The following is a 461,373-nucleotide window of genomic DNA, read 5'->3' on the forward strand; positions in this document are numbered from 1 at the left end:
CACCAGGGTCGCGGTGCCGCGCGCATCGATTGCGTCACTCAGTTGCTTGGCCACATTCAGCGCCAGGCCTTCGGCCAGCAACACCGGGCTTTTGAACTTATGGGCGCTGACGCCCTGAGGCAGTTTCAATTCAGATATCGCCATACCACGACCTCCCATCCCGCGTGATCAGAGCAATGGAGCTCATCGGTCCCCAGGACCCGGCCGCGTACGGCTTGGGCGCATCACCGGATTTTTTCCACCCGGCGATCAACTGGTCACACCACTTCCACGCGGCTTCGATTTCATCTTTACGGACAAACAGGTTCTGATTGCCGCGCATCACTTCCAGCAACAACCGCTCGTAGGCATCGGGAATCCGTGCGCTACGCCAGGTGTCGGAAAAATTCAGCTGCAACGGACCGCTGCGCAGCTGCATGCCCTTGTCCAGGCCTTGTTCTTTGGTCATCACGCGCAAGGAAATGCCTTCGTCCGGTTGCAGGCGGATAATCAGCTTGTTGCTGATTTGCAGACGCTGCTCGGGGGCAAAAATGTAGTGCGACGGTTCCTTGAAGTGGATGACGATCTGCGACAGCTTCTGCGGCATGCGCTTGCCGGTACGCAGGTAAAACGGCACACCGGCCCAACGCCAGTTACGGATATCGGCACGCAACGCAACGAAAGTCTCGGTGTCGCTCTGGGTGTTGGAGTTCGGCTCTTCCAGGTAACCGGGAACCGATTTGCCTTCGCTGTGACCGGCGATGTACTGACCGCGCACGACCTGAGTGGTCAGGCCTTCCGGGCTGATCGGCGCCAGCGCCTTGAGCACTTTGACTTTCTCGTCGCGGATGCTGTCGGCGGACAGGTCGGCCGGCGGGTCCATGGCGATCAGGCAGAGCAGTTGCAGCAGGTGATTCTGGATCATGTCCCGCAGCTGGCCGGCCTTGTCGAAGTAACCCCAGCGACCTTCGATCCCGACCTTCTCCGCCACGGTGATTTCCACGTGGGAGATGTAATTTTGGTTCCACTGGGTTTCGAACAGGCTGTTGGCGAAACGCAGGGCGATCAGGTTCTGGACGGTTTCTTTGCCCAGGTAGTGGTCGATGCGGTAGGTGCGGTTCTCCGGGAAGAACTGTGCCACGGCGTCGTTGACCTTGCGCGAGGATTCCAGGTCCGAACCGATGGGTTTTTCCAGCACCACGCGGGTGTTTTCGGTCAGGCCGACCTTCGACAGGTTCTCGCAGATCGCGCCATAAACGGCGGCCGGTGTCGCGAAGTAGGCAATCACCCGTTGGGCGCTGCCAGCCATCTCGGCTAGGGCGACGTAATCGTCAGCCTTGAGGAAGTCGACGTGCAGGTAACTCAGGCGGGCCAGGAAGCGTTCGACCACGGCCTCGTCCAGCTCTTTGGCGCTGACGTAGCGGCGCAGCTCGGAGGCGATGAACGCCAAATGCTGCTGCTCGCTGCCCGGCTCACGGGCCAGCGCGATAATTCGCGTGTCCTCATGCAAGAGGCCTGCGCCATCGAGCTGATAAAGGGCAGGAAACAGCTTGCGCAGGGCTAGATCGCCGAGAGCGCCAAACAAGGCAAAGGTGCACGGTTCAACCGTAATCGAAGGCATGATGTTTGTTCTTTTATCAAGTTAAGCTACAAATACCTTTTTTCAAGGCATCACTCAAGGGAAAATGTAGTAATAACCACAACATTTTCGCAAAATACAGATTCCGAGTGGTGGACGGTCGGAGCCATCAGTAGGATAGGCCACCGTTACGGGCCCGATCAAAGTCCCAATTTGCATAGCCGGGGCCCTTATTTGCATTGCTCTCATGTTTGCGGAGCTAAGGAACATATATGGACCGCGTGCGAAATTTACTGGAACAGATCCAGAATCGCCTTGAAGACCTGAACAAGGCAGAACGCAAAGTCGCCGAAGTCATCCTGCTCAACCCAGAGCAGGCCACCCGGTTCAGCATCGCCGCCCTCGCCCAGGCCTCAAAGGTCAGCGAGCCGACGGTCAACCGTTTCTGCCGTTCGTTTGGCGTCAGCGGCTACCCGGAACTCAAGCTGCAATTGGCCCAGAGCCTGGCCAGTGGCGCGGCGTATGTCAGCCGTGCGGTGGAGGCCGACGACAATCCCGAGGCGTACACCAAAAAGATTTTCGGCAGCGCCATCGCCTCGCTGGACAGTGCGTTGCAGGCGCTTGACCCGAACCTGATCAGCCGCGCCGTCGACCTGTTGATCCAGGCCCGGCAGATCCACTTCTTCGGCCTCGGTGCCTCGGCCCCGGTGGCGCTGGATGCGCAGCACAAGTTCTTCCGCTTCAACCTGGCGGTTACCGCCCACGCAGACGTGCTGATGCAGCGCATGATTGCGTCGGTGGCGCACACCGGCGAGTTGTTCGTGATCATTTCCTACACCGGCCGCACCCGTGAACTGGTGGAAGTGGCGCGAATTGCCCGGGAAAACGGTGCTTCGGTATTGGGCCTGACGGCCGAGGGTTCGCCACTGGCCAAGGCCAGCACGCTGAGCCTGAATATTCCGCTGCCGGAAGACACCGACATCTATATGCCGATGACGTCGCGGATCATTCAGCTGACCGTGCTGGACGTGCTCGCCACCGGCATGACCTTGCGCCGAGGCGTGGATTTCCAGCCGCATTTGCGCAAGATCAAGGAAAGCCTGAATGCGAGTCGGTATCCGATTGGGGATGAATTCAACTAGCTCACTGATCGTTCCCACGCTCTGCGTGGGAATGCCTCTAGGGACGCTCCGCGTCCAGTGACGCGGAGCGTCACGGGATGCATTCCCACGCAGAGCGTGGGAACGATCATCACGCCCCAACCCGCGCCTGCAAACTCAAATGCGCCCTCTCCCCCGGCGCCAGGCTCAGGCTATCGGTCCCGCCACTCGCCGCTTCAACGCACACAAACTCGGAAATCTCATTCCAGCTCACGCCCAGCAACGGTCGCGAGCCCGGATGCCAAACCACCGTGTCCGCACTGTTGCCGGTATCGATGCACAACTCGCGCTGCCAGGCGTGGTCCTTGAGCTGTAATTCGCCGTCATGCTGGAACACACGCTGACAGCCACCCTCTACCCGCAATTCGCCTTCCTGATGACAAATCTGCCGATTCAACTGGTCGTAACCCTGGGCCCCGTCGAGGCCAGACAGCGCTACCTCACCGACGTCGCCAATACGCCAATACGCATGCAACGCCTGACTCAATTGGCACGGCAGGCTGTCCTGATGCTCGGTGCTCAGGCGCAAATCCATGCGTTCGCCCAAATGCGCGTGCAGGTCCACTTGCCAGTCGCACAACTGAAGTTGCCAGTGCAAGCGCACGCCGTCGTCATCGGTGCTGCTGTCCAGCAGCTTCCAGTCGATCAACCGTGCCCAGCCATGGGAAGGCCAGGCGTTTTCGCTCGGATGACGGCCATACCACGGCCAGCACACCGGAACGCCACCACGAATCGCACCCACCTGCGGCCACTTCGCCGCGCACCAGAGCCAGGGTTTCTGGCCCTTTGGCTGGAAGTGCAGCAACTGCGCACCCTGGCGACTGAACACCGCCTGACACAGCGAATGGTCGATCACCAGCACGTCGCGCTTCTGATAGCGCTCCCACGCAAACACCGGACGTTCGCGCAAGGATTTGAAGAAGCGTTGTAGCGGATGCTCATGCATGTGCCACGGTCCTGAAAATCATGGGTGTACTCACCATCTCTGAAAACAACAGCGCTTTTGTAGCCAGTGAATGTCTCTGTGGCGAGGGAGCTTGCTCCCGCTGGGCTGCGAAGCTGCCCTAAAACCATTCACTGCGGTGCTTCAGGCAAACCGCATTCGCCGCGTTTACGACTGCTTCGCAGCCGAGCGGGAGCAAGCTCCCTCGCCACGATGCTTTCGTCAGCCGCCTGGCGGATCAGCAAAAAAAAAAAACGGACAGCCATGGCTGTCCGCAAAAATGCGCACATAGAGAGGAGCTTATCGCAACAGCGTTAGAACACCGACTGAATTTTCAGGCCGGCGACCAGCGCGTTGTCGACTTCATCAACACCACCCGGGTGAGTGATGTATTGCAGGTTAGGACGCACGGTAAGCCAGTTGGTAACGTGGAAGCCGTAGTTGATCTCGTAGTTGTACTCGGTGCTACGCAGCGGCGAGAACAGCGGATCCTCGTAGTTGGTGACTCCATTGGCGGCGTTGACCAGTTCGGCGTTTTTCTTCACGTCATCGTTGACATGGATACGGGCGAAACCGATACCCATGTCATCTTTCGGACGTGCATCGAACGGGCCTTTGTACACAAACATCAGCGACTGATAGTTGTCGACGAAGTTGGTGTCCTTGTCGTGGAAAGTGGCGTTGGCTGCGATGTTCAGACCGCGGGACGCGTCACCGTTGTGGCTGGTGAGTTGTTGCTGCGCCACGAACCAGTAGCCGTGTTTGCTATCGTGGCTGCGATAGGCATTACCGCTGGTGGCTGCGTCATTGCCGTCGGCATCCTTGCGGACGTCATCGGCGTTGGCCGTGCTTTTGTAGTAACCGACACGGTATTCGCCCGGCAGGTTGCCAGGGTTCGGCAACCAGACCAGTTCGACCGGCAAGACGGTGCCCTCGGTACCACTGCCGCTCAGCTTGAAGCCGTTACCATGCTCCAGTTGCGACGGGTTCTGGTTGTACGCGCCGATCTGCGCATAGAACTCAGGCGAGATGTTGTACTTCACGCGGACCGCAGCCTGCATGACCGGCCAGTTGTACCAGATGTTGGTTGCCCAGTTACCCGCCTGGGAACCGCAGAACGCCAGGTTCTGGAATTCGCACGGGAAGGTGTTGAAGTCTTCGCCTTCGCCGAAGTAACCGGCCTTGACGTCCAGTTTGCCGTCGAGGAACTGGTGTTTGATCCACAGTTGGGTCAGGCGGACCATATGGCCGCGGCCGTAGACTTCCTGGGACGAACTCAAGGTGCCGGCACGCGGGTCGCCGACGCGGTCATTGGAAATGTTCTCACCGTTACGGTTGGTGAGCTGGATCTTGGCCTGGGTGTTATCCCAGCCCCACAGTTTTTGCAGGTCCAGCGCCACGCCCAGACCAAACTGGTCGGCGTAACGCGCCGTCTTGTCGTCGTTGTAGCCGCCGTGGAGGTTGGCGCCCACTTCACCGACGTAGTCCATCTTGATGTCGATACCCTGCTCGATCAGCCTGGTCCGCTCGCCACCCCAATCACCGGTCATCCATTCGGAATCGGCGCTGAACGCGTCAGCCGCATGTACGCTGCCGGCCAACATCATTGCCGCAACGGCTGACAACTGGCAGATAAGCTGAGCGTTGTTGTTCTTCTTCATCCCTACATCCTCGTTTTATTGTTATTAACTGTTTTTATCTAACGCGGTGACATCGGTTGCGAAGAGCGACAGGCCGCCCACCGCATATCCCCCTGTGGGAGCGGGCTTGCTCGCGAATGCGGTCTGACATTCAACAGGAATGTCGACTGATACACCGCCTTCGCGAGCAAGCCCGCTCCCACATTTTTTGATCTTTATCTGCCTTTGAACTGGGCTACGTTGGCGCTGTGAGCTTCGGTTTTTGGCAGGCCGGCCACCCCCAGGCGTTCACCGGTCTTGGCATCGAACAACAGCACTTTCGATGGATCGAATTGCAGGGTCAGGGTCTCGCCCACGGCCGGAGCAACGTCCGGCGCCAGACGGCAGCAGACTTTGGTGTCGTTAAGATTGACGAACACCAGGGTGTCGGGACCGGTTGGCTCGGTGACCTGGACTTCGGCACGAATGGTCGGCAAACCATTGGGCTCGCTGCCGGCCAAAACGATCTGCTCCGGGCGCATGCCGAGGATCACTTCACGGTCTTCGAGCCCGGCGTCCTGCATGCCCAGCGGCAATTCGCAGCGCGCCTGACCGCTGTCGAGCAGCGCCACCAGACGACCTTCCTTGCGCTGCAAGCGCAGGGGGATGAAGTTCATCGGCGGCGAACCGATGAAGCTCGCCACGAACAGGTTGGCCGGGTTGTTGTAGATGTCTTTGGGCGTGCCGAACTGCTGGATGATCCCGTCCTTCATCACCGCCACTTTGTCGCCCAGGGTCATGGCTTCGATCTGGTCGTGGGTCACGTAGACCGTGGTGGTTTTCAGGCGCTGGTGCATCAGTTTCATTTCGGTGCGCATCTCGACGCGCAGCTTGGCGTCGAGGTTGGACAGCGGTTCGTCGAACAGGTAAATCTTCGGCCGCCGCGCCAGCGCCCGGCCCATTGCCACGCGCTGTTGCTGACCACCGGAGAGCTGGCCGGGTTTGCGGGCGAGCAAATGTTCGATCTGCAACAGCTTGGCCACACGAGCGACTTCTTCGTCGATTTCGGCGGCGGGCATTTTGCGAATCTTCAAGCCGAACGCGATGTTGTCGCGCACGCTCATCGTCGGGTACAGCGCGTAGGACTGGAACACCATGGCGATGTCGCGATCTTTGGGGCTCATGCCGCTGATGTCGGCGTCGTCCACCAGGATCGCGCCGCCGCTGATGTTTTCCAGACCGGCGATGCAGTTCATCAGCGTGGACTTACCACAGCCCGATGGACCGACCAGGATCAGGAACTCACCGTCATTGATCTTCAGTTCGATATTTTTCAGGGTGTCCGGCAAACCGGCACCGTAGGTCTTGTTGACGTTGCGTAATTCGAGAGTTGCCATGTTCTACCCCTTGACCGCGCCGGACGTCAGCCCACGCAGGAAATACTTGCCAGCGAATATGTAGACCAGCAGTGTCGGCAGCCCGGCGATCATCGCGGCGGCCATATCAACGTTGTATTCCTTGGCCCCGGTGCTGGTGTTGACCAGGTTGTTCAGGGCCACGGTAATCGGCTGTGCATCGCCACTGGCGAAGACCACGCCAAACAGGAAGTCATTCCAGATCTGGGTGAACTGCCAGATCAGGCAGACCATCACGATCGGGATCGACATCGGCAGCAGGATCTTCCAGAAAATCGTGAAGAAGCCCGCGCCATCCAGCCGCGCCGCCTTGACCAGCGCATCCGGAATGCTCACGTAGTAGTTGCGGAAGAACAGCGTGGTGAACGCCAGGCCGTAAACCACATGCACCAGCACCAGGCCGGTGGTGGTGTTGGCCAGGCCGATCTTGCCGAGGGTGAACGAGGCTGGCAGGAGCACGGTCTGGAACGGCAGGAAGCAGCCGAACAACAACAGGCCGAAGAACAGTTGCGAACCGCGGAAACGCCACATCGACAGCACATAACCGTTCATGGCACCGATGAACGTGGAGATCAGAACCGCCGGCACGGTGATTTTCACCGAGTTCCAGAAGTAGCTGCCGACACTGTCCCAGGCCTTGATCCAGCCGATGCCGTCAATCACTTGCGGCCAGCTCAGCAGGTTGCCGGTGCGGATGTCTTCCGGGGATTTGAAACTGGTCAGCAGCATCACCACCAGCGGGATCAGGTAGATCGCCGCGGCCAGCAACAGCGTGGCGTAGATTGCGATGCGGCTGAAGCTGATCGCCGGTTTTCCGAGTTGATTACTCATGGCGTTTGCCTCGCAATTCGGAGTACAGGTACGGCACCAGAATCGCCAGGATCGCGCCGAGCATCATCATGGCGCTCGCCGAACCAATGCCCATCTGGCCACGGCTGAAGGTGAAGGAATACATGAACATCGCGGGCAGGTCGGACGAGTAGCCCGGGCCGCCAGCGGTCATGGCCGCCACCAGGTCGAAGCTCTTGATCGCGATGTGCGCGAGGATCATGAAGGCGCTGAAGAACACCGGGCGCAGGCTCGGCAATACGATCTTCAGGTAGATGGTCGGCAGGCTCGCTCCGTCGACTTGCGCGGCACGGATGATCGATTGATCGACACCCCGCAGGCCGGCCAGGAACATCGCCATCACAAACCCGGAGGCTTGCCATACGGCGGCGATCACCAGGCAATACACCACGCGATCCTGATCCACCAGCCAGTCGAGACGAAAGCCTTCCCAGCCCCAGTCACGCAGCATCTTGTCCAGGCCCAGGCCTGGGTTGAGCAGCCATTTCCACGCGGTACCGGTGACGATCATCGAGAGCGCCATCGGGTACAGGTAAACGGTGCGGATGAAGCCTTCCTTGCGAATGCGCTGATCCAGCAGCACCGCGAGGAACACGCCGAGCACCAGACTGATGCCGATGAACATGCCGCCGAACACCGCGAGGTTTTTGCTCGCGACCCACCAGCGATCGTTGTCCATCAGGCGGATGTATTGCTGCAGGCCGACCCATTTGTAGCTCGGCATGAAGCTCGAATTGGTGAAGGACAGAACGAATGTCCAGATGATGTAACCGTAAAAACCAACCAGGACGATCAGCATGCTTGGCGCCAAAACCAGCTTGGGAAGCCAGCGCTGCAATGCGTCGAACGGTGAGGCTTTGCTGAAAACCGCCACAGAGCTCATCGGGATAATCCAGGTGAAGAGGAATGAAATCGGCACGGCGATCCCTTGTGGGAGCGGGCTTGCTCGCGAAGGCGGTGTATCAGTCGACATTCGTGTTGAATGTCAGACCGCATTCGCGAGCAAGCCCGCTCCCACACAGGGGTCACGCGGCGTCAGGGATTACTGGGCAGCTTTGACAGCCGATGCCAGTTGCGCGCTGGCCTTGGCCGGGTCAGCGTTCTTGTCGTTCATGAAGTTGGTGACCACATCGAAGATCGCGCCCTGCACAGCCAGGGACGTGGCCATGTTGTGCGCCATGCTCGGTTGCAGGCCGCCCGTCTTCTCGTCAGCCAGGAAATCCTTGGCGGACGCTTGAGCGCAAGAATCGAAGCCCAGCGCGCTCATGTCGTTAAGCATGTCGGTGCGCACCGGGATCGAGCCTTTGTTGATGCTGAAGACTTTCTGGAAGTCTTTACCCAGCGCGACCTTGGCCAGGTCTTGTTGAGCGGCGATGTCGCCTTTGCGATCGGCCTTGAGCTTGAACACAGCCATCGAGTCGATGTTGTAGGTGAAGGCTTTTTCGGTGCCCGGGAATGGCACGCACTGATAGTCCTTGCCGGCTACTTTATTGGCAGCGGTCCATTCGCTCTTCGCCCAGTCGCCCATCATCTGCATGCCGGCCTTGCCGTTGATGACGTCGGCAGCAGCGATGTTCCAGTCACGACCGGCGCGGTTCGGGTCCATGTAGCCGGTGAGTTTTTTCAGCTCGGTGAACGACTTGGTCATCTCGGCGCCCGAGAGGGTTTTCTGATCCAGGTCTACCAGGGCTTTCTTGTAACCGTCGGCGCCCATGACCGAGAGCACCACGTCTTCAAACACGGTGCTGTCCTGCCAAGGCTGGCCACCGTGGGCAAGCGCGATGAAGCCGGCGGCTTTGAGCTTGTCGCCAGCGGCATAGAATTCTTCGAGGGTGGTCGGGGCTTTTTCGATCCCGGCTTTCTTGAAGACTTCCGGGTTGATCCACAGCCAGTTGACGCGGTGAATGTTCACCGGCACGGCGACGTAGTCACCTTCGTACTTGACGGTGTCGGAGACTTTCTTCGACAGCAGGCCATCCCAGCCTTCGGACTTGGCAACGTCTTTGAGGGTGTCGGTGCTGAGCAGGCCAGTGCTGCCCCACTCCTGGATGTCCGGACCTTTGATCTGGGCAACGCCCGGCGGATTACCGGCGACGGCGCGGCTTTTGAGTACGGTCATGGCAGTGGAACCGCCGCCACCGGCGACTGCGCCGTCCTTCCAGGTAAAGCCGTCTTTTTCGACTTGGGCCTTCAGGACATCGACCGCGGCTTTTTCGCCACCAGAGGTCCACCAGTGAACGACTTCCACCGAACCTTTGGAATCGGCGGCAAGCGCACTCAGCGGGAATGCAGACAGGGGAAGCAGTGACGCGAGAGAAATGACAGTAGCGAGGCGAGAAATCGCATTCATCTAGTAGTACCTTTCTTGTTGTTATGCATGCAAGTCTGGTGCTTGCGCTGCATAGGATTCTAAACAGGGGATGCCCCTTCGCAGGTAACGAAGGGACGTTCGAATGTCACCACATGGTTACACAGGAGCGCTCTGGGATAACTGTGCCAGGGCAGTCGCCATGCTTGGCGCCAGAGGCAATCGCGGGATCAACACGGCTTGCCAGGCGTGATAAAGATCAGGTTTACCGGCCCAGATATCGGCGCTCGGGCGGTTCTGCGGATCGAGTTCGTGGTACCAGCTGCCGCTTTCGCGGTCGATGAAATGGCTGTCGCAGAATTCCCAGAAAAGTCGGTACCAGCGCTCGTATTGCGTATCGCCTGTGCGTTTTAGCAACGCGCTGGCGGCGGCGCTGGCTTCGCAATGGGTCCAGTGCAGGCGATGGCGAACCACGGCGCGATTGTCCCAGTCGAGGGTGTAGACAATCCCCGGCGCCCCGTCGACATCCCAGCCGTGACGGCAGTTATGGTCGAAGAGTTTTTGCGCGTCGGTGGAGAGCCAACCCGGCGTGAGCATCCCGGCCTTAACCCGCGCCGCTTCGAGATGCAGCATCAGCCGGGCCCATTCGAAACCGTGACCCGGCGTGGTGCCGTAGGGGCGAAAACCATCGGCCGGGTTGTCGTGGTTGTATTCGCGCAAGGGTTGCCAGTCGCGGTCGAAATGCTCGACCACCAGGTAATCGTTGGCGGCGGCGTGACCGTGGATCACCCGCTCGACGATGCGCTGGGCGCGGACCAGCCAACGGTTGTCGTCGGTGACATCGGCCAGCGCGAGAAAGGCTTCGGTGGCGTGCATGTTGCTGTTGGCGCCGCGATAGGCTTCCTCGACGCTCCAGTCGCGGTTGAAGGATTCGCGCATCGCGCCCTCCTCCTCACTCCAGAAATGCGTGTCGATGATGTCGATCGCATCGTCGAGCAAAGCCTGCGCGCCGGGACGCTGAGCGACCACCGCAGAACTGGCGGCCAGCGCGACGAAGGCGTGCAGGTAAGCGGCTTTATCGGTGTTGCCGTCGCGATGCTCGGGAGCAGCGAACCAGCCGCCGTGTTCGGCGTCACGCAATGGGCCGCTGAGGGCGTTGACGCCGTGATCCACCAGCTCGGCGAAACCCGGCAAGCCCTGGATGTGGGCCATGGCGAAGCTGTGGGTCATGCGCGCGGTGTTCATGGTTTCGGCGTGGGCGTTGGCCGCAAGGCAGCCCTTTTCATCAAGATTGCCGAAACCTTCGGAAAGCTTCGAAGCCTTGGCAAACGCCAGCAGCCGCAGGCCTTCGGCGGCGAGCCATTGCTGATGCGCGGGGGCGTTCAGCCAACTGCTGAAAGCGGGTTGGAAGATGTCCATGGGGTGCCTTTTTTGTTGTTATGACTGGGGGCAGTCTAAACAACGGGCGGTAGCGGGCTTGTAACGAAGGGGGCGAGTTATGTCACCGGGTTGTGACATTGACCGAGATATTGGGGTGAGCGATTACTTGTGGCGAGGGGGCTTGCCCCCGTTCGGCTGCGAAGCAGTCGCAAATCTGCCAATACATTTCTTCCAGGTAAACCGTGGTGACTGTTTGGGACCGCTTCGCGGTCCAACGGGGGCAAGCCCCTCGCCACAGGCTAATCAACACTACGCGGTAACTGCAACGTCACCCTCAACCCGCCCTCACGCAAATTCTGCAGGCTGACCTCACCGCCATGGCTATGCGCAATATTTCGCGCAATTCCCAACCCCAACCCATAACCCTGCTGCTGTCCGGCCAGGCGGAAGTGCGGCTCGAACACCTGCTCCATGCGCTGTTCCGGCACGCCCGGCCCTTCATCGTCCACATGGAGGATGAACGCACTCTGGTCGTCATCAATGTGCAAATGCGCTTTCTGCCCGTACTTCAAGGCGTTGTCGATCAGGTTGCCGATGCAACGCTTGAGCGCCAACGGCTTCCCTGGATACGCCGCCAGCGCACGCCCTTGCTGAGTGACGCGACCATTGCCGTTGGGCGCCAGATACGGCTCCACCAGACAATCAAGGACATGGTTGAGGTCCACCGGCTCGATGTTTTCGTGGATGTCGGTGTCTTTCACGCATTGCAGCGCGCCCTTGACCAGCAGCTCCAGCTCATCCAGATCACGGCCGAACTTGGCTTGCAGCGTTTCGTCTTCGAGCAGTTCAACGCGTAACCGCAAGCGGGTAATCGGCGTGCGCAAGTCATGGGAAATCGCGCTGAACAACTGGCTGCGCTCGGTCAGGTAACGGCTGATGCGTTCGCGCATCGCATTGAAGGCGCGGCCGACTTCGACCACTTCACTGCCGCCACCCTCCGCCACTGGCTCGACTTCGGCGCCGAGGGACATGTCCCGTGCTGCCCGCGCCAAACGCTTGAGCGGCCGGCTCTGCCAGTGCACCAGCAGGCCGATGAACAATAGCAAGAAGCCGCTGGTGAGCACGATGAACCAGACTTGCTGCGCTGGCAGGCCTTGTTCTTCAAGACTGGTGTAGGGCTCGGGCAACAGTGAGGCGATGTACAGCCACTCGCCCGGCGCCATCTGGATTTGCGTGACCAATACTGGCGGATTCACCGGTTCCAGGGTCAGCGCGTAGTGCGCCCAGGAGCGCGGCAATTCATCGAGTTTCAGGCCGCCGTTGAAGATCCGCAGGTCTTCAGGACTGACGAACGTCACCGAGATATCCGTGTCCTGGCCCAGGGACTGGCGCAGCACTTCATCCACCGCTTTGAGCACAGCTTCCTTGCGCGGGGTGATCGGCAACACTTCCATGCCCAAGGGTTTGTCGTTGAGCGTCACCACAAAACGGGTGCCGCCCATGCTGCGCAACTGGTCGAGTACCAATGGCCGAAACGCTACCGGCAGCGAGCGAAAATAACTGACGCTGGCGGTCATCGAATGAGCGAGGCTTCGGGCGCTGGTGACCAGGCCTTCAAGCTGGGTGGCACGCAATTGCGAGACCCAGATCACGCTCGACAACGTCTGGGCAAACAATACCGCCAACAGCGTCAGCAGCAACATCCGCCCGAGCAACGAACGCGGCACGGGAATCCGCGCGGCGACTTTGCGAAAAAACTCAGTGGCCATTGCTGGCAACCACATTGGCGGCCAGTTGGTAGCCGCTGCCGCGTACGGTACGGATCAGCCGCGGCGGTTTTTCGGTGTCGCGCAGACGCTGGCGCAAACGGCTGACGGCCATATCGACGATGCGGTCGAGCGGCATCAAGTCACGACCACGGGTGGCGTTGCCGATGGTGTCGCGGTCGAGGATTTCCTGAGGGTGATCGAGGAACAGTTTCAGCAGCGCGAAATCGGCACCGGAAAGAATCACTTCCTCGCCGTCGATGTGGAACAGCCGATGGCTGACCATGTCCAGCCGCCAGTCATCGAAGGCCAGCACTTCACCACCGGAACGCTCCTGCCCGAACTGCGCGCGGCGCAACAGGGCTTTGATGCGCGCCTGCAATTCACGCGGGCTGAAGGGTTTGCCGAGGTAATCGTCGGCGCCCAGTTCCAGACCGATGACGCGGTCGGCTTCGTCGGAGCTGGCGGTAAGCATGATGATCGGCACCTGCGCCTGACGCGGGTGCTGGCGGATCCAGCGGCAGAGGCTGAAGCCGTCTTCGTCCGGCAGCATCACATCGAGGATCACCAGATCGCTCGGCGCCTCGTTCATCGCCTGACGAAAGCCTGCACCGTCGGGCGTGGTACGAACCTGGAAACCGGCGCGGGTCAGGTAGGTGTCCAGCAACTCGCGTATCTCTTGATCGTCATCGACCAACAAAATCGACTTGTTGACTGAGCTCACGGGGCGGCGTCCTTGTTGTTTGAATTGGGCGGATTATGCCTTAAGCAAAGAATCTACAAACACCACAAAACCCATTGTGGGAGCGGGCTTGCTCGCGAAGGGGCCATCACATCCAACATCATCGTTGACTGACACACCGCTTTCGCGAGCAAGCCCGCTCCCACATTTGATCGCATTTCAAGCCTGATCGAGCGCAACGCCCGCGCCCATCAACCCAGAATACGGCGCCGTCACCAGCCACACCGGGATGCCCTTGAAGTAATCGCTCATGCAGCCCTTGTCGGCAAAGCATCGCGCGAAACCGCTTTCGACAAAGAAATCGGCGAACCGCGGAATCACTCCACCGACGATGTACACACCGCCGCGCGCACCGGTGGTCAGCACGTTGTTGCCGGCCACACGACCCAGCCAGCAGCAGAACTGCTCAAGCACTTCCAGGGCAATCGGGTCACCGGCCAGGCCGGCCGCCGTGATCGACTCCGGGGTATCGAGCACCGGTTCATGCCCGTCCACCGCACAAATCGCCCGATAGACCCGCGGCAAACCACTGCCGCTCAAGGCCGTTTCAGCACTGACATGGCCGATCTCATTGAAGATGTGCTGCCACAACTGAGTTTCCCGCGGACTGCTCAGCGGCAAATCGACGTGACCGCCCTCCCCCGGCAATGCGGCAAACCGCCCTTCGCCCAGATCCAGCAACGTGCCAACACCGAGGCCAGTTCCCGGACCGATCACCACCGCCGGCCGCAATGGTTCCGGCGTGCCTTCGCAGACCACGCGAAATTCGCCGGGCTGCAAACGGGTCATGCCCAGCGCCATGGCCGAGAAGTCGTTGACCAGCAACAGTTGATCCACCTGCAAGGCCTTGCAAAACCCCTTGCGGCTAAGTCGCCAGTGATTGTTGGTGAACTTGAATTCATCGCCGCTCACCGGGCCGGCGACCGACAGGCACACTGAACCGATCGAACCGGACGCCAGGCCAAGCCCGCTCAGGTAGAGGGCAATCGCCTCTTCCGGGCTGGCGTGGTCGGCCGTTGCCAGCACCTGGACCGATTCCAGCTGCTGGTTTTTCCACAACGCAAAACGTGCGTTGGTGCCTCCGATGTCACCGACCAAAGCCAGTTTCAATTAAGCGTCTCCAGGGCAGAAGTAAAGGCGCTGGCGCCCTGCTCTGCGGAGCTGAAGGCCATGCGCATGAAACCAAACAGTTCGCGACCGCTGCCGATGTTATTGCCCAACAGGCCCTTGGCAGGTTCGCGCGCTGCGAATTCTTCGGCGTCCACCTTAAGCTCCAGAGTGCCTTTGACGCCATCGACGCGAATGATATCGCCCTCTTGCACCCGCGCCAAAGCGCCGCCCACATATGCTTCGGGGCTGACGTGGATCGCCGCCGGGATTTTCCCCGACGCACCGGACATGCGTCCGTCGGTGACCAGCGCCACTTTGAAGCCGCGATCCTGCAGCACGCCGAGGAACGGCGTCATCTTGTGCAGCTCCGGCATGCCGTTGGAGCGCGGGCCCTGGAAGCGCATTACCGCGACGAAATCCTTCTCCAGCAAACCAGCCTTGAACGCATCGGCCAGATCCTGCTGATCCTGGAACACCATCGCCGGTGCTTCGACGACCTGGTTTTCCAACGCGACGGCGGACACTTTCATGACACCGCGGCCGAGGTTGCCTTCCATCACCCGCAAGCCGCCCTCTGGCGAGAACGCGCGAGCGACCGGACGCAGGATGGTTTCGTCGAGGCTTTCGATCGGGCCTTCGCGCCAGACCAGTTCGCCGTTATCGAGGAACGGTTCCACGGTGTAGCGGCTCAGGCCGTGACCGAGCACGGTGTTGACGTTTTCGTGGAGCAGGCCGGCTTCCAGCAGTTCGCGGATCAGGAACGACATGCCGCCCGCCGCCTGGAAGTGGTTGATGTCGGCTTTGCCGTTCGGGTAGACGTGGCTCAGGGTCGGCACCACCTCGGAGAGGTCGGCCATGTCCTGCCAGGTCAGTTGAATGCCCGCCGCCATGGCGATCGCCGGCATGTGCAAGGTGTGGTTGGTCGAGCCGCCGGTGGCGTGCAGGGCCACGATGGAGTTGACCAGCGAACGCTCGTCGACGATTTCGCCGATCGGCATGAAGTCGCCGTTCTGCTTGGTCAGACGCGTGACTTGATGCGCCGCTTCACGGGTCAGGGCATCGCGCAACGGGGTGTTCGGGTTGACGAAAGAGGCGCCGGGCAAGTGCAGGCCCATGACTTCCATCAGCAACTGGTTGGTGTTGGCGGTGCCGTAAAAGGTGCAGGTACCGGGGCTGTGGTAGGACTTCATCTCCGATTCCAGCAGCTCCTCGCGGCTGGCCTTGCCTTCGGCATAACGCTGGCGCACATCGGCTTTCTGCTTGTTGGAAATGCCCGAGACCATCGGCCCGCCCGGCACGAAAATCGTCGGCAGATGACCGAAACGCAGCGCGCCCATCATCAAGCCCGGGACGATCTTGTCGCAGATGCCGAGCATCAGCGCGCCGTCGAACATGTTGTGGGACAGCGCCACGGCGGTGGACAGCGCAATCACTTCACGGCTCGGCAGGCTCAGCTCCATGCCCGGCTCGCCTTGGGTCACGCCATCACACATCGCAGGGGTGCCGCCGGCGAACTGGCCGACGGAGCCGATTTCGCGCAGGGCCTTTTTGATCTGTTCAGGAAAGACTTCGTACGGCTGGTGCGCCGAGAGCATGTCGTTATAGGACGAAACAATCGCAATGTTCGCGGAGTTCATCATCCGCAGACTGTTCTTGTCGTCGGTGCCGCAACCGGCCACGCCATGGGCGAAGTTGGCGCATTGCAGCTTGCCGCGCATGGGACCGTCGCTGGCAGCACCACGAATCAGTGCAAGGTAAGCCTCACGCGTGGCGCGGCTACGGGCGATAAGCCGTTCGGTGACCTCAAGGACGCGGGGATGCATGTTTAGAACTCCAGGCTAACGGATGTGGCGACCTGATTGTCTATGCTGAGCAAGAGCCGTTGTCGATGGGATGACAGACGGTTTTCTTGATCGGTCGGACCAGTTGATTCAGGTCACTCGTTGTAGATTGAACAAAATATTGCCATTAAAAAGGCTTGTTTTCTATTTTTATGCGAATAATCTTGTAATTCCAACAACAAAACGACGGCGGCCCTGTTAAATGACTCTTCGAATCGCAATCAATGGTTTTGGCCGAATTGGCCGTAACGTCCTGCGCGCACTGTATACCCAAGGGTATCGCCAGGATCTGCAGATTGTTGCCATCAATGACCTGGGCGACAGCGAGATGAACGCTCATCTGCTCAAGTACGACACTGTTCACGGCACGTTCGATGCCGATGTCCAGCATGATCGGGAAAGCCTGACCGTCAACGGTGACCGTATTTCTGTCAGCGCCATTCGCAACCCGGCCGAGCTGCCGTGGGCTGCCGAGCAGATCGACGTTGTATTCGAATGCACCGGTTTGTTCACCGATCGCGCCAAAGCCGCGGCGCATATTACGGCCGGTGCACGCAAAGTGATCATCTCGGCCCCGGCCAAAGGTGCCGACGCCACGGTGGTGTATGGCGTTAACCACGACATTCTGCGCCAATCGCACCAGATCATTTCCAATGCTTCGTGCACCACCAACTGCCTGGCCCCGGTGGCCCAGGTGTTGCACCGCGAGCTGGGTATCGAAAGCGGCCTGATGACCACAATTCACGCCTACACCAACGATCAGCACCTGACCGACGTCTATCATGTCGACCCGTATCGTGCGCGCTCGGCCACCCAGAACATGATCCCGAGCAAAACCGGCGCGGCTGAAGCCGTCGGTCTGGTGCTGCCGGAACTGGCGGGCAAACTGACCGGCATGTCGGTACGTGTGCCGGTAATCAACGTGTCGCTGGTGGACCTGACCGTGCAACTCAAGCGCGAAGCGTCGGCCGATGAAGTGAACGCACTGCTGAAAGAAGCCAGCCAGCACTCGAAGATTCTCGGTTACAACACCCTGCCGCTGGTCTCCAGCGACTTCAACCACAACCCGCTGTCGTCGATCTTTGACGCCAACCACACCAAGTCCAGCGGCAAGCTGCTCAAGGTGCTGGCCTGGTACGACAACGAATGGGGCTTCTCCAACCGCATGCTCGATAACTGCCTGGCGCTGTGCAACGCCGAGTAAGCGAAGCTACGAGCAGGAGCAGCACCGATGATCGGTATCAGCTTTACGCAAAAGACCATGGCAGCGCGCAAGCGTATTGCCTTGGTCGCCCATGACCACTGCAAGGTGTTTTTGCTGGACTGGGCCGAGCGACAGAAAGACCGGCTCGCACAGCATGAACTGGTCGCCACCGGCACCACCGGGTTGTTGTTGCAACAACGCCTGGATTTGCCTGTGGAGAGCATGATCAGCGGCCCATTGGGCGGCGACCAGCAACTCGGTGCGCGAATCGCTGAGCAGCGGGTCGACATGCTGGTGTTCTTCTGGGACCCGTTCGAACCACAACCGCACGATCCGGATATCAAGGCATTGCTGCGAGTCGCGGCAGTATGGAACATTCCGGTGGCGTGTAATGAATGCAGCGCCGACTACCTGCTCAGCAGTCCGATGATGGAACAGGCGCACGACCATCGGATCCCCGATTACGCGACCTATCTGTTGGGCCGCGCCTAGCCCTTCGGAAATCAGCTTCACAAATCAATACTTGACCACTCGAGCGGATGATAAGCATTATCATTCGCTCGAAATGGATCAGGTCCTCCCGTGAGTCAATCTCGCTTCAATCACGTCTTCATCGCTCAGCGAGTCTCTCTGCTGCGCACATTGGAGCGGATGGTCAACAATCACAGCACCGCCGAAGACCTCCTGCAGGAGACCTACCTGCGAGTGACCCGGGCGCTCAGCGAGCGGGCCATCGATCACCTTGAACCCTTCGTTTTCCAGACCGCCCGCAACCTGGCGCTGGACCATTTGCGTGCGCGGCGTATTCAGTCCCGCACGATGCTCGACGACGTGCCGCTGGACGTGGTGGAAAGCGTCGCCGCCCCCGCCAGCAGTGCCGAGGACGCCGCCCATGCCGAACAATTGCTTGAGCGCTTGAACGTGAGCCTCAATGAACTCAGCGCCCGTCAGCAGCAGATTTTCATCCTCAGCCGTCTGCACGGGCACAGCTATCTGGAGATCGCCGAGAAGCTCGGCGTGTCGTTGAGCACGGTGCAAAAGGAGCTGAAATTGATTATGGCGATCTGCATCGGCGTGGCCGAGCGGTTAAACGGCGACTGAATCTGTAGGTTAATTCTCTATGTGTGAGGATGACCTGCACTGGCTATCGGGCTTTGCTACCCTTGCCCCACTTTCGAGCTTCACTAAAAAAACAGCGGTGCCAAGACACTGCCGAGGAAACACCGTGACGGACACGCTCCCAGTGCCTCCCCCGCCCCTCCGGCGCGGGACCCCGCAAGCGCGATGGATCAGGCCCTGGACTGGCTGATCGTGCTGGACAGTCCGAGCGAGGAACAAACCCGACAGTTTCACGACTGGCTGGCCGCCGATCCGTTGAATGCCGAGGCGTTCGCCAAGGCTCAGGCGATCTGGGAAGGCCCGCAGGTCGGGCAATGCGCGCAAAGCCTGGCTGCCCGGCCGCCGAAAGTGACCGCCCTGTCGCGCCTGCGCCCCCACTGGAAACCCTTGGCCACCGCTGCCGTGCTGATCCTCGGTTTGTTCAGCTTCAGCAATCTGCCGATTCGCCTGCAGGCCGATCACCTGACCGTGGTCGGTGAACGCCAGCGGCTGCAACTGGAGGATGGCTCGAAGGTCCTGCTCAATACCAATTCGGCCTTCTCCAGCACCATCAACGATCAACAGCGCGTTGCCCGTTTGTATCAGGGCGAGGCGTTTTTCGAGGTCGCGGCCGACCGCGGCCAGCCGCTGGAAATCGACGCCGGGCCGGTCAAGGCCAGCGTGCGGGACACCGCGTTTGCGGTGCGCTATCTGGACGGCGTGGCACAGGTTCGGGTGCAGCGTGGGGATGTCGACTTGCGAGCGACCCGCGACGACGCGCGAATTCGATTGTCCGCCGGAGAAAGCATCCGCATCGGCCCCAACGGCTTTGATCGCCCCGCCAGACTCGACGCCGCGACCGACCTGGCGTGGGTCCAGGGCCGACTGGTGTTCGAAAACTGCCCGCTGAGCCAGGTGCTGGCGGAGCTGCGACGTTACTATCCCGGCTGGATCATCAACAACAACGAGCAGTTGGCCGACATCGCCGTCACCGGTAATTACCGCCTCGACCAGCCGTTGGACGTGGTCCGCTCGCTGGCCCAGATCACCTCGGCACGGCTCCAGGAATTTCCGGCGCTAGTGATCTTGAACTAAATGAGAATTATTTTTACTCGATAGCCAACTCCCGTACGTCTCGTTATAGCCAATGCAATTGATTCGCACCTTCAGATGCCGATCAGCACCTATAAAGATTCGTGCGACACGGAGCGCTATCGATGTCCTCTCGCCTCACCCGCCAACCTTCTTCACCTTCTCGCGTGCTGTCGCTGCTGGCCGCCGCCATCCTGATGGCCGGCAGCGCGCAGCTCTACGCCGCCACCGCGGCAGAGCAAACGACCCGCAACATGGGCGATTACGCGTTCGCCATCCCTCAGCAGTCGCTGGTCTCGGCACTCAATGCTTTTACCGCCGTGACCGGTTGGCAGGTCGGCTTGCCAGCAGAACTGGCTGAAGGCGTGGCCTCGCCGGGCGTGCGGGGTTCGCTGCCGCCAGAGAAAGCCCTTGATCGCCTGTTGGTGGGAACCAACCTGAGCTATCGCAAACTGGGCTCCAATAACATCGTGCTGGAGAAGCGCAGCAACGGCAGCGCGCTCAACCTGGACCAGGTGACCATCAGCGCCACTCGCCAGGAACAAAGCATCGCCAGCGTGCCGAGCACCGTCACCGTTCACACCCGTGAAGAGCTGGACCGCAACAACGTCAATACCATCAAGGATCTGGTGCGCTACGAACCGGGCGTCTCGGTGGGCGGTGCCGGGACCCGCGGCGGAATCAGCGGCTACAACATTCGCGGCATCGACGGCGACCGGATCCTGACCCAAATCGACGGAGTCGAGATTCCGAACGGTTTCTTCAACGGCCCGTATGCCAAAACCCAGCGTAACTACGTCGACCCGGAAATCATCAAGCGCGTCGAGATTCTGCGCGGCCCGGCCTCGGTGCTTTACGGCAGCAACGCCATCGGCGGCGCGGTCAGCTATTTCACCCTCGACGCGGACGACATCATCAAGCCCGGCCAGGACGTCGGTGCTCGCCTGAAAACCGGGTACAGCTCCGCTGACGAGAGCTGGCTGAAGTCCGCCACCGTCGCCGGCCGCGCCGATCAGTTCGATGGCTTGCTGCACTACAGCCAGCGCGACGGTCACGAAACCGATTCCTTTGGCAGCAACAACGGCACCGGTCTGGACCGTACCGCGGCCAACCCGGAAGACGTACGAGCCACCAACGTATTGGCCAAGATCGGCTTGAACTACAACGAAGATTCACGCCTTGGACTGACCTACGAGAAGTACAAGGACGATCGCGACTCCGATCAGAAAAGCGCTTATGGCGGCCCGTACTTCAACGGCCAGCCGACGATCCCGAACAGCATGCTGCCCGGCGGCATGTACCAGTGGCGCACCGGCAACGACACCATTACCCGTGAGCGCTTCGGCCTGGAACACAGCTTCGCACTCGACAGCCTGCTGGCAGACAACGTCAAGTGGAGCCTGAACCACCAGATCGCCAAAACCGATCAAAGCACCGAAGAATTCTATTACCCGATGACCCGTAGAGTGCTGCGCACCCGCGATACGCTTTACGAAGAGAAACAGTGGGTCTTCGATGCCCAACTGGATAAAGCCTTCAACATCGCTGACACCGGGCACTTGCTGACTTACGGCACCACCCTCAAACAACAGAAAGTCACCGGCTCGCGCAGCGGCGACGGCAAGTGCCTGGCGGTCGGTCGCGGCTGTACGGCCGTCGGCGCGACCAGCGCGGCCGATGTGCTGAAGAAATCCAGCGATTTCCCCGACCCGACCATCAATACTTACAGCCTGTTCGCCCAGGACGAGATCAGCTGGAACAAGTGGACCTTCCTGCCGGGCCTGCGCTACGACTACACCCAGCTCAAGCCGCACATCACCCAGGAGTTCCTCAATACCGTGGCCGCCGACGGTCGCGGTACCGTCAGCGATGAGAACAAAACCTGGAACAAGGTTTCACCCAAGTTCGGCCTGACTTACGCCCTGACCGATCAGTACACCTGGTATGGCCAGTACGCTGAAGGTTTCCGCACGCCAACCGCCAAGGCGCTGTACGGGCGCTTCGAGAACACCACCACCGGCTATAGCGTGGCGCCGAACCCGGATCTGGAACCGGAAAAAAGCAAAAGCTACGAAACCGGCCTGCGCGGCAACTTCGAGTCCGGCTCGTTCGATGTCGCGGTGTTCTACAACAAATACCGCGACTTCATTAACGAAGACGCTGTCACCCCCGGTTACAGCGAGTTGACCTTCCAGAGCAACAACATCAAACACGCAACCATCAAGGGCGCAGAGATCAAGGGCCGCCTGAACCTCGACGCGCTCGGCGCACCGCAAGGTCTCTACACCCAGGGCTCGGTGGCCTACGCCTACGGCCGCAACAACGACACCGGCGAGCCGATCAACAGCGTCAACCCGCTGACCGGTGTGTTCGGTCTAGGTTACGACCAGGACAACTATGGCGGTTTGCTCAGCTGGACACTGGTGAAGAAGAAGGATCGCGTCGATGACAGCAACTTCAAGTCGCCGGACGGTGTGAGCAGCCAGTTCAAGTCGCCGGGTTTCGGCGTGCTCGATCTGACCGGTTTCTACAAAGTCACCGACGATGTCACCGTCAGCGCTGGCGTCTACAACCTGACCGACAAAAAGTACTGGCTGTGGGATGACGTGCGCGGTTACGACAGCGTCGGCGAAGCGGCAGTGCTGAGCCCGGCCAACCTGGATCGCCTGACCCAACCGGGTCGCAACTTCGCGGTCAATCTGGTCTGGGATATCTGACCCTGCCCCCTCACTTCGCCGCTTTCACAGAAGTGGCGCAGTGAGGTTTTTTTACTGTCACGCACCTTGTTGTTCGTCTCGTTACCAAGCGCCTCTTTTCTCAAGGACTTCTCATGACCACTCAGGACACTGCTCAACGCCCTGCTCTGCGTTCGCAACGTTTGAACCAGATCACAAACAAACCTCATACCAAGCTTGATGCCTTGGTCAAAGCCCACGCACCGTTCGAAACCCAGGCCAACTTCGCCCGTTTCGTGGTGGCTCAGTATTTGTTTCAGTCGGAACTGGTGTCGCTGTACAACGATGCCGAATTGACCGCCATCGTCCCGGACCTGCCTGCCCGCTGCCGTGCTGACGCGGCCAAGGCTGACCTGGCCGATCTGGAAACCGAAGTGCCGGCCCCCGTCGCCGGGGCGGTGAAGAATCCAGCCAAAGCCGAGGCGCTGGGTTGGCTGTTCGTGTCGGAAGGTTCGAAACTTGGCGCGGCGTTCCTGATCAAGCGTGCGGTGGGTCTCGGCTTGAGCGAAACCTTTGGCGCTCGCCATCTCGGTGAACCGGCCGGTGGTCGTGCTGAAGGCTGGAAGAGCTTCGTCAAAACCCTCGACGGGCTGGAACTCAGCGCACAAGAGGAAGCCGAGCTGGATAAAGGCGCAATCGACGCGTTCAACCGCTTCACGGTGTTGCTCGAGCAGGCCTACACCCCAGAACTCGCCTGAAGAAACACATCCCCTCTGTAGGAGTGAGCCTGCTCGCGATGACGGAGTGTCAGTCGACATCATTGCCGCCTAACCCACCGCTATCGCGAGCACACTCACTCCTACAAGGGACCGAGTGTGCCTGCACGATCCCGATCAAGCTTTAGTCGCGCAACTTGAGTCCAATGCCTCACCTTTCCTCCTCAAAACTCGCCCGAATCCTCTTTGGCCTGCTCGCCTACATCAGCCTGGCCATCGGCCTGATCGCCATCGTCGTACCCGGCCTGCCGACCACCGAGTTCATCCTGCTGGCCGCCTGGGCCGCGACCAAAAGTTCGCCGCGCCTGAGTGCCTGGCTGGAAAACCATCGGCTGTTCGGTTCCATCCTGCGCAACTGGCGCAACGGCAAAATCATCGCCCGCCGCGCCAAGGTCAGTGCCACCGTGAGCATGCTGCTGTGCGCCGGGTTGATGCTGGTGATGCTCGAACCTGGCTGGCCGATCTTTCTGGCGATTGCCGGCATGAGCCTGGGCAATCTGTGGATCTGGTCGCGGCCGGAATCATTGCCGACAATTTCCTGAATTCCTGCGCTTTTCAGGGCTTTTTCCTGCGCAAACGTTCACCTGCTACCGTTCGTCGGCTTAGCGTTCATGCAACCTCTGCCCACGCCGATGAGCATTAAATGGCGCTGAATGGACTTGGCGAATTGGGTCGACCCCGACTCACAGCCAACACCTCATCCATTCGCGAGCTCGTCCTATGTTCGACTCTCTGTCCATCCGCCTGAAAATCGTCCTGCTGTCCGGTCTGTGCCTGCTGGGCGTGGTCGTCCTGATCGTCGGCATGAACATCTACCAGACCGATCAGAACGATGAACTGGTCAGCGCCTCCAGCAGCAAGATGCTCACCGCCAGCGTGCAGAACCTGCTCCAGGCCAAGGCCGCCGAGCAAGCGGTGCGGGTGCAGAAGACCTTCGGTGAAAGCCTGCTGGTGGTGACCGCCCTGGCCGATCAGATCAAGGACCTGCGCAACATGGCGAGCACGCGCTCCCTTGACGCCGGTGCCCTGCGTGAAGAGTTGAATCAGAGCCTGAAAACCGCCTTCGAACGCAACAGCAAAGTGCTCGGCATCTGGCTGGCATTCGAACCCAATGGCCTCGACGGCAAGGACAGCGAATTCGCCAACGATGCCGCTCGCCAATCCAACGAAGCCGGTCGTTTTGCCAGCTACTGGAGCCGTGCCGGCGGTGTCGGGATCAACACGATCATGGTCGAAGACGACATGACCAAAACCACCTTGAGCCTCAGCGGCACGCCCTACAACAGCTGGTACACCTGCCCTCGCGACAGCAAACGCACCTGCCTGCTCGACCCGTATGCTGATACCGTCGCCGGCAAGGAAATGCTGATGACCACCATTTCCGTACCGCTGCTGGTGGAGGGCAAGTCCATCGGCGTGGTTGGTGTGGACATCGCCCTCGACGCGCTGCAAGCGGCGGCTGTCGATTCCCAACGCGATCTGTTCAACAGCGCCGGGCACATGCTGATCGTCTCCGGCAGCGGCGTACTCGCCGGTTACAGCGTGGACGCCAGCAAGGTCGGCAAAAGCATCGGCGACACCCTGGGCGCAGACGGCAAGGACGTCCTGCAATTGCTCAGCGCCGGCACACCGAAGATTCTCGAACAGGGCGACCTGATCCGCGCGGTGTACCCGGTCAGTCCGATTGCCGATTCCAAAGCCTGGGGCGTGGTGATCGACCTGCCAAAACAAGTGCTGCTGGCCGACTCGGTCAAGTTGCAAACCGTACTCGATGACGCCCAGCAAAGCGGCACGATCAAAGCCGTTTTGGTGGCAGTGATTGCCGGCCTGGTCGGGTTGTTGCTGATCTGGCTCACGGCGTCCGGCGTGACCCGGCCGATCAACAGCGTGGCCGAGATGCTCAAGGCGATTGCCAGCGGCGACGGCGACCTGACGCAGCGTCTGCACTACAGCAAGAAAGACGAACTCGGCGAACTGGTGAGCTGGTTCAACCGCTTCCTCGACAAGCTGCAACCGACCATCGCGCAGATCAAACAAAGCATCACCGATGCGCGTGGCACCGCCGACCAGTCTTCGGAAATCGCCCGTCAGACCAGCGAAGGCATGCAAGTGCAGTTCCGCGAAATCGACCAGGTCGCCACCGCGTCCAACGAAATGAGTGCCACCGCCCACGATGTCGCCAACAGTGCCTCGAACGCGGCTAACGCGGCCAAGGGTGCCGACCAGTCGGCCCGCGACGGCATGCAGATCATCGAACGCAGCACCCGCGACATCAATCAACTGGCCGACGAAGTCAGCAAGGCCGTGACCGAAGTCGAAGCGTTGGCGGTCAACAGCGAGCAGATCGGCTCGGTGCTGGAGGTGATCCGCAGCATCGCCGAGCAAACCAACCTGCTCGCACTCAACGCGGCGATTGAAGCGGCGCGTGCCGGCGAAAGCGGTCGCGGGTTTGCGGTGGTCGCCGATGAAGTGCGCAACCTGGCCAAACGCACCCAGGATTCGGTGGAAGAAATCCGCATCGTGATCGAGCGCATCCAGACCGGCACTCGCGGCGTGGTGGCCACGATGCATTCGAGCCAGACCCAGGCTCACAGCAACGCCGGGCAGATCCAGCAAGCGGTGCAGGCCTTGAGCAAAATCAGCGACGCAGTGACGGTCATCAGCGACATGAACCTGCAAATCGCCAGCGCCGCCGAACAACAAAGCGCGGTGGCCGAAGAGGTCAACCGCAACGTCTCGGCAATCCGCACCGTCACCGAAACCCTGACCAGTCAGGCCACCGAATCGGCGCAGATCAGTAGCCACCTCAACTCGCTGACCTCGCACCAGATGAAATTGATGGATCAGTTTCGGGTGTAACCCAACTTCCATGACCGCAGAAAATCCCCTGTGGGAGCGGGCTTGCTCGCGAAAGCGTAGTGTCAGTCAATATCAATGTTGCTGACCCACCGCCTTCGCGAGCAAGCCCGCTCCCACAAGGGGATTTCATCCGGTCTGGCAATTTTTTGATCTATGATCAGGCCCTCTCCCGGAGGGCCTTCGATGACTGGTTTACTCACGTCCATTCAAGCCGCACTCGGCTTGCCTCACACCCAGGTCAAGTTCACCTCGAGCGGCGCCCTGCCCTCGGCGTTTGCCGTCACCGACCTGGCGAGCGCCAGCATTGCCGCTGCCGGTCAGGCTGTCAGCGAATGGCTGCAGCAACAAACCGGTCGCCTACCCTCCCTTGAGGTCGACCGCCGCCTCGCCTCTTTCTGGTTCGCCACCTCGATCCGCCCGATAGGCTGGAGCGTCCCGCCACTCTGGGACCCCGTCGCCGGTGACTACGCAGCCAAAGACGGCTGGATCCGCCTGCACACCAACGCGCCTCATCACCGCGCCGCAGCCGAAAAAGTGCTCGGTGCCTGTGCCGACCGTGCAGCGATGGCGAGCAAGGTTGCTCAATGGGCCAAAAGCGATCTGGAGCAGGCCGTAGTCGATGCCGGTGGCTGCGCCGCCGAGATGCGTAGCTGGGCGCAATGGCAAGCGCATCCCCAAGGTCAGGCGGTGAACGCCGAGCCGCTGATTCAGTTGGCTGACAAAAGCCGCCAGAACGCGAAACCGTGGCAAGGTTCGGTGGCGCAACCGCTTGCCGGGATCAAGGTGCTGGATTTGACTCGAGTGCTTGCCGGCCCGATCGCCAGCCGTTTCCTGGCCGGCCTCGGCGCCGACGTTTTGCGCATCGACCCACCGAACTGGAACGAACCGGGCGTGGTGCCGGAAGTCACCATGGGCAAACGCTGTGCGCGCCTGGACCTGCACGACAAGGCTGATCGCGCGGTGTTCGAAAGCCTGCTCAAGGACGCCGACATTCTGCTCCACGGCTACCGCGCCGACGCACTGGAACGCCTGGGTTACGGCGCCGCCGAACGCCAGAAACTGGCGCCCGGACTGATCGACGTCAGCCTCAATGCCTACGGCTGGAGCGGCCCGTGGCAGAACCGCCGTGGCTTCGACAGCCTGGTACAAATGAGCAGCGGAATTGCCGACGCCGGCATGCAGTGGAAACGCGCGGACAAACCGACGCCATTGCCCTTGCAAGCGCTCGATCACGCCACCGGCTATTTGATGGCGGCCGCTGCGATTCGATTATTGGGGCGCAGTGGCTCGGCGCGCTTATCGTTGGCGCGTACCGCGAAGTTGCTGATTGAAAACGGCGCGGGAACAGATGAGCCGTTGCGGGCGGAGGATGACAACGATCAAGGGCTGGTGATTGAGCAGACGCCTTGGGGCCCGGCGCATCGACTTCATGTACCGCTGAAGATTACGGGGACGCCGTTGCAGTGGACACTGGCGGCTTCGGAGTTGGGCTCCCATCGCGCGCAGTGGTGGTGACTGCCGGACTGATCGTTCCCACGCTCCTGCATGGTAATGCCGCCATGGACGCTCCGCGTCCACACTGACGCGAAGCGTCAGGGGATGCATTCCCGCGCAGGAGCGTGGTAACGATCAATTAGAACTCCCGCGCAGGATTTCACCATTGGCCCGCCCCAAGGCATACTTGCCACCCTCCGCACTCCAGAACCCAAAAACGCCCCATGCGTATCCACGTCAGCTTCATCGACCGCGTCGGCATTACCCAGGAAGTCCTGGCCCTGCTGGGTGGGCGCAATCTCAATCTGGATGCGGTGGAAATGGTCCCGCCCAACGTCTACATCGACGCCCCGACCCTGAGCCCGGAAGTTCTCGAAGAACTGCGCGATGCGTTGTTCAGCGTGCGCGGCGTGCAAGCGGTGACGGTGGTTGACATTCTTCCCGGTCAGCGTCGGCACCTGCAGCTTGATGCGCTGCTCGCGGCCATGACCGACCCGGTCCTGGCGCTGGACAGTGCCGGCAAGGTGCTGCTGGCCAACCCGGCACTGATTGCGTTGTACGGTCGCGAGCCTGACGGCGAAAGCATCGCCGACCTGTTCGCCGACCCGGCACTGCTCGAAGCCCTGCTGGAAAACGGTTTCCGCCTGCCGCTGCGGGAAGTCACCGTCAACGGCCAGACGTTACTGCTGGACGCCACACCGATTACCGACGCCGGCGCCCTGCTGACCTTGTATCAACCCAACCGTATCGGCGAACGCCTGTCGGCGTTGCATCACGACCACGCCGAAGGGTTCGATGCACTGCTCGGAGAATCTCCGGCGATTCGCACCCTCAAGGCCCGCGCCCAGCGCGTTGCGGCGCTCGATGCGCCGTTGCTGATCCAGGGCGAAACCGGCACCGGCAAAGAACTGGTGGCGCGTGCCTGCCACGCCATCAGTGCTCGGTACGGTTCACCATTTTTGGCGCTGAACTGCGCGGCTTTGCCGGAGAACCTCGCCGAAAGCGAACTGTTCGGCTACGCCCCCGGCGCCTTCACGGGCGCACAAAGGGGCGGCAAACCGGGGCTGATGGAACTGGCCAACCAGGGCACGGTGTTTCTCGATGAGATCGGCGAGATGTCGCCGTACTTGCAGGCCAAGTTGCTGCGCTTCTTGAACGACGGCAGCTTCCGCCGGGTGGGCGGGGATCGTGAGGTCAAGGTCAATGTGCGGATCCTCAGCGCCACGCACCGCAACCTGGAAAAAATGGTCAGTGAAGGTTCGTTCCGTGAAGACCTGTTCTATCGCCTCAATGTCCTGAACGTCGAAGTCCCGCCCCTGCGCGAACGCGGTCAGGACATCCTGCTGCTGGCCCGCTACTTCATGCAGCAGGCCTGCGCGCAGATCCAGCGCCCGGTCTGTCGCCTGGCGCCCGGCACCTATCCGGCACTGCTGGGCAATCGCTGGCCGGGCAACGTGCGGCAATTGCAGAACGTGATCTTCCGCGCTGCTGCGATTTGCGAAAGCAGCCTGGTCGACATTGGCGACCTCGATATCGCCGGCACCTCCGTGGCGCGTCAGAGCGACAGCGACGTCGACAGCCTCGAACAGGCGATGGAAGAGTTCGAGAAGACCCTGCTGGAAAAACTCTACGTCAGCTACCCCTCGACCCGCCAACTGGCCAGTCGCTTGCAAACCTCCCACACCGCCATCGCCCATCGATTGCGCAAGTACGGCATTCCCAATAAGCCATAGGTTCTACTCGGTTGATCGTTCCCACGCTCCGCGTGGGAATGCCTCTAGGGACGCTCCGCGTCCAGTGACGCGGAGCGTCACGGGCTGCATTCCCACGCGGAGCGTGGGAACGATCATTTACTCAACCCAAAAGCGACCTATATCTGTACTGAAAGCGCTACAGCGGAACGATATCGCTACACCCTCTCCCAATCACCGCTGTGCAAGGCTTTGATCCACTTAAGCTTTTTTCTTTGCTACTGGCTGTAGCGAATTCGCTACAGTCAATAATTCCCTGCGCCCCATTACAACATCTAAGCTATTGATTTATAACAATAAAAAAACATTGGCCGCGTTTTTGCTTAGTAACCATCCATAAAGTACGGCATTGCCGAGTATTCAATCGCGTCCACCAGACGAGTCTGGCCCCCTTAGGAGTTTCCATGAGCGAGTTCCGTTTTACTGAAGATCACGAATGGCTGCGTACCGAAGCTGACGGCACCGTCACAGTCGGCATCACCGCTTTCGCACAGAACGCCTTGGGCGACGTGGTTTTCGTACAACTGCCTGAGCTGCAGTCCTACGACAAAGGCGCTGAAGCCGCCACCGTGGAATCGGTAAAAGCTGCCAGCGGCGTGTACATGCCACTGGACGGTGAAGTGCTGGAAGTGAACCCGGCGCTGGACAGCAGCCCTGAACTGGTCAACGAAGATCCGCTGGGCGAAGGCTGGTTCTTCCGCTTCCAGCCTACCGATGCATCGGCTGTCGCCAAACTGCTGGATCAAGACGCTTACGACCGTCTGATCAAAGCCAACGCCGAAGCCTGAGGAGCGCTGACATGACTCAAGTAAGCCTGACCACCGCCAACGAATTCATTGCCCGCCACATCGGTCCGCGCGCCGGTGACGAGCAAGCCATGCTCAACAGCCTCGGCTTCGACTCCCTGGAAGCCCTGAGCGCCAGCGTCATCCCCGACAGCATCAAGGGCACCAGCGTCCTCGGCCTCGAAGACGGCCTGAGCGAAGCTGATGCCCTGGCCTTGATCAAGTCCATCGCCGGCAAAAACCAGCTGTTCAAGACCTTTATCGGCCAGGGCTACTACGGCACTCACACACCGTCGCCGATCCTGCGCAACCTGCTGGAAAACCCGGCCTGGTACACCGCCTACACCCCGTACCAGCCGGAAATTTCCCAGGGCCGTCTCGAAGCGCTGCTGAACTTCCAGACCCTGATCAGCGACCTCACCGGCCTGCCGATCGCCAACGCCTCGCTGCTGGATGAAGCCACCGCCGCCGCCGAAGCGATGACCTTCTGCAAACGCCTGAGCAAGAACAAGGGCAGCCACGCCTTCTTCGCCTCCGTGCATTGCCACCCGCAAACCCTTGACGTGCTGCGCACCCGCGCCGAGCCGTTGGGCATCGACGTGGTGGTCGGCGATGAACTTGAACTGACAGACGTGACGCCATTCTTCGGCGCCCTGCTGCAATACCCGGCGAGCAACGGCGATGTCTTCGATTACCGCGAACTGACCGAGCGCTTCCACGCCGCCAACGCCTTGGTGGCGGTCGCCGCCGACCTGCTGGCCCTGACCGTGCTGACCCCACCGGGTGAATTCAGTGCCGACGTGGCCATCGGCAGCGCGCAACGCTTCGGCGTGCCGCTGGGCTTCGGTGGCCCGCACGCGGCGTACTTCTCCACCAAGGATGCGTTCAAGCGCGACATGCCGGGTCGTCTGGTCGGTGTGTCCGTGGACCGTTTCGGCAAGCCGGCCCTGCGCCTGGCGATGCAGACTCGCGAGCAACACATCCGCCGCGAGAAGGCCACCAGCAACATCTGCACCGCGCAAGTCTTGCTGGCCAACATCGCCAGCATGTACGCCGTGTACCACGGCCCGAAAGGCCTGACCCAGATTGCCAACCGCGTACATCACCTGACCGCGATTCTGGCTAAAGGCTTGAGCGCATTGGGTCTGAACGTCGAGCAAACCAGCTTCTTCGACACCCTGACGATTAAAACCGGCGCCAACACCGCCGCGTTGCACGAAAAGGCGCGTGCCCAGCAGATCAACCTGCGCGTGGTCGATGCCGAGCGTCTGGGCCTGTCCCTCGACGAAACCACGTCGCAAGCCGATGTGGAAACGCTGTGGGCCCTGCTGGCTGACGGCCAAACCCTGCCGGACTTCGCCGCCCTCGCCGCTTCCGTACAAAGCACAATCCCGGCCGCGCTCCTGCGCCAGTCGCCAATCCTCAGCCACCCGGTATTCAACCGCTACCACTCGGAAACCGAGCTGATGCGCTACCTGCGCAAGCTCGCCGACAAGGACCTGGCACTGGATCGCACCATGATCCCGCTGGGTTCTTGCACCATGAAACTCAACGCCGCCAGCGAAATGATCCCGGTGACCTGGGCCGAATTCGGCGCCCTGCACCCGTTCGCCCCGGCCGCGCAAAGCGCCGGCTACCAGCAACTGACCGACGAACTGGAAGCGATGCTTTGCGCCGCCACCGGTTACGACGCGATCTCGCTGCAACCGAACGCCGGTTCCCAGGGTGAATACGCCGGCCTCTTGGCGATCCGCGCCTATCACCAGAGCCGTGGCGAAGACCGCCGCGACATCTGCCTGATCCCGTCCTCGGCCCACGGCACCAACCCGGCCACCGCCAACATGGCCGGCATGCGCGTGGTCGTCACCGCCTGCGATGCCCGCGGCAACGTCGACATCGAAGACCTGCGCGCCAAGGCCATCGAGCACCGCGAACACCTCGCCGCGCTGATGATCACCTACCCGTCGACCCACGGCGTGTTCGAAGAAGGCATCCGCGAAATCTGCGGCATCATTCACGACCACGGCGGCCAGGTGTACATCGACGGCGCCAACATGAACGCGATGGTCGGCCTCTGCGCGCCGGGCAAGTTCGGCGGCGACGTGTCGCACCTGAACCTGCACAAAACCTTCTGCATTCCGCACGGCGGTGGCGGCCCGGGCGTTGGTCCGATTGGCGTCAAGTCGCACCTGACGCCGTTCCTGCCGGGTCACGGCACTATGGAACGCAAGGAAGGCGCGGTCTGCGCCGCACCGTTCGGCAGCGCGAGCATTTTGCCGATCACCTGGATGTACATTCGGATGATGGGCGGTGCCGGGCTCAAGCGTGCGTCGCAATTGGCGATCCTCAATGCCAACTACATTTCCCGTCGCCTCGAAGAGCATTACCCGGTGCTGTACACCGGCAGCAACGGCCTGGTGGCCCACGAGTGCATCCTCGACCTGCGTCCGCTGAAAGACAGCAGCGGCATCAGCGTCGATGACGTCGCCAAGCGCCTGATCGACTTCGGTTTCCACGCCCCGACCATGTCGTTCCCGGTCGCCGGCACGCTGATGATCGAGCCGACCGAAAGCGAATCCAAGGAAGAACTGGACCGCTTCTGCGACGCCATGATCCGCATCCGCGAAGAAATTCGCGCGGTGGAAAACGGCACCCTGGACAAGGACGACAACCCACTGAAAAACGCCCCGCACACCGCCGCGGAAATCGTTGGTGACTGGACGCATCCGTACAGCCGCGAGCAAGCGGTGTACCCGGTTGCGTCGCTGATCGAAGGCAAGTACTGGCCACCGGTCGGTCGCGTCGACAACGTGTTCGGCGACCGCAACCTGATCTGCGCCTGCCCGTCGATCGAAAGCTACGCTTAAAACAGTGTGGGGCGGGTTCGCCTGCCCTCACTTTCAAGAACACCGCATCCCCCCTGTGGGAGCGGGCTTGCTCGCGAAAGCGGTGGATCAGTCACTCAACATTGCCTGACCCACCGCTTTCGCGAGCAAGCCCGCTCCCACAGGGGATTTGTACCAGGCCTCAAGCCCGCCATTCCTATAACAAGAAACCGGAGAACAACTCATGTCTTTAAGCGTGTTCGACCTGTTCAAGATTGGCATCGGCCCCTCCAGCTCCCACACCGTCGGCCCGATGCGTGCTGCTGCGCGCTTCGCCGAAGGTTTGCGCCGTGAAGGGCTGCTGGCCGCGACCACCTGCGTCAAAGTCGAGCTCTACGGATCACTCGGCGCCACCGGCAAAGGCCACGGCAGCGACAAGGCTGTGTTGCTGGGCCTGGAAGGCGAACACCCGGACACCGTGAACACCGAAACCGTCGCCGCCCGTCTGCAAGAGATTCGCGGCAATGGTCGCTTGAACCTCCTCGGCGAACACAGCATTGCGTTCAATGAGAAAGAACACCTGGCGATGATCCGCAAACCGTTGGCCTATCACCCCAACGGCATGATTTTTCGCGCTTTCGATGCCGCGGGGATACAAATCCGTAGCCGCGAGTACTACTCGGTCGGCGGCGGTTTTGTCGTCGATGAAGACGCTGCTGGTGCCGACCGTATCGTCGAAGACGCCACGCCACTGACCTTCCCGTTTAAAAGCGCCAAGGACCTGCTCGGTCACTGCACCACCTATGGTCTGTCGATCAGCCAGGTGATGCTGACCAACGAAAGCGCCTGGCGCCCGGAAGCGGAAACCCGCGCCGGCCTGCTGAAAATCTGGCAAGTGATGCAGGACTGCGTCGACGCCGGTTGTCGTAACGAGGGCATCCTGCCGGGTGGCTTGAAGGTCAAACGTCGAGCGGCAGCCCTGCATCGGCAACTGTGCAAGAACCCGGAATCGTCCCTGCGCGATCCGCTGTCGGTGCTGGACTGGGTCAACCTCTACGCACTGGCGGTCAACGAAGAAAACGCCAACGGCGGACGCGTGGTGACGGCGCCGACTAACGGCGCGGCTGGGATCGTCCCGGCTGTTTTGCACTACTACATGCGCTTCATCCCCGGCGCCAACGAAGACGGCGTCGTGCGTTTTCTGCTGACCGCGGCCGCGATTGGCATTCTCTATAAAGAAAACGCCTCGATCTCCGGCGCCGAAGTCGGCTGCCAGGGCGAAGTCGGCGTGGCCTGTTCCATGGCCGCTGGCGCCCTGTGTGAAGTCCTCGGCGGCACCGTGCAACAAGTGGAAAACGCCGCCGAAATCGGCATGGAACACAACCTCGGCCTGACCTGCGACCCGATTGGCGGGCTGGTGCAAGTGCCTTGCATCGAGCGCAACGCCATGGGCTCGGTCAAAGCCATCAATGCGGTGCGCATGGCCCTGCGCGGCGACGGTCAGCACTTCGTCTCCCTCGACAAGGTCATCCGCACCATGCGCCAGACCGGCGCCGACATGAAAAGCAAATACAAGGAAACCGCCCGTGGCGGTTTGGCGGTCAACATTATCGAGTGCTGATGCTCAGGCGCATCTGCACACTTTTTCAGGAGCTGGATATGTCCACCGAACAACTGTCGAAAACCCCGCTGCACGCACTGCACATCGAACTCGGCGCCCGCATGGTGCCGTTTGCCGGCTACGACATGCCGGTGCAATACCCGCTCGGCGTGATGAAAGAACACCAGCACACCCGTGATCAGGCCGGGCTGTTCGATGTCTCGCACATGGGCCAGATCCGCCTGACCGGCGCGAATGCCGCCAAGGCGCTGGAAAGCCTGGTGCCGGTGGACATCATCGACCTGCCGGTGGGCATGCAGCGTTACGCGATGTTCACCAACGCGACCGGCGGCATCCTCGACGACCTGATGGTCGCCAACCTGGGTAACGACGAGCTGTTCCTGGTGGTCAACGCCGCCTGCAAGGATCAAGACCTGGCGCACCTGCGCAAGCACATCGGCGACCAGTGCACCATCGAGCCGCTGTTCGAAGAACGCGCCCTGCTGGCGCTGCAAGGTCCGGCCGCCGTCACCGTGCTCGCACGCCTGGCGCCTGAAGTGGCAAAGATGACCTTCATGCAGTTCACCCGCGTGAAACTGCTGGGCGTGGACTGCTTTGTCAGCCGTTCGGGCTACACCGGTGAAGACGGTTACGAAATCTCCGTGCCGGCTGCCAACGCCGAAGCCCTGGCTCGCGCCCTGCTGGCTGAACCTGAAGTGGCGGCCATCGGCCTTGGCGCTCGCGACTCCCTGCGCCTGGAAGCCGGCCTGTGCCTCTACGGCCACGACATGAACACCGAGACCACCCCGATCGAAGCAAGCCTGCTGTGGGCGATCTCCAAGCCTCGTCGCGCTGATGGCGCACGTGCCGGCGGCTTCCCTGGCGCAGAAACCGTGTTTGGACAACAACAAGCCGGTGTCAGCCGCAAACGCGTTGGCCTGTTGCCCCAGGAACGCACGCCGGTGCGCGAAGGAGCGGAGATCGTCAATGAAGCAGGCGACATCATTGGCGCGGTTTGCAGTGGCGGCTTCGGTCCGACCTTGGGCGGCCCTTTGGCGATGGGTTACGTCGACAGTGCTTACACTGCTCTCGATACGCCGGTATGGGCGATTGTTCGTGGGAAAAAGGTGCCTTTGCTTGTAAGCAAAATGCCATTTGTTCCACAACGCTACTACCGCGGCTGATTGACTGTTTCTATAAGTAACGCGGTTGCGTTAACAGCGCACTAATGTGTAACGCAACCGCCATAAAACAGTGCACACCTTCGATTACGAACTTGGCTTATAACGATCGAAAACAATTGAACACCTCTATCACATAAGCTAACGCTAGTTGCCGCTGAACGGCATCAACGCGAGCAAAACCGGGCCTTTCACAGGGCTTGTTTTTTCTCCCATAGTTGGCGTAGAGTTTGTTCACTGTGTTTGCATGGGTCGCTTGGAATCGTGACCTGGGCAGTAGCCTACAAGTTAGCTACATCCCGTTCGACGTCTTCTTACTCTCCTGCAACCAGCCCCAGTACTCTTTCACAAGAAAGAGGCTGTCATTAATTTTTGCGTCAAAGGAAATAAGAAATGTCCCAACGTCAGAGCGGTACCGTCAAGTGGTTTAACGACGAGAAAGGTTTTGGTTTTATCACTCCAGAAAGCGGTCCGGATCTGTTCGTGCATTTCCGCGCTATTCAGGGCAACGGCTTCAAGAGCCTGAAAGAAGGCCAGAAAGTGACTTTCGTTGCTGTGCAAGGCCAAAAAGGCATGCAGGCTGACGAAGTACAAGCAGAAGCCTGATCTTCTGTAACGAAAAAGCCCCTGATGCTGACATCAGGGGCTTTTTTGTGCGCGTAAATACGTAAAATGGCTTCTTTTTTCCGTCCAGAGGCTGCCATGTCGAAACATCTTCTCAAACCCCAGGGCGACTTTCCTGCCGCCCCCTTGGGTCGTCGCCTGGCAGCGATGTTCTATGACTTCTTGTTGTGTACCGCCCTGCTGATCGTCACCAGCGGCATTTACAAGATGATTCAGATGGCGATCATCGGCGAAGACAAAATGCGCACCTTGACCGAAGCCGGCGCGCTGGACGGTGATCCATTGCTGTCAACGGTGCTGCTGTTTGTGTTGTTCGGTTTCTTCGCCAAGTTCTGGACCTGGTCCGGTCAGACCCTGGGCATGCAGGTCTGGTGCATCCGCGTACAAAACGCCGACGGCTCATCCATCAGCCTGTGGCAGGCATTGCTGCGCTTTGTGGTGTCGATCGCGTCTTTGCTGTGCGTCGGGCTGGGCTTCTTCTGGTCGCTGTTCGACAAACAGAAACGCAGCTGGCATGACATCTACTCCAACACCCAGCTCGTGCGGATTCCAAAGAAGACCAAGTAATCCAGCCATACACAAACCAATGTGGGAGCGAGCCTGCTCGCGATAGAGGCGTATCAGTCAACATGGATGTGACGACAGAACGCTATCGCGAGCAGGCTCGCTCCCACAGTTTTTGCGGCTTAACTGACAGATCTCAGGCGTTGCCGGCCAGTTTCATCCGCGCGGCCTGTGTAAAGTCGAGCATCCGCTTCAACGGACGAATCGCTTGTGGAATCAGCGCCGGATCGACAAAGATCTCATTCGTCCCTTCCTTCAAGCTCTTGAGCGTTCGCTCAAGGGTATTCATCGCCATCCACGGGCAATGTGCGCAACTACGGCACGCTGCGCCGTTACCGGCCGTTGGCGCTTCAATGAAGACCTTGTCCGGGCACAGCTGCTGCATCTTGTAGAAGATGCCGCGATCAGTGGCGACGATAAAGGTCTTGTTTGGCAGGCTCTGCGCCGCAGCAATCAATTGACTGGTAGAGCCGACGGCATCCGCCAGCTCGATCACCGACGTCGGCGACTCCGGGTGCACCAGAATCGCTGCGTCCGGGTACAGCGCCTTCATGTCTTCGAGCTGCTTGGACTTGAACTCTTCGTGAACGATGCAGGCACCGTCCCATAGCAGCATGTCCGCGCCGGTCTGGCGCTGGATGTAGGTGCCCAAATGCTTGTCCGGGCCCCAGATGATGGTTTCGCCGTTATCCATCAGGCTTTCGACGATCTCCAGCGCGCAGCTTGAAGTCACCACCCAATCCGCCCGGGCTTTGACCGCCGCCGACGTGTTGGCATACACCACCACCGTACGTTCCGGGTGCTGATCGCAGAACGCCGAGAACTCGTCCACCGGGCAACCCAGGTCCAGCGAGCAGGTCGCTTCCAGGGTTGGCATCAGGATGCGCTTTTCCGGGTTGAGGATTTTGGCGGTCTCGCCCATGAATTTCACACCGGCGACCACCACGGTCTTGGCCGGGTGAGCGTTGCCGAAGCGGGCCATCTCCAGTGAGTCGGAGACACAGCCGCCGGTTTCTTCGGCCAGGGCCTGAATGACCGGATCGCAATAGAAGTGAGCAACCAGCACCGCATCCTGAGCCTTGAGCTCGGCAGCGATGGCAGCACGGTAATAGGCCTCCTCCTCGGCAGTCAGCGGCTTGGGCTGCTTGGCGTCGAGGTGGGCTTGAACCAGAAGGCGTTCGGAAATCTGCGTCATGTTCGCAAGACCTGCAGGCGCTTTCGCGCGAAAGTCGAGTATACACCCGGCTCCGGACCCTTCAGGGTACCGCCGGGAAAGTGAGTATCATCAGGCACGGACAACGTTGAAGCTGCGCAAGGCTACAGAATATCCCGAGGATGCAAAAGATGATTCTGACCTGCGTCACGCGGTGCAACCCAGAACCTGGGCGATCTTAAATCGCAGGCAAAAAAAAATCCGGAAATCCTCACTTGCGTGGGCCTTCCAGACTTTTAAAACTGCTACAAAAATGGTGGGTCGTGTGGGATTCGAACCTACGACCAATTGGTTAAAAGCCAACTGCTCTACCAACTGAGCTAACGACCCGCTGTGTGGTGGCGCGTATAATACTGATTTTTAAGGACTATTCAACACCTAATTTGAAATAAATCAAAAATAAGGTGTTGGGTCACTGATTCCGGCTGCCGCGAAGCCTTCCGCACGCAGGCGGCAGCTGTCGCATTTGCCGCACGCACGGCCGTTATCGTCGGCCTGATAGCAGGAAACGGTCAGGCCGTAATCAACACCGAGCTTCACGCCCGCCTGGACGATCTGCGCCTTGCTAAGGTTCTGCAATGGCGCCTGGATACGGAAGCCATTCCCCTCGACGCCGGCCTTGGTCGCCAGATTGGCCATGCGCTCGAAAGATTCAATGAACTCAGGACGGCAATCCGGGTAACCGGAGTAATCCACAGCGTTCACACCGATAAAGATGTCGCGGGCCCCGAGCACTTCAGCCCAGCCCAACGCCAGGGACAAGAAAACGGTGTTGCGCGCCGGCACGTAAGTCACCGGAATACCTTCGCCCGCTTCTTCCGGCACATCGATACTGGTGTCGGTCAATGCCGAACCGCCAATACCGTTCAGGTTCAGACCGATCACCTTGTGTTCAATCACACCCAGGTCGCGAGCGACACGTTCGGCGGCGTGCAATTCTGCGTGAGAGCGCTGACCGTAGTCGAAGCTCATGGTGTAGCAGCTGTAGCCTTCAGCGCGAGCCATGGCCACCACGGTCGCGGAGTCGAGGCCGCCGGACAGCAGGATGACCGCACGTTTTTCAGCAGTGTTCAGTTGTTCAGTCATTTCAGCGCCCCGGCTCGTCATTCCAAAGATATTTATGCAACTGCAATTGCAGACGCACAGGCAGGTTGTCCGCCACCACCCAGTCAGCCAGGTCCCGAGCATTGAGGTCATGGTGGCTTGGCGAGAACAGGACTTCGCCGGCACGCTGATCCAGACCGTACTGGATCAGCTTGGACACGGCCCAGTCATAGTCTTCCCGCGAGCAGATGACAAACTTCACCTGATCGTTGGGCGTGAGCAGTTCGATGTTCTCGTAGCGGTTGCGGTGGGCTTCTTTCGAACCCGGGGTTTTCAGGTCGACGACGCGACTGACCCGTGGATCGACCGCCGAGATATCCAGGGCACCGCTGGTTTCCAGCGAGACCTCGTAACCGGCGTCACACAACTGCTTGAGCAATGGGATGGCATTGGGTTGTGCCAGCGGCTCGCCGCCGGTGACACAGACGTAACGCGGACGAAAACCGGCCACTTGCTCGAGGATGTCGTCGAGCGTGCGAATGGTGCCGCCAGTGAACGCATAAGCGCTGTCGCAGTATTGACAACGCAATGGGCAACCGGTCAGGCGCACAAAAACAGTGGGCAGCCCGGCAGTCCGCGTTTCACCCTGCAACGAGTAGAAAACTTCGGTGATTCTCAATGTGTCTTGCATAGTCGCCACGGGCATGACAGCTAAACAGGCTGTCCGCCTCCGTCAGGCACTTCAAGGAACCCCGCCATCGCGCAGATCCCAAAAAGCGTGTTTCATAAAAAGGGCGTGAATTCTAACGAAAAAACCCGCGACAAGCGCGGGTTTCTTCAAGACGGGTCAAGCCGCCCTTACATTTTTTGCAGATCACGCTGGGCCAGCTGAGCGGCGGAAGTGCCCGGATATTGGGACACAACCTGTTGCAGAATGCCTTTGACCTTGTCGGGATGACCAAGGCGGCGCTCTACATCAGCCAGCTTGTACAGCGAATCAGGCACTTTTGGATGCTTGGGGTACAGCTGTGAAACCTTGGCAAAAGCCTGACCTGCACCTTGCAGATCGCCTTTGGCCAGATTCACTTCACCCAACCAGTACTGGGCATTGCCTGCGTACTGACTGTTCGGGTACTTGCGCAGGAATGCGGCAAAAGCCTGGCTGGCCTTGTCGAAGTCCTTGGCTTTGATCAGGTCGAAGGCTGCATCGTAATACAGTTTTTCCTTCGCCGGATCAGCCGGTTCGCCACCCGCGGCAGGCGCTTGTGTGGAAGTGGCAGCGGCTGCCGCTCCTGCGGCTGCGCCCGCTGCTGCACCGGGGGCATTCAAACTGCCACCGGTGGAAGAATTATCAGGAGTCGCGGCTGGTGCAACGCCGGTTCCTATGCGCCGATCAAGATCCTGATATCGCTCCAGGCTCTCTTGCTTCATGCGCGCTACATCATTTTGCAGAACTTCGATGATGCCTTGTTGGCGCGAGATCTGCTCCTGCATCGATTGCAGTTGGTTGAACAGCTCGCCCTGTGCCGAGACAGGGGCCGAAACCCCTCCCCCGGCATAGGCGCCGTTCGTACCGTAACCTGCAGGCGGATTATTAGTCCCGCTATTGGTATAGCCGGAGTCATTATCGACCACAGGAACCGCAGCCCACACCGCAAGCGGTGCGAGGCTGAGAGCCAGAACAGTTACAGCACGACGGCACGTTCGCATGACGAATTACTTACGCAGTTCGACGCGACGGTTTTGAGCCCAGGACTGCTCGTCGTTGCCGGTAGCAACTGGACGCTCTTCGCCGTAGGAAACCAGTTCCAGCTGAGCTGGGGAAACACCTTGCAGTACCAGGTAACGCTGAACGGCTTTCGCACGACGCTCGCCCAGTGCCATGTTGTACTCACGAGTACCACGTTCGTCGGTGTTGCCTTCCAGAACAACGCGAGCGCCGTTTGCTTTCAGGTCCTTGGCGTGAACGTCCAGAGCGCGCATGGCTTCTGGCTTCAGGTCCGAACTGTCGTATTCGAAGTAGAAAGTGGTGATTGCGCGCAGAGCAGCTTCTTCGCTCAGGGAGCCGTCAACTGCACCAGTGTTTGCGCCGTAACCAGCGTTTGGATCTACAGCGCCTTCACCGGCATTGTCGCCGCCTTTGGACGAGCAACCTACAGCTACAGCCATGGCCAGAGCCAGCGCAGCAAATTTACCAAACTTCAGCATTTCCATCGTGAAACTCCTAATGAACCCCAATGTGTTAAGTACAACGTGTAGCGCCGCGTCAGTTCAGGTAAGGGGACCAGGAAGGTTCTCTGACTTCGCCTTGTGCGGTAGGAAGCGGGAGCCTTACGCGTCCATTAATGGACACGAGCATCAAGACTCCCCGGCCCTGCTGGCGGGTGGCGTAGATTACCATGGTGCCGTTGGGCGCAACAGTAGGCGACTCGTCCAGAGTGCTATCAGTAAGGATTTTTACGCTTCCGCGCTGCAAATCCTGGGCCGCCACCTTGAAATTAGTGAAACCTTCCTGACGATGGATCATCACCAGGGTCTTTTCGTCAGCCGAAAGCTTAGGGTTGGCGTTGTAGTTACCGATAAAGGTCACACGTTCCGCACCGCCGCCACCTGCACTGGTTTTATAGATCTGCGGCTTGCCGCCACGGTCCGAGGTGAAGTAGATGGTCGAACCATCCTTGCCCCAGAACGGTTCGGTGTTGATGCCAGGACCGTTGGTGACACGGGTGATCTGACGCGAACCCAGGTTCATCACATAGATGTCCGGGTTGCCATCTTTCGACAAGACGAATGCCAGGCGATTGCCATCCGGCGACCATGCTGGCGCGCCATTCAGGCCTTCGAAGTTGGTGATCTGCTCACGGCGACCGGTGTCGATGTTCTGCATGAAGATACGCGGACGCTTTTGCTCGAACGACACATAAGCGATGCGCTTGCCGTCCGGTGCGAAACGCGGCGACAGGATCGGCTCGCGCGATTGCAGCAGGGTCACGGCGCGCGCACCGTCATAGTCCGAACGTTGCAGCGTGTAGCGAGTGTTCTTTTCGGAGAAACGCTCAGCCGTCACGTACAGCAGACGAGTCGAGAACGCACCTTTGATACCGGTGAGTTTTTCGAACGACTGGTCCGCGATGTAGTGCGACATGTCGCGCAGTTGATCGACGCTGCCCGACACGCTGCCGGTCAGCACTTGCTGCTCGGTGGCGACGTTGAACAGTGCGTATTGGACCTGCAGGCGACCGCCCGCTGGAGCAATGCTGCCGACCATGACGTACTGGGCGCCCAGCGCCTTGAAGTCACGGAAGATGATTTCGCTGGCCTGGCTTGGCTGGCTGATCATGTTCTGCTTGGGAATCGGCGAGTAGTAACCCGAGTTGCGCAGGTCGTTACCGATGATTTCGGCCATGTCGTCCGGCAGAACACTGCCGCCCTGGTTGCCAAACGGAACGACTGCGATCGGGGTGGCCCGATCACTGCCGCTGGTGACCAGAATGTTTTTCTCATCAGCTGTCGCTATCCCTGCCAGGCAGCAGATAACGACAAGCATTCCTCGAAGAAGGTTTCTCACAAGGCTAGATCCTCAGGTGTGAATGTCATCTTGAATGAACGATACGGAGCGAAATCGCTCGGCTTCATTCCCTGCATTTCTGTCAAACGTCCAATGTTCTTGACCGCCGCTACAGCGGAAGCGTCAAACGGACCATCGCCACTGGACTTGGCCACGCTCACCGAAGTCAACGTACCGTCCGGCAACATGCCGATTTGCAACACGACCGTCATGCCTTTGCGGGCCGAAGGTGGACGAGCCCAGCCTTCCGCTGCACGAGCACGGATCAGATCATCGAAACTACCGGCGACTTCGTCACCCTGCTCATCCGCCAAGGCCTGCTGACGCTGCGGCGTGTCAGAAAGCAGATCTGCCAAGGCCTGAGCCTTTTTGTCTTCGGCTGATTTGCGTGCCGCTTCCTGCGATTTTTTCTTCGCAGCATCGGCAGCAGCTTTCTTCTTCGCGTCTTCGGCGACTTTCTTCTTCGCCTCTTCAGCTTCAGATTTCTTCTTGGCGTCTTCGGCGGCTTTCTTCTTCGCGTCTTCGACGATCTTTTTCTTCGCTTCTTCAGCGGCCGCTTTCTTGGCCTCTTCTTCAGCTGCTTTCTTGGCTTCTTCTTCAGACTTCTTCTTGGCTATATCAGCCAATTGTTTCTCTTCGGCCTTTTTAGCTTCGGCGGTCTTCTTGGCTTCATCGGCTTTCTTGGCTTCATCAGCCTTTTTTGCCTCTTCCGCTTTCTTCGTCTCGTCGGCCTTTTTGGATTCTTCGGCTTTTTGAGCCGCGTCTTCCTTCTTTTGTTCCGCGGCCTTGATCGCTTCCTGCTCGATCTTTTTCTGTTCCATCTGTTCGACTTCGGTCTGGCGCGCGGCGGATTTCTTCGCCTCACCCGCAATCTTCTGATTGGTCTGGGTGGTCGCCTGACTTTTCGATTTCAGTTGATACAGGGTCGCCTGGACAATCGGCTTGGCCGGCGGCAGTTCGGGCGTGAAGGCGAAACTGACGAACAGCATGCCAAAAACCAGCACGTGCAAGACAAGCGCCCAGACGCTAGGCCAGAAGTAGCTTTCCGAGGCGGACGGCTCTCGCATTTGCTGCATCAGGGTGCCTCGGTAATCAAGCCAACATTACCGACCCCGGCTTTCTGCAATCCGCCCATGGCGCCCATGACAGAACCGTAGTCGACGGTCTTGTCGCCGCGGATGAACACCTGGGTACGCTTGCCACCTTCAGTGCCGGCGCGAATGATTTTGGTCACGGCGTCAGTCATCTGCGGCAAGGTCATGGCCTTGTCCTGTTGCTTTTCAGTGTCGACTTCGCTGCCAAGGTTCCAGTAGTAGGTCTTGTCAGCCTTGATCGAAATGGTCAGGACCTGGGTGTTGTTGTCCTGCGGCAAGGCTTCGCTGGAAACCTTGGGCAGATCAACTTTCACGCCCTGATTGAGCATCGGCGCGGTCACCATGAAGATGACCAGCAGCACCAACATCACGTCGATGTAAGGCACCACGTTCATCTCGGCAACCGGCTTGCGCTTTTTGCGAGCTCGAGCGATTAAAGCCATTGGAAATTACCTGCTTATTCTTCGCTGGTGTGCACTTTGCGGTGCAGGATCGCCTGGAATTCATCGGCGAAGGTGTAGTAACGGCCCAGCAGGGTTTCACTGCGCGCAGCAAAACGGTTGTAAGCGATAACGGCCGGGATGGCGGCGAACAAGCCAATCGCGGTAGCAATCAATGCTTCGGCAATACCCGGGGCCACAGTGGCCAGGGTCGCTTGCTGGGCAGTGGCCAGGCCACGGAAGGAGTTCATGATCCCCCAGACGGTACCGAACAGACCGATGTACGGGCTGACGGAACCGACGGTCGCGAGGAACGGCAGGCTCTGCTCGAGCTTTTCTTCTTCGCGGGAAATGGCGACGCGCATGGCACGGGCCACGCCTTCCATGACCGCTTCCGGGTCAACGCCTGGCTGCTGGCGCAGACGGGAGAACTCCTTGAAACCGGCACGGAAGATCTGCTCTACGCCCGAATCCGGATCAGGGTTGCTGCCAGCCTGACGGTAGAGTTTGGACAGGTCGATACCGGACCAGAAGCGCTCTTCAAAGCTCTCCAGGGCACGTCGACCGGCGCGCAGCAGATTGCTGCGCTGAAAGATCATGATCCATGAGGTCACCGATGCGGCTACCAGGATCAGCATTACCAGTTGCACCACGATACTGGCATTGCTGACCAGGCTCCACATGGAGGAATGGTCGACGACGTTAGCTTCCACGCTTTATCTCCTGCTTTGAGTGTGTACCCGCGCCGCTCACGTCGGCAAAGGCCGCACGTAGAGCTTCGGGAATGGCCCGGGGTTTTAAACTGTTAGTGCGCACACAGGCCACCAGAAACTGCCCTTCGCAGAGCAGCGCATTATCCGTAGCCCGCCTGACCTGCTGTTTGAAGCGCAGGCTGACACGGTTCAATTCGATTACTTCAGCGCTTACCAGCAACTCGTCGTCCAGTCGCGCCGGCGCGTGGTAACGCGCTTCGCTGGAATGCACGACGAACAACAGGTCCTCACCTGCAAGCTGGGATTGGGCAAAGCCCAGCTCCCGGAGCCGCTCGGTTCGAGCCCGTTCCATAAACTTGAGGTAATTGACGTAATACACGATGCCGCCCGCATCGGTGTCCTCGTAATAAACGCGACAACGAAGTGCGAAAGGCTCAAGCCCGTTTTGCGCGCGCATACTCTAGTGCTTACTCCTCAGGTTGCCAATCCGGCCAGGCAACTGTTTTTCATTGATTCACGGCTTTCTGGCGAAAGTACGGTCCTGGGACCACACAAACCCCGAATATATCAGCGCGCAAAGGTTATTAATCGTCCACGGCATCGAGGAACTCGTCTACCACGGGCATCTCGCCCAATCGTGACGGGATGTTTAAACCGAAGTGCAGATACGCATGCCGGGTCACCACCCGCCCCCGTGGCGTACGCATGATGTAGCCCTGCTGGATCAGGTACGGCTCCAGCACGTCTTCAATAGTGTGGCGCTCTTCACTGATGGCGGCGGCAAGGCTATCGACCCCCACCGGCCCACCGTCGAACTTCTCGATCATGGTCAACAACAGACGTCGATCCTGGTGATCGAAGCCTCGCTCGTCGACATCCAGCAGGTTCAAGGCCAGGTCGGCGATCGGCTTGGTGATGTGGCCCTTGGCGCGAACTTCGGCGAAATCGCGAACCCGGCGCAGTAAGCGGTTGGCGATCCGTGGCGTACCACGGGCACGACGGGCGATTTCGAAGGCGCCTTCCGGGTCCAGTGGCAAGCCGAGGATATTCGCCGAACGACTTACAATCGTTGCCAGGTCGGCGGTGTTGTAGAACTCCAGGCGCTGGACGATACCGAAACGGTCGCGCAGCGGATTGGTCAGCATCCCCGCCCGCGTCGTCGCACCGACCAGGGTGAACGGCGGAAGATCAAGTTTGATCGAACGCGCGGCCGGCCCTTCGCCGATCATGATGTCGAGCTGGAAATCTTCCATCGCCGGGTACAGCACTTCTTCGACGATCGGTGAAAGCCGATGGATTTCGTCGATGAACAGTACGTCGTGTGGCTCGAGATTGGTCAACAGCGCCGCCAGATCACCCGGACGTTCAAGCACCGGGCCCGAAGTGCTCTTGATCGACACGCCCATTTCCTGGGCGATGATGTTGGCCAGGGTCGTCTTACCCAGGCCCGGCGGGCCGAAAATCAGCGTGTGGTCCAGGGATTCATTGCGCCCACGGGCGGCCTGGATGAACAACTCCATTTGCTCGCGAACGGTCGGCTGGCCAATGTATTCGGCCAGGCTGACAGGACGAATCGCCCGGTCCTGGACTTCCTCGCGATCACGAGGGCCCGGTGTGGCGGCAATCAGACGATCAGCTTCAATCACTTAGATCATTCCCTTCAGGGCACGACGAATCATGTCTTCACTGCTCAAACCTTTCTCCTTGATCGCAGAAATCGCCTTGCTGGCTTCCTGCGGCTTGTAGCCCAGGGAGATCAGCGCGCTGACCGCGTCATTTTCGGCGGTGGCGACCGGCGTCGTATCAGGCCCACCCGGCTGGTTTGGCACCAGGGCAAACATGGCCGGCACGGTTTCCCAGGCCTTGAAGCGATCCTTGAGTTCCACCAGCAAACGCTCTGCAGTCTTCTTGCCCACGCCCGGCACCTTGGTCAGCGCCGAGGTGTCCTGGGATTGTACACAGCGGACCAGCTCATCAACTTCCAGGCTCGACATCAGGGCCAGGGCCAATTTCGGCCCCACACCATTGAGACGGATCAACTCACGAAAAAAGTCTCGCTCACGCTTGCCGAAGAAGCCATAGAGTAATTGCGCGTCTTCGCGTACGACCAAATGGGTGTGCAAGGTCAGCGGTTCACCGACCGACGGCAAGCGATAAAGCGTGGTCATGGGCACTTCCAGCTCATACCCCAGACCGTTTACATCCAGAATCAGGTGCGGCGGCTGTTTCTCAGCCAGTGTGCCGCGCAAGCGTCCAATCACGTTTCAGATCCTTGAGCGTTGGCCAGATCAGTGCTGGCGACTGACAGAACAAGGGTTTTGCGCCGACAACACAGGCGCAAAACCCTCGCTCCATAAAAAATGATTGCTGATGCTATCAGAGACGCAGGCGTCCGCCACGACTGCGTGCCGTACCCAGGCCATGGGGCAACAGGCTGGAACGGGTGTGAGCATGGCAAATGGCAATGGCCAGGGCGTCCGAGGCATCGATTTGCGGCTTGCTGGTCAGTTTCAGCATATGCATGACCATCATTTGCACCTGCTCTTTATTCGCCGCGCCGGTCCCGGTCACCGCCTGTTTGACTTGGGTCGCCGTGTACTCAGCGATTTCCAGGCTTTCTTCCGCCCCGGCAACAATGGCCGCGCCGCGAGCCTGGCCAAGTTTCAGCGCAGAGTCGGCATTGCGCGCCATGAAGACCTTTTCGATGCCCATGGTCACCGGCCCGTAGGTCTGGATGATTTCGCGCACGCCACGATAGACGATTTGCAGGCGTTCATGCAGCTCGCCGGACCCTGTGCGAATGCAGCCCGACGCCACGTACACGCAACCGCGCCCGGTATCGCGTACCACGCCATAACCGGTGATGCGCGAACCCGGGTCGATACCAAGAATTAAAGTCATAACGCCTGCGGGTTAGGTAAGAGCACGATATTCAATACAGCGAATAACAATGTGGGAGCGAACCACAGTTCGCTTCCACATTCGATCTTAGTCGCCCTTAACCCAGCTGAGCGGCCACCGATTCAGGGATGTCCGCGTTGGAGTAGACGTTCTGCACGTCATCCAGGTCTTCAAGCATGTCGATCAGCTTGAGAACCTTCTCGGCGCCTTCCAGGTCGAGTTCGGCACTGGTGGTCGGCAGCATCACGATTTCCGCATCATCACCCTTGAAGCCTGCGGCCTCCAAAGCGTTGCGCACTGAATAGAAACCGGCGAACGAGGTGAACACGTCGATGGAGCCGTCTTCGTGGGTCACCACGTCATCGGCATCGGCTTCCATCGCCGCTTCCATCAGCGCATCTTCATCAACGCCAGGAGCGAAGGAAATCTGCCCCTTGCGCTCGAACAGATAGGCCACCGAACCGTCCGTACCGAGGTTGCCGCCGCATTTGCTGAACGCATGACGAACAGCGGCGGCGGTGCGGTTGCGGTTGTCGGTCATGCACTCGACCATCACCGCCACGCCACCCGGGCCGTAGCCTTCGTAGGTCAGCTCGACCATGTCGTCGGTGTCGGCAGCACCGGCACCGCGGGCGACCGCACGGTCGATGATGTCCCGGCTCATGTTCGCGCCGAGGGCCTTGTCCAGCGCCAGACGCAAACGCGGGTTGGAACCCGGATCGCCACCGCCCTGACGGGCCGCAACGGTCAGTTCACGAATCCACTTGGTGAAAATCTTGCCCTTCTTGGCATCCTGACGTTCTTTGCGGTGCTTGATGTTCGCCCACTTGGAATGACCCGCCATATCTCGCTCCGAATTCTCTTTGAAACATTGCCCGCCGCGCCATGATGCGCCAGCCAGCAAATAAAAATCTCGACCATTCTATAAAGAAAGGGCGCATCCGTAGATGCGCCCTTCTGGTCAGCCTTACTCAGCCTTAGGCGTTTCGCGCAGACGAATGTGCAGTTCGCGCAATGCCTTGGCATCTACCACACCCGGAGCCTGAGTCATGACGCAAGCAGCGCTCTGGGTTTTCGGGAAGGCGATCACTTCACGGATCGACTGGGCGCCGGTCATCAGCATCACCAGACGGTCCAGACCGAAGGCCAGGCCACCGTGCGGCGGTGCGCCGTATTTCAGGGCGTCGAGCAGGAAGCCGAATTTTTCTTCCTGTTCCGCTTCACTGATACCCAGCAGGCGGAACACCGACTGTTGCATTTCCTTGCGGTGGATACGGATCGAACCGCCACCCAGCTCGGTGCCGTTCAGGACCATGTCGTAGGCACGGGACAGAGCGGTCGCCGGGTTGGCTTCCAGTTCTTCCGGGGTGCACTTCGGCGCGGTGAACGGGTGGTGCAAGGCCGCGAAGCTGCCGTCGTCGTTCTCTTCGAACATCGGGAAGTCGACTACCCACATTGGCGCCCACTGACAAGTCAGCAGGTTCAGGTCGTTACCGACCTTGATCCGCAGCGCGCCCAGGGCTTCGCTGACGATCTTGGCCTTGTCGGCGCCAAAGAACACGATGTCGCCGTCAACCGCGCCAACGCGATCGAGGATCACATTGAGGTTGGCTTCAGGGATGTTCTTGACGATCGGCGATTGCAGGCCTTCAACGCCTTTGGCGCGCTCGTTGACCTTGATGTACGCCAGGCCCTTGGCACCGTAGATGCCGACGAACTTGGTGTAGTCGTCGATCTGCTTGCGCGGCATGCTCGCTGCGCCAGGAACGCGCAAGGCGGCAACGCGGCATTTCGGGTCGTTGGCCGGGCCGCTGAAGACTTTGAAGTCGACTTCTTTCAGCTGATCGGCAACGTCAACCAGTTCCAGCGGGTTACGCAGGTCCGGCTTGTCGGAGCCGTAACGACGCATGGCCTCTTCCCAGGTCATGTGCGGGAAGTCGCCGAATTCCACATCCAGCACTTCCTTGAACAGGTTGCGGATCATGCCTTCGGTAATGCCGATGATGTCTTTTTCATCGAGGAAGCTGGTTTCGATGTCGATCTGAGTGAACTCAGGCTGACGGTCGGCACGCAGGTCTTCGTCGCGGAAGCATTTGGCGATCTGGTAGTAGCGATCGAAGCCAGCCACCATCAGCAGTTGCTTGAACAGCTGCGGCGATTGCGGCAAGGCGAAGAAGGAACCGGCGTGAGTACGGCTCGGCACCAGGTAATCGCGAGCACCTTCCGGGGTAGCGCGGGTCAGGATCGGCGTCTCGACATCGAGGAAGCCGTTCTCGTCCAGGTAACGACGGATGCTGGTGGTCATGCGCGAACGCAGGCGCAGCTTCTCGAGCATTTCCGGACGACGCAGGTCGATGAAGCGATAACGCAGACGGGTTTCTTCGCCGACGTCGGAGAACTCGTTGAGCGGGAACGGCGGGGTTTCCGCTTCGTTCAATACTTCCAGCTCGTAGCCCAGCACTTCGATCATGCCCGACGCCATGTTGGCGTTGCCGGCACCGGCCGGACGCAGGCGTACCTTGCCGGTGACCTTGACCACGTATTCGCTGCGTACACGATCGGCGGCGGCGAAAGTTTCAGCGCGGTCCGGGTCGAACACCACCTGGGCCAGACCGTCACGATCACGGATATCGAGGAAAATCACCCCACCGTGGTCACGGCGACGGTGAACCCATCCGCAAAGGGTAATTTCCTGGCCTTCCAGGCTTTCGTTCAGTTGGCCGCAATAATGGCTGCGCATCATGGTAGTGGTTTCGCTTCTCGTAATTCGAAATTCGGTTGGAGGCCTTGCTCATATCCGGCCCTGGTGAAAGGCGCCAGATGATGCAAGAGCTCGCTCGTGTCGTTCAACCCAGGCTCAAGACCCTAGTCAGCTTTGTCGCCGCCGGCCAGATTCTTCTTGGAACCGGTCTTGAAATCGGTTTCGTACCAGCCGGTGCCGCTAAGGCGGAAGCCCGGCATGGACAGCATCTTCTTAAGCTCTGGCGCCTGGCAGGCAGGGCAGTCGACCAGCGGTGCTGCGCTGATCTTTTGAATGGCTTCCAACTGATGACCACAGGAAGCACATTGATAGTCGTACATCGGCATGGGGGTTGTCTCGGCGATCAGATTGCTACCGCACACGCTGGGTTTTGCGGCAAAGAGCGGGATTATATCCATTAAATGCAGCCTGTGCAGCCGTAAGACTGCACAGACCGACACTCTATTCATTCACCCCTGTGGTCAAGGCACGGTGACGCAGCCGCCTTCCTTCAGGCTGTGCACGACACACACCACCCGCACCAGCCCGGTGAAATTCTTGACCCCGCCGTGACGCAAGTGCACCTCGCGGTCCACATGGGACAACAGCGCACTGACGGAACAGCAGTTGACCTTGGCCATATCATTCAAAATATCCCAGTACACCTGTTCAAGTCGCAAACAGGTGGCGAAACCATTCAACCGCACTGATCGGGAAAAAGGCTGGGCCAGGCCCATATCAAATTCGCTGACAAATGGATCGATCCTTATCTCGTTGACCGGACCGAACCGCCCCTCGCATCTCCTGTCTTCGTCATCCATTTCGTTGGTACTCCTTAGCCATCCTTGCCTTCTTTAAGAGCAATATCTGTTGCCCTATAGAAGCGCAGGCGCATAGGTATATCCAGATGACTTTATGACCATCAACGTAGGAGAAGCCAACAATTGAAGGGCGATCATGGAGACCGTCCTAGGCCGGACGTTTTCCTACATAGTCAGACGCCATTTGACTAGCGCGAAAGGCGTTTAAAGAGACAAAAGGTCAAACGCGAATGACGCAAACGAACGTTATCTGCGACAAATCGACTCTCAGAGCACCGCTGGACTGCCTGATTTGAGTAGCCGCAGGCTTTGCTGTTAAATAGGCAGTGTGTCGCTACCGCCTATTTTCCGGGGGCTGCGCATAGGCTGATACCGGGTACGTGTCCAACGCCTCCTATTGTTCTGAAGCGAACCGTGCTCAATCAGCTCTTCCTTGTGATCCGTCTTAACGTGAGTTACTCAAAATGTTGAAAATTGTCCACCTGCTAATGGGCGCAGCAGCCTTGCTGCTGTCCTTCATCCCTAGCCTGCGATCCGAAGCCGTACCTTACCTGCAACAACCTGATGCGCTGTACCTGGCCTTTTTCGGCCTGCTCAACCTCACCCTCGCTCCTGTTATCCCTTACTGGAACAAAGGCCCGCGTCATCAATTGCAAAACCTGGTCAGCGCCCTGCTGGTTCTGGCCGTCGTCCTGCAAACCCTGACGCTGCTCGCGCCAATGCCTGTCATTGCCGGTCAACCTGCCGTTCTGTTCAGCCTGGTCGCTGCCCTGATTGCGATTCTTCTGCACCTGGCCATCAGCTTCTACAAATCTTCACCGGCCGCCGCCTCGCCAAGCTATGACATGAGCAACCGCGATACCGGTACCGTAAAGTGGTTCAACACATCCAAAGGCTTCGGCTTTATATCCCGTGATTCCGGCGATGATATTTTCGTGCATTTCCGGGCCATTCGTGGCGAGGGTCACCGTGTCCTGGTCGAAGGCCAGCGCGTGGAGTTCTCTGTCATGAATCGTGACAAAGGCCTGCAAGCCGAAGATGTGATCGCCGCACTGCCGCGCCGCTGATCCGAGGCAATAAAAAACCGCGAACAGCCAGGCTGTTCGCGGTTTTTTATTGCCTGCCGTCTAGTAATGCGGTGGTGGCGCTTCTTCTTCAAACGTCTCGAACTGACCGGCCATTTCTTCTTGCCGCTTGAGCAATGCGGCCATTTGCAGCTGCAAGCGCTCCACTGCACGCTGCTGCGTCGCCAGCACATCGCTCAGTGCCTGGATGGTGTCATCCTGAAACGCCAGTTGGCTCTCCAGATCGGTAACGCGTTCTTCCAGGCTCATGATTCAACCCTCCAGAAACGTAAAATCATCGGTCAAAACCAGGCGCAACCGTTCGCGTACCAACGCGATCTGCTCCGAACCATAAGGTTTGGCCGGGTGTTTACCCCAGACCGGTGCCGGCCAGGCGGCGTCTTCACGCTTGCGCACTATCACATGCATGTGCAACTGACTGACGACGTTACCCAGGGCCGCGACATTCAATTTGTCCGCGTCGAACGAGTCCTTGAGCATTTCCGCCAGCGCGGTCGTTTCCTGCCACAGCTGCTGTTGATCTGCGACATCCAACTGAAATATCTCACTGATATCCTCGCGTCGCGGCACCAGAATGAACCAGGGGTAGTTCGAATCATTGGACAGCAGCAACCGGCAGAGTGGGAAATCCCCGATCGGTAACGTGTCTTGTTGAAGCCGTGGATCTAGAACGAACACTGCGCGCACTCCCGCCTGGTCATCAATTTCAGCTTAGCGTCCATTCCGAGAGACGGCGCACCAAGCGACAGGACGGCAGCATACCTGCGAACGCCGCCGGCTTCACGACGAACCATGGCCGAAGCCAACCCGAGAAAGCACAAACGACCAGCCACGCGCCCCGACATGAACCGTTTTCGATCAGGACGCACCATTACAGAACCAGCAACCACACAAAAAACGCCGAACTGACTGATAAACAACGACCCGTTCAATGTTGCCAAACGACCGCACTGTATGAATTCGGTACAGTGATTAAAATTTTTTGCACCAAAACCGCACAGCGCGTCTACGCTGAGTCGGTCAGGCATCCGCCATTTACTCACTGGTGGGGTGAACCGGTAACGTTTTGGGTTGTCATGCAGTCGGCCACAAGGGTGCAACACGACGCAAACCATGGCGTCAAGCCCAAACAAAATATGGATGAACACCCCGGTTTTATGAGGTTTTTACAGCGACAGGCAGGCTTTCAGAAAAAAAACCGGCAGGATTCTGATTTGTGCACGTTTGTTGCATTCACACCCACATCGCCTTTAAAGCGTCCGCTGGAAGTGGAAGCCTTAAGGCAAATAAAAACAGCGGCAGGGTTGCCCGATGGAGATTCAAGCGTTTCACCCAGGGACTCTTTTTACCGATGCTCAGGTCCTGGAAAACAACGCTAAAAGTTGTCAGTCCGCTTGCGTCGGGGCTGTAAATTTGCGACATCTACCAAGCTGTTTGCGACAGGGTCGTAAAGAAGCTGAAAGGTTAGATGCGCAAGTATCGCCAACATGGTCGGCGTGATATAAGTTTGCGCCGACACAAAAAGAAAGAGCCGCCCAGATAATAAATCAGGTGGGACGGCAGTACTCTTCTAAAACCAAAGGAGCAAATCACGATGCGCGTGATGAAGTGGAGCATGATCGCACTGGCAGTTGCAGCAGCAGCCAGTACTCAATTGGCTACGGCCGCACCTTTTGTAAGTGACCAGTCTGAAGCCAAAGGCTTTGTTGAAGACGCGAAATTCGACTTGCTGCTACGCAACTATTACTTCAACCGTGACAACAAAGATGGCAGCAGAGACCAGAAAGACTGGACTCAGGGCATCTGGGGCAACCTCAGTTCCGGTTACACTCAAGGTACCGTAGGCGTCGGCGTTGATGCATTCGGTTACCTGGCCGTCAAACTGGACGGTGGCGACGGCACAAGCGGCTCGGGCAACATGTCCCGCGGCGCCGCCGATCCAAACGATCCACGGCGTATTCGCCACGCCAACGACAGCCAAGGAAAGGCAGGCGCAGCCATTAAGGCCCGCATCTCCAAAACCGAGTTGAAATTCGGCGAAATGCAGCCAAGCACCTCACCAGTGTTCGCTGTTGGCGGCTCCCGGATTCTTCCTCAAACGGCCACTGGCTTCCAGCTGCAGAGCAGCGAAGTCAAAGATCTTGACCTGGAAGCCGGTCACTTCTATTCGGCGAGCAGCCAGGATAACAACTCCAGCGATGGCGGCCTGTACGCAAACTACGCTGGCGTAGAAGCCAATAAAATCGACTACTTCGGTGGCAAGTACGGCATCACAGACAACTTGAGCGCATCGCTGTACGGCGCCAAGCTGGAAGACATCTGGAACCAGTACTACGCCAACCTGAACTACACCATCCCGATGGGTAGCGATCAGTCGATTAACCTGGACGGTAACATCTACCGCACTACCGATACCGGTGATGCGAAGGTAGGCGATATCAGCAACACCACGTTCTCCCTGGCAGCCGCTTACTCGTTCCTGAAAGCACACACCATTACCCTCGGCTTCCAGAAGGTCAACGGCGACACTCCGTTCGACTACATCGGTGTAGGCAAGAACAACCGCGGCGGCGACTCGATCTTCCTCGCCAACTCCATCCAGTACTCTGACTTCAACGGTCCGAACGAAAAGTCTGCTCAAATTCGTTATGACCTGAAAATGGCCGAGTACGGCGTTCCTGGTCTGAGCTTCATGACCCGTTACGTAAAAGGCTGGGATATCGATGGCACCGGTCTGGCTGCTAACAGCCAGTACCGCAATTCCGAAGGTGACCCGCTGTACGGTGCAGACGGCAAACACAACGAAACCAACTTCGAAGCCAAGTACGTTGTTCAGACTGGCCCTGCGAAAGACCTCTCCTTCCGCATTCGTCAAGCATGGCACTTCGCTAATGCCGACCAAGGTGAAGGCGATATCAAAGAGTTCCGTCTGATCGTTGACTACCCGCTGTCGATCTTGTAATCGCAAGCAGTTAATTTGCGGTAACAAACAAAAGGCCCATCTTCGGATGGGCCTTTTTTATTGGCTACAACTCAGTATTTAAATGATCGACTTTTTCCAGAACATGCCTGACCCAACAGTCAGACATTGTTCGAAAGACCAATCATTGCACCGCCGATTCCTGAACCACTCGAATCACCCGCTGTGGAAACGGGATATCGATACCAGCTGCTTTCAAACGATCACGGGAGTGTTCGTTGAACATGAACAGCACATCCCAATAATCCGCAGTCTTCACCCACACTCGCAGGGAAACAGTAATCGAACTGTCGCCCAGGGTAGAAATCACTGCCTGAGGTTCCGGGTCAGCCAAAACACGCTCATCGTTGGCCAGGTCCAGCAAGACCTGACGGGCTTGCTGCAAGTCCGCTTGGTAATCAACGCCCACATCAAACACAATTTTACGGGTCGGTTGACGGTTGGTATTGGTGATGATGCCGTTCGACAGGTTGCCGTTCGGCATGATGATGGTTTTGTTATCGCCAGTACGCAGCACGGTGTGGAAGATCTGGATGCTGTCGACAGTGCCAGCAACACCTTGGGCTTCGATCCAGTCACCAATGCGGAACGGGCGGAACAACAGAATCAGCACACCACCGGCGAAGTTCGCCAGGCTGCCCTGCAAGGCCAGACCGATGGCCAGACCGGCCGCACCGATGGCGGCGACGAACGAAGTGGTTTCCACGCCGATCATCGAGGCGACGCTGACGATCAGCAGAACCTTGAGAATAATGTTCGCCAGGCTGCTGATGAAGCCTTGCAGGGCGAGGTCGGCGTTACGCAGCGCCAACAGGCCACCGAGCTTTTGCGTGACCTTGTTGATCAGCCACCAACCGATGGCCAAGGTAAGCACCGCCAGCAGCACGCGGCTGCCGTATTCCATGATCATTGGAATCCAGGCTTGAGACGCCTTGACCAGGTTGTCCACTTCAGTATTCAAATCCATCTACATTCTCCTGATTCCCGGCCATCCGGCACGCGAAAAATAGGCGGCAGTAAAGACCCGCCGGGGTAAGCACCGCCGCTCCCACAAGGTTCCCGCCTGAAAGGTCAGTCGCGGAAGTTGTTGAACTGCAGCGGCATATCGAACGTCTTGGCGCGCAGGGCCGCGATGGCTTCCTGCAAATCGTCACGCTTCTTGCCGGTAATGCGCACTTGCTCGCCTTGAATGGCAGCCTGAACCTTGAGTTTGGCGTCTTTGACATGAGCGACGATTTTCTTCGCCAGCTCTTTGTCGATGCCTTCCTTGAGGACTGCTTCCTGCTTCATCAGCTTGCCCGACGCATAGGCATCCTTGACTTCAAGGCACTGCACGTCGATTTTGCGCTTGACCAGGGCCAGCTTGAGGATCTCAATCATCGCTTCGAGCTGGAAATCGGCTTCAGCGGTCAGGTTGACGGTCAGGTCCTTTTCCTTGAACTCGAAGGTGCCTTTGCCTTTCAGGTCATAACGACGATCGAGTTCCTTGACGGCGTTCTCGACCGCGTTGGTGACTTCGTGTTTGTCCAGTTCGGATACCACGTCGAACGACGGCATGTAATCTCTCCAATAAAAGGGCATGCTCGATCACGATGGAGCACGCCTGGCTTGCGGTTAAAATCCGCGCTGATTATAACGGGTCTTTCCCATCATTCACTGCGAGCCACCCATGCGCGCGATAAACAGAGCAAAAAGCTGATGTCCACCACCTGGCATGTTCTTGGCGCCGGCAGCCTTGGCACCTTATGGGCGACTCGACTGGCGCGGGCCGACGTGCCGGTCAAGCTGATCCTGCGGGACGCTGCCCGCTTAGCGGCGTATCAGGCGGCGGGTGGGCTGACGCTGGTCGAGCATGGTGAAGCGAAGTGCTATCCGGTGCCCGCCGAGACACCCGACCACCCTGAACCGATCCACCGCTTGCTGGTGGCCTGTAAAGCCTACGATGCCGAGGCAGCCGTGGCCCAACTGGCACCCCGCCTGGCCCCCGACGCCGAGCTGATCCTGTTGCAGAATGGTCTTGGCAGCCAGGACGCTGTCGCCACGCAGGTACCGCAAGCCCGCTGCATTTACGCGTCGAGCACCGAGGGTGCCTTTCGCGATGGCGACTGGCGCGTGGTCTTCGCCGGCCACGGTTACACCTGGCTGGGGGATGCAGGGCATCCCGTGGCGCCGATCTGGCTGGATGACCTGAGCATCGCCGGCATTCCCCACGAATGGAGCACCGATATTCTGACCCGGCTGTGGCGAAAACTGGCGCTCAACTGTGCGATCAATCCGCTGACCGTGCTGCACGATTGCCGTAATGGCGGTTTGCAGGAACACCACTGCGAAGTCGCCACCCTTTGCGGCGAATTGACCGAGTTGCTTGAGCGGTGCGGCCAGCCAGCCGCCGCCGAGGACCTTCAACAGGAAGTCGAGCGGGTGATTCAAGCGACCGCCGCGAATTACTCTTCGATGTACCAGGACGTCGCGAACCAGCGCCGCACCGAGATCAGCTATCTATTGGGTCATGCCTGCAAAGTCGCCGCGAGGCATCAGTTGAACCTGCCGCACCTCAATCAACTTGAACAAAGATTGATCACCCATCTGCACAGCCTTGGATTGCCCAGCGACTGAGCAGCGGCTACGCTGGCCACTTGTTCCTTTTCAGCGATGAACCAGATGCCATTGCGCCAGCGCCTTGAAAACCTTCCGGTCGGCCAGAAATTGCTGGCCGCCCTGCTGGTGCTGTTGACCACCGTCCTGCTGGTCGCCAACCTGACCTTTATCAGCGCCGCGTACTACATCTCCCAGGAAAGCATGGCACCTCAGGCCTTGCAGACCATCGGCCGCCTGGTGTCCAACCCCAGCCTGGTGTCCGAAGCCTTGCAGTCACCGCAAAGCGCCGAACGCCTGCTCAATGAGCTCAACAGCTATTCGCCGCTGCGCGCGGCGGCCCTTTATGACGGCAAGGGCGAGCGTCTGGCGCAGTTGCAGCATGGTGAGAACCTGAGCCTGCCAACGCGTTACCGGCACATTGAAGCCTGGCAAGCCACGGAGTTTCGCAGCAATCAAATCATCACCCTGCCCCGCCCTGGCACCGCGCCTGGCCACCTGTTACTGGTCGCCAGCAGCGAACTGCCGATGGCGTTCTACACCGGGACCCTGACCGCGAGTCTCGGGATTCTGATCTTCAGTGTGCTGTTGTGGCTGGTGATTGCCCGACAAATCAAGCGCCTGATCACCCAGCCGATTCACCAACTCGAAGAGTTGTCCCGGCAAGTGACCCGGGAAGAGAACTACGCCCTGCGGGCCTCCCGCGGCAACCATGATGAAATCGGCAGCCTCGCCGAAGCGTTCAACACCATGCTCTCGCGGATCGAAGCCCGGGAGCAGCAACTCAAGCGCGCCCGGGACGATTCCCAGGCGGCCTATGATCAGGCTCAGGGCCTGGCCGAAGAAACCCGTCATACCAATCGCAAGCTGGAACTCGAAGTTCAGGTGCGCAGCAAGATCGAGAAGAAGCTCACCGGTTTCCAGAACTACCTCAACAGCATCATCGACTCCATGCCCTCGGCGCTGATCGCCCTTGATGAACAGCTCTATGTGACGCAGTGGAATCAGGAGGCCAGCGCCCTCTCCGGTACGCGCCTCGACGAGGCCTTGAACCAGCCGATCTTCCTGGCCTTCGAACCACTCAAGCCGTTTCTGCCGCAACTCAAGCAAACCGTCGAGCAGCATACGGTGGCCAAGATCGAACGTGTCACCTGGTTCAAGGACGAAGAACCCAGGCATTACGCCCTGACGTTCTACCCGCTGATGGGTGGCGCCGGGCGCGGTGTGGTGATCCGGATCGACGACATCACTCAGCGCCTGTCGCTGGAAGAAATGATGGTGCAGTCGGAAAAAATGCTCTCGGTCGGCGGCCTCGCTGCGGGCATGGCTCATGAGATCAACAACCCGTTAGGCGCGATCCTGCACAACGTGCAGAACATTCGCCGACGCCTTTCGCCTGAGCTGCCGAAGAATCTCGAGCAAGCCGAGCAAATCGGGGTCACGCTGGAAACGGTCAACAAATACCTGCAAGCGCGGGAAGTGCCGCAGTTGCTCGACGGCATTCAACAGGCGGGCGCCCGGGCGGCAAAGATTGTCACGCACATGCTCAGTTTCAGCCGTCGCAGTACCCGGCAAATGGCCCCCTGCGACCTGCCGGCGTTGATCGATCAGGCAGTGGAAATCGCCAGCAACGACTTCGACCTGGCGATCGGTTTCGACTTCAAGGGCCAGGCGATCATTCGTCAGTTCGATCCAGCGTTGGGCCCGGTACCCGGGACCGCGAACGAACTGGAGCAAGTGCTGCTCAATCTGTTGAAAAACGCCGCTCAGGCGATTCACCAACGTGAAGACGACCGCGAGCCGGGACGGATCATTTTGCGCACCAAGCTGAACCCGCCGTGGGCGGAAATCCAGGTGGAGGACAACGGCATCGGCATGAGCGAGAGCGTGCGCAAACGCACTTTCGAACCGTTCTTCACCACCAAGGAAATCGGTCAGGGCACAGGCCTTGGCCTGTCGGTCTCGTATTTCATCATCACCAACAATCACAAAGGCCAGATGGAAGTGCAATCGACGCCGGGCCAGGGCACCTGTTTCACCTTGCGCCTGCCGTTGTCGGGCACGCCGGTGGTCTCTCAAGAACTCAATCAGCTGTCGAGGTAACCATGGGTTTTCGTTTGTCGAAGATTTACACCCGCACTGGCGACAAAGGCGAAACCGGGCTCGGCGATGGCCGCCGGGTGCCCAAGGACCATCCGCGGATCGAAGCCATTGGCGAGGTCGATACGCTGAACAGTCAGGTGGGGGTGCTATTGGCCGGGTTGGCGGCGGAAAGTGGCGAGTATCCGGGGTTGAGCGAAGTGATCGAAGTTTTGGCGCCTTGCCAGCATCGGTTGTTCGACTTGGGCGGCGAGTTGGCAATGCCGGTGTATCAGGCACTGAACACGGCAGAAGTCGAACGGCTGGAAGCCGCGATCGATGTGTGGAATGAAGAACTGGGGCCGCTGGAGAATTTCATTTTGCCGGGTGGCTCGGCGCTGATTGCCCAGGCTCATGTGTGCAGATGCCTGGCGCGCAGTGCCGAGCGGCGGTGTCAGCATTTGAATGCAGTCGAACCGTTGGCCGGGGTTGGGTTGGCGTATATCAATCGGTTGTCGGACTTGTTGTTTGTGGTGGCACGGTTGATTGCCAAGCGGCAGGGGATTGCCGAGATTTTGTGGCAGCCTGCGGCGAAACCCTCTAACTGATCGTTCCCACGCTCTGCGTGGGAATGCAGCAAGGGACGCTCCGCGTCCCAAGAGCGGACGCAGAGCGTCCGGGGATGCATTCCCACGCAGAGCGTGGGAACGATCGGGTGCTACGCCTCAGGCCAAAACGCCCGGATCCCCGCCGCACCTTGTGCGCCCGCGTCCCAGGCTTTCTGAAGATCCGCCGGGCCAACACCACCGAGCAAGAACACCGGTTTGCTGAAACCTTCGATCAACGCGCAAGCCTGTTCCCAACCCAGCGGCTGAGCTCCCGGATGAGTCAGGGTCGGTTGCACCGGTGACAGGGTCACGAAATCTACCCCCATCTCCTCGGCCAACGCCAGTTCTTCAGCGTTATGGCAAGACGCTGCCAACCAGCGCGACGCCGGTAACGGGCGGCCAGCCGCCGCATATTTGCGCAGCTGCGCGGAGGTGATGTGCCAACCGGCGGACGGGAAATCTCCCAGCCACTCGAACGGCCCCTTGATCATCAACTGCGCCTTGCCGGCACACAGCCCCGCCGCGTCCACCGCCAGATCACGGTACTTCGGATCATAGCCATTGGGTGCCCGCAACTGGATCAGCTTGATGCCGCCGGCAATGGCTTTTTGAATTCCGCGCAGCAAGGCCGGGGTTTCCAGGTCGTCCGGGGTAATCAAATACTGCGCGGGTAACCGTGCAGCCGCGACAATCGGCTGGTTGGCGGCCGGGAACTCGAAGCTCAGCAGATCCCGAGGCGCGACCCATTCCAACGGCTGGCCTTCGGCGCCGTGCGGTTCGCCGGTAAAGGCCGACACTTCCCAAACGTCCAGTAACACTTGCTTGTCCGGGTAATCGTGCCGGACCTTGATCAGCGGGCGAGCCACGTTGACCACAATGCCCAACTCTTCGTGCAGCTCGCGAGCCAGGGCGGTTTCAACGGATTCGTCGGCCTCGACCTTGCCACCGGGAAATTCCCACAAACCACCCTGATGCTGGGTGTCGGCACGGCGGGCAATGAGGATCTTGCCACTGCCATCGCGAATGACAGCGGCGGCTACGTGTACTCGCTTCACTGCCCGACCTCCTCCAGACCTGCCTTCTGCCAAGCCTTGAAGGCTGGCCATTGGTAGATGGTTTCGACATAAGCCGCGTCCGCTGCGGGCAGCCTCACCTGATAGGTGCGCAGGCGCACGGCGATCGGTGCGAAGAAGGCATCCGCCAGGGTCGCGCCGCCAAACAGGAACGGACCGGTTTCGGTGGCGGCGGCCCGGCATTCGGCCCACAACGCCAACATACGCTCGATGTCGGCCTGAACGTCAGCCGGTACCGGCGACAGCGCAGCGTCGTGACTCAAGTCGAATGGCATGTTGCCGCGCATGGCGAAGAAACCGCTGTGCATCTGCGCGCACGCCGAACGCGCCTGGGCGCGGGCGGCGGTGTCTTTGGGCCAGAGGCCGGCGTCGGGGAACTGCTCTGCCAGATACTCGGCAATCGCCAGGGAGTCGGCGATGGTGCCGTGTTCGGTTTTCAGCAATGGGACTTTTCCAGTCGGCGAGTGCTTGAGCAGGCGCTCACGCGTATCCGGCTGGTTCAGCTTGATCAGTTCTTCGGTGTAAGGGGCGCCGGCCAGGTCGAGGGCCAATGCGCCGCGCAGGGACCAGGAGGAAATCAGTTTGTCGCCGATGATCAGGTGCAAGCTCATGTTCGGGACCTTTTGATAGGGGGACAGGCCAGAATCTTTAGTGTCTGGTCGACCGCCTTCGCGAGCAAGCCCGCTCCCACATTTGACCGGATTTCTCCAGAAGGAACGCGATCGAATGTGGGAGCGGGCTTGCTCGCGAAGGCAGCGACTCGGTCTACCGGTTGGTTACGTGCGGTATTCGGCGTTGATTTTCACGTATTCGTGGGACAGGTCGGTGGTCCAGATGGTTTCGCTGCAATCACCGCGACCCAGCTCGATACGGATGGTGATTTCTTCCTGCTGCATCACGGCCGCGCCCTGGGCTTCGGTGTAGGTCGATGCACGAGCGCCACGGCTGGCGATACACACTTCACCGAGGAACACGTCGATCTTGCTCACATCCAGGTTCGGTACGCCGGCACGACCCACGGCGGCCAGAATGCGGCCCCAGTTCGGATCGGAGGCGAACAGTGCGGTCTTGATCAGCGGCGAGTGAGCCACGGTGTAACCGACGTCCAGGCATTCCTGATGATTGCCGCCTCCGTTGACTTCAACGGTGACAAACTTGGTCGCGCCTTCGCCATCACGAACGATGGCCTGGGCCACGTCCATGCACACTTCAAACACGGCCTGTTTCAGCTTGGCGAACAGGTCACCGCTGGCCTCAGTGATTTCCGGCAGTGCTGCCTGACCGGTGGCGATCAGCATGCAGCAGTCGTTGGTTGACGTGTCACCGTCGATGGTGATGCGGTTGAACGACTTGTTGGCACCGTCCAGCAGCAGGTTTTGCAGCACGTCGCGGGAGACTTTGGCGTCGGTGGCGATGTAGCCGAGCATGGTCGCCATGTTCGGGCGAATCATGCCCGCGCCTTTACTGATGCCGGTAACGGTGATGGTCACGCCGTCATGCTGGAACTGGCGGCTCGCACCTTTTGGCAAGGTGTCGGTGGTCATGATGCCGGTGGCGGCAGCTTCCCAGTTATTGACCGACAGGTCGTCGAGGGCGGCTTGCAGGGCCCCTTCGATTTTCTCGACCGGCAACGGCTCGCCGATCACACCGGTGGAGTACGGCAGCACCAGGCTGGCGTCGACGCCGGTCAGCTCAGCCAGTTTGGCGCAGGTGCGCTCGGCGGCGGCAAGGCCAGGCTCGCCAGTGCCGGCGTTGGCGTTGCCGGTATTGGTCAACAGGTAACGCACCGGACCTTGCACACGCTGCTTGGCCAGGATCACGGGAGCGGCGCAAAAGGCGTTCAGGGTGAACACGCCAGCGACCGTGGAGCCTTCGGCACAGCGCATCACCACAACATCCTTGCGCCCCGGGCGCTTGATGCCAGCCGAGGCGATACCGAGTTCAAAACCGGCAACCGGGTGCAACGTTGGCAACGGACCAAGACCAACAGCCATGAATGCGCTCCTTAATAAATGATGTCAGCACCGCTTTCAGGAAGAACGGTGGTTTAAATGGCAAAACGCCGCGACGGCATAAGCCGGTCGCGGCGCGGGTATTTCAGCGTATGAAACGGGTTTTACTGGATCTGCCCGTGGCAATGCTTGAACTTCTTGCCCGAACCGCAGTAGCAAAGTTCGTTACGGCCCAGCTTCTGTTCATTGCGTACCGGCGCGGTGGCAAGGGCGACATCGACCTCTTCGCCCAGCAGTTCCGGTTGCTCAAGGCCCGGTGCTTCGTCGTGCTGGAACTGCATGCGCGCAGCCAGCGCTTCGGCTTCCTGGCGCAGGCGTTGCTCTTCTTCGATCGGATCTTCGCGGCGAACCTGAACGTGGGACAGCACACGGATCGAGTCGCGCTTGATCGAATCCAGCAGCTCGGAGAACAGCGTGAAGGACTCGCGCTTGTACTCTTGCTTCGGGTTTTTCTGTGCATAACCACGCAAGTGGATGCCGTGACGCAGGTGATCCATGGTCGACAGGTGGTCTTTCCACAGGTCGTCCAGTACGCGCAGAACGATTTGCTTCTCGAAGGTGCGCAGTGCCTCGGCACCGGCCTGGTCTTCTTTCTCGTTGTACGCGGCGATCAGCTCGGTCATGAGCTTCTCGCGCAGGGTTTCTTCGTACAGGTGATCGTCTTCGTCGAGCCATGTCTGGATCGGCAGCGCCACGCCGAAGTCGCTCTGCAACGCCGCTTCCAGACCAGCCACGTCCCACTGTTCTGGCAGCGATTGCGGTGGAATGTGTGCGCTGATGGTGGCGTTGAGCACGTCCTGACGGAAGTCGGCGATGGTTTCACCGATGTTGTCGGCGGCCAACAAACTGTTACGCATGTGATAGATCACTTTACGTTGTTCGTTGTTGACGTCGTCGAACTCGAGCAGTTGCTTGCGAATGTCGAAGTTGCGGCCTTCAACCTTGCGCTGAGCCTTCTCGATGGCGTTGGTCACCATGCGGTGCTCGATCGCCTCGCCAGGCTGCATGCCCAGGGCCTTCATGAAGTTCTTCACCCGATCGGAGGCGAAGATGCGCATCAGGCTGTCTTCCAGCGACAGGTAGAAACGGCTGGAACCGGCGTCACCCTGACGACCGGCACGACCACGCAGCTGGTTGTCGATACGGCGCGATTCGTGACGCTCGGAAGCAATCACCTGCAAACCGCCCGACTCGAGCACTTGCTGGTGACGTTTCTGCCAGTCGGCCTTGATCTGGGCAATCTGCTCAGGGGTCGGGTTTTCCAGGCTTGCCACTTCCACTTCCCAGTTACCGCCCAACAGGATGTCGGTACCACGACCGGCCATGTTGGTGGCGATGGTCAGTGCGCCTGGGCGACCTGCCTGGGCAATGATCTCGGCTTCTTTTTCGTGGAACTTGGCGTTCAGAACCTTGTGTTCGATGCCTTCTTTCACGAGCAGGCTGGACATGTGTTCCGACGTTTCAATGGTTGCAGTACCCACCAGCACCGGACGGCCCTGGGTCATGCATTCCTTGATGTCGTTGATGATCGCCGCGTATTTCTCTTCGGCGGTCAGGAACACCAGGTCGTTGTAGTCTTTACGCGCCAGCGGTTTGTTCGGCGGGATAACCATCACCGACAGACCGTAGATCTGGTGGAATTCGAACGCTTCGGTGTCAGCGGTACCGGTCATGCCGGACAGCTTGTTGTACAGACGGAAGTAGTTCTGGAACGTGGTCGAGGCCAGGGTCTGGCTTTCGGCCTGAATGTTCAGTCCTTCCTTCGCTTCGATGGCCTGGTGCAGGCCTTCGGACAGACGGCGACCCGGCATGGTACGACCGGTGTGTTCGTCGACGAGTACGACCTGACCGTCCTGCACGATGTATTCGACGTTGCGATTGAACAGTTTGTGCGCACGCAGACCGGCATAGACGTGAGTCAGCAGACCGAGGTTGTGCGCCGAGTACAGGCTCTCGCCTTCAGCCAGCAAGCCAACGCGGGTCAGCATGTCTTCGATGAACTGGTGACCGGCTTCGTTGAGCTCGACCTGACGGGTCTTCTCGTCGACGGTGTAGTGGCCGGCCTTGGTGACTTCGCCTTCAACTTCTTCGACGTGCAACTCAAGCTGCGGGATCAGTTTGTTGATCTCGATGTACAGCTTGGAGCTGTCCTCGGCCTGACCGGAAATGATCAGCGGAGTACGGGCTTCGTCGATGAGGATGGAGTCGACTTCGTCGATCACGGCAAAATTGAGTTCGCGCTGGAATTTTTCTTCCATGCTGAATGCCATGTTGTCGCGCAGGTAGTCGAAACCGAATTCGTTGTTGGTGCCGTAGGTAATGTCGGCGGCGTAAGCCGCACGCTTCTCTTCCGGCGGCTGGAATGGGGTGACCACGCCGACCGTCATGCCAAGGAATTCGTAGAGCGGACGCATCCAGTTGGCGTCACGACGGGCCAGGTAGTCGTTCACCGTCACAACGTGCACGCCCTTGCCGGACAGCGCGTTGAGGTAAACGCCCAGTGTTGCCACCAGGGTCTTGCCTTCACCGGTACGCATTTCCGCGATCTGGCCTTCATGCAAGGTCATGCCGCCGATCAGCTGGACATCGAAGTGACGCATACCCATGACGCGCTTACCGGCTTCGCGGGCGACCGCAAAGGCTTCTGGCAGCAGCTTGTCGAGGGTTTCCCCTTTGGCGATGCGGGCCTTGAACTCATCTGTCTTGGCACGCAATTGATCGTCCGAAAGGGCCACCATTTGCTCTTCGAAGGCATTGACGAGTTGCACCGTCTTGAGCATGCGTTTGACTTCACGCTCGTTCTTGCTTCCAAAAAGTTTCTTTAACAAAGGCGCAAACATATCGGCAGGATCTTCCACACTAAAGGGATGGAGGGCGGCCCCGTGAGTCGCCCGAGCAGCCCTCATGGCCGCATGCGAACGAGCATTCTACCCGGAAACGGTGGTGAGGAAAGTGGCGTTGTTCCACGATGCCGGCACAGCGTTGTGACGGGGCTCACTTAAAATAAGGGCTTTTTGCTCAACTTCAAGCCATTCACGACAGAAGTTACTTGTTGATTTAATGGGTAAAGCGCTCGCAAAGCAATGGCTCGGGTGCATCCGATGCTTTCTGCTACCATGGCGGCTCTGTTACTTCAGGTGTCTGATCATGGCATTTCGCCCTCTTACGGCCAGAGCACCCGCCGTCCTGCTTCGCGAAGCCAAACCGCTGAAAGCCATTTTCGGCCACGCTCAACGCCTGGGTCATTTACAACGTCTGCTGGAAAGCCAATTGCAGCCCGCCGCCCGCGAGCATTGCCATGTGGCGTCGTGGCGCGAAGGCAGTTTGCTGCTGATCGTGACCGACGGGCATTGGGCGACTCGCCTGCGTTATCAGCAAAAGCGTCTGCAACGGCAATTACAGATGTTCGACGAATTCGCCAGTTTGACGCGGATTCTGTTCAAGGTTCAGCCGCCGACCGTTCAGCAAGGGGCGGCTGGCCATACCATCAGTTTGTCGACCGATGCAGGCGCGACCATTCAGGCCACGGCCGACGGGATCAGCGATCCGAATCTGCGGGCGGCGCTGGAACGGCTGGCGGCGCACGCCAAACCCAAGACCTGACGCAAATCTAATGTGGGAGCGGGCTTGCTCGCGAATGCGGTGTGTCAGGCAACATACATGTCGACTGACACTCCCTCTTCGCGAGCAAGCCCGCTCCCACATTGACTTTGCCCGCTTAAGGTTTATTCAGCGGCGTTTGCTGCCGCCGAGCAACGAGCCCATCAGACCGCGCACCAACTGTCGGCCCAATTGATTGGCCGCCTGGCGCATCGCTGATTTCAGTGCCTGCCCCGCCGCGGTGCCGAGGAATTCCCCGGCCCTGTCGGTGAAGCTTGGTTCTTCGGCTGCCGGTTTGTCCGGAACAGCGTCAGGCTCTGGCGCCAACCCTTTGCGCCCCATCAACACTTCATAAGCCGACTCACGATCAACGGGTTTGTCATACCGCCCCTTGAATGGCGACCCCGAGATCAGCGCTGTGCGTTCAGCCTCGCTCAGTGGCCCGATCCGCGATTGCGGAGGTGCCACCAACACCCGCTGGACCCTCTCCGGCGTGCCCTTGTCCTGCAACGTGCCGACTAGCGCCTCGCCAATCCCAAGCTCGGTCAGCACCGACAAGGCATCGAACGCCGGGTTCGGCCGGAAGCCTTCGGCCACCGCGCGCAAGGATTTCTGTTCCTTGGCGGTGAACGCGCGCAGGCCATGCTGAACGCGCAAACCGAGCTGAGCCAGCACGTCATCCGGCAAGTCGCCCGGCGATTGCGTGACGAAATACACGCCCACGCCTTTCGAGCGTATCAGCCGCACCACCTGCTCAAGACGATCCTGCAAAGCCTTTGGCGTACCGGCGAACAACAAATGCGCCTCGTCGAAAAACAGTGCCAGCAGCGGTTTGTCCGAATCGCCGCGTTCTGGCAATTGCTCGAACAGTTCGGCCAGCAGCCACAGCAGGAATGTCGCGTAGACCTTCGGCGCTTCATGCACCAGACGGCTGGCATCGAGCAGGTGAATGCGCCCGCGCCCCTCGGCGGTCGGCTGCAGGATGTCTTCGAGTTGCAGCCCTGGCTCACCGAACAGCGCTTCGGCGCCCTGCTGTTCCAGGGTCGCCAGGCGCCGCAACAGCGCCTGGCTGGAACCGGTGGTCATCAGCGCGGCGTCGTCACCCAGTAATTCCGGGTTGTCACGCAGGTGATTGAGCAGCGCTTTCAGGTCCTTGAGGTCCAGCAACAACAGCCCTTCACGGTCCGCCACCTTGAACGCGGCGTACAGCGCCGACTGTTGACTGTCGGTCAGCTCCAGCAGGCTGCCAATCAATAACGGTCCCATTTCGCTCAAGGTTGTGCGCAACGGATGACCGGACTGACCGTGAATGTCCCACAGGGTCACCGGATACGCTTGTGGCGTGTGGTTCAGCCAGGGCATCCCGGCGATCCGCTCGGCGATTTTGCCTTGAGGGTTGCCGGCGGCACCCAGGCCGCACAGGTCGCCCTTGATATCGGCGGCGAACACCGCCACGCCGGCATCGCTGAATGCTTCGGCCATCCGTTGCAAGGTGACCGTTTTGCCCGTCCCGGTAGCGCCTGCAATCAAACCATGACGGTTCGCCAGACGCATGGCCTGGGCAATCGGCTCCCCGGCGAGGTCAGCACCGATAACGAGTTGTAATGAGTCAGGCATTTTGTCACCCATGGTTAATCTTTGATCCTTCGCGGCCGATAGAAATAAGCGAGAGACCCAATTGAAAGCAAGGTCCGACATTCCCCTATGGAGAGCAGGAATTACCGACTCGCTCCATTGCGCACTCATTTTGCGCGCATTAGCAGCAACGCGCCCCGAACAATAAGACCTTAGCGGACACCCCGAGCCATGAACAAAAATCTGCGCTTCAGCCATAAAATCCTGCTGGCCGCCGCCCTCATCGTCATTGCCGCCTTCGCCTCGTTCACGCTGTACAACGACTATTTGCAGCGCAATGCGATACGCCGCGATCTGGACAACTACTTGCAGGAAATGGGCAGCGTCACTGCAAAAAACATTCAAACCTGGCTGGCCGGTCGCAGCCTGCTGATCGAAAACCTGTCGCAAACCGTTGCCTTGAACGCAGATACAGCCAATGTCTCCAACCTGCTGGAACAGAAGGCCGTGTCGTCGACCTTTATGGGCGCCTACCTGGGTAACAAAGATGGCACCTTCATCATCCGCCCGGACAGCAAGATGCCCGACGGTTATGACCCTCGTGCTCGCCCTTGGTACAAGAGCGCGCAAAGCACCAGCGGTTCTGCCCTGACCGAGCCCTACATCGACCTCGCCTCTGGCCAGTTGGTGATCTCCATCGTTGACAGCGTACTCAAGGACGGTCAAAACATCGGCGTGGTGGGGGGTGACTTGAGCTTGCAGGTGATCACCGACAGCCTCAACGCACTGGACTTCGACGGCATGGGCTATGCCTTTCTGGTCAGCGCCGACGGAAAAATCCTGGTCCACCCGGACAAAACGCTGGTGATGAAGTCCCTGAGCGAGGCGTACCCGAAGAACACCCCGCGCATCAGCAGCGACTTCAGTGAAGTAGATGTCGACGGCAAGACTCGGATCGTGACCTTTACACCGATCAAAGGGCTGTCCTCAGTCAACTGGTACATCGGTCTGTCGGTGGACAAGGACAAAGCCTTCTCGATGCTCAGCGAGTTTCGCGCCTCGGCGGTCGTTGCGACGGTCATTGCCGTGGCCATCATCATCGCTCTGCTGAGCATGCTGATCCGCATCCTGATTCAGCCGCTGCACGTGATGACCCGCGCCATGGCGGACATTGCCGACGGCGAAGGCGACCTGACCAAACGCCTGACCATCGTGAACAACGACGAATTCGGTGTCCTCGGCACCGCGTTCAACCGCTTCGTGGAACGCATTCACGGTTCGATCCGCGAAGTGTCGTCGGCCACCGGGCAAGTCAACGAAGTGGCGCTGCGTGTAGTGGCCGCCTCGAACTCCTCGATGTTCAACTCCGATCAACAGGCTTCGCGCACCAGCAGCGTGGCCGCGGCGATCAACCAGCTCGGTGCCGCCGCTCAGGAAATCGCCCGCAACGCAGCACAAGCATCGAGTCAGGCCAGCGATGCCCGCAGCCTGGCTGAAGATGGCCAGCAAGTGGTGGATCGCAGCATTGTCGCGATGAATCAGCTGTCCAGCATGCTCAGCGCCTCGAGCACCAACATCGAATCGCTGAACAGCAAAACCGTGAACATCGGGCAGATTCTCGAAGTAATCACCAGCATCTCCCAGCAAACCAACCTGCTGGCGCTGAACGCGGCCATCGAAGCGGCGCGCGCCGGTGAAGCCGGACGGGGTTTTGCCGTGGTGGCCGATGAAGTGCGCAACCTGGCGCACCGCACCCAGGAATCGGCGCAACAGGTGCAGACCATGATCGAGGAGCTGCAAGTCGGCGCTCGCGAATCCGTCAGCACCATGAGCGACAGCCAGCGCCACAGCCAGGACAGCGTCGAAATCGCCAACCTGGCCGGCGAGCGGTTGAACAGCGTGACCTTGCGTATCGGCGAAATTGACGGGATGAACCAGTCGGTGGCGACGGCGACCGAAGAGCAGACTGCCGTGGTGGAGTCGATCAATGTGGACATTACCGAGATCAACACACTGAATCAGGAAGGGGTGGAAAACCTGCAGTCGACGTTGCGGGCGTGCTCGGATCTTGAGCAGCAGGCGGCGCGGCTTAAACAATTGGTAGGCAGTTTCCGTATTTAGTGTCTGATTAGGGCCCCCTCGCGAGCAGGCTCGCTTGTATGGTAGGACTTGAAGGGAGGAGGAGGGACAAGGCTCGATTCTGACTGTTGACGCAGTACAGACCGTGGGAGATTTCGCCCCTCCTCCTTTCACCCAAGCGCCGATAAAGAATGCATCTGGCTAGACCGACGATAGGAACAAGCCTGCGCCTCTGGGTGAGCCCTTCAAGTGCTTAAAACCATATCCCGGAGGAAATCCAATGGCAATGCCGGTTTCTGTCACAAAGCCGATCGTAGGTGTGGATGTCGCCAAGAATGAACTGGTGATTTATCAGTCTGATGGGGATTTGCTTGAAGAGATTCCCAACACCAAAACATCCATCAAGCAGTGGCTGAAGGCGTTGTCGGGGACGGTGGCTATTGCCATTGAGGCGACCAACATTTACCACCTGGACTTCGCTGATCTGGCCTATGAGGCCGGTTGCACGATTTACATGGTGGGAGGCTATGAACTCAAACATTATCGCGAAGGCGTGAAGATCCGCGCCAAAACCGACGCACTGGATGCCAAGCTGCTGGCTCGTTACTTGAAGAACGAAGCCGAGGAGTTGCGTCCTTGGACCCCGCCCTCACCGCTGTACCGCCAGCTCCTGAGCCTTTTCCGCCGTCGCGCAGCCTTGGTCCAGGCCAGGGTCGGCCTGGTGCAGAGCTGGTCGAATGAGCCGCTGCTCAAGGCGGCTTTTGCCGAGCAAGTGAAGTCCATGCAGCAGCTTGAGACGCTGATCGAAAAGACGATCAACGATCAGCTCAAAGAAGCCGGTTTGCTCGGTCAATTGAAGCGCTGCCTGAAAGTTGAGGGTATTGGATTTTTGACTGGGGCCCGCTTGATAACTGCATTTCAGCGAGGAGATTTTAGAAACGCGGATGCATTTATCGCCTTCCTGGGCATGGATTTACGGGTGGCGAAATCAGGACAGAAGGACGCTCGCCGCAGTTTGACCAAGCGCGGCGACCCCGAGGCCCGCCGACTTCTGCACAATGCAGCGATGTCGGCTAGCCGTACGAAAGCCTGGAAAGGGTATTACGAAGAACAAAGAACGCGGGGTTTCAGCACCACTCAGGCGCTGGTGATGCTGGCTCGCAAGCTTGCTCGGGTGGTATTCGCCTTGCTGAAAGGGCAAAGCGAATATCAGCCAAAAGCCAGTTGAGGGCTTTCCCTCAACCATAGAATCTCCCACAGGTACAGCGCCAGACCCTGTGGGAGTGAGCCTGCTCGCGATAGCGGTCTGTAACACACCGCAAAACCCTCACTGACGCCCCGCCACAAAACCCCAACCGAACATCTATCCTTCATAAAGGTCAACCAAGGGAGAACAACGGACCGGAGGGATGTTCATCGTGCATATCGCTGACATAACCATGTTCTACGCCCCTGCCAGCGGTGGCGTGCGCACTTATCTGGATGCAAAACACCGTCGCCTGAGCATCAAGCCAGGCATTCGCCACAGTCTGTTGATTCCTGGGGCTCACTTGAGCGAACAGGATGGCATTTATACGGTTCCGGCCCCTGCACTGCCCTTCGGCAAAGGTTATCGTTTCCCCCTCCGTCTCGCGCCATGGCGCAATGTTCTGCAGGATTTACAGCCCGACCTGATCGAGGTCGGCGATCCCTACCTCACCGCCTGGGCGGCCCTTGACGCCCGGCGGCAACTGGATGTCCCGGTGATCGGCTTTTACCATTCGGACCTGCCGATGCTGGTCAGCAATCGCATGGGCAATTGGGTCACCACCAACGTTGAAGCCTATGTCAGCAAGCTCTATGGCAATTTCGATCGGGTTCTGGCACCCAGTCAGGTCATGGCCGACAAACTGGTCGGGCTAGGGGTGAAGAACGTTTTCGTGCAACCGTTGGGCGTCGACCTGCAAACCTTCAATCCCGCTGCACGAGACCCGGGTCTGCGGGCCAAACTGGGCATTGATGAGAACACTCATTTACTGATTTTCGCCGGGCGCGGCTCCAAGGAAAAAAACCTGCCGGTGCTGCTCGACTGCATGAAACGCCTGGGCCGACGCTATCACCTGCTGTTGGTGGGTTCGTCGATGCCGGCCGCAGTGCCCGACAACGTCACTGTGGTCGACAAGTTCTGCCCAGCCGCACAAGTGGCGCGGTTGATGGCCAGTGCCGATGCGCTGCTGCATGCCGGCGATCAGGAAACATTCGGCCTGGTGGTTCTTGAAGCCATGGCCAGTGGCATTCCGGTGGTGGCCGTGGCGGCCGGGGCCTTTCAGGAAATCATCACCGATCAATGCGGCCTGCTCTGCCCGCCGAACAATCCATTGGCGATGGCCAACACGGTCCGCGAGCTGTTCAGTTCGGGCAGCGTGGTTTTGGGCAAACAGGCCCGCAGCCATGTCGAACGGCATTACTCTTGGGACACGGTGGTTACCAGCTTGCTCGGCCACTATCACGCTGTGCTCGGTAGCCACTGGCCGCTGACGGCCAATGGTTGATCCCATGAACCCGCCCAGCCTGTTACTCGTCCTGCACGACGTCGCACCGCAAACCTGGGGCGACTATCAACCCTTTGTCGAGGCCGTCGACGCCTTGGGCGAAGTGCCGATGACCTGGCTGGTGGTGCCCAATTTCCACAAGCACAACGATCTGCAGGAGCACCCGGGATTTCGACGTGTGCTCACCCGCCGTCTCGCCCGAGGTGACGAACTGGCCTTGCACGGTTACTTTCATTGCGATGAAGCGCCCACTCCCATTACGCCAAGAGACTGGTTCATGCGCCGGATCTACACCCACGAAGGCGAGTTTTACAGCCTGTCTCAAGAAACCGCCCTCGCCCGCCTGCACGCTGGTATCGAAGTGTTCCACCGTTATCACTGGCCGCTGGAAGGCTTCGTCGCCCCGGCCTGGTTGATGAGCGAAGGGACGCGCCAGGCTTTGCGCCAGTTACCCCTGAGTTACACCAGCGACTCGCAGCATCTCTATCGCCTGCCGGATTTCACCGCGTTCGACGCGCCGGGGCTGGTCTGGAGCGCCCGCAGCGCCTGGCGCCGAGGGCTGTCGAAGTTCGTCAGCGATCAACGCGAACAACGCTGGCAGCATGCACCGGTGATTCGTCTTGGCCTGCACCCGGTGGATATGCGTCATGAGTTCTCGCGCACGTACTGGCTGCAAACCCTCAAGCGCTTGCTCGACGAGGGGCGTGTGCCGTTGACCAAGTCACGCTGGCTGACGCGGCAAAGCGAGCATATGGGGCGCGCCGCATGAGTCGCGGGATTCTGCTGCTCGTCGCACTGCTCGCTGCGGTGCTGATTCCATCGCTGCTGGGCGGTAATGAAACCTGGTATCGGCTGCGAAGCTTTCCGCTGACCTGGTTACTGATCATGTTCGGCATGATCCTGCTGTGCTGGGTGCTGAACACGATGCGCTTGCGCCTGTTGCTAGGCGATCAGCGCGACAAGGTGAGCCCGCTGAAAAGCCTCGGAGTGGTGATGGCCGCCGAGTTCGCTTACTGCGCCACACCGGGCGGCAGCGGCGGGCCGCTGACCATCATGGCGCTGCTCGCGCGCAATGGCGTGCGTCCGGCCAGGGGCAGCGCCGTGTTTGCCATGGATCAACTGAGCGATTTGCTGTTTTTTCTCTGCGCGCTGAGCGGGATCCTGATTTACGCGTTGTTCCAGCACCTCAGCCAACGCATGGAATGGCTGCTGACCGTCAGCGCCATTTCGATGTTCGGCGGGTTGTTCAGTTGCGTGGTAGTCGCCCGCTACCATCGCGTGCTGATTCGCTTGAGTGGTCGATTGCTCGCTCGCCTGAATGTCAAAACCACCACCCGTGTGCGCTGGGCGCGAAAACTCCTGCATTTCCTCGCGGCGTTCACGGACACCTTGAAGCTGCCTTTTCAGACATTAATCACGGTGTTTGCCCTGACATGCCTGCATTGGGGCTTGCGCTATAGCGTGCTGTATCTGGCGTTGCGTGGGCTTGGGGCGGATTTGCAGTGGGCCTGGAGCTTTCTGATCCAGATGCTTTCGCTGAGCGCGGGGCAGTTCAGCCTGTTGCCGGGCGGTGCCGGAGCGGCGGAACTGACGTCGGCGGCGCTGCTGGCGCCAATGGTGGGAAAATCCACCGCGGCGGCGGCGATCCTGATCTGGCGGGCGGTGACTTATTACTTCTATTTGCTGGTGGGCGGGCCGGTATTTTTACTGATGCTTGGGCGGCCGTTGCTGAAGAAGTTGATGAAGTTCAAGCAGGCTTAGTGTTGTCGTCGGGGTCGTTCTGCAACTGTTCCCACAACTCGGCGGCACCGGGAAACTCCGTGCCGTCTTCGGCGTTCATGTCATCCGGGTCGTAACGGCTCAGACACCCCTCGCCCAACGTGGCGGGAGCCTTGGATGTGGCTTTGTCCAGTGGATCGGCCATGGTCATGCCCTCGTTCTGTAGATCGTTCCCATGCTCTGCGTGGGAATGCCTCTAGGGACGCTCCGCGTCCAATGACAAGGAGCGTCACGGGCTGCATTCCCACGCGGAGCGTGGGAACGATCAGCAGCAAGCTGTCAGAACACTACGGTTTTGTTGCCGTGCACCAGCACCCGGTCTTCCAGGTGATAGCGCAGACCACGGGCCAGCACCATCTTTTCGACGTCCCGACCGAAACGCACCATATCGTCGATGCTGTCACTGTGGCTGACGCGAACGACGTCCTGTTCGATGATCGGACCGGCATCCAGCTCTTCGGTCACGTAGTGGCAAGTAGCGCCAATCAACTTCACGCCACGCATCGATGCCTGGTGATACGGCTTGGCACCGACGAACGACGGCAGGAAGCTGTGGTGAATGTTGATGACCTTGTGCGCATATTCGCTGCACAACTCGGGCGGCAGGATTTGCATGTAGCGGGCAAGTACAACCACTTCGGCATCGTGCTGTTTGACCAGGCGCGAGACTTCGGCGAAGGCCGGCTCTTTATCCTGCGGATTGACCGGTACGTGGTAATACGGAATCCCGTGCCACTCGACCATGCTGCGCAAGTCGTCATGGTTGGAAATCACGCAGGAAATTTCGCAATCCAGTTCATCGCTGTGCCAGCGGTGCAACAAGTCGGCGAGGCAGTGAGACTCGCGACTGGCCATCAGTACCACGCGCTTTTTCTGCTCGGTATCGGTGATGCGCCAGTTCATCGAGAACTCTTCGGCAATTGGTGCAAACGCTTCGCGAAAGGCATCGATACCGAAGGGCAGCGAATCGGCACGAATTTCGTGACGCATGAAGAACCAGCCACTGAGATTGTCCGAGTGATGGCTCGCTTCAGTGATCCAGCCGTTATGTGACGCCAGAAAGTTACTGACTTTAGCAACGATACCGACGCGGTCCGGGCAAGCAATCACCAGCCGAAAAGTGCGCATGAGGGTCAAACTCCAGAACTTCGCAAAGGCGGCCATTCTAGCGATTGCGCAACAAAACTGCAGTATTGATGACGCGTGGCCCGACACAAAGGCAAGCGGCAGAGGTCCTGGCAGCACCTGCAACCCGCGCGATGGTGTTCCTGTTGCCAATCTTCAAGTGCACAATTGTGAATATTCGTGATGACTGCATCACACTTTTAACTACACCGGCAATTTATGCCTATTCACCGTAACTAATTTAAATAAAACCCCGGTTAAATGTTTACTTGGTGAAACACCCTGACTATTATTGCCGCACTGTCACCTGCCATCCAGCGCCCTACATAAGGTAGTCCTCATGTCCTTGATCAACGAATATCGCGCCACCGAAGAAGCTATCAAAGAGCTGCAAGCCCGTTTGAAGAACCTGTCCCAAGACGACAAACTGCAAACCGAGCTGGAATTCGAAGGCAAACTGCGCACCCTGATGGGCGAATACTCCAAGTCTCTGCGTGACATCATTGCCCTGTTGGATCCTGAGTCCAAAACCAAAGCACCACGTGGCGGCGCAGTAAAAACTACTGGCACCAAGCGTGCTCGCAAAGTTAAACAATACAAAAACCCGCACAATGGCGAAGTCATCGAAACCAAAGGTGGCAACCACAAGACTCTGAAAGAGTGGAAAGCCAAGTGGGGCGGCGACGTGGTTGAAGGCTGGGCTACCCTGCTGGGCTAAGCCGTAGCGCGTGTCGCGGACTTACCCGCGACAAAAAAGAACGCCAGCATCTGCTGGCGTTTTTTTATGCCCGGTATTCAGCTCCGAACATTTTCGATTTCAAAGATTCAAACGTTTGCGTAATCCTTCGACATAATTCTGCCATTCATTCAGCACCTCTCGCTGAAACGATGTAGCCGTAATACTCCATTGAGCTGCGGCCTCTGCAAAAGTTTCCAGCGTATTTGGCGCCCCCCACTCGGGTGCTGACAAACGTTGCTGACAGAATAGTCTCCAGCGTTCTTGCTCTTCGAAATTCAACGTATCGGGGAAGTTGCGTGCGCGATATCGAAACAATAATTCGGGCAATCGCTCATCATCGAAGGGCCATTGTTGTTGCGCTAATTGAGCCGGGTCGGCAGACCTGACTTGCTCACAAAGACGCCGATCCCGATCACCGATAAAACCATCGTACAACTGTTGCTCCGGGTCTTGGCTCGGGGTGAACGCCTCGCTGGCATAAATCGCCTGCACTTTATCTCGCCAAATTGTTTGTGCGTCACTTAGCCGCAGCGCGCGCTCTTGGTAGAGCGACATATCCAGCCCCAAACGTTGCTGATCTTCAGAGCGAAGTACCGCCAACGGCGCCACCACCGGACATTTATTGATGTGGATAAGTTTGAGCGGCACCGGCAACTCGCCCTCGGCCAAGTCATCGCGGCGGGTATACAGCCGTTGACGCAAGGTGTCGGCATCAAGATCGAGCAAGCCCTGAGGATCCAGGTGCAGATCACAGACGATCAAGGCGTTCTTGTTGCGCGGGTGCCAGGCCAAAGGCAACACCACACCGACATAATTGCGCGCCGCCGAAAAGCGTCCGGAGATGTGCACCATCGGCTGCAACAGACGGATCTGATCCATCACCCTCTGTTTACCGCGCAACTGAAATAACCAGTCATACAACTTCGGCTGCTTTTCCCGGATCAGACGCGCCAGGGCGATAGTGGCGCGAACGTCCGACAGCGCTTCGTGAGCATTTCCGTGATCAATGCCATTGGCGGCAGTCAGGCGTTCGAGCTTGAGCGTTATCCGCCCCTCGTCGTCCGTCGGCCAAACGATGCCGTCAGGACGCAAGGCATAGGCTGCACGCACCACATCGATCAGGTCCCAGCGACTATTACCGCCCTGCCATTCGCGCGCGTAAGGGTCGAAAAAGTTTCGGTAAAGACTGTAACGGGTCATCTCGTCATCGAAACGCAACGTGTTGTACCCCGCCCCGCACGTGCCGGGCGCCGCGAGTTGGGCATGCACCCGGGTCATGAAATCGGCTTCGCTCAAGCCTTGCTCGGCCAGTCGGCCGGGGGTGATACCGGTGATCGCACAGGCCGCCGGATGGGGCAGGATGTCTTCACTGGGCTGGCAGTAAAGGTTGACTGGCTCGTCTATTTCATTGAGATCGAAGTCAGTGCGAATCCCCGCCATCTGGAGCGGGCGGTCGCAACGGGGGTTGATGCCAGTGGTTTCATAGTCGTACCAGAAGATAGAGGTCACGGGCTATTCCTGAACTGAAGATCGGCGAAGTCTAGGCGTTCACATCCCGCCCCGGCCAGTAATCTTGTCATTCAATCACCTCTGGCCACGTGCCGTGCAATACATAGTTATGTCGTTTTCCCTCGAGAGGCTGCTAGCATCGGACGGACATCGAATCCCGAACAGGCCACATCAAGGTTGCCCATGCTCGAGACTACAGCACTGCCAAGGAACGCGACGCTGTCCCTGCCATTGGATACGCGGTATCAAGTCGAAACGCCGGAAGGCATCGACTTGCCACTGCGCCCGGCCGGGTTGATGGTTCGTGCGCTGGCGTTCGCCATCGATCTTGGTCTGCGCGGGTTGATCGTCGGCCTGCTGTTTATTGTCCTGGCGTTCCTCGGGAAACTTGGTGCAGGGCTCGGCTCGATTCTGTTGTTCGTGGTGAGCTGGTGGTACATGGTGCTGTTCGAAGTGCTCAACCAGGGTCGTTCGCCAGGCAAGCAATGGATGGGCCTGCGGGTGGTGCAGGACGATGGCACGCCGATTGGCTGGTCTGCTTCGCTGCTGCGCAACCTGCTGCGATTTGTCGACATGCTGCCGTTCGGCTATTTCCTCGGGGCCGTCAGTTGCCTGCAACATCCCACTTTCAAGCGCCTCGGCGATCTGGCCGCCGGCACGCTGGTGATCTACCGCGAACAACCGCTCGCCCGACCACAACTGCCCGCCGTCCGGCCCCGGCGCCCGACCTTTGCGCTGACGCTGACCGAACAGCGCGCCATCCTCGGTTTTGCCGAGCGCCAGGGTGAACTCTCTGAAGCACGGGTCAAAGAGCTGGCGGCGATACTCGCGCAACCGTTGCAGGTATCGGCCCCAGGGGCCGTGGATGAACTCAATGGCATCGCCCGCGGCTTGTTGGGCCCCACATGAAGCAAAGCCTTTTCGAAAGTCGTCACAAGGCCGAATGGGAGCAATTTACCCTCGTGCTTGAACAGCTGGAGCAAGGCAAGGAAGCACAGCGAGTCGGCGGTTTCCCCAGCGATTATCGTCGTCTCTGCCAGCATCTGGCGCTGGCCCAGGAACGAGGTTACAGCAGCTTCCTGATCGATTCATTACAGCAACAGGTCTTGCGCGGGCATCAACAGCTTTATCGCCACCGCAGTCGACTGGGTGCCAACGTGCTGGGCTTCATCCTGGCCGACTTCCCGCGACTGGTGCGCGAACAGTGGCGTTTCGTGCTCGCCGCCAGCCTGATGTTTTTTGGCAGCCTGATTGGCTTCGCGTTGCTGGTGTATCTGTTCCCCGACCTGGTCTACAACCTGATCCCGGCCGAGCAGGTCAGCGAGATGCAAGGCATGTACGACCCCGAGGCCGGTCACCTGGGGCGTTCGGCAGAGCGGGCGGCCAGTGAAGACTGGGTAATGTTCGGTTACTACATCATGCACAACATCGGCATCGCCTTTCAGACCTTCGCCAGCGGTTTGCTGTTTGGCTTGGGCAGCGCGTTTTTCCTGTTCTTCAACGGTTTGATGATTGGTGCGGTGGCCGGGCACCTGACGTACATCGGCTACGGGCAAACCTTCTGGCCATTCGTGGTTGGCCACGGCGCCTTCGAACTGAGTGCCATCGCCCTGGCCGGTGCCGCCGGCCTGCAACTGGGTTGGGCATTGATCGCGCCGGGGCGCTTGCCTCGTTCCGAAGCCCTGCGATTGGCGGCCCGCAAAAGCGTGCTGCTGATTTGCGGGGTCATGCTGTTTCTGCTGATTGCGGCGTTTATCGAGGCTTACTGGTCGTCCACGATCGGGGTCGCGCCCATAACCAAATACCTGGTCGGTGCAGCGCTCTGGTTGTTGGTGGCGACTTACTTGCTGTTTGCCGGACGGACCCGCCATGCGCCTGAGTGACGCCACGGCTGTCATCCGCCCGCGCACCACCTGGGAAGCCATGGACCTGGGTGTCCTGCTGAGCCAACGACACCGGCGTCTGCTAATGACCAGTTGGGCCATCGTGACCTTGCCGGTTTTCGTCCTGCTCAGTTGGGTGCTATGGGATTCGCCCTCCCTCGCCGTGTTTATTTTCTGGTGGCTGAAACCGGCGTTCGACCGCCTGCCGCTGTACATCCTGTCCAAAGCGATGTTTGGCGAAACCCCCACGCTGAAGCAGGCGTTGCGCCAATTTCCGCGGCTTCTGCAACCACAACTGCTGGTGAGCCTGACCTGGCGGCGCCTGAGCCTGAGTCGCAGTTTCCTGATGCCGGTGGTGCAACTTGAAGGGCTCAGTGGTGAGCCACGCCAACAACGTTTGCAGGTGCTGTTGCAGCGCAACGCCGGTGCCGCGCGTTGGCTGACGATCATCGGCGTACATCTGGAAACCGTGCTTTGGATCGGCCTGATGGTGCTGTTCTACATGTTCTTGCCGCAACAGGTCGAACTCGACTGGAGCTGGCAGACCTTGATCACAGCCGCCACACAGGACTGGCGATGGCTGGAACACCTGACCAACGCCCTTTACGCACTGGTGCTGATTGTCTGGGAACCGGTTTATGTCACCTGCGGCTTCAGCCTTTATCTGAACCGGCGCACCGTGCTGGAGGCCTGGGATATCGAGCTGGTGTTCCGCCGCATGCGCCAACGCTTGAGCAGCGCCGCCGTCCCCGTGCTGCTGGCAGCATTCCTGTTGCTGCCGACAGCACAAACCGTATGGGCCGCCGAGCCAGTCATTTCACCGGACAGCCCACGCCTGCTGGACCAACCACTGACCAGTCAGGCATCCCGGGACAGCATCAAGGCGATCCTCGATCAGCCTCCGTTCAAGAACAAGGAATCAGTCACGCGCTATCGGTTTGGCGAGGACCAACCCGCCGCCGACACGGCGGACGATGACCCAACAAGCGAATGGCTGGAGGCGCTGCTCAAGCTTCTGGACAACCAACGCTTCGGCGCAGCAGCCACGCTGATCGAAGTGGTGTTGTGGGCGGTCGTGATCGGTGCCATCGGTTTATTGATCTGGCATTACCGTGACTGGATGCAAGCTTTCGTCAGGCGTCGACCGGCCTTGAACAGCAAGGTCACGCGGCCGTTACCGCAACAGGCTTTCGGCCTGGACCTCAACCGCGAAACCCTGCCCGTCGACATCGCCGCCAGCGCCGAACGCCTCTGGCAAACCCACCCTCGCGAGGCCCTCGGCTTGCTCTATCGCGGTCTGCTCAGCCATTTGCTGCACGACTTTAACCTGTTGCTCAAACCCGCCGACACCGAAGGCGAAGTTCTTCAGCGCATCGAACACCTGCACCAACCTGCCTTGCTGGCCTTCAGTAAAAGCCTGACCGGACACTGGCAGAACATGGCCTACGGGCATCGCCTGCCTCCCGCACATTTGCAACAGGAACTCTGTGACGGCTGGCGGGCGTTGTTCGGCCCGGGAGCGTTGCATTGAACCGGCGACACTGGCTGGCGGTCGGCGTGTTCATCGCCGTGCTATTGGGCGCGCTGAGTGTTTATCTGTACGTCAAGGCGACGCCCTATCAGGCAGACATCGATCACGGCCCCTCGCCCGAAGCCCAGGCCAATCCCTATCTCGCTGCCGAATATTTCCTGCGCAAACAGGGCCTGGCGGTGAACCACGCCAACAGCCTCGACATCCTGCCCACCCTGGAGCCGCATCAGCACAGCCTGTTATTGCTCGGGGAGCGCGACAACATGACACCGCGCCAGGTCGATCAGCTGTTGAACTGGACCCGGGCCGGCGGGCGACTTTTGTTTGTTGCCCAGTCGTTGTGGGATGAAAAAACCGGCCAAAGCAACGACCTGTTGCTCGACCGGGTGCAACTGCACCAGTCGCTGAGCAAAGACCTCAAGGACCCGCCGCACACTATCGATGACGATCCTTATCCCAAGCTGACCAAGTTGTATCTGGAAGACGAAAACGCGCCGGCCTACGCCGGTTTCGATACCGCATTCCATCTCGAAGACCCGAAAAACCTCGCGCAAGCCTGGGCCAACAGCGGCAAGGCCACGCACATGATGCAGCTCAATCACGGGCTCGGTTCGATCATCGTGGTCACCGACGCCGACCTGTGGAAAACCCCGGCCATTGACCAGTACGACAACGCCTGGTTGCTCTGGTACCTGACCGCGGACACGAACGTGACCCTGCTGTTCAACACCGATCACGACAGTCTGCCGACCTTGCTCCTGCGCTATTTCCCCCAGGCACTGGTCGCCCTTTTTGCCCTGATCGGCCTTGCCTTCTGGCACGTCGGCGTGCGCCAGGGGCCGCTGCTGGAACCGGCCCCCAGGGCCCGCCGTCAACTTCAGGAACACCTGCGCGCCAGCGCCGATTTCATGTTGCGCCGCAACGGTCAGCAACACCTGCTGCAAGCCTTGCAGCACGACATCTTGCGTCGTGTGCGGCGCCGTCATCCCGGTTTCGAACAACTCGGCGTTGCCGAACAATGGCTGGTGCTCGCACGCCTGACTGGCCAACCCACACGCGCGATCAGCCAGGCCATGAGCCCGCGACCGAAACAGCGGCTGTCCAGCGCTGAATTCAGCCGTCAGGTCGCCCACCTGCAAACCTTGAGGAATGCCTTATGAGTGAGATCGAGCCCGGCACACTGAACCACGCTGCGCAGCAACGCCAGCGTGCTAGCCAGTTGGCCCAGGCGGTAAGAACTGAATTGCAAAAAGCCGTGATCGGCCAGAACAGCGTGATCGACGATGTGCTCACCGCCCTGATCGCTGGCGGCCATGTACTGCTCGAAGGCGTGCCGGGGTTGGGCAAGACGTTGCTGGTACGCGCCCTCGCCCGCTGCTTTGGCGGCGAGTTCGCACGTATCCAGTTCACCCCGGACCTGATGCCCAGCGATGTCACCGGGCATGCGGTGTACGACATGCAAACCGAGCAATTCAAACTGCGCAAAGGGCCGTTGTTCACCAACCTTTTGCTGGCCGACGAGATCAATCGCGCCCCGGCGAAAACCCAGGCCGCACTGCTCGAAGCCATGCAGGAACGCCAAGTCACCCTCGAAGGCCGCGCCCTGCCGATCGCGCAACCGTTCATGGTGCTCGCCACACAAAACCCCATCGAACAGGAAGGCACTTACCCGCTGCCGGAAGCCGAGCTTGATCGCTTCATGCTCAAGGTGCGCATGGACTACCCCGACGCCGATCAGGAGCTGAACATGGTGCGCCAGGTCAGCCGCTCGACCCGTGCCGACATGCTCGATGTGCAGCCGTTGCGCACGGTGTTGCAAGCCAAGGATGTGCTGGCTTTGCAGCGCATCGCCAGCGACTTGCCGCTGGACGATCAGGTGCTCGATTACGCCGTGCGCCTGGCCCGCTCCACCCGCACGTGGCCGGGGTTGACCCTCGGCGCCGGGCCTCGGGCGTCCATCGCGCTGGTACGTTGCGCCCGCGCCCGCGCCTTGTTGCGTGGCGGTGAATTCGTGATTCCCGATGACATCAAGGGCTGCGCGCTGTCGGTACTGCGCCACCGTGTGCGCATTGCCCCGGAGCTGGACATCGAAGGTCTGGAGGTCGATCAAGTGCTCAAGCAATTGCTCGATCAAGTGCCGGCGCCGCGCCTGTGACCGGCACTCCCGTGGTGAGGGGGCTTGCCCCCGTTGGGTTGCGAAGCAGCCCCAAAAACCATCGACGCGTAATGTCAGATAAAACGCGTCTACTTTTTTTACGACTGCTTCGCAGCCGAACGCGGGCAAGCCCGCTCGCCACAGAGGTACTGTTCCAGACTTTTGAATGCAATCCTTGCCAGAGAACCGCAACACGATGAAACCCACGCGCCTGTTGTTGATCTGGCTCGCGATCCTGCTGGCCATCGGCATCGTGCTGGGCGCGTTGCGGGCATTGGGCATCGAGGTTCCAACAAGCCTGTTGTCGATCCACTGGGGATTGTTGTTGGCGCTGCTGGCCCTGGCGATACTCGACGCCGTCCGTCTCAAACGACTGCCCTCGCCCCGACTCCACCGACAAATGCCCGGCAGCCTTGCACTCGGCCGTTGGGGTGAAGTGCGACTGGAGGTCGAGCATAACTTTGCCCAACCACTGAACATACAGATTTTCGACCATGTGCCGCACGGCCTTAGCTTCGAAAACCTGCCCCTGTCGGTCGAACTGCAACCCGGCCAGCACAGCCAGATCGGCTATCGACTACGCCCGCTAAAACGCGGTCATTTCACCTTCGAACACTGCGAAATCAACCTGCCGAGCCCACTGGGCCTGTGGTCTGACAAACGCCTGCTCAACGTGACCGATAACGCCTGTGTCTACCCCGACTTCGCCCGTCTCTACGGCGGCCAACTGCTGGCGGTGGACAACTGGCTCAGCCAACTCGGCGTACGCCAACGCCAGCGTCGCGGTCTGGGCCTGGAATTTCATCAACTGCGTGAATTTCGCGAAGGCGACAGCCTGCGCCAGATCGACTGGAAAGCCACCGCCCGCCAGCGCACTCCCATTGCCCGGGAGTATCAGGACGAGCGCGACCAGCAGATCATCTTCATGCTCGATTGCGGCCGCCGGATGCGCAGCCAGGACGGCGAACTCGCGCATTTCGATCACGCACTTAATGCCTGCCTGTTGCTCAGCTACGTCGCCCTGCGCCAAGGCGATGCGGTAGGCCTGAGCACCTTCGCCAGTGACCGACCGCATTACCTTGCGCCGGTCAAAGGCACCGAGCAACTCAAGGTCTTGCTCAACAGCGTCTACGACCTCAACAGCACCCAGCGCCCAGCCGATTATCAAGCCGCCGCCAACCAGCTGCTGGCCCGACAAAAACGTCGGGCGCTGGTGGTGCTGGTGACTAACTTGCGGGATGAAGATGATGAAGAACTGCTCACCACGGTAAAGCGCCTGAGCAAGCAGCATCGGGTGCTGGTCGCCAGTTTGCGCGAAGAGGTGCTAGGCACCGTGCGCCAAACGCCGGTGCACACCCTGGACGAAGCCCTTGTCTATTGCGGCACGGTGGACTACTTGAACGCCAGAGCCGAACTCCATGAGCGGTTAAGTGCTCATGGAGTGCCGGTGCTGGATGTACGGCCCTCAGAGTTGGGGAGCGAACTGGTCACACAGTACCTGAGCGAGAAAAGAGCCGGGGTGTTTTAACGCCTGCGTTTAATCAGCTGAAATCACGTCTTATGTCTGACCTCTACAACAACAATGGCATGTTCCGACGTTCCTCCCGGGTTTTTAAGCTCAACCCCCAAAAAGAAATCCCCCACCCTCAGTGGGGTCCAATTTACTATGGCCTCTCCGTGAATATTCGTTATATATCGGACAGGCGCTTTTTCACCCACCGACACGAACACCTCCCTGCCCTGGATCGGCAGCTGGGATACGGTGGAGACCAGGTACACCATTAAGACAGTAGTGAATCCAACATAAGCAGGATTTTGCGCCACGAGACGATTGATCGTAGCGTGATCAGGTGACTCAAGCGGGTCGCGAACCCTCACCGCCAAAGTTACAGCGCTCCCGCTGGAAACAGTTGCCTTCAGCCTGAGCTCGCCAATAGCAACAGGTGTAAACGAGACCGTGGCCAGCCCCTGCTCATCCGTTTCCGATGACGATAGCTCGACAGAAGGATACTCCCAGGACACAGCCACGCCTTCCATAGGTATCCCGCCTTCGCTGCTGACCACCTTCGCCGTTGCACTCAACACCTCTCCCAGGTAGATCTCGGGTCTGTCACTGACGAGTGATTCAACGACAGGCGTTGCATCCACCGGGAACGCCAGAGAAGCCATATCCCATCCAGCCCTGCCGCCCCTAACCGTAGCAAAGAGCGTCCCCTGTGCGATGGCTGAGAGCCTGAACACCACCGATGACTTGCCATTCGCCGTGGTCTTCGTTGGTGGAAGCGTTTTGTTTGCGTACTCCCACATGACCTCCACGTCCGCTAACGCTTCACCGGTGATGGCCGAAACCACCGTCGCGGTCGCCGACACCTCCTGCCCCGGAACACCGCTCGAATCGTAACTGGTCAGCGCTTCAATTTCGCGCGGCTCATTCAAGGTGACTGGCAACTTGACCGATTCCGAGAACAGCGCATCCCCCGCCGTCGCTGTCAGTTGTACGGCCCCCGGGATCCTCGGTTTGAAACGCACCCTTGCGACACCATAGAAGTCCGTCTGCGTGACCCTCTCGCCGAGTTCCGGGCTACGCCAGATCACCTGAATGCCAACCATTGGCCTGCCGCTGATAGACGAGACCACTGTGACCTGTTCCTCCAGCGTCTGTCCCCAGTCCAGCCATTTATCAGCACGGTTGTTGACGAGGAAGCTCACCACCTGTGAGCCGGGTCCCTGGGACATGGCATTGGCCGGTGAAAGCCTGGCCAACTTCTGCGCCGCCAAGCGCAACGAAAAACTGCCATCGCTCCGGTCGCCAACATCAAAGCGGTACTCAAGTCCCTGATCGGAAAAATACCGTGACTCTCCGGGATGCCCCATGGAAAACCTCATGTCCAGCTCATCAGGCCCGGCGCCCGTCATGCCCAGCGTCAACTGCCTTTCGAAAAGCAGGCTCCCCTTCGGCGCCCGCAAATTGAACGTATGTTTGCCGTTGCGACGCGGGAAGTAGGTTCTCTCCCCCCAGGCCTGGTAGTCCTGGCCATCGAACGCAATCTCCAGTCCCTCCCAGGGGTTGCTGGCCAGTGCTGTCACCTCCATGGTCTGCCGACTCACCTTTGCGTCGTAACGACTGAGTACCTGAGCCTCGATCTCATACTTTTGATCTTTTTCAGGGACAAACTCAAAACCGGACCAGCCGTCAGTATCGGTCAGCACCGTATGCCGCTGCTCTTGCGCTGTCCAGGTCACGGGCACCTGGGCCACAGGCTCAGGCCTGAAGGCGGAAAACACCCGCACCCACATCCAGGCGCCGTCCTCGCCAACAACCGGGTCGACGAGCGGCGCATTCAAGGTCTCGATCCGCAGCTTGTTATGGCCCAGCACCAAGTCATTGACCGGGGTCTGCTGAGCGAGTTGCGGCAATTGCAGCCCCAACGCGAACTCGCCGTCTTGATCACTTCCGGTGAAATCCAGCCACCAAATGGCCCCACCATCACTGAGCCTCTGTGTCTCGTCCAACGCCGGATAGACCGTTGCACCCAGATCTTCCGCCGAGGCTCCAGACCATTCAAGCCGTGCTTGCAGCCCCACCAACGGGCTCAGCTCATGGGGCAAGAAGCTGAAGCGATGGCACCCACCCAGGCAGGGATACAGTGCGTCCCTGCCAATGGGGGCCTGTTGTTGATCCAGTGCAATGCTCACTTCATCGGCGAGGTTGGCTGAAAGCAAGCGCCCGAACAGTGCACGGGGTTGCCCCAAGGCTTCACTGGTGAGGCGCCACTCGAACAAGCCACTGCGACTACCGCCTGCATTGGAACTGATCGACCATTCCCTGCCACCCTCCGGCGTGGCAACGGGCGTGCCAATCTGCAGTCCCAAATCAGCGCCAAGGCCATTGAAAGCCAAGGTCATGGATTTACCCGTCACTGGGCTACCGGCCTTCGGCGTCACTTTGAACTTATGCGTCCCGCCACGTTGGCAAATCACCCCCAGCACGGCCAGATCGATCGGGACGTCATCCAGATAAAAGGTGGCGGCCTCCTTCCAGTCGCTGCTGGCCTGCGGCATCACGCTGAACTCCCGAGTAATCGGCGTCATCTGCTCGTGAGCCCTGACCTTGGCGGTGATGGTGTAATGCTCGGGGCTGGTCGGAGTGTCCAGAAAACTGGCCCAACCTCCTGCGCCCGTGACGGTGTGGACCGGCCCGTTGGCCCCCCCCTCCCAGTCCACCAGTGCGTTGATCACCGGATTATCCGGGGTACTGGCGCTTTGATGCAGCACCTGTATCCGCAACAACACCGACTCTTGCTCATCGACCACCGGTGATGTGTTGACTTCGTACAACTCACCGATTTTGACCAGGTTGCGCGCCAGGGACATGCCTTTCTTGGGCGAGCGCTTCAACAAATTCGAACAGACCAATGACAGATCGAACCGCCCGTCGACGACATCTTCGCAGGCCAGGCTCCACTCGAATTCCGGATCAGTCACCTTCACCGATTCTCCAAGTGCTGGCGTCACCGCCACACCCAGCTCCTCGGCAGTCGCCACACCGTCCCATCGTAGCGAGAAGTCGCTGCCCAACAACGGGCTGCTCTCGGGCAGCTTCAACTTGAGACTGTAGGTTGACCCGCGGTTGGGGTAACCGACCTTTTCTGCCCAAGGCTCTTCACTCCCTTCGACCAGCTCCTGCAGGTCTCGCCAAGGGTCCGTCTTCAGCACAGTTACGATCAGTTCTTTAGTAAATACGCCATCGGGGTAATACAGACTCGCCACCGATGCCTTAAGAACATGCTCTCCGTCTTCATCCCTCGGCTGATAGGTCAGGAACGCCCAGCCGTCTTCATCGGTGAGCACTGGATCATCCACTGTTATTCCGTTGCGGGTCCAGGTGACCTCCTGATCGCGTATCGGCAAACCGGTGTAAAACGAAATGATCTGGACGCCCAGGCGAACGCTTTCCTGATACTCCAGGACCGGGTAATGGGCAGGCTCCAGAACCTCACGAACATCCAGCCGGTGATGCCCCAGAAATACTTCAATCCGATAGGCCTCGGCGGTGTATTGGTTACGCAGTATCAACGACAAAGGCAGCGATTCCTGCCCCTCGATCAATGGGCAGTCCAGCTTCCAGTCCTCGTCCAGCGGCTGATTCGTGCCCCATTCAGGTGTAGGAGCAATCGCCCCTTGTGGATTGTTTTCGAGGGTCCAGGAAGCGTCAGTACCCGCCCAAGGGTTACCCGGCACAGGCGAGAACGCCAGGCTGTGCTGCTGACTTCCGGACGCGCCATAACACAGATACAACGGACGATCCGCTAGACGCGGTTCGCCGTCGAGCATGATCTCCTGCAACTGCAATGGCGGCAGATGCACCCGCAGTCGGAGTCGAGCGACGTGTATTCTCGAGTTTGGGAAGTCGTCAACCGGTTTCTTGGGGCTGAATATGCTGACACGAACGAGGTCGTTTTCTTCTATCGTCAATGCCAGGTCAACATTGGTCTTGATCGGCTGGAACTCTAGCAACCCGCCACCTTGCCGGGCCTTATCCTCATCGGCCACTTGTGGGTGGGTAGGGTTCAGCGGCAGTTCGAGGGTTTCAACTTCCTGACGCCGCACTTCGATCACCAACCTGCCCGGTACGGTGTTATAGGTCTCGTGAAGAAAACTAAGGACATAGCGCACATCAGGGCTCAGTGTCTTCGGCACCCTGAACTCCTGACTGACCGAAGCTTCATCACTGGCAATCAGATAGCTGATTTCGAACGAATCCTCCTCAGGATACTCGGAACTGCCGGTATCGAGGTTCCTCGGATTGATCGGCCCGCTAGTCCAGTGATCAAGCGCCTGGCTGAATTCACCATTTATTATCAAACTCTGATCAGCCTTGATGACCGGTTCATTCATGATTGCCTGCTCCTTTTGCGATCCGCTGATCAACCAGGTTCTGGACTTTAAGGGTGAAAGCCGGGTCACCCGGCAGCGCCGTGTATCGCACACGCACAATGATGTCGGTCAACGACTTCAGCATCGACTGTTGGGGTTCCTTGTCGTGCCAAGGAAATCTCAACACCCAGTTCGAGACCGCCCCCGTGCATTCGAAAGGATTGAGCAAGCCTTCGTCGGGCTTCATGGCGTTCATGCCGGAATCAGCGATACCCACCGACAAGGCGATTTGCTGACCGCTGCGCAGGTCGATCTGGATGTCCTCTGGCGCTACCCCCGCTGTCGGCTCATACAGATACTCCACCGAACGCCCCGACGCTTTGGTCGCCGTCATGCTGCTGATCTGCACCAAGGTGGCCCGGACATTTTCATAGGGCCCGGTCAGCACCGGCATGTCGACTTCGAGCGAGCTGATCTGGCGGCAGTAATGACCCGGATGATCACGATCGAACAGCAACTGCGTCAGCTTGAATTCCAGGGCGCCTGTTGTCGGCAGCTCCTTGATTGCCTCTTTCCAACTTTGATAAATGGCTTGCGGTTCCAGGGAATCGTCGAACAGTTGCCGCAGCGAAACCGTCTTGATCACCTCCAGGCGCCGCTCATGACGTTGCAGGTATTCACGCTCCATGCGCAGTAAATAGCCGCGCAGGTGCTCGCCAGCGGTCAGGCCATGGCGGTTATCCAGCCAGACCTGCGGCAATGGAATCAGCGAGTCATAGTTGCCGGTTTCAGCACTGAGCGAGGCTTGGGCATTGAGGCACAAACTGACGACCGCATCGTACGCCTGATAGTGCAACGCCTTGAATTGCCCCACCAGCCAGCCGAACAACTCGGCGTTGGTGGCCCGCTTCTTGATGAAGGTGTACAGCGCCTGCGCGTGGCTGTTGGACCTCAAGGTTTGCGCCAGGCTAGCCTTGGCCGCTTCCACGGCATGGGTCTGCGCAGTAATTTGCTCACTTAGGGCTCGCATTTCTCCCCGCGCCTGATCGCGTTGCAGTTCCCAGTCAGCACGGCGGCGGCGGTAGGCTTCGGTGGTCGCGCTTTTTTCCGCATCCATTTGCAAAACTCCGGACGCGATTCCCAGGCCATAGACCACGGCATCCGCCAGTTTTTCGAGCCGAGCCCCACCACTGGCCACACCGAAAATGTTCGGTATCACGGCAGTCCCCGCACCAAATCCCTTGATGGCCGTTGTACTCAGGTCCATTTTTTTGGCCAGGTGCAGGTTGTTCATCACGCTGTATTCCACTTCCGTGATGTTTTCTTCAAAGAGGGCGCTGTAGTGATTGGCGCGTTCTTCAGCCATCGTCAGGCTCTGCCCCAACCCGGTCACACTCGCCTCCAACTGAGCGATCGTCTGTTCCTGCACGCTCTGCGCATAGGCACCCAGCTCCACCAATTGGCCGTGTTGCAGCTCCTCCATCTCGGCCCGGTCCCTTTGCTCGATCAGGCGCAGCAACTGGCTGCCATAGTCTTGAAGGGTTTGCACCGCTCGCAATGCGGCCTCGAACATGATCCGCCAACGAAACGCCACGATCACCAGGCGCCCACCCATCGGCCGCGGTGCACCCACACCACCAGCGGCCAGATCGCGCAGCAGCTGATTCGGATCGGTCACCGGATTGAACAGCAGAATCTGCATCGGTTTGCCATCGATGGTCAGGTTATTGCGCAAGGTGTGCAGGCGCCGAGTGGGCTGCTCGAACAAATCCTGCAACTGCGGATTGATGGGCAGTTTGAACGCGTCGGTCCCCAGCTGGCCGAGCAACGGCGCGGTCCTGGCCCTCGCCGCCACATCGCCCAAATTGAAGGCCAGCGTTTGCACGAACGCCTCCAGGGCCGGCCGCGTCCCGGCATTGTCCATCAGGTTCCCCACCTTCTCTGGCTTCCAGCGGTTGACGGTTCTCTGGGTGGGAGGCTTGCCCATCAGGAATTCGGCTTGCACGTAACACAACTTGGCCGCCACCAGGCTGTCACGGGAGAGTTGACGGTAATACCAATCGCCCCAGGCCATCAGGTTGTTCACGTACTCGGTGAACGCCACGATCTGGAAGTGCCGGGGGTTGGAGTAACCGATGGCATCCGGGTCGGTGGGGTCGTCAGCTTCACAGCCGGGGTTAGGCGCGGCATTAGTGGAAAGATTCAACGGCCGGCAACGCCAGTAACGCGGTTTTTTTTCGGTATCGGGAGGCGTTACCACCTCGACGGCCGGAGCCTGTGGATCAAACAGGTAATGCAGCCAGTCTTGCGCCTCGGCGTAACGGTCTTCGGCCCTCAGGCGCGCGCTTATCAGTAACGGCAAATGGCAATGCAGCTCCCAGAAGAACAAGCCGTTGGCCCCGTCGAAAGCGCCGTTGGGCTCGCTGATCGAACCGCCGGTCGGTGCCGGCTCCTTGCGATGTTGCATCTCCCAGCTAAGTACGGCTTCGACCGAAAAACTCGCGGCCTGCACCAGTTCGGGCCCGTGCAATGAATTCAGGCGCACATACTTGAGCCACTCTCTCGGCTGACGAAAGTCCAGAAATTGCGCCCCCGAAGGGTGGCTTCTGTCCAGGGTGGGGGTGACAAACAACCCGGTGCTAGTAAAGGACAGTGTGTACCTTTTGCGTCCCAGCCCGTCGGTCTCAGTCAAGCCGCCAAATTCAAAGGTCGCGGATTCGAATGGAGTCGCCCGGGACACGGCCATCCCCGGAGTGTGCCACCCCCCTCTCCCGGAGAATGCCCTTTTGTAAGGTGCAGGGTCACCTATGTGCCCACTCGTATTTTTCAACTCGAACGTCTTGATCTCATTCGGGCCGTCCGTATTGGCCGCACACACCCCACACACCGCCAACACATACTCCGGGCTGTTGTCAGGTTTCCGATTCTGGAACACCACGGCTCGCAACCCGTAGTGAGGGCTCAATTTACCGGAGGGAGCATCAGTGTCGGCGATCGTCGGCTGGTTCAGCGCCAGGATCGAATGCTGCACCGTGTCGCGATTGACGAATCGGTGGGCGGCCAACAGATCCATGAGCGGCTCATCGCTGTCGATCTTGCGAAACAGCACATCCCTGGCCTGGTACACATGCACTTCGTCTTTACTGGACTGGATAAACATCACACACAACTTGCCCTTTGGGTGCTGCTCATCGACCACCACAGTGGCGATCAGCCGTGCATCGGTGGGCGTGGCGTCGTCGCCCTCGGCAACGTGCAAGGACTGCGCCCCCGACCACTGTCCGTTCTGGGTCATGAACGCCATGTTGATGTCCAGTCTGTGCTGTACGTAATTGCCGCCAGCCTCTTTCGTAACGCGCCTGTCGCGCCACTGCGCCCAGACCACGCATAAACGGCCACTCCACTGCACGAGTCGGATGTCCAGCACGTTCTCCAAGGTGGGAATGTCGATCGGCTGCCACTCGCTCCACGCCGCCGGGTTGACGGTTGTCGAGCTTTGGGTGAGTACGATTTCGGCTTTGCGCCAAAAATACTGGAAAGGCTGCTCCCGCTGGCGCCCGATAAAGTAATAGTCAGCATCAGTGGCCGACGCGCCATCGATATAGCCGCTGATCACGTCCAGGTTGCAGATCTTCCCGAACGCTTCCAGGTAATCCTGCAAGGCCATTTGTACCGAATCAGTGGTCAGGCGTGCCTGGTTCAGGTTGGTTTCCAGCGCTTTGAACAGCCCGGTCTTGCGCTGGCGCACGAAGGGGTTGATGTAGTTTTCCGGGTAGCAGGCAATCATCTGCAACGCCGCCCAGTCCGGGTAATTGCCGTAGAGCTGCCAAAGCGCCAGATCATCCGGGTCGAACGCGTGGTTCTCGAAACCCGGTTCCAGCTTGCGGTACACCGCATGGATGTATTGCTGGGCACAACTGATGGCTTCGGCCGCCCAGGAACTCTCCACCGCGTAACTGTCCAGTGGGTCGAGACGCAGGAGTTCGAACAGATCCCCCGGGGTTCTCAGGAAATTGTAATTGCCGGCTTCTGAGGATTTATTGACTTGTCCGATGCAATACTCGACCAGGGCTGAACGACGTTGTTCAAGCAGTCCGGCGATGTTGGTGCGCTCCATGATGGTTCTCCTGAGACGTGACCCGGTGGTGTTCGACTGTGCAGCAGGCTGCTTCACGAGCAATCGTGTCAGTCACGAGGCTGGGGGGGGCGAGAAGGTGATGTAACCAAAGTCCTTGCTATTGCTGCTGCTGGTGCTGAGGACCCTGAACATGAATCTCCCGCCCGTAGGGCTGGAAACAAAGGCCCGGGTAAGCCCCTCACTGTTGGTGAGGCTGCCAAAGCGGATCACCACACTGTCAGAGTCAGTCGCCGCGCTGTCAGCCTCCTTCATTGTTTTGAGGTTCCAGCTCACAGGGGCGTTGATCCCCCGATTGGAGTAGTTATCTTGCATAACTGCGTAGAGTTCGACTTCAGCACCGGCCGGAACCTCACCGGTCGGCAAGCCAGAGGCCAGCTCTGGCGGGAAACGGTACGAGTTGCTGTCGGCAACGACCTCCACGGGTGGGGCCGCCTGTTTTTCGCCCATGTCCAACCAGAAGAGCGGGGTGTCGGCGCCCAGGACACGGCCCGGGATGAAATCCACCAGCACGTCTCCTGTCTCGGTGGTCACCTTTTCGACAATCGTGCCCAGGCTGGTTTGCCAGTGAACGTAGACTCCGCTCATCGCCCTGCCTTGCATGTCGCGGACAGTCAACTTGTAGGTGGCTTTTTGGTCGGGTTTACCGGCAATCACCGTGTTGTCACCCACCAAGTCGCAGGTGACCTTCGCCGTCTGGTTCTGCTCCTCGCTGGCCGTGGCGAGGACCGGTTCGGTGGTCTCGGCAAGGCTCGACAAGGCTTGCTCGGCGGCCCTCCAATAGGCTGCTCGTTCGGATGTTGTAGTGACTTTATCCGGCAGTTTGCCCATCAGAAAAACCGTCCGCGCGTCCATGCCGCTGCGAGTCGACATTTTGCGCACACGCATCAACACATCCAGATGTTGCAGGTTTCTCACCAGGGGTTGGCCGATTGATTCGGCACATTCCAGCACCTCCTGGGCGCTCCAGGCGAAATACACCGCCAGCCTGGCCGCCGCTGTTTGCTTGACCAGGTACAAGGCATCCAGCGACAGCCCCTCAGGCGGAATTGCTGTCGGATCGGCAGGCAGGGCCGCGACGTCGCGCAGATAATCCAGCAGTCGGGCCTGCGGCTGTTTGCTCATCTTGAAGGCGCGGGCCAGCACCGTCAGGTAGTAAAAGGTACTGAGCGAGACGGCCAGTGGGTCCGCCTGCGTTATCCACTTGCGATTGCCGTAGTCGAGGTAGTCCTGCAGCACTTCGACACTCAGTTCCAGTTTCAGGACGATCTCACTGCGCCGACGTATTTCGGCCAACAGCAGCAAAAAGGGATCGCCCTCCAGGCTGCGCCCACCCCGTTCTGTGGCTGTCGCGGGATCTGACACGGGACGCGTCAGCACCTCACGCAGAAAGGTATCCACACGTCCTTGCGCCCACGTCAGAACCGGTATCACCTGTTCCGAGGCCAGCCTGGTGTAAACCGTCAGGCATTGCTTGATCACCGACAACTGGGCTGCCTTCGCCTGCAGCAATACGTCAAGCATGTTCTCGACGATGGCCTCGTACAGTGGGCGATAGCTTTCACCCAGGCCCTCACGGACGGCTATGAGAAGTTTTTTGCGAGCGATGCTCGCGTAATCGGTGTCGCCGTCGTCGGAGTCCGGTTGGGTATTCACCAACCCGTGGCTGTCGGCCAGTTTACTCAGCAAGTCCAGCCAATCCGCGCCGCCCCCCAAAGGAGGCACGCCTGCCATCAGTAACTCGGCGTTGGTAAACAGCGTGCCGGCGAGCAAGTTGCGCACCTGCCCGAATAGACTCAATTCAGCTTCGGTTTCTTTCTGTGACGTGGCCGGGGCAGTCACCTGCTGCAACATCCAGGGCACCTCAAGTTCGTGCTCGCGGCACCAGTCGACGCAGGTGTGCAGGGCCTGGATGATCACCAGTACGTTGGGTGTGTCTTTGGTATGCGCCTGGATCCTTGGCACACCGGCCATGGCCTTAAGCCAGGTCTGGCCTCCAAGCATCGTCAACAGCGACACCCCATCGGTCGGATCGATGCCCAACAGACTCGACAGCTTCACCAGGCGATAGAAGCTCGAAACGACGGCCGGGGATCGGATCAGCTTGCCGTCCGTGCTGCCGTGGCCCAAGGCAACCGCTTGCGCCAGAACACTGTATGGCAGCAGCTCAATACCCAGGCCTTTGTGCAGTCGGTTGATCGTCGTATCGGGGTTGCCGATGCCGACCGTCGGCAGCAAGTCAAACGGTTCGTAATCCAGTTTCAACGCGTCCTGATAATTGCCTTTTGGATTGAACACCCGATCAAACAGCGAGGGTGTCTTGTCCCGACCATAAAACGACACCTCATGAACAAGCGCCGCAAAATCCTCTGCCTTGCAGCCGTAGCGTTCACGCAATGTTTGAAACAGACCGAGGGCCTGCACGCTGTTTTGCGTGATCAGGTACGTGGTTGAGGCGGGTGTCTCGGCCTTGATCACCGCCGCGAGCAACGCATCGACCTGCTCGGGCGGCAGCCCCAGCCATTGATCAAGGCGCAACTTGCGGTTCATGCGGTCGATTTGGGTGTGGGTGACATTCTTCAGGCGGTGCAAGTTCGGGGTCACCGTAGTGTCGAACTCAAGACCTATGGAAGTGGCCGCACCGGCGTTGATATAGACCGAACCCGACTGGGTGCCGCTGACGAGGGGCATGGTCGATGGATCGCTGGGTGCATTGACGGAACGCACGGGGGCAAAGCTGCCCACCGACAGCAACGCTTCCAGTTGCAGGGAATCAAGCTTGGTTCGCTCGCAGAAGAATGGTACCTCACTGTACTTTTTCCACTCATCCGCCTGCGTACCGAAGTGACGCAGATAGAATTCTGGAGCTTCCCCGTCATCGTCCGTACCGGTGAAATGCGCAGCCTCCGTCAACATCTCCCGCTGATACGGCCCCAGCCGCGAGGCGTGGAGCAGTGCTCTCGCCGCATCGGGGTCCGGGGCATGTGGCTGCAAAAAGTATGGCGAGGCCAGATCGACCAACTGCACCACGTCGCCGACCGACATGCCGTTGTGCCGGGCGACATAATCCAGGCTCACCCAATGCTGGTAGTACGGCAAGCCGTTCGGGTACCGCGTAACGAGCAGCGCATCCTCCAGAGTAGGCGTAGCCGCTCCGTGACTGTCGATAAAGGTTTCCAGCACCCGGACGATGATGTCCACCGCCGATACCGGTTGATACACCGCATTGAAATCGATGAGCAGCTGTTTGAGATCTTTGCGCCGATCGTGCAGCAGCAGTTTGCTAATCCCGGCGACCGCCTCGATTTTATTTTTGATCCACACCAACAGCTCAATCAGATAAGCCACGGGGGAGTAGAAAGACTCCAATGCTTGGGGCGGGCACAACGCGTCGAAATTCACGTTGAACAATTTCTGGAAACTCGGCCCTTCCATCAACGACAACAGCCCGCTCTGCGGCCCCACCGCCTGTCCAGGTTCGCCAAACAAGGTGTGTTCGATAAACTGCCGCCGCAGGTAGATCGCCAGGGCATTGGCCGGCTTGAGGAAGGCTTTCGCGTCACGCTCGGTCAGCCCGTACGTACGCATCAGCCCGCCCACACCTTGTTCTACTAACGGGAAAATTGAGCCACCGCTTTCCAGGTAGGTCGCCAGACTGGCATACCCCTCATGCTGCACTTGCTGGCTGAACGTCTGTTCAAACAGTTGCAGGGCGGGACGATTAGGGGAATTAGCCATGTTCAAGCTCCTTGCATCGGCAACCGAGGTGTCGAACAAGCCGGTGGCGGATTGTTCTGTGTATTCGATAGAGTGATTGGGCGTGATGACGGGGGTTGGCGTCTACTGTCATAAATGACAGTAGATGACACCGTTCGTCGGCTTTTTTGATCTACAGCATCGACTCGGACTGCGATGAAACCACCTCGAAGCGAGCACTTTCGGCCCAGTCCGATTCGGTCCAGGACACATCCCGGCGGATGACCTGTTTGAACCTCACCCAGTGGCCGCCCGGCGGTAAACGCAGACGCGCCTGGCTTTGCCAGCCCTGATCGGTGACGACGATATTCCTGGCCAGCACCCGCTCGGGGTTGTACCAACTCACCAGCACCCCTTCGCCGGTTTGTCCCTGGCCGGCAAACCCCACCGGGTCGCTGACCCATCGCCCCGGTGCAGGCACATCGACACTCGGCACGTACGTGCCCAGCACCACGGGCCGCTCCTCTGACGGGCTTGAGTGGAATTCACCGCGCGACTGCACAGCGATCAACGAATAGTTGCCACCGGGCCGATCCAGTTCGACCGCCACCGACCAGGTGCGATCGGGGCGCACCTGCACACACCCCAGCACGGTTTGCGGCTCATCGCTGAACGCCACCGCGACCTCATCGTCCGCATAGCCGAAACCTGACACCACCGCCTGCCGACCGACCTGCCCGACCGCGACCGGGGTTTCGATACTCGGCGCCGCAGGCACCACGCGAAATGCCTGATGCGCACTGTCCTTCGACAACCGCCCTTCAAAGGTTTGGCGGGCCCAGAGGGTTTTATGCCCGATCTCCAGCGTCACCGGCTCGCTGCGCCAGTGACCTTCGGAATTGACCAACAAATCACGCAATAAAGGCTCAGCAGAACCTTGCAGAAAGACGTCGACCCGAGCGAATGGCATGCCGGCACCGGAAATGATCGCCGTACGCGCAATCGCCCCCGCCAGGGCAGGCACCTCAATCACCGGCGGCAGCACCACTACCTCGAATACATGCACGCCACTGGGTAAGGACTCACGCGAGCCCATGATCTGCACGGCTTTAATCCGGTACTCGCGAAATGCCAACCCTTCGAGCACCACAGACCAGTAGCCGTCCATCGTCAGGAAATCGCTGCTCCCAAGATCCCCACCGAACTGAGCATCCCGCAACTGCACCCGCCCACCGGGCACACCGTCTGTGCCCTCGACCAGCAGATCACGCCCCACCTCCTCGTTGACCTCCGGTGCGGTGAACACCGGGATGGGGAGGAAGCGGTTAACCGAGAAGGGCAGGATGGTCGACGGCGAATCCTGACCGGCCGCATGCTGTGTGACCGTGAGCGTGTGGGTGATGTCGATCTCGAACGGCTCGGGACGCGTATACGTCCAGGTGTCACCTTGCACCACGGCGGGATAGACCTTTGGATCGTCGCTGAATGTCAGATTGACCAGCGCCCCGGCCCAGCAGGTGCCCTTGAAGATGGGCGTGTATTCGTTGTCGATCATCTCTGTGATGACCGGCGGGAGCAGAACAATATTCACCTCAAGGAAAAACCAATCGGAGACGACCTGGTCCAACCGCTGGCGCAGCTTAACCTCACGTTTCAATGTCGGCCCCCAGACCTCAGACGCGCGGCTTGACCAGTGTCCACCAACCACTTCGACATCCGGTGCAGCCGTGCCGCCGTTGGGGTGATTGTACAATTCGACCGTGGCCCCGTTGTAGCCACGGCCGGAGAACGTCGGCGTGTAATTCGCCACTGTATAAGTGACCTCGGTGGGGGCCGGTACCTTCCACTCGTAGGTGAACGGGAAAGCCGTCGAAACGATCCAGCCACCGTCGCCATCAGACACTTTTTGTGTGGCCGAAAAGCTGTACAGGCCAGGCGGCCAATTCGTGGCATCCACCTGCCAGGCTTTGTTGACAACCGTCACCGGGCCCAATGAGTGCCCACCTGGCCCGCTGAGTTTGGTGATTTCAACAAGGAAAACTTTGCCATCCGCGCTGTAGCCAGAGCCCGAGAACCTCACGGTGTTGTCGGGCAATGCGGTGATGGTGACAGCCGTCAGTAGGGGTGGTCGGATTTTGAAGGCGCGATCCAGACTGCGCCCGGAAACCATGCCTCCCCGACTTTGCTCCGCCACCAGGGAGACAGCGCCGGGCTCAAGGGTCACTCTCGCGGACCAGGTTTTGCCACTCTGAGTTACAGCACTCGAACCCACTGGTTTAGCATTTGATTGATCGACATAGATATTGACAGTGGAACCCGGTAAGTAATTGTTACCGGTCACGGTAAAGGACATATCTTGCTCGATAGCGGGGCCGGTGATGGCCGGAACACCTAACACTTTAAAAGTCAGTAAGTCCGAACGACCCATGCCGGCCGGTCCATTCCATTGAGCTCTTACACTCAACTCACCACTTTCCAGTATTCTAACCAAATCCTCTTTTAGTCGCAGGCCCCACTGCTGGCTGGGCGGAACTTGAACTAAACTGGTAAGCATCTGCGGAGTACCGTCCGCTCTAATCACATGAACCATCACATCCCGATTGCTCTCACCCCTAAAAACAATGTCCTTGGCGGGCACGATCTGAACAGGTTGGGGTGAAGAAATATCTATACCTCTGATTTTAAAAGGCCGGTTTAGACTATGACGCGAGGTATAACCTGACTTCGATTGCTCAACGGCAATTGAATAATCACCATAAGGCAAGCGCTGATTGAGATCGATAGCCCATTGATTTGAATTGGCCGTGAACGTTGCACTCAGCTGATCTGTCGAGTGACTTTTCATCACCCTCAGGGTACAACCTTCACCGCCGACCCCGGTAATCCTTGGCTTGCGATCTGCTATGACTTGATTTTGAGCCGGATAGGTAATAATAGGTTGATCACTCACGTATACGTAAACATGAGTATTTATGGAGAACGTCTCTTCATGTCGCCATTTCGCTTGATAGTGCCCATACCCTGAAGTAGCACTATAAACAGCATGGTGATTCCATTGTTGCCCCCTATACCACTCCTCTGCAAAAGTACTCATCACAACGTTGTTCACCATGTATTTCATCCAAACCTGGTGATTTTCCGCTTGCGGAATCTTAAAAACAAAGACATTCAAGCGATCGACAATCTCATTCCTACGGGGCCTATCGATTTGTAGTGGAGCAACAAGAACTGATCCCGCGTCGTCAGTTGTCAGGTTGTTGGCGCCGGCTTGCGGTGCACCTTCAGTTTCAGGCTCTACAGAGTTGTCCGATTTTTCATCGGCAAAATCTTTCTCATGAGCAGCATCTGTGAAATCAACACTCTTATCTGACATGATCCAACTCCTGTATTTGGACGAAAATTCGGTTTGTCGCAACTTGACCTGCTGCTTTCTTTTACATCGATCGGCGGGCGAGCGACTACCTGTCATATCTGACAGTTCCGACGAGCGGCCACCCTCTACCCCGTCACTTTTCCTAATGTTTTCAATCCTTCAGTCCCCGGCTACAGCGTCTTGCGCATTTGCCTACAGATCCGCCAGAATCCGCCGGCTTGTGCGCCTTGGTATTGCCCCGTAACTTGACCCGCGTCGCTGCCAATCAGCGATCGGGTTTAGTCGCCCGGCGGTTCGATACGATGTGCATAAGCGTCATCCAGTCGGGTATTCCCTATCCCCGCACTTGATGGTGGCTGTACGCAGGGCGCCTTCGGGCGCGCCGGATTTCGTATCTCCGCCGGTCGACTAACCTGCGTCCAGCCGCCACCCTAATTCGTTTAGTCGCGAGACGGTGGTGGCTCCATTACGGAGATCGACTATGTTCAAGGCAACACCCAATCCCCCCGAAACCGACCCGGTTTCCCCCTATTCCACCCTCGATTCAAAAAAGCTCAACGCCGCCGCCAACAAGGCGCTGGACCATTACCTCAAACCCCACATCAACCGCCTCCGTTCATCCCAGGACCGTGCCATGGAAATGTTCACCGTCGTCCCCGATGCAAACCCCGAAGCCCTGACCATCCAGACCTACGAGACCTTTTCCTCGGTCAGCATTCTGCTGCTCGACCTGGCCGAAAGCCTGGAGGACAAGCCGCGACATCTGGCGATGGCGATTTATCAGTTGAGTGAGTTGGGGTTGATGCTGGTGGAGCGGTCGCTGGCGAACGAGGCGGCGATCAAGGTGACCTGAGCTTAAATATCAGGCGCCTGCGCTAACGCCTTCGCGGGCAAGCCCGCTCCCACAGGTTCGGTGGTGTACGCCAATATTTTGTTCGACGCGATCACTGTGGGAGCGGGCTTGCCCGCGAAGGCGCCAGTACAGGCACCGCAGGGCATCACGCAGAAGCAGGCAGCGGCTGAAAACTGAAATATTGCTTCAAGGCGCTGACCAGTTGCCCATACTCCGGCGGTGCCCGTTGCAGGCTGAACCCGGCGTCGTAATGGTGAGGGGTCGTGTCTTCATGGCACCACAAACAACACCCCTGAAGATCGATGACCTGCATGCAGCCATCGCTGTCGGGGATTTTCAGGCGCAAATCGAAATCGGCGCCGATCATCATCGGCAGTTGGCTGATCAGCATCAGCCCGTCTTCGGACACGTTGCCCAGAAAGCCGATGGGTTTGTCGGTGACGCTGTTGAACACTCTTAGAAAATACGGCAGTTGATGCCGCTCGATCCGGCGGTCAGTAAACATGCGCAAATGGCCCAGCAAGGCTCTTAAGCAGAGCCGCACTAATGCTTCGGAACGGGCCTGCTTCTCTTATATAGAAGCATGGGCGCGCTCTCCCCGATCCCGGTGCGACAGTCAATAACGCCGCTGCCGCTTACGCCTGCCGATCACAGGTGTTGCGTCGATCAGAGGCAAGGCTCTAAACCGATCTATTCGACTATAGCTCACCACCGCCGGTGAGCCAGCCTTTGAACGATCAGGACCATCAGAACCGCGTCGGGCGCACGACCGCAGTCGCGCTGCGCAGCGGATAGTGGCCCAGCGACTGCAAGGTTTCCAGGCGTGCGCGGGCACGGTAGGCGTACTCACTTTGCGGGTACGCGGCGATGATGAACTGGTAGGTTTGCGCCGCATCGACAAAAAGTTTCTGCCGTTCCAGGCACAAGCCGCGCATCATCGATGCTTCCGGCCACACGTAAGGCCGCGCTCGGCTGGCGCGTTCGACTTTGGACAGTTCGAGCATTACCTGCTCGCAATTGCCGCGGTCGTAGGCGCTGTAAGCGTTATTCAAATGATGGTTCATCGACCAACGGGTGCAGCCCGTGACGCTGAGGGCACTGATGGCAAGGGCGGCAATGAGCACGAATCGCATGGGGGTTCTCCTGTCTTGAGCTCTGTATCGACCCGTTGGCGAAAATCTTCAATGATCGGGTGCTGGCAGCATAAGACAGGGAGTAACGAATCACCCGCTTCGGAGTATTGGAAAAACCAACTGAGCCGCCAAGGCTCAGTGGGCTTGCAAATGAACGAAGACGTTCCGGTCATTTGACCGTGAATTTTCGATGTGGCGACGCAGGCGAAGTATTTTGGTTAAGGGTCTGGAATGCCGAAACCGTAATCAACCCCTCCAGGTTTTCATTAGCAGTACCTGCCCAGGTACCGTCCGCCAATACGAGGGTTGTCAATACCAAATGCTGGTCTTCTACCTTTGTAATCTGAACGGTGGCACCTGGAACGCCGGCCCCCTTGAATCTGACTTGGTTTTCTACTCTAGCGCCCTCACTCGGTTCATCAATTTTCGGCGCCTTCAGTTCCTGAGTACTTGTAGCCATGTTGTCATCTCCTTGACTCGTCACCATTTGACGAGGCTCCAGCGCATTCAACCCCGCGCTCAAGCGCCCGCCTACCTGTTAGAACTAACAGTGCCGACAAACGGTAGGTCTATTGAATCGGTGCGGCTGAAAACTTTCGGGATTGTTCGTTTCAAGAAACAAACGAATAAGTAGTGCAAACGAACAATGACTACAACCAGAGACCATAGTAGCCTCACCCAGCGCTTGAACTCAGGAGTCTATGCATGTCCGTCCGTCGCACCAAAATCGTCGCTACCCTTGGCCCGGCCAGTAACTCGCCGGAAGTTCTCGAACAGCTGATTCTGGCTGGCCTGGACGTCGCCCGCCTGAACTTCTCCCACGGCACCCCCGACGAGCACAAGGCTCGCGCGAAGCTGGTGCGAGACCTCGCTGCCAAGCACGGCCGCTTCGTCGCCCTGCTGGGTGACCTGCAAGGCCCGAAAATCCGTATCGCCAAATTCGCCAACAAGAAGATCGAGCTGAAGATCGGTGATCAATTCACCTTCTCCACCAGCCATCCTCTGACCGAAGGCACCCAGACCGTCGTCGGCATCGACTACCCGGACCTGGTTAAAGACTGCGGTGTGGGCGACGAGCTGCTGCTCGACGACGGCCGTGTGGTGATGCGCGTTGATACCGCCAATGCCACCGAACTGAATTGCACCGTACTGATCGGCGGCCCGCTGTCCGACCATAAAGGCATCAACCGTCGCGGTGGCGGCCTGACCGCTCCGGCCCTGACTGAAAAAGACAAGGCCGATATCAAGCTCGCTGCCGAGATGCAGGTCGACTACCTCGCCGTGTCCTTCCCGCGTGACGCCGCCGACATGGAATACGCCCGTCAACTGCGCGACGAAGCCGGCGGTACCGCCTGGCTGGTGGCGAAGATCGAACGCGCCGAAGCCGTGGCCGACGACGAAACCCTCGACGCCCTGATCAAAGCCTCCGACGCCGTCATGGTGGCCCGTGGTGACCTGGGCGTGGAAATCGGCGACGCCGAGCTGGTGGGCATTCAGAAGAAAATCATTCTGCACGCACGCCGCCACAACAAGGCTGTGATCGTGGCGACCCAGATGATGGAGTCGATGATCCAGAACCCGATGCCGACCCGCGCCGAAGTGTCCGACGTAGCCAACGCCGTGCTGGACTACACCGACGCCGTGATGCTCTCGGCTGAAAGTGCTGCCGGCCTGTACCCGCTGGAAGCGGTGCAAGCCATGGCGCGCATCTGCATCGGCGCTGAAAAGCACCCGACCAGCAAGACCTCCAGCCACCGCATCGGCAAGGTCTTCGAAAGCTGCGACCAGAGCATCGCCTTGGCGGCCATGTACACCGCCAACCACTTCCCGGGCGTTAAAGCGATCATCGCCCTGACCGAAAGTGGCTACACGCCGTTGATCATGTCGCGCATCCGTTCCTCGATCCCGATCTACGCGTTCTCCCCGCACCGCGAAACCCAGGCTCGGGCTGCCATGTTCCGTGGCGTCTACACCGTGCCGTTCGACCCGGCATCGCTGCCGCCTGAGCAAGTCAGCCAGGCCGCGATCGACGAGTTGCTCAAGTTGGGTGTGGTCGAGAAAGGCGACTGGGTCATCCTGACCAAGGGCGACAGCTACCACACCATCGGCGGCACCAACGGGATGAAAATCCTGCACGTTGGCGACAAGATGGTCTGAGTGACCGGTTGCTGAAAAACAAAAGCCCTGCCATGTGAATGGCGGGGCTTTTTGGTTTCCCTATGATCGTTCCCACGCTCCGCGTGGGAATGCAGCCCGGGACGCTCTGCGTCCCAAAGCCGAACGCGGAGCGTCCGTTGAGGCATTCCCACGCGGAGCGTGGGAACGATCGGCTAGTGTTTACTGATGAACGCTGACAACGCCGCAATCGCTTCCGCCGAGCGCAGCCGTTGAGTGAACTGTGCGCTCTCTTCTTCTATAGCCTTGCGCAGTTGTTCGCGGTCCGCGGCGTTCATCAATTGCTTGCTGATGCGCACCGCTTCCGGCGGCAGCGTCTCGAAACGCAACGCCATCTCCCGTGCCTTGGTCAACGCCGCTTCGCCACTGTCCAAGGCTTCGGTCGCTATCCCCCACTGCGCGGCCTGCTCACCACTGAAGCCTTCGCCCAACAGTAACAACTGCGCCGCTTTGGCCTGCCCGAGCAACCGCGGCAGGATCAGGCTGGAACCAAACTCCGGACATAACCCGAGATTCACGAACGGCATGCGCAGGCGCGCATCGCGGCTGACATACACCAGATCGCAATGCAGTAACATCGTCGTGCCAATGCCCACGGCTGCACCGGCCACGGCGGCAATCACCGGTTTGCGGCATTCGAGCAGGTTGAGCATGAATTGAAACACCGGGCTGTCGAGGTTGCCCGGCGGTTGCTGGATGAAGTCGGCGATGTCGTTGCCGGCGGTGAAGCACTCGGCAGTCCCGGTGATCAGCACGGCATTGATTTCAGGGTCGGTGTCCGCCAGTTTCAGCGCTTCGGCCAAGTGGCTGTACATGGCGCGGGTCAGGGCGTTTTTCTTGTCTGGGCGGTTGAAGCGCAGGGTCAGCAGGCCGCGCTCGCGTTCAAACTGGATGGCATCGCTCATGGTCGGTCTCGCGTCTGAAAAATCAGCGCTCAACCGCGCAGAACAAAAACGTCCGCCAGCAGTTGATTACGCGGCAATCCTGCCAGGTACAAGCGCCGAGCAAAGGCGTCGACGCTGTCAGGGGCCCCGCAGAGTAAGGCCAGGGTTTGCCGTGAAACAAGCCGCAGTTGCGCCAAAGCCTCTGGCAACTCGGCCGCTGTCCACAGCTCAACGCTCAGGTTCGCGCGGCTGGCGGCCATGGCTTGCAGGGGTTTGGCCAGGTAATGCGCCTCGGCATCATGGGCCAGGTGAATGACGCGAATGGCACCTTGGTGATCTTGCCGTAGCGCTTCACGCAAGATGCCGAACAACGGCCCCAAACCGGTGCCGGCGGCCATCAGCCAAAGCGGTCGGGTGTTCCAGTCCGGGTCGTAATGCAAGGCCCCGCCGCGCAGTTCGCCGAGGCGGAGCGCATCGCCGATTTTCAGTTGACGGGCCGCATCGCTGAATTCCCCCGGCTGGCGACAATCGAGGTGGAACTCCAGGAAACGGTCTTCTTCCGGCAGACTGGCCAACGAATACGGGCGCGCCACGTTGCCCGCCCATAACACCAGATGCTGCCCGGCGCTGTAGCGCAACGGACGCTCGGGGATCAGGCGCAAACGCAACACGCTGGCGCTTAGCCAATCGACCGCCGCCACCTCGGCCGGGCGGCCGTCCTGTAGCGGATCGAACGTGTGGACTTGCAAGTCCTCGACCACCTGGCACTGACACGCCAGGCGCCAGCCTTGCTGTCGTTGGTCTGCGCTCAGGGCGTCGGGGCGGCTGTCACTCGGCAGACCTTGGACACATTGCACCAGACACGCATGGCAACTGCCGGCACGACAGCTGTAAGGCACCGACACGCCGTTCTGATTCAACGCATCGAGCAGGTTGCTGCCCGCCGACACCGACCATTGGCGTTCGCCAACCCGTAACTCAGGCATCGACGTTCTCCCACGCGGCCGCGCACCGATTGCGGCCGTCACGCTTGGCGCGATAAAGCGCCTGATCGGCACGCTGCAAGGCTTCATCGAGATCGTCGCCCAACTCGAGCAACGTCATGCCCGCCGACAAGCTGAGATGAGCGACGTTGAGTCCGATCAATTGCACATCGGTGAACGCGATGCGCAGGCGCTCGCAACAGGAGGTCAACCGCTCGGCGTTGCAATCGGGCAACAGCACGACGAATTCTTCGCCACCGTAACGGGCCAGGACATCGCCATCGCGCAAGCAGGCGGTGGCCACGGCGGCAAAGGCTTGCAGCACCTGATCACCGGCGGCATGGCCGTGCACATCGTTGATCCGCTTGAAATGGTCGAGGTCGATCAGCGCCAGGCCATGCATGACATTGGCGTCCATGGCCTTCAGCTCACGGGAGGCCAGGCGCAGGAAATGCCGGCGATTGAACAGCCCCGTCAGCTCGTCGGTGGCCACCAGGTCTTCGAGCTGGCGCATCATCCCGCGCAGGGTGTCCTGATGCGCCTGCAAGGCAAATCGGCGCTGACGCATGCGTTGACGGGAAGCCTGGACGTGACGGGCATACAGTTCCAGCCAGACCAGCACGATGAGCAGCACGCACACCTGCAACGCGGCCAGTGCCGGGTCGGGCAACTGGAAGTGGTAACCCTCCCACAGCGTGATCGCGCTGAAACTGACGAACACCAACAGCGCGCACCGCAAGAAGGCAAAGCGCGAAAGATGGAACAAGCCGAACAACAGAATCAGCACGTAGAACACCAGGAACGCGCCGCGAGCCTCGTCCAGGTGGGCGATCAGCCAGGTTTGCCAACCCAGCCCCAGCAACACTTGCGCTTCGGTCAGGCTGGGGTCGGAAAAACGCAGGTTGCAGCCGCTGTAAAACACCACGAACAACGCGGCCTGGCTGATGACGACCAGCGCACTGCCGATGGCCACGTTGGCCAGGGATTGCTCGTAATGGCCGGTGAAAAACGCCAGCCACAACAGCATCAAAGCCAGGGCGTAAGTGCCGGCTGCGAGGGCGAAGCGTTTGAGCAACAAGCGCTGGATGGCGTTATGGGTCAATCGTTGACTCACCGTGCGAAGGGAGGCTGCTTGAGTGTCCTACTCTACAGACCGAATGCCACTTTAGTTGCGCGCCTGATAAATGACCATTCAATTTTCAGGGCGAAAAACTGGCGTCAAAGGCATGACCCAAAGAAGTGATAATCCTGTGGCGAGGGATCTTGCTCCCGCTGGGCTGCGAAGCGGCCCTCTGCATTCTTTCAGTGATAACTTGCTTGCAGGTTTTACGACTGCTTCGCAGCCGAGCGGGAGCAAGCTCCCTCGCCACAAAAGCAAAAAAACCGCACCTGCCTTTATGCGACCAACGATTGACTGTCGGCGGGTGTGCCCGGAACCGAGGCGCGTTATACTGCCGCGCCTTTTTAGCGTCGCGCCAGCAGCCCCGGCGTGCCTTGAAAGGTGCTTGCAACCGACCGATACACCCAAGCTGCAAGCACCTTATTGAATGTTCCCGTCTTTTAGAGGAGCGCGACTCATGACCGTGATCAAGCAAGACGACCTGATTCAGAGCGTTGCCGACGCCCTGCAATTCATTTCCTACTACCACCCCGTTGACTTCATCCAGGCGATGCACGAAGCCTACCTGCGCGAAGAATCGCCAGCGGCCCGTGACTCCATGGCGCAAATCCTGATCAACTCGCGGATGTGCGCCACCGGCCACCGCCCGATCTGCCAGGACACCGGCATCGTTACCGTCTTCGTTCGCGTGGGCATGGACGTACGCTGGGATGGCGCCACCATGGGCCTGGACGACATGATCAACGAAGGCGTGCGCCGGGCTTACAACCTGCCGGAAAACGTCTTGCGTGCCTCGATCCTCGCCGACCCGGCGGGCGCTCGTAAAAACACCAAGGACAACACCCCCGCCGTTATCCACTACTCCATCGTTCCGGGTAACACCGTGGAAGTGGACGTGGCGGCCAAGGGCGGCGGTTCCGAGAACAAGTCGAAAATGGCCATGCTTAACCCGTCCGACTCGATCGTTGACTGGGTGCTGAAAACCGTTCCGGAAATGGGCGCCGGCTGGTGCCCACCGGGCATGCTCGGCATTGGCATCGGCGGCACCGCCGAGAAAGCCGCCGTGATGGCCAAGGAAGTGTTGATGGAATCCATCGACATTCACGAGCTGAAAAAGCGCGGCCCGTCCAACCGTATCGAAGAGATGCGCCTGGAGCTGTTCGAGAAGGTCAACCAACTGGGCATCGGCGCCCAGGGCCTGGGTGGCCTGACCACCGTGCTCGACGTGAAGATCATGGATTACCCGACCCACGCCGCTTCGTTGCCGGTGTGCATGATCCCGAACTGCGCCGCCACCCGTCACGCGCACTTCGTGCTCGACGGTTCCGGCCCGGCCTCCCTGGAAGCGCCACCGCTGGACGCCTACCCGGAAATCGTCTGGGAAGCCGGCCCATCGGCCCGTCGTGTCAACCTCGACACCCTGACCCCGGAAGACGTGCAGAGCTGGAAGCCGGGCGAAACCGTCCTGCTCAACGGCAAGATGCTCACCGGTCGCGACGCGGCGCACAAGCGCATGGTCGAGATGCTGAACAAGGGTGAAACCCTGCCGGTGGACCTCAAGGGTCGCTTCATCTACTACGTCGGCCCGGTCGATCCGGTGCGCGAAGAAGTGGTTGGCCCTGCCGGCCCGACCACTGCGACGCGGATGGACAAGTTCACCCGTCAGATCCTCGAACAAACCGGCCTGTTGGGCATGATCGGCAAATCCGAGCGCGGCCCGACCGCGATCGAAGCGATCAAGGACCACAAAGCCGTTTACCTGATGGCAGTCGGCGGCGCGGCTTATCTGGTGGCACAAGCCATCAAGAAATCCCGCGTGGTGGCTTTCGCCGAACTGGGCATGGAAGCGATCTACGAGTTCGACGTCAAGGACATGCCGGTGACGGTTGCCGTAGACAGCAAGGGTGAGTCGGTACACATCACCGGTCCGGCCATCTGGCAGAAAAAGATCAGTGAAAGCCTGGCGGTAGAAGTGCAGTAAGCGCTTGAGCTTGCCGATACGGCCGGGTCGTCTTTCAGATGACCCGGCCGTTTTTTTTGCGTGCCACTTTTACTATTCGCTATAACGCACAGCGTTTTTCAACATATTCGATCTAGAAAACCCCGCCCCACCTGTCAGATGTGACAGGTCACACCTTCCCCTGATTTTGTTAGCGTCGCTCTATCACGCGACTCCGTTGCTATGGGAGAGCGCAAAGCCGATACAGGATCAGCCCCATGGAAGAGCAAGCGTCCCTGAGCATCACTGAACCCTCGATCGCCAAGAGCGCTTCCATTGCCACGATCGGCAAAAGCTGGGGATCGGTCGGCGTAACGGGCAGTGCGTCATTCGAATTGCCGCTGCCCCTTTCAGCAGGGCGCGGTTTCGACCCCGCCATGACGCTGGGTTATGACAGCCAGGGTGGTAACGGCCCGTTCGGCATTGGCTGGCGTTTGGGGACCAGTGCCATCACTCGCCAGACCAGCAAGGGTGTGCCCGAGTACCTCGCCACCGACATCATGGTGGGGCCAGGTGGCGAGGAGTTGATGCCCGAGCTGGATGAAGAGGGCAAGCCAAAGACCAGGATCGAAACCCAATACCGCGGGCTTCCCATAGGCGAGCACAGCGTGGTGCGCTACTGGCCGCGGGTCGAGAGTTCGTTCGATCTGATCGAGCTGTGGCGTTCTGACGTCACCCCTCAAGGATTCTGGCTAGTACATGGCGCAGACGGAAGCCTTCATCTTTATGGCAAAACTGCGGTATCCCGTCGGGCAGACCCTCAGGCCGAAGACCGGGTAGGCGTTTGGCTTCTGCAGGAAAGCATGAATGCTCATGGCGAGCACATTTGCTTCGAGTACAAGCCAGAAGAACCTCATGATCCAGACAATGCACATGACTACAGCGCTCAGCGTTACTTGCATCGCGTGCTGTATGGCAATTTCGAGGCAAGCAGCCACTTGTATGGCTGGAACGTACTGAAGCTGGCGCCCCCTTCGTGGCATTTCCACCTGCTGTTCGACTACGGCGAACGCACCCTCGACCGGGAAGAGAAGCCGATCTACGGCCCGCCGTTCGATGCTCCCGGCAATGGTCATGGTGAGTGGCAATTGCGCAGCGATCCCTTCCATAGCTACACCTATGGTTTCGAACTGGGCACCCGACGCCTGTGCCATCAAGTGCTGATGTTTCATCACTTTCCAGAGCTGGGCGCAAAACCGGCGCTGGTTCGGCGATTGCTGCTGCAATACCGGTCGACGCCCCAGAAGTACACTCAACTGGCCAAAGCGCACTATCAGGCGTACGACGCCAGCGGCGCCGTGGAAAACATGCCGCCGGTGGTTTTCGACTATTCAGAGTTCGAACTCAACAAGCAGTCGAGTCCGTTTTTCCCGTTCGAAAACATGCCCGGCATCGAGGACGGTGCGCTCCACCAATGCGTTGATCTGTTCGGTGAAGGTGTGCCGGGGTTTCTCTGCCGTTACGACCAGAGCTGGTATTACCGCGAACCCTTGCGCGCGCTGACAAGTGCCGATGACATCCACTACGGTCCCTGGACAGAACTGTCGCGAATTCCCGTAGCCGATCGCAACCAACCAACCTATCAGGCATTGACCGACATGACCGGCGACGGCCGGCTGGACTGGATCCTCGCGTCCCCCGGCATGAGCGGTTTCCACACCCTTAACCCCGATCGCAGCTGGTCAGGGTTCATTCCCTTTACAGCATTCCCGGTAGAGTTTTTCCAAACGCTTACACAGTCTGGCGACTTGATGGGCGACGGGCTCAGCTCGATGGCACTGATCGGCCCGCGCAGCGTGCGCCTGTACGCCAATCGGCGTGAGGAAGGTTTCGCGCCGGGCCAGGACGTCGAGCACACACCGGACACCGACCGCCTGCCGCTGTTCAGCAACGCTCGCAGCGAACTGGTGTTGCTCGGCAATTTACTGGGCAGCGACATGACCGAGCTGTGCCGCATCCGGCACGACGAAATCAAATGCTGGCCGAACCTCGGGCACGGTCGGTTCGGCAAGGGTTTTGTCATGAGTGCCCTGCCCTTCGACTACGCGACATTCGACGCGGCGCGGGTGCGGATTGCCGACCTGGACGGCTCCGGTGCACCGGCACTGATTTATCTGAAGTCCGATTGTTTCGAGATCTATTTCAATCACGGCGGCAATGGTCTGGAGCAAATCCCCGTAACGGTCCCGTGGCCCGAAGGAATCCGCTACGACAACCTGTGCCAGGTCACCCTCGCCGACTTGCAGGGTTTGGGGTGCGCGAGCCTGATCTTGACCGTGCCGCACATGAAACCACGGCACTGGCGCTACGATTTTGTCAGCGCCAAACCGTACATGCTGGTCGCCAGCAACAACAACATGGGCTGCAGCACCCAGGTGGTGTATCGCAGTTCGGCGCAGGAATGGCTGGATGAAAAAAATCGGATACTCAAGCTCAAACGTCTGCCGATTTCCTACTTGCCGTTCCCGGTGCCCGTGGTCAAGCAACAAAGCCAGCTCGATGAAATCACCGGCAACTGCCTGAACCAGTTTTTCCAGTATTTGCAGGGTTATTACGATGGCCAGAACCGCGAGTTTCGTGGCTTTGGCCTGCTGCGCCAGACCGACAGCGAAACGGCCACACGGGCAGATGACACCGGTTTTACCGCCCCGGCGCTGGTCTGCACCTGGTTCCACACCGGACGGCAAATCGACCTGCCACGCGATGGCTATTTCAACAGTGACTCCGAAGCCTGTGATTTGAAACCCACGCTGTTCTGCCAGTATCACCGCAACGACGCTTTCGATGAGCCGATCCCGCCGCCCGATGAAGCCACCGCCCACGAAATCGCCAACGCCCTTGCAGGTTCGGTGTTGCGCGTGGAGACCTACGCCGCTGACGATGACCTGGCCACGGCAGTGCCGTTTGCGGTGGAGGAAAATCGTTACAAGGTCCGCGAGCTGCGCAAAAAGGCAGACCAAGACGCGCACCCGGTCATGCTGCCCTTGCAACTGGAGAAGATCAGTTATCAGTACGAACGCTTCGTGAATGACCCGCTGTGCCGACAGGAAATCACCTTGAGCCATGACGAGTTCGGGCTGCCTGTACATGCCATCACGGTCAGCTATGCGCGACGCCAGACCGAGCAGGATGAACCGCCCTTCGACGACGTCGATGAGCAGAAATGGTGGCTTGATGCCCATGACCCGGCGCAACAGTCCTATTACCTGAATGAAACCCGCGCCGAGTTCATTCATTTGCAGGAGGACCTGCAAGGCTGGCGACTGGGTTTGCCCTATCGGCAACGGGGCAACGCACTGGTACTGCCCAAGAAGCCAGCCTCCGGGGGACTCGCCCCCGCAGACATTTCTTATGAAGGGCTTCTCGAACTGTACGCCTCGCCCGAATGGGTGGCTCAGCGGCTACTGACCACGCAGTCGGTCTATCGCTACTTCAAGACCGACGACCGAACACTGCTTGCCGACGGCGAGGCTGATTTCGAGGCACTGCGGGCACCGCTGGAAATTGCCCAACTGGACAAGACCGCACTGCAAGCCTACGACACGGTGCCGTTGCTGGATATTCGGGACGAACTGGAAAAAATCGGTTATTCGGCCATGCCTCTGGTGCTGGGGATAGACCCAGAGGCAGACGAGGAAGAGAACAAGGAGAGAAACCTATGGTCGTCCCGGTACGGTTTTGCCAAGTACGGCGAGCTCGATAGTTTTTACAAAGTGATGGCGTACAACGAAACGCCCAGTTACGGCATCACCACAGCCTGCTACGACGCCTACAGTCTGCTGCCGAAAAGCATCACCCAGCCGGACGGATGCGAAGCCCGTTTCGAATATGACTATCACGCGCTGCAACTCATGCGCAGCTTCGATGCCAATGACAATGTCGAGGAAGCCCTTTACGAGCCGTCCGGGCAACCCCTTGCCATCAGTTTTTATGGCACTGAAGGCGGCGAAAAAGTTGGTTTTTGCCCCCTCGGCGAACAAGATCGTCCCGAGGACCATCGCCCGGGCCCTGCCATCGAAGATCCCAAAGGCGCCCTGAAAAAAGCTGCCAGTGTATTGCGCAAGGACCTGTTCAGCTGGATGGGCAAACTCCCCCCGTCCGTCAGCCAGACACCTGACTGGCTGGCCACCTGGATCGCCCAGGGTTACGTGCTACCCAGCCTGCACATTTGCGCCAGCGCCCGCCGTCGCCTGTCCCGGCTCAAGTCCCTGACCGCGCCTGAACAAGCGCTGCTCGACCTGATCCGCACGGTGCCCCGCGAACCGGTGCACAGCGTCGTCCTCACCGCCGACCGCTATTGGGATGATGAGCTGCAACAAATCCAGATCGTCAAAGTCTTTGTGGACGGTTTCGGCCGGACACTGCAGACCAAACAGTTGGTCGAGCCGGGGCTGGCTTTTGTGGTGGAAAACGGTGAGCTGGTGATTGAAGACGGCAAGCCAAAAATTGCCCACGCCGACCCGCGCTGGCGCGTCAGCGAACGTGTGGAATACAACAACAAGGGGTTGGCCGTTCGGGCATTTCGCCCTTACTTCGCCGATGGACATTGCTATATCAATGACCATTCCTTCCGGGAGTTCGGCCATCACGATCAGAACTTTTACGACGTGCTGGGTCGCCTGTACAAAGTCATCAACGCCAAAGGAGATGTCGCGTTCGAGATCATCCATCCCTGGTACACCACCAGCCTGGATTTCAACGACACCTACGTTGCGCCGCCGGAAGGAGAACTGAAGGCAGGCAAGCCATGACGACCTCGGTTCATTGGCGCACCCCGAACCTGACCGTCATCGATAGTCGGGGCTTGTCGATTCGCCAGGTCGCGTACTTGCGCAAGGTCGCTGCCGCCCCCGTGGAAACCCTGATCGGCCGCCAGCGCTACGACGTTGCCGGGCGGCTGCTGGAGCAATGGGATCCGCGGCTGTTCGGTGTCGCCCCCAACATGACCAGTGTCTACGGTCTCTCCGGCGAACCGCTGAAAGTCGATTCCGTCGATGCCGGTTGGCGTTTGAGCCTGCCGGGGCTGGCCGGGGAAGCATTGCAGCGCTGGGACCAACGCGGCAATCATTGGCGCACCACCTACGACCGTCAGTTGCGGCCGATTGCCGTTGAGGAAATTGATACGCCGAACGTCGAAACCTTTACCTACGCCGATGACTCCGCCGATCCCGCATTTAACCTGCGCGGCCAATTGACCGGGCAACTCGACCGCTCCGGCACCTTGAGTTTCGACAGCTACAGCCTGCTCGGACAACCCCTGCGCGAAACCCGAACTCTGCTCAAAGGCCAGCCCTATGTCAGCAGCCGAATGTATAGCCCAATCGGAACAGTGTTGAGCCAGACCGATGCCGGTGAGCATCAGCAACAGTCGCGCTACGACATCGCCGGGCAGCTCAAGCAGGTTCAGTTGCGGATCAAAGACAGCACCGACTGGCAACCGATTCTGCAAGATGCGCAATACAACGCCGCCGGCCAGATCATCGAACAACGCGCCGGCAACGAGGTGCTCAGCACCTGGACCTACGACCCGGCCGATGGGCGCCTGTCCACGCAACGGGCACAAAAAAATGCCGAGCCGGCGCGGCAGGACCTGGAATATTTCTACGATCGCGTCGGCAACATCACCCGCCTTGAAGACCATACCTTCCAGCCGATCCATTTCGCCAACCAGCTGGTCGACGGCCACCGCGATTTCACCTATGACTCGCTGTACCGCCTGACCCGCGCCAGCGGTTACGACGATGCACCGCCGTCGGATGTTCCGGGTCGGCCCCTGCCCGGGGATCCGAACAATCGGCTCAATTACACCCAACACTACGAGTACGACGCCGGTAACAACCTGATCGAACTGCGGCACGTGCGGGCGGGTGCCTCACACACCCGCGCGATGTTCATCGACCCTGCCAGCAACCGCGGCGTGCGCTGGAAAGAGGGAGATCCTGTCCCGATTTTCCCCGCGTTGTTCGATGTTCATGGCAACCTCCAGCACTTGCAGCCGGGCAAGACCTTGACGTGGAACACCCTGGACCAACTGGCATCGGTGACGCTGGTCAAACGCGACAACGGCACCAATGACCAGGAGTTCTACCGCTACAGCCAGGGCGTGCGCGTGTTCAAACGCCATGAAACCCACACACCTTCGCTGACTCACTTCCAGGAAGTGATCTACCTGCCGGGCCTGGAAATCCGCACCCGTGACAACGGCGAAGAACTGCACGTGATCACCCTGCCCGGTGGGCACGGCAGCGTGCGTTGCCTGCACTGGGTCAGCGGCCAACCCGCGACCATCGCCGCCGATCAAGTGCGCTACAGCGTCGATGACCATCTGGGTTCCTCCACGCTGGAGCTCGATCAAAATGCACAGGTGATCAGCGAGGAAGGTTATTACCCGTTCGGCGCCACGGCCTGGTTCGCGCGGGGAAGTGAGGTGGACGTCGACTACAAAACCATCCGCTATTCGGGCAAGGAAATGGATGACAGCGGGCTGTATTACTACGGTGCGCGCTATTACGCGCCGTGGTTGCAGCGTTGGGTGAGTGCTGACCCGGCGGGGGATGTGGATGGGCTGAACTTGTATGGGTTTGTGGGGAACAACCCGATGTTGTACGTCGACGTCAATGGCGAAACCAGAAGCCATTCTTTTAGCGAGGCAACGAGAAGATTTCAAGCGCGGGAAAACATCGAGTACGCCAGCATGCGCCAAGCCAGTGCGCCTGTCCGGGCAAGACAGGCGCTGCAAAAAAATATTGAAACGCACCTGAAAGTATTGGGCCTGTCGAAACGACGTGGACTGGATGCTCAACAGCAGATCCTCAACCATCGCTCACCTTCGGAGCACGCAGTCTCCACCACTCGCAGAACAGGCGTCCACCTTGGTGGGCAAATTTTGAGTTATGGCGCAGGGATCGCGATCGGGGCTGCCTTACAACCCCTGGCGTCTGTCGCACCCGGTGTCGGTAATGTGGCAGCCGTAGCCCTTGGATTTGCGGTGAAAAAGGGCGTCAGTTTTGCGGTGGACTACATCGCCGAACGAACAGGTGCCAGTGCTTCTGTAAATCTCAAGGGCAGCAAGCTCTCCCCGGAGAAAATCATCAATAAAGCCGAATACAAGACGATGGCGTTCACCCCCTATATCGAGAAAAAATATGAACAAATGATCAAGAGCAATACAAAAGGCCGGCTCAAGGCCGGCAAAGAAGGTGCCAGTGTTGGCGCCAGCGTGGCCCTGAAAATATTCGCCCCGCAGGTTGCCAGCGAGGCCAGTGCAGGACTGGGCATGGTGCTTGGCGGGGTTGAGATTATTCATGAGGTCAACGGTGCCGGAAACGAGCTGTCGGCAGAAAAAACCGCCAAGGCAGACACTAATCTGACCGACCTGATTGACGCGCTGGACACCCGAATGGCCGGTATTGAAGCGTTTTTCAATTCGATGGACGTTAGCGCCATGAACACCTTCAGCCTTTTTGGAGAATCGGCAGGGGACTCGGTTCAGAGCCTCTGGCAAGAGACGAGAGACGTAATAGGTGTGCTGAAGGATACCCAAACCATGCTGCGCTCCAGATCCAGTAAATTTACCGCCGTGTAGGCGACTGCATCTCGGGGCAGAACGATCCACGGGCCCATGTTATGGTGCCCGCCCGTTCTCCTATCTGTTTTCTACAGCATGCAGCCGACTTCACGTTTCTTGCGTTTGGTGCTCTACACCCTGGTCATAGCCGCTGGCGCGATTCTCGCCGCCGGTTTTGCCATCCGCCACACCGAACGCCAGGCGCTGGTCGAAGACGCCGCCCGCGCCAATCAGCAGTTGGCGCTCTACGCCAATTCCCTGCACACCCTGATCGACCGCTACCGCGCCCTGCCGGCCGTGCTCGCGCTGGACCCGGAGTTACGCGCCGCGCTCAAGGGTTCCGTATCCGCTGAACAGCAGGACGCACTGAACCGCAAACTGGAAAAGATCAACGGCGCGGCGCAATCCTCGACCCTGGAACTGCTCGACCGCACCGGTCTGGCAGTGGCCGCCAGCAATTGGCGCTTGCCCAGCAGTTACGTCGGTCACAACTATGGCTTTCGCCCCTATTTCAGCCAAACACGCACCCTGGGCACCGGGCGCTTTTACGCGGTGGGCGTGACCAGCGGGATTCCCGGTTACTTCCTGTCCAGCGCAGTCACCGGCGACGACGGCCAGTTCCTCGGCGCGATGGTGGTGAAACTCGAATTTCCGGAACTGGAGCGCGAGTGGCGCCAGGGCAGCGACACGCTGCTGGTCAGCGATGCACGCGGGATTGTTTTTATCGCCAACCAGCCGGGCTGGCGCTATCGCCTGTTGAAACCGCTGAGTGACAGCGATCACGCCGAACTCAAGGCCACCCGCCAATACGACAAACAACCGCTGACACCGCTCGAATATCAATCGGTGCGGCGCTTCGATGACAACAGTGACCTGACGCGGGTCGTGGGGCCTGGCGGGACGGCCAATTACCTGTGGGAATCGCTGCCGCTGAGCACCGAAGGCTGGACCTTGCACCTGCTGCGTCGCCCGCAAATCGCGTTCGAAGACAGGCGCAACGCCGGGCTCGCCGCCGCCGGGTTGTGGTTGGCCGTGGTGTTTCTGTTGCTGTTTCTCAATCAGCGCTGGCGTCTGGCCAAGCTGCGCCAGCGCAGTCGTGAAGAGCTCGAACAACTGGTGGAAGAACGCACCCGCGACCTGCGCACCGCCCAGGACGGTCTGGTGCAGTCGGCCAAACTCGCCGCGCTGGGCCAGATGTCTGCCGCGCTGGCTCATGAAATCAACCAGCCGCTGACTGCCCAGCGCATGCAGCTTGCCACGCTGAGGCTGCTGCTCGATCACGGTCGGGTCGACGACGCTTACAAGGCGCTCAAACCGGTGGATGACATGCTGACGCGCATGGCCGCGCTCACCGGCCACCTGAAAACCTTCGCCCGCAAAAGCCCCAGCGGCCTGCGTGAGCGCCTGGATTTGGCGGCGGTGGTCGATCAATCCTTGCAGTTGCTGGATGCGCGCCTGCGGGACGAGCACATCAGCACCGTGCTGCACCTGACGCGCCCGGCCTGGGTGCGTGGCGATGCGATTCGCCTGGAACAAGTGCTGATCAATTTGCTGCGCAACGCCCTGGACGCCATGCAGGACAAACCGTGCAAACGCCTGGAAATCCGTCTCGAAGCCGACGAACAACTCTGGCGCCTGACAGTTTCTGACAATGGTGGTGGCATTGCCGAAGAGCACTTGGCCAACGTGTTCGATCCGTTCTTCACCACCAAACCGGTGGGTGATGGCCTGGGCCTCGGGCTGGCCGTATCCTTTGCCATCGTTCACGAATCGGGCGGACGCCTGAGCGCTGACAATCATGCCAACGGCGCGGTGTTCACCGTGACCTTGCCTATCGACCTGGAGGCCCCTGGCTCATGCTGAATTCCGTGATGGTGGTCGACGACGAAAGCAGTATTCGCAGTGCCGTCGAACAATGGCTGAGCCTGTCGGGGTTCGAGGTGCAGTTGTTCAGCCGCGCCGATGAGTGCCTGGCGCAGCTGCCCAAGCATTTCCCCGGGGTGATCCTCAGCGATGTGCGCATGCCTGGCATGACCGGCCTGGAACTGCTGGCCGAGGTTCAGCGCCGCGATGCCGACTTGCCGGTGATTCTGCTGACCGGCCACGGCGATGTGCCGATGGCGGTCGAAGCGATGCGCGATGGCGCCTACGACTTCCTGGAAAAACCCTTCAGCCCCGAAACCCTGCTCGGCAGTCTGCGCCGTGCGCTGGACAAGCGGCGGCTGGTGCTGGAAAACCGCGCCCTGCATGAGCAGGCGGACAACCGCGCCAAACTCGATGCGACGTTGCTGGGCGTGTCCCGTGGGTTGCAGACGCTGCGTCGGCAAGTGCTGGACCTGGCGTCGCTGCCGGTCAATGTGTTGATTCGCGGTGAAACCGGCAGCGGCAAGGAATTGGTTGCCCGGTGCCTGCACGACTTCGGTCCGCGTGCCGACAAACCGTTTGTGGCATTGAACTGTGCGGCGATCCCCGAGCAGTTGTTCGAGGCCGAGCTGTTCGGTCACGAGAGCGGCGCATTCACCGGCGCTTCGGGCAAACGCATCGGCAAGCTCGAATACGCCGATGGCGGCACGCTGTTTCTCGATGAAATCGAAAGCATGCCGCTGGCCCAGCAGGTGAAATTGCTGCGGGTGTTGCAGGAGCAGAAGCTGGAGCGGTTGGGCTCGAACCAGAGCATCCGCGTGGATTTGCGGATCATCACCGCAACCAAACCCGACTTGCTCGACGAAGCCCGGGCCGGACGCTTTCGCGAAGACCTGGCCTATCGGTTGAACGTGGCCGAGTTGCGGCTGCCGCCGTTGCGCGAGCGGCGTGAAGACATTCCGTTGTTGTTCGAGTCGTTCGCGCAAAATGCCGCCGAACGGTTGGGGCGCACGTTTCCACCGCTGAGCGGCCCACAGTTGAGCCACCTGCTGAGCCACGACTGGCCGGGCAATGTGCGCGAATTGGCGAACGTCGCTGAGCGACAAGTGTTGGGCCTGGGCGAGCCGGAACCGGCGGGGATCGACCCCGGCCAGTCACTGGCGGCGCAGCAAGAAGCCTTCGAAGCGCATTGCTTGCGCGCGGCACTGACCCGGCATAAGGGCGACGTGAAAGCGGTGCTTGAAGAGCTGCAACTGCCGCGCCGGACGTTCAATGAAAAGATGCAGCGCCACGGCCTGACCCGCGAGATGTTCCTGCAAGACTGATCGTTCCCACGCTCCGCGTGGGAATGCAGCCCGGGACGCTCCGCGTCCCATGTAGAGCCGAACGCGGAGCGTCCGTTGAGGCATTCCCACGCAGAGCGTGGGAACGATCAGGTTCGGCGTAAATCCGCTTGTCACCCAACGCTCCATAAGCGGATTTCCGCTCACTCAAGCTGAAAACCCCCTCTAAACCGGCCCTCCTCCCTTTGGCACATCTCCTGCTATAGCCCCAGCAGGCTGCGTTTCAACGCGCTCCACAAAAACAATTAAACGAGGATCCTTCAATGGATAACTCCAACACCCTGCCCCTTGGTTCGGCTGCCCTGCCGGCCAAAGAAAGAACCACTGCCAGTCGCATCAAATCGATCTTCAGCGGCTCTGTCGGCAACATGGTCGAGTGGTACGACTGGTACGTCTACGCCGCCTTCTCCCTGTACTTTGCCAAGGCCTTTTTCCCCAAAGGCGACACCACCGCGCAACTGCTGAACACCGCCGCGATCTTCGCCGTGGGCTTCCTGATGCGCCCGATCGGTGGCTGGTTGATGGGCCTCTACGCCGACAAGGCCGGTCGCAAGAAAGCACTGATGGCTTCGGTGTATCTGATGTGTTTCGGCTCGCTGCTGATCGCCCTGAGCCCTGGTTATGAAACCATCGGCATTGGCGCACCGATCCTGCTGATTTTCGCTCGCCTGCTGCAAGGCCTGTCGGTCGGTGGCGAGTACGGCACCTCGGCAACGTACCTCAGCGAGATGGCCACCAAGGATCGTCGCGGCTTCTACTCCAGCTTCCAGTACGTGACCCTGATCTCCGGCCAGCTCATCGCGTTGGCGGTGCTGATCGTGCTGCAACAGACCCTGACCACTGAAGAACTGTACGCCTGGGGCTGGCGCATCCCGTTCGCCATCGGCGCGCTGTGTGCCGTGGTCGCGCTGTACCTGCGTCGTGGCATGGAAGAAACCGAGTCGTTCACCAAGAAAGAGAAGGCCAAGGAAAGCGCAATGCGCACCTTGATGCGCCATCCGAAGGAACTGATGACCGTGGTCGGCCTGACCATGGGCGGCACCCTGGCGTTCTACACCTACACCACGTACATGCAGAAATACCTGGTGAACACCGTCGGCATGAGCATCTCCGACTCCACCACTATTTCGGCTGCCACGCTGTTCCTGTTCATGTGCCTGCAACCACTCGTTGGCGGACTCTCGGATAAAGTCGGTCGCCGGCCAATCCTGATTGCCTTCGGTATCCTCGGGACGCTGTTCACCGTGCCGATCCTGACCACCCTGCACACCGTGCAGACCTGGTGGGGCGCGTTCTTCCTGATCATGGCGGCGCTGATCATCGTCAGCGGCTACACCTCGATCAACGCGGTGGTCAAAGCCGAACTGTTCCCGACCGAAATCCGCGCGCTGGGCGTCGGCCTGCCGTACGCGCTGACCGTGTCGATCTTCGGTGGCACCGCTGAATACATCGCACTGTGGTTCAAGAGCATTGGCATGGAAACCGGTTACTACTGGTATGTCACGGCGTGCATCGCGGTGTCGTTGCTGGTGTACATCACCATGAAAGACACCCGCAAGCACTCGCGGATCGAGACGGACTGATCCCGCCCGCGCAATAAAAACAGGGGCAGACCTTAACGGGTCTGCCCCTTTTTATTTGCCTCAACCCTAACCCTGTGGGAGCGGGCTTGCTCGCGAAAGCGGTTTAACAGGCAACGTATTTGTTGGATGTGACACCGCTTTCGCGAGCAAGCCCGCTCCCACAGGGTTCTGGGTCGATCCCGGATTTGGATCTCCTGCTGGAAATTATCGGCTCGTCCTTGCACCATGGCGTCTCCCGAGAGCTCCTGGAATTTACGCCATGCCCGACGACATCCACTACTACGAACCCGCCAACGGCCACGGCCTGCCGCATGACCCGTTCAATGCCATCGTCGGTCCGCGCCCCATTGGCTGGATTTCCTCCCAGGATACCGATGGCCGCCTGAACCTGGCGCCTTACAGTTTCTTCAACGCCTTCAACTACATTCCGCCGATCATTGGTTTTTCCAGTGTCGGGCGCAAAGACAGCCTGAACAACATCGAGCGCACCGGCGAGTTCGCCTGGAACCTGGCGACCCGTCCGCTGGCCGAGCAGATGAACCAGAGCTGCGCCATGGTCGGGCCTGAGGTCAACGAGTTCGAACTGTCCGGACTGACCCCGGCAGCGTCGAAAATCATCCAGGTGCCGCGCGTCGCCGAAAGCCCGGTGTCCTTCGAGTGCAAGGTCACGCAGATCGTTCAGTTGCAGCGGGCCGATGGCAACGTGGTGCCGAGCTGGCTGATTCTCGGCGAAGTGGTCGCCGTGCATATCGCCAAGTGGCTGTTGAAGGATGGGGTGTACGACACCGCCGCGGCAGAACCGATTCTGCGCGGCGGCGGGCCAGCGGATTATTTCCAGCTGGGGCCTGAGGCATTGTTCAAGATGTATCGCCCGGGGGCGGTCAAGTAATTACCAGATCAGGTCGCCGTCTTCGCTGACATCTTTGAGGTGGGTCAGTTGCAGCGCGGCGGCTTCATCGGCCTCGCGGGCAGTTTTGAAGGTCTGCTCTTCGAGCAGCTTGTGAAAGCGCGGTGCACCCGAACCACCGATGGCCTTGGTGGCAATCGCGGCGTTATAACCGCCTTCACGGGGTACTACGGCCGATACGGCTTCGAAGGTTTCAAAGGCTTTGCGTGCCATGTCGCGGATCCTGCTGAATGGGAAATTGAGCCATTAAACCCTCAACCCGCCATTTTGTGTACCCATGACTGGGACTGCCCCAGCGCCTGGGCGGCCGACACATCCTTGAAGGTATGAAAATCCAGGCTGTTAACCACCAGGTCTTGCACCAATTCGGCAAAAACCTGCATGGCCGGGGTGCTGAAATAAGCGGTCATGGCTTGCTGGTTCATCCAGAAACCGGACACCAGCCACAATTCCGGATCGCACTGCGATTGTTGCAGGGCAAAACTCAGGCAACCCGGTGCGCTGCGGGACGGCTCGATCAAGGCACTGAGGCGCGCACCGAGTTCCGCCGAACGCCCGGCGCGGGCGCGGACAAAGGCCATATGACTGACGGGGATCTGCGTAGACATGTTCAACCCTCCCAGGTACTCGAGTGGCAGCCGTGGGACGGGCTGCGACAGGATCCAAGGTTAAGCGCGCCGGTGGAAGCGCGGTTAGTCGATTCCTGCCGGCTTGTTGCACAATCCTGCGAAGCTGCACCCCCGCACCTGTAACAACGTGTAAATCCTGTCACAGGACTGAAACAAGGCTTTCAAGCAAGTTTTCTTGGGGTTGCCCTGTCATAGAGGTGACGTCAATTCACTCCGTGCAGAATCAGGCAAGGTTGAGGCAGGATGTGTCTACCGCTTCGTCTTGCACAAACTTAAGCTCACCTCATTACCAACGCCCCACCGAGGATGCCTTGCATGTCGTCGCTCGATCATTTTCAAGCCCCGCTGGACACCGACATGGAGAAACAGCGCGCAGAACTGGCCGCTATCATTCGCCGCAACACGACGGACGATGGCACTTATGCGACTGCCGTCGGCTCGCTCTTCATGTCTCGCCATAGCCAGTCCCATGAGTTTGCCCCGGTACTGGCGCAACCCGCGTTGTGCATCATGGCGCAGGGCCGAAAAGAGGTCAGGCTGGCCGATGAATATTTCAACTACGATCCGCTGAACTACCTGGTGGTCTCCGTCTCGATGCCATTGAGCGGACGCGTGGTGAACGTCACGTCTGAAGAACCGATCCTCGCGGTGCGGCTGGATATCGACCCGGCGGAAATCTCCGCTCTGATTGCCGATGCCGGTCCTCTCGGTGTGCCGACCCGGCCAACGGGGCGCGGCTTGTACGTCGAACGGATCGACACCGCGATGCTCGACGCCGTGCTGCGTCTGGCACGTTTGCTGGACGCACCAAAAGACATCGCCATGCTCGCGCCGTTGATTCGCCGGGAGATTCTTTATCGGTTGTTGCGCAGTCAGCAGGGCCATCGGCTGTACGAAATCGCTATCGCCAACAGCCAGAGCCATCGCATCAGCCAGGCGATCAAATGGCTCAACGGCAACTACGAACAGCCGTTGCGCATCGATGATCTGGCGAAGGAAGTGAACCTGAGCGTGTCGACCTTGCATCACCGGTTCAAGGCGATGACGGCGATGAGTCCGTTGCAGTATCAGAAGCAGTTGCGCTTGCAAGAAGCGCGGCGGTTGATGCTGGCCGAAGGCTTGGAGGCTTCGGCGGCGGGGTATCGGGTGGGGTATGAAAGCCCTTCGCAGTTCAGCCGGGAGTACAGCCGATTGTTCGGGGCTCCGCCGTTGCGGGATTTGGCGCGGTTGCGCTTGTCGGTTTGATTCAGTTTTTGTGGTGCTGCGACTTACGCCTTCGCGAGCAAGCCCGCTCCCACATTAGACCGAGTTGTTCATGAGAACGCGGTCAACTGTGGGAGCGGGCTTGCTCGCGAAGAGGCAAGTACAGTCAATCCACCTCTAAAGTCAGGCGCTTAACACTCGGCACGCCTCAGCCGGAAGGGTCACCGACACCGGATTGCCAATGCTCAACCCAAACCCCTGACACGGCGTACTCAACGCCGTAAACGACACCCCGGAACACTCCACGGTCGTTTCAATCGTCGCGCCAATATCACGCACGAACGTCACCTTGCCGAGCAACCGATTCCCCGCCGTCGCCTGCGGATGCGACAGTTGCAGGTCCTCAGGGCGAATCAGCATCTTCACTTTCTCACCGACCACAATGCTGCTGCAGATTGGCACTTGCAGCGCATCGCCACCGGGCAAGCTGACCTTGCCGTTGCCCAGCGCCGTGGCCGGGAAAATGTTTCCTGAACCAATAAAATCCGCGACGAATTCATTGGCCGGATGCCGGTAGATCTCAATCGGCGAGCCCACTTGCTGCACCCGATGTTCCCCCAATACCACGACGATATCGGCCATGGTCATGGCTTCACGCTGGTCGTGGGTCACCATGATGGTGGTGATGTTCAAGCGTTGTTGCAGCTGACGGATTTCCACCTGCATCGATTCACGCAGCTTGGCGTCCAGTGCCGACAGCGGCTCGTCGAGCAAGAGGATTTTCGGACGGCTGGCAATCGCCCGGGCAATCGCCACGCGCTGGCGTTGACCGCCAGAGAGTTTCGACACCGGACGGTCGATCATTTCCTGCAACTGAATCAGTTGCAGCAACTCCGCCACCCGCGCCTGCTGATCAGCCTTGCTGACGCCACGCAGTTTCAGCGGGTAGGCGATGTTCTCCCCCACCGTCATGTGCGGGAACAGCGCCAGGGATTGAAACACCATGCCGAAATTACGTTGATGCGCCGGGGTGTGGCCGATGTCTTCACCGTCCAGGCGGATCTCGCCGCCGCTCAGGGTTTCGAGCCCTGCGATCATTCGCAGCAAGGTGGTTTTGCCGCAGCCCGACGGGCCGAGAAAACACACCAGCTTGCCCTCGGGCAAATGCAGGTTTACATCCTTTACCGCGCAGGCCGAGCCGTAATGTTTCTCGACGTTTTCCAGAATCAGACCAGTCATTTGAATCACCTCAAGAAATCAGAACGAAACGCCGCCTTCGCCAACCAACTTTTCCAGCGCCCAGATGAGCACGAAGTCGATCAGCACGATCAGCACGGCAAACGAGAATACGGTGGGGTCGAGCGAAGACACGGTGCGGCTGTACATCCAGATCGGCACGGTCATGACGTCGATGGTGTAGAGGAAATAGGTCACGGTGAATTCGTTGAACGAGACGATGAACGCCAGCAGCATCCCCGCCAGAATTCCCGACTTCATCAACGGCACCACCACATCGATAATCGCCCGGGTCGGTGAAGCGCCCAGCATCTGCGCGGCTTCTTCGACTTCGCTGCCGATGGAGAGCATCGCCGCGGTGCAGTTTTTCACCACGAACGGCAGCGCCAGGATCACGTGGGCAATCACCAGCCGCGAGGTCGTGATGTGGAACGGCAGACTGTCGAACACCAGCAATAACGCCAGCCCCAACACCACCATCGGGAACACCAATGGCAGCGACATCAGTTGCAGCGCCACGGCTTTGCCGCGGAATTCACAACGGGTCAGGGCATAGGCTGCCGGCACCGCGATAATCGTCGCGAAGATCATGGTCAGGCACGCCACCATCAGGCTGGTGGTCATGGCTTTGCCCAGGCTCAGCACATCGCTGGAATCTGGCGACACGAAGGTGTTCCAGGCGGCCTCGTACCATTGCAGGCTGTAGCTGCTCGGCGGGAAATCGAGGTTCGATGCACCGCTGAACGACATGACGATCATGGTCAGGATCGGCAACACCGCCAGCAGCAGGATGAAGCCCGAGAGGATGCCGGCAAACTTGCCGGTCTCGCCGGGCAGCAGTCCATAACGCTTTTTGATCAGGGTGCTCATTGGGAAGCCTCCAGCATGCGCCGACGACGGCCAGTGATGTATTCGGACAAAGTCATGATCGCGAGCGTGGTGACAATCAGCACCACACCGGCAGCGGAGGCCGCGGGCCAGTTCATCAGCGGGGCGATCTGGTCATGGACCATCACGGCCAGCATCGGCACGCGTCGGCCGCCGAGCAGCAAGGGCACCACGAAGCTGCTGGCGTTGTAGGCGAATACCAATGTCGCACCCGTGATGATCCCCGGCATGCTCATCGGCAGCACCACTTGGCGGAACACCTGAAAACGGCTGGCGCCCAGGGTGGCGGCGGCCTCTTCATAGGTCCGGGCGACGCCGCGCATGGCGCTGGCAATCGGCAGCACGGCCAGCGGGAACGCGGTTTGCACCAGGCCCATCAACACGCCGTTCTGGTTGTAGAGCAGCATGATCGGACGCTTGATCAGGCCCAGGCCCATCAGCGCCTGATTGAGCATCCCGCCCGGGCCGAGAATCACCAGCCAGCCGTAGCTTTGCAGCAGCAGGTTGACCAGCAATGGCAGCAGCACCGCAGCGAGGAAGATCCGCCGCACGAAGGGCGAGGTCAGCCGCGACATGGTGTAGGCCACCGGGATCGCCAGCACCACGGCGATCACTGCGCTGATCAGCGCCAGACGCAGGGTCAGCAGCAAGGATTTGAGGTAATACGGTTCCAGCAATTGGGCGTAACTGGCCAGGCTGAACCCGGTCCATTCCGCGCCTTTGGTGCCCACGCTCATGCGCAGTACCAGCAGGCTGGCGGCGATCAATACGCCCAGAAACAGCATCGACGGCGAAAGGAAAAACCAGGCACGCGTCGTCGGCGAAACACCCCGATTGGCGCGCACGGTAGCGGCGACGACCGGATGGGTCAGAGGTTGGTGTTCCATAGCAAGGGTCTCGTCAATGGAAAGCAGCTGACAAACACAAGACCTGAGGCAACGACGGTCTAATGTGGGAGCGGGCTTGCTCGCGAAGAGGCCATGTCAGTCGACATCAATGTTGAATGTCACACCGCATTCGCGAGCAAGCCCGCTCCCACATTTGATTTGTGGTGCTCTCAGGGCCTGTGGTCGTCACTCGATCAGGAAGAAAAGATTTCCGTGTAACGACGAATCCATTGGTCATGCACGGAGGCCAGGAAGGCGTTGTCGTGCATGATCGCCTTCTCGGCAATCTGCTCCGGCGTGAGGATGTACGGGCTCTTGCGGGCTTCGGCGGAGATGATCGCCTTGGCGTTGACCGGACCGTTGTAGATGTCCTCAGCCATCTTGCCCTGCACCAGTGGGTCCAGGGAGTGGTTGATAAAGGCGTAGGCCAGGTCGATATCGCCCGGACGGCTTTTCGGCATGACCGAGAGCATCAGGTCGGTGTAGAAACCTTCCTTCATGCCAAAGGTGGCGCCCAGGCCGTAAGCCGGGTCGCGGATCTGTTTCGGGAAGAACGCCGGCGCGTACAAGCCACCCATGTCCAGCGAACCGGTGCGGAACAGTTCGGCGATCTGGTTCGGGTTTTCACCCAGGGTCACGACGCGATCTTTGAGCTCGGCGAGCTTCTTGAAGCCCGGCTCGATGTTGTGTTCGTCACCACCGGCCAATTTGGCGGCGATGATGATCAGGTCCATGGCCTCGGTCCAGTTTGGCGGCGGCAGGAAGATGTTCGGCGACAGCTCCGCGTCCCACAGGGCTGCGTAGCTGTCCGGCGCTTCCTTGATGGTGCGGGTGCTGTAGACGAGGCTGTTGCACCACAGCAGGTAACCGATGCCGTGACCGTTGGCGCCGGTGCGGTATTTCTCCGGTACGTCGATCAGGTTGGGAATGCGGTTGAGGTCGGGTTTTTCCAGCAGGTTGGCGGCGGCCAGACCTTCGGCGCCGACGCCTGCCAGGGTGATGATGTCGTACTGCGGACGATCACCGCCGGCCTTGAGTTTGGCGACCATTTCCGAGGTGCTGCCGGTGCGGTCGGCGATGACTTTGCAGCCGTACTTGCCTTCGAAGGTCGCGGCGATATTGCGCAGGGCTGCCAAACCGGTGTCATCGGACCAGGTCAGCAAGCGCAGGGTTTTGCCCTGGAAGCGTGTGTCGCTGGCATTGGCCTTGATGAACGGCATGCTCATGGCGGCCGCTGCCACCGAGGCTACGCCTACGGTCTTGATGAATTGACGTCTGTTCAGATCATGTTCGCCCATTACGGACTCCCTTTGTTTTTGTAGGTATAAGGCAGGTCGAAACTGTTGCATCCGCGCGACCGATTCAGCATTTAGCCCCCGTATTTTCGGGGGTTTGGCTGAGCCAGCGAGTTCATCCTGAGGTCGTGTAAAACACCTGACTATCGATAAAAACTCATCGAAGCCATGACGCCAGTGCATGCCTCATCACGAGGCATGCGCTCACCTTTTTCGTGCCGTCAGACAGCCCGAATCACGTGTTTGATTTCCTGGAAAGCCTGCAAGCCCCACGGCCCCAATTCGCGACCGATGCTGCTCTGTTTGTAGCCACCCCATGCGGTCTGCGGGAAGATCACTTGCGGGGCGTTGATCCACACAAGCCCCGCCTGCAAAGCGTTGGCGACCCGATCGGCCGCTTCGGCATCGCGCGTGACCACACTGGCCACCAGGCCGAACTGGCTGTCGTTGGCCAGGGCAATCGCCTCGGCTTCGCTGGCAAAACTGCGCACGCAGATCACCGGGCCGAAGATCTCTTCGCACCACAGCGCACTGCCTGAGGGCACATCGGTGAAAATCGTCGGCTGTAAAAAATAACCGCGCGGCAGGTCTGCCGGACGATTGCCGCCGCAAACCAGTTTGGCGCCGGCACTCAAACCGCGATCGATGTGACCGAGCACGCGTTGGTATTGCGCCTGATTGACCAGTGCGCCCATTTCCACGTTCGGGTCGAACGGGTCGGCCACGCGAATGGCTTCGGCGCGGGCCTTCAAACGGATGAGGAATTCGTCCGCCAGTTCATCGGCGATCAGCACGCGGCTGGTGGCCGAACACATCTGCCCGGCGTTGAAGAAACCGCCACCACAGGCCACTTCCACGGCCAGCTCGATGTCCGCGTCCTTGAGCACCAGCAGCGAGGATTTGCCGCCCAGTTCCAGGCTCACGCCCTTCACGGTTTCTGCGGCACGTTGCATGACTTGAACACCGACCGCGTTGCTGCCGGTGAAGGAGATCTTGGCGATGCGCGGATCCGCCGACAGCGGCGCGCCGACGGCCAGGCCGGTGCCGCAAACCAGATTGAACACGCCGTTTGGCAGACCGGCCTCGGCGATGATCGTCGCCAGTTCCAGCTCCGGCAGTGGCGTCACTTCGGACGGCTTGAGCACCACGCAGCAACCGGCGGCCAGGGCCGGGGCGAGTTTCCAGGCGGTGGTGACCATCGGGAAATTCCACGGCACGATCAGGCCGACCACACCGCACGGCTCACGGCGCAGCCGAGCGCTGAAGTCGTCGGTTGGCAGCTCGACGTTGCTGTCTTGCTTGGCATCGAGGCCTTCGGCCAGTTCGGCGTAATACTCGAAGGTGGCGATCACGTCGTCGACGTCGATGGCCGCTTCGAACAGTGGTTTGCCGTTGTTGCTCGACTGCAATTTCATCAATTGCTCACGACCGGCCTGCACACCCGCGGCGATTCTGCGCAGGATCGCCCCGCGCTCGGCGCCAGTGGTTGTCGACCATTCCTTGAACGCATTGGTTGCGGCAGTAACGGCTTGCTCGACCGCGCGTTCATCGCCGCCATTCACGGTGGTCAACAGGGCTTCGGTCGCCGGGTTGATCACGCGCAAATGTTCGTTGCCGGCGGACCATTGGCCGTTGATGTACAGGCCATCAAGAGTGGTTGGAAAACTCATTTCGACACCGCCTTCATCCACTGGGTCTGATCGATTTCAATCAGGGTCGGACCCTGGCGATCGGTGGCGGCGCGCAGTGCGCTACGCAGTTGCTCGACACCGCAGACGGCTTCGGCGGCACAGCCCAGCGCCTTGGCCACGCCGATGAAGTCCGGGGTGTAGATGTCCACGCCGACCGGCTCGATGGCGCGGTTGACCATGTATTTCTTGATCTCTTCGTAGCCCTGGTTATTCCACAGCAGGACGATCACCGGGGTGCGCGCTTCAACGGCGCTGGCCAGTTCCGGCAGGGTAAATTGCAGGCCGCCGTCGCCGATCAGGCACACCACTGGAGGACGTGCGCCGTTTTCAACGTTGCCGCCGAGCCAGGCGCCAATCGCTGCCGGCAAGGCGTAACCGAGGGTGCCGTAACCGGTGGACGAATTGAACCAGCGACGCGGGCGTTCCGGGTTGAATGTGAGGTTGCCGGTGTACACCGGTTGGGTCGAATCGCCGACGAAGACTGCGTTTGGCAGTTCGTGCAAGACGGTTTCCAGGAAGCGAGTCTGAGCCAGCGTCGGGGCATCCCAGGATGCGGCCAATTCATCGCGCAAACGCGCAGCTCGCACCTGGCCCCAATCGTTGCGGCGCTCGGCCAGCGAGTGGTGGGACAGTTCGCTCAGCAAGGCTTGGGCGGCGTTGCGCGAGTCGGCTACCAACGCAACTTTCGGCGGGTAGTTGCGTACGGTCTGGTCGGGGTCGATGTCCACACGCAGCAGCACGCCAGGAATCTCGAAACCACCGGCGAAGGTGATGTCGTAATCGGTTTCGGCCAATTCGGTGCCGATCGCCAGCACCACGTCAGCTTCAGCCACCAAAGCGCGAGTCGCGACCAGGCTTTGGGTCGAGCCGATCAGCAACGGGTGATTGGATTCGAGCATGCCTTTGGCGTTGATGGTCAGGGCCACCGGGGCGTCCAGCCGTTCGGCCAGTTCAGTCAACTCGGCGGCGGCATCGATGGCGCCGCCACCGGCGAGAATCAGTGGGCGCTTGGCACCGGCCAGCAGCGCGGTCATGCGACTGATCGCGCTCGGCGAGGCACCGGCGCGGTCGATGTTCACGGGTACGCTGGCGAGCAGGTCATCGGCCTCTTCGACCAGCACGTCCAACGGAATTTCGATATGCACCGGGCGCGGACGGCCGGCCTGGAACAGCGCAAAAGCGCGCGCCAGGACGCCCGGCAATTCAGCCGCCGACATCAAGGTGTGGGAGAACGCCGCCACGCCGCCGACCAATGCGCTCTGGTTCGGCAGCTCGTGCAGCTTGCCGCGACCGCCGCCCAACTGGCTGCGCGATTGCACGCTGGAGATCACCAGCATCGGGATCGAGTCGGCGTAAGCCTGGCCCATGGCGGTGGTGATGTTGGTCATGCCTGGGCCGGTGATGATGAAGCACACACCCGGTTTGCCGCTGGTGCGAGCGTAACCGTCGGCCATGAAACCGGCGCCCTGTTCGTGCCGCGGAGTGACGTGGTTGATGCTCGAACGGGCCAGCCCGCGATACAGCTCCACGGTGTGAACCCCGGGAATGCCGAACACCTGCTCGACCCCGTAATCTTCGAGTAACTTGACCAATACTTCGCCGCACGTCGCCATGTCTTTGCCCTTCTTGTTCGTTTGAGACGCCGGACCTGCGCAGTGTTTATGATGGGTCGGCAAGTCCAGGGATGGCCTCATTGGAACGGGCGACACGTAGCCGCAACAATGGATAAAAAGTCATACTAGCCATGTCCTCACGTCATACCTTGGATCCCAATGAAACGACTGCCTCCCCTGCCGGCGCTGCACACTTTTCTGATCACCGCGCAGTGCTGCAACTTCACCCGGGCCGCCGAACAGCTGCACATCACCCAAGGCGCGGTGAGCCGGCAGATCGCCGGGCTGGAAGATCACCTGGGTTATGAACTATTCATTCGCCAGGCGCGTGGCTTGAGCCTGACCGCCGAAGGACGGGAATGGCTGCCACGGGTGCAGCAGGTTTTCGGCCTGATCGACGAGGCCGTGGAGCAGATCGGCGAGAAGCGCGAAACCCTGCAACTCAAGGCCCCGACGTGTGTCATGCGCTGGCTGCTTCCACGGCTGGTGCAGTGGCAACGGGAGCGCCCGGATGTGCCGGTGGAACTGACCACCACGGTCAAGCACGGCGTGGATTTTCATCGCGAGCAGTTCGATGCCGCGGTGATGTACGGCGCACCGCCGGACAGCGCGCTGGCCTCTTTTCATTTGTTCGATGAGCAACTGACACCGGTCTGCTCCCAACCTCTGCTGGAAGGTCCAGTGCCGCTGATGACGCCGCAGGATCTGGAGCAGCACATGTTGCTGCACCCGACCCGGGATGAACGGGACTGGAAAGCCTGGCTGGCCACTGCGGATATTCGCTTGAGCAATGTCGGCAAGGGTCAGCATTTCGAAACGCTGGACCTGGCGATGTCGATGGCGTCCCAAGGAACAGGCGTGGCGATTGGGGATTGGTCGTTGATCGGCGATGATTTGAGTGCCGGGAGGCTGGTCATGCCATTTGAATTGAAGGTGAAGACCGGGCTCGCGTATTACCTGGTTTTCCCCGAGAAACCCGGACCTTCTCCGAAGTTGCGCGAATTGATGGGATGGTTGGTGGAGCAAGCTCAATCGCGGTGATTGATGATCGTTCCCACGCTCCGCGTGGGAATGCAGCCCGGGATGCTCCGCGTCCCTTCCAGAGCCGAACGCAGAGCGTCCGTTGAGGCATTCCCACGCAGAGCGTGGGAACGATCTGTGGACTCAATACCCGACTGTGAACCGCCGCCGAGAATGCCTCGGCGCTTCCACTTCATCGATCATCGCCATCTGATCGTTCCCACGCTCCGCGTGGGAATGCAGCCCGGGACGCTCCGCGTCCCTTCCAAAGCCGAACGCGGAGCGTCCGTTGAGGCATTCCACGCAGAGCGTGGGAACGATCTGTGGACTCAATACCCGACTGTGAACCGCCGCCGAGAATGCTTCGGCGCTTCCACTTCATCGATCATCGCCATCTGATCGTTCCCACGCTCCGCGTGGGAATGCAGCCCGGGACGCTCCGCGTCCCTTCCAGAACCGAACGCAGAGCGTCCGTTGAGGCATTTTCCACGCAGAGCGTGGGAACGATCTGTGAACTCAATACCCGACTGTGAACCGCCGCCGAGAATGCTTCGGCGCTTCCACTTCATCGATCATCGCCATGATCGTTCCCACGCTCCGCGTGGGAATGCAGCCCGGGACGCTCCGCGGCCCTTCCAGAGCCGAACGCAGAGCGTCCGTTGAGGCATTTTCCACGCAGAGCGTGGGAACGATCTGTGCCTGTGAGTGAATCGGGTTACCACTTCATCTCGCCCTTGGCGACTTTCGCGCTCAGTTCAAGCGAGCTTTCTTCACCCAGCGTCGGGTAGCGTTTTTTCATCGCGGCGATTAGTGCAGCAGCGTCTTTGGCCTTGGCGGTTTCTTCGTCGAAGGCCTTGATGTAATCGGCGGTGAACTGCACGGCAGCCAGCGAACGGGCGCTCTCACCGAGGTAATGACCCGGCACGATGGTTATCGGTTTCAGGGTTTCGATGGCGTGCAGCGTGGTCAGCCAATCGGCGTGGGACTGCGGTGTCTGGGTGTCGGCCATCCACACGTGGATGTTTTGCGCGACGACGACACCACCGACCACAGCCTTGATCGACGGAATCCACACGAAGCTGCGATCCGGCTGCTTGCCGTCCAGCCCCACTACCTGCAACTTCTGCCCTTCGAGCATCAGGCTGTCGCCCTTGAGTACATCCGGCACGATGGTTTTGGCCGGTACATCGGCGCCCATTTTCGGCCCCCAGAACGCCAGTTTGCTGTCGACGGTTTTCTGGATGTGGTCCACGGTCGGCTGCGAGGCGAGCACTTTGGCGTTGGGGAATGCGGCAGTCAGGGTGTCGAGGCCGAAGTAGTAATCCGGGTCACCGTGGCTGATGTAGATGGTGGTCAATTGCTTGCCGCTGGCGCGGATCTTTTCGACCACTTGCTCGGCCTGGGATTTGCCAAATTGCGCATCCACCAAAATCGCGTCTTTCTCGCCGCTGACCAACACCGAGGTCACCGGGAAAATCGCCTTGTCGCCCGGGTTGTAGACGTCCAGGGTGAGGGTCGAGGCTGCCGCTGCGTGGGCGGCGAAACCGAGGGTGGCGGTGGCCAGCAAAATACGTTTAAGCGAGGTGAAGCCGATCATCTGTTGCTCCGGTGTCCGAATGCCGTGTTTGGCGATGGGACAGAGCTTAGTTGCATGACTCAGTACAAAAAATGCGATGCTGGAACATAGTTTGTTTCTGAAAGCGGGCAAATCATGGATCGTCTACAAGCAATGCGGGTGTTCGTCACGGTGGTTGACCTGGGCAGCCAGTCGGCCGCCGCCGATCACCTGGACCTGTCTCGGCCAGTAGTCTCGCGCTATCTGGCGGAGCTGGAGGATTGGGTCGGCGCACGCCTGATGCACCGCACCACGCGCAAGTTGAGCCTGACCGCCGCCGGCAGTGAAATCCTGCCTCGATGTCGGCAGATGCTCGATTTGTCCACGGACATGCAAGCCGCCGTCAGCGAACCGGACGAGGCACCGCGCGGGATGCTGCGAATCAGTGTCAGCACTTCGTTCGGTCAGGCACAACTAGCGGATGCCATGGCCGCTTACGTCAAACGTTATCCCGGCGTCAGCATCGACTTGCAGATGCTCGACCGCACGGTAAACCTGGTGGATGAGCGTATCGATCTGGCCATCCGTACCAGCAATGACCTGGACCCGAACCTGATCGCGCGACGGCTGACGGTCTGCCGTTCGGTGATCTGCGCCTCCCCTGCCTATTTGCTCGAACACCCGACACCGCTGCGGGTCGAGGATCTGAGCCAGCACAACTGCCTGACCCATTCCTACTTCGGCAAAAGCCTCTGGCACTTCGAGGAGGACGGTGAGCAAGTGTCAGTGCCGGTGCAGGGCAACATCAGCGCCAACGAAGCCAGCACGTTGTTGCGCGCCGCGATGGCCGGCGCCGGGGTGGCGATGCTCCCCAGTTATCAGGCCGGCGTGCATATTCATAGCGGCGAACTGATCCGCCTGCTGCCCCACGCCGAACCCCGGCAGATGAACGTTTACGCGGTGTATGCCTCACGCAAGCACATGCCGGCGGCGTTGCGCAGCATGCTGGACTTTCTGGTGCTCAGATTCCCCGAAGAACCGGAGTGGGATATCGGCCTGTAACCGGATCGAAAAATGTGGGAGCGAGCAGGCTCGCTCCCACAGAGGGTTGATCGTTCCCACGCTCCGCGTGGGAATGCCTCAAGGGACGCTCCGCGTTCCAGCTCTCGAAAGGGACGCGGAGCGTCCCGGGCTGCATTCCCACGCGGAGCGTGGGAACGATCAGGGAGACCGCGTTGCTGGCATCTCACTGGCGCTGACCTATGCTCAAAGTAGTACCGAAGGGTATTCGTTCAGAGGTCAACGCCATGAACATCAAAACAAGAAGATACCTCGCGATTTTCATCACATGCGCGGCCACGCTCACGCTGTATGGCACCGCGGCCTGGCGCGTCGAGCAGTTGCGACAACAGCCCCGTGAATACGCAAGCTGCAACTTCGAACGCTGCATTCCCCACAACGCGACCCTCAACGCGCTCCGGTAACGAACACGCTGTGGCGAGGGGGTTCAGACCCCGTTGTCCTGATCGGCCTTCAAGCGGTCGCGAAATGCCTTGGGCGAGATCCCCACTCGACGCCGGAACAGGCGCGTGAAGTTGGTCGGATCAGAGAACCCCAATACGTCGGACATTTCATAAATGGTCATGCTGGTGTAGGTCAGCAAACGCTTGGCCTCCAGCAACTGACGTTCGTGCATGATCTGCAACGCCGGTTGTCCCGCCAGCTCACGGCAGGTGCCGTTGAGGTGGGACACGGAAATCCCCAGCCGATGCGCCAGGTCCTCGACCTTGACGTGCTGGCGATAGGTCTCTTCCACCAGTTGGATAAAACCGTTGAGGTATTCCCGGGCACGCTGCGGACGCTGGCTGGCGTTGCGGCGGGAAATCACTTGGCGGCTGACCCACACCATGATCACGCTGACCAGCGAATGCATGAGCATTTCGCGAGCCGGCTGGTGGCCGGTGTATTCGTCTTGCAGCGCTGAAAACAGGCTGTTGAGGTATTCGCCTTGCTCGCCCGCCGGATAGCTTTCGGCCTGGGCCAGTGCGTTCACCGAGTTACCCAATTGCGCCTGAAGATGAGCAACCAGCGGCGCGGCAAGGGTCACGACAAACCCTTCGACGTCCTCGGAAAACCGATAGCCATGCACCGATAACGGCGGCAAAACCAGGATCGCCGGTTCGGTCAGTTGCGTACGTTTGCCTTCGATTTCAAGCTCTGCCTGACCTTTGAATACGAAGAGCAACTGGCACAAGTCGGCATGACGATGGGGTTTTATTTCCCATTGGTGTTCGCGGCTGCGTTTGGAAATGGTTTCACAGTGCAGCAAGTCCGGGGTCGGCCAATCCAGGCTTTCACCGTAGAGCTTGAACACTGGAATCGAAGGTAGGTCAGGCTTGTTCATCACTTCAATCCAGGCCTCAGGGTAGACGGGCGATAATCGCACCGATTGGCAGAATGTACAGGTATCGGCTCAGTTTTCCCCTTCAATTGACAGACCCGCGAGAGAAAAATGCAAGCACTCGATCCATAAAAATAATTCACCGGCCTTGGTCGCGTGAAGCTTGCGAGTCATAAAAACAATGAAAACGCTGAAAACCCAAATCGCCATCATCGGCGCCGGTCCGTCCGGTTTATTGCTTGGCCAATTGCTGCACAACGCCGGCATCGACACCCTCATTCTCGAACGCCAGAGCCCGGACTATGTGCTCGGACGAATCCGTGCCGGCGTCCTCGAACAAGGCATGGCAGAGCTGTTGCGCCAGGCCGGGGTGGGTCAGCGCATGGACGCCGAAGGGCTGGTCCATGGAGGCTTCGAACTGGCCCTCGACGGGCGCCGGGTACACATCGATCTGCAAGCCCTGACCGGTGGCAAAACGGTGATGATCTACGGTCAGACCGAGGTCACCCGCGACCTGATGGCCGCTCGTCGGGAGGCCGGTGCGCAGACGATTTACAAGGCAAGCAACGTCGTTCCTCACGGGATGAAAACCGCAGAGCCGTTCGTGACTTTTGAGAAGGACGGCGAGCTGTATCGACTCGATTGTGACTACATCGCCGGGTGCGACGGTTTCCATGGCGTGGCCCGGCAGTCGATTCCTGCCGAGTGCCTGAACGTGTTCGAGCGGGTCTATCCGTTTGGCTGGCTCGGCATCCTCGCTGACACGCCGCCCGTGCACGAAGAACTGGTTTACGCCCGGCATGAGCGCGGTTTTGCCCTGTGCAGCATGCGTTCGGCCACCCGCACGCGCTATTACCTCCAGGTGCCGGCCGACGAGCAGGTCCAGAACTGGTCTGATCAGCGCTTCTGGGATGAGCTCAAATCCCGTCTGCCAAGCGCATTGGCAGCGTCGTTGGTCACGGGGCCGTCCATTGAAAAGAGCATCGCGCCGTTACGCAGTTTTGTCGTCGAACCGATGCAGTACGGGCGGATGTTTCTGGTCGGCGACGCCGCGCACATCGTCCCGCCCACCGGTGCAAAAGGTTTGAACCTGGCCGCCAGTGATGTCAGTACGCTGTTCAACATTCTGCTGAAGGTTTACCAAGAAGGCCGTGTGGATTTACTGGAGAAATACTCCGAGGTCTGCCTGCGCCGGGTGTGGAAAGCCGAACGGTTTTCCTGGTGGATGACCTCGATGCTGCACCGCTTTGACGATAACGACGCCTTCAGCCAGCGGATTGCCGAGTCGGAACTGGGTTACTTCGTCGACTCCGAGGCCGGTCGAAAAACCATTGCAGAAAATTACGTCGGCCTTCCATACGAGGCTATCGAATAGCCTGCTACCGATTTACACTGGCGAGCATCCCCGCTCGCCTTGCTCCTTGCGGGTCAATCACCGTCCGCAGGTTCCAAACCCGTGACCAATCTCAACCAGCCTGAAACGCCCAAACCGGCCATTCGCAGCGTGTTGATCGCCCTGATGCTGGCCATCTTTCTGGGCGCGCTGGACCAGACCATCGTCGCCGTTTCCATGCCGGCCATTTCCGCACAATTCAAGGACGTCAGCCTGCTGGCCTGGGTGATTTCCGGCTACATGGTGGCGATGACGGTGGCCGTGCCGATCTACGGCAAACTGGGCGATCTGTACGGTCGCCGCACGTTGATGCTGTTTGGCATGGGGTTGTTCACGGTCGCTTCGTTTTTCTGCGGCATGGCCCAGAGCATGGAGCAGCTGGTACTGGCGCGGATCGTTCAAGGCATCGGTGCTGGCGGGATGATTTCGGTCAGCCAGGCGATCATTGGCGACATCGTGCCGCCCCGGGAGCGCGGCCGCTATCAAGGCTATTTCAGCAGCATGTACGCCGTGGCCAGCGTGGCCGGCCCGGTACTCGGCGGTTACATGACCGAGTACTTGTCATGGCGCTGGGTGTTCTTGATCAACCTGCCGCTGGGCCTTGGTGCCTGGCTGGTGGCCAATCGCACTTTGGTGGGTTTGCCAGTGCCGCAGCGCAAACCGATCATCGATTACTTCGGTACGGTGCTGATGATCATCGGCTTGACCGCCTTGTTGCTGGGCATCACCCAGGTCGGCCAAGGCCATTCGTGGCGCAGCGCCGAAGTGCTGGGCCTGCTCGGTTGTGCGGTGTGGGTACTGGCGCTGTTCGTCTGGCATGAACGCCGGGCGCGGGAGCCGCTGTTGCCCATGCATTTGTTCGCCAACCGCAATGCGATCCTGTGCTGGTGCACGATCTTCTTCACCAGTTTCCAGGCGATCTCGCTGATTGTGTTGATGCCGCTGCGCTTCCAGAGCGTGACCGGCGCCGGGGCCGACAGCGCCGCACTGCACCTGTTGCCGCTGGCGATGGGTTTGCCGATTGGCGCGTATTTCGCCGGCCGCCGAACCTCGGTGACCGGGCGCTACAAGCCCATGATCCTGACCGGCGCCCTGCTCATGCCGCTCTCGATTCTCGGTATGGCATTCAGCCCTCCCCAGGCATTTGTGCTCAGTAGTCTGTTCATGTTGCTCAGCGGGATCGCTAGCGGCATGCAGTTCCCGACGTCGCTGGTCGGTACGCAGAACGCGGTGCAACAGCCGGATATCGGTGTCGCTACCAGCACCACCAACCTGTTCCGCTCACTGGGCGGTGCGGTGGGTGTGGCGTTGATGTCGGCACTGCTGCTGGCGTTGTTGCAGGACTCAAGTTTCGCCCACCTGGCCGGTTCTTCGATGATTGCCGAGGGCAGTTCGGGGAACGTCTTGCTCGATGGTTTGAACGCCGCGCCGGGGGATGCGCAGAACGCCTTGCGTGCTGAGCTGTTGCTGACGTTCCGGCATTTGCTGATGGTCAGTGCGGCAGTGTCGCTGCTGGGGCTGGCGGCGGCGGTTGCCATGCCGAACATGCTATTGCGGGGGCGCGAAGATAAAGTCCGATAACCCCGCCGACTGATCGTTCCCACGCTCTGCGTGGGAATGCAGCCAGGGACGCTCTGCGTCCCAAGAGCGGACGCAGAGCGTCCATTGAGGCATTCCCACGCAGAGCGTGGGAACGATCATGTTCAAGGGCTGTAATACCCGACAGCCACCAGAAAATGCCCGACCTTTTTCAGGTAGGCATGCTTGTCCTCGACCTTGCCGGTCACCGGGTTTTTCCAGCGGTATTCGTATTCGCCGTTGTCCTGCCTGGCCATCAGCGCCAGGATCGGCTCCCCAACCGGCTTGCCTTCCGGGTCCTTGATCTTGCTGAAATCGGTGTTGATCAACCGCAGGTTGGTGCCATGGCCGACATAACGCTGGTTATCCAGGTCGACGACGAAGACGTACAGGTCATCCTGCAAGTAACCGCCCTTTAGGGAATTGATGGCCGTGAGCGTGCCCTTCTCGTCCTTGGCCAGATCGGCCGCCGCTTTGTTCAGCAACGCCATTGCCTGTTCCGCTGAGGCCCGTGGCAAGTAGTAACCGACCGCCAAGATCCGCTGACCGACGCGCTGGTAGAACACATGCTTGCGTTCGACCTTGCCGTCGGACCAGTTCTGCCAGCGGTATTCGGCCTGCTGGATGCCATTGCCTTCCGGCACTTTCAAGGCGTCTTTGAAGGCCTTCTGCAATTCCGGCCCGAGCACATCGGACACATCACGGCCAATCAACGCCGAAGAAGGTCCACCGCTGGCAAGCATCACGCCTTTGGTGTCGACCACGAACACGTAACGACCCTTGTCGACAAACTCGCCCTGACGGCTGAACGCAGCGAAGGCTTTGTCGCCATGGTCGTGGTAGTACGCCAGGGCTTTTTCCAGCAAGGCTTTGGCAGCCTGGCTGTCGTCCTGTTCCGTGCCGGCGGCTTGAACCTGGCCCAGGCACAGCAAAAGCATCACGCCCAGCAAGGACAACCTATGCAAGAAACCCATTGCGCATCCCTCGTTCTTGTTGGTGTTTCAAGAGCGTAGACGGCTTGGGGATATGTACGAATATTCAGGAAACAGTGGCGAAGGGCTTTTGTGGCGAGGGAGCTTGCTCCCGCTCGGCTGCGAAGCAGTCGCAAATCGGGCACCGCGGATTATCTGAAGGACCGCAGCGAAGGGATTTGGGGCGGCTTCGCCACCCAACGGGAGCAAGCTCCCTCGCCACAAAGAGCACACCTCGCCACGGGTGTTCAGCATCCGGACTATTGCCCCCGGGCGCGCAGCTGTTGCTGCAGATTCTGGATCTGCGCCTGAAGGGAGTTGATGGTGCGGGTGACCTGGCTACGGAAAGCGTCGAATTCGGCAGTATTGCTTCCGCCGGCCGGGCGATTGTCCTGTTGGCTTTTGAGGATAATGACTTCCTGCTCCAGGCGCTCGATGGCGGCGCTCGGGTTGCCTTGTTTCTTCAGGGCAACGATGTCCGAGCCAAGGCTTTTAAGTTGCGCGTCGAATTTGTCGGTGTCCGCCGGGTTGGCTTTCAGCACGGCGACATCGCTATTCAAGACCTTGACCTGCGCCTGCAATTGAATAGTGGCGGTCTGTTGTTCAGTGCCTTGCTCGGTTATCTGCGCCAGGCGCTTATCCAGTTCGGTGGTCTGTGCACTCATCTGCGCCAGACGCTTGTCCAGCTCCGAAGCCTGGCCGACAACGCCCTGCTGCTGTTTGCCTTGATCCTGGAGCTTGCTTTCCAGCTGCTTGATTTGCAGCTTCAAGGCTTCGCTGTCGCTGGTGACGTTGGTCTGACTGGCGACAACCTTGCCGGAAATGTCCTGCAAGCGCCCCGCCGCGTCCTCGCTGATACGCGCGAAACTTTCCTGGGTCGCCACTAATTGCTGTTCCATCAGCGAGAGCTGCTGAAAGCTCCACCAGGCCAGGCCTGCAAACGCAAAGAACAAGGCGCCGACCAGCGCCCACAGCGGGCCGGTGCTCGGGCTTTTGACTTTGACCACTGGCGTAGTACGCGAATGCACGGAGGTACGAGCGGTGGTCGGAAAATCATCGTCGTCGAGGCTGTCGGCACGCAGGCTCGGTACATCGAAGTCGTCGTTGGCATCGTTACGCATGGACATTGAGTCAACCTTTGTGGAACGCGGTGATGGCTTGATGCGGCGCAGTATAACCCCCCACGGCCGCATCGATTGACCGTCAACCCCGAACTCGGTTCAGTGTTGCCGCGCCAACCCGGGCGTCAGCGGATGTCCTGGGCCTTCCACCAGCCGCAGAATTCATCGAGGGCGGTCCAGAGACTGACTTTGGGATCGTAGTCCAGATAATGCCGGGCGCGGCTGATGTCCAGGGTGAAATTTTTGTTCATCACCTGCATGCCCAGGCGCGACAGGGTCGGTTCGGGGCGGCCCGGCCACAACTTGCACACGCCCTCGTTGAGCGCTGCGACGGTGTAGGCCAAACCGTAGGAACGGTAGCGCGTGACCTGTGGGACATCCATCTTGCGCATCACGTAATTGACCACGTCCCACAACGGCACCGGCGTGCCGTTGCTGATGTTGTAGGCCTTGCCCAACGCCGAACCGCTGGCCAGCAAACTGCTGAGCAACGCTTCATTGAGGTTTTGCACGCTGGTGAAATCAACCTTGTTCAGGCCGTTGCCGATGATCGCGAGCCGTCCTTTACGCTGCATTTTCAGTAGCCGCGGAAAGATGCTCATGTCACCAGCCCCGGTCACGAATCGCGGGCGCAAGGCCAGGGTTTCGAGGCCGAACTCCTGAGCGCCGAAAACCTTTTGCTCGGCCAGGTATTTGGTCGCGGCGTAGGGATGCTTGAAACGCTTGGGTACCTGTTCTTCAGTCAGCCCCAAGTGATCACGGCCATCGAAGTAGATCGACGGCGAGGACAAGTGCACCAGTCGCCGAACCCGCTGTTTCAGACAGGCCTCGACCACGTTTTCGGTAACCTGCACGTTACCCTGATGAAAGTCCTGATAACGCCCCATAAACCGACCGCACCGGCGCAATGCACCACGGCTTCGACGTCTGAGCACAGATCGCGTACCAGTTCCGGGTCGCCCAAGTCGCCCTGGATGAACTCGGCGCCACGGCGCACCAGATGCTCCACACTTTCGGCCCGGCGACCGTTGACCCGCACGTCCAGGCCCTGCTCCAGGGCAAAACGCGCAAAGCGCCCGCCGATGAAGCCGCTTGCGCCGGTAACCAGAATCTTCATGAATTGCTCCGAATATTTCGTTTTGCGTTTTGCATATGCGTAAGGCGTGAGGTCTTGACGCTGGCCGTCAGTCCAACGGCACCAGCCATTGCTTCGACGAGCGCACCAACTGATCGGTGAGCAACCCCAGCAACTGACCGCCATTGCGCCAATGATGCCAGTACAACGGCACGTCGATCGGCTTATCGGGCAAAAGCTCCACCAATACGCCGCGTTCCAGTTGCTCGCGCACCTGCAGTTCAGGCACCAGGCCCCAACCGAGTCCCGCTTCCGTAAGACGGATGAAGCCTTCGGACGAGGGGCATAGATGGTGTTCGAATCCGCCATCGACGCCGAGGGACGCGAGGTAGCGATGCTGTAGGAAATCGTCCGGGCCAAACACCAACGCGGGGGTTTTCGACAACAGATCGGCGCGCACACCTTCAGGAAAATGCCGGGCGATAAATGCCGGGCTGGCCAACGCTCGATAACGCATGGCGCCCAATAACACGCTACGCGCACCCGCCACCGGACGCTCGCTGGCGCAGATGCACGCGGCCACTTCGCCAGCGCGCATGCGTTTGAGGCCCACCGTCTGGTCTTCGACGACCAGATCCAGCAGCAGGTGTTGCTCGGCGCAGAAATCACTGACGGCTGCGGCCCACCACGTGGCGAGGCTGTCGGCATTCAAGGCGATGCGCAGACGTTCCGGCAGGCCTTCTTCATCGAGTGCCGGCACCAGTGTCTGCAAGTCCCGTTCAAGTAAACGCACCTGCTGCACATGGTTGAGCAGCCGTCGGCCGATTTCGGTCGGGGCCGGCGGAGTCACCCGCACCAGCACCGGTTGGCCGACCCGCGCCTCCAAGAGTTTGATGCGCTGGGAGATCGCCGATTGCGACAAGCCGAGCACCTGAGCCGCACGTTCGAACCCGGCCTGCTCGACCACCGCGGCCAAGGCAGAAAGCAATTTATAGTCGAACATCAGTTTTCCTAATGAGCGATCAGCATGATTGGTTTTTCTTATACAGCCTGACACCCGAGAATGGCCAGCAACAACTCTTCAACAAGGATCATCGACATGGCTGGCGAAACTTCATTGGCAACTTTGCTGCGCAGCATGAGCCCGCAACTCAACGCCGGCGAATACGTGTTCTGCACCCTGCGCGACGGCAAGCTGCCGGCAGGCCTGGAGATCGTCGGCAGCTTCCGCGAGCAGGAAGGTCTGACGGTGATTCTCGAACGTTCCCACGCCGAGAAGGCCGGTTTCAGTTTCGATTACGTCGCGGCCTGGATCACCTTGAACGTGCATTCGGCCCTCGAAGCCGTCGGCCTGACCGCCGCATTCGCCACCGCATTAGGCCGAGCCGGCATCAGCTGCAACGTGATCGCCGGCTATTACCACGATCACCTGTTCGTCGGTCAGGCCGATGCCGAACGCGCCATGCAAGTGCTGCGAGACCTGGCAGCCAACGCGGAGTAAAAAATATGTGGCAAAGCTATGTGAACGGCCTGTTAGTGGCCGCGGGGCTGATCATGGCGATCGGTACTCAAAATGCGTTTGTGTTGGCCCAGAGCCTTAGGCGTGAACATCACCTGCCCGTGGCGGCACTCTGCGTGACCTGCGATGCATTATTGGTCGCTGCCGGCGTATTCGGCCTGGCGACGGTGCTGGCGCAGAACCCGACGTTGCTGGCAGTCGCCCGCTGGGGTGGCGCGGTGTTTCTGATTTGGTATGGCAGCCTGGCGTTGCGTCGCGCCTGCTCGAAACAGAGCCTGCAACAAGGCGAAAACCAGACCGTGCGCTCGCTGCGCGCGGTGATGCTCAGTGCGTTGGCCGTAACGCTGCTCAACCCGCACGTTTATCTGGATACCGTGCTGTTGATTGGCTCTCTCGGCGCCCAACAAACCGAGCCCGGCGCTTATGTCGTCGGCGCGGCCAGTGCGTCGTTGCTGTGGTTTTTCACCTTGGCGCTCGGCGCGGCGTGGTTGGCGCCATGGTTGGCGCGACCAAGTACCTGGCGAATCCTCGATCTGTTGGTGGCGGTGATGATGTTCACAGTAGCCTTTCAATTAATCGTCGCCTCCTGATTATGCCAAAAGGCTAAGGGGATGCCCTCACTAAATGACGGTCGCGCCGCCGCCCCGCAAAGCGCAAGACTAGGCGTGAGGAGCGAGGTTTGGTGGTCCAAATGAGCGACGAACAACGACGGATTGCGCTTTGCGGGGCGACGGCCCTTCGGGTTGGAGCTGTGATCGTGCCATGCGGCGTTGCGGGACTTGAAGAGGCAAAAAGCATCCTCTTCGTCCCGCGCCTTGCCTGGCACGATCACAGTTCCAACGCGATCCGTCATTTAGTGAGGGCATCCCCTTGAACCTCTATCCCACACAGTTGTTGCGTGGTTATGCCGCCCCCCCGGTGCTATGATCCGGTCCGATGCGCCGCAAAGAGTACAAACTCCCCGGCGCTTGTCTGGCCGCCCGTGATCGGCCTTGCGCTCACCGCAACTGACCTGATTAGGAGAATCATCATGGCTTTCGAATTGCCGCCGCTGCCTTACGCACACGATGCCCTGCAGCCGCACATTTCCAAGGAAACTCTGGAATACCACCACGACAAGCACCACAACACCTATGTCGTGAACCTGAACAACCTGGTGCCAGGCACCGAGTTCGAAGGCAAGACTCTGGAAGAAATCGTCAAATCTTCCTCGGGTGGCATCTTCAACAACGCCGCTCAAGTCTGGAACCACACTTTCTACTGGAACTGCCTGGCGCCAAACGCCGGCGGTCAACCAACCGGCGCATTGAGCGACGCGATCAACGCAGCCTTCGGTTCGTTCGACAAGTTCAAGGAAGAATTCAGCAAGACTTCCATCGGCACCTTCGGTTCCGGCTGGGGCTGGCTGGTGAAGAAGGCTGACGGTTCCCTGGCCCTGGCCAGCACCATCGGCGCCGGCAACCCGCTGACCAACGGCGACACCCCGCTGCTGACCTGCGACGTCTGGGAACACGCTTACTACATCGACTACCGCAACCTTCGTCCAAAATACGTCGAAGCGTTCTGGAACCTGGTCAACTGGAAATTCGTGGCTGAGCAGTTCGAAGGCAAAACCTTCACCGCTTAAGATCGATGCCCAAGAAAAAACCCGGCTTAGGTCGGGTTTTTTTATGGGCGGTGGAAATGTGGTGCCCGGGCGGCCGCCTTCGCGAGCAAGCCCGCTCCCACAAGGACACCGCTGTACCTGTGGGAGCGGGCTTGCTCGCGAAGAACGATGACGCGGTAGAACTGACTGAACGCCTAGTCCTGTGGGTCGACGATATCCAAAGCCCTATTCACGGCAAGGTCCGCCAACATGACGATCTGCGCGATGGCCAACGCCGTACTGCGCTGGGAGCCGCTCAGGTTGGTGGCGAAATCGCTGGCCAGAACATTTGCCGATGCCAATGACTCACAGGCGTGGGCCAGGAGGGTTTCGGTGTCCATGTCGGGGGCGATCATGAAGATGGTTCTGGGATTATTGGATTGGGTGGTGTTGAAGGGGGGATCGGGGATTAACTTATCCAAGGGAATGCCTATGACGTGGGGTGCCATTCCCTCGCCGTTTCTCACGCGACGAAGAGGTGGCAGCTATGTGCGAGGTGAGAAACCGGTCATAGACACCCGGCCAGACCGAGGTCTGCCCGCACACAGCCGCCATAACGCATATGCAGCAAATAAACTGGCGGCAATTATGCGGATACTGACGCTGGATGACTATGACTTGCCGAGTTCTCACACCCGATCGCTGAGTTTTCAGCGACAGCCAAAAGGTTATTGAACCCGCTTCCTACGGGCAACCTGAAAACCTCGTGGGAAAGGTCTGGTTTTTTTACCGTTATTTAAACGGACGCATCCGTTGCCTGTGCGGCCGCCATCGCGAGCAGGCTCGCTCCCACAGGGGTTGGATGTTTGGCAGGAAGAGATTGGTCGGCTGTCAGGCCGCCTTCGCGAGCAAGCCCGCTCCCACAGGGGGATCGGCGTACGCCTTTCGCTCCTCACCACTCAACAGGCACATCCGCAAAAACCAGGCCGATTTCCCACAATGAAACCAGACTTCAGCCCCTTGCCCCAACGCCACAGCCGTCTAACATCAACCAAACGGAAAATATGTCCCGAGCCCCCTCAAGTTGAAGGCCCGGACAACCGACACAGTACGAATGGCCAAACATCCAAACCACAGCATTTCGGCCAAGCTACAAACAAAACCCCATGGGATTGATTGTCCCTTTGACTGCCATCACCGGATTGCCAATACTCATGGCAACTTGACGCTACCCGCACGGAACAAGGAATGACTCTTTGAAGCTGGAACTCAAGAACAGCTTGTCGGTGAAGTTGCTCCGGGTCGTGCTCCTTTCGGCATTGATCGTAGGCGTAGTCTTGAGCTGCGCGCAGATCGTTTTCGATGCCTACAAAACGCGCCAGGCCGTGGCCAGCGATGCCCAACGCATCCTCGACATGTTCCGCGACCCCTCGACCCAGGCCGTCTACAGCCTGGACCGGGAAATGGGTATGCAAGTGATCGAAGGCCTGTTTCAGGACGACGCTGTGCGCAAGGCCTCCATCGGCCATCCCAACGAAGCCATGCTCGCGCAAAAGTCTCGCGAGCTTCAGCACTCCGACAGTCGCTGGCTGACCGACCTGATCCTCGGCAAGGAACGCACCTTCACCACCCAACTGGTGGGTCGCGGTCCTTACAGCGAGTATTACGGCGACTTGAACATCACCCTCGACACCGCCACCTATGGCCAGGGCTTCATCGTCAATTCGGTGATCATCTTCATCTCCGGCGTGTTGCGTGCGATGGCCATGGGGCTGGTGCTGTACCTGGTCTATCACTGGCTGCTGACCAAGCCGCTGTCGCGGATCATCGAACACCTCACGGAAATCAATCCGGATCGCCCCAGCGAACACAAGATCCCGCTGCTCAAGGGGCATGAAAAGAACGAACTGGGGATCTGGATCAACACCGCCAACCAGTTGCTCGAGTCCATCGAGCGCAACACCCATTTGCGTCACGAAGCGGAAAACAGCCTGCTTCGCATGGCCCAGTACGACTTCCTCACCGGTCTGCCGAACCGCCAGCAATTACAGCAGCAACTGGACAAAATCCTGGTAGACGCCGGCAAGTTGCAGCGTCGGGTCGCGGTATTGGTGGTTGGCCTGGACGACTTCAAGGGCATCAACGAACAATTCAGCTACCAGACCGGCGACCAACTGCTGTTGGCCCTGGCCGATCGGCTGCGAGCGCACAGCGGACGCCTTGGCGCCCTCGCCCGCCTCGGCGGCGACCAGTTCGCCCTGGTTCAGGCCGACATCGAACAACCCTACGAAGCGGCCGAACTGGCCCAAAGCATTCTCGATGACCTGGAAGCGGCATTTGCCCTCGATCATCAGGAGATTCGCCTGCGCGCCACCATCGGCATCACCCTGTTCCCCGAGGACGGTGACAGCACCGAGAAACTGCTGCAAAAAGCCGAGCAGACCATGACCCTGGCCAAGACTCGCTCGCGCAACCGTTATCAGTTCTATATCGCCAGCGTCGACACCGAGATGCGCCGCCGTCGCGAGCTGGAAAAAGACCTGCGCGACGCCTTGGTCCGTGGCCAGTTCTACCTCGTCTACCAGCCGCAGATCAGCTATCGCGATCACCGGGTGGTGGGTGTCGAGGCGCTGATTCGCTGGCAGCATCCCGAGCACGGGCTGGTTCCGCCGGACTTGTTCATCCCTTTGGCCGAGCAAAACGGCACCATCATCGCCATCGGCGAATGGGTGCTGGATCAGGCGTGCAAGCAACTGCGCGACTGGCATGACCAGGGTTTCGTCGACCTGCGCATGGCGGTGAATCTGTCCACGGTGCAGTTGCACCACGCCGAGTTGCCACGGGTGGTCAATAACCTGCTGCAGATGTATCGCCTGCCACCGCGCAGCCTGGAGCTGGAAGTCACCGAAACCGGCCTGATGGAAGACATCAGCACGGCCGCCCAGCATCTGCTGAGCTTGCGCCGTTCCGGTGCGCTGATTGCGATTGACGACTTCGGCACCGGTTACTCGTCATTGAGTTATCTGAAAAGCCTGCCGCTGGACAAGATCAAGATCGACAAGAGCTTCGTTCAGGACCTGCTCGATGACGACGACGACGCGACCATCGTTCGGGCCATCATCCAGCTGGGCAAGAGCCTGGGCATGCAGGTGATTGCCGAGGGAGTGGAAACCCCCGAGCAAGAGGCCTACATCATTTCCGAGGGTTGTCACGAAGGTCAGGGCTATCTCTATAGCAAGCCGCTGCCGGCGCGGGAATTGAGTGCGTATCTGAAACAGGCCCAGCGCAGTAACGCGGCTATTTTGTAGAAGATCAAGAGAACGCAGCCTCGTTTCACTCTGTAGCAGCTGTCGAGTGAAACGAGGCTGCGTTCTCTTGATCCACGACATCCCCCGCCTGAATAAGAAATATTTCCAGGTACAACCCTTTACAGATAATGCGAAAGATTTGCATTATGTCGCAGTTTTGCGCGCTTGCTGCGCCTTCAACCCCCTCTCGAAGCAGGATGTTCGCCATGATTCGTATGCCTCTGGCTACCGCCAGTCTGTTGGCCATCGCTATTTCCCTCGCCGGTTGTGGCGAAGGCAAAGACAAAGCTGTCGCTGCGCCGGCCGCCAGCACCACGGCCCCGGCTGTTGCACCCGCCGCTGTCAGCAAAGTCGACGAAGCCGCCGCCAAAGCCGTTGTCGCGCATTACGCCGACATCGTCTTCGCCGTCTACAGCGATGCCGAATCTACCGCGAAAACCCTGCAATCCGCCGTCGACGCCTTCCTCGCCAAGCCGAACGCCGACACCCTGAAAGCGGCCAAGGCTGCCTGGATCGCTGCCCGCGTTCCTTACCTGCAGAGCGAAGTGTTCCGCTTCGGCAACACCATCATCGACGACTGGGAAGGTCAGGTGAACGCCTGGCCACTGGACGAAGGCCTGATCGACTACGTCGACAAATCCTACGAGCACGCACTGGGTAACCCGGGCGCCACGGCCAACATCATCGCCAACACCCAGGTTCAGGTCGGCGAAGACAAGATCGACGTGAAAGACATTACCCCGGCAAAACTCGCGAGCCTGAACGAGCTCGGCGGTTCCGAGGCCAACGTTGCCACCGGCTACCACGCCATCGAATTCCTGCTCTGGGGCCAGGACCTGAACGGCACCGGCCCTGGCGCCGGCAACCGTCCAGCTTCCGACTACCTGGAAGGCAAAGGCGCAACCGGCGGGCATAACGATCGTCGCCGCGCTTACCTGAAGTCCGTGACCCAGCTGCTGGTCAGCGACCTGGAAGAAATGGTCGGTAACTGGAAGCCTAAAGTGGCCGACAACTACCGCGCCACCCTCGAAGCCGAGCCAGCTGAATCCGGCCTGCGCAAAATGCTGTTCGGCATGGGCAGCCTGTCCCTGGGCGAACTGGCGGGCGAGCGCATGAAGGTTTCCCTGGAAGCCAACTCGCCGGAAGACGAACACGACTGCTTCAGCGACAACACCCACAATTCGCAGTTCTACGATGCCAAAGGCATTCGTAACGTATACCTGGGCGAATACACCCGCGTCGACGGCACCAAAATGACTGGCGCCAGCCTGTCGTCCCTGGTAGCCAAGGCTGATCCGGCTGCCGACACCGCGCTGAAAGCCGACCTGGCTGCGACCGAAGCCAAGATGCAGGTCATTGTCGATCACGCCAACAAGGGTGAGCACTACGACCAGTTGATCGCCGCCGGCAACACCGCTGGCAACCAGATCGTCCGTGACGCTATCGCTTCCCTGGTCAAGCAGACCGGTTCGATCGAAGCCGCCGCTGGCAAACTGGGCATCAGTGACCTGAACCCGGACAACGCTGATCACGAGTTCTGATCAACGCTGAATAAAAAGGCGACCCTCGGGTCGCCTTTTTCATACCTGATTTTTGAGTGCCGATCGTTCCCACGCTCTGCGTGGGAATGCAGCCCGGGACGCTCCGCGTCCCATCCAGAGCCGAACGCGGAGCGTCCGTAGAGGCATTCCCACGCAGAGCGTGGGAACGATCAGTGCGCCACATCAACCAAACGATAATTCCTCTTATTCAATCTCCCCTGCCCTGTTAGACTTTGCGCCCTTGTTTTGCTCGTCTTGCAGGATGTCTGATGCCCTCGCTGCCTCTTCGCTTGTCCGCACTGTTGCTGGCCCTGGGCCTGAGTGCCTGCGATGACGTCCCGCGTTTTACCGAGGCCGAACCCGGTGAAGCCCGGTCCGGTGGCAGTGCAACCGTGCGCAAGACCGATCAGAACGCATTTTCCCTGCCGTCCGCCAACCTGCCACCCTCACGGCGCGTGGACTTCAGTGTCGGCAACAGCTTTTTCCGTAATCCCTGGGTGATCGCCCCGTCGACCACCACCGCCCGGGATGGCCTTGGCCCGCTGTTCAACACCAACGCTTGCCAGAACTGCCACATCAAGGACGGCCGCGGTCATCCGCCCACGCCTGATGCACAGAACGCCGTGTCGATGCTGGTTCGCCTGTCGATTCCCGATACGCCAGCGTATGCCAAAGTGATCGAGCAACTCGGTGTCGTCCCGGAGCCGGTCTACGGCGGACAATTGCAGGACATGTCCGTGCCGGGTGTCGTGCCGGAAGGCAAAGTGCGCGTCGATTACACGCCCGTTCCGGTTCGCTTCAAGGACGGCACCGAAGTCGAGTTGCGCAAGCCGACGTTGCAGATCACCCAGCTCGGCTACGGCCCGATGCACCCTGACACGCGTTTCTCGGCCAGGGTCGCACCGCCAATGATTGGCCTGGGCCTGCTCGAAGCAATCCCCGACGAGGCGATCCTGGCCAATGCCGAGTCGCAGGCAAAAGCGAAGAACGGGATCGCCGGACGCCCGAACCGGGTCTGGGATGACGCGCAGCAAAAAACCGTTCTCGGGCGATTCGGCTGGAAGGCCGGCCAACCCAACCTTAATCAACAGAACGTTCATGCGTTCTCCGGCGACATGGGCCTCACCACCCGTCTGCGCCCCGTCGATGATTGCACCGACGCGCAAACCGCTTGCAAGCAGGCGCCCAACGGCAATGGCGCCGATGGCGAGCCGGAAGTCAGCGACAACATCCTGCGTCTGGTGCTGTTCTACAGCCGTAACCTCGCCGTCCCGGCCCGCCGCGATGTCAGCGCCCCCGAGGTGCTGGCCGGCAAAAATCTGTTCTTCCAGGCCGGATGCCAGTCCTGCCACACGCCGAAATACACCACCGCCGCCAATGCCGCAGAACCTGAACTGGCCAATCAAGTGATCCGCCCTTACAGCGATCTGCTGCTGCATGACATGGGCGACGGCCTGGCCGACCACCGTAGCGAATTCCAGGCCAGTGGCCGCGACTGGCGCACCCCGCCGTTGTGGGGCATCGGCCTGACGCAAGCGGTCAGTGGCCACACTCAGTTTCTGCACGATGGCCGCGCCCGCAATCTGCTCGAAGCCGTGCTTTGGCATGGCGGCGAAGCCACAGCGGCGCAGCAACAGGTGTTGTCTTTCAATGCCGAGCAGCGCGCTGCGTTGCTGGCGTTCTTGAATTCCCTTTAATACGTATTCCATAGCGGGAGCCCGACATGTTTCGTCCCAAATTGTTGTTCACCAGCCTCGCCGCGCTCGCCTTGGGCGCCTGTTCGCCGCAGGATCCGCAGGCCGTTACGTCAGCCGCCATCGCCAAGTCGGTGATCCTGCCGACCTACACGCGCTGGGTTGAAGCCGACCGCCAATTGGCCGTCAGCGCCCTGGCCTACTGCGAAGGCAAGGAAAACCTCGACACCGCCCGCGCCGACTTCCTGCATGCACAGAAAGCCTGGGCCGAGCTGCAACCGTTGCTGATCGGTCCGCTGGCCGAAGGCAATCGCGCCTGGCAGGTACAGTTCTGGCCGGACAAGAAAAACCTCGTCGGCCGTCAGGTCGAGCAACTGGTCAGCGCACAGCCGCAGATCGATGCCGCCGCCCTGACCAAATCGAGCGTTGTGGTTCAAGGCCTTTCCGCCTACGAATACATCCTGTTCGACAGCAAGCCTGATGTGGCCAACGCTGAACAGAAAGCCAAGTACTGCCCACTGCTGATCGCGATTGGCGAGCGGCAGAAACAACTGGCCGAAGAAATCCTGAAGAGCTGGAACAACACCGACGGCATGCTCGCGCAGATGAGCAAATTCCCGAACCAGCGCTACGCCGATTCCCACGAAGCCATCGCCGATCTGTTGCGCGTGCAAGTCACCGCCCTCGACAGCCTGAAGAAAAAACTCGGCACGCCGATGGGCCGTCAGACGAAGGGTGTGCCGCAACCGTTCCAGGCCGATGCATGGCGCAGCCAGTCGTCCCTGAGCGGCCTGGAAGCCAGCCTCGCCGCCGCCAAAACGGTGTGGGAAGGCGTCGACAACAAAGGCCTGCGCGGTCTGTTGCCGAACGAGCAGAAACCATTGGCCGACAAGATCGACGCCGCTTACGCCACGTCCCTGAAACTGTTCGCCAGCAACCAGCGCTCGCTGACCGAGATGCTCAACGACGATGGCGGTCGCCAGCAACTCAACGACATCTACGACAGCCTCAACGCCGTCCACCGCCTGCACGAAGGCGAACTGGCCAAGGCGCTGGGCATCCAGCTGGGCTTCAACGCCAACGACGGTGACTGATGAGGGCAAGTGCCATGCTGCGACGCCAGGCTCTGACGTTAGGTAGTTTGCTGCTGGGTGCGGTGACACTGGGCGGCTGGACGCTGTTCAAGCAGAAGGACAAAAGCCCGCTGCTGCTCTCGGCGCGGGACGATACCGACGGCAAGCACTATGCCGTCGGTTACCGGCTGGACGGCACCCGGGTGTTTGCCACCCACGTCGGCCAGCGCTGCCACGACATCATCAACCACCCGACGTTGCCGATTGCGCTGTTCGTCGCCCGTCGTCCCGGCACCGAGAGTTACCTGATCGACCTGCGCGACGGCACGCTGCTGCAAACCGTGACCTCGCAGCCGAATCGGCATTTCTACGGGCATGCGGTGATTCACCAGAGCGGCGACTGGCTGTACGCCACCGAGAATGACACCTCCGATCCGGGTCGCGGCTTGCTCGGTGTGTATAAGTTCGAAGGCGAGCGGCTGGTGCACAGCGGCGAGATTTCCACTCACGGCGTCGGCCCGCATCAGGTGTCATGGATGCCCGATGGCGAAACCCTGGTGGTGGCCAACGGCGGCATTCGCACCGAGGCCGAAAGCCGCGTCGAGATGAACCTCAACGCCATGGAACCGAGCCTGGTGCTGATGCAACGGGACGGCACCCTGCTGAGCAAGGAAACCCTGGCCCAGCCGATGAACAGCGTGCGTCATTTGGGGATTGCCAGCGACGGCACCATCGTCGCCGGTCAGCAGTTCATGGGGCCGTCTCACGAGTCCTCGGAGCTGCTGGCGATCAAGCGGCCCGGTCAGCCGTTCGTGGCCTTCCCGGTGCCGGAGCATCAGTTGCAGGCCATGGGGCATTACACCGCCAGTGTCGCGGTGCACAGCGAGCTGCGCCTGGTGGCGTTGACCGCGCCACGGGGCAACCGCTTTTTCATCTGGGACCTGGACAGCGGTGAAGTGCGCCTGGACGCGCCACTTCCCGATTGCGCCGGGGTCGGCGCGGTAGCCGATGGCTTTGTTGTGACCTCGGGTCAGGGACGCTGCCGGTTCTACGACTGCCGCCAGACAAGCCTTGTTGCAAAACCCCTCGACCTACCGGCAGGTCTCTGGGACAACCACCTTCACCTCATTTGACCTGCCTCTCCTGCTGGAGGGTGTTCCCTGTGGCGAGGGAGCTTGCTCCCGTTGGGCTGCGCAGCGGCCCTAAAAAAAGGGACTGCTACGCAGTCCAACGGGAGCAAGCTCCCTCGCCACAGGTTTGTGTTCAATTCCTTCCGCGCAGACAGGCTGGCCTACCTGTAAGTTCTGCCAGTTGGAATCAACCTCCCACTCGGAGTAATGTGCCCGACTGAGTCACCTGATTTTCTCCAAGGAAGTGGAAATATGCTGCGTCGCCGCATGCTGATCATGTTGGGTGTTGTTTTGCTGATCGTGCTGGTCCTGGCCGGTTACAAAGCCTTCTCCATCTATACGATGATTCAGGGCTTTGCTGCGCCGAAACCGGCGATCAGTGTCGCCGTGGCCACTGCCACCGAACGGCCGTGGCAAGCCCGCCTGCCTACCGTCGGCACGCTCAAGGCCCTGCAAGGCGTGGACCTGAGCCTGGAGACCGACGGCACTGTCATCGATTTGCAGTTCGAGTCAGGCCAGAAGGTCAAGGTCGGCCAACCGCTGCTTCGGCTGGATAGCGTGGTAGAAACCGCCCTGCTCGAAACCGCTCAAGCCGACCTGGGCCTGGCGCAGCTCGATTACGGTCGCGGCAGCCAATTGGTGGGCAGCCAAGCCATTTCCAAAGGTGAATTCGACCGGCTCTCTGCGGTGTTGAAAAAGAGCCAGGCCACGGTGAATCAGCTCAAGGCGGCGCTGGCCAAAAAACGCTTGCTCGCACCGTTCAGCGGAACCATCGGTATTCGTCAGGTGGACATCGGTGACTACCTCGCCAGCGGCACCATGATTGCCACCCTGCAAGACCTCAGCAGCCTTTATGTAGACTTCTTCGTGCCCGAGCAGTCGGTACCGAAGATCGCCCTCGGCCAACCGGTGCAGATCGTGGTCGCGGCCTACCCGACACAAACCTTCCCCGGCACTATCAGCGCGATCAACCCGAAAGTCGAAAACAGCACGCGCAACGTCCAGGTCCGCGCGACCCTGGCCAACCCCGACGGCAAACTGCTGCCGGGAATGTTCGCCAGCCTGCAAGTGTTGTTACCCGACCCGCAGCCTCGGATTGTCGTGCCGGAAAGCGCGATCACTTACACGCTGTACGGCAACTCGGTCTATGTCGTCGCGCAGAAAAAAGCCGAAGACGGCAGCCTGGAAAAAGACGACAAGGGCCAACCGATCCTGATCGCCGAACGGCGTTTCATCGAAACCGGCGAGCGTCGCGATGGGCAAGTGATGATCACCAAGGGTGTGCAGAACGGCGAAAAAGTGGTCACCGCCGGCCAGATCAAACTGGACAACGGCGCACACATTGCGATCAGCGACGACAAGACCTTAGCCGAGAAGAACAGCCCGCCGCGCGCGGACTGATCAAGGAACCCCCATGGCTTTTACCGACCCGTTCATCCGCCGCCCGGTGCTCGCCACCGTGGTCAGCCTGTTGATTGTGCTGCTGGGCTTCCAGGCCTGGAGCAAGTTGCCGCTGCGCCAATATCCACAAATGGAAAACGCCCTGATCACGGTGACCACCGCTTACCCCGGGGCCAACGCCGAAACCATTCAGGGCTACATCACCCAACCGATGCAGCAAAGCCTGGCCAGTGCCGAGGGCATCGACTACATGACCTCGGTCAGTCGCCAGAACTTCTCGGTGATCTCGATCTACGCGCGCATCGGCTCCAACAGCGACCGCTTGTTCACCGAACTGCTGGCCAAAGCCAACGAGGTGAAAAACCAACTGCCTCAGGACGCCGAAGACCCGGTGCTGAGCAAGGAAGCCGCCGACGCTTCGGCACTGATGTACATCAGCTTCTTCAGCAAGGAGCTGAGCAACCCGCAGATTACCGACTACCTGTCTCGGGTGATCCAGCCGAAACTGGCGACCCTGCCAGGCATGGCCGAAGCCGAGATTCTCGGCAACCAGGTATTTGCCATGCGCCTGTGGCTGGACCCGGTCAAGCTGGCCGGTTTCGGCCTGAGTGCCAGCGACGTGACCGATGCGGTGCGCAAATACAACTTCCTCTCCGCCGCCGGCGAAGTGAAAGGCGAGTATGTCGTCACCAGCATCAACGCCAATACCGAGCTCAAGTCCGCCGAAGCCTTTGCCGCGATTCCGCTCAAGGTCGAGGGCGACAGTCGCGTGCTGCTCAGCGATGTGGCGCGGGTTGAAATGGGCGCGGAAAACTACGACTCGATCAGCTCCTTCGGCGGCACCCCTTCGGTGTACATCGGCATCAAGGCCACACCCGGCGCCAACCCGCTGGACGTGATCAAGGAAGTGCGCAAGATCATGCCGGACCTGGAAGCCCAGCTGCCGCCGAACCTCAAAGGTGAAATCGCCTACGACGCGACGCTGTTCATCCAGGCCTCGATCGACGAAGTGGTGAAAACCCTGTTTGAAGCGGTGCTGATCGTCATCGTGGTGGTGTTCCTATTCCTCGGCGCCCTGCGTTCGGTGGTGATCCCGGTAGTCACCATCCCGTTGTCGATGATCGGCGTGATGTTCTTCATGCAGATGATGGGCTACTCGATCAATCTGCTGACGTTGCTGGCGATGGTATTGGCCATCGGCCTGGTGGTGGACGACGCCATTGTGGTGGTGGAAAACATCCACCGGCACATCGAAGAAGGCAAGACGCCGCTGGATGCGGCCATCGAAGGCGCCCGGGAAATCGCCATGCCGGTGGTCTCGATGACCATCACCCTGGCGGCGGTCTATGCGCCGATCGGCTTCCTGACGGGGCTCACGGGGGCGCTGTTCAAGGAGTTCGCCCTGACCCTGGCCGGCGCGGTGGTGATCTCCGGCATCGTCGCCCTGACCCTATCGCCGATGATGTGTGCCTTCCTGCTGCGTCACGACGAAAATCCCAGTGGCCTGGCCCATCGCCTGGACCTGATTTTCGAAAGCCTCAAGCGCCGTTACCAAAGCATGCTCCACGGCACCCTCAACACCCGGCCGGTGGTGCTGGTGTTCGCGGTGATCGTGCTGTGCCTGATTCCGGTGCTGCTCAAGTTCACCAAGTCGGAGCTGGCGCCGGACGAGGACCAAGGCATCATTTTCATGATGGCCAACGCCCCGCAACCGGCCAACCTCGACTACCTGAGCGCCTACACCGACGAGTTCGTCACCATCTTCAAGACGTTTCCCGAGTACTACTCGTCGTTCCAGATCAATGGCTTCAACGGCGTGCAATCGGGGATCGGCGGCTTCCTGCTCAAGCCGTGGAACGAACGCAGCCGCACTCAAATGGAAATCCTGCCCGAGGTACAGGCCAGACTGGAGAGCATTGCCGGATTGCAAATCTTCGGCTTCAACCTGCCCTCTCTGCCCGGTACCGGTGAAGGGCTGCCGTTTCAGTTCGTCATCAACTCCGCCAACGATTACGAGTCGCTGCTGCAAGTGACCGACCGAGTGAAAAAGCGGGCAATGGAATCCGGCAAGTTCGCCTTCGTCGACGTTGACCTGGCGTTCGACAAACCTGAAGTGGTGGTGGATATCGATCGCGCCAAGGCCGCACAGATGGGTGTTTCCATGCAGGGCCTGGGCGGGACGCTCGCGACATTGCTGGGGGAGGCGGAGATCAACCGTTTCACCATTGAAGGTCGCAGCTACAAAGTCATCGCGCAGGTCGAACGGCCCTTCCGGGACAACCCCGACTGGCTGAACAATTATTACGTCAAGAACACCCAAGGTGAACTGCTGGCCCTGTCGACCCTGATCACCGTGACCGACCGGGCGCGGCCACGGCAGTTGAACCAGTTCCAGCAACTCAACTCGGCCATCCTGTCCGGGGTGCCGCTGGTCAGTATGGGTGAAGCCATCGACACCGTTCGCCAGATCGCTCAGGAGGAAGCGCCAGTGGGTTACGCCTTCGACTATGCCGGCGCATCAAGGCAATACGTCCAGGAAGGCAGTGCGCTGTGGGTCACCTTCGCCCTGGCGCTGGCGATCATTTTCCTGGTACTGGCGGCCCAGTTCGAAAGCTTCCGCGATCCGCTGGTGATTCTGGTGACCGTGCCACTATCAATCTGTGGCGCATTGATCCCGCTGTTCCTCGGTTGGTCGAGCATGAACATCTACACCCAGGTCGGCCTGGTGACGTTGATCGGGCTGATCAGCAAGCACGGAATCCTGATCGTCGAATTTGCCAACCAGTTACGCAAGGACAAAGGCCTGACACCGCGCGAAGCCGTGGAAGAAGCGGCGGCCATTCGTCTGCGTCCGGTGTTGATGACCACCGCAGCGATGGTGTTCGGCATGGTGCCATTGATCATCGCCACGGGGGCGGGCGCCGTCAGTCGGTTCGACATCGGCATGGTGATCGCCACGGGGATGTCGATCGGGACGTTGTTTACCTTGTTTGTGTTGCCGTGCGTGTACACGTTTTTGGCAAAACCCGATAAACCCTCACGCTAAGATCGTTCCCACGCTCTGCGTGGGAATGCCTCTACGGACGCTCTGCGTTCGGCTTTGAGGGGACGCCGAGCCTCCCGGGCTGCATTCCCACGCAGAGCATGGGAACGATCGGCGCTCTGTAGGTGGGAACAAAAAAGGCCTCGCATTTGCGAGGCCTTTTACTTGGGCTTCAATCTGTTCAACTTTGTGGCCTCAATCCTTGAGAAAGTCCGAACATGAACAGCAATAAATCATGATCGGGTTGAGATGCCACAGGTGCCTTGGCAACCCGTGGCAACGGACAATGCGCGTCGCCATTCATTGAACTGAGGACTTGCGTGCGGGGCTGCTCCCATGCCGCCACCGCCAGTGAAGCAACTGCCAAGGCTCCTATTAAAAATACACCTCGTGCAATTTCGAGTTTCATTGCTATAAACCCTTGATAGCGCTGCCAAACGCCGTCTTGTAAAAATAGACGAGTTTTTGCCAGTCCGTCGTACTGAACGACGAGTGGCGACGCAGTTGCTTCATGTCATGAGAAGCCGCTTGCCGGGCGGTAAAACGCTGCCGACATTTCTCCAGGTCGATCAAGGCCACTTCAACTTCGGAAGCATCGCCTTCGCCGGTGACGCGCACGAATACGTGCTTGATGTAGAGGCAGCTGTGCTGCCAGCGGCCCTTATGCATCCGGGCCAGGTTCTCGGCCAGTTCCTTCAACACTCGATCATGCACGACCTCGCCATGACGCTCGCGACCACCGCCAGCGTACCAGTGCTCGATTTCCTCGAAGCCGTCCAGCGCCTTGGTGACCAGCAAGGCGCGCCATTTATGCACCGGATCGCGCTGTGCACCGCAGAACACGATTTCCGGAACGCGAACGTCGAGCAGGCCCAGGCCGATAAGTGCATCGCGCTCGCGCAACACCGTCGGCCGACCGAACGGGTGCAGCAAGCTGCGATGGATATGCCCGGTCTGACGTTTAACGTAAAGCAACTGGCCATTGCTGCTCATGACGCGCTGCACGCCGCTTTCTCCGCCGCGACGGACGTTGGGTTCTTCTACCCATTCACCGCGCTGATTCCAGAAATAGTCGAAGCGGTCCTGAGGAGCGACGTCCGTTTCTGCTGCACATTGCACTGCCATTTTGTTACCTCTTGCGTAATACGTAGACCCGCCACATCGCATAGAGCGGTAAAAAGTCCAGTTGTTCCTGGATGCGAAAACCCGCCTGCTCAAATTCCTTTTCAACCGTAGCAGCCGGTAACACAAATCGATTTTGGTAACCCTCCTGCCCACGTGTTTTCTCGGCGCGTTTGCGTTTCCACGCTTTGAAATTGCCGTCCACCCACAGGGAAAGGACCACGCTATCACGCGTGACGCGCTCGAATTCACGCAATATGGCCAGTCGATGCTCGGCTTCACCGATGTGATGGAGCAAACGCATGCAGAAAATGCTGTCGACGGCGTTATCAGGCAAGGCGATGTCGAATGCAGAAGTGTGCAAGGGTTGTACCCGTTTCACCACTTCGGCAGGTTGCGCCTGCATGGCAATCTTCAGCATGGATTCGGAGTTGTCGGCGCCAATGATCGCACGATTGGTTTTTTCCGCCAGCAATGGCCAGAAACGCCCCGCACCGCAGGGCAGATCGAGGATCAGCCCCGGCTCACCGACCGCCGCCAGCGCCTTGCGCGCCAGTTGCTCGTCACGCCAGTGTGACAGCCGGCGACCAAGGCCATCCTGGTGTTTACGCAGGTATCGTTGAGCGTGTTGATCGTCGTACTTTTCGGAAAAATCCAGTTTGATCGGGCCAGCCATCACCAAGGTCTCCTGAACTGCTGATGGCATTCACGATAGGTAGCGCCGTGTCAGCGACAGGTCATTCCTTTGTGAAAAAAACGTCATGTAAAACCTCAAATCATTTCGAGGTTTTGCAGGGTGCGAACAACTGTTCCGGGCCAAGGCGTCGTAACAGGCCGATCAATTCATCTGCGACGGACACAGCTCCACTTCAAAACGACAACCATGGGGCTCCATGTTCGTCAGGCTGACGGTCCACCCCTGGTTTTCACAGATGCGCTGTACCAGTGAAAGCCCAAGCCCCAAGCCCTCACCGCGCTTCTCGTTGCCGCGCACGAACGGCTCGAACATCGCCTCGCGCTTTTCCTCGGGAATGCCTACGCCACTGTCCTCGACCATGAACCCCGTGGCCGTCAGCGTCAGGCGGATGAATCCGCGCTCGGTGTAATGCAGGGCATTACGCAGCAGGTTGCCCATGACTGCGTGCAAAAGGGTTGCGTTGTAGCACGTGTTGGCCGGATTGCCCGGTTCAAAGATCAGCGCCAGCCCCTTGGCTTCGATCGGCTCGCGCCACTGGTTTAGCAGTCCATCGGCGACCTGGCTCAGGGTCTGCTGGGGCGACATGCTGGCGTCTTCGCGTTGTGCGCGGGCCAACATGAGGAAGGTTTGCACCAGCTCGCGCATCTCTTCGCAAGCGCGGGCGATGCGCTGGACCTGTGCACGTCCACGCTGATCGATACCGGGGTTTTCCAGCAGCAGCTCGCAGGAACTGGCCAGCACCATCAATGGCGTGCGCAGTTCGTGGCTAACGTCACTGGTGAACAACCGTTCGCGGGTCAACGCCTGGCGCAAGCGCCCGAGGGTGGCGTCGAAGGCTACGGCCAACTCGCCCACCTCGTCGGCGGCGTAATCCGGCGCCAGCGGGGGCGCAAGACCTAATAATTGATCACGGTGACGGACCTGACGGGCCAGTCGCACCACGGGCGCCATCACTTTGCGCGCCAGTACCCAGCCAAGAAACACCGCCAACGCCAGACTCAAGACGAAGCCCACCAGCACCACGGCAAACAGCACCCGTTCACGCTCTTCGAAATCGCTCTGATCCTGCAACAGCACGTAATGTCGGCCATCGACGACTTCGACCATCGCGTGGTACGACAGCTGTTCGCGAAACACTTCGTGAAAGCCCGGGCCCAGGTGCCGCAGGTCCTTGGGAAGCTCGAAGTCGCCCGGCCCGCCGCTGAAATAGAACAGCTGGTCCGGCTCCGGACGATGGTTCCAGTCCATGACACTGTCCATCAGCAACAGCCGTTGCAAATCGCCGCCCAGACCGGCCGAAATCAGTTTTTCTTCCACCAGGTGTACGGTCGCCACAATGCCCATTGCGAAGGCGCCGGCGACCAATGCGCTCATCAGCGCAAAGGCGATGATGATCCGTTGAGCAAGGCTCTGTTTAAACTCCATCTCGGCCCTCGGCCAAGCGATAACCCACACCGTGTACGGTTTGCAGCAACGGTTTGGCGAACGGCTTGTCGATCACCTGGCGCAATTGATGAACGTGGCTGCGCAGGCTGTCGCTGTCCGGGCAATCATCCCCCCACAGCGCCTCTTCGAGAATCTCGCGACGCAGTACATGCGGACTTTTTTGCATCAGCACGGCCAGCAACTTCAGGCCCACCGGGTTGAGCTTCAGCAGTCGCCCTTCGCGGGTCACTTCCAGGGTATCGAGATCGTAGATCAGATCGCCGACCTGCAGGGTGCGGCGACCGCCACCCTGGGCGCGGCGCATGACCGCCTCGATGCGCGCCGCCAATTCAGAGAGCGCGAAGGGTTTGATCAGGTAGTCATCGGCACCGGATTTGAACCCTTGCAGGCGGTCGTCCAATTGATCGCGAGCGGTGAGCATGATCACCGGCGTGTCGCGACGCGCGTCTTCACGCAGACGTTTGCACAAGGTGTAACCGTCGATGCCAGGCAGCATGACGTCGAGCACGATCAAGTCGTAATGCTCGGTGGCCGCCAGGTGCAAGCCTGACAAACCGTCCTGCGCGCAATCCACGGTATAACCCTTGAGCCCCAGGTAATCGGCCAGATTGGCCAGGATATCGCGGTTGTCTTCAACCAATAGAATTCGCATGGGTGTCTCCTGCGTACACAGTAACGGCCGTCTTGGCCCGCGCAGCTTAAGGCCAAGTGTGGCTGAGGGCTAGGACTGCGTGCGGTTGCATATTCAACCTATAAACCCGGGGCGCCTTTAACGACTTTTTCACTATCGATTCACACGTCGACGACAGGAACAGGCTCAAACTCCGCGCGGCTGCGTGTTCAGAACCTTTCATTGACCAAGGAATTACCATGGTTTCGACTGCCGGTCGCCCCGCCTCCCGCCCGCTGAATTTCTGGGCGTGCCTGGGCGTTCCCGTCATCGCGGCGATCATTCTGATGCTGCTCGAACTGACGTCCCTGGACATGGACCTGGCCAAGCTGTTCTATGACCCGGTCGCGGGGGATTTCATCGGACGGCACAGTTACTTCCTGGAAGATATCCTGCATGACCGAGCCAAGCAGGTGGTCATCGCCTTCTCGGTGTTGGCCATCTTCGGTTTCATCGCCTCCTTTTTCATCGACCGGCTCAAACCGATCAAACGGGAATTGGGCTGCCTGGTGTTGTCCCTGGCGCTGGCGACCTCCTTTGTCACGCCAGTCAAAGCGGTGACGGCCGTCCAGTGCCCGTGGAGCCTGGAGCAGTTTGGCGGTCACGAAACCTATAGCGAACTGCTCAGCCCTCGCCCGCACACTGATAAACCGGGCCGTTGCTGGCCCGGCGGGCATGCCGCGACCGGTTTCACACTGTTTGCGCTGTTTTTTGTCCTGCGTGACCGTCGTCCGCGCTTGGCGCGCAAGGCGTTTGTGTTCGCTTTCACGTTGGGCACGGTGTTTTCCATCAGCCGGATGATGCAGGGAGCGCACTTCTTCTCGCACAACGTGTGGACGGCGATTTTCTGCTGGCTGATTTGTCTGGGGTCGTATTACTACATTCTTTATCGCCCCGCTTCGAAGGCTGAGCGAGCGACCAAGGCGAAACCGGTCAACGCCTGATACACAGATCCAAATGTGACCGTTGTATCCCGGCAATAAAAAACCCCGCCTGCTTTCGCAGACGGGGTTTTTATGTACGGGGTAAGGCTGGCTTACATCATGCCGCCCATGCCGCCCATACCGCCCATGTCTGGCATGCCGCCGCCAGCTGGACCGTCTTCCTTGATCTCAGCGATCATGGCTTCGGTGGTGATCATCAGGCTGGCAATCGACGAAGCCGCTTGCAGAGCCGAACGAGTCACTTTGGCCGGGTCCAGGATACCCATTTCGATCATGTCGCCGTATTCGCCGGTAGCAGCGTTGTAACCGTAGTTACCCGAACCCTGCTTGACCTTGTCGACTACTACGCTTGGCTCGTCACCGGAGTTGGCAACGATCTGGCGCAGTGGTGCTTCAACAGCGCGACGCAGCAACTGGATGCCAACGTTCTGGTCATCGTTGTCGCCTTTCAGCTCGGAGATTGCCTGCAGAGCGCGAACCAGTGCCACGCCGCCGCCAGGTACCACGCCTTCTTCAACGGCTGCACGGGTAGCGTGCAGGGCGTCTTCAACGCGGGCTTTCTTCTCTTTCATTTCAACTTCGGAACCAGCGCCAACCTTGATCACTGCAACGCCGCCGGACAGTTTGGCCAGACGCTCTTGCAGTTTTTCACGGTCGTAGTCGGACGAAGTGTCGGCCACTTGCTGACGGATCTGCAGAACGCGAGCCTGGATGTCAGCCTCAACGCCGGCACCGTCGATCACGGTGGTGTTTTCTTTGGACAGGATCACGCGCTTGGCATTACCCAGGTGTTCCAGGGTAGTGCTTTCCAGGCTCAGACCGATTTCTTCGGAGATAACGGTACCGCCAGTCAGAACAGCGATGTCCTGCAGCATGGCCTTGCGACGGTCGCCGAAGCCAGGAGCCTTGACGGCTGCGACTTTAACGATGCCACGCATGTTGTTCACAACCAGAGTCGCCAGGGCTTCGCCTTCAACGTCTTCGGCAACGATCAGCAGTGGACGGCCGGCTTTGGCAACGGCTTCCAGTACTGGCAGCATTTCGCGGATGTTCGAGATCTTTTTGTCGACCAGCAGGATCAGCGGACCGTCCAGCTCGGCCGTCATGGTCTCTGGCTTGTTGACGAAGTACGGGGACAGGTAGCCACGGTCGAACTGCATGCCTTCAACAACCGACAGTTCGTTTTCCAGGCCCGAGCCTTCTTCAACGGTGATCACGCCTTCTTTACCGACTTTTTCCATGGCTTCGGCAATGATGTCGCCGATGGAGCTGTCGGAGTTGGCCGAGATGGTGCCGACCTGAGCGATCGCCTTGGTGTCAGCGCAAGGCTTGGACAGGGCTTTCAGCTCTTTGACGATTGCGATGGTCGCTTTGTCGATACCGCGCTTGAGGTCCATCGGGTTCATGCCGGCAGCGACGGCTTTCAGGCCTTCGTTGACGATCGACTGAGCCAGAACGGTAGCGGTGGTGGTGCCGTCGCCTGCGTCATCGTTGGCACGGGAGGCAACGTCTTTGACCAGCTGCGCGCCCATGTTTTCGAAGCGATCTTTCAGTTCGATTTCTTTGGCAACGGACACGCCGTCCTTGGTGATGGTCGGAGCGCCGAAGCTCTTCTCGATGATCACGTTACGGCCTTTAGGGCCCAGGGTCGCTTTTACTGCGTCAGCCAGGACGTTGACACCGGCGAGCATTTTCTTGCGGGCGGAATCGCCAAACTTAACTTCTTTAGCAGCCATGATCGATATTCCTTAAATACTTTGTAGTAGCGGGAAAATGAGCGGGGAATCAGCCTTCGACAACGGCGAGGATTTCGCTCTCGCCAATTACCAGCAGGTCTTCGCCGTCGACTTTCACAGTGTTGCTGCCGGAGTACGGACCGAACACAACCTTGTCACCCACTTTTACGGACAGTGCACGCACTTCACCGTTGTCCAGCACTTTGCCTGGGCCTACAGCGAGGACTTCACCCTGGTTTGGCTTTTCAGCAGCCGAACCTGGCAGGACGATGCCGCCAGCGGTTTTCTTTTCTTCTTCGCTGCGACGGACGACGACGCGGTCATGCAGAGGACGAAGCTTCATTGTCGATCTCTCCTAATTGTGGTTTTCATCGGCCGGTGTATTCCCGGCGGGTTTAACAAATCCGGCGGTGCCGGGTGCGGTTCGTCAAGCGAACCGCGGAAGTCTGTCTGGCGTGTTCGCCAGAAACCTTGCGGTGACCGTTACATAAGGGCGCGCAAGCTTATTACAAGGGCGAGGACGCAAATTTTTTCAGGTTGTTGCCCCACAAACGAACACGGCACCCGAAGGTGCCGTGCCGGTGTGGCGGATTACTTGGTATCGCGGTGTTCGAATTCGCCTTCGATTACGTTGGGCTCACGGCCCAACGGCTCGCGTGGAGCAGGACCGCCACGTGGCTGAAGGTCGTCGGCGAATGCACGCTGACGGATTGCCGCCTCTTCGGCACGCTGGCGCATTTTATTGGCCAACAGTCGACGAGAGATCGGCAGCAACATGATCAGACCCAGCACGTCAGTGACGAAGCCCGGCAGGATCAACAGACCACCCGCCAGTGCCAGCATCAAGCCTTCGAGCATGGTCTGGGCCGGCAACTCGCCGCGGTTCAGGCTTTCACGGGCACGCAACGCGGTTGCCAGACCAGCGATACGCAGCACGAACACACCGAGCATCGAGCCGAGAATGACCAGCAGCAGGGCCGGGAAAAACCCGATCGCCCCGCTGACCTTGACGAATACGAACAGCTCCAACACCGGAAACAGTACAAAGAGCAACAAAAAAGGGCGCATCAAATGGTTCCTCAACGCAAGAATGCCTTGCCAGTCTCCCCTAGATGACGTCGCCAATTCGTGAATTCAAGCGTCGGCCCCTTCATTTTTTGGCCAATGTTCGGCGTGAGCCAGGAAAACCAAGGCTTCGCGCACTTGTGTCGGCGTATTGCACGGCGCTTGAAACGGCAACCAATAGAGCCCCTGGCCAATGCGCAGGTGCATGCCTTCGGTGTCGATACCCGCCAGTTGCGCCGGCTCGGTTTTCGGCAGGCCCGCCAGTTCGACGTAATGAGCGATGGCTTTGGCGTGATCGGCATTCATGTGCTCGACCATGCTCGCTTCGGCTTTTCCGGCGAACGGGTTGGCCAGCGTTAACTGATCGACCCAGTGAATCGCACCGAAGCCGCCGATGTAACGGTGGCGTACCGGTTTGAGCACCCAGAAATCGAAATCATGAGCCTTGTGGTAGCTCTGCGAATCAGGGAAATAGCGGTAGTAACGCTCAGCCGCCGCGTCGATGGCGGCCTCGTCCTCGAGCTTTTCGGCTTCGGCGAGGTAGGTCAGGCGACCAACGGCTTGCACGTCTTCGGCCCCGCGCTCGCCCACAAACAGTGAGCATTTTGGATCTTTCTGCAGGTTATGGGTGTGCTGGGCGATACGGCTGATAAGGATCAGCGGCCAGCCCTGTGCGTCCAGACAGTACGGAACCACGGAGCCAAACGGGAAACCGGGCATCGCCTTGGAATGCGTCGAGAGCACTCCACGGTATTCCTTGAGAAGCAATTCTCGGGCATTCTTGGCCGCTTCAACGCTCAATTTATGACTCCTTATTAGAATCCGTCAAAAAAACGGACAGGCGCCTGGGATAAGTTCCAGTACGCCATCGGGGCAGTTCTCATGTGCAGCCAGGCCGCATCAGGTGCAGATCGAGAGGCTACTCTCTAAAAGGAAACCACACCTCTGATCTGCTATTGGGGCATGCGAATGCAACTCACTGACAAAGTAATCATTATCACGGGCGGTTGCCAGGGTTTAGGCCGTTCCATGGCCGAGTATTTCGCCGGTAAAGGCGCGAAGCTGGCGCTGGTGGACCTGAACCAGGAAAAGCTCGACGACACCGTCGCCGCTTGCAAGGCCAAAGGCGTCGAGGCTCGCGCTTATCTGTGCAATGTCGCCAATGAAGAGCAAGTGACGCATATGGTCGCCCAGGTGGCTGAAGACTTCGGGGCGATCCATGGCCTGATCAACAACGCCGGGATCCTGCGCGATGGCTTGCTCATCAAGGTCAAGGACGGCGAGATGACCAAGATGAGCCTGGCCCAGTGGCAGTCGGTCATTGACGTCAATCTGACGGGGGTGTTCCTGTGCACCCGTGAAGTCGCGGCCAAAATGATCGAGCTGAACAACAGCGGCACGATCATTAATATCTCGTCGATCTCCCGTGCGGGCAACGCCGGCCAGACCAACTACTCCGCCGCCAAAGCCGGTGTCGCTGCGATGACCGTGACCTGGGCGAAGGAATTGGCACGCTACGGTATTCGCGTGGCAGGCATTGCTCCGGGTTTTATCGAAACCGAAATGACGCTGAGCATGAAGCCTGAGGCGCTGGAGAAGATAACGTCGGTGATTCCACTCAAGCGCATGGGCACGCCTGAAGAGATCGCCCATTCGGCGGCGTACATCTTCGAGAACGACTACATCAGCGGTCGGATTCTGGAGCTGGATGGCGGGTTGCGGATCTAAATCCCGACACAAAACAAATGTGGGAGCGGGCTTGCTCGCGAATGCGGTGTGTCAGTCAACATTACTGCTGATGACACACCGCATTCGCGAGCAAGCCCGCTCCCACAGGGGATTGCATTCCTTCAGCGAATTAATCGTCGCTGATGGTGATATTGGGCATCGCGGGCGATACCGCTTCCTGCAACACGATCCGCGCGCCGACATGGCGGGCCAATTCCTGGTAAACCATTGCAATCGGGCTGTCGGGCTCGGCGATCACCGTTGGCTTGCCGCCGTCGGCCTGTTCGCGGATGGCCATCGCCAGCGGTAACGAAGCCAGCAGCTCGACGCCGTACTGGTTGGCCAGCTTCACACCACCGCCCTCACCGAACAGATGCTCGGCATGCCCGCAGTTGGAGCAGATGTGCACGGCCATGTTTTCCACTACGCCCAGCACCGGAATGTTGACCTTGCGGAACATCTCCACGCCCTTGCGTGCGTCCAGCAATGCCAGGTCTTGCGGCGTGGTAACGATCACCGCGCCGGCTACCGGGACTTTCTGCGCCAGGGTCAGCTGGATGTCGCCGGTGCCTGGCGGCATGTCGATGACCAGGTAATCCAGGTCGCCCCAGGCGGTTTGAGTGACCAGTTGCAACAAGGCGCCGGACACCATCGGTCCGCGCCAGACCATCGGCGTGTTGTCATCGGTCAGGAACGCCATGGACATGACTTCGACACCATGGGACTCGATCGGAATAAACCACTTCTGATCCTTGACCTGGGGCCGGGTGCCTTCAGGGATGCCGAACATGATGCCTTGGCTCGGACCGTAGATATCCGCGTCGAGAATCCCGACCTTGGCGCCTTCGCGGGCCAGGGCCAGGGCCAGGTTGGCGGCGGTCGTCGATTTACCCACACCGCCCTTGCCGGACGCCACGGCGACCACGTTCTTGACGTTGGCCAGGCCCGGGATCTGCGCTTGAGCCTTGTGTGCGGCAATAACACTGGTGATCTCTACGCGAGCGATGGTCACGCCGTCCAGCCCTTCAATGGCCATTTGCAGCAACTGCGCCCAGCCACTCTTGAACAGGCCGGCGGCGTAACCCAGCTCCAGCTGGACGCTGACGCGATCACCCTGAATGTCGATGCTGCGAACGCACCCGGCGCTGACCGGGTCCAGGTTCAGGTAAGGGTCGGTGTATTGGCGAAGGACGGCTTCCACCGCTGCGCGATTGACGGCGCTCATGGGCAACTCCGATAGCAAGACTGGAAAATCAGGCGGGTATCCTAACCGTTCTACATCATAGACGGCATGCCCCACGATGATTTGTGGCAAACACATCCTGGTGGCGAGGGAGCTTGCTCCCGCTCGGCTGCGCAGCAGTCGTAATCAAGTTGATGCGATCCTTCTGTCGGAACCGGGTTACAGGGGTTGGGGCGGCTTCGCCACCCAGCGGGAGCAAGCTCCCTCGCCACAAAAGCCCACCTGCACCAAGCAAACTCATCACCACTCTTTTCAGAGGCGATGCATTCGGAAACAGGCCCGAAGGGTGAAAAATATACGCCAGCGCTTTATAGTGGCCGACCTCCGTTTCATCAAGTAGCCGAGCCCCATGTCCGAGCCACGCAAGATCCTCGTCACCAGCGCCCTGCCCTATGCCAATGGTTCGATCCATCTTGGCCACATGCTGGAATACATCCAGACCGATATGTGGGTGCGCTTCCAGAAGCACCGCGGCAATCAATGCATTTATGTCTGCGCCGACGACGCCCACGGTTCGGCCATCATGTTGCGCGCGGAAAAGGAAGGCATCACCCCGGAACAACTGATCGCCAACGTCCAGGCTGAACACAGCGCCGACTTTGCCGAGTTCCTGGTGGACTTCGACAACTTCCACTCCACTCACGCCGAAGAAAACCGTGAGCTGTCGAGCCAGATCTACCTGAAGCTGCGCGACGCCGGGCACATTGCCACGCGCTCGATCACTCAGTACTTCGACCCGGAAAAGAAAATGTTCCTGGCCGACCGCTTCATCAAGGGCACCTGCCCGAAATGCGGCACCGAAGACCAGTACGGCGACAACTGCGAAAAATGCGGTGCGACCTACGCGCCAACCGACCTGAAGGATCCGAAGTCGGCGATCTCCGGCGCCACGCCGGTGCTCAAGGATTCCCAGCACTTCTTCTTCAAGCTGCCGGACTTCCAGGAAATGCTGCAAGCCTGGACCCGCAGCGGCACCCTGCAAGAAGCCGTGGCGAACAAAATCGCCGAATGGCTGGACGCCGGCCTGCAACAGTGGGACATCTCCCGCGATGCGCCGTACTTCGGTTTCGAAATCCCCGACGAGCCGGGCAAATACTTCTACGTCTGGCTCGACGCGCCGATCGGCTACATGGCCAGCTTCAAGAACCTTTGCGACCGCACGCCCGCCCTTGATTTCGACGCGTTCTGGGGTAAGGATTCCACCGCCGAGCTGTACCATTTCATCGGCAAGGACATCGTCAACTTCCACGCCCTGTTCTGGCCAGCCATGCTCGAAGGCGCCGGTTTCCGTAAACCGACCGGCATCAACGTACACGGCTACCTGACCGTCAACGGTCAGAAAATGTCCAAATCCCGCGGCACTTTCATCAAGGCCCGGACTTATCTCGACCACCTGTCGCCGGAATACCTGCGCTACTACTACGCGGCCAAGCTGAGCCGTGGCGTCGATGACCTGGACCTGAACCTCGAAGACTTCGTGCAGAAGGTCAATTCCGATCTGGTCGGCAAAGTCGTCAACATTGCCAGCCGTTGCGCCGGTTTCATCCATAAAGGCAACGCCGGTGTACTGGTGGCGGGCAATGCCGCGCCGGAACTGACCGAAGCGTTCCTCGCCGCAGCGCCGAGCATCGCCGAAGCCTACGAGGCTCGCGACTTCGCCCGCGCCATGCGCGAGATCATGGGCCTGGCCGACCGTGCCAATGCCTGGATCGCCGACAAGGCGCCGTGGTCGCTGAACAAACAGGAAGGCAAGCAAGACGAAGTCCAGGCCATCTGCGCCCTGGGCGTCAACCTGTTCCGCCAGCTGGTGATTTTCCTCAAGCCGGTGCTGCCGCTGCTGGCCGCCGACGCCGAGGCGTTCCTGAACGTCGCGCCGCTGACCTGGGACGACCACGCGACCTTGCTCAGCAATCATCAACTGAACGAGTTCAAACCGTTGATGACCCGTATCGACCCGGTAAAAGTGCAAGCCATGAGCGACGCCTCGAAAGAAGACCTGACCGCCAGCGCTACCGACACCGGCGATGCTGCACCTGCCGGCAATGGCGAACTGGCCAAGGATCCGCTGTCACCGGAAATCGAGTTCGATACCTTTGCCGCTATCGACCTGCGCGTCGCCCTGATCCTCAAGGCCGAACACGTGGAAGGTGCCGACAAACTGCTGCGCCTGACCCTCGACATTGGTGACGAGCAACGCAATGTGTTCTCCGGGATCAAGAGCGCTTATCCGGATCCGTCCAAGCTCAATGGTCGCCTGACCATGATGATCGCCAACCTCAAGCCCCGGAAAATGAAGTTCGGCATCTCCGAAGGCATGGTGATGGCGGCCGGCCCTGGCGGTGAAGAAATCTACCTGCTCAGCCCTGACAGCGGCGCCAAGCCAGGCCAGCGCATCAAGTAAGGCTGTGCGGTAAACCAATCCCACAGTCGTGCCTGGCGCGACTGTGGGATTTTCATGTCTGGCCCACCCTCCGTCCTTGCCGGATAATGCCTAAGCTTTTTAGACCGCTCCGTTAAAAAGCCCCGTTCTTGCCGGCACGACCATGACCGAATTGCTTCTTACGCTTATCAGCACTGCCCTGATCAACAACCTCGTGTTGCACTGGCCGCTGGGCGTCGATCCGCTGCTGGGCAACGAGCATCGGCAAGTTCACGCATTGGGCCTTGCGACCACGTGTTTGATGCTGATCGTCGGCACGCTGGGCTACGTGGCCTACCGTTGGTTGCTGGTCCCGCTGGAGCTGACGTCGCTGCGCCTTTTTGTCTTCCTGCCATTAAGCGTTCTGCTGATTGGCCCGCTGCTGAAAGTGCTTTCCCGGTCACTTCCAAAATTTGCGTTCAATGGCCTCTGGCCCCTGCTGCTGGGCAACGCCGGCGTACTCGGCTTGACGCTGCTCAATGCTCAGGACGACAAAGGCTTCTTCCACGCCGTGGCCCTGAGCCTGGGCGCCGGGCTGGGATTCTGGCTGGTACTGAGCCTGTTCAGCGATTTGCGCCAACGCACCCTCGAAAATGATATCCCCCTGCCCTTTCGCGGCCTGCCCATCGACCTGATCGGCGCTGGACTGATTGCAGTGGCCTTTCTCGGATTCAGCGGACTGATCAAAACATGAGTCTGATTCAACGCATCGACGCCCTGTTGCCGCAGACCCAATGCGGCAAGTGCGGCCACCCCGGATGCAAACCGTACGCCGAAGGCATTGCCAACGGCGAACCGATCAACAAGTGCCCGCCAGGCGGCAGCGAGACCATCGCGGCCCTGGCCGAACTGTTGAAAGTGCCGGTGCTGGAACTGGACGTCAGTCGCGGTTCGGCCCCGGCGCAGATCGCCTATATTCGTGAAGCGGAGTGTATTGGTTGCACCAAGTGCATCCAGGCATGCCCTGTGGATGCCATTGTCGGCGCGGCGAAATTGATGCACACGGTGATCATCGATGAATGCACCGGTTGCGACTTGTGCGTGGCGCCCTGCCCGGTGGATTGCATCGAGATGCGGCCATTGCCGCTGGACACGGTGCTGCCGGTTGTCGGCGGCCTGGCGTTCAGCCTTGAGGAGCAACGCGCCCGGATAGCCAAGCGCAATCACGCACGGCAGCGATTCGAACAGCGCAATGCTCGCCTGCGTCGCGAAGAAGAACAGAAAATCGCCGAGCGTCAGGCCCGGGCCCAGCGCGCCGCCCAGCACAGTGAGGTAGCGACACTCGACCCGGTTCAAGCCGCTCTTGAGCGTGTCCGTGTACAGAAGGCAGCCAATGCCGATGCGGCGTTGAAAAAGGCCAAGATCGATCTGGCGATGAGTCGGGCGCAACTGAACAAGTCACTCAAGGCGTTCGGGCATCCGCCGACCTTCGAACAGCAGTCGCAACTGATCGTCTTGCAACAGCAATTCGAGGCTGCCGAACAGGCGTTGGCGAAACTGGAAAGTGCTGCACCGCCAGCCGCGGCCCCCGTCGTTCCGGCGAAAAATGCGCAGCTGAATCGGGCAAAGATCCAGTTAGCCATGCGCCGCACCGAACTCAAGAAAGCCCAAGCCAGCGAAGCGCCGGCTGAGCAGATTGAAGCCCTGGAACTGGCGGTAAATGAAGCCGAGCGTCAGGTGGATGCCTATGCCGCCCCTTGAATCGGTCGATGAGCGCCTTCAGCAAGCCATGAAGCTGGTATTGCTGGCCACCGTGCCGGGGCTGCTGGTGTTTTTCTGGCTGTATGGCTGGGGCGTGTTGATCAACCTGTTTCTGACGGGTGTTACCGCACTGGCCGTTGAAGCGGCCGTGTTGCGCTTGCGTAAGCAGGCGCTCACGCCGACCTTGAGCGACGGCAGCGCACTGGTCAGCGCGACGCTGTTGGCGCTGGCCTTGCCGCCGTATTGCCCGTGGTGGCTGACGGTCTTCGCCGCAGCGGGCGCGATGGTATTTGGCAAACACCTGTACGGCGGCGTTGGCAAGAACCCGTTCAACCCGGCAATGCTGGGCTTCGCCCTGGTGCTGGTGACCTTTCCCCAACAGATGACCCTCTGGCCGTCGTCCCATGGACTGGACCTGATCGGCGGTTTGCAGCAGGTGTTCGGGTTCAGCCTCAGCCAGGCTCCGGATGCCTGGGTCCAGGCCACGGCGCTGGACAGCCTGCGGATCAACAAAAGCCTGACGATGGATGAACTGTTTGCCGCCAACCCGGCGTTCGGTCATTTCGGCGGCCGAGGCATGGAATGGGTCAACCTGGCCTTTCTGGCGGGCGGTGCGTTTCTGCTGCAACGACGGGTGTTCAGCTGGCATGCGCCGGTCGGCATGCTCACCAGCCTGTTCATCATCAGCCTGCTGTGCTGGAACGGCTCAGGCTCCGACTCCCACGGTTCGCCGCTGTTTCATCTGCTCACTGGCGCGAGCATGCTGGGCGCATTCTTCATCGTCACGGAACCGGTGTCCGGCGCAAAAAGCCCCAGCGCGCGACTGCTGTTTGGCGTGGGCGTCGGGCTGCTGACGTATCTGATTCGTACCTGGGGTGGCTATCCGGACGGCGTCGCCTTTGCCGTCCTGCTGATGAACCTCTGTGTGCCGGCGCTGGAGCGGTTTGCCGCTTCCAGACTGGAACGGGGTGCGCCATGAGCCGGGCGTCGAGTGTTGTGATCCTGGTGGTGCTGGCAGCCCTGGGGATTGGCGCGACTTACCTCGTGCAGCACACCAGCGCGCCGCGCATTGCGGCCGAACAGCGCCTGATCGACAGTCGTAACCTGCTGGACTTGCTCCCTGCCGGAAGCTACGACAATCAGCCGCTGGACCAACCACTTGCCCTCGAAAATACCGGGTTGGCCAACAGCACGCTGCTGGGTGGCTACCTGGCGACCAAGACCGGCCAGACCAGCGCCGTGTTGCTGCGCAGCCAGACCCTGGGTTACGAAGGTTCCATAGAATTGCTGATCGCTATCGGCGCAAACGGCAAGGTACTGGCCGTCAAAACGCTCAGGCAATCGGAAACTCCGGGGCTGGGCGGTCGACTCGCCGACTGGCCCAATACCTGGCTTCAGGCTTTTTCCGGAAAGTCCCGAAGCGAACCTGCCGACAATGGCTGGGCCTTGAAAAAGGATCAAGGGCAATTCGATCAAATGGCGGGGGCGACCATCACTTCGAGAGCGGTCATCAACGCTATCCATGACGCGTTGCGCTATTTCGACGAACATCAGCGACAGTTGATCGGGAGCAGCGCTCATGAATAAGTCATCGACGCTGCAGAATTCGTTAATGCTTGCACCACTGATCGGTGCCACGGATTCATTGGTGTCCGCTCTGGGCTTGTGGCTGATGTTCGTCGTGGTGATCAGTGCCTTTGGAGTGAGCATGGGCGCCTTGCGATCCCGACTTGTCCCGGAGACACGTTTGCTTGCCAGCGTCCTGCTGGCGGCCACACTGACCAGCTGCATCGAACTCGCCGCGCAAGTCTGGTCGCTGCAATGGCACCAGCATGTTGGGTTCTATGCAGGGTTGATTGCCTTGCAATGCGTTGTGCTGGAACACACCGGTTTTCACCAGAGTGCCTGGCGTGATCGCCTGCGCCTGAGTGGTCTGTTCGGCGCGTTGATGGTGAGCCTGGGCTTGCTGCGCGAACTCATCGGCAGCGGGATACTCGACAGCCATCTGCCATGGCTGGCAGGCACTGCACAAGCGGACTGGCAAGGCTGGGTGCTGACTGCCGACGGTGGCTTGCGCCTGGTCACCCTGGCCCCAGGCGGATTCATACTGCTGGGACTGCTGATCGCCGCACGTCAAGCCTGGACCCGCTCGACGCCTTCACACTGACCGCCTTCGAGGAAATTCACTGCCCATGAATGCCGCAAAACGCCTGGAAATTTTTCGCCGATTTCACGAAGACAACCCGGAACCGAAAACCGAACTGGCCTACTCCTCGCCGTTCGAATTGCTGATATCCGTCATCCTCTCGGCGCAGTCGACCGATGTCGGCGTCAATAAGGCCACCGCCAAGCTCTACCCGGTAGCCAATACACCGGCTGCAATTTATGCCTTGGGGGTCGAGGGGCTGTCGGAATACATCAAGACCATCGGCCTGTTCAACAGCAAAGCGAAAAACGTGATCGAGACCTGTCGCTTACTGATCGAACGTCATGGGGGCGAAGTGCCGCAAACCCGTGAAGAGCTGGAGGCGTTACCCGGCGTCGGCCGCAAAACTGCCAACGTGGTGCTCAATACCGCATTCCGCCAGCTGACCATGGCCGTGGACACGCATATTTTCCGGGTCAGCAACCGTACCGGCATTGCGCCAGGGAAAAATGTGGTCGAGGTTGAACAAAAACTGATGAAGTTCGTGCCGAAGGAATACCTGCTGGATTCCCATCACTGGCTGATCCTCCACGGACGCTACGTTTGCCTTGCCCGCAAGCCACGCTGCGGCAGTTGCCGGATTGAAGATTTGTGCGAATACAAGCACAAGACGTCGGACGATTGAGGCGCTATTAGGTTTTTTGATTTATCGATTGAAAAAATCTTTTTTACCCGCCGGGAGATTATCGATATAAGGAGCGCCAAAGGCAGCCTTAGCCTGGAGTAACACTATGAGCACTGGCAAAGAGCAATTGGACGTAGAAGACGACTTCACCCCTGTTGAGGCTGATGATGCTGAACCGGTGGTTGAAGTGGCGAAGACCAACCTGAGCAAACGCCGTACCATCGATAACCTGCTGGAGGAGCGCCGACTGCAAAAGCAATTGGCCGATTACGATTTTGACCTATGACACCTAAAAGCCTCCCGAAACGGAGGCTTTTTACTAAGTGTCGCCGCTGGATCCCCTCGCGCCTCGTCAAACGCCGAGGCGGTCACACCAGACCATTGCGTTGCGCCAATTCGATCAGGTCGACCAGGGAGCGGGCATTGAGCTTCAACAACAGACGAGTCTTGTAAGTGCTGACGGTCTTGTTGCTGAGGAACATTCCGTCGGCGATTTCCTTGTTGGTCTTGCCTCGAGCCAATTGCTGCAAAACCATCATTTCCCGTCCCGACAGTCGATCGACCATATCGGCTTCACTGGCGTTCCCCAAACTTGAACGCACAGTATGCAAGGCTTGATTTGGAAAGTAACTGTAGCCCGACAATACTGCCTTTATTGCACTGAGCAACTCAGTGAGATCCTGTTGTTTGCAAACATACCCGGCGGCACCGGATTGCATGCAGCGCATTGAAAAATGCCCTGGCGCCTGGGAAGTTAATATCAGTACCTTCATGGGCATTGCTGTCGAGGTCAGACGCGCGATGACTTCCAATCCATCAAGTTTCGGTATTCCAATATCCAGGATGACAATATCCGGCATATGCTCACGGGCAAGTTGCAACGCATCCACGCCATTGTCTGTCTCTGCAATGACTTCGTAGCCATGACGTTCCATTAGCATACGCACCGCAAGACGAATGACAGGGTGATCATCCACGATCAGCACTTTATTCATGGGCAAGTCCAATTTCGCTGTTCGAATTTTTAGAGCCCGCACAATAGCCTAGTCGTTTCCCCCATGGCATGCCGCCCCCCTCCGCCACCCACACCGAGAGACATTCCCTACAGACATCAGGGAATCGTCTTACAAATTTCCAAAAAAAATTGTGAGAGTAAAAATTTTTCAACCTGAAAATATTTCGGTTATCCGCATTTTTTTTGTTTCTATTTACAACCAGAAACCTGAATAAGAGGATTTGCCGCAAGCGATCAAACGAACACTGGCTATTGAGCTACCCTTAAAAGTAACTGATATTTACCACTTTCGATTTTGCCCCACAAAAACCACATAAAAAGGAACAATAAAAAAATCACACGAGGCAACACTTAAAAAATACATTTAACGCAACACCACTTAAAACACAAGGAACAGAGATACCCGCCCCGCATACAATAACGCTACTATCATACTATTCAAACCCAACACTTAAAGGAGTTCCGCGCCAACAGAAATTCCAGCCACTCGTTATAAATATCAAACTAAAAACACTAATCAATCGAGAAAAGACAATACTTCCATGAGCAGAAAATATGAACAAACAAGAGAAAAAAGTCGTAAACCCCATGACAGTCATTGCGATATTCGCCGCCATTTCTGAAACATCCGCCGCCGTCTCGCTGCCCTTTCTAGACAATAAGGAGCGGGAACTCTATGTCTGGTTCCTGATCAGTTTTCCTTTTTATTTGCTTTTTCTTTTCTTCGCCACACTTAACTTCAACTACCGGTCGCTGTACGCGCCGTCCGATTACAGCAAGGGAAAGCAATTTATAAAAGTGATGGACAATGCTGAACGTGGTCAGCGGCCCGATAACCTGAAGGACCCTCCCGCCCGAATAGATATTCATTCTGGCCTTTCGGCTCTTCAGCAGGTGAGTCTGGCCGAGCAGTTGCAAAACCTGCACATCGTCGATGCACGGTGGCTAAACAAGAAAACGGAATTCGGCGCCTGGATTGAAAAAAACCGGCCCCCACAGGGAAGACCTGCACAAGTGATCATATTTCTCACTTGTACTGAATCAGAGGCATTACTGAAGGAAAGCGCAAGCAAGCAATCAAGACAGGCAAAGAATCGCAACGGCCCAACACTTTGCATTGCTTACAATTTGAATTCACGCGGTCTGACGATTCTTGATCATTCTTTTTACCTGACACGCAGCAGGTAACGCTTGAAGAACATTCAGAAAGAGGAATCAGAAGGAAGGTATTACAGAAACAAAAAGAGCGCTGATAACACGATGTCCGGCAGGAAAAACACCCCCCTATTCAGAAATTGTGGCCTTGTCACCGACAAGGCCACAACTCTATGGTTTCAAAGGTCTCAGAAAAGCTTCCGGCCTTTGTTCGCCGCAATACGCATGCGCAACGCGTTGAGCTTGATAAAGCCCGCCGCGTCGGCCTGGTTGTAGGCGCCGCCATCTTCTTCGAAGGTCGCAATATTGGCATCGAACAACGATTCGTCGGACTTGCGACCAGTGACGATCACGTTGCCCTTGTACAGCTTCAGGCGCACAACGCCGTTCACGTGAGCCTGGGACGCATCGATCATCTGTTGCAGCATTAGACGCTCAGGGCTCCACCAGTAACCGGTGTAGATCAGGCTGGCGTATTTAGGCATCAGCTCGTCTTTGAGGTGAGCCACTTCGCGGTCCAGGGTGATCGATTCGATCGCTCGGTGGGCGCGCAGCATGATGGTGCCGCCTGGGGTTTCGTAGCAGCCGCGGGACTTCATGCCCACGTAACGGTTCTCGACGATGTCGAGACGGCCGATACCGTGTTCGCCACCGATACGGTTCAGGGTCGCCAGCACGGTAGCCGGGGTCATTTCGACGCCGTCCAGTGCCACGATGTCGCCGTTGCGGTAGGTCAGTTCCAGGTATTGCGCTTTATCTGGGGCCTTCTCCGGGGAGACGGTCCATTTCCACATGTCTTCTTCGTGCTCGGTCCAGGTGTCTTCCAGCACGCCGCCTTCATAGGAGATGTGCAGCAGGTTGGCATCCATCGAGTACGGGGATTTTTTCTTGCCGTGACGCTCGATCGGGATGTTGTGCTTTTCAGCATAATCCATCAGCTTTTCACGGGAGAGCAGGTCCCATTCGCGCCACGGAGCAATCACTTTCACGCCGGGTTTCAAAGCATAGGCGCCCAGTTCGAAACGAACCTGGTCATTGCCCTTGCCGGTAGCACCGTGGGAAATGGCATCCGCGCCGGTTTCATTGGCGATTTCGATCAAGCGCTTGGCGATCAACGGACGAGCGATGGAAGTACCCAGCAGGTACTCGCCTTCGTAAACGGTGTTGGCGCGGAACATCGGGAAAACGAAATCGCGCACGAATTCTTCGCGCAAGTCGTCGATGTAGATCTCTTTCACGCCCATGGCCTGTGCCTTGGCGCGTGCAGGTTCGACTTCTTCGCCCTGACCCAGGTCAGCGGTGAAGGTCACGACTTCACAGTTATAAGTATCCTGCAGCCACTTGAGGATCACCGAAGTGTCCAGGCCGCCGGAATACGCCAGAACGACCTTGTTTACGTCCGCCATGCCATCACTCCACGGGGTTCTACGGAAAGCCGCCAAGTCTACCGCTCATGCAGGGCAATTTACAGAGGCGCGACAGCTTATGACGACGAAGCGACAGATTATGTCGAGTGAGCGACGAAAACAGCGGGTTCAGGAGGTCGAGGCGGCGCTCGCCGATGCCGTGGCCTGAGATGCCGGCTTTTCGGTGGGCGCAACCCGCGCGAGGTGCACATTGACCCGACGGTTCTTCGCCCGATTGGCGGAGTTGGTATTGGGCGCCAATGGATAACGCTCACCATGAAAACGCACGGTGATCTGCGACTCCTGAATGCCGTTGGCCTTGAAGAATTCCATGACTGCCAGGGCCCGGCGCCGCGACAAATCCCGATTGGTCAGGCGGTTGCCGCTGTTATCGGAGTGGCCATCGAGCTCGATGTGGTTGACCGTCGGATCAGCCTTCATGAACTCCAGCATCACTTGTAATTGCGCCTTGGCCTGCGCGTCGAGATCCAAGCCTTCGCCGGGGAAGCCGATCTGCGACTGTTTAACCTGCTCGAAATTCTTCGGCAGCAGCTTCGCCACGCAGCCCTGATAATCATTAAATGCCTGGCTGAACTTGACGGGCAACAGACGCACTTCTGACACTCGACCATCGCCCGAGTGCTGTCGAACGACCGGACTGCGACCATCCAACAGGCCACTGATCAAGCGGCCAGCCTGAACTTGCGAGCTGTTGAACAACACATTGCCGCTGCCAATTCGCACAGAACCGAGGTTGATGTCGCCGCGCCCCGGCTGCCAGGGTGCAGCCGCCGCCAGCAAGGTAGCCGAACCGCCGCCGATCATCGCGTTATAGGCCTTCAGACGGAACGTCGCTTGCTCGCCCGCACGGCGCACGAACTCACCCGAACCAAAATCAGTGATCGGCTGAGTCAGACGACATTCGAACTTGTCTCCTTCGACCGTCCACTCAATGCTCTCCAGACGGGTCTGGAAAGTGAGCGCCATCGCAGGAAGGCTGGCAAACACACTGAGCAAGGCTAAATAACGCTGGCGCACGGGAGGCTCCACTGGCTTCTACAACAAAAAGACCGACACACAGATGTTTACGGCATACCTGTTGGATATCGGAAGCTTCCTGCAAAACTTGATAGCGAGTGCCTGGAAGAGTCTTTTCCGGTAGCATTCCCCTCAGTTTGACCCGCCTGGAATCCCCTCATGTCCGACCGCCTGACCCTGCTGCGTCCCGACGACTGGCATATTCATCTTCGCGATGGTGCTGTGTTGCCCAATACAGTCGCGGATGTCGCGCGCACCTTTGGTCGCGCCATCATCATGCCCAACCTGGTACCTCCGGTGCGTAACACCGCTGAAGCCGACGGCTATCGCCAGCGGATTCTCGCTGCACGCCCGGCTGGCAGCCGCTTCGAACCGTTGATGGTGCTGTACCTGACCGACCGCACCCAGCCCGAAGAAATTCGCGAGGCCAAGGCCAGCGGCTTCATTCACGCCGCCAAGCTGTACCCGGCCGGCGCGACCACCAACTCGGACTCTGGTGTCACCAGCATCGACAAGATTTTCCCTGCACTCGAGGCCATGGCCGAAGTCGGGATGCCCTTGCTGGTTCACGGTGAAGTCACCCGTGGCGATGTCGACGTGTTCGATCGCGAAAAAATCTTCATCGATGAGCACATGCGTCGTGTGGTCGAGCGCTTCCCGAGCCTCAAAGTGGTGTTCGAACACATCACTACCGCCGACGCCGTGCAGTTCGTCAACGAGGCTTCGGCCAATGTTGGCGCGACCATCACCGCGCATCACCTGCTGTACAACCGCAACCACATGCTGGTGGGCGGGATTCGGCCGCACTTCTATTGCCTGCCGATCCTCAAGCGCAACACCCATCAGGAAGCCCTGCTCGACGCCGCCACCAGCGGCAGCGACAAGTTCTTCCTCGGCACCGACTCGGCGCCCCATGCCCAGCACGCCAAAGAAGCCGCTTGCGGCTGTGCCGGTTGCTACACCGCTTATGCAGCGATCGAGATGTATGCCGAAGCCTTCGAACAGCGCAACGCGCTGGACAAACTCGAAGCCTTCGCCAGCCTGAACGGCCCGCGTTTCTACGGCCTGCCGGTGAACACCGATCGCATCACCCTGGTCCGCGAAGAGTGGACCGCCCCAACCAGCCTGCCATTTGGCGAGCTGACCGTAATCCCGCTGCGCGCCGGTGAAAAACTGCGCTGGCGCCTGCTGGAGGAACACGCGTGAGTGAAGACCATTTCGACGACGAACAGGACGGTCAAGGCGGCGGAGGTGGTTCGCGCCACCCGATGGCTGAGCGCTTCCGTGGATACCTGCCAGTTGTTGTCGACGTTGAAACCGGTGGTTTCAACTCTGCCACTGACGCCTTGCTGGAAATTGCCGCAACCACTATCGCCATGGATGAAAAAGGGTTTGTGTATCCCGATCACACCTATTTCTTCCGCGTCGAGCCTTTTGAAGGCGCGAACATTGAAGCGGCCGCGCTGGAATTCACCGGGATCAAACTCGATCACCCGCTGCGTATGGCGGTGAGCGAAGAAACGGCCCTGACCGATATCTTCCGCGGCATCCGCAAGGCACTGAAAGCCAATGGCTGCAAACGGGCGATTCTGGTCGGGCACAACAGCAGCTTCGACCTGGGCTTCCTCAACGCTGCTGTCGCGCGTCTGGACATGAAGCGCAACCCGTTTCATCCGTTCTCGAGCTTCGATACCGCGACCCTCGCCGGTCTGGCTTACGGTCAAACCGTACTGGCCAAGGCTTGCCAGGCAGCAGACATCGACTTCGACGGTCGCGAGGCTCACTCGGCGCGCTACGACACCGAGAAGACGGCCGAGCTGTTCTGCGGCATCGTCAATCGCTGGAAACAAATGGGCGGCTGGGAAGACTTCAACGACTGATTACTGATTGTAGGAGCGAGCTTGCTCGCTCCTACACAGTCACCGGGTTTATCCCGCCCATAAAAAAACCGGCCTCAACGGCCGGTTTTTTTATGCCTCAAACGTGCCTTACAGCGCAGCAGCGTGCTCGGTCAGGTAAGCCGCAACACCTTCGGTGGAAGCAGTCATGCCTTTGTCGCCTTTTTTCCAGTTGGCAGGGCAAACTTCGCCGTGCTCTTCGTGGAATTGCAGAGCGTCGACCAGACGAACCAGCTCTTCGATGTTACGGCCCAGCGGCAGGTCGTTGATGATCTGCGAGCGGACAACACCTTTGTCGTCGATCAGGAACGCACCACGGAAAGCTACGCCGTCAGCGGACTGAACGTCGTAAGCCTTCATGATTTCCTGCTTGATATCGGCAGCCATGGTGTAACGGACCTGGCCGATACCACCATTGTTGACCGGGGTGTTGCGCCAGGCGTTGTGGGTGAAGTGCGAGTCGATCGAAACGGCGATCACTTCAACGTTGCGTGCCTTGAAGTCAGACATGCGGTTGTCCAGAGCGATCAGCTCGGACGGGCAAACGAAGGTGAAGTCCAGTGGGTAGAAGAACACCAGGCCGTATTTGCCTTTGATGGCCGACGACAGGGTGAAGCTGTCTACGATTTCGCCATTGCCGAGTACAGCCGGTACGGTGAAGTCAGGGGCTTGTTTGCCTACGAGTACGCTCATTGGATATCTCCTGGTGTAAAAACGTGAAGTTCCGGGTTTGTGCCAGCCTGCCACCTTCAGGCGACAGCCCTGTGACACGAACCCGCTTCATAAGGACCGGCCATCATACACTGCGTTTTTGGCCTGTCCTTAACGGTTTTTTTGTCAGGGGAAATGCTATCGAGAGGTTTTCCTCATGATCGATGCGCAGAGGTAACCGTTCGTCAGGCTTGAACAAAGCTTTCAGAAACCACTTTGACAATCATTCTCGTTAACATTAAGATCCATCGCAATTGAGTCACAACCAGCGACGGTTTTCACTTATGTATGTTTGCCTCTGCACTGGCGTCACCGACGGTCAAATCCGCGAAGCGATCTATGAAGGTTGCTGCAGCTACAAGGAAGTCCGTCAGGCCACCGGCGTAGCCAGCCAATGCGGCAAATGTGCATGCCTTGCCAAGGAAGTGGTCCGCGAAACCCTGACCAAATTGCAATCCGCCCAGGCCGCGATTCCCTACCCTGTAGAATTTACTGCCGCGTAATTAACGTATTTCAAAGAACCGGACTTGATGTCCGGTTTTTTTATGTCTGAAAATCAAACGCTTACGTTCTAGACGCGGAACACAAACATTCTTATTCCGATTAATTTTCATTTAAGTTTCAATAACTTAGGTTTGACACTCTTAATATCGCGGCTCAAACTCTGCCTCATAGACAGCTATTTAGGGCAGGACCCCATCATGAAAGGCGACATTACAGTCATCCAGCATCTCAACAAGATCCTTGCCAATGAGCTGGTCGCGATCAATCAATACTTCCTGCATGCACGTATGTATGAAGATTGGGGCCTGAACAAACTTGGCAAGCACGAATACCACGAATCCATCGACGAGATGAAGCACGCGGACAAGCTGATCAAGCGCATTCTGTTCCTTGAAGGCCTACCGAACGTCCAGGACCTGGGCAAGCTGCAAATCGGCGAGCACACCCAGGAAATGCTTGAGTGCGACCTGCGTATCGAACGCACCGGTCATGCGGATCTCAAAGCGGCTATCGCTCATTGCGAAACCGTTGGCGACTTTGGTAGCCGTGAACTGCTTGAAGATATTCTTGAATCCGAAGAAGAACATATCGATTGGCTGGAAACCCAACTGGGCCTGATCGATAAAGTCGGTCTTGAGAACTATCTGCAATCGCAGATGGGCGAAGAGTAAGTTAGCGCCCGCTGAACTCAAGACAATAAAAAGCCCCGCTCTCTTTTAGGAGGCGGGGCTTTTTTATGCCTGTTCTTGTAGGAGCATGGCTTGCCAGCGATGAACGATGACGCGGTGTTCTTGCTGAACCGCGGCGCCTGCATCGCGAGCAAGCTTTGCTCCTGCAAAGAGCGAATCAGGCTTCGGTCTTGCCAGCAGCAGCTTTTTCAACAGCAGCCTTGATGGTGGTTTGCAGCGAACCGTCTGCAGCCATCTCGGTCATGATGTCGCTACCGCCGACCAACTCACCGCCCACCCACAGTTGCGGGAAGGTTGGCCAGTTGGCGTATTTTGGCAGGTTGGCGCGGATTTCCGGGTTCTGCAGGATGTCCACGTAAGCAAATTTTTCACCACACGCCATCACGGCCTGCGCGGCTTTCGCGGAGAAGCCACACTGCGGGGCATTCGGCGAGCCTTTCATGTAAAGCAGAATGGTGTTGTTAGCAATCTGCTCTTTAATCGTTTCGATGATATCCATGGAGCACCTCGGCTGAACTTTCCGACTCAGGGGTCGGCACGGTGGCGCATTGTAACGGAAACCCGAGCACCCTGCTCGGTCTCCCCGACAGACTTGATCAAGCCGCCGCCACGGTCACTGGAACACCGTTCAACGCCGCATTGCCCGACAACTCATCGAGCTGACATTCGTCGGTCAGGTCATTGGCGCTGGAACCCGGCTGACCACTGGCAATGGTCATCTGCACACCCGGCCGCGCATGGCCCCAACCGTGCGGAAGGCTGACCACGCCTTTCATCATATCCAGACTGCCGAGCACTTCAACTTCGATCTCACCGACCCGCGAACTGACCCGCACGCGCTGCCCGTCGCTCAGCCCACGGCTGGCCAGGTCATCCGGGTGCATCAGCAATTGATGACGCGGCTTGCCCTTCACCAGGCGGTGATAGTTATGCATCCACGAGTTGTTGCTACGCACATGACGGCGGCCAATCATCAGCAACTCATCGGCCGCAGGCGCTTGCAAGGCAGCAAAGCGCGCCAGGTCGGCAAGGATCGCTGGCGGCGCAGCCTGGACGCGCTGGTTTTCGGTTTTCAGGCGAGGCGCCAGGTTGGGTTTCAGCGCACCGAGGTCGACACCATGCGGGTGATCGAACAAGGTCGCCAGCGACAATTTCTGCTGCGAAGCATCGCCATACAACCCCATCCGCAAGCCACGATCGATCATCTGCGCTGGCGGGATCGTCGGTTTCAGTTCCTTGCCGGTCTTTGCCGCAAAGGCCTTGGCCAGCCCAACGAAGATCTCCCAGTCATGCAACGCACCTTCAGGTTTGGGCAGGATCGCGCGATTGAACCGAGTGACGTTACGCACCGCAAACATATTGAATGTCGTGTCGTAATGATCGTTTTCCAGGGCCGATGTCGACGGCAGGATCAGATCGGCATAACGCGTGGTTTCATTGATGTACAGGTCGACGCTGACCATGAACTCCAAACCGTCCAGCGCCTGTTCCAGTTGTCGGCCATTGGGCGTCGACAGCACCGGATTACCCGCCACGGTAATCAGCGCGCGGACCTGCCCTTCCCCTTCGGTAAGCATCTCTTCGGCCAGCGCCGACACCGGCAGTTCTCCCCCATACTCAGGACGCCCGGAGACCCGGCTCTGCCACAGATTGAAATGCCCACCGGAAGTGGACGCCACCAGATCCACCGCAGGTTCGGTGCACAACGCCCCTCCTACACGATCGAGATTACCGGTGACCAGGTTGATCAGTTGCACAACCCAATGACACAAGGTCCCGAACGCCTGGGTCGAGACACCCATGCGGCCGTAACAGACCGCTGTCGGCGCCGCCGCAAAGTCCCGCGCCAGTTGCCGGATCTGTTCGGCGGGTACCGCGCACAGTGGGCTCATGGCCTCAGCGGTGAAATTCGCGACCGCCTCGCGCACCTCGTTCAGACCGTCTACCGGCAAATGACTGTCGCGGGTCAGGCCTTCAGCGAACAAGGTATTGAGCAGTCCGAACAACAACGCGGCATCGCCACCGGGGCGCACGAACAGATGCTGGTCGGCAATCGCCGCGGTTTCGCTGCGGCGCGGATCGACCACCACCACTTTGCCCCCGCGGGCCTGAATCGCCTTCAAGCGCTTCTCGACATCCGGCACGGTCATGATGCTGCCGTTGGAGGCCAGCGGATTGCCGCCGAGGATCAGCATGAAATCGGTGTGATCGATGTCCGGAATCGGCAACAGCAAACCGTGGCCGTACATCAAATGGCTGGTCAGGTGATGGGGCAATTGGTCGACCGAGGTTGCGGAAAACCGGTTGCGGGTTTTCAACAGGCCGAGAAAGTAATTGCTGTGGGTCATCAGCCCATAGTTGTGCACGCTGGGGTTGCCTTGATAGACCGCCACTGCGTTCTGTCCGTGACGCTCCTGAATCGCCGCCAGACGTTCGGCTACAAGGTTGAAGGCGTCTTCCCACTCGATGGGTTGCCATTCACTGCCGACCCGCAGCATCGGCTGACGCAGACGATCCGGATCGTTCTGGATATCTTGCAGGGCGACAGCCTTGGGGCAGATATGCCCGCGGCTGAAGGTATCCTGAGCGTCACCCTTGATCGACGTGATCTGTACTGCGCCTTCGACCTCGGTGGTTTCGATGGTCAGGCCGCAGATGGCTTCGCACAAGTGGCACGCACGGTGATGGAGAGTCTTGGTCATGGCCAGTCTCTGTCTTGTTCTGGGCGGGCAATATCGGCCGCGGGAACAAAACTATGGCGCCTGATCGACTGCTGCGCCAGCGACGTTCGTCTTGTGAATCGGCGGCCATCAGGCCAGCCGATGACCGCTGGGGATCAGCTCGGCGGCAGCCTCGGCGGCGCCTGCAACTGGATCTCCTGGATGGTTTCGATCTGCTCTTGAGCGAGATGAACACCGGTGAGTTCGCCGATCAGCCGCCAGTGCTCGTCGAGCCCGGTGCTGATGGTTGCCATGCGGTCGATCATCCGGCGGCCGGCGGCCTTGGTGACCTCGTCTTCACTGCGCATCAACTCGAAGGACATCGAGGTCATGGAGGCGGTGAGGTGAGTTAGTGAGCGAGCCGTGAGGCCGAGTAATTCCATTAACTGTCGTTCTTTCGAATCCATTCCGAAGGCTCCCTGCGTCATTCGTGCGTTAGTTATAACCCGCCACTTTGCTTTAGCAAATGTTTCAGACCAGACACCTCCCTCAATCCTGAGTGCAAATGTTTCGAATGACAGGTCAGAAACCGACCGCTGCTATGCCGTCCCCGCCCCGTTTGATTGCAAAGCCCCGTGACCCCAGTGTACAAATGACGGGCTGCTGTCAGGAAACAGGCTTCAAAAGCGCTACTGCGGTCATCCCGTAGCCCCTCTGAAATCCCCTAAAAACCGTAGCCCTATTGGTAAGACGCGACATTTAATTATAAGATCGCGCCTTCCCCTATTTCGTCGCCCCGTGCGGCTTACGCCGCAGGTCTCGCCCGTTTTTCAGTTAAACAAGGCTTTGAGTATCTGCGGTCTGTTGCAAAAAGGTAGTCAATGATGAGCGCAAGGCACTTTCTCTCCCTGATGGATTGCACGCCCGAAGAGCTGGTCAGCGTGATCCGTCGAGGCGTTGAGCTCAAAGACCTGCGTAACCGCGGCGTACTGTTCGAGCCTCTGAAAAACCGCGTGCTCGGGATGATTTTCGAGAAATCCTCGACCCGCACCCGTATTTCGTTCGAAGCCGGCATGATCCAGCTCGGTGGCCAGGCGATCTTCCTGTCGCCGCGCGACACCCAACTGGGCCGTGGCGAGCCGATCGGCGACTGCGCGATCGTCATGTCGAGCATGCTCGACGCCGTGATGATCCGTACCTTTGCCCACAGCACCCTGACCGAATTCGCCGCCAACTCCCGCGTGCCCGTGATCAACGGCCTGTCCGATGACCTGCACCCGTGCCAGTTACTGGCCGACATGCAGACGTTCCTCGAACACCGCGGTTCGATCCAGGGCAAAACCGTGGCCTGGATCGGCGACGGCAACAATATGTGCAACAGCTATATAGAAGCGGCGATCCAGTTCGACTTCCAGTTGCGCGTCGCTTGCCCGGAAGGTTTTGAACCCAACCCGGAGTTCGTGGCCAAGGCCGGCGATCGTGTCACCATCGTCCGCGATCCGAAGGATGCCGTACGTGGCGCCCATCTGGTCAGCACCGACGTCTGGACCTCCATGGGCCAGGAAGAGGAAACTGCCAAGCGCCTGAAGCTGTTCGCGCCGTTCCAGGTCAACCGCGCCCTGCTCGACCTGGCCGCAGCGGACGTGCTGTTCATGCACTGCCTGCCGGCCCACCGTGGCGAAGAGATCAGCGTCGACCTGCTCGATGACCCGCGCTCCGTCGCGTGGGATCAAGCCGAAAACCGTCTCCACGCACAAAAGGCCCTGCTCGAGTTTCTCGTCGAACCGGCGTACCACCACGCATGAGCCATCCATTACTGCTGAACCTGCGTAACCTCGCCTGCGGTTATCAGGACCAGCGCGTCGTACAAAACCTCAACCTGCATTTGAATGCCGGCGACATCGGTTGCCTGCTGGGCTCTTCGGGTTGCGGCAAAACCACCACGCTGCGGGCGATTGCCGGTTTCGAACCGGTGCACGAAGGTGAAATCCAGTTGGCGGGCGAGACAATCTCCCGCGCCGGTTTCACCCTCGCCCCGGAGAAACGCCGGATCGGCATGGTGTTCCAGGATTACGCACTGTTTCCGCATTTGAGCGTCGCCGAGAACATTGCCTTCGGGATCCGCAAGCACCCGCAAAAGGATCGCGTCACCGAAGAGTTGCTGGAACTGGTCAACCTGAAAAACCTCGGCAAGCGCTTCCCGCATGAGCTGTCCGGTGGTCAACAGCAGCGCGTCGCACTGGCCCGCGCCTTGGCACCGGAACCGCAATTGCTGCTGCTCGACGAACCCTTTTCCAACCTTGATGGCGAGCTGCGACGCAAGCTCAGCCATGAGGTGCGCGACATTCTCAAGGCCCGTGGCACCAGTGCAATTCTGGTAACACATGACCAGGAAGAAGCTTTCGCGGTGAGTGATCATGTGGGGGTTTTCAAGGAAGGTCGCTTGGAGCAGTGGGACACGCCTTACAACCTGTATCACGAACCGCTGACGCCGTTTGTCGCCAGTTTCATCGGTCAGGGTTATTTCATCCGCGGTCAGTTGAGCAGCCCCGAGTCGGTGCAGACCGAGCTGGGTGAGTTACGCGGTAATCGTGCCTACACCTGGCCGGTTGGCGGTGCGGTGGATGTCTTGCTGCGTCCGGACGACATCGTTTATGCACCGGACAGCACGCTGAAGGCGCTGATTGTCGGCAAGTCTTTCCAGGGTGCGTCCACTTTGTATCGCTTGCAGTTGCCGACCGGCGCGCAACTGGAATCGATTTTCCCGAGCCATGCCGATCATCAGGTGGGTTCAGAGGTAGGCATTCGTGTCGCGGCTGAACACCTGGTGCTGTTTCAGGCCAACGGCAGCATCGCGGCGCAGATTCCGGCCGTCGAATCCGGGGTGCGCCGTTACAGCAGCGCCCACTGACACCCCCCGCCTCTGTAGGAGCAAAGCTTGCTCGCGATAGCATCACCGCGGTTTTGCTGATGCAAAGCGTCATCGCTCATCGCGAGTGAGCTTTGCTCCTACAAAGATCAGCATCAACCGAGCATTAGCGTTCCGCTAGCAACGAGCGTCGCATTCCCGCCGATTTTCACCCGATCTCCTTCCAGCCGGCAGAACAACTCCCCGCCTCGAGCCGAGCGCTGACAAGCCGTCAGGCTCGACTTGCCCAAACGTTTCGACCAGTACGGGATCAGGCTGCAATGGGTCGAACCGGTCACCGGGTCTTCGTTGATGCCGATCGCTGGCGCGAAGTAGCGGGATACAAAATCATGCTGGCTGCCCCTGGCCGTGACAATTGCCCCCGGCCACGGCAGTTTTGCCAGCGCCGCCATGTCCGGCTGACATTCGAGCACCGCCTGCTCGGATTCCAGCACCACGAACAACTCGTTCGACCCCAGCACATCAACCGCTTCCACACCCAGCGCGCGCTCGACATCCAGGGTCACGCCCACTTCCGACGGAATCAGCGCCGGAAAATCCAGCCACAAGCGCTCACCCTCACGACTCACACTCAGCGGGCCGGACTTACAGATGAAGTCCAGCCGCTCGACCGGTTCTTTATAGATTTCAAACAGAACGTAAGCGCTGGCCAGGGTCGCATGACCACACAACGGCACTTCGGTGGTCGGGGTAAACCAGCGGATGTGCCAGCCCTGCCCTTCGCGCACCACAAAAGCGGTTTCGGCGAGGTTGTGTTCGGCGGCGATCTTCTGCATCAACTCATCGGCAAGCCACGCATCCAAGCGATAGACCATCGCCGGGTTGCCACTGAACGGCCGATCACTGAACGCATCGACCTGATGAAACTCAAGCTGCATAACCTTCTCCCTTTGTCAGGCCACGGAGCATGAAGCTGCCGACAACCCGACACCAGTGACAGAGCCCGTAAATTTCCACCATACAGCGCCAGGTTGAAAGCTCGCGTCAGGCACGGCCGATATCAGCGAACTTCGCCTGGGTATGTTCGGCCAGCACCGCGGGTGCCAATTCGACTTCCAGCCCTCGTCGCCCTGCACTGACAAAAATGCTGGCGAAGGGCTGAGCCGAATTATCGATAAAGGTGCGCAAGCGCTTTTTCTGTCCCAGCGGACTGATGCCGCCCAACAGGTAACCGGTGGATCGTTGCGCCGCGGCAGGATCGGCCATTTCGACTTTTTTCACGCCCGCGGCATGAGCCAGGCCTTTCAAATCCAGACTTCCGACGACCGGCACCACAGCCACCAACAATTCACCTTTCTCGCTGGCCGCCAGCAAGGTCTTGAACACCTGCGCCGGATCCAGCCCCAGCTTCTCCGCGGCCTCCAGACCATAGGACGCGGCCTTAGGATCATGTTCGTAACTGTGCACGCGATGTTCGGCACGAACTTTTTTCAACAAATCCAATGCGGGGGTCATGACAGCTCCAGACTGGGCGGCAGTAGAAAAATTACTGCGCTGGATTCTAGGACATTGATCGACAAAACGCTCTATTGCGGCGCTATTTCAAAGGCTTGGCCGTGTAGTACGCCGTTCGTCCACCTTCGGCCAGCCCCGTGAACGATGCGGTCATTCATGTGACTAATAGTTCGATTGTGACTGACGGTTCACTTTCGACCTTTGACAGCAGCGTTTCTTGTCTATATTTTTTCGAATCTGAATACTGTACGAATGTTCCTATCGCAGCACCCAGCAGTAGGCCGAGAACAGGATGGGGATCCTGCCTCGGTGAAAATCGCGCTTTGACCATGATGCAAAAGCGCCAGACAACAACAAAAATGAGGTTTTCAATGACAACTGCTTTACAACAACCGTCGCTCTCAAGCCAATGCATGGCCGAATTCCTGGGCACTGCGCTGCTGATCTTTTTTGGTACAGGTTGTGTTGCCGCGCTCAAGGTCGCGGGCGCCAGCTTCGGCCTTTGGGAAATCAGCATCATCTGGGGGATCGGCGTGAGCATGGCGATCTACCTGACCGCTGGCGTTTCCGGGGCTCATCTCAATCCTGCCGTCAGCATTGCCCTGAGCATTTTCGCTGACTTCGAAAAGCGCAAACTGCCTTTTTATATTCTCGCCCAGATCGCTGGCGCCTTCTGTGGAGCGTTGTTGGTTTACACGCTGTACAGCAATTTATTCTTCGATTACGAACAAACTCACCATATGGTTCGTGGGACTCAGGCCAGCCTCGAATTGGCGTCTGTGTTTTCCACCTTCCCCAACCCGGTCTTGTCCACGGCTCAAGCCTTCCTGGTCGAAGTGATCATCACCGCCATCCTGATGGGCGTGATCATGTCCCTGACTGACGACAACAATGGCTTGCCAAAGGGTCCGCTCGCTCCGCTGCTGATCGGCCTGCTGATTGCCGTGATTGGCAGCTCGATGGGGCCGCTGACCGGTTTTGCGATGAACCCGGCGCGCGACTTCGGTCCTAAACTGATGACTTTCTTCGCTGGCTGGGGTGAAATTTCCTTCACCGGCGGGCGCGATATCCCGTATTTCCTGATTCCGATTTTTGCACCGATTGTCGGTGCCTGCCTCGGTGCTGCAGCGTATCGCGGGCTGATTGCCCGTCATCTGCCCAGCGCCCTACCTGCTACAAAGGACGCAGCACCGGCCATTGACGGCAAACCAAGAACTTCTTGATACCGTTGGCGCGTGATCCTGCCCATCAGATCACGCGCCGGACCTCTCTCCCTTTTTTCGTCCAAGGCAATCGACATGACCGACACTCAGAATAAGAACTACATCATTGCCCTCGATCAGGGTACGACCAGCTCCCGCGCGATCATTTTCGACCGCGACGCGAACGTGGTCTGCACCGCCCAGCGCGAATTCGCACAGCATTACCCGCAAGCCGGCTGGGTTGAACACGACCCGATGGAAATCTTCGCCACCCAAAGCGCGGTGATGGTCGAGGCCCTGGCACAAGCCGGTCTGCATCACGACCAGGTTGCCGCCATCGGCATCACCAACCAGCGCGAAACCACCGTGGTCTGGGACAAGACCACCGGCCGGCCGATCTACAACGCGATCGTCTGGCAGTGCCGCCGCAGCACCGAGATCTGCCAGCAGCTCAAACGCGACGGTCATGAGCAATACATCAGCGACACCACCGGCCTGGTCACCGACCCGTACTTCTCCGGCACCAAGCTCAAGTGGATCCTCGATAACGTCGAAGGCAGCCGCGAACGTGCGCGCAAAGGCGAGCTGTTGTTCGGCACCATCGACAGCTGGCTGATCTGGAAATTTACCGGCGGCAAGGTGCACGTCACCGACTACACCAACGCCTCGCGCACCATGCTCTTCAACATTCACACGCTTGAGTGGGATGCGAAGATGCTGGAAGTGCTGGATATTCCGCGCGAGATGCTGCCGGAAGTTAAATCCTCGTCCGAAATCTATGGCCATACCAAAAGCGGCATCGCCATCGGCGGTATCGCGGGTGACCAGCAAGCAGCCCTGTTCGGTCAGATGTGCGTCGAGCCAGGCCAGGCGAAAAACACCTACGGCACCGGCTGCTTCCTGCTGATGAACACCGGCGACAAAGCGGTGAAATCCAAGCACGGCATGTTGACCACCATCGCTTGCGGCCCGCGCGGCGAAGTGGCTTACGCGCTGGAAGGTGCCGTGTTCAACGGTGGTTCCACTGTTCAATGGCTGCGTGATGAACTGAAAATCATCAACGACGCCCACGACACCGAATACTTCGCCAACAAGGTCAAGGACAGCAACGGCGTGTACCTGGTGCCCGCCTTCACCGGTCTGGGCGCTCCGTACTGGGACCCGTATGCCCGCGGCGCATTGTTCGGCCTGACGCGCGGCGTACGCGTGGATCACATCATTCGTGCAGCCCTGGAGTCGATTGCCTACCAGACCCGCGACGTTCTCGACGCCATGCAACAGGACTCCGGCGAACGCTTGAAATCCCTGCGTGTCGACGGCGGCGCAGTCGCGAACAACTTCCTGATGCAGTTCCAGGCCGACATCCTCGGCACTCAGGTCGAACGTCCGCAAATGCGTGAAACCACCGCACTCGGTGCGGCTTACCTGGCCGGTCTGGCGTGTGGTTTCTGGGGCAGCCTGGACGAGTTGCGCGGCAAGGCAGTGATCGAGCGCGAGTTCGAACCGACCCTGGACGAAACCGCGAAGGAAAAACTCTATGCCGGCTGGAAAAAAGCCGTCAGTCGCACCCGCGACTGGGAACCGCATGAAGGTGCTGAATAAGCCGAGGTGAGTACTCGTATCTGTATGTAACTGGCAGGGAGCGGATTCCTGCGGCATCATGGGCAAATTTTTGCACGGCAGCCCAAAGGAAGCCCCATGAATCTGCCTCCCCGTCAGCAGCAAATCCTCGAACTGGTCCGCGAACGCGGGTACGTCAGCATCGAGGAAATGGCTACGCTGTTCGTCGTTACACCGCAAACCATCCGCCGCGATATCAATCAGCTCGCGGAAGCTAATTTGTTGCGTCGCTACCACGGCGGCGCAGCCTACGATTCCAGCGTCGAAAACACCGCCTACGCCATGCGTGCCGATCAGATGCGCGATGAAAAGCAGCGTATCGGCGAAGCCATTGCGGCTCAAATCCCGGATCACGCCTCGCTGTTCATCAACATCGGCACCACCACCGAATCCATCGCCCGGGCGTTGCTCAATCACAATCACCTGAAAATCATCACCAACAACCTGCATGTGGCATCAATGCTCAGCGCCAAGGACGACTTCGATGTCCTGCTGACCGGCGGCAACGTGCGGCGCGACGGTGGCGTGGTCGGTCAGGCCAGTGTCGACTTCATTAACCAGTTCAAGGTTGATTTCGCCTTGGTCGGCATCAGCGGTATCGATGAAGACGGCAGCCTGCTGGACTTCGACTATCAGGAAGTTCGGGTGTCCCAGGCGATCATCGCCAATGCCCGGAAGGTGATACTGGCGGCTGACTCCAGCAAATTCGGGCGCAACGCCATGATTCGTCTGGGGCCGATCAGTTTGATCGATTGCCTGGTGACCGATCAGCAACCTGTGCCGGCGTTGGCGCAGTTGTTGAGTCAGCACAAGATTCGGCTAGAAGTCGTGTAAGCACATCGGTCCCTTGTGGCGAGGGGGCTTGCCCCCGTTGGGCCGCGAAGCGGCCCCAAAACCATTCACAGCCAAACCCTCAGTTAAACATCGCAACCCGCTCTGCGACTGCTGCGCAGTCGAACGGGGGCAAGCCCCCTCGCCACAAAACCACCTCTAAATGTTCGAAAATTTTCCTTTCACGGCCCTTCGATCAGTATTTTCAATCGAAGTTAACTGGCTGTGGGCGACTTTATGGGCTACCATTTTCGCAAATGAACATTAATGTTCGAATTCCAATACCGAAAATCATAAAAGCCCGAGGCTAGCCGATGCCCACTTCTACCTTGCCTACGCCCCCTCTCGCTGAGATCTACGATATCGCCGTCATCGGTGGCGGGATCAATGGCGTGGGGATCGCAGCGGATGCCGCCGGTCGCGGTCTTTCGGTGTTTCTATGCGAAAAGGACGACCTGGCCAGCCACACCTCTTCAGCCAGCAGCAAGCTGATCCACGGTGGCTTGCGTTACCTCGAACATTACGAATTCCGCCTGGTGCGCGAAGCCCTGGCCGAACGCGAAGTGCTGCTGGCCAAGGCTCCGCACATCGTCAAGCAGATGCGCTTCGTGCTGCCGCACCGCCCGCACCTGCGTCCGGCCTGGATGATCCGCGCCGGCCTGTTCCTTTATGACCACCTCGGCAAACGGGAAAAACTCGAAGGTTCGAAAAGCCTGAAGTTCGGCCCGGACAGCCCGCTGAAAAGCGAAATCACCAAAGGCTTCGAATACTCCGATTGCTGGGTCGACGATGCTCGTCTGGTGGTGCTCAACGCCATGGCCGCCCGCGAAAAAGGCGCCCACGTTCACACCCAGACTCGCTGTGTCAGCGCCCGACGCACCAAGGGAATGTGGCACCTGCATCTGGAACGCGCCGATGGCAGTCTGTTTTCGATTCGCGCCAAGGCCCTGGTAAACGCCGCCGGCCCGTGGGTCGCCAAGTTCATTCGTGACGACCTGAAGATGGAATCGCCGTACGGCATCCGCCTGATCCAGGGCAGCCACCTGATCGTGCCGAAACTGTACGAAGGCGAACACGCGCACATTCTGCAAAACGAAGACCAGCGTATCGTGTTCACCATTCCGTACCTGAACCACTTCACCCTGATTGGCACCACCGACCGCGAGTACACCGGCGATCCGGCTGCAGTGGCGATCACCGAAGGTGAAACCGATTACCTATTGAAAGTGGTCAACTCCCATTTCAAGAAACGCATCAGCCGCGACGACATCCTGCACAGCTATTCCGGCGTTCGCCCGCTGTGTAACGACGAATCCGATAACCCGTCGGCCGTCACCCGCGACTACACCCTGGCACTGTCGGGCACCGGCGAAGAAGCGCCGCTGTTGTCGGTGTTCGGCGGCAAGCTGACCACCTACCGCAAACTGGCCGAGTCGGCGCTGGCGCAACTGGCTCCGTACTTCAAGGACATCAAGCCGAGCTGGACCGCCAGCGCTACCCTGCCGGGCGGCGAAGACATGACCACCCCGCAAGCCTTGTGCGCCTTGATCCGTGACAAGTTCGACTGGGTGCCGACCGAAATCGCCCGCCGCTGGGCCACCACCTATGGCAGCCGCACCTGGCGCATGCTCGAAGGCGTGCAAAACCTCGGCGATATGGGCGAACACATCGGCGGCGGGCTCTACACCCGTGAAGTCGATTACCTGTGCAGCGAAGAATGGGCGACCACCGCGCACGACATCCTGTGGCGCCGCAGCAAGCTGGGCTTGTTCACCACGCCGGAGGAACAGCAGAAACTGGCGGATTATATGAGCAAGGTCGAGCAGAACCGCAGCAAGATCGAAGCGGCCTGATCCCTGATCCGCTTAAACGAAAGCCCCTGAATCTCACGATTCAGGGGCTTTTTGCATTCTGCCAAGCGCTACGCCGGCTCCGGGCGGCGTTCCGAGGATAGCGGAGTGTCAGGCAACATCAATGTTGAATGTGCCGGCCTCATCGCGAGCAGGCTCGCTCCCACGAGGGATAGGTGTAAGACGAGAGATTGCATTCGGTTTTCCGAACGCGACCCGTCGGTCGATTCGGTTAACCGGATTCCCCCACCATCAAAACCCTCGCCACAAATATTTAATCCCCTTATAAATCAATAGATTGATCTATTCGACCTGGCCTGGCACGAGTCATGCTCTACACTCTTGGACGAATGACCGCTGCGCCACCCCTTCAGGAGCCGGCAAGCATTCGAAGCACAAAAAAGGGCCGATGAACTGGCTCCATATAAAAACAATGTCGAGGAAAATTTGATGCGCATCGTTCCCCATCTCCTGGGCGCAGCCATTGCTGCCGCTCTGATCAGCACTCCAGTTTTCGCCGCCGAACTCACCGGCACCCTGAAGAAGATCAAAGAGTCCGGCGTTATCACCCTCGGGCATCGTGACGCTTCCATTCCGTTTTCCTACATCGCGGACGCTTCCGGCAAACCGGTTGGCTACTCCCACGATATCCAGCTGAAAATCGTGGAAGCCATCAAAAAAGACCTGGACATGCCGAACCTCCAGGTCAAGTACAACCTGGTGACTTCGCAAACCCGTATCCCGCTGGTGCAGAACGGCACCGTGGACGTCGAGTGCGGTTCCACCACCAACAACGTCGAACGTCAGCAGCAAGTTGACTTCTCGGTCGGCATCTTCGAAATCGGCACCAAGCTGCTGGCCAAGAAAGACTCGCCTTACAAAGACTTCCCGGACCTGAAAGGCAAGAACGTCGTGACCACCGCTGGCACCACGTCCGAGCGCATCCTCAAGTCGATGAACGCCGACAAGCAAATGGGCATGAACGTCATCTCCGCCAAAGACCACGGCGAGTCGTTCAACATGCTCGAAAGCGGCCGTGCCGTAGCTTTCATGATGGATGACGCCTTGCTGGCCGGTGAAATGGCCAAGGCCAAGAAGCCAACCGACTGGTCCGTGACCGGTACTGCACAGTCCTACGAAATCTACGGTTGCATGGTCCGCAAGGGCGACGCACCGTTCAAGAAAGCCGTGGATGACGCAATCATCGCGACCTACAAGTCCGGCGAGATCAACAAGATCTACGAAAAATGGTTCATGCAGCCAATCCCGCCAAAAAACCTGAACCTGATGTTCCCGATGAGCGACGAGCTCAAGGCCCTGATCGCCAATCCGACCGATAAAGCGGCTGACGAAAAGAAATCCTGATTTCTGACTAACCTTATCTCCTGAAAGGGCCTCTGCCTTTTCGGGGGATAGTCACTCCCTGCTGGCATTTTTGGAAACACTCGAACCGGTGGCTGTCGAGCCGCTCGTGTGTGCCTGATCTTCACGATCAGGGCGGGAACGGAGCTTCCCCAGGCGGGCACTTGTACATCGATCGATCTGAGGGGAGACCCTAATGAATTACAACTGGGACTGGGGCGTGTTCTTCAAGTCCACCGGCGTGGGCAGCGAGACGTATCTCGACTGGTACGTTGCCGGTTTGGGCTGGACCATTGCCATCGCCGTCGTGGCCTGGATCATCGCCCTGCTGCTGGGCTCGATTCTGGGCGTCATGCGCACCGTGCCTAACCGCATCGTATCGGGCATCGCGACCTGCTACGTCGAACTCTTCCGTAACGTGCCGCTGCTGGTTCAGCTGTTCATCTGGTACTTCCTGGTGCCCGATCTGCTGCCTCAGAACCTGCAAGACTGGTACAAGCAGGACCTGAACCCGACCACCTCGGCTTACCTCAGCGTCGTCGTCTGCCTGGGCTTGTTCACCGCCGCTCGTGTTTGCGAACAAGTGCGCACCGGTATCCAGGCGCTGCCGCGCGGCCAGGAATCCGCCGCTCGCGCCATGGGTTTCAAGCTGCCGCAAATCTACTGGAACGTGCTGCTGCCCCAGGCTTACCGGATCATCATTCCGCCGCTCACCTCCGAATTCCTGAACGTGTTCAAGAACTCTTCCGTGGCGTCGCTGATCGGCCTGATGGAGTTGCTCGCGCAGACCAAACAGACTGCCGAGTTCTCCGCCAACCTGTTCGAAGCCTTCACCCTGGCAACGCTGATCTACTTCACCCTGAACATGGGCCTGATGCTGCTGATGCGCATGGTCGAGAAGAAAGTCGCCGTACCGGGCCTGATCTCCGTAGGGGGTAAATGATGGAATTCGACTTCTCGGGCATCATCCCGTCCCTGCCGGGTTTGTGGAACGGCATGGTCATGACCCTGCAACTGATGGCGCTGGGCGTCGTCGGCGGGATCATCCTTGGCACGATCCTGGCGCTGATGCGCCTGTCGCACAGCAAGCTGCTGTCGAACATTGCCGGCGCCTACGTTAACTATTTCCGTTCGATTCCACTGCTGCTGGTGATCACCTGGTTCTACCTGGCGGTGCCGTTCGTACTGCGCTGGATCACCGGCGAAGACACCCCGATCGGCGCCTTCGCCTCCTGCATCGTGGCATTCATGATGTTCGAAGCGGCGTACTTCTGCGAAATCGTCCGGGCCGGTGTCCAGTCGATTTCCAAGGGTCAGATGGGTGCTGCCCAAGCCCTGGGCATGACGTATGGCCAGATGATGCGGCTGATCATCCTGCCGCAAGCGTTCCGCAAGATGACCCCGCTGTTGCTGCAACAGAGCATCATCCTGTTCCAGGACACCTCCCTGGTCTACGCGGTTGGCCTGGTGGATTTCCTCAATGCCTCGCGTGCCAGTGGCGACATCATCGGTCGCTCCAACGAGTTCCTGATCTTTGCAGGTCTCACGTACTTCACAATCAGCTTTGCCGCCTCGCTGCTGGTCAAGCGTCTGCAAAAAAGGTTTGCCGTATGATCTCTATCAAGAATGTCAACAAGTGGTATGGCGACTTCCAGGTACTGACTGACTGCAGCACCGAGGTCAAAAAAGGCGAAGTGATTGTGGTGTGCGGGCCGTCCGGTTCCGGCAAATCCACCCTGATCAAATGCGTCAATGCCCTGGAACCGTTCCAGAAAGGCGACGTGGTGGTCGATGGCACATCCATCGCCGACCCGAAGACCGACCTGCCGAAACTGCGTTCGCGCGTTGGCATGGTGTTCCAGCATTTCGAACTGTTCCCGCACCTGACCATCACCGAAAACCTGACCATCGCGCAGATCAAGGTGTTGGGCCGCAGCAAGGAAGAAGCCACCAAGAAAGGCCTGCAACTGCTTGAGCGCGTAGGGCTGTCTGCCCATGCGCACAAACACCCGGGCCAGCTTTCCGGTGGCCAGCAACAGCGTGTGGCGATTGCTCGTGCGCTGGCGATGGACCCGATCGTCATGCTGTTCGACGAACCGACGTCGGCGCTGGACCCGGAAATGGTCAACGAAGTACTCGATGTGATGGTGCAACTGGCCCACGAAGGCATGACCATGATGTGCGTGACCCACGAAATGGGCTTCGCCCGTAAAGTGGCGGATCGGGTGATCTTCATGGACCAAGGCAAAATCATCGAAGACTGCAAGAAAGAGGAGTTCTTCGGCGACATCAACGCCCGCGCCGAGCGTACGCAGCATTTCCTCGCCAAGATTCTGCAGCACTAAGCACCACACCGAACTCTGTGGCGAGGGAGCTTGCTCCCGCTGGGTTGCGTAGCGACCCACAACATCGACCAGCACGTTGTGTCTGACATACCGTGTTGGCTGGGTTTGCGACTGCTTCGCAGCCGATCGGGAGCAAGCTCCCTCGCCACAGGTTCTGCGCTCGACCAAACCAGGACGCAAGCCCATTGCCACACTGGTTGACCCAAGGCATCTGTGATGAAATGCGACCCAAATCTCTATCGCGCCGCGCCGCCATCACTTGCCGTGAAACCCCGTCTGATTCGCCACTTGTTCCTGCCGCCGCTGGTCATCGCCCTGATGATCGGGTTGGGTTACCTCGGCTTCTGGGTCAGTGAGCACTACGGGATTCGCAGCCTCAGCGAGAACGGCCAGCGTCAGCTGGAATTGCACGCCCGCGCCGTCGAGAGCGAGATCAGCAAGTACACCTACCTGCCCAGCCTGCTGGAACTCGAGTCCAGCGTTTCAAAGCTGTTGGCCGACCCGTCGCCGGAACACCGACAGACGGTCAATGAATACCTCGAAGGCCTGAACCGGCGCAGCCGCAGTCGGGCTATCTACGTGATGGACACTACTGGCCGTGTCATGGCCACCAGCAACTGGCGCGATGTCGACAGTTACCTGGGCGAAGACCTGTCCTTCCGCGCCTATTTCCAGAATGCCGTGCGCGGTCAGCCGGGGCGCTTCTATGGCATCGGCAGCACCAACGGCGAGCCCGGTTATTACCTGGCCCATGGCCTGGAAGAACACGGCAAGATCATTGGCGTCGCGGTGGTCAAGGTCCGCCTCGAAGCCATGGAAGAACGCTGGCAGCGCGCGCGACTCGAAGCTTTTGTCAGCGATGAAAACGGCATCATCATTCTTTCCAGCGATCCGGCTCGGCGCCTGAAATCGGTTGTGCCGCTGAGCGACGAAACCAAGGAAAAACTCGCCCGCAGCCTTCAGTACTACTGGTTCCCACTGAATGAATTGCAACCGCTGGCCCGTGAACAACTGGCCGAAGGCGAGGAAAAACTGACCTTCCCCGCCAACAGCGAAGTGGAATCAGACGAAGAGGACATCAGCTACCTTTCGCAAACCCGTCCGCTGAGCGACACGCCATGGAACTTTACCCTGCTGACACCGCTGCAGGATTTGCGCCGCGAAGCGATCAATCAGGGGATTCTGGTGGCGGTGGCGTTTGCCCTGGTGGCGTTCCTGCTGATCGCCTGGAACGAGCGGCGCAAGGTCATTGCCACGCGTCTCGCCGCCCGGGAAGCCTTGCAGGAAGCCAACAATCAACTGGAGCGTCGGATTACCGAACGTACCACCGACCTGCGCGCCAGCAACGAACGGCTCAAGGGCCAGATTCGTGAACGACGGGTGGCTGAAGAGACGCTACGCCGTGCCCAGGATGAACTGGTGCAGGCCGGTAAACTCGCGGCCATCGGCCAGATGTCCACCAGCATCGCCCACGAATTGAACCAGCCGCTGGCCGCGCTGCGAACCTTGTCCGGCAATACCGTGCGGTTTCTGGAGCGCGGTCAACTGGACGTTGCCAGCACCAACCTCAAGACCATCAACGAACTGATCGACCGCATGGGCCGGATCACCGCCAGCCTGCGCTCGTTCGCTCGCCGCGGCGACGACAAAGGTCAGGCCAGTCTCGGTAAAGCGGTGGATGCAGCCTTGCAGCTGCTCGGCGGTCGCGTGGAAAGCGCGCATCTGCAACTGCACCGAGACTTCGCCGATCTGCAGGTGCAGATCGACCAGACCCGCCTGGAGCAGATTCTGGTCAACCTGATCGGCAACGCCATTGACGCCATGCAGGTACAACCGCTGCCCGAACTGTGGCTCGAAGGCGAAGAGTTCGATGGCAAATATCGCCTTCGTGTACGCGACAATGGCCACGGCATCGACGCCGAAGCGCGCAAGCATTTGTTCGAACCGTTTTTCACCACCAAACCCGGCGAACAGGGCCTGGGCCTTGGCCTGACCCTTTCCGCCAGCCTGGCCGCCGCCACCGGCGGGCACTTGGGTGTCGAGCACCCGGCCAGCGGTGGTACCACTTTCGTCCTCAGTTTACCGTTGGTAAGCCCCACTCACGCCGAGCCAATATGAACAACGACCTTAGTGTGCTGATCGTCGAAGACGACCCCCATGTGCTGCTCGGCTGCCAACAGGCGCTGACCCTGGAAGACATTCCCTGCGTGGGTGTCGGCAGCGCCGAAGAAGCGCTGGAGCGGGTCGGCGACAACTTCGCCGGCATCGTCATCAGTGACATCCGCCTGCCGGGCATCGATGGCCTGGAGTTGCTGACCCGCCTCAAGGCCCGCGACCGCAGCCTGCCGGTGGTACTGATTACCGGTCATGGCGACATTTCCATGGCTGTCGGTGCGATGCAAAAAGGCGCCTATGACTTCATGGAGAAACCTTTCTCCCCCGAACGTCTGGTCGACGTGGCGCGCCGTGCGCTGGAGCAACGCAGCCTGGCGCGGGAAGTCTCATCGTTGCGTCGGCAACTGGCGGAACGGGATTCCCTCGAAGGCCGGATCATCGGCCGCTCGCCCGCCATGCAGAACCTGCGGGAGTTGATCGCCAACGTTGCCGATACATCGGCCAACGTGCTGATCGAAGGCGAGACCGGCACCGGTAAAGAATTGGTTGCGCGTTGCCTGCACGACTTCAGTCGGCGGCACACCAAGCAGTTCGTCGCGCTGAACTGCGGTGGCCTGCCGGAGAACCTGTTCGAAAGCGAAATCTTCGGCCATGAGGCCAACGCCTTCACCGGCGCCGGCAAGCGGCGGATCGGCAAAATCGAACACGCCGACGGCGGCACGCTGTTCCTCGATGAAGTGGAAAGCATGCCGCTACCGCTGCAAATCAAACTGCTGCGGGTGTTGCAGGAACGCACCCTGGAACGCCTCGGCTCGAACCAGAGCGTGGCGGTGGATTGCCGGGTGATCGCGGCGACCAAGTCTGATCTGGATGAGTCGAGCAAGGCTGGGGAGTTTCGCAGCGACCTGTATTACCGCTTGAACGTGGTGACCCTCGAATTGCCACCGCTGCGCGAACGTCGTGAAGACATCCTGCAATTGTTCGAACACTTTCTGCAGCAGTCGTCCCTGCGCTTCGACCGTGCCGTGCCGGACCTGGACAACCAAACCCTGTCGAACCTGATGAGCCACGACTGGCCGGGCAACGTGCGCGAACTGCGCAACGTCGCCGAGCGCTTTGCCCTCGGCCTGCCGGCCTTCAAGAAATCCGGCGCCAGCGGCAGCAATCAGGGCCTGGCCTTCGCCGAAGCGGTAGAAGCGTTTGAACGCAACCTGCTGAGCGACGCTTTGCAGCGCAGTGGCGGCAACCTGACCCAGGCCAGCCTGGAACTGGGGATGGCCAAGACCACGCTGTTCGACAAAGTGAAGAAGTACGGACTGAGCCACTGATGGACCTGATCCTCAAGGCAACCCTGGGCGCGGCCGTGGTGGTGATCCTCGCCGCACTGGCCAAGACCAAAAACTATTACATCGCCGGATTGGTGCCGCTGTTTCCGACCTTTGCGCTGATTGCGCATTACATCGTCGGCAAGGGGCGTTCGCTGGAGGATTTGAAGACCACCATCGTGTTTGGGATGTGGTCGATCATTCCTTACTTCATCTACCTGGCGACGTTGTACGTGATGGTGGACCGGATGCGGCTGGAGGCTTCACTCGCGGTGGCGGCGGTGGCTTGGTTGATGGCGGCTACGGTGTTGGTCACTGTCTGGGTTCGCCTCCAAGCCTGACGTTCTTTCCCCCCCTGCTCGCGAAGGCGGTTTTTCAGTCAACATTAATGCCGACTGACACTCCCTCTTCACAGTGGATTCAGATTGTTACAGAAGGTTGGGTTCAGCCACCGGATCAATCTGCGCCCAATGCGAGGAATCTTCGCGGTGGGCCTGCAAATACGGCAACACCGCCGCCAGTAACGGCGCCTTGAACGCGTCCTGGAATCGATGCGCCAGCCCTGGAATCAGCGTCAGCTGACTGCCGCGGATATGCGCCGCCAGGTGCACGCCGTGCATGACCGGCAGCAACGGATCAGCAGTGCCGTGAACCACCAGCGTCGGTACGCGCAGTTGATTGAGCAGCGCCACACGACTGCGTTCGGCGAGGATCGCCATGATCTGGCGCTTCACGCCCTCGGGGTTGAATGCCCGGTCATAGGATTGCGCTGCCTGATGCAGCAATGCCTGCCGATCATCGCTCACCGTCGGGCTGCCCAGCGCCGCCAGCAAATCGGCCTGTTGCTCCAGCGCCACTTCGCGATTGGGCGCCTCACGACGCGACAACAATTGCACCAACGCCGCACTCGGCGCCGGCAGGCCTTCGGCCCCGGAACTGGTCATGATCAGGGTCAGGCTCTCGACCCGTTGCGGCGCCATCGCTGCCATGTGCTGGGCGATCATCCCGCCCATGCTCGCGCCCAGCACGTGGAATTGCTCGACGTGCAACGCATCCATCAAGCCAAAAGCATCGTCAGCCATATCGGTCAGGGTGTACGGCGCCGACACTGGCAAACCGAGTTTGTAGCGCAGGACCTCGAAGGTCAGGTTGGCGTCGGCGGGGGCTTGCCGCCAGGTCGAGAGCCCGACATCGCGATTGTCATAGCGAATCACCCGAAAACCCTGCTGACACAGCGCGACCACCACCTCATCCGGCCAGTGAATCAACTGCCCGCCCAGGCCCATCACCAGCAACAACGCAGGGTCCGAGGCACGGCCGATGCTCTGGTACGCCAGGCTCACGTGTGCCAGATCGACCTGTTCGGTCGGGACATTGATATCGCAACGAGACGCCGCCAAGGACGGCAGGCCGAACAACAGCGCGGCCAGGAAAAACAAAACACGCATGGAAAACACCGAAACGCAGGACTCCAGTAGAGCGCGAGTCTGATGAAGTTTGTTCAAGCGCGCTGCCACAGTTACGTGACAGTTTGATGAAGATCGCTGAACGGTCAATGCGATAACTATGTACCACCACCGCCCGAGCCCCTTTCGCATTCAATGCCTGCCAACCGTCAACTTTGAAGCCAGGCAAACCATGCTCGAACAACATCACGACACTGACCCAAGCACCCTCAGCGATTTTGGCCTCGCACTCGCCACCGTCCCGGCGATGCAGAATGAACATTTATTCCTCCAGGCCTCGCAGCGCTGGCGAGACTGCCAGCAGCAAATGCTCAAGCTCATGGCGACCTCCCCCAGCGTTCACAGCCTGTTGACGCAAACGCTCAAGCAGCAACTGGATCTGGATGGCGAGCGGGTCGGCCTGTTTTTTCCGGCCACCGCCGAGCGCTCTTCGCGCCGTTGCAGCCTGACAGAAGCCTGCGCCTTCCTGCTGCAACAACCGGATCTGGACCCGCGGCGTATCCCCACCTGTCGGGTGACGGGGATCGATCGCAGCCATCGACACTTCGCCACCTCTGCCGGCGAGCTGCTCAAACAACTCAAGGCCCTGGGCCTGAAGCAGTGCCTGACCGACGGCTGGAACACGTACTGGAACGGCCGGGCCAACGGCTCTCCATTATCCAGACGACACCTGGCCGCCCGGTTGTACCGCACACACGTTGACGCGGCAGGCCAACTGGCCCTCGCCGAGGGTGCGTTAAGTGCCGAGCAGTTAAAGCCGCTGCTGGCGATCCTCGATCCTGTCGACGGAAAATCCGAAGTGGCAGGCCAGCGAGTCATCGCCGAACAGTTGGCCCTGCAACGCCGTGACAATCGTTTCGCCAAACTTCCTGGTGTACTGGGCATCAGCCTTTACGGGGGACAATCCACCGAGCAGTTGCTGTATTTGCCCACCCACCGGCCAGCGCTGTTGCACTTCAGTCAGCGCAGCGAGCTGGACAGCTGGCTGATCAGGCATCAACACGAAATCCCCTGGAGTGTCACGACTGACGGTCACAGCGTCGTCGACTACAACAACCCGAGTGCCCCGCTGGAGGTCGGTGCAGCCCAATTACTGGAGCGTTTGCATGCCATTCAACTGGAAAGCGCATGCACCGGCCTGGGCGACGACATTGCCGAACAGGCGGCCTATGCACTGCTCGCTGTCGATCAAGTCGACGCGCAACGCCGCGCAAAAGGAGGCTTTAGCGAAGCGCCGGACCTCCCCGCACCGGTACACGAGCAGGACGATCAGGCGCTCGCCCCGTCCTTCCCGCTCGGTAATCCCGGGCCCGAATTCTCTTTAATCGTGCGCAAGGCTGCACTCAGGCAGCAATACAGCGCCATCGAAAACATGCTGAAAAAACACGATCAGGAGACGTTCGACAATCCCCAGGTGACAGCGCTCAAGGCCCTGTTTGCATCCCTGGACGAGGCCGAGCAGGCCGCCATGACAGCGGCATCCGCCCTGCTGGAGCGCGAGCGCGTTTTCGATACGTCGACCATCAACATTCAATACACCGCACTCTATCAGGCGAGACTCAAGGCCCTGCAAGCCGAGGCCAACATCCAACTCAAGCTGGAGCAGATCGATACCGCAGAACACCGCCTGCTTGAAGCCGTGTTGAAAACGCCTGCCAGCGCCGATCGCTCCGATCAGAGCGCCGCTGCCTTCGTGACCTTATCGGTCAGCGAAACCGGCGACATTGAAACCGTTTCGCGGCGCCAGGAGCTGGAGGGGCTGCTGGTTTTCGCCTTCACCGCGACGCTGCAAGACCCGTCCTCAACGCAAAGCCTGTTGCTCTACTGCACCGGTGCTGGCGGGGGCTTGCAACGGTTCGCCAATCGCCGGCAAATGGAGCGTTCCCTGTTTAAACTGCATGCCGCCGACGGGCACGCGGCGTTGCAACTGACTCCGATCGACACCGACCCTTTCGAGTACAGCTTGCATCAACAAGTCGCGACCTTCGAACGCCGCGCAGCCGAGATCCGCCAGCAATACCCTATCGGTTCCCAACCCGCACAACACGCGAACGCACTGGGACAGTTACGCGAGCAGACGCTCACCGCCCTGCAGGTGCCCAGCCACCAGAACCGCGACCTCGCTTTCGCACAAATCGTCGAGCAAAACCTGAGCGCACGATTGACCCGCCAGTTCCCCCAATGGCTCACCCAGGCGTCACTGGATGAACGCTTGCAGCTCAATGCATTGATTGAACGCTATGTGCCAGCCTTGCAACGCGCCCACGCGTTACACGAGCTCACTTTGCCCCTGGTCAGTGACTTCGCCGCCAAACGCATCGACGCCCGGCTGCGCAAGGATTTCTCACTCCAGCACAGCTTCGCCGTGCAATTGGACCTGCCTGATGCAGTGACATCCGAACAACACTTCACCGAGGCCCCAGGCGCACCGGGAACGCCGACCAAAACCGTATGGGTCGCCAGCCAAAGCCGCAGCAAACTGTCGATCCATGAACTGGCGCTGCTGAACATCGACGACAGCATCAAGCAGCGCTTGAGCTTCATGCGTGTCGAAGTCACCGCCAGCTCCGATACCGAGCGCGATGCGCTGGTCAAAGGCATCACGCAGTCGTACCTGTGCGCCCTCGTGCCGGAACTCGATCTGGCGCAGCACTACGAAGCGCTGATACGCAGCACCTACAGCGGACCGGCGACAGCATCGGCGTTCGAACGTGAATACCACCACGAATGCCTGCTCGAACCCTACCGCTTGCAACTCGCCATTCAGGGACGCTTTGCCCTCCTGCGAGGTGCAATCAACGCCACCGAGTGGCAAATCCTCAACGTCGCGATTGAGGCTGCGACGGCGCAGGACTGGTCCGTCAATGGCCAGCAGATCGTACTGCTGCCCGCCTTCCTGAGCGCGGGTGGCAAAGATACGGACTACAAGTCAACCACCCTGTCGGGCATTACCTTCATTGAGGAGAAAACCAGCGGTCTTACGCTGCTGTACCTGCCCGACACCCCTGACGGCGTGTTCCTGCGCCGATACAACAGTCTGGAGCAAGCCCGAAAGGCGTTGTTCGATCTGTGCCTTGGCAGTGAAATGGCCAACTATCTGGCAGAGCGCGCCCTTGATGGCCTAAAGGCAAATCACTTGGGCCGCATCACGCAGGCCTTGCTGAAAAACTTCGATGGGATCATCGGTGTCGGGCGCCCGTGGCCCAAAAGCACTTCATTGCCAGCCCATCTACTGCATGCCGAGATGGGCCGCCTGATCCTGGCTCATCGCAACACCTCGCGCTCCAACAGCGAACTCTTTCTGGAGCAATACGCGGTCAAGGGCGAGAAGGTGTTCACCTATTTGAAAATGGCCATTGGCGTCTTGCCCATCATCGGTACCGGTGTCGGCCTCTATGATGCCTGGAACAGCGCCAATCAAGCCGTCGCGGCCTTTCGCAAAGGTAATCACGTGCAAGGCATGGCTGAAATAACCATGGTTTTGCAGGCGTTGATCGATGCAGGCATGGACTTTCTTTCGGGCTTCAGCTTGCGGCTCAGCGCGCTCCGCACACGAACGTTTCATCGCCAGTTGAGCAGGATGTTCAGAGGCACTGACGCTTCGTCCACACCGCTGATATCTGCACGAGAGGCCCGGCATATCGCAGCCCGATTCGCTGGCTATCACTACGAAAAACCAGTTTCCCTGGCGGGCCTTCAACCCGGTACGGACGGCGTTTATCGCAATGTCTATCGACACGCCGACGGTGACTTCATTGTCAGGTACGGAATCATCTACAAGGTTGAATTGCATGATGGGGCCTGGCGGCTGAGCGGGACTGAGCTCAAAAGCTATAAACAACCCGTAGCCCTCGATGCCAGCGGGCAATGGAACACTCACTTCGCCGTTTACGGGACTGCCTTCAATGGCGGCCTGGCGGGAGGGGGTGGGGTACAAAGTTACCTGGCCAACAGGCTTGATCCGATCTGGCCGACGGTCATCCGCGAGCGATTGCCGCGTTGGTGGGTCGATCGGGTTTTTCGGCGCCAACAAGCACTGACAGCCAGCACCGATGCCAGGATCGAGCAACTCAGCACCCTGAGCAAGCGCACAAATGAGGCGCTGGAGCGCTACAAAAGCAGCCCACCTCAAACCCACATGGCACAAATCAAGCATCTGGACGCCGCATGCCTGAAAGAAATAGAACTGGCCAAAACCGGTTACCTGGAGCTCGAAGAACTGTTGCCGTTGAGCCATGGCAACAAGCGGGCAGATATTAACGACGTAAAAAGCCGAATGGCCTGGGTGATAGTGGACCGCTCATTGCACCGGTTGAGGTTTGGCGCCAGGCGCATCGCTAAGCATCTGGAGGAACTCGAAGATTTTGCAAACCAGTCGGATGTTCTGCCCAACACAGACTTAAAGCCCCTGTTGAGCCTTCTGCAACAGCGCAAAAATGCACGGGTAGGGATGGTCAAGGAGCTCGAATTGATCGACGCGACCAGCGCACAGATTGATGAATGGAGCAAACGCATCACCAATGACGCTCAACGAAAAATCGTAGCGACAGAAAAAAACAAAATGGCAGCCGCATTGCTGCCGGAGAACCGGCAGTACCTGAAAACAGGTCAATACTTGCAAGTCGTCAGTCGGTTTGATGCGGTTAATGATGTCTCCTGGTTCTATCTGCAAAACCAGATGGCTGACGCACGGGCCAGGATCGATCGGGTCCTGGCGACCCAACACAGTCTGCACCAAGTGAACGCCCGCCCCGCGGAACGCACCAGGATTCTTGAAGACTGTCTCGCGGCCTACGATCAATTTCGCAAGGAGCTGACGGCATGGACGGCCAGCTATCCTCAACATTTCGATCTCACCTATGTCCCGCTGCTCCTGGACGGCATAGAAAAAACCGCCGAACGAGCTCGCCAGGCCATCAGGCAAACATCTGTGCCACGGCCGGCCGGGCCTATCGTGAAAAAGATCTTTGAAACCGAGCAAGGTCAATTGTTGATCGGTGACGTGATCAGCGGCCAGGATCGATTCACGCTCAAGGGCATCGATGGCTATACCGAAAACTGGTTGCCAGGGTTACACGGCAAATACCGTCTGCAGGACAATCCCCTGCGGATCAGCCAACAGCATGCTCCCACGGATGTCAGGCCTTTGTTGGCGGAGGCAAGGAGTCGCCTGAACACCCAGGCGGCGTACCAGGACAAGGTCGAAGCCTACGCCAGGCAAAAAATGCTGCCCGTCGACCTTGAACACATGATGCTCACTGAAGCCACCGAGCTTCGCCTGCGCGCCAGCCAGATCGAACGCCTCGACCCCCAGGCCCCTCTCATCGGGCAACTGCGCGAAAAGGCTGCCGAACTGACGCGCAAGGGACAAGACTTGCGCATCCGGCACTCCCTCATCAGCCAGACGCCCACAGAAGGGTACCTGGACTATCTGCTCAAACAGGGTGCGGTGCAGATTCGCAAGAGCGGTGAATTGACGGAACTCGCACGCCTGAAGGACGGGCGCAGGGACTTCCTGCAGGAATACGAAGTGCTCAACCTGACGCAAACTCCGACACAACCCCTGTGGTATGCCCATTTTCACTACAACAAGCCCCAACCGCGCTTCGACGAGTTCGTCAAAGCTCATCTCAAAACAGCGCAACAACGCCAGCTCGGCCTGCAATGGCAACAAAAGCAGGCGCAAACCGGTGCGCCGGTCGACCCTGTCTGGCGTGGTGAAATCGGCAGGCCGTTAGCCTTGCTGCACTTCCAGAATCTCTGACACCACCGGAATGAAACATGCCCACTGACGAAGTAACCATTCAGTGGGCGTGAACCCCAACCAAAAACCCTGCTCCCGCATTGGATTCGGGTCTTATAGAAGGTTGTGTTCAGCCACCGGATCATCTGCGCCCAATGCGAGGAGCCGATGAAGTTTGTTCAAGCGCGCCGCCACAGTTGCGTGACAGTTGATGAGAATTGCCGAGCGGTCCTAGGCAGCAACTGTGTGTGTTTCATCGTACCGTTCATCCGATAGGGGTTCTGACCTGTCAGTTCTGACAGTAGGCAAACATTCTCCCCGGGTATTGAATAAATCCCTGTTGTGCCCCCCCTAGACAGCGGGCACCTCCGGAGAACAAATCATGAGCACAGTTTCCCCATTCGTGGCTGGCGTTGCCGCCGCATCAGTTACCGATAGCCTGATTGATATACCCGGCGCTATCAGCTCCGAGGTCATCAGCACCCTCTATGGCGCCGACCTTGGCGTTAACCGGGAATTGGTGCTAGGCAATCCGACCGGGCTGGCGATCGTCATCCCGCCCACGGACGTGTGGCCAGATGACAAGATCGATGTGTTTTTCTCCGGCAACACTAGTCCGGTGCTGTCGTTCAGCGTGCCGAAAGATCATGACGGCAACAGCTCCTTCGATCGATTTATCGACGCGAAATGGGTGCCGGAAGGGTTTAGCGAGTTGTTCTACCGCCTCAATGGAGCAGAGTCGGCCCACCTGAAAATGCTGGCCTGGAAGCGATTGCCCGGCGGCAACGATCCCAAGCCGGAACTCCCCGGCCATCATCTGTTGCTTGCGCCGCAAGTTTATACAACAGAAATCGACGGCACCCAGGACATCATCGCCACCGTCCTGCCGTGGCCAGGCATGCGCGTCGGGCAGTCGCTGCACCTTCAATTCGGCAATTACAGCCTGCCGCGCACAGTAGAGCAGAGTGAAGTTGGTCACGGTGTCGTTTTTACGCTGAAGCAAGACATGATTGCCAAACTCGGCAGCTGCACCGTCCTGCTTTTTTACAAACTCTGGGATGAAGTCGGTAACCCCGCGTCCGATCATTCCCTCGCCTGTCGTCTCACCCTCTCCCGCCCCATGACAATCATGGGAGAGGTCAACGCGTGGCGGGCGCCGCGGATCATCGGCCTGAATCAGGACAACGCCATTGACCTCAGCGAATCAAGGCGCGATGACATTAAGGTGGAAATCGATGTAGCGGCCAATAAGCTGACTGTGGGGCAAACCGTTCAGCTCAACTGGTGGGCGGAGCCGGCCGTTGACACGCCCCAAATGTCGACCTGGATGCAGACGGTCGGGACCGCACCGACGCTGGTGTTTTCCATACCCCCTGCCGAGGTGCAAAGCCTGGCAGGGGGATGGTGCAGCGTGACTTGGGGGCTGGTGCAAGGCAGTGATGAACCGTTGCTTTCGCCAACTGCCGAATGTTTTTTTATCGACTCTTCACTCGTGGAGATTAACGCCGCTGACAACTCAATATTGTCGATCGACCCTCCCTTCGCCCCGGAATCGACAATGCCGGTGGAAGGCTCCTCGGTGATGTGCGGGATTCCGATAAGCATCTACGACGACAAGCCGGGCGGCCTGAATATCACTCTGGATCCGTACCCCGGGAAAGAAGCCAGGGACGTTATTTTTCTTATTCTTAACGGTGAAGACGCTCCCGTAGCCTCCCATAATGTTGAAGAGGGGACTGAAGCTAAACTCGTCGACTTTTATTTACCTCATCGGCGGCTTCTCGACGGGATTAACACGCTCGAATGCCGCGTGCGCCGCAACAGTGGGAACGAGGAGAACTCCAGACAACCTTTGACGATGCTGTACCATGCCGTCCGTCCCGGGATCAAAGACCGGGACGGCAGCATAGAGGGACACTCCGAACTCACTCTGGGCTTTCCAATTGCCGAGAACAATGGCGTGGACGTGGTCAAGGAGGGTCTTGATGGCAACTTGCGACAACTGACGGTGCATTGCACTTATCCCTTCTGCCGTGCCTACGACCATATCGATATCGATTTCGGGGGGTATGTCGTTCATTTCAGCGTTCTCCCCAGCCAGGCGCCGCAGATTCCGTCCAACCTGCCAACCCGAGTCACCGTCGTCATTTCCGCAACAGAACTGGACCGGATTCCCAGCCGCAGGGCCGTTCCCGTCAGGTTTATGGTGACTGACCGCGTCGGTAACATCACAGACCCTTCATCACCCTGGTCGGCCGCCACGATCATCGATGTCGATCGCAAAAACGAGCGTTTGCCCGAGCCTATCTTCCGTGAGGACCCGGCCGACAATAACGATGCTGCTGAAATCATCGACCTGCAAAAACTCGCGGGCAGGCCCTTGCTGCTGATAGTCAGGACCAATCACCCGTCCTATCGGGCTGGCGATGAAGTCAAGGCGATATTCAGAAGCCCCCCCAGCCCGGACTATTCAGTGCCAATGGGCATTGTCGAGGTTGAGTTTGGGCAACCAAAACCCTTGATCCTGCAAGTGCCGAACAATTTGCTCATTTCGGGCAGAGCCGTCAGCGCCTTTTACGAGACTGATTTTAAAACGGTCAAACAGCAAAACTATTCCAGAACAGCATGGGCAGACGTCATTGGCGTGCCGTTGCCGGATCTGAAAGCGCCCTGGGTAATCGATGCCCCCGGCGGTGTGCTTTACCCTCTGAACAACCAGCAAGGCGCCACAGCCTGGGTGGAGATGCTGGAGTTTCTCCCGGGTGATCAGGTCCGGTTGGTCGTCGAAGGCGCAAGTGGCGCCGGTTCACCGGTGTTCCAGCCGATTGCGCTGGATGCCACCGGCAAAGCGCAATTCCCCCTGAACCCGGCGTTCATCGTGGCCAACATGGGTAGGACGGTGAACATCCATTACGTGCTGATTCGTAGCTCCGAACAGAAAACCTCGCCAATACTGCCCCTCACCGTCCGCCCGATCGATAATCTGGACAACAAGTTGCCAACGCCGTTGATCGACCGGTATCCGGGTGAAACGCTCGACCCCTTTACCTTGCCGACCGACAACAGCATCCGCACCCGCGTTGCCCGCTGGTCGTTCATCGAACAGCAGCCGCAGTGGGTGTGGCTGGACTACATCGGCGTCAATGACGATGGCAGCGTCTACCGTGAATCCACCTATACCCAGACCCCTATGCCGGCTGGCGGCGTGGCCGGCGGTCTGGCCCCCTTCACTCCCGTCCTCAATTTACGCAAGCTGCGGGACAAATCGCAGTTGACCATTGAATTCCGAATCAGCTTCGCTCAAGGCACGACGAAAGATCGGGCACTGTTGTTTCCGATCAAGACCTACACCATTGATGCGCAATCCAAAGATCTGCCACCACCGACGCTCACCGAAGCCACCGGCACCGGCACGACGGTGACTCTGCAACCCGAACGTGCGATCAACGGCGGCACCGTGGTGGTTTCCTACACAAGCATGACCACCCAGGACCGCATCACCCTCACCGTACGTGGGCGTGCAGGGCTCGGCTCGCCCGTCATTGCGTCCAAGGATGGCGAAAGCGACGCCAGTGTCTTGTTCACGATTCCCCCCACGGCCATTGCGGCGAACTTCAATCGCAGCTTCGTTGTTTTCTATACCGTCACGCGTAACGGCGTGGTGCTCCCGGCGTCCGGCAGTTTGACCGTGAATGTCGGCATGCCCAATTTGCCAACGCCTTACATCAAAGACCCTGTCGGCGACGTTATCAATGTCAGCACCCTGGCCGGTACTGAGCGGACGTCCGTGGTTCAATGGCCTTTCCAGAGGAGCGGGCAATTCATTCACCTTAACTACCAAGGCACACTCGCCAACGGCCAGGCCACCTCACTGGTGGTATGGCGCGGTGCTGCGCACAACTCTGCCGATGGCATGTATTACGCGGCGCCCTACGCCTGGTTGCGCACGCTCAAAAATGACTCAACCTTCACGATCAACTTCGCGGTGAGCTTCACGGGTGTCAACACTACGGCGGATGCGACCCCGTTCCCGGTACGCACCTATACCGTTAAAAGCGTGCCGACCAACCTTCAACTGCCTAACCTCGTTGAAGCGAACGGTACTGGGGCGGCGCAAACCCTGGCGCCACTGAATGCGGTCAACGGCGCGACCGTGCGCATCGTCGTAACAGGCCTGCTCACCACCGATAGCATCAAGCTGACGCTGACCGGCACACCCGGTGCGGGTACACCGAACCTTCCCGCCGTACCGGGTGAACTCGATGGCAGCGTAGATATTTCCATCCCTGCCCGCGTCATTGCCGCCAACATCGGCAACGGTGCCAACGCTACCTTCACCCTCAGCTACGTGGTGACCCGAGGCACCGAGGCCTACCCGTCCGGCGTGGTGACGGTGACCGTCACGCCACTTCCGGCCTCCAGCCTCATTCCACCGGTATTCGTGGTCAACGGGGTCGAAGCACTGGATGTATTGGATTTGAATCAATTCACCGGTAACGGCCTGCTTCACGGCAAAGAATGGTCATTCATGGAAACCGGTCAACAGGTTTTCCTTAACCTCGAAGGAAAGAACGCGAACGGCCAACGTCACTACACCAACATCTGGAATGGCGGCGGCTCCGTCGTCAATGATAAGTGGGTCCGAGATAAAAAATGGCCCGCCGCAGTCAACGCTGCTTACCTGGGAGGGTTGGGTCACGACACGCCATTGAGGATTGTGTTCTGGGCGTCCTTGAACAAGGCCAACAAGCTGAACACAGCCATCGCTTTTCCAGAACGCGTCTACACAGTCAAGACTGTTTCTGTAGTCCCCACCATCACCTCAGTGAAGGCGGGCACCACCGAAGTGCCTGATAATGGAACGACTGACCAGCCCAGCCTCGTCATATCCGGCACCGCCAGCGCGGGACATACGCTCAACATTTACGACGGCGAAACCCTGCTGGGGCCAGTCACCGTCACAGCGGCTCGCATCTGGACGCTCCCGGCCCGCACGTTTTCCCTGGCTCGCCACGTCATCACGGCGCGAACCACCGATGGCAAGCGCTCGCTGGAGCGCATCTTCACGGTGCAAGCGGTGGAACAGGCGCCGACCATCACCTCGGTGCTGGCAGGCTCCGTCGTCATTCCTCCCGGTGGCGACACCATCCAGACCCGGATCACCGTGACAGGCACGGTGACCTCAGGTCGCCCGGTGGATATTTACAACAACAATACCCGGCTGGGCGCTGGCACCGTGACGGGCAGCAATTGGACCATCGGCCCTCTGACCTTTGCCGTGGGTACTCATGTCCTGACCGCGCGCACCCTCGATGGCACCAAGCGTTCGGCAGAACGCCGGTTTACGGTCAAGGTCGAGACGCAGACGCCGACTATTGCTGCGGTGAACTCGGGTGGAGGGGTTGTCGCCAATCGAGGCCAGACTTACTACCAAAGCCTCGGCATTACGGGTGGAGGCTCACCAGGACATCAGATCGCAATCTACGATGGCGCCACCCTGCTGGGATCGGTCCCGACCACCAATACCGGAAGCTGGACCCTCCCAGCGCGCAACTTCTCGTTCGGCGGTCATTCCATTACCGCACGGACCACCGATGGCAGTAATAAAACCTCGCTCGCCTACACCTTCACGGTGCAACAGGGGCTATCGACCGATATCACCAATTTCCACTATCGCCAATTCAACGGCTGGGCCACGGGCAATGCCATTCAGCACCGGGACCTGACCTTTCATTTCAATCATGGGCAATACGTACTCAACAACTACACCTATACCAACTGGTCCAACGGAGTCTTGCTGTACAAGACGTTCTACAACCTGCAACCCAATGCAACCTACTACTTCACTATTCGAATAGCTCGTTTCTATCCTCAATACGCGCCACCCTACATCAGGCTACGCACCAACCAGTCAGCGGGTCAGGCCTGGTACATTCACACTGCAGCCCTGTCTAACTTGACGATCAGTTTCAGCTCAACCACTCCACAGTTGACGTTGTACATCGATAGCCTTGAGGTCAGCGGTGTGGGTAACGATTGGGATATGGCGTGGATTCAGGTGAGTAAAGCTTAAACGTAAAAAACCCGCCGACCTTGCAGTCGGCGGGTCTAACCATTGCAGCGATGAAAGGCTTGAGCGCACTGCCTTCACGGAACTAAGTTCATCAGTTTCGCCTGCCTTAAGCCAGCTGACTCCTCAACTGCCGCGCCGCCGCCACCATGTTCACCAACGCCGCCTCAGTCTCCGGCCAAGCCCGGGTCTTCAGCCCGCAATCCGGGTTCACCCACAACCGCTCAGCCGGAATGCGCTTCACGGCTTTGCTCATCAATTTCACCATTTCCGCCGTGTCCGGCACCCGTGGCGAGTGGATGTCATACACGCCCGGCCCGATGTCATTCGGGTAGTCGAACGCTTCGAAAGCCTCCAGCAATTCCATGTCCGAGCGCGAGGTTTCGATGGTGATCACATCGGCGTCCATCGCCGCGATTGACTGGATCACGTCATTGAATTCGCTGTAGCACATGTGGGTGTGGATCTGGGTTTCGTCCCGCACACCGGAGGCGCTCAAGCGGAAAGCTTCCACCGCCCAGTCAAGGTATTCCTGCCATTGCGCACGACGCAGCGGCAGCCCTTCGCGGAATGCGGCTTCGTCGATCTGCACGATCTTGATGCCAGCAGTTTCCAGGTCCACCACTTCGTCACGCAGGGCCAACGCCAGTTGCTGCGCCTGGATTTTGCGCGAGACGTCTTCGCGCGGAAACGACCACATCAGCATGGTCACGGGACCGGTGAGCATGCCCTTCATGACCTTGTCGGTCAGGCTTTGCGCATAGGTGATCCAGTCGACGGTCATGGCGTTCGGCCGGCTCAGGTCGCCGTAGATGATCGCCGGTTTGACGCAGCGCGAACCGTAGCTTTGCACCCAGCCGAAACGGGTGAACAGGTAGCCGTCCAGTTGCTCGGCGAAGTACTCGACCATGTCGTTGCGTTCAGCTTCACCGTGCACCAGCACGTCCAGGCCCAGGCGTTCCTGGACTTGCACGGCATGACGGATTTCGCTGTGCATGGCGTCGGTGTAATCGTTGGCCGACAGCTTGCCTTGCTTGAACGCCTGGCGTGCCAGACGAATCGAACCGGTCTGCGGAAACGAACCGATGGTGGTGGTCGGGAATGCCGGCAATTTCAACCGCGCACGCTGCTGCTCGATGCGTTTGGCAAATGGCGAGTGGCGTTGGCTGTCCTTGTCATTGATGGCGTTTATCCGTGCCTGTACTTCGGCTTTGTGGATACGTGGCGACTCGGCGCGACTGGCTTGAATGGCACGGCTTTCGGCGAGTGCGGCTTTCACCTTGGGTGACTGCGGGTCGTTGAGGGCATCGCGCAGCACGGCGATTTCGCCGCACTTTTGTACGGCGAAGGCCAGCCAGCTTTTCAGTTCCGGGTCGAGTTTGTCTTCGCGATCCAAATCCACCGGGCTGTGCAGCAACGAGCAGGAACTGCTGACCCACAGGTTGTCGCCAAAACGTTCCTGGGCCGGTTGCAGCTGAGCGAGCACTTGCTCCAGTTCGCAGCGCCAGACGTTGCGACCATTGACCAGGCCCACCGAGAGAATCTTGTAGGTCGGCAGACGGTCCAGCACCTGGCCGAGTTGATCCGGGGCGCGCACGGCATCGATGTGCAAGCCTTGCACCGGCAGGCTGACCGCCAGGCCGAGGTTATCTTCCAGACCGCTGAAGTAGGTGGCCACCAGTTTTTTCAGCGGCGAGTATTGAAGGATGTGATAGGCGCGTTCGAAGGCGTTTTTCCAGGCCTGAGGCAGGTCAAGGGTCAGGATCGGCTCGTCGATCTGCACCCATTCCACGCCCTGAGCGGCGAGGCGGCCGAGGATTTCGCCGTAGATCGGCAGCAGGCGTTCCAACAGGTCGAGTTTGTCGAAGTCATTGCCTTTGGCTTTGCCCAGCCACAGGTAAGTCAGTGGACCGATGATCACCGGTTTGACGCTATGGCCGAGGGCCTTCGCCTCGTCGACTTCGTCGAACAGCTGTTCCCAGCTCAGTTTGAATTGTTGATCAACGCTGAACTCCGGGACCAGGTAGTGGTAGTTGGTGTCGAACCACTTGGTCAGTTCCTGGGCGTATTGCGCTTTGCTGTGTTCGCCGCCGCAGCAGGCCGTCGTGGCGCCACGGGCCATGGCGAACAGGGTGTCGAGGGTCGGCAGGCCGCGCGAGTCCTTGGCGCTGTCGAAACGCTCGGGGATTACACCGAAGGTCAAGGAATGGGTCAGGACCTGGTCGTACCAGGCGAAGTCGCCCACGGGCAGCAGGTCGATGCCGGCGTCTTTCTGCAATTGCCAATGGGTGGCGCGCAATTGGCGGCCGACGCTTTTCAGCGCGTCCTGATCCAGATCGCCCTTCCAGTAGGATTCAAGGGCTTTTTTCAGTTCGCGGTCAGCGCCGATGCGCGGGAAACCCAGTGTGTGTGCCAAGGCCATGTGAAATTGCTCCCTCTAAAAGTTGCTGTAAAACATGGCGCTATTGTCGACAGCTAACCAAACATGAGACAAACTCAACCTTTTCGTGTTGATCACAAGTTTTCCTCATGGAGCCCCCGGTGCTTGAAATCCGTCACCTGAAGACCCTGCACGCCTTGCGCGAAGCCGACAGCCTGGTGGATGCGGCCGACCGCTTGCACCTGACGCAGTCCGCCCTGTCCCATCAGTTCAAGGAACTTGAGGAACGGCTGGGGATGCCGTTGTTCGTGCGCAAGACCAAACCGGTGCGCTTCACCAGCGCCGGTTTACGACTGCTGCAACTGGCCGACGCCACCCTGCCGTTGCTGCGCGGCGCCGAGCGCGATATCGCGCGGCTGGCCGGTGGCACTGCCGGGCGTTTGCACATGGCGATCGAGTGCCACAGTTGCTTTCAGTGGCTGATGCCGACCATCGACCAGTTCCGCGATGCCTGGCCGGAAGTCGAACTGGACCTTGCCTCAGGATTTTCCTTCGCCCCGCTGCCTGCGCTGGCCCGTGGCGATCTGGATCTGGTGGTGACCTCCGACCCGCTGGAACTGGCCGGGATCACTTACGTGCCGTTGTTCACCTATGAAGCGATGCTCGCGGTCGCCAATCAGCACCGCTTGGCGAACAAGGCCTACATCGTCCCGGAAGATTTGCTCACCGAAACGCTGATCACCTACCCGGTGGAGCGTGATCGGCTGGACATCTTCACCCGTTTCCTCGAACCGGCCGACATCGAACCGGCGCAGGTCCGCACGTCGGAACTGACGGTGATGATGATGCAATTGGTCGCCAGCGGCCGCGGCGTGTGCGGCATGCCCCATTGGGCGCTGCATGAATACAGCTCACGGGGTTATGTGAAGGCCAAGCGGCTGGGCGAGAAAGGTTTGTTTGCGACGCTGTACGCCGGGATTCGCGCCGACATGCTGGATGCGCCGTACATGCGCGACTTCCTGCTGACGGCCAAGGACACGTCGTTCTCGACACTGGACGGCGTCAGCGCGGTTCGCTAGACAACACCGTCCCTGTGGCGAGGGGGCTTGCCCCCGTTCGGCTGCGCAGCAGTCGTAAACTCAGCGAATGCGGTGAGGTTGATGTAACGGAATTACAGGTTTTTGGGGCCGCTTCGCAGCCCAACGGGGGCAAGCCCCCTCGCCACAGAAGCTCTTAACCTTCAGGATTTGCGGTGATCTCCCGCCACATGTGGATCTTGTCGAAGTAGTCTTCGCCAACGCGCACCGCCAGCGGTTCCAGGCCAAACTGGATGAAGCCGCAACGCTGGTACAACTTGAACGCGGCCTCATTACCAGCGGTGACGGTCAGCTGGATCAGCCTCAGACCTTTATGGTCCTGCGCTTCAGCCAGGGCAGCCTGCACCAGCTGATATCCGACCCCGCGCTGCCGGACCTTGCCCGACACGTACATGCCGAACAATGTCGACTTGTGCCGGGCCTTTTCCCGGGGTTCGAAAGCCAGGCCGACGATGCCCGCCAGCTCACCGCCTTCGAACGCGCCGAACACCACGTCCAGCTTGCTGCTCAGGCGTGATTCCCACCAACTCAACGGCATTACGGCACGTTCGCGCACGCTGGAGGTAAACGCCTGGGGATGCAGGTCATACGCTTCGAGCATCAGCGCCCGATAGTCCAGGGCATGACTGGCATCAAGCCGTTCAATCCACATGTTCAAGCCATCCGTCGTTGTTCCAGCATCAGTCGCACCGCCAGCGCCGACAGCACGAACCCCATGAAATAGCGCTGCATTGCCAGCCAGGACGGGTTGTTGACGAACCAGGAGGCAATGCCCGCGGCAAACAGCGCGATCAGCAGATTGACGCAGAAACTGACGCTGATCTGCGTCAGACCCAGCATGATGCTTTGAGTGAACACCGAGCCATGCTCAGGCGTAATGAACTGCGGAAACACCGACAAATAAAAGACGGCGATCTTCGGGTTCAGGGCGCTGGTCAGAAAGCCCATGGTGATCAGTTTGCGCGACGAATCCGGCGGTAACTGCTGCGCCTCGAAGGGTGAACGCGCCCCCGGTTTGACGGCTTGCCAGGCCAACCACATCAGGTACAGCGCACCGGCCCACTTCAGCATTTCGTAGGCCATCGGCACCGCCAGAAACACCGCGGTCAAACCGGCAGCCGCCGCGAACAGGTGCACGAAAAACCCCGCGACAACACCCAGCAACGACGTCACACCGGCCTTGCGCCCCTGGCAAATCGAACGGGAGATCAGGTAGATCATGTTTGGCCCCGGCGTCAGCACCATCAGCAACGCGGCAGCGGCGAAAATCAGCAAGTCTTGAAGCGGGATCATGGGCAAGTCCTTTTAGTCCAGAAATGATCAAGCGATCGCGGTTAACGAGGTTCGATAAAACGGCAGGATCAGGTCCCGTGTCAATGGCGCCAGCGTGAGATTGCCGTCAGTGGCCGGGTCGATCCAGCGCACCTCTTCGATCTCCGCCGCAGGCGATACGTCCGAGTCGATGGTCAGCTGAAAGAGTTCGGCCTGGACGGTAAAACCCGGCTCATTGGCGGCCGGTGCCGAGAATTGCCCGAGATAAGTGGCGTGTGCCGGATCGATGACCAACCCCAATTCTTCTTCCAGTTCACGGGCCAGCGCGTGCACCGGTTGCTCATGGGCTTCGATCTTGCCCCCCGGCTGCATGAACGCTTCGGTGCCGCGCTTGCGGACCAACAACGTGCGACCGTGCGGGCCGATCAACAGGGCAGCGGCGATGCGGATGAGATGGGGTGAAGCAGTGGCTGAAAGGGTCATGGATCAGGATCGTCCTTGGCAAAAGGCGCAAGGATCACATGGCTGCTGCCGCTTCGTCACCCCGAAAAAATCTCTGCAGACATCCGCAGATCCCCTGTGGGAGCGGGCTTGCTCCGGGCGGCGTTCCGACGATAGCGGTTAAACATTCAACATCTGTTTGACTGACACACCGCTATCGTCGGAACGCCGCCCGGAGCAGGCTCGCTCCCACAGGTTTTTTTGTTGCGTTTGAAAATACTAACCCACCTCGAGAATCGCGCCGTTCACCTCTTCCGGCACCTTCACGAAAATGCTGTATTTCGCGCCTTCCATCGCTTCGAAGGCGATCAACTTCTCCACCAGTGGCCCATTCAACACCTTGCCGGCATTGAGCAGCAGCATGCCGTTGTCGGCATTGAGGTTGCGCGCCAGGATCATGCCCGCCGCCACTTCCCGCGTGGTCAGCACCTTGACCGACGGATCGGCCAACGAGACATCGCTCTGGTACGCGGCACAGACCTGGATGAAATCCTCCACCATCTCGGGGTCGTAGAGTCGCCCGGCATAGTTGCGGATGTAGACCAGCGCTTCATCGCTGTTCATCTGCCGCTCGAGAATCAGCCCGCGCTGCAACTCGATGAAATCCACCGCCAGTTTCAACAGCCGCGAACCGAACGGAATCGCCTCGCCCTTGAGCCGGTCGGGGAAGCCGCTACCGTCCCAGCGCTCCTGATGATGAAGAATCAGGCGGGCGGCGTCCTTCATCGGGTCGAGCGTCATCAACAGCGATTCACTCTGCTTGGGATAACCGCGATAGCGTTCCCGATCGCTGTGATGCAGCAGGTCCGCGGGCGCGGTCATCATGCTGTCGGTCCAGCTCAGCTTGCCAATGTTGTAGAGCGCCGCGGCCATGGTCAGGTCGCGACTGGTGCCCTCGTCCAGGCCATGAAGTTTGCAATACACCCGCACCAGCTCGATGATCTGGCGGTTGGTCTGTTTGGCCGGCGGCAGGCGCAGGTTGGCCAGCAGCGAGAAGACCTCGGTGCCGGTGACATAGCTGTGCTTGAGTTCTTCGTAGGCCAGGTCGAGCATGTCGGCGGTCTGCTGGAGTTCGGCAGTGCGGGCGGCGACGTGTTTTTCCAGGGTGGTATTGAGCGACTTCAACTGGTCGTTCTGCACCCGGGTCAACTGCTCCAGACGCTGGCGTTCGCGCTCGGAATGTTGATGAGCCAGGGCCTGGCGCAAGGTCAGGAGCATTTCCTCGTCGTTCCAGGGTTTGCTGATGTAGCGGTGAATCTTCCCTTCGTTGATCGCCTTGATGATCGTCGGCATGTCGGCGTAGCCGGTGAGCAGAATCCGGGTGCTCGCCGGGTATAGCTGATGGATGCGGGCCAACAGCGTGGCGCCATCCATATTGGGCATGCGGGCGTCGGTCATCACCAGCTCAATGGACTGTTGCTCCATGATCTCCAGCGCCTGGGCACCGCTGGTGGCCAGCAGCAACTCGTAGGGCTGGCCGCGTAACAGGCGACGCAGGCTGTTGAGGATTGACTCCTCGTCATCGACCAGCAGCACCTTGGGTTTATCGTTCAATGTCGTGGGGAGTTGCTCTTCCATGGCGTTACCTCAAGTGAAACGGGCAGATCGTTGTGGCAGGCCCCGAGGCAAAAACCCCCTATTGCCGGAGCCTGACCTACAGGCTAGATGATTTTCAGCCCGCCAACAGAAATGATTCGGCTCATTGAGTTGCGCGAAGTGCAGGACAGGCGACTATGCTCAGCTGACTCGGATCCATAATCTGTGCGTTCGGCCAGATGATCAGGGAAAGGAAGCCCCGTATGAGAAAACCGCATCAAGCTGCCGCCGGTACTGGCGTATGTCGATAAATACGCTGCTGGCGCGGACCAATCGACGAATTCTTATCGTCGACGACACAGCCTCGATTCATGCGGACTACACCAAGATCCTCAGCCCGCAATCGATCGATGACGACAGCCTGATCAGCGCCGAAAATGCCCTGTTCGGCACTCCTGCGGCGCAATCGCTGCAGAGTTTCGTGCTCGACTCGGCGTTTCAGGGCCTCGAAGCCCTGGACAAGGTCGAGACGGCGCTGGCCAACGACATGCCCTACGCGATGGCCTTCATCGACATGCGCATGCCGCCGGGCTGGGACGGGCTGCAAACCATCGAACGGCTGTGGCAGGTCGATCCCAAGCTGCAAGTGGCGCTTTGCACCGCTTATTCCGACTATTCCTGGGAAGACATCGACGAACGCCTGGAACTGGGCGATCGCCTGCTGATTCTGAAAAAACCCTTCGATGCCATCGAAATTCGCCAGATGGCCAGCGCATTGACGGCCAAGTGGCAAATGACCGAAGACGCAGAGCTGAAGATGTCGCTGCTCGAACAGGCGGTCGAAGAGCGCACCCGAGAGCTGTCCGACGCCAACATCATCGTGCAGAACAGCCCGACCATTCTGTATCGGTTGCGCGGCGAGCCGTCGTTTCCGTTGATGTATATCTCGCACAACATCACCAAATACGGTCATGTCGCGGCGCAACTGGTCGCTTCGGCCAACTGGGCCCAGGAACTGATCCATCCCGATGATCAAAGCAAGGTCGACACTGCCATGGCCCGGGTACTGGACCGTCATGCGGCAGGCGCTTCCATCGAGTTCCGGATGCGCACTGGCGAAGGAGCCTGGCGCTGGGTCGAAAACCGCTACATCCCGGTGCGCGACGATGAAGGCCGGTTGCTGGAAGTCGAAGGCATCATCATCGACATCACCGAACGTAAACTGGCCGAAGAGAAAATCGCCCTGCTGGCCCGCACCGACGGGCTGACCGGGCTGGCCAACCGTGCGACGCTGATCGAGCGGTTGCACCAGGCATTCGCCTCGGCGCGTCGGGGGGCGGCTCCGTTCGCCATGTTTTACCTGGACCTGGATCACTTCAAACGCATCAACGATACCCTCGGCCACCCGGTGGGCGATCTGTTGTTGCAAGAGGTCGCGCGCCGGATCAAGGACTGTGTGCGCGAAAACGATGTGGTCGCCCGCCTCGGCGGTGACGAGTTCGCGATCTTGCAGCTGGACGTCAGCGACCCGACCCAATCCGCAGCCCTGGCCGCCAAGATCCGCGACACGCTGGTACTGCCCTATTCCCTGGATGGCAATGATGTGCGGGTTTCGGTCAGTATCGGCATCAGCAGTTGCACCCCGGAAAGCACCAGCGCCGACGGTCTGCTGACCCAGGCCGACATGGCGCTGTATCGCTCCAAGGAAAAGGGTCGCAACCAGTACCACTTCCACTCCGAGGAGATCAATCAGGAGGTGGTCGAACGCATGACCATCGCCAGCGACCTGAGAGCGGCCATCGAACACGACGAACTCGAACTGCATTACTGGCCGGAAGTGGACCTGAGCAGCGGCAAGATCCTCGGCATGGAAGCGCAGGTCAGCTGGAACCACCCAGAGCGCGGTTTACTGGAAGCCCCGGCGTTCCTGCCCGCGGCGGAAAAGACCGGCACCATCGTCGCGCTCGGTCACTGGGTGCTGGATCATGCCTGCCAGCAAATGCGTCAATGGCGCGATGAGGGCATGGCGCCGCCGGTGATTGCGATCAAGCTGTCCCTGGCCCAACTCAAGAGTGGTCCGGAACTGATCTATGACGTGTTGCGCACCACTGCACGCTGGGAACTCTGCCCCTGGGACCTGCGCTTCGATGTCACGGAAGCGACGCTGGCCCAGACCAAATGGACGCACAACGATGTGCTGCCGCGCCTGCGTGAACTGGGGGTGAAGATCGCCATCGACGACTTCGGCACCGAGTACTCCTCGTTCGACTACCTCAAGACCTATCAGGTCAATCACCTGAAACTCGCCCAGGCCTTCATCGACACCGCGGCCCGCGATCCGGCCAGTGCGAACACCTTGCGCGCCATCATCAACTTCGCCCGTGATGTCGGGATCGGCATCATTGCCGAGGGCGTCGAAACCCAGGAGCAGCGCAGCTCGCTGATGGCCACCGGTTCACCGATGAACGCCCAGGGTTACTTCTTCAGCAAAGCGGTCAGCAGCCTGCAGGCCGCCGAGCTGCTGAAGGCCGGCAGCATCGTGCCCCCCAACCATGACATCGGGCCGATTCTGGACAACATGCCACGCCTCACGGAGGACAAAGGATGAAATCGCCTTTCGTGCGGACCAACCGGCGCATCCTGGTCATCGACGACACGCCCTCGATTCATGAAGACTTTCGCAAGATCCTTGGGCCTGAGGCCGATAACGAACAGACCCTGGCCGGCACTGAAGAAGCCCTCTTCGGCACCGTGCAGCTGGATCGGCTGACGTTCCAGCTCGACTCGGCCTATCAAGGCCAGGAAGCCCTCGAACTGGTCACGCGCGCACGGGCCGAAGGTCGCCCCTATGCCATGGCGTTCACCGACATGCGCATGCCACCGGGCTGGGACGGCCTGGAAACCATCGAACAACTGTGGAAGGCCGACCCTCATCTGCAAATCGCGTTGTGCACCGCTTTTTCCGATTACACCTGGGAAGCCATGGCCGAACGACTGGAATTCGGCGACCAGTTGCTGGTGTTGAAAAAACCCTTCGACAGCCTGGAAATCCGCCAGATGGCCAGTGCCCTGACCTGGAAATGGCAGATGGCACAGGATGCGGCAATGAAGGTCCTGAACCTGGAGCAAACCATCGAGGCGCGGGTCCACGAACTGCTCAAGGTGTCGCACCTGTTGCAGTACGACGTACTGACCGAGCTGCCCAACAGCACGTTGCTCGGTGACCGGTTGAACCAGTCCCTGGCCCTGTCCCGGCGCCATGACAAACAACTGGCCGTGATGTTTCTGGGCCTCGATCGCTTCAAGCGCATCAACAATGCCCTGGGTCATCCGGTCGGTGACGAAATGCTTAAACAGGTCGGGCGCAATCTGGTGGCGACGATCCGCGAGTCCGACTCGGTGTTCCGCTACGGTTCCGATGAATTCGTGGTGATCCTCGCCGACGTCCGCCATCCCCAGCAGACCAAAGGCATCGCCGAAAAACTCTTGAACGCCATTCGCGTGCCGCAGCACATTGCCGGCCACGACCTGAGCGTCACCGCCAGCCTTGGCATCAGCATTTACCCGGACGACGGCTTCGATGCCATCGCGCTGATCAAGAAAGCCGAAACTGCGATGCGCAACGTCAAGGAAAGCGGCCCCAACGATTTCAGTTTTTTCATCGACGAGATGAACCAGCGCGCCCGGGATCAGCAAAGTATCGAAAGCGGCATTCGCCTGGCGCTGGAGCGCAACGAATTTGTCCTGCATTACCAGCCCAAACTGGACCTGGGCAGTGGCCAGGTGGTCGGGGCCGAGGCGCTGATTCGCTGGCAAAAACCGGGGCACGGCCTGGTCTACCCCTCGGAGTTCATCAGCGTGGCCGAAGACAGCGGCTTGATCGTGCCGTTGAGCAAATGGGTGCTGGCCGAGGCGTGTCGCCAAAGCTGCGCCTGGCAGGCCGCGGGGCTGCCGAAAATCTGCATGTCGGTGAACATGTCGGCCATCGACTTCCGTCAGCGGGACTTTATCGACGGCATCGAACAGACACTCAAACAAACAGGCCTGGACCCGGCCTTGCTTGAGCTGGAAATCACCGAAGGCGTGTTGATGCAGAACGTCGAATCCACGGTGAATGCCCTCACCCGGCTCAAGGAGATGGGCGTGCGGCTGGCCATCGATGACTTCGGTACCGGTTACTCCAGCCTGAGCTACTTGCGGCGTTTTCCCATCGATGTGCTGAAAATCGACCAGTCGTTCATTCGCGGTTTAAGCAACGACAGCAATGACGCCGCGCTGGTCAGCGCCATCATCAGCCTGGGCCGGAGCCTCAAGCTGACCATCATTGCCGAAGGGGTGGAAACCCTCGAACAACTGGATTTCCTCAAGGCCCATCGATGCGAAGAAGGCCAGGGTTTCTACTTCAGCAAAGCCGTCGAACCCGATGCCTTCGTCCGGTATCTGGGGTCGGTGAAGCCCTCTTCGCCCGCAGCCACGTGAACGAAGCGCCAGGACACACAGGCCCCTAGCCAAGGAATCATCAGATGTCGCCTTTCTTTCACCGTCTGCTATTGGCGCCGTTGTTCGGGCTCTGCCTGAGCGCTGGCGCCGCGCCGCTGGATGAACCGCTCAAACCACTGCCGGCGGTGCCCCAGCAAAATCCGCTGCGGGTCGAACTTGGTCGCCAGTTGTTCAACGAGACACGCTTGTCGGTGAACAATTCCTTGTCCTGCGCCAGTTGCCATCGACTGGAAAACGGCGGAGCCGACAACAAGGCGTTTTCCATTGGGTTCAACGGCGTTCCAGTGACGGTCAACACCCCCAGCGTGTTCAACTCCAGCCTGAATTTCCGGCAATTCTGGAACGGCCGCGCCGACACACTGGAAACCCAAATCCACGAAGTGGTGCAGAGCCCCAGCGAAATGGGCAGCAACTGGGTACACGTGGTGAAAATGCTGTCCGCTGACCCGGCTTACAAGACCTCGTTCAGTAACGCCTACCCCGACGGCGTGACCATGAACAATGCGCAAAATGCCCTGGCCGCCTACGAACGCACGCTGATCAGTGCCAACTCGCGTTTCGACCAATACCTGATGGGCGATACCGACATTCTCACCCGAGAGGAAAAGTACGGTTACCAACGCTTCAAGGAGTACGGCTGCATCGCCTGCCACCAAGGGGTGAACATCGGCGGCAACATGTACCAGAAGTTCGGGGTCATGGGCGATTACTTCCAGAGACGCGGCAATCCCACCGAGTCTGACCTGGGCCGTTATCTGGTCACCAAGGATGACGAAGACCGCAATGTGTTCAAGGTGCCGAGCTTGCGCAATGTCGCCGTGACCGCGCCGTACTTTCATGACGGCTCGGCCAAAACCCTCGAAGAGGCGGTGGACGTGATGTTCAAGTTCCAGCTCGGCCGTGACCCCTCTGACGACGACAAGACCCTGATCATCAAATTCCTCAAGACCCTGACCGGCGAATGGGGAGGCAAGCCCTTATGAACATTTCCCGCCGTCGCAACCTGATGCTGCTTGGTTTGGTAGCCGTGCTGCTGGCCTCGATGTTGCTGTTCCTGTACCTCAAATCCAATTCGAGCCAGACGACGACCTACGCCGAATCCCGGGACCTGATCGGCCGGATCAAACAACTGAACGCGCAGTGGGAGACCGAGATCCTCAAGGCCAGGATTGCCATCAGTCACAACTACGATCCGCTGGTCACACCGCCTACCCAGATGTCGGCGCTATGGGAACGGTTCGACACCATGGAAACCAGCCACGGCCGTAAAGAATCACCTATCTGGCGTGAAAGCCATGCTGCCTACCTCGCCGCCATTCAGGAAAAAATCCGTCTGGTGGAACGGTTCAAGTCTCACAATGCGGTGCTGCGCAACTCGCTGGCATTTCTGCCGACCGCAGAAGACGACATTCAAGGGCAACTGGGTCAGGTGGTGGATGGCGACCAACTGCAACTGCAGAACATCGCCACCGACACCTATGACTTGCTGCTCAGCAGCATGGAGTTCGCTCAGGTCACCTCCGACGACAAGGCCGCCGACATCCTGCTCGGGCTGAACAAACTGGGGGTCAACAAACTGCGATTGCCGGAGCAGTTCCACAGCCCGATCGATATCTTGAGCAACCACATCGCGCTGATCCTGCGTGAACAACCGGTGGTCAATCGGTTACTGGAAAACATCGAAGCCGTTCCCGTGGCCCAACGCCTGGACGACATGACCAACCTGCTGAACACGGACCAGCAGCAAACCGATGCGATCGACCAGCGCTATCACTTCTACATGCTGTTGTTTTCGGTGCTGCTGGTGTTGCTGCTGGTGTACCTGGCGATTCACCTGATGCGCAGCTTCACGGTGATCAATCGCGTCAACAAAGCCCTGCAAACCGCCAATGACGACCTGGAGCTGCGGGTTGAAGAACGCACCCGCGAACTCAAGGATACCCAGAGCGAACTGCTCGACACCGCGCGTCAGGCCGGCATGGCCGAGATTGCCACGAACGTGCTGCACAACGTCGGCAACGTGCTCAACAGCGTGAACATTTCAGCCGACCTGGTGAGCCGCAAACTGCGCGCCAGCAAAACCCAGGGCCTGGGCAAGGCCATGCAACTGATCAACGACCATCAAGGGGACCTCGGTACCTTTCTGACCGAGGACGCAAAAGGCAAGTTGCTACCGGGTTACCTGAACCAACTGGTGGAAGCGATAGCCCTGGAACAACAAGGCATGAGCGACGAACTGGCCCAGCTGACCAAAAGCGTGGACCACATCAAGGACATCGTTGCCACCCAGCAGTCCTACGCGGGCGCCAACAGCCTGATGGAACCGCTGTACATCAGCGAATTGCTGGAAGATGCCCTGCGCATGAACTCCGGCGCCCTGACCCGGCACCACGTCACGGTGGTCAAGGAATACGGCGATGTGCCACAGGTCATGGGTGACAAACACCGATTGCTGCTGATCCTGATCAACCTGATCAGCAACGCCAAATACGCCATGTCCGACCTCACCAATCGCCCGCGGCAAATGACCCTGGGGGTCAAAATCGTCGAAGACACGACCCTGCAAGTCAGCGTCAAGGACGACGGCGAAGGCATTGCCGAGGAAAACATGACACGCATCTTTGCCCACGGGTTTACGACCCGCAAGGAAGGCCACGGCTTCGGCCTGCACAGCTGCGCCCTGGCCGCTATCGAAATGAATGGCCACCTCACCGCCCATAGCGACGGACCGGGCAAGGGCGCGCTGTTCACGTTGCAGATCCCGCTGAAAACCGTACCGGAGGAAGCATGAGCGAGCTTTCGAACCGACGCATTCTACTGATCGATGACACCCCTTCGATTCACGTGGACTTCCGCAAGATTCTCACCCCCCTGCCGGAGCAGACCGCCGAACTGGACGAGATGGAATCCGCGCTGTTTGGCAACGAAGTGAAATCAACCCGTGCACTGTTCGAGCTGGACTCGGCCTATGGCGGTCAGGAAGGACTGGGCAAACTGAACGAAGCCTTGCAGCAAAACCACCCTTACGCCCTGGCCTTCGTCGATATGCGCATGCCCGAAGGCTGGGACGGTGCGCAAACCATCGAACATTTGTGGCAGTCCGACCCGCGCCTGCAAGTGGTGGTGTGCACCGCCTACTCCGACTATTCCTGGGATGAACTGCTGGACCGCTTGAAAGCGCATGACCGGCTGCTGATTCTGAAAAAACCGTTCGACAACATTGAAGTCCAGCAGATGGCCAATACCTTGCTGACCAAATGGGACATGACCGAACGGGCCAGCGTACAGATGGACCATCTGGGTCAGATGGTCGAGCGCCGAACCCGCCAGCTCACCGACGCCAGCGTCGAATTGCAGCGGGAAATCGACGAGCGCAAACAGCTGGAAACCCAATTGGTGCAATCGGAAAAACTCGCTTCACTGGGGCAACTCGCGGCCGGCGTCGCCCATGAAATCAACAACCCCATCGGCTTCATTTCCTCCAACCTCGGTACCCTGGACGGCTACTTCAAACAGCTGCAGGAAATGCTCGACGCCTATCGGGATGCGGAAGAGGCGATCGGCTCCAGCGACCTCGTCGAGCGTTTGCACCAACTGCGTGAACGGGTCGAGCTGGAGTTCCTGCGCGAGGACATTCCGCTGCTGATCAAGGAATCCAAGGACGGCATCAACCGGGTCGGGCAGATCGTCAAGGACCTGAAGGACTTCTCCCGGGTGGACTCCAATCAGGAATGGCAGTGGGCCAATCTGCAACAGGGCATCGAATCGACCTTGAACATTGTCGCCAACGAACTCAAGTACAAGGCCGATGTAATCAAGGAATACCAGGACCTGCCCGACATCGAATGCCTGCCTTCGCAAATCAATCAGGTGATCATGAACCTGATCGTCAACGCCTCTCAGGCCATCGGCCCGGAGCGCGGCACCATCACCTTGCGCACCGGGCTTGAAGCGCAGACGGTGTGGATCGAAGTCGCGGACACCGGCGCCGGCATCGCGCCGCAGTGCCTGCAAAAAATCTTCGACCCGTTCTTCACCACCAAACCGGTGGGCCAGGGGACGGGGCTGGGGTTGTCCCTGTCCTATGGCATCGTGAAAAAACATCGCGGGGATATTACGGTGCGCAGTGAGGTTGGCGTGGGGACCACGTTTCGGGTCCAGTTGCCGATTCACCAATCCAAACTGGCAGGCTGAACGCCAATCAAAATGTGGGAGCGGGCTTGCTCGCGAAGGCGGAGTGTCAGTCAACATTAATAGAGACTGACACTCCGCCTTCGCGAGCAAGCCCGCTCCCACAGGTTCTTTAGCAGTCAGGCAATTATGTGGCTTCCTGGAAATCCATCTCCGGTGGCTGGCGACGGAAGCCGCCGGTCAGCACCGCCAGGTACACCACGCCAATCGCCAGCCAGCTCAGGCCCAGATAGATCGCCAGGTGATCGAGGCTGACCATCAGCCACAAATCCGCCGCCAGACCGATAAACGGGAACAGCAGGAACAACACGAATTCGCGCAGCCCTTTGTGCTCACCGCCAATCCAGTAGTGAAAGATCACCGACAGGTTCACCAGGCTGAACGCCAGGAACGCGCCGAAGTTGATGAACGAGGTCGAGGTGGTGACGTCCAGTTTCAGCGCCAACAAAGCGACTGCGGCGCACAGCAGGATGCTGTTGAGCGGCGTGCCAAAGCGTTCATGCAAGGTGCCGAAGAACGATTTGGGCAGCACGCCGTCACGGCCCATGGCGAACAGCAGCCGCGAGCCGCTGGCCTGCGCCGACAGGCCTGACGCGAACTGGCCGACGATCAGGCCGATCAGGAAGATCGACACGAACAGGTCACCACCGATGTTGCGGGCAATTTCATAGGCCGCCGAGTCGACGCTGTCGAACTGGAACGACGGATGCGCGATCTGCACGAAGTACGACACACCGACAAAGATCAGCCCGCCGATCAGGGTGATCAGCATGATCGCTCGCGGGATGGTGCGGCGTGGGTCGCGGGTTTCTTCGGTCAGGGTGCTGACCGCGTCGAACCCCAGGAATGAATAACAGGCGATGGCTGCACCGCTCATGATCAGCGGCATCTGCATGTCACCGTTGAAGAACGGTTTGACCGACCACAACGGCGTGCTCGCATCACCGCCGACGTAATGAACGCACAGCGCCACGAAGGCGATCAGCACCAGGAACTGCACCAGCATCAGTAACGCGTTGATGCCGTTGGCCAGTTTCAGGCCGACGATGTTGATCGCGCTGGTGATGCCGATAAACGCCAGCACCCAGATCCACTGCGGCACGGCCGGGAACGCAGAATGGAGGTAGGCCGCGCCGATCAGCCAGATCGCCATCGGCAGGAACAGATAGTCGAGCAGCACGGCCCAACCGGCGATGAAACCGAGTTTCGGGCTGATCGCCTTGCGCACATAGCTATAGGCCGAGCCGGCGACGGGAAACGCCGCGGCCATTCGGCCGTAACTCATGGCGGTGAAAAACATCGCCACCAGCGCTGCCAGGTAAGCGGCCGGGACCATGCCGGCGGTGGATTGAGCGAGGATGCCAAAGGTGCCGAGCACGATGATCGGCGTCATGTAGGCGATGCCGAACAGCACCACCGAACCCAATGACAGGGTGCGTTGCAAATGAGCCATGAGCGACTACTCCGAATTTATTGGATTTATGGCAGAGCCGAGTTCGGCGCTAAATTTCGGGTATTGCATGATCGTTCCCACGCTCCGCGTGGGAATGCAGCCCGGGATGCTCCGCGTCCCAAAAGCGGACGCGGAGCGTCCGTTGAGGCATTCCCACTCAGAGCGTGGGAACGATCGGTCTTCTTCAGTTTTTAGGAATCAGCAGCTCCCGCAATCCAGAGGCATGCTCGACAACCTCCCCCGGCAACCGCAGCCGCTGATCATCCAGATACCGATAATCCTGCCGCGCCGCCGTCAGCTGAGTCAGGTCCAGCTCCACTGCAAACTGCCCCTCCTCCCGCCCGGCCTCGAACAGCAAAGTCCCCAGCGGATCCACCAGCGCACTGCCGCCCGCGAACACCAACCCGCCATCGCCCTCTTCCACCCGGTTGACCATCAGCGCAAACGCCTGGTTTTCCTGGGCGCGGGCCATGATTGCGGTGCGGTGGGTCGAGCCGTAAGGGTCCATGTTGCCGTTGGTGACGATCAACAGTTCTGCACCCAATTGCGCCAGGGCCCGAGCGGTTTCCGGAAATTCGATGTCGTAGCAAATCAGCAGGCCGACCCGCACGCCGTTCCACTCACACGTCGCGTAACGGTCGCCAGCCTCGAACACTCCGCGATCCGACGCCCAGAGGTGCGTCTTACGATATTTCAGCACGATACCTTCGGGGGTGATCAGCAACGTGGTGTTGTAGAAGCAGCCGTTGTCGTTCTCGGCCATGCCGATCACCACGGCGATCTGGCGTTCACGGGCCGCGGCCAGCACCGCGCTGACGGTCGGGCCGTCCAGCGGTTCGGCGGTCTCGGCCAGCGCTTCGAGGGTCGGGAAGCCCATCAGGTGGGTTTCGGGAAACACGATCAGCTGCGTATCGGCAGCACAGCCCGCTATCGCCTTCAGCGCGCGTTCGAGGTTGTAAGCCGTGTCGTTGTCACGGCCCGCCAATTGGGCGAGTTCGACTTTCATGGGTATTCCTTGTTCTTGACCAGGCTGGCAGAAAGATTGCTCGGTCGGTGTCTGTGCGCCAGTATGCGCAGCAAGCCACCGGCCGGAAAATCACGCCGGTGGGGTAACCCGATAGGGGTAGAGGCATGACACTCTCGTTAGACGACATCGCGTGGCACCGCTCGGTCGGGCAACTGATCGACGCCCTGGACAAGCCCAATTTCTGGACGCAACTGGTCCGGTTACTGGATCAGTACGTGACCTTCGACAGCTGGGTGGCGCTGCTTTTCAGCGCCGATCAGCACCCGCAAGTGTTTGCCGAATGCCCGGGCGCGGACGGCAGTCCCGATCAGTTGTTCCAGGACTACCTGCGCGGTTTGTACCTGCTCGATCCGTTCTACATCGCCTGTCGCGAGCAGTCGCGCACCGGGCTCTATCGCCTGTCGGAAGTGGCGCCGGAGCATTTCGAACTGACCGAGTATTACCAGCGCTACTTTCGTCTGAATGTGGTGGCCGATGAAATCCAGTTCAATTGCCAACTCGAAGGCGACCGCACGTTGTGCCTGTCACTGGGCAGCAAGCAGCGTTTCAGCGGCCAGCAGATCGCCTTGCTGTCGCTGATCCAGCCCTGGGTGCTCGGCCTGTTGCGCCAGCGCCTGCCTTACGAAATCAATGAAACCGTGGCCCTCGCGCCCGCACCGCCGCAAGTTGACTGGCGGGTGCAGCTGGAAGCGTCGGTGCAACAACTCAAAGGCGCGCAATTGACCTCCCGGGAGCTGGATGTCGGGCGCTTGATGCTCAGCGGTTGCTCCAGCAAAGAAATCGCCCGCAAGCTGGAAATCTCTGTCGAAACCGTGAAAGTCCATAAGAAACACATGTACAGCAAACTGGGGATCAAATCCCAGTCAGAGCTGTTTTCTATTTTTCTCCAGGCCCAAAATGCCTGATTACAACGCGGAGTGCTTTTTACTGTGGGAGCGAGCCTGCTCGCGATTGCGGTCTTTCATTCAGCATTGATGTCGACTGAACCACCGCAATCGCGAGCAGGCTCACTCCCACAGGGATCTGTGTGTATCCATGCCCCTGCTGCGTTGAAACTATTGAGTCCGAACCCAAGGAAACCGTATGAGCCTGTCACTCCTGAGCCGCTACGCCTTCTTTGCCGTCTGTGTGATGTTCACCCTCATCAGCCTGCCCTTCCTGGCGCACGACTGGCTGTGGCCGATCACTGCGGTGACCGGCGTCCTAAGCCTCGTGGGCCTGTTCGATCTGCTGCAAAGCCCTCACGCGGTGCGCCGTAATTATCCGATCCTCGGCAACATCCGCTATCTGGTGGAGGGTATTCGCCCGGAAATCCGCCAGTACCTGCTCGAGTCCGACAGCGACGCCCTGCCCTTCTCCCGGGCCCAGCGTTCGCTGGTCTATTCACGGGCCAAGAATGAAAGCGCCGACAAACCCTTCGGCACCTTGATCGATGTGTATCAGTCGGGTTTCGAATTCATCGGCCATTCCATGCGCCCGGCGCCATTGAGCGACCCGAGCAGTTTCCGGGTCACGGTCGGCGGCCCGCAGTGCACGCAGCCGTACTCGGCGTCGGTGTTCAACATCTCCGCCATGAGCTTCGGCTCCCTCAGCGCCAATGCCATTCGCGCGCTGAACCAGGGGGCGAAACTCGGCAACTTCGCCCACGACACCGGCGAAGGCAGCATCAGCGCCTATCACCGGGAAAACGGCGGCGACCTGACCTGGGAACTGGGCAGCGGCTACTTCGGCTGTCGCACCACGGACGGCCGTTTCGACCCGGAACGCTTCGCGGCACAAGCGCAGACGCCGCAAGTGCGGATGATCGAAATCAAGATGAGCCAGGGCGCCAAACCCGGCCACGGCGGGATCCTGCCCAAGCACAAAGTCACCCAGGAAATCGCCGAAACCCGCGGCATCCTGATGGGCGAAGATTGCATCTCGCCGTCACGGCACAGTGCGTTTTCCACTCCGATCGAACTGATGCACTTCATCCAGCAGTTGCGCGAACTGTCCGGCGGCAAACCGGTGGGCTTCAAGTTCTGCCTGGGCCACCCGTGGGAATTCATGGGCATCGCCAAGGCCATGCTGGAAACCGGCATCCTCCCCGACTTCATCGTGGTCGATGGCAAGGAAGGCGGCACTGGCGCCGCGCCTGTGGAATTCACCGACCACATTGGTGTACCGATGCGCGAAGGCCTGTTGTTCGTGCACAACACGCTGGTCGGCCTGAACCTGCGAGACAAAATCAAACTCGGCGCCAGCGGCAAGATCGTCAGCGCCTTCGACATCGCCAGCGTCCTGGCCATCGGTGCAGACTGGGCCAACTCGGCACGCGGCTTCATGTTCGCCATCGGCTGCATCCAGTCGCAAAGCTGCCACACCAACAAATGCCCGACCGGTGTCGCCACCCAGGACACCCTGCGCCAACGCGCACTCGTCGTCCCGGACAAGGCCCAACGCGTCTTCAATTTCCACCGCAACACCCTCAAGGCCCTGGCCGAAATGCTCGCCGCTGCCGGGCTGGACCATCCTTCGCAATTGTCGGCCAAGCATTTGGTGCGACGCATGTCGGCGACCGAGATCAAACTGTTCTCGCAGTTGCATGTGTTCTTGAAACCGGGGGAATTGCTGACCGGGGAAGTGAATGGCGAGTTTTATTCACGGATGTGGCAGATGGCGCGGGCGGACAGCTTTGAGCCGAACGAGTCGGCTGCCGCGTAAACAACAATTGAACGCCAACCTCATCGGGAGGTTGGCTTTACACCAAGGAAGGACAGCATGCTGAAAGTCATCGCTCAGGATTTCATCAAACCCGAACACATTGAAACCGTTCGCCCGTGGTACGCCGAACTGGTCGAGAAGACTCGACTGGAGCCCGACTGCATCGCTTACGACCTGTTCGTCGATCAAAAAGACCCCGGGCACTTTATCTTCGTCGAACAATGGCCGAATCAGGCGGCGCTGGATGCTCATTGCCAGTCTGAGCACTTTCGGCGGCTGGTACCGCAGATCAATGCTTACCAGGCCAGGGATTGCATTGTCGTGTTGATGGATGCGTTCTGATGCCTGCCATTACCAGTGAAGAGCCAAAAATTCCGGATCGGCGTCTGAGACGCCTTCATGACTCACACCCACGAAACACCACAAACCTGGAAAAGAAGAACTCGCCGATCAGGTACAACAACCAAGACGATGTCACCGTCACCAAACCATGCACCTGCCACAGATCTGCGATATGTCCGACGCCATAGCTCACGACGCCCATGACAGCGCTGAACAACAGATAGCCCAGCACCATCGCCTTCCTGTCAAAGGTGTAAAGCGCATGCACATGAAAGGAAAAGGAGACGGCGACGCAAAACGCCACAAGGTTGCTGATCGCCTGACTGAGTTCGACGGCGACGGTGAGTACGAAAAAAATCTGCCAATGAATGAGCGCATTGATCACGCCAATGACCATGTAGCTACAGAATCCTTTCCATAACGTTTTCATTCCGGCACCTGCCAATATCCCTGTTTCAGGTGCCTTTCAAACTAAGTGACAACCCTGTAGCGGTCTACTGACAGTAATAACAGGTAGGTGATCATTTCAGACCAAAGGTCACATCTGACGATATCGTCGCGAACCGTATCCCTCACCTTTCACCAGCGCAGCCTCTTAATCGGCGCGGGCTCTTTCATGACAATAAAACCGTAATCGCCAATCAGATAAATCCGGTAGTACTGGCTCTCCACCAGCGGCGCAAAGTGCTGATAACCCACCCGGGTCGCGTTACGTCGCTCCTTCTCTGCAACAACGTTGGTGATCCCCACTTTCGGCAGGTTCTCGGCCAGCATGAAGAAGTCGATGTTCAGCAGATAGTGCAACACCGGCATCTGCTTGAACGAGCCCGCCGCCCCCCTCAGCCAGTAATCGGAATAGGTCACTGACATGTAAATGCGCTTGGCCTCGAGCAGCTGTCGACTCGACGCGATGTCGTGTTGAAGACTCAATAGCGCGCTGGCCGCGAAGGCTTTCTGCACCGTCAGCACGCGCCCGTAGGCGTACGACAGCGAAAGCATCGCCAGCAACGGAATCACCAACAACAGCGGCAACCGCTGGTGGATTCGTGCCAGCGCCAGATGGCTCAAATAGAACAACAGCACCAACAGGACCGCGAAGCCCATCAGGGTCCTGGCGCCTTCATTGAAGTCCCGGAAAAACAGCGCCATACCCGACACCAGTAAGGTCACTGCCGGTAATGCCAGCACGCAGATCAGGCCGATCAGCATTTTGTTCGCCGGGCGGTCCTGGCGCGCCACGACGTTGAGCCCCAGTCGCACCGCGCCAGCCATGGCACACAGCAACAACCCGGCGAACACCCAGGTAAATCCGCCATGAAACAGCAGCACGACTTTTTCCAGCACCCTGGCGATGTTGACGTGCAGTTGCAGCAACGGCTCCGCGCTCCAGTTCAGCAGCAGGGTGCGCTTGTGCTGAGTGAACGGATAAGCACTGACGGCGTAAATCAGGCAGCCGAGGAAGGCCTGAGCGATTTTCCAGCCGATCAACCCGCACCATTGCGGCCAGGCCAGTTTGTCATTGGCGGCCCTGAGTACTTCCAGGCAACACAACCCGAGAAACACATTGAAACTCACCTGATACAGCCCTATCGCCAAGGCAACCAGGAAGGACGGCACCAGCCACTGCTGAATGCGCGAGGGGGGACGAAAGGTGGTCGCATAGATGACCGCCACCACGCTCAACGCCATGGCGGGCCCGTCGTATTGATAAGACAGGTTTTGCAGGAAGAACGGGTTGTACCAGAGCGGTAGCGTTACCAGGCAGCAGGCGATTGTCGGTTGGGGATAGTAATGAAACGTCAGGCTGGTCAGTGCCGCGGCCATGGCCAGCGTGGCGATCAACAGCGGCAGCGGAAAGATGTTCGGCGCGGCATCGCTGAACGTCAGCAGGTTGTAGAGCAACTCGGTGAACAACCGCCCCTGCTCCGCCCAAGCCATACCGGCCGACAACGATCGCCAGTTGTCATCGATATACGGATAGTCCGCAAGGATCAGCGGCACCACATAGACAAAGGTCGCCAACAGAAAAAACAGCCAGACCTGCCGACGCCCGAGTTCCTTGCTGAAAAAGTCGCTGAACCGGCCCATGCTAAATCCCGAGCCGGTCTTTGCCGCCGACGATGTCTTTCACCACGTAGCGCGGCCGATGCTTGGCTTCGATGTAGATGCGGCCGACGTACTCACCGAGGATGCCAATGCCGATCAGTTGCACGCCGCCGAGAAACAGAATCGCGGTCATCAGCGACGGGTAACCGGGGACGCTGTTGCCGAAGAAAATCTTGTCCAGCACCATGTACACCGCGTAGAGCACCGCGAAGATCGAAATACCGCCGCCGACGTAAGTCCATAAGCGCAACGGCACCGTGCTGAACGAAGTCACGCCTTCCAGCGCCAGATTCCAGAGCTTCCAGCCATTGAACTTGCTGGTGCCTGCCGCTCGCTCGGCGCGCTCGTATTCCACCACCACGGTGTTGAAGCCGGCCCATGACAGCACGCCTTTCATGAACAACTGATGCTCCGGAAGCGCGCGAATCACGTCGACCACCTTGCGATCCATCAGCCGAAAATCGCCGACGTTTTCTTCGATGCGGGTGTAAGCGATCCGGTTCAGCACCCGGTAGAACAGCGAAGCACTGTGGCGTTTCAGGTAACTGTCGGCGGTGCGATCCCGGCGCTTGGCGAGCACCACATCCGCACCTTTTTGCCATTGGTCGATCAACCGGGGGATGACGCTGATCGGGTCCTGCAAATCGACATCCATGGGAATCACCGCATCGCCGGTGGCGTATTCCAGGCCGGCGAACAACGCCGGTTCCTTGCCGAAGTTGCGTGAGAAGTTGATCAGCAATATCTGTTCATCGGCCTGCGCCAAGGCCTTGACCTCCTCGGCCGTGCGGTCGGAACTGCCATCGTTGATGAACACGATTTCGACCTCGGTCTGGTCAAGCTTCAACTCGCGACGCACGGCCTGATAAAACAGGCTGACCGCCTGTTCTTCATTGAATACCGGAACGATCAGCGAGACTTTCATGCGTTACGCCTGCGAAAGACCACGTACTTTGAAAACAGAAAGCCCAGCACCAGGCTCAACGCCGAAAAAATAGCCACCGTCAGCAGGCCATGAAGTCTCCATACGTCACCGGCATGGCCGACGCCCAGACTCAGCGCCCCCATGGCTCCCAAGAATAGAAGATAACCGCCGACCGACGCCTTGGCTTCGAAGGTATACAGCGCGTTCATGTAGAAGGAAAACGAGGCGGCAACGCAGAAGGCAGACAGGTTACTGACAGCCTGACTGAAGCCGGCACCCACGCTCAGCAGGAAAAAAATTTGCCAGTGAATCAGCGTGTTGGCGACCCCGACCACCGTGTAACTGGAGAATCCTTTCCACAAGAGCCTCATGGTGATTCTCCCGTTTCACTTCATAAAACTTTGAACCTCTCTACTGTCAGAAATCACAGGTCTGACGACCTTTCAGACCAGCGGTCAGGGCTTACCTCAATGCCAAGAGACATTCCGTAATATCCCCGTTTTGCAATTGCCCGCGAATCACGCCACCCTGCGCGCCGCCTAAGTGCGGCGCGCAATCTTTGGCGCCTCGGCTTCTCCTTTTCCCGACACCCGTTCACGAGCCTGCCGTCATGACGTTTGAGCGCGATCACCGAATCGACTTTTTTCGCGGCCTGGCACTGATCTTCATTTTTTGGGATCACGTGCCTCACAACCCCCTTGGCCAAATCACCCTGCGCAATGTCGGTTTCAGCGATGCGGCAGAAATATTCGTGTTTCTCGCCGGCTACGCGGCCGTTCTGGCCTACGGCAAAATCCTTGCGCGCGATGGTTACCTGATCGCCTGCGTGAAGATTCTGCGGCGCGCCTGGGTGCTCTACGTGGTCCATATTTTCCTGCTGGCCATGCTGATGGGCATCGTGTTCTTCGCCAACAGCCATGTGGAGACCCGCGATCTGGTAGAAGAAATGGGCCTGCATCACTTCATCACCAACCCCCAGCAAGCGTTGACGGATGAGTTACTGCTGCGCTTCAAGCCGAACCTGATGGACCCGCTGCCGCTGTACATCGTGTTGCTGGCGGGATTGCCACTGGTCCTGCCGTTGCTGGTGCGCAAGCCGTGGGCGGTCGTCGCCGTGTCATTGGCGGTGTACTTGCTGGCACCGCGGTTTGGCTGGAACCTGGCGGCCATCAAGGACGGTGTGTGGTACTTCAACCCCGTGACCTGGCAACTGCTGTTTGTCCTCGGCGGCTTTATGGCGATTCACGGGCAGCGGCCACGTGTGCCCGACAAACAACGGCTGTTGCGCCAGCCGTTGTTTGTCAGCGCGGCGGTGTACGTGGTGGTGGCCGGGGTGATTACTGTCTCCTGGCGCTGGCCGCAAATACACGATGCCCTGATGCCGGCGAGCCTGAGCAACTTGTTGTACCCGATCAGCAAGACCGATCTGTCGCCGGTCCGTCTGCTGCACTTCCTGGCGCTGGCCTATGTCACCGCAAGGCTCTTGCCCGGCAGTGGCTGGACGCAAAACTGGCTGGCGCAGCAATGCTGCCGCATGGGGCGCTACTCGCTGGAAGTTTTCTGCCTCGGCGTGCTGTTGGCGCCCTTGGCGGACATGCTCAACGCCCTGACCGACGATGCGTTTGCCATGCAGGTTTTCACCGCATTGGTGGGTGCAGGGGTGATGGCGTTGCTGGGGGCGTGGCTGGATTTCAATAAACGCCTGAATCGATCAGTGCAAACCGCGACAGCCTGAAATGCAAAAGCCCCGGCCAATGGACCGGGGCTTTTTCATTTCAGGCGTTACACCTTACGAAGCCGAACGCACCGCACCCTGCGACACATTGGTCGGTTGCAGCTTGAACACGTAGAACAACACCGTCAGCAGCACCAGGAACGCCGGGCCCACATACAGCGCCACGCGAGTGTCCGGGAAGTACGCCATCAGGCCGACCACCAGCACCAGAAACGCCAGCGCCAAGTACGAGCTGACCGGGTACAGCCACATCTTGTATTTCAGGCCGGCACGTTCGCTGGCGCTCAGGCCTTGGCGGAACTTGAGCTGGGCCAGCAGGATCATCACCCAGGTCCAGATCGCGCCGAAGGTGGCAATCGCGGTGACCCAGACGAAGACTTTCTCCGGGACCATGTAGTTGAGCAGCACACCCAGCAACAGCACGAAAATCGACAACAGCAACGCGCGACGGGGCACGCCATTGCTCGAAGTCTGGGCAAAGCCGGCCGGGGCCTGACCGTTCTGCGCCAGGCTGTAGAGCATGCGCCCGGTGCTGAAGATACCGCCGTTGCACGACGACAGTGCCGCGGTGATCACGACGAAGTTGATAATGCCGGCGGCGGTCTTGATACCCAGGCGCTCGAAGGTCATCACGAACGGACTGCCCTGGGTGCCGATTTCGTTCCATGGGTAGATCGACAGGATCACGAACAGCGCGCCGACGTAGAACAGCAGAATCCGCCAGAACACCGAGCCGATCGCATTGGGAATGGTCTTCTGCGGGTTCTTCGCTTCACCGGCAGTCAGGCCGATCATCTCGACGCCGAGGTAGGCGAACATCACCATTTGCAGGGACATCAACACGCCTTGCACACCGTTGGGCATGAAGCCGCCGTGGGCCCAGAGATTGGAAATCCCCAGCGCCACACCGTCGTTGCCGAAACCGAATGCGATCACGCCGACACCGCCGATCACCATCGCAATGATGGTGACGATCTTGATCAGGGCGAACCAGAACTCGAACTCACCGAAGGCTTTCACTGCGATCAGGTTGATCGAGCCCATGCTGATCAACGCGGCAAGTGCCCAGATCCAGCGCGGCACGTCGGGGAACCAGACGCCCATGTACACCGCCACCGCGGTGATTTCCGCAACGCAGGTCACCAGCCACAGGAACCAGTAGTTCCAACCGGTCAGGAAGCCCGCCAATGGGCCGAGGTAGTCTTGAGCGTAGCGGCTGAAGGAGCCGGCGACCGGGTTGTGCACCGCCATCTCGCCGAGGGCGCGCATGATCACCAGGATCGCCAGACCGCCGATGATGTAGGACAGCATGATTGCCGGGCCAGCCATCTCGATGGCCTTGGCCGAACCGAGGAACAGACCGACACCGATACAGGCACCGAGCGCCATCAACCGAATATGCCGTTCGCCGAGTTCGCGTTTGAGCGGACCGCCTTGAGCGGTCTCGCCATTGGGCAGGTGATTGCCTGGCATAGGAGTACAACCTCATCTTGTTATTGGATATGACCACCGAGTGTCGAAGCGCTGACCGGTAAGCCAATGCTTTTCTGAAACCGGGCCTGCTTTGTGGGCAAACCCGTCTTGCAGGACAAAACCGGCAAGATCAGCGGGGCGTGCAGTATAAAAAGCTTCTGACAGGGTTTTTCACTCTATAAACCACAACATTCAGCGAGAACTCTCGGGAAAAGTGCGGTTTACGGAGTGGCATTAACTGGCTTACGTAGGATTATTCGCCAATGAAACGGCGCGGAGTATTGCACGGTAATGGTGCGTCGTCATGCCCCTACCTGCGTAGAAGTTACCGTCTGATGGCTCTAGTTCAGGCGTTTCAGACTCCCCACCGCGCATGGTGAGGGGGCTCTTGTGGTGAGGGGCTTTGTGGCGAGGGGGCTTGCCCCCTCGCCACAGCAAGCCCCCTCGCCACAAAAGCCCCCTCACCACAGGGAATGATGGGAAATCGATACTTGTGCATTCACAATTTTTTCACCAAGGCCAACCACCGTCTAAGCTTCAGACAAGTCCTCTCAATCTGCGTGAATGGATCAGTCGACTATGGGCGTTTTGTGGCAAACCGATTCGAGTAAAAATGTGGTTCAGACTGGACGTATGGACGAAACGCCTTTACCTGAAAAATCCCGAAGCAGTCGCACCAGGCACGGCTGGGGTGCGTTTTGGTTGTTGTTGCTGATTATCCTGATTGTCCTGGGGCTGGCCGCAGCCAAGGAAATGCGCACGTCGAAGTTTCAATCCCGGGAACTGAGCCAATACGCCGCCACTTTGAGCTACGAGCTCAAACCCGGTCCCAGCGATGCCATTCGCTATCCTGGTGCCGGCCCTTTCGACCTGCGCCTGGGCTACAGCTCTCTGGATGAATTCCTGTCGCGTCTGATCAAGCGTGACTACGTTGTGGCAGCCCAAACCCGGTTTTCACAAAAACTGATGGACTACACCGACAAGGGCTTTTTCGTGCCCTACCCGGAAAAAATCCAGGCGGGATTGTCGATCACCGATTGCCGCGCGGCCCCCCTTTACCAGTACAAATACCCACAACAACTGTATTCAAGCTTTGCGGCGATCCCCCCGGTGGTGGTCAACAGTTTGCTGTTCATCGAAAACCGCTTTCTGCTCGATCCCCGTCAGCCCCGGGCCAACCCTGCCGTGGATTGGCCGCGGTTCGGCATGGCAGCGTGGTCCCAGGTTGCCAAGTTGATGCACCTGCCGGGCCAGTCGGCGGGCGGCAGTACCCTGGCGACGCAACTTGAAAAGTACCGGCATTCACCCGATGGCCTGACCGTGTCGGGCGCGGAAAAAATCCGTCAGATGATTTCTGCCAGCGTGCGCGCCTATCAGGCCGGGCCGGAGACCCTCGAAGCCCGGCAGAATGTGATTCGCGATTACCTCAACAGCGTGCCTCTGTCGGCGGTACCCGGCCACGGTGAAGTGCATGGCATGGCCGAAGGTTTGCGTGTCTGGTACGGCGCCGACTTCAACCAGGCCAACGAGCGGCTGGCCAGCAAGGAGACCGATGCGAAGAGCATGTCGGAAAAAGGTCTGGCCCTGCGGGAGATGCTGTCTTTGATGATTGCCCAGCGCCGCCCTTCCCACTACCTGACCAAGGGGCGCGAGGAACTGGCCAGCCTCACCGACAGCCACCTTCGCCTGCTGGCTCAGAATGGCGTGATCGATGCCCCACTTGCGGCGGCGGCATTGACCAGCAAAGTGACCTATCGCGACTGGCAGACACAACCCACCATTCAGCCAATCGAAACCAACAAGGGCATCAGCGTGGCACGCAGTCGTCTGGGCGGGTTGCTCAACCGTCCACTGTACGACCTCGATCGCCTTGATCTTTCCGCCACCAGCACCCTGCAAGGCGAGTTGCAAGCCCAGGCCACCGAGTACCTCAAGCATCTGGCCGACCCTGAGTTTGCGGCGCAGATCGGCTTGATGGGCGAACGCCTGCTGACCCCCACCAGTACCGCCCAGGTGCGCTACAGCTTCACGCTGTTCGAACTGACCCCGGATGGTTCGCGGGTGCGGGTGCAGACCGACAGCACCGACCAGCCGTTCGATATCAATGAAGGCAGCAAGCTGGAACTGGGCTCCACCGCCAAGATGCGTGTGCTGACCACCTATTTGCAGATCATCGCCGAGCTGCACGAAAAATACGCAACGATGACCGTCCCGGAACTGAAGAAGGTCGACGTCCCCGATCAGGACCGCCTGAGTCGCTGGGCCGTCGATTACCTGATCCAGACCAAGGACCGCAATTTGCCAGGCATGCTCGGCGCAGCACTGGATCGCAAATACTCGGCCAGCCCCGGTGAAGCTTTTTTCACCGGTGGCGGGCTGCACACATTCGTTAACTTTCGCAAAGAAGACAACGGCCGCCTCCCGACCCTGCGCGATGCCCTGCGCGAGTCGATCAACCTGCCATTCATTCGGCTGATGCGTGACCTGGTGCGCTACACCACGTATTCCGGCCCCAATAGCAGCGCCGAATTGCTCAAGGACGATCGCGACCCTCGGCGTCAGGAATACCTGGCTTCGTTTGCCGACCGCGAAGGCACGTCGTTCCTGCTGAAGTTCTGGAAGAAATACAAGAACAAGGACACCCAGGCGCGGCTCGAGACCTTCCTCGACGGCATGCGCCCGACCCCGATCCGCATGGCCGCGGTGCATCGGTATCTGTTGCCACAGGCCAGTCAGGAAAGCTTCAACATGTTCGTGCGCTCGCACCTCAAAGGCGCCAAGCTCACCGAAAAACTGACCGACGAACGTCTTCAGCGGCTTTACGAAAGCTACGGCCCTGGCGCCTATGATTTGCCGGACCAAGGCTTCATCGCCAAGGTTCACCCGCTCGATTTGTGGTTGATCGGTTACCTGCTGAACAACCCCGACGCCAAGTTCAGCCAGATCGTCAAAGCCAGCCAGTTCGAGCGTCAGGAAGTCTACAGCTGGCTGTTCAAAAGCCGCCACAAGGGTGCGCGCGACAGCCGCATTCGCACCATGCTGGAGATCGAAGCGTTTCTCGACATTCACCAGCGCTGGCAGAAAGTCGGCTATCCGTTCGATCATCTGGTGCCATCGCTGGCCACCGCCATCGGCAGCTCCGGCGATCGTCCGGCAGCCTTGGCGGAGCTGATCGGCACCATCCTCAACGATGGCGTGCGCATGCCCACGCTGCGCATCGACAGCCTGCATTTTGCAGCGAACACACCGTACGAAACCAAACTGATCAATGACCCGGATGTCGGTAAACGGGTGATGCCTTCCGAGGTGGCCGCAGCCATGCGCGAAGCGTTGTCGCAGGTGGTGGATGCCGGCACAGCCAAACGCATCTCCGGCAGTTTCATAACGCCTGATGGCAAACCGTTGGGCATGGGCGGCAAAACCGGTACGGGAGATAACCGCATCGAGGCCTTCGGTTCGGGGGGGCGAATTCTGAGTTCGAAATCCATTAACCGCACCGCGACCTTCGTGTTCTACATCGGCGATCGTCACTTCGGCACAATGACCGCGTTTGTGCCCGGGCAAACGGCCGAAGCGTTCAAGTTCACCTCGGCCCTGCCAGTGCAAGTGCTCAAGGGGATGGCGCCGATTCTGACGCCGTATCTGCAACCGGGAAGCAGTGTGGCGTGTGCGCCGGTTCCGACATCGCGACTGTGAGTTTCAGACATTCAGTTCAATGGTGGCGGCCGATGCGCGAGCGCCTTGAAAACCGAAGCGCCTGCTTGTGCTCACGCCCCCGGCGCCCTGGCGTTGAACAACAACAGTACGTTGCCGTCGTAATCCCCCGGGCGGTATCCCCCGGGCGGCATCACCGGCGCGATCTCCAGCAACACCCGCGTGCCTGCCGCGGCTTCAGCCGCCGACACCACCAGCCGCGAAGAAAGGTCCGGGCTCAACTCCAATCCGTTGAAACTGACCCGCAATGCCATGTTGTCACTCGGCTTGCCGTTCGACAGGTAGGGGGTGGCCTCCAGGCGCGCTTCAATGGCGCTGGTGTCATGCCGCACATCGAAATACTTGCGCACGCTGCTCAGGGTCCTTGTGGAGGGGTTCCAGTTCAACCGCTGCGGTCGGTGAATCCAGTCCGACTCGGCCGGGATTACATAAAACCCAAGGGTCGGAATATCCGCCGACACTTCGAACGTGTGCTCCTCCCGCGCAGCGAAAGCGCAAGCACTTATCAGCGTCAAGGCACCCACGCATCCGGCGACGGTCGCTTGCTTGATCTTGTCAGTTATCTGTTGCATCACCGATCGCCTCATCATTGCTTGCTGGCAGTGCGCAGCGTTTTTTTCGCGTTGCCCTCGACCAGAGTGAAGCGGTATTCGCGACCGGGCTTTTTCTCGAATTCGAACGTCTTGCCCGCAAGGATGTGGTGTTTGGTAGTCGGCTCGCACTCGGTCTCATCCTTCAGCGAGCAGTTGCGAAACTCATCGACCACCACGACCGTATTACCGTTATTGCGCAGCGTGTAACGCTCGGCTGCGTCATTGATCACGCTGTCGAAACGACTGTCCTTTGGCCGTACGAAGAACACCGTGCCAAACCCGGTCATGACGTTAACCCCCGCCGACAGATTCTTTTTGTACTCATCGCGTTCCTCGCTGGACACCGCAAAATCGTCTTCCTTTTCCGGCACCACCGGCACAAAGCGCACGCGAAAATATCGTTCGGTGTCCCGATTGCCCATCAGCAGCAAGCGTGTGCCCTGCATGCCATTGGCCGGCACGATCAAGCGCGCGGGACTGGCCATCAAGCCATCGCGGCCACTTGCATCCGCTTGGGTCTTGACCGGCACTTCACGGGACGTTCCATCGTCGTCGTAGAGGATCTCCAGGATGTTGACTTTGACGAACGCGGTGCTGTCACCGCGGTTGAACACACGCTTGAGGTAGGTGCTCTTGTCACCGTCCAGATAGTCGTAGACCGTTCCGACGTTGATCTGCGGCCCGGCCTGAAGACCCAATGAAAAACCGCTCAAACCCAACAGCAACCACAGACGTTTCATACCCTTGAACCTCATGACAATGAACACAACACGGACGGCACTTGGCGATACGCAGCCCATCAAAGATCCGAATCCCAAATCACCGTGACGTTGCCGGCGTAGTAGCCCGCCTGACCGGGGCTTAGCATGAAGCCCATATGGATGGAGGGAATTTCGAAGTGCAACACGCCGGGACGCCTGTCCATATAAAAGCTCGGTTGAAACTGCTGGGCATTCTCGGCACCGACACGTAGCCGACGCTGCTTGACCGGTTGACCGGCGAGGTCGGTCAGGCCATTTGGCAGCGTGGTGCTGACCTGTACCTCAACCGCACGCCCGGTCGTGTGGTCCTTGATCATGCACTCAAAAGGTCTTATGGCGATTTCGCATTCCAGGTGCATTTTGAAACGCGTCGACGCCGAGATATTGAAAGTCTGATCCCGGAACAGCCGTACAGGCTTGCGCCCTTCCTGCAACCAGCTTTGCCAGCCACCTGCCGGGGTCAACCGGACTTTTTCCCCGCCAGGAGGAATATCGACTTTCAGCGTGTGTTGTACGTCCAGCACGAAGTCCAGGGTCAGGTCACTGTCGTTCGCAGGCATGCTTCCCAAGTCGAAATCAGCGCCTGGGCCGACCCGATAGCTCATCGATCCGGTATAGAGCCCGCTCGACATTCCCAGCGGGTTGGGCGTGCGCAGTTCATAGGCAATATCCAGAGTTTCGAAGGACATATACGGAATAGCGAAGTAGGGTCTTCTGTAACAGGGCCCATTTAATATCGGGGTTTTCCAGAAGAACCGATAGCTATAGGGTGTGTACGCCCCTACGCCGCTGTACTGGCAAGGAGGTGGCGCGTATACCCAACTACTGCCCTCCCACAGCTTCTGATGTCCCTCGAGTATGTCTGTCACACCGACCAGGCTTGCGGCTGTATGACTCAGCATGTACTCGGAACCGACACCGGTAATGCGCACCTCAACCGTTTCGGTTTCCTGTGTGTCCCTGTTCGTGACTGTCAGTTGCCGCCAATTGGCCGGTACTTTCACCGGTATGCTTTCCAGCCGTTCGACGTTTGCCCTCGGCCCGAAGCGAACCGGCAAACGAATGCTGAACATATTGTTGTCCTGGCACTGTTCCGGGTAAGTCGCGCAATAGCCGCTGTTGGGGGTCTTGTTGATGAATACGTTTTTTTGCGGCTGCGAGGGATCGGGGGTGAACAGCGCCCGGATCTCCTGATTCAACGCCCCAACCGATGGAGCCACCAGCGTCATCGCCAGCGCAAGGCCGATAGTAGAGATTTTCATGGCTTCAACCTGCCTTCTGGTCAGAGGAACTGGCATCGGCCAGCGTGTCCGGCGTGCACTGCAGATCACCGATCATCAACACGTTGTTTTCACTGCGATAACGATTGGCATCGAGGCGGAACTGGCACAACAACTGATTGGCGTAACGCACCTCCAGGGTCGGTGAACCGGCGTTCATTTCCATCGAGAAAAACCCGTCGACTTCAGTCACCCCACGGCTGGCATGGTTGATCACGTGATGTCCCTTGAGCGGCTGTCCTTGTGCGTCGAGCAAGCGTCCGAGCACGGTCAGGGTTTTCATCACCCGCACCTGGCGATAGTCCACGCCGCCCTTGTTCAGGTGATAGCGGGTACGGGAGGGTTCGATGCTCGCTGCCGGGACGTGGTTGCCTTCGAAATCAAAGCTCACCGAGCTGTTCCTGTAGGCCGTCAACGGAATGAAATTGCGCCCCGGGCGCAACGCCACGCTGCCGCCACTGAGGTCGTCGGCGCGCAGGGCGATACCGTCGATATCGGACTCGATGTCGACAATCATCCCGGCGCCGCGCCCCTGATGCTGGCTGGTCAGGGCCATGCGCTGACCACCAACGACCACCGTGCTGTCGAGGTTTACGCCGCCTGTGAAGTTGCCGTTGAAGGAGGAGCGCTGAACAAAACCGTCGCCGTTGATTGCATCGGTGCGAAAGTTCGTCAGGCTCGACAAGCCGACGCCATAGGTGTCGGTGAGCGCGGTTACCGAGACGCTTTGCAGCACATGGTCTTGCAGATCTTTGCGATAACCGAGTGACGCGTTGTTGTCGCGGCTGCCGTCACGGGCCGTACGCGAGCCGATGCTGCCGGACACTTGCTGACCAGGTCCGCCCAGTGCCATGTTGATGCTTAGATCGACCCCGCGATTACGCGCATCACCGCTGCTGAAGCTGCCCGGACGATCGAACAGCGACAGTCGCCAGTTGGCATCGCTGCCCATCAGCGTCATGCGTTGCGTCCAACCCAGGTCCAGGCCGACGCCTTCAACGTTACCATCGCTGTGAGACACCCGCGCGTTGAGCGAACTTTTGCGGCTGATCCGGTGGTTCAACGCCAGCGATGAATTGCTGGTTTCGCCGGTGAACACGTTACGTTGGCGCACGCGGGTGCCGTCGGGCAACGTGTCGTAGGTGTTGGTGGTGTCGAGCCAGCTACGGTTATGGCTCACTACCAGGCTGCCGGATCCATAGTTGTAGAGCACTTGCAGATCGGCGCCGCTGCCGTGGTTTTCGGTCTGGTACAGATTGGCGTAGAGGTTGATGCTGTTGGCCAGGCTCCAGTCGATGGAACTGCCGTACTGAAGGGTGTTGCGGACCTGACGTGCCGACAACCCTAGAATCGCTCGAGGATGCAGCAGGTAGTTGATCGCAGCTCCCGCCGTCGCATCGCCGTCGTTCTGTTGATCCCAGTTGCTGAACAATTTGCTTTCCTGCCCGGCGAACAGGTTGTAGCGCCAGCGCTCATCGAGATTGCTCCAGTTGTTCGGTTTGTAGATCAGTTCCTGAGTGGTCGTGGTGGTTTGACCGTCTTCGATCAATCGCACTTCCACTTCGTAAATACCGCCGGGCAATGGCCGGGTGTCGAGGGTTTGCAAACCTGCCGGGACGGACTGGGTGTTGATCAGCAAACCATCGCGATAAATCTCCACCGAGGCCTGGCGATTGGCGGTGACATAAATCGGATAAACGCTGGGTTTCGGGCTGTCGATCGCCAGGCTGTCAGAACTGCCGTACATCACGCCCACGGCGATGTCAGGGCTGGTGCCAAACGAGCGCGGCTGGCGAGTGAGGCCTTCGGAATTGGGGGTGAAATATCCCAGTCGAAAAAAACTGCCTTGCAGTTCGCGCTGGGTGTAAAGCTCATGCACCGCGTGGTAGGTCTTGGTGTCCGGGCCGCCAAGACGTGCCAGTTGCATGTCGAAGGTCTGGCTCCAGTTGCCAAGGCTACCACTGGCTTCGAGGCCGAAACGCCCCCCCAGATCCTGTTCCTGGCCTCCGTTGAGGTTGAGCTGGTTGCGCACCATCAGGCCGCTGCTGCCGCCTTCGGGCTGTTCATAAAAACGCTTGGCTTGAGTGTCGCGCTCGGCATTTTCAGTGACGATCGACAGCAATGAGCTTTCCAGGTTGTAGTGAACCGCCAGCATCTGTTCCGGGCACTGGCCGGTACAGGCACCCAGCGCCACGCCAGGCTTGAGAACATCGGCCCAGGTTTGGCGCTCACTGGCGTCAAAACGGCTTTCGCTGGTATCGGTGAAATCGAGCAACGTCACCCGGTCGTCGCGGGACAACACAATCATCGCCTCACCGAGGGGTTGCTGATCGAGCTCGACCCGAACGGCCAACGGCACATCGAAGAAATGCTCCTCGAAATCCGCCGGCAGACCCTTGGCCTGGGCCAGCAAACTTCTGGGGGTGTTATCAATAGAAGTCGGCGCCGCAAATGCGCTGCTACATAACAGCAACGCAAGCGCTGCCGCGATGGGCGTCATCGGGAACATGAACAAGTACTCTGATTACAAGGAAGTCAAAACCCGGCCGACAATCCGAAAGTTTGCCGACCGGTTACGTTACTTTGAATAAGTAAACGTTCTGCCGCGAGTATTACTTAGACGGAAGGTTCAACGACCAGCAGGACAACGCCGGTGTAATCACCTGCATCAGGCTTGGCGCCTGTTGCACTGATTTTGAACGGTGCGCGATAGCGGACGTTGGACTCGGCTTCGCCAACAACTTCCTGCGAAGTGGTCGTCAGCGTTTTGCCGTTGAGCTCGACTTTCAGGTCGATGGTCTTGTTACCGGCAATCAGCTTCGGCACGCCTTCCAGGCGGGCGTGAACCTTGCCGGCGGTGTGCAGCACGTCAAAGTGCCCGTCGACTGTTCTCATGGAGTCGGTAGACGGGTTGTAGCTCATGTCCTGGTCCTTGTTGACCAGGTCCGAATCGACCGGCACCGCGTAGAAATCGTCGGCCGGAACGTGGGCCACAATGTTGATGGAGTGCTTGGCCTCGGTAGCGGCAAACGCCATCGAGGAGCTCAGTGCCAGAACAGCCAAAGGAGCAGCAAACGCGATTTTCTTGAACATTAGTCAGTACCTGTCGTTTTAAATAATCGATTCGTTGAAAGTTCCTGGATAAGTAGAACTGTCACGAGCAGTTATGACTCAACCGAACTTTCAACGCCGAAAGATGATCGACCAATTGTTCTGGAAAGTAAGCAGGCAAGTTCCGACAACCGTGTAGCCAGAGTGCATCAGCGAGGAAAGAAAAAAACTGAAATAACATAAAAGTGACTGTCTGGCTGTAAGACACAGACTACAATTCTTGCTCTATCCGCGATAACAACGAGATATTAACGAAGTCACTTCTGTAGGATTAACACTACATACCCAGCAAACATTAGGCCATACACATAACATTAGAGAGTTAACACTAATTTCCGGCTTTTCACTGAATTAAAAACCACCGTTTTTTTGATATTGCAGGCTTCGACCCGACGCGACGCTCGGGGGTAGCCACTGGTCGGGAGTCCTTGCCTTCTCGTTAAGATATATCTTAAGTTGTATCTAAACACGACGAGAGAAAGCAAAAAATGAGAGACCATCATTCCCCCCACCGTGAACACGGTGACGGCCGCGACGGCTTCGAGAAACGCCCCGGCCGTGAACGCGGTGGACGCGGCCCCCGGGTCTTCGCCCCCGGCGATCTGAAACTGCTGCTGCTGGCGCTGATCGCCGAACAGCCGTGCCACGGCTACGACTTGATCCGCCAGATAGAAAGCATGTTCGACGGCGCCTACTGCCCCAGCCCCGGTGTGATCTACCCGACCCTGACCTTCCTTGAAGAAAGCGAAATGATCCTGGGCGACGCCGAGGGCGGGAAAAAACGCTACACCATCACCGAGGCCGGACGTCTGTCATTAAGCGATCAGGCGATCGCACTGGACGGCGTGCGGATGCGCATCGAAGTCAGCAAGCGCTCATTGCGCGGCCATGACCGTCCCGCCGAAATTCACGAAGCAGTGCACAACTTGCGTCATGCCTTGCAGATGCATCACGGCCGCTGGAGCCCGGAAGAAATCCTGCGGGTGCGCGACCTGCTGAACAACACCGCCAAAGCCATCGTCGACGGCCCTGCCGTTCAACCCGCTCAGGAGCAAGCCGAATGACTGAAGTGATCGTGCAAACCATCCACCGTGTCAGCCACGAGATCAAACGCCGTCGCCTGGAAGTGTTGCGGGTGGTCGACCTGACGCCGCGCATGCGCCGCATCACGCTGGGGGGGCCGGAATTGGCGGGCTTCGTCAGCCTCGGCACGGACGACCACGTCAAACTGCTGTTTCCACAAAACGCGGCGGAACAAGCGGCACTGGAAACCCTGGTGCTCGGTGCCGGCAAAACCGATCAGCCGATGCCAGCCATGCGCGATTACACGCCGCGTCGTTACGACCTCGACACGCTGGAACTGGACATCGACTTCGTGCTGCACGGCGACGGCCCTGCTTCGACCTGGGCCGAGCAAGCCAAACCCGGCCAGTTCCTGCACATCGGCGGGCCACGGGGATCGATGGTCGTGCCGGACATCTTCGACAGCTACTTGCTGATCGGTGACGAAACGGCCCTGCCCGCGATCGCTCGACGCCTGGAAAGCCTGGCGGCCAATCGCCGGGTGCTGGCGGTCATCGAAGTGGAGAACGGTGCCGAGCAACAGAAGCTGGAAAGCGCTGCGCAGGTGAATGTGATCTGGGTCTTGCGCGAAGGCGGGAAGAACAACTTGCTCAACACCGTGAAGGAACTGCAAGTGCCAAGTGGCAATTTGTACGCCTGGGTGGCGACCGAAAGCAAAGTGTCGCGACAGATACGCCGGGTGTTGCTCGATGAGCATGGACTGGATGAAAAGTTCGTCAAAGCTGTGGGTTACTGGCGGCTGGATGATAGCGACGAGGAGTGACAACGACTTTTGTGGCTGCCAGGTTTTCTGTGGTCAGGGGACTTCTGTGGTCAGGGGCTTTTTTGTGGCGAGGGGACTTGTCCCCGTTGGGCTGCGAAGCAGACCTGAAATCTGCTGAACCGAGTCGCATGATCTTGCGGCCGCTTCGCGACCGAACGGGGACAAGTCCCCTCGCCACAAAAGCCCCTCGCCGCAGTGGGTGCTTACTTTCGACCTGCGTGCCACCGATCCAGTCCAATCAACACAAGCGCAATGAAAAAAAACCCCACCAATACCCCCCCGGCATTCACAAACACCTGTGGATAACCCAGCTTCTCGACATCTATGAACGGATAGGGATAAACCGCCAGCAGATGCCCGCGCCACAACGAATACGCGAAGTACACCACTGGATAGATCGCCCACGCAGCGATATGCCGCAGTCGCAACGCGCCTTTCGGCACACAGCACCACCAATACGCCAGAAACAACAGCGGCATGACGTCATGCATCAGCTCATCGGCCAGCCATTGCCAGCCTTGTGGATGCCATAAATGGCGCAACAACACGTTGTACGCCAGGCCGACCACGGCGATGCTCACGGCAACGCCGCTACTCACCCACGGCTGCAAAAACCAGCGGCGCGCCGCCGACTCGCGGGACGTCAGTTCACACGTCAGCACGGTCGCCACCAGCGTATTGGTCAGCACCGTGAAATAGCTGAAGAAGCTGACCAGCCCGCCGAGCAGGCTGGCCTCCAGCGTCCAGCGTGAGTAGAAAATCAGGTACAGCTGAATGCTCAGTCCCGCCCAGCCGAGCACCGTCGCCACTGCAACAAAACGACGCCTCGCGGCGGCCCCCGGCGTCGAGAGGCTAACCATGCTCAGACCGGGCGCTTGGTGCGCATCAACTTCACGTATAAGCGTTCGACCTTTTCCCGCGCCCACGGGGTTTTGCGCAGGAAAGTCAGGCTCGACTTGATGCTCGGATCACTTTTGAAGCAGCGGATATCGATGCGTTCGGCCAGCCCCGACCACTCGTAGTGTTCAACCAGCGCGTTGAGGATTTGTTCCAGGGTCACGCCGTGCAGCGGGTTGTTGTTCTGTTCGGTCATGCCGGGCCTTTGCGCGAAGAAAGAATAAAGAAGCCGCGCACCTTAGCCGAGGGCTTCGATGGGTGGAAGGGCTCAGTTAACTGTAGGCCAACGACAGCGATTTGCAGGAGCAAGAACAGCCCTGTAGGAGCAAAGCTTGCTCGCGAAAGCGTCTTGCCAGTCAAAATGGATGTTGGATCGAGCCGGCGCTATCGCGAGCAAGCTTTGCTCCTACAATTGCGCATTTTTTTTGCCAGTTAATACCCTGCGGCGACCGGTCGCAGACGACTGTTACCAAATCCGAAAAGCTGCATGTCAGTAAAAGCGCTTTCTCTCTTTGTAACAGATCATTATCCTGCCGCCCTTAAGCTGAAACGCTTCACTGCCCGATCCATCTCGTTGCGTTCAGTTCACCCCCCAGAAAAAGATCAGAATTTCTACTTATATGCCCGACTTCCCCACTCCGCGAGACAGCGCTGTCTTCACCCCTATTGCTCATCGAAAAGCCCTGAACCTGATCGGCGGATTCACCGCGTTGGGCCTCGCCACTTGCACCCAGGCCGCTCCGGCCTTCGATAGCGAGTCACCGTGGATGCTCGGCGACTGGAACGGCACGCGCACCGAACTTTCGGAAAAAGGCTACGACTTCAAGGTCGATTACACCGGCGAGATGGGCAGCAATCTGCACGGCGGTTATGACCACGACCGTACCGCTCGCTACAGCGACCAGTTCGGCTTTGGCACTCATCTGAACTTGCAGAAAATTCTAGGCTGGGACGACGCCGAATTTCAGCTGACCATCACCGAGCGCAACGGCAATAACATCAGCAACGACCGGATCAATGATCCGCGCGTGGGCGGGTTCACTTCGGCTCAGGAAGTCTGGGGCCGCGGGCAAACCTGGCGCCTGACGCAGATGTGGTATCAGCAGAAATTCTTCGATCAGAAGCTCGACATCAAAGTCGGCCGTTTCGGCGAAGGCGAAGATTTCAACAGCTTCCCCTGCGACTTCCAGAACCTGGCGTTCTGCGGCTCCCAGGTCGGTAACTGGGTGGGCGACATCTGGTACAACTGGCCGGTCAGCCAATGGGCGATGCGGGTCAAATATCACCTGACGCCCGAGCTGTACGCGCAAGTCGGCGCCTACGAGCAAAACCCGTCGAACCTTGATCGCGACAATGGTTTCAAGCTCAGCGGCAGCGGCACCCAGGGGGCGATCCTGCCGGTGGAACTGGTCTGGTCGCCGAAGCTCAACGGCCTGCCGGGCGAATACCGCGCCGGCTATTACTACAGCAATGCCAACGCCACCGACGCTTACAAGGACAGCAACGGTCAGCCGGCCGCCCTGAGTGGCGAGGCTTACCGCAGCGCGTCGAGCAAACATGGCGTCTGGCTCGGTGTGCAGCAGCAATTGACCAGCCGCGCCAGCGACCACTCCCGCGGCCTGAGCGTGTTCGCCAACGGCACGATGCACGACAAGAAGACCAACGCCATCGACAACTATGTCCAGGCGGGCGTCGTCTACAAAGGCTTGTTCGATGCGCGCGCCAGGGACGACATCGGTTTCGCCCTGGCTCGGGTTCACGTCAACCCGGCCTATCGCAAAAACGCCGAGGCGACCAATCAGGCCCGCGCCGTGTTCGACTACAACGACCCGTCCTTCCTGCCACCGCAAGACACCGAATACAGCGCCGAACTCTATTACGGCGTGCACGTCACGAACTGGCTGACCGTGCGCCCGAACCTGCAGTACATCCGCCACCCCGGTGGCGTTGACCAGGTCGATGACGCGCTGATTGGCGGGATCAAGATCCAGTCGTCGTTCTAACCAACACCACAACCCCCCTGTGGGAGCGGGCTTGCTCGCGAAGGGGCCGGTAGCCTCAACATCTATGTTGACTGAACCACCGCTTTCGCGAGCAAGCCCGCTCCCACAAGGACTGCATCGTCCCAACAGTTTTTATATGAACCCTGCCCACGCCGGATCGTCATCTACAGTGAACCTGCGCGGGACTACTTAAAACGTCACGGAGAACCACACTATGAGCACTGATGGTGCTTTGAGTCGAAGCCGTCTGCTGCCGAGCCTGCTCGGTATCCTGCTTCTGCTAATGGGCCTGGCCATGCTGGCCGGGGGGATCAAGCTGAGCATGCTCGGCGGCTCGCTGTATTACCTGCTGGCCGGTATCGGCCTGGCATTGACCGGCGTGTTGCTGCTTGCCGACCGTTATGCCGCGCTGAGTCTGTACGCGATGGTGTTGTTCGCCAGTACCGTCTGGGCACTGTGGGAAGTCGGCCTGGACTGGTGGCAACTGGTGCCACGCCTGGCGCTGCTCTTTGCCCTCGGTATCGTCATGCTGCTGCCATGGTTTCGTCGTCCATTGCGTACCGGCGAATTCAACCCGGTCGGCACTGGCGTACTGAGCGCTGCCGTGGTCATTGCCGGTATCGCCGCGCTGGCCAGCCTGTTCACCAACCCCGGTGAAATCAAAGGCCAACTGGATCGCGACAGCGTGCCGGGCATGAGCAACACCGCCCCGGCCATGCCGGACGGTGACTGGAATTCCTACGGTCGCAGTGCCCATGGCGATCGTTACTCGCCACTGAGCCAGATCACCCCGCAGAACGTGAACAAACTCGTTCCGGCCTGGACCTTCCGCACCGGCGACCTGCCAGGGCCGAACGACCCGGGCGAAACCACCGCCGAAAACACCCCGCTCAAAGCCAACGGCATGCTCTATGTCTGCACGCCGCACAGCCAGGTGATCGCGCTGGACCCGGACACCGGCAAGGAAATCTGGCGTTTCGACCCGAAGCTCTCCACGCAGAACGCGGCGAACTTCAAGGGTTGGGCGCACATGACCTGCCGTGGCGTGACCTATCACGATGACGCCGCCTACGCATCCGAGCAGAGCCCTACCGGCACTGCCAACGCGCCAGTCGCCAGTGTTTGCCCGCGCCGGATCTTCCTGCCGACCGCCGACACCCGCCTGATCGCCCTGAACGCCGACACCGGCAAAATGTGCGAAGACTTCGGCAACGGTGGTCAGGTTGACCTGACGACCAACATCGGTGAATTCACTGCCGGCGGTTACTACTCCACCTCTCCACCAGCGGTCACCAAAGACCTGGTGGTGATTGGCGGCCACGTCACCGACAACGTTTCCATCGACGAGCCAAGCGGCGTGATCCGCGCGTTCGACGTGCACACCGGCAAACTGGTGTGGAACTGGGACAGCGGCAACCCGGACGACACCACGCCGATTGCCGAAGGCAAGGTCTACACCCGCAACTCGCCGAACATGTGGTCGATCTTCAGCGTCGACGAAAAACTCGGCATGATCTACCTGCCGATGGGCAACCAGACCCCGGATCAGTTCGGTGGCGCACGCACCCCTGAATCGGAACTGCACGCCGCCGGCCTGACCGCCCTCGACATCGCCACCGGTAAAGTGCGCTGGCACTTCCAGTTCACTCACCACGACCTGTGGGACATGGACGTCGGCGGCCAGCCAACCCTGATGGACCTGAAAACCGCTGACGGCGTCAAGCCAGCGGTACTCGCGTCCACCAAGCAAGGCAGCATCTACGTGCTGGACCGCAGCAATGGTCAGCCGATCGTGCCGATCAAGGAAATCCCGGTGCCGCAAGGCGCAGTGGAAGGCGACCACACTTCGCCGACCCAACCGATGTCCGACCTGAACTTCGTGCCGCCGACCCTCAAGGAACGCGACATGTGGGGCGTGACCCCGTTCGATCAGATGCTGTGCCGGATCGACTTCAAATCCCTGCGCTACGACGGCATGTTCACGCCGCCATCGCTGCAAGGCTCGATCGTCTATCCCGGTAACTTCGGCGTGTTCGACTGGGGCGGCATCTCGGTTGACCCGGTGCGCCAGATTGCTTTCGTGAACCCGAGCTACATGGCGTTCAAATCGAAACTGATCCCGACCGCCGAAATCGCCAAACAAGGCCCTCGCGTCAGCGAAACCGAAGGCGTACAGCCCAACAAAGGCGCGCCTTACGGCGTGATCCTCGAAGCCCTGCTGTCGCCAATGGGCCTGCCGTGCCAGGCACCGGCCTGGGGTTACGTGGCCGCGGTCGACTTGACCACCAACAAAACCATCTGGATGCACAAGAACGGCACCGTGCGCGACAGCTCACCGGTTCCGATCCCGCTGAGCATGGGCGTGCCTAGCCTGGGTGGGGCCTTCACCACGGCCAGTGGCGTGGCCTTCCTGAGCGGCACCCTCGACCAATACCTGCGCGCCTACGACGTGAAAAACGGTAAACAGTTGTGGGAAGGCCGCCTGCCAGCCGGCGCACAAACCACGCCGATGACCTACACCGGCAAGGACGGCAAGCAATACGTGCTGGTCGTTGCGGGTGGTCATGGATCGCTGGGCACCAAGCAGGGTGATTATGTGATTGCGTACAAACTGTCCGAGTAAGTTTTAGCGGCGGTTAAAGGAAAGGCGCCTCCCGTTTGGGGAGGCGCCTTTTTTGCGAGTGACTACTCAAATCGGCTCGGTGTGCGTTCACTCAGGGTTGGTAGCCGAATACCTTGGGCAAGAATCTCTCAGCCATTTCATCACCCGCAATAACCAATCGACCATTGTCCTGAATATCCAACCCCGAGACGCCGCTCCCGCCTGGGCCTATGACCCACCCCTTGTCCGTGAATGTTTTATCGAAGCTCCCATCCTCAAGCACTCGCCCGAGTATCAATGCCTGTGAAATACCGCGCAGGCCCGCCGTTCCGGCCATGACGATGGCTTTATTTTGTTGCAGAGCGCCCGCCGCCCAATCGGTTTGCTGCTCGGCATCAACCAAAGCGGGTTCGCCTTTATTGAACGAACCATCCGGTTGACCGTTTTCAGTGAATCTCATCACCAAAGCACTCCAATGGGGTAAGGAACCCTCTTTCTGATACGACCCCATTACCAGAATTCCCTGATCAACAGCATCAGCCTGCAACAACACTTTCGATGCTTTGTAATAGCCGGGGAGAGGCCCATACACGATAGATCCATATTCACCGAAATTCAGATCAGGCCAGCCATCAGCGTCGTAGCGATTCAAGAGAATACGATCTTCTCCTGAAGACAGAGTGACATAGCCGCCTGCAATGAGTTTTCCGCTCTTCAAGCGTGCAATGCTGTTAATGACCGTGTTCAAACCTCGGTATTGAACGGGATGTGTTCTGATCAACTCTCCCGTCACATCATTGACTGTCAGCAGTAATGTGGCGCCAGTGCCGATTCCTCCAGCAATGTCCACGTAGGGAAATGTCATTAAAAGTTCTCCGGGGGCCCCTGACACAACATCAACCTCCCCCAGAAAAATGCTGTATTCCGCATCGGGGCGCCCCTTGAAAACAACTTTGCCGTCCACCCCGAATTGATGATCAGGGCTGCCCTTGTCGTCCAATCGGGCAAGAGCCGGCAAACCTTTCGAAAGGTTCAGTTGGAACCGTACTCCCGCCAACAATATCTTCCCATCAGGCTGAATCAGGATGCGGTTAACCCGGGTATCAAATCCTGCTTCGAACTCAACCAGCACACTACCGTTCATGCCGAACGAGCGATCAACCGTGCCATGTTGATCCAGTCGAAACACTTCGCATGCCCTATTGGCCCAGACCGCGACGATCAAGCGATCCTGCTGATCTTTCGCCACAGCTCGACACTGCCCTTGTAATCCGGGAAAGCCGACGATACCTCCTGATCCGAAGGAGGGGTCCAGATTTCCTGTGTTCAATGCGGATACCAACTCAAAATTGCTGCTCATCTTTCCTCCCTGACGCAAGCGATATGCAGTTCATTAATCATGTTGGCGTTGCACGGCATATCCTGCGGCGCGCGATAGTTTTGTGATGAGTGCCTGAAACCTCTCACCTGACTACTGAACCATGCTCTTCGCCTGCTGGGACCTGACAGAAATAACAGCGTTTGAATCCTTAAAAGCCAAACTGATGTCTTTGTATGCCAAGCAGCCCCAATCGTCCGCTGCGTAATTGCAGCTGGCGCAGCGAATCTGGCTCATGGCGGCATTCCCGCGTGTTGAAACGTCGGGCGAAAAGTGAGCTTGCGGTTGCCCAGTCAAACACACCTGTCAAAACCCTGAATACATAAGCTGAAATAGCCCGGCCCATTGAAACCACCCGCCACCTGCCCCATCTAACACCCATACCCAATTGCGCAGGTGCCCCATGACCGACCAGCAAGAATTCCCCGAAGACCCGAGCGACTACGCCGACCCAGAGAACGCCGAACACCACTCCACCGGCAAAGGCCTCGCCCTGCCAGGCCAGAACCTGCCGGACAAGGTCTACATCATCCCGATCCACAACCGCCCGTTCTTCCCGGCCCAAGTGCTGCCGGTCATCGTCAATGAAGAACCGTGGGCGGAAACGCTGGATCTGGTGAGCAAATCCGATCACCACTCCCTGGCCCTGTTCTACATGGACACGCCCCAGGAAGACCCGCGTCATTTCGACACCTCGGCCCTGCCGCTCTACGGCACGCTGGTCAAGGTGCATCACGCCAGTCGCGAAAACGGCAAACTGCAATTCGTCGCCCAGGGCCTGACCCGCGTGCGCATTCGCACCTGGCTCAAGCACCATCGCCCGCCGTACCTGGTGGAAGTCGAATACCCGCACCAGCCCACCGAGCCGACCGACGAGGTCAAGGCCTACGGCATGGCGCTGATCAACGCGATCAAGGAACTGCTGCCGCTCAACCCGCTGTACAGCGAAGAGCTGAAGAACTACCTCAACCGCTTCAGCCCCAACGATCCGTCGCCGCTGACCGACTTCGCCGCCGCCCTGACCTCGGCCACCGGCAGCGAGCTGCAAGAAGTGCTCGACTGCGTGCCCATGCTCAAACGCATGGAAAAAGTCCTGCCGATGCTGCGCAAGGAAGTCGAAGTCGCGCGCCTGCAAAAAGAGATTTCCGCTGAAGTTAACCGCAAGATCGGCGAGCATCAGCGCGAGTTCTTCCTCAAGGAGCAACTCAAGGTCATCCAGCAAGAGCTGGGGTTGACCAAAGACGACCGCAGCGCCGACATCGAGCAGTTCGAGCAACGGCTGACCGGCAAGGTTCTTCCGCCTCAGGCGCAAAAACGCGTCGAAGAGGAAATGAACAAACTGTCGATCCTTGAAACCGGCTCGCCGGAGTATGCGGTGACCCGCAACTACCTCGACTGGGCGACCTCGGTGCCGTGGGGCGTGTACGGCGAGGACAAACTCGACCTCAAGCACGCGCGCAAGGTGTTGGACAAACACCATGCCGGCCTCGACGACATCAAGGACCGCATCCTCGAGTTCCTCGCGGTCGGCGCCTACAAAGGCGAGATCAGCGGCTCCATCGTGCTGCTGGTCGGCCCGCCGGGCGTGGGTAAAACCAGTGTCGGCAAATCCATCGCCGAATCCCTCGGCCGGCCGTTCTACCGCTTCAGCGTCGGCGGCATGCGCGATGAAGCCGAGATCAAGGGCCACCGCCGCACCTACATCGGCGCGCAACCGGGCAAACTCGTCCATGCGTTGAAAGATGTCGAAGTGATGAACCCGGTGATCATGCTCGACGAGATCGACAAGATGGGCCAGAGCTTCCAGGGCGACCCGGCCTCGGCGCTGCTGGAAACCCTCGACCCGGAACAGAACGTCGAATTCCTCGACCACTACCTGGACTTGCGTCTGGACCTGTCGAAAGTGCTGTTCATCTGCACCGCCAACACCCTGGACTCGATCCCCGGCCCGTTGTTGGACCGGATGGAAGTGATTCGCCTGTCGGGTTACATCACCGAAGAAAAAATCGCCATCGCCAAGCGTCACCTGTGGCCCAAGCAACTGGAGAAGGCCGGCGTGTCCAAAGGCAGTCTGTCGATCAGCGACAGCGCGTTGAAAGCGTTAATCGATGGCTACGCCCGCGAAGCCGGGGTACGACAGTTGGAAAAACAACTGGGCAAACTGGTGCGCAAAGCCGTGGTGAAACTGATCGACGAGCCGAAAGCGGTGATCAAGCTCGGGCCGAAAGACCTGGAAGCCTCACTCGGTCATCCGGTGTTCCGTAATGAACAAGTGCTGTCGGGGACTGGCGTGATCACGGGCCTGGCCTGGACCAGCATGGGCGGCGCGACCTTGCCGATCGAAGCCACGCGGATTCACACCTTGAACCGCGGCTTCAAACTCACCGGGCAATTGGGCGAAGTGATGAAGGAGTCGGCGGAAATCGCCTACAGCTACGTCAGCTCCAACCTCAAGTCGTTCGGCGGTGATCCAAAGTTCTTCGACGAAGCCTTCGTTCACCTGCACGTCCCGGAAGGCGCCACCCCGAAAGACGGCCCGAGTGCCGGGGTGACCATGGCCAGCGCTCTGCTCTCGCTCGCCCGAAACCAGCCACCGAAAAAAGGCATCGCCATGACCGGCGAACTGACGCTGACCGGGCATGTGCTGCCGATTGGCGGCGTGCGTGAAAAGGTGATTGCGGCGCGGCGGCAGAAGATCTTCGAGCTGATCCTGCCCGAGCCTAACCGCGGGAGCTTTGAGGAATTGCCGGATTATCTGAAGGAAGGGATTACCGTGCACTTTGCCAAGCGTTTTGCGGATGTGGCGAAAATCCTGTTCTAACCCCCGTAACTGATCGTTCCCACGCTCTGCGTGGGAATGCATCCTGTGACGCTCTGCGTCACGCTGGTGAAGGGACACGGAGCGTCCCGGGCGGCATTCCCACGCAGAGCGTGGGAACGATCATCTCCCGCAACGCCGTCACAATTTGTCTCATCTTCAGTTATGCTCGCCGTTCGTCGTGAATGCCGGAGCCACTGACCTTATGTCCCCCACTCGCCTGTTTGTCCCCCTCGCCCTCTCTTTGCTGGCCGCCTGCGCCACGCAACCGAAACAGAACGTGACCGTGGAAAAACAAAGCGAATGCCCAGTGCAATTGCACAACGGGCAAAACCTGATCCTGACCCTGCCAAGCAACCCGACCACGGGTTATCGCTGGACGATCCAGGATTCGGCCGGTGGCGTATTGCGCGCGCTCAGCCCCGAGGTCTACAGCAATCCGCAAGACGCGGGGATCGTCGGCAGCGCCGGCCTCTCCACCTGGCGCTTCCAGTCCTTCGCCGCGGGCACTGGCCGTTTGCGCCTGATTTACTCACAGCCATGGGAACCGGAAGTACCGGCAGTGGAAACCTTCGACTGCGCGATCTCGGTTAACTGATCGTGGGCTGGCTGATTCTGGCGCTGATGGGCGCGGTGACGTTCCTCTACGGCGTCAGTGTGCATGCAGCGTTGCTCTGCCTGCTGGTCAAGCCGCTGCCGGTATTGGCGCTGCTCGGTTGGTTGCATGACGCACCGCCCAGCGAATATCGGCGCTGGATCAGCCTTGGATTGATTTTCTCCCTGCTCGGCGATGTGTTGCTGGCATGGCCCGGGGACTTGTTTGTGTTCGGACTCGGCGCGTTTTTGGTCGCGCACCTGGCGTACCTGAAAGCCTACTTGAGTGATTGCCGGCGACTGGCGCTATTGCCACTGATCATCGCGTTGGGCGTCGGCGCGGTGTTGTTGGGGATTCTGATTTCCAATGGCCTGGGGCCGCTGCTGATCCCGGTGATCATCTATGGTCTGGCCATCAGCGCCATGCTCTGGCGCGCCCTCGCCAGACTCGGTACCGATGTGCCCAAACGCTCGGCGTTGCTGGCGGCTGCAGGCGCGGTAGCGTTTGTGTTTTCGGACAGCGTGATTGGCATCAATCGGTTTGTGATGCCATTCCATGCCGCGCCTTACGTGATCATCCTCAGCTATTGGTTGGGGCAATGGGGGATTGCGGCGTCGGCCTTTTCTCAATCCGCTCACCGCCCCCAATAGATCGTTCCCACGCTCTGCGTGGGAATGCCGCCCGGGACGCTCCGCGTCCCTGCGCAAGCGTGACGCAGAGCGTCACAGGATGCATTCCCACGCAGAGCGTGGGAACGATCAGTGCGTAACCCCGTCAATTTGGCTAAAATGCCGGCCTTTTCCACCTACACCGCTGGAACCGCCGTGAGCAAAGAATCCGATCGCCTTTTCGCCCAGCCTCTGGCCCAGGTGCCTGACTTCGCCTTTAACGAGGATGTGGTGCGGGTGTTCCCGGACATGATCAAGCGCTCGGTGCCAGGTTATCCGACCATCGTTGAAAACCTGGGCGTACTTGCCGCGCAATTCGCCCAGCCCAACAGCGTGCTTTACGACCTCGGTTCGTCCCTCGGCGCGGTGACCCAGGCCCTGCGCCGTCACGTGCGCACCGACGGCTGCCGCGTCATCGCTGTGGATAACTCGGCGGCGATGGTCGAACGCTGCCGCGAATACCTCAACGGTCAGGACTCGATGTTCCAGGAGTTGCTGCCGGTGGAAGTGATCGAAGGCGACATCCTGGCCCTCGAATTCCAGCCAGCCTCGGTGGTGGCGCTGAACTTCACCCTGCAATTCATCGCCCCGGAGCAGCGCACCGCGTTGCTTTCGCGCATCCGCCAATCGCTGCTGCCCGGTGGTGCGTTGATCCTCTCGGAGAAGCTGCGCTTCAACGACCCCGAAGAACAGGCGCTGCTCACTGACCTGCATGTCGCGTTCAAACGCGCCAATGGCTACAGCGAACTCGAGATTGCCCAGAAGCGCAGCGCCATCGAAAACGTCATGAAGCCCGACAGCCTCGAAGAACACCGCGAGCGCTTGCTGGCCGCCGGGTTCTCGAAAGTCGTGCCGTGGTTCCAGTGTCTTAACTTTGCCTCGTTGATTGCCTTGCCATGATTGATCTCTCCCCCCTCGCCCGCCGTCTGGCCGGTACTCCGCTCGCCGACTGGGCGAACACCCTGCAGGCGCAACTCGACAAGAAAATGGAAAAGGGTCACGGCGATCTGGAGCGCTGGCAGAGTGCGCTGGACGCCTTGCCGAAGATTCAGCCGAAGGTCGTCGATTTACTGAATGGCCTGACGCTGGACACCGATTGCGATGACCAAACCCGCGTTCAGATGCGCACCGCCCTGATGGGTTTATCGCCGTGGCGCAAAGGGCCGTTCGATCTGTTTGGTGTGCACGTCGATACTGAATGGCGGTCGGACTGGAAGTGGTCGCGGGTTGCACCGCATCTGGATCTGAAGGGTAAACGCATCCTCGATGTCGGCTGCGGCAATGGCTATTACATGTGGCGCATGCTCGGTGCCGGGGCCGACAGCGTGATTGGTGTCGACCCGAACTGGCTGTTTTTCTGCCAGTTCCAGGCGGTACAGCGCTACCTGTCCGAACCCAACGCCTGGCACCTGCCGTTCCCGTTCGAAGACCTGCCGCCGAACATGGAAGGCTTCGACACGGTGTTCTCCATGGGGGTGTTCTATCACCGCCGCTCGCCGATCGAGCATTTGCTGGCGCTGAAGGATTGCCTGGTCAAGGGCGGAGAACTGGTGCTGGAGACGCTGGTGATTGAAGGCGATCAGCAACAGGTGCTGGTACCGGAAGACCGTTATGCGCAGATGCGTAACGTGTGGTTCCTGCCGTCGGTGCCGGCGCTGGAGCTATGGCTGCGTCGCGCCGGGTTCACGGATGTTCGCTGTGTGGACGTTAGCGTGACCACGGTCGAGGAACAGCGCGGGACGGAGTGGATGAAGTATCAGTCGCTGAGCGATTTCCTTGATCCGCAAGATCACAGCAAGACCATCGAGGGCTTGCCAGCGCCAATGCGCGCCGTCATCGTCGCCCGCAAATAAATCCCCTTCCAATGATCGTTCCCACGCTCCGCGTCCCTTGCGGATGTGACGCAGAGCGTCACTGGATGCATTCCCACGCGGAGCGTGGGAACGATCAGTCTCTACTGGCTCTTCGGGCCTTGAAGAACTCGCTCAACACCGCCCCGCACTCCTCGGCCAACACCCCGCCTTCATACAGCACTCGGTGATTCAAGAATCCTTGGGTAAAAAACTGCCCCTGGCTTTGCACAATCCCGGCCTTCGGCTCCAGCGCCCCATACACCACCCGCGCAATCCGCGAATGCACGATTAGCCCGGCGCACATGCTGCATGGCTCAAGCGTTACATACAGCGTGCTGCCGGGCAGACGATAGTTGCTGGCGGCCAACGCGGCAGCGCGGATCGCCACCATCTCGGCGTGGGCACTCGGGTCGTTGGCGCTGATCGGGCAGTTGAAACCCCGACCGATGATTTCACCGTCCTGCACCAGCACCGCGCCCACCGGCACTTCACCGAGCGCCGCGCCTTGGGCGGCCAGGGCCAGGGCTTCACGCATGAAGTCACGATCACGGCTGCGATCAATGATTGCTGTCGGGCGTATCTGACGCATCAGGCCACCTCAATGGCGGCCATCAGGCCGGTTTCCATGTGGTCGATCACATGGCAGTGGAACATCCAGATCCCAGGGTTATCCGCCACCAGCGCCACTTGCGCGCGCTCGTTCTTGCCCAGCAAGTAGGTGTCCGTGAAATACGGAATAACCTTGTGCCGGTTCGACGCAATCACCTTGAAACTCATGCCGTGCAGGTGAATCGGGTGTTGATACTGAGTCATGTTCTTCAATTCGAAAATGTAGCTCTTGCCCTTCTCGAGCTTGGCAATCGGGCGGTCGGCGCACGTCTTGTCGGTGATGTCCCAGGCCTTGCCGTTGATCTGCCACAGGCTCGGCGGCTTGCCATTGTCGACGTTGACCGACACTGAGCCTACCCATTCGAAATTGAAGTTGAGTTTCTCGGCATTGGCCAGGTCCGGCTCGGCCACCGGGTTGGCGGGCAGCGCGGGTGGCCACTCGGTCGGTGCATCGGTGTTCGCCACCGAACGGAACGTGCCCAGCCGTACCGGGCCATTGCGCAGGGACAGCTCTTCACCGGCCGGCGGGGCCTTGATCGCCAGGCAGATACGCATGCCCGGGCCAAGCCAGTACTCCTTGCCAAGTGGTCGCGGTTCGATGGGGTTGCCGTCCAGCGCGTAGATCTGCGCTTCGACGCCAGGGATGTTGAGGCGGTAAGTCAGGGTGTTATCGAGGTTGAGCAGGCGCACCCGGGTGATCTGCCCGGCGGGCAATTCAATCACCGCTTGCGCGACACCGTTGATGGTCGACAGGCGCCCCGCCGTGCCACCACGGGCCGCTTCGCGAGGAATACTGAACGCGACAAAAGCGCCCTCTTCATCGACGTGCCAGCTCTTGAGGCTCAAGGTCTTTTCGTACTTGAAGCCGGTAGGCTCGCGCTCTTCGATGATCAACGGGCCAACCAGCCCGCGACCCAGTTCCTCGCTGCTGTTCACATGCGGGTGATACCAGTAACTGCCGGCGTCGGGCACGCGGAATTTGTAGTCGAAGTATTCGCCCGGCAGCACTGGAAGCTGCGAGACGTAGGGCACGCCGTCCATTTCCAGTGGCAGGCGGATGCCGTGCCAGTGAATGGTGGTGGCAACCGGCAGGTGGTTGATGAAGCGCACCCGCAGCCATTCCCCCTGACGCACGCGCAACTCGGTGCCAGGCGCCGACGGGCCGAACGCCCAGGCTTCGGTCTTGTGCCCGGGCACCAGTTCAACGTCCAGCGGTGCGGCGATCAGCTCGTAGTCGTGGCCCGCGTCGACGTCGGCCATCTTGCCCAACCAATACCGCGACGCGCCCCCCGCTCCGACACCAACGACAACAAGACCGGCCAGGCCACCGAGGATTTGGCGACGGGTAAAGGACATGAACTCAACTACCTCACGTATCAGCGACAGGCACGGGGGCCTGTAAAAGGCGAATACGATACACCTGCGGTTGAGAAACAGTAAGGGTGACTCAAGGCCGCACATCACCTGCGGCGAGGAAGCTGGCTTCCGCTCGGCAGCGAAGCGCTGTTAATAAAGGAATTGCCCTACATCAATTCCCACCTTTCCCTACTTCTTTCCTGATTGATCCCCCGCAAAGTCCCCGCGCCTAATTTTCTGCGCGAGGGATTGTTCATGTTTGACCCGGTTTATAACCCCGCCTCCTATCGTTCGGTGCGTTGATGGAGCACATCGCCCGTATCGAGCAGGAACTCGACAGTTTCCCGGGCACCCTGTCCCTCTACCGCGAACAGCTCAAACACTGGTTCAGCCAAGCGGCGGACACGGCCAGCCGCGCCGCTGATCTGCCGTCGTTGATGGGCATGGAGCGGATCATCCGGTTCAGCAACGCCAGCACCGCTGTCAGCAGCGACGATGACGAGTTTTTATCCACCGTCGTGCAGTGCCCGAAAGGTGGATTGCTGGAAATCGAGAGCAAGTTTGAATCGGTTTATGACATCCCCGTGGGGAATATTCAGGTCGATGTGATTGCGCTGGAGAGCGGCGAAACGACGCTTGTCACCCTTGATGAAAATGGCAAAGGGACGTTCATGGGGGATGAGGGCAAGTTCTACCGCCTTCACGTCCACCACGAAGTCACACCGCAGCACGTTGAAGATCTTTTCTCTTCCTACAACGGCCTGACGAAGGAACTTGAGAGATGGCTGCGTGATGAATGGAAGTCGTTTAAGCCGAAGTGGCCGGAGTCTTCTTCGGTTGCTGTAGGCAATGGATTGCTCGCGGGAAGTTGGGCGGCAATTGAGGGCGTGTGGGACGGCATCGGTCTGCTGTCGGACATCCTCAAGGATCCCGGGAAGTTTGGCGAGCGGTTGGGCGAGAGCGCCGCAGAACTGCAGAAACTCGCGCAAGCCGCCCCCGATGTCATGGAAAAAGCCCAACTGTTGGCCAGTGACGAAGCGGCGCTGTACCTGCTGCTACGCACCGCCAGCCTCTGGTTGGACATGCTGCCGCCCGGCGAGATCGCCGGCAAAACCGCCGAGGCCGTGTCGACGGTAGTCGTGCAGTTGCTCATCGACATTCTGATCGGGGTTGTCCTGACTTTCGCCGGGGCAGGTGCGGGCATTGCCTACCTGGGTATGCGCATTGCGAACTATGGCGCGCGGATCGTTGAGGCTGTTCAGGGCTTCGTCAAAGCGATTTTCAGCATCATCAACAGCTTCACCGCCTACGTCGACCGCTACAAAAAAGTCGCCGCACGCGGCGTTGTTGCGGGTCTGAAAAAAGGCCGCATGCAGCTGCGTTGGGATGCCAAGCGCAACACCACGCTGAAAAAAGACGAACACCACGACGACGCCCCGGATCAGGCGAAAAACCCCAACGGTGACAGCGCCGATTCCGTCGATAAAACCGCGACCAATAAATGCCCGGTGTCGATGGTCACCGGCGAGGAACTGCTGACCCTCAACGACGGTACGCTGGACGGGATTTTGCCGTTCGAGTTCACCCGCCTCTATCGCACCAGTGCGGTGGAGATCGATTGCGGGCTCGGGTTTGGCTGGAGTCATTCGCTGTCTCATCGACTGGAAATCGAGGGCGACAGCGTTATCTGGATCGACCACGAAAACCGCCGTACCACCTTTCCGTTACCGAATATCGAACGCCCGGCGATTCACAACAGCCTGTCGCGGGCGGCGATTTATCTGGGTGACGAGCCGGAAGAACTGATCCTCGCCCAGGCGGGCGAAAAATCGCGTTTTTTCCATTTCCGTGCCGGGCGTCTGACGGCGATCAGCGATGCCTACGGCAATCGGCTGACGGTGCAGCGGGACATTTCTGACAGGATCAAGCGCCTCGATAACGGCGCCGGGCGCTCCCTTCTGTTGCGCTATGACCGCCGCCATTTGCTCGCCATCGACTATCAGCGTTTTCAGCCCGCCGACACCCTGGAAGACGCCTGGCGTACCGAGCAAACACTGGTTGCCTACCGCTACGACGCTCGTCATCGCTTGATCGCCGCCACCAATGCCGCTGGCGAAAGCGAGCGTTACGACTACGACGATCAGCACGTCATCCTGCAGCGGCAGTTGGCCGGTGGGGCGAGTTTCTTCTGGGAGTGGGAAAGGTCCGGTAAGGCGGCCCGCTGCATCCGGCATTGGGCGTCGTTTGCACAAATGGACGCGCGTTACGTCTGGGACGACCACGGCCGTGTGCGGGTTAAAAACGCCGACGGCAGCGAAGAGGTTTACGTCCACGACGAGCGCGCGCGGCTGGTGCGCAAGGTCGGGCTGGACGGCGGCGAACACCTCAAGGCTTACGACGACCACGGTCGGCTGTTGGCCGAGCAGGACCCGCTCGGCGCCGTCACCGAATACCGTTACGACGAAGTCGGACGGCTGATCGCGCTGATTCCACCGGAAGACGAGCCGACGGCCTACGAATACCGCAACGGTTTCCTGCAGGCGCGGTACCGCGGTCAAGCGGTGTGGAAATACCAGCGCAACGCCCAGGGCGACATCACCGAAGCGAGCGACCCCGACGGCCAGGTCAGCCACTATTACTACGACGACAAAGGGCAACTGCTGTCGATCCGCTACCCGGACACCAGCCGGCACGTGTTCGTCTGGAACGCCCTGGGGCAACTGCTAGAAGAGACCTTGCCGGACGGCGGTCGGCGGCGCTTTTCCTACGATGCGCTGGGGCGGCAGCTTACCCGTCAGGACGAACATGGCGCCGTCACCCGCTACCAGTGGGATGCCGTGGGCCGACTGCTCCAGACCATATTGCCTACCGGCGCCAGCCGCGCGTTCAGCTACAACGCCTACGGCAAGATCACCGCCGAACGCGATGAACTGGGTCGCATCACCCGCTACGAATACCTCGACGACCTGCACCTGGTCAGCCGCCGCCTCAATCCCGACGGCACCCAGCTGCGCTACCGCTACGACAACGCCCAGCTGTTGCTCACGGCAATCGAAAACGAATCCGGCGAAACCTATCGCCTGGACTACACGCCCAACGGCTTGATCCGACAGGAAACCGGCTTCGACGGCCAACGCACGGCGTACGCCTACGACCTCAACGGCCAGTTGCTGGAGAAAACCGAGTTCGGCGACGACGGCTCGCAGCGGCTGACCGCTTACCAGCGAGATTCGGCCGGACGCCTGCAGGTCAAAACCCTGCCCGACGGCAGCCAGGTTGAATACCGCTACGACCGCCTCGGCCGGTTGGTCAGCGTCGACGACGGCCACGACCATCCGCTGGAATTCGAATACGACTCGCAGGACCGCTTGATCACCGAACATCAGGGCTGGGGCACGTTGCGTTATGGCTACGACGCTTGCGGCCAGCTCAATCGCCTGCGCCTGCCGGACGGCAGCAAACTCGATTACCACCACGCCCGGGGCGGCGCGCTGACCGCGATCGACCTCAACGGCGCGCGGCTCAGCGAGCACCAGTTCGCCTTCGGCCGCGAACAGCAACGCCAGCAGGGGCAGTTGCTCAGCGAATATGCCTACGACGATCAGGGCCGGTTGAAGGCCCACGCGGTCAGCCAACAGCACCAAGCGCTGTATCGCCGCGACTATGCCTACAGCGCCAACGGCAACCTCGACCGCCTCACCGACACCCGTCACGGCCAACGCAGCTACCACTACGACCCGCTCAACCGCCTGATCCGCGTCCGCCACACCCGCGATCAACCCCCGGAAAGCTTCGCCCACGACCCGGCCGGCAACCTGCTGATGCACGATCGTCCCGGCCCGTCCACCGTCAAAGGCAACCGCCTGCTGATCCAAGGCGACCGCCACTACGACTACGACGCCTTCGGCAACCTGATCCGCGAACGCCGCGGCACCGGGCAAAAACTCGTCACCGAATACCGCTACGACGGCCAGCACCGCTTGGTCGGCGTCACCACCCCGGACGGCCGCAGCGCCAGCTACCGCTACGACGCCTTCGGCCGCCGCATCAGCAAAACCGTCGACGGCAAGACCACCGAATTCTTCTGGCAAGGCGACCACCTCATCGCCGAAAGCAGCCGCGAGCACTACCGCAGCTACGTCTACGAACCCGGCACATTCCGCCCGCTCGCCATGCTCGACGGCAAAGGCCCGGACCAGGCCTGCCCGTTCTACTACCAGCTCGACCACCTCGGCACCCCGCAAGAACTTACCGATTACAGCGGCGACATCGTCTGGTCGGCGACGTACAACGCCTACGGCCAAGTCACTCGCCTGGCGTTCGGCGGAGGAGAACAACTCGAGCAACCGTTGCGCTTTCAAGGGCAGTACTTCGATGCCGAGAGCGGCCTGCACTACAACCGACATCGGTACTATGATCCGGAGGTTGGACGGTACCTGACGCCGGACCCGATCAAGTTGGCGGGTGGGCTGAATCAGTACCAGTACACGCCGAATCCGACGGGATGGGTTGATCCGTTGGGGTTGAGCGGGAGTTGTCCGCCGCCTAATAAGCTTGGGTGTGGGGCGCCGGATGATACGACTGGCGCTAGGGTGGATGAGGGTGAGCCGGCGCTGCCGAAGCTGACGGGTGATCAGCGTAGGGCGCGGATTGATGAATTGGCGGAGGCGGTTGTTCATAGGCGATTGAAAGAAATGGAAGATTCAATTGATGAGGCCCACTTTCTACAGAAACATGGGGCTCAAACCACTCTGCAGTCCCAGCTTCAGCGAGTGCAAGAAGGCAGGAACCCTGGGACCGGCGAAATAGATAGGTACCAGAGAGGAAGGCGAAGGGGCGAGCCCGTAATACCCTCTGCGGCGACACACTTTCTCAGCCATCGCGATCAGATGAATGCGATACAGCGCGCACAGTTGATTTTTAAACAGAGTGGTTTGAATGCTTCCAAGCGTCCAATTGAAATGGGTAAAAAAATAGGAGAGGGATTTAAGAGAGACGGCTTGCAGTACGGTGAACAAACTAGAGCAGTAGTTTACTTGAATTCAGCGGGTCAGCCTATAACAGCTTTTACGGATTTTGACTAATGAAAAATTCTTACAATATCTGGGATATACGTAGTTTGCTTTTCGTTTTTGATATAGAAAATACACGTGACTTGAAAAGGGAAGAAATAATAGTTTCGAAGGACGTGAATGATGAGAATGAGCTCGCTGAGCTATTTGATCTCTTGCTGCGTCCGGAGTTTTTTATCTATAGCCAAAAAGAGCGGCAATTACTTATTGATACTTTGGAGTATTTTTTAGGTTGTGGCGACAATTTCGATGGGGTTTTTTCAAAAATTGACACTTATTTTGATGAGGATGTTAAGGATCAGAGAGGGTTTATGATAGTTCTTCTTAACTGTTTGAAGCGTTATAAGTCTGAGGACGATGATAAATAATAGTGTGGATGAACTTGTCCGTTTTTGAAAGGTAGCGAGGCCAGCGAATGACTAGATATGAAGCCGTAGTGCTGGCAATAGGTCCAGTGGTTGAAGAAGAGGTCTTGTTGCTCGTTAAGGGCCTGGAAGTTAAATGCTTCGCAAGCTACTGCCCATCAAGAATTGAAATGGGAGAAACCTGTGAGGTGGAATTCGATTTGGTGCTTGCCGATACTGATGTAGTTGCTGCGGCAGAGGAGTCAATCACTACACTGATAGAAATGAAAGATGACGGATTTTCATGCGCGCTTTATGGGTATTTGGATGGGGGTGTGTTTCGATCTTTTGTGGATTTTTCGGATCAGGACATTCACTACGACTATCCTCATCTGAACGGGCGATTCGTAAAAGTTAAGGTAGATCGAATAGACGTTTCTTTCTGACGGAAGTTACGGGGCTTACGGACATAGAATAAATAAATCTGTTCCCTTTCACTTAATGTGCTGCTGGGCCGTTTGGAGTGATATCAGTCGAAAAATGATGGAGCATGAATTATGCCTGAAGTTATTGAGGGAAGATGGTCGCTTGATGATTTCAAACGCTGGACTTGTAGAGAGACAGACGCAGAGTTGTTTGACGATGAGTACGCGGAGGATCCTGATGGTGTTGATATGAATAATTTAGGAGAGTGTGGAGATGCAGGAATTTTACAGTTGATTTCGAATCCGGACTGTAGAGCTCGATCATACTTTGCTGATCTGTTAGTTCTCAGTCTATGCAATGTGTTTCGGCCTGTCAGGGACCTGCCGTTTCATTTTTCTCGATTTCTGGGATTAAGTCTCTGGAAGACTACATGTCGGAAGTTGAAGAAGTGGCGGTGCGTGTTTACGAAGCATGTTTGGTGATCGATAGTATGAAAAACATCGCCGATCCTGCTATTCAATCGTTATACAAGCAAATTATGGATTTTAGGCATGATGAAACTAGCTGCGTGCTTGAGTTTTATTGGAGCTGTCGGAGAAAAACAGATCTCAGTTTGTTTGAGACTGATGCGGATAGTTAAGCAGTGCGAGTTAGGTCTATTGCTCAACGTCGGAAATTCGCTCCGGTTTTGTACTTGATTAGATGGATTCAGCTTTTTAGAGGTTGGTTATTTTGTTGAAGGTTGTTGAAAGAGAAAGTACTGCATCATTGCGTGAACGAATGGATAGCGCCGGATGCGTGTTCAAGTTTGTGGTTCTTTCACCGGAATCTGAGGTTGAAGCTGGTGAAAGCATGCATCGACAGGCGTTGATAGCGCTTCATGAGATGCTGATGACAGAGGCGATGGAGTGGCACGAAAATCTCATCAAAGATCCAAAATATGAGGATTATCCGGAGCCGCTGATTAGTTGGGATTTGGAAAATGCCATAGCTACTCCACTCAGTCGGGATGAGGTGCGGCATCTGACCTCCACTGATAAAGACGATATTTTTGAGCGATTAGCGCTATACGCCTGCTTTGTAAATCCTCCGTATCGTGCTCGGTTTAAAGGGGGGGAGACAGAGGCGCAGTCGGTTTTTCTCAAATGGTGCGAACTCCTTGGGTTAAGAGAAATAGATGATGTCTCAGTGGTGAATTGGGTTGAACGGCTCAATACAGGTCTGCATGGTTATGACGACACCATTGAACGTGTCAAGTCATGGAGCAATTATTTTGATGCAGGCTTGGAGTGGTGGGGAGTGTGGTGTCTCACGATCTGGAATCCCAAGCGTCGAACTATTAGCGCGTTGATTGCTAGCACCACAGACTGAATTAGCTATTTAGAAGTCTCGCAACAATCGCGAAATTTCCGGGCAAGCCCATCGGAAGTTTCCTTCAACTCGTATCGGTTTCCATGAACTGGTTTGAAATGCATTCCATCGATAGTCTCTGGTGGTCACTGAAGATTCAGTGGCGGGGGTGTAGGAACCCTTCAAAGTCGTTGGGAATGTATTGGCGTCGAAGCTTGGTTTGCGGCCGTTAACGTGCGTCCGTAAGATCAGTTGCGGCGGTTGTGCGCGGGCACGCTTCGGCGTGGTCGAGTTTTCCAAAGGCCTCGATATTCCTACCCCGCGCATAGCTGCCACCCCAGCCTGTAGGAAGGCTGATGGCAGTTCCTGTTTACTGCCTTTGGAACTTGAAAATGAAAACACTTCACCCCGATCCACCTTACGAAAAACCAACCCCCCATCCCAAAAGCCGCTTCATGGCGCTCACCAGCAATTGCGACGACATGCCAACCCTGTTCGTCGACACCCAAGCGCCGCTGGATGTTTTGTATGACGCTGCCAACTTCCGAATTCGCGCCGTCACCCAGGTGATGGAGAACTTGTCCATGCGCGGTTCGATCGAGTGTCAGTCCTTCCTTCTGAGTGATTTTGCTTTGCTCTGTGCCATTCCATTGCGGGATGGGTGTGATGTGCTGGATGTTCTTGGGCGGCGGTTGAAGGCGCGGTCTTCGGAGTAGCGCCGGGCGGCTTTTGTGGCGAGGGAGCTTGCTCCCGCTCGGCTGCGCAGCAGTCGTAAACCGGGCAGTGCGGTGTGTCAGGCATAACCGGATTGCAGGTTTTGGGGCTGCTGCGCAGCCCAGCGGGAGCAAGCTCCCTCGCCACAGGGTTAATGGAGGCCGGTGATCAGGTGCACCACCCCGTCATCCAGCATCATGACACCTGGCACACCGGCCACATTCAATGCCTGCCGATCCATCCGCGCCACATCGCGTAACTCCACTCGGACCCGGGTCAGCGCCACCGGCTGTTGCGACTTGAGGTTATCCACACCGCCCAGTGCGGCGACGATGTCCGGGGCCAGAGCAGAAACAGGCTGAGCCAGCACTTTCGGCTCATCCACCACCAGGTCCGGCGTCAACGCTTTCCAGAACGCCCGCTGCATTTTTTCGAACATGTTCAGTTCTCCAGTACCAGTGAAGTATCGACCGTCGCCTCGTGATACAGCCGCAACGCCTCGCGCACTTGCTCGGCGCTTTCCAGGCCCAGCACTTGCTGGGCGATGGCCTGGCAGTCCAGCAGATCCACTTCGCGAACTGCCGCTTTGATCGCCGGAATCAACGGCACGCTCACCGACAGTTCATCCACCCCAAGTCCCAGTAACAACGGCACCGCCAGGGTTTCCGAGGCCATGGCGCCACACACGCCGACCCATTTGCCATGGGCGTGGGCGGCCTTCACGGTGCTGGCAATCAAACGCAGCACCGACGGATGAAAGCTGTCGGCCTGACTGGCCAGGCGCGGGTGATCGCGGTCCATGGCCAGGGTGTATTGGGTCAGGTCGTTAGTGCCGATCGAGAAGAAATCCACTTCGGGCGCAAACAGGTCAGCCATCAGCGCCGCTGCCGGCACTTCGATCATGATCCCCAGTTTCGGCCGTTCGGTGAGGCCCAATGCCAGCGCCTCTTCCTCAAGCAGGTGCCGGGCCAGGCGCAACTCCGACAGCTGCGTGACCATGGGCAACATGATGTGCAGACGGGCCAGCCCGGCGCTGTTCAGGATCGCCTTGAACTGGTCGCGCAGCAGCTGCGGGCGCTCCAGGCACAAACGAATTCCGCGCATGCCGAGGAACGGATTGGTTTCGCTGTCCATCGGCACGTAGGCCAACGGCTTGTCGCCGCCGACATCCAGAGTCCGCACCACCAGATTGCGCGCCGGCCCCAGGGCGCGGGCGATGGCGCTGTAGGTGGATGCCTGTTCGTCATGGCTCGGCGCATGATTGCGGTCCAGATAAAGAAACTCCGAACGCAGCAATCCGACGCCTTCTCCGCCCAGAGCCATGGCCTGCTCCGCTTCCGCCAGCGAGGCGATGTTGGCCGTCACTTCAACGTGGTGTCCATCGCGGGTACACGCCGCCAGCGCGGCGTGCGCCAACTCATGTTGATGGCGTTTCTGCTGGCGCTGACGATTGGCTTGCAGCTGCTCGATGGCCGCCAGATCCGGATCCAGGTGCAGCTCGCCCTTGTCGGCATCGAGCAACACCTGGGTGCCGTTGGCCAGCCCCAGCACCTGAACGGGCAACCCGCAGATCGCCGGTAAACCGGACGCCCGAGCAAGGATCGCGACGTGGCTGGTAGCGCCGCCACCGACCGTGGCAAAACCCAGTACCTTGCGGGTATCGAGCCCGGCGGTCTGTGACGGCGTCAGTTGTTCGGCGATCAGGATCGCCGCTTCCGGCAGCTCCATCGCCTGATCCTGTACGCCGAGGATCCGCTTGAGCACTCGCTGACCGACATCGGCCAGGTCCGCCGCCCGCTCCGCCAGCAAGGTATTGCCCAGGCTTTTGAACACGGTTGCCGCCGACTCGGTGGCCGCGCGCCAGGCGAACCCGGCACTTTTGCCTTCGTTGATCAGCACATGAGCCACCTCCAGCAAACCCGGGTCTTCGAGCAGTTCCTGGTGCGCCTTGAAGATGTCTGCCTGCGCGCTGCCCATGGCGGTGTCACGCAGTTGTTGCAGGGCCAGCAGCGCCTCGGCCAGGGCGCGGGACAGATGATCGCGTTCAACCTGTGGTGTGGCGCCGAGTTCATTCACGTCCAGGTGTTGTTCGGCTATCTGCACCACTTGGCCAAACGCCGACCCGGCCGATGCGCACACTCCACGCAACACCGTCAGCGATGAAGCCTCAGCCACCTTCGCCTCAACCGGCGCCGAGGCCGCCACCGCTTCACCGCATCCAGTCACCAGCAATTCGGTCAGCGTCTCGATCGCCGCCTCAGCATCCGGGCCGGCCGCGCTGACTTGCACAACGTCACCATGAGCCGTCTGCAACGCCATGATCGCTACCAGGGATTTCGCGTTCGCACTCGCCTGCTGTTTATGCAGGTAAATGCTCGCCGAAAAAACTTTCGCCGCCTGGGCGAATACCGCTGCCGGACGGGCGTGCAAGCCGTTCGGATTGGCCAATGTCACCGGTTTGGAAAACACTGCTTCGCCCGCTTCCGCCACTGGCTCACCCGTTGCCTGCTCGATGGGCTTCAAGCTCAATAACGGCTGGCCACTGTCGACCCCACCCGTTTCCGGCGTCAGCCAAGTGAACGGCTCGCCGCTGACCACCAGCATCAACGTCAGCAGGCTGCGGGCATTCAATGCGACGAAATCGGCATCGAACTCGATCAGCGACTGCCCAACGTCAACCTGCTGGCCCTCCTCCACCAACCGCGTGAACCCTTTCCCGGCGAGGTTCACCGTGTCGAGGCCAATGTGCATCAACACCTGCACGCCATTTTCGTCGGTAATGCTGACTGCATGCCCGCTGGCCTGCACGTTGCTGACAACCCCTGCCAGCGGCGCGCACAACGTCGTTGAAGTCGGATCGATGCACAGGCCATCGCCGATCACGCGGCTGGAAAACACCGGATCGGGCACGAGGTCCAGTGGCATCAATACGCCGGACAGGGGCGCGTGCAGTTGCAATTGTTGGGGTGTGGCCATGACGTCACCTGCTGTTTTGTTCTTTGAAGTGCCGATGGAGCGCGAAGCTCCGACAGCATCGCTTATTTCCACCAGTACTCGACCTGCAATCCGACGTTCGAACCGTGCCGCGCCGTGCCAAACGCCCCGGTGTCGGACAACGCCGAGCCCTGCGCCTGTTCATTGGCCGCCCGTTTGGCCGCCTCGTTCCAGCTCGCATAGGTGTAATACAAACGCACCTCGGGGCGAGCCCAGAATTCCGGCCCCTTGGGCGACCAGGTCGGGGCGAAGGTGAACTTGCTCAGCTTGCGTGTGCCGCCCGTGGCGTCGACCTGATCGTGCCCCAGTTCGGTCACCAGTTTGAACTGCTCGGTGAGCGCATAGGTCGGGCGAACACCCAGGGAAATCCAGTTCTGATCACTGCCGTCCGGGCGAATGTCTTTCTGGTAAACCGCCTCGACTTGCCCGCCAAATCGCGGCGTCACTTGCCAGTCGAAGAACTCCACCACCCGATAACTTTTGTTGCTGTCGTCGAGCTTCACGTTACCGGTATAACCCAACCCGGTTCCGGGACCTTCGCCGTACTGGAAAGCCAGTTTGTTCTTGCCGCCCAAAAAGCCTTTCTGCACATGTTGGGTGGTGATCGCCCAGCCACGGTGAGCGTCGCGGCTGTCGGGTTTGTCGATGTAGCTCAACCCGAATTCCAACGCACCGCCGGGGTTGGTGTTGAAGCCGGCAACGTTGAAGTCATGACGGTTGATGTAGTCCTTCTGGTACAGGTTGTCCTTGCGCGAGAAGGCGTAGCTGTATTTCAGATCGCCAATCAGCACGTCCTCGATACCGCCGCCGGTGGCGCTCTGGTTCCAATAGTAGAAGTCGGAAATGTGAATATCGTTCCGTTTGTAGTAACGCCGGCCGGCCCACAGCGAACCGCCGTTGAGGCTTGGCATGTTCGACCATTGCGCGTACGCCTGCGGCAAGCGCACCGAGCCGTTGTCACCGTTGAAGGTCAGGTCCTTGTCGTACTGGTTGTACAACGAAGCCATGCCGTCGATGCTCAGTACCGAACCGTCATCCAGGGTGTAAAGATCCTGGCGCAACTCCAGTTCGGCGTACTGCTCGCATTCGTTGCCCAACCGATATTTGGTCTGCGCGCCCGGCAGCTGGAAACACTGCTGTTTACCGCTGTTGACCGAGGTGCCGACGCCGCTGCGCAAGTAACCGGCGAACTCCAGCGCCTGGGCCGAAAGAGGCAAAGCCAGGCACACGCCCGCCATTACAAGGCTGCGATTTATTGTTGTTTTCAAGGGCTACCCCATTATTTTTATTGTGTGCAGCGGCAAAATCGGCGCGCAAAATTCCCCCGCGCAGCGTTCTGCGTGTTTTTTAAGTCGGTGTTTTTTTGCGGTCGGTCAGTCGGTCATATGCAGCACGAACGACTCATAAGGCCGTAAGCGGACCTGCCGACTTCGCGTCGGACAGTCCGGGTAATTGCTAATGACCAAACGTTGGGCCATGGTTTCGCTGATCACTTCATCGGGCAGTTCGACTTCGCATGGCGTGCCGTAGAAATTGTTCAGCACCAGCAACCGTTCGCCATTGCCCTCACGCACGTACGCCCAGATTTGCGTGTGCTCGGGCAACATTTGCCGATAGACACCGTCGGACATCAGCGCTTCACTGCGGCGCAGAGCGATCAACTGACGGTAGTGATGCAGCACCGAATCCGGGTCATCGAGTTGGGCGGCAACGTTGATCTGCCCGGCGTTGGCCGGTACGCCGATCCACGGTTCGACGGCGCTGAAACCCGCGTTGGGCTCGGCGTTCCAGTGCATCGGCGTACGGCCGTTGTCCCGGGACTTCTGCATGATCGCCGCCATGTTGTCGGCATCGCTCGCACCCGCCTCGCGCTTGAGCCGGAAGATGTTCAGCGTCTCGACATCGCGGTACTGATCGATGTGATCGAAGCCCGGATTGGTCATACCCAGTTCCTCACCCTGGTACACGAACGGTGTGCCCTGGAGGAAATGCAGCGCCGTGCCGAGCATCTTCGCCGAGAGCACCCGATATTCGCCGTCATGACCAAAACGCGAGACCACACGAGGCTGGTCATGGTTACACCAGAACAGCGCGTTCCAGCCACCGCCAGCCTGCATGCCGATTTGCCAATCGGAAAGAATGCGCTTGAGTTCGAGGAAGTCGAAATCGGCGCGAATCCACTTCTGCAGGTTCGGGTAATCGACCTTCAGGTGATGGAAGTTGAAGGTCATCGACAGCTCTTTCGACTCGGGTCGCGAGTATCGAATGCAGTGCTCCAGGCTGGTGGAAGACATCTCGCCGACGTTGATCAGGTCATGGCCTTCGAACACTTCGCGGTGCATCTGCTGCAAGTACTCGTGAACGTTCGGGCCGTCGGTGTAGAAACGTCGACCGTCAGTGTTGTCCTCAGGAAAGTCCGCCGGTTTGGAGATCAGGTTGATCACGTCCAGACGGAACCCGCCCACGCCCTTGTCGCGCCAGAAACGCATCATCTTGAAGACTTCGGCACGCACCTTTGGGTTGTCCCAGTTGAGGTCGGCCTGAGTGTGATCGAACAGGTGCAGGTAATACTGACCGGTCTGGGCTTCGTATTCCCACGCCGAGCCACCGAACTTGGATTCCCAGTTGTTCGGCTGGTCGCGCCAGATGTAGAAATCCCGGTACGGGTTGTCGAGGCTGCTGCGGGCCTGCTGGAACCAGGTGTGTTCGATCGAGGTGTGATTGACCACGATGTCGAGCATCAACTTGATCCCGCGCTTGTCGGCCTCGGCGATCAGCAATTCGCAATCGGCCATGGTCCCGTAGCTCGAGTCGATGGCGTAGTAGTCACTGATGTCGTAGCCGTTGTCGCGCTGGGGCGAACGCAGGAACGGCGTGATCCACAGGCAATCGACACCCAGCCAGTGCAGGTAGTCGAGCTTGGCCACAACGCCGAGCAAATCCCCGGTGGGGTTGCCGGCGTGGCTGTGAAAACTCTTCGGGTAGATCTGGTAGATCACCGAGCGTTGCCAGTCTTGCATGACGCTATTCCTTCAATTAGTTGATGCAGTGACCGTAATGGCCCCTTCGCGAGCAAGCCCGCTCCCACATTGGAATGCGGTCAACTGTGGGAGCGGGCTTGCTCGCGAATGCGATCTATCAGGCAACCCGATACCCAGGCCGAACAATCTTCATGCTCAACCCGCAGGTCAGAACAAACGGCACGACCATGGCAATCACCATCCCGATCACGAACATCGGAATGAACTGCGGGATGATCGAGATAAAACCGGGCAAGCCACCGACGCCGATTGCCGAGGCCTGGACCTTGTTCAGCGACAGGAAAATGCAGCCCAGGGCCGAACCGATCAGGGCCGCATAAAACGGAAATTTGTAGCGCAGGTTGACCCCGAACATGGCCGGTTCGGTGATGCCGAAATAGGCCGAAATCGCCGAGGTCGAGGCCATGCTTTTATCCCGCACACTGCGGGTCATGTAGAACACCGCCAATGCCGCGCTGCCCTGGGCAAGGTTAGACATGACGATCATCGGCCAGATGAAAGTGCCACCCTGGGTGGAAATCAACTGCAAGTCGACCGCGAGGAACATGTGGTGCATGCCAGTGATCACCAGCGGCGCGTAGAGCAAACCGAAAATCGCCCCGCCGACCATCGGCGCCAGGTCGAACAGCATGACCACGCCTTCGGTGATGAGAATCCCCAGATGCCGGGTCACCGGGCCGATCACCGCCAGCGCCAGCACGCCGGTCACCACGATGGTGGTGATCGGCACCACCAGCAATTGCACCGCGTTCGGCACCCGCGCCCGCAGCCATTTTTCGATGACGCTCATCACGTAGGCGGCCATCAGGATCGGCAGGATCTGTCCCTGATAACCGACCTTCTCGATCTGGAACAAACCAAGAATGTCGAAGTACGGCAGGCTCTGGCCGTCGAGACCCGCAACGGCTTTGCCGTAGTTCCAGGCATTGAGCAGATCGGGGTGAACGAGCATCAAACCGAGCACGATGCCGAGGATTTCGCTGCCGCCAAACCGCTTGGCCGCCGACCAGCCCACCAGCGCCGGCAGGAACACGAACGAAGTGTTGGCCATGAGGTTGATCAGGCTCCAGAGCCCGTCAAGCTTGGGATAGGCATCAAGCAGGGTCTTGCCCTCGATGAACATGCCCTTGGCGCCGATCAGGTTGTTGATGCCCATCAACAGGCCGGCAATGATCAGCGCCGGCAGAATCGGCATGAAGACGTCGGAAAACACCCGCACCAGACGCTGCACGGCGTTGATCTTGTCAGCGCTTTTTTGTTTAACGTCGGCGATGGTTGAAGCGGCGAGACCGGTTTGACGGCGCAGTTCGGCGTAGACCTTTTCGACTTCACCGGGACCGATGACCACCTGGAACAGGCCGCCGGTGAAGAACGAGCCTTTGACCAGGTCGATCTGATTCAGCGTGGCGCTGTTGACCAGGCTCGGGTCCTTGAGGGCCAGGCGCAGGCGGGTGACACAGTGCGCGGCCTGCTCGAGGTTGTCGCTGCCACCGAGGCTTTGCAGCAGCTCGCTGGCGATATTCGGATAGTCGTGGCTCATGCTTTTTCTTCCGCTGTAGTTTTTTGTTATTGGCAGCACGCCGAAACGAAAAGTACTCGTCTGTACGAGTTAAAGCAACAACTCGTACAGACGAGTTTGAATTTGTTTATCCTGAACCCGACAGGCGGCGATGTTTCCTACCTCCAAAGTCAAAGAAACCTAACGCCGCATGGACAAACCCCTACCCTGCCCTTAAGGTTCGAAGCCTTGAGTACAGCGCGGCATAGAGCCATTCCCATGAGTAAATACAACCAGATCTACAGCGATCTGCTTGCCAGCATCACGACCGAACGTCTGGAACGCGGCGCCCGGTTGCCTTCCGAAACCGAACTGATGGACAGCTATCAGGCCAGTCGCGGCACCGTGCGCAAGGCCATCGAGCAATTGCAGGAACGCGGTTTCGCGCAGAAGGTTCACGGCAAAGGCACGTTCGTGCTGTCGACTAACCCGATCGAATTCCAGCTCGGCGGGATCGTCAGCTTTCAGGAAACGTATCCACGCCTGGGTAACGACGTCAGCACCGAGGTGGTCGAGTTCACTCAAATCCCCCTCGAAGGTCCATTGATCGAACACATCAAGGCTGAAGCCGGCAGCCTGATCACGCGGATCAAACGGGTGCGGCGGATCGACGGCAAACGCGTGATTTTGGACATCAACCATTTCGTCAGCGACGTGATCCCCGGCCTGTCCCGGGACATTGCCGAGCACTCGATCTACGCCTTCATCGAGCAGACCCTGCAACTGCAAATCGCCTACGCCCAGCGCACCATCGAAGCGGTGCCCCGGAGCAAGGACGACCAGCAACACCTGGACCTCGACGGCCAGAGCCATGTGATCGTGGTCAGCAACCAGACGTTTTTGCAGGATGGTCGGCAGTTCGAATACACCGAGTCGCGGCATACGCTGGACAAGTTTTACTTTTCTGACATTGCGCGGCGCTGAGCCTGACGCTGGCACTCGCCCATTCCGACTTCTTCCGTCAGCAACTGACCATCGCCAGCGACCCAGTGCCTTACAGATGGAAACCGATGCCCCTTGAGATAGTGAGCGCCCTCAATCGCTCAAGGAAAGCATCATGGACGATACCCAAGACCTCATCCTGACCAACACCGCCGATACCCAGGCCCTCCAGGCCTTGATCCCCGACCTGGTCGACGACTGCCCCGACCTGTACGCCATGGCGTACGAAATCGCCCAGGACATCCTCACCCGACATCACATCACCGACATCACACCGGACAACGTCTGGTGGCACCGGTTCCATGGCGCCCAAAGCAGTTCCAAGGCCTTTACCGGCTGGCAGCACATCCTTGAAAAGCCCAAGGAATCCATGACGTTCCCGCAACTGGTCATGCAACGTTTCAGCGTCCACGACCAGGACAATGCCGACCTGCTGGATCTCTACGGCGGCTTTTACCGGGTCGGTGATGAAGCCGAGAGTTACGACGAAACCAACGAAGTGCGCCTGCATGCCAGCGATGTGCTGAAAGCCTTCTGGGACATCAATTTCGCTGACCGTTACAAAACGGCCATTGCGACATTCTGGGAAAAACACAGCGCCAACTTCCGCGCGCTGGCCAAGTGCACCTTCATAGCCAAAGCGATTGAAGACTATGAGAAGGGTTACTTGACCCAAGAACACTTCAGCACGGTGCTCAGCGCCTGCGCCGGTAATGTCAGCAGGCCGCTCACCCGGCAAATGCTGATGGACGAGGCGGCCACAGCCAGCGGTTTATCGATTCGCAAGTTTTGCATTGATGAGTTCGTTTCGACGGATATTTTCAGCATCACTGACGACAGTGACCTGAACATTCTCTACGTTCCAGGCGAACCCAGGGGTTTCCACTGTTTCAATAAGGTCGAAGAGCTGCACGAATGGCTGGTCAATGAGGTCAAGGACGCCGAAGGGCGTGAACGCATGCTCATGCACTTCAAGCAGGAAGAGCGCGACATCGTCCAGGAAAAGCCCACTTCGCTGGGGCACAAGCTCGCCAATTTCACCGGCATTGGCCTGCTCACTCATTTCCTGGAGAACACGCAATATGAAAATGTCGGCCTCACCCATGCGTACGAGGTATTACCTGATGAAAACACCGCCGCCGACCATCACTTGCTCCACTACCGTGGCGAGATAATCAGCGGCGATGCGTTCACCCATTTGAGCCAGTCCACCCATGAGCGCATGCTCAGCGACGCCAATTACCTGCTGCACTCCAATGGCGAGCTACGCAAAAAGCTGTGGATCGGCTACCTCAATGCCTTCAACCGCGTCTTTGGGCCAATGGCTGCAGCGGCCTGGCCAGCAGCGTTGGTTGTCATAGGCGCGGGCATTGCCAATGTCGGCTTGCACATCGATCAGGCCATCAACGCCACGACCCCAGCGGAACGCAAGGCCGCGATCAAAGGGGCCATCCTTGGCAGCGTGGACATCCTGTTCAACTCGCCGTTCCTGAGAGGTGCAAGCGAGTTCGCAGAAGCAGCGGAAGCAGAGGAAGCAATCACCCCTGGGGAAGATTTGAAGTCGCCGAGCCCCCCGGTGCAACTGCCCTTCGAATCCATCAAACCCGACCCGGTAGATGCCAGCCTGTTGGCGCCTTTTGAAACCAATGAAATCCTCGATGGCTATTCCCCCATCAACGAGGAAGGCAAGTTTCAAGGCATCTATCAGCCCGAGACCGGTGGTCATTACATCGCCATGGGGGACAGTTTCTACCAGGTGCGCTACAGCAACGAACTGAAGACCTGGACGATCATTGATCCGGTCGACCCCCACTCCTTTTACCGCAACATACCGGTGCGCCTGGATGAAATGGGTGAGTGGGTGCCCCTCACGCGACCCGGTCTGGCGGGAGGCGGCAAGTTTTCCGATCTGTTCGCCAGGGCCGAGCCGCCACTCCCCGACTTCGACGCCCCGGCGACTGCATACGATGTTCCTCAGGACATCAAGCCAGCCCTCAAAAAGGCAGCCAATGGTTTGGAAACAAAGGGCGATTTGAAGGACGGCTTTATCAATCCCAACAATCCAGCCGATGAGCTGGAAGCCTTCAAAAGACTACGCCGAAAACTACACGACGATGCCGTGTTCTTTTATTCGCAGCCGCAACCACAGCTGCCACCCAGGCCTGCCATTCCATCGTTCATCGCGAATGCGAAGCTCAAGGACATCATCAAGACCCTGTTCAAGCGCTCACAAAGCCTGGTCGTCGGTGAAAGTCACTCCAGCGTGGGCAGCAAACAATTTTTGATCGAGAACATGAGCGTGCTGCGCAAACAGAAGGTCAAAACCCTGTACATGGAGCATCTGCTGACGGATTTCCATCAAGCGGACCTGGATGTGTTCAACCGCACCGGGGTGATGTCCGAGGATCTGGAAAGCTACCTCAAGGATCTTGATGCAACTTTTTCGACCGACCCCAGCAAACAATTCACGTTTGAACAGGTCGTCAGGACAGCGCAAAAAAATAACATCCGCGTGCAAGCCATCGACTGCCTGGCCAGTTACCGCAGCGCCGGTATTCAAAGGCCCGATCTCAATTTCCGGCAAAAAATGATGAATTTCTTCGCCCAACAAGTCATTGGCGCCGACCAGACAGCCAGAGGCGCCCATCGCTGGGTGGCATTGGTCGGTAACAGCCACGCCAATACCTATGCTGACGTGGCGGGGGTCAGTGAGCTTGAAGGCAGCATCGGCCTGCGTATCGAGAGTGTCGGCCCGGATGAGCTCGGCGGTATCAAGGTCGACCCCGGGGTCTCCGATGTGGCGCGCCCGGGGCAAGCGGGCAGTTTTGTCAAAAATGACTTGTTGCTGCAGATCCCGACGCCGAAAAGCGTGGCCCTTGCGCAAAGGCTGGAAGATGGCCTGCCCAGGCCTGGCATGTACACCCTCAGCACCAGTACCGGTGAACCAATACTGGTTCATCGCAGCAGAACCGTCACCAATAACGGCATCGTGACCTGGGGAAAACTCGTTCGCACGCCCATAAAACAAGATGCGAACGGCTACTACATCGAACGGGATTCCTGGCAGATCAGCGGACGACGTTTTCCAACGACCGAGGGCTTGAGTTCAGCGCTGCACAGAATGGGCATGTCCCCCATTCGGCTACCCGGCGTCTAAAACGTGAAAAGGCCGTGTGAACAGTGTTCACACGGCCTTTTCAGTTACCTGCGATCAAGCCATCAAGGCTAGCGCGGGTTATCAACTAGACAATTTCACCCTTTAAATAATAGCCTCAAGATAAACAAAATCATCCAAATCCATGGAAAATATCATGACTGATAAACAACCCGCCGAGGCCTCCATTGCCAAGGTGTGTTATGACATATGATGAGTAGATACTTTCCTTTTTGTCGGACATTGTCCGGCTTCTATAAAGCCTGGATGGTGATGGTCAGCGCGCTTCTCATCGCCTGCCAATCGCCGCGCGAGGCACTGCAACAACTGGCTGAAGAGCACGGCCGACAATTGGAGGTTCTGCCGGGACACGCCTTTCCCCTCGTGTTACTTGCGCCGCAAACTGCAGAAAAGATGACTCGCCTGCGTGTCTACCTGGAAGGCGATGGCCATTCCTGGGCGACGGCCACTCAACCCAACCTGGATCCGAGCCCGCACAATCTGTTAGTGCCACGACTGGCGGTCAATGATCCGACACCGAATGCGTACCTGGCACGCCCCTGCCAGTTCGTCATGGCCGCAGCCTGTCAAACAGCACTCTGGACCAATCGACGATTTTCTCAGGAAGTGGTCACCCGCCTCAGCCAGGCGCTGGACCAATTAAAACAGCGATACGGCAATAGGGAGTTCGAACTGGTGGGGTATTCAGGTGGAGCCGCTCTCGCATTATTGTTAGCAGCGCAGCGCAATGATGTTACCCAGGTGCAAACCCTTGCTGGCAATCTCAGTCCCCGCCTGTGGGCGACGATGAAAGGACTGTCGCCACTCGACGGCTCACTGGATCCGCTGGACTATCGTAATCGACTCGCCTTAGTACCCCAGCGTCATCTCATCGGAGAAGCAGACCCGATTATCCCAGGTAGTTTAGCTGACAGGTACCAACAGGAGCTTGGCTCGCCTCTCTCCCAAAGCGTCCATGTACTAGGAGTGAGCCATGATAGGGGGTGGGAAGCGATATGGAGCCGATGGGTTAATACACCGTTGGCACATTAGAATCCTGAGATTTAGGGTGGGAGGTCCGTTTAAAAACATCCGAATACTATCCCTCTAGTGCCTGACCGGGGCGTGACCGCAACGGCGACCCTAAAGTTCCGATTATTGCTGAATAATCCCGAAAAGCCTCAAAAAACAACTGTAGCGTCGCATTTTTTAGCTTTTTTTCGTCATTGGTTCTTTTAATGATGAATTGTCCTACAGGCATCGTGTAAATTTGGGCGCGCTTGAATCAGCACTTCACTGACAAGCTGGCAGGGATGCCTAAAACAGACGCTGACGCGTAGGTTGTTTCCTGTCAGTTTCTGCCCTGTAAGGATACTGCCTTGAACACTTCACACCTGCGCCGCTCGCTGTTGGCGCTTTCCGTCGCGGCTACCACTGCCACGGTCCATGCCGCCCCCGCACCCGACCTCAACCACGACCTGAGCACAGGGGCATACAGCAGCTCCGGTGATGTTTTCAATAACGCCACCTTCACCGGGACGTCGCAAAACGCAGGTGTAGAGCTGATCGATGTGACCCTGGCGGGCAATCTGGTCAACCAGGGCAAAATCAACCTGACGGCTGCGAACCCCAGCGACATCCCGGCCGGCATCTCCATGACCCTCAATTCCACCGTCGCTGGCGATCTGGTAAATCATGGCGACATTACGGTGAGCGGCAACGGCGCCATGGGGCTGGACCTGTATCTGGCGAATATCGCTGGTGAAGTGAACAACATCGGCAACATCACTGTGACTGGCGAAGATGCCAATGGCATGATGATCACCTCGACCCAGGCGCACATCAATAACTCGGGCACTATCATCGCTCGTGGCATCGACTCTGCAGGTATCGAGATCGAGAACGCTCGCTTTACCGGTCAGATGACAGGCGCTCCCTTCAAGAGTGATATCAACACCAGCGGGACTATCTCCGCCGACGGTGTCGGTATCCACTTTCGCAGTCTCGACACCTCCGGCGGTTTCGACACCCTCACCATCAGGCAGACAGGGGGCCTGATCGAAGGCGGCACCGCAGCGATTCTGGCGGACGACAATGCCTCCCCTTCATATTTCTACTGGCAAGGTGGTCAGGTCAAGGGTGACCTGCTGGGCCTGAGTGGTGTGCTGGTGCAAGGGGACGCGATGTTCGATGGCTCGACCATCCGCGCCGGTTTCGTCGATATCGACGGTGGCCGCCTGACTCTGCTTCGCCCGCAGACCACGATTGTGGGCGACCTCGACATGGACAGCGACACTGCGCGCCTGCGCCTGCTGCTGGATAACAACACACTGCCCAACACGCCGATCCTGAAAGTCACCGGCAATACCTTTTTCTCTCCAGGCAGCCAGATCGAACTGCAGGCTCGCTCCGACGACTTCCGCACGTCGGCCCAGGGCACCCGCTACACCCTCATCAACTCTGGCACCTGGGAAGACCCGCAGAACCTGTCCGTGGTTTCCTCCTCGGCGCTGCTTGAGGTGAGGAACTTCGGCATCGAAGGCCAGGACGTGAAAGCACTGGTTGCCACCCGCAGTGATGAGGTGATCACGCAAGACCTGCTGGGTGCCCGTGGTTCGCGCAACGCGGTGAACGCCATCAAGCCGTTCAAGAATACGGTCCTGGGCCAGATGGACGAAAGCGACCCGGTATTCCAGCGTTTCGCCAACGCCGCCACCAGTGAAGATCTGGCCAAACTTGCCGAAACCCTGACCCCGGACGTCAGCCGTGGGGCGATCAACGCCGCCACCAGCAGCCAGAACCTGGTCGCAAGTGCCATCAACCGCCGCGCCAGCAAAGCGCGTAGCGGTCTGTCCTCCGGTGACGTCCTGGCAGAACAAGGCGTATGGCTGCAAGCGCTGTCCAGCGATGCCAACCAGGACAGCCGCCACGGTATCGACGGCTACGACGCCAACACTAACGGCATCGCCGTGGGTGCCGACGGCAAGCTCAACGCCGATACCACCGTGGGCCTGGCTTACAGCTACCTGACCAGCGACGTCAAATCCGACCTGGGCAACAAAACCGACGTCAGCGGCCATGCACTGACCTTGTACGGCAACTGGGCCCGTGACAACTTCTTTGTCAACACCTCGCTGATGTATGGCTGGAACGACAACGAGTCCAAACGCTACATCGCCGGTACCCGCGCCAAGGCCGACTACGACAGTGAGATCTTCGGCGTCAACGCACTGGCAGGCTACACTTTCCAGCTAGACAAGCAGTGGCTGCTGGAACCACAGGTCGGTGCGCGCTATGCCAACGTATCGATTGATTCGTACCGTGAAAAAGGTAGCTCAGCCGCCCTCAACGTCGGCAGCCAGCGTTATGAAATCGGCGAAATGGGTCTGGGCGCTCGCCTGGCGGCCGCTTTTGACGTAGGTATGGGCAGCCTGGAACCGGAAGCCAAGCTGATGGCCTGGCACGATTTCATCGGCGACAAGGCCGGTACCACCTCCACCTTCGTGCTCGGCGGTACCCCGTTCACCACCACAGGCGCGACACCGGCGCGCAACAGCTACGAGCTGGGACTGGGCGCGAACTACCGCGTGGGCGCGTGGAGCGTTGGAGGGACGTACAACTACCTGACCAGCAGTGGTTTCGACGCCGACACCTTCACTGCGAACGTGCGTTACGACTTCTGATTAACGTCTTCGTCTGAAACAACAAAACCCGCCAATGCGGGTTTTGTTGTTTGAGGCTGATGGTAAAGCCCGTAAGGGTCTGGCGATGTCACCTACCCAACTGAATATCACTTATACCATTGACGACGTGGAAAAATCGCAAATTCTCTGATTTTTTACTTATAAAACAGATAGTTGCGAGTCACCCTTACTCCCACTCAATCGTCGCCGGCGGCTTGCTCGACACGTCATACGTGACGCGGGAGATGCCTTCGATTTCATTGATGATCCGGCCGGAAACGGTTTCCAGCAGTTCGTAAGGCAGGTGTGCCCAACGTGCGGTCATGAAGTCGATGGTTTCAACTGCACGCAGGGCAACTACCCAAGCGTAACGACGGCCATCGCCGACCACGCCAACCGATTTCACTGGCTGGAACACCACGAATGCCTGGCTGACCTTGTGGTACCAGTCGGCCTTGCGCAGTTCTTCGATGAAGATGTGGTCGGCGCGACGCAGCAGGTCGGCGTATTCCTTCTTCACTTCACCGAGGATCCGCACGCCCAGGCCCGGGCCCGGGAACGGGTGACGGTAGACCATGTCGTACGGCAGGCCCAGTTCCAGGCCCAGACGACGGACTTCGTCCTTGAACAGCTCGCGCAGGGGTTCAACCAGCTTGAGGTTCATTTCTTCCGGCAGGCCACCCACGTTGTGGTGCGACTTGATCACGTGCGCCTTGCCGCTTTTCGCGCCAGCCGACTCGATCACGTCCGGGTAGATGGTGCCTTGGGCGAGGTACTTGATGTTGTCCAGTTTGTTGGACTGGGCATCGAAGACGTCGATGAAGGTACGGCCGATGATCTTGCGCTTCTTCTCCGGGTCGGACTCGCCGGCCAGGTTGTCGAGGAATTGATCTTCGGCATTGGCGCGGATCACCTTGACGCCCATGTTCTCGGCGAACATGGCCATCACTTGCTCGCCTTCGTGCAGACGCAGCAGGCCGTTGTCGACGAAGACGCAGGTCAGCTGGTCGCCGATGGCTTTGTGCAGCAGCGCGGCAACCACCGAGGAGTCCACACCGCCGGACAGGCCGAGCAGGACGTTGTCGGTACCGACCTGGGCGCGAATGTTGGCGATGGCGTCTTCAGCAATCTTCGAAGGCGTCCACAACGCTTCGCAGCCGCAGATGTCGAGGATAAAGCGCGAGAGGATGCGACCGCCCTGCTTGGTGTGGGTCACTTCCGGGTGGAACTGCACGCCGTAGTAGCCGCGAGCATCGTCGAACATGCCGGCGATCGGGCAGCTTGGGGTGCTGGCCAGGATGTGGAAGTCCTGCGGCATCTTGGTGACCTTGTCACCGTGACTCATCCAGACGTCAAGGCCGAACAGGCCGTCGGCGTCGATGTGGTCTTCGATGCCGTCGAGCAGACGGCTCTTGCCGACCACGTCGACACGGGCGTAACCGAACTCACGCAGCTCGGAACCTTCGACCTTGCCACCCAGCTGTTCAGCCATGGTTTGCATGCCGTAGCAGATACCGAAGACCGGTACGCCCAGGTCAAACACCGCTTGCGGGCAGCGCGGGCTGTCGGCTACGTGCACGGACTCGGGGCCGCCAGCGAGAATGACGCCTTTTGGAGCGAATTCGCGAATCGCTTCGTCGTCCATGTCGAACGGATGCAGTTCGCAGTACACGCCGATTTCACGCACGCGGCGGGCAATCAGCTGGGTGTACTGGGAACCGAAGTCGAGGATCAGGATGCGGTGAGCGTGAATGTCGAGGGCCATGATTCAGTCTCGTCTAGATAATTCAGAAACAGTCGTGATTCAGAAACAACTCGGGGCTGAATAGAACAGCCCCGGTTGCTTAACGATTTGCTTGAAGCCTCAACCTACGCGGTAGTTTGGCGCTTCTTTGGTGATCTGTACGTCGTGAACGTGGGACTCGGCCATGCCAGCACCGGTGATCCGCACGAACTCAGGCTTGGTGCGCATTTCTTCGATGTCGGCGCTGCCGGTGTAGCCCATCGAGGAACGCAGGCCGCCCATCAGTTGATGGATGATGGCGCTCAGGGTGCCCTTGTACGGAACACGTCCTTCGATACCTTCCGGAACCAGTTTCTCGGCGCCTGCCGAGGAGTCCTGGAAGTAGCGATCGGAGGAGCCTTGAGCCTGGGACATGGCGCCCAGCGAACCCATGCCGCGGTAAGCCTTGTACGAACGACCCTGGAACAGTTCGATCTCGCCTGGCGCTTCTTCAGTACCGGCGAACATCGAGCCCATCATCACGCAGGAAGCACCGGCCACGATGGCCTTGGACAGGTCACCGGAGAAACGGATGCCGCCGTCGGCGATCAACGGAACGCCAGTGCCTTCGAGGGCAGCGGCGACGTTGGCGATGGCACTGATTTGCGGGACGCCGACACCGGCGACGATACGGGTGGTGCAGATCGAGCCAGGGCCGATACCGACCTTGACTGCATCGGCGCCTGCTTCGGCCAGGGCCTTGGCTGCTGCGCCGGTGGCGATGTTGCCGCCGATGACCTGCACTTCAGGGAAGTTCTGCTTAACCCAGCGAACGCGGTCGATCACGCCTTTGGAGTGACCGTGAGCGGTGTCGACCACCACCACGTCAACGCCGGCATTGACCAGGGCAGCTACGCGATCACCGGTGTCTTTACCGGTACCGACAGCAGCGCCAACACGCAGGCGACCTTGATCGTCCTTGCTGGCCAGCGGGTATGCCTTGGCTTTTTCGATGTCGTTGACGGTCATCATGCCTTTGAGGGCAAATTTGTCGTCGACGATCAGCACGCGTTCGATGCGGTGTTTGTGCAACAACTCGCGGACGTCGTTCTTGTCGGCGCCTTCCTTGACCGTGACCAGACGCTCTTTAGGCGTCATCACTTCACGGACGCTGGCGTCCAGACGGTTTTCGAAACGTACGTCACGGGAAGTGACGATGCCGACCAGGTCGCCATCGTGCAGCACCGGAACGCCGGAGATGTTGTGCAGGCGGGTCAGTTCGAACAGTTCACGAACCGTGGCGTCAGCCTCGATGGTGATCGGGTCCTTGACCACGCCGGCTTCATAACGCTTGACCTTGCGCACTTCGGCAGCTTGCTGCTCGATGGTCATGTTCTTGTGAATAATGCCGATGCCACCTTCCTGAGCCATGGCAATTGCCAGACGGGCTTCAGTAACGGTGTCCATGGCGGCAGAAACCAGAGGAATATTCAGCTCGATGCCACGGGTTAGGCGGGTCTTGAGACTGACTTCGTTAGGAAGCACCTCGGAATAACCAGGCACTAGGAGAATGTCGTCGAATGTCAGAGCTTCTTGGCTGATACGCAGCATCGCGGGGGCTCCCGAGCGGGAAAATGGAAGCGCGCCATTATAGTCAGACACCCCCTCGGGTTCAATGTAAAACTCTGTCTATTATTAGCATTACTGATATACGGGGATTGTCGTCGCCTACAGCTCGACTTTCACCCAACTGACAGGTTGATCGAGCCAATCGGCAAATTCGTCGATGAAGCTCTGTTTGAACCCGGCCTCGGCCCAGTTGTTGAAGATAAAGCCCAGGTTGGAAAAGCCGCATTCCTGCAGGAAAAGAAAGCCGTTGATGTCATCTTCATGCCCGCATTCCGGGCAAGTGAAGTTATCGGTGCGCCCCGGCATCCAGTCTTCCAGGCTTTCGAACAGCGCTTCGCCGACTTCCTTGCGGCACTCGGCGCAACCCGCCTCTTCAAGGAAACCCTTGGCCGGCGTATAGATGCAGCGCTTGGTGATGATTTCCAGGCCATTGATCGGCTCGCCGAATGGCAGCGCTTCAGGGTGCAGCACGACAGCGCGGGCACCGTCGGCGATGGCATGAGCCATGCGGTTGCCCGTGCGGCCACAGGTGGTCAGTTCTTCTTTGACGATGTTCTTGCGCACCAGCCAACGCACGACTGCCCGGGCCCGGGGTTCGTGCACCGGCAGTGTGGAGATTTTCGGGACGATGATGCTTTGCGAATTCATGGGTGCAGACTCTGCAAATACTGAATATTCACCCTTGTGGGAGCGAGCCGGCTCCGGGCGGCGTTCCGACGATAGCGGTTTAACATTCAATAATGTTGTCGACTGGTAAACCGCTATCGCGAGCAGGCTCACTCCTACAGGATTTTCGGGCGGCAGCTTAATCCCTGACACTCTCAGGTCAAGTACTCAAATACCGCCCAATCAATGCAATTCCGCTGGCCAGCACCAACCAGGTCACCAGCCGCACAAACGCCTCGCGGGACAACCTCATGGTCAACCGCCGGCCGATCCACAGCCCTAATGCCATGGCCGGCAATAAACACAGCGCCAATACCAACAAGGGTAGCTCGGCGTACACACCGGCGACGGCAAACAGGCTCAAACGCACCACCGTGCTGCAACTGATCAGCGCACTCTGGGTCGCCCGGGCCGACTCTTTGGGCAGGCGGCTGTTCAAATAGATCGCATATAAAAAGCCGCCACTGCCAAACAATGCCCCGAACATCCCGCCCACCGTGCCCATCGGCACGGCCCAAGCGGCGGACAATCGCGCCGGACGGGTTTTAATCCACAGGCTGTAAATCGCATAAGCGCTGATAAACAGCCCCATTAACAGCAGCAAAACATCGGACTTCAGGTTCAACAGAAAAATAACCCCCAACGTACAGCCCACCGCCATGCACGGCAGAAGTCGCAGCAACTCAGGCTTCGCCACATTACGTCGCGAAGGCAACAGATTGCCGAACGCCGCGACAAAATCCAGCAGCACCAACAGCGGCACGATCTTCGACAGCGGCATGAACAGGATCAGAATTGGCCCGGCCACTAGCGCGGTACCAAAACCAGCGATGCCGAATACGATGTAGGCCAAGGCAACGCCCAATCCAATCACCAGCCAATCCACCGCACCCCACGGCCATTGGTTTAACAACTCCAGCACATTCATCGATACGGCTTCCTTTTATTCCTGCGATGACTTTAGCCAGCACCGAGCGTTGCGACTAATATCTTCAACGTCGACCACCCATCTCGAAAAGGCATACCTGGTGCTTTCAACCCGCCAATTGCGTTACTTCGTGGAAATCGCCGAAAGCGGCAGCTTCAGCGCTGCAGCCGAACGACTGTTTATTGCGCAATCCGCCTTGAGCCGGCAGATAAAGGACATGGAAACCCGGCTGCAAACGCCGCTGTTCGAACGCACCGCGCGCCAGCCTCGACTGACGGCAGCGGGTGAAGCCTTTTTGCCTCGGGCGAGAAACCTGCTGAACGAACTGACCAAGGCCAGCGAGATGGCCACTCAGGTGGGCAGCGGTCAACTCGGCGTGTTGCGCCTGGGTCACTCCAGCACTGTGCCTATGAGTGGTCGGCTGTTGCGAGGCATCAGCGACTATCTGGATCGGCACGCCGGTGTGTCCATGGACATCGTCAAGCTGTCCTCCGAGGCGCAACTGGAAGAATTGGCAGAAGGTCGTCTCGATGTGGGACTGTTGCGCCTGCCGGTGCTGCGTCAGCGTGAAGGGGTGCAGATTGTTCCGCTGTACCGCGAGCGTTTGTTGCTGGCAGTGCCTCCGAATCATCGGCTGGCTGTGGATAAGTCCGCGCCTGGCATCGATCTGGCGCAGTTGAAGAATGAAGCGTTTATTTCCATCCCTCATCCACAGCGTGGTGGCCTGAGCTATCTTTCCGCCGAGTTGTGCATGCGCCAAGGGTTCTTTCCCCAGGCGGCTCGGGTGGTGTCGCGCAAAACCACGCAACTGCAATTGATCCAGGCCGGGTTCGGCATCGCGTTGTTACCGGAATCGATGCAGGACATCGCGCCGCCGGATATCCACTTTCTGCCCTTGGCCGATCCCGATTGCCACAGCACGGTCGCCCTCGCCTGCCGGCAAAATCCCACGGCACTGGTTCAGCAATTTATCAATACCTGCACAAATCCCTGTGGGAGCGGGCTTGCTCGCGAAGGCGGCGTGACAGTCGACATTAATGTTGAATGTTAAACCGTTTTCGCGAGCAAGCCCGCTCCCACAAAAGGGATGTGCGTGAAGCATGGAGATTGTTTGTCGAATGCCTTTAAACTGCGCCCCATGATTAAAGATCCCTTTGCAAGACTCGGCCTGGACCGTGAAGTCCTGACTGTCAGCCAGCTCAACGGCCGCGCGCGGGTGTTGCTCGAAGACGTGTTCAGCAACATCTGGGTCGAAGGCGAAATCTCCAACCTCGCCCGTCCGGCGTCCGGCCACGTGTATTTCACCCTCAAGGACAGCGGTGCCCAGGTGCGTTGCGCACTGTTCCGGCAGAACGCGGCGCGGGTGCGTCAGGCATTGAAGGATGGCCTGGCGGTCAAGGTCCGCGGCAAGGTTTCGCTGTTCGAGGGCCGTGGCGATTACCAGTTGATCCTCGATACCGTGGAGCCGGCCGGCGACGGTGCGCTGCGTCAGGCCTTTGACGCATTGAAGGAAAAACTCAGCGCCGAAGGCCTGTTCAGCGCCGAACGCAAAGTGCCGCTGCCGGCGCATCCGCAACGCATCGGCATCATCAGCTCGCCCACCGGCGCGGTGATTCGCGACATCATCAGCGTATTCCGCCGCCGTGCGCCGCAGATCCAACTGACGTTGATCCCTACTGCCGTGCAGGGCCGCGAAGCCACTGCGCAGATTGTCCGCGCATTGAAACTGGCGGACGCCCGCGGTTTCGATGCCTTGATCCTGGCCCGTGGCGGTGGTTCGCTGGAAGACCTTTGGTGCTTCAACGAAGAAGCCGTAGCGCGCGCCGTGGATGCCTGCGTGACACCGATTGTCAGCGCCGTCGGCCATGAAACCGACGTATCGATCAGCGACTTCGTGGCCGACGTCCGCGCCCCGACGCCGTCCGCCGCCGCCGAACTGCTCGCGCCGGATTCCAGTGACCTGGTCCGTCGGCTCGAAAGCCTGCATCGACGGCTGGTAATGCGTATCCGCGACCGCTTGATACGTGATCGACTGCGCCTGGAAGGCATGTCCCGCCGTTTGCGTCATCCCGGCGAACGTCTGCGCCAGCAAGCGCAGCGCCTGGACGATCTGGACATGCGCATGCGCCGCGCGTTCGAGCGCAGCCTCAATACCCGTCGCGAACGGTTGATCCGCCTGGAAACCCGCCTCGCCGGGCAACATCCGGGACGGCAACTGGCGATGCTCCGTCAGCGCCTCGACAGCCTCGCCGAGCGCCTGCCCCGTGCAATGCGCGAAGGGCTCAAATCCCGTCGCCTGCAACTGCAAAGCCAGATGCAGACGCTGCACGTGGTCAGCCCGTTGGCGACCCTTGGTCGTGGCTACAGCATCTTGCTGGACGAACGCGGCAACGCGATCCGCAATGCCGCGCAAACCCACACCGGCCAGCGCCTGAAAGCCAAACTAGGCGAAGGCGAACTGCAAGTGCGGGTCGAAGACAATCACCTGACGCCCGTCACCCTTTCTTTACTGGATTGATCCATGCCGCGTTTTTTAGCTCCGCTGCTGTTGCTGTGCCTGACCTTCAATGCCCACGCCGACAGCTACATCACCCGCCTGTTGAACAAACCGGTGCCGGGCGGCGTGGCCGTGGTCGATCTCGGCAACTCTGCCCAGGCGCCGAAAGCCAGCTACCAAGGCAAACCGGTATTGGTGGTCAAGGAACAGAACAACTGGCTGGCGATTGTCGGTGTGCCGCTGACGGTTAAACCGGGCACGCAGCAGGTCAGCAGTGGCGGGCGGAATCTGAGCTTCACGGTCGGCTACAAGAAATACCCGGAACAGCACATCACGTTGAAAAATAAGCAGCAGGTCAACCCGGATCCGGAAAACCTCAAGCGCATTGAACGCGAACTGGCCGAGCAGATAACTGCCTACCGCACGTTCAGCCCGAATACGCCGAGCAATTTGCTGTTGGACAAACCGGTGAACGGGCCGCTGTCGAGCAAGTTCGGCGTGCGCCGTTTCTTCAACGGAGAAGAACGTAATCCCCACTCTGGCCTGGATTTCGCCGTGGGCGCTGGCACACCGATCAAGACCCCGGCTGCCGGCAAGGTGATTCTGATCGGCAACTACTTCTTCAACGGCAACACAGTGTTTGTCGACCATGGGCAGGGGTTTATCAGCATGTTTTGCCACATGTCGAAAATCGACGTGAAGGTTGGCCAACCATTGGCCCGTGGTGGAGTGGTCGGGAAAGTGGGCGCCACCGGGCGCGCGACCGGGCCGCATATGCACTGGAATATCAGCTTGAATGATGCGCGGGTTGATCCGGCGATTTTTATTGGGGCGTTTCAGCCGTAAATTGCCGTTGAGGCGACCGGCCTCATCGTCGGAACGCCGCCCGGAGCAGGCTCACTCCCACATTGGATTTGTGTTCACCATAGATCAACTGTAGGAGTGAGCCTGCTCGCGATGGCGGCGTAACAGACACCATCTATTCAGCTTCCAGGTCCTCAATCCCATGAATCTCCCTGTGCGCCAGGCACTCTTTGATCCACGCCTGAGTCTCCTCCGAGAAGCCCGCCAACTCTTCAGCGCTGATCAACTCATGAGTACACAGCCCCAGCAAGTGAGCAGGCGCCTCATTGCGTGAGTGACGGAAAACGCCAAACGCCCAATACAGCTCCTGTTGACCCGCCTTCAGCCTTTCCTCACTGGCTTCAATCCGCTCGTATGGCGCGATGCTTTTATCCAGCACTAAGCGCTCGACCTCATCCATGATGCGGATGCACAGCCGCTCATGGGCCAACGGACGCAGCGCGCTATTAAAGCTTCCAATCCGACTCGTTCATTGTCGACTCCTGCCTGCCAGTAGTCCTCGGTGAGGCTTTAAGAATAGCCGCGCCGGCACGCCCCATCACCGAAAGCCTTCAATTGCGCATCGCTCAAACCTCGCGCAAACATAAAAACAATCAGCGCCATTCACCGCAATAAAATCTCGATAACCACGACTTTTCGAGGATTCCTCTCAATTTTTTGAGACCGCTTGCCATCCTTCACCCTCGCGGTTAGGGTTGAAGGCATGAAAACCTCTCACACCCTCATTCAGCTTCGCCAGCACCGCAGCCTGTGCCTTGTCAGTGCACGACTGCCAGGCTGAATCGCGGTGCCTCGTCCTACGCTTTATCCCCAGAACATTTGATCCACCGGCAGGCCGCCTTTTTTCGGCCCACACAATAAGGATTTCCCGATGAGCATGCTCAAAGACCCGTCTTCGAAATACCGCGCGTTCCCGACCATCGACATCCCGGACCGCACCTGGCCATCGAAGACCATTACCGCCGCGCCGATCTGGTGCAGCTCCGACCTTCGTGACGGTAACCAGTCGCTGATCGAGCCAATGGACGCGGTCAAGAAGCTGCGTTTCTGGAAAACCCTGGTGTCGGTCGGCGTTAAAGAAATCGAAGCGTCGTTCCCGGCGGCTTCGCAAACCGACTTCGACTTCGTGCGCACCCTGATCGAAGGCAACCACATCCCGGACGACACCACCATTCAGGTGCTGACCCAGGGCCGTGAAGATTTGATCGAGCGCACTTTCGAATCCCTGCGCGGGGCGAAGAAAGCCATCGTTCATTTGTACAACGCCACCTCCCCGTCCTTCCGTCGCATCGTCTTCAACCAGGACAAGGAAGGGGTCAAGGCCATCGCCGTGAACGCGGCCAAGCTGTTCGTCAAATATGCCGCCCAGCAGCCAAACACCGAGTGGACCTTCGAATACTCGCCAGAAACCTTCAGCGCCACCGAGCTCGAGTTCGCCAAGGAAGTCTGCGACGCCGTCATCGAAGTCTGGAACCCGACGCCTGAGCACAAGGTGATTCTCAACCTGCCTGCCACTGTCGAATGCGCGACCCCGAACATCTATGCCGACCAGATCGAATGGTTCGGCCGTCACATCAACCGTCGTGACAGCGTGATCATCAGCCTGCACACCCACAACGACCGTGGCACTGGCGTTGCGGCTACCGAACTGGGCCTGATGGCCGGCGCCGACCGTGTCGAAGGCTGCCTGTTCGGCAACGGCGAGCGTACCGGTAACGTCGACTTGGTCACTGTGGCGCTGAACCTCTACACCCAAGGCATTCACCCTGAGCTGGACTTCTCCGACATCGACGGCGTGCGCAAAGTCGTCGAAGAATGCAACCAGATTCAGGTGCACCCACGTCACCCGTACGTCGGCGACCTGGTGCACACCGCGTTCTCCGGCTCCCACCAGGACGCCATCCGCAAGGGCTTCGCCCAGCAAAAACCAGACGCCCTGTGGGAAGTGCCGTACTTGCCGATCGACCCGGCCGACATCGGCCGCAGCTACGAGGCGGTGATCCGCGTCAACAGCCAGTCGGGCAAGGGCGGTATCGCCTATCTGCTGGAACAGGAATACGGCATCAGCTTGCCGCGTCGCATGCAGATCGAGTTCAGCCAAGTGGTGCAGCGTGAAACCGATCGCCTGGGCCTCGAGATGACGGCTCAGCAGATCCATGCCCTGCTGCACAGCGAGTACTTGCAGGCCAACACCCCGTACGCGCTGGTCAGCCATCGCTTGCAGGAAGAAAACGGTCACAGCGCCGTGGAAGTGGAAGTCTCGGGCAAAGGTCAGGGCGAAACCAACCTGCACTGGCGTGGCAAGGGCAACGGTGCCCTGGAAGCGCTGGTGGCCGGTCTGCCGATTCCGGTTGAAATCATGGACTACAACGAACACGCCATCGGTTCGGGCACCAATGCCAAGGCGGCGGCTTACATCGAGCTGCGTGTGAACGGTGAACGTGCGGTGCACGGCGTCGGTATCGATGAAAACATCACCACCGCCAGCTTCAAGGCTTTGTTCAGCGCGCTTAACCGCTCGCTGAGCCAGCCGGAAGCGAAAGCGGCGTAAGCCTTCGCTGCAATGCAAAAGGCCCCGGGGTGCGAACCTCGGGGTTTTTTTTTGTTGATTGTTCCCACGCTCTGCGTGGGAATGCAGCCCGGGACGCTCCGCGTCCCATCAGAAGCCGAACGCAGAGCGTCCGTTGAGGCATTCCCACGCAGAGCGTGGGAACGATCGGTTACGTGAACTCGAAGGTATCGGCATCCAGATTCGCCGGAAACCGCGTGCGGTAAGCTTGAAGATCGGCAGCATTCAGAACAACCTGAAACACCCCGTCCGCCTCGCCTGCACTGAGCAAAGTCTCCCCCTGGAAATCCAGCACCTGGCTATCACCGGTGTAGGCAAAACCCTTTCCGTCAGTACCCACGCGATTCACCGCCGCCACATAGCAAAGGTTTTCAATCGCCCGCGCTGGCAGCAAACGATTCCAGTGCTGACGCCGCGCCCCCGGCCAGTTGGCGGTGTACAGCAGCAAATCAGTGTCCTGAGCATCGCGGCTCCAGACCGGGAAGCGCAGGTCGTAGCAAATCAGCGGACGCACGCGCCAGCCCTTGAGTTCGAACTGCACCTGACGCTCGCCCGGGGTGAAGTGGTTGTGCTCGCCGGCCATGCGGAACAGATGCCGCTTGTCGTAATGCCACACCTCGCCGTCCGGCCGCGCCCACAACAGACGATTGCGATGACTGCCGTCAGCCACCTGGACGATGATGCTGCCGGTGATCACGGCATCCAGTTTCGCCGCCTGAACCCGCAGCCATTTACTGGTGGGACCGTTTTCCGGCTCGGCGAGGGTCTCGGACTCCATCGAGAAACCGGTGGTGAACATCTCCGGCAGGATGATCAGGTCAGCGCCGCGAGCCTGTTCCAGCAACGGCTCGAAATGCTCCAGATTGGCCTGACGATCGTGCCAGGCCAGGGTGGTCTGGATCAGCGCGATGTTCAGATTGGGCAGCGCACTCAGATCACGCATAGTTTTTCCGCTGCTTCACGCAGGGTCTCCTCACGTTTGGCAAAGCACAGGCGCACCAGGCGCTGGCCTTCGGGTGGGGTCTGGTAGAACACCGAGATCGGGATGCTCGCCACGCCATGTTCGCGGGTCATCCACAACGCCATCTCGACATCGTTGAGGTCCGGGCGGATCTGCGAGTAGTCGACCAATTGGAAATACGTACCGGTCACTCGGGTGAAACTGAAGCGCGACGGCATCAGCAGATCGCAGAACAGATCGCGCTTGGCCTGATAGAACGCCGGCAGTTCTTCAACGTGTTCCGGGTGCTCGGCCATGAAGTCGGCCAAAGCATATTGCAGCGGCGTTACACCGCAGAAACTGACGTATTGGTGAACCTTGCGCAGCTCCGCTGTGAGGGCCGGCGGTGCGACCACGTAGCCGGTTTTCCAGCCAGTGACGTGATAGGTCTTGCCAAAGGAGCTGACCACGAAAGCACGCTGATACAGCTCTTCGTGATTCAACACGCTGACGTGGGGCACGCCATCGAACACCAGGTGTTCGTAGACCTCATCACTGATGACATAGATGTCGCGATCGCGAATTAACGCCGCCAGCTGATCCAGCTCTGCACGATTGATCAGCGCGCCACTTGGGTTATGCGGGGTGTTGAGGATGATCATCCGCGTGCGCGGCGAAATGGCTTCACCGAGCTTCTGAAAGTCGATGGCGAAGTCATTCAGGCCCAACGACACATGAACGCAACGACCACCGGCCAGTTCAACCGAGGGCTCATAACTGTCATAGGCCGGGTCGAACACAATCACTTCGTCGCCGATGCGGATAACCGCTTGAATAGCGCAGAAGATCGCCTGGGTGGCGCCGGGCGTGACGGTCACTTCATGGTCGACATCCACATTGACGCCGTAGCTGCGCGCGATCTTTGCCGCAATCTGCTGACGCAATGCCGGAAGGCCGGTCATCGGCGAATACTGGTTGTGGCCATTGGCGATATGCCGACCGACCGCATCGCACAGGGCCTGCGGGGCATCGAAGTCGGGAAAACCCTGGGACAGGTTCAGCGCCCCGGTTTGCGCCGCGAGCTGAGACATCTGCGTGAAGATAGTGATGCCGACATTCGGCAGCTTACTGGTGATCATCGGTGATTCCCTGCTCAACACCCGGCTCTAACGGCGGCGCGGGAGAGCCCGAGAATAGCCCAAACAACGCCCACAAAAAAAGGGCGCCAATTGGCGCCCTTCTCTAATCTGATCGTTCCCACGCTCCCGCGTGGGAATGCATCCCGTGACGCTCTGCGTCACATTCGCGGTGGACGCAGAGCGTCCATGGTGGCATTCCCACGCAGAGCGTGGGAACGATCAATATCCACCTGAATCAGCGCTTGTCACGGCGCTTCTTGTCGGCTTTCTTGTGGTGCGACATCATCCGACGCTTCTTGTTGACCTGGCGGTCGGTCAGCGAGTTCTTGTTGCCTTCGTACGGGTTCTCCCCGCCCTTGAACTCGATGCGGATCGGCGTACCGACCAGCTTCAAGACACGGCGATAAGTGTTTTCCAGATAGCGCACGTAAGACTTCGGCACCTTCTCGATCTGGTTACCGTGAATCACGATGATCGGCGGGTTGGCACCACCCAAGTGGGCATAACGCAGCTTGATCCGACGGTTGTTAACCATCGGCGGCGCGTGCTCACCGACAGCATCTTCCAGAATCGTGGTCAAGCGGTTGGTTGGCCAGCGGGTGACCGCCGACTTGAACGAGTTCTGCACGGAGGCGTAGAGATTGCCCACGCCCGTGCCGTGCAAGGCCGAGATGAAGTGAATGTCAGCGTAGTCAACGAAGAACAGTCGGCGTTGCAGCTCGACCTTCACGAAGTCGCGCTCGCTCGGGGTCATGCCGTCCCACTTGTTGATCGCGATCACCAGCGCACGACCCGACTCAATGGCGAAGCCCAGCAAGTTGAGGTCGTGGTCGACCACGCCTTCGCGGGCGTCCATCACAAAGATCACCACGTTGGCGTCTTTGATCGCCTGCAGGGTTTTCACCACGGAGAATTTTTCAACTTCTTCGTGAATCTTGCCGCGCTTGCGCACGCCGGCGGTGTCGATCAGCGTGTACTTCTCGTCGTTACGCTCGAACGGGATGTAGATACTGTCGCGCGTGGTGCCGGGCTCGTCATAGACGATTACCCGGTCTTCACCGAGCATACGGTTGACCAGGGTCGACTTGCCGACGTTAGGACGGCCGATGATCGCGATCTTGATCCCGTCTTTTTCGCTTGGGCCAGGAATGCGCTTGGCTTCCTCGCCTTCGGCAACGATCTCTTCCTCGCCTTCTTCCAGTTCATCATCGTCTTTCGGGAAGTCGCTGAGGGCGATTTCCAGCATCTGGGTGATGCCACGACCATGAGCACCGGCGATCGGGATCGCGTGGCCCATGCCCAACGGGGCGAATTCGGCGCGGGCCATTTCAGGGTCGATGTTGTCGACCTTGTTGGCAACCACGTAAGAACGCTTGTTACGTTTGCGCAAATGCTCGGCGATCATCTGGTCGGCGGCGGTGAAACCGGCCTTGGCATCTACCAGGAACAGAACGACATCCGCTTCTTCAATGGCCAGCAGCGACTGCTCGGCCATTTTTTCGTCCATACCGTGCTCGTCACCGGAGATACCGCCGGTGTCGACCAGAATGTAGGAACGCCCTTGCCACTTGGCCTCACCGTATTGGCGATCACGGGTCAGACCGGACAAGTCGCCGACGATGGCGTCACGAGTCCTGGTCAGGCGGTTGAACAAGGTGGACTTGCCGACGTTCGGTCGGCCCACCAGGGCGATTACGGGAACCATGCGGCTCTCCACTTCGTTATTTCAGAAAATACAAAAGCCGCTGCGAGGCAGCGGCTGGTGCTCGGGGCAGCGCTTGAGGGCGCTGCGAACCTTGCAGAGCAAGGCTGCCTGGGGTTAAACCCCAAGCATAGTCAAACCTTTACTTAATGGTCAGGGCTTCCAGCTTGCCACTGTTGCCATACAGATAAATCGTGTCACCCACCACCAGCGGACGGGCACGCAGGCCATCGCTGTCGATGCGCTCGCGGCCGACGAAACGACCGTCCACCTGGCTCAGCAGATGCAGGTAGCCTTCCATGTCGCCGACTGCAACGTAGCTGGAGAACACTTCCGGAGCCGACAGTTGACGACGAGCCAGCGAATCGTTGCTCCACAAGGCTGTGGTGGAACGTTCGTCGACGCCTTCAACGGTGCCCGAAGACAGACTCACGTAGACGTTGCCAAAACCCTGGGCAACACCGGCATAGCTGGAAGCATCACGCTGCCAGAGCTGACGACCGCTTTGCAGGTCCAGTGCCGCAACGCGACCCTGGTAGCTGGCGACGTACAGCGTTTCGCCGGAAAGCAGCAGGCCGCCGTCGATATCGACAACGCGCTCCAGTTCCGAACGACCCTGTGGAATTGCTACACGTTGTTCCCACACCGGCACGCCGTTGGAAATATCGAGAGCGACCACTTTACCGGTCGACAGGCCAGCCACCGCGAGGCGGTTGGTGACGATCGGCGCGCTGGTGCCGCGCAGGGTCAATACCGCTGGAGTGCTGTCATACAACCAGCGCTGGTTGCCGGTAGCGGCATCCAGACCGATCAGACGGTCATCCTGAGTCTGAACGACAACGACATCACCGTTGTTGGCCGGCGGTGCGAGGACTTCACTGGACACGCGAGCGCGCCATTTCTCTTCACCGTTGATGGCATCCAGGGCAACGATTTCGCCCTTGATCGTACCGATCAGGAGCAGACCGTAACTGACGCCGACAGCGCCGGATACAGGCAATTCGAGATCTTTCTTCCATTTGACGTCGCCATTGCTGCGATCCATCGCCATCACCACACCGGTGACGTCGGCGGCATAGATGGTATCGCCATCGATCGCCGGAACCAGCATGTTGTACGACTGGCCCTGACCGTCACCGATCGAACGACTCCACTGCTTTTGCAGAACCACTTCTTCTTTGAAGTCGGTCAACTCGGCCGGTGGCAGTTCTTTTTTGCTGTTGCTGCTGCAACCCGCGGCCAATATGGCCAGAGCCAGCAATGCTGCATGTTTCCAACGAATCACGTCACGCATCCCCTTTGGCCAGATCGTCCAGCTTGATTTGCAGGCCACCCACTGCCGCTTCATCCGACAGTGCCGCCTTGGCTTTTTGATACGCCGTGTTCGCTTCGTCGGTACGACCCAACTGCACCAGCAGGTCGCCCTTGAGTTCTTCGCGAGTAGCCAGGAATGCTTTATCGGCATCGCCTTCGAGCAGTTTCAGGGCTTCATCGGCCTTGTTCTGCGCGGCCAGCACCTGCGCCAGGCGCTGACGAGCAATTTCGCCCAGCGCCGGGTTGGCCGGCTTGGCAACAATCGCTTTCAGCTCGCCGGCTGCGTCATCCAGCTTGCCGCTGTCGACCGCAACTTTTGCCATGAACAGGCTGCCGTACTGCGCGTAAGCGCTACCGCCGAACTCGCTGTTGAGCTTGCCGGCCAGGTCCGCAACACGGGCAGCATCAGGCTTGCCGTCGGGCGTCAGCGTGGTTTCCAGCAGTTGCTGATAGAGCACCGAGGCGCCTTGCGACTGATTGCTCTGATACTTTTGAAAAGCCTGCCAGCCGAACACGATGACCAGCGCCAACAGGCCGCCAGTGACCAGGGGCTTGCCGTTGCGTGTCCACCAGTCCTTCAACTCCGCCAGATGTTCGTCTTCGGTACTCGACACCCCAATACTCCTTAATCGCTAAATCGGCTGTTTGACAGCTTCAACCCTGCACGACGCAGGTGGCCAGGTGTGCTGCAAGCGCATCCCAGGCAATGCTTTGTTGTTCGCCCTGGCCACGCAGGGGTTTGAAACCTACCACTTGCTGGGCCATTTCGTCGTCACCGAGGATCAGCGCGTACAACGCACCACTCTTGTCGGCTTTCTTGAACTGGCTTTTGAAGCTGCCGGCACCGGCATTCACTTGCAGGCGCAGGTTGGGCAATTGATCACGAACACGTTCACTCAGGGCCAGGCCGGCCAGCTCGGCGGCTTCACCGAAGGCGCAGAGGTAGACGTCGACCTGACGGGAAATCTCTTCCGGGATCTGCTCCAGGGTTTCAAGCAACAGCACCAGGCGCTCGATGCCCATGGCGAAACCAACGCCAGGGGTCGGCTTGCCGCCCATCTGCTCCACCAGACCGTCGTAACGACCACCGGCACACACGGTGCCCTGGGCGCCCAGTTTGTCGGTGACCCATTCGAAAACGGTCTTGCTGTAGTAATCCAGCCCGCGAACCAGCTTCGGGTTGATCACGTAAGGAATGCCGGCGGCGTCCAGGCGAGCCTTGAGGCCCTCGAAGTGCACGCGGGATTCTTCGTCGAGGTAGTCGGCCATTTTCGGCGCGTCGGCCAACACGGCTTGAGTGTCAGCGTTCTTGGTATCCAGAACCCGCAAAGGGTTGGTTTTCAGACGGCGCTGGCTGTCTTCGTCCAGCATGTCCAAACGGGCCGAAAGGAACTCGACCAACGCTTCGCGATAACGACCACGGGACTCGGCAGTGCCGAGGCTGTTGAGTTCAAGCTTGACCGCATCACGGATGCCCAGCTCGCCCCACAGTCGCCAGGTCAGCACGATCAGCTCGGCGTCGATGTCCGGACCGTCGAGGTTGAAGACTTCGCAACCGATCTGGTGGAACTGGCGATAACGGCCTTTCTGCGGACGTTCGTGGCGGAACATCGGGCCGATGTACCAGAGTTTCTGCACCTGGCCACCGCCGGTGATACCGTGCTCGAGCACCGCACGCACGCAGGCCGCTGTGCCTTCGGGGCGCAGGGTCAGGGAGTCGCCGTTGCGGTCGTCGAAGGTGTACATCTCTTTTTCGACGATGTCGGTCACTTCACCGATGGAGCGCTTGAACAGCTCGGTGAACTCGACGATCGGCATGCGGATCTGCTTGTAACCGTAGTTATCCAGCAAACGCGAGACGGTGCCTTCGAAATGACGCCACAGGGGAGTCTGCTCGGGCAGGATGTCGTTCATGCCACGTATGGCTTGCAGAGACTTGCTCACTTTAAAATCCTTAAATTCGTTCGGCTCTTTAGTCAGGCTCAGCCACGCGCGATCAAGGCAGCGTCAGCTTCGACCTTTTCGGCCGCTTTCTGGCGGATCAAGCGTTCAAGCTCATCCACCAGATTGTCATTCGTCAGTTTCTGCGCCGGCTTGCCATCGATGTAAATCAGGTTTGGCGTGCCGCCGGTCAAGCCGATATGGGCTTCCTTGGCTTCACCCGGTCCGTTGACCACGCAACCGATGACCGCGACATCCAGCGGCACCAGCAGGTCTTCGAGGCGCCCTTCCAGCTCGTTCATGGTCTTGACCACATCGAAGTTCTGCCGCGAGCAGCTCGGGCAGGCGATGAAGTTGATGCCACGGGAACGCAAATGCAGGGATTTGAGAATGTCGTAGCCGACTTTCACTTCCTCGACCGGGTCGGCCGCCAACGAGATGCGAATAGTATCGCCAATCCCTTCGGCGAGCAGCATACCGAGGCCCACGGCGGATTTCACTGTGCCTGAACGCAAACCACCGGCTTCGGTGATGCCCAGGTGCAGCGGCTGGACGATTTCCTTGGCCAGCAAGCGGTAAGCGGCGACGGCCATGAACACGTCGGAAGCTTTCACACTGACCTTGAAGTCCTGGAAATTCAGGCGCTCAAGGTGTTCGACGTGACGCAGGGCAGATTCAACCAGCGCAGCCGGAGTCGGCTCGCCGTATTTCTTTTGCAGGTCTTTTTCCAGGGAACCGGCGTTCACGCCGATGCGGATCGGAATCCCGCGATCGCGAGCGGCATCGACTACCGCACGCACGCGGTCTTCGCGGCCGATGTTGCCCGGATTGATGCGCAGGCAGTCAACGCCCAGTTCGGCTACACGCAGAGCGATTTTGTAGTCGAAGTGGATGTCGGCAACCAACGGCACCTTGACCAGTTGCTTGATCTTGCCGAAGGCTTCAGCGGCATCCATGTCGGGCACGGAAATACGCACGATATCGACGCCAGCCGCTTCCAGACGATTGATCTGGGCCACGGTGGCGGCGACATCGTTGGTGTCGCTGTTGGTCATGCTCTGCACAGCGATAGGCGCATCGCCGCCAACAGGCACGTTACCGACCCAGATCTTGCGAGATTCGCGACGTTTGATTGGAGATTCGCCGTGCATGACTTATTGACCCAACTTCAGGCGAGCAGTCTCGCCACTGGTGAACGGAGCGACATCAACCACCTGCCCGTTGTAGCTGACCTGCGCGCCGCGGGCGAAGCCCAGACGCACGGAAAACGGTGGCTTGCCGCTCACGGAAACGTTTTCGCCTTTGCGCTTGAGACCGCTCAACAACACCTTGCCGGTGCCATCGGTCACTTGCGTCCAGCAATCGGCAGTGTATTGCAGTTGAACCTGACCCTGGCCGGCAACCGGAGCAACCGCTGCCGAAGGGGGAATGGTCGGAGTAACCGAAGCGCTCGCAGGCGGGGTTGATACCACAGGAGCTGTCGGGGCTGGCGCGACTGGAATCGAGACAACCGGAGCGGTGCTGTGGGCAGGTGCAGCGGGCGCTGGTGCAACCGGTGCAGTCGCTTCAGTTTCGGCCGGCGCTTCAGCCGACGTATCGGCTTGCGGCAATGCAAGAGCGGTGGTGCCGTCAGCCTGACCTTGCGCGACGGCCTGGTCTTCCGGCTCGTCCAGCGGATGGATCTGCGTGGTGCCGTCAGCGCCTTCGACTTCCACGTGTTCCGGGCTCAGGCTAGTCAGGTCTTTGGTACGCAATGAGGTCTGATCCTGCCACCAGACAAAACCACCACCGATCACTGCAAACAGCAACAGCAGGCTGACCACTCGCAAAATAGTATGGGAAACCCGAACCGGCTCTTCGATACGTCCCAGGCTATGGACGTTGCTGCCCTGGGAGTCGGTGCCGGTGGATTGGTCGAACTGCTGGACCAGTACGGTTTGATCCATGCCGAGCAATTTCGCGTAGGCACGAATATAACCGCGAGCAAAGGTATGCCCAGGCAGCTTGTCGAAAGCGCCGGCTTCCAGATTGCTCAGGGAATTAACGGTGAGGTTGAGCTTGAGGGCCACTTCGGCCAGCGACCAGCCATTGCTTTCGCGAGCCTGGCGTAAAGTTTCACCGGGATTAACGCGATTCGCTGCTACAACTTCGGGATGCGCCGCTTTCATCATTGCTCCGACAGGTATTGCTGATATTCCGGCGTACCGGGATAGAGTCGTTTTAGTTGCAGGCCAAAACTGGCGGCCTTGTCGCGATCATCAAACACTTTTGCCAGCCGAACGCCGAGCAATAGACTACGTGCATTTTGCTCGGTGAGCAGGCTAAAACGATCGTAATAGTCGCGCGCGGGCACATAATGCCTGTCTTCGAAGGACAACTCAGCCATTTCCAGCAATGCACGCGGTTGTTGGCGATTCAACCGCAGGGCTTTTTCCAGCTGCTGCTGCGCCAGATCGCGCTGCCCCAGCTTCGAAGCGGTCATTCCGAGGTTCTCGAACACCCGCGAACGCTCAGGATACAAAGTGTCGGCCGCGGCCTGTTCAAAGCGCTCGTAAGCTTCTTTGTAGCGTTTCTCTTCGAAAAGAAAACTGCCGTAGTTGTTCAGGATTCGCGCATCGTTGGGGCTGGAAGACAGCGCCTTGCGAAAATGCTTATCCGCCAGCTCCGGCTCCATCTCTGCCTGGAATACCAGACCCAGCGCAGCGTTGGCATCCGGGTCCGAGTCATCCAGGTCCAGCGCTTTCTTCAACGGTACTTTCGCCCGTTCGGTCATGCCCTGCTGCAAGTACCCCAACCCCAGCTGCACATAGGCAACACGCGCTTCATCGCGCCCCTTGCTGGTCTTCATCGGGTTGAAATCGCCCGACAGGACACAACCAGCACACAGGCTGGCCAACAGCAAAAGCAGCGCGAAGCGCAGGGACATAGAGATCCTCTCTTAATTATTGTTCGCAGCGTTCTGTGCGATATCGTTTTCGGCGCTCAACTCGCGCACGGCGATATAACGTTCGCTGCGACGGGTGCGATCCAGCACCTGTCCTACCAATTGGCCACACGCGGCATCGATGTCTTCACCGCGGGTGGTGCGGACGGTGACATTGAAGCCGGCATGGTGAAGCTGATCCTGGAAACGACGAATCGCGTTGTTGCTCGGACGCTCGTAACCGGAATGCGGGAACGGGTTGAACGGAATCAGGTTGATCTTGCACGGGATGTTCTTGAGCAACTCGATCATCTCAACGGCATGTTCAACCTTGTCGTTGATGTCCTTGAGCAAGGTGTACTCGATGGTCAGCACGCGCTTCTCGCCCAGGGACGACATGTAACGCTGGCACGACTCGAGCAGCATCTTAAGCGGATATTTCTTGTTGATCGGCACCAATTGGTTACGCAATGCGTCGTTCGGTGCGTGCAGGGACAACGCCAGGGAGACGTCGATGTGCTTGGACAGCTCATCGATCATCGGCACCACACCCGATGTAGACAGGGTTACGCGGCGCTTGGAGATCCCGTAGCCCAGGTCATCCATCATCAGATGCATGGCGGCAACGACGTTGTCGAAGTTCAGCAGCGGCTCACCCATGCCCATCATCACCACGTTGGTGATGGCACGGTCGGCGGTCGCCGGGATGCTGCCGAACGATTTATTGGCAATCCACACCTGACCGATCACTTCGGCGGCGGTGAGGTTGCTATTGAAACCTTGCTTGCCGGTGGAGCAGAAACTGCAATCCAGGGCACAGCCTGCCTGGGACGAAACGCACAAAGTTCCACGTTTGCCCTGGGGGATGTACACGGTCTCGACGCAGCTGCCGGACGCCACGCGCACCACCCACTTACGGGTGCCATCGGTGGAAATGTCCTCGCTGACCACTTCAGGACCGCGAACCTCGGCAATAGCCTTGAGCTTGTCGCGCAAGGCCTTGCTGACGTTCGTCATGGCGTCGAAATCATCGACGCCAAGGTGGTGAATCCATTTCATTACCTGACCGGCACGGAAACGCTTCTCCCCGATCGAGTCGAAGAATTTTTCCATTTCCTGTTGAGTCAGACCCAGCAGGTTGGTTTTTACAGTCGATGTAGTCATGGATTCACCTTCACTCTTAAGCCAATGCTTAGCGAGTGGTTACTTCAGTAGCTGCGAAGAAGTACGAGATTTCGCGAGCAGCAGCGGCTTCGGAGTCCGAACCGTGTACAGCGTTGGCGTCGATGGAATCAGCGAAGTCAGCGCGGATGGTGCCGGCAGCAGCTTCTTTAGGGTTGGTAGCGCCCATCAGCTCACGGTTCAGAGCGATAGCGTTTTCGCCTTCCAGAACCTGAACGACAACCGGGCCGGAGATCATGAAGGCAACCAGGTCGTTGAAGAAACCACGAGCGCTGTGCTCAGCGTAGAAGCCTTCAGCTTCAGCTTTGGACAGTTGCTTCAGTTTCGAAGCTACAACGCGCAGGCCAGCTTTTTCGAAACGAGTGGTGATCTCGCCGATAACGTTTTTTGCAACAGCGTCAGGCTTGATGATGGAGAAAGTACGTTGAACAGCCATGGTGTAACTCCAGAAACGGTAATTTGCGAAAAATTAAACCCGCGAATTATACGCGGGTTCTTGGGTATTGCCTAACTGCATACGGCGCAGACTCAGTCTGCTTCTTCGATCCAGGCGGCCTGAATGGCTTCAAGCACCTTCTCGCCACCGCGGGTCGGATCATCACTGAACTCCGGCAATGCCAGCACCCATTTGTGCAGATCGACGAAGTTCACATAACGCGGATCCACATCCGGCTTGGATTCAGCCAGCTGGATCGCGATTTCCAGCACATCAACCCATTTCAGACTCATTTCAGTTCCTTGAATCAGTGCGGCGCTTCAGCCGCATGGTTGACCGAGTATTTTGGAATTTCGACAGTCAGGTCTTCATTCCCGACAATCGCCTGACAGCCTAGACGCGATTGCGCCTCCAGACCCCAGGCACGATCCAGAAAGTCTTCTTCCAGCTCATCCGCTTCTTCCAGCGAGTCGAAACCTTCGCGGATGATGCAGTGGCAGGTGGTGCAGGCGCAGACGCCGCCACAGGCGCTTTCCATCTCGATATGGTGTTCGTGGGCCAGCTCGAGAATGGATATGCCAGGCTCAGCCTCCACAACCATACCTTCCGGGCAGAACTTCTCGTGTGGCAGAAAAATGACCTGTGGCATCGTTATTCCTCAATCTCATTCAGGTTGCGCCCCGCCAGCGCGGCTTTCACCGTCGAGTCCAAGCGGCGGGCAGCAAAGGCGTCGGTCACTTGCGACAGACGCTTGGTCTGCTGCTCGATGGCGTAACCATCGGTGCCTTTCATCAGTTCGGTCAGTTCCTGCATCTGCAATTCGATGACCATGCGCTCTTCGGCGTCGAGCAAGCGCTCGCCATCGACGTCGAGGGCGCCCTGCACCGCTTCGATCAGGCGCTGCGCATCGACCTGCTGTTCACGCAAGACACGAGCGACCTTGTCGTCGCTGGCGTGCTGGAAGGAATCCTTGAGCATCTTGGCAATTTCGCCGTCCGTCAGACCGTAGGACGGCTTGACCTGGATGCTGGCCTCAATGCCCGAGCCCAGCTCGCGGGCAGAAACATTGAGCAGACCGTCGGCATCGACCTGGAAAGTCACGCGAATCTTCGCCGCACCGGCCACCATCGCCGGAATGCCGCGCAATTCGAAGCGTGCCAGGGAGCGGCAGTCGCTGATCAGCTCGCGCTCGCCCTGCAATACGTGGATCGCCATGGCCGACTGGCCATCTTTATAAGTCGTGAAGTCCTGAGCGCGGGCGACAGGAATGGTGGTGTTGCGCGGAATCACCTTCTCCATCAGTCCGCCCATGGTTTCCAGCCCCAGGGACAACGGAATCACATCGAGCAGCAGCAGTTCATCGCCATCGCGCTTGTTGCCGGCCAGCGTATCGGCCTGGATCGCGGCTCCGATGGCCACCACTTGATCCGGATCGATTTCGGTCAGCGGCTCGCGACCGAAGGCTTCTGCGACGGCTTCGCGGACGCGAGGCACACGGGTCGAACCGCCCACCATGACGACCGCGTGCACTTCGTCCAGCTCGATGCCGGAATCACGCACAGCGCGGCGACAGGCTTTCAGGCTGCGGGCGACCATTGGCTCGATCAGCGCATTGAAGGCTTCACGGGTCAGCTCGGCTTTCCAGTCGCCATAAGCGACTTCAACGGACGAGGCATTGGTCAGGGCTTCTTTGGCCGCACAAGCGGTTTGCAGCAGATTGCGTTGCGCACCCGGATCGAGGTCAGCAGACAGACCGGCGCTCTCGATGATCCAGCCGGCAATTGCATGGTCGAAGTCATCGCCGCCCAGCGCGCTGTCGCCGCCGGTAGCCAAAACCTCAAACACACCGCCCGTCAGGCGCAGAATCGAAATATCGAAGGTACCGCCGCCCAGGTCATAAATGGCGACCAGGCCTTCAGCGTGCTGATCCAGACCGTAAGCCACAGCGGCGGCAGTCGGCTCGTTGAGCAGCCGCAGCACGTTAAGGCCAGCCAGTTTGGCCGCATCCTTGGTGGCTTGACGCTGAGCATCGTCGAAATAGGCCGGAACGGTGATCACCGCACCTACCAGTTCGCCACCCAACGTCGCTTCGGCGCGCTGACGCAGCACTTTCAGGATATCGGCGGAAACTTCGACCGGGCTTTTCGGGCCCTGGATCGTGTCGATGAACGGCATGTGCGACTCGCCGCCGACGAAGCGGTACGGCAGTTGGTCGCCCAATTGCTTGACGTCGGACAAACCACGACCCATCAAGCGCTTGACCGACAGCACGGTGTTCAAAGGGTCGGTGGCGGCAGCCAGCTTGGCCGACTCGCCGACTTCAACGCGATCAGCGTGGTAGCGCACCGCGGACGGCAGGATGACCTGCCCGTCAGCGTCAGCCAGAGGCTCGGAAAGACCACTGCGCAAAGCAGCGACCAGCGAATTGGTAGTGCCCAAGTCGATCCCCACAGCCAGACGACGCTGGTGCGGTTGAGGACTTTGGCCGGGTTCGGCGATCTGCAGTAGGGCCATCGTTATCAGGACTTATCTGTATATCAGGCGTGCGACCGGAGCGGCACTGGGTTAATCGTCGAGGCGCTCTTCTAACTGGCGCACTTCGTAGGTGAGCTTGTCGAGAAACTGCATGCGCCGCATCAGGCGTTCGGCCCGTTCACGTTGCGCAGCATCGTTCCAGCAAGCCGAGAAGCTTTGGTTCAGTTCATCCTGGGCAACCTTCAGGCGACGCTTGAAGACGGCAACGCCATTGAGGTCGGCACTGTCCTGCAGGTCTTCGAGCTCTTCACGCAACTCCATCTGCTGCAGAAGAAACTCCGGATCATGCACCGTGACCTCCAGCGGCAGCTCGCCACCATTCAAGGCGAGCAGGTAACGCGCGCGCTTGGGTGGATTTTTGAGCGTCTGGTAGGCCTCGTTGAGGCTCGCGGATTGCTCTAGCGCCAGCCGCTGCTCACGCTCGGAAGCATCAGCGAAGCGGTCTGGATGAACGCCGCGCGCCAACTCACGGTAGCGCGTAGCCAGCTGATCGAGGTCCAGATCGAAACTCGGTTGCAGCTCAAATAAAGCGAAATGACAAGGAGTACCCACGACAAGCCTCAAATGTTGAAGCTTTCGCCGCAGCCACATTCACCGCGAACGTTGGGGTTGTTGAACTTGAAGCCTTCGTTCAACCCTTCCTTGACGAAATCGAGTTCGGTACCGTCCAGGTAGGCCAGGCTTTTCGGGTCGATGATCACTTTCTCGCCGTGACTTTCGAACACCTGATCCTCTGCAACCACCTCGTCGACAAACTCCAGCACGTAGGCAAGGCCGGAACAGCCTGTGGTGCGAACACCCAGACGAATCCCTTCACCTTTGCCGCGCCCGTTGAGGGAGCGTCGCACGTGTTGAGCAGCCGCTTCTGTCATGCTGATAGCCATCGGTGACTCCTTACTCGTCGCCAAATCTTGAAAGTCAGATCAAGCCTTTCTTCTGCTTGTAGTCGCGAACGGCCGCTTTGATAGCGTCTTCAGCAAGTACGGAGCAGTGAATTTTTACTGGCGGCAGAGCCAGTTCTTCGGCCAGCTGAGTGTTTTTGATGGTCTCTGCTTCATCCAGAGTCTTGCCTTTCATCCACTCGGTCGCCAGGGAGCTGGAGGCGATAGCCGAACCGCAACCGTAGGTCTTGAACTTGGCGTCTTCGATGATGCCTTGCTCGTTGACCTTGATTTGCAGGCGCATCACATCGCCGCACGCCGGAGCGCCGACCATGCCGGTGCCGACATCTGGGTCTTCCGCGTCCATCTTGCCGACGTTGCGCGGGTTCTCGTAGTGGTCGATGACCTTTTCGCTGTAAGCCATGATTCTTAATCCTCACTCATCAGAGAGTCGCTCTTGAAGCCCTGCGCCCGAAGGTTCACAGGGCCGGTTTGCGGCGACTTGAAATCAGTGTGCCGCCCACTCGATTTTCGAAATGTCGACACCGTCTTTGTACATGTCCCACAGCGGCGACAGAGTGCGCAGCTTGGTAACGGCCTCGCAGACTTTCTGCGCGGCGTAGTCGATTTCTTCTTCGGTGGTGAAACGGCCGAAGGTGAAGCGAATCGAGCTGTGTGCCAGTTCGTCGTTGCGGCCCAGGGCGCGCAGCACGTACGAAGGCTCAAGGGAAGCCGAGGTGCAGGCCGAACCGGACGAAACCGCCAGGTCCTTGAGCGCCATGATCAGCGACTCACCTTCAACGTAGTTGAAGCTCAGGTTCAGGTTGTGCGGAACACGAGCGGTCATGCTGCCGTTGATGTACAGCTCTTCCAGGCCTTCGACCTGTTTGAAGAAGCGGTCACTCAGGGCCTTGATGCGGATGTTCTCGGCAACCATGTCTTCCTTGGCTACCCGGAAGGCTTCGCCCATGCCGACGATCTGGTGGGTCGCCAGGGTGCCGGAACGCATGCCACGTTCGTGACCGCCGCCGTGCATGGTCGCTTCGATGCGAACACGCGGCTTGCGGCTCACGTACAGTGCGCCGATGCCTTTAGGGCCATAGGTTTTGTGGGCAGAGAACGACATCATGTCGACTTTCAGCTTCGACAGGTCGATATCGACCTTGCCGGTGGACTGAGCGGCGTCGACGTGGAACAGGATGCCCTTGGAACGGGTCAGTTCGCCGATGGCTGCGATGTCGTTGATGGTGCCGATTTCGTTGTTCACGTGCATGACCGAAACCAGGATGGTGTCGTCGCGCAGGGCGGCTTCGATCATCTCCGGAGTGACCAGGCCATCAGTGCGAGGCTCGATGTAGGTGACTTCGAAGCCTTCACGCTCCAGTTGGCGCATGGTGTCGAGGACAGCCTTGTGCTCAATCTTGGTGGTGATCAGGTGCTTGCCTTTAGTGGCATAGAAATGCGCCGCACCCTTGATTGCCAGGTTGTCGGACTCGGTGGCACCGGAGGTCCAGACGATTTCACGCGGATCGGCGTTAACCAGGTCAGCGACCTGACGACGAGCGTTTTCGACGGACTCTTCAGCTTTCCAGCCGAACACGTGGGAACGGGACGCCGGGTTACCGAAGTTTCCGTCGACCAGCAGGCATTCACTCATCTTTTGCGCGACACGCGGATCAACCGGGGTGGTCGCAGAGTAATCAAGGTAAATCGGCAATTTCATGGACTATCTCCTAAATCAGGCTGGCTGGCGTGCCGCTAGCTCTTTGGCTGTCATTCGACGGCGGACGCTTCAATCTTGTCCAGGCGTGGCGCCTTGCTGTTGCAACGGCGCTGATCCTGACGCTGGGCTACTTCTTGTACCTCACGGCGAGTGACAAGGTCAGCCAAGCTGATACCGCTGAGAAATTCGTGAATCTGCAGGCTCAGATCGCACCACAAGTGGTGGGTCAGGCAGGTGTCGCCTTGATGGCAATCACCCTGGCCCTGGCATTTGGTTGCATCGACCGATTCGTTCACCGCATCGATCACCTGGGCGACCTGGATACCCTGCATGTCGCGCGACAGCTGATAGCCGCCGCCCGGACCACGGACGCTGGACACCAGATTGCTGCGGCGCAATTTGGCGAAGAGCTGTTCGAGGTAGGACAGGGAGATGCCTTGGCGCTCGGAGATATCGGCCAGGGACACCGGCCCGTGCTGCGCGTGCAACGCCAGGTCAAGCATGGCGGTCACGGCGTATCGGCCTTTTGTAGTCAGTCGCATGGACAATTACCACGGAGTTCGGAATGGGGCGAGTATGCAATTCCCGAGTATTTAAGTCAACTATAAGACCTAGTGCTTTACTCGGGATTACCCGCAAAAGAGCGGGCGCATCATAGCAAAGGCTGGCGGCGTACAGCCAGCAATTGCGCGTTATCGTTCATCGCGAGCAGGCTCACTCCCACACCAGACCTTCGTCGAACACAGAATATGTGGGCACAGAAGATCCAATGTGGGAGCGGGCTTGCTCGCGAAGAGGTCGGCGCGGTTTAGCTAGCCTGACTCTGATCCTTATCCTTCACACAGGCGAAGTCTTCTTCGCGCAGCTCAGGCAGATCTTTCGCACAGTAATTACTGCCCAGATCCTTCAGCGCCCCGCACATCCCTTCAAGTCGACCATCTACAGCCTGCAAATGATCGAGCAACTGATTGATGGCACGCGCCACCGGATCCGGCATGTCTTCACCCACCCCATAGGCATCGAAACCGATCTTCTCGGCCATCGCCTTGCGTTTGGCGTCCTGCTCTTCATCGGACTTGACGATAATCCGGCCTGGAATCCCCACCACTGTCGCCCCGGGCGGGACCGCCTTGGTCACCACGGCATTGGAACCAACCTTGGCGCCGGCACCGACCGTAAACGGGCCAAGCACCTTGGCCCCTGCCCCGACCACTACGCCATCTTCAAGCGTCGGGTGGCGCTTGCCCTTGTTCCAGCTGGTGCCACCTAGGGTTACGCCCTGATAAAGAGTGACGTCATTGCCGATCTCAGCAGTTTCACCGATGACGATGCCCATGCCATGGTCGATAAAGAAGCGACGACCGACCTTGGCACCCGGATGGATTTCGATCCCGGTCAACCAGCGACCGAAGTTCGACACCAGTCGCGCCAGCCACTTCCAGCCCATGCCCCACAGAGCTGACGACAAGCGGTGGATCCAGATGGCGTGCATGCCCGGGTAGCACGTCAGAACTTCAAAGGCGTTGCGCGCTGCCGGATCACGATGGAAAACACTCTGGATATCTTCACGCAAACGCTCGAACATTTTTAATCCTTCCGCTTAAGAAGCTCACCACGGGCCGCTTTCTGGGTTTCCGTGAGGATGCCACGCAATATATTCATTTCCGCCCGGCTGACCGAGCTGCGTCCATACAACCGGCGCAGGCGCGCCATCAAGTGCCGCGGCTTTTCCGGATCGAGGAATTCAATGGCCACCAGGGTTTGCTCCAGGTGCTCATAGAATCGCTCCAGCTCATCCATGGTCGCCAGCTCAGCGCTTTTGACGGAGGCCACTTCTTCCTTCTCGACCTTGCTCGGCCGGCCTTGGGCCGCCAGCCAGGACATGCGCACTTCATAACTCAACACCTGAACCGCCGCCCCAAGGTTCAGCGAACTGAACTCAGGGTCTGATGGGATGTGCACGTGATAATGACATCGCTGCAGCTCTTCATTGGTCAGGCCGGAATCTTCTCGGCCAAAGACCAAGGCAATCTCGGCACCCTGCGCTGCCTCCTCGACCACTTTCACGCCGCATTCGCGGGGATCGAGCAACGGCCAGGGAATGCGACGGTCACGGGCGCTGGTGCCGAGCACCAGATTGCAGCCGACCAAGGCATCTTCCAAGGTGGCGACGACTTGCGCGTTTTCAAGGATGTCACCGGCACCGGAAGCACGAGCATCGGCCTCATGGTGCGGGAACAACCGCGGTTCGACCAGCACCAGCCGCGACAGGCCCATGTTCTTCATGGCACGCGCAGCACCGCCGATATTCCCGGGGTGGCTGGTATTGACCAGGACGACACGAATGTTTTGCAGCAAGGGAGGCGCTCTCGAACACTTTAATGGGGAGCAGAATCTTACAGCTCAACCTACCGTTAAGCTATGAAAGCGAACACTGACCTTCTCCTGTAGAAACTTTCTGATAGAATGCCCGGCTTTCTTTAACAACCTTAGGTGACACATCCATGCAGCCCATGCTGAATATCGCGCTGCGCGCCGCCCGCAGCGCCAGTGAATTGATCTTCCGCTCCATCGAGCGCCTGGATACCATCAAGGTCGACGAAAAAGACGCCAAGGATTACGTATCCGAGGTGGATCGCGCCGCTGAGCAAAAAATCATCGACGCGCTGCGCAAGGCCTACCCGAATCACTCGATCATGGGTGAAGAAACCGGCATGCACGCCGGCACCGGGATCGAAGGCGAAGAGTACCTGTGGATCATCGACCCACTGGACGGCACCACCAACTTCCTGCGCGGCATTCCTCACTTCGCTGTCAGCATCGCCTGCAAATACCGCGGTCGCCTGGAACACGCTGTGGTTCTGGACCCGGTTCGCCAGGAAGAATTCACCGCCAGCCGTGGTCGCGGCGCTCAACTGAACGGTCGTCGTCTGCGCGTTAGCGGCCGCACCAGCCTGGACGGCGCCCTGCTGGGTACCGGCTTCCCGTTCCGCGATGACCAAATGGACAACCTCGACAACTACCTGGGCATGTTCCGCGCCCTGGTTGGCCAGACTGCCGGCATCCGCCGCGCGGGCTCGGCAAGCCTGGACCTGGCTTACGTAGCGGCCGGCCGTTTCGACGCCTTCTGGGAGTCGGGCCTGTCCGAGTGGGACATGGCTGCAGGCGCCCTGCTGATCCAGGAAGCTGGCGGCTTGGTGAGCGACTTCACCGGCGGTCACGACTTCCTTGAGAAAGGCCATGTCGTTGCCGGTAACACCAAATGCTTTAAAGCAGTACTGACGGCCATCCAGCCGCACCTGCCGGCCTCGCTGAAACGCTAAGCGAGCAGCCACAAAAAAGCACCTCTCGGGGTGCTTTTTTTATGCCTGAAATCCAATTCCCGAAAACACCACAGGTTCAATGTGGGAGCGGGCTTGCTCGCGAAAGCGGTGTATCAGCCACCGTCAATATTGAATGTGAAGCCGCCTTCGCGAGCAAGCCCGCTCCCACAAGGGATTGGTGGTGAGGCATAAATCCCGGGCACAAAAAAAGCACCCCGCAGAGTGCTTCTTTTTGATTTTGGCAATCAGCTGATTATTGAGCTGGAGCCGGCTCGTTCTGCGACAGGACCAATTTACCGTCCTTGTCGACCGGAATCTGGTTGCCCGGATCGCGATCCATCCGCACTTTGCCTTCCTTGCCATCCAGCGAATAACGCACGTCGTAACCTACAACCTTGTCGCTGATGTCATGCACCGTGTTACAGCGGGTTTGAGTCGTGGTGTAGGTGTCACGCTCCTGCATGCCTTCCTGCACCTTGTTACCCGCATAACCGCCGCCGACCGCACCGGCCACTGTGGCGATCTTCTTGCCAGTACCGCCGCCGATCTGATTACCCAACAGACCACCCGCCAGCGCACCAACCACCGTACCGGCGATCTGGTGTTGATCTTTTACCGGCGCTTGCCGGGTAACCGCTACGTCCTTGCACACTTCACGTGGCGTCTTGATTTGCGTCTTGACCGGTTCAACGGCTAGAACTTGCGCATATTCAGGGCCGCTATTAACCAGCTTGTAGGTGGCAACAGCACCCCCGGCTGTTACACCGACAGCACCCAATACCGCACCAACCAGCAACGACTTGTTCACATGAACCTCCTGACCATCACATACGGGACAAGCCCGCGCTTCTCCCAGCCTTGGAGCATAAAAAAAGGCGCGAGTTCAATACTCGCGCCTTTTCGGCCGACAGCTGGAAAACGATAGCCGTTATGGGCGGTCGTCGACTTCCTTGTCGGTAGCCACTGCCGGGATCAGATCCTCGGTGCTCAGGTTCAGCCAGATCAGCACGACGTTGGCGATGTAGATCGACGAGTAGGTACCCGCCAACACACCGATAAACAGCGCGATAGAGAAGCCGAACAGGTTGTCGCCACCAAAGAACAACAGGGCCGCGATCGCCAGCAAGGTGGAGATCGACGTCGCCATGGTCCGCAGCAGGGTTTGCGTGGTCGAGATGTTGATGTTCTCGATCAGGGTCGCCTTGCGCAGTACGCGGAAGTTCTCACGAACCCGGTCGAACACCACGATGGTGTCGTTGAGCGAGTAACCGATAATCGCCAGCACCGCCGCCAGCACTGTCAGGTCGAAGGTGATCTGGAAGAACGACAGGATACCGATGGTCACGATCACGTCGTGAATCAACGAAACGATGGCACCGACCGCGAACTTCCACTGAAAGCGGAAAGCCAGGTAGATCAGGATGCCGCCGAGCGCCATCAGCATGCCGAGGCCGCCCTGGTCGCGCAGCTCTTCACCGACCTGAGGGCCGACGAACTCAACACGCTTGACCGTTGCCGGGTTATCGCCGCCGACTTTCAACAGCGCCTCTGCCACTTGATGACCCAGCTGCGGGTCTTCACCTGGCATACGCACCAGCAAATCGGTAGTCGCACCGAAGCTCTGAACGACCGCATCGTTATAACCCGATGTAACCAGCTGCTCACGCACCTTGGTGACGTCGGCCGGACGCTCGTAGGTCAGCTCGATGAGCGTACCGCCGGTGAAGTCCAGGCCCCAGTTCATGCCCTTGGTGGCGACACTGAACAATGCCAGTGCCGTGAGGAACAATGTGACGCCGAACGCAAAGTTGCGAACGCCCATGAAGTTGATTGTACGTAACATGGCAGCCCCTTAAATCCACAACTTCTTGAAGTCACGACCGCCGAAGATCAGGTTGACCATCGCGCGGGTCACCATGATGGCCGTGAACATCGAGGTAAAGATCCCGAGGGACATGGTCACTGCGAAGCCCTTGACCGGGCCGGTGCCCATTGCAAAGAGAATCCCGCCGACCAACAAGGTTGTCAGGTTGGCGTCGAGAATCGCGGTGAATGCCCGGCCGAAGCCTTCGTTGATTGCCCGTTGCACGCTCATGCCCGCCGCGATCTCTTCACGTATCCGCGAGAAGATCAAAACGTTGGCGTCGACGGCCATACCCATGGTCAACACGATACCGGCGATACCCGGCAGGGTCAGCGTTGCACCCAGCAGCGACATCAGGGCCAGCAGCAGCACCATGTTCACCGCCAGCGCGACGGTGGCGATGATGCCGAAGAAGCGGTAGATGGCGATGATGAACAGCGAGACAAACAGCATGCCCCACAGCGACGCATCGATACCTTTGACAATGTTGTCGGCACCCAGGCTTGGGCCAATGGTGCGCTCTTCAGCGAAGTACATTGGTGCAGCCAGACCACCGGCACGCAGCAGCAGCGCCAGTTCGGACGACTCGCCCTGACCGTTCAGGCCGGTGATGCGGAATTGAGCACCCAGCGGCGACTGGATGGTCGCCAGGCTGATGATCTTTTTCTCTTCCTTGAACGTCTGGACCGGCACTTCTTTCTCGACGCCGTTGACCACTTGCTTGACGTAAGAGGTAACCGGACGTTGCTCGATAAAGATCACCGCCATGCTGCGACCGACGTTGCTGCGAGTCGCACGACTCATCAGCTCGCCACCGTGGCCATCCAGACGGATGTTCACTTCCGGCGTGCCTTGCTCGCCGAAGCCAGCCTTGGCGTCAGTCACCTGGTCACCGGTGATGATCAAGCCGCGCTCGATCTGTGCGGGTGGACGATTGCCTTCACGGAACTCGAAGGTTTCGGAAGTGGCTTTCGAAGCGCCTGGCTCGGCGGCCAGACGGAACTCAAGGTTGGCCGTCTTGCCGAGGATACGCTTGGCTTCGGCGGTGTCCTGCACGCCCGGCAGCTCAACCACGATGCGGTTGGCGCCCTGGCGCTGAACGATTGGCTCGGCAACACCCAGCTCGTTGACGCGGTTACGTACCGTGGTCAAGTTCTGCTTGATGGAGTATTCGCGGATTTCCGCCAGCTTGGCCGGGGTCATCGCCAGACGCAGTACCGGCTGCCCATTGAGGTCGGCCGGAACAATATCGAAATCGTTGAAGCTCTTGCGGATCAGCGCACGGGCTTGTTCGCGGGCTGCTTCATCAGTGAAGCCCAGCTGAATGGCACCGTTGAGTTGCGGCAGGCTGCGATAGCGCAGTTTCTCTTTACGCAACAGGCTCTTCACATCGCCTTCGTACACTTTCAAGCGAGCGTCGAGGGCTTTATCCATGTCCACTTCCAGCAGGAAGTGCACGCCACCGGACAAGTCCAGACCCAGCTTCATCGGGTGCGCGGCCAGGCTGCGCAGCCATTGCGGGGTGGTTTGTGCCAGGTTCAGTGCAACGACGTAGTCATCACCCAATGCCTTGCGCACGACGTCTTTGGCAGGTAACTGGTCTTCAGCCTTGGTCAGACGAATCAGCCCGCCCTTGCCGTTTTCCGCCAGGGTGGCAGCCTTGACGTTGATCCCGGATTCCTTGAGCGCTGCGCTCACACGATCCAGATCAGCCTGATTGACCTGCAGCGAAGTGCTTGCACCGCTGACCTGAATGGCCGGGTCATCAGGATATAGATTGGGAGCGGAATAAATCAGACCGACCGCTAGCACCGCCAGGATCAGAATGTATTTCCACAGAGGGTATTTGTTCAGCATCACGCCGCCCGCTTATGACGCGGGGCGCCTTGCGCGCCCCGTCGATTGAGTAGAAGTTGAAACTTAGATCGCTTTGAGCGTGCCTTTTGGCAGCGTGGCGGCAATGGCGCCTTTCTGGAACTTCATTTCGACGGTGTCGGAGACTTCCAGTACAACGAAGTCGTCGGACACTTTGGTGATCTTGCCGGCGATACCACCGGTGGTCACAACTTCGTCACCTTTTTGCAGGCTGCCCAGCAGGGTTTTCTGCTCTTTGGCGCGCTTGGCCTGTGGACGCCAGATCATCAGGTAGAAGATGACCAGGAAACCGACCAGGAAAATCCACTCAAAGCCGCCGCCCATTGGGCCTGCAGCAGGTGCAGCAGCGTCAGCCATGGCATTAGAGATAAAAAAGCTCATTTAGCACTCCAGTTGCAAATGTTGAATCTTGGGGTCAGAAAACTCAGTCCAAAGGCGGAACAGGTAACCCGCGTTTGGCGTAGAAGGCATCGACAAAGGCGGCCAATGTACCCTGTTGAATAGCCTCGCGCAAACCAGCCATAAGCACCTGGTAATGGCGCAAATTGTGGATGGTATTCAACATGCTACCCAGCATTTCGCCACACTTGTCCAGATGGTGCAGATAAGCACGGGAGAAGTTCTGGCAGGTGTAGCAATCGCAGGTCGGATCCAGCGGCGAATCATCATGGCGATGGAACGCGTTACGGATCTTCAGCACGCCTGTATCAATGAACAGATGCCCATTGCGGGCATTACGGGTTGGCATCACGCAATCGAACATGTCCACACCGCGGCGCACACCCTCAACCAGATCTTCCGGTTTGCCAACGCCCATAAGGTAACGAGGTTTGTCAGCCGGCATCTGGCCCGGCAGGTAATCCAGCACCTTGATCATCTCGTGCTTCGGCTCGCCCACCGACAGACCGCCAATGGCCAGGCCATCGAAGCCGATCTTGTCGAGGCCTTCCAGGGAGCGCATGCGCAAATCCTGGTGCATGCCGCCCTGAACGATGCCGAACAGCGCCGCCGTGTTGTCGCCATGGGCTTCTTTCGAACGCTTGGCCCAACGCAACGACAGCTCCATCGATACCCGCGCGACGTCTTCGTCGGCCGGGTACGGGGTGCATTCGTCAAAGATCATCACGATGTCCGAGCCCAGGTCGCGCTGGACCTGCATCGACTCTTCCGGGCCCATGAACACTTTGGCGCCATCGACCGGGGAGGCGAAGGTCACGCCCTCCTCCTTGATCTTGCGCATCGCGCCCAGGCTGAACACCTGGAAACCGCCGGAGTCGGTCAGAATCGGGCCTTTCCACTGCATGAAATCGTGCAGGTCGCCGTGCTTCTTGATCACTTCGGTGCCAGGGCGCAGCCACAAGTGGAAGGTGTTGCCCAGAATGATTTCCGCGCCCGTGGCGGTGATATCCCGCGGCAACATGCCCTTGACGGTGCCATAGGTGCCCACCGGCATGAAGGCCGGGGTTTCTACGGTACCGCGTGGAAAGGTCAAACGACCGCGACGAGCCTTGCCGTCGGTAGCAAGCAACTCAAACGACATACGACTCATACTGTTTCCTCAGGGCCGCGTGGCGCCGGATTACGGGTGATAAACATCGCATCACCGTAGCTGAAAAAGCGGTAACCATGCTCCACCGCTGCTTTATAGGCAGCCATGGCTTCGGGATAACCGGCAAACGCCGAAACCAGCATCAACAGCGTGGATTCGGGCAAATGGAAGTTGGTGACCAGGGCATCGACCACATGAAACGGGCGGCCCGGGTAAATAAAGATGTCGGTGTCGCCACTGAACGGCTTGAGCACGCCATCGCGCGCGGCACTTTCCAGGGAACGCACGCTGGTGGTGCCCACCGCCACCACGCGACCACCGCGAGCGCGGCAGGCTTCGACGGCATCGACCACATCCTGGCCGACTTCCAGCCATTCGCTGTGCATGTGGTGATCTTCGATCTTCTCGACACGCACCGGCTGGAACGTACCCGCACCGACGTGCAAGGTCACGAACGCGGTTTCGACGCCCTTGGCGGCAATCGCCTCCATCAGCGGCTGATCGAAATGCAGCCCCGCCGTCGGCGCCGCCACCGCGCCCAAACGCTCGGCATAGACCGTCTGATAACGCTCGCGGTCCGAGCCTTCGTCCGGGCGGTCTATATAGGGAGGCAACGGCATGTGCCCGACGCGGTCGAGCAGCGGCAACACCTCTTCGGCGAACCCCAACTCGAACAACGCGTCATGACGCGCCAGCATCTCGGCTTCGCCACCACCGTCGATCAGGATCTTCGACCCCGGCTTCGGCGACTTGCTGGACCGCACATGGGCCAGCACGCGATGACTATCGAGCACCCGCTCCACCAGGATTTCCAGCTTGCCGCCGGAAGCCTTCTGGCCAAACAGCCGCGCCGGAATCACCCGGGTATTGTTAAACACCATCAAATCGCCCGGGCGCAAATGCTCAAGCAAATCAGTGAATTGACGGTGTGCCAGGGCGCCGCTGACCCCATCAAGGGTCAACAGGCGACTGTTGCGACGCTCAGCCAAAGGATGGCGGGCGATCAGCGAATCAGGGAGCTCGAAGGTAAAGTCAGCAACGCGCATGATGGGGTTCGTCTAGCAGGGCCGGGAAGTCTAGCGGAAATATCAAAAATTCTCCATGTACCTGATTGACCGACGGTTATCTCATCTCTATACTTCGCCGCCATTGAGCCCTGATGGCGGAATTGGTAGACGCGGCGGATTCAAAATCCGTTTTCGCAAGAAGTGGGAGTTCGAGTCTCCCTCGGGGCACCAAAATTAAGAAAGGTCTTGCTTTGCAAGGCCTTTTTTTTCGCCTACAGAAAAGTGAGCCCCACCCCGCCACCGCGTAGGAGCTACCAAAGGCTGCGATCTTTTTGATCTTGCTTTTCAATGCCACCACCCAAACCGCTCAGCCAACGAATCAAGGATTCACACAATGGAATTGCCACTGGAAACCGTTGCCCTTTTCGCCCTCAAGCTGGCTTATGAGAGGGAGGGGGAAAGTCCGATTCTGCGGGATGATCCGATCATGAGTGATTATGAGCGGGAGGTGTTTGGCTTGCTGGTTCGCCGGGGTGATGTCGAGGGTATTCAGGCTAGAGTGGCGCACTGTGTAGGTTTGGCGCTGGACGCTATAGGCGGGGCTGATACGCCGCTAGGGCGTGAACTGCATAGGTTGTCAGCTGATTTCAGCAATGCGCGGACGATGGAACAGCTTAATGCGCCGCTTATTGCGCTTAGGGATTACTTGAAAGATATTCAGTGAGTAATCAGGCTGCTCAAAGAGTGGTACATCTCATCCATGGACTGCGCTTGGCCGACCTGTATTGGTCGCCGCATCAGCGGGCTTGGTTATCGAGGGTTCTGTTTTTATTGCGTGCGTACAACACAGCTCCGCCCGTCGGCGACATCCCTCGAGTTTCCAATTCAAACCATTTGGATTGGCTGCGAATAAGGTCGCTGAGTTTGGTGTGGCCATACAGACGTGAGTCGAAGGCAGGACGTAGCTTGCTGATGTTTGTCCCCAATGTGGCCAGCAGCGCCCAACCATCCTCTTCGGCGATGTCGTCGAGAATCTTGGCGATGAACTCCACAGGTACTTTCGCGGGCTTGGCCGATTGTGGCGGCGTCGACTGTTTATCCATCTCCGTAACTGAATCAGTTGTTTTGGGAGCTTTTTCGCCTTGGCTGGCTGGCTCGACGACTTCTTCGGCACGAAGAATCTCGGTATAAATGAACTTGTCACAAGCAGAGACAAAAGGCTTGGGTGTCTTTTGTTCACCAAATCCATAGACCGTCATACCCTCCTCCCGCAGGCGCGCCGCCAGCCGGGTGAAGTCGCTGTCACTGGAAACCAGACAAAAGCCGTCAAAACGGCGGGTGTAGAGTAAATCCATCGCATCGATGATCAACGAACTGTCGGTGGCGTTCTTGCCCTTGGTGTAGGCGAATTGTTGGATGGGCTGAATCGAGTGCTCAAGCATGAGCTTTTTCCAGCTGCCCAATTGAGGTCCGGTCCAGTCGCCGTACATTCGTTTCACGCTGGCAATGCCGTATTTGGCAATCTCCTCAAACAACCCTTCGACGATCGAGGCCTGAGCGTTGTCAGCGTCGATAAGCACCGCGAGGTGTTTTTGCTGGTTAGAGTGCGTGGACTTACTGACCATGGATCATCCTTGAAATGTGGCTGACAGGATCGGAAGTGAGGTGAACGGGTCTGAGCAGGCCGGATTCATCACGTCTTTTTTAACGGACATAAAAAGCCGATACCTGAGACGTGTTGTAAAAACATTCGGGGAGGACTGCGAAAAAGGCCACTGTTTTGCCTTCACCACGCCAACCGTCCACGCAAGGGAAAGAAAGTCTGCTGGTGAAAAAGTCTGACCACAACAAAGGGGACACCCACTACGGGGAGGAGAAATCATGAACTGTTCCCGTTTTTTTTCCCACGTTGACCGCAGTAAACACCACGCCCTCGCGCATGGATTTTCAGGAGTCGATGACTTCCAGTACCAACCAAGCATGACTTCACGCCGTCGGCTTACCCGGCTCTTCCCGTCTCGTCGCCCGCGCTGCAACCTCTATCGCTCGAACGCTGATCGCCGCAAATATCGCCGTCATCAGCACCCCGTTGAACCCCAGCAAAATCGCCAGAATCCGCGAGACGCCCAGTTTCGGCACGAGCTCTCCATAGCCGATGGTCAAACCGGTCACGAAGCCGAAATAGATGCCGTCAAAAGGATCCCAGCCCTCCAGGTAGCTGATGATGAGACCGATCAGCACGATCAGCAGAAACAGTACGGAAAAGATCGGCCAGACAACGCGCAAGTAGAAGCCGATGGCTTTGAAGAATTCTCGACGGACGTGCGATGCATGAGAGGGCTTCATGTCATGGGCTTCCTGAGGTTTGCCTGAGCGGTAGGCGTATTCACATCCCATCAGCTTGGCACAGGCGCTGGAAACTGTTGGTCAACTGATCCATTTCACTCCCGCCTTGATCACATCTTTGTTTTCCAAACCCGCCCATGACGTCAACCAACGGAGGGGACAACGCCTCTGGCAGTGCTCATCTAGACTTAATGGATAGTCGTAGGCAGAACTGAACACGTCGCTTTGGTGCAGTCGAATCAAAAGCAGCGTGGCAAGCTGCCTCAATGCCCTATAAAAGGTGCGGCGAAGACCGTGCCGGGCACTACAAGATGCCCGCTCAGGGTGCCCTGGCCGACGGCCTGAAATTGCCACGATACCGTGACGTGGTGTGAGTGCCGCAGCCGACACTTTCGGACGACCGACAACCCTCTGGTTTGTCCGTGACCGTGAGGAATGCTGAATGCCTGATGAGATGTTGCAATTGCCGATGGTCAACAGCGTGCTAGAGCGCCACAAGGGCTCTGCGGGTGCACTGTTGCCGATTCTTCATGAGATTCAGGAGGGCATCGGTTACATCCCCGATGCGGCCGTCCCCGAGATTGCCCACGCGCTGAACCTGAGTCAGGCCGAGGTTCGTGGGGTGATCAGCTTTTACCATGACTTCCGTACTGCGCCGCCGGCCCGGCATATCCTGCGGCTGTGCCGCGCCGAGTCGTGCAAGAGCCGCGGCGCCGAGCAGCTTGCCGCGCAGTTGCGCGAGCGTCTGCAACTGGACGATCACGGCAGTAGCGCCGACGGCAGCATCAGTTTGCGCCCGGTGTATTGCCTCGGCGCCTGCGCCTGCTCGCCCGCCCTGGAACTGGATGGCCAAGTGCATGCGCGGCTCAGCGCTGAGCGTCTGGATGCCTTGCTTGATGCTTGCCGGGAGGACGCATGATGCCGCGCCTCTATCTGCCCTGTGATTCTCTGGCCCGTGCCGTGGGTGCCAATGAGGTGGCGGTGGCCCTTATCACTCAGGCGCAGGAACGCAATCTGCCGCTGGAGTTGCAGCGCACCAGTTCGCGCGGCCTGTACTGGCTGGAACCACTGCTGGAAGTGGACAGCCCGCAAGGCCGGCTCGGCTTCGGCCCACTGACCGCCGCTGATGTGCCCTCTGTGCTCGAAGCCCTGAAAGGCGAGTCGTCCGCGCATCCACTGGCCTTGGGCCTGGTGGAAGAGCTGCCTTATCTCAAGACTCAACAACGCCTGCTGTTCGCCCGCGCCGGTATTACCCGGCCGTTGTCCCTGGATGATTATCGGGCTCATGGCGGCTTTGAGGGTTTGACCCGCGCCGTCGCTGTGGGCGGCGAGCAGACCGCGACAGAAGTGTTCGATTCAGGCCTGCGTGGCCGTGGCGGCGCGGCGTTCCCGGCCGGGATCAAATGGCGCACGGTGCGCGCTACCGAGGCTGCGCAGAAGTACATTGTGTGCAACGCCGACGAAGGCGACTCCGGCACTTTCGCCGACCGGATGTTAATGGAAGGCGACCCCTTCCTGCTGATCGAAGGCATGGCCATTGCCGGCATCACCGTCGGCGCCACTTACGGCTACATTTATGTGCGCTCGGAATATCCGGACGCCGTGGCCACACTGCGCCAGGCGCTGAACATTGCTCGGTCCGCCGGTTACTTGGGCGCCAATGTCGGCGGCAGCGGTCTGGCCTTCGATATGGAAGTGCGGGTCGGTGCCGGCGCTTACATCTGCGGTGAGGAAACCGCGCTGCTGGACTCGCTCGAAGGCAAGCGCGGGATCGTTCGCGCCAAGCCGCCGATCCCTGCGTTGAAGGGTTTGTTTGGCCTGCCGACCCTGGTGCACAACGTGCTGACCCTGGCCTCGGTGCCGCTGATTCTGGCCAAGGGTGCGCAGTTCTATCGCGATTACGGCATGGGACGTTCCCTCGGCACGATGCCTTTCCAATTGGCGGGCAATATTCGTCACGGCGGGCTGGTGGAACGGGCCTTTGGCCTGACGCTGCGGGAACTGGTGGAAGACTACGGCGGCGGGACCGCCAGTGGCCGGCCGCTGAAGGCTGCGCAGGTGGGCGGCCCGCTCGGCACGTGGGTGCCGCCGTCGCAATTCGATACGCCGCTGGATTACGAAGCGTTCGCCGCCATTGGCGCAATGCTCGGCCACGGTGGTGTGGTGGTGGCGGATGACACGGTGGACATGGCCCACATGGCGCGCTTCGCCATGCAGTTTTGCGCCGAGGAATCCTGCGGCAAATGCACGCCGTGCCGCATCGGCTCGACCCGGGGCGTGGAGGTGATCGACCGCCTGCTCGCCGCGCCAGACCAGAGCGGTCGCGAAGAGCAGGTGATCATCCTCAAGGACCTGTGCGACACGATGCAATACGGTTCGCTGTGTGCGTTGGGCGGCATGGCCCCGTTTCCGGTGGCCAGCGCCCTCAAGTACTTCCCCGCCGACTTCGGTCTGCAATCTTCGGAGGCCGACCAATGATTACTCTCTTCGACCCAAACACCGATATCGACCTGGGCACCCCGGCCCGCGACAGCGACGTGCAGGTGACCCTGAACATCGACGGCCGCAGCATCAGCGTGCCCGAAGGCACCTCGGTGATGCGCGCCGCTGCGCTGCTGGGCACCACCATTCCGAAACTGTGTGCCACCGACAGCCTGGAAGCCTTCGGCTCCTGCCGCATGTGCCTGGTGGAGATCGACGGCATGCGCGGCTACCCCGCGTCCTGCACCACGCCGGTCACCGAAGGCATGACCGTGCACACGCAGACGCCGAAACTCGCCACGCTGCGCCGCAACGTCATGGAGCTGTACATCTCCGATCACCCGCTGGATTGCCTGACCTGCTCGGCCAACGGCAACTGCGAGCTGCAAACCGTCGCTGGCCAAGTTGGTCTGCGGGAAGTGCGTTACGGCTATGAAGGCGAGAACCATCTCGCCGACGTGAAGGACACCTCCAACCCGTATTTCGATTACGACCCGAGCAAATGCATCGTCTGCAACCGCTGCGTGCGCGCCTGCGAAGAAACCCAGGGCACCTTTGCCCTGACCATCACCGGGCGCGGTTTTGAATCCCGCGTTGAGGCCGCCGGTGGCGAGAACTTCCTCGACTCGGAATGCGTGTCCTGCGGCGCTTGTGTGCAAGCCTGCCCGACCGCGACCCTGATGGAAAAAAGCGTGGTCGAACTGGGCCAGCCCGAACGCAGCGTGATCACCACCTGTGCCTATTGCGGCGTGGGTTGCTCGTTCCGCGCCGAGATGAAAGGCGACCAGTTGGTGCGCATGGTTCCGGACAAGAATGGCCAGGCCAACCACGGCCACTCCTGCGTCAAAGGGCGCTTTGCCTGGGGCTACGCCACCCACCCGGATCGCATCACCACACCGATGATCCGCAAAAACATCACCGACCCTTGGCAGGAAGTCAGCTGGGATGAAGCGGTGACCTACGCCGCCAGCGAATTCCGTCGGTTGCAGCAGAAATACGGCCGCGACTCGATTGGTGGCATCACCTCCAGCCGTTGCACCAACGAAGAAACCTACCTGGTGCAAAAACTGGTGCGCGCCGCGTTCGGCAACAACAACGTCGACACCTGTGCGCGGGTCTGCCACTCGCCGACCGGCTATGGCCTGAAACAAACCCTTGGCGAGTCCGCCGGCACCCAGAGTTTCGATTCGGTGATGCAGGCCGACGTGATCCTGGTGATGGGCGCCAACCCCAGCGACGCCCACCCGGTGTTCGCTTCCCAACTCAAACGCCGCTTGCGTGAAGGCGCGCGGCTGATCGTCATCGACCCACGCCGCATTGATCTGGTGGACTCGGTGCATGCTCGCGCCGAATTGCACCTGGCCCTGCGCCCGGGCACCAACGTCGCCATGCTCAATGCCCTGGCCCACGTCATCGTCACCGAAGGTCTGCTCAATCAGCCCTTCATCGACGCCCGTTGCGAAGGCACGGATTTCGCCCACTGGAGCGAGTTCGTCAGCCGCGCGGAAAACTCGCCGGAAGTCCTCGGCGCCATCTGCGGCGTAGACCCTGCCAACATCCGCGCCGCCGCTCGCCTGTATGCCACTGGCGGCAACGCGGCGATCTATTACGGCCTGGGCGTCACCGAGCACAGCCAGGGCAGCACCGCCGTCATGGGCATCGCCAACCTGGCCATGGCCACCGGCAACATTGGCCGCGAAGGCGTGGGCGTGAACCCGCTGCGTGGGCAGAACAACGTTCAGGGCTCCTGCGACATGGGCTCCTTCCCCCACGAACTGCCCGGCTACCGCCACATCTCCAACGAGGTCGTTCGCGCAGAATTCGAACAGGCCTGGAACGTCACCCTGCAACCCGACCCGGGCCTGCGCATTCCCAACATGTTCGAGGCAGCGTTGAGCGGCAGCTTCAAGGGCTTGTATTGCCAAGGTGAAGACATCGCCCAGAGCGACCCGAATACCCAACACGTCACCGCAGCCCTGTCCGCCATGGAATGCATCGTGGTGCAGGACATTTTCCTCAACGAAACCGCCAAGTTCGCCCACGTGTTCCTGCCGGGCAGTTCGTTTCTGGAAAAAGACGGCACCTTCACCAACGCCGAACGACGCATCTCCCGGGTGCGCAAGGTCATGGACCCTCTGGGCGGCAAGGCCGACTGGGAAGGCACCGTGGCCCTGGCCAACGCCCTGGGCTACCCGATGAACTACGCGCATCCATCAGAAATCATGGATGAAATCGCCAGCCTGACGCCGACCTTTACCAACGTCAGCTACGCCGAACTGGATCGCCACGGCAGCCTGCAATGGCCGTGCAACGCCGCGGCACCGGACGGCACGCCGACCATGCACATCGAGGAGTTCGTGCGCGGCAAGGGGCGCTTCATGCTCACCGGCTACGTGCCCACCGAGGAGAAGGTCAACAATCGCTATCCGCTGCTGCTGACCACCGGGCGCATCCTCAGCCAGTACAACGTCGGCGCTCAGACCCGGCGTACCGAGAACGTTGCCTGGCACGACGAAGACCGTCTGGAAATCCACCCGACCGACGCCGAGAGTCGTGGCATCAACGAAGGTGACTGGGTCGGCATCGGCAGCCGCGCCGGCCAGACCGTACTGCGTGCGCGGGTCACCGAACGGGTCGCCCCGGGCGTGGTGTACACCACGTTCCACTTCCCTGAATCGGGGGCCAACGTGATCACCACCGACAACTCCGACTGGGCCACCAACTGTCCGGAGTACAAGGTCACGGCCGTGGAAGTCAGCCGCGTCTATCACCCGTCCGAGTGGCAAAAACGCTATCAGGAGTTCAGTGACAACCAACACCGCCTGCTCGACGAACGCCGTAAGGCGCGTGGCACTAAAGCCGAGGTACGCCGATGAGCACTGAAAACCTGATCAAAATGGTCAACCAGATCGCCCAGTACTTCGCCACCGAACCGGATCAGCAACAGGCCGTGCTCGGTGTGCGTAATCATTTGCAGATGTACTGGACGCCCGGCATGCGCAAGGAGTTGCTGGCCTGGCAGACGGAGCATCAAGGAGCAGACTTGCATCCACTGGCGCAAGCGGCGGTCAGTGGGGCGGGCTGGGAGGCTTAGGCCCACACGATCTGAAGCCGACCAAAAAAACCTGTGGGAGTGAGCCTGCTCGCGATGAGGGAGTGTCAGTCGACCGATATGGCGCCTGACACTCCCTCATCGCGAGCAGGCTCACTCCCACAGGGGCTCCTCATCAGCATCGGTCGAATCATCAACCTGGATGCACCGGCAACACCACCAACGCCTCCAACCCACCCTTCGACCGATTTCGCAGTGTCAGCTCGCCTCCGTGTTCCAGCACAATCGCCCGCGCCGCCGACAGCCCCAATCCAACACCCCCGGTACTTTTGTTCCGCGAGCCTTCCAACCGGAAGAACGGCACGAACACTTGTTCAAGGCTGGCCTCCGCAATACCTGGCCCACGATCCAGCACTTTGATCCGCACCTCGCCAGCTGCGGGGCTCAGTTCAATCGCCGGCTCACTGCCGTACTTGATCGCGTTATCCAGCAGATTGGTCATCACCCGCTTAAGCCCCAACGGTCGCCCGAAATACACCCACCGCAGCGGCCCGCTGAACGTAATGTCGACGCCCTGATCCCGATAATCGTCCAGCAGCGTTTGCAGCAATTCCGCCAGATCGAACTGGGTCGCAGGCTCAAGCCGCGCATCATCGCGAAAGAACTCCAGCGCCGAGTTGATCATTGCCTGCATTTCATCCACGTCACGAAACAACCGCTGCTGTTGCTCGCTGTCTTCAATGAATTCCCCCCGCAAGCGCATCCGCGTCAGGGGCGCGCGCAGGTCGTGGGAGATGGCGGCGAGCATTTGCGTGCGGTCGCGGATGAAGTGCTGCAACTGGGCCTGCATGGCATTGAACGCGAGGATCGCCTGGCGGATTTCGTGGGGGCCGAGCGGTTCGATTGGCGGTGCGCGAAAGTCCACTCCGAAGCGCCGGGCGCCCTCGGCGAAGTGCTGCAACGGTGTGGCGAGGCGCCGGGTGGCGATCAGTGCGACCACGGCGGTGGAGATCAGCACCAGCAGGATGACGATCAGGTAGCGCGGCGTTTCGTCGAGCCCCCAACTGCGCGAGGGCGCGGAGAACATCAGCCATGTCGAATCCGATAGCTCGATCAATAGCGCGTAATGGGCATCGGCCGTGTGTTCCGTCCAGTCGGCCGGTTCATAGGCTTCGATGCGTCGGTCAGGGGTCTTGAGCATGGGCTGCAGAATGGTCGAGCCGATGCCGGACTTCGGATCTTCCACAGCCGGCAAATTGAGATCGTGCCTATCAGGATGCCAACTGACGGTGAAGCCGTTCTCGCTGGCCGCTTGCGCCAATGAGTTGCGCAGGGGCGCCGGAGCGGCCTCGACCACACGGGTGATGGCGGCGGCTTTTTCCAGCAGGCCGATTTCGGTCAGCGGCGGACGCGCCCAGACGCCGGCCAGTTGGATAAACAGCCCATTGAGCGCCAGTGAAATGAGCATGGCCAGGATGATCGTCAACGCGATCCAGCGCGCCACCGTATCTTGCGGCCAGTCTCGGGCGCGAATCCGCTTCAACCCGCTCATCGCCGCGTCACGCTGGGCGTGAACAGGTAACCGCCATTGCGCACGGTGCGAATCATCGCCGGCCGTTTGGTATCGGATTCGAGTTTGCGGCGCAGGCGACTGACCTGGACGTCGATGCTGCGATCGAACGCTTCATGACAATGCCCACGCGCCAGGTCCAGCAATTGCTCGCGGGTGAGAATGCGTTGCGGGTGTTCGACGAAGACCAGCAGCAAGTCGAACTCACCGGCCGACAGCGGAATCATCACGTTGTCCGGCGAGCGCAGTTCACGTCGCGTAACGTCCAGGTGCCAGTCGGCGAAGTCGATCAGCGGCCGTGGCCGTTCCTGCAATACCGGACGGCGCTCGTCCACGCGGCGCAGCACGGCGCGCACTCGGGCCAGCAGCTCACGGGCGTCGAAGGGTTTGGTCAGGTAATCGTCGGCGCCCAGTTCCAGGCCGACCACCCGATCACTGAGCTCACCCATGGCGGTGAGCATGATCACCGGTATCGCGTATCGGATCCGCAGTTGCTGGCACAGGATCAGCCCGCTGTCCCCGGGCAACATCACATCAAGAATGATCAGGTCTGGCGGCTGTCGCTCGATGGCCGCCCACAGCGATGCCCCATCGGTGGCGACTTCGACGCTGTAGCCGTGCTGCACGAAGAATTTTTTCAGGAGATCAAGGACTTCAAGGTCGTCGTCCACAATTAAAAGGCTGTTCACCGAAGGTCACTTAAGGGGCGAATGGAACCGCCATCTAAAACCATTCACGGCAGCGCGTCATATATTTCAATCCTGTAATAAAACGTCAGCGGCGCAACAAACCAGACATCTTTGCGCAAGGCTTGGGGCTCAGCATCTCGGCGAATTCCTCCCGAGAATCGCATTCATGTTGCCTTTCAATTGTGCTCCCTGGCTGACCCGCAACACCTCGATTGCCGTGCTGGCCGCCGGGTTGGCGGGCTGCAGCAGTCAGCCGCCGGCCACCGATGCGAGTTGCGCCGACATCGCCTACACGGTGTACGACCCGGCGGAACCGTTCAACCGTGGGGTTTTTGCGTTCAATCGGGTGGTCGATGACTATGCCCTGGCGCCGGTCGCTCGCGGCTATCGCTACTCGCCGGATTTCTTCCAGACCGGTGTGCATAACTTTGTGGCGAACTTCGGCGAGCCCAAGGTGTTCATCAATGACCTGCTGCAAGGCAACCCGATGCGCTCGGCCAATACCCTGGGGCGTTTCGTGCTGAACACCACGGTCGGTGTAGTGGGCTTGATCGATGTCTCCGGCATGGCCGGCATCCCGCGTCACGACGCGGACTTCGGCCAGACGTTCGGCGTGTGGGGCATCGGCAACGGGCCGATCGTCGAACTGCCTTTGCTCGGCACCTCCAACAGCCGCGACGCGGTCGGCCGGGTGCTCGGTTTTGTGGTCTATCCGTTTGGCAGCAACAGCGACACCGTGGACACATTGGCCACGATCAGCACGGTCGGCGGCTTCGTCGATGGCCGCGCAGAAGCCTTACCGCTGACCGACAGCCTGCAAAAACTGCCGGACTACTACAGCGCGTTACGCAACGTGGTCGCCGAACATCGTGCCGCTTACGTCGCCGATGGCAAACAGGGCTTGGCGCAACCAACCAAACCTCAATGCACAGGAGCACCGGCCGATGGTTTCTGAAGGCAATGGCCTGATTCTGCAGCAACGGGTCACCCAGCAAGACCCGGCCACTCTGCACTGCCGGGAAATCACCCTGCGCCTGTCCGCGGACTGTCGCCATCTGGTGCTCAGCCGCTACACCGAACACTATGGCCCGGCGCAGGTGCGATGCCTCGAGCGGAGCCATACGGTGTCTGTGACAGAGCTGTTTCGCTGGCTGGTAGCCAATGGCAAGACCGATGTAATGGAGGCGGGCAACGAGCAGTAGCCTTGACGGTCAGATTCGAGCCAGTTGCGTTTCATTGACATCAGCTGCGTTATCATCGCGCGCTTCTCTGTTCCAGAAACCCGGATGTCCATGTCTTTGCCGCTGCCTGACGATCATCAATCCCTGCCCCCTGTCCTGGTCGGGCCGCTGTTGCGGCGCCTGGAGCCCGCGCGGCTGGTGATGTGGCTGGTGGGGTCGCGGGCGCTGTCGCTGACGTTGCGTCTGCAAGACCGCGACGCTATCCACCTCGACGCGAGTCAGTGCACGGTCATTGCGGTGGGCGCCCAGGCCTTTGTTCATTTGATCGATGTGTCTCTGGACGTCGCCCTGCCCTGCGACACGTTAATCGAATACGACCTGTTGATTGACGACGCCGGCATCGCCGATTGGGCCCCGCACTTGCTGTACGGAGACGCCCGTAGCCCAAACTTCGTCCTGCGTACACGGGCCGATCATCTGCTGCACGGTTCCTGCCGCAAACCTCACCACCCGGCCACGGACGGTTTGCTGTGCGTCGATCGTTTGCTGGAGGCGGAGCCGGACGCACACAAACGCCCGGCGCTGTTGATGATGAGCGGCGATCAGGTGTATGCCGACGATGTCGCGGGGCCGATGCTGCGAGCCATCCATGCCTTGATCAAGCGGCTTGGGCTGTTCGAAGAGCACCTCGAAGGCGCAGTGGTCAGCGACAGCGCCAAACTCTACGAGCACCCCGCCAGCTACTACCATCGTGCGGATTTGTTACCGGCACTGGAGAGCAACAAAACCCTGCGCGAGCGATTTTTCGGTGGGGCGCGTAAGCCGATTTTCACCAGCAGCAGTGCCGACAACCATCTGGTGACGTTCGCCGAAGTCATGGCCATGTACCTGCTGGTGTGGTCGCCGATTGCCTGGACATTGATCGCCCCGAAACCGCCGGTACTGACACCGGAAAGACGCGAGCGCTATGCGCTTGAGCAGACGCGCATCGATGGCTTCAAGGCCGGCCTGGGAGGCGTCGCCCGAGCGCTCGCGCACCTGCCGTGCCTGATGATTTTCGACGATCACGACATTACCGATGACTGGAATCTTTCCGCGCAATGGGAGGAAACGGCCTACGGCCATCCGTTCTCCAGGCGCATCATCGGCAATGCACTGATTGCTTACATGCTGTGCCAGGGCTGGGGCAACAACCCAGATGCGTTCGGCGCTGTGCTGAAGAAGGCCAGCGGATTGAGCGCGACCGGGCATGACCGCTACCTCGACAGTGACATTCAGGACGAGTTGATTGACGAACTGCTGAGATTTCAGAACTGGCATTACGTGCTGCCCACCAGCCCGGCCATCGTCGTACTCGACACCCGCACCCGGCGCTGGCGCAGCGAGATGAACCTCAAGCAGCCTTCGGGTCTGCTGGACTGGGAAGCCCTCAGCGAACTGCAACAGGATCTGCTCGATCACCCTTCGGCCATCATCGTTTCGCCGGCACCGATCTTCGGCGTCAAACTGATCGAAACCGTGCAGCGCGTTTTCAGCTGGTGCGGTTATCCCCTGCTGGTGGACGCCGAAAACTGGATGGCCCATCGCGGTGCGGCCCAAGTGATCCTGAACATTTTCCGACACTCGCGTACACCCGGTAATTACGTGGTGCTGTCGGGCGATGTGCATTATTCCTTCGTCTACGAAGTACTGATCCGACACCGCAAGGGCGGTCCGCGCATCTGGCAGATCACCAGCAGCGGCATCAAAAACGAATTCCCGCCCGCACTGCTCGAATGGTTCGACCGCCTCAACCGCTGGCTCTACTCGCCCCGCTCACCGCTGAACTGGCTGACCAAACGCCGGCGCATGCGCATTGTTCCGCATGTCCCGGAACATGCTGAAGCGGGTGAACGGCTGTGGAATTCGGCGGGGATCGGGCAAGTGTTCTTTAATGAAAAAGGACAGCCGCAGGAGATCTATCAGCACAACTCAAACGGCTCGCCGAAGACGCGAATGGTTGCGCCTGACAGCGAAGACTGAAGGCTGAAGGCTGATAGATCGTTCCCACGCTCTGCGTGGGAATGCAGCCCGGGACGCTCCGCGTCCCTTATCGAGAGCTGGAACGCGGAGCGTCCCTTGAGGCATTCCTTTGCTGCGCGTGGGAACGATCGGATTACGGCTCCCTGACATGATCGGTGTCGCTCATGAACCTCACCCGAACCCTGATCATCGGCAACTCCGGTTCTGGCAAAAGCTGGCTGGCCGAACGACTGGCCAAGTACCTGCAAGTGCCGTGGGTCGATCTCGATTCGATTCACTGGTTGTCCGATGAACACAGCATCCCCCGCCCTCGTGCCGAGGCGCTGGGCATGGCACGGCTCGCGGCAAATGAAGAACGCTGGGTGATCGAAGGCGTTTACGGCTGGATCACCAGCGAACTCTTGCCCCAGGCGACTGCATTGATCTGGCTGTGCGTTGAAGATGAGGAATGTGTTGCCAACATTCGTCAGCGAGAAGCGCAGCGGGACGAGAATGACGAGTTGTTGATTGCATTGCTCGACTGGGCCGGCAGCTATCGGATGCGCGAAGATTCCAGCGGATTTGCCGCGCATCAGCAATTGTTCGAAGGGTTTGGCGGTTCGAAACTCAAGCTCAGGGATCGCACCGAAATCACAACATTCGCGAACACCGTGTTACAAGCCAGCTAACTCACAGTGTTTCGATCGTTCCCACGCTCCGCGTGGGAACGATCAATGGTGTATCAGGCCGCGCTCACTGCCCGGCAAACCCCTCTGACAATCATCTCCACTTCCCGCTCATCAATCGTCAGCGGCGGCAGCAAGCGTATGGTTTTGCCCCGTGTCACGTTGATCAACAAGCCGTGATCCCGCGCGGCGATCAGGGTCAGGTCGCGAATCGGTTGTTTGAGTTCGATGCCGATCATTAATCCCTGTCCACGGATCGCCAATACATTCGGGTCGTCCGCCAATTCGATGCGCAATCTGGCGAGCAAACGTTCGCCCTGAAGTTTGGCGTTTTCCAGCAGTCCTTGTTCTTCGATGATCTCCAGCACGGTGCAACCGACGCGGCAGGCCAGTGGATTGCCGCCAAAGGTGCTGCCGTGACTGCCGGGGGTGAAGAGGTCGGCGGCTTTGCCTCGGGCAAGGCAGGCGCCGATGGGAATGCCGTTGCCCAGGCCTTTGGCCAGGGTCATGACGTCTGGAACGATGCCTTCGTGCTGAAAGGCAAACCACTGGCCGGTGCGGCCGATGCCGGTCTGGATTTCGTCGAGCATCAGCAGCCACGCGTGCCGAGTGCAGCGTTCGCGAATGGCTTTCAGGTAACCGGGCGGGGCCATTTGGACGCCGCTTTCACCCTGAATCGGTTCCATCAGGATCGCCACGATGCGCGAGCCGTGGGCTTGCTGCACCTTGTCCAGCGCCTTGAGATCGCCGAAGGGCACTTTGACGAAATCCCCCGGCAACTCGTTGAAGCCCAGGCGCACGGCCGGGCCATCACTGGCGGACAAGGTGCCCAGCGTGCGGCCGTGAAAGGCGTTCTCCATGACCACCACCAGCGGTTGTTCGATGCCTTTGTGCCATCCGTACAACCGTGCGAGTTTCAACGCGGTCTCGTTGGCTTCGGCACCGGAGTTGTTGAAAAAGGCTCGCTCCATGCCCGCCAATTGCGTCAGTTTCTGCGCCAGCCGCTGCTGCCAATCGATGCTGTAGAGGTTGGATGTGTGCAACAGCAGCCCGGCCTGTTCACTGATGGCCGAGACTATTTTCGGATGGGAGTGACCGACGTTGGTCACTGCCACGCCCGCCACCGCGTCCAGGTATTCACGACCGGCCTGATCCCACAGGCGCGTGCCCAGGCCCTTGCTGAAACTCAAGGCCAAGGGTTGGTAAGTGGTCATCAGGCAGGCGGCGGTCATGACATCAAGCTCCATCAATGGTCGGTTTTTTTGCAGTATGGTTAGCCACTTGAGCTGGATAAACTCTGCAACACTTCAATCATTTTAAAGCTGGGCTTGATAATGGATTTATTCCAGGCAATGACCGTTTACGTGCGGGTGGTGGAAAGCGGCAGCATGACCGCCGCCGCGCTGCAGTGCGAAATGTCCACCACCATGGTCGGCAATCACCTGCGGGCGTTGGAGCAACGCCTGGGTGTGCGCCTGCTCAACCGAACAACGCGACGCCAGCGGTTAACGGAATTCGGCACCGCTTATTACCAGCGTTGCCTCGAAGTGCTGGGGTTGGTGGCCGACTCCGAACGGTTGGCCGAGCAGGCCCTCGACGAACCGAGTGGAACCCTGCGCATCACCGCGCCGCTGACCTTCGGCAGCGAAAAACTAGCACCCGCCCTGAGTGAGTTCACTCTGCTGTGTCCACGCGTCAAATTGGATGTGGTCCTCACCAATCGCCGTCCGGACCTGCTCGAAAACGGTTTCGACGTGGCGTTTCGCCTGGGCAATACACAGGAGACCCACCTGATCGCCCGTCCACTCCTCGACTACAACCTGACCATGTGTGCATCACCGGAGTATTTGGCGCGCAAAGGCACACCGGAAAAACCTGATGATCTGCAACACCATGACTGCCTGTCCTTTGCCTATCCGGCCGGGGATGACTGGCAGTCGGTGGAAAAACACTGGCGCTTGACCGGTCCCGAGGGCGAAGTGGCGGTAGCGGTCAATGGACCGATGTTGATCAACAGTTCGGCAGGACTGCATCAAGCGGCGCGAACCGGCATGGGCATCGTGGTATTGCCTGATGCGTTGATGGAGCAGGATCTCAAGGACGGAAAACTGGTGGCATTGATGCAGAATTACTTGCCGCCAAGCCGACCGATGAACCTGATGTATGCCCAGGATCGTTTCCGTTTGCCAAAACTGCGTAGTTTCGTCGACTTTGCCTTGCAGAGATGGGGCAAGCACTAGCCGACCGAATACCCCATCGACTAATCTCCTCGACGTGCGGGTCACTTAGCTATCAGGGCGACAGGGAGTGCGGAGATGGGTGAGGCGTCGAATATCGAGCCGTTGAAGTTCAATCTGTCGGATTTGAACGAAGACATGCTGCACACCATTCTGGAACTGGTCAGCGACGGGATCTGGGACTGGAACGCCAACACCGGGTTCGTCTATCGCAACCCCGGGTGGTACGAGATGATCGGCTACCCGCCTCATTCCCTGAATAACAACGTGTTGACCTGGGAAAACGTGATCCACCCCGACGATTACCCGCAGGTCATGGCGCTGTTCGACGACTATCTGAATCAACGCGCGCCCGGCTATCAGGCCGAGTATCGCTGTCGCATGCAGGACGGCAGCTACACCTGGATCGAAGACCGTGGCTACGTACTGGCACGCAATGCCGACGGCTCAGTGGCGCGGATGGTCGGCGCACACCGCAGCATCGACGACAAGAAGCGCCTGTACGAAGCGCTTGAGCGGCGCAACCAATCCCTTGAAGCAATCGTTGAAGAACGCACCCGAGAGTTGTCTCGCGTTAATCAGCAACTGCAAATCCAGCTCGAAGAAAACCGCAAACTGGCGGAAACCGACTCACTGACCTCAATCGCCAATCGCTATCTTCTGGAAAAAGCCCTGCCCCAGGAATGCGAACGCGCCCAGCGTTTTCGACAACCGCTGTCACTGATCGCCATGGACATCGATGACTTCAAGAACATCAACGACCACTATGGCCACGCGCTGGGTGATGCAGCATTGGTGCGGGTGGTCGATAGCGTGAAGCACTGCGTGCGCGAGGGCGATTTGCTTGCGCGTTGGGGCGGCGACGAGTTCATCCTGATCCTGCCCAATACACCACTCGCCGACGCCCGGGCGCTCGCCGAACGTATCCGCCATGACCTCGCATGCCTGGTGCCCGTGGGAGATTTTCCAATAACCATGAGTTTCGGCGTGGTTCAGCGCTTTGACGAAGAACAACAGACCGGGTTGCTGGCCCGGGCCGATCAGGCGCTATATCGGTCGAAGATCGCGGGCAAGAATGTGATTTCCGGATGAACAATACCTGGCATGTTCGCGATGTACTGGCCACGGAAGTAGAGTCCTTGCACCTTTTTCTGGGGCAAAACGGATGGGCTCACCGCACAGGTTCCGCTGAGCATTTTGCGCAGTTGATCGCTAACTCCCAACGCACAGCCCTTGCTATGAAGGACCGCCAGATTATCGGTTTTGCCCGAGGCATCACGGACGGCCTATCAAACGGTTATCTGTCGATGGTCGTTGTCTGTGGACAACATCGACGTGAAGGTATCGGGCGCGCGTTGGTTGAACATGTCATGGGCGAAAACACCGACATTACCTGGGTTCTGCGAGCAGGCAGGGAAGGTGCTTCGGAATTCTTTTACAGCCTGGGTTTTGAAACGTCGACCATTGCGATGGAGCGCCCACGTCGTAAATAGCCAATCCGCCATTCACATCCCCGCCTTCACCAACACCGGTTTTTCCTGATACCGATCCGGATAAAGTTTTTTCAGCTGCGCGACCTTCGGCAGATCGTTGATCACGATGTAGGGATAGGTCGGGTGCTCGGTCAGAAAGTCCTGATGTTCCTCCTCGGCCGGGTAGAAACCGTTGTAGGTTTCCAGCGTGGTGACAATGGGTTTGTCGAACGACCGGGCAGCGTCCAGCTGGGCGATGTAGGCCTGGGCGACACGTTGCTGTTCGCTGTTTTCCGGGAAAAGCGCCGAGCGATACTGAGTGCCGCGGTCAGGTCCCTGGCGGTTGAGTTCCGTAGGGTTGTGCGCCACCGAGAAGTAGATTTGCAGCAAGGTGCCGTAGCTGACCTGACGATGATCGAAGGTGACCTCGACGGATTCCGCATGACCGGTATCGCCACCGCTGACCCGCTCGTATTGGGCGGTGCTCGCGGCTCCACCGGCATAACCGGAGACCGCTTTCTTCACCCCTTTCACATGTTGGAACACACCCTGTACACCCCAGAAGCAACCGCCGGCAAAGACCGCCCTTTCGCTGTCGGCCTGGGTGGTTTCGTCGAGGGTGGGTGGAGGAATGATGACCGAGTCTTGCGCCGCACCGAAAGAGAACGCCAGGCATTGGCCGATGACGCCGGCAGCAACCAGGCCCAACAGGGTGCGGCGCCAGGTAAATAGGGTTTTCATGAGGCTGCTTCCTGGGGAATGAGATCAACCGAATGCAGGAACGAAGCGCCGGGACGCGGCCGGGCATCGAACTGCAAAAATGAGTGAAAGGGAGTACCCGCGGATCAAGTTGCCTTTGGCACAAAAGTCATCGCCAGGCCATTCATGCAGTAGCGCAAGCCGGTGGGTTTTGGCCCATCGTCGAAGACATGGCCCAGATGACCGCCACAACGCCGGCAGTGGACTTCCTCACGCAGCATCCCGAAGGCGCGGTCCTGACGAGTGGCCACAGCGTTGTCCAGCGGTGCCCAGAAGCTCGGCCAACCGGTGCGGCTGTCAAACTTGGTCGCAGAAGAAAACAGCGGCAGACCGCAACCGGCACAGGCAAACGTACCTTCACGGTGCTCGTTGTTCAGCGGGCTGCTGTAGGCCCTTTCGGTGCCCTCCTCGCGCAGGATTTCATACTGCTCGGCGCTGAGCATGGCGCGCCATTCGCTGTCGCTGTGAGTCACCTCGAACACCTCCGCCGCGCTGGCATCACTGACCAATGCAGAACGCGCAGCAAATTTTGGCAATACACCGATGACCAGGGCTGTAGCGCCTAGCCCGCCGCTCGCTACGAGAAACTGTCGCCGTGAAAACATGGTCGTCTCCGAAAATTCCAGGTGCCTGTCATGGAACACAGCCTAGGCTTGGGTTGATCGCCAAATCCTCACGAGAAGTTAAACAATTCGTGATAACTCAGGCCCCGGAAAACCCGCACAATGCGCTCATTGCGCCGAAGGATTGAGCTTGATGGAACAGACCAAACGCGTCCTCGTGGTCGAGGACGACCTGCATATCGCCGACCTTATCTGCCTGCATCTACGTGATGAGCAGTTCGAGGTGGTGCACTGCGCCGACGGCGATGAAGGCATGCGCCTGCTGCAGCAAGGAAGCTGGGACGCTCTGATCCTCGACCTGATGCTGCCCGGCGTCGACGGCCTGGAAATCTGCCGTCGCGCCCGCGCCATGGCCCGCTACACACCGATCATCATTACCAGTGCGCGCTCCAGCGAAGTGCACCGGATTCTCGGGCTCGAACTCGGCGCCGACGATTACCTGGCCAAACCCTTTTCGATGCTCGAACTGGTGGCGCGGGTCAAAGCGCTGTTGCGGCGGGTCGATGCCATGGCCCGCAATCTTAAGATGGACACCGGCAGCCTGATCATGGACGGCCTCTCCATCGACCCGATCACGCGCGATGTGTCCCTTGACGGTCGCCGCCTCGACCTCACGCCACGGGAGTTCGACCTGTTGTATTTCTTCGCCCGTCAGCCCGGCAAAGTGTTCTCGCGCATGGACCTGCTCAACGCCGTCTGGGGCTACAGCCACGAAGGCTACGAGCACACGGTCAACACTCACATCAACCGCCTGCGGGCAAAGATCGAGGCCGATCCGGCACAACCGGCGCGCATCCTCACAGTGTGGGGGCGAGGCTACAAGTTCGCGGCCAGGGAGGAGCAACCGTGAGACTGACCCTGACTCAGCGCCTGTCGCTGGTGTTCGCCGTTTTGCTGCTGGTGTGCTGCGGCACGTCGGCCTGGATGCAGGTGCGGTCCAACAAGATGCATGAGCTTGAGGTGGTGCAAGGGTTGTCGCGGGACCTGGCCCGGCACATCGCCCATGACACCGTGCTGATGGACGCCAAAGGCCTGATGCCCGACGCCGTGCGCGACCTGTTCAGCCAACTGATGCTGGTCAATCCCAGTGTCGAGGTCTATCTGCTCGACCCCGAGGGCCGGATTGTCGGCAGCGCTGCGCCCGAGGGTCGGATACGCCGGGAGCGGGTCGATCTGGCGCCGATCCAGCGCCTGATCAAGGGCGACGCCCTGCCGGTTCTTGGCGACGATCCGCGCAGCGTCGATGGCCGCAAAGTGTTCAGCGCCGCGCCATTGCAGGTCGATGGCAAACAGGTGGGTTATCTCTATGTGGTGCTGCTGAGCGAAGAGCACGACCGCTTCGCCGAACGCGGCGCCACCAGCGCTGCCCTGAATACCGCACTGTTGTCCATCGGGCTGGTGGCGTTGCTGTGCCTGATTGCCGGTCTCACGGCGTTCGCCCTCATTACCCGACCTTTGCGCCGTTTGACCGAAACCGTCAGCCGGTTCGACATTAATGGTGCTCCGGTGACCCCGCCGGCATCCGTCCCGGTGGAAAAGGCCGCCAGCCACGATGAAATTGCCATACTCGACGCGACCTTCCGGCAGATGCAGGCGCGCCTCGGCGAGCAATGGCGTTCGTTGACCCGCCAGGATCAGGAACGCCGCGAACTGGTGGCCAATATCTCCCACGATCTGCGCACGCCTCTGGCCTCGCTGCACGGTTATCTGGAAACCTTGTCGCTCAAGGACGCCACGTTGTCACCCGCCGACCGCCGCCGTTACCTGGGCATCGCGCTGGATCAAAGCCGCAAGGTCGGTGGGCTGGCGCAATCGCTGCTGGAACTGGTGCGCCTGGAACATGGCTTCGTACAACCGGTGCTGGAGCGTTTCTCGCTGACCGATCTGGTGCAGGACATTTTCCAGAAATTCGAACTGACGGCCGAAGCGCGCCAGGTCGAACTGAAGGCCACCTTCGCACCTAATGTTTCCGCGGCCTGCGCCGACCTGGGATTGATCGAGCGGGTGCTCACCAACCTGTTCGACAACGCCCTGCGCCACACCCCGCCAGGAGGAGAAATCGAGCTCAGCCTGCGCCCTCAAGGACCGTTTATCGAAGTCACCGTCAGCGACACCGGCCCCGGCATTGCTGCCGAATTGCGCGAAGGTCTGTTCCTGCGCCCGTTCAACATTGGCGGCGCACGGCGTGACGGCGGATTGGGGTTGCGGATCGTACACCGGATCCTGCAATTGCATGGCCGCGAGATCCAGCTGATTGAGGTTCCTGACAGGGGCGCGACCTTCCGCTTTTCGTTGGCGGTGGATCAGCAAACAGCCGAACAATTGGCGGTTCGGTCAATGAATCTGAATTCGCTGGGGAAATAGTCGGCTGCCTGAGCCACAACAACGGCTAATATCCCGGCTCCCATTTCGGCAAGGATGCTGCGCGATGCTCAATACCCTGCAAAACACCCCATTGTGGGTTTACGCGATATTTCTGCTGCTGTGCTACTACGGTGTCAAAGCCCTGTCCACGACCGGTGAAAGCAAAACTTCATTGCTCGTCACAGCGCCGATCTTGCTGGGCTGGTCTCTGTATTCGCTGAACCTGACGCTGAATCCACTGCTATCGGTCGGTTGTTGGCTGGCCGCCGTCATCCTGGGCAGCCTCGCGGCGTTGCTGATGTTCCCACGCAAGGGCATTGAGCTGGATGATCCGCAAACCGGCCTGATCGTGCCGGGCACAGCAAAAATCCTGGTGTTGTATCTGCTGTTTTTTGCGGTGAACTATTACTTCGGTTACCAGGATGACGTTCACCCGGAAATGGCCGCCACCCTTGAGATGTTGCTGCTCAAGGCGTCGGCTTCCGGCTTCGTCTGTGGACTGATCAGCGGTCGGGCGTTGACGTTTTATTGGCTGCTGCTGTCACTTCAGGCAAAACGCCCCCCGATAGCCGCCGGTTAAAAGCCGCTGTACCAAAAATGATGACCAGCCGCCTGTTCATCCGTGACAACGCCGCCTCGGTCCAATAGATTAGGCGGCCTGAAAAGGCCCAGAGCTTTCTCGCCTCAATCCAAGTTAAAAGAAGTAGTGAAATTTCAATGTCCGATTCCAATACCGCTGAATCCGTAGTCACCTTGTCGTCCAAAGCGGAATACGAAAACTCCATCAATCTTTCACAGCACGTGCCCCAGGCCAAGACCATCAGCGAGATGGTCCTGGACGCTTTCCAGTCCACCCGGGAAAGCGACCAGATCCGCGAGCTGCGCGCCGCGATTCGCCAGGCTCACGACAGCTTCGACGACGATAAAGCCTACGAATTGATGGGTGAACTCAAGCAGCTCAAGGACGCCGAGGCTGCCGACATTGCTGCCCTGGAAGACTTGAGCAGCAAATTCCCGATCAGCCGGATTCTCTCCAGCTTCAAGGACGATCCGGCATTTCAGGAGTTGGTCTATGGCCTCGCACTGAAAGTGCTGAACCAGACCCACCAGGCCATCAGCAACCCAAGCAGTGGCAAAAGCAAAGCGGCTCGCGCCAAGAAAGATGTCGAAGTGTTCACCATCAGCAAAGACGGCATCAGCGTCACACTGCCGTTGCGCACCCCGCGTTCGCGACTGAACGTTGACCGTGAAGCGCTGGAATTCCTGGGCTTCACCTTCGTCGGCGAAGGCGAAGAAGCGGAGCTGGAAAGCGAGACGTTCCTGGACAATGCCGGGGCCGAACAAGCGGTTAACCGCAAGAACATCATCACCGCGCTTCAGCAGCAAACCGCGTTTGATGGCTACAGCATCGCCGCGCAGTAACACACGCCATCGATGACTGAAAAGCCCGCACTGAGATTCAGCGCGGGCCTTTCTATTGCCTGCTGGTTCAGCGTTAATTTGTTGATGGCCGTATCGCCACGATCATGTCAACTTCAATGGCTGCGTCTTTCGGCAGTTGATAAACGCCGATCGTGGTTCGTGTATGTTTACCGGCATCGCCCAGTACATGACTGAAAACGTCCGACGCACCGTTGGCCACTTCGCTCAAATCGACAAAATCCGCGGTGGACTTTATGTATACCGTGACGCGCAATAGCGACTTGATTTTGTCCAGCGAACCGATGGAATCAACAATCAATGCCAGACCGCGCAACGCACTGATGCTGGCAGCGTTCTGTGCATCTGCCAGCGTCAGATCCAGGCCTACCCTGCCCGGATACTGAATTTCACCATTCATCCGCGGCACCAGGCCGCTGATGTAAAGCTGATCATGATGCCGCACCAACAGCGCGTAATGCCCGCCGGCCGTATTCTCACCGTAGATGTCGTAACCGAGCTCTTTTGCCAGCGCGATGAATCGTTCATCACAGGTCATGTGTTCAGTCATCTCTCCCCCTCGATCAAAAATTGGATCCATTTTTTTGACAGATTAGCCTAAAGATCTCGATTCGGGGGCTGGCCCATGAAATCAGCCTGGTTCAAATTGATGCCCTTAGATTCGAAAACGATTGAACTGAGGAGCGAACACCTGAATGCCCCGCCTTCAAAGAGAAGCGCGGGTCTTTCCGCGCAGGCGCTTGATCGTACTCATGCACAGCAAAGGAATGCCTCTTGTGACGCTCTGCGTCACGCTTCTGGGGCGCAGAGCGTCCCGGGCTGCATTCCCACGCGGAGCGTGGGAACGATCAATGCATACAAAAAAACCCCGCTCTTCTCTCGAAGGCGGGGCTTTTTGTGCAGAGTCTGAACCTTAAGGCGCGTAAGTCAGCAACAGCTCACCCGGCACTTTGAAGTCCAGCGACATCATCACGCTCAACGCGGTAATGGTGAAGATCGAGAACACGAACAGCTTGCGTGCCCAGACCGTGTCATCCACTGCCTTGTAGCCGGTCCAAGCCATGTACAACCAGTACATGCCCATCGCCGCGGCGACGGCGAGGTAGCTCATGCCGGCGTAGCCGCTGAAGGTCAGCATCAAGGTCGCCACGAGGAACGCCAGGATGTAGAGCAGGATGTGCTTCTTCGCCACTTGAATCCCGCGCTTCACCGGCAACACCGGAATCGATGCGGCCAGGTAATCGTTGAAGCGGAAGATCGCGATGGCGTAGGAATGCGGCATCTGCCACAGGCTGAACATCACCAGCAACGTCAGCGCGGCCATGTCGAAGCTGTTCGTCACAGCCACGTAGCCAATCACCGGCGGCATGGCGCCCGACAGACTGCCCACCAGCGTGCCGTGAACCGACTTGCGCTTGAGGTACAGGCTGTAGAAGCCGACGTAGATGACAAAGCCGATCACCGCGAACAACGCGGCCAACGGGTTGGCCACTGTGTACAACAGTGCAACGCCGAAAACACCCAGGACGGTCGCAAAAGCCAGGGCCAGTTTCAGGGAGATCAAGCCCTGGACCAGCGCCCGGTTTTTGGTGCGTTCCATCTTAAGGTCGATGTCGCGGTCGATGCAGTTGTTGAACACGCAACCGGAAGCCACCACCAGCGACGTGCCGATCATCGCGGCCAGGAAAATGGCCAGATCGACATGCCCTTTCGAGGCCAGGAAAAATCCGCCTGCCACAGAAAGCACGTTACCGAAAATGATCCCCGGTTTGGTGATTTGGATAAAGTGCTTAAAGGACATCCGGACTTTCCTCAGTGCGCCATCATGTTGGTGTGGATGCTGAACATGATCCACAGCGACAGGCCAACGAGCAGGACAATCACGATCGCGGCGAAAACAAACGCAATCACGTTGTTACGCTGCGCGGCCGAACGGTCCAGGTGAAGGAAGTACACCAGGTGCACCAGCACCTGGATGACTGCGAAGGCCAGTACGATCCACAGGGTCATTGCTTTGGGCAGCGACGGGTACATCACCAGGCCGAAAGGAATGACGGTCAGGATCACCGACAGAATGAAACCGATCGCGTAGGACTTGACGCTGCCGTGGCCGGCGTCGTGGCCATCGTGGGAGTGTGCGTTAGCCATTTACATAGTCCCCATCAGATAAACAACGGTGAATACGCAGATCCACACCACGTCCAGGAAGTGCCAGAACAGACTCAGGCAGCTCAGACGGGTCTTGTTGGTCGCCGTCAGGCCGTTTTTCTGCACCTGGTACATCATGATCGCCATCCAGATCAGACCGCTGGTCACGTGCAGACCGTGGGTGCCGACCAGGGTGAAGAACCCGGACAGGAAGCCGCTGCGGCTAGGACCGAAGCCCTCGGAAATCAGTACGTGAAACTCGTTGATCTCCATGCCGATGAAGCCGGCGCCGAACAGGAAGGTCATGCCCAGCCAGCCCAGGACCTGGTTCTTCTTGCCTTTGAACAACGCCAGCATGGCGAAGCCGTAGGTGATCGAACTGAACAGCAGCAGAGCGGTTTCGCCCAGTACGTACGGCAGTTCGAAGATGTCGTGGCCCGACGGGCCACCCGCTACGTTGTTAACCAGTACCGCGTACGCTGCGAAGATCGACGCAAACAGGATGCAGTCGGTCATCAGGTAGAGCCAGAAACCGAATACGGTCATCTCGCCCGAGTCGTGGTGATGGTCGTCGTGCCCATGGTCCGTGCCATGGGCGTGTCCAGCAGTGGTCACTAAGTTCGACATGGTTTAAGCCTGTTCCAACGAGGTTTCAACACGGGTGGCGGTGGCTGGAACTTTCCCGGCCGCTACCAGACGCTTGTGCTGCTCGGCTTCGATGCGCTCGATCACGTCGACCGGCACCATGTAGCCTTGATCATCACGGGCAGCGTGGATCACGAAATACACCACGGTGCCAACCAGGCCAACGATGGCCAACCACCAGATGTGCCAGATCATTGCGAAACCGAACACGGTCAACAGAGCACCCATGACCACACCGGTCGCGGTGTTGTTTGGCATGTGGATCGGTTCGTACCTGGCCGGAGCCTTGTACGCGGTGCCGTTTTCCTTGGCTTCGGTGAACGGGTCGATGGTTTCCGCTTTTGGCAGCACGGCGAAGTTGTAGAACGGTGGCGGCGACGAGGTCGACCATTCCAGCGTGTGGGCATTCCACGGGTCACCGTGTTCGCACATGTTTTCCGGCTTGTTGCGATCACGCACGCTGACGTACAGCTGAATCAGCTGGCAGGCGATACCGACCGCGATCATCACCGCACCGAACATGGCGACGTACAGGTACGGCACCCACTCAGGGTTGGTGGTGGCGTTCAGACGACGGGTCATGCCCATGAAGCCCAGTGCATAGAGCGGCATGAACGCGACGAAGAAGCCCGAGATCCAGAACCAGAACGCTGCCTTGCCCCAACCTTCGTGCAGCTTGAAGCCGAACGCTTTAGGGAAGTAGAAGCCGAAGCCTGCGATGTAGCCGAATACCGCGCCGCCGATGATCACGTTGTGGAAGTGAGCGATCACGAACAGGCTGTTGTGCAGGACGAAGTCCGCACCCGGAATGGCCAACAGTACGCCGGTCATGCCGCCGATGGCGAAGGTCACCATGAAGCCCAGGGTCCACAGAACCTGGCTGGTGAAACGCAGACGCCCTTGGTAAATGGTGAACAGCCAGTTGAATAGCTTCACCCCCGTCGGGATCGAAATCAGCATCGTCGCCAGACCGAAGAAGGCGTTGACGCTGGCACCCGAACCCATGGTGAAGAAGTGGTGCAGCCAGACCATGAAGCCCAGGATCGAGATCGCGCCCGATGCGTAGACCATCGAGTGGTGGCCGAACAGACGCTTGCCGGTGAAGGTCGAGATGACTTCGGAGAAAATCCCGAATGCCGGCAGAATCAGGATGTAAACCTCGGGGTGACCCCAGGCCCAGAACAGGTTGACGTACATCATCGGATTGCCACCAAGTTCATTGGTGAAAATGTGGAAATCCATGTAACGGTCAAGCGTCAGCAGTGCCAGGGTAGCGGTCAGGATCGGGAACGAGGCCACGATCAGGACGTTGGCCCAGGTGCAGGTCCAGGTGAAGATCGGCATGTCCATCAGCTTCATGCCCGGTGTACGCATTTTCAGCACGGTGGCCAGGAAGTTGACCCCCGTCAGCGTCGTACCCAACCCGGATAGCTGTAGCGCCCAGATGTAGTAATCCATCCCCACGCCAGGGCTGTATTGCAGGCCCGACAGCGGCGGATAGGCAACCCAGCCGGTCTTGGCGAATTCGCCGACGCCCAGGGACAGGTTGATCAGCACCACGCCGGAAACCAGCAGCCAGAAACTCAGGGAGTTCAGGAACGGATAGGCAACGTCACGCGCGCCGATCTGCAGCGGCACTGCAAGGTTCATCAGGCCGGTGAAGAATGGCATCGCCATGAAGATGATCATGATCACACCGTGAGCGGTGAAGATCTGGTCATAGTGTTCAGGCGGCAGGTAGCCAGGCGAACCCTCGGTGGCCATGGCCAACTGGGTACGCATCATGATGGCGTCGGCAAAACCGCGCAGCAGCATGACCATGGCAACGATGATGTACATCACGCCGATTTTCTTGTGGTCGACCGAGGTCAGCCACTCGGTCCACAAATACGTCCACTTCTTGAAGTAGGTGATTGCAGCGAACAGCGCCAGACCACCGAGCGCGATCATGGCGATGGTAATCATCACGATCGGTTCGTGGAACGGGACCGCTTCCCAACTTAATTTACCAAACATCGTTTACTCCTCTGCCCCGGCAGCTGAATGCGAACTCATGTCCATCCCTTCCATGGCGGCCATTTCGTGCTCTTTCTTCTCGTGGTGCATCGGCTTGCCCGGTTTCATGCCTTCGTACTTGTCGACGATGATCTGGAACAGGTTCGGCGTGACCGAGGAGTAGAGCTCGACTGGGTTGTTCTGGCTTTGCTTGGACAGGGCTGCGTATTCAGCTTGTTCAAGCTGTTTAGGTGCCTTTTTGACTTCGCTGACCCAGGCGTCGAAATCTTCCTGAGAGGTGGCGATAGCTTTGAATTTCATGCCGGTGAAACCAGCGCCGCTGTAGTTGGCGGAGATACCGTCCATTTCAGCGTTCTGGTTGGCGATCAGGTGCAGTTTGGTCTGCATGCCGGCCATCGCGTAGATCTGGCCGCCCAGCGCCGGGATGAAGAACGAGTTCATCACGGAGTCCGAAGTCACCTTGAAGTTGATCGGGGTATGCGCCGGGAACACGATCTTGTTGACGGTGGCGATGCCTTGCTCCGGATAGATGAACATCCACTTCCAGTCCAGCGCGACCACTTCAATGGTGATCGGCTTGACGTCGGATTCCAGCGGCTTGTAAGGGTCCAGCGCGTGGGTCGACTTGTAGGTGACGTAGCCCAGGGCAATGATGATCAGCACTGGAACAGCCCATACCGCGATTTCGATCTTGGTGGAGTGCGACCATTTCGGCGTGTAGACGGCGTCGGTGTTGGACGCGCGGTATTTCCAGGCGAACAGGAAGGTCATGACGATGACCGGAACCACGACCAACAGCATCAGCAGCGTTGCGGTGATGATCAGGTTTCGCTCGTCCAGGCCGACCTGGCCCTTGGGATCGAGCAAGGTCATGTTGCAGCCTGACAGCAACAACGTGCCGATCAGCGGCAATAAGCCTAGTAGTCTGGGGTACCTGTTTTTACTCATCTCACGACCTCTAAAGCAGCTTGCGCAATGCAGTTGGGTTTTGATCGCCAACACTTCACCCTGCCAAGGGTTGGCATTTTTCTTGGATTGAATAAGTGGCTGCCCGTCGCGCGTCAGACGCTGTTCGACAAATCCTGGGCCAGCGTTGAGTTCTTATTCGAATTCGTGGTCAAAGGCCTTGTTACAGACCAATTCCATTTGGTGCGGATAATTGGAAGGCGCCGACACCTGGGAGTCGCATGAAGCCTAAGAGCCTCTCGACGCCCTATTCCTGCTCAGGGATGAGCAGTGCCGGGAATTCAGTGCGGGCGATTGTAGATATGTAACGTTTTATAAACCATGTCTCATCCCGAAATAATTTTTATCCATTCCAGCAACAATCATTAACGGTATTTGCAAAAGCGCGCCATGGTATCGAAATTCATTCTCAACAAAAACACCAAAAATTGTAGGTCTACCTCAGGCAGTTCAGACAGTATCGAAGGCTCTGCGCCCACCTTCGACCCAGCCAAAGCCCCCATGTGACAAGGGCTTCGCCAATTCGCCAGGCCCTGTTAAAACTGCCTGTTCCGGATTTTTGCGGATGAAGTTGCCCGACGTTTGAAAAGGCCAATTTTGTTGCGCGACCGTGTACCAATTCGGCGCCTGGAAATGCCTTGCGACACTCGCGCTGTGACAACATGTCGCACACATGCCACACCCAGACTTGTCGCGCATCAAGGTCATTTCACCCGCGCCCTGAAATGCAAAACGCCCCGGCCTCCTCAACGAGGGCCGGGGCGTTTTTTTTGTCGGCAGCGGTGCGGCGGATAACCTCAGCGCAGGGCTTTGCGGTTACGCGAAGTGAGCAGCGGCACCAGCACCACGATCAGCACAAAGGCCAGCAACGCCCATTGGGCAAGCGACAGACCGAGGATCGGCGGGTACGGCGTGGAGCAGAAGCCGTCGACCTGAAAGCCCAGCGGGAAGATCTTCGCCAGTGGCAAACCGTCGACGATCGGTTGCAGTACATCGATGCCACAGCTGACCGCCGGATAGAACTGGGTATAGACGTGATGCCCGGCCACCCCGACGCCTGCCAGGGCGCAGATCACCACCAGGGTTTCAAAAACCGTGATGCTGCGTCGGGTGCGCATGGCCGCGCCGATGAACGCGAAGAGCGCGATCAGCAGCAACGCATAACGTTGCAGGATGCACAGCGGGCATGGCGCTTCGCCCAGCACAATTTGCATGTACAGCGCCCCACCGATCAGCCCCAGGCAGATGATGCCCAGCAACACCAGATAGCGCCGTTCACGGCCCAACCGCATCGTTTCCTCGCTCATTGCGTTTCCCTTCTGAATATCGATTGCCGGAAGTCTACACGCTGGCCCTGACCTTTGAGAGCCTGGCGCGCGCAGCGGGGTATCGGGGAATAGACGACGAGCCGGTTAAGAAGGGATTAAATTCGGGCTATTTCCAGAGATTTGCATGATCCCGCGACCGCATCGCCAGCAGGCTGGCTCCCACTTTGGAATGCATTCACAGGCTGGCCCACTCTGGAACGCTATCAACTGTGGGAGCCAGCCTGCTGGCGATGGGATTGATCAGTCGCCGTAGATATCGGACTTGAAGTACTTATCCGAAATCTTCTGGTATTCGCCACTGGCGCGAATACCGTCGATGGCCGTGTTCAGCTCGGAGACCAACTCGGTGTTGCCCTTACGCACCGCGATCCCGGCGCCCTCGCCCACGTACTTAGGATCCTTGAGCTCCGGCCCGACAAAGGCATAACCCTTGCCACGCGGCATCGTCAGGAAGTCATTCAGCGGGATGGTGTCGGCAAAAATGGCATCGAGGCGACCGGCCGCCAGATCCATGTAGATCTCTTCGTTGTTGCTGTAACGCTTGACGTTGATACCCTTCGGCTCAAAAACCTCGGTGGCGTAACGGTCAGTGGTGGTTGCGCGCTGCACGCCAATCGTCTTGCCCTTGAGGCTGGCGTACTGATCATCCACTACCGCGCCTTCCTTCATCACCAGACGCGATGAGGTGAAGTAATACTTGTGGGTGAAATCCACCGACTTCTTGCGGTCTTCGTTGATGGTCATGGACGACAGCGCCATGTCGATTTTCTTCACTTTAAGGGAAGGAATCAGACCGTCGAACTCACCTTCGACCCAGACACACTTGGCCTTCATCTGTGCGCACAGGGCGTTGCCGATGTCGTAGTCGAACCCGACAATCTCACCTTTCTCGGTTTTGGAGGCGAACGGCGGATAAGCCGCTTCGATGCCGATGCGCAGGGTTTTATCGGCGGCGAACAGGGAACTGCACGCCAACAGGCTCAGAGCCAGACCGGTGATGAGGGGGAATTTCTTCATATTCGTTCTCTCGCGGGTTGTTGTTGGTTTGGCAAGACAGAAGAAAGAGCAGAAACGGGGGAAGCGCTTTTTTGTACTTATAAATCCATACTGGACTTTTATGTATAAACCGTCAATCAGGGCGATCGAGGATGTGTGGGCCAGTGGTCGGGCGGTGAGGTCTTGGGTGTTTTGGTGTTGCTGATGGCCTCTTCGCGAGCAGGCTCGCTCCCACAGGGAATCTATGTCGTACACAGCATTTGTGTAGGAGCGAGTCTGCTCGCGAAGGCGTACTGACAGTCAATGAAGAACCAACTGGCTGCTTACTGCTTCCAGCGATCCGCCGCCGCATGATCGCTGTCACGCCCTTCAACCCAGCGCGCGCCGTCAGGGGTGTTTTCTTTCTTCCAGAATGGTGCGCGGGTTTTCAGGTAGTCCATGACAAAGGCGCAGGCATCGAACGCGGCCTGGCGGTGGGCGCTGGCGGCGCCGACGAAGACGATCGGCTCACCCGGTTCCAGGGCACCGATGCGATGCAGCACTTCAAGCTTGAGCAGCGGCCAGCGCTGCTCGGCTTCTGTGGCAATCCTGGCGAGGGCTTTTTCGGTCATGCCCGGGTAGTGCTCAAGGAACATCCCGGCGACGTCGAGTCCGTCATTGAAGTCGCGAACATAGCCGACAAAACTCACCACCGCCCCAACGCCCACATTGGCGGCGTGCATGGCATTGACTTCGGCACCCGGATCGAACGCCGTGGATTGCACGCGAATCGCCATGGCTCAGCCTCCGGTCACGGTCGGAAAAAAGGCCACTTCATCGCCATCGCTCACCGGCTCATCGAGCTGGCACAGGTCTTCGTTGCGGGCGCACATCAGGTTTTGCTCGCTCAACACTTCGGCACCGTCACGCCGGGCCAGCAGCGCACGCACATCGTCGACCGTGGCGAAATCACCTTCAACCTTCACCGAGTCCACGCCGAGCGCCTCACGGTAACGGGCAAAAAACTTCACGGTGACGTTCATGGCTGATCCGCCTGGAAATGGCCGCTCTTGCCGCCGAGCTTCTCCAGCAGCCGCACGCTTTCGATGGTCATGCCGCGATCCACCGCTTTGCACATGTCATAGATAGTCAGCGCCGCGACGCTGGCGGCGGTGAGGGCTTCCATCTCGACGCCGGTCTGCCCGGACAACTTGCAGCACGCGACGATGCGCACGGTGTCGTCGCCTTCGGCACTGAGCTCGACCTTGACGCCGGTGAGCAGCAGCGGATGGCACAGGGGGATCAGATCGCTGGTTTTCTTCGCCGCCTGAATGCCGGCGATACGCGCCACGGCGAACACATCACCCTTGGGGTGACCGCCGCTGACGATCATCTGCAGGGTTTCGGGCAGCATGCGCACCAGCGCCTGGGCCGTTGCTTCACGGAACGTCATGGCTTTTTCAGTGACGTCGACCATATTGGCGCGACCTTGGGAATCGAGATGAGTCAGCACAGGGATACTCCTGATCAGGAGCCCCGATTGTAAACCTGTGGGTCAAAATTCCGCACGTTTGATTATCAGACCACCACATCACCCCTTGTGGGAGCGGGCTTGCTCGCGAAAGCGTCGTTTCAGTCAATATTAATGTGGCTGACACACCGCTTTCGCGAGCAAGCCCGCTCCCACATTGGATTAGTGTTGGGCATAAAAAATCGGGCGACTTTGGGGTCGCCCGATTCTTGTGGAGGGTTTACAAATGCGATTCGGCGTATTCGGCCAGAATCGAACGAGGCACCCCTTGCAGGGTGATGTGCACACCGTTGGGGAAATCCTTGAAGCGCTCGGTCAGGTACGTCAGCCCGGAACTGGTCGCGGACAGGTAAGGGGTGTCGATCTGCGCCAGGTTACCCAGGCACACCACTTTGGAACCGGCGCCGGCACGGGTGATGATGGTTTTCATCTGGTGCGGCGTGAGGTTCTGGCATTCATCGATCAGGATCAGACTCTGCTGGAAGCTGCGGCCTCGAATGTAGTTGAGGGATTTGAACTGCAACGGCACTTTGCTGAGGATGTAATCGACACTGCCATGGGTGTTTTCGTCATCCATGTGCAAGGCTTCGAGGTTGTCGGTGATGGCGCCCAGCCAAGGCTCCATTTTTTCCGCTTCAGTGCCGGGCAGGAAACCGATCTCCTGGTCCAGGCCCTGCACGCTTCGGGTCGCGATGATCCGGCGATAGCGTTTGCTGACCATGGTCTGCTCGATCGCCGCCGCCAGTGCGAGGATGGTTTTACCGGAACCGGCTGCCCCGGTCAGGTTGACCAGGTGGATATCCGGGTCGAGCAAGGCGTACAGCGCCAGGCTTTGATAGATGTCACGCGGTTTCAGGCCCCAGGCTTCCTGGTGCAACAGGGGTTCCTGATGCAGGTCGAGAATCAGCAGCTTGTCTTCCTCGATCTCCTTGATCCAGCCGACAAAGCCCTGTTCATCGATGATGAACTCGTTGACGTGTACCGCCGGCAGGTTGTCGATCAACTGAACCTGGTGCCAGGTGCGGCCATGGTCCTGACGGGTATCGACATTCCTTACCCGGTCCCAGAAGGAGCCGGTCATGTTGTGATAACCGTTGGGCAGCAGCGACACGTCGTCGACCAGTTGGTCGGTGCTGTAGTCCTCGGCCGCGATCCCGCAAGCCCGGGCCTTGAGGCGCATGTTGATGTCTTTGGTGACCAGCACCACAGGCAGTTCCGGTTCCCGTGCGTGCAGGTCGATCAACTGGTTGATGATGATGTTGTCGTTCAGGTGCTCGGGCAGAATGAGGTTCGGTTCTGCTCGCTTGCTCATCAGAATTGACAGCAAACCCTTCGGTCCGCTTTTGCCGCGCTGGATCGGGACGCCGAGCTCGACGTCTTCAGGACTGGCATCGCCCAGGGTCTTGTCGATCAGGCGAATCGCCTGACGGCATTCCGCAGCCACGCTGTGATGCCCGCTCTTGAGCTTGTCGAGTTCCTCAAGCACGGTCATCGGGATGGCGACGTGGTGTTCTTCGAAATTAAGCAGGGCGTTTGGATCGTGAATCAATACGTTGGTATCGAGTACATAAAGGATTGGCTGGTTGGAGGAAAAGCTACGTCCGTGATCATCCATACTCGGTCACCTTTGTGGGAGCCAGTCGACGCAATACCGTGACAGTGCTGCGCCTCGAAGTGGCCACCGAATTCACCTGCGAGGACTCAAGTGAATTGCACACAAATGGGGGTCTTGGAAGACGCCACCTGTCTGCAGGTTTCGGCGGTCTGTCTTCGTAATACTCCAAAACCCATGACAGAAAAAAGTACTTTGACGTTTTTTTGAAGTTTATTTTTCAGAGTGACCAATAGCACTAGGCGGATGGCCATCACCCCGTTAAAGTCGGAAGTCCGCCTGCACCGAATTCTCGTCCAAAATCACCCTTTCCCCAATGTTTACGGCCTTTCGTCGTTTTCAGCGAAACGCGTCCTGACAGTCTTCCCAGCCGATTCCACTTTGCGCCGTTTGCGTGATGAGCCAGGGCATCGCCGTTTTCAGCGCATCCTGCTTCACGTTGAAGTTGATCACCCCGTGGCGCCACAACAACATCAGGCTCAACACCCGTTGCGCGCTCTGATTGGCTTTCAGCTTGCCGGCACCGTCCTGGGCATCGATATCCCACAGCGCCACCTGCAAGCCCTGGGACTTGAAGAATCCTTCAGCGTCAGACCGACGCTGACCATCGGGCGGGCGAAACAATGGCACGTAGTTCTCGGGCAGTTTGCTTTTGACCAGTTCGACGCTGCGTCGCACCGAGTCCTGCCAGTCCTGCCAGTGGCTGTGGGAGCGAAACTCCCAGCCTTGCGCGCCAATGCACTGCTTCGAGTACGTCGCTTGCAGGCTGGCTACCGAACGATCGGCCAGACGGGCCTGGATGTCCTTGCCGAGAACGAAGAACGTGCCACTCATGTTCGATTTGCGCAGGTATTCCGCGGCCCAGGCGGTGTTATCCGGCGCGGTATTGGCGGCACTGTCGAAGGTCAGCAGAAACAGCCGGTCATGCATCTGATCGCCGTTACGCTCATAGTCGCCAAAACGATCGACTTCGCTGCTGGTTTGCGGAAACAGCGCGGCCTTGCGCAATTGCTCGTCCAGGTACTGGGCGTGGAACAGTCGGCTCGGTTCGGCCCACTTTATGTAGTAGCTCTCATCGCTGACCTGAAACTTGGCGGCTTGCTGGCGCAGGGTATCCATGTCCTCGACCAGGAAACAGAAGGAAGCATCCTGATCGCAGCTCTGCTGGGCGTTGTTGTAGTTGCTCAGCAGGCGCTGCCACATGCGCTGGCGCAGGTTGTTGATCGATTCCAGATTGATTGTGCGCAACCCCAGGCGCTGGGCCAGGCTCGCTTCATCCAGGGATTCGCTGGCCAGCAGGACGCGAGAAAACATCAGGATTTCGGCCCGTGATGCCACATCGAACAGGGTTGGGCTGCTGAGCTGTTCAGGCCAGGTGCTGCGATCAAGCGTTGCCACATCGCCCGGCGCCGCCATGGCACCGAAGCTCAACAGCCAGGCCGAGAATAGAAAAACGATACGCAATGGGATGTCTCCATAACAAAACCCGCGCGGCACTATAGCTGATCCGACTGACATGATCGTTCCCACGCTCTGCGTGGGAACGATCAAACCTCGCTCCACCGATCATCACCTATGGACTTGATAGCTGGAGTCAACAAGGACAACCCCCTAGAATCGCCCCACGATTAAAGGAGACGACTTCATGCTGATGGTGATTTCCCCCGCCAAGACCCTCGATTACGAAACACCGCCGGCGACCCAGCGCTTCACCCAGCCACAATACCTCGACCATTCCCAGGAGCTGATCCTGCAATTGCGCGAACTGGCCCCAGCGCAGATCAGCGAGTTGATGCACGTCTCCGACAAGATCGGCGGGCTCAACGCCGCGCGTTTCGGCAGCTGGACACCCGCCTTCACTCCGGAAAATGCCAAGCAGGCACTGCTCGCCTTCAAGGGCGACGTTTACACCGGGTTGAATGCTCAAACCTTCAGCGAGGCCGATTTCGATTACGCCCAGCAGCACTTGCGCATGTTGTCCGGCCTGTATGGCCTGCTGCGCCCACTGGACCTGATGCAGCCGTATCGACTGGAGATGGGCACCAAACTGGCGAATGCCCGTGGCAAGGATTTGTATGCCTTCTGGGGCACACGGATCAGCGAATGGCTGAACGAGGCACTGGCCGATCAAGGCGATGACGTGCTGCTGAACCTGGCCTCCAACGAGTACTTCTCGGCAGTCAAACGCAATGCCCTGAATGCGCGCATCATCAATACCGAATTCAAGGACTTGAAGAACGGTCAGTACAAGATCATCAGTTTCTACGCGAAAAAGGCCCGCGGCATGATGAGTCGCTTCGTCATAGAAGAGCGCATCAACGACCCGCAAGCCCTCAAGCAGTTCGATGTACAAGGCTATCGCTACAGCGCCGAGCATTCCAAACCGGACAATCTGGTGTTCCTGCGCGATCACGCATCCGAGTAAACAGCCGGTTGGCGCACGCCTCATTAAAGGTCGTGCGCCACGCCTGTAGTCCAACAATTCCCCGCTCCATTCGTCACTTTGCTGACGTCAAAAACCAATCACTCGATTTCCTAACTTTAGTTTCACTCGACTTCGCTGATTTTTTTCAGTAGTGGCACCAAATTTTTTTATCGGTAGTGGCAAATAACTATCTAATCCGATAATAACCCTATGTATCAAGGGCGAAACAGGTGTTGCTATCAATATGAAAGCAGTGCCATCTTTTTCAATATTTCAGGAAATTTCAGGATTCGCGATGGGCGGACAGGAACTATGTCCAGATGCGTCGCTCATACCACCGGTAACCATTCTCTCTGAGCTTGTACGAGATAACTTACGCAGAGAAGAGATCCACATAGCAAAGTTGTCACATTAACTTCTGCTTACTGATCCCTGATTTGGGCAACACATGAAGGACAGGAGATAAACCTCATAAATATCCCCTACAAGGCCAAGGCCGCGCCCCTATAAACGTGCTCACCTGAGCACCCAACCGCTTGATTTACGGGCTTCTGGCCTGGCATTGAGCGCGCAAGACCTTTGCACGAATGTCTTCTGATTAGAAGATCAGCTGCATAACAGGGCACGCCATAATAATAAAAGCCTAGTTGCGCACATTTTGAGTGCACTTATTTAGACACTCGGAACTTATATGCCTGCACGCGGCATTGTGACGCCTTTAAGGCGCACTTCCGAGTGCACTACCACCGCTGAACACCATTAACTCCGGCCATGTAATGGCTTGATAAACACAGAGGTAATTGCGATGCGCATCAGCATATTTGGTTTGGGTTACGTCGGCGCAGTATGTGCCGGTTGCCTGTCTGCACGGGGCCATGACGTCGTTGGCGTCGATGTTGCCAAAGACAAAATCGATATGATCAACGCCGGTAAATCGCCGATCGTTGAACCGGGTCTGGGCGAGCTTCTGCAGAAGGGTATCGAGACGGGCAAATTGCGCGGCACGACCAACTTCGCCGAGGCGATTCGCGATACCGACCTGTCGATGATCTGCGTCGGCACGCCGAGCAAGAAGAACGGCGACCTGGAACTGAACTACATCGAAGCCGTGTGCCGCGAGATCGGTTTTGTCCTGCGTGACAAGACCACTCGTCACACCATCGTGGTTCGTAGCACCGTCCTGCCAGGCACTGTGGCAAACGTAGTGATCCCGATCCTCGAAGACTGCTCCGGCAAAAAAGCCGGCGTCGACTTCGGCGTTGCAGTGAACCCTGAGTTCCTGCGTGAAAGCACCGCGATCGCCGACTACGACCTGCCGCCAATGACCGTCATCGGCGAGTTCGACAAGGCTTCGGGCGACGTACTGCAATCGCTGTACGAAGAACTCGACGCTCCGATCATCCGCAAGGACATCGCAGTGGCCGAGATGATCAAGTACACCTGCAACGTGTGGCACGCCACCAAGGTGACCTTCGCCAACGAGATCGGCAACATCGCCAAGGCTGTCGGCGTCGATGGTCGCGAAGTGATGGAAGTGGTCTGCCAGGACAAGACGCTGAACCTGTCCCAGTACTACATGCGTCCAGGCTTTGCATTCGGTGGTTCTTGCCTGCCGAAGGACGTTCGCGCCCTGACCTACCGCGCCGGCTCCCTGGACGTGGAAGCACCGCTGCTCAACTCGCTGATGCGCAGTAACGAGTCCCAGGTGCAGAACGCTTTCGACATCGTCACCAGCCACGGCAAACGCAAAGTCGCCCTGCTGGGCCTGAGCTTCAAGGCCGGTACTGATGACCTGCGCGAAAGCCCGCTGGTTGATCTGGCGGAAATGCTGATCGGCAAGGGTTACGACCTGAGCATCTACGACACCAACGTCGAATACGCCCGTGTCCACGGTGCGAACAAGGATTACATCGAGTCGAAGATCCCTCACGTCTCGTCCTTGCTCAACGCTGACTTCGACGACGTGATCAATAACTCCGACGTGATCATCCTCGGCAACCGTGACGAGAAGTTCCGCGCCCTGGCGCAGAACGCTCCACACGGCAAGCAAGTGATCGACCTGGTCGGCTTCATGTCCAAAGCCACCGACGTGAGTGGCCGCACTGAAGGCATCTGCTGGTAACACACCCTCCTCGTAGGAGCCAGGCTTGCCGGCGAACCAGGCGACATGATGTGTCAGGTACGCCGCCTTCGCGGGCAAGCCTCGCTCCTGCAGGTCTGATGAGATCGACTTGGCTTTTTCGCCTGCCTTAACCCCATCGGGCCACCCCACAGGCTCGCCCGAGATAGAGACGGATGCAGATTATGCACAGGCTAAAGCACGGCCTACTTCAGGTCGCCGGTTGGCTGTTTTACCTAAGTTTATTGATGGGCATCGCCATGGCGTTGCCTGCGTCCACGTTCGACTCCGAGTCGAAGGACTTCATCTTCCTGATCGGTATCGTCGGCATCTGGCGCTACTCGATGGGTGCTACGCACTTTCTGCGCGGCATGCTGTTTCTGTACGTGGTCTACCCGCACCTGCGGCGCAAAGTGCGCAAGCTGGGTAAATCGGCAGACCCGTCCCATGTGTTTCTGATGGTCACCAGTTTCCGTATCGACGCGCTGACCACCGCCCAGGTCTACGCCTCGGTGATTCGCGAAGCGATCGACTGCGGCCTGCCGACCACCATGGTCTGCTCCATCGTGGAAATGTCCGATGAGAAGCTGGTGAAAAGCCTTTGGGCCAAAATGAATCCACCGGCTCGCGTCAAGCTCGACTTCGTACGCATTCCCGGCACCGGCAAGCGCGATGGCCTGGCCTACGGTTTCCGCGCCATCTCCCGCCACCTGCCGGACGACCGCGCAGTGGTTGCGGTGATCGATGGCGACACCGTGCTTGCCGAAGGCGTCGTGCTCAAGACCGTGCCGTGGTTCCAGCTGTTCGGCAATGTCGGCGGCCTGACCACCAACGAGTTCTGCGAAGTGCGCGGCGGCTACATCATGAGCGAGTGGCACAAACTGCGCTTCGCCCAGCGTCACATCAACATGTGCTCGATGGCCCTGTCCAAGCGCGTGCTGACCATGACCGGGCGGATGTCGGTATTCCGCGCCACTGTGGTGACCAACCCGGACTTCATCGCCGACGTGGAAAGCGACTCGCTGCAACACTGGCGCCTGGGTCGCTTCAAGTTCCTTACCGGTGATGACAAGTCGAGCTGGTTCAGCTTGATGCGCCTGGGCTACGACACGTTTTATGTGCCGGACGCCGCCATTCACACCGTGGAACACCCGCCGGAAAAAAGCTTCATCAAGGCCAGTCGCAAACTGATGTTCCGCTGGTACGGCAACAACCTGCGGCAGAACTCCCGCGCCCTGGGCCTGGGGATGAAACGTCTCGGCCTGTTCACTTCGGTGGTGCTGTTCGACCAGCGTGTGTCGATGTGGACGTCGCTGCTGGGCCTGACCGTCGCGCTCATCGCCACCGTCAAGTACGGCGCCGCGTTCATCCTGGTTTACCTGCTGTGGATCGGCATTACCCGCCTGATCCTGACCGTGCTGCTGTCTTTGTCCGGTCACACGATCGGCCCGGCCTACCCTGCGATTCTCTATTACAACCAGATCGTCGGCGCGCTGGTGAAAATCTACGTGTTCTTCCGCCTCGACCGACAGTCCTGGAGTCGCCAGCCCACTTCCCTGACCCGTGATCTCGCCAGCTTTCAAGGTTGGTTCAACACTTGGTCGTCTCGGACCATGACCTTCTCCGCCGGCAGCATTTTTGTTGCTGTGCTGCTGATGATGGTCTGACCGAACTTGCCTGAATTAACTAGGAAATCGTCCATATGAATACCGCCGTCAACGCCAACGTAGTGCATGAATCAGAAGCCCAGCGCCAGCATGCCCGGGTAAAAATCCCGGCCAAGCTGCGCTTCTTCGGTCCTGACCGGACCCCGGTAGAAGCTCGGGTCATCGACCTCTCCGCTGGCGGCCTGGCGTTCAACGCCGGTCAGCTGCCACTGAAGATCGGCGACGTGTACAAGGCGCGTTTGCAGTTCGTCATCGATAACCTTGGCCTGGCCATGGACGTCGAGTTACTGGTGCGCTCCCACGACCGCGAAACCGGTCGTACCGGTTGCCAGTTCCAGAACCTCGAATCCCAGGACATTTCCACCCTGCGCCACCTGATCACTTCTCACCTGGCCGGCGACATCGTCACCATGGGTGAAGTGCTGGCCACCCTGCAACGCGACAACTTCACCAAGGCGCGCAAGAACAAGGATGGCGGCCACGGCATGACCCCGTTCGGTCGTCTGCGTGCCGTGACCTTCAGCTTGGCGATCTTTCTCGTCGGCCTGACGGCATTCGGCTTCATCTTCAAGTCGGTGTACGGCATGTACTTCGTCAGCCACGCCCAGGCCGGTCTGGTCAGCGTAGCGGGCATGAACATCACCATGCCGCGCGATGGCACCGTGAAGAGCCTGATCAAACCCGACGGCGTTGCCGCCAAGGGCGCGCCGCTTGCGACCTTCAGCACCAGCATGCTCGATGTGCTCAAGGGCCATCTTGACGACAATCAATTGCAACCGGCCAAGGTTGAAGAACTGTTCGGCAAGCAAATGACCGGCACCCTGACGTCGCCATGCGATTGCACCGTAGCGCAGCAAATGGTCGCCGACGGTCAGTACGCCAACAAGGGTGACGTGATCTTCCAACTGGTGCCGCGTAACAGCGAAGCCAACGTTGAAGCGCGCTTCTCCTATCGCCAGTTCGGCGACGTGCTGCCAGGCAGCTCGGTCAGCTTCCAGATCGCCGGCGAAGACAAAACCCGCTCCGGCACGATCGTCAGCAGCACCAGCCTGAAAAGCGCCGACCTGTCGTCCGACATCCGCGTGCAGATCAAGCCTGATGAGCCGCTGGACAGCAAATTCGCCGGTCGCCCGGTTGAAGTGAACGCCAACCGCGGTCCGAACCTGAACTGGCTGATCGATAAAGCCATGGCCGCCGGTCGTTAAAAACAAGAGGACATGCCCCGTGACTAGCCCACTCAGAATCCTGCCAGTCCCGCTGACTCTGGCCATGGCAATCGCCCTGGCCGGCTGCGCAGGCCTGCCCGACCAGCGTCTGGCCAACGAAGCCCTCAAGCGCGGTGATACCACGCTGGCGGCGCAGAATTACCAGCAATTGGCAGACCTGGGCTACAGCGAAGCACAGGTTGGCCTCGCCGATATCCAGGTCGACAGCCGTGACCCGGCGCAGATCAAGAAAGCCGAGGCGACTTATCGCGCCGCGGCCAGCGTCTCGCCACGAGCCCAGGCTCGCCTGGGTCGTCTGCTGGTGGCCAAACCCGGCTCCACCGAAGCCGAGCAGCACGAAGCCGAAGGCCTGTTGAAGAAAGCCACTGCCGCGGGCGAAGGCAACACCTTGATCCCGCTGGCGATGTTGTACCTGCAATACCCGCACAGTTTCCCGAACGTCAATGCGCAACAGCAGATCAGCCAATGGCGCGCCGAAGGCAAGCCGGAAGCGGGCCTGGCCCAAGTGCTGCTCTATCGCACCCAGGGCACTTACGACCAGCATCTGGACGAAGTGGAAACGATCTGCAAAGCCGCGTTGAACACCACCGACATCTGCTACGTCGAACTGGCCACGGTCTATCAGAAAAAAGCCCAGCCAGAGAAACAAGCCGAGCTGATCAAGCAAATGCAAGCCGCTCAGGCTCGCGGCGTGGTTTCCGCCCAGCGGGTGGACAGCGTGGCTCGCGTATTGGGCGATGCAACCCTGGGCACCACCGACGAGAAAACCGCTCAGTCGCTGCTCGAAGGCATCGCACCCGGCTACCCCGCTTCCTGGGTCAGCCTGGCGCAATTGCTCTACGACTTCCCGGAACTGGGTGACGTCGACACGATGATGAAGTACCTGGACAACGGCCGCGCCGCCGACCAGCCGCGCGCCGAACTGTTGCTGGGCAAGCTCTATTACGAAGGCAAAATGGTGCCGGCCGACGCGAAGCTCGCCGAAGAACACTTCAAGAAAGCCGTCGACAGAGAAGTGGCCGCCGATTACTACCTCGGTCAGATCTACCGTCGCGGTTACCTGGGCAAGGTCTATCCGCAGAAAGCGCTGGACCACCTGCTCAAGGCTGCGCGTAACGGCCAGAACAGCGCCGACTTCGCCATTGCCCAACTGTTCTCCCAAGGCAAGGGCACCCGGCCCGACCCACTTAACGCTTATGTCTTCAGCCAATTGGCCAAGGCCCAGAACACCCCGCAAGCCACCGAGCTTGCGCAAACACTCGAAACCCAACTGCCGCCTGCCCAGCTCGCCGAGGCCCAACGCCTGTTGAAACAAGAACAGGCCGTTCGTGGTGCCTTGAGTCAGAACACGCTGGAACTGCATGCCCTGGAAGAAGAAGACGGCGAGGAATCCCTATGAAGTTGAATCCATTCGTTAAGGCCGGTATCGGCCTGTCATTCGCCCTGCTGTGGTCGTGCCCGACCCTGGCGGCCCTGACTGAAAGCAAGAACTACGGCCTTGACGTGAAAGTCACCGCCCAGTCCGAAGACGACACCGACCTCGGTACGCAGAGCGGCGGCGACGTCAACGGCGTAGGCCTCGACTTGCGTCCATGGATTTATGGCGAGAGCGGCGCGTGGAGCGGTTACGCCATGGGTCAGGCGGTGACGTCCACCGACATCATCGAGACGGACACCCTGCAACAGTCCGACAGCGACGGCACCCAGGCCACCGACAGCGGTGATCGCAAGAGCAAGAAAAACTACCTGGCGATGCGTGAGTTCTGGGTCGGCTACAGCGGCCTTACGCCGTATCCCGGCGAGATTCTCAAGCTCGGTCGCCAGCGTCTGCGCAATGACGATGGCCAATGGCGCGACACCAACATCGAAGCCCTGAACTGGACCTTCGACACCACCCTGTTGCGCGCCAACGCCGGTGTTGCCGAACGCTTCAGCGAGTACCGCACCGACCTCACAGAACTCGCGCCCAAGGACAAGGATCGCCTGCACGCTTACGCCGATGCGGCGTACCAGTGGAACCCGGGCAACTGGGTCGGCATTCGTGGTCACCACACTCACGATGACGGCAAGCTCGATTACCCGACTCCGGGCGTTGCCGCCGATTCCCTGGACAAGAAAGAGAACGGCGACATCAGCTGGATCGGCCTCACCGCCGACAGCGATGCCTACAACTGGCGCAACACCAACACCGTCAATTACTGGGGCAGCGTCACCGGCATGAGTGGCGACCGCGACACGGTCAACCCGCTGACCGCCGAGGGCACCGCACCGGCACAAGCCAAAACCAGCGGCGATGTCGATGGCTGGGCCACTGACCTGGGCGTGCGTCTGCGCCTAGACCCGCAATGGCAAGTCGGTGCAGCCTATGCCCGTGCCAGCGCCGATTACGAACAGAACGGCCTGCAAAGCAACCGCTCGAACTACACCGGTACTCGCTCGCGGGTTCACCGTTTCGGCGAGGCCTTCCGTGGCGAAACGAACAACATGCAGAGCGCTACCTTGTTCGGTTCGTGGATGCTCAACGACGAATACGACGCCAGTGTGATCTACCACAAATTCTGGCGCGTCGACGGCAACAAGCCGGTCGGCAGCAACGGCATCAACGCCGTCCAGAACGACACCGACGACGTGACCGGCGCCGTGCTCTCCAGCACCTCCCTGCCGCTGGAAGATGGCAACAAAGACCTCGGCCAGGAAATGGACGTGGTCGTCACCAAGTACTTCAAGCAAGGCCTGCTGCCCGCCTCCTTGAGCCAGTCGATCGATGAGCCTTCGGCCCTGGTGCGTTTGCGTGGCGGTGTGTTCAAGCCCGGCGATGCGTATGGCAAAGGCGTCGACTCGTACATGCACCGCGCGTTTGTCGACGTGATCTGGCGCTTCTGATGCGAACCGCTAAGGGAGTTCCTGACATGAACAGTCCGAAGAGAGGCTCGATGACCTTGCTGGCCGGCGCATTGTTGCTGGCCAGCACGGCAGCCTTCGCCTCAGTGGAGCCGGCCTCGCCCGTTCAAAAAGGGCAACCGGCGACCATTGCAAAAGGGTTGCAACAGGCCAAGACCTACACCGTCAGCAGCGCCCCGACCGCGCCGCTGGAGCTGGCCGCGCCGAAGCTGCCGGACACCTCCGGCTACACCGCCGAAGCCATCGCCGCGAAAATCGTGCGCAGCAAGCCCGGCAAAATCAGCGTGCGCCGGATGATGCAGGAAAACGCCCTGAAGGACTTCATTGGCGGCGATAACAAGATGGCCGAATGGGTCGTGCGTCAGCACGGTATCCCCCAGGCGATTTTCATCGACGACGGCTACATGAACCTCAAGGATTTGGCCAAGAAAGTACCCAAGCAGTACTTCAGCGAAACCTCGCCGGGTGTGTTCCTGGCGAAGTTGCCGATCGTGGTGGGTGAGAAAGGCATCCTGGAAATCGACAAGCAGACCCAGGAATTGCGCCTGTCCCAAGAGGGCGGTTCGTTCCTGGTCAACGACGGCCAGTTGTTCGTGCGTGATACCAAAATCACTGGCTGGAGCGAGAAAACAAACGGCCCGGCGGCCTTCAAGTCAGCGAAGGAATTCCGTCCGTTCCTGCTGTCCTGGGGCGGCACCCAGACCTACATCGCCAACAGCAAGATCGCCAGTTTCGGCTACGCCAACAGTAAGTCCTACGGCGTGAGTATTTCCCAATACACGCCGAACATGGCCAAGGTACTCAAGCGCCCTGAACCGAGCGGCTGGATCATCGACTCCGAGTTCTCGGACATGTGGTACGGCTTCTACTGCTACGAAACCCGCGACTTTGTGGTCAAGGGCAACACCTACAAGGACAACATCGTCTACGGCATTGACCCGCATGACCGTTCCCACGGTCTGATCATTGCCGACAACACGGTGTACGGGACCAAGAAGAAGCACGGGATCATTATTTCCCGTGAAGTGAACGACAGCTTCATCTTCAACAACCGCAGCTACGACAACAAGTTGTCGGGCCTGGTGATCGACCGTAACAGCGTCAACAACCTGATCGCCTACAACGAGATCTACAAGAACCACACCGACGGCATCACCCTCTACGAGAGTGGCGACAACCTGCTGTGGGGCAACAAGGTGATCAGCAACAAGCGCCACGGCATCCGGATTCGTAACAGCGTGAACATCCGCCTCTACGAAAACCTGTCCATGGCCAACGGCCTGACCGGTGTCTACGGGCACATCAAGGACCTGACCGACACCGACCGTGACATCAAGCTCGACCCGTTCGATGCCCAGGTGTCCCTGATCGTGGTCGGCGGCGAACTGGCCGGCAACGGCAGCGGCCCGCTGTCCATCGACTCGCCGCTGAGCGTCGAGTTGTATCGCGTGTCCATGCTCGCACCGACCAAATCCAGCGGCATCAGCTTCTCGGGGATTCTCGGCGAGCGCCAGGATGAAATTCTCGACCTGCTGGTACGCCAGCAGAAAGCCGTGCTGATCGACCCTGTCGAACGCCAGACCGAAATGCGGGACTGAGGATAATTTTATGCACCCACACTTGATCAAATTACTCAGCCTGTCGGCCCTGACCGCCGGCATTCTCGCGGCCAGCACCGGTGTTCGCGCCGCTGACGCCGCCAGCGCAAGCGCACCGACATTCAAGGCCGATGATTGCTGCAATCTCTGCCCTGAAGCCCACGACGCGAAGAACTACACCACGCGCTATCAGCAGAACTTCACCACGCTGGTGCAGGCTCAGGGCGATTGGCTGTTCCGTACGCAAGAAGACTTGCGCACCGAGTTCAACACCACACCCGCCGGCTACAAACGCATGAAAGAGCTGCACGATGCGTTCAAGAGCAAAGGCGTGGAACTGGTCATCGTTTACCAGCCGACCCGTGGTCTGGTGAACCGCAACAAGCTCAACCCGGAAGACAAGGCCAGGTTCGATTTCGACAAGGCCTTGAGAAACTACAAGACCATGCTCGGACGTTTCGAGCAGATGGGTTACGTGGTGCCTGACCTGTCGCCGCTGACCAATGAATCCCTGCCCGACACCCTGCCCGCACACGACTTCTACTTCCGCGGCGACCAACACTGGACGCCGTATGGCGCCCAACGCACGGCGAAAATCGTCGGCGAGAAAATCAAGCAATTGCCTGAGTTCGCTGACATTCCGAAGCGCGAATTCGAGAGCCATAAGTCGGGTCGCATGGGCAAGACCGGAACGTTACACAACATGGCTGGTCAACTCTGTGGCACTAGCTACGCGATCCAGTACATGGATCAGTTCACCACCGAGCCGAAAGGCGAAGCAGCTGATGGCGATCTGTTCAGTGATTCCGGAAATCCGGAGATCACCCTGGTCGGCACCAGCCACAGCGGCAAGAACTACAACTTCGCCGGTTTCCTCGAAGAGGCCATCGGCGCCGACATTCTCAACGTGGCGTTCCCCGGCGGTGGCCTGGAAGGTTCGATGCTGCAGTACCTGGGCAGCGAAGAGTTCCAGACCAAGCCACCGAAGATTCTGATCTGGGAATTCTCGCCGCTCTATCGCCTCGACCAGGAAACCATCTACCGCCAGATGATGGCGCTGCTGGACAACGGTTGCGAAGGAAAGGATGCACAGCTGACCGGCAGCACCACGTTGAAACCGGGCAAGAACGAATTGATGGTCAACAGCAAGAACCTGAACCTGCAAAACAGCAGTCACCAGGTTGATATCCGCTTCGCCGATCCGTCGGTGAAAAATCTGCAAGCCACCCTCTGGTACATGAACGGCCGCCACGAGGACATCAAGATCGAAAAGCCGGAAACCTCCGACACCGACGGGCGTTTCGCCTTTGAGTTGCGCACGGACGAAGACTGGGCCTCGCAGAATCTGCTGGCCGTCGAAATCCAGGGCCCTGAAGCAGGTGCCGCGCCACAGAAAGTCGAAGCGAAAATCTGCAAACGCAACGTGTTCCCTGGCGCTGGGCAGCGTACCGCTCAAGCCGGGCAATGAGGCAACCTCTATGACATGCATGCAAACCCGAACTTTGAAAAGATTGATCGCGCCGTCCCTGCTGACTCTGGCGATGTTCGCCGGAGCCACCCAGGCCGCCGCGCCACTGCGCCCGCCACAGGGGTACTTCGCGCCGATTGAAAAAGTCAAAACCGGCGACAAGAGCGAAGGCTGTGATGCGATACCGACGCCGTACACCGGCTCGCTGCAATTTCGTAGCAAATACGAAGGCTCCGACAAGGCCCGTTCGACCCTGAACGAGGCCTCGGAAAAAGCCTTTCGCGACACCACGGCCGACATCACCAAGATTGAGCGCGGCACCAGCAAGCGTGTGATGCAGTACATGCGTGACGGTCGTCCGGAACAGCTGGAATGTACCCTGAATTGGCTGACCGCCTGGGCCAAGGCCGATGCGTTGATGTCCAAGGACTTCAACCACACCGGCAAGTCCATGCGCAAATGGGCGTTGGGCAGCATGGCATCGTCCTATATCCGCCTGAAATTCTCCGACTCGCATCCGTTGGCGAACCACCAGCAAGAGTCGCAGTTGATTGAAGCCTGGTTCAGCAAAATGGCTGATCAGGTGGTCAGCGACTGGGACAACCTGCCGCTGGAAAAAACCAATAACCACTCGTACTGGTCCGCCTGGTCGGTGATGGCAGCGTCCATCGCCACCAACCGCCGTGACCTGTTCGACTGGTCGGTGAAGGAATTCAAGGTCGGCGCCAATCAGATCGACGCCCAGGGTTTCCTGCCTAACGAACTCAAGCGCCAGCAACGCGCCCTCGCCTACCACAACTACGCCCTGCCGCCGCTCGCGATGATCGCCAGTTTCGCTCAGGTCAACGGTGTGGACTTGCGTCAGGAAAACAACGGCGCATTGAAACGCCTGGGTGATCGAGTGCTCGCGGGTGTCGAAGACCCGGAAGAATTCGAGAAGAAGAACGGTAAGGAACAGGACATGACCGATCTGAAAGACGACTCGAAATTCGCCTGGCTCGAACCGTTCTGCACGCTCTACACCTGCTCGCCGGATGTGCTTGAGAAAAAGCACGAGATGCAGCCGTTCAAGACTTTCCGCCTGGGGGGTGACCTGACCAAGGTCTACGACCCGGCGAATGCAAAAGGCAAAGGCTCCTAGAGCAAACGCAATCCCCTTGTGGGAGCGGGCTTGCTCGCGAATGCGGTCTGACATTCACCATTGATGTCGACTGACACTCCGCTTTCGCGAGCAAGCCCGCTCCCACAGGGTCAGTGCAAGACATGAGTTTTTTGTGTGATGTGTCCCCCGGTTTTTCGGTGGGGGGTTTGGGGGGGCTGCGGCCCTTGACTGTTGTTAAACATGGAGAGACCGGGATGGTATTTTCATCCAACGTGTTCCTGTTTTTGTTCTTGCCGATCTTTCTCGGCATGTACTACTTGAGCGGAATACGCTATCGCAACCTGCTGCTGCTGATCGCCAGCTACGTGTTCTATGCCTGGTGGCGTGTGGACTTCCTTGCGCTGTTCGCAGCCGTCACATTGTGGAACTACTGGATCGGCCTCAAAGTCGGTGCCGCAGGCGTTCGGACCAAACCGGCACAACGCTGGTTGCTCCTGGGCGTGGGCGTCGACCTGTGCATTCTCGGCTACTTCAAGTACGCCAACTTCGGCGTCGACAGCATCAACGCAATGATGACCTCCGTCGGTCTGTCGCCGTTCATCCTGACCCACGTGCTGTTGCCGATCGGGATCTCGTTCTACATCTTCGAGTCCATCAGCTACATCATCGACGTCTACCGTGGTGACACGCCGGCGACCCGCAACCTGATCGACTTTGCCGCGTTCGTGGCGATTTTCCCGCACCTGATCGCCGGTCCGGTGTTGCGCTTCCGCGATCTCGCCGACCAGTTCAACAACCGCACCCACACCCTCGACAAGTTCTCCGAAGGTGCGACGCGATTCATGCAGGGCTTCATCAAGAAGGTCTTCATCGCCGACACCCTGGCGGTGGTGGCCGACCATTGCTTCGCCTTGCAGAACCCGACCACGGGCGATGCCTGGCTCGGTGCACTGGCCTACACCGCGCAGCTGTATTTCGACTTCTCCGGTTACAGCGACATGGCTATCGGCCTGGGCTTGATGATGGGTTTCCGCTTCATGGAAAACTTCAAACAGCCGTACATCAGCCAGTCGATTACCGAGTTCTGGCGTCGCTGGCACATCAGCCTGTCCACCTGGTTGCGTGACTACCTGTACATCACGCTGGGCGGTAACCGCAAAGGTACGCTGATGACCTATCGCAACCTGTTCCTGACCATGCTGCTCGGTGGTCTGTGGCACGGCGCGAACATCACCTACATCATCTGGGGTGCGTGGCACGGCATGTGGCTGGCGATCGAAAAAGCCCTCGGCCTGAACACCTCGCCGCGCAGCATCAACCCGATCCGCTGGGCGCTGACCTTCCTGCTCGTGGTCATGGGCTGGGTGATCTTCCGCTCGGAAAACCTGCACGTCGCCGGTCGTATGTACGGCGCGATGTTCAGCTTCGGCGAATGGTCGCTGTCGGAACTCAACGCGGCCAGCCTCACCGGCCTGCAAGTGGCGACTCTGGTGGTGGCTTACATGACCCTGGCGTTCTTCGGCATTCGTGACTTCTACAGCAACCTGCCGCCTGAGAAGGCCAAGCCTGCTGCGAACGTCGAGGCCGATGGCCCGGCTGCCGCAACACCTGGAATGATCAAAGCCGTACCGGGCGACAACCCGGGCAGCATCCACCAGCCTGGCTACACCGTCGGCGTTGAAGCGACCGTGCAACCGGCCTACTGGACGGCGGACTGGTCTCGTTACGTGATGCGCACGCTGGTACTGGTGCTGTTCATCGCCTCGATTTTCAAACTCTCGGCGCAAAGCTTCTCGCCGTTCCTTTACTTCCAGTTCTGAGGGATCTGACTATGACCCGCTCATTACGCATCCTCTACATCGGCCTGTTCATGGTGACGCTGTTGGTCCTGGGCTTGTGGTCCACGCGCAGTTTCCTGGGCTTCAGCACCTCTGCCGAAACGACGGTGCTCAACGGCCGCTGGGCCAAAGCCGTGGAGACGCACTACGACGAAGAGTTCCCGATCAAGCGCCTGGGCACCAACCTTTGGGCTGCGCTGGATTTCAAACTGTTCAACGAAGGTCGTCCGGGCGTCGTGCTCGGTCGCGATCAGTGGTTGTACAGCGATGAGGAATTCAACCCGATCGTCAACGAAGAGCTGAACCTGCAGGGCAACTACGCGCTGGTTGAAGGCGTGCGCCAGGAACTGAAGGCCAAAGGCGTGAAACTGGTCATGGCGATCGTGCCGGCCAAGACTCGCCTGTACCCGGAACACCTGGGCGAAGTGAAGCCTTCGAGCATCCATGCCAACCTCTATGAAGACTTCCACGCTCGTGTGGCGGCCAACAAGATCCTCGCTCCCGACCTGTTCGGCCCGATGTTGAAAGCCAAGCTGGACGGTCAGCAAGTGTTCCTGCGCACCGACACTCACTGGACTCCGGAAGGCGCGCAAATCGCTGCCGAAGCCCTGGCGAAATCCATCGCCGAAAAAACCCCGTTGAACGGCGAGCCGCAACACTTCGTCACTGAACCTGCGGAGAAGGTGACTCACAAGGGCGACCTGCGGTTGTTCCTGCCGCTGGACCCACTGTTCGAAAACATGATGCCCAAGACTGAGCCGTTGCAGAAGCGCAACACCGTTGCGGCGCAAGACCAGCCAGCCGGTGATGACGCCCTGTTCGCCAACGCTGAAGTGCCGGTGGCCCTGATCGGCACCAGCTACAGCGCCAACCCCAACTGGAACTTCGTCGGTGCGCTGAAACAAGCGCTGAACAGCGACGTGGTCAATTACGCCGAAGACGGCCATGGCCCGATTCTGCCGATGCTCACCTATCTGAAAAGTGATGCTTTCAAGAACAGCCCGCCACAGGTGCTGATCTGGGAGTTTCCTGAACGTTATCTGCCTGTGAACAACGAAATCGGCGACGCCGACCCGCAGTGGGTCGCAGAGCTCAAAGAAGCTGGCGCTCGCCAACAAAACGTAGCAGCAAACACTAAATCCGAGACGCCCGACCGGGCGCAAAACTGAAAGAGAGGTACACCATGACTTTCACTACTACTCCTCGCCGTCTCGCCAAGACCTTCGCACTCGTTGCAGGCATGAGCGTTCTGTCGATGTCCGCCTTCGCAGGCGACGCCGCGCTCTACGGCCCGACCGCACCGAAAGGCTCGAGCTTCGTGCGTGTCTACAACGCCGGTAACGCTGAAGTCAGCGCCACCGTCGGCACCACCAACCTGGCCGAAGTCGCGCCGCTGTCCAGCACCGACTTCAGCTTCATGCCGGGCGGCGACTACAGCGCCAAGGTTGGTAGCCAGTCCCTGCCGGTGAAACTGGCTGGTGATCACTATTACACTCTGGTCAACAACGCCAGCGGCGCACCGCAACTGATCGAAGAGCCGCCGTTCAAGAACAAGCAGAAATCCCTGGTCCGCGTGCAGAACCTCAGTGACAAGGCCCTGACCCTGAAAACCGCTGATGGCAAGACCGAAGTGGTTCCGTCCGTGGCGGCCAAAGGTCGTGGCGAGCGTGAGATCAACCCGGTGAAAGTCAGCCTGGCACTGTACGACGGCGCCACCAAAGTCGGCGACGTGAAGCCGGTCGCCCTGGAACGAGGCGAAGCCGCGGTACTGTATGTCACCGGCAGTGGCAGCAGCCTGTCGCCAGTGTGGGTAAAACGCCCGGTTTCGACGCGCTAATACATTTGCCTGATTAACGCTGTTCCCTGTGGGAGCGAGCCTGCTCGCGATTGCGATCTGACATCCAGCATCGATGTCGACTGACACTCAGTCATCGCGAGCAGGCTCGCTCCTACAGTGGATCGAGGCGTCAATTGGGACACGGAATAAGAACAAGAGTGAAACGACAGAACGCAGTAGCTCTGACCCATACGATTTTCAAGGAGTAACAACATGATTCCGGTGATCTTGTCAGGTGGTAGCGGCTCACGTCTTTGGCCGCTTTCGCGCAAGCAATTCCCCAAGCAATTCCTCGCCCTGACCGGCGAACACACGCTGTTCCAGCAAACCCTGGAGCGCCTGGTGTTCGATGGCATGGACACCCCGATCGTGGTCTGCAACAAGGACCACCGCTTCATCGTCAACGAGCAACTGAGTGCCCGTAACCTGGACACCCAGCGCATCCTGATGGAACCGTTTGGCCGCAACACCGCACCAGCCGTGGCCTTGACCGCACTGATGCTGGTCAACGAAGGTCGCGACGAATTGATGTTGGTGCTGCCAGCCGACCACGTGCTGGAAGACCAGAAAGCCCTGCAACGCGCGCTGGCCCTGGCCACCGTCGCTGCCGAAAACGGCGAAATGGTGCTGTTCGGCGTCCCGGCCACCAAACCGGAAACCGGCTATGGCTACATCAAGTCGACCAATGACTCGCTGCTGCCAGAAGGCGTCAGCCGCGTTTCGCATTTCGTCGAAAAACCGGACGTGAAACGCGCCACCGAGTTCGTCGAGTCCGGCGGTTACTTCTGGAACAGCGGCATGTTCCTGTTCCGCGCCAGCCGTTTCCTCGAAGAGCTGAAAAAACACGATCCGGACATCTACGACACCTGCGTGCTGACCCTGGAACGCAGCGTACAAGATGCCGACACCGTCGACCTCGACGCCGCCACCTTCGCTTGCTGCCCGGACAATTCCATCGACTACTCGGTGATGGAAAAAACCCAACGCGCCTGCGTTGTACCGCTGACTGCGGGCTGGAGCGATGTCGGCTGCTGGTCGTCGCTGTGGGAAGTGAATGAAAAAGACGCCAACGGCAACGTCACCAAAGGCGATGTGATCATCCAGGACAGCAAAAACTGCATGATCCACGGCAACGGCAAACTGGTGTCGGTGATCGGCCTGGAAAACATCGTGGTCGTCGAAACCAAGGACGCCATGATGATCGCCCACAAGGACAAGGTCCAAGGCGTGAAACAAATGGTCAATACCCTCAACGAACTGGGCCGCAGCGAAACCCAGAACCATTGCGAAGTCTATCGTCCGTGGGGTTCCTACGACTCGGTGGACATGGGCGGTCGCTTCCAGGTCAAGCGCATCTCGGTCAAGCCGGGCGCGTGCCTGTCGCTACAAATGCATCACCACCGCGCCGAACACTGGATCGTGGTCAGCGGCACAGCTGAAGTGACCTGCGACGAAAACGTGTTCCTGCTCACTGAAAACCAGTCGACCTACATCCCGATCGCCTCGGTCCACCGCTTGCGCAACCCGGGCAAGATCCCGCTGGAAATCATCGAAGTGCAATCCGGCAGCTACCTGGGCGAAGACGATATCGAGCGGTTTGAAGATATCTACGGTCGCTCCAACCCGATCGAACGCGGCGTATCGGTGAAAACCATCGCGCAGTAAGCGTTCAGCAAAACAAGAAGCCCTCGTCCAGCCCGCTGCGTTTTCCCTATCCGCAGCGGGTTGGGTGGGGGCTTTTTTTTATCCATTGACCCGTTTATTCGCCGTAACCACCTGCTTGGCCATGGTCTTTCTGATCTTCGTCTGTGAATAAACGGAAACAGCAGCGTTCGAGCGACTGAACAAACCTGTTTTGCCCGGCGCGTAGCGTTCGATACTGCTCGACCCTTGAATAGTCTGATAGTGAATATTCCAGACCTGTTGTTTTCGATCGTATTTCATAAAGGCGAAGCCGGTTGTGACTTGTTCCTGTTGGCCTTGCTCGTTCGAGGCATATCCGTAGTCCTGAAACTCCATCGCCGCGCTGAGCCCCATCCCATGCTCCCCAGAAGAAAGTTCATTGTATTGCGCGTTCTCCTTCGAACCCTCCACGTGTCGAACGCGAAGCACGTTGTCGTTTAGTTGATCCACCGTCAGGGAACAACCACTGAAACCTGGCGTGAAAACATGATCAGGATCGGTTCCCGTGGGTTTTAGAGGTATATCAACATAACCGCCCTGAGGAGCCCAGAAACCTGATACCGCATTGTCTTTGTCAGGTATCTCGCCTTTCGGAATATCGACGATTCTTAATGCATTGAACGCCCCTTTGCTCTCTCCTGAATAAGTGAGTTTATCCATTGTGAAGATAAACTCGCTCCCGCCACTTTTTTTGTTCACCCCTGAAACAGTAGTGCCCGAATAGCGACCGGGGACCGGGTCCAGGAACTTGGTGCTAACCTCCACCCGGCTAAACTCGCCTATCCCCAGAGCGTTATGAATGTTGGTCGGTTTACCGGTCGCCGGCACACTCAATTTTGGTTTGCCGCTATCGATATGTCGCGCGCCCGGAATATCGCGCGCAGCGCCCGCTGCAATGACCGGCTCCCACAATCCGTTGGCCAGCTTTTGTCGCGTGATGGCTCCATCATCATCAATAAAGGTAACCGGGTTGTTCAGGGCCATCCGATACAGATTGAGCCCATCGATTGCCCCGGCAGGATCCGGATTCAGCCAACGCTGCAACCAGGGTATGTAGTACCGAAACCCATAGTAATAAAGCCCCGTCGCATCCCGTTCCTTGCCCGAATAGCGAATGGTTTTGTAATCCCCATCGGTGTCGTTCGGGCCGGCAGACCAGGCTGTTGTACCAAACGGATGATACGTTTCCCGGCTGATGATGCGCGCATCGTCAGCGAGCTCCAGGGTGCAGGAGTTCAGATGATCCACCAGGCTGTAACGGTACTGATCGTTGCTCACGCCGGACGGCGGATCGGTCTCCCAGTGCAGGACTCGCACGCTGTTGAGCCCGGCCTGCGCGGTGATGACCTGTAGCACCTTCCCAGTGCCACTGTCGGTGCGCAGTTCAAGTCCCGGCAAGTAACGCACTTCAGCCACCAAGGTTCGGATATTGGTTTGCAACGAGCGGATTTTTCGCACGCGCTGACCACCGCCATCGTAGACATAGGACTCTTGATCATTGAGCCCCGACTCTCGTTCCACCGGGCTGATCGATTGCAACTGGTTCCGCAGGTCCCACGTCAAAAACCGTCCCTGATCCAGCTCCAGACAATTGCCCTTGGCATCGAACGCAGCAGCGATTTCCTCTTCGGTGGGCGGTACGCCGTTGCGCCAGGGCAAACAGCGGTTGCTGTACCGCGCCGCCTTCAATTCACGCCCCGGATTTTGCGCCCCGACGTGCGTCAGCTTCAGCAGGTTGCCGCTCTCGTCGTAACTGTAGGTCTGGTGATAGTTGCTGACCGCCGCCGAGTCAGCCCGCCCCACGGATTCCGGTCCCTGGTTAGGGCCGCCCGCCTCCCAGCCAGAAGCCTCGATCAATTGGTAAAGGCTGTCGTAGCTGAAGCGACTGATGGGCTCGATGCGCTGGTTGGCGAAGTAACGCACCGGCAGTGCCTTGTCCTTAATGCTGAGGACGTTGCCCATTCGGTCATAGTCGTAGATCAGATGCTGCAACCACCGGTCACTCGCGTCCTGTGCCCGGCGCTCCCTCAACAAACCGTCTTCAGCGCTATAAAGAAGGGTTGTTTGCACCGCGTTGCCGGCAGTTTCGTGCGTCACCTGCCCCTCGGCGTTGTACTGAATTTCTTTGACCAGCGTTTGCCAGGTAGTCAGCCCTTGAAGTTGCAGACGCGTCTCACGCAAGCGACCGTCAAGGGTCAGGCTGAAGACCTGGCGGTTGCCCTTGGCATCGACCTGTTCCAGCACATCCTTCAGCGGACCGAAGCTCCACGTCGAAACGGCACCGTCCCCCGGCTCAAGCAGCCGCTGGCGATCGGCTTCCAGCTCCGGCCAATCAGGTGCAACAGGGTCCAGGGTGAAGTGACGGACTTGCTTCACGCATTGACCGGTGATTGAAAACGCCTCGAACAGCACCGTCCCGGCGGGGTCGTCATGACGGATCAACTGCCCGCATTGATTCCAGACGTCATCATCGGGACCACCATAAGTCATGCGTTCAACCGCCTTTCGCGGCTCGGTCGTGCCTTGCTCGAACACCACTAATGGACGAAGCAAGTCATCGTATTCGACCTCACGTCCGGCACCTCGGCTGTCCCACCCCTGCAATACCTCATTGCCCAGGCCTGGCAAATTGAGCTGCCAACCGGCATCGACGCTGTCAGTGAACAGCGCGTTACCCGCCAGCGAAAACACCGTCGTGAGGTTGGCGCGCCTCAGCGGCTCTTCTATTGGCAGCGCCCAAAGCCGTGGATCCCACTGTTCAACCGCACGTCCTGCGGCATCGTAAAAGGTGCGATTGATGCGGGCCTGAGTGGGATCACCTTCGACCTCGCGCCAATAATCAACCGAACGGATCGGCAGACCACGCGGGTCGACAACGGACAATCCGGGTGTTTTGTGGTGCATTCCCATCGTCGAGGCCTGCATATCAGTAGCGTCCCTGTTTGCCAGCAGTCATCTAACCGTTCGCGAACATTGCAGGCTACTGTCAGAAATTACAGTACCGACCAACGGCAACAGACCTTGTTCGACGAATGTCCATTCCTGCAACCCTTCGGTAGGATGGTGGTCATGAGTTCAAGGAGCGTTCAAACATGTTCATCGGCGTCCTGCTGGTTATCACCTGGCTGATTTTGTTGCTGCGCTACCCGACCAAGGCGCTGCCGGTCTCCGTGGCGGCGGCCATCGGATTGGGTGTGGTGGCCATGTGGGTGATCTGGATGGACAACCGCGAGGTCAAGCAACTGGCGCGCCTGGAGTTGCGCATCGCCTACGCACCCGAACGCTGCCCGGCGGACCGGCCGTTGCATCTGACAATGAACAACGGCAACGACGTGCCGCTGACCGAGTTACGCTGGCGCGTCGCCGCGTATGCGCCGGGCGATACGGTCAACCTGGCCGACAATCAATACGCCGCCCCGCGCTATCGTGGCCCCGGCGAATTGCAGGCTGGCGCCAACTGGGAAGACTGTTTGCCGATGCCGCCGCTGCGCCCTGGCTATCGCCCGCAAACACTGGAGTTTCGCGCCGAGCGTTTGCAGGGTAGTTTCTCCGACTAATTCTCTTTCTCTTTGCACAAGGACCGCGCCATGCCCGTTGCGTTGATTACCGGTTGTTCCAGCGGCATTGGCCGCGCCCTCGCTGATGTTTTCAAAAATGCCGGATACGACGTCTGGGCCAGTGCTCGTAAGGCTGAAGACGTGGCGGCGCTGGCCGCTGCCGGTTTTACCGCCGTGCAACTGGACGTCAACGACGGCGCTGCACTCGAACACTTGAGCGAGCGCATCAACCAGCAACATGGCGGCCTCGATGTGCTGATCAACAATGCCGGTTACGGCGCCATGGGGCCGTTGCTCGACGGCGGTGTGCCGGCCATGCAGCGGCAATTCGAAACCAATGTGTTCGCCATCGTCGGTGTCACCCGCGCCCTGTTCCCGGTGCTGCGTCGTGCCAAGGGCCTGGTGGTGAACATCGGCAGCGTGTCCGGGGTTCTGGTCACGCCATTCGCCGGCGCCTACTGCGCCTCGAAAGCGGCAGTGCATGCCTTGACCGATGCCTTGCGCATGGAACTGGCGCCGTTTGGCGTGCGGGTCATGGAAGTCCAGCCGGGTGCCATCGCCTCGAGTTTTGCCAAGAATGCCGGCCATGAGGCGGAGCAGCTGATTACCGAACAATCGCCGTGGTTTCCGCTGCGTGACGGCATTCGCGCACGGGCCAAGGCCTCTCAGGACAACCCGACCCCGGCCAGTGAATTTGCCGCCGGTTTGCTCAAGGCCGTGCAGCAGAGCAAGCCACCGCGACTGATTCGTCTGGGCAATGGCAGTCGGGCGTTACCGTTGCTGGCGGGGTTGTTGCCTAAAGGGCTGCTGGAGGCGGGGTTGATGAAGCGGTTCGGGTTGCGCGGGCAACTCTGAGACCGAGTCGACGCCATCGCGAGCAGGCTCGCGATGGCGTCAGAACCCACGCAGAAAATTCCAGGAAACACTTCCATGACCGACTACACCGAATACTTCGACGAAGTGATCCAGGCCCACGTCGCCATCGAGCAATGGCTGGCCGAGGAACAGGATGAGCCGGTGCTTGAACAATTGCTGATGCGTTTTTCGCCACAGTTTTCCATGGTCTCGCCGTTGGGCCGGGTGCTGGATTTCGACGCGTTGAGTGAGCTGTTTTTGATGGCGGGCGGGAAGAAGCTCGGGTTCAGAATTGAGCTCAGTGAGTTGCGCGGCATTGCTTTGTAGGACGGTGGTGCAACGGTGAGTTATCGCGAGCAACAGACGGATGCAACCGGTCTGCATTCTGACCGGCGTTCGACCGTGGTGTTTGAGAAGCAGGCCGATGGCAAGGTGGTTTGGCGGCACTTGCATGAGACGTTTTGCAAGGCCTGAACTGCCGCTATCTGTCAGTGGGACCGAGTCGCCTTCATCGCGAGCAGGCTCACTCCCACAAGGGGTGGCGTCGTTCACAAAATCTGCATTCGAACTCGGTCAATGTGGGAGTGAGCCTGCTCGCGATGAAGGCGACTCGGTCTTACAGTCAGTTAACCACAACGGTGCAAGTAATCCCCGCCGCCAACAGCACCCCCTCCGGCACTTCATCTATGTGAATCCGCACCGGCACCCGTTGCGCCAGACGCACCCAGTTAAAGGTCGGGTTCACATCGGCAATCAGCTCGCGACTTTCCGGGTTATCACGGTCGTAGATACCGCGAGAAATACTTTCCACATGCCCCTTCAACACTTCCCCGCTCATCAGTTGCATGTCGGCTTTATCGCCGACCCGCACGTGGGGCAATTTGGTTTCTTCGAAGAAGCCGTAGACCCAGAACGAGTTCATGTCGACCACGGCCATTTTCGCTTCGCCGATGCGCGCGTAGTCGCCGCGATGCACATTGAGGTTGGTCACATAACCGTCCACCGCTGCGCGGACTTCGGTGCGTTTGAGGTTCAGTTCGGCGGCTTCGAGCTGTGCCTGGGCATGCTGGTAATCGGCCAGGGCCGAGTCGGCGATGTTGCTGGCGTCGTCGCGGTTTTCCCTGGAGATCACTAGGTTGTCCATGTCGGCGCGGCGGTGAGCATTGACCTTGCGCATTTCCCAGGTCGACTTGCGCGAGGCCACCAGCGCCTGCGCCTGCTTGACCGCGATGCGGTAGTGCTCGGGGTCGATCCGCATCAGCAAATCGCCCTTCTTCACCTGTTGGTTGTCGCGTACCGGCACGTCCACCACTTCCCCGGTGACGTCGGCGGCGACGTTGATGATGTCGGCGCGCACCCGGCCGTCGCGGGTCCATGGCGTGTCCATGTAATGCACCCATAGGGTCCGGCCGATCCACATCGCAAGGGCCAGCACCAATAGAGTCGCGAGCAGGCTGAAAAGCTTTTTCATCAAGGCCTTCTTCAGAGATAGAAAGTCAGTGGTAGACAGTCAGCGCCAGGGCGCCGAACAGACAGGCAAACAGGCTCAGGCGCAGCAGCGCCGGGTGCCAGAAGAAGCGGTACAGATCGAACCCGGACAGGAACCGGTCGAATGCCCAGGCCAGCGCCGCCGCGATGAAAAACATCAAGGTCATGGTCGGCATGTACACGCCGTGGAAGGCGATTTCACGAGGCATGTTCAAGTCCTTTGGCATAAGCGGCGAGCGGTGATTGCTGGTCCAGCAACGAAGTGCGGATGAAGTGCAAATAGCTCTTCACCCGACGCAGGGCCGAGGTGTCGAAGTGCGGCGCGAAAGGTTCATCGGTGGCTTGCACCCGGCTGATCGCATGATCGACGGCGATCAGGCCGCGCTCCAGATTGCTCTGGCTCGGTTGCAGAAACAGCCGCACCAGCGAGCGCCCCATCACCCGGATCGCCTGACGCCACGGCTGCGATTCGGCATAGGCCGGATGCACCGGCAGGATTGCCTGTTCCTTGCGCAACTCGATAATCGCGTGGCCGACTTCCTGCACCACGAACATCCAGCGCAGCAAGTCCCGTTGCACCTGCGGCTGCCCCGAGGCGAGACCGTAGGCCTGATGCAGCAGGTCGCGGGTGCGGCTTTCGAAACTCGACGCCAGACCCTTGAGTTTGCCGCTGATGGCGTACACCACTTGCCCGCGCAAATCCTGCTCCAGCCGACGCCACAACCAGCGGCTGTTGGGCGGCAGAATGATCGCCCCGGCCGCCGCGCATACCAGCATGCCGAGCACCATGGCGATGTAGTCGTTGATAAAGGCGTAAGGGTTGTAAACGGTGAGGTTGTCCGGCACCGAACCGGTGCTGAAGAAGATCAGCAAACCGAGACCGACACCGGCGTATTGCAGCCGCGAAGTGAGGAACGAACCGAGCACGATCACCGGCGCGAGCATCACGCAGAGCAATGGAAAACCGTCGATCCACGGGAAGATGAAAAACATCTCGACGAAGCCGATCACGGCCCCGAGGAACGTCCCGCAAGCCATCTGAAACGCCATGCGTTTTGGATTCGGCGTCGCCGCCGAAAGGCCCACGGTCGCGGCGGCGATCAGCGTCATCGTCGCCCCGCTCGGCCACGCGGTGGCGACCCAATAGCTGCCCAGAACCACCAGAATGAATGCCGCGCGAATCCCCGAGGCGGCCGATGCCATCCAGTTGGTTTGCGGGGTGAACGGCTCATCCCATTGCTCGCGCGCATGGCGGTGATCGGCCAGCGACGCGTGGGTCTGTGCATAACTGTGCAAATCGTCGACGAAGCGATAGAGCAGTTCATACGCGGTATGAAAATCCAGCTGCTCGGCGTCGCTCGGATTGCTCTCCTGAAATACTGCTCGCAAGCGGCGAACCCGCGCCGGCAGACCTTCTTTGTAGGCAGTCAGTGCGATGACCAGGCGCGCCGCATCGGCGTTGGTCAGCGCACGGCCGCTGAAGCCGTCGAGCAATTCCGCGAGGTCCTGCAAACCTGGTTTGATCGCCGCCACCACGTGATCCGCCTCACTGCTGCGCAAGCGTTCGAGCAACTGGTGCAAGGCGTTGAAGCGCGTGGTGACACCCATGAATTCGCTGTTCAAGCGGCTGAGCCGACCGTTACGCCGACGCATGTGCGGGTCTTCGAACACGGTGACGCTGCGCAACCCTTCCAGCCCGACGGCCTCGGCGATGAAGCGCACGTTGCTCGCCTCGAAGGCCTCCCGTTTACTGCGACCGCGCAAGCCATCCGTGACGAAGAGCGCGAACACGCCGAAGCGTTGATATAAGGCGTTGCGCATGGCGGCACTGGCGGATTGCGGCAGGATCGCAGCGCTGACCAGCGTGGCGCAAATAATCCCCAGGGAGATTTCCAGCACCCGCCAGACGGCCGCCATGAACGCGCCGTCCGGGTGCGCCAATGCGGGTAAACCGACCATCGCGGCGGTGTAGCCGGCGAGCACGAAACCATAGGCGCGGAAGTTGCGATAGCGCGCCGCGCCCGCCGAACAGATGCCGACCCAGATCGCCAGCGAACCGAGGAACAACTCGGTGTTTTGCGCAAACAAGGCAATCAGCGCGACCATCACCGCCGAGCCGGCCAATGTCCCCAGGAAGCGATAGAAACTCTTGGCCAACACGTGACCGCTTTGCGGCTGCATGACGATGAACACGGTAATCATCGCCGTGCGCGGTTGCGGCAACTCCAGGCGCATGGCCAGCCACAACGTCAGAACCGCGGCGAACAGCACCTTGAAAATATAAACCCAGGTCACGCCATCACTGCGCGCCCAGTCGAAGAAACCCCGGCGCCATTCAAGGGAATACAGCCAGCGCAAAGGTGCGGGCAAGGGAGTCATGGAATCCTGCTCATTGAAATTAAGACCGGGCGCGGCACCAGTGGGAGCGACGGTGCGACGATTCGACCTGCTCGCGATTGCGGTGTGTCAGGCGACATCATCATTGACTGACACACCGCTATCGCGAGCAGGCTCACTCCCACAGGTTTTGTGTTCAATTCGAGAGGCTCTTAAGCAGGGCCGGGGTTTTCGGCGCCTGGGTCTGGCTGTCTTTCGGCACGTCGTCACCCGCACCCAATCCGCCGCCCAGTGCCGTCACCAGCTCAGCATGAGCACCGAGGCGCGCCGCCTGCACCTGCTGCTGAACCTGCTGTTGTTTGAACAACAACGTCTGGGCGTTGAGCACGTTGAGGTAGTCGGTGAGCCCGCGCTGGTAGGCGATCATCGCGATGTCGTAACTCTTCTGGGCCGTAGCCACCGACTCGGCGGCGAAGGTTTGCTGCTTGTCCATGGATTCGCGGCGGATCAACTGGTCGGAGATGTTTTTCAGCGCGTTGACCAGCGTCTGGTTGTACCGGGCCACGGCGATGTCGTAACCCGCCGAGGCTTCGCCCAGCTCCGAGCGCAAGCGGCCGCCGTCGAAGATCGGCAACGAGATCGCCGGGCCGACGCTGTAGTTGAGCTTCTTGCCGGTCAAAAACTCCAGCGCTCCACCACCGGTGGCCATGTAGCCGAGGCTGCCGACCAGGTCGACGTTGGGGTAGAAACCAGCATGAGCGACATCAATGCCCCGAGCCTGGGCCGCCACTTGCCAGCGACTGGCGACCACGTCCGGGCGTTGACCGAGCAACTGCGCGGGCAACGACGACGGCAGTTTCAGCGCGGCGCCTAACGACAACGTTGGCCGCTGCAATTGCGCGCCCTCCCCCGGACCTTTGCCGGCGAGGGCCGCGAGCTGGTTGCGACTCAGGGCGATTTCTTCGTCCAGTGCATCGATCTGGCGGTGGGTTTCCGGCAGCGGCGTTTCAGCCTGGCTGACTTCGAAATGGGTGCCGATGCCACCGTTCAGGCGCTTCTGCGCGAGGTCGAGAATTTGCTGCTGCTGATCCAGGGTCGCCTTGACGATGTCCCGTTGCGCGTAATGCAACGACAGTTCGATGTAGGCGCGCACGATGTTGTTCTGCAATTCGAGCTGGGCCTGACGTGCTTCGGCGGCCGTCATGTGAGCCATATCGACGGCGCGCTCGGTGGCGTTGCTTTCGCGTCCCCAGAGGTCGAGGGCGTAGCTGAAGCCCAGCGCGGCGTTGTTGTCCCAGGTGGTGGTGTTGGCCAACTCGCCCGGCCCGTAGAACTGATCGGTGGGCCAGTTGTGGCGTTTGAGCGTGGATTGACCATTGATCTGCAGCGACTCGGCGGACTCGGCGATCCCGGCCATGGATTTGGCCTGGCGCACTCGCGCCGCCGCCATGGCCATGGTCGGGCTGCCTTGCAGGGCGAGGTCGATCCAGCGGTTCAATTGCGGGTCGCCATAGGCCTGCCACCATTGCGCGGTGGGCCAGTGAGCGTCCTGTTCGGCGTTCTGGATGGCTTCGTCGGTGGCCAATGAATTGGCCTCGAGTGCCTCGCCCTGTGGGGCAATACCGCCGGTACCGATGCAGCCGCTGATTGTCAGGGTTAAAGCCAAAACACTGAGCGTCTGAAGCGCTCTGTTGATGCGACGCGGCACTGCTGCGATTTCCTGAGGTGGGGGAGTTGTTCCTGAGGTGGGCAATTCTAGGGGTCGCCTTTGTTCGCGATAAGCTGGGAATCCTGTGAATCTTTGTTACCGTTAACGCGATAATCCGTTAGTCGGGGTCTCAGACCCTGAAACTTCGTGTCACAATTTGCCATCGCCTCCGAGAGCACCCCATGGACACTTTGCAAAACATGCGCGCCTTCAGTTACGTGGCCGAGGCTGGCAGCTTCACCGCCGCCGCCGTGCAACTCGACACCACCACGGCCAACGTTTCGCGCGCGGTCTCCAACCTGGAAGCCCACCTGCAAACCCGCCTGCTCAACCGCACCACCCGCCGCATCGCCCTGACCGAGGCCGGCAAGCGCTATCTGTTGCGCTGCGAGCAGATCCTCGCCTACGTCGAAGAAGCCGAAGCCGAAGCCAGCGACGCCCACGCTCGCCCGGCCGGGCAGCTTAAGGTGCACACCATGACCGGCATCGGTCAGCACTTCGTGATCGACGCCATCGCCCGCTATCGCAAAACCCACCCGGACGTGACCTTCGACCTGACCATGGCCAACCGCGTGCCGGATCTGCTGGACGAGGGCTACGACGTGTCCATCGTGCTCGCCAGCGAACTGCCGGACTCGGGCTTCGTCTCCCAGCGCTTGGGCATCACCTACAGCATCGTTTGCGCCTCGCCCGCGTATGTAAAAGCCAACGGCTGCGCGCACAAGCCCAGCGATTTGCTGAACCACGCGTGCCTGCGTCTGGTGAGCCCGGTGATTCCGCTGGAGAAATGGACCTTCGACGGCCCCGAAGGCCAGGAAATGGTGACGATCAATAGCTCACCGTTTCTGGTGAACTCCGCCGACGCGATGAAGACGGCGATCATCAGCGGCATGGGGGTTGGGGTGTTGCCGGTGTATGCCGCGATTGAAGGGTTGCGCAACGGTACGCTGGTGCGGGTGATGCCAAACTACCGGTCGCAGGAATTGAATCTGTATGCGATCTACCCGTCGCGGCAGTATCTGGACGCGAAGATTAAAACGTGGGTCGAGTACTTGCGTGGATCCTTGCCGGAGATATTGGCGGCGCATCAGGCGGAATTGGTGGCGTATGAGTTGAGTGGGAGCATGGGCGGGGTTCGGGTGGCGAACTGATTTCCAGCCCAACCGATTGATCGTTGATCGATCGTTCCCACGCGCAGCAAAGGAATGCATCCCGTGACGCTCCGCGTCACATTCAGAAGCGGAACGCGGAGCGTCCCTGGCGGCATTCCCACGCGGGAGCGTGGGAACGATCAGCGGCGTACACCCGGCAATCCGGGCACTCGCATAAAAGCTCGGAAGAATGTTAGCGTGCTTGGCATTCACCTGCGCCCGAGAGCCCTCCTCCCATGAAAAAGACCGTCCTCGCCTTCAGCCGCGTCACCCCGGCAATGGTCGAACGCCTGCAACAAGACTTCGACGTTATCGTGCCAAACCCGAAAAACGGCGACATCAACGCCCAGTTCAACGAAGCCCTGCCCCACGCCCATGGCCTGATCGGCGTCGGTCGCAAACTCGGTCGCGCACAGTTGGAAAACGCCGCCAAACTGGAAGTCGTCTCCAGCGTCTCGGTCGGCTACGACAACTACGATGTCGCCTACTTCAACGAACGCGGGATCATGCTCACCAACACCCCCGACGTCCTCACCGAAAGCACCGCCGACCTGGCCTTCGCCCTGCTGATGAGCAGCGCCCGCCGCGTCGCCGAACTGGACGCCTGGACCAAGGCTGGCCAGTGGCAAGCCACTGTAGGTGCGCCGTTGTTCGGCTGCGATGTACACGGCAAGACCCTGGGCATCGTCGGCATGGGCAACATCGGTGCGGCCATCGCCCGTCGCGGTCGGCTGGGCTTCAACATGCCGATCCTCTACAGCGGCAACAGCCGCAAGACCGAACTGGAGCAAGAACTCGGCGCTCAGATGCGCAGCCTTGATCAACTGCTGGCCGAAGCTGATTTCGTCTGCCTGGTGGTGCCGCTCAGCGAAAAAACCAGACACCTGATCAGCCATCGTGAATTGGCATTGATGAAACCCAGCGCGATTCTGGTGAACATTGCCCGCGGCCCGGTGGTGGACGAACCTGCCTTGATCGAAGCCCTGCAAAACAACCGGATTCGTGGCGCCGGGCTGGACGTTTACGAGAAAGAACCGCTGGCCGAATCCCCCCTGTTCCAACTGAAAAACGCGGTGACATTGCCGCACATCGGCTCGGCCACTCATGAAACCCGCGAAGCCATGGCCAACCGTGCCTTGGCTAACTTGCGCAGCGCTTTGCTGGGTGAGCGACCACAAGATCTGGTGAACCCGCAAGTGTGGAAAGGCTGATTAAAACGGGCAGATGTTTTTAAACGTCTGCCCACTGGTTTACACAACTTGCAATTCAGTCAATCCACGTAAAACAGTTAAGCACTATAAACTCCCCGCTACTTATCCGACTCAACGGAAAACAGTGACGGAGAACACAAGTTTGAACAACCTTACAACCGACAAGCTCATTAGATATATAAAAATCCTGCTAATCATCTATATAAGCTTTTTTGGCCTGCTAGTGATGTACAGCAACTTCACCGACTACGCATCAAACTATGAATACGTCGGCCACGTGCTAAGTATGGACACCACCCGGAACAACCCGAGACTGAGTTACAGGGCAATCACTTCGCCCATGCTTCACCACCGAATTTACTGGTTAATTATTACCTTGGAAGTTACCTTCACGACCTATTGCCTGATAGGCGCCTATCATCTTTATCGACAAATAAACGGGTCTGCGGAAGAATTTCACGAGGCAAAAAAATTTTCACTCATTGGTTTAATGATCGGTATTTTTGTCTATTACGTTTGCCTGCAGGTTATCGGCGTCGAATGGTTCAACATGGACACCTCACAAGTATGGAACGCCAAGGACTGGGCGCGGCATATAGTTGATTTCCTACTTCCATTGCTGATATTCGTCGCGCTCAGGACCGAGCACTGAGCTGCCTCAACGCTCCGCCCGAACCTTTACGCGAGTTTGCCGTTGCCCTGCACCATCGGCGCCCTGGGCTTACGAAACACCAGCACATTGCCCAGCATCACCAGTACCAAACCCACCAAGGCGGGCGCGGTCCATTGATAGCCTTCGGCAAACGCCGACACGTTCAGCGCCACAACGGGGAACAGTACGGTGCAATAGGCTGCGCGTTCGGGTCCCATCCGCCCGACCAACGTCAGGTAGGCCGTGAAACCGATCACCGAACCCGGAATCACCAGGTACAGCAGCGAGCCGATGTAGCGCGCATTCCACTCCATGTCGAACGGAATGCCTTTGACCAGGCACCACACCGACAACATGGCCGCGCCATAAGCCATGCCCCAGGCGTTGGTGGTCAGCGGTTTGAGCCCGGCTTTCTGTTGCAGGCTCGACAGCAGGTTGCCCGCCGAGAAGCACAGGGTCCCGAGCAACGCCAGACCCAACCCGAGCAAGGTTTGCGGGCTCGCGGTGTGGCCCGCCACTTCAGGCCAGAACAACAGGCCAAGCCCAAGCAGCCCCAGCGCACCGCCCATCAGCACATTGCGCGCGATTTTCTGGCCGAAGAACACGCGTGCATTGAGTGCGTTCCACAACGTGGCGGTGGAAAACACCACCGCGACCAGACCGCTGGGGATCCACTGGCTGGCCGTCAGGAAACACATGAAATTGATGCAGAACAGGCACAACCCCTGCGCCAGACAGATCAGGTGCCCGCGACGGTTCATCACTTGCAGGCGGCGACTCAACAGCAGCATCACGAACAGCACCAACGCTGCGAGGCCGAAGCGATAAACGATCGACACCGGAATCGCCACCACGCCCAGTTGCCATTTCAAGGCAATCCAGGTGGTGCCCCAGATCAGCACGGTCAGCAGATACAACGAAAGGTTCATGGCAACGACTCTCCTGAATAGGCCTTCAGTGTCCTGCGCCAAAGCCTTTCGCACTTGCATAAACTTGCGCTTTTGTCGGGCCACAGGCTGGCAGCCGAACGGCTACGGAGTAGGATGCAAGGCGTCAAAGAGAAGCCATCATGCCTGCACTGGAAACCCTGCAAGTCTTTCAAGCCCTCAACCGCTCGCCCAATGCTCGTCTCGAGCACAGCGCCGAGCTCGGTGACGGCATGGCGGCAGCCTTGTGGAGCAACCATCACGACGCCCAGGATTACGAAGCGCCGAGTCATCACACCCTGTCCTGCTACATCGCCGGCGGCACCGGCACTTTTCGCCGCGACCAGCCCGACACCAAGGGCGGCCCGAACAAGCTGTGCATCCTGCCAGCCGAGCATCAATCGGGTTGGGTGATCAACGGCGACATTCGCCTGGCCCACGTGTATTTCAGCCCCGAACAATTCGCCCTCGGCTGCGTTACCTTGCTGGACCGCGAACCTCGCGAACTGCAGCTGCGCGAAGCGACCTTTCTGGAAGACCCGGCACAAGCCCGGCGCTTTCGGCAAATGCTCACACTCAACTGGGACGAGCCCGGCGAACGCGTGCTCACCAGCAGCCTGGCCCATGAAATGCTCAGCCACGTACTGCTCGGCCAGGTGGGGATGCGTGAGGGCTTGCGGCTGAAAGGCGGATTGGCAGCGCATCAGCGGCGGCAGTTGGTGGAGTTCATCGACAACCGATTGGCCGAGGCCATCAGCCTGGGGCAGTTGGCGGCGTTGTGTGCGTTATCCGAATACCACTTTGCGCGGATGTTTCGCGAGAGCTTTGGCTTGCCGCCGCATCAGTATGTGTTGTCGCGGCGACTGAGCCGGGCGCGGGAGTTGTTGCGTTCGACGTCGCAGCCATTGGGGGAAATTGCACTGGCGTGCGGGTTTGCCAGTGCGAGTCATTTCACCAATCGGTTTCGGCAGGCATTGGGGGGAACGCCTGGGGAGTATCGGCAGGCGTTTTTGCGGTAGGCCTGAAGTCTTCAGTGTCTGGGATGCCGCCATCGCGAGCAGGCTCATTCCCACATTTGGAATGCATTCCCATGTAGGAGTGAGCCTGCTCGCGATGAACGATGACGCGGTCTGCGGTCAGAACTCCAACGTGCTCGACAAGGAGATCTGCCGCGAATCCCCCATCGACACAAAGAACCGGCTCGCCGCCGAGGTGTAGTAGGTGCGGTCAAACAGGTTCTTCACGTTGAGCTGGAACTTGACCTTCTGCCCCTCGACTTTGGTGTCGTAGGTTGCGAACGCATCGGCCACGGTGTAACTCGGCAGATCAAAATCGTTCACCGCGTTACCCGCTCGCTCACCGACATACCGCGCCCCCGCACCGACCCGCAGCTGATCGCCACCGACGATAGTGCCAAAGTCATAAACCGCTGACAGCGAACCACTATTCTTCGCTACGTTTTGCAGCTTTTTGCCTTTGTAGATCGGGTCTTCCGTGACTTCGGCATCGGTGTAGGCATAGCTGCCGATCATGCTCCAGCGATCACTCAACTGACCGCTCAAGTCCACTTCCAGACCACGTGAACGCACTTCACCGGCGGCGCTGTAGATCGTCACCGGGCCTTCGGAATTAGCCACCAGCACGTTGCGTTTCTTGATGTCGAACAGCGCGACGTTACCGGTGACGCGGCCCGGCATGTCGAGCTTGGCGCCAATTTCCCAGGACTTGGCTTCTTCCGGCGCGACGCTGCCGTCCAACACGGTGCTGCTGCCGCTCAACGGCGCAATGGTCGAGTTGGGTTTGAACGACTCGGTGTAGCTGCCATAGAACGACAGTTCATCGGTGTAGCGATACACCAGGCCGGCGCGAGGCACCCATTTCTGGCCGTTGCTGTCGGTGTTAGCCTTGAACGGTACGCCTTTGCCAGCGTACTGGTCGTATTCCTGGAAGCGCGCGCCAGCGACGAAAATCCATTGATCGGTCAGGTGAATCGAGTCCTGCAAAAACACCGAATCGCTGCGCAGTTTGTCGGTCTGCGCGCTGTCGGCCGGGCTGACCGTGGTGCCGGCGACTTCGCGGCCGTAAACCGGGTTGAGGTAACTGAAGGTGCTCAGGCTTTTCTGACGGATCAGGTCTTCGCGGTAGATCTTGCGATATTCATCATCGACGCCGAACACCAGGTCATGTTTCATCCCCGCGAGCTGGACATTGCCTTCCAGGCTGGCGGTGGTGAAGCGGTCGGTGCTGATCGCGTTCTGAGTGCCGTCCATGCTGCGAGTCAGGGTGCCTTTCTTGGTGTCGATGGCAGTGATGCGCACCTGGCTGGCGTCGTAGGTTTCGCGGTTCCAGCTGTAGCCGAAGTGGGCTTTCCAGTTGTCGTTGAGCTCGTGATCGGCCTCGAAGTGATAGAGGTCCGAGCGGCCTTCCATGTTGTTGAAGGGCTCGTCGAGACGACGTTCGCGGGAGATGTCCAGCGGATGGTTGTCACGCGGGTCGATGATCGTGCCGCGGTCGAACGGGGTCAGGAACTCGCGGTGTTCGTAGGCGAACAGCAGTTTGGTGCTTTCGGCGAACCAGGCCAGTGACGGTGCGACCAATGTCTCGCGGTGAGTGCCGAAATTGCGCCAGTAATCTTCGTCTTCGTGGTCCAGGACCATGCGATAGGCCAGCCCGGAATCACCCAACGCGCCGGTGCTGTCGAGGCCGCCACCGCTGCCGTTTTTGCCGTCGCCATAGGTCGAGCCACGCAGGGTCAACGCGTTGTACTGCTCAAGTTCGGGCTTTTTGCTGACCATGTTGACCACGCCGCCCGGGTCCTGGATGCCGTAAAGAAGCGAGGCCGGGCCCTTCAGCACTTCGACCCGGTCCACGGTCGCATTCATGCCACGGCCCTGCACGATCGGCATGCCGTCGCGCATGATCGAGCCGTTGCGGTTGTCGCCGAAGCCACGAGTCATCACCGAGTCCTGAGTGCTCGCCAGCGTGTTGCCTTGAGTAATGCCGCTGACGTTGGCCAGCGCGTCATCCAGATTGCGCGGCGCCTGATCGCGAATGACCTGCGCCGGAACCACGTTGACGGTCTGGGGGATTTCCTGGAGCAAGGCCGAGGAGCGCATCACCGAACTGGTGGGCGGCGGCTGATAGCTCATGGACTGATCGGCCACTGAGGTGATGGTGGTCGCTCCCAGGTTCAAGGCGCCATCGGTGGGCAACGGCTCCAGCGCCAAGGTGTGGCCGTCGGTGCGACGGAAGGTGAACCCCGAACCACTGAGCAATCGCTGCATCGCCTGCTCGGTACTCATCTGCCCGCTGAGCGCTGGAGCGTTGATGCCGTACGGCGCCTCATCGGTGTAGACCACGCTGATGCCGGTGATCCGGCTGAAGTCGCTCAAGGCCTGGGGCAACGGTTTGGCAGCCATTGCAAAGCTGAACGGCGCACTCTGTCGGGTACTGCCGGCCTCAGCCGCCACCGCCACACTCAACGGCAGCAACGCCAACGCCGAAAAGCTCAAGGCACACGTACCCAACCATTGTTTGACCGAACCCGATTTTGCCCTGGACTTCATTGCTCATGACCTGTGTAGAACCTACGGAATGCGAATGACTCGCAGTTTCAGTCACTACACGGATGGCGTCGGGGTTTACCTCACCAGAAAGTTGAAAATAATTTTTTACCTTGGGAGATGTGGTGCCTGATCTGCCGCCTTCGCGAGCAAGCCCGCTCCCACATTTTGGAATGCGTTCCCCTGTGGGAGCGGGCTTGCTCGCGAAGAGGCCAGCAGCCTCAACGCAAAATAATCAGATGCCCCAAAACCTTGTGCTGCTCAAACCCCAACACCCCTTGCAACGAACTCAACACCGCTTGCGGATCCTTGCTCGGAAAGCTGCCACTGACCCGCCGCGCCGCGAGTTCATCGTTGAGCAGCACAATCCGTCCCGGGTAATAACGCCCAAGGTCTTGCACCACCTCAGCGAGTGTCGCCTTGTAGTAATTGAGCCATCCCTGACGCCACGCCAATTGCGCTTCGCTGTCGACCGCATGGAGTTTTTCCGCCGAACCCTCGCCATAGGCCACTTGCTGGCCAGCGCTGAGAATTTGTTGCTCGGCGTGCCTGTCCGCCGTCACGCCCACCCGCCCGGACAACACCGTGACCTGCGCACCGTGCGGTTGCAGACGCACTTCGAACTGAGTCCCCAGCACCCGCGCCTGGCCTTTTTCAGCGTCCACCACAAACGGCTCGCCGGTATGGGTCACGCTGAAAAATCCGGCGCCGCGCCGCAGTTCAATCCGCCGCTCGCCACGACTGAAATCCACCGCAATCGCGCTGTCGGCATCAAGCGTGACGTGTGACTGATCCGCCAGCGTGACGGTGCGAATCTCCCCCGGCGCCGACACATAGTCCGCGCCCAGATCATCGACCCAGCGCGACGGTTGCCAGCCAGCACCGACGCCGATCATCAACACCATGCACGCCGCCATCGCCAACGCCCCGGACCAACGCCGAACGCGGGTACGGCGCGAGCGATTCATCGTGTTGAGGTAACCCTGCAAGGCAAACGCCTCTTCGTCGGCCAACGTTCGGGCCGGAGTTTCGGTCAACTCCCACACTACTTGCGCCTGGGCGTAAGCCTCGGCATGGGCAGGGTCGGCCTGTAGCCAATGGCTGAAGATGGCCTGATCGCCGCTGCTGGGCTGGTCATGCAACAGACTCAGCCAGGCGAAGGCTGCCTGTTCTTGAGCAGGCGTCGGGATGACGCGTTCGGTGCTGTTCACAGTGCTTTCCCTGGCGTGCGCGGTTCGGGTTCCCGCAGGCTGGCCTTGCAAGCCTCGAGGGCGCGCATCATATGTTTTTCCACCGCGCTTTGGGACAACCCCATGGCCTTGGCGATTTCGGCGTATTTGCGCCCGTGGATACGGTTGAGCAGAAAAATCTGTCGGGTGCGCTCAGGCAGCGCACGCAACGCCGCTTCGACGTGACGCAAATCGTTGCCCGCCTCCAGCGCCGCTTGCGGTTCGCTGCCGTGACTGTCGGGTTGATCCGGCATCCAGCCCTCGTTGACCCGCACCCGCGTGCCTTCGCTGCGCAAATGATCGATGGCGATGTTGCCGGCGCAGCGCAACAGGTAAGTGCTGAGCTCTTCGACCTGCACCAGCGGCCGACGCCAGAAACGCAGGAACAAATCCTGCACCAAATCCGCGGCGGTCGCCCGACACCCGACACGACGGCTCACCAGCGCTTCCATTTGCGAACGCTGGGAAAGGAACACCTGCAGGAAATGCGCACGCGCACCGCGATGTTCGTCGTCATGGGATTCCGGGGGGCTGCTGATCATCAGGTCAGCCCTGCGCAAACACGGCGACGGGGCTGGCAAGCAGACTCAAACCGGCCAACGCCAGGGCCAGGCGCGGGCGATACGGCATCAACAACACCAGCAGCAAAGCGCTGAGCATCAACACCGCAAACCACTCCACCAATCCAAGTCCCCAGCCCGTCGACGACACTGCGGCCCACAGCGATAACGCCAGCAACAGCCAGCCACTGAGTTTCATCCCTTGTCGGCGACGGGCCGAGGGCTTGCGCCCCAGCAGTTCGGCGTGATGCCGATCCATCGATAAACAGAGCGCGGTGAAACCGCCGTAGCACAGCAACAAGGCCAGGAACATTCAGTGCGCCTCTTGCGCAAGCGCTATCGATTTCGCCCGCGGCCGGGTGACGATTCCAGCCTGCCCCGCGCGCTGTTTTTTCCACGCAGCCCACGCGAAAAACAGACCGCTGCCCAGGCACGTCAGATCGAAACCGGCCATGGCCCAATCACCCTGCATCAGGGTGACGCCCAAGTGATAAGGCGTGGTCAGCGCGTTCAGCAGCGGCAGCGCACAGAACAGCAACGCCGTCAGCGCCAACTGTTCGACCCACGCGGCGCGACCACGGCGGACCATGGCGTGCAACACACTCAAGCCCCAGACGATGAAGAAGCTGTTCACTTCCCAATCCGCCCGCCCGGCCATTGCGACCGGCAACAATCGATTGGCCCAGAAGAACGCCGCCACCGCGACCATCAACCCCGACATGCTGGCGATGTTCAGCACTTCCACCAACCGCAACTCAAACGGCATCACACCGCTCTTCGCATGTTTGAGCTGACGCTTGCCGAGCCAGATCACCAGCCCGGTACCGATCATTGCGGTGCCCGCCAACCCACAGATGAAGTACAGCCAGCGCAACACCGGACCGGCAAAATGGCCCATGTGCAAGCCGTAGAAACTGCCGGCAATCGCCATGGGCAATGCTTGCTTCGGCGTTGCGCCGAGCAACTGCCCGGTCATCCCATTGAATGTCAACGCGCTGCCAAAGTCGTGGACCACTCGGTCGGCGCCGTCCCGCGCAAGAATGACCGAGGCATTCGCATCGCCCGGATTGTTCACCGTCAGCCGCCCGGTTCGCCCGCCCCCCCACTGCTCGCTGGCCTGTTCCAGCAGCGGGGCCAACGGCGCCAACTGACCCGGTTTGCCTGCCATTTCAGGCGGATTGGACGCTGGAAGCACCTCATCGTAAAACGCCTCGACACCACCTTCGTACGAGGCAAGGATGCTCGCCGGCATCACCATCACCATGAAAATCACCAGGCTGCTGTAGGTGATCATCAGATGAAACGGCAACACCAGAACGCCCACCGCGTTGTGCCCGTCGAGCCAGGAGCGCTGGCCTTTGCGCGGGCGGAAGGTGAAGAAGTCCTTGAAGATTTTCTTGTGGATGATGATCCCGCTGATCAGCGCGACGAACATCACCATCGCTGCGATCGTCGACAGCCAGCGCCCCCACGGATAGGGCATCTGCAGCTGAAAGTGGAAGCGGTAAAAGAACTCGCCACCGCGGGTGTCCCGGCCCTGCACTTCTGCGCCGGTTTGCGGATCGAGGAGTTTTTCGGTGAATTGACCGCGCGTGCCGGGCTTGGCCGCTGCTTGCTGCCAGCGCACCGACAGCCCGGGTTCGCGAGCATCCGGCAATTCGATGAGCCATCGCGAGGCACCCGCTGCGTGCTGCTCGAGGTACTGCTGGGCCAGGGTCAGACTGGCTTCGGAGGACAGCGAGCGGGCGGGAATTTCCGGCTGCATCCAGTGGCTGATCTCATCCTTGAAATAGGCGAGCGTGCCGGTAAGGAAAATCGCGAACAACAGCCAGCCGAAGATCAACCCGGCCCAGGTGTGCAGCCAGGCCATGGCCTGTCGAAAGCCCTCTTTCATGAGCGGCCCATCCAGAACGCCAGCCCCGACACCGCCGCCAAAACCACGCTCGGCACGATCAATCCGAACCAGGCTTGCCACGCACTGCGGCAGGCAAAGCACCAGAGTACAGCGACCAGATAGACTAGAAACGAGGTCATCATCCCGGTGACCACCGCTTCGCCGCGAGCCAAGGGCAGCCACATTGTCAGGCTGACACTGGCCAATGCCGCGACGAGGTAACCCCCCAGCACGGCCGCCAATACTCGGGAAGTAACGGCCAGTCGGTAGGAAACGGGGAGCGCAGTGATTTTGCCTTTCATGTTTCGACCTTGAAACGGGTGAGACCCCGTAAATGTCACGGAGCCGACAAGGTCGCAATATTAATGATAAATATTCTCATGTGCAAAAGAGATCCGACGGGATCGTTGTTACAGCAGTCAACGTTCAGTCAGCACGAACAAAAACGGGCCTGCATAAGCAGACCCGTTTGTCAGTGGTGGAAGGTAAAAACCTAATCAAATATCAGCCGTTTTGCGCAGCCTGTTCGTTCTCGAGAAACTCGTCTTCCAGCAGCGCATCGGCTGCAACTCTCTCGAACGGCACCACAGCGGCACGTGGTTTGCCCCGCAGTTTGCCGAACAGGTGCTCAAGCGCATGTTCAAGTTTTTCGGCCGCCCCGTCGATCGCCAGTTCCAGGGAGTCGGCTTTATGGGTTACAGAAATCGGTTGGTGGCCTTTTGGCCGCGCTTCCAGCTGACAGCGCATGTCATGGGGACCGGGCTTGTCGCCGTTCTCGTCCCGCAGATGAACCTCGACGCGTGTCAGGTCCTCCTCATAACGTTCGAGCGTGCTCTCAATGGTAGTACGTACCCACTCCTCCAGTCGGATGCTGCTTTGAATATGGTTATCGCTGTTGACTTGGATTTGCATAGTTCATCCCTTATTTCAGCTAGCTCGCGAGAGGCACATCGGCTGGCCCTTGGGCGTCATCACCGTGACCTCTTACTTACACAATCGGTCTGCGCGCAGAACAATTCAACCCCTAAAAAAAGATAAATTTTGATTCGCAAAAAAAGCCGGACAAGGAGCAAAAGCGCTGTTAAGGTCGGGAGTTGGGTCGCCTGACTCTTTTGTCACAATTGCTCACATCTGCCGCTCCGCCAGCGGATGCAAACTTCGAAATATCCCCGCCTCTTCCACCAGCCAGTCATGCACCGCGCGCACGCCCGGATGGCTCAGCGCCCCCGGCGCATAGAGCAGCACGTAACGCTTGTGATTGGGTACCGCCAGTCCGAACGGCACGATCAACGTCCCCCGCTCCAACTCATCATTGAGCAAGGTTCGCCGCGCAATCGCAACGCCCATCCCGGCAATCGCCGCTTCGATGGTCAGGTGATTGCGATTGAAGGTATGCCCGCGCCGCACATCCGCACCTTCGAAGCCGATAGCGTTGAGGTAAAACTCCCATTCCGCGTATTCGTAACTGCCGCGCCAGGCGGTAATGTCGTGCAGCAACGGGAAATGCACCAGATCCCCCGGGCCATGCAGCGGCGGCCGACCACGCAGCAGGCTTGGGGCACAGACCGGGAAGATCTGCTCGTCGAGCAAGGTTGTGGATAACAAACCGGGATAGCTGCCGTCATTCAGGTCGATGGCCAAATCGAAGTCGCCTTCGTGCAAGGGCACGCTGCTGTCCTCGGCCACCAGCCGTAATTGAATGTCCGGAAAGCGCTGCTGCAAGCGCGGCAACCTGGGGGTCAGCCATTTGCTCAGGAACGATGGAATCGAACGCACCCGCAGGATTCCGCTGATCATTCCGGCGTCCAGTCGTCGCAATTCCGCATCGATGCTGCCGTAGGCCTCGTTCACGGTGATGGCCAGTCGCTGGCCTTCGGCGCTCAATTCCACGCCGCGAGCGCGACGATGAAACAGGCGAAAGCCCAGTCGCTCTTCCAGCTGTCGGATTTGCTGGCTGACCGCACCCGGCGTGATGTGTAGTTCTTCGGCGCATCGGGTGAACGACAAGTGCCGCGCGGCACAGGAAAACACGTGCAGCCAGACGTAAGTCTGGGCGTGCAATTGGCGACTCATTGTTTAGTCCTGCTAAAGGCTGTCTTAGGAAGTTTCGTTGGTCACGTAGGACCGAGGGAGGCAGTATCGCCGACATTGCGCTTGTCCTACAAAAATGGCAGCGATTTCTCTTCCATTGCTTGTATAGGCTTTAGCATGGCTATCAGTGTTTTCGATCTTTTCAAAGTCGGCATCGGTCCGTCCAGTTCCCACACCGTCGGCCCGATGCGCGCCGCCGCGACCTTCGTCCAAGCCCTGATTGACCAACAATTGCTGGCCGACGTACGACGCGTAGAAATCCGACTGTATGGCTCGCTGTCGGCGACCGGCGTCGGTCACGCCACCGACCGCGCCTGCGTCATGGGCCTGATGGGCGAGTGGCCGGACAGCATCGATCCAACGTCGATCGACAGTCGAATCCAGACCCTGCGTGAAACCGGTGAACTGTCCCTGGCAGGCAAAACCACCATCGCCTTCAACTGGCAGAGCGATCTTCTGCTGCTGGACGAGAGCTTGCCCTACCACCCCAATGCGATGTCCCTGACAGCCTTTGGCGAAACCGGTGAGCTATCGGAGCAAACGTACTACTCGATCGGTGGCGGTTTCATCATCGAAGCGGCCGAAGCCGAGTCCGGGATTGCGCCAGCCAGCGATGTGGTGCTGCCGTACGATTTTTCCAGCGCCGCCGAACTACTCAAGCTCTGCAACCAGCACGGTCTGCGCGTTTCCGAGTTGATGATGGCCAATGAACTGGCCTGGCGCAGCGAAGCGGAAATCCGTCAGGGCCTGTTGCACATTTGGTCGGTGATGCGCGAATGCGTCGAGCAAGGGCTGCGCCACGAAGGCATCCTGCCCGGCGGTCTGAATGTTCCCCGTCGCGCGGCGAAATTGCACCGCAGCCTGTTGGAAATCGGCAAGCCGAATGTCATCACCTCCACGCTATCGGCCATGGAGTGGGTGAACCTGTTTGCCCTCGCCGTGAACGAAGAAAACGCAGCGGGCGGGCGCATGGTCACGGCGCCGACCAACGGCGCGGCGGGGATCATTCCAGCGGTGCTGCACTACTACATGAAATTCAACCCGGACGCGTCGGACGATGACGTGGTGGCGTTCTTTTTGGGCGCTGCGGCCGTAGGAATTCTCTGCAAGAAAAACGCCTCTATCTCCGGTGCCGAAGTCGGCTGCCAGGGCGAAGTCGGCTCGGCCTGCGCCATGGCCGCCGCCGGTCTGGCCGACATACTCGGCGCCACGCCCGAGCAACTGGAAAACGCCGCCGAAATCGGCCTGGAACACAACCTCGGCCTGACCTGCGACCCGGTCGGCGGCCTGGTGCAAGTGCCGTGCATCGAGCGCAATGCGATTGCTGCCGTGAAGGCGATCAACGCTACGCAAATGGCCCTGCGCGGCGACGGCAAACACTTCATTTCCCTGGACCGGGTGATCCGCACCATGCGCGATACCGGCGCCGACATGCATGACAAATACAAAGAGACTTCACGGGGCGGCCTGGCTGTCAGCTGGGTGGAGTGCTGAGGAGCATTCCCGACGCCCGTAACACGTGAGCCCGAGCAAGAACAATAACGAGGCCAAACGATGACCGATGTACGTACACCTGCTGCCGATAATCCTGCTGTAGACCTGACACGCAATAGCGAAATAACCCACAAAGGCTGGAACAAACACGACACCACCTGGATGCTTGGCCTTTATGGCACAGCCATCGGCGCCGGCACGCTGTTCCTGCCGATCAACGCCGGCGTAGGCGGTTTCTGGCCGCTGCTGATCCTGGCAGTACTGGCGTTCCCGATGACCTTCTACGCCCACCGCGGCCTGACCCGTTTCGTGTTGTCCGGGCGTTCCGGGGACATCACCGAAGTGGTGGAAGAACACTTCGGCATCGGTGCCGGCAAGCTGATCACGCTGCTGTATTTCTTTGCGATCTTCCCGATTCTGCTGGTGTACAGCGTGGCGCTGACCAACACTTTGAGCAGCTTCATGGAGCATCAGTTGCACATCGCCCCGCCACCACGGGCGATTCTGTCGCTGGTGCTGATCCTCGGTCTGATGGCCATCGTCCGTTGCGGTCAGGGTGTCATCGTCAAATGCATGAGCGTGCTGGTTTATCCATTCGTTGCGGCGTTGCTGCTGCTCGGTTTGAGCCTGATCCCGAACTGGAACGGCGCATTCTTCGCCACCGCCAGTGAAGGCATGCCGATGCCGCTGTTCTTCAAGACCTTGTGGCTGGCGATCCCGGTGATGGTGTTTTCGTTCAACCATTCGCCGATCATCTCCGCCTTCTCCATCGATCAGAAACAACGTTACGGCGAACAGGCCGAACGCAAAAGCAGCGGCATTCTCGCCATCGCCCACGCAATGATGGTGGTGACGGTGATGTTCTTCTGCTTCAGTTGCGTGCTGGCCTTGTCGCCGGCTGATTTGGCGGCGGCGAAGGCGCAGAACATCTCGATCCTGTCGTACCTGGCCAACCACTTCCAGACGCCGGTCATCGCTTACGCGGCGCCGCTGATTGCTCTGGTGGCAATCACCAAATCCTTCCTCGGCCATTACATCGGCGCCAGCGAAGGCTTCCAGGGCCTGATCGTAAAAAGCCTGCGCGGTCGTGGCCGGGTGATGTCGGCGAACTGGCTGAACCGCGTGACCGCGCTTTTCATGATCCTCAGCTGCTGGGCCGTGGCGACGTTCAACCCGAGCATCCTCGGCATGATCGAAACCCTCGGCGGGCCGATCATCGCGTGCCTGTTGTTCCTGATGCCGATGTACGCCATCCGTCGAGTGCCAGCCTTGCGCCAGTATTCGGGTCAGGCGTCGAACGTGTTCGTGGTGTTGATCGGTTTGATTGCACTGTCTGCGATCATCTACTCATTCATGCCCTGAAACGGGCAGGTAAAAAGAAGGCGGACCACAGAGTCCGCCTTCTTTTTTGCCGTGTCTATTGTTCGACAATTTTTGCGGCATGGCCCTTGCTACGTCCCCTGCGAGGCAAAAGGACTTTTGAAAACCTCAGCGAGAGCGATGTGCCGGTGGTCTGGTGTTGCGAACTAATCCCGATCATGGCCGGTCAACAACTGCACGTTCAATTCAGGCGGTGACGCATCATGGACAACCCTTTTCAGCTCATTACCGATGCTTTTGCAGCGGATTATCAGATCAACCTGAGCATTCAGGGCCTGGATGGCAGCATCATGCTGACCCTGTCCAACAACGGTCATGTGGTCGCCAAACGGATGATCAGCGCCGAACAACGCAATGACCCCCAGCGCCTCAAACGCCTGGTGCAAAGCATCCAGTTCGGCATCGCCATCGAACAGGGCCACAGCGCCGTGGCCATCCTCGAAGCCATGACCGACGGCGACCACAACCTGCCGCCGCCACGCGTCAAAGGCCACAGCCGGCCCGCCATGAGGTTCTAAATCTCGCCCTTCTCCACTTCGGGATGCTCACCGGAACCCGCACCGATCTTGCGTTGTGGGTGTTCGATCTTCACCGAAGGGAATTGCGACGAGGCGTAACGCACCACCAGAATCGCAAACGCCAGCAGCAAAATCCCGCCGCACAGGTAGATGATGCCGATGTCCGGCGGGTTGTGATGCGAGACGTTGGAGATCAGCAGTCGCGTCAGCGCGGTGATCGCCACGTAGATCAGGAAACGCACCGGCATGTGGTTGGTCTTGAAGTAAATCCCGACCATCGCCCCCAGTTCCAGGTAGATGAACAGCAGCAAGATATCGTCGATCTTGATGTGCCCTTCTTCGATCATCCCCAGAAATTCCATCACCGCCGCCCACGCGGTGACTGCACCGATGGCGAACAGCGCCAGGTAGTGGAAGGTCTCGACGAACAGGTTGCCCAGGGACTCGGCCAATTGATGCACGTTCTGCCGCAGTTTCTCGGCCCAGTTGATTTTCACGGTGATTCTTCCTTAGCTCGGTTCGAGCGGATGATGCGGGTTTGACGTGACGGTTGTTCTGCATGCAGAAAAAAGGCCAGAGGCGCCTGCCACATGATGGCGAGGTGCTCTAAAACGCGCTCCGTGGCGTTTGGTCGCACCTGCACCTCACAAACCCTGATTTCGGTCTACATTAAAAAGCCACTACCCAAAGCGCAGGGATTCGCTTATCCTTTTCGCTGTATATAAATACAGTGGTCGACAAGACAACTTAATGTGAAGGCATGTGAGGTGGTGAATGGCCGTCGAAGTGGTATACCGCAGCAGCCGAGATCTGGAGCGCTTGTTCATGGATAAAGCCGAAGCTGACCGTCATGACAAAATGCTCGAACTGGCCGAGTTGCTGGCCGAAGTGTTGCAAAAAGCCGTTCCGTCCCTGACCGAACAGCAAGTGGAAGAAGCCGGGATCTACATGGCGAAGAACCGCGATGTGTTCGCCAAGGCGTTCAAGAGTCAGCCGGATGCTCTGTCCGAACTGCTGAACGCGCCTGCTGAAGTCGTTGAAAAGGCTGCACCTGTTGAAGCGCCGGCACCTGTTGAAGTCGCTGAGCCGATCAAGCCAGCTAAAGCGCCCAAGGCTGCCAAGTAAGCAACGCCCGAATTGAATAGGCCCTGAGTCAAACGACTCAGGGCCTTTTTCATGCCTGCGATAAACCTAAGCGTCGGGTTGTTCCAGCGCCTCGACCAGTGCCTTGAAGAATCGGGCCGCCTCGCCCCCCGTCACCACGCGATGATCGAAGGTCAGGGACAGCGGCAAAACCGGATGCACCACCACCGCGCCGTCAACCGCCACCGGTTCGTCACGGATCGCGCCAGCAGCGAGGATCGCCACTTGCGGCGGCACCACCACCGGGTTGGCGTAGCGGCCGAACAAGGTGCCGAAATTCGACAGCGTCAGGGTTGCACCCATCATTTCCTTGGGCGGAATCGATCGCGCCTGCACGTCGGCCCTTAATCGCATGACGCCATCCTTCAAATCAGCCGAAGAGCGATGACCGACATCGCGCAGCACTGGCACGAACAAGCCGTCCGGGGTGTCCACGGCGATGCCCAGGTCGAGTCGTTCGTGTTGTTTGAGCGACAGGCTTTTGCCGTCGAAAGCGCTGTTGAGCACCGGCTCCACGGCGCACGCGGCCGCCATCGCCTTGGCGAGACGAATCAGCGGTTCGCGGGCCAGCCCCCAGCGATGCAGGTCGGCGTCACCGAAAATCGTCACCGGCACGACTTCGGCGTGGGACCGGGCCATGTTCAGCGCCATGCTGCGCCGCACACCGCGCAATCGTTCGCCGCCAAAGCGATCCAGTTCAGTTTGTGCCGCGTTTTCCACATCCGTACGGGTGATTTGCCCCTCGTGGCCAGAACCCGTCACCCCGCTCAACTCCACGCCGAGTTGCCGGGCCAGTTGCCGCACGGCCGGGGTGGCGCGAGTCGCCAGGTGCTCTCGGGTCGAGGGAGCCGCGCCGATGAAAAACGAGTCTTCCTGACTGCTGCCGCCACCTTCGAGTCGCCCCACTACGGTGCCCGCATCGGCTTCGCCTTCGTAACCGAGCAAGGGTTCACCGACGTGAACAATGTCGCCCTCGCCGCCGAAGAGTTTTGCCACCACGCCGTCATAGGGCGCGGGAATATCCACCAGGGCTTTGGCGGTTTCTACCGACACCAGCAGTTGATCGGCCTTGACGGTATCGCCGACCGCGACGTGCCAGCGGACGATTTCCGCTTCCTGCAAACCTTCGCCCAGATCCGGCAGTTTGAAATATTTCATCGCGACCTCCTTGGGCTCAGGCAAAGTGAAGAACGCTGTCGCAGGCCTGAAGAATGTCCTCGACGTTGGGCATGTACAGCGATTCCAGTCGATACAGCGGCGGCGGAATGTCCGGCGCAGTGACTCGCTGGATCGGTGCCTGCAAATCCAGCAACACCCGCTCATAGAGGCTCGCGGCGATTTCCGCACCGACGCCACAGGAGCGCGGCGCTTCATGAACGATCACGCAATGGCCGGTCTTGCGCACCGAAGCTTCCATCGTGTCGAGGTCCAGTGGCTTGATACTCGCGACATCGATCACTTCCGCCGAGACGCCCCGCTCGGCCAATGCGGTGGCGGCTTGCAGGGTTTCCATCACACTGGCGCCCCAGCTGATCAGCGTGATGTCGTGGCCTTCGCGCAGGGTGAAACAGCTGTCCAGCGGCAGGCGCTTGCCATCGTCCAACAGAGGTTGCGGGTTCATGCGATAGAGCCGGGTCGGTTCGAGGAACACCACCGGGTCCGGGTCATCGATGGCCGCCAGCAACAAGCCATAGGCCCGGGCCGGCGATGACGGAATCACCACCCGCAGCCCTGGAATGTGCGCGAACAATGCTTCAGTGCTTTCGCTGTGATGTTCCGGCGCGCGAATCCCTGCGCCCATCGGCGTGCGCATCACCATCGGGCAGGTGATCCGCCCGCGGGTGCGATTGCGCATGCGGCTGGCGTGTGACACCAGGTGTTCCATGGCCGCGTAGATGAAACCCATGAACTGGATTTCCACCACCGGTTTCAAGCCCTGAGCGGCCATGCCGACCACCAGTCCGCCGAGCATGGTTTCGGCCAGCGGCGAGTCGATGACGCGCTTGAAGCCAAAGCTGTCGCGCAGCCCTTGGGTGGCGCGAAACACGCCGCCGTTCACCCCGACATCCTCACCGAGGACGATGACGTTCTCGTCTTCGCTCATCGCCCGATGCAGCGCGAGATTCACCGCTTCCAGCAACGTGACTTTGCCGTTACTCATGGCTCGCATCTCCCGCGCGGCGCGCCGCCCTTTCGAGCAACTCTTCACGCTGCCCGGCAAGGGACGCCGGCCACTGGGCGTAGACGTAATCCATGATCGATTCGGGCGCCTGAAGACCCGCCGCTTCGAAGTTATCCACAGCCCGCTGCACCAAGCCCTGGCATTCGCTGATCAGCGTCTGTTCGCGGCCTTCGTCCCACACGCCCTGGTCGACCATGAAACGTTGCAGGCGTTTGACCGGCTCTTCGAGCCAGGCTTGCTTGACCTCGTCTGCCGACCGGTAGCGTGTGGCATCGTCGGCTGTCGTGTGGTCGCCGAGGCGGTAGCTCAGGCATTCCAGCAACACCGGGCCTTTACCGTGACGCGCCCGTTCGAGGGCCACTTGTACCCGGTCGTAAACCGCGAGCATGTCATTGCCGTCGACCTGCTCACCGTGGAACCCGGCACCGATCGCTTTCTGTGCCAGGGTCGGGGCGCCGCACTGAATCCGTCGTGGCACCGAGATCGCCCATTGGTTGTTATTGACCACGAATACCACCGGCAACTGCCAGGCACCGGCGACGTTGAGGGCTTCGAGGAAATCCCCCTTGCTGGTGGCGCCGTCGCCGCAGGTGGTGACGGCGACCCGATGTTCGCCGCGGATTTTGAATGAACTGGCCACGCCGCAGGCATGCAGGGCCTGGGTGGCAATCGGCACACAGATCGGAAAGTCCTGGGCCGCCGCCGGTTCGGCAAAGTCGCTGCCGCGCTCGTCACCGCCCCAATACAGGAGAATTTCTTCCATGCGCACCCCGCGCATCAACTGCACGGCGGTGTCGCGGTAATACGGAATCAGCACGTCTTCGGCGTGCATCAAGCTGCCCACCGCCACGCCAATGGCTTCCTGGCCCAAGGTCGGCGCATACGTGCCAATGCGCCCGGTGCGTTGCAGGGCGACGGCTTTCTGATCGAACAGGCGGGTCAGGACCATCTGCCGATAAAGGCGCGTCAGCAAATTGAAATCGTCGGCCCAGGCAGGAAGTTCGCCGAGCAATTGGCCGTCTGGGGATAAAAACCGGGTGTAAGGCAGCTCAACCTTGTGAGGCATCACAGAGGCTCCTGGCACGCCGCGTCAGCGTGCGTCAGTCAAGCCTGACGCTTGTGGCGCCAAGGCTTTGGGAGCAAGTCTGCCGGATAGGCCCTCACTCCTTCATCGGTTCAACTTCATCGATACAGCACTTTCTCCGCCAACTCGTCAGCCACGCGGGCCGGCGAGCGTTTTTCCGCTTGGGCATGGGCGAAGACTTCGGTCAGCCGGGAGCTGATTTTCGACAGGTGTGCGGTGATGGTCGATAGCTCTTCGCCACGGTGTTTGAGCGAAACGTAGATCAGCCCGCCGGAATTGATCACGTAATCCGGCGCATACAGAATGCCCCGCCGCTCCAGTTGATCGGCGACTTCCAGGTGGGTCAGTTGGTTGTTCGCCGAGCCCGCCACCGCCGCGCAGCGCAATTGCGTCACGCTATGGCTGTTGAGCACGCCACCGAGACCGCAGGGCGCGAGAATATCGCAAGGGGTGCTGAGCAGCGCGTCGTTGGCGATCGGATGAGCGCCAAGTTGTTCCATCGCCAGTTGGACCTTGCCGTGATCGATGTCGCTGACCAGCAGTTCGGCACCGGCGGCGTGCAGCTGTTCGGCGAGGGCATAGCCAACGTTGCCGAGCCCTTGAATCGCCACTCGCAGGCCTTCGAGGTTATCGCTGCCCAGCCGGGCCATGGCGGTGGCACGAATACCGGTGAACACGCCCATCGCCGCGTGCGGTGCCGGATCGCCCGCCGCGGTGGTGCTGGTGACGTACTGGGTCTGTTGGGCGATGCAATCCATGTCCGCCACCGAGGTGCCGCTGTCGATGGCAGTGATATAGCGGCCATCGAGCTGATTGATGCAACGCCCGAAAGCTTCGAATAGCGCGGCGCGGTTTTCCACATGCACCGGGCGGACGATCACCGCCACGCCGCCGCCCTGAGCCAGGCCGGCCAGCGCTGCCTTGTAACTCATGCCCTGGGCGAGACGCACCGCATCCTCGACGGCGGACTCGTCGCTGGGATAGGCAAGGTAACGACACCCGCCCAGGGCTGGTCCCAGACGGCTGTTATGAATGGCAATGACCGCCTTCAACCCGGTGACCGAGTCGACGCTCAGATGCAGGGATTCAAGGCGAGTGCTTTGCATGAGAGCGAACATCGTAGGGCTCCCGAATCACTTCTTGTAGTCGCCAGTATAGGCTTGCGCCCGAAAATTGCAGAAGCGCGCCGGAATAAGCGACCTCGCCTTGCAGACTTTCGGACATAACCGGCAACCGCCCATGTCCGGCACTGGACGAATGCCGGAGACGGGGCTAAAACGAGGCATTAGCCGGAGATTTTGATGACCCCCCGCCAACGTTTTTTCGACTGTCTGCAACGTTCACCGCCCGCGCTGTTCGAGGCGGCGCTGTGGATTGCCGCCGAACACGACAGCGAAGTCACTTCCGAGGCAGTACTGAACGATCTCAAGGACCTGCAACAACGGGTCAGTCAGGGCTTGCCGATGTTGCCGGTGAGCGAGTTGGCCCAGCCGTTGTTACGGCGTATGAATGACCTGGGATTCGCTCAGGACTCCTCCACGCCATTGCGCCCGCAAGTCGCGCTGGTCAATAAAGTGCTGGAACGCAGGCGCGGGCAGCCGCTGAGCCTGGGATTGGTTGCCCTGGAACTGGCCAGAGGTCTGGAGATCCCCATGGTCGGGGTCAACTTCCCCGGGCATTTCCTGTTGCGGGTACCGGGCGCCGATCACTTGCTCGACCCCTGCGGCGGGCGTCGTTTGTACCCCAACGACTGCCGGGAACTGCTGCAACGCCAATACGGCCCGAACATGAAGCTCAGCGCCGAGCATTTGCTCACCGCCGAGCCGGTGCAAATGCTGCAGCGGCTGTCGCGCAACCTGCGTCAGTTACACCTTTCCAACGATGACTACATCGGCGCCCTGATCGACGCCGAACGCGTGCTGGAACTGGGCAACGCCAGTGCTTCCGACTACCTGGCCCGGGCCAGCCTCTATCAACGGCTGGATTGCCCGAATGCCGAGCGCTTCGACCTCGAACATGCCCTGCTGCTCAGTGACGACCCGATTCAGCGGATTCGCCTGACTGAACGATTAGGGCACCTGCCGCCTAACTCTATCGTCCACTAACCACACATCCCCTGTGGGAGCGGGCTTGCTCGCGAAAGCGATGTGTCAGCTGCATAGATGTTGACTGACACAGCCTCTTCGCGAGCAAGCCCGCTCCCACATTGGTTCGGTGTGAGGGTGTTATGGGGTGTCCGGCTGGTTCGCCGGATGCGCCTCGATGAATGCCGGATGCGTCGCCGCCAACGCCGCCACTCGACGAATCCGCGGATACGCTTCAAGTGAAATGCTGAAGCGCTCGGCCGCGTACAGCTGCGGGATCAGGTAAACATCCGCCAGCCCAGGTGTCGGACCAAAGCAATAACCCTCGTCGCCGATCAACTGCTCCACCGTCGCCAGCCCTTGGCTGATCCAGTGCCCGATCCACTCCACCACTTGCGGTTCATCGTGGCCCAACTGCCGCAGCTTGTTGAGCACGCTGACGTTGTGCAGCGGGTGCACGTCGCAACCAATCACTGCCGCCACGCCACGCTCATGGGCGCGAGCGGCGAGGTCTTTGGAGAGCAGCGGCACCTGTGGATAACGTTCCTCCAGGTACTCGATGATCGCCGGCGACTGGATCAGCAGTTCGCCTTCGTCGGTGCGCAAGGCCGGCACCCGGCCTTGGGGATTGATGCTCAGATACGGCGGCTGCCGATGTTCACCACCTGGCGGCGCGATCAGGTTGATCGGCAACGCCTGGTAATCCAGGCCCTTGAGCGCCAACGCAATGCGCACCCGGAAGGACGAAGTCGAACGGTAGTAGGTATAGAGTTCCATGACCCGATCCTCTTAGCGCGCCGGCAGCACTTTGCCCCGGCATTCGCCGAAACCGATGGAGGCAAAACCCTCGCGGCTGCAACGGGCACGCAGGATGATTTCGTCGCCGTCCTCAAGGAATTTGCGCACCTCGCCAGACGCGAGTTCGATCGGCTTTTTACCGCCCTCGGTGATCTCCAGCAGGCTGCCGAACTGACCGTTCTCAGGCCCCGACAACGTGCCCGAACCGAACAGGTCACCGGCCTGCAACTGGCAGCCGTTGACGCTGTGGTGCGCGACCATTTGCGCCACGGTCCAGTACATGTGTCGGGTATTGCTGAGGGTCAGGCGATGGCCCGGCAGTTTTTGCTCGCGCAGGCCTTCGGTGAGCAGCAGCACTTCCAGTTCGATGTCGAACGCACCTGCCGCTTGATCGCGTTTGTCGAACAGGTACGGCAGCGGCTGTGGATCACCTTCCGGACGTACCGGCTGAGCACGACGGAACGGCTCCAGCGCTTCGGCCGTCACCACCCAAGGCGAGATGCTGGTGATGAAACTCTTGGACAGGAACGGCCCCAGCGGCTGGTATTCCCAAGCCTGGATGTCCCGCGCCGACCAGTCGTTGAGCAGGCAGAAACCGGCGATGTGATCGGCGGCGTCACCGATGGCGATCGAGTCGCCCATCTCGTTGCCTTGACCGATCCAGATGCCCAGTTCCAGCTCATAGTCCAGACGTGCGCACGGGCCAAACGTCGGCTCGGTCTGGCCGGCTGGCAGCGTCTGGCCTTTCGGACGGCGAACCTCGGTGCCGGACGGGCGAATAGTCGAAGCGCGGCCGTGATAACCGATCGGCACGTACTTGTAGTTCGGCAGCAACGGGTTGTCGGGACGGAACAGTTTGCCGACGTTCTGCGCGTGCTCGATGCCGACGTAGAAGTCGGTGTAGTCGTTGATTTTCGCTGGCAGGTGCATCTCGCAATTGGCCGCCAAGGGCAGCAGTTTTGCGCCTTGGGCTTCGATCTTGCCGCGCTGGGTGCTGCCTTCCTTGAACAACTCGATCATGCGTTGACGCAGGGCGACACGAGCCTCGCGACCCAGCTCGAAAAATGCATTCAACTGGCCGCCACGGGTGGCTTCAACGGCGGTCCGCGCGGCACCGTCGTCGAACAGCCCGGCATCGAGTGCCGCTCCCAGATCAAAGATATGGTCGCCGATCGCCACGCCACTGCGCGGCGCGCCGCCCTTCACGCTGAACACGCCCAACGGCAGATTTTGCAGCGGGAAATCCGCGTGGCCGTTGGCGGAGGCAACCCAGCTACGAGTGATGGAAGTCTGAGTCATGGGTTATCTCCGGGTCGGGTCGAAAGTGGCGGGCAGCGTGGCCCAGCAGGCATCGTAGTTGTTTTGCAGTTGCGGGCAATCCAGGGCGAAGCGGCTCGGGCGCAGCACCTGGCTGGTCTCGAACATGAAGGCCATGGTGTTGTCGATTTTCGCTGGGGCGAGTTCGGCGTTGATCGCCTTGGTGCAGGTTTCACCATCCGGGCCGTGGGCGCTCATGCAACTGTGCAAGGACGCGCCGCCGGGCACGAAACCTTCGGCCTTGGCGTCGTACTCGCCCTTGATCAGGCCCATGAATTCGTTCATCAGGTTGCGGTGGAACCACGGTGGCCGGAAGGTTTTCTCGGCCACCATCCAGCGTGGCGGGAAGATCACGAAGTCGAGATTGGCCAGACCGTGGACGCTGGTCGGCGATGTCAGGACGGTGAAGATCGACGGATCCGGGTGATCGAAACTGACCGTGCCGATGGTGTTGAAACGGCGCAGGTCATATTTGTACGGCACGTTATTGCCGTGCCAGGCGACCACGTTCAGCGGCGAGTGATCGAGCTCGCAGCCCCACAACTGGCCGAGGAATTTCTGCACCAGCGTGGTCGGTTGCTTGAGGTTTTCGTAGTGGGCGACCGGGGTCAGGAAGTCCCGCGCGTTGGCCAGACCGTTACTGCCGATCGGCCCGAGATCGGGCAGACGCAGCGGCGCGCCGTGGTTCTCGGCAATGTAGCCGCGGGCTTGCGGATCAAGCAGTTCGACGCGGAATTTCAGGCCGCGCGGCAGCACGGCGATTTCCAGCGGCTCCAGTTCCAGCACGCCCAATTCCGTTGCGATGCGCAAGCGTCCCAGTTCCGGCACCAGCAGCAATTCGCCGTCGGCGTTGAAGAACACGCGCTCCATGGAGCGATTGGCGCGGTAGTTATAAATGCTGATCCCGGCCGGTTTTTCCGCGCCTGAGTTGGCGGCCATGCTTACCAGGCCGTCAATGAAATCGGTTGGCTCGCTGGGGATGTCCAACGGGTTCCAGCGCAGACGATTGGGGGTCACTTCACCCAACGGGCCGCCGGCCAGTTGCCGATCCAGTTTGACGAACGCCGGGTGATTGGCCGACGGCTGAATGCGGTACATCCAGGTGCGCCGCGCTTCGCTGCGAGGCATGGTGAACGCGGTGCCGGAGAACAGTTCGGTGTAGAGACCGTACGGGGCTTTTTGCGGGGAGTTCTGGCCGACGGGCAGTGCGCCGGGCAGCGCTTCACTGCTGAATTCGTTGCCAAAGCCGGACTGATAAGCCAGCTCGGGCGCCGTTGAATCGAGGTTCATGGAGCCTCCTGAACAGGGAGTAGGCAATGGCCTGTCACTCCGTCGAAGAGCTCTCGGCACGCCTGGGTTATTTTTATCGTAATTCGATTACGCTTAACGTAATTTGATTGGTATTGACCGTCAAGCTATAAAGACGCCCATTCGTCCCGGGATCAGACCACCTCCATGGAAACGCCGCGCAGCAACGATAAACAGAAAGTCCGCTCGGCCGAGGTCGGCACCGACATCCTCAAGGCCCTGGCCGAGTTGTCGCCATCGACTTCACTGTCGCGCCTGGCCGAACACGTACAGATGCCGGCAAGCAAGGTTCACCGCTATTTGCAGGCGCTGATCGCCAGCGGTTTTGCAGAACAGAATGCGGCCACCAACCATTACGGTCTGGGCCGCGAAGCCTTGCGAGTAGGGCTGGCAGCCCTCAACAGTATGGACGTGCTGAAAGTCGGCGCCCTGCCCCTGGCTGAATTGCGCGATGAGTTGAACGAAACCTGCTTTATAGCGGTGTGGGGCAACCAGGGCGCGACTGTGGTGCACATCGAACCGGCAGTGCGCGCGGTAACAGTGGTGACGCAATTGGGTTCGGTGTTGCCGTTGCTCAGTTCGTCCACAGGGCTGGTGTTCGGCGCCTATCTGCCCAAGCGTGAAACCGTCGAATTGCGCGAGCAGGAACTGCACAGCAGCGCTTCACATGCGCTGGCGGACGATCAGGCCTACCAGGCGTTGTGCGAACAGATCCGCGAACGCGGTCTGCATCATGTGCATGGTTTGCTGATGCCGGGCGTGGACGCCTTGTCGGCCCCGGTGTTTAACGCTGTCGGACAGATCGCCGCCGTGCTGACCATCGTCGGTCCGGCTTCGTTGTTCCACGCCGACGAAAACGGCCCGGCGGCGCAGCGGTTGTTGGCTGCGACGCGGGCCGTGAGTTGGCGGATGGGGTATCAGCCGGAATAATGGCTAACCCGGCAGGATCAGTCTGCGATCTCAATGGGTTTGTGATGACGATCATGATCAAGATCTTCAATCAGCCCACAAACCCAGCATTCTTGCCCTTGCCACGGCATGCGTCCTGCGCTCAACCCCTAACTTCCCATGAATCCGCCGGACATGTGTTTTGACTGTATGCAATGAGATGAACAACTGATCAGCTATTTGCCGGTTAGAACTTCCTGACGCAATTAACTCAAGCACTTCCAACTCTCTCAGACTCAGCGGGTTTTCATTAATCTCCCTGTCGGAACATGGCTCGTTATTATCGACAATGTGCAGTTCCGACAAGAGGCTGGGGCAACGTCTGTATAACTGCGTCAACAACTGCGGCAAGTTACAACGGTTCGCCTTCGTTTCGCCCTTTTCGAAAAACTGCCGGGCACTCCCCAGTTCGCCCACCATGAAGGCCGCCTCGGCCATTGCCAGTAGAAGCTCGGCTTCCAGGCTGACCATTGCGTTCACTTGTGCGTGCTCAAGCAGAGCGGCGAGTCGAGCCAGAGGATTCTCCACCCGTTGCAGTTTGACCTCGGCCAGAATCAACAAATACTCGATCCGCGGAATCAGCTCCAGTGTCGCCGGGGGAGCCTGCCGGGCCTGTGGTCCCCGATAATGTTTGAGCACCCGACTCAACGCCTCACGGGCCAGTTCGGGACGCCCCTGTTGCAACCAGCACTGACTGCTGACCTGCAGCAGAGCACCACGGTAGACCGTGTCCGGAATCTGCCGCTGTTGCATCAATCGCTCGGCATCGCGCAGGCGGACGAAGGCTTGGGCGTAGTCGCCCTGATTGGCGGCCAGTTGTGCCTGCCCGAGAAACCCGTACAGCGCACGTTTATCCTGATTGCGAACACAGTCCTCCAACCCGGCCTGAAAAAAGTCCGCCGCCTGTCCATCCAGCCCCTGACACAGGGCCAGCCGCCCGCGACGCAATGCGATTCGTCCCAACAAGGGTGCGGGTCGATCCGAACGCTGACGGAGCAGTTCATCGATATTGCAGAGCAGACTTTCAGCGCGAGCCGGGGCACCCCGCTGCTCCAGCCATTGCGCATGATCGAGTTCCATCAGGCCTTCGAACACCAGCGAACCTTGCGCCCGCGCCAGGCACAGCGCGTCGCGGTTGTGGGCTTGCGCCACGTCGAGTTCGCCCCTTAGCAATGCCTGTTGCGTCAAACCGGACAAACACATCAGGCGCGCCGTCCAACACTCGGGATCGAGCGCGCTCAACGCGTCAAGAAAGTGCGCGCGCGAAGCCTCCATTCGACCCTGTAAATGCAGCAACCAACCCTGCAGGGCCTGCCAACGTGCAATCAGTTGACGCTCAAGCACTGCCGAGGGTTGAGGCGTGAAATGCGCCAAATGAGCGATGCAGGCAGTCGCCTGGTCGAAACGTCCGGCGAACAACAGCGCAGCTGTAATCAATCCGACCAATTGCGGGCTGCCCAGCGTCAGCTCTTCACCTTGCTGCTCATGCAAACGCAACAACAGCACCACCGTTTGCTCCTCGAACAAATGCTCGAAACTGAAGTGCTGCAACAGGCTGACCGCCACTTCGTATTCCTCGGCGAGCAAGGCCTGTTCGAAAGCCGATTTCCAGTCCTGTTCGGTACAGAACCATTGGCAGGCACGCCGATGCCAGGAGCGTCCCGCCGGCCATTGCTCATCGCGCAACAACTGGGTGAACGGGGTGAATATCTGCAGCCAATCGGTGGAGTCGCCCCAAGGTTCGATAAAACAGCCCAGCGCTTGCAAGGTCCGCAAGTACTGAGCGCCCTCTCCGGCCCCGAACAGGTGATCGCACAGCCGGGCATTGAAGCGGGGCAAGTGGGCCAGCACACGCCAGGCTTCGCTCAACTCAGGCGTCAGCGAGTTGAACAACTCATGCTCCAGATAATCGAGCAAGGTGTCCGCCCGTCCCAGGGGTTTGTTCTGTCGCGACCAGTCGCACTTTTGCAGCAATGCAATCCGCACACCGGCACACCAGCCGCCGGTGCGCTGGATGATCCGACTGGCCACTTTGCCGGCCTGCTCCGGTACCCAGGGCTGCACGATCTGCTCGACTTCATCTGGCGTGAAAGCCAGCGAAGTGCTTTCGCATTCGTACAACTCATCGTCGAGCAGCAACCTTGGCCAGTTGCAGGGCGGGCGGCGGCGAGCACCCAGCCACCAGGTCAGCATCGGGCTGCTGGTCGCCAGCATGCGATCGAGCAACAGGTCCGACTCCGGGTCAGCCAGGCGGCAATAATCATCGAGAAACAGCCATGTCGGCGTCTGCAATCGCGCCAGATAGCCCAGTAACTCCGTTTCACTCGACGTAGCCAGCCCCAGCGTCTCTGCCAGACGATGACGAAAATCCGCCGCGCTCAACACCACGCCAGACAATGGCAACCAGAACACGCGGCAATGCGGCGGAGCCTGCAACAGGCATTCGGCAAGCAGCGCAGTCTTGCCGCTGCCGGCCGGCGCGCAGAGAAATTTCACCCGTGCCGTGGAGGCCAGTAACGGCTCGCTCAAGCGAGCCCGTGACAGGTGATGAGTGGACAGACGGGGCAGGAATCCAGGACGGTCCAGACACGGGATCATGGCGGTCATTGCGGCGTGCCTTTTTATAATTGTCCGGCAACCCTAGCCCTCTCTTAGCCGCTTGTTGAGAAGTATTCAGCACGCTGATTGGCAGCCATAAAAAAGGCGACCACCCGGTCGCCTTTCGTACGGTCGATGTATCAACCCCCTTACCGAACGCCCTCGGCGCGCAAGGCCGATGGCGTGTAGTCGGCAGCCTTGGCTTCGAAGCCGAATTCGAAACTGCGCTTCTCTTCGTTCTTCATTCCCAGGGCAATGTATCGGCCGGCAATGATGTCGTAGAGTGCTTCGAGGGTGTAGGCCGGGGTCTGGTGATCGTAGTAGTACTGAGCGTGCCCCTCGGCCACCCGCCACAGCTGACCGCGACCGTCGTAATGGTCCGCCAGCGCCACTTGCCAGCTGTCTTCGTCGAGGTACATGTGGCGTTTGGCGTAGATGTGCCGTTCGCTCGCCTTCACCGTACCGACCACTTCCCATACCCGGTGCAACTCATAACGGGTCAGGTCCTGATTGATATGCCCGGCCTTGACGATGTCGTCGTACTTGAGGCTCGGCGAGTCGAGTTTGTAGCTGTTGTAAGGGATGTACATTTCCTTCTTGCCGACCAGTTTCCAGTCGTAGCGATCCGGTGCACCGGAGAACATGTCGAAGTTGTCGGACGTGCGCAGGCCGTCAGCGGCAGTACCCGGCCCGTCATAAGCCACTTGCGGTGCGCGACGCACACGACGCTGGCCGGCGTTGTAGATCCACGCCAAGCGCGGCTCTTTCACCTGATCGAGGGTTTCGTGCACCAGCAGCACGTTACCCGCCAGGCGTGCCGGGGCCGTCACCGATTGCTTGAAGAAGGTCAGCACGTTGGCGGCTTTTTCCGGGTCCAGGTCCTTCATCAGTTGCGGTACGGCGATCTCTTCTTCGAAGCGGATCGGCGTGTAGCTGCCGTTCGTTTGCGGGGTCACCTGAGTGATGATGCGGCGCAGGTTGCCGCCGTGATAGCGGGTGATGTGGTTCCACAACACCTCGACGCCGTTCTTCGGAATCGGGAACGCGTAGTAGCGGTTGCCGGTGAAATTGGCCAGGCCGTTCCCGTCATTGATGCTGTTCACGTTCAGCGCACTGCGCTTGGCCGACTCGTAAATCTCCGGGGGCAGGCCCACGGTGCGGTGAGTCGGGTAGACCGGGATCTTGTAGGTTTCAGGGTAGCGTTTGAACATCGCTACCTGGCCATCCGACAACTTGTCTTTGTACTTGTCGACCGTCGCGGCGGTGATGGTGAACAGCGGTTTTTCACTGGCGAACGGGTCAGCCAGGAAACCTTTGCTGTCCACTGCGCCGGCATTTTTCGGGATGCCGCCGGTCCAGGCCGGGATCGAGCCGTCGGCGTTGCCGGCCTTTTCGGCGCCCAACGGCGTGAGGCTGGAGGCAAGCTTGTTGGCTTCTTCCGGCGAGACCGCCGCCATTACGTTGGCAGCCAGCAGACTCAAGGCCAGGGCGCCGCATTGCAGAATCATCTTGCGCATTGAAATCATCCTTCTCAGCCAGATCAGAAGTTCACGCCGAAACTCAGCGCCAGGAAGTCGCGGTCTTCCAGGGTGTTGTAGTCACCGCCGAAGAAATCGGTGTAACTGAGGCTCGCGGTATAGGTGTTGCGGTAGTCGGCATCGACGCCGACGCTGACGGCCTTGGCGCCTTCGTTGAACAGCCCGTTGGGGCCGTAGCCGGCGACGTCATGGGACCAGGACAGGTTGGGCTTGAGGTTGATCCCGCCAATCACGTTGGCGTAATCGAGGATCGCCCGGGCGCGGTAACCCCAGGAGGTCGAAGTGACAAAGCCGTCGGTATCGCCGCCAAAACCATACTGGCCATAGACCGAGTCACGGCCGTAACGCAATTCGGATCGCGACTCCAGGCCACCGACGTGCACCACCGCCGCCTCGCCAACCAGGGTCAACCGCTGGGCGCCCAGCACTTGGTCGAAGAAGTGCGTCAGGGTGCTCTGGACCTGTGTCACTTCCTTGCGGCGGTAGCCTTTGTTGTCGGCACCTGGCGTGGTGGCGACAGGCGATGCCGCGCCGCCTGCAATCGGGTTGAGCAAGGCCAGGGTCAGGTCGTTGGTGTTGACTTGCACCGGAGCGTTGGGGCGATAGCTGATCTCGCCGGTCCACGCCGTGCCGGTAGGCAAGGTGGTGGAAAAGCTCGCGCCGTAGAGGCGAATGTCTTCCGGGTACTCGAGGTAATACTGGCCGCGTCCGAGCATCACACTTTGAGCCAGTGCCGAACCGGTGCCGGGCGCGATTCTGTTGGCGGCACCGACGATGGCCGGGATCCGTGCCAGCGTTGTCAAGCCGGCGGTGGTCGTGCCGACCGTCGGGCTACGGCTGTGATAGTTCATGAAGTACAGGCCGTACTCGGTGTCGTCGCCGAGCCAGCGCAGCGCCGTCCCCCACTGCCCGGAGTCGCGGGCATCGCGGTCCCCACCGCGCGGGACGATCACACCTTCCTGGCTGACTTCGAAGCCTTGGCCAAACGCGGCAGCGATCGGTTGCAACGGTGCGATCGCCGGGCTGGCCACCGTGTAATTCTTGTTGCAACCGTCTGCCACCACGTCGTTGCCGAAGAAGGTGCCGCAGTTGTCGACGACGGTCTGGTCCCACTCCAGTTGATAGAAACCTTCCACCGAGAGTTGGTCGGTCAGGCCTTGAGAGGCGAACAGCATGTTCACCGGAATCAGGCCTTCCTTGATCTCGGCGCCAGGACGGCGAAACGCTGAAACGTCGATCGGGTTGATGCTGTTGATCGAGTTGCCGATGAAGGTACTTTCACCCCAACTCACTACCTGCTTGCCGGCGCGCACAGTACCCGGCAGGTCGGCGATGGAATAGTTGTGATAGACGAAGGCGTCGAGCAGTTGCGCCCCGGAAGACTTGGCGCCTTCTTTACGACCGCTGTCACTGATCGGTTTGAACTCGCGATCCTCGTCCTTGAGTTCGAAGTCGTACCAGTACTTGCCACGCACGAACACCCCGGTGTCGCCGTACTTCAATTCAAGGTCATGAATACCCTTGAAGATCTTGGAGAAGGTTTCGCCCTTCTTGAAGTTCAGCCGCCCGTCATCCCCGGTCGAAGACTGGCCAGTCCCGCCATTGACGACGCCTACCAGGGATTTGTCGGCATCGCGCATGCCCCAACTCGCGCCGACGGACAGCGAAGAGTCAAATGTCCCCTCGATTTCGCCAATGTTGAATGAAACAGCCTGCGCCTGGGCGCAGCAACCCAAGGCAACCGCAGCAGCGAGCGCTTGCGGCGTGAAGATGGCGCGCATTGTTGTTTTTGTCATGCGTCTTCCCCGGTGAGTGACAGAAGGCCCCACCCTACTGCCCCACGTTGGGAGCGATAAGCGCACCAAGGAGGTATTCGCGATGTACCTCCAAAGGATGAATGCCTGCATGGGACGGGGGTTTGCGCGGGTTATGGATGGGCTGGATGGGGGGTTATCAGCCAGGTGCATAGGGCGTTGTGCTCGCCAACCTGTTGCAGCAGCCGCCCCAGATCCCATGACAAATGGAACTGTTGCCGAGACTGCAACAGTGCATGTCTTGAATCGCTATTTTTCCTTTTGGCTCAACGCCTTATTCTTGCCGGGCTTTCACGGCAACCAGCCGCAAAGCACGAAGCAATGGCGGTGGCCAGTCCACGCCATTGGTATCAGATTTCAGATGAATTGAAGATGTTCGACTCATCGCCCCGTGTTCACTGACGTTGATTTATTGCTCCTTGATCAATCGTCTTGCTTTGGCCGCTGCGTTTGCAGCGGCCTTTTTTATGGGCGGTTGTTTTTTGTGCCAGCCCGTTTTACTAGATATTTAAAACAAGTCCTACAAGACATTTCCTGTAACTGCATAAGAAACGTCTTTTAATGCAGAGGACAATCGCGCCCGTATTCCCACCTTATCGAAACTCCCCTCAAGTTTATATGCAAAAGCCTACACGCCTCTCAGACCCATTACTTTTCATTTAGCTGTAACTTGAAGTTGCACGACAAAACTGTTGGCAGTGCATACACTCCAAAAAACTTACATCTTAAACAGCGCGCAAATTCAAAAGGATATGAATATGCAAAAATCACCAAAACCGCCGCAGGAAAATAACTCGCCGCCAGGTTTTCTAGAAATAACTACCCCTGTACATACAGTAGGCATCGCACCCGATCACTTTACACCTCCGCCTCGAAGTGGAACTCATTTGCAAGCAGGTCCATTTGGACCCGGCGTTTCGACTTACAATCAAAATCGAGGCACCGTAATAAATACGACGAAGGCGCTGGAACAGGAATATCAGACCAGGTCCAGCCAACTACCGCAAACCATCGAGGCAGAACTGGCAGCGACCCGATATGAAGGCCCTACGAATCCAGTTCCACCTTTGCAATCAGTCGCCCGGGAATTAGAGGTACTGAACAAACTCACTGAACGCAAAACAGCAGAGTTCCACAGTAAAACAGCCACTGCCAACGCGTTTTATGGAGGTGATCCATTTAACCGGCATATCAATGAGTTCATGATCAAAGCCACAAAGATTGAGAAGTGGCCGGGGCCGAATGGCGTTGCCATGCAGGCCTTGAATCAATCACTCAGAGCCGCGATCGATGCCAGATTACTGTCTCAAACCTTGCAGTCACTCCACCAGCGAACAGCCAATCTTCAACACACCCTCAGTGCCATGCAGGCCGCTGAACAAGCACGAATGGCTGCGGAACGTGAAACACAGCGCATTGCCGCTGAGCGGGCACAACTCGCAGCGCAACAAGAATCGCAACGGGTCGCGGCGGAAGTGGCACGCTTGGAAGCAGAAGAAAAACAACAAGTGGCTCGCCGTAAAGAGGAACACGCGCAATGGATGGCGGCGGAATTAGCCCGGATACAAATCGAAAACGCTGAACGTCTCGAGCACCTTAGATCGGAATTTGCTGCCGAATTACGGGCTGAAGAAGCGCGAAAGCAGGATCGTATCGCAGGATTAAAAGCTGCTTTGGCTGAGGCTGAAGCCAATGAGGTAGAGGCAGCTCGTCGTTTCGCAACCGAACAAGCTCGTCTCCATACGGAAATAGAGCAGCGCATCGAACAGATACAAAGGCAACTGCAAAAGGAAGGAGAGATTCTGGAGCTTCGCCGGAAAATCATTGATACAGCGACTACCGTGGCTGAACGTCAAGCTCAACTAGCGAATCTGAAAATAGCGGCACAGGCTGAGACCCAACGACAAATCGAGCAGGCACGCCTCCTGGCGCAATGGCGAGAGGAAACAGAGGCTCGGTGGCAAAGCCCCACGTTTGCCAATGTCGGTTCGATGGCGGCATTCGGTCCAACGTTTACCGGCACGCTCGGAACTGTCGGCGTTAATCCAGCGACTTCCTTGGCGCTCAGGACCGCGTTACGTGCTGCGGTATCCGCGGCTATCGCAGCCCTCGCGTCAGTAGCAGCGCCGGTACTCGTCGGGTTCGCCGCTCTATTGGCTCCCTCCAGGCTGGGTAGCGGTGATCTTTTCTCCGTAAGTGTTCCGCTGTCAGAACTCGCTCCTGATTCAACGGCCGACCTGTATGAACTGGCAGCTATCGGAGGGGAAATCGACCTGCCGGTGAGACTCGGCTCAAGGACCATAGGCAATAGCGTAAAGATTGTCGTTGTTACCACTGACGGAGTAACAGTGCCCGCCAGTGTTCCGGTAAGGCTTGCTCACTTTGACGCACGCAAGAATGTTTACGTTTCCGGCAGCACCGTCTCCAACGGCCCCGTCATCACCTGGACGCCGCTGGTAGAGCCGCAGGATCCTTCAACGGAATTTCCGCTGGTCGACACAGACCTGCCGATCTATGAAGGCGCTACCGTCACCCCCGACGCGGGACGAATCGATCCTTTTCCAGAGCTGGATCGCTACGGGTTTGGCGGCTTCATCACCGTCTTTCCGATCGACTCCGGGATCCCTCCCACGTTCACGATGTTCAGGGATCGGCGGCTGGATCCCGGTATTGCCAGTGGCGCCGGACAAGCAGTTTCCGGAAACTGGTTGGGTGCAGCCTCGACGGGAGAAGGCGCGCCGATTCCGATGCAGATTGCGGATAAATTTCGAGGGCGGGAGTTTTCTAGTTTTAAAGCGTTTCGCAGGGCATTTTGGAAAGCTATGGGCGACGATGAACTGTTGAGCGGCCAATTTACAAAGTTAAGACAAATGGATATGAAACACCGACTTGCTCCTGCCGCACTTCCTCAGGACCAGGTGGGTAGGCGAATAAAGTATGAGATCCACCATATCAACCCCATCGGAGCAGGCGGCGAGGTCTATGACATGGACAACCTTCGGGTGATGACGCCAAAATTGCATATCAGCATTCACTCCAATATAAAAGGAGAATGAAATGAATCTTCGTAACACGCTGGAAGAGTATACAGAAAATGAATACTTAGACCTCATCGAGTGCCTATTCGAGGGTACTTACTCATCCGAGGCCGAGCATGATGCCATTGTAGAAAACATAGTACTCACGTCCGAACACCCCGACGGCACAGGCATTTTATATGACCCAAGAGAGGGTGTTGAAGACAGCCCGAAAGGGGTATTAAACGCCATTAAGACCTGGCGAGCAGCTAACCGCAAACCAGGCTTCAAACCTCAGTAACAAACCTATTGGAGCAAGAGCACGCTCTTGTCCCAACTGAGGAAATTTTAACGACGTTATATCACGCCGACCAGTGAAAGCAGTTTGGGCTACGACATCGACAATCTTCGTACTGACACCAAAGCAACACATCGAAGTCAACTCCAAAAAGAGCCAAGGAGATCAAATATGATTTTAAAGAACAAATTTGAAGATTACACAGAGCACGAATACCTAATCCTTGTAGGCTCGCTATTTGAAGGAGATTACTCATCAGAGGATGAGCACGACAACATCTTTGAAAACATAATCAGCACTTCTGAACACCCCACAGCATCAGATGTATTGTGCCACCCAGAAGAGGGTGTGGAAGATAGTCCAAACGGTGTAGTAAACATCTTCAAACAATGGAGAGCAGCCAACGGCAAACCCGGTTTCAAACCTGAAGCACAGTAATCCAAACAAAGAAGCAAGCATTCGCGCTTGCTTCTTATACTGCACACTCACCGCCAGTCCTTATGCAAACTCCCAACACTTCCTACCACTTACACACTTCTCGGAAAGCGACTACATAACTCTGTAATCACGCGAAGCATCCCAGCGATTAAGGTTAATCACAAGTCAGCCACTCATTTAAACCTTTTCTGACTTCAACCTAATTAATCGCGAGCAGTATCCCCATGAAACCTATTAACTACAACAAACACCGCGACACTAAAAACATCAACACCCCCGTACGCTTTCTGATCTTCCACTACACAGCCGGCAACTTCTCCAGTTCGGTCAATGCACTCACCGGCCCGAATGTCAGCGTCCACTATCTGGTCCCCGACATCACCGATCCGAGCTACTTGAAAGCAGGTTATACCAGGCAGGAAGTCTTCAATCTCGTCGACGAAACCAAGCGCGCGTGGCATGCCGGCGTCAGTGCCTGGGGCAATCGAAGTAATCTGAACGACACGTCCATCGGCGTTGAAATCGTCAACCTTGCAACATTTAGCCAAGGGATTTTCAACTTTCCGCCTTATCAGCCGGAACAAATTGCCGCCGTTGAAGAGCTGGCGTTGAACATCCTCGAACGCTACCCGGACATCAGCCCGACCCAGGTTCTCGGGCATTCAGATATTGCGGTCGGCCGCAAGAGTGACCCAGGGCCGAAGTTCCCCTGGCATGCCCTTTACTTGAAAGGGGTCGGTGCCTGGTTCGACGAAGTCACCCGGGACACTTATCTGCAGCAATACAACGAGACCGGCATTCCAGGCCGAAGCGACTTGCTCAAACTGTTCAAGACATACGGATACGACGTTTCCGGCGCGTCAACCGAACAAGGCTTCGCACACTTGGTCAGGGCCTTTCAGTTGCACTTTCGCCCGGAAACCTACAACGGGCTCATGGATGCGCAAACGGCCGCGAATCTGGCGGCATTGGTTCACAAGTATTTTCCTTGATGACGCTGCAAACCAGATGTCGGGGCCGGCTATCAAGAACCGGCAAGGTCAAGAACGATGACCTTGCTGGCTTGATTAAATCGAATACTTCTGCAAATTCGCCATCATTTCCTTCAACGCTTCAAGGTTGTCCTGCGGGTGCGCCGCGCCTTCGAAGTCGCAGATCTGTTGCCAGTGCGCCGCCACATCTTCCGGGGAAAAACCAACCCGCGGATCAAACCCGGCGCCGAGGCTTCGTTCCCAACGCACCTTGCCCATCCAGCCGCCACCGACTTCAAACAACCCGGAGGTTTCCTGGCAGTTCTCGCTGGCGAGGTACACCACCAGCGGGCTGACCAGTTCTGGTTTGAGTTGTTCGAAGACTTGCGGCGGGATCAGGCCTTCGGTCATGCGCGTGCCGCCTGTAGGCGCGATGGCGTTGACCAGGATGTTGTTTTTGCGGCCTTCAATGGCCAGGGTGCGGGTCAGGCCGTAGAGGCCGAGTTTGGCCATGCCGTAGTTGGACTGGCCGAAGTTGCCGTAGATGCCCGAGGTCGAAGCGGTGAAGATGACGCGACCATAATTTTGCTCGCGCAGGTGCGGCCAGGCGGCGCGGGTGACTTTGTAGGCGCCTTCGACATGGACGCGGTAAACCAGGTCCCAATCGCCGTCTTCCATTTTGTGGAAGGTTTTATCCCGCAGAATCCCGGCGTTGTTGACCACGACATCGACACGACCAAAGGTGTCCAAGGCGTTCTGAACGATTTTGTCGCCGTCGGTGACGGAGTCATGATTGGCCTCGGCGATTCCACCGGCCTCACGAATTTCCGCCACTACCCGGTCGGCAGCCGAAGCGTTTGCGCCTTCGCCCTGAGCCGAACCGCCGAGATCGTTGACCAGCACTTTGGCACCCTGTTTGGCGAACAGCAGCGCGTGCGCCCGGCCCAGGCCGCCGCCGGCCCCGGTGATGATCACGACTTTATCTTCGAAGCGCACAGACTCATTCATTGGGGGACTCCAGCAGGCCAGGGGACAATTAGTTCGAGTGTCAGGCACGACAATGCGGGCCACAATGAACTGGGGTGAGGCTGAATGGTGCGCGATAAGTCAGCGGGATAGTCAGGAACAAGCGACCTTGCGCGGCGGTGAAACCAGCTGATCGCGAAACTCCAGGTAATGCTTGAGCACCTGCCCCGGCGCCTCGGTCTGAGGGTAGTGGCCAATGCCAGGCAACAAGACCGTGTCCGGATTCGGGATCAGTTCCCGGTAACGCTCAACCATGTGTGCGCCGGAGATGGGGTCGACCTCACCATCGATCACCCGCAACGGCACTTCACCACGTTGCATCGCACTGACCCAACGCTCGCGCCGGGCACGCCGCTCAGGGATGTAGGCGATCAATTTGTGAATGATCCGTGGCCCGTGATTGCTCTCGATCAAGCTCCAGAAATCGTCCATCTCGCTCTCGCTGGGGCGGCTATGCGGACCGAAGATCTGTCGGAAACTCCTCACCAGGCTGTCACGGGAAAAGGCTCGCCCGATCATCCAGCCCAAGGGACTGAGCAGGAGTTTTTGCATCAGTATCGGGCGATGGGTTTCAGGAAAGAGGCCGCCATTGAGGAACACACAACTGGCGATATCAATGCGCGCTTCGTAATGCCGGGCCAACAGTTCCTGGGCCACGCTGTCGCCATAATCGTGGGCCAACAGGTGCACCGGCTGCTCGACCTTCACATGCGCCAGCAAGGCCTGTTGCAAATCGGCCTGCTCCAGCAGGCTGTATTCGTGGTCCATCGGTTTGGCGGAGTCGCCAAAGCCGAGCATGTCGCAGGCAATCACCCGATAGCGCTGGGTCAGAGGTTGCCACAGGAAATGCCAGTCCCAACTGGCGGTCGGGAAGCCATGAATGAGCAACAGTGGCTCACCCTGCCCCGCCGTCCAGTAACGGATGGTCTGGCCACGGAATACGAACGTCTGGCCGCGTTTGCGCCAGACACACAGAGGGATCTCGGCGAGAGGCATTAGAGTTTATAACCCGGGTCTTGTTTATCGAGTTTGCGCAGCAGCGCTGGCCAGGCCAGTGCGCCGCCCATCCCTTGAGCACTTTTGGTGACGCCGGCGATCATCGCCTTGGCGCCCGCCAGAATCTGCGGCTCGATGGCGATCAACTCGGCGCCACCGTTCTGCGCCAGCACCTGGATATCGCAGGCGCGCTGGAAGGTGAACATCATCAGGAATGTGTCGGCGATGGTGCCGCCGCAAGTCAGCAGACCGTGGTTGTGCAGCATCAGGAAATTGTTTTCTCCGAGGTCGGCTTGCAGCCGCGCTTTCTCTTCAGGGTTAAGCGCAACACCTTCGTAGGCGTGATAAGCCAGGCTGGACAGGACAAACAACGATTGTTGGCTGATCGGCAAAATGCCTTGTTTCTGCGCCGACACGGCGACCCCGGCAGCGGTGTGGGTGTGCAGCACGCAGACGACATCGTGACGAACCTCGTGCACCGCGCTGTGAATGGTGTAACCGGCCGGGTTGATCTCGTAGGGGCTGTCCATCAGCTTGTTGCCGGCCTGATCGACCTTGACCAGGCTGGACGCAGTCATCTCGTGGAACATCAACCCGAATGGGTTGATCAGAAAGTCTTCAGTACCGGGGACCTTGGCCGAGATGTGGGTAAAAATCAGGTCATCCCAGCCATGCAGGGCGACCAGACGATAGCAGGCGGCAAGGTCGACGCGGGTCTGCCACTCGGCGGCGCTGACCTGGTCTTTGACACTGTGAGGCGATTGGACGGGGGCAACGTTCACGGCAAGGAACCTCTGATTTTTATTCTTGGGGTTTCTATTGTTTACCGACGTTACACCAGTCTAGTCACGCCCCGGGGATCGTGTAGTTGCATTGGCAGCCAGCTTGATGGCCCGGCGAGTCAGTACGCCAATGAATGTGGATCCATGTCAAAGTACTGCCGCCAACAAGGGTGCGGCGAACAGATTCAGCAGCCCCGTCAGAACCATGACTAACCCCGCCACCGAGCCCTCTTCCCCCCCCACTTCATGTGCTCGACTGACCCCGGCACCGTGAGCACCGACACCAAATAGCGCCCCTCGAGCCAAGGCACTGCGCAGGGGCAACCACTTGAGCAGAATGCCGCCGAGCATCGCCCCGAACACCCCGGTGAACATCACAAACACTGCGGTCAGTTCCGGTATGCCACCCAGGTCATGGGCCAGCGGCATGGCAAAAGGTGTGGTGATCGAGCGCGGCACCAGCGACATCGTCACCGAACTGTCTAGTGCCAGCGCCTTGGCCAACCCGAACGAACTGCCGATGGACGCCGCGCTGCCCGCCAGCATCCCCAGCAACAGCGCCGACCAATGCCGCATCAGCATCTGCCGCTGCTGCCAGATTGGTACTGCAAAAGCGACGGTAACCGGCCCCAGCACCAACATCAGCCAATGGGTGTTGCTCGAATATTCGGCATACGCGGTGTGCAGCGGCACAGCGAGCGCCAACAGCAAGGCTGGAACCAGAATCAGTGGCGACAGTACATAGCGCCCAGAGCGACGGTAAATCCAGCGGCTGAATAAATAAGCCAGCAGCGTGAAGGCCAGCCAGAACATTGGCATCAGCTCAAGCTTCACGAGACCTCCTCAACCGCACCACCAGTTCCACGGTAAAGGCAGTCACCAGCATCACCATCAGCGTGCTGACGCCGATCACCAGCAAAATTCGCCAACCGTCGCTGCGCAGCAGACCGCCGTAATCGAGCAGACTCATGAGCGCCGGAATGAAGAACAACAGCATCTCGGCCATCAACAGGCCGGCGCCCATTTGCAGCGCTGCTGGTTTGACCACACCCAAAGCGAACGCCAGCAGCAACAGCACCATACCGATGACACCACCGGGAATCGGCCAGGCAAACCACACGGCCATCTGGCAGCCGAGCAGGTAGATGGCGAGTAGCACGGCCAATTCGGTCGCCAGTCGAGCCAATTTTTTAAAGGTTGATGCATTCATGTCTTCGGTCCTCGCAGGTGCTCATGTTAAGGAGTGGGCTGTCATACCCGAAGCGAATTGTTAGACTCGAAGCCATTCCAAAATGGAATCATACAGATGGAATTCAAACAGCTACGCAGCTTCGTCGAGGTCATGCATCAGGGTGGTTTTACTCAAGCCGCCAAGACCCTGCACATCAGTCAATCAGCGGTGAGCAAACAGATCGCTCAGTTGGAACAGAGCCTCGGCACTGCGCTGCTCGAACGGCAAGGTTCGCAGCTGCGCCTGACTGCCGCCGGCCGCGTGGTTTTGCAACGGGCCGAAGGCATGTTGCGGCTGCGCAACGAACTGCTCAGTGAGCTGGATGACTTGAGCCAACTGGCCCGCGGGGAATTGCGCCTGGGTTTGCCGCTGCTGGGCAGCGACGCGCTGTTCGCCGGACTGTTCGCCGAGTACCGGCGACGCCACCCCAACATCAGCATTCAATTGCTTGAAGGCGGTAGCCTGAGCATCGAACAGGCCGTTTTGAGTGGAGAGCTGGAACTGGGTGGCAGCCTGTTGACGAAGGACCCTCAGTTCGCCTTCCAGCCTTTCTGCGATGAACCGCTGGACGCCCTGCTGCCGGCCGATCATCCGCTGGCGTCGAAGACTGTGATTGGGCTGGAGGAATTGGCCGACACGCCATTCCTGCTGTATCAGCGCAGCTTCGTGCTCAACGACCGCTTGCTGCAAGCCTGCCAGCAACTGGGTTTTACGCCGAAGGAAGGTGGTCGCAGCGGCCAGGCTGACTTTCTTGCGGCGCTGGTGGCGGCCGGTCAAGGAGTGGTGCTGTTGCCGCGCGTGGTGGCTCGCGGGCTGGTGCGGCCAGGCGTGGTGCGCCTGACCTTGAACGCGCCGAGCTATCTACGCTGGGATATCGCCTTCATCTGGCGTCAGGGCGCGTACTTGTCAAAAGCCGCGCAAGCCTGGCTCGCCCTTCTGCGCGAGCGGCCGGTCAGCCCCGCAGAGCGCTGACCAACTCTGCCAGCCAAGGCTCGGCGTCGGTTTCCGGCGTCACGCTTTCGCTGGCGTCCAGGCGCAGCATCGGCAGTACTTCGCGCAGGCCCAGTTCGCCGAACAATTCGCGCATCAATTCGCCGCCACCACAAAACGTGTCGCCGTAACTCGCATCGCCCAAGCCAATCACAGCGCCCGGCAAGCCACGCCAGGCAGCCGGCAGCTGGTCGCGAATAGCGAAATACAACGGTTGCAGGTTGTCCGGCAGCTCGCCCATCCCGGTGGTCGAGGTCACCGCCAGGAAGGCTTCAGGAGCGAAGGCCTGGACCTCGGCGAGACTTGCACGCGGGTTGTGCCAGGCTTCGAAACCTGCTGCTTTTAAAATATTGGCGGCGTGGCGGGCGACTTCTTCTGCCGTGCCGTACACCGAGCCGGAAAGGATGGCGACTTTCATCAATCTGATCCTGAAGCTGAATAAAAAGACGGAGGATATTAACAGCCATGGCAAAAAAGCTGCGATTGACTCTCAATTAACGCTGGTGGCCAGTAGACAGCAATGAGTCTTCTTCTAGAATGCAGCGCTCAATCAAATTGGAAAGGATTCTCCGATGATTAACGCCCAACTGCTGCAAATGGTGATCAACGCTTCCAACGACGGCATCGTGATTGCCGAAAAGGAAGGCGAGCAGGACAACATCCTGATTTACGTCAACCCGGCATTCGAACGCCTGACGGGTTACACCAGCGAAGAAATCCTCTATCAGGATTGCCGTTTTCTTCAATCCGGGGACCGCGACCAGGAAGCGCTTCCGATGATCCGCGAAGCCTTGAGCAGTGGTAGGTCCTGCCGGGAAATCCTCAGGAATTATCGCAAGGACGGCACGCCGTTCTGGAACGAACTGTCCCTCTCGACGATAAAGAACCCTGATGACGGACAGACTTATTTCATCGGTGTGCAGAAAGACGTCACCCTTCAGGTCAAGGCCCAGCAGCGCGTCGCGCAGTTGGAGGCACAATTGGCTGAGGTCCAGGCCGAGCTTGCCGCACTAAAAGCGACGAACGGCGAAAACAAAACGAAGAATTGATTGTCATTAACTACAATCACCGGTGACTTTGTAACTTTTTCTGTCGAGCAGATCATGCAACGCGACGCACTCCTGACCCAGGATGAGCTGGATTTTATCCAGACAATGCAACACAACCCGCAACTCAATGTGCGGGATGCGACGTCGAGCCTGCTCGTCAACGGTGGTTCACAGATCCGTGACCTGCTCACGCGCCTTGCCGCTCATGAGCAAGTCACCATCCAGGCCAACTTCGAAAATCAGCAAATGACTTTCCCTCTGCACTTGGTGGAAGACGAGTTTCACGCGATGCATTTACGCCTCGGCGTCCCCAGCATCTATGAAGACGGACCGATGATCCGGCCATGGCGCCTGGTCCTCGAAGAACCGGTAGCGCTGGAGAATGCCAATGGCCAGCCCGGTACGATGTGGGTGCACGAAGTGTCTTTCAAAGGGGTTTTGCTGGAAGTTCGCAACAAGACCAAGCCACCCAAGCATTTCGCCTTGTGGTTCAGCCCGTCTGGCTACGAGCGCATCGCGTTGCGCGGCACCTTCGAGAAAGAAACCGAGAACGGCTTCTATGCCTACCAGTTGAATCAGGATGACAAGGACGAAACCGAGCGCCTGCGCCAGTACATCCTTCAACAGCATCGGCTGACGCATCCGGCCATGCATCTCTGATTCAGGTGTCCAGGTTGCCTGTCAGGAATTGTTTCAAACGCTGACGCATGACCAATCCTTCGTTACCCAGACATCCAATCGACGATCCCGCCAGGCTTTCCTGCACCAGATCGGACGCATCCCCCGCCAGCAACAACTGACAATCCAGGCTCAAGGCCAGGCGCTTCAATCGCCGGGGCAACTCGAGCGCAGGTGCGTGATTGGAAATCAGCACCAGCGCCTGGGGCTTGACTCTTTCGCAGACCAGGGCCAGTTCATCGAATGGCTGACCGATAGCCAACACTTGAATAGCCGAATCGACACTGCTCAATAACAGCGCCGTTACCAGCACATCGAGTTCACGACACTGATCGCTCAGGGAGCAGACAATCACCCGTCGCGGTTGCAGGACACGCACCAGCAGCAGGCGTTGCAACACTCGAGAACGCAGAAAACCATCCAGGAAAAGCCACTCGCTGGCCTGGCCGAATGCTTCATGGCGCTGGCGCAGTTGCTTCCAGAGTGGAAGCAGAATGTCCTGAAACACGACAGTCAGCGGATAACTGGAAAAGATCTGTCCATAAACCTGTTCCAGTTGCACCTCGTCGAATGCATTCACCGCCGCCTGAACCTGTTGCTGCCATTGCGTGTGGTCAGCCTGTACGAGTTCATTGGGGATGATGTGCGACAGGGCCTGTAGCGGTGCAATTCTGGCCAGGATCTTGCCGACTTTACCCACAGCAACGCCGCGTTCGATCCAGCCAAGGATGCTGCGGACACGATCGATATCGGTCATCGAATACAGTCTGTGCCCACTTTCGGTGCGCGCCGGCTGGATCAGCCCATAGCGGCGCTCCCATGCACGTAGCGTGACCGGGTTGACCCCCGTCAGGCGCGACACTTCGCGAATCGGAAACAGTTCTTCCTGTTCAAGTGGAAGACCGGGCTGCAATCCAGGGACAACATCAGTCAGGACAGGCATTTTTTAATTCTACGTCCATGTATAAATTGGATCCCATTCTACCTCCCTTGCCCCCATACCATTCAAGACGTTGCTGGCGACAAACATCCCTGACGTACCCGGCAGAATCAGGAATAATCCTTGCTTGTTCCACGACGCAGCCCACCACCCCGGCGCTGCGCCTGGCGAAACTCCTACCCGGAGCGACGCGATTGTTATACGGAGATGCACAATGTCTACCTCACCCGTCACGCTGATGGTTGCGCGCCGCGTCGCCGTTGGGCGTTATCAAGACCTGATTACCTGGTTGCGCGAAGGCGAACAACTGGCCACCGATTTTCCCGGCTATCTCGGCTCTGGCGTGCTCGCTCCGCCGCCCGACGATGACGAATTCCAGATTATTTTCCGCTTTGCCGACGAGCAGACTTTGCACGCCTGGGAACATTCCGCCTCGCGCACTGCATGGCTGGCACGCGGCAGTGACTTGTTTGCCCATCCAACGGAACATCGAGTCAGCGGCATCGAAGGCTGGTTCGGCGCGGCTGGCCAGCGCCCGCCACGCTGGAAACAGGCCGTGGCGATCTGGTTGGCATTCTTTCCGGTTTCCCTGCTGTTCAACTTTATCCTCGGGCCATTGCTGAGCGACATGGGTTTGCTGAGCCGGGTGTTCATCAGCACCTTGTGCCTGACCCCGTTGATGGTCTACCTCTTCATTCCGCTGTCGACCCGTCTGCTGGCCGGTTGGCTGAACACCACGCCGCAACGGCCGCTGCCCGCTGCACCCACTCCTCAAAACCACTAATTTCCCTGTGGGAGATTCTATGGTTGAGGGAAAGCCCTCAACTGGCTTTTGGCTGATATTCGCTTTGCCCTTTCAGCAAGGCGAATACCACCCGAGCAAGCTTGCGAGCCAGCATCACCAGCGCCTGAGTGGTGCTGAAACCCCGCGTTCTTTGTTCTTCGTAATACCCTTTCCAGGCTTTCGTACGGCTAGCCGACATCGCTGCATTGTGCAGAAGTCGGCGGGCCTCGGGGTCGCCGCGCTTGGTCAAACTGCGGCGAGCGTCCTTCTGTCCTGATTTCGCCACCCGTAAATCCATGCCCAGGAAGGCGATAAATGCATCCGCGTTTCTAAAATCTCCTCGCTGAAATGCAGTTATCAAGCGGGCCCCAGTCAAAAATCCAATACCCTCAACTTTCAGGCAGCGCTTCAATTGACCGAGCAAACCGGCTTCTTTGAGCTGATCGTTGATCGTCTTTTCGATCAGCGTCTCAAGCTGCTGCATGGACTTCACTTGCTCGGCAAAAGCCGCCTTGAGCAGCGGCTCATTCGACCAGCTCTGCACCAGGCCGACCCTGGCCTGGACCAAGGCTGCGCGACGGCGGAAAAGGCTCAGGAGCTGGCGGTACAGCGGTGAGGGCGGGGTCCAAGGACGCAACTCCTCGGCTTCGTTCTTCAAGTAACGAGCCAGCAGCTTGGCATCCAGTGCGTCGGTTTTGGCGCGGATCTTCACGCCTTCGCGATAATGTTTGAGTTCATAGCCTCCCACCATGTAAATCGTGCAACCGGCCTCATAGGCCAGATCAGCGAAGTCCAGGTGGTAAATGTTGGTCGCCTCAATGGCAATAGCCACCGTCCCCGACAACGCCTTCAGCCACTGCTTGATGGATGTTTTGGTGTTGGGAATCTCTTCAAGCAAATCCCCATCAGACTGATAAATCACCAGTTCATTCTTGGCGACATCCACACCTACGATCGGCTTTGTGACAGAAACCGGCATTGCCATTGGATTTCCTCCGGGATATGGTTTTAAGCACTTGAAGGGCTCACCCAGAGGCGCAGGCTTGTTCCTATCGTCGGTCTAGCCAGATGCATTCTTTATCGGCGCTTGGGTGAAAGGAGGAGGGGCGAAATCTCCCACGGTCTGTACTGCGTCAACAGTCAGAATCGAGCCTTGTCCCTCCTCCTCCCTTCAAGTCCTACCATACAAGCGAGCCGGCTCCGGGCGGCGTTCCGACGATGAGGCCATAACATTCAACATCTTTGTTGGCTGTAATACCGCCATGGTCGGAACGCCGCCCGGAGCCGGCTCGCTCCCACAGGGAAAGCCCCACGGTAGGTGAATGCCGCCGCGCGCTGGTATAGTTTTGCTCTTACCGCGACGCGAGCCGTTCATGACCTCTTCCGTAGCCCCAATCCTCATCACTGGCGCCGGCCAACGTGTCGGCCTGCACTGTGCGCAGCGTTTGCTCGAGGATGGCCAGCCGGTGATCTTCAGCTACCGCAGTGAACGCCCCGGCGTGCAAGTCCTGCGCGAACGGGGGGCTATCGCGGTGTTTGCCGACTTCGCCACTGAAGCCGGGATCTTCGCGTTCATCAGCGAACTGAAAAACCACACCGACAGCCTGCGGGCAATCGTCCACAACGCCTCCGAGTGGCTGGCCGAAACCCCGGACACCGACGCCGTAGCCTTCACCCGCATGTTCAACGTCCACATGCTGGCGCCCTACCTGATCAATCTGCATTGTGCCGACTTGCTGCAACGCTCAAGCCCCGCCGACATCGTGCACATCAGCGATGACGTGACCCGCAAGGGCAGCAGCAAGCACATTGGCTATTGCGCCAGCAAAGCCGGTCTCGACAGCCTCACCCTGTCCTTCGCCGCGAAATACGCGCCGACAATCAAGGTCAACGGTATCGCGCCAGCCCTGCTAATGTTTAACCCCGACGATGACGCGGCATACCGCGCCAAGGTATTGGCCAAATCCGCGCTGGGCATCGAACCCGGCGGCGAAGTGATCTACCAGAGCCTGCGTTATTTGCTCGACAACCCTTATGTCACCGGCACGACCCTGACCGTCAACGGCGGACGGCACATCAAATAAGCGGCCCCCGCGAGGATGTTCCATGACGTTTTCCCTGCCCCAGAACGCCCTGTCCCAGAACTACCGCGAGATCCTCATCGGCCTCGGTGAAAACCCCGACCGCGAGGGTCTGCAAGACACCCCGGTTCGGGCGGCAAAAGCCATGCAGTACCTCTGCCGTGGTTATGAGCAAAGTGTCGAAGAGATCGTCAACGGCGCGCTGTTCGCTTCCGACAACGATGAAATGATCATCGTCGACAACATCGAGCTGTACTCGCTCTGCGAACATCACATGCTGCCCTTCATCGGCAAGGCGCATGTGGCTTATATTCCAACGGGCAAAGTGCTGGGCCTGTCGAAGATTGCGCGACTGGTGGACATGTTCGCCCGTCGCCTGCAAATCCAGGAAAACCTCACTCGGCAAATCGCCGAAGCTGTACAGCAAGTGACCGGCGCGGCGGGCGTTGCGGTGGTCATCGAAGCCAAGCACATGTGCATGATGATGCGCGGCGTCGAGAAACAGAATTCGACCATGAACACCTCGGTGATGCTCGGCGCCTTCCGCGAGTCGAGCAATACCCGCCAGGAGTTCCTGCAATTGATTGGACGGAGCAAGTAGCAATGCCACAACTTCAACCAGGAACGGCACGCATCCGGGTCAAGAACCTGTGCCTGCGGACCTTCATCGGGATCAACGAGGATGAAATCCTCAACAAGCAGGATGTGCAGATCAACCTGACCATCCTGTATGCCGCTCAGGAAGCGGTGCGTGACAACGACATCGATCACGCGCTGAATTACCGCACCATCACCAAGGCGATCATCGCCCACGTGGAAGGCAATCGCTTCGCGCTGCTCGAACGCCTGACCCAGGAAATTCTCGATCTGGTCATGGCCAACGAGTCGGTGCTGTACGCCGAGGTCGAAGTCGACAAGCCCCACGCCCTGCGTTTCGCCGAGTCGGTATCGATAACGCTTGCAGCGAGCCGCTGACCGCGTCTGGCGCATTGTTCGTCAGACTTTTATCATCCGCGCACGATTTGATTGCACAGAGCCCGCCATGAACGATCAACAACGCCTGGAACTCGAAGCCGCCGCCTTTCGCCGGCTGGTCGCCCATCTGGACAGCCGCAAGGATGTGCAGAATATCGACCTGATGAACCTCTCCGGTTTCTGCCGCAACTGCTTGTCCAAGTGGTACAAGGCCGCTGCCGATGAACGCCAGATCGAGGTCAGCCTCGATGAAGCCCGCGAAGTGGTTTACGGCATGCCGTACGCCGAGTGGAAAGCCCAATACCAGCAAGAAGCCAACGCCGAACAACAAGCGGCGTTCGCCAAAGGAAAACCCAATGAGTGATTTGAACACCCTGCGCGCCAGCCTCAAGAGCGGCGAACACGCTTTTGCCGACACCCTGGCTTTCATCGCCGCCGGCTACGACTATCAGCCTCAGGCTTTCAACAACGGCGGCGTGGAAAACGCAGCCGGGCAGAATGAAGGCTCGTGCAAGACATTGGGTCTGGCGCTGCTGGAAGGCTTGAGCGATGAAGAAGCGCTGTTGGCGTTCGGCGAGCATTACCGTTCGGTGGTGGCGACGCCTGAAGGCAGCGATCACGGCAATATCCGCGCGCTGATTGCTCATGGCCTGGCCGGTGTGAAGTTCACTCAACAGCCGCTGAACCGCCGCTGATTCAACGCCCGCAAAGTACATCACGAGCGACACTGAACCTGTGGCGAGGGAGCTTGCTCCCGCTGGACTGCGCAGCGGTCCCCTTCTTTTTAGATAAGCAGGGTCGCTTCGCGACCCAACGGGAGCAAGCTCCCTCGCCACAGGTTACGCGTCGCCATCGATCGGTACAGGCAACATCCCGACTTTTAAGATTGACCCGGCCACTTTATTTCGTTTGCCCCAAACCACTGCTCACGGCTTAGATAAAAAGAAGCATCCCTTCTTCAGAGTCGGTCATCCATGAGCAGCGTAACCATCAGCCAGTCGATCAACATCGTTCATCCCGTCACGCTCAGCCACGGCAAAAATGCCGAGGTCTGGGACACCGATGGCAAACGCTACATCGACTTCGTCGGCGGTATCGGCGTACTGAACCTCGGCCATTGCCATCCGCGCATCGTCGAGGCCATTCGCGAACAAGCCACGCGGCTGACCCACTACGCGTTCAACGCCGCCCCGCATGTGCCCTACATCGAACTGATGGATCGCCTCACCGCGTTTATTCCGGTGGACTACCCAGTCAGCGGCATGCTCACCAACAGCGGCGCGGAAGCGGCCGAAAACGCCCTGAAGATCGTGCGTGGCGCCACCGGTCGCACGGCCGTCATCGCCTTCGACGGCGCCTTCCACGGCCGTACCCTCGCCACGCTCAACCTCAACGGCAAAGTCGCGCCCTACAAACAGAAAGTCGGCGTGCTGCCGGGTACGGTTTTTCACTTGCCATACCCGAGCAAGGACAACGGCGTGACCTGCGCCGAGGCCCTGAAAGCCATGGACAGGCTGTTCAGCGTCGAGATCGACGTCGATGACGTCGCCTGCTTTATCGTCGAACCAGTGCAGGGCGAATCGGGCTTCCTCGCGCTGGACGTGGAGTTCGCCCAGGCGCTACGCCGCTTCTGTGATGAAAAGAACATCCTGCTGATCGCTGATGAAATCCAGTCCGGCTTCGGTCGCACCGGCCAGCGCTTTGCCTTCTCGCGACTGGGCATTGAACCCGATCTGATCCTGCTCGCTAAAAGCATTGCTGGCGGCATACCGCTGGGTGCGGTGGTCGGGCGCAAGTCGCTGCTCGACACCTTGCCCAAGGGCGGACTGGGCGGCACCTATTCGGGCAACCCGATTGCCTGCGCCGCGGCACTGGCAACCCTGGACGAGATGACCGATGCGAACCTGCACGCCTGGGGCTCGCAACAGGAAGAAGCCATCGTCAGCCGCTACGAGGCCTGGCGCGCCAATAAGCTTTCCCCGTTTCTGGGCCGCTTGACCGGCGTTGGCGCGATGCGCGGTATCGAACTGATCAATCCCGACGGCACACCCGCCTCAGCGCAGTTGACCCAACTGCTGGCCCTGGCCCGCGACGCGGGCTTGCTGCTGATGCCCAGCGGCAAGTCGCGAAACATCATTCGACTGCTGGCACCGCTGACTACCGAGGCAGCGGTGCTGGAAGAAGGGCTGGATATTCTCGAGGCCTGCCTGGCGAACCTTTCCTGAAAAGCAAACTACGATCAGGGACTGACATAGCGAATTATGTTCGCTTGTAGTCCCCGATTTTGCGTCGCAATACTCACCCACTACCCCTTTTACCAAGCGAGATCACTACCACTTACAAGCCTGAGGCATTCATGTATCACGACAATATAATTTATAAAAAAAAGTCCAATGATCCTCAATTCCTGCTTGGCGTAGCCGTGGTGCTGTTTCTCGGCTCCTACCTGATGAACCTGGGTAACAGCGCCCTCAGTCAGTTCCTGCATCCACTGCTGGGCAATGCCCCGGACAGCCTGACCGCTCGCAATATCGCCATAGGCCTGGCGATTGCTGCGCTGGGCACGCTGAACTTTCACGTCCTCGGGCGCTTGAAGTTCAAGGTGCAGACCACCGTGGTCTGGATCGAACTGCTGATCCTGTTCCTGGCGTTCTTCGACACCTTCGACCTTTCCTACAGCTTCATCCTCGACAAGATCGGTTTCCTGATCATCCAGGGCGCCGCGACCACGCTATACATTTCCGCCATCGCAATTGTGATTGCCTTCGTGCTTGCCTTGATCGGTGCCGTGGCCAAGCTGTCGAACAATGGCCTGGCCAATGCCATCGCCTCGTTCTACACCTCGTTCTTTCGCGGTGTTCCGCTGCTGATCCAGATCTACCTGATTTACCTTGGACTGCCGCAACTGGGTTATGTGGTGGACGCCGTGCCCGCCGGCATCCTCGCGTTGTCGCTGTGCTACGGCGCTTACATGACCGAGATTTTTCGTGCGGGGATCCAGAGCATTCCGGTAGGTCAGTGGGAGGCCTCGCGAGCCCTGGGCATCAGCCCGTTCAAGACCCTGAGCCGGGTGATCATGCCGCAAGCCTTGCGGGTGATCATCCCGCCCACCGGCAACCAGTTCATCGCCATGCTCAAGGACAGTTCGCTGGTGTCGGTGATCGGTGTCTGGGAATTGATGTACCTGGCCAAGACCCAGGGCCGCGCGGACTTCCGCCACCTGGAAATGCTGATCACCGCCGCGATGATTTACTGGGCCCTGTCGTTCATCCTCGAACGGGTGCAGGCGCGGATCGAAAAACGGGTCAACCGATCCATTGCAAGGGGTTGATGAGTGATGACTACGGCAGAACGACTCGACCTGGCACCTGTTGCGCAGGCCAGCCCTTCGATGATTTCCATCACCGGCCTGAACAAGTGGTACGGCGATTTTCACGCCTTGCGCAATGTCGACCTGAACGTTGCCACGGGCGAAATCCTGGTGGTGTGCGGGCCGTCGGGCTCAGGCAAGTCGACGATGATTCGTTGCATCAACCATCTGGAGAATTTCCAGGAAGGCCACATTCAGGTCAACGGCATCACCCTCACCAGCGAGGCAGAAAGTGTCAGCGCGGTGCGCCGGGAAATCGGCATGGTGTTCCAGAGCTTCAACCTGTTCCCACATTTAAGCGTGATGGACAACCTGACCCTGGCCCCGCAACTGGTGCAAGGCGTGTCGAGCGCCGAGGCGAAAAAGCGCGCTCAGGTTTACCTGGAACGGGTACGCATTGCCGAACATGCCCACAAATACCCTTCGCAACTGTCCGGTGGCCAGCAGCAGCGCGTGGCGATTGCCCGGGCGCTGTGCATGAACCCCAAAGTAATGCTGTTCGACGAACCAACTTCGGCCCTCGATCCTGAAATGGTCCACGAAGTGCTGGACGTGATGGGCGAGTTGGCCACCGACGGCATGACCATGATTTGCGTGACCCACGAAATGGGTTTTGCCAGCAAGGTCGCCGACCGCGTGCTGTTCATGGACCAGGGCCAGGTCATCGAACAAGCCACCCCTTCCGAGTTCTTCAACAATCCGCAAACCGAACGCGCGCAGAAATTCCTGTCGCAGATCATTGGTCACTGAGCAGCGCTTTGCCCCTTCATAACAAAAACGAAAAGTGGAGATGGACATGGTCAGCAGAAAACACGTAATCGCAGCCGCAATGTCGCTGGTGTTCGTCGGCGCCGCCAATGCCGGAGCTGTTCTGGACAAAATCCAGAGCAGTAAAACAATGACCGTCGCCACGTCGGCAACCTGGCCACCCCAAGGGTTTATCAACGACAAGAATGAAATCGACGGGTTTGATATCGACGTATCCAAGGAGATCGCCAAGCGTCTCGGCGTCGAGGTCAAGTTCATCACCCCCGATTGGGACGTAATCACCGCCGGCAAGTGGAACGGGCGCTGGGACATGTCCGTGGGCTCGATGACCGCCACCAAAAGTCGCGCGCGAATTCTCGATTTCCCCGCGACCTATTACTACGTGCCTTACGTGTTTGCGGTTCACAACAAATCCGCCCTCACCGACCACAAAGCGCTCAATGGCAAAACGATCGGTGTCGAAGGCGGCACCACGTCCGAGGACTATTTCAGCCAGGCGCTGGCCATCGAAACCACTGACGTGCCGCCCGTCGTTTATGACGTAAAGACCACAAAAATGAAGACTTACTCCGGTTCCGTCGGACCGCTGGACGATCTGCGTCTGGGTGACGGTACCCGGCTCGACGCCATTCTCACTCAACGCAGCACACTGGACGCCGCTGTGAAGAGCGGTTACCCGCTACGGGCCGTCGACAATGCAGTGGCGTTCTACGAACCCCTGGCCATTGCCACCGACAAGGGTGACGCGGAATTGAAGGCCAGGCTCGGCCAAATCATCGGCGAGATGCACAAGGACGGCACGCTGACCAAGCTGTCGAACAAGTGGTACGGCGTGGATTACTCAACCGTCAAATAACCCCACCTACCCCTGTGGGAGTGAGCCGGCTCCGGGCGGCGATCCGACGATGGCGGCCTAACATTCAACATTGATACTGAATGTTATGGCCTCATCGTCGGATCGCCGCCCGGAGCCGGCTCACTCCCACAAAAAAGCAATTTTTCAAGGATTGACCATGTCCTTCCCCACCACCTGGTACTCCCAAACCTCGCTGCCCCGCGCGGCCAGGTCCGAATTGAACGCCGATGAAACCTGCGACGTCTGCATCATCGGCGCCGGGATCGCGGGCCTCACCGCTGCCCTGGAGCTGACCCGGCGCGGCAAACGCGTGATCATCCTCGAAGCCCAGCAAGTCGCCTGGGGCGCGTCCGGTCGAAACGGCGGCGTGGTCTCGCCAGGCTGGGCTGAAGGGTCGGGGGCGATCCGCAAGAAACTTGGTCTGGAGCAGGCCAAGGCGTTATTCCAAATGTCAGTCGAGGGCGTCGAGATCGTCCGCCACAACATTGCCGAACTGACTCTGACCGGTTGCGCGCCATCGGCAGGTACGATCCGGGTCAAGCGTTACGACGACGGCGCCGAGGTGAAAAACCATATCGAGACCATGCGCCGCGACTTCGGTTATGAACTCAATTTCCTCGACACCGCCCAGGTTCGCGAACGCGCGCACACCTTGCGTTACTTCCAGGGTGTCGAAGATCCGAACGCCCTGCATTTCCATCCGCTGAACTATTGCCTGGGCCTGGCACTCGCCATCGAAGCGGCTGGAGGCCGGATTTACGAACAGTCAAAAATGCTCGCCTGGCATCGCGAAGGCGACGACAAAATTGTCCAGACCGCCAACGGCACCCTCTGCTGCAAGGACCTGGTGTTCTGCGCCGGCGGCTACGGCGGCCCGGAACTGCAAAAACTCAGCCGCGCCTACCTGCCCATCGCGACCTATGTGGTGCTGACTGAACACCTGGGCGACTCGATCAAAAACGTCCTCGACTCCGGCGCCGCGTTCTCCGACGACCGTCGCGCCTCGGATTACTACCGCGTGGTCGAAGGCGACCGCCTGCTCTGGGGCGGACGCATCACCACCCGCAACGAACAGAACGAAAAGGCCCTCGCCACCATGCTCAAGGCCGACATGGTGTCGGTCTATCCACAACTGGCCCCGGTCAAAATCGAATTGGCATGGTCGGGCCTGATGGGTTATTCCACCAACAAGATGCCCAACCTGGGATTGCTCGAACCGGGCGTCTGGGCCTGTACCTCGTTTGGTGGCCATGGCTTGAATACCGGTTCGATTGGCGGCAGGGTCATCGCCGAAGCGGTGTGCGGGGAGAGTACGCGTTATCAGCTGTTCAAACCGTACCTGCTGGACTGGAACGGCGGACCGTTCGGACGGATTGCCGCCAATGCCATCTATCAATCGCTGAAGGTCATGGACTTCGTCCAGGAACGGCTGAAAGGCTGAGAGCACAACATTTCCCCTGTGGGAGCGAGCCTGCTCGCGATAGCGATTTATCATTAAACAATGAGGTCGACTGACACACCGCTATCGCGAGCAGGCTCGCTCCCACAGGGTTGATCGGACATTCTGCAAGTACAAAAAAACCGGCCGAAGCCGGTTTTTTGTTTTCTACAGAATCAGAATCAAGCGTTCTGCAGATCGTCGAGGTAGCGCTCGGCGTCCAGTGCAGCCATGCAGCCAGCGCCGGCCGAGGTGATGGCCTGACGGTAAACGTGGTCAGCCACGTCACCGGCGGCAAAGATACCTTCGAGGCTGGTGGCAGTGGCGTTGCCGTCACGGCCGCCCTGCACAACCAGGTAGCCGTCTTTCAACGTCAGCTGGCCTTCGAACAGCGACGTGTTCGGGGTGTGGCCGATGGCGATGAACACGCCGTCGACGGTCAGCTCGTCGAAGCTGCCATCGTTGTTCTTCAGGCGGGCACCGGTCACGCCCATGTTGTCGCCCAGGACTTCGTCCAGCGTCGCGTTCAACTTCAAGACGATTTTGCCTTCGGCAACCCGGGCATTGAGCTTGTCGATCAGGATCTTCTCGGCGCGGAAGGTTTCGCGACGGTGGATCAGGGTGACCTTGCTGGCGATGTTGGCCAGGTACAGCGCCTCTTCAACCGCGGTGTTGCCGCCACCGACTACAGCCACTGGCTTGTTGCGGTAGAAGAAACCGTCACAGGTCGCGCAGGCCGAAACGCCTTTGCCCATGAACGTTTCTTCCGACGGCAGGCCCAGGTAACGAGCGCTGGCGCCGGTGGCGATGATCAGCGCGTCGCAGGTGTAAGTTGCGCTGTCACCGGTCAGGGTGTACGGCTTGGCAGCGAAGTCCACGGCATTGATGTGATCGAAGACGATTTCGGTTTCAAAGCGCTCGGCGTGCTCTTTCATGCGGTCCATCAGCGCCGGGCCGGTCAGGCCGTGGACGTCGCCAGGCCAGTTGTCGACTTCGGTGGTGGTGGTCAGTTGACCGCCGGCTTGCATGCCGGTGATCAGCAGTGGCTTGAGGTTGGCACGGGCGGCATAGACTGCGGCGCTGTAACCGGCAGGGCCGGAACCGAGAATAATCACTCGCGAATGACGGACTTCAGACATGACCTGCTCCTGTTGACCGGCCCGAAACTTCTGGCGCGGAACGCCGGGTTGCCGGCGGGAATAAAAAAGGACCGTTGAAAGCACTTGGGGAAGGCTTGGGTTCGACAGTCCTGTAAAAAGTATGGGGTGCAGCGTATCGAGGTGGCGAAGATTAAGGAAATACGGTTTAACAATCCAGCTCATAGGCGGTCTCTATCCGGTCACGATGGATACATAGGCGCCTTTGTTACAGTTAATGTCGATGCTGCTACCGCGCTTTCGTCCGTCAGGCAAAGCCGGTAAGGTCGGCGCGTTTCCCCTTTGCTCGGAGCACGTTATGCCCGCCCCCGTTCTGTCCGGCCCACAATACCTGCGCGAAGGCCTCAAGTTGGTCTTGAGCCCAAGCCTGCGTTTGTTCGTGCTGTTGCCCTTGGTGATCAACCTGGTGCTGTTCGTCGGATTGATCTATCTGGCCAGCCATCAATTCAGCCTGTGGGTCGATACGTTGATGCCGTCCCTGCCCGATTGGCTGAGTTTTCTCAGTTACATCCTGTGGCCGATTTTTGTCGTGCTTGTCGTTTTTATGGTGTTTTTCACCTTCACCATGCTCGCCAACGTCATCGCAGCACCGTTCAATGGCTTCCTCGCCGAGAAAGTCGAAGTAGTGGTACGCGGCACCGACGACTTCCCGGCCTTCAGCTGGGGCGAACTGATCGCCATGATCCCCCGCACCCTGTCCCGCGAGATGCGCAAACTCGGCTACTTCCTGCCTCGCGCCATCGGGCTTTTCATCCTTTCGTTCATCCCGGTGGTGAACATCATTGCCGCGCCATTGTGGCTGCTGTTCGGGGTGTGGATGATGGCGATCCAGTACATCGACTACCCAGCGGATAACCACAAACTGGGCTGGAACGAGATGCTCGCCTGGCTGCGCGAGAAGCGCTGGCAGAGCATGAGTTTTGGCGGCAGCGTTTATCTGGTGCTGCTGATTCCGGTGGTCAACATCCTGATGATGCCGGCCGCGGTGGCGGGTGCGACGCTGTTCTGGGTGCGTGAACGCGGCGCGGAAAACCTGGTGGTCCAGCGCTGACCCGGTCACAAATTCATCATCCCACCGTCACATTGGCGACATGGCCTCAGCCGACACTGAGGTCATGACGACAGCTCTGCATATCACTCTGATCACCGAAACCTTCCCTCCCGAAATCAACGGAGTGGCCAATACCCTCGGCCGCTTGTGTGACGGCTTGCGCGCGCGCGGGCATCAGGTCGAACTGGTGCGGCCACGACAGGGTTGCGATCAGCAGCTGGGCAGCGACGATGCGTTGTTACTGTGCCGGGGCTGGCCGCTGCCGGGTTATCCCGGCTTGCAATGGGGTCAGTCGTCGATGCACAAGCTGCTGCGGCGCTGGAAGCGTCATCGGCCGGACGTGCTGTACATCGCCACGGAAGGACCGCTGGGATTGTCCGCATTGCGCGCGGCGCGGCGCTTGGGGATTGCCGTGGTCAGCGGCTTTCACACTAACTTCCAGCAGTACTCCAGCCAGTATGGGCTTGGTCTGCTGACGCGATTGCTGACCCACTACCTGCGCTGGTTTCACAATCGTTCGACGCTGACCCTGGTGCCGAGCGCGAGTCAAAGAATGGAACTGGAGCGCCGGCATTTCGAACGCCTGGCGCTGCTGTCGCGAGGGGTCGACAGCCAGTTGTTTCACCCGACCAAGCGCCTGACGTCGCTACGCGAACAGTGGGGTCTGGCTGACAGTGACATTGCCGTCATCCATGTCGGTCGCCTGGCACAGGAGAAAAATCTCGGCTTGCTTAAACGCAGTTTCGAAAGGCTGCGCACGACTTATCCACAGAAAAACCTGAAGTTGATCGTGATCGGCGACGGCCCGCAACGAGCGGTCCTGGAGAAAGAACTGCCCGAGGCGATTTTCTGTGGCTCTCAACGCGGCGAAGCCTTGGCCAGTCACTATGCGTCGGGGGATGTGTTTCTGTTTCCAAGCCTGACCGAGACGTTCGGCAACGTGGTGCTTGAGGCATTGGCTTCGGGTTTGGGTGTGGTGGCTTACGACCAAGCGGCGGCGGCCCAGCACATTCGCCATGGTTACAACGGCGTATTGGCGATGCCGGGGGACGAAGAGGCGTTTTGCGATGCGGCGTGCTGGCTGCTGGAGAAGCGCGAAACTTTGCGTTGCGTGCGGCTTAATGCGCGTCAGCATGCGAGTCGCCAAGAATGGGCAGCGATTATCGAGCAGTTTGAGGGGCAGTTGCGCGGGGCATGCGTGGGGGAGCAAGTGGTACCGAATGCATCGATCGCGCCCTGAATTTTTGGTGACATTGAGTCAGCCATCGCGAGCAAGCTCGCTCCCACATTCGACCGCATGTCTCTGGAAGAACTCGGTCACCTGTGGGAGCGAGCTTGCTCGCGATGGCGTCAGTGAAAGCGCCGCTTAAACCAGGGTCATCAACGCCTCACGGCTGAACGGCAGGATGTCTTCTTCACGGCCGTCTCGCACTTTCTGCGCCCAGTCCGGGTCCACCAGCAGCGCACGACCGACGGCCACCAGATCGAACTCATCATTGTTCAAACGCTCCAGCAGTTTCTCTAGGCTGGCCGGCTGCGCGATCTTGTCGGTGTTGACCATGAACTGCAGGAACTCGCCATCCAGGCCGACACTGCCCACGGTGATGGTCGGTTTACCGGTGAGCTTTCGGGTCCAGCCGGCCAGGTTCAGCTCGGAACCGTCGAACTCCGGCTCCCAGAAACGCCGCGTCGAGCAATGGAAAATATCCACGCCGGCGTCGGACAACGGCTTGAGGAATTCGCCCAACGCTTCGGGTGTTTGCACCAGACGCGCGGTGTAATCCTGCTGCTTCCACTGCGAGAAGCGGAAGATGATCGGGAAGCCTTCGCCGACCGCGGCACGCACGGCTTGAATCAATTCGATGGCAAAACGCGAACGGTTGGCCAGGCTGCCGCCGTATTCATCGGTGCGCTGGTTGCTGCCTTCCCAGAAGAACTGGTCCACGAGGTAGCCGTGGGCCCCATGAATCTCCACGCCGTCCATGCCGATGCTCTGGGCATCTTTGGCGGCCTGGGCAAATGCGGCGATCACGTCCTGGATATCTTGCTGGGTCATGCCGTGAACCACGACCTGACCGTCCTTCAGTTTCTCCGACGGACCGTAACCCGGCACGCTGGCGTCTGGCTCGGTGCCGATACGGCGCACGCTGCCGACATGCCACAGCTGAGGAACGATCTTGCCGCCCTCGGCATGAACCGCGTCGACTACTTTTTTCCAGCCGGCCAGCGCCGCTTCACCGTAGAAATGCGGCACGTTCGGGTAACCGTTGGAAGCCTTGTGGCCGACGGTGGTGCCTTCGGTGATGATCAGGCCCACACCCGCAGCGGCGCGGCGACGGTAGTACTCGATCACTTTGGAATTGGGCACGCCACCCGGCGAAAACGAACGGGTCATCGGCGCCATGACGACGCGGGTCGGCAATTCGAGGGTGCCGAGGTGGAACGGTTTGAACAGGGCTTTGACGGGCATGGGACGCTCCACAAAAACGGTATCGACGGGACAGAAATTTTATGACGGCGATAATATGCGGAGCGGCAAGCGATGCACAGCACTATTGATTTTGGTGATTGAGGTTCAAAAGGCAGGCATAAAAAATCGCAGCTCAGTGGCTGCGATTTTTTTTGGTTCAGCTCAGCGCTTTTTCGATCGCATGAACGACAGTCGGATCATCCGGCGCCGTGCGCGGCGAGAACCGCGCCAGCACGCGACCATCCTTGCCCAGCAGGAATTTCTCGAAGTTCCAGGTAATGTCACCGGGAAATTCAGCACCCTCGCCCGCCAGCAGACGGTACAGCTGATGACGGTCATGACCGTTGACTTCCAGCTTGCTGGACAACGGAAAACTCACACCGTAGTTGAGGCTGCAAAACGCCTGGATCTCTTGCTCGGTACCCGGTTCCTGCCCGGCAAACTGGTTGCACGGCAGGCCCAGTACGCTGAAGCCTTTGTCCTTGTATTGCTGGTAGAGGTTTTCCAGCGCCGCGTATTGTGGGGTCAAGCCACATTTGGAGGCGACGTTGACCACCAGCACGACGAGCCCCTTGAAGGGCGCCAGAGGTAGTTCCTGACCATCCAGGCCTGTCAATTTAAGGTCGTGAAAAGCACTCATGACGAACTCCAGATTCCCGTGTTCTTCTCGAAACAGCCACTTGGCGGTGTACCAGGGACAGCCGCGGACTAAAAAAGGCGCCCCTCGGGCGCCTCTCCAGTTCTCGAAAGCTTAGCGCAGAAAATCAGTGGTGATGGCCACCTTCGCCATGGACGTGACCATGAGCGATTTCTTCCTGGCTGGCATCGCGGATGTCGATGATCTTGACCTGGAAATTCAGACGCTGACCGGCCAACGGGTGGTTGCCGTCGACGGTGACATCGTCGCCGTCCAGATCGCGAATGGTGACGATCTGCATCTGGCCGTCCGGAGCGGATGCGTGGAACTGCATGCCCACTTCCAGCTCGTCGACGCCTTCGAACATGCTGCGGCTCAAGGTGCTGACCAGTTCGGCAGCGTATTCGCCGTAGGCATCTTCAGGTTCAACGGCTACGGTCAGCTCGTCGCCGACTGTTTTGCCTTCCAGTGCCTTTTCCAGGCCCGGGATGATGTTACCTGCGCCTTGCAGGTAGACCAGCGGCGCGCCGCCGGCGGAGCTGTCGATGACCTCACCAGCGTCGTTGGTCAGGGTATAGTCGATGGAGACAGCCTTATTGGCGGCGATCAGCATGGGGCGAGACCTTTTGCATAAGAATGAAGAATGGCCAAGTTTAGCGAAGCAATCGCCCGAAAGCGAACACAACCCGGACAGACGGATGACGGCGAAAGGCTCGACGGTCACAGGCTTCCATCAAGATGAGGACGGGCACTGGGTGGCCGAGCTTTCCTGCGGTCACACCCAGCACTTGCGGCACCAGCCACCGTGGCAATCCCGGGCCTGGGTACTGGACCCTTTGCTGCGTATTGAAAAAATAGGCCAACCCTTTGATTGCGGTTGGTGCGCACAAGGCTCGGTTAGCGATAACCTTGGCGACTGAAATTCGGTAAACGGCCAGACATAGGCCGTCACCATTGCCATGCACCTCCAGAGAATCCGCATGCAAACTTTTTTTATCGCGCCCACCGATTTTGGTGTGGGTCTGACCTCCATCAGCCTTGGGCTGGTGCGTACCCTTGAGCGGGCCGGCCTCAAGGTCGGCTTTTTCAAACCGATTGCCCAGCCACATCCGGGTGACACCGGGCCTGAACGGTCCACCGAACTGGTGGCGCGCACTCACGGTTTGAAACCGCCTCAGCCGCTCGGCCTGGCCCACGTCGAGCGCATGCTCGGCGACGGTCAACTGGACGAGTTGCTCGAAGAAATCATCACCCTCTATCAGCAGGCGGCAGTCGGCAAGGATGTGCTGATCGTAGAAGGCATGGTCCCGACCCGCAGCGCCAGTTACGCCGCGCGGGTCAATCTGCATTTGGCAAAAAGCCTCGACGCCGAAGTGATCCTGGTCTCGGCACCGGAAAACGAAGTGCTGACCGAACTGTCCGGCCGAGTGGAATTACAGGCGCAATTGTTCGGCGGCCCCAAAGACCCGAAAGTCCTCGGCGTGATCCTCAACAAGGTCAAAACCGACGAGAGCATGGAGGCCTTCGCCTCCCGCCTGAAAGAACACTCGCCATTGCTACGCAGCGGTGATTTCCGCCTGCTGGGTTGCATCCCGTTCCAACCGGAATTGAACGCCCCGCGCACCCGCGACGTCGCCGACCTGATGGGCGCGCAGATTCTCAATGCCGGTGATTACGAAACCCGGCGCATGACCAACATCATCATCTGCGCCCGCACCGTGCGTAACACCGTGGAGCTGCTCAAGCCCGGCGTGTTGGTGGTGACGCCCGGTGATCGCGACGACATCATCCTCGCCGTCAGCCTCGCTGCCATGAACGGCGTGCCGCTGGCCGGCCTGTTGCTGACCAGTGACACCCTGCCCGACCCGCGCATCATGGACCTCTGTCGTGGCGCATTGCAGGCTGGCCTGCCGGTGTTGTCGGTAAGCACCGGTTCCTACGACACCGCCAACCAGTTGAACGGTTTGAACAAGGAAATCCCGATCGACGACCGCGAGCGCGCGGAGATCATCACCGATTTCGTTGCCAGCCACCTCGACGCCAAGTGGCTGCATCAACGTTGCGGCACGCCACGGGAAATGCGCCTGTCGCCCGCCGTGTTCCGTTATCAATTGATCCAG

388 protein-coding genes, 2 tRNA genes and 7 pseudogenes (2 of these 397 only partly in view) are annotated in these 461,373 nt (G+C 59.2%); 193 read left to right on the forward strand and 204 right to left on the reverse strand.

Features of this window, described 5'->3' with window-relative positions:
• On the reverse strand, window positions 1–144 hold the 5' end (the start) of the coding sequence (gene pgl, locus PFAS1_RS04755) for a 6-phosphogluconolactonase (protein WP_076028377.1). The gene continues 570 nt to the left of window position 1, outside the view; the window shows 144 of its 714 coding nt (coding positions 1–144); its start codon is at window positions 142–144; the stop codon falls past the left edge of the window.
• On the reverse strand, window positions 131–1,600 hold the full coding sequence (gene zwf / locus PFAS1_RS04760) for a glucose-6-phosphate dehydrogenase (RefSeq protein WP_076028378.1): 1,470 nt from the start codon (window positions 1,598–1,600) through the stop codon (window positions 131–133). Before zwf ends, pgl begins: the two co-directional genes overlap by 14 nt.
• A 239-nt stretch (window positions 1,601–1,839) precedes the next feature.
• Between zwf and PFAS1_RS04765 the strand changes: the two genes are divergently transcribed.
• Window positions 1,840–2,700, forward strand: coding sequence for a MurR/RpiR family transcriptional regulator (locus PFAS1_RS04765; RefSeq protein WP_173667542.1), 861 nt, complete (start codon window positions 1,840–1,842; stop codon window positions 2,698–2,700).
• Between the two features lie 109 nt (window positions 2,701–2,809).
• Here PFAS1_RS04765 and PFAS1_RS04770 read toward each other — a convergent pair whose 3' ends face one another.
• From PFAS1_RS04770 to edd, 11 genes are all read right to left on the reverse strand, one after another.
• Entirely contained in the window at window positions 2,810–3,664 is an 855-nt protein-coding gene (locus PFAS1_RS04770; protein WP_076028379.1) for a D-hexose-6-phosphate mutarotase, read from the reverse strand.
• Window positions 3,665–3,975: 311 nt separating this feature from the next.
• Window positions 3,976–5,322 carry a carbohydrate porin gene (locus PFAS1_RS04775; RefSeq protein WP_076028380.1) on the reverse strand — a complete coding sequence of 449 codons (1,347 nt, stop codon included), beginning with the start codon at window positions 5,320–5,322 and terminating at the stop codon, window positions 3,976–3,978.
• A 194-nt stretch (window positions 5,323–5,516) separates the two neighbouring features.
• Complete coding sequence (locus PFAS1_RS04780) at window positions 5,517–6,677, reverse strand: ABC transporter ATP-binding protein (protein WP_074879386.1); 1,161 nt, start codon at window positions 6,675–6,677, stop codon at window positions 5,517–5,519.
• 3 nt (window positions 6,678–6,680) lie between these two features.
• Window positions 6,681–7,526, reverse strand: a complete 846-nt coding sequence (locus PFAS1_RS04785) for a carbohydrate ABC transporter permease (RefSeq protein WP_007902370.1) — start codon at window positions 7,524–7,526, stop codon at window positions 6,681–6,683.
• Window positions 7,519–8,427 carry a carbohydrate ABC transporter permease gene (locus PFAS1_RS04790; RefSeq protein ID WP_007902369.1) on the reverse strand — a complete coding sequence of 303 codons (909 nt, stop codon included), beginning with the start codon at window positions 8,425–8,427 and terminating at the stop codon, window positions 7,519–7,521. The genes PFAS1_RS04785 and PFAS1_RS04790 overlap by 8 nt, the downstream gene beginning before the upstream one ends.
• A 159-nt stretch (window positions 8,428–8,586) precedes the next feature.
• Window positions 8,587–9,894, reverse strand: a complete 1,308-nt coding sequence (locus PFAS1_RS04795; RefSeq protein WP_074879388.1) for an ABC transporter substrate-binding protein — start codon at window positions 9,892–9,894, stop codon at window positions 8,587–8,589.
• Window positions 9,895–10,011: 117 nt separating this feature from the next.
• Window positions 10,012–11,271, reverse strand: coding sequence for a D-mannose isomerase (locus PFAS1_RS04800; RefSeq protein WP_076028381.1), 1,260 nt, complete (start codon window positions 11,269–11,271; stop codon window positions 10,012–10,014).
• 260 nt (window positions 11,272–11,531) lie between these two features.
• Window positions 11,532–13,001: an ATP-binding protein gene (locus tag PFAS1_RS04805; protein ID WP_076028382.1), complete on the reverse strand. Its 1,470-nt coding sequence runs from the start codon at window positions 12,999–13,001 to the stop codon at window positions 11,532–11,534.
• Entirely contained in the window at window positions 12,991–13,722 is a 732-nt protein-coding gene (locus PFAS1_RS04810) for a response regulator (protein WP_010457397.1), read from the reverse strand. The genes PFAS1_RS04805 and PFAS1_RS04810 overlap by 11 nt, the downstream gene beginning before the upstream one ends.
• A 177-nt stretch (window positions 13,723–13,899) precedes the next feature.
• A complete protein-coding gene (locus tag PFAS1_RS04815) occupies window positions 13,900–14,850 on the reverse strand; it encodes a glucokinase (protein WP_076028383.1) in 951 nt (316 codons plus the stop codon).
• On the reverse strand, window positions 14,847–16,673 hold the full coding sequence (edd, locus tag PFAS1_RS04820) for a phosphogluconate dehydratase (protein WP_074879399.1): 1,827 nt from the start codon (window positions 16,671–16,673) through the stop codon (window positions 14,847–14,849). Before edd ends, PFAS1_RS04815 begins: the two co-directional genes overlap by 4 nt.
• Before the next feature lie 220 nt (window positions 16,674–16,893).
• Here edd and gap point away from each other — a divergent pair, with 220 nt between their 5' ends.
• From gap to PFAS1_RS04900, 17 genes and pseudogenes are all read left to right on the forward strand, one after another.
• Window positions 16,894–17,895 carry a type I glyceraldehyde-3-phosphate dehydrogenase gene (gap, locus tag PFAS1_RS04825; RefSeq protein ID WP_074879402.1) on the forward strand — a complete coding sequence of 334 codons (1,002 nt, stop codon included), beginning with the start codon at window positions 16,894–16,896 and terminating at the stop codon, window positions 17,893–17,895.
• Between the two features lie 27 nt (window positions 17,896–17,922).
• Complete coding sequence (locus tag PFAS1_RS04830; protein WP_076028384.1) at window positions 17,923–18,387, forward strand: methylglyoxal synthase; 465 nt, start codon at window positions 17,923–17,925, stop codon at window positions 18,385–18,387.
• 90 nt (window positions 18,388–18,477) lie between these two features.
• A complete protein-coding gene (locus PFAS1_RS04835) occupies window positions 18,478–18,996 on the forward strand; it encodes an RNA polymerase sigma factor (RefSeq protein ID WP_033056830.1) in 519 nt (172 codons plus the stop codon).
• A gap of 183 nt (window positions 18,997–19,179) precedes the next feature.
• Complete coding sequence (locus PFAS1_RS04840; RefSeq protein ID WP_076028385.1) at window positions 19,180–20,088, forward strand: FecR family protein; 909 nt, start codon at window positions 19,180–19,182, stop codon at window positions 20,086–20,088.
• 122 nt (window positions 20,089–20,210) lie between these two features.
• Window positions 20,211–22,802 (forward strand): TonB-dependent receptor, encoded by a 2,592-nt coding sequence (locus PFAS1_RS04845; RefSeq protein WP_076028386.1) that lies wholly within the window; start codon window positions 20,211–20,213, stop codon window positions 22,800–22,802.
• 113 nt (window positions 22,803–22,915) lie between these two features.
• Window positions 22,916–23,518: a biliverdin-producing heme oxygenase gene (locus tag PFAS1_RS04850; protein ID WP_076028387.1), complete on the forward strand. Its 603-nt coding sequence runs from the start codon at window positions 22,916–22,918 to the stop codon at window positions 23,516–23,518.
• A gap of 164 nt (window positions 23,519–23,682) precedes the next feature.
• Window positions 23,683–24,078, forward strand: a complete 396-nt coding sequence (locus PFAS1_RS04855) for a YbaN family protein (RefSeq protein WP_076028388.1) — start codon at window positions 23,683–23,685, stop codon at window positions 24,076–24,078.
• Window positions 24,079–24,529: 451 nt separating this feature from the next.
• Window positions 24,530–25,489, forward strand: a pseudogene (locus PFAS1_RS30320) (methyl-accepting chemotaxis protein); the annotation flags it as partial.
• A gap of 378 nt (window positions 25,490–25,867) precedes the next feature.
• Window positions 25,868–26,395, forward strand: a pseudogene (locus PFAS1_RS30325) (methyl-accepting chemotaxis protein); the annotation flags it as partial.
• A 183-nt stretch (window positions 26,396–26,578) separates the two neighbouring features.
• On the forward strand, window positions 26,579–27,910 hold the full coding sequence (locus tag PFAS1_RS04865) for a CoA transferase (RefSeq protein WP_076028390.1): 1,332 nt from the start codon (window positions 26,579–26,581) through the stop codon (window positions 27,908–27,910).
• Window positions 27,911–28,113: 203 nt separating this feature from the next.
• Entirely contained in the window at window positions 28,114–29,622 is a 1,509-nt protein-coding gene (locus tag PFAS1_RS04870; RefSeq protein ID WP_076028391.1) for a sigma-54-dependent transcriptional regulator, read from the forward strand.
• Between the two features lie 422 nt (window positions 29,623–30,044).
• Entirely contained in the window at window positions 30,045–30,428 is a 384-nt protein-coding gene (gene gcvH, locus PFAS1_RS04875) for a glycine cleavage system protein GcvH (RefSeq protein ID WP_076028392.1), read from the forward strand.
• Window positions 30,429–30,439: 11 nt separating this feature from the next.
• The gene (gcvP, locus tag PFAS1_RS04880; RefSeq protein ID WP_076028393.1) at window positions 30,440–33,292 is read left to right on the forward strand and encodes an aminomethyl-transferring glycine dehydrogenase; all 2,853 of its coding nucleotides are present in this window, start codon (window positions 30,440–30,442) and stop codon (window positions 33,290–33,292) included.
• Window positions 33,293–33,494: 202 nt separating this feature from the next.
• Entirely contained in the window at window positions 33,495–34,871 is a 1,377-nt protein-coding gene (locus PFAS1_RS04885; RefSeq protein ID WP_008146925.1) for an L-serine ammonia-lyase, read from the forward strand.
• Window positions 34,872–34,909: 38 nt separating this feature from the next.
• Window positions 34,910–36,034, forward strand: coding sequence for a glycine cleavage system aminomethyltransferase GcvT (gcvT, locus tag PFAS1_RS04890; RefSeq protein ID WP_076028394.1), 1,125 nt, complete (start codon window positions 34,910–34,912; stop codon window positions 36,032–36,034).
• Window positions 36,035–36,424: 390 nt separating this feature from the next.
• Complete coding sequence (locus tag PFAS1_RS04895; RefSeq protein WP_003175786.1) at window positions 36,425–36,637, forward strand: cold-shock protein; 213 nt, start codon at window positions 36,425–36,427, stop codon at window positions 36,635–36,637.
• A gap of 96 nt (window positions 36,638–36,733) precedes the next feature.
• A complete protein-coding gene (locus PFAS1_RS04900) occupies window positions 36,734–37,222 on the forward strand; it encodes an RDD family protein (protein WP_076028395.1) in 489 nt (162 codons plus the stop codon).
• Between the two features lie 133 nt (window positions 37,223–37,355).
• Here PFAS1_RS04900 and nadA read toward each other — a convergent pair whose 3' ends face one another.
• The 18 genes from nadA to PFAS1_RS04990 form a co-directional block, all read right to left on the reverse strand.
• Window positions 37,356–38,414, reverse strand: coding sequence for a quinolinate synthase NadA (gene nadA / locus PFAS1_RS04905; RefSeq protein ID WP_008146918.1), 1,059 nt, complete (start codon window positions 38,412–38,414; stop codon window positions 37,356–37,358).
• 272 nt (window positions 38,415–38,686) lie between these two features.
• Window positions 38,687–38,762, reverse strand: a tRNA-Lys gene (locus PFAS1_RS04910).
• Between the two features lie 63 nt (window positions 38,763–38,825).
• Window positions 38,826–39,518 carry a 7-cyano-7-deazaguanine synthase QueC gene (gene queC / locus PFAS1_RS04915; protein WP_008146916.1) on the reverse strand — a complete coding sequence of 231 codons (693 nt, stop codon included), beginning with the start codon at window positions 39,516–39,518 and terminating at the stop codon, window positions 38,826–38,828.
• A gap of 1 nt (window position 39,519) precedes the next feature.
• Complete coding sequence (queE, locus tag PFAS1_RS04920; RefSeq protein WP_008072914.1) at window positions 39,520–40,167, reverse strand: 7-carboxy-7-deazaguanine synthase QueE; 648 nt, start codon at window positions 40,165–40,167, stop codon at window positions 39,520–39,522.
• Between the two features lie 167 nt (window positions 40,168–40,334).
• Window positions 40,335–41,186, reverse strand: a complete 852-nt coding sequence (ybgF, locus tag PFAS1_RS04925; protein WP_076028396.1) for a tol-pal system protein YbgF — start codon at window positions 41,184–41,186, stop codon at window positions 40,335–40,337.
• A 6-nt stretch (window positions 41,187–41,192) separates the two neighbouring features.
• Window positions 41,193–41,690 carry a peptidoglycan-associated lipoprotein Pal gene (pal, locus tag PFAS1_RS04930; RefSeq protein WP_003178634.1) on the reverse strand — a complete coding sequence of 166 codons (498 nt, stop codon included), beginning with the start codon at window positions 41,688–41,690 and terminating at the stop codon, window positions 41,193–41,195.
• 52 nt (window positions 41,691–41,742) lie between these two features.
• Window positions 41,743–43,044: a Tol-Pal system beta propeller repeat protein TolB gene (gene tolB / locus PFAS1_RS04935; protein ID WP_076028397.1), complete on the reverse strand. Its 1,302-nt coding sequence runs from the start codon at window positions 43,042–43,044 to the stop codon at window positions 41,743–41,745.
• Window positions 43,041–44,120: a cell envelope integrity protein TolA gene (gene tolA / locus PFAS1_RS04940; RefSeq protein ID WP_074879466.1), complete on the reverse strand. Its 1,080-nt coding sequence runs from the start codon at window positions 44,118–44,120 to the stop codon at window positions 43,041–43,043. Before tolA ends, tolB begins: the two co-directional genes overlap by 4 nt.
• Window positions 44,120–44,572, reverse strand: a complete 453-nt coding sequence (tolR, locus tag PFAS1_RS04945; protein ID WP_161807482.1) for a protein TolR — start codon at window positions 44,570–44,572, stop codon at window positions 44,120–44,122. The genes tolA and tolR overlap by 1 nt, the downstream gene beginning before the upstream one ends.
• 23 nt (window positions 44,573–44,595) lie before the next feature.
• A complete protein-coding gene (gene tolQ / locus PFAS1_RS04950) occupies window positions 44,596–45,291 on the reverse strand; it encodes a protein TolQ (protein WP_008147369.1) in 696 nt (231 codons plus the stop codon).
• Complete coding sequence (gene ybgC / locus PFAS1_RS04955) at window positions 45,281–45,748, reverse strand: tol-pal system-associated acyl-CoA thioesterase (protein WP_008147372.1); 468 nt, start codon at window positions 45,746–45,748, stop codon at window positions 45,281–45,283. Before ybgC ends, tolQ begins: the two co-directional genes overlap by 11 nt.
• A gap of 127 nt (window positions 45,749–45,875) precedes the next feature.
• Window positions 45,876–46,937 (reverse strand): Holliday junction branch migration DNA helicase RuvB, encoded by a 1,062-nt coding sequence (gene ruvB, locus PFAS1_RS04960; protein WP_008147374.1) that lies wholly within the window; start codon window positions 46,935–46,937, stop codon window positions 45,876–45,878.
• Window positions 46,938–47,552 carry a Holliday junction branch migration protein RuvA gene (gene ruvA / locus PFAS1_RS04965; RefSeq protein WP_046049661.1) on the reverse strand — a complete coding sequence of 205 codons (615 nt, stop codon included), beginning with the start codon at window positions 47,550–47,552 and terminating at the stop codon, window positions 46,938–46,940.
• A gap of 115 nt (window positions 47,553–47,667) precedes the next feature.
• Complete coding sequence (gene ruvC, locus PFAS1_RS04970) at window positions 47,668–48,192, reverse strand: crossover junction endodeoxyribonuclease RuvC (RefSeq protein WP_007945844.1); 525 nt, start codon at window positions 48,190–48,192, stop codon at window positions 47,668–47,670.
• 97 nt (window positions 48,193–48,289) lie between these two features.
• Window positions 48,290–49,036 (reverse strand): YebC/PmpR family DNA-binding transcriptional regulator, encoded by a 747-nt coding sequence (locus PFAS1_RS04975; RefSeq protein ID WP_008072427.1) that lies wholly within the window; start codon window positions 49,034–49,036, stop codon window positions 48,290–48,292.
• 123 nt (window positions 49,037–49,159) lie between these two features.
• Window positions 49,160–50,935 carry an aspartate--tRNA ligase gene (gene aspS, locus PFAS1_RS04980; RefSeq protein WP_074879473.1) on the reverse strand — a complete coding sequence of 592 codons (1,776 nt, stop codon included), beginning with the start codon at window positions 50,933–50,935 and terminating at the stop codon, window positions 49,160–49,162.
• A 122-nt stretch (window positions 50,936–51,057) separates the two neighbouring features.
• Window positions 51,058–51,279, reverse strand: coding sequence for an FmdB family zinc ribbon protein (locus PFAS1_RS04985; protein ID WP_010457489.1), 222 nt, complete (start codon window positions 51,277–51,279; stop codon window positions 51,058–51,060).
• A 135-nt stretch (window positions 51,280–51,414) separates the two neighbouring features.
• Window positions 51,415–51,753: a ribbon-helix-helix domain-containing protein gene (locus PFAS1_RS04990; RefSeq protein ID WP_076028398.1), complete on the reverse strand. Its 339-nt coding sequence runs from the start codon at window positions 51,751–51,753 to the stop codon at window positions 51,415–51,417.
• 464 nt (window positions 51,754–52,217) lie between these two features.
• Here PFAS1_RS04990 and PFAS1_RS30200 point away from each other — a divergent pair, with 464 nt between their 5' ends.
• The gene (locus PFAS1_RS30200; RefSeq protein WP_076028399.1) at window positions 52,218–52,820 is read left to right on the forward strand and encodes a cold-shock protein; all 603 of its coding nucleotides are present in this window, start codon (window positions 52,218–52,220) and stop codon (window positions 52,818–52,820) included.
• A gap of 60 nt (window positions 52,821–52,880) precedes the next feature.
• Here the strand turns inward: PFAS1_RS30200 and PFAS1_RS05000 are convergent, their stop codons facing one another.
• Together PFAS1_RS05000 and PFAS1_RS05005 are read right to left on the reverse strand one after the other, a co-directional pair.
• Window positions 52,881–53,087, reverse strand: a complete 207-nt coding sequence (locus PFAS1_RS05000) for a SlyX family protein (protein ID WP_008029236.1) — start codon at window positions 53,085–53,087, stop codon at window positions 52,881–52,883.
• Between the two features lie 3 nt (window positions 53,088–53,090).
• Window positions 53,091–53,516 carry an HIT domain-containing protein gene (locus tag PFAS1_RS05005; RefSeq protein ID WP_076028400.1) on the reverse strand — a complete coding sequence of 142 codons (426 nt, stop codon included), beginning with the start codon at window positions 53,514–53,516 and terminating at the stop codon, window positions 53,091–53,093.
• A 916-nt stretch (window positions 53,517–54,432) separates the two neighbouring features.
• Here PFAS1_RS05005 and PFAS1_RS05010 point away from each other — a divergent pair.
• Window positions 54,433–55,800 carry an OprD family porin gene (locus PFAS1_RS05010; protein ID WP_076028401.1) on the forward strand — a complete coding sequence of 456 codons (1,368 nt, stop codon included), beginning with the start codon at window positions 54,433–54,435 and terminating at the stop codon, window positions 55,798–55,800.
• 142 nt (window positions 55,801–55,942) lie between these two features.
• Here the strand turns inward: PFAS1_RS05010 and PFAS1_RS05015 are convergent, their stop codons facing one another.
• Window positions 55,943–56,785, reverse strand: coding sequence for a mechanosensitive ion channel family protein (locus tag PFAS1_RS05015; protein ID WP_074879487.1), 843 nt, complete (start codon window positions 56,783–56,785; stop codon window positions 55,943–55,945).
• 104 nt (window positions 56,786–56,889) lie between these two features.
• A complete protein-coding gene (locus PFAS1_RS05020) occupies window positions 56,890–57,375 on the reverse strand; it encodes a YajQ family cyclic di-GMP-binding protein (protein WP_007906601.1) in 486 nt (161 codons plus the stop codon).
• A 141-nt stretch (window positions 57,376–57,516) separates the two neighbouring features.
• Here PFAS1_RS05020 and PFAS1_RS05025 point away from each other — a divergent pair, with 141 nt between their 5' ends.
• Genes PFAS1_RS05025 through PFAS1_RS05035 form a run of 3 tightly spaced genes read left to right on the forward strand, consistent with a single transcriptional unit; the run spans window position 57,517 to window position 61,100 of the window.
• The gene (locus PFAS1_RS05025; protein WP_076028402.1) at window positions 57,517–58,434 is read left to right on the forward strand and encodes a putative 2-dehydropantoate 2-reductase; all 918 of its coding nucleotides are present in this window, start codon (window positions 57,517–57,519) and stop codon (window positions 58,432–58,434) included.
• Window positions 58,435–58,479: 45 nt separating this feature from the next.
• Window positions 58,480–60,516, forward strand: coding sequence for a sensor histidine kinase (locus PFAS1_RS05030; RefSeq protein WP_076028403.1), 2,037 nt, complete (start codon window positions 58,480–58,482; stop codon window positions 60,514–60,516).
• A gap of 2 nt (window positions 60,517–60,518) precedes the next feature.
• Window positions 60,519–61,100, forward strand: coding sequence for a cob(I)yrinic acid a,c-diamide adenosyltransferase (locus PFAS1_RS05035; RefSeq protein WP_076028404.1), 582 nt, complete (start codon window positions 60,519–60,521; stop codon window positions 61,098–61,100).
• 110 nt (window positions 61,101–61,210) lie between these two features.
• On the opposite strand, the gene PFAS1_RS05040 is transcribed toward PFAS1_RS05035, so the two are convergent.
• From PFAS1_RS05040 to secA, 4 genes are all read right to left on the reverse strand, one after another.
• Window positions 61,211–62,155, reverse strand: coding sequence for a Nudix family hydrolase (locus PFAS1_RS05040; RefSeq protein WP_076028405.1), 945 nt, complete (start codon window positions 62,153–62,155; stop codon window positions 61,211–61,213).
• Window positions 62,152–62,784, reverse strand: coding sequence for a glutathione S-transferase family protein (locus tag PFAS1_RS05045; protein ID WP_076028406.1), 633 nt, complete (start codon window positions 62,782–62,784; stop codon window positions 62,152–62,154). The genes PFAS1_RS05040 and PFAS1_RS05045 overlap by 4 nt, the downstream gene beginning before the upstream one ends.
• Before the next feature lie 165 nt (window positions 62,785–62,949).
• Complete coding sequence (gene argJ, locus PFAS1_RS05050) at window positions 62,950–64,167, reverse strand: bifunctional glutamate N-acetyltransferase/amino-acid acetyltransferase ArgJ (protein WP_008147411.1); 1,218 nt, start codon at window positions 64,165–64,167, stop codon at window positions 62,950–62,952.
• A 122-nt stretch (window positions 64,168–64,289) separates the two neighbouring features.
• Window positions 64,290–67,025: a preprotein translocase subunit SecA gene (secA, locus tag PFAS1_RS05055; RefSeq protein WP_076028407.1), complete on the reverse strand. Its 2,736-nt coding sequence runs from the start codon at window positions 67,023–67,025 to the stop codon at window positions 64,290–64,292.
• A gap of 307 nt (window positions 67,026–67,332) precedes the next feature.
• On the opposite strand from secA, the gene PFAS1_RS05060 reads away from it, so the two are divergent.
• The gene (locus PFAS1_RS05060; RefSeq protein ID WP_008147416.1) at window positions 67,333–67,788 is read left to right on the forward strand and encodes a DUF721 domain-containing protein; all 456 of its coding nucleotides are present in this window, start codon (window positions 67,333–67,335) and stop codon (window positions 67,786–67,788) included.
• A 126-nt stretch (window positions 67,789–67,914) separates the two neighbouring features.
• Here PFAS1_RS05060 and PFAS1_RS05065 read toward each other — a convergent pair whose 3' ends face one another.
• Entirely contained in the window at window positions 67,915–69,402 is a 1,488-nt protein-coding gene (locus PFAS1_RS05065; protein WP_076031489.1) for a helicase HerA-like domain-containing protein, read from the reverse strand.
• A 333-nt stretch (window positions 69,403–69,735) separates the two neighbouring features.
• Between PFAS1_RS05065 and PFAS1_RS30535 the strand changes: the two are divergent.
• The 6 genes and pseudogenes from PFAS1_RS30535 to PFAS1_RS05090 all read left to right on the forward strand — a co-directional run.
• A pseudogene (locus PFAS1_RS30535) lies at window positions 69,736–70,575 on the forward strand (HAMP domain-containing protein); the annotation flags it as partial.
• Between the two features lie 141 nt (window positions 70,576–70,716).
• Entirely contained in the window at window positions 70,717–71,481 is a 765-nt protein-coding gene (locus PFAS1_RS30540; protein ID WP_428608872.1) for a methyl-accepting chemotaxis protein, read from the forward strand.
• Window positions 71,482–71,719: 238 nt separating this feature from the next.
• A complete protein-coding gene (locus tag PFAS1_RS05075; RefSeq protein ID WP_074871984.1) occupies window positions 71,720–72,667 on the forward strand; it encodes an IS110 family RNA-guided transposase in 948 nt (315 codons plus the stop codon).
• A gap of 181 nt (window positions 72,668–72,848) precedes the next feature.
• Window positions 72,849–73,970, forward strand: coding sequence for a glycosyltransferase family 4 protein (locus PFAS1_RS05080; protein WP_074879511.1), 1,122 nt, complete (start codon window positions 72,849–72,851; stop codon window positions 73,968–73,970).
• Window positions 73,963–74,739, forward strand: a complete 777-nt coding sequence (locus tag PFAS1_RS05085; RefSeq protein WP_076028409.1) for a DUF2334 domain-containing protein — start codon at window positions 73,963–73,965, stop codon at window positions 74,737–74,739. Before PFAS1_RS05080 ends, PFAS1_RS05085 begins: the two co-directional genes overlap by 8 nt.
• Window positions 74,736–75,731, forward strand: coding sequence for a lysylphosphatidylglycerol synthase transmembrane domain-containing protein (locus PFAS1_RS05090; RefSeq protein ID WP_074879517.1), 996 nt, complete (start codon window positions 74,736–74,738; stop codon window positions 75,729–75,731). The genes PFAS1_RS05085 and PFAS1_RS05090 overlap by 4 nt, the downstream gene beginning before the upstream one ends.
• Here the strand turns inward: PFAS1_RS05090 and PFAS1_RS29720 are convergent.
• The gene (locus PFAS1_RS29720; RefSeq protein ID WP_198044952.1) at window positions 75,718–75,894 is read right to left on the reverse strand and encodes a hypothetical protein; all 177 of its coding nucleotides are present in this window, start codon (window positions 75,892–75,894) and stop codon (window positions 75,718–75,720) included. The two genes, PFAS1_RS05090 and PFAS1_RS29720, sit on opposite strands and share 14 nt — an antisense overlap.
• A gap of 134 nt (window positions 75,895–76,028) precedes the next feature.
• Window positions 76,029–76,877 carry a formyltetrahydrofolate deformylase gene (purU, locus tag PFAS1_RS05100; RefSeq protein ID WP_074879520.1) on the reverse strand — a complete coding sequence of 283 codons (849 nt, stop codon included), beginning with the start codon at window positions 76,875–76,877 and terminating at the stop codon, window positions 76,029–76,031.
• A 337-nt stretch (window positions 76,878–77,214) separates the two neighbouring features.
• On the opposite strand from purU, the gene mvaT reads away from it, so the two are divergent.
• The gene (gene mvaT / locus PFAS1_RS05110; protein ID WP_007933316.1) at window positions 77,215–77,592 is read left to right on the forward strand and encodes a histone-like nucleoid-structuring protein MvaT; all 378 of its coding nucleotides are present in this window, start codon (window positions 77,215–77,217) and stop codon (window positions 77,590–77,592) included.
• A 99-nt stretch (window positions 77,593–77,691) separates the two neighbouring features.
• Here the strand turns inward: mvaT and sbcB are convergent, their stop codons facing one another.
• Window positions 77,692–79,122, reverse strand: a complete 1,431-nt coding sequence (gene sbcB / locus PFAS1_RS05115) for an exodeoxyribonuclease I (RefSeq protein WP_076028412.1) — start codon at window positions 79,120–79,122, stop codon at window positions 77,692–77,694.
• 183 nt (window positions 79,123–79,305) lie between these two features.
• Here sbcB and PFAS1_RS05120 point away from each other — a divergent pair, with 183 nt between their 5' ends.
• From PFAS1_RS05120 to PFAS1_RS05145, 6 genes are all read left to right on the forward strand, one after another.
• On the forward strand, window positions 79,306–80,031 hold the full coding sequence (locus PFAS1_RS05120; protein ID WP_076028413.1) for an RDD family protein: 726 nt from the start codon (window positions 79,306–79,308) through the stop codon (window positions 80,029–80,031).
• Window positions 80,028–81,005 carry a stage II sporulation protein M gene (locus PFAS1_RS05125; RefSeq protein WP_076031490.1) on the forward strand — a complete coding sequence of 326 codons (978 nt, stop codon included), beginning with the start codon at window positions 80,028–80,030 and terminating at the stop codon, window positions 81,003–81,005. Before PFAS1_RS05120 ends, PFAS1_RS05125 begins: the two co-directional genes overlap by 4 nt.
• Window positions 80,992–82,536: a DUF4129 domain-containing protein gene (locus PFAS1_RS05130; protein ID WP_076028414.1), complete on the forward strand. Its 1,545-nt coding sequence runs from the start codon at window positions 80,992–80,994 to the stop codon at window positions 82,534–82,536. The genes PFAS1_RS05125 and PFAS1_RS05130 overlap by 14 nt, the downstream gene beginning before the upstream one ends.
• Window positions 82,533–83,696 (forward strand): DUF4350 domain-containing protein, encoded by a 1,164-nt coding sequence (locus tag PFAS1_RS05135; RefSeq protein WP_076028415.1) that lies wholly within the window; start codon window positions 82,533–82,535, stop codon window positions 83,694–83,696. The genes PFAS1_RS05130 and PFAS1_RS05135 overlap by 4 nt, the downstream gene beginning before the upstream one ends.
• Window positions 83,693–84,691 carry an AAA family ATPase gene (locus tag PFAS1_RS05140; RefSeq protein ID WP_076028416.1) on the forward strand — a complete coding sequence of 333 codons (999 nt, stop codon included), beginning with the start codon at window positions 83,693–83,695 and terminating at the stop codon, window positions 84,689–84,691. Before PFAS1_RS05135 ends, PFAS1_RS05140 begins: the two co-directional genes overlap by 4 nt.
• Before the next feature lie 196 nt (window positions 84,692–84,887).
• On the forward strand, window positions 84,888–86,219 hold the full coding sequence (locus tag PFAS1_RS05145) for a DUF58 domain-containing protein (protein WP_076031491.1): 1,332 nt from the start codon (window positions 84,888–84,890) through the stop codon (window positions 86,217–86,219).
• Window positions 86,220–86,242: 23 nt separating this feature from the next.
• Here the strand turns inward: PFAS1_RS05145 and PFAS1_RS05150 are convergent, their stop codons facing one another.
• The 4 genes from PFAS1_RS05150 to PFAS1_RS29410 all read right to left on the reverse strand — a co-directional run bounded on the left by PFAS1_RS05150 (window position 86,243) and on the right by PFAS1_RS29410 (window position 101,868).
• Window positions 86,243–90,589 (reverse strand): Ig-like domain-containing protein, encoded by a 4,347-nt coding sequence (locus tag PFAS1_RS05150; RefSeq protein ID WP_076028417.1) that lies wholly within the window; start codon window positions 90,587–90,589, stop codon window positions 86,243–86,245.
• Window positions 90,582–94,685 carry a Tc toxin subunit A-related protein gene (locus tag PFAS1_RS05155; RefSeq protein ID WP_076028418.1) on the reverse strand — a complete coding sequence of 1,368 codons (4,104 nt, stop codon included), beginning with the start codon at window positions 94,683–94,685 and terminating at the stop codon, window positions 90,582–90,584. The genes PFAS1_RS05150 and PFAS1_RS05155 overlap by 8 nt, the downstream gene beginning before the upstream one ends.
• A 72-nt stretch (window positions 94,686–94,757) precedes the next feature.
• Window positions 94,758–98,441, reverse strand: a complete 3,684-nt coding sequence (locus tag PFAS1_RS05160) for a Tc toxin subunit A (RefSeq protein ID WP_076028419.1) — start codon at window positions 98,439–98,441, stop codon at window positions 94,758–94,760.
• A gap of 151 nt (window positions 98,442–98,592) precedes the next feature.
• Window positions 98,593–101,868, reverse strand: coding sequence for a hypothetical protein (locus tag PFAS1_RS29410; protein ID WP_156886697.1), 3,276 nt, complete (start codon window positions 101,866–101,868; stop codon window positions 98,593–98,595).
• A 385-nt stretch (window positions 101,869–102,253) separates the two neighbouring features.
• Between PFAS1_RS29410 and PFAS1_RS05170 the strand changes: the two genes are divergently transcribed.
• A complete protein-coding gene (locus PFAS1_RS05170; RefSeq protein ID WP_076028420.1) occupies window positions 102,254–102,625 on the forward strand; it encodes a DUF6124 family protein in 372 nt (123 codons plus the stop codon).
• Window positions 102,626–102,770: 145 nt separating this feature from the next.
• Here PFAS1_RS05170 and PFAS1_RS05175 read toward each other — a convergent pair whose 3' ends face one another.
• The 3 genes from PFAS1_RS05175 to PFAS1_RS05185 all read right to left on the reverse strand — a co-directional run bounded on the left by PFAS1_RS05175 (window position 102,771) and on the right by PFAS1_RS05185 (window position 104,218).
• A complete protein-coding gene (locus tag PFAS1_RS05175) occupies window positions 102,771–103,130 on the reverse strand; it encodes a PilZ domain-containing protein (protein WP_074879553.1) in 360 nt (119 codons plus the stop codon).
• 241 nt (window positions 103,131–103,371) lie between these two features.
• On the reverse strand, window positions 103,372–103,758 hold the full coding sequence (locus PFAS1_RS05180; protein ID WP_076028421.1) for a tetratricopeptide repeat protein: 387 nt from the start codon (window positions 103,756–103,758) through the stop codon (window positions 103,372–103,374).
• Window positions 103,759–103,927: 169 nt separating this feature from the next.
• A complete protein-coding gene (locus PFAS1_RS05185; RefSeq protein WP_146011589.1) occupies window positions 103,928–104,218 on the reverse strand; it encodes a hypothetical protein in 291 nt (96 codons plus the stop codon).
• A 245-nt stretch (window positions 104,219–104,463) separates the two neighbouring features.
• Between PFAS1_RS05185 and pyk the strand changes: the two genes are divergently transcribed.
• On the forward strand, window positions 104,464–105,915 hold the full coding sequence (pyk, locus tag PFAS1_RS05190; protein ID WP_076028423.1) for a pyruvate kinase: 1,452 nt from the start codon (window positions 104,464–104,466) through the stop codon (window positions 105,913–105,915).
• 173 nt (window positions 105,916–106,088) lie between these two features.
• Here pyk and PFAS1_RS05195 read toward each other — a convergent pair whose 3' ends face one another.
• The 3 genes from PFAS1_RS05195 to PFAS1_RS05205 are packed head-to-tail and all read right to left on the reverse strand — an operon-like array spanning window position 106,089 to window position 108,902.
• A complete protein-coding gene (locus PFAS1_RS05195; protein WP_076028424.1) occupies window positions 106,089–106,838 on the reverse strand; it encodes an enoyl-CoA hydratase-related protein in 750 nt (249 codons plus the stop codon).
• A 29-nt stretch (window positions 106,839–106,867) separates the two neighbouring features.
• A complete protein-coding gene (locus PFAS1_RS05200) occupies window positions 106,868–107,803 on the reverse strand; it encodes an iron-sulfur-binding ferredoxin reductase (protein ID WP_076028425.1) in 936 nt (311 codons plus the stop codon).
• Complete coding sequence (locus PFAS1_RS05205) at window positions 107,796–108,902, reverse strand: GGDEF domain-containing protein (RefSeq protein ID WP_076028426.1); 1,107 nt, start codon at window positions 108,900–108,902, stop codon at window positions 107,796–107,798. The genes PFAS1_RS05200 and PFAS1_RS05205 overlap by 8 nt, the downstream gene beginning before the upstream one ends.
• A gap of 475 nt (window positions 108,903–109,377) precedes the next feature.
• Between PFAS1_RS05205 and PFAS1_RS05210 the strand changes: the two genes are divergently transcribed.
• The 7 genes from PFAS1_RS05210 (at window position 109,378) to PFAS1_RS05245 (ending at window position 124,164) form a co-directional block, all read left to right on the forward strand.
• Complete coding sequence (locus tag PFAS1_RS05210; RefSeq protein WP_008156025.1) at window positions 109,378–110,901, forward strand: fumarate hydratase; 1,524 nt, start codon at window positions 109,378–109,380, stop codon at window positions 110,899–110,901.
• 236 nt (window positions 110,902–111,137) lie between these two features.
• Window positions 111,138–115,670 (forward strand): SpvB/TcaC N-terminal domain-containing protein, encoded by a 4,533-nt coding sequence (locus tag PFAS1_RS05215; protein WP_076028427.1) that lies wholly within the window; start codon window positions 111,138–111,140, stop codon window positions 115,668–115,670.
• Window positions 115,667–118,504 carry an RHS repeat domain-containing protein gene (locus tag PFAS1_RS05220; RefSeq protein ID WP_076028428.1) on the forward strand — a complete coding sequence of 946 codons (2,838 nt, stop codon included), beginning with the start codon at window positions 115,667–115,669 and terminating at the stop codon, window positions 118,502–118,504. The genes PFAS1_RS05215 and PFAS1_RS05220 overlap by 4 nt, the downstream gene beginning before the upstream one ends.
• Before the next feature lie 78 nt (window positions 118,505–118,582).
• On the forward strand, window positions 118,583–120,349 hold the full coding sequence (locus PFAS1_RS05225; protein ID WP_198044953.1) for a sensor histidine kinase: 1,767 nt from the start codon (window positions 118,583–118,585) through the stop codon (window positions 120,347–120,349).
• The gene (locus tag PFAS1_RS05230; RefSeq protein WP_076028430.1) at window positions 120,343–121,674 is read left to right on the forward strand and encodes a sigma-54-dependent transcriptional regulator; all 1,332 of its coding nucleotides are present in this window, start codon (window positions 120,343–120,345) and stop codon (window positions 121,672–121,674) included. Before PFAS1_RS05225 ends, PFAS1_RS05230 begins: the two co-directional genes overlap by 7 nt.
• Before the next feature lie 281 nt (window positions 121,675–121,955).
• Window positions 121,956–123,275 carry an MFS transporter gene (locus PFAS1_RS05235; protein ID WP_074879592.1) on the forward strand — a complete coding sequence of 440 codons (1,320 nt, stop codon included), beginning with the start codon at window positions 121,956–121,958 and terminating at the stop codon, window positions 123,273–123,275.
• A 259-nt stretch (window positions 123,276–123,534) separates the two neighbouring features.
• Window positions 123,535–124,164: a flavin reductase family protein gene (locus PFAS1_RS05245; protein ID WP_076028432.1), complete on the forward strand. Its 630-nt coding sequence runs from the start codon at window positions 123,535–123,537 to the stop codon at window positions 124,162–124,164.
• Here PFAS1_RS05245 and PFAS1_RS05250 read toward each other — a convergent pair whose 3' ends face one another.
• Both PFAS1_RS05250 and PFAS1_RS05255 read right to left on the reverse strand, forming a co-directional pair.
• Window positions 124,165–124,395 carry a hypothetical protein gene (locus PFAS1_RS05250; protein WP_033057544.1) on the reverse strand — a complete coding sequence of 77 codons (231 nt, stop codon included), beginning with the start codon at window positions 124,393–124,395 and terminating at the stop codon, window positions 124,165–124,167.
• 41 nt (window positions 124,396–124,436) lie between these two features.
• Window positions 124,437–124,790: a putative quinol monooxygenase gene (locus PFAS1_RS05255; protein ID WP_076028433.1), complete on the reverse strand. Its 354-nt coding sequence runs from the start codon at window positions 124,788–124,790 to the stop codon at window positions 124,437–124,439.
• Window positions 124,791–125,126: 336 nt separating this feature from the next.
• On the opposite strand from PFAS1_RS05255, the gene PFAS1_RS05260 reads away from it, so the two are divergent.
• Window positions 125,127–126,056, forward strand: a complete 930-nt coding sequence (locus tag PFAS1_RS05260; RefSeq protein WP_074879598.1) for an AraC family transcriptional regulator — start codon at window positions 125,127–125,129, stop codon at window positions 126,054–126,056.
• A 141-nt stretch (window positions 126,057–126,197) separates the two neighbouring features.
• Here PFAS1_RS05260 and PFAS1_RS05265 read toward each other — a convergent pair whose 3' ends face one another.
• The 6 genes from PFAS1_RS05265 to PFAS1_RS05290 all read right to left on the reverse strand — a co-directional run bounded on the left by PFAS1_RS05265 (window position 126,198) and on the right by PFAS1_RS05290 (window position 133,624).
• Complete coding sequence (locus PFAS1_RS05265) at window positions 126,198–127,253, reverse strand: ABC transporter ATP-binding protein (RefSeq protein ID WP_074879601.1); 1,056 nt, start codon at window positions 127,251–127,253, stop codon at window positions 126,198–126,200.
• Window positions 127,254–127,271: 18 nt separating this feature from the next.
• Window positions 127,272–128,120, reverse strand: coding sequence for an ABC transporter permease (locus PFAS1_RS05270; RefSeq protein WP_074879603.1), 849 nt, complete (start codon window positions 128,118–128,120; stop codon window positions 127,272–127,274).
• Window positions 128,117–129,025 carry an ABC transporter permease gene (locus tag PFAS1_RS05275; protein ID WP_076028434.1) on the reverse strand — a complete coding sequence of 303 codons (909 nt, stop codon included), beginning with the start codon at window positions 129,023–129,025 and terminating at the stop codon, window positions 128,117–128,119. Before PFAS1_RS05275 ends, PFAS1_RS05270 begins: the two co-directional genes overlap by 4 nt.
• 194 nt (window positions 129,026–129,219) lie before the next feature.
• Entirely contained in the window at window positions 129,220–130,323 is a 1,104-nt protein-coding gene (locus PFAS1_RS05280; protein WP_076028435.1) for an extracellular solute-binding protein, read from the reverse strand.
• Window positions 130,324–130,541: 218 nt separating this feature from the next.
• On the reverse strand, window positions 130,542–131,990 hold the full coding sequence (locus PFAS1_RS05285; protein WP_076028436.1) for an aldehyde dehydrogenase family protein: 1,449 nt from the start codon (window positions 131,988–131,990) through the stop codon (window positions 130,542–130,544).
• A complete protein-coding gene (locus PFAS1_RS05290; RefSeq protein WP_076028437.1) occupies window positions 131,987–133,624 on the reverse strand; it encodes a 5-guanidino-2-oxopentanoate decarboxylase in 1,638 nt (545 codons plus the stop codon). The genes PFAS1_RS05285 and PFAS1_RS05290 overlap by 4 nt, the downstream gene beginning before the upstream one ends.
• A 159-nt stretch (window positions 133,625–133,783) precedes the next feature.
• Between PFAS1_RS05290 and PFAS1_RS05295 the strand changes: the two genes are divergently transcribed.
• The gene (locus tag PFAS1_RS05295) at window positions 133,784–134,665 is read left to right on the forward strand and encodes a LysR substrate-binding domain-containing protein (protein WP_076028438.1); all 882 of its coding nucleotides are present in this window, start codon (window positions 133,784–133,786) and stop codon (window positions 134,663–134,665) included.
• Between the two features lie 694 nt (window positions 134,666–135,359).
• Here the strand turns inward: PFAS1_RS05295 and PFAS1_RS05305 are convergent.
• Window positions 135,360–136,241, reverse strand: coding sequence for an MBL fold metallo-hydrolase (locus PFAS1_RS05305; RefSeq protein WP_076028440.1), 882 nt, complete (start codon window positions 136,239–136,241; stop codon window positions 135,360–135,362).
• Window positions 136,242–136,355: 114 nt separating this feature from the next.
• Here PFAS1_RS05305 and PFAS1_RS05310 point away from each other — a divergent pair, with 114 nt between their 5' ends.
• Window positions 136,356–137,261 carry a LysR family transcriptional regulator gene (locus tag PFAS1_RS05310; RefSeq protein ID WP_076028441.1) on the forward strand — a complete coding sequence of 302 codons (906 nt, stop codon included), beginning with the start codon at window positions 136,356–136,358 and terminating at the stop codon, window positions 137,259–137,261.
• Window positions 137,262–137,461: 200 nt separating this feature from the next.
• A complete protein-coding gene (locus tag PFAS1_RS29415) occupies window positions 137,462–137,683 on the forward strand; it encodes a hypothetical protein (RefSeq protein ID WP_156886698.1) in 222 nt (73 codons plus the stop codon).
• A 23-nt stretch (window positions 137,684–137,706) separates the two neighbouring features.
• Here the strand turns inward: PFAS1_RS29415 and PFAS1_RS05320 are convergent, their stop codons facing one another.
• Complete coding sequence (locus tag PFAS1_RS05320; protein WP_076028443.1) at window positions 137,707–138,603, reverse strand: helix-turn-helix domain-containing protein; 897 nt, start codon at window positions 138,601–138,603, stop codon at window positions 137,707–137,709.
• Window positions 138,604–138,781: 178 nt separating this feature from the next.
• On the opposite strand from PFAS1_RS05320, the gene pobA reads away from it, so the two are divergent.
• Window positions 138,782–139,975: a 4-hydroxybenzoate 3-monooxygenase gene (pobA, locus tag PFAS1_RS05325; protein ID WP_076028444.1), complete on the forward strand. Its 1,194-nt coding sequence runs from the start codon at window positions 138,782–138,784 to the stop codon at window positions 139,973–139,975.
• Window positions 139,976–140,056: 81 nt separating this feature from the next.
• On the forward strand, window positions 140,057–141,574 hold the full coding sequence (locus PFAS1_RS05330) for an MDR family MFS transporter (protein ID WP_076028445.1): 1,518 nt from the start codon (window positions 140,057–140,059) through the stop codon (window positions 141,572–141,574).
• Between the two features lie 122 nt (window positions 141,575–141,696).
• Here PFAS1_RS05330 and PFAS1_RS05335 read toward each other — a convergent pair whose 3' ends face one another.
• The 4 genes and pseudogenes from PFAS1_RS05335 to PFAS1_RS05350 form a co-directional block, all read right to left on the reverse strand.
• Window positions 141,697–142,545 (reverse strand): cache domain-containing protein, encoded by an 849-nt coding sequence (locus PFAS1_RS05335; RefSeq protein ID WP_076028446.1) that lies wholly within the window; start codon window positions 142,543–142,545, stop codon window positions 141,697–141,699.
• A gap of 257 nt (window positions 142,546–142,802) precedes the next feature.
• Entirely contained in the window at window positions 142,803–143,669 is an 867-nt protein-coding gene (locus tag PFAS1_RS05340) for an ATPase (protein WP_076028447.1), read from the reverse strand.
• Between the two features lie 119 nt (window positions 143,670–143,788).
• Window positions 143,789–144,780, reverse strand: a pseudogene (locus tag PFAS1_RS05345) (NAD-dependent epimerase/dehydratase family protein).
• Window positions 144,781–144,847: 67 nt separating this feature from the next.
• The gene (locus PFAS1_RS05350; RefSeq protein ID WP_076028448.1) at window positions 144,848–145,741 is read right to left on the reverse strand and encodes a LysR family transcriptional regulator ArgP; all 894 of its coding nucleotides are present in this window, start codon (window positions 145,739–145,741) and stop codon (window positions 144,848–144,850) included.
• A 96-nt stretch (window positions 145,742–145,837) separates the two neighbouring features.
• Here PFAS1_RS05350 and PFAS1_RS05355 point away from each other — a divergent pair, with 96 nt between their 5' ends.
• The 3 genes from PFAS1_RS05355 (at window position 145,838) to PFAS1_RS05365 (ending at window position 147,884) form a co-directional block, all read left to right on the forward strand.
• Window positions 145,838–146,239 (forward strand): ACT domain-containing protein, encoded by a 402-nt coding sequence (locus PFAS1_RS05355; protein WP_076028449.1) that lies wholly within the window; start codon window positions 145,838–145,840, stop codon window positions 146,237–146,239.
• Between the two features lie 5 nt (window positions 146,240–146,244).
• On the forward strand, window positions 146,245–146,847 hold the full coding sequence (locus PFAS1_RS05360; protein WP_074874063.1) for a LysE/ArgO family amino acid transporter: 603 nt from the start codon (window positions 146,245–146,247) through the stop codon (window positions 146,845–146,847).
• A 440-nt stretch (window positions 146,848–147,287) separates the two neighbouring features.
• Entirely contained in the window at window positions 147,288–147,884 is a 597-nt protein-coding gene (locus PFAS1_RS05365) for a superoxide dismutase (RefSeq protein ID WP_076028450.1), read from the forward strand.
• A gap of 173 nt (window positions 147,885–148,057) precedes the next feature.
• Here PFAS1_RS05365 and PFAS1_RS05370 read toward each other — a convergent pair whose 3' ends face one another.
• Window positions 148,058–148,324, reverse strand: coding sequence for a DUF6124 family protein (locus PFAS1_RS05370; RefSeq protein ID WP_076031493.1), 267 nt, complete (start codon window positions 148,322–148,324; stop codon window positions 148,058–148,060).
• A 774-nt stretch (window positions 148,325–149,098) separates the two neighbouring features.
• Between PFAS1_RS05370 and PFAS1_RS05375 the strand changes: the two genes are divergently transcribed.
• From PFAS1_RS05375 to PFAS1_RS05410, 7 genes are all read left to right on the forward strand, one after another.
• Window positions 149,099–151,150, forward strand: a complete 2,052-nt coding sequence (locus tag PFAS1_RS05375; RefSeq protein WP_074874060.1) for a putative bifunctional diguanylate cyclase/phosphodiesterase — start codon at window positions 149,099–149,101, stop codon at window positions 151,148–151,150.
• Between the two features lie 206 nt (window positions 151,151–151,356).
• Window positions 151,357–152,691 carry an imelysin family protein gene (locus PFAS1_RS05385; protein WP_074874059.1) on the forward strand — a complete coding sequence of 445 codons (1,335 nt, stop codon included), beginning with the start codon at window positions 151,357–151,359 and terminating at the stop codon, window positions 152,689–152,691.
• A 269-nt stretch (window positions 152,692–152,960) separates the two neighbouring features.
• Entirely contained in the window at window positions 152,961–154,388 is a 1,428-nt protein-coding gene (locus tag PFAS1_RS05390; RefSeq protein WP_076028452.1) for a di-heme oxidoreductase family protein, read from the forward strand.
• Between the two features lie 26 nt (window positions 154,389–154,414).
• Entirely contained in the window at window positions 154,415–155,479 is a 1,065-nt protein-coding gene (locus PFAS1_RS05395) for an imelysin family protein (RefSeq protein WP_076028453.1), read from the forward strand.
• A gap of 14 nt (window positions 155,480–155,493) precedes the next feature.
• Complete coding sequence (locus PFAS1_RS05400; protein ID WP_076028454.1) at window positions 155,494–156,591, forward strand: DUF1513 domain-containing protein; 1,098 nt, start codon at window positions 155,494–155,496, stop codon at window positions 156,589–156,591.
• Between the two features lie 249 nt (window positions 156,592–156,840).
• Window positions 156,841–157,989 (forward strand): efflux RND transporter periplasmic adaptor subunit, encoded by a 1,149-nt coding sequence (locus PFAS1_RS05405; protein ID WP_076028455.1) that lies wholly within the window; start codon window positions 156,841–156,843, stop codon window positions 157,987–157,989.
• Window positions 157,990–158,002: 13 nt separating this feature from the next.
• On the forward strand, window positions 158,003–161,035 hold the full coding sequence (locus PFAS1_RS05410; protein WP_076028456.1) for a multidrug efflux RND transporter permease subunit: 3,033 nt from the start codon (window positions 158,003–158,005) through the stop codon (window positions 161,033–161,035).
• A gap of 178 nt (window positions 161,036–161,213) precedes the next feature.
• Here PFAS1_RS05410 and PFAS1_RS05415 read toward each other — a convergent pair whose 3' ends face one another.
• From PFAS1_RS05415 to colR, 5 genes are all read right to left on the reverse strand, one after another.
• Window positions 161,214–161,441 (reverse strand): hypothetical protein, encoded by a 228-nt coding sequence (locus PFAS1_RS05415; RefSeq protein WP_074874053.1) that lies wholly within the window; start codon window positions 161,439–161,441, stop codon window positions 161,214–161,216.
• Window positions 161,442–161,443: 2 nt separating this feature from the next.
• The gene (locus PFAS1_RS05420; protein ID WP_076028457.1) at window positions 161,444–162,157 is read right to left on the reverse strand and encodes a lipopolysaccharide kinase InaA family protein; all 714 of its coding nucleotides are present in this window, start codon (window positions 162,155–162,157) and stop codon (window positions 161,444–161,446) included.
• 4 nt (window positions 162,158–162,161) lie between these two features.
• The gene (locus PFAS1_RS05425; RefSeq protein WP_076028458.1) at window positions 162,162–162,830 is read right to left on the reverse strand and encodes a class I SAM-dependent methyltransferase; all 669 of its coding nucleotides are present in this window, start codon (window positions 162,828–162,830) and stop codon (window positions 162,162–162,164) included.
• Window positions 162,831–162,992: 162 nt separating this feature from the next.
• Window positions 162,993–164,276 carry a sensor histidine kinase gene (locus PFAS1_RS05430; protein WP_076028459.1) on the reverse strand — a complete coding sequence of 428 codons (1,284 nt, stop codon included), beginning with the start codon at window positions 164,274–164,276 and terminating at the stop codon, window positions 162,993–162,995.
• Complete coding sequence (gene colR / locus PFAS1_RS05435; RefSeq protein WP_074874049.1) at window positions 164,266–164,949, reverse strand: two-component system response regulator ColR; 684 nt, start codon at window positions 164,947–164,949, stop codon at window positions 164,266–164,268. Before colR ends, PFAS1_RS05430 begins: the two co-directional genes overlap by 11 nt.
• A 218-nt stretch (window positions 164,950–165,167) precedes the next feature.
• Here colR and PFAS1_RS05440 point away from each other — a divergent pair, with 218 nt between their 5' ends.
• Window positions 165,168–165,911, forward strand: a complete 744-nt coding sequence (locus PFAS1_RS05440; RefSeq protein WP_076028460.1) for a phosphatase PAP2 family protein — start codon at window positions 165,168–165,170, stop codon at window positions 165,909–165,911.
• Between the two features lie 92 nt (window positions 165,912–166,003).
• On the opposite strand, the gene groL is transcribed toward PFAS1_RS05440, so the two are convergent.
• From groL to PFAS1_RS05460, 4 genes are all read right to left on the reverse strand, one after another.
• Window positions 166,004–167,647, reverse strand: a complete 1,644-nt coding sequence (groL, locus tag PFAS1_RS05445) for a chaperonin GroEL (RefSeq protein ID WP_008155543.1) — start codon at window positions 167,645–167,647, stop codon at window positions 166,004–166,006.
• 49 nt (window positions 167,648–167,696) lie between these two features.
• Window positions 167,697–167,990 carry a co-chaperone GroES gene (locus PFAS1_RS05450; RefSeq protein WP_007948593.1) on the reverse strand — a complete coding sequence of 98 codons (294 nt, stop codon included), beginning with the start codon at window positions 167,988–167,990 and terminating at the stop codon, window positions 167,697–167,699.
• Between the two features lie 248 nt (window positions 167,991–168,238).
• Window positions 168,239–168,715 carry an FxsA family protein gene (locus PFAS1_RS05455; protein ID WP_008155548.1) on the reverse strand — a complete coding sequence of 159 codons (477 nt, stop codon included), beginning with the start codon at window positions 168,713–168,715 and terminating at the stop codon, window positions 168,239–168,241.
• A gap of 66 nt (window positions 168,716–168,781) precedes the next feature.
• Window positions 168,782–169,513: a HugZ family pyridoxamine 5'-phosphate oxidase gene (locus tag PFAS1_RS05460; RefSeq protein WP_076028461.1), complete on the reverse strand. Its 732-nt coding sequence runs from the start codon at window positions 169,511–169,513 to the stop codon at window positions 168,782–168,784.
• Window positions 169,514–169,681: 168 nt separating this feature from the next.
• On the opposite strand from PFAS1_RS05460, the gene PFAS1_RS05465 reads away from it, so the two are divergent.
• Window positions 169,682–170,440 (forward strand): SDR family oxidoreductase, encoded by a 759-nt coding sequence (locus PFAS1_RS05465; protein WP_076028462.1) that lies wholly within the window; start codon window positions 169,682–169,684, stop codon window positions 170,438–170,440.
• Between the two features lie 130 nt (window positions 170,441–170,570).
• On the opposite strand, the gene apbC is transcribed toward PFAS1_RS05465, so the two are convergent.
• Window positions 170,571–171,665 (reverse strand): iron-sulfur cluster carrier protein ApbC, encoded by a 1,095-nt coding sequence (apbC, locus tag PFAS1_RS05470; protein WP_074874044.1) that lies wholly within the window; start codon window positions 171,663–171,665, stop codon window positions 170,571–170,573.
• A 367-nt stretch (window positions 171,666–172,032) separates the two neighbouring features.
• On the opposite strand from apbC, the gene metG reads away from it, so the two are divergent.
• From metG to PFAS1_RS05510, 8 genes are all read left to right on the forward strand, one after another.
• Window positions 172,033–174,084, forward strand: coding sequence for a methionine--tRNA ligase (metG, locus tag PFAS1_RS05475; protein WP_076028463.1), 2,052 nt, complete (start codon window positions 172,033–172,035; stop codon window positions 174,082–174,084).
• 142 nt (window positions 174,085–174,226) lie between these two features.
• The gene (locus tag PFAS1_RS05480; protein ID WP_074874042.1) at window positions 174,227–174,796 is read left to right on the forward strand and encodes an electron transport complex protein RnfA; all 570 of its coding nucleotides are present in this window, start codon (window positions 174,227–174,229) and stop codon (window positions 174,794–174,796) included.
• Entirely contained in the window at window positions 174,793–175,803 is a 1,011-nt protein-coding gene (rsxB, locus tag PFAS1_RS05485; RefSeq protein WP_076028464.1) for an electron transport complex subunit RsxB, read from the forward strand. Before PFAS1_RS05480 ends, rsxB begins: the two co-directional genes overlap by 4 nt.
• Window positions 175,790–176,782 (forward strand): RnfABCDGE type electron transport complex subunit D, encoded by a 993-nt coding sequence (locus PFAS1_RS05490; RefSeq protein WP_076028465.1) that lies wholly within the window; start codon window positions 175,790–175,792, stop codon window positions 176,780–176,782. The genes rsxB and PFAS1_RS05490 overlap by 14 nt, the downstream gene beginning before the upstream one ends.
• Window positions 176,779–177,390: an RnfABCDGE type electron transport complex subunit G gene (locus tag PFAS1_RS05495; RefSeq protein ID WP_076028466.1), complete on the forward strand. Its 612-nt coding sequence runs from the start codon at window positions 176,779–176,781 to the stop codon at window positions 177,388–177,390. Before PFAS1_RS05490 ends, PFAS1_RS05495 begins: the two co-directional genes overlap by 4 nt.
• Window positions 177,383–177,970, forward strand: a complete 588-nt coding sequence (locus PFAS1_RS05500) for an Rnf-Nqr domain containing protein (protein ID WP_076028467.1) — start codon at window positions 177,383–177,385, stop codon at window positions 177,968–177,970. The genes PFAS1_RS05495 and PFAS1_RS05500 overlap by 8 nt, the downstream gene beginning before the upstream one ends.
• Window positions 177,971–177,995: 25 nt before the next feature.
• Window positions 177,996–178,634, forward strand: a complete 639-nt coding sequence (nth, locus tag PFAS1_RS05505) for an endonuclease III (protein WP_074874037.1) — start codon at window positions 177,996–177,998, stop codon at window positions 178,632–178,634.
• A gap of 106 nt (window positions 178,635–178,740) precedes the next feature.
• Complete coding sequence (locus tag PFAS1_RS05510) at window positions 178,741–178,920, forward strand: PA3496 family putative envelope integrity protein (RefSeq protein ID WP_007898493.1); 180 nt, start codon at window positions 178,741–178,743, stop codon at window positions 178,918–178,920.
• Window positions 178,921–179,002: 82 nt separating this feature from the next.
• Here PFAS1_RS05510 and PFAS1_RS05515 read toward each other — a convergent pair whose 3' ends face one another.
• Entirely contained in the window at window positions 179,003–179,629 is a 627-nt protein-coding gene (locus tag PFAS1_RS05515) for a response regulator transcription factor (protein WP_008155570.1), read from the reverse strand.
• A 575-nt stretch (window positions 179,630–180,204) separates the two neighbouring features.
• Here PFAS1_RS05515 and PFAS1_RS05520 point away from each other — a divergent pair.
• Window positions 180,205–180,837 (forward strand): hypothetical protein, encoded by a 633-nt coding sequence (locus PFAS1_RS05520; protein WP_076028468.1) that lies wholly within the window; start codon window positions 180,205–180,207, stop codon window positions 180,835–180,837.
• Between the two features lie 155 nt (window positions 180,838–180,992).
• Here PFAS1_RS05520 and PFAS1_RS05525 read toward each other — a convergent pair whose 3' ends face one another.
• On the reverse strand, window positions 180,993–182,210 hold the full coding sequence (locus PFAS1_RS05525) for an argininosuccinate synthase (protein ID WP_007898502.1): 1,218 nt from the start codon (window positions 182,208–182,210) through the stop codon (window positions 180,993–180,995).
• A gap of 129 nt (window positions 182,211–182,339) precedes the next feature.
• Window positions 182,340–183,248 carry a flagellar protein MotY gene (locus tag PFAS1_RS05530; protein ID WP_076028469.1) on the reverse strand — a complete coding sequence of 303 codons (909 nt, stop codon included), beginning with the start codon at window positions 183,246–183,248 and terminating at the stop codon, window positions 182,340–182,342.
• 159 nt (window positions 183,249–183,407) lie between these two features.
• On the opposite strand from PFAS1_RS05530, the gene pyrC reads away from it, so the two are divergent.
• Both pyrC and rnt read left to right on the forward strand, forming a co-directional pair.
• A complete protein-coding gene (gene pyrC / locus PFAS1_RS05535) occupies window positions 183,408–184,454 on the forward strand; it encodes a dihydroorotase (RefSeq protein WP_008155578.1) in 1,047 nt (348 codons plus the stop codon).
• The gene (gene rnt / locus PFAS1_RS05540; protein ID WP_008155580.1) at window positions 184,451–185,128 is read left to right on the forward strand and encodes a ribonuclease T; all 678 of its coding nucleotides are present in this window, start codon (window positions 184,451–184,453) and stop codon (window positions 185,126–185,128) included. Before pyrC ends, rnt begins: the two co-directional genes overlap by 4 nt.
• A gap of 108 nt (window positions 185,129–185,236) precedes the next feature.
• Here rnt and PFAS1_RS05545 read toward each other — a convergent pair whose 3' ends face one another.
• Complete coding sequence (locus tag PFAS1_RS05545) at window positions 185,237–185,839, reverse strand: peroxiredoxin (protein WP_008155583.1); 603 nt, start codon at window positions 185,837–185,839, stop codon at window positions 185,237–185,239.
• A gap of 302 nt (window positions 185,840–186,141) precedes the next feature.
• Between PFAS1_RS05545 and PFAS1_RS05550 the strand changes: the two genes are divergently transcribed.
• Both PFAS1_RS05550 and bfr read left to right on the forward strand, forming a co-directional pair.
• Window positions 186,142–186,360 carry a bacterioferritin-associated ferredoxin gene (locus PFAS1_RS05550; protein WP_008155585.1) on the forward strand — a complete coding sequence of 73 codons (219 nt, stop codon included), beginning with the start codon at window positions 186,142–186,144 and terminating at the stop codon, window positions 186,358–186,360.
• A 198-nt stretch (window positions 186,361–186,558) separates the two neighbouring features.
• Complete coding sequence (bfr, locus tag PFAS1_RS05555) at window positions 186,559–187,032, forward strand: bacterioferritin (protein ID WP_074874034.1); 474 nt, start codon at window positions 186,559–186,561, stop codon at window positions 187,030–187,032.
• A 175-nt stretch (window positions 187,033–187,207) separates the two neighbouring features.
• Here the strand turns inward: bfr and grxD are convergent, their stop codons facing one another.
• The 3 genes from grxD to PFAS1_RS05570 all read right to left on the reverse strand — a co-directional run bounded on the left by grxD (window position 187,208) and on the right by PFAS1_RS05570 (window position 190,177).
• Window positions 187,208–187,549, reverse strand: coding sequence for a Grx4 family monothiol glutaredoxin (gene grxD, locus PFAS1_RS05560; protein WP_074874033.1), 342 nt, complete (start codon window positions 187,547–187,549; stop codon window positions 187,208–187,210).
• 97 nt (window positions 187,550–187,646) lie between these two features.
• Entirely contained in the window at window positions 187,647–189,752 is a 2,106-nt protein-coding gene (locus PFAS1_RS05565) for a molybdopterin oxidoreductase family protein (RefSeq protein ID WP_076028470.1), read from the reverse strand.
• A gap of 134 nt (window positions 189,753–189,886) precedes the next feature.
• Entirely contained in the window at window positions 189,887–190,177 is a 291-nt protein-coding gene (locus PFAS1_RS05570) for a hypothetical protein (RefSeq protein ID WP_076028471.1), read from the reverse strand.
• Between the two features lie 417 nt (window positions 190,178–190,594).
• Here PFAS1_RS05570 and argF point away from each other — a divergent pair, with 417 nt between their 5' ends.
• Entirely contained in the window at window positions 190,595–191,515 is a 921-nt protein-coding gene (argF, locus tag PFAS1_RS05575) for an ornithine carbamoyltransferase (protein WP_076028472.1), read from the forward strand.
• Window positions 191,512–192,621, forward strand: coding sequence for an ABC transporter ATP-binding protein (locus PFAS1_RS05580; RefSeq protein ID WP_076028473.1), 1,110 nt, complete (start codon window positions 191,512–191,514; stop codon window positions 192,619–192,621). Before argF ends, PFAS1_RS05580 begins: the two co-directional genes overlap by 4 nt.
• 113 nt (window positions 192,622–192,734) lie before the next feature.
• On the opposite strand, the gene PFAS1_RS05585 is transcribed toward PFAS1_RS05580, so the two are convergent.
• Window positions 192,735–193,517: a PhzF family phenazine biosynthesis protein gene (locus PFAS1_RS05585; protein ID WP_076028474.1), complete on the reverse strand. Its 783-nt coding sequence runs from the start codon at window positions 193,515–193,517 to the stop codon at window positions 192,735–192,737.
• Between the two features lie 106 nt (window positions 193,518–193,623).
• Window positions 193,624–194,094 (reverse strand): Cys-tRNA(Pro) deacylase, encoded by a 471-nt coding sequence (gene ybaK / locus PFAS1_RS05590; RefSeq protein WP_007971306.1) that lies wholly within the window; start codon window positions 194,092–194,094, stop codon window positions 193,624–193,626.
• Between the two features lie 371 nt (window positions 194,095–194,465).
• On the opposite strand from ybaK, the gene PFAS1_RS05595 reads away from it, so the two are divergent.
• The 11 genes from PFAS1_RS05595 (at window position 194,466) to PFAS1_RS05645 (ending at window position 207,085) form a co-directional block, all read left to right on the forward strand.
• Complete coding sequence (locus tag PFAS1_RS05595; protein WP_076028475.1) at window positions 194,466–195,317, forward strand: MIP/aquaporin family protein; 852 nt, start codon at window positions 194,466–194,468, stop codon at window positions 195,315–195,317.
• Between the two features lie 75 nt (window positions 195,318–195,392).
• Entirely contained in the window at window positions 195,393–196,898 is a 1,506-nt protein-coding gene (glpK, locus tag PFAS1_RS05600) for a glycerol kinase GlpK (RefSeq protein ID WP_033057460.1), read from the forward strand.
• A 96-nt stretch (window positions 196,899–196,994) separates the two neighbouring features.
• A complete protein-coding gene (locus PFAS1_RS05605) occupies window positions 196,995–197,750 on the forward strand; it encodes a DeoR/GlpR family transcriptional regulator (RefSeq protein ID WP_027922833.1) in 756 nt (251 codons plus the stop codon).
• Between the two features lie 311 nt (window positions 197,751–198,061).
• Window positions 198,062–199,600: a glycerol-3-phosphate dehydrogenase gene (gene glpD, locus PFAS1_RS05610; protein ID WP_074874026.1), complete on the forward strand. Its 1,539-nt coding sequence runs from the start codon at window positions 198,062–198,064 to the stop codon at window positions 199,598–199,600.
• Between the two features lie 447 nt (window positions 199,601–200,047).
• Window positions 200,048–200,962, forward strand: coding sequence for a glutamate/aspartate ABC transporter substrate-binding protein (locus PFAS1_RS05615; protein ID WP_074874022.1), 915 nt, complete (start codon window positions 200,048–200,050; stop codon window positions 200,960–200,962).
• A 193-nt stretch (window positions 200,963–201,155) separates the two neighbouring features.
• Window positions 201,156–201,902, forward strand: a complete 747-nt coding sequence (locus PFAS1_RS05620; protein WP_074874021.1) for an amino acid ABC transporter permease — start codon at window positions 201,156–201,158, stop codon at window positions 201,900–201,902.
• On the forward strand, window positions 201,902–202,573 hold the full coding sequence (locus tag PFAS1_RS05625) for an amino acid ABC transporter permease (protein ID WP_033053683.1): 672 nt from the start codon (window positions 201,902–201,904) through the stop codon (window positions 202,571–202,573). Before PFAS1_RS05620 ends, PFAS1_RS05625 begins: the two co-directional genes overlap by 1 nt.
• Window positions 202,570–203,304, forward strand: a complete 735-nt coding sequence (locus tag PFAS1_RS05630) for an amino acid ABC transporter ATP-binding protein (protein ID WP_074874020.1) — start codon at window positions 202,570–202,572, stop codon at window positions 203,302–203,304. Before PFAS1_RS05625 ends, PFAS1_RS05630 begins: the two co-directional genes overlap by 4 nt.
• 216 nt (window positions 203,305–203,520) lie before the next feature.
• Entirely contained in the window at window positions 203,521–205,422 is a 1,902-nt protein-coding gene (gene aauS / locus PFAS1_RS05635) for a two-component sensor histidine kinase AauS (RefSeq protein ID WP_076028476.1), read from the forward strand.
• A gap of 44 nt (window positions 205,423–205,466) precedes the next feature.
• The gene (aauR, locus tag PFAS1_RS05640) at window positions 205,467–206,747 is read left to right on the forward strand and encodes a two-component response regulator AauR (protein ID WP_232252234.1); all 1,281 of its coding nucleotides are present in this window, start codon (window positions 205,467–205,469) and stop codon (window positions 206,745–206,747) included.
• An 8-nt stretch (window positions 206,748–206,755) separates the two neighbouring features.
• A complete protein-coding gene (locus tag PFAS1_RS05645; RefSeq protein ID WP_173860489.1) occupies window positions 206,756–207,085 on the forward strand; it encodes a GlpM family protein in 330 nt (109 codons plus the stop codon).
• Between the two features lie 87 nt (window positions 207,086–207,172).
• Here PFAS1_RS05645 and PFAS1_RS05650 read toward each other — a convergent pair whose 3' ends face one another.
• Window positions 207,173–208,192: an alpha/beta fold hydrolase gene (locus tag PFAS1_RS05650; RefSeq protein WP_076028477.1), complete on the reverse strand. Its 1,020-nt coding sequence runs from the start codon at window positions 208,190–208,192 to the stop codon at window positions 207,173–207,175.
• Between the two features lie 118 nt (window positions 208,193–208,310).
• On the opposite strand from PFAS1_RS05650, the gene PFAS1_RS05655 reads away from it, so the two are divergent.
• Both PFAS1_RS05655 and PFAS1_RS05660 read left to right on the forward strand, forming a co-directional pair.
• A complete protein-coding gene (locus PFAS1_RS05655; RefSeq protein WP_083671726.1) occupies window positions 208,311–213,974 on the forward strand; it encodes a dermonecrotic toxin domain-containing protein in 5,664 nt (1,887 codons plus the stop codon).
• 361 nt (window positions 213,975–214,335) lie between these two features.
• Window positions 214,336–220,026, forward strand: a complete 5,691-nt coding sequence (locus tag PFAS1_RS05660) for a hypothetical protein (protein ID WP_076028478.1) — start codon at window positions 214,336–214,338, stop codon at window positions 220,024–220,026.
• Between the two features lie 106 nt (window positions 220,027–220,132).
• On the opposite strand, the gene metE is transcribed toward PFAS1_RS05660, so the two are convergent.
• Window positions 220,133–222,445 (reverse strand): 5-methyltetrahydropteroyltriglutamate--homocysteine S-methyltransferase, encoded by a 2,313-nt coding sequence (metE, locus tag PFAS1_RS05665; protein WP_076028479.1) that lies wholly within the window; start codon window positions 222,443–222,445, stop codon window positions 220,133–220,135.
• A gap of 119 nt (window positions 222,446–222,564) precedes the next feature.
• Between metE and metR the strand changes: the two genes are divergently transcribed.
• Window positions 222,565–223,482: a transcriptional regulator MetR gene (metR, locus tag PFAS1_RS05670; protein ID WP_076028480.1), complete on the forward strand. Its 918-nt coding sequence runs from the start codon at window positions 222,565–222,567 to the stop codon at window positions 223,480–223,482.
• A gap of 154 nt (window positions 223,483–223,636) precedes the next feature.
• On the opposite strand, the gene PFAS1_RS05675 is transcribed toward metR, so the two are convergent.
• The 4 genes from PFAS1_RS05675 to nosR form a co-directional block, all read right to left on the reverse strand.
• A complete protein-coding gene (locus PFAS1_RS05675) occupies window positions 223,637–224,152 on the reverse strand; it encodes a GNAT family N-acetyltransferase (protein ID WP_076028481.1) in 516 nt (171 codons plus the stop codon).
• Window positions 224,153–224,154: 2 nt separating this feature from the next.
• A complete protein-coding gene (locus PFAS1_RS05680) occupies window positions 224,155–224,793 on the reverse strand; it encodes a LysE family translocator (protein WP_076028482.1) in 639 nt (212 codons plus the stop codon).
• 27 nt (window positions 224,794–224,820) lie between these two features.
• Entirely contained in the window at window positions 224,821–225,255 is a 435-nt protein-coding gene (locus tag PFAS1_RS05685; RefSeq protein ID WP_076028483.1) for an NUDIX hydrolase, read from the reverse strand.
• Between the two features lie 237 nt (window positions 225,256–225,492).
• The gene (gene nosR, locus PFAS1_RS05690; RefSeq protein WP_076028484.1) at window positions 225,493–226,851 is read right to left on the reverse strand and encodes a response regulator c-di-GMP phosphodiesterase, NosR family; all 1,359 of its coding nucleotides are present in this window, start codon (window positions 226,849–226,851) and stop codon (window positions 225,493–225,495) included.
• Window positions 226,852–227,110: 259 nt separating this feature from the next.
• Here nosR and PFAS1_RS05695 point away from each other — a divergent pair, with 259 nt between their 5' ends.
• The 6 genes and pseudogenes from PFAS1_RS05695 (at window position 227,111) to PFAS1_RS30335 (ending at window position 235,503) form a co-directional block, all read left to right on the forward strand.
• On the forward strand, window positions 227,111–229,417 hold the full coding sequence (locus PFAS1_RS05695) for an EAL domain-containing protein (protein ID WP_076028485.1): 2,307 nt from the start codon (window positions 227,111–227,113) through the stop codon (window positions 229,415–229,417).
• On the forward strand, window positions 229,414–231,288 hold the full coding sequence (locus PFAS1_RS05700; protein ID WP_076028486.1) for a putative bifunctional diguanylate cyclase/phosphodiesterase: 1,875 nt from the start codon (window positions 229,414–229,416) through the stop codon (window positions 231,286–231,288). Before PFAS1_RS05695 ends, PFAS1_RS05700 begins: the two co-directional genes overlap by 4 nt.
• Before the next feature lie 44 nt (window positions 231,289–231,332).
• Window positions 231,333–232,292 (forward strand): cytochrome-c peroxidase, encoded by a 960-nt coding sequence (locus PFAS1_RS05705; protein WP_076028487.1) that lies wholly within the window; start codon window positions 231,333–231,335, stop codon window positions 232,290–232,292.
• The gene (locus PFAS1_RS05710) at window positions 232,289–234,100 is read left to right on the forward strand and encodes a DAHL domain-containing protein (RefSeq protein WP_076028488.1); all 1,812 of its coding nucleotides are present in this window, start codon (window positions 232,289–232,291) and stop codon (window positions 234,098–234,100) included. Before PFAS1_RS05705 ends, PFAS1_RS05710 begins: the two co-directional genes overlap by 4 nt.
• A gap of 590 nt (window positions 234,101–234,690) precedes the next feature.
• Window positions 234,691–234,777 (forward strand): annotated as a pseudogene (locus PFAS1_RS30330) (hypothetical protein); the annotation flags it as partial.
• Window positions 234,778–235,185: 408 nt separating this feature from the next.
• Window positions 235,186–235,503: a sensor histidine kinase gene (locus PFAS1_RS30335; protein ID WP_418329255.1), complete on the forward strand. Its 318-nt coding sequence runs from the start codon at window positions 235,186–235,188 to the stop codon at window positions 235,501–235,503.
• 124 nt (window positions 235,504–235,627) lie between these two features.
• Here PFAS1_RS30335 and PFAS1_RS05720 read toward each other — a convergent pair whose 3' ends face one another.
• The gene (locus PFAS1_RS05720; protein WP_076028490.1) at window positions 235,628–236,953 is read right to left on the reverse strand and encodes an APC family permease; all 1,326 of its coding nucleotides are present in this window, start codon (window positions 236,951–236,953) and stop codon (window positions 235,628–235,630) included.
• A 184-nt stretch (window positions 236,954–237,137) separates the two neighbouring features.
• Window positions 237,138–237,959, reverse strand: coding sequence for a carbon-nitrogen hydrolase family protein (locus PFAS1_RS05725; RefSeq protein ID WP_076028491.1), 822 nt, complete (start codon window positions 237,957–237,959; stop codon window positions 237,138–237,140).
• 125 nt (window positions 237,960–238,084) lie between these two features.
• Here PFAS1_RS05725 and PFAS1_RS05730 point away from each other — a divergent pair, with 125 nt between their 5' ends.
• The 3 genes from PFAS1_RS05730 (at window position 238,085) to PFAS1_RS05740 (ending at window position 241,025) form a co-directional block, all read left to right on the forward strand.
• Window positions 238,085–238,885, forward strand: a complete 801-nt coding sequence (locus PFAS1_RS05730) for a helix-turn-helix transcriptional regulator (RefSeq protein WP_076028492.1) — start codon at window positions 238,085–238,087, stop codon at window positions 238,883–238,885.
• 178 nt (window positions 238,886–239,063) lie between these two features.
• Window positions 239,064–240,683: an FMN-binding glutamate synthase family protein gene (locus tag PFAS1_RS05735; protein WP_076028493.1), complete on the forward strand. Its 1,620-nt coding sequence runs from the start codon at window positions 239,064–239,066 to the stop codon at window positions 240,681–240,683.
• A gap of 57 nt (window positions 240,684–240,740) precedes the next feature.
• A complete protein-coding gene (locus PFAS1_RS05740) occupies window positions 240,741–241,025 on the forward strand; it encodes a putative quinol monooxygenase (RefSeq protein WP_076028494.1) in 285 nt (94 codons plus the stop codon).
• Window positions 241,026–241,080: 55 nt separating this feature from the next.
• Here the strand turns inward: PFAS1_RS05740 and PFAS1_RS05745 are convergent, their stop codons facing one another.
• The 4 genes from PFAS1_RS05745 to PFAS1_RS05760 all read right to left on the reverse strand — a co-directional run bounded on the left by PFAS1_RS05745 (window position 241,081) and on the right by PFAS1_RS05760 (window position 244,427).
• The gene (locus tag PFAS1_RS05745; RefSeq protein WP_076028495.1) at window positions 241,081–241,455 is read right to left on the reverse strand and encodes a GtrA family protein; all 375 of its coding nucleotides are present in this window, start codon (window positions 241,453–241,455) and stop codon (window positions 241,081–241,083) included.
• Window positions 241,456–241,604: 149 nt separating this feature from the next.
• Window positions 241,605–243,113 carry a glucosyltransferase domain-containing protein gene (locus PFAS1_RS05750; RefSeq protein WP_076028496.1) on the reverse strand — a complete coding sequence of 503 codons (1,509 nt, stop codon included), beginning with the start codon at window positions 243,111–243,113 and terminating at the stop codon, window positions 241,605–241,607.
• Window position 243,114: 1 nt separating this feature from the next.
• Window positions 243,115–244,056, reverse strand: coding sequence for a glycosyltransferase family 2 protein (locus PFAS1_RS05755; protein WP_076028497.1), 942 nt, complete (start codon window positions 244,054–244,056; stop codon window positions 243,115–243,117).
• The gene (locus tag PFAS1_RS05760) at window positions 244,053–244,427 is read right to left on the reverse strand and encodes a GtrA family protein (protein WP_074873995.1); all 375 of its coding nucleotides are present in this window, start codon (window positions 244,425–244,427) and stop codon (window positions 244,053–244,055) included. Before PFAS1_RS05760 ends, PFAS1_RS05755 begins: the two co-directional genes overlap by 4 nt.
• A 239-nt stretch (window positions 244,428–244,666) precedes the next feature.
• Between PFAS1_RS05760 and PFAS1_RS05765 the strand changes: the two genes are divergently transcribed.
• Window positions 244,667–245,791, forward strand: a complete 1,125-nt coding sequence (locus PFAS1_RS05765; RefSeq protein ID WP_076028498.1) for an OpgC family protein — start codon at window positions 244,667–244,669, stop codon at window positions 245,789–245,791.
• A gap of 54 nt (window positions 245,792–245,845) precedes the next feature.
• Here the strand turns inward: PFAS1_RS05765 and PFAS1_RS05770 are convergent, their stop codons facing one another.
• A complete protein-coding gene (locus PFAS1_RS05770) occupies window positions 245,846–247,264 on the reverse strand; it encodes an amino acid permease (RefSeq protein ID WP_074873993.1) in 1,419 nt (472 codons plus the stop codon).
• A gap of 579 nt (window positions 247,265–247,843) precedes the next feature.
• Between PFAS1_RS05770 and PFAS1_RS05775 the strand changes: the two genes are divergently transcribed.
• Window positions 247,844–250,960, forward strand: a complete 3,117-nt coding sequence (locus tag PFAS1_RS05775; RefSeq protein WP_076028499.1) for a transglycosylase domain-containing protein — start codon at window positions 247,844–247,846, stop codon at window positions 250,958–250,960.
• A 71-nt stretch (window positions 250,961–251,031) separates the two neighbouring features.
• Here PFAS1_RS05775 and PFAS1_RS05780 read toward each other — a convergent pair whose 3' ends face one another.
• The 5 genes from PFAS1_RS05780 to PFAS1_RS05800 all read right to left on the reverse strand — a co-directional run bounded on the left by PFAS1_RS05780 (window position 251,032) and on the right by PFAS1_RS05800 (window position 256,705).
• Window positions 251,032–251,550: a CS1 type fimbrial major subunit gene (locus tag PFAS1_RS05780; protein WP_076028500.1), complete on the reverse strand. Its 519-nt coding sequence runs from the start codon at window positions 251,548–251,550 to the stop codon at window positions 251,032–251,034.
• Between the two features lie 14 nt (window positions 251,551–251,564).
• Complete coding sequence (locus tag PFAS1_RS05785; RefSeq protein ID WP_076028501.1) at window positions 251,565–252,311, reverse strand: pilus assembly protein; 747 nt, start codon at window positions 252,309–252,311, stop codon at window positions 251,565–251,567.
• A 59-nt stretch (window positions 252,312–252,370) separates the two neighbouring features.
• Window positions 252,371–253,594 carry a hypothetical protein gene (locus PFAS1_RS05790; RefSeq protein WP_076028502.1) on the reverse strand — a complete coding sequence of 408 codons (1,224 nt, stop codon included), beginning with the start codon at window positions 253,592–253,594 and terminating at the stop codon, window positions 252,371–252,373.
• A gap of 4 nt (window positions 253,595–253,598) precedes the next feature.
• Window positions 253,599–256,121 carry a CS1-pili formation C-terminal domain-containing protein gene (locus tag PFAS1_RS05795; protein WP_076028503.1) on the reverse strand — a complete coding sequence of 841 codons (2,523 nt, stop codon included), beginning with the start codon at window positions 256,119–256,121 and terminating at the stop codon, window positions 253,599–253,601.
• A 107-nt stretch (window positions 256,122–256,228) separates the two neighbouring features.
• Complete coding sequence (locus PFAS1_RS05800; protein WP_076028504.1) at window positions 256,229–256,705, reverse strand: CS1 type fimbrial major subunit; 477 nt, start codon at window positions 256,703–256,705, stop codon at window positions 256,229–256,231.
• Window positions 256,706–257,211: 506 nt separating this feature from the next.
• Here PFAS1_RS05800 and PFAS1_RS05805 point away from each other — a divergent pair.
• Both PFAS1_RS05805 and PFAS1_RS05810 read left to right on the forward strand, forming a co-directional pair.
• Window positions 257,212–257,787, forward strand: coding sequence for a PadR family transcriptional regulator (locus tag PFAS1_RS05805; RefSeq protein ID WP_076028505.1), 576 nt, complete (start codon window positions 257,212–257,214; stop codon window positions 257,785–257,787).
• Complete coding sequence (locus PFAS1_RS05810; protein ID WP_076028506.1) at window positions 257,784–258,569, forward strand: siderophore-interacting protein; 786 nt, start codon at window positions 257,784–257,786, stop codon at window positions 258,567–258,569. The genes PFAS1_RS05805 and PFAS1_RS05810 overlap by 4 nt, the downstream gene beginning before the upstream one ends.
• A gap of 203 nt (window positions 258,570–258,772) precedes the next feature.
• Here PFAS1_RS05810 and PFAS1_RS05815 read toward each other — a convergent pair whose 3' ends face one another.
• The gene (locus PFAS1_RS05815; RefSeq protein WP_076028507.1) at window positions 258,773–259,429 is read right to left on the reverse strand and encodes a Pr6Pr family membrane protein; all 657 of its coding nucleotides are present in this window, start codon (window positions 259,427–259,429) and stop codon (window positions 258,773–258,775) included.
• A gap of 2 nt (window positions 259,430–259,431) precedes the next feature.
• Entirely contained in the window at window positions 259,432–259,662 is a 231-nt protein-coding gene (locus tag PFAS1_RS05820) for a VF530 family protein (protein WP_007944895.1), read from the reverse strand.
• A 424-nt stretch (window positions 259,663–260,086) separates the two neighbouring features.
• Here PFAS1_RS05820 and PFAS1_RS05825 point away from each other — a divergent pair, with 424 nt between their 5' ends.
• Window positions 260,087–261,469 (forward strand): carbohydrate porin, encoded by a 1,383-nt coding sequence (locus PFAS1_RS05825; RefSeq protein ID WP_076028508.1) that lies wholly within the window; start codon window positions 260,087–260,089, stop codon window positions 261,467–261,469.
• A 214-nt stretch (window positions 261,470–261,683) separates the two neighbouring features.
• Window positions 261,684–264,092, forward strand: a complete 2,409-nt coding sequence (locus PFAS1_RS05830) for a glucose/quinate/shikimate family membrane-bound PQQ-dependent dehydrogenase (RefSeq protein WP_076028509.1) — start codon at window positions 261,684–261,686, stop codon at window positions 264,090–264,092.
• A 91-nt stretch (window positions 264,093–264,183) separates the two neighbouring features.
• Here PFAS1_RS05830 and PFAS1_RS05835 read toward each other — a convergent pair whose 3' ends face one another.
• Window positions 264,184–265,431, reverse strand: a complete 1,248-nt coding sequence (locus tag PFAS1_RS05835; RefSeq protein WP_076028510.1) for an NHL repeat-containing protein — start codon at window positions 265,429–265,431, stop codon at window positions 264,184–264,186.
• Window positions 265,432–265,852: 421 nt separating this feature from the next.
• Here PFAS1_RS05835 and lon point away from each other — a divergent pair, with 421 nt between their 5' ends.
• The 5 genes from lon (at window position 265,853) to cmoB (ending at window position 271,383) form a co-directional block, all read left to right on the forward strand.
• Window positions 265,853–268,270: an endopeptidase La gene (gene lon / locus PFAS1_RS05840; protein WP_076028511.1), complete on the forward strand. Its 2,418-nt coding sequence runs from the start codon at window positions 265,853–265,855 to the stop codon at window positions 268,268–268,270.
• A 202-nt stretch (window positions 268,271–268,472) separates the two neighbouring features.
• Window positions 268,473–268,865, forward strand: coding sequence for a protease inhibitor I42 family protein (locus PFAS1_RS05845; protein ID WP_074873979.1), 393 nt, complete (start codon window positions 268,473–268,475; stop codon window positions 268,863–268,865).
• A 2-nt stretch (window positions 268,866–268,867) separates the two neighbouring features.
• Complete coding sequence (locus PFAS1_RS05850) at window positions 268,868–269,512, forward strand: lysoplasmalogenase (RefSeq protein WP_076028512.1); 645 nt, start codon at window positions 268,868–268,870, stop codon at window positions 269,510–269,512.
• A 138-nt stretch (window positions 269,513–269,650) separates the two neighbouring features.
• A complete protein-coding gene (gene cmoA, locus PFAS1_RS05855; RefSeq protein WP_198044973.1) occupies window positions 269,651–270,430 on the forward strand; it encodes a carboxy-S-adenosyl-L-methionine synthase CmoA in 780 nt (259 codons plus the stop codon).
• Entirely contained in the window at window positions 270,427–271,383 is a 957-nt protein-coding gene (gene cmoB, locus PFAS1_RS05860) for a tRNA 5-methoxyuridine(34)/uridine 5-oxyacetic acid(34) synthase CmoB (RefSeq protein WP_076028513.1), read from the forward strand. The genes cmoA and cmoB overlap by 4 nt, the downstream gene beginning before the upstream one ends.
• 94 nt (window positions 271,384–271,477) lie before the next feature.
• Here cmoB and tadA read toward each other — a convergent pair whose 3' ends face one another.
• Window positions 271,478–271,972: a tRNA adenosine(34) deaminase TadA gene (gene tadA, locus PFAS1_RS05865; protein WP_076028514.1), complete on the reverse strand. Its 495-nt coding sequence runs from the start codon at window positions 271,970–271,972 to the stop codon at window positions 271,478–271,480.
• Window positions 271,972–273,348, reverse strand: a complete 1,377-nt coding sequence (locus PFAS1_RS05870) for a multicopper oxidase family protein (protein WP_156886699.1) — start codon at window positions 273,346–273,348, stop codon at window positions 271,972–271,974. Before PFAS1_RS05870 ends, tadA begins: the two co-directional genes overlap by 1 nt.
• 302 nt (window positions 273,349–273,650) lie before the next feature.
• Between PFAS1_RS05870 and PFAS1_RS05875 the strand changes: the two genes are divergently transcribed.
• From PFAS1_RS05875 to PFAS1_RS05900, 6 genes are all read left to right on the forward strand, one after another.
• A complete protein-coding gene (locus PFAS1_RS05875) occupies window positions 273,651–278,432 on the forward strand; it encodes an RHS repeat-associated core domain-containing protein (RefSeq protein WP_076028515.1) in 4,782 nt (1,593 codons plus the stop codon).
• On the forward strand, window positions 278,432–278,788 hold the full coding sequence (locus PFAS1_RS05880; protein WP_076028516.1) for a hypothetical protein: 357 nt from the start codon (window positions 278,432–278,434) through the stop codon (window positions 278,786–278,788). The genes PFAS1_RS05875 and PFAS1_RS05880 overlap by 1 nt, the downstream gene beginning before the upstream one ends.
• Window positions 278,789–278,835: 47 nt before the next feature.
• Entirely contained in the window at window positions 278,836–279,210 is a 375-nt protein-coding gene (locus tag PFAS1_RS05885; RefSeq protein WP_076028517.1) for a hypothetical protein, read from the forward strand.
• A gap of 410 nt (window positions 279,211–279,620) precedes the next feature.
• Window positions 279,621–279,830, forward strand: coding sequence for a hypothetical protein (locus PFAS1_RS05890; RefSeq protein WP_076028518.1), 210 nt, complete (start codon window positions 279,621–279,623; stop codon window positions 279,828–279,830).
• Window positions 279,831–279,922: 92 nt separating this feature from the next.
• Window positions 279,923–280,561: a hypothetical protein gene (locus tag PFAS1_RS05895; protein WP_076031497.1), complete on the forward strand. Its 639-nt coding sequence runs from the start codon at window positions 279,923–279,925 to the stop codon at window positions 280,559–280,561.
• A 371-nt stretch (window positions 280,562–280,932) separates the two neighbouring features.
• On the forward strand, window positions 280,933–281,256 hold the full coding sequence (locus PFAS1_RS05900; RefSeq protein ID WP_076031498.1) for a hypothetical protein: 324 nt from the start codon (window positions 280,933–280,935) through the stop codon (window positions 281,254–281,256).
• 149 nt (window positions 281,257–281,405) lie between these two features.
• Here the strand turns inward: PFAS1_RS05900 and PFAS1_RS05905 are convergent, their stop codons facing one another.
• The 5 genes from PFAS1_RS05905 to treP all read right to left on the reverse strand — a co-directional run bounded on the left by PFAS1_RS05905 (window position 281,406) and on the right by treP (window position 288,829).
• Window positions 281,406–281,693, reverse strand: coding sequence for a PTS sugar transporter subunit IIB (locus PFAS1_RS05905; protein ID WP_074873971.1), 288 nt, complete (start codon window positions 281,691–281,693; stop codon window positions 281,406–281,408).
• A gap of 2 nt (window positions 281,694–281,695) precedes the next feature.
• On the reverse strand, window positions 281,696–284,230 hold the full coding sequence (ptsP, locus tag PFAS1_RS05910) for a phosphoenolpyruvate--protein phosphotransferase (protein WP_076028519.1): 2,535 nt from the start codon (window positions 284,228–284,230) through the stop codon (window positions 281,696–281,698).
• A gap of 62 nt (window positions 284,231–284,292) precedes the next feature.
• Window positions 284,293–285,516 carry a maltoporin gene (locus PFAS1_RS05915; RefSeq protein ID WP_076028520.1) on the reverse strand — a complete coding sequence of 408 codons (1,224 nt, stop codon included), beginning with the start codon at window positions 285,514–285,516 and terminating at the stop codon, window positions 284,293–284,295.
• A 105-nt stretch (window positions 285,517–285,621) separates the two neighbouring features.
• Window positions 285,622–287,268, reverse strand: a complete 1,647-nt coding sequence (gene treC / locus PFAS1_RS05920; RefSeq protein ID WP_076028521.1) for an alpha,alpha-phosphotrehalase — start codon at window positions 287,266–287,268, stop codon at window positions 285,622–285,624.
• Between the two features lie 118 nt (window positions 287,269–287,386).
• On the reverse strand, window positions 287,387–288,829 hold the full coding sequence (gene treP / locus PFAS1_RS05925; RefSeq protein ID WP_074873967.1) for a PTS system trehalose-specific EIIBC component: 1,443 nt from the start codon (window positions 288,827–288,829) through the stop codon (window positions 287,387–287,389).
• 237 nt (window positions 288,830–289,066) lie between these two features.
• Here treP and treR point away from each other — a divergent pair, with 237 nt between their 5' ends.
• The 4 genes from treR to PFAS1_RS05945 all read left to right on the forward strand — a co-directional run bounded on the left by treR (window position 289,067) and on the right by PFAS1_RS05945 (window position 296,626).
• Window positions 289,067–289,771 (forward strand): trehalose operon repressor, encoded by a 705-nt coding sequence (gene treR, locus PFAS1_RS05930; RefSeq protein WP_076028522.1) that lies wholly within the window; start codon window positions 289,067–289,069, stop codon window positions 289,769–289,771.
• A 133-nt stretch (window positions 289,772–289,904) separates the two neighbouring features.
• Window positions 289,905–292,946 (forward strand): membrane-targeted effector domain-containing toxin, encoded by a 3,042-nt coding sequence (locus PFAS1_RS05935; RefSeq protein WP_076028523.1) that lies wholly within the window; start codon window positions 289,905–289,907, stop codon window positions 292,944–292,946.
• Window positions 292,947–293,156: 210 nt separating this feature from the next.
• A complete protein-coding gene (locus tag PFAS1_RS05940; RefSeq protein ID WP_076031499.1) occupies window positions 293,157–293,996 on the forward strand; it encodes an alpha/beta hydrolase in 840 nt (279 codons plus the stop codon).
• Window positions 293,997–294,322: 326 nt separating this feature from the next.
• On the forward strand, window positions 294,323–296,626 hold the full coding sequence (locus tag PFAS1_RS05945; RefSeq protein WP_076028524.1) for an autotransporter family protein: 2,304 nt from the start codon (window positions 294,323–294,325) through the stop codon (window positions 296,624–296,626).
• A 187-nt stretch (window positions 296,627–296,813) separates the two neighbouring features.
• Here PFAS1_RS05945 and guaA read toward each other — a convergent pair whose 3' ends face one another.
• The 4 genes from guaA to PFAS1_RS05965 all read right to left on the reverse strand — a co-directional run bounded on the left by guaA (window position 296,814) and on the right by PFAS1_RS05965 (window position 301,572).
• Entirely contained in the window at window positions 296,814–298,391 is a 1,578-nt protein-coding gene (guaA, locus tag PFAS1_RS05950; RefSeq protein WP_074873964.1) for a glutamine-hydrolyzing GMP synthase, read from the reverse strand.
• Window positions 298,392–298,490: 99 nt separating this feature from the next.
• Window positions 298,491–299,960, reverse strand: a complete 1,470-nt coding sequence (guaB, locus tag PFAS1_RS05955; protein WP_076028525.1) for an IMP dehydrogenase — start codon at window positions 299,958–299,960, stop codon at window positions 298,491–298,493.
• A gap of 117 nt (window positions 299,961–300,077) precedes the next feature.
• Window positions 300,078–300,626 carry a sugar ABC transporter ATPase gene (locus PFAS1_RS05960; RefSeq protein WP_074873962.1) on the reverse strand — a complete coding sequence of 183 codons (549 nt, stop codon included), beginning with the start codon at window positions 300,624–300,626 and terminating at the stop codon, window positions 300,078–300,080.
• A 178-nt stretch (window positions 300,627–300,804) separates the two neighbouring features.
• The gene (locus PFAS1_RS05965) at window positions 300,805–301,572 is read right to left on the reverse strand and encodes a sulfite exporter TauE/SafE family protein (protein WP_076028526.1); all 768 of its coding nucleotides are present in this window, start codon (window positions 301,570–301,572) and stop codon (window positions 300,805–300,807) included.
• 100 nt (window positions 301,573–301,672) lie between these two features.
• Between PFAS1_RS05965 and PFAS1_RS05970 the strand changes: the two genes are divergently transcribed.
• The 3 genes from PFAS1_RS05970 (at window position 301,673) to PFAS1_RS05980 (ending at window position 304,915) form a co-directional block, all read left to right on the forward strand.
• Window positions 301,673–302,623 carry a LysR family transcriptional regulator gene (locus tag PFAS1_RS05970; protein ID WP_076028527.1) on the forward strand — a complete coding sequence of 317 codons (951 nt, stop codon included), beginning with the start codon at window positions 301,673–301,675 and terminating at the stop codon, window positions 302,621–302,623.
• An 87-nt stretch (window positions 302,624–302,710) separates the two neighbouring features.
• Window positions 302,711–304,090 carry an exodeoxyribonuclease VII large subunit gene (xseA, locus tag PFAS1_RS05975; protein WP_076028528.1) on the forward strand — a complete coding sequence of 460 codons (1,380 nt, stop codon included), beginning with the start codon at window positions 302,711–302,713 and terminating at the stop codon, window positions 304,088–304,090.
• A gap of 3 nt (window positions 304,091–304,093) precedes the next feature.
• The gene (locus tag PFAS1_RS05980; protein ID WP_076028529.1) at window positions 304,094–304,915 is read left to right on the forward strand and encodes a peptidoglycan DD-metalloendopeptidase family protein; all 822 of its coding nucleotides are present in this window, start codon (window positions 304,094–304,096) and stop codon (window positions 304,913–304,915) included.
• Between the two features lie 133 nt (window positions 304,916–305,048).
• Here PFAS1_RS05980 and PFAS1_RS05985 read toward each other — a convergent pair whose 3' ends face one another.
• A complete protein-coding gene (locus tag PFAS1_RS05985; RefSeq protein ID WP_232252210.1) occupies window positions 305,049–305,333 on the reverse strand; it encodes a hypothetical protein in 285 nt (94 codons plus the stop codon).
• Window positions 305,334–305,804: 471 nt separating this feature from the next.
• Here PFAS1_RS05985 and leuA point away from each other — a divergent pair, with 471 nt between their 5' ends.
• The gene (gene leuA / locus PFAS1_RS05995; RefSeq protein WP_008147766.1) at window positions 305,805–307,484 is read left to right on the forward strand and encodes a 2-isopropylmalate synthase; all 1,680 of its coding nucleotides are present in this window, start codon (window positions 305,805–305,807) and stop codon (window positions 307,482–307,484) included.
• A 169-nt stretch (window positions 307,485–307,653) separates the two neighbouring features.
• Here the strand turns inward: leuA and PFAS1_RS06000 are convergent, their stop codons facing one another.
• The 21 genes from PFAS1_RS06000 to trmJ form a co-directional block, all read right to left on the reverse strand.
• Window positions 307,654–308,445: an amidohydrolase gene (locus PFAS1_RS06000; RefSeq protein WP_076028530.1), complete on the reverse strand. Its 792-nt coding sequence runs from the start codon at window positions 308,443–308,445 to the stop codon at window positions 307,654–307,656.
• Window positions 308,433–309,581, reverse strand: coding sequence for a pyridoxal phosphate-dependent aminotransferase (locus PFAS1_RS06005; RefSeq protein ID WP_076028531.1), 1,149 nt, complete (start codon window positions 309,579–309,581; stop codon window positions 308,433–308,435). Before PFAS1_RS06005 ends, PFAS1_RS06000 begins: the two co-directional genes overlap by 13 nt.
• Window positions 309,582–309,816: 235 nt before the next feature.
• Window positions 309,817–311,286: a ribosome biogenesis GTPase Der gene (gene der / locus PFAS1_RS06010; RefSeq protein WP_046046039.1), complete on the reverse strand. Its 1,470-nt coding sequence runs from the start codon at window positions 311,284–311,286 to the stop codon at window positions 309,817–309,819.
• Between the two features lie 139 nt (window positions 311,287–311,425).
• A complete protein-coding gene (gene bamB / locus PFAS1_RS06015) occupies window positions 311,426–312,577 on the reverse strand; it encodes an outer membrane protein assembly factor BamB (RefSeq protein WP_074873954.1) in 1,152 nt (383 codons plus the stop codon).
• Window positions 312,570–313,211 (reverse strand): YfgM family protein, encoded by a 642-nt coding sequence (locus PFAS1_RS06020; protein ID WP_074873953.1) that lies wholly within the window; start codon window positions 313,209–313,211, stop codon window positions 312,570–312,572. The genes bamB and PFAS1_RS06020 overlap by 8 nt, the downstream gene beginning before the upstream one ends.
• 40 nt (window positions 313,212–313,251) lie before the next feature.
• Window positions 313,252–314,541, reverse strand: a complete 1,290-nt coding sequence (hisS, locus tag PFAS1_RS06025; protein ID WP_076028532.1) for a histidine--tRNA ligase — start codon at window positions 314,539–314,541, stop codon at window positions 313,252–313,254.
• A gap of 38 nt (window positions 314,542–314,579) precedes the next feature.
• Window positions 314,580–315,689 (reverse strand): flavodoxin-dependent (E)-4-hydroxy-3-methylbut-2-enyl-diphosphate synthase, encoded by a 1,110-nt coding sequence (gene ispG / locus PFAS1_RS06030; protein ID WP_076028533.1) that lies wholly within the window; start codon window positions 315,687–315,689, stop codon window positions 314,580–314,582.
• A 3-nt stretch (window positions 315,690–315,692) separates the two neighbouring features.
• Window positions 315,693–316,706 carry a RodZ domain-containing protein gene (locus tag PFAS1_RS06035; protein WP_076028534.1) on the reverse strand — a complete coding sequence of 338 codons (1,014 nt, stop codon included), beginning with the start codon at window positions 316,704–316,706 and terminating at the stop codon, window positions 315,693–315,695.
• Entirely contained in the window at window positions 316,706–317,464 is a 759-nt protein-coding gene (pilW, locus tag PFAS1_RS06040; RefSeq protein WP_074873949.1) for a type IV pilus biogenesis/stability protein PilW, read from the reverse strand. The genes PFAS1_RS06035 and pilW overlap by 1 nt, the downstream gene beginning before the upstream one ends.
• A gap of 12 nt (window positions 317,465–317,476) precedes the next feature.
• Window positions 317,477–318,625 carry a dual-specificity RNA methyltransferase RlmN gene (rlmN, locus tag PFAS1_RS06045; RefSeq protein ID WP_074873948.1) on the reverse strand — a complete coding sequence of 383 codons (1,149 nt, stop codon included), beginning with the start codon at window positions 318,623–318,625 and terminating at the stop codon, window positions 317,477–317,479.
• 28 nt (window positions 318,626–318,653) lie between these two features.
• Window positions 318,654–319,079: a nucleoside-diphosphate kinase gene (gene ndk / locus PFAS1_RS06050; protein WP_007903599.1), complete on the reverse strand. Its 426-nt coding sequence runs from the start codon at window positions 319,077–319,079 to the stop codon at window positions 318,654–318,656.
• 92 nt (window positions 319,080–319,171) lie between these two features.
• Entirely contained in the window at window positions 319,172–319,372 is a 201-nt protein-coding gene (gene iscX / locus PFAS1_RS06055; RefSeq protein WP_008147746.1) for a Fe-S cluster assembly protein IscX, read from the reverse strand.
• A 14-nt stretch (window positions 319,373–319,386) separates the two neighbouring features.
• Entirely contained in the window at window positions 319,387–319,728 is a 342-nt protein-coding gene (gene fdx, locus PFAS1_RS06060; RefSeq protein ID WP_074873947.1) for an ISC system 2Fe-2S type ferredoxin, read from the reverse strand.
• Between the two features lie 2 nt (window positions 319,729–319,730).
• Window positions 319,731–321,593 carry a Fe-S protein assembly chaperone HscA gene (gene hscA / locus PFAS1_RS06065; protein WP_074873946.1) on the reverse strand — a complete coding sequence of 621 codons (1,863 nt, stop codon included), beginning with the start codon at window positions 321,591–321,593 and terminating at the stop codon, window positions 319,731–319,733.
• A gap of 51 nt (window positions 321,594–321,644) precedes the next feature.
• On the reverse strand, window positions 321,645–322,166 hold the full coding sequence (gene hscB / locus PFAS1_RS06070) for a co-chaperone HscB (RefSeq protein ID WP_076028535.1): 522 nt from the start codon (window positions 322,164–322,166) through the stop codon (window positions 321,645–321,647).
• Between the two features lie 8 nt (window positions 322,167–322,174).
• A complete protein-coding gene (gene iscA, locus PFAS1_RS06075) occupies window positions 322,175–322,498 on the reverse strand; it encodes an iron-sulfur cluster assembly protein IscA (protein WP_007903589.1) in 324 nt (107 codons plus the stop codon).
• A gap of 34 nt (window positions 322,499–322,532) precedes the next feature.
• Complete coding sequence (gene iscU / locus PFAS1_RS06080; protein WP_003443374.1) at window positions 322,533–322,919, reverse strand: Fe-S cluster assembly scaffold IscU; 387 nt, start codon at window positions 322,917–322,919, stop codon at window positions 322,533–322,535.
• 84 nt (window positions 322,920–323,003) lie between these two features.
• Entirely contained in the window at window positions 323,004–324,218 is a 1,215-nt protein-coding gene (locus tag PFAS1_RS06085; RefSeq protein ID WP_074873944.1) for an IscS subfamily cysteine desulfurase, read from the reverse strand.
• 50 nt (window positions 324,219–324,268) lie between these two features.
• Entirely contained in the window at window positions 324,269–324,760 is a 492-nt protein-coding gene (gene iscR / locus PFAS1_RS06090) for a Fe-S cluster assembly transcriptional regulator IscR (protein WP_007903581.1), read from the reverse strand.
• A 266-nt stretch (window positions 324,761–325,026) separates the two neighbouring features.
• The gene (cysE, locus tag PFAS1_RS06095; protein ID WP_007903579.1) at window positions 325,027–325,803 is read right to left on the reverse strand and encodes a serine O-acetyltransferase; all 777 of its coding nucleotides are present in this window, start codon (window positions 325,801–325,803) and stop codon (window positions 325,027–325,029) included.
• Between the two features lie 2 nt (window positions 325,804–325,805).
• Window positions 325,806–326,576, reverse strand: a complete 771-nt coding sequence (gene trmJ, locus PFAS1_RS06100; protein ID WP_076028536.1) for a tRNA (cytosine(32)/uridine(32)-2'-O)-methyltransferase TrmJ — start codon at window positions 326,574–326,576, stop codon at window positions 325,806–325,808.
• Window positions 326,577–326,722: 146 nt separating this feature from the next.
• On the opposite strand from trmJ, the gene suhB reads away from it, so the two are divergent.
• Complete coding sequence (gene suhB, locus PFAS1_RS06105) at window positions 326,723–327,541, forward strand: type III secretion system regulator SuhB (protein WP_007982736.1); 819 nt, start codon at window positions 326,723–326,725, stop codon at window positions 327,539–327,541.
• Between the two features lie 253 nt (window positions 327,542–327,794).
• Here the strand turns inward: suhB and PFAS1_RS06110 are convergent, their stop codons facing one another.
• The 6 genes from PFAS1_RS06110 to queA form a co-directional block, all read right to left on the reverse strand.
• Window positions 327,795–328,349 (reverse strand): glycine zipper 2TM domain-containing protein, encoded by a 555-nt coding sequence (locus PFAS1_RS06110; RefSeq protein WP_076028537.1) that lies wholly within the window; start codon window positions 328,347–328,349, stop codon window positions 327,795–327,797.
• Between the two features lie 120 nt (window positions 328,350–328,469).
• Window positions 328,470–329,384 (reverse strand): protein translocase subunit SecF, encoded by a 915-nt coding sequence (gene secF / locus PFAS1_RS06115; protein ID WP_076028538.1) that lies wholly within the window; start codon window positions 329,382–329,384, stop codon window positions 328,470–328,472.
• Between the two features lie 9 nt (window positions 329,385–329,393).
• Window positions 329,394–331,262, reverse strand: a complete 1,869-nt coding sequence (gene secD / locus PFAS1_RS06120) for a protein translocase subunit SecD (protein ID WP_074873940.1) — start codon at window positions 331,260–331,262, stop codon at window positions 329,394–329,396.
• Window positions 331,263–331,325: 63 nt separating this feature from the next.
• Window positions 331,326–331,661 carry a preprotein translocase subunit YajC gene (gene yajC / locus PFAS1_RS06125; protein ID WP_007903559.1) on the reverse strand — a complete coding sequence of 112 codons (336 nt, stop codon included), beginning with the start codon at window positions 331,659–331,661 and terminating at the stop codon, window positions 331,326–331,328.
• 43 nt (window positions 331,662–331,704) lie between these two features.
• A complete protein-coding gene (tgt, locus tag PFAS1_RS06130) occupies window positions 331,705–332,820 on the reverse strand; it encodes a tRNA guanosine(34) transglycosylase Tgt (protein ID WP_162130615.1) in 1,116 nt (371 codons plus the stop codon).
• A gap of 5 nt (window positions 332,821–332,825) precedes the next feature.
• Entirely contained in the window at window positions 332,826–333,875 is a 1,050-nt protein-coding gene (gene queA, locus PFAS1_RS06135; RefSeq protein ID WP_074873938.1) for a tRNA preQ1(34) S-adenosylmethionine ribosyltransferase-isomerase QueA, read from the reverse strand.
• A 107-nt stretch (window positions 333,876–333,982) separates the two neighbouring features.
• Here queA and PFAS1_RS06140 point away from each other — a divergent pair.
• A tRNA-Leu gene (locus tag PFAS1_RS06140) sits at window positions 333,983–334,067 on the forward strand.
• 163 nt (window positions 334,068–334,230) lie between these two features.
• Window positions 334,231–334,560 carry a hypothetical protein gene (locus tag PFAS1_RS06145; protein WP_076028539.1) on the forward strand — a complete coding sequence of 110 codons (330 nt, stop codon included), beginning with the start codon at window positions 334,231–334,233 and terminating at the stop codon, window positions 334,558–334,560.
• Between the two features lie 73 nt (window positions 334,561–334,633).
• On the opposite strand, the gene PFAS1_RS06150 is transcribed toward PFAS1_RS06145, so the two are convergent.
• Both PFAS1_RS06150 and PFAS1_RS06155 read right to left on the reverse strand, forming a co-directional pair.
• Window positions 334,634–335,461 carry an NYN domain-containing protein gene (locus tag PFAS1_RS06150; protein WP_076028540.1) on the reverse strand — a complete coding sequence of 276 codons (828 nt, stop codon included), beginning with the start codon at window positions 335,459–335,461 and terminating at the stop codon, window positions 334,634–334,636.
• A gap of 361 nt (window positions 335,462–335,822) precedes the next feature.
• Window positions 335,823–336,182, reverse strand: coding sequence for a potassium channel family protein (locus tag PFAS1_RS06155; protein ID WP_076028541.1), 360 nt, complete (start codon window positions 336,180–336,182; stop codon window positions 335,823–335,825).
• A gap of 442 nt (window positions 336,183–336,624) precedes the next feature.
• On the opposite strand from PFAS1_RS06155, the gene PFAS1_RS06160 reads away from it, so the two are divergent.
• Genes PFAS1_RS06160 through PFAS1_RS06175 form a run of 4 tightly spaced genes read left to right on the forward strand, consistent with a single transcriptional unit; the run spans window position 336,625 to window position 341,757 of the window.
• Window positions 336,625–337,101: a formate dehydrogenase subunit gamma gene (locus PFAS1_RS06160; protein WP_074873929.1), complete on the forward strand. Its 477-nt coding sequence runs from the start codon at window positions 336,625–336,627 to the stop codon at window positions 337,099–337,101.
• Entirely contained in the window at window positions 337,098–338,660 is a 1,563-nt protein-coding gene (locus PFAS1_RS06165) for a formate dehydrogenase beta subunit (RefSeq protein WP_198044955.1), read from the forward strand. The genes PFAS1_RS06160 and PFAS1_RS06165 overlap by 4 nt, the downstream gene beginning before the upstream one ends.
• Window positions 338,657–341,539, forward strand: coding sequence for a formate dehydrogenase subunit alpha (fdhF, locus tag PFAS1_RS06170; protein WP_076028542.1), 2,883 nt, complete (start codon window positions 338,657–338,659; stop codon window positions 341,537–341,539). The genes PFAS1_RS06165 and fdhF overlap by 4 nt, the downstream gene beginning before the upstream one ends.
• Complete coding sequence (locus PFAS1_RS06175; protein ID WP_074873927.1) at window positions 341,536–341,757, forward strand: formate dehydrogenase subunit delta; 222 nt, start codon at window positions 341,536–341,538, stop codon at window positions 341,755–341,757. Before fdhF ends, PFAS1_RS06175 begins: the two co-directional genes overlap by 4 nt.
• 151 nt (window positions 341,758–341,908) lie before the next feature.
• Here PFAS1_RS06175 and PFAS1_RS06180 read toward each other — a convergent pair whose 3' ends face one another.
• Window positions 341,909–343,267 (reverse strand): sensor histidine kinase, encoded by a 1,359-nt coding sequence (locus PFAS1_RS06180; protein WP_076028543.1) that lies wholly within the window; start codon window positions 343,265–343,267, stop codon window positions 341,909–341,911.
• The gene (locus PFAS1_RS06185; protein WP_074880485.1) at window positions 343,264–343,974 is read right to left on the reverse strand and encodes a response regulator; all 711 of its coding nucleotides are present in this window, start codon (window positions 343,972–343,974) and stop codon (window positions 343,264–343,266) included. The genes PFAS1_RS06180 and PFAS1_RS06185 overlap by 4 nt, the downstream gene beginning before the upstream one ends.
• A 166-nt stretch (window positions 343,975–344,140) precedes the next feature.
• Here PFAS1_RS06185 and PFAS1_RS06190 point away from each other — a divergent pair, with 166 nt between their 5' ends.
• From PFAS1_RS06190 to PFAS1_RS06205, 4 genes are all read left to right on the forward strand, one after another.
• A complete protein-coding gene (locus PFAS1_RS06190) occupies window positions 344,141–344,929 on the forward strand; it encodes an MlaA family lipoprotein (protein WP_076028544.1) in 789 nt (262 codons plus the stop codon).
• A complete protein-coding gene (locus PFAS1_RS06195) occupies window positions 344,919–345,176 on the forward strand; it encodes a hypothetical protein (protein ID WP_076028545.1) in 258 nt (85 codons plus the stop codon). Before PFAS1_RS06190 ends, PFAS1_RS06195 begins: the two co-directional genes overlap by 11 nt.
• A gap of 84 nt (window positions 345,177–345,260) precedes the next feature.
• The gene (locus PFAS1_RS06200; RefSeq protein WP_076028546.1) at window positions 345,261–347,177 is read left to right on the forward strand and encodes an alkaline phosphatase D family protein; all 1,917 of its coding nucleotides are present in this window, start codon (window positions 345,261–345,263) and stop codon (window positions 347,175–347,177) included.
• 164 nt (window positions 347,178–347,341) lie between these two features.
• On the forward strand, window positions 347,342–347,845 hold the full coding sequence (locus PFAS1_RS06205; protein ID WP_076028547.1) for a P-loop NTPase family protein: 504 nt from the start codon (window positions 347,342–347,344) through the stop codon (window positions 347,843–347,845).
• A 53-nt stretch (window positions 347,846–347,898) separates the two neighbouring features.
• Here the strand turns inward: PFAS1_RS06205 and PFAS1_RS06210 are convergent, their stop codons facing one another.
• A complete protein-coding gene (locus tag PFAS1_RS06210) occupies window positions 347,899–349,074 on the reverse strand; it encodes an aspartate aminotransferase family protein (protein ID WP_076028548.1) in 1,176 nt (391 codons plus the stop codon).
• Between the two features lie 102 nt (window positions 349,075–349,176).
• On the opposite strand from PFAS1_RS06210, the gene PFAS1_RS06215 reads away from it, so the two are divergent.
• The 3 genes from PFAS1_RS06215 (at window position 349,177) to PFAS1_RS06225 (ending at window position 351,572) form a co-directional block, all read left to right on the forward strand.
• Window positions 349,177–350,082, forward strand: a complete 906-nt coding sequence (locus PFAS1_RS06215; RefSeq protein ID WP_076028549.1) for a LysR family transcriptional regulator — start codon at window positions 349,177–349,179, stop codon at window positions 350,080–350,082.
• A 75-nt stretch (window positions 350,083–350,157) separates the two neighbouring features.
• Entirely contained in the window at window positions 350,158–351,171 is a 1,014-nt protein-coding gene (locus PFAS1_RS06220; RefSeq protein WP_076028550.1) for a sensor domain-containing diguanylate cyclase, read from the forward strand.
• The gene (locus PFAS1_RS06225; RefSeq protein ID WP_076028551.1) at window positions 351,168–351,572 is read left to right on the forward strand and encodes a GNAT family N-acetyltransferase; all 405 of its coding nucleotides are present in this window, start codon (window positions 351,168–351,170) and stop codon (window positions 351,570–351,572) included. Before PFAS1_RS06220 ends, PFAS1_RS06225 begins: the two co-directional genes overlap by 4 nt.
• A gap of 12 nt (window positions 351,573–351,584) precedes the next feature.
• Here PFAS1_RS06225 and msrA read toward each other — a convergent pair whose 3' ends face one another.
• The gene (msrA, locus tag PFAS1_RS06230; RefSeq protein WP_076028552.1) at window positions 351,585–352,292 is read right to left on the reverse strand and encodes a peptide-methionine (S)-S-oxide reductase MsrA; all 708 of its coding nucleotides are present in this window, start codon (window positions 352,290–352,292) and stop codon (window positions 351,585–351,587) included.
• 104 nt (window positions 352,293–352,396) lie between these two features.
• Window positions 352,397–352,915 (reverse strand): peptide-methionine (R)-S-oxide reductase MsrB, encoded by a 519-nt coding sequence (gene msrB / locus PFAS1_RS06235; RefSeq protein ID WP_076028553.1) that lies wholly within the window; start codon window positions 352,913–352,915, stop codon window positions 352,397–352,399.
• Window positions 352,916–353,066: 151 nt separating this feature from the next.
• Here msrB and PFAS1_RS06240 point away from each other — a divergent pair, with 151 nt between their 5' ends.
• The 4 genes from PFAS1_RS06240 (at window position 353,067) to PFAS1_RS06255 (ending at window position 356,719) form a co-directional block, all read left to right on the forward strand.
• Complete coding sequence (locus tag PFAS1_RS06240) at window positions 353,067–353,783, forward strand: response regulator transcription factor (RefSeq protein ID WP_076028554.1); 717 nt, start codon at window positions 353,067–353,069, stop codon at window positions 353,781–353,783.
• On the forward strand, window positions 353,780–355,297 hold the full coding sequence (locus PFAS1_RS06245) for a sensor histidine kinase (protein ID WP_076028555.1): 1,518 nt from the start codon (window positions 353,780–353,782) through the stop codon (window positions 355,295–355,297). The genes PFAS1_RS06240 and PFAS1_RS06245 overlap by 4 nt, the downstream gene beginning before the upstream one ends.
• Before the next feature lie 64 nt (window positions 355,298–355,361).
• Window positions 355,362–355,877 (forward strand): hypothetical protein, encoded by a 516-nt coding sequence (locus PFAS1_RS06250; protein WP_076028556.1) that lies wholly within the window; start codon window positions 355,362–355,364, stop codon window positions 355,875–355,877.
• Window positions 355,878–356,014: 137 nt separating this feature from the next.
• Window positions 356,015–356,719 (forward strand): hypothetical protein, encoded by a 705-nt coding sequence (locus tag PFAS1_RS06255; protein ID WP_076028557.1) that lies wholly within the window; start codon window positions 356,015–356,017, stop codon window positions 356,717–356,719.
• A 73-nt stretch (window positions 356,720–356,792) separates the two neighbouring features.
• Here the strand turns inward: PFAS1_RS06255 and PFAS1_RS06260 are convergent, their stop codons facing one another.
• The 13 genes from PFAS1_RS06260 to PFAS1_RS06325 all read right to left on the reverse strand — a co-directional run bounded on the left by PFAS1_RS06260 (window position 356,793) and on the right by PFAS1_RS06325 (window position 369,422).
• Window positions 356,793–357,287 carry a RidA family protein gene (locus PFAS1_RS06260; RefSeq protein WP_076028558.1) on the reverse strand — a complete coding sequence of 165 codons (495 nt, stop codon included), beginning with the start codon at window positions 357,285–357,287 and terminating at the stop codon, window positions 356,793–356,795.
• A gap of 363 nt (window positions 357,288–357,650) precedes the next feature.
• Window positions 357,651–358,538, reverse strand: a complete 888-nt coding sequence (gene cyoE, locus PFAS1_RS06265; RefSeq protein WP_076028559.1) for a heme o synthase — start codon at window positions 358,536–358,538, stop codon at window positions 357,651–357,653.
• 11 nt (window positions 358,539–358,549) lie between these two features.
• Window positions 358,550–358,885, reverse strand: a complete 336-nt coding sequence (cyoD, locus tag PFAS1_RS06270; protein ID WP_074873899.1) for a cytochrome o ubiquinol oxidase subunit IV — start codon at window positions 358,883–358,885, stop codon at window positions 358,550–358,552.
• Window positions 358,886–359,512 (reverse strand): cytochrome o ubiquinol oxidase subunit III, encoded by a 627-nt coding sequence (locus PFAS1_RS06275; protein WP_074873898.1) that lies wholly within the window; start codon window positions 359,510–359,512, stop codon window positions 358,886–358,888. It abuts the gene before it with no gap.
• Between the two features lie 3 nt (window positions 359,513–359,515).
• Window positions 359,516–361,546 carry a cytochrome o ubiquinol oxidase subunit I gene (gene cyoB / locus PFAS1_RS06280; RefSeq protein ID WP_074873897.1) on the reverse strand — a complete coding sequence of 677 codons (2,031 nt, stop codon included), beginning with the start codon at window positions 361,544–361,546 and terminating at the stop codon, window positions 359,516–359,518.
• 3 nt (window positions 361,547–361,549) lie between these two features.
• The gene (gene cyoA / locus PFAS1_RS06285) at window positions 361,550–362,494 is read right to left on the reverse strand and encodes a ubiquinol oxidase subunit II (protein ID WP_074873896.1); all 945 of its coding nucleotides are present in this window, start codon (window positions 362,492–362,494) and stop codon (window positions 361,550–361,552) included.
• An 815-nt stretch (window positions 362,495–363,309) separates the two neighbouring features.
• Window positions 363,310–363,819: a disulfide bond formation protein B gene (locus PFAS1_RS06295; protein ID WP_056743109.1), complete on the reverse strand. Its 510-nt coding sequence runs from the start codon at window positions 363,817–363,819 to the stop codon at window positions 363,310–363,312.
• A 261-nt stretch (window positions 363,820–364,080) separates the two neighbouring features.
• Entirely contained in the window at window positions 364,081–364,857 is a 777-nt protein-coding gene (locus tag PFAS1_RS06300; protein WP_076028561.1) for an ABC transporter substrate-binding protein, read from the reverse strand.
• A 302-nt stretch (window positions 364,858–365,159) separates the two neighbouring features.
• Entirely contained in the window at window positions 365,160–365,612 is a 453-nt protein-coding gene (moaE, locus tag PFAS1_RS06305) for a molybdopterin synthase catalytic subunit MoaE (RefSeq protein WP_076028562.1), read from the reverse strand.
• Between the two features lie 3 nt (window positions 365,613–365,615).
• The gene (gene moaD / locus PFAS1_RS06310; protein ID WP_074873891.1) at window positions 365,616–365,858 is read right to left on the reverse strand and encodes a molybdopterin converting factor subunit 1; all 243 of its coding nucleotides are present in this window, start codon (window positions 365,856–365,858) and stop codon (window positions 365,616–365,618) included.
• Window positions 365,855–366,328, reverse strand: coding sequence for a cyclic pyranopterin monophosphate synthase MoaC (gene moaC, locus PFAS1_RS06315; RefSeq protein ID WP_076028563.1), 474 nt, complete (start codon window positions 366,326–366,328; stop codon window positions 365,855–365,857). The genes moaD and moaC overlap by 4 nt, the downstream gene beginning before the upstream one ends.
• A 238-nt stretch (window positions 366,329–366,566) precedes the next feature.
• Window positions 366,567–367,961: a PhoH family protein gene (locus tag PFAS1_RS06320; protein WP_074873889.1), complete on the reverse strand. Its 1,395-nt coding sequence runs from the start codon at window positions 367,959–367,961 to the stop codon at window positions 366,567–366,569.
• A gap of 336 nt (window positions 367,962–368,297) precedes the next feature.
• Window positions 368,298–369,422, reverse strand: coding sequence for a polysaccharide deacetylase family protein (locus PFAS1_RS06325; RefSeq protein WP_076028564.1), 1,125 nt, complete (start codon window positions 369,420–369,422; stop codon window positions 368,298–368,300).
• Between the two features lie 181 nt (window positions 369,423–369,603).
• On the opposite strand from PFAS1_RS06325, the gene yaaA reads away from it, so the two are divergent.
• From yaaA to PFAS1_RS06395, 13 genes are all read left to right on the forward strand, one after another.
• A complete protein-coding gene (gene yaaA / locus PFAS1_RS06330; RefSeq protein ID WP_076028565.1) occupies window positions 369,604–370,383 on the forward strand; it encodes a peroxide stress protein YaaA in 780 nt (259 codons plus the stop codon).
• Between the two features lie 805 nt (window positions 370,384–371,188).
• Window positions 371,189–372,505: a nucleotide sugar dehydrogenase gene (locus tag PFAS1_RS06335; protein WP_074873886.1), complete on the forward strand. Its 1,317-nt coding sequence runs from the start codon at window positions 371,189–371,191 to the stop codon at window positions 372,503–372,505.
• A 182-nt stretch (window positions 372,506–372,687) separates the two neighbouring features.
• The gene (alg8, locus tag PFAS1_RS06340) at window positions 372,688–374,169 is read left to right on the forward strand and encodes a mannuronan synthase (protein ID WP_418329252.1); all 1,482 of its coding nucleotides are present in this window, start codon (window positions 372,688–372,690) and stop codon (window positions 374,167–374,169) included.
• Between the two features lie 35 nt (window positions 374,170–374,204).
• A complete protein-coding gene (locus PFAS1_RS06345) occupies window positions 374,205–375,374 on the forward strand; it encodes an alginate biosynthesis protein Alg44 (RefSeq protein WP_076028567.1) in 1,170 nt (389 codons plus the stop codon).
• 64 nt (window positions 375,375–375,438) lie between these two features.
• Window positions 375,439–376,794: an alginate biosynthesis TPR repeat lipoprotein AlgK gene (gene algK / locus PFAS1_RS06350; protein WP_076028568.1), complete on the forward strand. Its 1,356-nt coding sequence runs from the start codon at window positions 375,439–375,441 to the stop codon at window positions 376,792–376,794.
• A complete protein-coding gene (locus PFAS1_RS06355; protein ID WP_076028569.1) occupies window positions 376,791–378,278 on the forward strand; it encodes an alginate export family protein in 1,488 nt (495 codons plus the stop codon). Before algK ends, PFAS1_RS06355 begins: the two co-directional genes overlap by 4 nt.
• 26 nt (window positions 378,279–378,304) lie before the next feature.
• Complete coding sequence (gene algG / locus PFAS1_RS06360; protein ID WP_076028570.1) at window positions 378,305–379,894, forward strand: mannuronan 5-epimerase AlgG; 1,590 nt, start codon at window positions 378,305–378,307, stop codon at window positions 379,892–379,894.
• A gap of 10 nt (window positions 379,895–379,904) precedes the next feature.
• Window positions 379,905–381,362, forward strand: a complete 1,458-nt coding sequence (locus PFAS1_RS06365) for an alginate O-acetyltransferase (protein ID WP_076028571.1) — start codon at window positions 379,905–379,907, stop codon at window positions 381,360–381,362.
• A gap of 10 nt (window positions 381,363–381,372) precedes the next feature.
• Window positions 381,373–382,503 (forward strand): mannuronate-specific alginate lyase, encoded by a 1,131-nt coding sequence (locus PFAS1_RS06370; RefSeq protein ID WP_076028572.1) that lies wholly within the window; start codon window positions 381,373–381,375, stop codon window positions 382,501–382,503.
• A gap of 215 nt (window positions 382,504–382,718) precedes the next feature.
• Window positions 382,719–384,284, forward strand: a complete 1,566-nt coding sequence (locus PFAS1_RS06380) for an MBOAT family O-acyltransferase (protein WP_076028574.1) — start codon at window positions 382,719–382,721, stop codon at window positions 384,282–384,284.
• Window positions 384,285–384,295: 11 nt separating this feature from the next.
• Window positions 384,296–385,471: an alginate O-acetyltransferase gene (locus PFAS1_RS06385; RefSeq protein WP_076028575.1), complete on the forward strand. Its 1,176-nt coding sequence runs from the start codon at window positions 384,296–384,298 to the stop codon at window positions 385,469–385,471.
• A 14-nt stretch (window positions 385,472–385,485) separates the two neighbouring features.
• On the forward strand, window positions 385,486–386,139 hold the full coding sequence (locus tag PFAS1_RS06390) for an alginate O-acetyltransferase AlgF (protein WP_074873876.1): 654 nt from the start codon (window positions 385,486–385,488) through the stop codon (window positions 386,137–386,139).
• A gap of 213 nt (window positions 386,140–386,352) precedes the next feature.
• Window positions 386,353–387,804 (forward strand): mannose-1-phosphate guanylyltransferase/mannose-6-phosphate isomerase, encoded by a 1,452-nt coding sequence (locus PFAS1_RS06395; RefSeq protein WP_076028576.1) that lies wholly within the window; start codon window positions 386,353–386,355, stop codon window positions 387,802–387,804.
• A gap of 78 nt (window positions 387,805–387,882) precedes the next feature.
• Here the strand turns inward: PFAS1_RS06395 and PFAS1_RS06400 are convergent, their stop codons facing one another.
• Window positions 387,883–390,747 carry an RHS repeat domain-containing protein gene (locus PFAS1_RS06400; RefSeq protein ID WP_232252211.1) on the reverse strand — a complete coding sequence of 955 codons (2,865 nt, stop codon included), beginning with the start codon at window positions 390,745–390,747 and terminating at the stop codon, window positions 387,883–387,885.
• Between the two features lie 167 nt (window positions 390,748–390,914).
• Here PFAS1_RS06400 and PFAS1_RS06405 point away from each other — a divergent pair, with 167 nt between their 5' ends.
• The 3 genes and pseudogenes from PFAS1_RS06405 to PFAS1_RS06415 all read left to right on the forward strand — a co-directional run bounded on the left by PFAS1_RS06405 (window position 390,915) and on the right by PFAS1_RS06415 (window position 392,708).
• On the forward strand, window positions 390,915–391,379 hold the full coding sequence (locus PFAS1_RS06405) for a multidrug transporter (RefSeq protein WP_074873874.1): 465 nt from the start codon (window positions 390,915–390,917) through the stop codon (window positions 391,377–391,379).
• Window positions 391,380–391,409: 30 nt separating this feature from the next.
• Window positions 391,410–392,234 carry an SDR family oxidoreductase gene (locus PFAS1_RS06410; protein WP_076028577.1) on the forward strand — a complete coding sequence of 275 codons (825 nt, stop codon included), beginning with the start codon at window positions 391,410–391,412 and terminating at the stop codon, window positions 392,232–392,234.
• A 75-nt stretch (window positions 392,235–392,309) separates the two neighbouring features.
• Window positions 392,310–392,708: pseudogene (locus PFAS1_RS06415) on the forward strand (DUF4440 domain-containing protein).
• A gap of 148 nt (window positions 392,709–392,856) precedes the next feature.
• On the opposite strand, the gene PFAS1_RS06420 reads toward PFAS1_RS06415, so the two are convergent.
• From PFAS1_RS06420 to PFAS1_RS06435, 4 genes are all read right to left on the reverse strand, one after another.
• Window positions 392,857–393,705, reverse strand: a complete 849-nt coding sequence (locus PFAS1_RS06420; RefSeq protein ID WP_008153497.1) for an efflux RND transporter periplasmic adaptor subunit — start codon at window positions 393,703–393,705, stop codon at window positions 392,857–392,859.
• Window positions 393,706–393,730: 25 nt separating this feature from the next.
• Window positions 393,731–393,931: a DUF1656 domain-containing protein gene (locus PFAS1_RS06425; protein WP_076028578.1), complete on the reverse strand. Its 201-nt coding sequence runs from the start codon at window positions 393,929–393,931 to the stop codon at window positions 393,731–393,733.
• Window positions 393,921–396,101, reverse strand: coding sequence for an FUSC family protein (locus PFAS1_RS06430; protein WP_076028579.1), 2,181 nt, complete (start codon window positions 396,099–396,101; stop codon window positions 393,921–393,923). Before PFAS1_RS06430 ends, PFAS1_RS06425 begins: the two co-directional genes overlap by 11 nt.
• A 154-nt stretch (window positions 396,102–396,255) precedes the next feature.
• Window positions 396,256–397,767, reverse strand: coding sequence for an efflux transporter outer membrane subunit (locus PFAS1_RS06435; RefSeq protein ID WP_076028580.1), 1,512 nt, complete (start codon window positions 397,765–397,767; stop codon window positions 396,256–396,258).
• A 182-nt stretch (window positions 397,768–397,949) separates the two neighbouring features.
• Between PFAS1_RS06435 and PFAS1_RS06440 the strand changes: the two genes are divergently transcribed.
• The 3 genes from PFAS1_RS06440 (at window position 397,950) to PFAS1_RS06450 (ending at window position 400,781) form a co-directional block, all read left to right on the forward strand.
• Window positions 397,950–398,918: a LysR family transcriptional regulator gene (locus PFAS1_RS06440; RefSeq protein WP_074873867.1), complete on the forward strand. Its 969-nt coding sequence runs from the start codon at window positions 397,950–397,952 to the stop codon at window positions 398,916–398,918.
• Between the two features lie 236 nt (window positions 398,919–399,154).
• Window positions 399,155–400,129, forward strand: coding sequence for a 2-hydroxyacid dehydrogenase (locus PFAS1_RS06445; protein ID WP_076028581.1), 975 nt, complete (start codon window positions 399,155–399,157; stop codon window positions 400,127–400,129).
• Between the two features lie 142 nt (window positions 400,130–400,271).
• Window positions 400,272–400,781 carry a DUF2165 family protein gene (locus PFAS1_RS06450; protein WP_076028582.1) on the forward strand — a complete coding sequence of 170 codons (510 nt, stop codon included), beginning with the start codon at window positions 400,272–400,274 and terminating at the stop codon, window positions 400,779–400,781.
• 26 nt (window positions 400,782–400,807) lie between these two features.
• Here the strand turns inward: PFAS1_RS06450 and PFAS1_RS06455 are convergent, their stop codons facing one another.
• Entirely contained in the window at window positions 400,808–401,710 is a 903-nt protein-coding gene (locus tag PFAS1_RS06455) for a DMT family transporter (RefSeq protein WP_076028583.1), read from the reverse strand.
• A gap of 140 nt (window positions 401,711–401,850) precedes the next feature.
• On the opposite strand from PFAS1_RS06455, the gene PFAS1_RS06460 reads away from it, so the two are divergent.
• On the forward strand, window positions 401,851–402,726 hold the full coding sequence (locus tag PFAS1_RS06460; RefSeq protein ID WP_076028584.1) for a helix-turn-helix domain-containing protein: 876 nt from the start codon (window positions 401,851–401,853) through the stop codon (window positions 402,724–402,726).
• A 117-nt stretch (window positions 402,727–402,843) separates the two neighbouring features.
• On the opposite strand, the gene PFAS1_RS06465 is transcribed toward PFAS1_RS06460, so the two are convergent.
• From PFAS1_RS06465 to PFAS1_RS06500, 8 genes are all read right to left on the reverse strand, one after another.
• Complete coding sequence (locus tag PFAS1_RS06465) at window positions 402,844–405,273, reverse strand: TonB-dependent siderophore receptor (RefSeq protein WP_076028585.1); 2,430 nt, start codon at window positions 405,271–405,273, stop codon at window positions 402,844–402,846.
• Between the two features lie 218 nt (window positions 405,274–405,491).
• Window positions 405,492–406,481: a FecR family protein gene (locus PFAS1_RS06470; RefSeq protein WP_076028586.1), complete on the reverse strand. Its 990-nt coding sequence runs from the start codon at window positions 406,479–406,481 to the stop codon at window positions 405,492–405,494.
• Window positions 406,478–407,041, reverse strand: a complete 564-nt coding sequence (locus PFAS1_RS06475) for an RNA polymerase sigma factor (RefSeq protein ID WP_156886700.1) — start codon at window positions 407,039–407,041, stop codon at window positions 406,478–406,480. Before PFAS1_RS06475 ends, PFAS1_RS06470 begins: the two co-directional genes overlap by 4 nt.
• A 4-nt stretch (window positions 407,042–407,045) precedes the next feature.
• Window positions 407,046–407,372, reverse strand: coding sequence for a DUF3325 domain-containing protein (locus tag PFAS1_RS06480; RefSeq protein WP_076028587.1), 327 nt, complete (start codon window positions 407,370–407,372; stop codon window positions 407,046–407,048).
• Window positions 407,373–408,953 carry a PepSY-associated TM helix domain-containing protein gene (locus PFAS1_RS06485; protein WP_076028588.1) on the reverse strand — a complete coding sequence of 527 codons (1,581 nt, stop codon included), beginning with the start codon at window positions 408,951–408,953 and terminating at the stop codon, window positions 407,373–407,375.
• Window positions 408,950–409,255 carry a DUF3649 domain-containing protein gene (locus tag PFAS1_RS06490; protein WP_076028589.1) on the reverse strand — a complete coding sequence of 102 codons (306 nt, stop codon included), beginning with the start codon at window positions 409,253–409,255 and terminating at the stop codon, window positions 408,950–408,952. Before PFAS1_RS06490 ends, PFAS1_RS06485 begins: the two co-directional genes overlap by 4 nt.
• 202 nt (window positions 409,256–409,457) lie before the next feature.
• On the reverse strand, window positions 409,458–409,865 hold the full coding sequence (locus PFAS1_RS06495; RefSeq protein WP_074873857.1) for an HPF/RaiA family ribosome-associated protein: 408 nt from the start codon (window positions 409,863–409,865) through the stop codon (window positions 409,458–409,460).
• 213 nt (window positions 409,866–410,078) lie between these two features.
• Entirely contained in the window at window positions 410,079–411,026 is a 948-nt protein-coding gene (locus PFAS1_RS06500; RefSeq protein ID WP_076028590.1) for a LysR substrate-binding domain-containing protein, read from the reverse strand.
• A 135-nt stretch (window positions 411,027–411,161) separates the two neighbouring features.
• On the opposite strand from PFAS1_RS06500, the gene PFAS1_RS06505 reads away from it, so the two are divergent.
• From PFAS1_RS06505 to PFAS1_RS06515, 3 genes are all read left to right on the forward strand, one after another.
• The gene (locus PFAS1_RS06505) at window positions 411,162–412,538 is read left to right on the forward strand and encodes an L-serine ammonia-lyase (protein ID WP_076028591.1); all 1,377 of its coding nucleotides are present in this window, start codon (window positions 411,162–411,164) and stop codon (window positions 412,536–412,538) included.
• Between the two features lie 60 nt (window positions 412,539–412,598).
• The gene (locus PFAS1_RS06510) at window positions 412,599–413,900 is read left to right on the forward strand and encodes a serine/threonine transporter (RefSeq protein ID WP_076028592.1); all 1,302 of its coding nucleotides are present in this window, start codon (window positions 412,599–412,601) and stop codon (window positions 413,898–413,900) included.
• Window positions 413,901–414,121: 221 nt separating this feature from the next.
• The gene (locus PFAS1_RS06515; RefSeq protein ID WP_076028593.1) at window positions 414,122–414,436 is read left to right on the forward strand and encodes a DUF3509 domain-containing protein; all 315 of its coding nucleotides are present in this window, start codon (window positions 414,122–414,124) and stop codon (window positions 414,434–414,436) included.
• Here PFAS1_RS06515 and PFAS1_RS06520 read toward each other — a convergent pair.
• A complete protein-coding gene (locus PFAS1_RS06520) occupies window positions 414,433–414,933 on the reverse strand; it encodes a phosphate-starvation-inducible protein PsiE (protein ID WP_074873852.1) in 501 nt (166 codons plus the stop codon). The two genes, PFAS1_RS06515 and PFAS1_RS06520, sit on opposite strands and share 4 nt — an antisense overlap.
• Before the next feature lie 277 nt (window positions 414,934–415,210).
• Here PFAS1_RS06520 and PFAS1_RS06525 point away from each other — a divergent pair.
• A pseudogene (locus PFAS1_RS06525) lies at window positions 415,211–415,465 on the forward strand (YebG family protein); the annotation flags it as partial.
• Between the two features lie 162 nt (window positions 415,466–415,627).
• On the opposite strand, the gene PFAS1_RS06530 reads toward PFAS1_RS06525, so the two are convergent.
• The 4 genes from PFAS1_RS06530 to PFAS1_RS06545 all read right to left on the reverse strand — a co-directional run bounded on the left by PFAS1_RS06530 (window position 415,628) and on the right by PFAS1_RS06545 (window position 419,963).
• A complete protein-coding gene (locus PFAS1_RS06530) occupies window positions 415,628–416,737 on the reverse strand; it encodes a dihydrolipoamide acetyltransferase family protein (protein WP_076028595.1) in 1,110 nt (369 codons plus the stop codon).
• Window positions 416,738–416,753: 16 nt separating this feature from the next.
• Window positions 416,754–417,740 carry an alpha-ketoacid dehydrogenase subunit beta gene (locus PFAS1_RS06535; protein ID WP_076028596.1) on the reverse strand — a complete coding sequence of 329 codons (987 nt, stop codon included), beginning with the start codon at window positions 417,738–417,740 and terminating at the stop codon, window positions 416,754–416,756.
• Window positions 417,733–418,827: a pyruvate dehydrogenase (acetyl-transferring) E1 component subunit alpha gene (gene pdhA / locus PFAS1_RS06540; RefSeq protein ID WP_076028597.1), complete on the reverse strand. Its 1,095-nt coding sequence runs from the start codon at window positions 418,825–418,827 to the stop codon at window positions 417,733–417,735. The genes PFAS1_RS06535 and pdhA overlap by 8 nt, the downstream gene beginning before the upstream one ends.
• 116 nt (window positions 418,828–418,943) lie before the next feature.
• Entirely contained in the window at window positions 418,944–419,963 is a 1,020-nt protein-coding gene (locus PFAS1_RS06545; RefSeq protein ID WP_074873847.1) for a Glu/Leu/Phe/Val dehydrogenase family protein, read from the reverse strand.
• Between the two features lie 183 nt (window positions 419,964–420,146).
• On the opposite strand from PFAS1_RS06545, the gene PFAS1_RS06550 reads away from it, so the two are divergent.
• Window positions 420,147–420,950 (forward strand): SirB1 family protein, encoded by an 804-nt coding sequence (locus PFAS1_RS06550; RefSeq protein ID WP_076028598.1) that lies wholly within the window; start codon window positions 420,147–420,149, stop codon window positions 420,948–420,950.
• Between the two features lie 120 nt (window positions 420,951–421,070).
• Here PFAS1_RS06550 and maiA read toward each other — a convergent pair whose 3' ends face one another.
• From maiA to hmgA, 3 genes are read right to left on the reverse strand one after another with little or no spacing between them, the layout of a single operon-like run.
• On the reverse strand, window positions 421,071–421,706 hold the full coding sequence (gene maiA, locus PFAS1_RS06555; RefSeq protein WP_074873845.1) for a maleylacetoacetate isomerase: 636 nt from the start codon (window positions 421,704–421,706) through the stop codon (window positions 421,071–421,073).
• A 12-nt stretch (window positions 421,707–421,718) separates the two neighbouring features.
• The gene (fahA, locus tag PFAS1_RS06560) at window positions 421,719–423,026 is read right to left on the reverse strand and encodes a fumarylacetoacetase (RefSeq protein ID WP_076028599.1); all 1,308 of its coding nucleotides are present in this window, start codon (window positions 423,024–423,026) and stop codon (window positions 421,719–421,721) included.
• A 3-nt stretch (window positions 423,027–423,029) separates the two neighbouring features.
• Window positions 423,030–424,334 carry a homogentisate 1,2-dioxygenase gene (hmgA, locus tag PFAS1_RS06565; RefSeq protein ID WP_076028600.1) on the reverse strand — a complete coding sequence of 435 codons (1,305 nt, stop codon included), beginning with the start codon at window positions 424,332–424,334 and terminating at the stop codon, window positions 423,030–423,032.
• A gap of 165 nt (window positions 424,335–424,499) precedes the next feature.
• Between hmgA and PFAS1_RS06570 the strand changes: the two genes are divergently transcribed.
• The gene (locus PFAS1_RS06570) at window positions 424,500–425,282 is read left to right on the forward strand and encodes an IclR family transcriptional regulator (RefSeq protein ID WP_076028601.1); all 783 of its coding nucleotides are present in this window, start codon (window positions 424,500–424,502) and stop codon (window positions 425,280–425,282) included.
• Window positions 425,283–425,348: 66 nt separating this feature from the next.
• On the opposite strand, the gene PFAS1_RS06575 is transcribed toward PFAS1_RS06570, so the two are convergent.
• The 3 genes from PFAS1_RS06575 to PFAS1_RS06585 form a co-directional block, all read right to left on the reverse strand.
• Window positions 425,349–427,907 carry a LuxR C-terminal-related transcriptional regulator gene (locus PFAS1_RS06575; RefSeq protein ID WP_076028602.1) on the reverse strand — a complete coding sequence of 853 codons (2,559 nt, stop codon included), beginning with the start codon at window positions 427,905–427,907 and terminating at the stop codon, window positions 425,349–425,351.
• 140 nt (window positions 427,908–428,047) lie between these two features.
• On the reverse strand, window positions 428,048–429,415 hold the full coding sequence (locus PFAS1_RS06580) for a DUF1329 domain-containing protein (RefSeq protein ID WP_076028603.1): 1,368 nt from the start codon (window positions 429,413–429,415) through the stop codon (window positions 428,048–428,050).
• A 23-nt stretch (window positions 429,416–429,438) separates the two neighbouring features.
• Window positions 429,439–431,232 carry a DUF1302 domain-containing protein gene (locus PFAS1_RS06585; RefSeq protein ID WP_076028604.1) on the reverse strand — a complete coding sequence of 598 codons (1,794 nt, stop codon included), beginning with the start codon at window positions 431,230–431,232 and terminating at the stop codon, window positions 429,439–429,441.
• Window positions 431,233–432,008: 776 nt separating this feature from the next.
• On the opposite strand from PFAS1_RS06585, the gene PFAS1_RS06595 reads away from it, so the two are divergent.
• The 4 genes from PFAS1_RS06595 (at window position 432,009) to PFAS1_RS06610 (ending at window position 435,995) form a co-directional block, all read left to right on the forward strand.
• Window positions 432,009–434,306 carry an S-type pyocin domain-containing protein gene (locus PFAS1_RS06595; RefSeq protein WP_076028606.1) on the forward strand — a complete coding sequence of 766 codons (2,298 nt, stop codon included), beginning with the start codon at window positions 432,009–432,011 and terminating at the stop codon, window positions 434,304–434,306.
• 1 nt (window position 434,307) lies between these two features.
• Complete coding sequence (locus tag PFAS1_RS06600; protein WP_076028607.1) at window positions 434,308–434,568, forward strand: bacteriocin immunity protein; 261 nt, start codon at window positions 434,308–434,310, stop codon at window positions 434,566–434,568.
• A gap of 168 nt (window positions 434,569–434,736) precedes the next feature.
• Complete coding sequence (locus PFAS1_RS06605; protein WP_076028608.1) at window positions 434,737–435,003, forward strand: bacteriocin immunity protein; 267 nt, start codon at window positions 434,737–434,739, stop codon at window positions 435,001–435,003.
• A gap of 224 nt (window positions 435,004–435,227) precedes the next feature.
• The gene (locus PFAS1_RS06610; protein ID WP_076028609.1) at window positions 435,228–435,995 is read left to right on the forward strand and encodes an N-acetylmuramoyl-L-alanine amidase; all 768 of its coding nucleotides are present in this window, start codon (window positions 435,228–435,230) and stop codon (window positions 435,993–435,995) included.
• 75 nt (window positions 435,996–436,070) lie between these two features.
• Here PFAS1_RS06610 and PFAS1_RS06615 read toward each other — a convergent pair whose 3' ends face one another.
• From PFAS1_RS06615 to PFAS1_RS06635, 5 genes are all read right to left on the reverse strand, one after another.
• Window positions 436,071–436,982 carry an SDR family oxidoreductase gene (locus PFAS1_RS06615; protein ID WP_046052916.1) on the reverse strand — a complete coding sequence of 304 codons (912 nt, stop codon included), beginning with the start codon at window positions 436,980–436,982 and terminating at the stop codon, window positions 436,071–436,073.
• Window positions 436,983–437,093: 111 nt separating this feature from the next.
• Window positions 437,094–437,996, reverse strand: a complete 903-nt coding sequence (locus tag PFAS1_RS06620) for an alpha/beta fold hydrolase (protein WP_076028610.1) — start codon at window positions 437,994–437,996, stop codon at window positions 437,094–437,096.
• Window positions 437,996–438,778, reverse strand: coding sequence for a class II aldolase/adducin family protein (locus tag PFAS1_RS06625; protein WP_076028611.1), 783 nt, complete (start codon window positions 438,776–438,778; stop codon window positions 437,996–437,998). Before PFAS1_RS06625 ends, PFAS1_RS06620 begins: the two co-directional genes overlap by 1 nt.
• 147 nt (window positions 438,779–438,925) lie before the next feature.
• Window positions 438,926–439,612 carry an LrgB family protein gene (locus PFAS1_RS06630; RefSeq protein ID WP_076028612.1) on the reverse strand — a complete coding sequence of 229 codons (687 nt, stop codon included), beginning with the start codon at window positions 439,610–439,612 and terminating at the stop codon, window positions 438,926–438,928.
• Entirely contained in the window at window positions 439,602–439,988 is a 387-nt protein-coding gene (locus PFAS1_RS06635; RefSeq protein WP_076028613.1) for a CidA/LrgA family protein, read from the reverse strand. Before PFAS1_RS06635 ends, PFAS1_RS06630 begins: the two co-directional genes overlap by 11 nt.
• A gap of 96 nt (window positions 439,989–440,084) precedes the next feature.
• On the opposite strand from PFAS1_RS06635, the gene PFAS1_RS06640 reads away from it, so the two are divergent.
• Window positions 440,085–440,981 (forward strand): LysR family transcriptional regulator, encoded by an 897-nt coding sequence (locus tag PFAS1_RS06640; RefSeq protein ID WP_076028614.1) that lies wholly within the window; start codon window positions 440,085–440,087, stop codon window positions 440,979–440,981.
• On the opposite strand, the gene PFAS1_RS06645 is transcribed toward PFAS1_RS06640, so the two are convergent.
• Complete coding sequence (locus tag PFAS1_RS06645) at window positions 440,962–441,417, reverse strand: flavodoxin (RefSeq protein ID WP_076028615.1); 456 nt, start codon at window positions 441,415–441,417, stop codon at window positions 440,962–440,964. The genes PFAS1_RS06640 and PFAS1_RS06645 overlap by 20 nt on opposite strands.
• Before the next feature lie 154 nt (window positions 441,418–441,571).
• Here PFAS1_RS06645 and PFAS1_RS06650 point away from each other — a divergent pair, with 154 nt between their 5' ends.
• Together PFAS1_RS06650 and PFAS1_RS06655 are read left to right on the forward strand one after the other, a co-directional pair.
• Window positions 441,572–442,048, forward strand: coding sequence for a PAS domain-containing protein (locus tag PFAS1_RS06650; RefSeq protein ID WP_076028616.1), 477 nt, complete (start codon window positions 441,572–441,574; stop codon window positions 442,046–442,048).
• Between the two features lie 54 nt (window positions 442,049–442,102).
• A complete protein-coding gene (locus PFAS1_RS06655) occupies window positions 442,103–442,708 on the forward strand; it encodes a hypothetical protein (protein WP_076028617.1) in 606 nt (201 codons plus the stop codon).
• A 1-nt stretch (window position 442,709) separates the two neighbouring features.
• Here the strand turns inward: PFAS1_RS06655 and PFAS1_RS06660 are convergent, their stop codons facing one another.
• Complete coding sequence (locus PFAS1_RS06660; protein ID WP_076028618.1) at window positions 442,710–443,669, reverse strand: MerR family transcriptional regulator; 960 nt, start codon at window positions 443,667–443,669, stop codon at window positions 442,710–442,712.
• 211 nt (window positions 443,670–443,880) lie between these two features.
• On the opposite strand from PFAS1_RS06660, the gene PFAS1_RS06665 reads away from it, so the two are divergent.
• Window positions 443,881–444,450, forward strand: coding sequence for an antibiotic biosynthesis monooxygenase (locus PFAS1_RS06665; RefSeq protein ID WP_076028619.1), 570 nt, complete (start codon window positions 443,881–443,883; stop codon window positions 444,448–444,450).
• A 37-nt stretch (window positions 444,451–444,487) separates the two neighbouring features.
• On the opposite strand, the gene PFAS1_RS06670 is transcribed toward PFAS1_RS06665, so the two are convergent.
• Entirely contained in the window at window positions 444,488–445,435 is a 948-nt protein-coding gene (locus PFAS1_RS06670; protein ID WP_074871984.1) for an IS110 family RNA-guided transposase, read from the reverse strand.
• A gap of 388 nt (window positions 445,436–445,823) precedes the next feature.
• On the opposite strand from PFAS1_RS06670, the gene folM reads away from it, so the two are divergent.
• From folM to PFAS1_RS06720, 10 genes are all read left to right on the forward strand, one after another.
• On the forward strand, window positions 445,824–446,534 hold the full coding sequence (folM, locus tag PFAS1_RS06675; RefSeq protein ID WP_076028620.1) for a dihydromonapterin reductase: 711 nt from the start codon (window positions 445,824–445,826) through the stop codon (window positions 446,532–446,534).
• Between the two features lie 22 nt (window positions 446,535–446,556).
• Complete coding sequence (gene folE / locus PFAS1_RS06680; protein WP_076028621.1) at window positions 446,557–447,132, forward strand: GTP cyclohydrolase I FolE; 576 nt, start codon at window positions 446,557–446,559, stop codon at window positions 447,130–447,132.
• Between the two features lie 2 nt (window positions 447,133–447,134).
• A complete protein-coding gene (gene folX / locus PFAS1_RS06685; RefSeq protein WP_008150698.1) occupies window positions 447,135–447,506 on the forward strand; it encodes a dihydroneopterin triphosphate 2'-epimerase in 372 nt (123 codons plus the stop codon).
• Window positions 447,507–447,573: 67 nt separating this feature from the next.
• Window positions 447,574–447,870 (forward strand): DUF1244 domain-containing protein, encoded by a 297-nt coding sequence (locus tag PFAS1_RS06690; RefSeq protein WP_074873820.1) that lies wholly within the window; start codon window positions 447,574–447,576, stop codon window positions 447,868–447,870.
• Window positions 447,863–448,201 (forward strand): HopJ type III effector protein, encoded by a 339-nt coding sequence (locus tag PFAS1_RS06695; RefSeq protein WP_076028622.1) that lies wholly within the window; start codon window positions 447,863–447,865, stop codon window positions 448,199–448,201. The genes PFAS1_RS06690 and PFAS1_RS06695 overlap by 8 nt, the downstream gene beginning before the upstream one ends.
• Window positions 448,202–448,480: 279 nt before the next feature.
• Window positions 448,481–449,731, forward strand: coding sequence for a 2-aminoadipate transaminase (locus PFAS1_RS06700; RefSeq protein WP_076028623.1), 1,251 nt, complete (start codon window positions 448,481–448,483; stop codon window positions 449,729–449,731).
• A 131-nt stretch (window positions 449,732–449,862) separates the two neighbouring features.
• Window positions 449,863–450,837: an amino acid ABC transporter permease gene (locus tag PFAS1_RS06705; protein ID WP_076028624.1), complete on the forward strand. Its 975-nt coding sequence runs from the start codon at window positions 449,863–449,865 to the stop codon at window positions 450,835–450,837.
• Between the two features lie 60 nt (window positions 450,838–450,897).
• On the forward strand, window positions 450,898–451,626 hold the full coding sequence (locus PFAS1_RS06710) for an amino acid ABC transporter ATP-binding protein (RefSeq protein WP_139273434.1): 729 nt from the start codon (window positions 450,898–450,900) through the stop codon (window positions 451,624–451,626).
• 46 nt (window positions 451,627–451,672) lie between these two features.
• Complete coding sequence (locus tag PFAS1_RS06715) at window positions 451,673–452,500, forward strand: transporter substrate-binding domain-containing protein (RefSeq protein WP_083671774.1); 828 nt, start codon at window positions 451,673–451,675, stop codon at window positions 452,498–452,500.
• Between the two features lie 157 nt (window positions 452,501–452,657).
• Window positions 452,658–453,941: an NAD(P)/FAD-dependent oxidoreductase gene (locus PFAS1_RS06720; RefSeq protein WP_076028626.1), complete on the forward strand. Its 1,284-nt coding sequence runs from the start codon at window positions 452,658–452,660 to the stop codon at window positions 453,939–453,941.
• 179 nt (window positions 453,942–454,120) lie between these two features.
• Here PFAS1_RS06720 and trxB read toward each other — a convergent pair whose 3' ends face one another.
• The gene (trxB, locus tag PFAS1_RS06725; RefSeq protein WP_074873813.1) at window positions 454,121–455,077 is read right to left on the reverse strand and encodes a thioredoxin-disulfide reductase; all 957 of its coding nucleotides are present in this window, start codon (window positions 455,075–455,077) and stop codon (window positions 454,121–454,123) included.
• A gap of 316 nt (window positions 455,078–455,393) precedes the next feature.
• Between trxB and cysZ the strand changes: the two genes are divergently transcribed.
• Window positions 455,394–456,146, forward strand: a complete 753-nt coding sequence (gene cysZ / locus PFAS1_RS06735) for a sulfate transporter CysZ (protein WP_076028627.1) — start codon at window positions 455,394–455,396, stop codon at window positions 456,144–456,146.
• A 40-nt stretch (window positions 456,147–456,186) separates the two neighbouring features.
• The gene (locus tag PFAS1_RS06740; protein WP_076028628.1) at window positions 456,187–457,386 is read left to right on the forward strand and encodes a glycosyltransferase family 4 protein; all 1,200 of its coding nucleotides are present in this window, start codon (window positions 456,187–456,189) and stop codon (window positions 457,384–457,386) included.
• 126 nt (window positions 457,387–457,512) lie between these two features.
• Here PFAS1_RS06740 and PFAS1_RS06745 read toward each other — a convergent pair whose 3' ends face one another.
• The 3 genes from PFAS1_RS06745 to PFAS1_RS06755 form a co-directional block, all read right to left on the reverse strand.
• Entirely contained in the window at window positions 457,513–458,616 is a 1,104-nt protein-coding gene (locus tag PFAS1_RS06745; RefSeq protein ID WP_076028629.1) for an NADH:flavin oxidoreductase, read from the reverse strand.
• Between the two features lie 157 nt (window positions 458,617–458,773).
• Entirely contained in the window at window positions 458,774–459,256 is a 483-nt protein-coding gene (locus PFAS1_RS06750) for a glutathione peroxidase (RefSeq protein WP_074873809.1), read from the reverse strand.
• Window positions 459,257–459,380: 124 nt separating this feature from the next.
• Window positions 459,381–459,866 carry an FKBP-type peptidyl-prolyl cis-trans isomerase gene (locus PFAS1_RS06755; RefSeq protein WP_008150718.1) on the reverse strand — a complete coding sequence of 162 codons (486 nt, stop codon included), beginning with the start codon at window positions 459,864–459,866 and terminating at the stop codon, window positions 459,381–459,383.
• Between PFAS1_RS06755 and PFAS1_RS06760 the strand changes: the two genes are divergently transcribed.
• The gene (locus PFAS1_RS06760) at window positions 459,835–460,173 is read left to right on the forward strand and encodes a DUF3565 domain-containing protein (RefSeq protein ID WP_074873808.1); all 339 of its coding nucleotides are present in this window, start codon (window positions 459,835–459,837) and stop codon (window positions 460,171–460,173) included. The two genes, PFAS1_RS06755 and PFAS1_RS06760, sit on opposite strands and share 32 nt — an antisense overlap.
• Window positions 460,174–460,233: 60 nt before the next feature.
• On the forward strand, window positions 460,234–461,373 hold the 5' portion of the coding sequence (gene pta / locus PFAS1_RS06765) for a phosphate acetyltransferase (protein WP_008150719.1). Its footprint extends 960 nt past the window's final position; 1,140 of the gene's 2,100 nt are visible here — the first part of the coding sequence; the start codon lies at window positions 460,234–460,236; its stop codon lies off the right edge, out of view.

The sequence above is a fragment of the Pseudomonas frederiksbergensis genome, from assembly GCF_001952935.1.
In the GTDB taxonomy this organism is placed as follows: domain Bacteria; phylum Pseudomonadota; class Gammaproteobacteria; order Pseudomonadales; family Pseudomonadaceae; genus Aquipseudomonas; species Aquipseudomonas frederiksbergensis.

Coding starts and splice junctions, on each gene's coding strand:
- zwf (WP_076028378.1), bottom strand. CDS start 1,600: ATGCCTTCGATTACGGTTGAACCGTGCACCTTTGCCTTGTTTGGCGCT.
- PFAS1_RS04770 (WP_076028379.1), bottom strand. CDS start 3,664: ATGCATGAGCATCCGCTACAACGCTTCTTCAAATCCTTGCGCGAACGT.
- PFAS1_RS04775 (WP_076028380.1), bottom strand. CDS start 5,322: ATGAAGAAGAACAACAACGCTCAGCTTATCTGCCAGTTGTCAGCCGTT.
- PFAS1_RS04780 (WP_074879386.1), bottom strand. CDS start 6,677: ATGGCAACTCTCGAATTACGCAACGTCAACAAGACCTACGGTGCCGGT.
- PFAS1_RS04785 (WP_007902370.1), bottom strand. CDS start 7,526: ATGAGTAATCAACTCGGAAAACCGGCGATCAGCTTCAGCCGCATCGCA.
- PFAS1_RS04790 (WP_007902369.1), bottom strand. CDS start 8,427: ATGAGCTCTGTGGCGGTTTTCAGCAAAGCCTCACCGTTCGACGCATTG.
- PFAS1_RS04795 (WP_074879388.1), bottom strand. CDS start 9,894: ATGAATGCGATTTCTCGCCTCGCTACTGTCATTTCTCTCGCGTCACTG.
- PFAS1_RS04800 (WP_076028381.1), bottom strand. CDS start 11,271: ATGGACATCTTCCAACCCGCTTTCAGCAGTTGGCTGAACGCCCCCGCG.
- PFAS1_RS04805 (WP_076028382.1), bottom strand. CDS start 13,001: ATGGCCACTGAGTTTTTTCGCAAAGTCGCCGCGCGGATTCCCGTGCCG.
- edd (WP_074879399.1), bottom strand. CDS start 16,673: ATGCATCCCCGCGTCCTTGAGGTCACCGAACGGCTTATCGCCCGTAGC.
- gap (WP_074879402.1), top strand. CDS start 16,894: ATGACTCTTCGAATCGCAATCAATGGTTTTGGCCGAATTGGCCGTAAC.
- PFAS1_RS04830 (WP_076028384.1), top strand. CDS start 17,923: ATGATCGGTATCAGCTTTACGCAAAAGACCATGGCAGCGCGCAAGCGT.
- PFAS1_RS04840 (WP_076028385.1), top strand. CDS start 19,180: ATGGATCAGGCCCTGGACTGGCTGATCGTGCTGGACAGTCCGAGCGAG.
- PFAS1_RS04845 (WP_076028386.1), top strand. CDS start 20,211: ATGTCCTCTCGCCTCACCCGCCAACCTTCTTCACCTTCTCGCGTGCTG.
- PFAS1_RS04850 (WP_076028387.1), top strand. CDS start 22,916: ATGACCACTCAGGACACTGCTCAACGCCCTGCTCTGCGTTCGCAACGT.
- PFAS1_RS04855 (WP_076028388.1), top strand. CDS start 23,683: ATGCCTCACCTTTCCTCCTCAAAACTCGCCCGAATCCTCTTTGGCCTG.
- PFAS1_RS04865 (WP_076028390.1), top strand. CDS start 26,579: ATGACTGGTTTACTCACGTCCATTCAAGCCGCACTCGGCTTGCCTCAC.
- PFAS1_RS04870 (WP_076028391.1), top strand. CDS start 28,114: ATGCGTATCCACGTCAGCTTCATCGACCGCGTCGGCATTACCCAGGAA.
- gcvH (WP_076028392.1), top strand. CDS start 30,045: ATGAGCGAGTTCCGTTTTACTGAAGATCACGAATGGCTGCGTACCGAA.
- gcvP (WP_076028393.1), top strand. CDS start 30,440: ATGACTCAAGTAAGCCTGACCACCGCCAACGAATTCATTGCCCGCCAC.
- PFAS1_RS04885 (WP_008146925.1), top strand. CDS start 33,495: ATGTCTTTAAGCGTGTTCGACCTGTTCAAGATTGGCATCGGCCCCTCC.
- gcvT (WP_076028394.1), top strand. CDS start 34,910: ATGTCCACCGAACAACTGTCGAAAACCCCGCTGCACGCACTGCACATC.
- PFAS1_RS04895 (WP_003175786.1), top strand. CDS start 36,425: ATGTCCCAACGTCAGAGCGGTACCGTCAAGTGGTTTAACGACGAGAAA.
- PFAS1_RS04900 (WP_076028395.1), top strand. CDS start 36,734: ATGTCGAAACATCTTCTCAAACCCCAGGGCGACTTTCCTGCCGCCCCC.
- nadA (WP_008146918.1), bottom strand. CDS start 38,414: ATGACGCAGATTTCCGAACGCCTTCTGGTTCAAGCCCACCTCGACGCC.
- queC (WP_008146916.1), bottom strand. CDS start 39,518: ATGACTGAACAACTGAACACTGCTGAAAAACGTGCGGTCATCCTGCTG.
- queE (WP_008072914.1), bottom strand. CDS start 40,167: ATGCAAGACACATTGAGAATCACCGAAGTTTTCTACTCGTTGCAGGGT.
- ybgF (WP_076028396.1), bottom strand. CDS start 41,186: ATGCGAACGTGCCGTCGTGCTGTAACTGTTCTGGCTCTCAGCCTCGCA.
- pal (WP_003178634.1), bottom strand. CDS start 41,690: ATGGAAATGCTGAAGTTTGGTAAATTTGCTGCGCTGGCTCTGGCCATG.
- tolA (WP_074879466.1), bottom strand. CDS start 44,120: ATGCAGCAAATGCGAGAGCCGTCCGCCTCGGAAAGCTACTTCTGGCCT.
- ybgC (WP_008147372.1), bottom strand. CDS start 45,748: ATGCGCGCGCAAAACGGGCTTGAGCCTTTCGCACTTCGTTGTCGCGTT.
- ruvC (WP_007945844.1), bottom strand. CDS start 48,192: ATGACTTTAATTCTTGGTATCGACCCGGGTTCGCGCATCACCGGTTAT.
- PFAS1_RS04975 (WP_008072427.1), bottom strand. CDS start 49,036: ATGGCGGGTCATTCCAAGTGGGCGAACATCAAGCACCGCAAAGAACGT.
- aspS (WP_074879473.1), bottom strand. CDS start 50,935: ATGATGCGCAGCCATTATTGCGGCCAACTGAACGAAAGCCTGGAAGGC.
- PFAS1_RS04985 (WP_010457489.1), bottom strand. CDS start 51,279: ATGCCGATGTACGACTATCAATGTGCTTCCTGTGGTCATCAGTTGGAA.
- PFAS1_RS04990 (WP_076028398.1), bottom strand. CDS start 51,753: ATGGATGACGAAGACAGGAGATGCGAGGGGCGGTTCGGTCCGGTCAAC.
- PFAS1_RS30200 (WP_076028399.1), top strand. CDS start 52,218: ATGTTGAAAATTGTCCACCTGCTAATGGGCGCAGCAGCCTTGCTGCTG.
- PFAS1_RS05000 (WP_008029236.1), bottom strand. CDS start 53,087: ATGAGCCTGGAAGAACGCGTTACCGATCTGGAGAGCCAACTGGCGTTT.
- PFAS1_RS05010 (WP_076028401.1), top strand. CDS start 54,433: ATGCGCGTGATGAAGTGGAGCATGATCGCACTGGCAGTTGCAGCAGCA.
- PFAS1_RS05015 (WP_074879487.1), bottom strand. CDS start 56,785: ATGGATTTGAATACTGAAGTGGACAACCTGGTCAAGGCGTCTCAAGCC.
- PFAS1_RS05020 (WP_007906601.1), bottom strand. CDS start 57,375: ATGCCGTCGTTCGACGTGGTATCCGAACTGGACAAACACGAAGTCACC.
- PFAS1_RS05025 (WP_076028402.1), top strand. CDS start 57,517: ATGTCCACCACCTGGCATGTTCTTGGCGCCGGCAGCCTTGGCACCTTA.
- PFAS1_RS05030 (WP_076028403.1), top strand. CDS start 58,480: ATGCCATTGCGCCAGCGCCTTGAAAACCTTCCGGTCGGCCAGAAATTG.
- PFAS1_RS05035 (WP_076028404.1), top strand. CDS start 60,519: ATGGGTTTTCGTTTGTCGAAGATTTACACCCGCACTGGCGACAAAGGC.
- PFAS1_RS05045 (WP_076028406.1), bottom strand. CDS start 62,784: ATGAGCTTGCACCTGATCATCGGCGACAAACTGATTTCCTCCTGGTCC.
- argJ (WP_008147411.1), bottom strand. CDS start 64,167: ATGGCTGTTGGTCTTGGTCCGTTGCCAACGTTGCACCCGGTTGCCGGT.
- secA (WP_076028407.1), bottom strand. CDS start 67,025: ATGTTTGCGCCTTTGTTAAAGAAACTTTTTGGAAGCAAGAACGAGCGT.
- PFAS1_RS05060 (WP_008147416.1), top strand. CDS start 67,333: ATGGCATTTCGCCCTCTTACGGCCAGAGCACCCGCCGTCCTGCTTCGC.
- PFAS1_RS05065 (WP_076031489.1), bottom strand. CDS start 69,402: ATGCCTGACTCATTACAACTCGTTATCGGTGCTGACCTCGCCGGGGAG.
- PFAS1_RS30540 (WP_428608872.1), top strand. CDS start 70,717: ATGTTCAACTCCGATCAACAGGCTTCGCGCACCAGCAGCGTGGCCGCG.
- PFAS1_RS05075 (WP_074871984.1), top strand. CDS start 71,720: ATGGCAATGCCGGTTTCTGTCACAAAGCCGATCGTAGGTGTGGATGTC.
- PFAS1_RS05080 (WP_074879511.1), top strand. CDS start 72,849: ATGTTCATCGTGCATATCGCTGACATAACCATGTTCTACGCCCCTGCC.
- PFAS1_RS05085 (WP_076028409.1), top strand. CDS start 73,963: ATGGTTGATCCCATGAACCCGCCCAGCCTGTTACTCGTCCTGCACGAC.
- PFAS1_RS05090 (WP_074879517.1), top strand. CDS start 74,736: ATGAGTCGCGGGATTCTGCTGCTCGTCGCACTGCTCGCTGCGGTGCTG.
- PFAS1_RS29720 (WP_198044952.1), bottom strand. CDS start 75,894: ATGGCCGATCCACTGGACAAAGCCACATCCAAGGCTCCCGCCACGTTG.
- purU (WP_074879520.1), bottom strand. CDS start 76,877: ATGCGCACTTTTCGGCTGGTGATTGCTTGCCCGGACCGCGTCGGTATC.
- mvaT (WP_007933316.1), top strand. CDS start 77,215: ATGTCCTTGATCAACGAATATCGCGCCACCGAAGAAGCTATCAAAGAG.
- PFAS1_RS05120 (WP_076028413.1), top strand. CDS start 79,306: ATGCTCGAGACTACAGCACTGCCAAGGAACGCGACGCTGTCCCTGCCA.
- PFAS1_RS05125 (WP_076031490.1), top strand. CDS start 80,028: ATGAAGCAAAGCCTTTTCGAAAGTCGTCACAAGGCCGAATGGGAGCAA.
- PFAS1_RS05130 (WP_076028414.1), top strand. CDS start 80,992: ATGCGCCTGAGTGACGCCACGGCTGTCATCCGCCCGCGCACCACCTGG.
- PFAS1_RS05140 (WP_076028416.1), top strand. CDS start 83,693: ATGAGTGAGATCGAGCCCGGCACACTGAACCACGCTGCGCAGCAACGC.
- PFAS1_RS05145 (WP_076031491.1), top strand. CDS start 84,888: ATGAAACCCACGCGCCTGTTGTTGATCTGGCTCGCGATCCTGCTGGCC.
- PFAS1_RS05150 (WP_076028417.1), bottom strand. CDS start 90,589: ATGAATGAACCGGTCATCAAGGCTGATCAGAGTTTGATAATAAATGGT.
- PFAS1_RS05155 (WP_076028418.1), bottom strand. CDS start 94,685: ATGGAGCGCACCAACATCGCCGGACTGCTTGAACAACGTCGTTCAGCC.
- PFAS1_RS05160 (WP_076028419.1), bottom strand. CDS start 98,441: ATGGCTAATTCCCCTAATCGTCCCGCCCTGCAACTGTTTGAACAGACG.
- PFAS1_RS29410 (WP_156886697.1), bottom strand. CDS start 101,868: ATGACAGGTAGTCGCTCGCCCGCCGATCGATGTAAAAGAAAGCAGCAG.
- PFAS1_RS05170 (WP_076028420.1), top strand. CDS start 102,254: ATGTTCAAGGCAACACCCAATCCCCCCGAAACCGACCCGGTTTCCCCC.
- PFAS1_RS05175 (WP_074879553.1), bottom strand. CDS start 103,130: ATGTTTACTGACCGCCGGATCGAGCGGCATCAACTGCCGTATTTTCTA.
- PFAS1_RS05180 (WP_076028421.1), bottom strand. CDS start 103,758: ATGCGATTCGTGCTCATTGCCGCCCTTGCCATCAGTGCCCTCAGCGTC.
- PFAS1_RS05185 (WP_146011589.1), bottom strand. CDS start 104,218: ATGGCTACAAGTACTCAGGAACTGAAGGCGCCGAAAATTGATGAACCG.
- pyk (WP_076028423.1), top strand. CDS start 104,464: ATGTCCGTCCGTCGCACCAAAATCGTCGCTACCCTTGGCCCGGCCAGT.
- PFAS1_RS05195 (WP_076028424.1), bottom strand. CDS start 106,838: ATGAGCGATGCCATCCAGTTTGAACGCGAGCGCGGCCTGCTGACCCTG.
- PFAS1_RS05200 (WP_076028425.1), bottom strand. CDS start 107,803: ATGCCTGAGTTACGGGTTGGCGAACGCCAATGGTCGGTGTCGGCGGGC.
- PFAS1_RS05210 (WP_008156025.1), top strand. CDS start 109,378: ATGACCGTGATCAAGCAAGACGACCTGATTCAGAGCGTTGCCGACGCC.
- PFAS1_RS05215 (WP_076028427.1), top strand. CDS start 111,138: ATGGAAGAGCAAGCGTCCCTGAGCATCACTGAACCCTCGATCGCCAAG.
- PFAS1_RS05220 (WP_076028428.1), top strand. CDS start 115,667: ATGACGACCTCGGTTCATTGGCGCACCCCGAACCTGACCGTCATCGAT.
- PFAS1_RS05225 (WP_198044953.1), top strand. CDS start 118,583: ATGCAGCCGACTTCACGTTTCTTGCGTTTGGTGCTCTACACCCTGGTC.
- PFAS1_RS05230 (WP_076028430.1), top strand. CDS start 120,343: ATGCTGAATTCCGTGATGGTGGTCGACGACGAAAGCAGTATTCGCAGT.
- PFAS1_RS05235 (WP_074879592.1), top strand. CDS start 121,956: ATGGATAACTCCAACACCCTGCCCCTTGGTTCGGCTGCCCTGCCGGCC.
- PFAS1_RS05245 (WP_076028432.1), top strand. CDS start 123,535: ATGCCCGACGACATCCACTACTACGAACCCGCCAACGGCCACGGCCTG.
- PFAS1_RS05250 (WP_033057544.1), bottom strand. CDS start 124,395: ATGGCACGCAAAGCCTTTGAAACCTTCGAAGCCGTATCGGCCGTAGTA.
- PFAS1_RS05255 (WP_076028433.1), bottom strand. CDS start 124,790: ATGTCTACGCAGATCCCCGTCAGTCATATGGCCTTTGTCCGCGCCCGC.
- PFAS1_RS05260 (WP_074879598.1), top strand. CDS start 125,127: ATGTCGTCGCTCGATCATTTTCAAGCCCCGCTGGACACCGACATGGAG.
- PFAS1_RS05265 (WP_074879601.1), bottom strand. CDS start 127,253: ATGACTGGTCTGATTCTGGAAAACGTCGAGAAACATTACGGCTCGGCC.
- PFAS1_RS05270 (WP_074879603.1), bottom strand. CDS start 128,120: ATGAGCACCCTGATCAAAAAGCGTTATGGACTGCTGCCCGGCGAGACC.
- PFAS1_RS05275 (WP_076028434.1), bottom strand. CDS start 129,025: ATGGAACACCAACCTCTGACCCATCCGGTCGTCGCCGCTACCGTGCGC.
- PFAS1_RS05280 (WP_076028435.1), bottom strand. CDS start 130,323: ATGGGCGAACATGATCTGAACAGACGTCAATTCATCAAGACCGTAGGC.
- PFAS1_RS05285 (WP_076028436.1), bottom strand. CDS start 131,990: ATGAGTTTTCCAACCACTCTTGATGGCCTGTACATCAACGGCCAATGG.
- PFAS1_RS05290 (WP_076028437.1), bottom strand. CDS start 133,624: ATGGCGACGTGCGGCGAAGTATTGGTCAAGTTACTCGAAGATTACGGG.
- PFAS1_RS05295 (WP_076028438.1), top strand. CDS start 133,784: ATGAAACGACTGCCTCCCCTGCCGGCGCTGCACACTTTTCTGATCACC.
- PFAS1_RS05305 (WP_076028440.1), bottom strand. CDS start 136,241: ATGATCGGCTTCACCTCGCTTAAACGTATTTTGCTGGCCACCGCCACC.
- PFAS1_RS05310 (WP_076028441.1), top strand. CDS start 136,356: ATGGATCGTCTACAAGCAATGCGGGTGTTCGTCACGGTGGTTGACCTG.
- PFAS1_RS29415 (WP_156886698.1), top strand. CDS start 137,462: ATGCTCAAAGTAGTACCGAAGGGTATTCGTTCAGAGGTCAACGCCATG.
- PFAS1_RS05320 (WP_076028443.1), bottom strand. CDS start 138,603: ATGAACAAGCCTGACCTACCTTCGATTCCAGTGTTCAAGCTCTACGGT.
- pobA (WP_076028444.1), top strand. CDS start 138,782: ATGAAAACGCTGAAAACCCAAATCGCCATCATCGGCGCCGGTCCGTCC.
- PFAS1_RS05335 (WP_076028446.1), bottom strand. CDS start 142,545: ATGGGTTTCTTGCATAGGTTGTCCTTGCTGGGCGTGATGCTTTTGCTG.
- PFAS1_RS05340 (WP_076028447.1), bottom strand. CDS start 143,669: ATGTCCATGCGTAACGATGCCAACGACGACTTCGATGTACCGAGCCTG.
- PFAS1_RS05350 (WP_076028448.1), bottom strand. CDS start 145,741: ATGTTCGACTATAAATTGCTTTCTGCCTTGGCCGCGGTGGTCGAGCAG.
- PFAS1_RS05355 (WP_076028449.1), top strand. CDS start 145,838: ATGGCTGGCGAAACTTCATTGGCAACTTTGCTGCGCAGCATGAGCCCG.
- PFAS1_RS05360 (WP_074874063.1), top strand. CDS start 146,245: ATGTGGCAAAGCTATGTGAACGGCCTGTTAGTGGCCGCGGGGCTGATC.
- PFAS1_RS05365 (WP_076028450.1), top strand. CDS start 147,288: ATGGCTTTCGAATTGCCGCCGCTGCCTTACGCACACGATGCCCTGCAG.
- PFAS1_RS05385 (WP_074874059.1), top strand. CDS start 151,357: ATGATTCGTATGCCTCTGGCTACCGCCAGTCTGTTGGCCATCGCTATT.
- PFAS1_RS05390 (WP_076028452.1), top strand. CDS start 152,961: ATGCCCTCGCTGCCTCTTCGCTTGTCCGCACTGTTGCTGGCCCTGGGC.
- PFAS1_RS05395 (WP_076028453.1), top strand. CDS start 154,415: ATGTTTCGTCCCAAATTGTTGTTCACCAGCCTCGCCGCGCTCGCCTTG.
- PFAS1_RS05400 (WP_076028454.1), top strand. CDS start 155,494: ATGCTGCGACGCCAGGCTCTGACGTTAGGTAGTTTGCTGCTGGGTGCG.
- PFAS1_RS05405 (WP_076028455.1), top strand. CDS start 156,841: ATGCTGCGTCGCCGCATGCTGATCATGTTGGGTGTTGTTTTGCTGATC.
- PFAS1_RS05410 (WP_076028456.1), top strand. CDS start 158,003: ATGGCTTTTACCGACCCGTTCATCCGCCGCCCGGTGCTCGCCACCGTG.
- PFAS1_RS05415 (WP_074874053.1), bottom strand. CDS start 161,441: ATGAAACTCGAAATTGCACGAGGTGTATTTTTAATAGGAGCCTTGGCA.
- PFAS1_RS05420 (WP_076028457.1), bottom strand. CDS start 162,157: ATGGCAGTGCAATGTGCAGCAGAAACGGACGTCGCTCCTCAGGACCGC.
- PFAS1_RS05425 (WP_076028458.1), bottom strand. CDS start 162,830: ATGGCTGGCCCGATCAAACTGGATTTTTCCGAAAAGTACGACGATCAA.
- PFAS1_RS05430 (WP_076028459.1), bottom strand. CDS start 164,276: ATGGAGTTTAAACAGAGCCTTGCTCAACGGATCATCATCGCCTTTGCG.
- colR (WP_074874049.1), bottom strand. CDS start 164,949: ATGCGAATTCTATTGGTTGAAGACAACCGCGATATCCTGGCCAATCTG.
- PFAS1_RS05440 (WP_076028460.1), top strand. CDS start 165,168: ATGGTTTCGACTGCCGGTCGCCCCGCCTCCCGCCCGCTGAATTTCTGG.
- groL (WP_008155543.1), bottom strand. CDS start 167,647: ATGGCTGCTAAAGAAGTTAAGTTTGGCGATTCCGCCCGCAAGAAAATG.
- PFAS1_RS05450 (WP_007948593.1), bottom strand. CDS start 167,990: ATGAAGCTTCGTCCTCTGCATGACCGCGTCGTCGTCCGTCGCAGCGAA.
- PFAS1_RS05455 (WP_008155548.1), bottom strand. CDS start 168,715: ATGCGCCCTTTTTTGTTGCTCTTTGTACTGTTTCCGGTGTTGGAGCTG.
- PFAS1_RS05465 (WP_076028462.1), top strand. CDS start 169,682: ATGCAACTCACTGACAAAGTAATCATTATCACGGGCGGTTGCCAGGGT.
- apbC (WP_074874044.1), bottom strand. CDS start 171,665: ATGAGCGCCGTCAATCGCGCAGCGGTGGAAGCCGTCCTTCGCCAATAC.
- metG (WP_076028463.1), top strand. CDS start 172,033: ATGTCCGAGCCACGCAAGATCCTCGTCACCAGCGCCCTGCCCTATGCC.
- PFAS1_RS05480 (WP_074874042.1), top strand. CDS start 174,227: ATGACCGAATTGCTTCTTACGCTTATCAGCACTGCCCTGATCAACAAC.
- rsxB (WP_076028464.1), top strand. CDS start 174,793: ATGAGTCTGATTCAACGCATCGACGCCCTGTTGCCGCAGACCCAATGC.
- PFAS1_RS05490 (WP_076028465.1), top strand. CDS start 175,790: ATGCCGCCCCTTGAATCGGTCGATGAGCGCCTTCAGCAAGCCATGAAG.
- PFAS1_RS05495 (WP_076028466.1), top strand. CDS start 176,779: ATGAGCCGGGCGTCGAGTGTTGTGATCCTGGTGGTGCTGGCAGCCCTG.
- PFAS1_RS05500 (WP_076028467.1), top strand. CDS start 177,383: ATGAATAAGTCATCGACGCTGCAGAATTCGTTAATGCTTGCACCACTG.
- nth (WP_074874037.1), top strand. CDS start 177,996: ATGAATGCCGCAAAACGCCTGGAAATTTTTCGCCGATTTCACGAAGAC.
- PFAS1_RS05510 (WP_007898493.1), top strand. CDS start 178,741: ATGAGCACTGGCAAAGAGCAATTGGACGTAGAAGACGACTTCACCCCT.
- PFAS1_RS05515 (WP_008155570.1), bottom strand. CDS start 179,629: ATGAATAAAGTGCTGATCGTGGATGATCACCCTGTCATTCGTCTTGCG.
- PFAS1_RS05520 (WP_076028468.1), top strand. CDS start 180,205: ATGAACAAACAAGAGAAAAAAGTCGTAAACCCCATGACAGTCATTGCG.
- PFAS1_RS05525 (WP_007898502.1), bottom strand. CDS start 182,210: ATGGCGGACGTAAACAAGGTCGTTCTGGCGTATTCCGGCGGCCTGGAC.
- pyrC (WP_008155578.1), top strand. CDS start 183,408: ATGTCCGACCGCCTGACCCTGCTGCGTCCCGACGACTGGCATATTCAT.
- PFAS1_RS05545 (WP_008155583.1), bottom strand. CDS start 185,839: ATGAGCGTACTCGTAGGCAAACAAGCCCCTGACTTCACCGTACCGGCT.
- PFAS1_RS05550 (WP_008155585.1), top strand. CDS start 186,142: ATGTATGTTTGCCTCTGCACTGGCGTCACCGACGGTCAAATCCGCGAA.
- bfr (WP_074874034.1), top strand. CDS start 186,559: ATGAAAGGCGACATTACAGTCATCCAGCATCTCAACAAGATCCTTGCC.
- grxD (WP_074874033.1), bottom strand. CDS start 187,549: ATGGATATCATCGAAACGATTAAAGAGCAGATTGCTAACAACACCATT.
- PFAS1_RS05565 (WP_076028470.1), bottom strand. CDS start 189,752: ATGACCAAGACTCTCCATCACCGTGCGTGCCACTTGTGCGAAGCCATC.
- PFAS1_RS05570 (WP_076028471.1), bottom strand. CDS start 190,177: ATGGATTCGAAAGAACGACAGTTAATGGAATTACTCGGCCTCACGGCT.
- argF (WP_076028472.1), top strand. CDS start 190,595: ATGAGCGCAAGGCACTTTCTCTCCCTGATGGATTGCACGCCCGAAGAG.
- PFAS1_RS05580 (WP_076028473.1), top strand. CDS start 191,512: ATGAGCCATCCATTACTGCTGAACCTGCGTAACCTCGCCTGCGGTTAT.
- PFAS1_RS05585 (WP_076028474.1), bottom strand. CDS start 193,517: ATGCAGCTTGAGTTTCATCAGGTCGATGCGTTCAGTGATCGGCCGTTC.
- ybaK (WP_007971306.1), bottom strand. CDS start 194,094: ATGACCCCCGCATTGGATTTGTTGAAAAAAGTTCGTGCCGAACATCGC.
- PFAS1_RS05595 (WP_076028475.1), top strand. CDS start 194,466: ATGACAACTGCTTTACAACAACCGTCGCTCTCAAGCCAATGCATGGCC.
- glpK (WP_033057460.1), top strand. CDS start 195,393: ATGACCGACACTCAGAATAAGAACTACATCATTGCCCTCGATCAGGGT.
- PFAS1_RS05605 (WP_027922833.1), top strand. CDS start 196,995: ATGAATCTGCCTCCCCGTCAGCAGCAAATCCTCGAACTGGTCCGCGAA.
- glpD (WP_074874026.1), top strand. CDS start 198,062: ATGCCCACTTCTACCTTGCCTACGCCCCCTCTCGCTGAGATCTACGAT.
- PFAS1_RS05615 (WP_074874022.1), top strand. CDS start 200,048: ATGCGCATCGTTCCCCATCTCCTGGGCGCAGCCATTGCTGCCGCTCTG.
- PFAS1_RS05620 (WP_074874021.1), top strand. CDS start 201,156: ATGAATTACAACTGGGACTGGGGCGTGTTCTTCAAGTCCACCGGCGTG.
- PFAS1_RS05625 (WP_033053683.1), top strand. CDS start 201,902: ATGGAATTCGACTTCTCGGGCATCATCCCGTCCCTGCCGGGTTTGTGG.
- PFAS1_RS05630 (WP_074874020.1), top strand. CDS start 202,570: ATGATCTCTATCAAGAATGTCAACAAGTGGTATGGCGACTTCCAGGTA.
- aauS (WP_076028476.1), top strand. CDS start 203,521: ATGAAATGCGACCCAAATCTCTATCGCGCCGCGCCGCCATCACTTGCC.
- PFAS1_RS05650 (WP_076028477.1), bottom strand. CDS start 208,192: ATGCGTGTTTTGTTTTTCCTGGCCGCGCTGTTGTTCGGCCTGCCGTCC.
- PFAS1_RS05655 (WP_083671726.1), top strand. CDS start 208,311: ATGTACCACCACCGCCCGAGCCCCTTTCGCATTCAATGCCTGCCAACC.
- PFAS1_RS05660 (WP_076028478.1), top strand. CDS start 214,336: ATGAGCACAGTTTCCCCATTCGTGGCTGGCGTTGCCGCCGCATCAGTT.
- metE (WP_076028479.1), bottom strand. CDS start 222,445: ATGGCCTTGGCACACACACTGGGTTTCCCGCGCATCGGCGCTGACCGC.
- PFAS1_RS05675 (WP_076028481.1), bottom strand. CDS start 224,152: ATGTGGATTGAACGGCTTGATGCCAGTCATGCCCTGGACTATCGGGCG.
- PFAS1_RS05680 (WP_076028482.1), bottom strand. CDS start 224,793: ATGATCCCGCTTCAAGACTTGCTGATTTTCGCCGCTGCCGCGTTGCTG.
- PFAS1_RS05685 (WP_076028483.1), bottom strand. CDS start 225,255: ATGACCCTTTCAGCCACTGCTTCACCCCATCTCATCCGCATCGCCGCT.
- nosR (WP_076028484.1), bottom strand. CDS start 226,851: ATGGAAGAGCAACTCCCCACGACATTGAACGATAAACCCAAGGTGCTG.
- PFAS1_RS05695 (WP_076028485.1), top strand. CDS start 227,111: ATGTCGATAAATACGCTGCTGGCGCGGACCAATCGACGAATTCTTATC.
- PFAS1_RS05700 (WP_076028486.1), top strand. CDS start 229,414: ATGAAATCGCCTTTCGTGCGGACCAACCGGCGCATCCTGGTCATCGAC.
- PFAS1_RS05705 (WP_076028487.1), top strand. CDS start 231,333: ATGTCGCCTTTCTTTCACCGTCTGCTATTGGCGCCGTTGTTCGGGCTC.
- PFAS1_RS05710 (WP_076028488.1), top strand. CDS start 232,289: ATGAACATTTCCCGCCGTCGCAACCTGATGCTGCTTGGTTTGGTAGCC.
- PFAS1_RS30335 (WP_418329255.1), top strand. CDS start 235,186: ATGAACCTGATCGTCAACGCCTCTCAGGCCATCGGCCCGGAGCGCGGC.
- PFAS1_RS05720 (WP_076028490.1), bottom strand. CDS start 236,953: ATGGCTCATTTGCAACGCACCCTGTCATTGGGTTCGGTGGTGCTGTTC.
- PFAS1_RS05725 (WP_076028491.1), bottom strand. CDS start 237,959: ATGAAAGTCGAACTCGCCCAATTGGCGGGCCGTGACAACGACACGGCT.
- PFAS1_RS05730 (WP_076028492.1), top strand. CDS start 238,085: ATGACACTCTCGTTAGACGACATCGCGTGGCACCGCTCGGTCGGGCAA.
- PFAS1_RS05735 (WP_076028493.1), top strand. CDS start 239,064: ATGAGCCTGTCACTCCTGAGCCGCTACGCCTTCTTTGCCGTCTGTGTG.
- PFAS1_RS05740 (WP_076028494.1), top strand. CDS start 240,741: ATGCTGAAAGTCATCGCTCAGGATTTCATCAAACCCGAACACATTGAA.
- PFAS1_RS05745 (WP_076028495.1), bottom strand. CDS start 241,455: ATGAAAACGTTATGGAAAGGATTCTGTAGCTACATGGTCATTGGCGTG.
- PFAS1_RS05750 (WP_076028496.1), bottom strand. CDS start 243,113: ATGGGCCGGTTCAGCGACTTTTTCAGCAAGGAACTCGGGCGTCGGCAG.
- PFAS1_RS05755 (WP_076028497.1), bottom strand. CDS start 244,056: ATGAAAGTCTCGCTGATCGTTCCGGTATTCAATGAAGAACAGGCGGTC.
- PFAS1_RS05760 (WP_074873995.1), bottom strand. CDS start 244,427: ATGAGGCTCTTGTGGAAAGGATTCTCCAGTTACACGGTGGTCGGGGTC.
- PFAS1_RS05765 (WP_076028498.1), top strand. CDS start 244,667: ATGACGTTTGAGCGCGATCACCGAATCGACTTTTTTCGCGGCCTGGCA.
- PFAS1_RS05770 (WP_074873993.1), bottom strand. CDS start 247,264: ATGCCAGGCAATCACCTGCCCAATGGCGAGACCGCTCAAGGCGGTCCG.
- PFAS1_RS05775 (WP_076028499.1), top strand. CDS start 247,844: ATGGGCGTTTTGTGGCAAACCGATTCGAGTAAAAATGTGGTTCAGACT.
- PFAS1_RS05780 (WP_076028500.1), bottom strand. CDS start 251,550: ATGCAACAGATAACTGACAAGATCAAGCAAGCGACCGTCGCCGGATGC.
- PFAS1_RS05785 (WP_076028501.1), bottom strand. CDS start 252,311: ATGAAACGTCTGTGGTTGCTGTTGGGTTTGAGCGGTTTTTCATTGGGT.
- PFAS1_RS05790 (WP_076028502.1), bottom strand. CDS start 253,594: ATGAAAATCTCTACTATCGGCCTTGCGCTGGCGATGACGCTGGTGGCT.
- PFAS1_RS05795 (WP_076028503.1), bottom strand. CDS start 256,121: ATGTTCCCGATGACGCCCATCGCGGCAGCGCTTGCGTTGCTGTTATGT.
- PFAS1_RS05800 (WP_076028504.1), bottom strand. CDS start 256,705: ATGTTCAAGAAAATCGCGTTTGCTGCTCCTTTGGCTGTTCTGGCACTG.
- PFAS1_RS05805 (WP_076028505.1), top strand. CDS start 257,212: ATGAGAGACCATCATTCCCCCCACCGTGAACACGGTGACGGCCGCGAC.
- PFAS1_RS05810 (WP_076028506.1), top strand. CDS start 257,784: ATGACTGAAGTGATCGTGCAAACCATCCACCGTGTCAGCCACGAGATC.
- PFAS1_RS05815 (WP_076028507.1), bottom strand. CDS start 259,429: ATGGTTAGCCTCTCGACGCCGGGGGCCGCCGCGAGGCGTCGTTTTGTT.
- PFAS1_RS05820 (WP_007944895.1), bottom strand. CDS start 259,662: ATGACCGAACAGAACAACAACCCGCTGCACGGCGTGACCCTGGAACAA.
- PFAS1_RS05825 (WP_076028508.1), top strand. CDS start 260,087: ATGCCCGACTTCCCCACTCCGCGAGACAGCGCTGTCTTCACCCCTATT.
- PFAS1_RS05830 (WP_076028509.1), top strand. CDS start 261,684: ATGAGCACTGATGGTGCTTTGAGTCGAAGCCGTCTGCTGCCGAGCCTG.
- PFAS1_RS05835 (WP_076028510.1), bottom strand. CDS start 265,431: ATGAGCAGCAATTTTGAGTTGGTATCCGCATTGAACACAGGAAATCTG.
- lon (WP_076028511.1), top strand. CDS start 265,853: ATGACCGACCAGCAAGAATTCCCCGAAGACCCGAGCGACTACGCCGAC.
- PFAS1_RS05845 (WP_074873979.1), top strand. CDS start 268,473: ATGTCCCCCACTCGCCTGTTTGTCCCCCTCGCCCTCTCTTTGCTGGCC.
- cmoA (WP_198044973.1), top strand. CDS start 269,651: ATGCCGGCCTTTTCCACCTACACCGCTGGAACCGCCGTGAGCAAAGAA.
- cmoB (WP_076028513.1), top strand. CDS start 270,427: ATGATTGATCTCTCCCCCCTCGCCCGCCGTCTGGCCGGTACTCCGCTC.
- tadA (WP_076028514.1), bottom strand. CDS start 271,972: ATGCGTCAGATACGCCCGACAGCAATCATTGATCGCAGCCGTGATCGT.
- PFAS1_RS05870 (WP_156886699.1), bottom strand. CDS start 273,348: ATGTCCTTTACCCGTCGCCAAATCCTCGGTGGCCTGGCCGGTCTTGTT.
- PFAS1_RS05875 (WP_076028515.1), top strand. CDS start 273,651: ATGGAGCACATCGCCCGTATCGAGCAGGAACTCGACAGTTTCCCGGGC.
- PFAS1_RS05880 (WP_076028516.1), top strand. CDS start 278,432: ATGAAAAATTCTTACAATATCTGGGATATACGTAGTTTGCTTTTCGTT.
- PFAS1_RS05885 (WP_076028517.1), top strand. CDS start 278,836: ATGACTAGATATGAAGCCGTAGTGCTGGCAATAGGTCCAGTGGTTGAA.
- PFAS1_RS05890 (WP_076028518.1), top strand. CDS start 279,621: ATGTCGGAAGTTGAAGAAGTGGCGGTGCGTGTTTACGAAGCATGTTTG.
- PFAS1_RS05900 (WP_076031498.1), top strand. CDS start 280,933: ATGAAAACACTTCACCCCGATCCACCTTACGAAAAACCAACCCCCCAT.
- PFAS1_RS05905 (WP_074873971.1), bottom strand. CDS start 281,693: ATGTTCGAAAAAATGCAGCGGGCGTTCTGGAAAGCGTTGACGCCGGAC.
- ptsP (WP_076028519.1), bottom strand. CDS start 284,230: ATGGCCACACCCCAACAATTGCAACTGCACGCGCCCCTGTCCGGCGTA.
- treC (WP_076028521.1), bottom strand. CDS start 287,268: ATGCAAGACTGGCAACGCTCGGTGATCTACCAGATCTACCCGAAGAGT.
- treP (WP_074873967.1), bottom strand. CDS start 288,829: ATGAGCCACGACTATCCGAATATCGCCAGCGAGCTGCTGCAAAGCCTC.
- treR (WP_076028522.1), top strand. CDS start 289,067: ATGAGTAAATACAACCAGATCTACAGCGATCTGCTTGCCAGCATCACG.
- PFAS1_RS05935 (WP_076028523.1), top strand. CDS start 289,905: ATGGACGATACCCAAGACCTCATCCTGACCAACACCGCCGATACCCAG.
- PFAS1_RS05940 (WP_076031499.1), top strand. CDS start 293,157: ATGAGTAGATACTTTCCTTTTTGTCGGACATTGTCCGGCTTCTATAAA.
- guaA (WP_074873964.1), bottom strand. CDS start 298,391: ATGGCCCTCGACATTCACGCTCACCGCATCCTGATCCTCGACTTCGGT.
- guaB (WP_076028525.1), bottom strand. CDS start 299,960: ATGCTGCGTATCAGCCAAGAAGCTCTGACATTCGACGACATTCTCCTA.
- PFAS1_RS05960 (WP_074873962.1), bottom strand. CDS start 300,626: ATGAATTCGCAAAGCATCATCGTCCCGAAAATCTCCACACTGCCGGTG.
- PFAS1_RS05965 (WP_076028526.1), bottom strand. CDS start 301,572: ATGAATGTGCTGGAGTTGTTAAACCAATGGCCGTGGGGTGCGGTGGAT.
- xseA (WP_076028528.1), top strand. CDS start 302,711: ATGATTAAAGATCCCTTTGCAAGACTCGGCCTGGACCGTGAAGTCCTG.
- PFAS1_RS05980 (WP_076028529.1), top strand. CDS start 304,094: ATGCCGCGTTTTTTAGCTCCGCTGCTGTTGCTGTGCCTGACCTTCAAT.
- PFAS1_RS05985 (WP_232252210.1), bottom strand. CDS start 305,333: ATGGATGAGGTCGAGCGCTTAGTGCTGGATAAAAGCATCGCGCCATAC.
- leuA (WP_008147766.1), top strand. CDS start 305,805: ATGAGCATGCTCAAAGACCCGTCTTCGAAATACCGCGCGTTCCCGACC.
- PFAS1_RS06000 (WP_076028530.1), bottom strand. CDS start 308,445: ATGCGTGATCTGAGTGCGCTGCCCAATCTGAACATCGCGCTGATCCAG.
- PFAS1_RS06005 (WP_076028531.1), bottom strand. CDS start 309,581: ATGATCACCAGTAAGCTGCCGAATGTCGGCATCACTATCTTCACGCAG.
- der (WP_046046039.1), bottom strand. CDS start 311,286: ATGGTTCCCGTAATCGCCCTGGTGGGCCGACCGAACGTCGGCAAGTCC.
- bamB (WP_074873954.1), bottom strand. CDS start 312,577: ATGCGTGACGTGATTCGTTGGAAACATGCAGCATTGCTGGCTCTGGCC.
- ispG (WP_076028533.1), bottom strand. CDS start 315,689: ATGCACGGCGAATCTCCAATCAAACGTCGCGAATCTCGCAAGATCTGG.
- PFAS1_RS06035 (WP_076028534.1), bottom strand. CDS start 316,706: ATGAAAGCGGCGCATCCCGAAGTTGTAGCAGCGAATCGCGTTAATCCC.
- pilW (WP_074873949.1), bottom strand. CDS start 317,464: ATGTCCCTGCGCTTCGCGCTGCTTTTGCTGTTGGCCAGCCTGTGTGCT.
- rlmN (WP_074873948.1), bottom strand. CDS start 318,625: ATGACTACATCGACTGTAAAAACCAACCTGCTGGGTCTGACTCAACAG.
- ndk (WP_007903599.1), bottom strand. CDS start 319,079: ATGGCTGTTCAACGTACTTTCTCCATCATCAAGCCTGACGCTGTTGCA.
- iscX (WP_008147746.1), bottom strand. CDS start 319,372: ATGAGTCTGAAATGGGTTGATGTGCTGGAAATCGCGATCCAGCTGGCT.
- fdx (WP_074873947.1), bottom strand. CDS start 319,728: ATGCCACAGGTCATTTTTCTGCCACACGAGAAGTTCTGCCCGGAAGGT.
- hscA (WP_074873946.1), bottom strand. CDS start 321,593: ATGGCCCTACTGCAGATCGCCGAACCCGGCCAAAGTCCTCAACCGCAC.
- iscA (WP_007903589.1), bottom strand. CDS start 322,498: ATGGCTATCAGCATGACAGAAGCGGCTGCTCAACACGTGCGACGCTCC.
- iscU (WP_003443374.1), bottom strand. CDS start 322,919: ATGGCTTACAGCGAAAAGGTCATCGACCACTACGAGAACCCGCGCAAC.
- PFAS1_RS06085 (WP_074873944.1), bottom strand. CDS start 324,218: ATGAAATTGCCGATTTACCTTGATTACTCTGCGACCACCCCGGTTGAT.
- iscR (WP_007903581.1), bottom strand. CDS start 324,760: ATGCGACTGACTACAAAAGGCCGATACGCCGTGACCGCCATGCTTGAC.
- cysE (WP_007903579.1), bottom strand. CDS start 325,803: ATGTTCGAGCGTTTGCGTGAAGATATCCAGAGTGTTTTCCATCGTGAT.
- suhB (WP_007982736.1), top strand. CDS start 326,723: ATGCAGCCCATGCTGAATATCGCGCTGCGCGCCGCCCGCAGCGCCAGT.
- secF (WP_076028538.1), bottom strand. CDS start 329,384: ATGTTACGTACAATCAACTTCATGGGCGTTCGCAACTTTGCGTTCGGC.
- secD (WP_074873940.1), bottom strand. CDS start 331,262: ATGCTGAACAAATACCCTCTGTGGAAATACATTCTGATCCTGGCGGTG.
- yajC (WP_007903559.1), bottom strand. CDS start 331,661: ATGAGCTTTTTTATCTCTAATGCCATGGCTGACGCTGCTGCACCTGCT.
- tgt (WP_162130615.1), bottom strand. CDS start 332,820: ATGTCGTTTGAGTTGCTTGCTACCGACGGCAAGGCTCGTCGCGGTCGT.
- queA (WP_074873938.1), bottom strand. CDS start 333,875: ATGCGCGTTGCTGACTTTACCTTCGAGCTCCCTGATTCGCTGATCGCC.
- PFAS1_RS06145 (WP_076028539.1), top strand. CDS start 334,231: ATGGAATTGCCACTGGAAACCGTTGCCCTTTTCGCCCTCAAGCTGGCT.
- PFAS1_RS06150 (WP_076028540.1), bottom strand. CDS start 335,461: ATGGTCAGTAAGTCCACGCACTCTAACCAGCAAAAACACCTCGCGGTG.
- PFAS1_RS06155 (WP_076028541.1), bottom strand. CDS start 336,182: ATGAAGCCCTCTCATGCATCGCACGTCCGTCGAGAATTCTTCAAAGCC.
- PFAS1_RS06160 (WP_074873929.1), top strand. CDS start 336,625: ATGCCTGATGAGATGTTGCAATTGCCGATGGTCAACAGCGTGCTAGAG.
- PFAS1_RS06165 (WP_198044955.1), top strand. CDS start 337,098: ATGATGCCGCGCCTCTATCTGCCCTGTGATTCTCTGGCCCGTGCCGTG.
- fdhF (WP_076028542.1), top strand. CDS start 338,657: ATGATTACTCTCTTCGACCCAAACACCGATATCGACCTGGGCACCCCG.
- PFAS1_RS06175 (WP_074873927.1), top strand. CDS start 341,536: ATGAGCACTGAAAACCTGATCAAAATGGTCAACCAGATCGCCCAGTAC.
- PFAS1_RS06180 (WP_076028543.1), bottom strand. CDS start 343,267: ATGAGCGGGTTGAAGCGGATTCGCGCCCGAGACTGGCCGCAAGATACG.
- PFAS1_RS06190 (WP_076028544.1), top strand. CDS start 344,141: ATGTTGCCTTTCAATTGTGCTCCCTGGCTGACCCGCAACACCTCGATT.
- PFAS1_RS06195 (WP_076028545.1), top strand. CDS start 344,919: ATGGTTTCTGAAGGCAATGGCCTGATTCTGCAGCAACGGGTCACCCAG.
- PFAS1_RS06200 (WP_076028546.1), top strand. CDS start 345,261: ATGTCCATGTCTTTGCCGCTGCCTGACGATCATCAATCCCTGCCCCCT.
- PFAS1_RS06205 (WP_076028547.1), top strand. CDS start 347,342: ATGAACCTCACCCGAACCCTGATCATCGGCAACTCCGGTTCTGGCAAA.
- PFAS1_RS06210 (WP_076028548.1), bottom strand. CDS start 349,074: ATGACCGCCGCCTGCCTGATGACCACTTACCAACCCTTGGCCTTGAGT.
- PFAS1_RS06215 (WP_076028549.1), top strand. CDS start 349,177: ATGGATTTATTCCAGGCAATGACCGTTTACGTGCGGGTGGTGGAAAGC.
- PFAS1_RS06220 (WP_076028550.1), top strand. CDS start 350,158: ATGGGTGAGGCGTCGAATATCGAGCCGTTGAAGTTCAATCTGTCGGAT.
- PFAS1_RS06225 (WP_076028551.1), top strand. CDS start 351,168: ATGAACAATACCTGGCATGTTCGCGATGTACTGGCCACGGAAGTAGAG.
- msrA (WP_076028552.1), bottom strand. CDS start 352,292: ATGAAAACCCTATTTACCTGGCGCCGCACCCTGTTGGGCCTGGTTGCT.
- msrB (WP_076028553.1), bottom strand. CDS start 352,915: ATGTTTTCACGGCGACAGTTTCTCGTAGCGAGCGGCGGGCTAGGCGCT.
- PFAS1_RS06240 (WP_076028554.1), top strand. CDS start 353,067: ATGGAACAGACCAAACGCGTCCTCGTGGTCGAGGACGACCTGCATATC.
- PFAS1_RS06250 (WP_076028556.1), top strand. CDS start 355,362: ATGCTCAATACCCTGCAAAACACCCCATTGTGGGTTTACGCGATATTT.
- PFAS1_RS06255 (WP_076028557.1), top strand. CDS start 356,015: ATGTCCGATTCCAATACCGCTGAATCCGTAGTCACCTTGTCGTCCAAA.
- PFAS1_RS06260 (WP_076028558.1), bottom strand. CDS start 357,287: ATGACTGAACACATGACCTGTGATGAACGATTCATCGCGCTGGCAAAA.
- cyoE (WP_076028559.1), bottom strand. CDS start 358,538: ATGTCCTTTAAGCACTTTATCCAAATCACCAAACCGGGGATCATTTTC.
- cyoD (WP_074873899.1), bottom strand. CDS start 358,885: ATGGCTAACGCACACTCCCACGATGGCCACGACGCCGGCCACGGCAGC.
- PFAS1_RS06275 (WP_074873898.1), bottom strand. CDS start 359,512: ATGTCGAACTTAGTGACCACTGCTGGACACGCCCATGGCACGGACCAT.
- cyoB (WP_074873897.1), bottom strand. CDS start 361,546: ATGTTTGGTAAATTAAGTTGGGAAGCGGTCCCGTTCCACGAACCGATC.
- cyoA (WP_074873896.1), bottom strand. CDS start 362,494: ATGAGTAAAAACAGGTACCCCAGACTACTAGGCTTATTGCCGCTGATC.
- PFAS1_RS06295 (WP_056743109.1), bottom strand. CDS start 363,819: ATGAGCGAGGAAACGATGCGGTTGGGCCGTGAACGGCGCTATCTGGTG.
- PFAS1_RS06300 (WP_076028561.1), bottom strand. CDS start 364,857: ATGAAGAAATTCCCCCTCATCACCGGTCTGGCTCTGAGCCTGTTGGCG.
- moaE (WP_076028562.1), bottom strand. CDS start 365,612: ATGGCGATTCGCGTGCAATCCACGGCGTTCGATCCGGGTGCCGAAGTC.
- moaD (WP_074873891.1), bottom strand. CDS start 365,858: ATGAACGTCACCGTGAAGTTTTTTGCCCGTTACCGTGAGGCGCTCGGC.
- PFAS1_RS06320 (WP_074873889.1), bottom strand. CDS start 367,961: ATGGATGATCACGGACGTAGCTTTTCCTCCAACCAGCCAATCCTTTAT.
- yaaA (WP_076028565.1), top strand. CDS start 369,604: ATGCTGATGGTGATTTCCCCCGCCAAGACCCTCGATTACGAAACACCG.
- PFAS1_RS06335 (WP_074873886.1), top strand. CDS start 371,189: ATGCGCATCAGCATATTTGGTTTGGGTTACGTCGGCGCAGTATGTGCC.
- alg8 (WP_418329252.1), top strand. CDS start 372,688: ATGCACAGGCTAAAGCACGGCCTACTTCAGGTCGCCGGTTGGCTGTTT.
- PFAS1_RS06345 (WP_076028567.1), top strand. CDS start 374,205: ATGAATACCGCCGTCAACGCCAACGTAGTGCATGAATCAGAAGCCCAG.
- algK (WP_076028568.1), top strand. CDS start 375,439: ATGGCAATCGCCCTGGCCGGCTGCGCAGGCCTGCCCGACCAGCGTCTG.
- PFAS1_RS06355 (WP_076028569.1), top strand. CDS start 376,791: ATGAAGTTGAATCCATTCGTTAAGGCCGGTATCGGCCTGTCATTCGCC.
- algG (WP_076028570.1), top strand. CDS start 378,305: ATGAACAGTCCGAAGAGAGGCTCGATGACCTTGCTGGCCGGCGCATTG.
- PFAS1_RS06365 (WP_076028571.1), top strand. CDS start 379,905: ATGCACCCACACTTGATCAAATTACTCAGCCTGTCGGCCCTGACCGCC.
- PFAS1_RS06370 (WP_076028572.1), top strand. CDS start 381,373: ATGACATGCATGCAAACCCGAACTTTGAAAAGATTGATCGCGCCGTCC.
- PFAS1_RS06380 (WP_076028574.1), top strand. CDS start 382,719: ATGGTATTTTCATCCAACGTGTTCCTGTTTTTGTTCTTGCCGATCTTT.
- PFAS1_RS06385 (WP_076028575.1), top strand. CDS start 384,296: ATGACCCGCTCATTACGCATCCTCTACATCGGCCTGTTCATGGTGACG.
- PFAS1_RS06390 (WP_074873876.1), top strand. CDS start 385,486: ATGACTTTCACTACTACTCCTCGCCGTCTCGCCAAGACCTTCGCACTC.
- PFAS1_RS06395 (WP_076028576.1), top strand. CDS start 386,353: ATGATTCCGGTGATCTTGTCAGGTGGTAGCGGCTCACGTCTTTGGCCG.
- PFAS1_RS06400 (WP_232252211.1), bottom strand. CDS start 390,747: ATGCAGGCCTCGACGATGGGAATGCACCACAAAACACCCGGATTGTCC.
- PFAS1_RS06405 (WP_074873874.1), top strand. CDS start 390,915: ATGTTCATCGGCGTCCTGCTGGTTATCACCTGGCTGATTTTGTTGCTG.
- PFAS1_RS06410 (WP_076028577.1), top strand. CDS start 391,410: ATGCCCGTTGCGTTGATTACCGGTTGTTCCAGCGGCATTGGCCGCGCC.
- PFAS1_RS06420 (WP_008153497.1), bottom strand. CDS start 393,705: ATGAAAAAGCTTTTCAGCCTGCTCGCGACTCTATTGGTGCTGGCCCTT.
- PFAS1_RS06425 (WP_076028578.1), bottom strand. CDS start 393,931: ATGCCTCGTGAAATCGCCTTCCACGGCGTGTACATGCCGACCATGACC.
- PFAS1_RS06430 (WP_076028579.1), bottom strand. CDS start 396,101: ATGACTCCCTTGCCCGCACCTTTGCGCTGGCTGTATTCCCTTGAATGG.
- PFAS1_RS06440 (WP_074873867.1), top strand. CDS start 397,950: ATGGACACTTTGCAAAACATGCGCGCCTTCAGTTACGTGGCCGAGGCT.
- PFAS1_RS06445 (WP_076028581.1), top strand. CDS start 399,155: ATGAAAAAGACCGTCCTCGCCTTCAGCCGCGTCACCCCGGCAATGGTC.
- PFAS1_RS06455 (WP_076028583.1), bottom strand. CDS start 401,710: ATGAACCTTTCGTTGTATCTGCTGACCGTGCTGATCTGGGGCACCACC.
- PFAS1_RS06460 (WP_076028584.1), top strand. CDS start 401,851: ATGCCTGCACTGGAAACCCTGCAAGTCTTTCAAGCCCTCAACCGCTCG.
- PFAS1_RS06465 (WP_076028585.1), bottom strand. CDS start 405,273: ATGAAGTCCAGGGCAAAATCGGGTTCGGTCAAACAATGGTTGGGTACG.
- PFAS1_RS06475 (WP_156886700.1), bottom strand. CDS start 407,041: ATGATCAGCAGCCCCCCGGAATCCCATGACGACGAACATCGCGGTGCG.
- PFAS1_RS06480 (WP_076028587.1), bottom strand. CDS start 407,372: ATGTTCCTGGCCTTGTTGCTGTGCTACGGCGGTTTCACCGCGCTCTGT.
- PFAS1_RS06485 (WP_076028588.1), bottom strand. CDS start 408,953: ATGAAAGAGGGCTTTCGACAGGCCATGGCCTGGCTGCACACCTGGGCC.
- PFAS1_RS06490 (WP_076028589.1), bottom strand. CDS start 409,255: ATGAAAGGCAAAATCACTGCGCTCCCCGTTTCCTACCGACTGGCCGTT.
- PFAS1_RS06495 (WP_074873857.1), bottom strand. CDS start 409,865: ATGCAAATCCAAGTCAACAGCGATAACCATATTCAAAGCAGCATCCGA.
- PFAS1_RS06500 (WP_076028590.1), bottom strand. CDS start 411,026: ATGAGTCGCCAATTGCACGCCCAGACTTACGTCTGGCTGCACGTGTTT.
- PFAS1_RS06505 (WP_076028591.1), top strand. CDS start 411,162: ATGGCTATCAGTGTTTTCGATCTTTTCAAAGTCGGCATCGGTCCGTCC.
- PFAS1_RS06510 (WP_076028592.1), top strand. CDS start 412,599: ATGACCGATGTACGTACACCTGCTGCCGATAATCCTGCTGTAGACCTG.
- PFAS1_RS06515 (WP_076028593.1), top strand. CDS start 414,122: ATGGACAACCCTTTTCAGCTCATTACCGATGCTTTTGCAGCGGATTAT.
- PFAS1_RS06530 (WP_076028595.1), bottom strand. CDS start 416,737: ATGAAATATTTCAAACTGCCGGATCTGGGCGAAGGTTTGCAGGAAGCG.
- PFAS1_RS06535 (WP_076028596.1), bottom strand. CDS start 417,740: ATGAGTAACGGCAAAGTCACGTTGCTGGAAGCGGTGAATCTCGCGCTG.
- pdhA (WP_076028597.1), bottom strand. CDS start 418,827: ATGCCTCACAAGGTTGAGCTGCCTTACACCCGGTTTTTATCCCCAGAC.
- PFAS1_RS06545 (WP_074873847.1), bottom strand. CDS start 419,963: ATGTTCGCTCTCATGCAAAGCACTCGCCTTGAATCCCTGCATCTGAGC.
- PFAS1_RS06550 (WP_076028598.1), top strand. CDS start 420,147: ATGACCCCCCGCCAACGTTTTTTCGACTGTCTGCAACGTTCACCGCCC.
- maiA (WP_074873845.1), bottom strand. CDS start 421,706: ATGGAACTCTATACCTACTACCGTTCGACTTCGTCCTTCCGGGTGCGC.
- fahA (WP_076028599.1), bottom strand. CDS start 423,026: ATGACTCAGACTTCCATCACTCGTAGCTGGGTTGCCTCCGCCAACGGC.
- hmgA (WP_076028600.1), bottom strand. CDS start 424,334: ATGAACCTCGATTCAACGGCGCCCGAGCTGGCTTATCAGTCCGGCTTT.
- PFAS1_RS06570 (WP_076028601.1), top strand. CDS start 424,500: ATGGAAACGCCGCGCAGCAACGATAAACAGAAAGTCCGCTCGGCCGAG.
- PFAS1_RS06575 (WP_076028602.1), bottom strand. CDS start 427,907: ATGACCGCCATGATCCCGTGTCTGGACCGTCCTGGATTCCTGCCCCGT.
- PFAS1_RS06580 (WP_076028603.1), bottom strand. CDS start 429,415: ATGCGCAAGATGATTCTGCAATGCGGCGCCCTGGCCTTGAGTCTGCTG.
- PFAS1_RS06585 (WP_076028604.1), bottom strand. CDS start 431,232: ATGACAAAAACAACAATGCGCGCCATCTTCACGCCGCAAGCGCTCGCT.
- PFAS1_RS06595 (WP_076028606.1), top strand. CDS start 432,009: ATGCAAAAATCACCAAAACCGCCGCAGGAAAATAACTCGCCGCCAGGT.
- PFAS1_RS06600 (WP_076028607.1), top strand. CDS start 434,308: ATGAATCTTCGTAACACGCTGGAAGAGTATACAGAAAATGAATACTTA.
- PFAS1_RS06605 (WP_076028608.1), top strand. CDS start 434,737: ATGATTTTAAAGAACAAATTTGAAGATTACACAGAGCACGAATACCTA.
- PFAS1_RS06610 (WP_076028609.1), top strand. CDS start 435,228: ATGAAACCTATTAACTACAACAAACACCGCGACACTAAAAACATCAAC.
- PFAS1_RS06615 (WP_046052916.1), bottom strand. CDS start 436,982: ATGAATGAGTCTGTGCGCTTCGAAGATAAAGTCGTGATCATCACCGGG.
- PFAS1_RS06620 (WP_076028610.1), bottom strand. CDS start 437,996: ATGCCTCTCGCCGAGATCCCTCTGTGTGTCTGGCGCAAACGCGGCCAG.
- PFAS1_RS06635 (WP_076028613.1), bottom strand. CDS start 439,988: ATGAATGCATCAACCTTTAAAAAATTGGCTCGACTGGCGACCGAATTG.
- PFAS1_RS06640 (WP_076028614.1), top strand. CDS start 440,085: ATGGAATTCAAACAGCTACGCAGCTTCGTCGAGGTCATGCATCAGGGT.
- PFAS1_RS06645 (WP_076028615.1), bottom strand. CDS start 441,417: ATGAAAGTCGCCATCCTTTCCGGCTCGGTGTACGGCACGGCAGAAGAA.
- PFAS1_RS06650 (WP_076028616.1), top strand. CDS start 441,572: ATGATTAACGCCCAACTGCTGCAAATGGTGATCAACGCTTCCAACGAC.
- PFAS1_RS06655 (WP_076028617.1), top strand. CDS start 442,103: ATGCAACGCGACGCACTCCTGACCCAGGATGAGCTGGATTTTATCCAG.
- PFAS1_RS06660 (WP_076028618.1), bottom strand. CDS start 443,669: ATGCCTGTCCTGACTGATGTTGTCCCTGGATTGCAGCCCGGTCTTCCA.
- PFAS1_RS06665 (WP_076028619.1), top strand. CDS start 443,881: ATGTCTACCTCACCCGTCACGCTGATGGTTGCGCGCCGCGTCGCCGTT.
- PFAS1_RS06670 (WP_074871984.1), bottom strand. CDS start 445,435: ATGGCAATGCCGGTTTCTGTCACAAAGCCGATCGTAGGTGTGGATGTC.
- folM (WP_076028620.1), top strand. CDS start 445,824: ATGACCTCTTCCGTAGCCCCAATCCTCATCACTGGCGCCGGCCAACGT.
- folE (WP_076028621.1), top strand. CDS start 446,557: ATGACGTTTTCCCTGCCCCAGAACGCCCTGTCCCAGAACTACCGCGAG.
- folX (WP_008150698.1), top strand. CDS start 447,135: ATGCCACAACTTCAACCAGGAACGGCACGCATCCGGGTCAAGAACCTG.
- PFAS1_RS06690 (WP_074873820.1), top strand. CDS start 447,574: ATGAACGATCAACAACGCCTGGAACTCGAAGCCGCCGCCTTTCGCCGG.
- PFAS1_RS06695 (WP_076028622.1), top strand. CDS start 447,863: ATGAGTGATTTGAACACCCTGCGCGCCAGCCTCAAGAGCGGCGAACAC.
- PFAS1_RS06700 (WP_076028623.1), top strand. CDS start 448,481: ATGAGCAGCGTAACCATCAGCCAGTCGATCAACATCGTTCATCCCGTC.
- PFAS1_RS06705 (WP_076028624.1), top strand. CDS start 449,863: ATGTATCACGACAATATAATTTATAAAAAAAAGTCCAATGATCCTCAA.
- PFAS1_RS06710 (WP_139273434.1), top strand. CDS start 450,898: ATGATTTCCATCACCGGCCTGAACAAGTGGTACGGCGATTTTCACGCC.
- PFAS1_RS06715 (WP_083671774.1), top strand. CDS start 451,673: ATGGTCAGCAGAAAACACGTAATCGCAGCCGCAATGTCGCTGGTGTTC.
- PFAS1_RS06720 (WP_076028626.1), top strand. CDS start 452,658: ATGTCCTTCCCCACCACCTGGTACTCCCAAACCTCGCTGCCCCGCGCG.
- trxB (WP_074873813.1), bottom strand. CDS start 455,077: ATGTCTGAAGTCCGTCATTCGCGAGTGATTATTCTCGGTTCCGGCCCT.
- cysZ (WP_076028627.1), top strand. CDS start 455,394: ATGCCCGCCCCCGTTCTGTCCGGCCCACAATACCTGCGCGAAGGCCTC.
- PFAS1_RS06740 (WP_076028628.1), top strand. CDS start 456,187: ATGGCCTCAGCCGACACTGAGGTCATGACGACAGCTCTGCATATCACT.
- PFAS1_RS06745 (WP_076028629.1), bottom strand. CDS start 458,616: ATGCCCGTCAAAGCCCTGTTCAAACCGTTCCACCTCGGCACCCTCGAA.
- PFAS1_RS06750 (WP_074873809.1), bottom strand. CDS start 459,256: ATGAGTGCTTTTCACGACCTTAAATTGACAGGCCTGGATGGTCAGGAA.
- PFAS1_RS06760 (WP_074873808.1), top strand. CDS start 459,835: ATGGAGACAGCCTTATTGGCGGCGATCAGCATGGGGCGAGACCTTTTG.
- PFAS1_RS06755 (WP_008150718.1), bottom strand. CDS start 459,866: ATGCTGATCGCCGCCAATAAGGCTGTCTCCATCGACTATACCCTGACC.